The 461,373-nt window shown below is 67.8% G+C and carries 400 protein-coding genes and 57 pseudogenes (2 of these 457 only partly in view); 253 read left to right on the top strand and 204 right to left on the bottom strand.

Going from position 1 to position 461,373, the window contains the following annotated elements; all coding sequences use genetic code 11:
• The 3 genes and pseudogenes from AS594_RS39525 to AS594_RS45250 form a co-directional block, all read left to right on the top strand.
• A protein-coding gene (locus AS594_RS39525) for a caspase family protein (protein WP_069936248.1) crosses the window boundary here: on the top strand, positions 1-456 show its final stretch. Its footprint begins 597 nt before the window's first position; 456 of the gene's 1,053 nt are visible here — the last part of the coding sequence; the start codon falls outside the window, past its left edge; it ends in the stop codon at positions 454-456.
• On the top strand, positions 440-1,876 hold the full coding sequence (locus tag AS594_RS44240) for a hypothetical protein (protein WP_141747260.1): 1,437 nt from the start codon (positions 440-442) through the stop codon (positions 1,874-1,876). Before AS594_RS39525 ends, AS594_RS44240 begins: the two co-directional genes overlap by 17 nt.
• A gap of 763 nt (positions 1,877-2,639) precedes the next feature.
• Positions 2,640-3,251 (top strand): annotated as a pseudogene (locus tag AS594_RS45250) (IS5 family transposase); the annotation flags it as partial.
• A gap of 9 nt (positions 3,252-3,260) precedes the next feature.
• Here AS594_RS45250 and AS594_RS39510 read toward each other — a convergent pair.
• Entirely contained in the window at positions 3,261-4,169 is a 909-nt protein-coding gene (locus tag AS594_RS39510) for an ADP-ribosylglycohydrolase family protein (RefSeq protein ID WP_069936246.1), read from the bottom strand.
• Positions 4,170-4,270: 101 nt separating this feature from the next.
• Here AS594_RS39510 and AS594_RS42405 point away from each other — a divergent pair.
• Positions 4,271-4,525, top strand: a pseudogene (locus AS594_RS42405) (transposase); the annotation flags it as partial.
• Here the strand turns inward: AS594_RS42405 and AS594_RS39505 are convergent.
• From AS594_RS39505 to AS594_RS42395, 7 genes are all read right to left on the bottom strand, one after another.
• Positions 4,477-4,863: a DUF6415 family natural product biosynthesis protein gene (locus AS594_RS39505; RefSeq protein ID WP_069936245.1), complete on the bottom strand. Its 387-nt coding sequence runs from the start codon at positions 4,861-4,863 to the stop codon at positions 4,477-4,479. The pseudogene AS594_RS42405 and the gene AS594_RS39505 overlap by 49 nt on opposite strands.
• Positions 4,860-5,054 (bottom strand): hypothetical protein, encoded by a 195-nt coding sequence (locus AS594_RS39500; RefSeq protein WP_069936244.1) that lies wholly within the window; start codon positions 5,052-5,054, stop codon positions 4,860-4,862. The genes AS594_RS39505 and AS594_RS39500 overlap by 4 nt, the downstream gene beginning before the upstream one ends.
• 94 nt (positions 5,055-5,148) lie before the next feature.
• Positions 5,149-5,997 carry a helix-turn-helix domain-containing protein gene (locus AS594_RS39495; RefSeq protein ID WP_069936243.1) on the bottom strand — a complete coding sequence of 283 codons (849 nt, stop codon included), beginning with the start codon at positions 5,995-5,997 and terminating at the stop codon, positions 5,149-5,151.
• A gap of 8 nt (positions 5,998-6,005) precedes the next feature.
• Positions 6,006-6,560 carry a DUF6879 family protein gene (locus AS594_RS39490; protein ID WP_107393288.1) on the bottom strand — a complete coding sequence of 185 codons (555 nt, stop codon included), beginning with the start codon at positions 6,558-6,560 and terminating at the stop codon, positions 6,006-6,008.
• Complete coding sequence (locus AS594_RS42400) at positions 6,517-6,795, bottom strand: hypothetical protein (RefSeq protein WP_079148958.1); 279 nt, start codon at positions 6,793-6,795, stop codon at positions 6,517-6,519. Before AS594_RS42400 ends, AS594_RS39490 begins: the two co-directional genes overlap by 44 nt.
• 275 nt (positions 6,796-7,070) lie before the next feature.
• On the bottom strand, positions 7,071-7,370 hold the full coding sequence (locus tag AS594_RS39485; RefSeq protein ID WP_141747259.1) for a hypothetical protein: 300 nt from the start codon (positions 7,368-7,370) through the stop codon (positions 7,071-7,073).
• On the bottom strand, positions 7,367-7,672 hold the full coding sequence (locus tag AS594_RS42395) for an SDR family NAD(P)-dependent oxidoreductase (RefSeq protein WP_240509392.1): 306 nt from the start codon (positions 7,670-7,672) through the stop codon (positions 7,367-7,369). The genes AS594_RS39485 and AS594_RS42395 overlap by 4 nt, the downstream gene beginning before the upstream one ends.
• A 903-nt stretch (positions 7,673-8,575) precedes the next feature.
• Between AS594_RS42395 and AS594_RS44235 the strand changes: the two genes are divergently transcribed.
• Complete coding sequence (locus tag AS594_RS44235; RefSeq protein WP_141747258.1) at positions 8,576-9,049, top strand: hypothetical protein; 474 nt, start codon at positions 8,576-8,578, stop codon at positions 9,047-9,049.
• A gap of 454 nt (positions 9,050-9,503) precedes the next feature.
• Here AS594_RS44235 and AS594_RS39475 read toward each other — a convergent pair whose 3' ends face one another.
• From AS594_RS39475 to AS594_RS39470, 3 genes are read right to left on the bottom strand one after another with little or no spacing between them, the layout of a single operon-like run.
• A complete protein-coding gene (locus AS594_RS39475) occupies positions 9,504-9,737 on the bottom strand; it encodes a GNAT family N-acetyltransferase (protein ID WP_069936240.1) in 234 nt (77 codons plus the stop codon).
• 2 nt (positions 9,738-9,739) lie between these two features.
• A complete protein-coding gene (locus AS594_RS48300; RefSeq protein WP_420877928.1) occupies positions 9,740-9,838 on the bottom strand; it encodes a hypothetical protein in 99 nt (32 codons plus the stop codon).
• Positions 9,839-9,844: 6 nt separating this feature from the next.
• Positions 9,845-10,309 carry a deazapurine DNA modification protein DpdA family protein gene (locus tag AS594_RS39470; protein ID WP_420877927.1) on the bottom strand — a complete coding sequence of 155 codons (465 nt, stop codon included), beginning with the start codon at positions 10,307-10,309 and terminating at the stop codon, positions 9,845-9,847.
• A 685-nt stretch (positions 10,310-10,994) separates the two neighbouring features.
• Between AS594_RS39470 and AS594_RS45245 the strand changes: the two genes are divergently transcribed.
• Together AS594_RS45245 and AS594_RS48295 are read left to right on the top strand one after the other, a co-directional pair.
• On the top strand, positions 10,995-11,150 hold the full coding sequence (locus tag AS594_RS45245) for a hypothetical protein (RefSeq protein ID WP_167368172.1): 156 nt from the start codon (positions 10,995-10,997) through the stop codon (positions 11,148-11,150).
• 11 nt (positions 11,151-11,161) lie between these two features.
• Positions 11,162-13,081 carry a helix-turn-helix domain-containing protein gene (locus AS594_RS48295; RefSeq protein WP_079148941.1) on the top strand — a complete coding sequence of 640 codons (1,920 nt, stop codon included), beginning with the start codon at positions 11,162-11,164 and terminating at the stop codon, positions 13,079-13,081.
• Here the strand turns inward: AS594_RS48295 and AS594_RS39465 are convergent.
• Both AS594_RS39465 and AS594_RS39460 read right to left on the bottom strand, forming a co-directional pair.
• Positions 13,036-13,707 carry a hypothetical protein gene (locus tag AS594_RS39465; RefSeq protein WP_069936238.1) on the bottom strand — a complete coding sequence of 224 codons (672 nt, stop codon included), beginning with the start codon at positions 13,705-13,707 and terminating at the stop codon, positions 13,036-13,038. The genes AS594_RS48295 and AS594_RS39465 overlap by 46 nt on opposite strands.
• Positions 13,708-13,913: 206 nt before the next feature.
• A complete protein-coding gene (locus AS594_RS39460; RefSeq protein ID WP_069936237.1) occupies positions 13,914-14,303 on the bottom strand; it encodes a WYL domain-containing protein in 390 nt (129 codons plus the stop codon).
• Between the two features lie 312 nt (positions 14,304-14,615).
• Here AS594_RS39460 and AS594_RS39455 point away from each other — a divergent pair, with 312 nt between their 5' ends.
• The gene (locus AS594_RS39455) at positions 14,616-14,819 is read left to right on the top strand and encodes a hypothetical protein (protein ID WP_069936236.1); all 204 of its coding nucleotides are present in this window, start codon (positions 14,616-14,618) and stop codon (positions 14,817-14,819) included.
• 763 nt (positions 14,820-15,582) lie between these two features.
• Here AS594_RS39455 and AS594_RS39450 read toward each other — a convergent pair.
• Both AS594_RS39450 and AS594_RS39445 read right to left on the bottom strand, forming a co-directional pair.
• Positions 15,583-15,849: a hypothetical protein gene (locus AS594_RS39450; protein ID WP_069936235.1), complete on the bottom strand. Its 267-nt coding sequence runs from the start codon at positions 15,847-15,849 to the stop codon at positions 15,583-15,585.
• A gap of 108 nt (positions 15,850-15,957) precedes the next feature.
• Positions 15,958-16,356 carry a hypothetical protein gene (locus AS594_RS39445; protein WP_069936234.1) on the bottom strand — a complete coding sequence of 133 codons (399 nt, stop codon included), beginning with the start codon at positions 16,354-16,356 and terminating at the stop codon, positions 15,958-15,960.
• Between the two features lie 392 nt (positions 16,357-16,748).
• On the opposite strand from AS594_RS39445, the gene AS594_RS39440 reads away from it, so the two are divergent.
• Positions 16,749-17,027 carry a hypothetical protein gene (locus AS594_RS39440; RefSeq protein ID WP_069936233.1) on the top strand — a complete coding sequence of 93 codons (279 nt, stop codon included), beginning with the start codon at positions 16,749-16,751 and terminating at the stop codon, positions 17,025-17,027.
• A gap of 312 nt (positions 17,028-17,339) precedes the next feature.
• Here the strand turns inward: AS594_RS39440 and AS594_RS39435 are convergent, their stop codons facing one another.
• Entirely contained in the window at positions 17,340-20,981 is a 3,642-nt protein-coding gene (locus AS594_RS39435; RefSeq protein WP_069936232.1) for a hypothetical protein, read from the bottom strand.
• Positions 20,982-21,089: 108 nt separating this feature from the next.
• A pseudogene (locus AS594_RS43645) lies at positions 21,090-21,230 on the bottom strand (IS5/IS1182 family transposase); the annotation flags it as partial.
• Between the two features lie 37 nt (positions 21,231-21,267).
• Between AS594_RS43645 and AS594_RS44230 the strand changes: the two are divergent.
• Entirely contained in the window at positions 21,268-21,873 is a 606-nt protein-coding gene (locus AS594_RS44230; RefSeq protein WP_141747255.1) for a hypothetical protein, read from the top strand.
• A gap of 99 nt (positions 21,874-21,972) precedes the next feature.
• Here AS594_RS44230 and AS594_RS39420 read toward each other — a convergent pair whose 3' ends face one another.
• The 3 genes from AS594_RS39420 to AS594_RS45240 form a co-directional block, all read right to left on the bottom strand.
• Positions 21,973-22,965, bottom strand: coding sequence for an immunity 49 family protein (locus AS594_RS39420; RefSeq protein WP_069936229.1), 993 nt, complete (start codon positions 22,963-22,965; stop codon positions 21,973-21,975).
• A gap of 64 nt (positions 22,966-23,029) precedes the next feature.
• The gene (locus AS594_RS39415) at positions 23,030-24,073 is read right to left on the bottom strand and encodes a DUF6292 family protein (protein WP_069936228.1); all 1,044 of its coding nucleotides are present in this window, start codon (positions 24,071-24,073) and stop codon (positions 23,030-23,032) included.
• Positions 24,074-24,089: 16 nt separating this feature from the next.
• Positions 24,090-24,263, bottom strand: coding sequence for a hypothetical protein (locus AS594_RS45240; RefSeq protein ID WP_167368171.1), 174 nt, complete (start codon positions 24,261-24,263; stop codon positions 24,090-24,092).
• A 442-nt stretch (positions 24,264-24,705) separates the two neighbouring features.
• On the opposite strand from AS594_RS45240, the gene AS594_RS39405 reads away from it, so the two are divergent.
• Positions 24,706-26,562: a zeta toxin family protein gene (locus tag AS594_RS39405; protein ID WP_240509391.1), complete on the top strand. Its 1,857-nt coding sequence runs from the start codon at positions 24,706-24,708 to the stop codon at positions 26,560-26,562.
• Here AS594_RS39405 and tnpA read toward each other — a convergent pair.
• A pseudogene (tnpA, locus tag AS594_RS42385) lies at positions 26,450-26,863 on the bottom strand (IS200/IS605 family transposase); the annotation flags it as partial. The gene AS594_RS39405 and the pseudogene tnpA sit on opposite strands and share 113 nt — an antisense overlap.
• Between tnpA and AS594_RS39400 the strand changes: the two are divergent.
• Positions 26,819-28,066: an RNA-guided endonuclease InsQ/TnpB family protein gene (locus tag AS594_RS39400; protein WP_069936323.1), complete on the top strand. Its 1,248-nt coding sequence runs from the start codon at positions 26,819-26,821 to the stop codon at positions 28,064-28,066. The pseudogene tnpA and the gene AS594_RS39400 sit on opposite strands and share 45 nt — an antisense overlap.
• On the opposite strand, the gene AS594_RS39395 is transcribed toward AS594_RS39400, so the two are convergent.
• Positions 28,053-28,328 (bottom strand): hypothetical protein, encoded by a 276-nt coding sequence (locus AS594_RS39395; protein WP_069936324.1) that lies wholly within the window; start codon positions 28,326-28,328, stop codon positions 28,053-28,055. The genes AS594_RS39400 and AS594_RS39395 overlap by 14 nt on opposite strands.
• Before the next feature lie 253 nt (positions 28,329-28,581).
• Here AS594_RS39395 and AS594_RS39390 point away from each other — a divergent pair, with 253 nt between their 5' ends.
• Positions 28,582-31,215, top strand: a complete 2,634-nt coding sequence (locus AS594_RS39390) for an ATP/GTP-binding protein (RefSeq protein WP_240509390.1) — start codon at positions 28,582-28,584, stop codon at positions 31,213-31,215.
• Positions 31,216-31,289: 74 nt separating this feature from the next.
• On the opposite strand, the gene AS594_RS39385 is transcribed toward AS594_RS39390, so the two are convergent.
• The 4 genes from AS594_RS39385 to AS594_RS39370 form a co-directional block, all read right to left on the bottom strand.
• On the bottom strand, positions 31,290-31,664 hold the full coding sequence (locus tag AS594_RS39385; protein WP_069936224.1) for a PIN domain-containing protein: 375 nt from the start codon (positions 31,662-31,664) through the stop codon (positions 31,290-31,292).
• Positions 31,661-31,915, bottom strand: coding sequence for a hypothetical protein (locus AS594_RS39380; protein ID WP_069936223.1), 255 nt, complete (start codon positions 31,913-31,915; stop codon positions 31,661-31,663). Before AS594_RS39380 ends, AS594_RS39385 begins: the two co-directional genes overlap by 4 nt.
• A 148-nt stretch (positions 31,916-32,063) precedes the next feature.
• Positions 32,064-32,435: a fic family toxin-antitoxin system, toxin component gene (locus AS594_RS39375; RefSeq protein WP_069936222.1), complete on the bottom strand. Its 372-nt coding sequence runs from the start codon at positions 32,433-32,435 to the stop codon at positions 32,064-32,066.
• Positions 32,436-32,437: 2 nt separating this feature from the next.
• On the bottom strand, positions 32,438-32,701 hold the full coding sequence (locus AS594_RS39370) for a hypothetical protein (protein ID WP_240509389.1): 264 nt from the start codon (positions 32,699-32,701) through the stop codon (positions 32,438-32,440).
• Between the two features lie 720 nt (positions 32,702-33,421).
• Between AS594_RS39370 and AS594_RS39365 the strand changes: the two genes are divergently transcribed.
• Both AS594_RS39365 and AS594_RS39360 read left to right on the top strand, forming a co-directional pair.
• The gene (locus AS594_RS39365; protein WP_069936221.1) at positions 33,422-33,787 is read left to right on the top strand and encodes a hypothetical protein; all 366 of its coding nucleotides are present in this window, start codon (positions 33,422-33,424) and stop codon (positions 33,785-33,787) included.
• 2 nt (positions 33,788-33,789) lie between these two features.
• A complete protein-coding gene (locus AS594_RS39360; protein WP_069936220.1) occupies positions 33,790-34,119 on the top strand; it encodes a DUF6233 domain-containing protein in 330 nt (109 codons plus the stop codon).
• Here the strand turns inward: AS594_RS39360 and AS594_RS48290 are convergent.
• The 22 genes from AS594_RS48290 to AS594_RS39255 form a co-directional block, all read right to left on the bottom strand.
• Positions 34,116-34,454, bottom strand: a complete 339-nt coding sequence (locus AS594_RS48290) for a hypothetical protein (protein ID WP_420877922.1) — start codon at positions 34,452-34,454, stop codon at positions 34,116-34,118. The genes AS594_RS39360 and AS594_RS48290 overlap by 4 nt on opposite strands.
• A 2-nt stretch (positions 34,455-34,456) precedes the next feature.
• On the bottom strand, positions 34,457-35,014 hold the full coding sequence (gene ku / locus AS594_RS48285; protein ID WP_420877921.1) for a non-homologous end joining protein Ku: 558 nt from the start codon (positions 35,012-35,014) through the stop codon (positions 34,457-34,459).
• 512 nt (positions 35,015-35,526) lie between these two features.
• Positions 35,527-38,034, bottom strand: a complete 2,508-nt coding sequence (locus AS594_RS39350; RefSeq protein WP_240509388.1) for a tetratricopeptide repeat protein — start codon at positions 38,032-38,034, stop codon at positions 35,527-35,529.
• A gap of 92 nt (positions 38,035-38,126) precedes the next feature.
• Complete coding sequence (locus AS594_RS47405; protein WP_069936218.1) at positions 38,127-38,597, bottom strand: hypothetical protein; 471 nt, start codon at positions 38,595-38,597, stop codon at positions 38,127-38,129.
• An 825-nt stretch (positions 38,598-39,422) separates the two neighbouring features.
• The gene (locus AS594_RS39340) at positions 39,423-40,106 is read right to left on the bottom strand and encodes a LysR substrate-binding domain-containing protein (protein ID WP_276207488.1); all 684 of its coding nucleotides are present in this window, start codon (positions 40,104-40,106) and stop codon (positions 39,423-39,425) included.
• On the bottom strand, positions 40,052-40,672 hold the full coding sequence (locus tag AS594_RS39335) for an Lsr2 family DNA-binding protein (RefSeq protein WP_069936216.1): 621 nt from the start codon (positions 40,670-40,672) through the stop codon (positions 40,052-40,054). Before AS594_RS39335 ends, AS594_RS39340 begins: the two co-directional genes overlap by 55 nt.
• The gene (locus tag AS594_RS39330) at positions 40,669-40,950 is read right to left on the bottom strand and encodes a WhiB family transcriptional regulator (RefSeq protein ID WP_069936215.1); all 282 of its coding nucleotides are present in this window, start codon (positions 40,948-40,950) and stop codon (positions 40,669-40,671) included. The genes AS594_RS39335 and AS594_RS39330 overlap by 4 nt, the downstream gene beginning before the upstream one ends.
• Complete coding sequence (locus AS594_RS39325; protein WP_069936214.1) at positions 40,947-41,159, bottom strand: hypothetical protein; 213 nt, start codon at positions 41,157-41,159, stop codon at positions 40,947-40,949. Before AS594_RS39325 ends, AS594_RS39330 begins: the two co-directional genes overlap by 4 nt.
• On the bottom strand, positions 41,156-41,635 hold the full coding sequence (locus AS594_RS39320) for a hypothetical protein (protein WP_069936213.1): 480 nt from the start codon (positions 41,633-41,635) through the stop codon (positions 41,156-41,158). Before AS594_RS39320 ends, AS594_RS39325 begins: the two co-directional genes overlap by 4 nt.
• Positions 41,632-41,919, bottom strand: a complete 288-nt coding sequence (locus tag AS594_RS39315; protein WP_069936212.1) for a hypothetical protein — start codon at positions 41,917-41,919, stop codon at positions 41,632-41,634. Before AS594_RS39315 ends, AS594_RS39320 begins: the two co-directional genes overlap by 4 nt.
• A gap of 91 nt (positions 41,920-42,010) precedes the next feature.
• Positions 42,011-42,277, bottom strand: coding sequence for a hypothetical protein (locus AS594_RS39310; protein WP_069936211.1), 267 nt, complete (start codon positions 42,275-42,277; stop codon positions 42,011-42,013).
• A complete protein-coding gene (locus AS594_RS39305) occupies positions 42,274-42,777 on the bottom strand; it encodes a hypothetical protein (RefSeq protein WP_069936210.1) in 504 nt (167 codons plus the stop codon). Before AS594_RS39305 ends, AS594_RS39310 begins: the two co-directional genes overlap by 4 nt.
• Positions 42,778-42,880: 103 nt before the next feature.
• The gene (locus AS594_RS39300) at positions 42,881-43,564 is read right to left on the bottom strand and encodes a DUF6919 domain-containing protein (protein WP_069936209.1); all 684 of its coding nucleotides are present in this window, start codon (positions 43,562-43,564) and stop codon (positions 42,881-42,883) included.
• Positions 43,565-43,586: 22 nt separating this feature from the next.
• Positions 43,587-44,126, bottom strand: coding sequence for a hypothetical protein (locus AS594_RS39295; RefSeq protein WP_069936208.1), 540 nt, complete (start codon positions 44,124-44,126; stop codon positions 43,587-43,589).
• A gap of 39 nt (positions 44,127-44,165) precedes the next feature.
• The gene (locus tag AS594_RS39290) at positions 44,166-44,864 is read right to left on the bottom strand and encodes a DUF6197 family protein (protein ID WP_141747254.1); all 699 of its coding nucleotides are present in this window, start codon (positions 44,862-44,864) and stop codon (positions 44,166-44,168) included.
• A gap of 87 nt (positions 44,865-44,951) precedes the next feature.
• Positions 44,952-45,158 carry a hypothetical protein gene (locus AS594_RS39285; RefSeq protein ID WP_069936206.1) on the bottom strand — a complete coding sequence of 69 codons (207 nt, stop codon included), beginning with the start codon at positions 45,156-45,158 and terminating at the stop codon, positions 44,952-44,954.
• Positions 45,159-45,160: 2 nt separating this feature from the next.
• Complete coding sequence (locus tag AS594_RS39280) at positions 45,161-45,418, bottom strand: hypothetical protein (protein WP_069936205.1); 258 nt, start codon at positions 45,416-45,418, stop codon at positions 45,161-45,163.
• Between the two features lie 89 nt (positions 45,419-45,507).
• Positions 45,508-45,756 carry a hypothetical protein gene (locus tag AS594_RS39275; RefSeq protein WP_069936204.1) on the bottom strand — a complete coding sequence of 83 codons (249 nt, stop codon included), beginning with the start codon at positions 45,754-45,756 and terminating at the stop codon, positions 45,508-45,510.
• Positions 45,757-45,879: 123 nt separating this feature from the next.
• Positions 45,880-46,461: a hypothetical protein gene (locus tag AS594_RS39270; protein ID WP_069936203.1), complete on the bottom strand. Its 582-nt coding sequence runs from the start codon at positions 46,459-46,461 to the stop codon at positions 45,880-45,882.
• 103 nt (positions 46,462-46,564) lie between these two features.
• Positions 46,565-47,377, bottom strand: coding sequence for a DUF4097 family beta strand repeat-containing protein (locus AS594_RS39265; RefSeq protein WP_069936202.1), 813 nt, complete (start codon positions 47,375-47,377; stop codon positions 46,565-46,567).
• Between the two features lie 190 nt (positions 47,378-47,567).
• Positions 47,568-48,674, bottom strand: coding sequence for a hypothetical protein (locus tag AS594_RS39260; protein WP_069936201.1), 1,107 nt, complete (start codon positions 48,672-48,674; stop codon positions 47,568-47,570).
• Between the two features lie 192 nt (positions 48,675-48,866).
• Positions 48,867-51,116 (bottom strand): FtsK/SpoIIIE domain-containing protein, encoded by a 2,250-nt coding sequence (locus tag AS594_RS39255; RefSeq protein ID WP_069936200.1) that lies wholly within the window; start codon positions 51,114-51,116, stop codon positions 48,867-48,869.
• Between the two features lie 363 nt (positions 51,117-51,479).
• Here AS594_RS39255 and AS594_RS39250 point away from each other — a divergent pair, with 363 nt between their 5' ends.
• The 6 genes from AS594_RS39250 to AS594_RS39225 all read left to right on the top strand — a co-directional run bounded on the left by AS594_RS39250 (position 51,480) and on the right by AS594_RS39225 (position 59,520).
• Positions 51,480-52,559, top strand: a complete 1,080-nt coding sequence (locus AS594_RS39250; protein WP_069936199.1) for a hypothetical protein — start codon at positions 51,480-51,482, stop codon at positions 52,557-52,559.
• 85 nt (positions 52,560-52,644) lie between these two features.
• Complete coding sequence (dnaB, locus tag AS594_RS39245; RefSeq protein ID WP_069936198.1) at positions 52,645-54,096, top strand: replicative DNA helicase; 1,452 nt, start codon at positions 52,645-52,647, stop codon at positions 54,094-54,096.
• Positions 54,097-54,109: 13 nt separating this feature from the next.
• Positions 54,110-56,359 carry a ribosomal eL19 family protein gene (locus AS594_RS39240; protein ID WP_069936197.1) on the top strand — a complete coding sequence of 750 codons (2,250 nt, stop codon included), beginning with the start codon at positions 54,110-54,112 and terminating at the stop codon, positions 56,357-56,359.
• Positions 56,356-56,604: a hypothetical protein gene (locus tag AS594_RS39235; protein WP_069936196.1), complete on the top strand. Its 249-nt coding sequence runs from the start codon at positions 56,356-56,358 to the stop codon at positions 56,602-56,604. Before AS594_RS39240 ends, AS594_RS39235 begins: the two co-directional genes overlap by 4 nt.
• The gene (locus tag AS594_RS39230) at positions 56,601-57,410 is read left to right on the top strand and encodes a hypothetical protein (RefSeq protein WP_069936195.1); all 810 of its coding nucleotides are present in this window, start codon (positions 56,601-56,603) and stop codon (positions 57,408-57,410) included. Before AS594_RS39235 ends, AS594_RS39230 begins: the two co-directional genes overlap by 4 nt.
• 685 nt (positions 57,411-58,095) lie before the next feature.
• The gene (locus AS594_RS39225) at positions 58,096-59,520 is read left to right on the top strand and encodes a hypothetical protein (RefSeq protein ID WP_141747253.1); all 1,425 of its coding nucleotides are present in this window, start codon (positions 58,096-58,098) and stop codon (positions 59,518-59,520) included.
• Between the two features lie 265 nt (positions 59,521-59,785).
• Here the strand turns inward: AS594_RS39225 and AS594_RS39220 are convergent, their stop codons facing one another.
• Genes AS594_RS39220 through AS594_RS39205 form a run of 4 tightly spaced genes read right to left on the bottom strand, consistent with a single transcriptional unit; the run spans position 59,786 to position 68,037 of the window.
• Positions 59,786-63,046: a type I restriction endonuclease subunit R gene (locus tag AS594_RS39220; RefSeq protein WP_069936194.1), complete on the bottom strand. Its 3,261-nt coding sequence runs from the start codon at positions 63,044-63,046 to the stop codon at positions 59,786-59,788.
• A complete protein-coding gene (locus AS594_RS39215) occupies positions 63,043-64,254 on the bottom strand; it encodes a restriction endonuclease subunit S (RefSeq protein ID WP_069936193.1) in 1,212 nt (403 codons plus the stop codon). Before AS594_RS39215 ends, AS594_RS39220 begins: the two co-directional genes overlap by 4 nt.
• The gene (locus AS594_RS39210) at positions 64,247-65,869 is read right to left on the bottom strand and encodes a class I SAM-dependent DNA methyltransferase (protein WP_069936192.1); all 1,623 of its coding nucleotides are present in this window, start codon (positions 65,867-65,869) and stop codon (positions 64,247-64,249) included. Before AS594_RS39210 ends, AS594_RS39215 begins: the two co-directional genes overlap by 8 nt.
• A 17-nt stretch (positions 65,870-65,886) precedes the next feature.
• On the bottom strand, positions 65,887-68,037 hold the full coding sequence (locus AS594_RS39205) for a hypothetical protein (RefSeq protein WP_069936191.1): 2,151 nt from the start codon (positions 68,035-68,037) through the stop codon (positions 65,887-65,889).
• Between the two features lie 386 nt (positions 68,038-68,423).
• On the opposite strand from AS594_RS39205, the gene AS594_RS39200 reads away from it, so the two are divergent.
• The 6 genes from AS594_RS39200 (at position 68,424) to AS594_RS44225 (ending at position 77,043) form a co-directional block, all read left to right on the top strand.
• Complete coding sequence (locus AS594_RS39200; protein WP_079148937.1) at positions 68,424-68,894, top strand: hypothetical protein; 471 nt, start codon at positions 68,424-68,426, stop codon at positions 68,892-68,894.
• Positions 68,895-69,221: 327 nt separating this feature from the next.
• On the top strand, positions 69,222-69,674 hold the full coding sequence (locus tag AS594_RS42375; protein WP_079148936.1) for a hypothetical protein: 453 nt from the start codon (positions 69,222-69,224) through the stop codon (positions 69,672-69,674).
• 253 nt (positions 69,675-69,927) lie between these two features.
• A complete protein-coding gene (locus AS594_RS39190; protein ID WP_069936190.1) occupies positions 69,928-72,357 on the top strand; it encodes an AAA family ATPase in 2,430 nt (809 codons plus the stop codon).
• On the top strand, positions 72,354-72,728 hold the full coding sequence (locus tag AS594_RS39185; protein WP_069936189.1) for a hypothetical protein: 375 nt from the start codon (positions 72,354-72,356) through the stop codon (positions 72,726-72,728). The genes AS594_RS39190 and AS594_RS39185 overlap by 4 nt, the downstream gene beginning before the upstream one ends.
• A gap of 93 nt (positions 72,729-72,821) precedes the next feature.
• Complete coding sequence (locus tag AS594_RS39180) at positions 72,822-76,214, top strand: HelD family protein (protein ID WP_069936188.1); 3,393 nt, start codon at positions 72,822-72,824, stop codon at positions 76,212-76,214.
• 154 nt (positions 76,215-76,368) lie between these two features.
• Positions 76,369-77,043, top strand: coding sequence for a hypothetical protein (locus tag AS594_RS44225; protein WP_141747252.1), 675 nt, complete (start codon positions 76,369-76,371; stop codon positions 77,041-77,043).
• A gap of 142 nt (positions 77,044-77,185) precedes the next feature.
• Here AS594_RS44225 and AS594_RS39170 read toward each other — a convergent pair whose 3' ends face one another.
• Positions 77,186-77,500, bottom strand: a complete 315-nt coding sequence (locus tag AS594_RS39170; RefSeq protein ID WP_141747251.1) for a hypothetical protein — start codon at positions 77,498-77,500, stop codon at positions 77,186-77,188.
• Between the two features lie 558 nt (positions 77,501-78,058).
• Positions 78,059-78,541: a hypothetical protein gene (locus tag AS594_RS47050; protein WP_240509387.1), complete on the bottom strand. Its 483-nt coding sequence runs from the start codon at positions 78,539-78,541 to the stop codon at positions 78,059-78,061.
• A gap of 43 nt (positions 78,542-78,584) precedes the next feature.
• On the opposite strand from AS594_RS47050, the gene AS594_RS39160 reads away from it, so the two are divergent.
• From AS594_RS39160 to AS594_RS45235, 3 genes are all read left to right on the top strand, one after another.
• Positions 78,585-79,892: a helicase associated domain-containing protein gene (locus AS594_RS39160; protein ID WP_107393293.1), complete on the top strand. Its 1,308-nt coding sequence runs from the start codon at positions 78,585-78,587 to the stop codon at positions 79,890-79,892.
• A gap of 454 nt (positions 79,893-80,346) precedes the next feature.
• The gene (locus AS594_RS39155) at positions 80,347-80,871 is read left to right on the top strand and encodes a hypothetical protein (protein ID WP_069936185.1); all 525 of its coding nucleotides are present in this window, start codon (positions 80,347-80,349) and stop codon (positions 80,869-80,871) included.
• 50 nt (positions 80,872-80,921) lie between these two features.
• Positions 80,922-81,098 carry a hypothetical protein gene (locus tag AS594_RS45235; protein ID WP_167368170.1) on the top strand — a complete coding sequence of 59 codons (177 nt, stop codon included), beginning with the start codon at positions 80,922-80,924 and terminating at the stop codon, positions 81,096-81,098.
• Between the two features lie 506 nt (positions 81,099-81,604).
• On the opposite strand, the gene AS594_RS39150 is transcribed toward AS594_RS45235, so the two are convergent.
• Both AS594_RS39150 and AS594_RS39145 read right to left on the bottom strand, forming a co-directional pair.
• On the bottom strand, positions 81,605-82,066 hold the full coding sequence (locus tag AS594_RS39150) for a hypothetical protein (RefSeq protein ID WP_069936184.1): 462 nt from the start codon (positions 82,064-82,066) through the stop codon (positions 81,605-81,607).
• 121 nt (positions 82,067-82,187) lie between these two features.
• Entirely contained in the window at positions 82,188-83,756 is a 1,569-nt protein-coding gene (locus AS594_RS39145) for a TnsA endonuclease N-terminal domain-containing protein (protein WP_069936183.1), read from the bottom strand.
• A 724-nt stretch (positions 83,757-84,480) separates the two neighbouring features.
• Here AS594_RS39145 and AS594_RS39140 point away from each other — a divergent pair.
• The 3 genes from AS594_RS39140 (at position 84,481) to AS594_RS39130 (ending at position 88,163) form a co-directional block, all read left to right on the top strand.
• Entirely contained in the window at positions 84,481-85,695 is a 1,215-nt protein-coding gene (locus AS594_RS39140) for an RNA-guided endonuclease InsQ/TnpB family protein (protein ID WP_069936318.1), read from the top strand.
• 423 nt (positions 85,696-86,118) lie between these two features.
• Positions 86,119-86,850, top strand: a complete 732-nt coding sequence (locus AS594_RS39135; RefSeq protein ID WP_069936182.1) for a GNAT family N-acetyltransferase — start codon at positions 86,119-86,121, stop codon at positions 86,848-86,850.
• Positions 86,851-87,332: 482 nt separating this feature from the next.
• The gene (locus AS594_RS39130) at positions 87,333-88,163 is read left to right on the top strand and encodes a hypothetical protein (RefSeq protein WP_141747250.1); all 831 of its coding nucleotides are present in this window, start codon (positions 87,333-87,335) and stop codon (positions 88,161-88,163) included.
• Between the two features lie 388 nt (positions 88,164-88,551).
• On the opposite strand, the gene AS594_RS39125 is transcribed toward AS594_RS39130, so the two are convergent.
• Positions 88,552-89,469 carry an IS3 family transposase gene (locus tag AS594_RS39125; RefSeq protein WP_069931936.1) on the bottom strand — a complete coding sequence of 306 codons (918 nt, stop codon included), beginning with the start codon at positions 89,467-89,469 and terminating at the stop codon, positions 88,552-88,554.
• Complete coding sequence (locus tag AS594_RS39120) at positions 89,466-89,774, bottom strand: transposase (protein ID WP_069774646.1); 309 nt, start codon at positions 89,772-89,774, stop codon at positions 89,466-89,468. The genes AS594_RS39125 and AS594_RS39120 overlap by 4 nt, the downstream gene beginning before the upstream one ends.
• Positions 89,775-89,941: 167 nt before the next feature.
• Here AS594_RS39120 and AS594_RS39115 point away from each other — a divergent pair, with 167 nt between their 5' ends.
• The 11 genes from AS594_RS39115 (at position 89,942) to AS594_RS39065 (ending at position 103,804) form a co-directional block, all read left to right on the top strand.
• Positions 89,942-91,225: a ParA family protein gene (locus tag AS594_RS39115; RefSeq protein WP_069936180.1), complete on the top strand. Its 1,284-nt coding sequence runs from the start codon at positions 89,942-89,944 to the stop codon at positions 91,223-91,225.
• Complete coding sequence (locus tag AS594_RS39110) at positions 91,222-92,244, top strand: ParB/RepB/Spo0J family partition protein (protein WP_069936179.1); 1,023 nt, start codon at positions 91,222-91,224, stop codon at positions 92,242-92,244. Before AS594_RS39115 ends, AS594_RS39110 begins: the two co-directional genes overlap by 4 nt.
• A gap of 288 nt (positions 92,245-92,532) precedes the next feature.
• A complete protein-coding gene (locus AS594_RS39105) occupies positions 92,533-94,029 on the top strand; it encodes a DUF2637 domain-containing protein (protein WP_069936178.1) in 1,497 nt (498 codons plus the stop codon).
• A gap of 473 nt (positions 94,030-94,502) precedes the next feature.
• A complete protein-coding gene (locus AS594_RS39100; RefSeq protein ID WP_069936177.1) occupies positions 94,503-95,414 on the top strand; it encodes a hypothetical protein in 912 nt (303 codons plus the stop codon).
• A 53-nt stretch (positions 95,415-95,467) separates the two neighbouring features.
• The gene (locus tag AS594_RS39095; protein WP_069936176.1) at positions 95,468-95,731 is read left to right on the top strand and encodes a hypothetical protein; all 264 of its coding nucleotides are present in this window, start codon (positions 95,468-95,470) and stop codon (positions 95,729-95,731) included.
• Positions 95,728-96,828, top strand: a complete 1,101-nt coding sequence (locus AS594_RS39090; RefSeq protein ID WP_069936175.1) for a conjugal transfer protein — start codon at positions 95,728-95,730, stop codon at positions 96,826-96,828. The genes AS594_RS39095 and AS594_RS39090 overlap by 4 nt, the downstream gene beginning before the upstream one ends.
• Before the next feature lie 12 nt (positions 96,829-96,840).
• Entirely contained in the window at positions 96,841-97,125 is a 285-nt protein-coding gene (locus AS594_RS39085) for a hypothetical protein (protein WP_069936174.1), read from the top strand.
• Positions 97,122-97,763: a hypothetical protein gene (locus tag AS594_RS39080; protein ID WP_240509385.1), complete on the top strand. Its 642-nt coding sequence runs from the start codon at positions 97,122-97,124 to the stop codon at positions 97,761-97,763. The genes AS594_RS39085 and AS594_RS39080 overlap by 4 nt, the downstream gene beginning before the upstream one ends.
• Before the next feature lies 1 nt (position 97,764).
• Positions 97,765-100,308 carry an ATP-binding protein gene (locus AS594_RS39075; protein ID WP_069936173.1) on the top strand — a complete coding sequence of 848 codons (2,544 nt, stop codon included), beginning with the start codon at positions 97,765-97,767 and terminating at the stop codon, positions 100,306-100,308.
• Positions 100,305-102,656 carry a hypothetical protein gene (locus tag AS594_RS39070; protein ID WP_069936172.1) on the top strand — a complete coding sequence of 784 codons (2,352 nt, stop codon included), beginning with the start codon at positions 100,305-100,307 and terminating at the stop codon, positions 102,654-102,656. The genes AS594_RS39075 and AS594_RS39070 overlap by 4 nt, the downstream gene beginning before the upstream one ends.
• Complete coding sequence (locus AS594_RS39065; RefSeq protein WP_069936171.1) at positions 102,653-103,804, top strand: C40 family peptidase; 1,152 nt, start codon at positions 102,653-102,655, stop codon at positions 103,802-103,804. The genes AS594_RS39070 and AS594_RS39065 overlap by 4 nt, the downstream gene beginning before the upstream one ends.
• A gap of 386 nt (positions 103,805-104,190) precedes the next feature.
• Here the strand turns inward: AS594_RS39065 and AS594_RS47045 are convergent.
• Positions 104,191-104,596, bottom strand: a pseudogene (locus AS594_RS47045) (HNH endonuclease); the annotation flags it as partial.
• 119 nt (positions 104,597-104,715) lie between these two features.
• Entirely contained in the window at positions 104,716-105,885 is a 1,170-nt protein-coding gene (locus tag AS594_RS39060; protein WP_069936170.1) for an NsdA family TPR-like regulatory protein, read from the bottom strand.
• A gap of 310 nt (positions 105,886-106,195) precedes the next feature.
• Between AS594_RS39060 and AS594_RS39055 the strand changes: the two genes are divergently transcribed.
• Genes AS594_RS39055 through AS594_RS39045 form a run of 3 tightly spaced genes read left to right on the top strand, consistent with a single transcriptional unit; the run spans position 106,196 to position 109,388 of the window.
• On the top strand, positions 106,196-107,380 hold the full coding sequence (locus AS594_RS39055) for a phosphotransferase family protein (RefSeq protein ID WP_069936169.1): 1,185 nt from the start codon (positions 106,196-106,198) through the stop codon (positions 107,378-107,380).
• A complete protein-coding gene (locus AS594_RS39050) occupies positions 107,377-108,273 on the top strand; it encodes a lactate/malate family dehydrogenase (RefSeq protein WP_079148932.1) in 897 nt (298 codons plus the stop codon). Before AS594_RS39055 ends, AS594_RS39050 begins: the two co-directional genes overlap by 4 nt.
• Positions 108,270-109,388 carry a phosphoenolpyruvate carboxykinase (ATP) gene (locus AS594_RS39045; RefSeq protein ID WP_069936168.1) on the top strand — a complete coding sequence of 373 codons (1,119 nt, stop codon included), beginning with the start codon at positions 108,270-108,272 and terminating at the stop codon, positions 109,386-109,388. The genes AS594_RS39050 and AS594_RS39045 overlap by 4 nt, the downstream gene beginning before the upstream one ends.
• A gap of 170 nt (positions 109,389-109,558) precedes the next feature.
• Here AS594_RS39045 and AS594_RS39040 read toward each other — a convergent pair whose 3' ends face one another.
• The 3 genes from AS594_RS39040 to AS594_RS39030 form a co-directional block, all read right to left on the bottom strand.
• On the bottom strand, positions 109,559-110,158 hold the full coding sequence (locus AS594_RS39040) for a hypothetical protein (protein ID WP_141747249.1): 600 nt from the start codon (positions 110,156-110,158) through the stop codon (positions 109,559-109,561).
• A 361-nt stretch (positions 110,159-110,519) separates the two neighbouring features.
• Positions 110,520-112,028 (bottom strand): pentapeptide repeat-containing protein, encoded by a 1,509-nt coding sequence (locus tag AS594_RS39035; RefSeq protein ID WP_069936166.1) that lies wholly within the window; start codon positions 112,026-112,028, stop codon positions 110,520-110,522.
• A gap of 234 nt (positions 112,029-112,262) precedes the next feature.
• On the bottom strand, positions 112,263-113,528 hold the full coding sequence (locus AS594_RS39030) for an IS701 family transposase (RefSeq protein WP_069936165.1): 1,266 nt from the start codon (positions 113,526-113,528) through the stop codon (positions 112,263-112,265).
• Positions 113,529-113,673: 145 nt separating this feature from the next.
• Between AS594_RS39030 and AS594_RS39025 the strand changes: the two genes are divergently transcribed.
• The 23 genes and pseudogenes from AS594_RS39025 (at position 113,674) to AS594_RS38915 (ending at position 139,042) form a co-directional block, all read left to right on the top strand.
• Positions 113,674-115,098: an IS701 family transposase gene (locus AS594_RS39025; RefSeq protein WP_069774837.1), complete on the top strand. Its 1,425-nt coding sequence runs from the start codon at positions 113,674-113,676 to the stop codon at positions 115,096-115,098.
• A gap of 78 nt (positions 115,099-115,176) precedes the next feature.
• The gene (locus tag AS594_RS39020; RefSeq protein WP_079144188.1) at positions 115,177-116,517 is read left to right on the top strand and encodes an IS630 family transposase; all 1,341 of its coding nucleotides are present in this window, start codon (positions 115,177-115,179) and stop codon (positions 116,515-116,517) included.
• A gap of 87 nt (positions 116,518-116,604) precedes the next feature.
• Positions 116,605-116,937 carry a glyoxalase superfamily protein gene (locus AS594_RS39015; protein WP_069774802.1) on the top strand — a complete coding sequence of 111 codons (333 nt, stop codon included), beginning with the start codon at positions 116,605-116,607 and terminating at the stop codon, positions 116,935-116,937.
• A 36-nt stretch (positions 116,938-116,973) separates the two neighbouring features.
• Positions 116,974-118,107: an IS630 family transposase gene (locus AS594_RS39010; protein WP_240509384.1), complete on the top strand. Its 1,134-nt coding sequence runs from the start codon at positions 116,974-116,976 to the stop codon at positions 118,105-118,107.
• Between the two features lie 252 nt (positions 118,108-118,359).
• Positions 118,360-118,854, top strand: a complete 495-nt coding sequence (locus AS594_RS39005; RefSeq protein ID WP_240509383.1) for a hypothetical protein — start codon at positions 118,360-118,362, stop codon at positions 118,852-118,854.
• On the top strand, positions 118,851-121,034 hold the full coding sequence (locus tag AS594_RS39000) for a type IV secretory system conjugative DNA transfer family protein (RefSeq protein ID WP_069936163.1): 2,184 nt from the start codon (positions 118,851-118,853) through the stop codon (positions 121,032-121,034). Before AS594_RS39005 ends, AS594_RS39000 begins: the two co-directional genes overlap by 4 nt.
• 14 nt (positions 121,035-121,048) lie before the next feature.
• Positions 121,049-121,993 (top strand): replication-relaxation family protein, encoded by a 945-nt coding sequence (locus AS594_RS38995; protein ID WP_069936162.1) that lies wholly within the window; start codon positions 121,049-121,051, stop codon positions 121,991-121,993.
• Positions 121,994-122,596: 603 nt separating this feature from the next.
• A pseudogene (locus AS594_RS38990) lies at positions 122,597-123,708 on the top strand (bifunctional DNA primase/polymerase).
• A pseudogene (locus AS594_RS38985) lies at positions 123,705-125,209 on the top strand (DNA primase family protein). Before AS594_RS38990 ends, AS594_RS38985 begins: the two co-directional pseudogenes overlap by 4 nt.
• A pseudogene (locus tag AS594_RS38980) lies at positions 125,206-125,607 on the top strand (DUF6009 family protein). Before AS594_RS38985 ends, AS594_RS38980 begins: the two co-directional pseudogenes overlap by 4 nt.
• A 1,112-nt stretch (positions 125,608-126,719) precedes the next feature.
• Positions 126,720-127,169, top strand: a complete 450-nt coding sequence (locus AS594_RS38975) for a tetratricopeptide repeat protein (RefSeq protein ID WP_240509382.1) — start codon at positions 126,720-126,722, stop codon at positions 127,167-127,169.
• A 527-nt stretch (positions 127,170-127,696) separates the two neighbouring features.
• A complete protein-coding gene (locus tag AS594_RS38970) occupies positions 127,697-128,071 on the top strand; it encodes an ATP/GTP-binding protein (RefSeq protein ID WP_240509381.1) in 375 nt (124 codons plus the stop codon).
• 37 nt (positions 128,072-128,108) lie between these two features.
• Positions 128,109-128,798: an SAF domain-containing protein gene (locus AS594_RS47400; protein ID WP_079148931.1), complete on the top strand. Its 690-nt coding sequence runs from the start codon at positions 128,109-128,111 to the stop codon at positions 128,796-128,798.
• A 1-nt stretch (position 128,799) separates the two neighbouring features.
• Positions 128,800-129,666 (top strand): CpaE/TadZ family protein, encoded by an 867-nt coding sequence (locus tag AS594_RS38960; protein ID WP_069936158.1) that lies wholly within the window; start codon positions 128,800-128,802, stop codon positions 129,664-129,666.
• On the top strand, positions 129,659-131,209 hold the full coding sequence (locus AS594_RS38955; protein ID WP_069936157.1) for a TadA family conjugal transfer-associated ATPase: 1,551 nt from the start codon (positions 129,659-129,661) through the stop codon (positions 131,207-131,209). The genes AS594_RS38960 and AS594_RS38955 overlap by 8 nt, the downstream gene beginning before the upstream one ends.
• Positions 131,206-132,120, top strand: a complete 915-nt coding sequence (locus tag AS594_RS38950; RefSeq protein WP_079148930.1) for a type II secretion system F family protein — start codon at positions 131,206-131,208, stop codon at positions 132,118-132,120. Before AS594_RS38955 ends, AS594_RS38950 begins: the two co-directional genes overlap by 4 nt.
• Entirely contained in the window at positions 132,117-133,010 is an 894-nt protein-coding gene (locus AS594_RS38945) for a type II secretion system F family protein (RefSeq protein ID WP_069936156.1), read from the top strand. Before AS594_RS38950 ends, AS594_RS38945 begins: the two co-directional genes overlap by 4 nt.
• A 24-nt stretch (positions 133,011-133,034) precedes the next feature.
• Positions 133,035-133,223, top strand: coding sequence for a hypothetical protein (locus AS594_RS38940; RefSeq protein ID WP_069936155.1), 189 nt, complete (start codon positions 133,035-133,037; stop codon positions 133,221-133,223).
• Between the two features lie 51 nt (positions 133,224-133,274).
• Positions 133,275-133,967: a hypothetical protein gene (locus tag AS594_RS38935; protein WP_141747248.1), complete on the top strand. Its 693-nt coding sequence runs from the start codon at positions 133,275-133,277 to the stop codon at positions 133,965-133,967.
• Between the two features lie 37 nt (positions 133,968-134,004).
• On the top strand, positions 134,005-134,424 hold the full coding sequence (locus AS594_RS38930; RefSeq protein ID WP_069936153.1) for a TadE/TadG family type IV pilus assembly protein: 420 nt from the start codon (positions 134,005-134,007) through the stop codon (positions 134,422-134,424).
• A complete protein-coding gene (locus AS594_RS38925) occupies positions 134,421-134,879 on the top strand; it encodes a TadE/TadG family type IV pilus assembly protein (RefSeq protein WP_069936152.1) in 459 nt (152 codons plus the stop codon). Before AS594_RS38930 ends, AS594_RS38925 begins: the two co-directional genes overlap by 4 nt.
• Positions 134,880-134,950: 71 nt before the next feature.
• Positions 134,951-135,337 carry a pilus assembly protein TadG-related protein gene (locus AS594_RS38920; RefSeq protein WP_069936151.1) on the top strand — a complete coding sequence of 129 codons (387 nt, stop codon included), beginning with the start codon at positions 134,951-134,953 and terminating at the stop codon, positions 135,335-135,337.
• 9 nt (positions 135,338-135,346) lie between these two features.
• Positions 135,347-139,042: a LysM peptidoglycan-binding domain-containing protein gene (locus AS594_RS38915; protein ID WP_069936150.1), complete on the top strand. Its 3,696-nt coding sequence runs from the start codon at positions 135,347-135,349 to the stop codon at positions 139,040-139,042.
• 197 nt (positions 139,043-139,239) lie between these two features.
• On the opposite strand, the pseudogene AS594_RS42350 reads toward AS594_RS38915, so the two are convergent.
• A pseudogene (locus AS594_RS42350) lies at positions 139,240-140,451 on the bottom strand (IS3 family transposase).
• Positions 140,452-140,604: 153 nt separating this feature from the next.
• On the opposite strand from AS594_RS42350, the gene AS594_RS38895 reads away from it, so the two are divergent.
• Together AS594_RS38895 and AS594_RS38890 are read left to right on the top strand one after the other, a co-directional pair.
• Positions 140,605-141,348: an FG-GAP repeat protein gene (locus tag AS594_RS38895; protein ID WP_079148929.1), complete on the top strand. Its 744-nt coding sequence runs from the start codon at positions 140,605-140,607 to the stop codon at positions 141,346-141,348.
• A 208-nt stretch (positions 141,349-141,556) separates the two neighbouring features.
• Positions 141,557-141,856, top strand: coding sequence for a DUF6281 family protein (locus AS594_RS38890; protein WP_079148928.1), 300 nt, complete (start codon positions 141,557-141,559; stop codon positions 141,854-141,856).
• An 847-nt stretch (positions 141,857-142,703) separates the two neighbouring features.
• On the opposite strand, the gene AS594_RS38885 is transcribed toward AS594_RS38890, so the two are convergent.
• The 4 genes and pseudogenes from AS594_RS38885 to AS594_RS38875 all read right to left on the bottom strand — a co-directional run.
• Entirely contained in the window at positions 142,704-143,522 is an 819-nt protein-coding gene (locus tag AS594_RS38885; RefSeq protein ID WP_069936146.1) for a hypothetical protein, read from the bottom strand.
• Positions 143,506-144,099 carry an RNA polymerase sigma factor gene (locus tag AS594_RS38880; protein ID WP_338120233.1) on the bottom strand — a complete coding sequence of 198 codons (594 nt, stop codon included), beginning with the start codon at positions 144,097-144,099 and terminating at the stop codon, positions 143,506-143,508. The genes AS594_RS38885 and AS594_RS38880 overlap by 17 nt, the downstream gene beginning before the upstream one ends.
• Entirely contained in the window at positions 144,096-144,248 is a 153-nt protein-coding gene (locus AS594_RS45230; protein ID WP_167368169.1) for a hypothetical protein, read from the bottom strand. The genes AS594_RS38880 and AS594_RS45230 overlap by 4 nt, the downstream gene beginning before the upstream one ends.
• 1,203 nt (positions 144,249-145,451) lie before the next feature.
• A pseudogene (locus AS594_RS38875) lies at positions 145,452-145,665 on the bottom strand (lamin tail domain-containing protein); the annotation flags it as partial.
• A gap of 468 nt (positions 145,666-146,133) precedes the next feature.
• On the opposite strand from AS594_RS38875, the gene AS594_RS38870 reads away from it, so the two are divergent.
• The 3 genes from AS594_RS38870 (at position 146,134) to AS594_RS38860 (ending at position 148,438) form a co-directional block, all read left to right on the top strand.
• Positions 146,134-146,739 carry a TlpA family protein disulfide reductase gene (locus AS594_RS38870; protein WP_069936144.1) on the top strand — a complete coding sequence of 202 codons (606 nt, stop codon included), beginning with the start codon at positions 146,134-146,136 and terminating at the stop codon, positions 146,737-146,739.
• Between the two features lie 4 nt (positions 146,740-146,743).
• Positions 146,744-147,508 (top strand): cytochrome c biogenesis CcdA family protein, encoded by a 765-nt coding sequence (locus AS594_RS38865; protein WP_069936143.1) that lies wholly within the window; start codon positions 146,744-146,746, stop codon positions 147,506-147,508.
• 495 nt (positions 147,509-148,003) lie between these two features.
• The gene (locus AS594_RS38860) at positions 148,004-148,438 is read left to right on the top strand and encodes a hypothetical protein (RefSeq protein WP_069936142.1); all 435 of its coding nucleotides are present in this window, start codon (positions 148,004-148,006) and stop codon (positions 148,436-148,438) included.
• A 343-nt stretch (positions 148,439-148,781) separates the two neighbouring features.
• On the opposite strand, the pseudogene AS594_RS38855 reads toward AS594_RS38860, so the two are convergent.
• Positions 148,782-149,462 (bottom strand): annotated as a pseudogene (locus tag AS594_RS38855) (DUF1731 domain-containing protein); the annotation flags it as partial.
• A 136-nt stretch (positions 149,463-149,598) separates the two neighbouring features.
• Between AS594_RS38855 and AS594_RS38850 the strand changes: the two are divergent.
• The 4 genes from AS594_RS38850 to AS594_RS38840 all read left to right on the top strand — a co-directional run bounded on the left by AS594_RS38850 (position 149,599) and on the right by AS594_RS38840 (position 153,319).
• Positions 149,599-150,813: a hypothetical protein gene (locus AS594_RS38850; RefSeq protein ID WP_069936141.1), complete on the top strand. Its 1,215-nt coding sequence runs from the start codon at positions 149,599-149,601 to the stop codon at positions 150,811-150,813.
• A gap of 90 nt (positions 150,814-150,903) precedes the next feature.
• Positions 150,904-151,374 (top strand): hypothetical protein, encoded by a 471-nt coding sequence (locus AS594_RS38845; protein ID WP_069936140.1) that lies wholly within the window; start codon positions 150,904-150,906, stop codon positions 151,372-151,374.
• A gap of 646 nt (positions 151,375-152,020) precedes the next feature.
• Positions 152,021-152,368: a helix-turn-helix domain-containing protein gene (locus AS594_RS42345; protein ID WP_079148926.1), complete on the top strand. Its 348-nt coding sequence runs from the start codon at positions 152,021-152,023 to the stop codon at positions 152,366-152,368.
• Between the two features lie 567 nt (positions 152,369-152,935).
• On the top strand, positions 152,936-153,319 hold the full coding sequence (locus tag AS594_RS38840; RefSeq protein ID WP_069936139.1) for an SH3 domain-containing protein: 384 nt from the start codon (positions 152,936-152,938) through the stop codon (positions 153,317-153,319).
• A gap of 127 nt (positions 153,320-153,446) precedes the next feature.
• Here AS594_RS38840 and AS594_RS38835 read toward each other — a convergent pair whose 3' ends face one another.
• The 7 genes from AS594_RS38835 to AS594_RS42340 form a co-directional block, all read right to left on the bottom strand.
• Positions 153,447-154,196, bottom strand: coding sequence for a transposase family protein (locus AS594_RS38835; RefSeq protein ID WP_079148925.1), 750 nt, complete (start codon positions 154,194-154,196; stop codon positions 153,447-153,449).
• A 422-nt stretch (positions 154,197-154,618) separates the two neighbouring features.
• A complete protein-coding gene (locus tag AS594_RS38830; RefSeq protein WP_069936137.1) occupies positions 154,619-155,068 on the bottom strand; it encodes a hypothetical protein in 450 nt (149 codons plus the stop codon).
• Between the two features lie 96 nt (positions 155,069-155,164).
• Entirely contained in the window at positions 155,165-155,473 is a 309-nt protein-coding gene (locus AS594_RS38825) for a hypothetical protein (protein WP_069936136.1), read from the bottom strand.
• A gap of 94 nt (positions 155,474-155,567) precedes the next feature.
• Positions 155,568-155,966, bottom strand: a complete 399-nt coding sequence (locus AS594_RS38820) for a hypothetical protein (protein ID WP_069931048.1) — start codon at positions 155,964-155,966, stop codon at positions 155,568-155,570.
• The gene (locus AS594_RS38815) at positions 155,963-156,811 is read right to left on the bottom strand and encodes an IS5 family transposase (protein WP_069925183.1); all 849 of its coding nucleotides are present in this window, start codon (positions 156,809-156,811) and stop codon (positions 155,963-155,965) included. Before AS594_RS38815 ends, AS594_RS38820 begins: the two co-directional genes overlap by 4 nt.
• Positions 156,812-156,914: 103 nt before the next feature.
• On the bottom strand, positions 156,915-157,214 hold the full coding sequence (locus AS594_RS38810) for a hypothetical protein (protein WP_069936135.1): 300 nt from the start codon (positions 157,212-157,214) through the stop codon (positions 156,915-156,917).
• Positions 157,215-157,731: 517 nt separating this feature from the next.
• On the bottom strand, positions 157,732-158,079 hold the full coding sequence (locus AS594_RS42340; protein ID WP_079148924.1) for a helix-turn-helix domain-containing protein: 348 nt from the start codon (positions 158,077-158,079) through the stop codon (positions 157,732-157,734).
• 213 nt (positions 158,080-158,292) lie between these two features.
• Between AS594_RS42340 and AS594_RS38805 the strand changes: the two genes are divergently transcribed.
• Positions 158,293-159,024 carry a hypothetical protein gene (locus AS594_RS38805; protein ID WP_069936134.1) on the top strand — a complete coding sequence of 244 codons (732 nt, stop codon included), beginning with the start codon at positions 158,293-158,295 and terminating at the stop codon, positions 159,022-159,024.
• 354 nt (positions 159,025-159,378) lie between these two features.
• Here the strand turns inward: AS594_RS38805 and AS594_RS38800 are convergent, their stop codons facing one another.
• Positions 159,379-159,861, bottom strand: coding sequence for a DUF3515 family protein (locus AS594_RS38800; protein WP_069936133.1), 483 nt, complete (start codon positions 159,859-159,861; stop codon positions 159,379-159,381).
• 24 nt (positions 159,862-159,885) lie between these two features.
• Here AS594_RS38800 and AS594_RS42335 point away from each other — a divergent pair, with 24 nt between their 5' ends.
• Positions 159,886-160,407, top strand: coding sequence for an RICIN domain-containing protein (locus tag AS594_RS42335; RefSeq protein ID WP_079148922.1), 522 nt, complete (start codon positions 159,886-159,888; stop codon positions 160,405-160,407).
• A gap of 254 nt (positions 160,408-160,661) precedes the next feature.
• Here the strand turns inward: AS594_RS42335 and tpg (AS594_RS38790) are convergent, their stop codons facing one another.
• From tpg (AS594_RS38790) to AS594_RS38775, 4 genes are all read right to left on the bottom strand, one after another.
• Positions 160,662-161,219, bottom strand: a complete 558-nt coding sequence (gene tpg, locus AS594_RS38790; RefSeq protein ID WP_069936131.1) for a telomere-protecting terminal protein Tpg — start codon at positions 161,217-161,219, stop codon at positions 160,662-160,664.
• Positions 161,220-161,360: 141 nt separating this feature from the next.
• Positions 161,361-161,741, bottom strand: a complete 381-nt coding sequence (locus AS594_RS38785) for a DUF6009 family protein (RefSeq protein WP_069934155.1) — start codon at positions 161,739-161,741, stop codon at positions 161,361-161,363.
• 205 nt (positions 161,742-161,946) lie between these two features.
• Entirely contained in the window at positions 161,947-163,545 is a 1,599-nt protein-coding gene (locus AS594_RS38780) for a DNA primase family protein (protein ID WP_069936130.1), read from the bottom strand.
• Positions 163,542-164,579 carry a bifunctional DNA primase/polymerase gene (locus AS594_RS38775; protein ID WP_069936129.1) on the bottom strand — a complete coding sequence of 346 codons (1,038 nt, stop codon included), beginning with the start codon at positions 164,577-164,579 and terminating at the stop codon, positions 163,542-163,544. The genes AS594_RS38780 and AS594_RS38775 overlap by 4 nt, the downstream gene beginning before the upstream one ends.
• A gap of 1,258 nt (positions 164,580-165,837) precedes the next feature.
• Between AS594_RS38775 and AS594_RS47730 the strand changes: the two genes are divergently transcribed.
• The 3 genes from AS594_RS47730 to AS594_RS38765 all read left to right on the top strand — a co-directional run bounded on the left by AS594_RS47730 (position 165,838) and on the right by AS594_RS38765 (position 167,675).
• Positions 165,838-165,981, top strand: a complete 144-nt coding sequence (locus AS594_RS47730) for a hypothetical protein (protein ID WP_338120232.1) — start codon at positions 165,838-165,840, stop codon at positions 165,979-165,981.
• On the top strand, positions 165,982-166,194 hold the full coding sequence (locus AS594_RS47725; RefSeq protein WP_338120238.1) for a DUF6233 domain-containing protein: 213 nt from the start codon (positions 165,982-165,984) through the stop codon (positions 166,192-166,194). It begins immediately after the preceding gene.
• Positions 166,195-166,301: 107 nt separating this feature from the next.
• Positions 166,302-167,675, top strand: a complete 1,374-nt coding sequence (locus tag AS594_RS38765) for a hypothetical protein (RefSeq protein ID WP_069936128.1) — start codon at positions 166,302-166,304, stop codon at positions 167,673-167,675.
• On the opposite strand, the gene AS594_RS47030 is transcribed toward AS594_RS38765, so the two are convergent.
• A complete protein-coding gene (locus AS594_RS47030) occupies positions 167,672-167,767 on the bottom strand; it encodes a TIGR02391 family protein (protein WP_240509380.1) in 96 nt (31 codons plus the stop codon). The two genes, AS594_RS38765 and AS594_RS47030, sit on opposite strands and share 4 nt — an antisense overlap.
• An 8-nt stretch (positions 167,768-167,775) precedes the next feature.
• On the opposite strand from AS594_RS47030, the gene AS594_RS45225 reads away from it, so the two are divergent.
• Entirely contained in the window at positions 167,776-168,003 is a 228-nt protein-coding gene (locus AS594_RS45225; protein ID WP_167368139.1) for a hypothetical protein, read from the top strand.
• Positions 168,004-168,103: 100 nt separating this feature from the next.
• Here the strand turns inward: AS594_RS45225 and AS594_RS38760 are convergent, their stop codons facing one another.
• The 3 genes from AS594_RS38760 to AS594_RS38745 all read right to left on the bottom strand — a co-directional run bounded on the left by AS594_RS38760 (position 168,104) and on the right by AS594_RS38745 (position 170,759).
• Positions 168,104-168,433 (bottom strand): AraC family transcriptional regulator, encoded by a 330-nt coding sequence (locus AS594_RS38760; RefSeq protein ID WP_141747247.1) that lies wholly within the window; start codon positions 168,431-168,433, stop codon positions 168,104-168,106.
• A 1,070-nt stretch (positions 168,434-169,503) separates the two neighbouring features.
• Positions 169,504-169,971, bottom strand: coding sequence for a hypothetical protein (locus tag AS594_RS38750; protein ID WP_240509379.1), 468 nt, complete (start codon positions 169,969-169,971; stop codon positions 169,504-169,506).
• A gap of 551 nt (positions 169,972-170,522) precedes the next feature.
• The gene (locus tag AS594_RS38745; protein WP_069934150.1) at positions 170,523-170,759 is read right to left on the bottom strand and encodes a TIGR02391 family protein; all 237 of its coding nucleotides are present in this window, start codon (positions 170,757-170,759) and stop codon (positions 170,523-170,525) included.
• A gap of 132 nt (positions 170,760-170,891) precedes the next feature.
• Here AS594_RS38745 and tcmP point away from each other — a divergent pair.
• Positions 170,892-172,177 (top strand): annotated as a pseudogene (gene tcmP / locus AS594_RS42325) (three-Cys-motif partner protein TcmP).
• Positions 172,178-172,218: 41 nt separating this feature from the next.
• Here tcmP and AS594_RS45220 read toward each other — a convergent pair.
• The 6 genes from AS594_RS45220 to AS594_RS38710 all read right to left on the bottom strand — a co-directional run bounded on the left by AS594_RS45220 (position 172,219) and on the right by AS594_RS38710 (position 176,573).
• Positions 172,219-172,356, bottom strand: coding sequence for a hypothetical protein (locus AS594_RS45220; protein ID WP_167368167.1), 138 nt, complete (start codon positions 172,354-172,356; stop codon positions 172,219-172,221).
• Between the two features lie 121 nt (positions 172,357-172,477).
• On the bottom strand, positions 172,478-173,797 hold the full coding sequence (locus tag AS594_RS38730) for a UDP-glucose dehydrogenase family protein (protein WP_069934148.1): 1,320 nt from the start codon (positions 173,795-173,797) through the stop codon (positions 172,478-172,480).
• A 71-nt stretch (positions 173,798-173,868) separates the two neighbouring features.
• Positions 173,869-174,309 (bottom strand): NUDIX domain-containing protein, encoded by a 441-nt coding sequence (locus tag AS594_RS38725; RefSeq protein WP_069931262.1) that lies wholly within the window; start codon positions 174,307-174,309, stop codon positions 173,869-173,871.
• A gap of 49 nt (positions 174,310-174,358) precedes the next feature.
• The gene (locus AS594_RS38720; RefSeq protein WP_167368166.1) at positions 174,359-174,820 is read right to left on the bottom strand and encodes an asparagine synthase-related protein; all 462 of its coding nucleotides are present in this window, start codon (positions 174,818-174,820) and stop codon (positions 174,359-174,361) included.
• Positions 174,821-174,960: 140 nt separating this feature from the next.
• Positions 174,961-175,398, bottom strand: a complete 438-nt coding sequence (locus AS594_RS38715) for a Cif family virulence factor (protein WP_141746954.1) — start codon at positions 175,396-175,398, stop codon at positions 174,961-174,963.
• Positions 175,399-175,418: 20 nt separating this feature from the next.
• Entirely contained in the window at positions 175,419-176,573 is a 1,155-nt protein-coding gene (locus AS594_RS38710; protein ID WP_079148568.1) for an amidase domain-containing protein, read from the bottom strand.
• A 646-nt stretch (positions 176,574-177,219) separates the two neighbouring features.
• Between AS594_RS38710 and AS594_RS45215 the strand changes: the two genes are divergently transcribed.
• The gene (locus AS594_RS45215; RefSeq protein WP_141746942.1) at positions 177,220-177,477 is read left to right on the top strand and encodes a hypothetical protein; all 258 of its coding nucleotides are present in this window, start codon (positions 177,220-177,222) and stop codon (positions 177,475-177,477) included.
• 488 nt (positions 177,478-177,965) lie between these two features.
• Here AS594_RS45215 and AS594_RS38700 read toward each other — a convergent pair whose 3' ends face one another.
• Positions 177,966-178,448, bottom strand: coding sequence for a hypothetical protein (locus AS594_RS38700; protein WP_069931258.1), 483 nt, complete (start codon positions 178,446-178,448; stop codon positions 177,966-177,968).
• 657 nt (positions 178,449-179,105) lie between these two features.
• Here AS594_RS38700 and AS594_RS38695 point away from each other — a divergent pair.
• From AS594_RS38695 to AS594_RS38680, 4 genes are all read left to right on the top strand, one after another.
• Entirely contained in the window at positions 179,106-179,771 is a 666-nt protein-coding gene (locus AS594_RS38695) for a GGDEF domain-containing protein (RefSeq protein WP_069934147.1), read from the top strand.
• Positions 179,768-180,025 (top strand): hypothetical protein, encoded by a 258-nt coding sequence (locus AS594_RS38690; protein ID WP_069931256.1) that lies wholly within the window; start codon positions 179,768-179,770, stop codon positions 180,023-180,025. The genes AS594_RS38695 and AS594_RS38690 overlap by 4 nt, the downstream gene beginning before the upstream one ends.
• A 96-nt stretch (positions 180,026-180,121) precedes the next feature.
• A complete protein-coding gene (locus tag AS594_RS38685) occupies positions 180,122-180,472 on the top strand; it encodes a hypothetical protein (RefSeq protein ID WP_069931255.1) in 351 nt (116 codons plus the stop codon).
• A 598-nt stretch (positions 180,473-181,070) separates the two neighbouring features.
• Positions 181,071-182,294 (top strand): glycosyltransferase, encoded by a 1,224-nt coding sequence (locus AS594_RS38680; RefSeq protein WP_069931254.1) that lies wholly within the window; start codon positions 181,071-181,073, stop codon positions 182,292-182,294.
• A gap of 186 nt (positions 182,295-182,480) precedes the next feature.
• Here AS594_RS38680 and AS594_RS42315 read toward each other — a convergent pair whose 3' ends face one another.
• Entirely contained in the window at positions 182,481-182,672 is a 192-nt protein-coding gene (locus AS594_RS42315; RefSeq protein ID WP_176741147.1) for a hypothetical protein, read from the bottom strand.
• 137 nt (positions 182,673-182,809) lie between these two features.
• Here AS594_RS42315 and AS594_RS43635 point away from each other — a divergent pair.
• The 6 genes and pseudogenes from AS594_RS43635 to AS594_RS38655 all read left to right on the top strand — a co-directional run.
• Positions 182,810-182,911: pseudogene (locus tag AS594_RS43635) on the top strand (IS5/IS1182 family transposase); the annotation flags it as partial.
• Between the two features lie 216 nt (positions 182,912-183,127).
• Entirely contained in the window at positions 183,128-183,808 is a 681-nt protein-coding gene (locus AS594_RS38675) for a hypothetical protein (RefSeq protein ID WP_069931253.1), read from the top strand.
• Between the two features lie 313 nt (positions 183,809-184,121).
• Positions 184,122-184,373 (top strand): hypothetical protein, encoded by a 252-nt coding sequence (locus tag AS594_RS45635; RefSeq protein WP_069934146.1) that lies wholly within the window; start codon positions 184,122-184,124, stop codon positions 184,371-184,373.
• 142 nt (positions 184,374-184,515) lie between these two features.
• Positions 184,516-184,812 (top strand): hypothetical protein, encoded by a 297-nt coding sequence (locus AS594_RS45630; protein ID WP_176741137.1) that lies wholly within the window; start codon positions 184,516-184,518, stop codon positions 184,810-184,812.
• On the top strand, positions 184,812-185,753 hold the full coding sequence (locus AS594_RS38660) for a phosphotransferase (protein ID WP_069931250.1): 942 nt from the start codon (positions 184,812-184,814) through the stop codon (positions 185,751-185,753). Before AS594_RS45630 ends, AS594_RS38660 begins: the two co-directional genes overlap by 1 nt.
• 231 nt (positions 185,754-185,984) lie before the next feature.
• On the top strand, positions 185,985-186,764 hold the full coding sequence (locus AS594_RS38655; RefSeq protein WP_240509378.1) for a hypothetical protein: 780 nt from the start codon (positions 185,985-185,987) through the stop codon (positions 186,762-186,764).
• A gap of 271 nt (positions 186,765-187,035) precedes the next feature.
• On the opposite strand, the gene AS594_RS38650 is transcribed toward AS594_RS38655, so the two are convergent.
• Positions 187,036-187,239: a hypothetical protein gene (locus tag AS594_RS38650; RefSeq protein WP_069931249.1), complete on the bottom strand. Its 204-nt coding sequence runs from the start codon at positions 187,237-187,239 to the stop codon at positions 187,036-187,038.
• A 559-nt stretch (positions 187,240-187,798) separates the two neighbouring features.
• Here AS594_RS38650 and AS594_RS38645 point away from each other — a divergent pair.
• Positions 187,799-188,323 (top strand): P-loop nucleotide/nucleoside kinase family protein, encoded by a 525-nt coding sequence (locus tag AS594_RS38645; RefSeq protein WP_069931248.1) that lies wholly within the window; start codon positions 187,799-187,801, stop codon positions 188,321-188,323.
• A gap of 112 nt (positions 188,324-188,435) precedes the next feature.
• Here AS594_RS38645 and tpg (AS594_RS38640) read toward each other — a convergent pair whose 3' ends face one another.
• On the bottom strand, positions 188,436-189,047 hold the full coding sequence (gene tpg, locus AS594_RS38640) for a telomere-protecting terminal protein Tpg (protein WP_069931247.1): 612 nt from the start codon (positions 189,045-189,047) through the stop codon (positions 188,436-188,438).
• Positions 189,048-189,402: 355 nt separating this feature from the next.
• Here tpg (AS594_RS38640) and AS594_RS44215 point away from each other — a divergent pair, with 355 nt between their 5' ends.
• The gene (locus AS594_RS44215; protein ID WP_141747245.1) at positions 189,403-189,882 is read left to right on the top strand and encodes a DEAD/DEAH box helicase family protein; all 480 of its coding nucleotides are present in this window, start codon (positions 189,403-189,405) and stop codon (positions 189,880-189,882) included.
• 147 nt (positions 189,883-190,029) lie between these two features.
• Here AS594_RS44215 and AS594_RS48280 read toward each other — a convergent pair whose 3' ends face one another.
• Positions 190,030-190,893, bottom strand: a complete 864-nt coding sequence (locus tag AS594_RS48280) for an SCO2400 family protein (protein ID WP_420877920.1) — start codon at positions 190,891-190,893, stop codon at positions 190,030-190,032.
• An 855-nt stretch (positions 190,894-191,748) separates the two neighbouring features.
• On the opposite strand from AS594_RS48280, the pseudogene AS594_RS47025 reads away from it, so the two are divergent.
• The 5 genes and pseudogenes from AS594_RS47025 to AS594_RS38625 form a co-directional block, all read left to right on the top strand.
• Positions 191,749-192,009, top strand: a pseudogene (locus AS594_RS47025) (PucR family transcriptional regulator); the annotation flags it as partial.
• A 31-nt stretch (positions 192,010-192,040) separates the two neighbouring features.
• Positions 192,041-192,169, top strand: coding sequence for a hypothetical protein (locus AS594_RS47395; RefSeq protein WP_256097142.1), 129 nt, complete (start codon positions 192,041-192,043; stop codon positions 192,167-192,169).
• A 76-nt stretch (positions 192,170-192,245) separates the two neighbouring features.
• Positions 192,246-193,076, top strand: coding sequence for a pectate lyase (locus tag AS594_RS38635; RefSeq protein WP_069931246.1), 831 nt, complete (start codon positions 192,246-192,248; stop codon positions 193,074-193,076).
• Between the two features lie 902 nt (positions 193,077-193,978).
• Entirely contained in the window at positions 193,979-194,485 is a 507-nt protein-coding gene (locus tag AS594_RS38630; RefSeq protein WP_206281773.1) for an SRPBCC family protein, read from the top strand.
• 78 nt (positions 194,486-194,563) lie between these two features.
• On the top strand, positions 194,564-194,872 hold the full coding sequence (locus AS594_RS38625) for a hypothetical protein (RefSeq protein WP_069931244.1): 309 nt from the start codon (positions 194,564-194,566) through the stop codon (positions 194,870-194,872).
• Here the strand turns inward: AS594_RS38625 and AS594_RS48275 are convergent.
• Positions 194,856-195,095, bottom strand: coding sequence for a hypothetical protein (locus AS594_RS48275; protein ID WP_420877930.1), 240 nt, complete (start codon positions 195,093-195,095; stop codon positions 194,856-194,858). The genes AS594_RS38625 and AS594_RS48275 overlap by 17 nt on opposite strands.
• Positions 195,096-195,318: 223 nt before the next feature.
• Positions 195,319-195,447, bottom strand: a pseudogene (locus AS594_RS48270) (TetR family transcriptional regulator); the annotation flags it as partial.
• 54 nt (positions 195,448-195,501) lie between these two features.
• Between AS594_RS48270 and AS594_RS47020 the strand changes: the two are divergent.
• Both AS594_RS47020 and AS594_RS47015 read left to right on the top strand, forming a co-directional pair.
• Positions 195,502-195,684: pseudogene (locus AS594_RS47020) on the top strand (NAD(P)H-binding protein); the annotation flags it as partial.
• A 107-nt stretch (positions 195,685-195,791) separates the two neighbouring features.
• The gene (locus tag AS594_RS47015; RefSeq protein WP_240509377.1) at positions 195,792-196,124 is read left to right on the top strand and encodes an SDR family oxidoreductase; all 333 of its coding nucleotides are present in this window, start codon (positions 195,792-195,794) and stop codon (positions 196,122-196,124) included.
• Positions 196,125-196,584: 460 nt separating this feature from the next.
• On the opposite strand, the gene AS594_RS38610 is transcribed toward AS594_RS47015, so the two are convergent.
• The gene (locus AS594_RS38610; RefSeq protein WP_069931242.1) at positions 196,585-197,214 is read right to left on the bottom strand and encodes a class I SAM-dependent methyltransferase; all 630 of its coding nucleotides are present in this window, start codon (positions 197,212-197,214) and stop codon (positions 196,585-196,587) included.
• Positions 197,215-197,803: 589 nt separating this feature from the next.
• On the opposite strand from AS594_RS38610, the gene AS594_RS47720 reads away from it, so the two are divergent.
• Positions 197,804-198,019, top strand: coding sequence for a hypothetical protein (locus AS594_RS47720; protein WP_338120231.1), 216 nt, complete (start codon positions 197,804-197,806; stop codon positions 198,017-198,019).
• A 286-nt stretch (positions 198,020-198,305) separates the two neighbouring features.
• On the opposite strand, the gene AS594_RS38605 is transcribed toward AS594_RS47720, so the two are convergent.
• Positions 198,306-198,509, bottom strand: coding sequence for a hypothetical protein (locus tag AS594_RS38605; protein WP_069931241.1), 204 nt, complete (start codon positions 198,507-198,509; stop codon positions 198,306-198,308).
• A 736-nt stretch (positions 198,510-199,245) separates the two neighbouring features.
• Here AS594_RS38605 and AS594_RS43625 point away from each other — a divergent pair.
• Positions 199,246-199,359, top strand: a pseudogene (locus tag AS594_RS43625) (IS21-like element helper ATPase IstB); the annotation flags it as partial.
• A 136-nt stretch (positions 199,360-199,495) separates the two neighbouring features.
• Here the strand turns inward: AS594_RS43625 and AS594_RS45210 are convergent.
• Entirely contained in the window at positions 199,496-199,828 is a 333-nt protein-coding gene (locus AS594_RS45210) for a hypothetical protein (RefSeq protein ID WP_069936126.1), read from the bottom strand.
• On the opposite strand from AS594_RS45210, the gene AS594_RS44210 reads away from it, so the two are divergent.
• Positions 199,802-200,041 carry a hypothetical protein gene (locus tag AS594_RS44210; RefSeq protein WP_141746944.1) on the top strand — a complete coding sequence of 80 codons (240 nt, stop codon included), beginning with the start codon at positions 199,802-199,804 and terminating at the stop codon, positions 200,039-200,041. The two genes, AS594_RS45210 and AS594_RS44210, sit on opposite strands and share 27 nt — an antisense overlap.
• A 269-nt stretch (positions 200,042-200,310) precedes the next feature.
• Positions 200,311-200,573 (top strand): annotated as a pseudogene (locus AS594_RS42280) (IS110 family transposase); the annotation flags it as partial.
• Positions 200,574-200,913: 340 nt separating this feature from the next.
• On the opposite strand, the gene AS594_RS38595 reads toward AS594_RS42280, so the two are convergent.
• The 6 genes from AS594_RS38595 to AS594_RS47005 all read right to left on the bottom strand — a co-directional run bounded on the left by AS594_RS38595 (position 200,914) and on the right by AS594_RS47005 (position 207,162).
• Positions 200,914-202,119 (bottom strand): cytochrome P450, encoded by a 1,206-nt coding sequence (locus AS594_RS38595; protein WP_069931238.1) that lies wholly within the window; start codon positions 202,117-202,119, stop codon positions 200,914-200,916.
• Entirely contained in the window at positions 202,119-202,667 is a 549-nt protein-coding gene (locus tag AS594_RS38590) for a cupin domain-containing protein (protein ID WP_069931417.1), read from the bottom strand. The genes AS594_RS38595 and AS594_RS38590 overlap by 1 nt, the downstream gene beginning before the upstream one ends.
• A gap of 1,135 nt (positions 202,668-203,802) precedes the next feature.
• Positions 203,803-204,180, bottom strand: a complete 378-nt coding sequence (locus tag AS594_RS44205; RefSeq protein ID WP_069931236.1) for an SH3 domain-containing protein — start codon at positions 204,178-204,180, stop codon at positions 203,803-203,805.
• Between the two features lie 596 nt (positions 204,181-204,776).
• Positions 204,777-206,078, bottom strand: coding sequence for a GMC family oxidoreductase (locus AS594_RS38575; RefSeq protein WP_240509376.1), 1,302 nt, complete (start codon positions 206,076-206,078; stop codon positions 204,777-204,779).
• Complete coding sequence (locus tag AS594_RS47010; protein WP_240509375.1) at positions 205,967-206,464, bottom strand: hypothetical protein; 498 nt, start codon at positions 206,462-206,464, stop codon at positions 205,967-205,969. The genes AS594_RS38575 and AS594_RS47010 overlap by 112 nt, the downstream gene beginning before the upstream one ends.
• Positions 206,461-207,162, bottom strand: coding sequence for a hypothetical protein (locus tag AS594_RS47005; RefSeq protein WP_240509374.1), 702 nt, complete (start codon positions 207,160-207,162; stop codon positions 206,461-206,463). The genes AS594_RS47010 and AS594_RS47005 overlap by 4 nt, the downstream gene beginning before the upstream one ends.
• 196 nt (positions 207,163-207,358) lie before the next feature.
• Here AS594_RS47005 and AS594_RS38565 point away from each other — a divergent pair.
• A pseudogene (locus AS594_RS38565) lies at positions 207,359-207,637 on the top strand (Tn3 family transposase); the annotation flags it as partial.
• A gap of 84 nt (positions 207,638-207,721) precedes the next feature.
• On the opposite strand, the gene AS594_RS38560 reads toward AS594_RS38565, so the two are convergent.
• On the bottom strand, positions 207,722-208,942 hold the full coding sequence (locus AS594_RS38560) for an MFS transporter (RefSeq protein WP_069931416.1): 1,221 nt from the start codon (positions 208,940-208,942) through the stop codon (positions 207,722-207,724).
• 150 nt (positions 208,943-209,092) lie between these two features.
• Positions 209,093-209,347, bottom strand: a pseudogene (locus tag AS594_RS45205) (site-specific integrase); the annotation flags it as partial.
• Positions 209,348-210,175: 828 nt separating this feature from the next.
• Here AS594_RS45205 and AS594_RS38550 point away from each other — a divergent pair.
• The 4 genes from AS594_RS38550 to AS594_RS38535 all read left to right on the top strand — a co-directional run bounded on the left by AS594_RS38550 (position 210,176) and on the right by AS594_RS38535 (position 214,024).
• A complete protein-coding gene (locus tag AS594_RS38550) occupies positions 210,176-211,933 on the top strand; it encodes a histidinol-phosphate aminotransferase family protein (protein WP_069931234.1) in 1,758 nt (585 codons plus the stop codon).
• Entirely contained in the window at positions 211,930-212,733 is an 804-nt protein-coding gene (locus tag AS594_RS38545) for a phosphatidate cytidylyltransferase (RefSeq protein WP_176741138.1), read from the top strand. Before AS594_RS38550 ends, AS594_RS38545 begins: the two co-directional genes overlap by 4 nt.
• Before the next feature lie 58 nt (positions 212,734-212,791).
• A complete protein-coding gene (locus tag AS594_RS38540) occupies positions 212,792-213,274 on the top strand; it encodes a TmrB-like protein (protein WP_240509372.1) in 483 nt (160 codons plus the stop codon).
• A gap of 198 nt (positions 213,275-213,472) precedes the next feature.
• Positions 213,473-214,024: a Ku protein gene (locus tag AS594_RS38535; protein ID WP_079148916.1), complete on the top strand. Its 552-nt coding sequence runs from the start codon at positions 213,473-213,475 to the stop codon at positions 214,022-214,024.
• 117 nt (positions 214,025-214,141) lie between these two features.
• Here the strand turns inward: AS594_RS38535 and AS594_RS38530 are convergent, their stop codons facing one another.
• Entirely contained in the window at positions 214,142-214,327 is a 186-nt protein-coding gene (locus AS594_RS38530) for a hypothetical protein (RefSeq protein ID WP_069931232.1), read from the bottom strand.
• 149 nt (positions 214,328-214,476) lie between these two features.
• Here AS594_RS38530 and AS594_RS38525 point away from each other — a divergent pair, with 149 nt between their 5' ends.
• The 3 genes from AS594_RS38525 (at position 214,477) to AS594_RS38515 (ending at position 216,701) form a co-directional block, all read left to right on the top strand.
• The gene (locus AS594_RS38525) at positions 214,477-215,136 is read left to right on the top strand and encodes an HNH endonuclease family protein (RefSeq protein ID WP_069931231.1); all 660 of its coding nucleotides are present in this window, start codon (positions 214,477-214,479) and stop codon (positions 215,134-215,136) included.
• 37 nt (positions 215,137-215,173) lie between these two features.
• Complete coding sequence (locus AS594_RS38520; RefSeq protein WP_338120230.1) at positions 215,174-215,737, top strand: EF-hand domain-containing protein; 564 nt, start codon at positions 215,174-215,176, stop codon at positions 215,735-215,737.
• A 685-nt stretch (positions 215,738-216,422) separates the two neighbouring features.
• The gene (locus AS594_RS38515; protein ID WP_240509371.1) at positions 216,423-216,701 is read left to right on the top strand and encodes a hypothetical protein; all 279 of its coding nucleotides are present in this window, start codon (positions 216,423-216,425) and stop codon (positions 216,699-216,701) included.
• A gap of 360 nt (positions 216,702-217,061) precedes the next feature.
• Here the strand turns inward: AS594_RS38515 and AS594_RS38510 are convergent, their stop codons facing one another.
• The 3 genes and pseudogenes from AS594_RS38510 to AS594_RS38500 all read right to left on the bottom strand — a co-directional run.
• The gene (locus AS594_RS38510) at positions 217,062-217,538 is read right to left on the bottom strand and encodes a fascin domain-containing protein (protein WP_069931230.1); all 477 of its coding nucleotides are present in this window, start codon (positions 217,536-217,538) and stop codon (positions 217,062-217,064) included.
• A gap of 528 nt (positions 217,539-218,066) precedes the next feature.
• Positions 218,067-218,840: a hypothetical protein gene (locus AS594_RS38505; RefSeq protein ID WP_069934141.1), complete on the bottom strand. Its 774-nt coding sequence runs from the start codon at positions 218,838-218,840 to the stop codon at positions 218,067-218,069.
• Positions 218,841-220,326: 1,486 nt separating this feature from the next.
• Positions 220,327-221,064, bottom strand: a pseudogene (locus tag AS594_RS38500) (IS701 family transposase); the annotation flags it as partial.
• 168 nt (positions 221,065-221,232) lie between these two features.
• On the opposite strand from AS594_RS38500, the gene AS594_RS38495 reads away from it, so the two are divergent.
• The 3 genes from AS594_RS38495 to AS594_RS47715 all read left to right on the top strand — a co-directional run bounded on the left by AS594_RS38495 (position 221,233) and on the right by AS594_RS47715 (position 222,866).
• Positions 221,233-221,637: a type II toxin-antitoxin system PemK/MazF family toxin gene (locus AS594_RS38495; protein WP_069931228.1), complete on the top strand. Its 405-nt coding sequence runs from the start codon at positions 221,233-221,235 to the stop codon at positions 221,635-221,637.
• A gap of 157 nt (positions 221,638-221,794) precedes the next feature.
• Complete coding sequence (locus AS594_RS38490; RefSeq protein WP_069931227.1) at positions 221,795-222,223, top strand: hypothetical protein; 429 nt, start codon at positions 221,795-221,797, stop codon at positions 222,221-222,223.
• Positions 222,224-222,680: 457 nt separating this feature from the next.
• Positions 222,681-222,866, top strand: a complete 186-nt coding sequence (locus AS594_RS47715; protein ID WP_069931226.1) for a hypothetical protein — start codon at positions 222,681-222,683, stop codon at positions 222,864-222,866.
• Between the two features lie 807 nt (positions 222,867-223,673).
• Here AS594_RS47715 and AS594_RS43615 read toward each other — a convergent pair.
• Together AS594_RS43615 and AS594_RS43610 are read right to left on the bottom strand one after the other, a co-directional pair.
• Positions 223,674-223,772: pseudogene (locus AS594_RS43615) on the bottom strand (IS481 family transposase); the annotation flags it as partial.
• 767 nt (positions 223,773-224,539) lie between these two features.
• Positions 224,540-225,257, bottom strand: a pseudogene (locus AS594_RS43610) (IS5 family transposase); the annotation flags it as partial.
• A gap of 1,876 nt (positions 225,258-227,133) precedes the next feature.
• Between AS594_RS43610 and AS594_RS48265 the strand changes: the two are divergent.
• Positions 227,134-228,229: pseudogene (locus tag AS594_RS48265) on the top strand (IS630 family transposase).
• An 81-nt stretch (positions 228,230-228,310) separates the two neighbouring features.
• Here AS594_RS48265 and AS594_RS38465 read toward each other — a convergent pair.
• Entirely contained in the window at positions 228,311-228,859 is a 549-nt protein-coding gene (locus AS594_RS38465; protein WP_069931413.1) for a GNAT family N-acetyltransferase, read from the bottom strand.
• 892 nt (positions 228,860-229,751) lie between these two features.
• Here AS594_RS38465 and AS594_RS38460 point away from each other — a divergent pair.
• The 6 genes from AS594_RS38460 to AS594_RS38435 all read left to right on the top strand — a co-directional run bounded on the left by AS594_RS38460 (position 229,752) and on the right by AS594_RS38435 (position 239,729).
• Positions 229,752-231,002: a ParA family protein gene (locus AS594_RS38460; RefSeq protein WP_069934137.1), complete on the top strand. Its 1,251-nt coding sequence runs from the start codon at positions 229,752-229,754 to the stop codon at positions 231,000-231,002.
• Positions 230,999-232,093, top strand: coding sequence for a ParB/RepB/Spo0J family partition protein (locus tag AS594_RS38455; RefSeq protein WP_069936124.1), 1,095 nt, complete (start codon positions 230,999-231,001; stop codon positions 232,091-232,093). Before AS594_RS38460 ends, AS594_RS38455 begins: the two co-directional genes overlap by 4 nt.
• A gap of 2,022 nt (positions 232,094-234,115) precedes the next feature.
• The gene (locus tag AS594_RS38450; protein ID WP_069934135.1) at positions 234,116-235,000 is read left to right on the top strand and encodes a ParA family protein; all 885 of its coding nucleotides are present in this window, start codon (positions 234,116-234,118) and stop codon (positions 234,998-235,000) included.
• On the top strand, positions 234,993-235,967 hold the full coding sequence (locus tag AS594_RS46995; RefSeq protein WP_240509370.1) for a hypothetical protein: 975 nt from the start codon (positions 234,993-234,995) through the stop codon (positions 235,965-235,967). Before AS594_RS38450 ends, AS594_RS46995 begins: the two co-directional genes overlap by 8 nt.
• A gap of 361 nt (positions 235,968-236,328) precedes the next feature.
• Positions 236,329-236,796 (top strand): hypothetical protein, encoded by a 468-nt coding sequence (locus AS594_RS38440; protein ID WP_240509369.1) that lies wholly within the window; start codon positions 236,329-236,331, stop codon positions 236,794-236,796.
• Positions 236,797-237,263: 467 nt separating this feature from the next.
• Complete coding sequence (locus tag AS594_RS38435; protein ID WP_069936123.1) at positions 237,264-239,729, top strand: hypothetical protein; 2,466 nt, start codon at positions 237,264-237,266, stop codon at positions 239,727-239,729.
• A 541-nt stretch (positions 239,730-240,270) separates the two neighbouring features.
• Here AS594_RS38435 and AS594_RS48260 read toward each other — a convergent pair.
• The 4 genes and pseudogenes from AS594_RS48260 to AS594_RS46990 form a co-directional block, all read right to left on the bottom strand.
• A complete protein-coding gene (locus tag AS594_RS48260; protein WP_420877926.1) occupies positions 240,271-240,477 on the bottom strand; it encodes a hypothetical protein in 207 nt (68 codons plus the stop codon).
• A gap of 226 nt (positions 240,478-240,703) precedes the next feature.
• Positions 240,704-241,554, bottom strand: a pseudogene (locus AS594_RS38430) (IS5 family transposase).
• Between the two features lie 542 nt (positions 241,555-242,096).
• The gene (locus AS594_RS44200; protein ID WP_141746945.1) at positions 242,097-242,396 is read right to left on the bottom strand and encodes a hypothetical protein; all 300 of its coding nucleotides are present in this window, start codon (positions 242,394-242,396) and stop codon (positions 242,097-242,099) included.
• Positions 242,397-242,538: 142 nt separating this feature from the next.
• Positions 242,539-242,939 (bottom strand): annotated as a pseudogene (locus AS594_RS46990) (hypothetical protein); the annotation flags it as partial.
• Between the two features lie 358 nt (positions 242,940-243,297).
• Here AS594_RS46990 and AS594_RS38425 point away from each other — a divergent pair.
• The 6 genes and pseudogenes from AS594_RS38425 to AS594_RS48255 all read left to right on the top strand — a co-directional run.
• Positions 243,298-244,863, top strand: a complete 1,566-nt coding sequence (locus AS594_RS38425; RefSeq protein ID WP_069934131.1) for a TIGR02677 family protein — start codon at positions 243,298-243,300, stop codon at positions 244,861-244,863.
• Positions 244,860-246,092, top strand: coding sequence for a TIGR02678 family protein (locus AS594_RS38420; protein ID WP_069931213.1), 1,233 nt, complete (start codon positions 244,860-244,862; stop codon positions 246,090-246,092). Before AS594_RS38425 ends, AS594_RS38420 begins: the two co-directional genes overlap by 4 nt.
• Positions 246,089-250,204, top strand: a complete 4,116-nt coding sequence (locus AS594_RS38415; protein ID WP_069934130.1) for a TIGR02680 family protein — start codon at positions 246,089-246,091, stop codon at positions 250,202-250,204. Before AS594_RS38420 ends, AS594_RS38415 begins: the two co-directional genes overlap by 4 nt.
• Positions 250,195-251,454: a TIGR02679 family protein gene (locus tag AS594_RS38410; RefSeq protein ID WP_240509368.1), complete on the top strand. Its 1,260-nt coding sequence runs from the start codon at positions 250,195-250,197 to the stop codon at positions 251,452-251,454. The genes AS594_RS38415 and AS594_RS38410 overlap by 10 nt, the downstream gene beginning before the upstream one ends.
• A 780-nt stretch (positions 251,455-252,234) precedes the next feature.
• Positions 252,235-253,125, top strand: a complete 891-nt coding sequence (locus AS594_RS38405) for an RNA polymerase sigma factor SigF (RefSeq protein ID WP_069934129.1) — start codon at positions 252,235-252,237, stop codon at positions 253,123-253,125.
• Positions 253,126-253,266: 141 nt separating this feature from the next.
• Positions 253,267-253,377, top strand: a pseudogene (locus AS594_RS48255) (IS5 family transposase); the annotation flags it as partial.
• 2,637 nt (positions 253,378-256,014) lie between these two features.
• Here AS594_RS48255 and AS594_RS42250 read toward each other — a convergent pair.
• Positions 256,015-256,104, bottom strand: a pseudogene (locus tag AS594_RS42250) (transposase); the annotation flags it as partial.
• Here AS594_RS42250 and AS594_RS42245 point away from each other — a divergent pair.
• Positions 256,077-256,478 carry a zinc ribbon domain-containing protein gene (locus tag AS594_RS42245; protein ID WP_420877919.1) on the top strand — a complete coding sequence of 134 codons (402 nt, stop codon included), beginning with the start codon at positions 256,077-256,079 and terminating at the stop codon, positions 256,476-256,478. The pseudogene AS594_RS42250 and the gene AS594_RS42245 sit on opposite strands and share 28 nt — an antisense overlap.
• A 329-nt stretch (positions 256,479-256,807) precedes the next feature.
• On the opposite strand, the gene AS594_RS42240 is transcribed toward AS594_RS42245, so the two are convergent.
• A complete protein-coding gene (locus AS594_RS42240; RefSeq protein WP_079148583.1) occupies positions 256,808-257,062 on the bottom strand; it encodes a hypothetical protein in 255 nt (84 codons plus the stop codon).
• A 24-nt stretch (positions 257,063-257,086) separates the two neighbouring features.
• Between AS594_RS42240 and AS594_RS38395 the strand changes: the two genes are divergently transcribed.
• Positions 257,087-257,332 carry a hypothetical protein gene (locus AS594_RS38395; RefSeq protein WP_069934127.1) on the top strand — a complete coding sequence of 82 codons (246 nt, stop codon included), beginning with the start codon at positions 257,087-257,089 and terminating at the stop codon, positions 257,330-257,332.
• A 35-nt stretch (positions 257,333-257,367) separates the two neighbouring features.
• Entirely contained in the window at positions 257,368-257,508 is a 141-nt protein-coding gene (locus tag AS594_RS45200; protein ID WP_167368164.1) for a hypothetical protein, read from the top strand.
• Between the two features lie 1,369 nt (positions 257,509-258,877).
• Here AS594_RS45200 and AS594_RS38390 read toward each other — a convergent pair.
• Positions 258,878-259,171 carry a hypothetical protein gene (locus AS594_RS38390; RefSeq protein WP_069936311.1) on the bottom strand — a complete coding sequence of 98 codons (294 nt, stop codon included), beginning with the start codon at positions 259,169-259,171 and terminating at the stop codon, positions 258,878-258,880.
• A 447-nt stretch (positions 259,172-259,618) separates the two neighbouring features.
• Between AS594_RS38390 and AS594_RS38385 the strand changes: the two genes are divergently transcribed.
• The gene (locus AS594_RS38385) at positions 259,619-259,810 is read left to right on the top strand and encodes a cold-shock protein (RefSeq protein ID WP_069934196.1); all 192 of its coding nucleotides are present in this window, start codon (positions 259,619-259,621) and stop codon (positions 259,808-259,810) included.
• A gap of 145 nt (positions 259,811-259,955) precedes the next feature.
• Here AS594_RS38385 and AS594_RS38380 read toward each other — a convergent pair whose 3' ends face one another.
• Entirely contained in the window at positions 259,956-260,519 is a 564-nt protein-coding gene (locus tag AS594_RS38380; RefSeq protein WP_240509367.1) for a hypothetical protein, read from the bottom strand.
• Between the two features lie 921 nt (positions 260,520-261,440).
• On the opposite strand from AS594_RS38380, the gene AS594_RS38375 reads away from it, so the two are divergent.
• Complete coding sequence (locus AS594_RS38375; RefSeq protein ID WP_069934123.1) at positions 261,441-262,013, top strand: hypothetical protein; 573 nt, start codon at positions 261,441-261,443, stop codon at positions 262,011-262,013.
• A 228-nt stretch (positions 262,014-262,241) separates the two neighbouring features.
• Here AS594_RS38375 and AS594_RS42230 read toward each other — a convergent pair.
• Positions 262,242-262,420, bottom strand: a pseudogene (locus tag AS594_RS42230) (IS200/IS605 family transposase); the annotation flags it as partial.
• A gap of 53 nt (positions 262,421-262,473) precedes the next feature.
• Positions 262,474-263,265: a hypothetical protein gene (locus AS594_RS38370; protein WP_070343838.1), complete on the bottom strand. Its 792-nt coding sequence runs from the start codon at positions 263,263-263,265 to the stop codon at positions 262,474-262,476.
• A 2,214-nt stretch (positions 263,266-265,479) separates the two neighbouring features.
• Between AS594_RS38370 and AS594_RS44195 the strand changes: the two genes are divergently transcribed.
• The 4 genes from AS594_RS44195 to AS594_RS38360 all read left to right on the top strand — a co-directional run bounded on the left by AS594_RS44195 (position 265,480) and on the right by AS594_RS38360 (position 268,671).
• Positions 265,480-266,079 carry a hypothetical protein gene (locus tag AS594_RS44195; RefSeq protein ID WP_141746946.1) on the top strand — a complete coding sequence of 200 codons (600 nt, stop codon included), beginning with the start codon at positions 265,480-265,482 and terminating at the stop codon, positions 266,077-266,079.
• 629 nt (positions 266,080-266,708) lie between these two features.
• Positions 266,709-266,981 (top strand): hypothetical protein, encoded by a 273-nt coding sequence (locus AS594_RS44190; protein WP_141746947.1) that lies wholly within the window; start codon positions 266,709-266,711, stop codon positions 266,979-266,981.
• A gap of 360 nt (positions 266,982-267,341) precedes the next feature.
• Positions 267,342-267,593 (top strand): hypothetical protein, encoded by a 252-nt coding sequence (locus AS594_RS38365; protein WP_069934120.1) that lies wholly within the window; start codon positions 267,342-267,344, stop codon positions 267,591-267,593.
• Between the two features lie 535 nt (positions 267,594-268,128).
• On the top strand, positions 268,129-268,671 hold the full coding sequence (locus AS594_RS38360; RefSeq protein WP_218108872.1) for a hypothetical protein: 543 nt from the start codon (positions 268,129-268,131) through the stop codon (positions 268,669-268,671).
• A 1,255-nt stretch (positions 268,672-269,926) separates the two neighbouring features.
• Here AS594_RS38360 and AS594_RS38355 read toward each other — a convergent pair.
• The gene (locus tag AS594_RS38355; protein ID WP_141746948.1) at positions 269,927-270,388 is read right to left on the bottom strand and encodes a hypothetical protein; all 462 of its coding nucleotides are present in this window, start codon (positions 270,386-270,388) and stop codon (positions 269,927-269,929) included.
• A 389-nt stretch (positions 270,389-270,777) separates the two neighbouring features.
• On the opposite strand from AS594_RS38355, the pseudogene AS594_RS46980 reads away from it, so the two are divergent.
• From AS594_RS46980 to AS594_RS45625, 3 genes and pseudogenes are all read left to right on the top strand, one after another.
• Positions 270,778-271,053 (top strand): annotated as a pseudogene (locus AS594_RS46980) (transposase family protein); the annotation flags it as partial.
• A 41-nt stretch (positions 271,054-271,094) separates the two neighbouring features.
• Complete coding sequence (locus AS594_RS38350; protein ID WP_240509366.1) at positions 271,095-271,925, top strand: ISAs1 family transposase; 831 nt, start codon at positions 271,095-271,097, stop codon at positions 271,923-271,925.
• A gap of 293 nt (positions 271,926-272,218) precedes the next feature.
• Positions 272,219-272,833, top strand: coding sequence for a hypothetical protein (locus AS594_RS45625; RefSeq protein WP_069934118.1), 615 nt, complete (start codon positions 272,219-272,221; stop codon positions 272,831-272,833).
• Between the two features lie 382 nt (positions 272,834-273,215).
• Here the strand turns inward: AS594_RS45625 and AS594_RS38340 are convergent.
• Positions 273,216-274,453, bottom strand: a protein-coding gene (locus AS594_RS38340) for an IS3 family transposase (RefSeq protein WP_240509409.1) whose coding sequence is annotated in 2 segments (ribosomal slippage) — positions 273,216-274,127 and positions 274,130-274,453 — 1,236 coding nt in all. Because the reading frame shifts where the segments join, the coding sequence is not laid out codon by codon here.
• 71 nt (positions 274,454-274,524) lie between these two features.
• On the opposite strand from AS594_RS38340, the pseudogene AS594_RS38330 reads away from it, so the two are divergent.
• Positions 274,525-275,301: pseudogene (locus AS594_RS38330) on the top strand (hypothetical protein); the annotation flags it as partial.
• Here the strand turns inward: AS594_RS38330 and AS594_RS38325 are convergent.
• Entirely contained in the window at positions 275,271-275,804 is a 534-nt protein-coding gene (locus tag AS594_RS38325; RefSeq protein ID WP_069934116.1) for an NUDIX hydrolase, read from the bottom strand. The pseudogene AS594_RS38330 and the gene AS594_RS38325 overlap by 31 nt on opposite strands.
• Before the next feature lie 219 nt (positions 275,805-276,023).
• Between AS594_RS38325 and AS594_RS38320 the strand changes: the two genes are divergently transcribed.
• Entirely contained in the window at positions 276,024-276,977 is a 954-nt protein-coding gene (locus AS594_RS38320) for an IS481 family transposase (protein WP_069930308.1), read from the top strand.
• Here the strand turns inward: AS594_RS38320 and AS594_RS38315 are convergent.
• The 11 genes and pseudogenes from AS594_RS38315 to AS594_RS38270 all read right to left on the bottom strand — a co-directional run bounded on the left by AS594_RS38315 (position 276,974) and on the right by AS594_RS38270 (position 288,253).
• A complete protein-coding gene (locus AS594_RS38315) occupies positions 276,974-277,783 on the bottom strand; it encodes a hypothetical protein (protein WP_069934115.1) in 810 nt (269 codons plus the stop codon). The genes AS594_RS38320 and AS594_RS38315 overlap by 4 nt on opposite strands.
• Before the next feature lie 164 nt (positions 277,784-277,947).
• Positions 277,948-278,085: pseudogene (locus AS594_RS42215) on the bottom strand (NUDIX domain-containing protein); the annotation flags it as partial.
• Positions 278,086-279,145: 1,060 nt separating this feature from the next.
• Positions 279,146-279,436, bottom strand: coding sequence for a hypothetical protein (locus AS594_RS38310; protein WP_069934114.1), 291 nt, complete (start codon positions 279,434-279,436; stop codon positions 279,146-279,148).
• Positions 279,437-280,054: 618 nt separating this feature from the next.
• Positions 280,055-281,119 carry an LLM class flavin-dependent oxidoreductase gene (locus AS594_RS38305; protein WP_079148558.1) on the bottom strand — a complete coding sequence of 355 codons (1,065 nt, stop codon included), beginning with the start codon at positions 281,117-281,119 and terminating at the stop codon, positions 280,055-280,057.
• Positions 281,120-281,166: 47 nt separating this feature from the next.
• Positions 281,167-282,288 (bottom strand): radical SAM protein, encoded by a 1,122-nt coding sequence (locus tag AS594_RS38300; protein ID WP_069934112.1) that lies wholly within the window; start codon positions 282,286-282,288, stop codon positions 281,167-281,169.
• Positions 282,285-284,069 (bottom strand): M3 family oligoendopeptidase, encoded by a 1,785-nt coding sequence (locus AS594_RS38295; RefSeq protein ID WP_079148557.1) that lies wholly within the window; start codon positions 284,067-284,069, stop codon positions 282,285-282,287. Before AS594_RS38295 ends, AS594_RS38300 begins: the two co-directional genes overlap by 4 nt.
• Complete coding sequence (locus AS594_RS38290) at positions 284,066-284,680, bottom strand: HAD family hydrolase (RefSeq protein ID WP_141746949.1); 615 nt, start codon at positions 284,678-284,680, stop codon at positions 284,066-284,068. Before AS594_RS38290 ends, AS594_RS38295 begins: the two co-directional genes overlap by 4 nt.
• Complete coding sequence (locus AS594_RS38285; protein WP_069934111.1) at positions 284,680-285,498, bottom strand: TauD/TfdA family dioxygenase; 819 nt, start codon at positions 285,496-285,498, stop codon at positions 284,680-284,682. Before AS594_RS38285 ends, AS594_RS38290 begins: the two co-directional genes overlap by 1 nt.
• Complete coding sequence (locus AS594_RS38280) at positions 285,491-286,720, bottom strand: DegT/DnrJ/EryC1/StrS family aminotransferase (protein WP_069934110.1); 1,230 nt, start codon at positions 286,718-286,720, stop codon at positions 285,491-285,493. Before AS594_RS38280 ends, AS594_RS38285 begins: the two co-directional genes overlap by 8 nt.
• On the bottom strand, positions 286,717-287,847 hold the full coding sequence (locus AS594_RS38275) for an NAD-dependent epimerase/dehydratase family protein (protein WP_069931196.1): 1,131 nt from the start codon (positions 287,845-287,847) through the stop codon (positions 286,717-286,719). Before AS594_RS38275 ends, AS594_RS38280 begins: the two co-directional genes overlap by 4 nt.
• Before the next feature lie 169 nt (positions 287,848-288,016).
• The gene (locus tag AS594_RS38270) at positions 288,017-288,253 is read right to left on the bottom strand and encodes a hypothetical protein (protein WP_069931195.1); all 237 of its coding nucleotides are present in this window, start codon (positions 288,251-288,253) and stop codon (positions 288,017-288,019) included.
• A gap of 739 nt (positions 288,254-288,992) precedes the next feature.
• Here AS594_RS38270 and tyrS point away from each other — a divergent pair.
• The 3 genes from tyrS (at position 288,993) to AS594_RS38255 (ending at position 293,669) form a co-directional block, all read left to right on the top strand.
• Positions 288,993-290,198 (top strand): tyrosine--tRNA ligase, encoded by a 1,206-nt coding sequence (tyrS, locus tag AS594_RS38265; RefSeq protein ID WP_079148556.1) that lies wholly within the window; start codon positions 288,993-288,995, stop codon positions 290,196-290,198.
• 1,824 nt (positions 290,199-292,022) lie between these two features.
• Entirely contained in the window at positions 292,023-292,892 is an 870-nt protein-coding gene (locus tag AS594_RS38260) for a pyridoxal-phosphate dependent enzyme (protein ID WP_240509365.1), read from the top strand.
• A gap of 72 nt (positions 292,893-292,964) precedes the next feature.
• Positions 292,965-293,669, top strand: coding sequence for a helix-turn-helix transcriptional regulator (locus tag AS594_RS38255; RefSeq protein ID WP_069936119.1), 705 nt, complete (start codon positions 292,965-292,967; stop codon positions 293,667-293,669).
• 393 nt (positions 293,670-294,062) lie between these two features.
• Here the strand turns inward: AS594_RS38255 and AS594_RS38250 are convergent, their stop codons facing one another.
• The 5 genes from AS594_RS38250 to AS594_RS44185 are packed head-to-tail and all read right to left on the bottom strand — an operon-like array spanning position 294,063 to position 299,688.
• Entirely contained in the window at positions 294,063-294,845 is a 783-nt protein-coding gene (locus tag AS594_RS38250; RefSeq protein ID WP_069931192.1) for a type I-E CRISPR-associated protein Cas6/Cse3/CasE, read from the bottom strand.
• Complete coding sequence (gene cas5e / locus AS594_RS38245) at positions 294,842-295,594, bottom strand: type I-E CRISPR-associated protein Cas5/CasD (RefSeq protein WP_069934107.1); 753 nt, start codon at positions 295,592-295,594, stop codon at positions 294,842-294,844. The genes AS594_RS38250 and cas5e overlap by 4 nt, the downstream gene beginning before the upstream one ends.
• Position 295,595: 1 nt before the next feature.
• Positions 295,596-296,855: a type I-E CRISPR-associated protein Cas7/Cse4/CasC gene (locus tag AS594_RS38240; RefSeq protein ID WP_069931025.1), complete on the bottom strand. Its 1,260-nt coding sequence runs from the start codon at positions 296,853-296,855 to the stop codon at positions 295,596-295,598.
• A complete protein-coding gene (gene casB, locus AS594_RS38235) occupies positions 296,855-298,774 on the bottom strand; it encodes a type I-E CRISPR-associated protein Cse2/CasB (RefSeq protein ID WP_069936118.1) in 1,920 nt (639 codons plus the stop codon). The genes AS594_RS38240 and casB overlap by 1 nt, the downstream gene beginning before the upstream one ends.
• Positions 298,771-299,688 (bottom strand): hypothetical protein, encoded by a 918-nt coding sequence (locus tag AS594_RS44185; RefSeq protein WP_141746950.1) that lies wholly within the window; start codon positions 299,686-299,688, stop codon positions 298,771-298,773. Before AS594_RS44185 ends, casB begins: the two co-directional genes overlap by 4 nt.
• Before the next feature lie 835 nt (positions 299,689-300,523).
• On the opposite strand from AS594_RS44185, the gene AS594_RS38220 reads away from it, so the two are divergent.
• From AS594_RS38220 to AS594_RS48250, 6 genes and pseudogenes are all read left to right on the top strand, one after another.
• Entirely contained in the window at positions 300,524-300,769 is a 246-nt protein-coding gene (locus AS594_RS38220; protein ID WP_069931021.1) for a hypothetical protein, read from the top strand.
• Between the two features lie 161 nt (positions 300,770-300,930).
• Positions 300,931-301,275, top strand: coding sequence for a hypothetical protein (locus AS594_RS38215; protein WP_069934103.1), 345 nt, complete (start codon positions 300,931-300,933; stop codon positions 301,273-301,275).
• Positions 301,276-301,435: 160 nt separating this feature from the next.
• Positions 301,436-301,903 carry a hypothetical protein gene (locus AS594_RS38210; protein ID WP_141747244.1) on the top strand — a complete coding sequence of 156 codons (468 nt, stop codon included), beginning with the start codon at positions 301,436-301,438 and terminating at the stop codon, positions 301,901-301,903.
• Positions 301,904-302,229: 326 nt separating this feature from the next.
• Positions 302,230-302,568, top strand: a complete 339-nt coding sequence (locus AS594_RS38205; protein WP_069934101.1) for a hypothetical protein — start codon at positions 302,230-302,232, stop codon at positions 302,566-302,568.
• Positions 302,569-302,951: 383 nt separating this feature from the next.
• Positions 302,952-304,132 (top strand): annotated as a pseudogene (locus AS594_RS38200) (IS701 family transposase).
• Positions 304,129-304,745 (top strand): annotated as a pseudogene (locus AS594_RS48250) (DUF6196 family protein). The pseudogenes AS594_RS38200 and AS594_RS48250 overlap by 4 nt, the downstream one beginning before the upstream one ends.
• Here the strand turns inward: AS594_RS48250 and AS594_RS42210 are convergent.
• Positions 304,723-305,205, bottom strand: a pseudogene (locus AS594_RS42210) (zinc ribbon domain-containing protein); the annotation flags it as partial. The pseudogenes AS594_RS48250 and AS594_RS42210 sit on opposite strands and share 23 nt — an antisense overlap.
• 45 nt (positions 305,206-305,250) lie before the next feature.
• Between AS594_RS42210 and AS594_RS38190 the strand changes: the two are divergent.
• Positions 305,251-305,463 (top strand): hypothetical protein, encoded by a 213-nt coding sequence (locus AS594_RS38190; protein WP_069934099.1) that lies wholly within the window; start codon positions 305,251-305,253, stop codon positions 305,461-305,463.
• A gap of 811 nt (positions 305,464-306,274) precedes the next feature.
• Here the strand turns inward: AS594_RS38190 and AS594_RS38185 are convergent.
• A pseudogene (locus AS594_RS38185) lies at positions 306,275-307,511 on the bottom strand (IS3 family transposase).
• A 328-nt stretch (positions 307,512-307,839) separates the two neighbouring features.
• Here AS594_RS38185 and AS594_RS48245 point away from each other — a divergent pair.
• Positions 307,840-308,091: a hypothetical protein gene (locus AS594_RS48245; protein WP_420877918.1), complete on the top strand. Its 252-nt coding sequence runs from the start codon at positions 307,840-307,842 to the stop codon at positions 308,089-308,091.
• Between the two features lie 41 nt (positions 308,092-308,132).
• The gene (locus AS594_RS46975) at positions 308,133-308,642 is read left to right on the top strand and encodes a recombinase family protein (RefSeq protein WP_240509364.1); all 510 of its coding nucleotides are present in this window, start codon (positions 308,133-308,135) and stop codon (positions 308,640-308,642) included.
• Between the two features lie 261 nt (positions 308,643-308,903).
• On the opposite strand, the gene AS594_RS38170 is transcribed toward AS594_RS46975, so the two are convergent.
• Together AS594_RS38170 and AS594_RS38165 are read right to left on the bottom strand one after the other, a co-directional pair.
• Positions 308,904-309,983, bottom strand: coding sequence for a terpene synthase family protein (locus AS594_RS38170; protein WP_141747243.1), 1,080 nt, complete (start codon positions 309,981-309,983; stop codon positions 308,904-308,906).
• A gap of 1,179 nt (positions 309,984-311,162) precedes the next feature.
• On the bottom strand, positions 311,163-311,498 hold the full coding sequence (locus AS594_RS38165; RefSeq protein WP_141746953.1) for a hypothetical protein: 336 nt from the start codon (positions 311,496-311,498) through the stop codon (positions 311,163-311,165).
• 327 nt (positions 311,499-311,825) lie between these two features.
• Between AS594_RS38165 and AS594_RS38160 the strand changes: the two genes are divergently transcribed.
• The gene (locus AS594_RS38160) at positions 311,826-313,385 is read left to right on the top strand and encodes an ISL3 family transposase (RefSeq protein WP_240509363.1); all 1,560 of its coding nucleotides are present in this window, start codon (positions 311,826-311,828) and stop codon (positions 313,383-313,385) included.
• 2,533 nt (positions 313,386-315,918) lie between these two features.
• Here the strand turns inward: AS594_RS38160 and AS594_RS38155 are convergent.
• The 5 genes and pseudogenes from AS594_RS38155 to AS594_RS38135 all read right to left on the bottom strand — a co-directional run bounded on the left by AS594_RS38155 (position 315,919) and on the right by AS594_RS38135 (position 320,419).
• Positions 315,919-316,392, bottom strand: a complete 474-nt coding sequence (locus tag AS594_RS38155) for a hypothetical protein (protein WP_069934096.1) — start codon at positions 316,390-316,392, stop codon at positions 315,919-315,921.
• A gap of 721 nt (positions 316,393-317,113) precedes the next feature.
• Positions 317,114-318,317: pseudogene (locus tag AS594_RS38150) on the bottom strand (IS110 family RNA-guided transposase).
• A 506-nt stretch (positions 318,318-318,823) separates the two neighbouring features.
• On the bottom strand, positions 318,824-319,156 hold the full coding sequence (locus AS594_RS38145) for a winged helix-turn-helix domain-containing protein (protein WP_069936114.1): 333 nt from the start codon (positions 319,154-319,156) through the stop codon (positions 318,824-318,826).
• Positions 319,157-319,782: 626 nt separating this feature from the next.
• The gene (locus AS594_RS38140; protein ID WP_069934094.1) at positions 319,783-320,163 is read right to left on the bottom strand and encodes a toxin Doc; all 381 of its coding nucleotides are present in this window, start codon (positions 320,161-320,163) and stop codon (positions 319,783-319,785) included.
• Positions 320,164-320,167: 4 nt separating this feature from the next.
• Positions 320,168-320,419 (bottom strand): antitoxin MazE7, encoded by a 252-nt coding sequence (locus tag AS594_RS38135; protein WP_069931010.1) that lies wholly within the window; start codon positions 320,417-320,419, stop codon positions 320,168-320,170.
• Between the two features lie 512 nt (positions 320,420-320,931).
• Between AS594_RS38135 and AS594_RS47710 the strand changes: the two are divergent.
• From AS594_RS47710 to AS594_RS46970, 3 genes and pseudogenes are all read left to right on the top strand, one after another.
• Positions 320,932-320,979: pseudogene (locus AS594_RS47710) on the top strand (CPCC family cysteine-rich protein); the annotation flags it as partial.
• Between the two features lie 76 nt (positions 320,980-321,055).
• Complete coding sequence (locus AS594_RS38130) at positions 321,056-321,313, top strand: CPCC family cysteine-rich protein (protein WP_338120229.1); 258 nt, start codon at positions 321,056-321,058, stop codon at positions 321,311-321,313.
• Positions 321,310-321,936, top strand: a complete 627-nt coding sequence (locus AS594_RS46970) for a DUF6000 family protein (protein WP_069936113.1) — start codon at positions 321,310-321,312, stop codon at positions 321,934-321,936. The genes AS594_RS38130 and AS594_RS46970 overlap by 4 nt, the downstream gene beginning before the upstream one ends.
• A 15-nt stretch (positions 321,937-321,951) precedes the next feature.
• Here AS594_RS46970 and AS594_RS38120 read toward each other — a convergent pair whose 3' ends face one another.
• From AS594_RS38120 to AS594_RS38105, 4 genes are all read right to left on the bottom strand, one after another.
• Entirely contained in the window at positions 321,952-322,659 is a 708-nt protein-coding gene (locus AS594_RS38120; protein WP_069934092.1) for a DUF2637 domain-containing protein, read from the bottom strand.
• Positions 322,660-323,792: 1,133 nt separating this feature from the next.
• Positions 323,793-324,566 carry a hypothetical protein gene (locus AS594_RS38115; RefSeq protein WP_141747242.1) on the bottom strand — a complete coding sequence of 258 codons (774 nt, stop codon included), beginning with the start codon at positions 324,564-324,566 and terminating at the stop codon, positions 323,793-323,795.
• Positions 324,567-325,045: 479 nt separating this feature from the next.
• Positions 325,046-325,900 (bottom strand): class I SAM-dependent methyltransferase, encoded by an 855-nt coding sequence (locus AS594_RS42200; RefSeq protein ID WP_079148551.1) that lies wholly within the window; start codon positions 325,898-325,900, stop codon positions 325,046-325,048.
• Positions 325,901-326,557: 657 nt separating this feature from the next.
• Positions 326,558-327,730 (bottom strand): acyltransferase family protein, encoded by a 1,173-nt coding sequence (locus AS594_RS38105; protein ID WP_079148550.1) that lies wholly within the window; start codon positions 327,728-327,730, stop codon positions 326,558-326,560.
• 1,525 nt (positions 327,731-329,255) lie between these two features.
• Here AS594_RS38105 and AS594_RS38100 point away from each other — a divergent pair.
• The 5 genes and pseudogenes from AS594_RS38100 (at position 329,256) to AS594_RS38080 (ending at position 335,282) form a co-directional block, all read left to right on the top strand.
• A complete protein-coding gene (locus AS594_RS38100) occupies positions 329,256-329,732 on the top strand; it encodes a lamin tail domain-containing protein (RefSeq protein WP_069936110.1) in 477 nt (158 codons plus the stop codon).
• A gap of 366 nt (positions 329,733-330,098) precedes the next feature.
• Positions 330,099-330,591 (top strand): annotated as a pseudogene (locus tag AS594_RS38095) (lamin tail domain-containing protein).
• A 1,238-nt stretch (positions 330,592-331,829) separates the two neighbouring features.
• Positions 331,830-332,057: a hypothetical protein gene (locus tag AS594_RS38090; RefSeq protein ID WP_069931184.1), complete on the top strand. Its 228-nt coding sequence runs from the start codon at positions 331,830-331,832 to the stop codon at positions 332,055-332,057.
• 624 nt (positions 332,058-332,681) lie between these two features.
• The gene (locus AS594_RS38085) at positions 332,682-333,332 is read left to right on the top strand and encodes a DUF3105 domain-containing protein (RefSeq protein WP_069936109.1); all 651 of its coding nucleotides are present in this window, start codon (positions 332,682-332,684) and stop codon (positions 333,330-333,332) included.
• Between the two features lie 1,299 nt (positions 333,333-334,631).
• Entirely contained in the window at positions 334,632-335,282 is a 651-nt protein-coding gene (locus AS594_RS38080) for a YwqG family protein (RefSeq protein ID WP_107393284.1), read from the top strand.
• Between the two features lie 396 nt (positions 335,283-335,678).
• Here the strand turns inward: AS594_RS38080 and AS594_RS45610 are convergent, their stop codons facing one another.
• Positions 335,679-336,275 carry a hypothetical protein gene (locus AS594_RS45610; protein WP_206281772.1) on the bottom strand — a complete coding sequence of 199 codons (597 nt, stop codon included), beginning with the start codon at positions 336,273-336,275 and terminating at the stop codon, positions 335,679-335,681.
• A gap of 505 nt (positions 336,276-336,780) precedes the next feature.
• Here AS594_RS45610 and AS594_RS45195 point away from each other — a divergent pair.
• The 4 genes and pseudogenes from AS594_RS45195 (at position 336,781) to AS594_RS38055 (ending at position 341,129) form a co-directional block, all read left to right on the top strand.
• Positions 336,781-336,954 (top strand): hypothetical protein, encoded by a 174-nt coding sequence (locus AS594_RS45195; RefSeq protein ID WP_167368162.1) that lies wholly within the window; start codon positions 336,781-336,783, stop codon positions 336,952-336,954.
• Between the two features lie 14 nt (positions 336,955-336,968).
• Positions 336,969-337,783, top strand: a protein-coding gene (locus tag AS594_RS42195) for an IS5 family transposase (protein ID WP_420877917.1) whose coding sequence is annotated in 2 segments (ribosomal slippage) — positions 336,969-337,311 and positions 337,311-337,783 — 816 coding nt in all. Because the reading frame shifts where the segments join, the coding sequence is not laid out codon by codon here.
• A 63-nt stretch (positions 337,784-337,846) separates the two neighbouring features.
• A pseudogene (locus AS594_RS38060) lies at positions 337,847-339,537 on the top strand (ISAzo13 family transposase).
• A gap of 155 nt (positions 339,538-339,692) precedes the next feature.
• A complete protein-coding gene (locus AS594_RS38055; protein ID WP_069774663.1) occupies positions 339,693-341,129 on the top strand; it encodes an NF041680 family putative transposase in 1,437 nt (478 codons plus the stop codon).
• Between the two features lie 147 nt (positions 341,130-341,276).
• Here the strand turns inward: AS594_RS38055 and AS594_RS38050 are convergent, their stop codons facing one another.
• Complete coding sequence (locus tag AS594_RS38050; protein WP_069934079.1) at positions 341,277-341,561, bottom strand: hypothetical protein; 285 nt, start codon at positions 341,559-341,561, stop codon at positions 341,277-341,279.
• Positions 341,562-341,775: 214 nt separating this feature from the next.
• The gene (locus AS594_RS38045) at positions 341,776-342,273 is read right to left on the bottom strand and encodes a hypothetical protein (RefSeq protein WP_069931176.1); all 498 of its coding nucleotides are present in this window, start codon (positions 342,271-342,273) and stop codon (positions 341,776-341,778) included.
• Between the two features lie 834 nt (positions 342,274-343,107).
• Here AS594_RS38045 and AS594_RS46965 point away from each other — a divergent pair.
• The 4 genes and pseudogenes from AS594_RS46965 to AS594_RS38025 all read left to right on the top strand — a co-directional run bounded on the left by AS594_RS46965 (position 343,108) and on the right by AS594_RS38025 (position 347,528).
• Positions 343,108-343,326, top strand: coding sequence for a hypothetical protein (locus AS594_RS46965; RefSeq protein ID WP_240509361.1), 219 nt, complete (start codon positions 343,108-343,110; stop codon positions 343,324-343,326).
• 59 nt (positions 343,327-343,385) lie between these two features.
• A complete protein-coding gene (locus tag AS594_RS38035) occupies positions 343,386-343,661 on the top strand; it encodes a hypothetical protein (RefSeq protein WP_069931174.1) in 276 nt (91 codons plus the stop codon).
• A 398-nt stretch (positions 343,662-344,059) separates the two neighbouring features.
• A complete protein-coding gene (locus tag AS594_RS38030) occupies positions 344,060-344,587 on the top strand; it encodes a GNAT family N-acetyltransferase (RefSeq protein ID WP_069931173.1) in 528 nt (175 codons plus the stop codon).
• A gap of 1,693 nt (positions 344,588-346,280) precedes the next feature.
• Positions 346,281-347,528, top strand: a pseudogene (locus AS594_RS38025) (IS110 family RNA-guided transposase).
• Here AS594_RS38025 and AS594_RS48240 read toward each other — a convergent pair.
• A complete protein-coding gene (locus AS594_RS48240; protein WP_167368161.1) occupies positions 347,421-348,185 on the bottom strand; it encodes an IS5 family transposase in 765 nt (254 codons plus the stop codon). The pseudogene AS594_RS38025 and the gene AS594_RS48240 sit on opposite strands and share 108 nt — an antisense overlap.
• Before the next feature lie 172 nt (positions 348,186-348,357).
• Complete coding sequence (locus AS594_RS38015; protein WP_478078928.1) at positions 348,358-349,065, bottom strand: chaplin; 708 nt, start codon at positions 349,063-349,065, stop codon at positions 348,358-348,360.
• A gap of 1,288 nt (positions 349,066-350,353) precedes the next feature.
• On the opposite strand from AS594_RS38015, the gene AS594_RS38010 reads away from it, so the two are divergent.
• Positions 350,354-351,094, top strand: coding sequence for a class I SAM-dependent DNA methyltransferase (locus AS594_RS38010; RefSeq protein ID WP_069936309.1), 741 nt, complete (start codon positions 350,354-350,356; stop codon positions 351,092-351,094).
• 326 nt (positions 351,095-351,420) lie between these two features.
• Here the strand turns inward: AS594_RS38010 and AS594_RS46960 are convergent, their stop codons facing one another.
• Positions 351,421-351,594 carry a hypothetical protein gene (locus AS594_RS46960; RefSeq protein WP_176741134.1) on the bottom strand — a complete coding sequence of 58 codons (174 nt, stop codon included), beginning with the start codon at positions 351,592-351,594 and terminating at the stop codon, positions 351,421-351,423.
• Here AS594_RS46960 and AS594_RS42185 point away from each other — a divergent pair.
• Together AS594_RS42185 and AS594_RS42180 are read left to right on the top strand one after the other, a co-directional pair.
• A pseudogene (locus AS594_RS42185) lies at positions 351,532-351,761 on the top strand (transposase domain-containing protein); the annotation flags it as partial. The gene AS594_RS46960 and the pseudogene AS594_RS42185 sit on opposite strands and share 63 nt — an antisense overlap.
• A gap of 52 nt (positions 351,762-351,813) precedes the next feature.
• A protein-coding gene (locus AS594_RS42180) for an IS5 family transposase (protein WP_107364778.1) occupies positions 351,814-352,724 on the top strand; the annotation gives its coding sequence in 2 pieces (ribosomal slippage) (positions 351,814-352,168 and positions 352,168-352,724; 912 coding nt in all).
• Positions 352,725-352,950: 226 nt separating this feature from the next.
• Here the strand turns inward: AS594_RS42180 and AS594_RS48235 are convergent.
• Positions 352,951-353,202 carry a hypothetical protein gene (locus tag AS594_RS48235; protein ID WP_069934073.1) on the bottom strand — a complete coding sequence of 84 codons (252 nt, stop codon included), beginning with the start codon at positions 353,200-353,202 and terminating at the stop codon, positions 352,951-352,953.
• Positions 353,203-353,594: 392 nt separating this feature from the next.
• Between AS594_RS48235 and AS594_RS37990 the strand changes: the two are divergent.
• From AS594_RS37990 to AS594_RS48225, 3 genes and pseudogenes are all read left to right on the top strand, one after another.
• Positions 353,595-354,522: pseudogene (locus tag AS594_RS37990) on the top strand (IS701 family transposase); the annotation flags it as partial.
• 54 nt (positions 354,523-354,576) lie between these two features.
• Positions 354,577-354,921, top strand: coding sequence for an IS3 family transposase (locus AS594_RS48230; RefSeq protein ID WP_069936104.1), 345 nt, complete (start codon positions 354,577-354,579; stop codon positions 354,919-354,921).
• Positions 354,918-355,169 (top strand): annotated as a pseudogene (locus AS594_RS48225) (IS3 family transposase); the annotation flags it as partial. The gene AS594_RS48230 and the pseudogene AS594_RS48225, both read left to right, overlap by 4 nt.
• A gap of 225 nt (positions 355,170-355,394) precedes the next feature.
• Here AS594_RS48225 and AS594_RS48220 read toward each other — a convergent pair.
• A protein-coding gene (locus AS594_RS48220; protein WP_420877916.1) for an IS630 family transposase occupies positions 355,395-356,470 on the bottom strand; the annotation gives its coding sequence in 2 pieces (ribosomal slippage) (positions 355,395-355,985 and positions 355,988-356,470; 1,074 coding nt in all).
• A 75-nt stretch (positions 356,471-356,545) separates the two neighbouring features.
• Between AS594_RS48220 and AS594_RS37970 the strand changes: the two are divergent.
• Together AS594_RS37970 and AS594_RS37965 are read left to right on the top strand one after the other, a co-directional pair.
• Positions 356,546-356,974 (top strand): annotated as a pseudogene (locus AS594_RS37970) (transposase); the annotation flags it as partial.
• A 63-nt stretch (positions 356,975-357,037) separates the two neighbouring features.
• Positions 357,038-357,340 (top strand): annotated as a pseudogene (locus AS594_RS37965) (transposase); the annotation flags it as partial.
• A 663-nt stretch (positions 357,341-358,003) separates the two neighbouring features.
• Here AS594_RS37965 and AS594_RS44175 read toward each other — a convergent pair.
• On the bottom strand, positions 358,004-358,594 hold the full coding sequence (locus AS594_RS44175; RefSeq protein ID WP_141746941.1) for a hypothetical protein: 591 nt from the start codon (positions 358,592-358,594) through the stop codon (positions 358,004-358,006).
• Positions 358,595-360,713: 2,119 nt separating this feature from the next.
• Positions 360,714-362,387, bottom strand: a complete 1,674-nt coding sequence (locus tag AS594_RS37960) for an FAD-dependent oxidoreductase (RefSeq protein WP_069934070.1) — start codon at positions 362,385-362,387, stop codon at positions 360,714-360,716.
• Between the two features lie 259 nt (positions 362,388-362,646).
• On the opposite strand from AS594_RS37960, the gene AS594_RS37955 reads away from it, so the two are divergent.
• The 10 genes from AS594_RS37955 (at position 362,647) to AS594_RS37910 (ending at position 371,191) form a co-directional block, all read left to right on the top strand.
• Positions 362,647-363,789: a SchA/CurD-like domain-containing protein gene (locus AS594_RS37955; protein ID WP_069934069.1), complete on the top strand. Its 1,143-nt coding sequence runs from the start codon at positions 362,647-362,649 to the stop codon at positions 363,787-363,789.
• Between the two features lie 65 nt (positions 363,790-363,854).
• Entirely contained in the window at positions 363,855-364,286 is a 432-nt protein-coding gene (locus AS594_RS37950) for a cupin domain-containing protein (protein WP_069931168.1), read from the top strand.
• Complete coding sequence (locus AS594_RS37945; protein WP_069936103.1) at positions 364,283-365,551, top strand: beta-ketoacyl-[acyl-carrier-protein] synthase family protein; 1,269 nt, start codon at positions 364,283-364,285, stop codon at positions 365,549-365,551. The genes AS594_RS37950 and AS594_RS37945 overlap by 4 nt, the downstream gene beginning before the upstream one ends.
• Positions 365,548-366,801, top strand: coding sequence for a beta-ketoacyl synthase N-terminal-like domain-containing protein (locus AS594_RS37940; protein WP_069931166.1), 1,254 nt, complete (start codon positions 365,548-365,550; stop codon positions 366,799-366,801). Before AS594_RS37945 ends, AS594_RS37940 begins: the two co-directional genes overlap by 4 nt.
• A 22-nt stretch (positions 366,802-366,823) precedes the next feature.
• Positions 366,824-367,081, top strand: a complete 258-nt coding sequence (locus AS594_RS37935) for an acyl carrier protein (RefSeq protein WP_069934087.1) — start codon at positions 366,824-366,826, stop codon at positions 367,079-367,081.
• Position 367,082: 1 nt separating this feature from the next.
• On the top strand, positions 367,083-367,559 hold the full coding sequence (locus AS594_RS37930; RefSeq protein WP_069936102.1) for an SRPBCC family protein: 477 nt from the start codon (positions 367,083-367,085) through the stop codon (positions 367,557-367,559).
• Positions 367,560-367,661: 102 nt separating this feature from the next.
• Complete coding sequence (locus tag AS594_RS37925) at positions 367,662-367,994, top strand: TcmI family type II polyketide cyclase (protein WP_069934068.1); 333 nt, start codon at positions 367,662-367,664, stop codon at positions 367,992-367,994.
• Between the two features lie 519 nt (positions 367,995-368,513).
• Entirely contained in the window at positions 368,514-368,906 is a 393-nt protein-coding gene (locus AS594_RS37920) for a DUF2267 domain-containing protein (protein WP_069931163.1), read from the top strand.
• Between the two features lie 1,036 nt (positions 368,907-369,942).
• Positions 369,943-370,485: a hypothetical protein gene (locus tag AS594_RS42165; RefSeq protein ID WP_069931162.1), complete on the top strand. Its 543-nt coding sequence runs from the start codon at positions 369,943-369,945 to the stop codon at positions 370,483-370,485.
• A gap of 130 nt (positions 370,486-370,615) precedes the next feature.
• On the top strand, positions 370,616-371,191 hold the full coding sequence (locus AS594_RS37910; protein WP_069936100.1) for a hypothetical protein: 576 nt from the start codon (positions 370,616-370,618) through the stop codon (positions 371,189-371,191).
• 183 nt (positions 371,192-371,374) lie between these two features.
• Here the strand turns inward: AS594_RS37910 and AS594_RS37905 are convergent, their stop codons facing one another.
• On the bottom strand, positions 371,375-371,668 hold the full coding sequence (locus tag AS594_RS37905; RefSeq protein ID WP_069931160.1) for a PLP-dependent aminotransferase family protein: 294 nt from the start codon (positions 371,666-371,668) through the stop codon (positions 371,375-371,377).
• 903 nt (positions 371,669-372,571) lie between these two features.
• Here AS594_RS37905 and AS594_RS37900 point away from each other — a divergent pair.
• Positions 372,572-372,976 carry a hypothetical protein gene (locus AS594_RS37900; protein WP_141746940.1) on the top strand — a complete coding sequence of 135 codons (405 nt, stop codon included), beginning with the start codon at positions 372,572-372,574 and terminating at the stop codon, positions 372,974-372,976.
• 905 nt (positions 372,977-373,881) lie between these two features.
• Here the strand turns inward: AS594_RS37900 and AS594_RS37895 are convergent.
• Positions 373,882-374,715: a YihY/virulence factor BrkB family protein gene (locus AS594_RS37895; RefSeq protein ID WP_069931158.1), complete on the bottom strand. Its 834-nt coding sequence runs from the start codon at positions 374,713-374,715 to the stop codon at positions 373,882-373,884.
• 185 nt (positions 374,716-374,900) lie between these two features.
• Between AS594_RS37895 and AS594_RS45185 the strand changes: the two genes are divergently transcribed.
• Positions 374,901-375,086: a hypothetical protein gene (locus AS594_RS45185; protein ID WP_069931157.1), complete on the top strand. Its 186-nt coding sequence runs from the start codon at positions 374,901-374,903 to the stop codon at positions 375,084-375,086.
• A 34-nt stretch (positions 375,087-375,120) separates the two neighbouring features.
• Here AS594_RS45185 and AS594_RS48215 read toward each other — a convergent pair.
• From AS594_RS48215 to AS594_RS45180, 4 genes and pseudogenes are all read right to left on the bottom strand, one after another.
• Positions 375,121-375,291 (bottom strand): annotated as a pseudogene (locus AS594_RS48215) (DUF6286 domain-containing protein); the annotation flags it as partial.
• Between the two features lie 735 nt (positions 375,292-376,026).
• Positions 376,027-376,253: pseudogene (locus AS594_RS46940) on the bottom strand (hypothetical protein).
• A gap of 36 nt (positions 376,254-376,289) precedes the next feature.
• Positions 376,290-376,721 (bottom strand): Asp23/Gls24 family envelope stress response protein, encoded by a 432-nt coding sequence (locus AS594_RS37880; RefSeq protein WP_069936098.1) that lies wholly within the window; start codon positions 376,719-376,721, stop codon positions 376,290-376,292.
• A gap of 544 nt (positions 376,722-377,265) precedes the next feature.
• A complete protein-coding gene (locus AS594_RS45180) occupies positions 377,266-377,427 on the bottom strand; it encodes a hypothetical protein (RefSeq protein WP_167368159.1) in 162 nt (53 codons plus the stop codon).
• A gap of 527 nt (positions 377,428-377,954) precedes the next feature.
• Between AS594_RS45180 and AS594_RS37875 the strand changes: the two genes are divergently transcribed.
• Positions 377,955-378,434 carry a hypothetical protein gene (locus AS594_RS37875; RefSeq protein ID WP_240509360.1) on the top strand — a complete coding sequence of 160 codons (480 nt, stop codon included), beginning with the start codon at positions 377,955-377,957 and terminating at the stop codon, positions 378,432-378,434.
• Between the two features lie 141 nt (positions 378,435-378,575).
• Here the strand turns inward: AS594_RS37875 and AS594_RS37870 are convergent, their stop codons facing one another.
• On the bottom strand, positions 378,576-379,097 hold the full coding sequence (locus tag AS594_RS37870) for a transposase (protein WP_240509359.1): 522 nt from the start codon (positions 379,095-379,097) through the stop codon (positions 378,576-378,578).
• Positions 379,098-379,753: 656 nt separating this feature from the next.
• On the opposite strand from AS594_RS37870, the gene AS594_RS37865 reads away from it, so the two are divergent.
• The 3 genes from AS594_RS37865 (at position 379,754) to AS594_RS37855 (ending at position 381,093) form a co-directional block, all read left to right on the top strand.
• Entirely contained in the window at positions 379,754-380,014 is a 261-nt protein-coding gene (locus tag AS594_RS37865; protein ID WP_141746939.1) for a hypothetical protein, read from the top strand.
• Between the two features lie 99 nt (positions 380,015-380,113).
• On the top strand, positions 380,114-380,476 hold the full coding sequence (locus tag AS594_RS37860) for a hypothetical protein (protein WP_069936096.1): 363 nt from the start codon (positions 380,114-380,116) through the stop codon (positions 380,474-380,476).
• 329 nt (positions 380,477-380,805) lie between these two features.
• Positions 380,806-381,093 carry a peptidase inhibitor family I36 protein gene (locus tag AS594_RS37855; protein WP_167368158.1) on the top strand — a complete coding sequence of 96 codons (288 nt, stop codon included), beginning with the start codon at positions 380,806-380,808 and terminating at the stop codon, positions 381,091-381,093.
• A gap of 560 nt (positions 381,094-381,653) precedes the next feature.
• Here AS594_RS37855 and AS594_RS45175 read toward each other — a convergent pair.
• Positions 381,654-381,794, bottom strand: coding sequence for a hypothetical protein (locus AS594_RS45175; RefSeq protein ID WP_167368157.1), 141 nt, complete (start codon positions 381,792-381,794; stop codon positions 381,654-381,656).
• A 167-nt stretch (positions 381,795-381,961) separates the two neighbouring features.
• Between AS594_RS45175 and AS594_RS37850 the strand changes: the two genes are divergently transcribed.
• The 3 genes from AS594_RS37850 (at position 381,962) to AS594_RS42145 (ending at position 382,888) form a co-directional block, all read left to right on the top strand.
• Positions 381,962-382,339, top strand: coding sequence for an STAS domain-containing protein (locus AS594_RS37850; protein WP_069931152.1), 378 nt, complete (start codon positions 381,962-381,964; stop codon positions 382,337-382,339).
• 145 nt (positions 382,340-382,484) lie between these two features.
• On the top strand, positions 382,485-382,697 hold the full coding sequence (locus tag AS594_RS42150; RefSeq protein WP_141746938.1) for an ATP-binding protein: 213 nt from the start codon (positions 382,485-382,487) through the stop codon (positions 382,695-382,697).
• Positions 382,679-382,888: an ATP-binding protein gene (locus tag AS594_RS42145; RefSeq protein ID WP_079148537.1), complete on the top strand. Its 210-nt coding sequence runs from the start codon at positions 382,679-382,681 to the stop codon at positions 382,886-382,888. The genes AS594_RS42150 and AS594_RS42145 overlap by 19 nt, the downstream gene beginning before the upstream one ends.
• 593 nt (positions 382,889-383,481) lie before the next feature.
• On the opposite strand, the gene AS594_RS37840 is transcribed toward AS594_RS42145, so the two are convergent.
• Positions 383,482-384,719, bottom strand: a protein-coding gene (locus AS594_RS37840; RefSeq protein ID WP_240509408.1) for an IS3 family transposase whose coding sequence is annotated in 2 segments (ribosomal slippage) — positions 383,482-384,393 and positions 384,396-384,719 — 1,236 coding nt in all. Because the reading frame shifts where the segments join, the coding sequence is not laid out codon by codon here.
• A gap of 130 nt (positions 384,720-384,849) precedes the next feature.
• Between AS594_RS37840 and AS594_RS37830 the strand changes: the two genes are divergently transcribed.
• The 6 genes and pseudogenes from AS594_RS37830 to AS594_RS37805 all read left to right on the top strand — a co-directional run bounded on the left by AS594_RS37830 (position 384,850) and on the right by AS594_RS37805 (position 402,543).
• Positions 384,850-385,536, top strand: coding sequence for an HAD family hydrolase (locus AS594_RS37830; protein WP_069931150.1), 687 nt, complete (start codon positions 384,850-384,852; stop codon positions 385,534-385,536).
• A gap of 7 nt (positions 385,537-385,543) precedes the next feature.
• Positions 385,544-385,789 (top strand): annotated as a pseudogene (locus AS594_RS37825) (helix-turn-helix domain-containing protein); the annotation flags it as partial.
• Between the two features lie 406 nt (positions 385,790-386,195).
• The gene (locus AS594_RS37820; RefSeq protein WP_167368156.1) at positions 386,196-389,300 is read left to right on the top strand and encodes a non-ribosomal peptide synthetase; all 3,105 of its coding nucleotides are present in this window, start codon (positions 386,196-386,198) and stop codon (positions 389,298-389,300) included.
• Positions 389,301-389,309: 9 nt separating this feature from the next.
• The gene (locus AS594_RS37815) at positions 389,310-391,895 is read left to right on the top strand and encodes a beta-ketoacyl synthase N-terminal-like domain-containing protein (RefSeq protein WP_141746937.1); all 2,586 of its coding nucleotides are present in this window, start codon (positions 389,310-389,312) and stop codon (positions 391,893-391,895) included.
• On the top strand, positions 391,892-395,344 hold the full coding sequence (locus AS594_RS37810; RefSeq protein WP_069931147.1) for a non-ribosomal peptide synthetase: 3,453 nt from the start codon (positions 391,892-391,894) through the stop codon (positions 395,342-395,344). Before AS594_RS37815 ends, AS594_RS37810 begins: the two co-directional genes overlap by 4 nt.
• 62 nt (positions 395,345-395,406) lie before the next feature.
• Entirely contained in the window at positions 395,407-402,543 is a 7,137-nt protein-coding gene (locus AS594_RS37805; RefSeq protein WP_069931146.1) for a hybrid non-ribosomal peptide synthetase/type I polyketide synthase, read from the top strand.
• An 89-nt stretch (positions 402,544-402,632) separates the two neighbouring features.
• On the opposite strand, the gene fabD is transcribed toward AS594_RS37805, so the two are convergent.
• A complete protein-coding gene (fabD, locus tag AS594_RS37800; protein ID WP_069934062.1) occupies positions 402,633-403,586 on the bottom strand; it encodes an ACP S-malonyltransferase in 954 nt (317 codons plus the stop codon).
• A gap of 176 nt (positions 403,587-403,762) precedes the next feature.
• Between fabD and AS594_RS37795 the strand changes: the two genes are divergently transcribed.
• The 7 genes from AS594_RS37795 to AS594_RS37765 are packed head-to-tail and all read left to right on the top strand — an operon-like array spanning position 403,763 to position 411,956.
• Complete coding sequence (locus AS594_RS37795) at positions 403,763-404,491, top strand: thioesterase II family protein (protein ID WP_069931145.1); 729 nt, start codon at positions 403,763-403,765, stop codon at positions 404,489-404,491.
• The gene (locus AS594_RS37790; protein WP_079148534.1) at positions 404,482-405,852 is read left to right on the top strand and encodes an MATE family efflux transporter; all 1,371 of its coding nucleotides are present in this window, start codon (positions 404,482-404,484) and stop codon (positions 405,850-405,852) included. Before AS594_RS37795 ends, AS594_RS37790 begins: the two co-directional genes overlap by 10 nt.
• Before the next feature lie 24 nt (positions 405,853-405,876).
• Complete coding sequence (locus tag AS594_RS37785; RefSeq protein ID WP_069931144.1) at positions 405,877-406,143, top strand: acyl carrier protein; 267 nt, start codon at positions 405,877-405,879, stop codon at positions 406,141-406,143.
• The gene (locus tag AS594_RS37780) at positions 406,140-406,472 is read left to right on the top strand and encodes an acyl carrier protein (RefSeq protein ID WP_141746936.1); all 333 of its coding nucleotides are present in this window, start codon (positions 406,140-406,142) and stop codon (positions 406,470-406,472) included. The genes AS594_RS37785 and AS594_RS37780 overlap by 4 nt, the downstream gene beginning before the upstream one ends.
• The gene (locus AS594_RS37775) at positions 406,465-408,093 is read left to right on the top strand and encodes an amino acid adenylation domain-containing protein (protein WP_069931142.1); all 1,629 of its coding nucleotides are present in this window, start codon (positions 406,465-406,467) and stop codon (positions 408,091-408,093) included. The genes AS594_RS37780 and AS594_RS37775 overlap by 8 nt, the downstream gene beginning before the upstream one ends.
• Positions 408,090-411,014: a non-ribosomal peptide synthetase gene (locus tag AS594_RS37770; RefSeq protein WP_069936094.1), complete on the top strand. Its 2,925-nt coding sequence runs from the start codon at positions 408,090-408,092 to the stop codon at positions 411,012-411,014. Before AS594_RS37775 ends, AS594_RS37770 begins: the two co-directional genes overlap by 4 nt.
• 54 nt (positions 411,015-411,068) lie before the next feature.
• Positions 411,069-411,956 (top strand): phytanoyl-CoA dioxygenase family protein, encoded by an 888-nt coding sequence (locus AS594_RS37765; RefSeq protein ID WP_079148533.1) that lies wholly within the window; start codon positions 411,069-411,071, stop codon positions 411,954-411,956.
• Between the two features lie 600 nt (positions 411,957-412,556).
• Here AS594_RS37765 and AS594_RS37760 read toward each other — a convergent pair.
• The gene (locus tag AS594_RS37760; RefSeq protein WP_206281771.1) at positions 412,557-412,796 is read right to left on the bottom strand and encodes an HNH endonuclease; all 240 of its coding nucleotides are present in this window, start codon (positions 412,794-412,796) and stop codon (positions 412,557-412,559) included.
• A 137-nt stretch (positions 412,797-412,933) separates the two neighbouring features.
• Here AS594_RS37760 and AS594_RS37755 point away from each other — a divergent pair, with 137 nt between their 5' ends.
• Positions 412,934-413,242: a transposase gene (locus AS594_RS37755; RefSeq protein WP_069774646.1), complete on the top strand. Its 309-nt coding sequence runs from the start codon at positions 412,934-412,936 to the stop codon at positions 413,240-413,242.
• Positions 413,239-414,156 (top strand): IS3 family transposase, encoded by a 918-nt coding sequence (locus AS594_RS37750; protein ID WP_069774409.1) that lies wholly within the window; start codon positions 413,239-413,241, stop codon positions 414,154-414,156. The genes AS594_RS37755 and AS594_RS37750 overlap by 4 nt, the downstream gene beginning before the upstream one ends.
• Before the next feature lie 21 nt (positions 414,157-414,177).
• Here AS594_RS37750 and AS594_RS37745 read toward each other — a convergent pair.
• From AS594_RS37745 to AS594_RS48420, 3 genes and pseudogenes are all read right to left on the bottom strand, one after another.
• A pseudogene (locus AS594_RS37745) lies at positions 414,178-415,674 on the bottom strand (reverse transcriptase/maturase family protein); the annotation flags it as partial.
• A gap of 123 nt (positions 415,675-415,797) precedes the next feature.
• On the bottom strand, positions 415,798-416,868 hold the full coding sequence (locus AS594_RS48425; RefSeq protein ID WP_240509357.1) for an HNH endonuclease: 1,071 nt from the start codon (positions 416,866-416,868) through the stop codon (positions 415,798-415,800).
• A 34-nt stretch (positions 416,869-416,902) separates the two neighbouring features.
• A complete protein-coding gene (locus AS594_RS48420; protein ID WP_240509356.1) occupies positions 416,903-417,625 on the bottom strand; it encodes a reverse transcriptase/maturase family protein in 723 nt (240 codons plus the stop codon).
• Positions 417,626-419,074: 1,449 nt separating this feature from the next.
• On the opposite strand from AS594_RS48420, the gene AS594_RS45595 reads away from it, so the two are divergent.
• Positions 419,075-419,218 (top strand): hypothetical protein, encoded by a 144-nt coding sequence (locus tag AS594_RS45595; protein WP_206281770.1) that lies wholly within the window; start codon positions 419,075-419,077, stop codon positions 419,216-419,218.
• A gap of 54 nt (positions 419,219-419,272) precedes the next feature.
• Positions 419,273-419,794: a GNAT family N-acetyltransferase gene (locus AS594_RS42135; protein WP_240509355.1), complete on the top strand. Its 522-nt coding sequence runs from the start codon at positions 419,273-419,275 to the stop codon at positions 419,792-419,794.
• Positions 419,795-419,860: 66 nt separating this feature from the next.
• On the opposite strand, the gene AS594_RS46925 is transcribed toward AS594_RS42135, so the two are convergent.
• Positions 419,861-420,022 carry a hypothetical protein gene (locus AS594_RS46925; RefSeq protein WP_240509354.1) on the bottom strand — a complete coding sequence of 54 codons (162 nt, stop codon included), beginning with the start codon at positions 420,020-420,022 and terminating at the stop codon, positions 419,861-419,863.
• Between the two features lie 111 nt (positions 420,023-420,133).
• On the opposite strand from AS594_RS46925, the gene AS594_RS46920 reads away from it, so the two are divergent.
• The 3 genes and pseudogenes from AS594_RS46920 to AS594_RS43555 all read left to right on the top strand — a co-directional run.
• Entirely contained in the window at positions 420,134-420,373 is a 240-nt protein-coding gene (locus AS594_RS46920; RefSeq protein ID WP_240509353.1) for a hypothetical protein, read from the top strand.
• A gap of 220 nt (positions 420,374-420,593) precedes the next feature.
• A complete protein-coding gene (locus AS594_RS37730) occupies positions 420,594-421,421 on the top strand; it encodes a hypothetical protein (protein ID WP_069934059.1) in 828 nt (275 codons plus the stop codon).
• Positions 421,422-421,452: 31 nt separating this feature from the next.
• A pseudogene (locus AS594_RS43555) lies at positions 421,453-421,897 on the top strand (IS5 family transposase); the annotation flags it as partial.
• Here AS594_RS43555 and AS594_RS37725 read toward each other — a convergent pair.
• Positions 421,895-422,527 carry a helix-turn-helix domain-containing protein gene (locus AS594_RS37725; protein WP_069934058.1) on the bottom strand — a complete coding sequence of 211 codons (633 nt, stop codon included), beginning with the start codon at positions 422,525-422,527 and terminating at the stop codon, positions 421,895-421,897. The pseudogene AS594_RS43555 and the gene AS594_RS37725 overlap by 3 nt on opposite strands.
• Positions 422,528-422,669: 142 nt before the next feature.
• Between AS594_RS37725 and AS594_RS37720 the strand changes: the two genes are divergently transcribed.
• Positions 422,670-423,659, top strand: a complete 990-nt coding sequence (locus tag AS594_RS37720; protein ID WP_069931136.1) for an alpha/beta fold hydrolase — start codon at positions 422,670-422,672, stop codon at positions 423,657-423,659.
• A gap of 10 nt (positions 423,660-423,669) precedes the next feature.
• Here the strand turns inward: AS594_RS37720 and AS594_RS45170 are convergent, their stop codons facing one another.
• Positions 423,670-423,888: a hypothetical protein gene (locus AS594_RS45170; RefSeq protein ID WP_069931135.1), complete on the bottom strand. Its 219-nt coding sequence runs from the start codon at positions 423,886-423,888 to the stop codon at positions 423,670-423,672.
• Between the two features lie 187 nt (positions 423,889-424,075).
• On the opposite strand from AS594_RS45170, the gene AS594_RS45165 reads away from it, so the two are divergent.
• Positions 424,076-424,321 carry a hypothetical protein gene (locus AS594_RS45165; protein ID WP_069931134.1) on the top strand — a complete coding sequence of 82 codons (246 nt, stop codon included), beginning with the start codon at positions 424,076-424,078 and terminating at the stop codon, positions 424,319-424,321.
• Positions 424,322-424,347: 26 nt separating this feature from the next.
• Here AS594_RS45165 and AS594_RS45160 read toward each other — a convergent pair whose 3' ends face one another.
• A complete protein-coding gene (locus tag AS594_RS45160) occupies positions 424,348-424,515 on the bottom strand; it encodes a hypothetical protein (protein WP_167368153.1) in 168 nt (55 codons plus the stop codon).
• A gap of 551 nt (positions 424,516-425,066) precedes the next feature.
• On the opposite strand from AS594_RS45160, the gene AS594_RS37705 reads away from it, so the two are divergent.
• The 4 genes and pseudogenes from AS594_RS37705 to AS594_RS42110 all read left to right on the top strand — a co-directional run.
• A complete protein-coding gene (locus tag AS594_RS37705) occupies positions 425,067-425,327 on the top strand; it encodes a hypothetical protein (RefSeq protein WP_069931403.1) in 261 nt (86 codons plus the stop codon).
• Complete coding sequence (locus tag AS594_RS37700) at positions 425,299-425,826, top strand: DUF6879 family protein (protein ID WP_069936093.1); 528 nt, start codon at positions 425,299-425,301, stop codon at positions 425,824-425,826. Before AS594_RS37705 ends, AS594_RS37700 begins: the two co-directional genes overlap by 29 nt.
• Positions 425,827-425,849: 23 nt before the next feature.
• Entirely contained in the window at positions 425,850-426,698 is an 849-nt protein-coding gene (locus AS594_RS37695; RefSeq protein WP_069931132.1) for a helix-turn-helix domain-containing protein, read from the top strand.
• A 1-nt stretch (position 426,699) separates the two neighbouring features.
• A pseudogene (locus AS594_RS42110) lies at positions 426,700-426,906 on the top strand (MobF family relaxase); the annotation flags it as partial.
• 869 nt (positions 426,907-427,775) lie between these two features.
• On the opposite strand, the gene AS594_RS37685 reads toward AS594_RS42110, so the two are convergent.
• Positions 427,776-428,981 carry an MFS transporter gene (locus AS594_RS37685; protein WP_240509352.1) on the bottom strand — a complete coding sequence of 402 codons (1,206 nt, stop codon included), beginning with the start codon at positions 428,979-428,981 and terminating at the stop codon, positions 427,776-427,778.
• A gap of 27 nt (positions 428,982-429,008) precedes the next feature.
• Positions 429,009-430,376, bottom strand: a complete 1,368-nt coding sequence (locus AS594_RS37680; RefSeq protein WP_069931129.1) for an NAD(P)-binding domain-containing protein — start codon at positions 430,374-430,376, stop codon at positions 429,009-429,011.
• Positions 430,377-430,482: 106 nt separating this feature from the next.
• Between AS594_RS37680 and AS594_RS37675 the strand changes: the two genes are divergently transcribed.
• From AS594_RS37675 to AS594_RS37665, 3 genes are read left to right on the top strand one after another with little or no spacing between them, the layout of a single operon-like run.
• Positions 430,483-431,538, top strand: coding sequence for a flavin-containing monooxygenase (locus AS594_RS37675; RefSeq protein WP_069931128.1), 1,056 nt, complete (start codon positions 430,483-430,485; stop codon positions 431,536-431,538).
• Between the two features lie 48 nt (positions 431,539-431,586).
• On the top strand, positions 431,587-431,952 hold the full coding sequence (locus tag AS594_RS37670; protein WP_069931127.1) for an ArsR/SmtB family transcription factor: 366 nt from the start codon (positions 431,587-431,589) through the stop codon (positions 431,950-431,952).
• Entirely contained in the window at positions 431,949-432,443 is a 495-nt protein-coding gene (locus tag AS594_RS37665; RefSeq protein WP_069931126.1) for a GNAT family N-acetyltransferase, read from the top strand. Before AS594_RS37670 ends, AS594_RS37665 begins: the two co-directional genes overlap by 4 nt.
• Positions 432,444-432,484: 41 nt before the next feature.
• Here the strand turns inward: AS594_RS37665 and AS594_RS37660 are convergent, their stop codons facing one another.
• Genes AS594_RS37660 through AS594_RS37650 form a run of 3 tightly spaced genes read right to left on the bottom strand, consistent with a single transcriptional unit; the run spans position 432,485 to position 434,690 of the window.
• Entirely contained in the window at positions 432,485-433,552 is a 1,068-nt protein-coding gene (locus AS594_RS37660) for an ArsO family NAD(P)H-dependent flavin-containing monooxygenase (RefSeq protein ID WP_069931125.1), read from the bottom strand.
• The gene (locus tag AS594_RS37655; protein ID WP_069931124.1) at positions 433,549-434,340 is read right to left on the bottom strand and encodes an aquaporin; all 792 of its coding nucleotides are present in this window, start codon (positions 434,338-434,340) and stop codon (positions 433,549-433,551) included. The genes AS594_RS37660 and AS594_RS37655 overlap by 4 nt, the downstream gene beginning before the upstream one ends.
• A 35-nt stretch (positions 434,341-434,375) precedes the next feature.
• Positions 434,376-434,690, bottom strand: coding sequence for an ArsR/SmtB family transcription factor (locus AS594_RS37650; RefSeq protein WP_069931123.1), 315 nt, complete (start codon positions 434,688-434,690; stop codon positions 434,376-434,378).
• Between the two features lie 76 nt (positions 434,691-434,766).
• On the opposite strand from AS594_RS37650, the gene AS594_RS37645 reads away from it, so the two are divergent.
• Positions 434,767-435,396, top strand: coding sequence for an arsenate reductase/protein-tyrosine-phosphatase family protein (locus AS594_RS37645; RefSeq protein ID WP_069931122.1), 630 nt, complete (start codon positions 434,767-434,769; stop codon positions 435,394-435,396).
• Between the two features lie 47 nt (positions 435,397-435,443).
• Complete coding sequence (locus AS594_RS37640) at positions 435,444-435,863, top strand: arsenate reductase ArsC (protein ID WP_069931121.1); 420 nt, start codon at positions 435,444-435,446, stop codon at positions 435,861-435,863.
• Between the two features lie 226 nt (positions 435,864-436,089).
• Here AS594_RS37640 and AS594_RS45155 read toward each other — a convergent pair whose 3' ends face one another.
• From AS594_RS45155 to AS594_RS42105, 4 genes and pseudogenes are all read right to left on the bottom strand, one after another.
• Positions 436,090-436,230 carry a hypothetical protein gene (locus AS594_RS45155; protein ID WP_167368152.1) on the bottom strand — a complete coding sequence of 47 codons (141 nt, stop codon included), beginning with the start codon at positions 436,228-436,230 and terminating at the stop codon, positions 436,090-436,092.
• A gap of 118 nt (positions 436,231-436,348) precedes the next feature.
• Positions 436,349-436,744: a PIN domain-containing protein gene (locus AS594_RS37630; RefSeq protein ID WP_069931120.1), complete on the bottom strand. Its 396-nt coding sequence runs from the start codon at positions 436,742-436,744 to the stop codon at positions 436,349-436,351.
• Positions 436,741-437,025 carry a hypothetical protein gene (locus tag AS594_RS37625; RefSeq protein WP_069931119.1) on the bottom strand — a complete coding sequence of 95 codons (285 nt, stop codon included), beginning with the start codon at positions 437,023-437,025 and terminating at the stop codon, positions 436,741-436,743. The genes AS594_RS37630 and AS594_RS37625 overlap by 4 nt, the downstream gene beginning before the upstream one ends.
• 100 nt (positions 437,026-437,125) lie before the next feature.
• Positions 437,126-437,473: pseudogene (locus tag AS594_RS42105) on the bottom strand (transposase); the annotation flags it as partial.
• Between the two features lie 92 nt (positions 437,474-437,565).
• Between AS594_RS42105 and AS594_RS37620 the strand changes: the two are divergent.
• Positions 437,566-438,414, top strand: coding sequence for an IS5 family transposase (locus AS594_RS37620; protein ID WP_069925183.1), 849 nt, complete (start codon positions 437,566-437,568; stop codon positions 438,412-438,414).
• On the top strand, positions 438,411-438,809 hold the full coding sequence (locus AS594_RS37615) for a hypothetical protein (protein ID WP_069931048.1): 399 nt from the start codon (positions 438,411-438,413) through the stop codon (positions 438,807-438,809). Before AS594_RS37620 ends, AS594_RS37615 begins: the two co-directional genes overlap by 4 nt.
• 76 nt (positions 438,810-438,885) lie before the next feature.
• On the opposite strand, the pseudogene AS594_RS43550 reads toward AS594_RS37615, so the two are convergent.
• Positions 438,886-439,169 (bottom strand): annotated as a pseudogene (locus AS594_RS43550) (transposase); the annotation flags it as partial.
• 642 nt (positions 439,170-439,811) lie between these two features.
• Positions 439,812-440,765 (bottom strand): IS481 family transposase, encoded by a 954-nt coding sequence (locus tag AS594_RS37610; RefSeq protein ID WP_069927636.1) that lies wholly within the window; start codon positions 440,763-440,765, stop codon positions 439,812-439,814.
• A gap of 832 nt (positions 440,766-441,597) precedes the next feature.
• Here AS594_RS37610 and AS594_RS37605 point away from each other — a divergent pair.
• The 5 genes and pseudogenes from AS594_RS37605 to AS594_RS37585 all read left to right on the top strand — a co-directional run bounded on the left by AS594_RS37605 (position 441,598) and on the right by AS594_RS37585 (position 447,158).
• Positions 441,598-442,179, top strand: coding sequence for a carbonic anhydrase (locus AS594_RS37605; RefSeq protein ID WP_069931118.1), 582 nt, complete (start codon positions 441,598-441,600; stop codon positions 442,177-442,179).
• Between the two features lie 14 nt (positions 442,180-442,193).
• Positions 442,194-443,672 (top strand): SulP family inorganic anion transporter, encoded by a 1,479-nt coding sequence (locus AS594_RS37600; RefSeq protein ID WP_069931402.1) that lies wholly within the window; start codon positions 442,194-442,196, stop codon positions 443,670-443,672.
• Positions 443,673-444,760: 1,088 nt separating this feature from the next.
• Positions 444,761-445,708, top strand: a pseudogene (locus AS594_RS37595) (TerC family protein); the annotation flags it as partial.
• Between the two features lie 720 nt (positions 445,709-446,428).
• Positions 446,429-446,740: a hypothetical protein gene (locus AS594_RS37590; protein WP_069931117.1), complete on the top strand. Its 312-nt coding sequence runs from the start codon at positions 446,429-446,431 to the stop codon at positions 446,738-446,740.
• Between the two features lie 196 nt (positions 446,741-446,936).
• Positions 446,937-447,158, top strand: coding sequence for a hypothetical protein (locus AS594_RS37585; RefSeq protein ID WP_141746933.1), 222 nt, complete (start codon positions 446,937-446,939; stop codon positions 447,156-447,158).
• A 190-nt stretch (positions 447,159-447,348) separates the two neighbouring features.
• On the opposite strand, the gene AS594_RS37580 is transcribed toward AS594_RS37585, so the two are convergent.
• Entirely contained in the window at positions 447,349-448,539 is a 1,191-nt protein-coding gene (locus tag AS594_RS37580; protein WP_069936091.1) for a PP2C family protein-serine/threonine phosphatase, read from the bottom strand.
• A gap of 211 nt (positions 448,540-448,750) precedes the next feature.
• Between AS594_RS37580 and AS594_RS37575 the strand changes: the two genes are divergently transcribed.
• From AS594_RS37575 to AS594_RS37540, 7 genes are all read left to right on the top strand, one after another.
• Complete coding sequence (locus tag AS594_RS37575) at positions 448,751-449,224, top strand: ATP-binding protein (RefSeq protein ID WP_069931114.1); 474 nt, start codon at positions 448,751-448,753, stop codon at positions 449,222-449,224.
• Positions 449,225-449,303: 79 nt separating this feature from the next.
• A complete protein-coding gene (locus tag AS594_RS44170; protein ID WP_141747241.1) occupies positions 449,304-449,612 on the top strand; it encodes a hypothetical protein in 309 nt (102 codons plus the stop codon).
• A 30-nt stretch (positions 449,613-449,642) separates the two neighbouring features.
• Positions 449,643-450,811 (top strand): IS3 family transposase gene (locus tag AS594_RS37560; protein ID WP_107357826.1). Its coding sequence is split into 2 segments (ribosomal slippage): positions 449,643-449,895 and positions 449,895-450,811, totalling 1,170 coding nucleotides; the frame shifts between segments, so codons are not numbered across the junction.
• Between the two features lie 163 nt (positions 450,812-450,974).
• Positions 450,975-451,352, top strand: a complete 378-nt coding sequence (locus AS594_RS37555) for an STAS domain-containing protein (RefSeq protein WP_079148529.1) — start codon at positions 450,975-450,977, stop codon at positions 451,350-451,352.
• An 86-nt stretch (positions 451,353-451,438) separates the two neighbouring features.
• Positions 451,439-451,843 carry an ATP-binding protein gene (locus tag AS594_RS37550; RefSeq protein WP_069931112.1) on the top strand — a complete coding sequence of 135 codons (405 nt, stop codon included), beginning with the start codon at positions 451,439-451,441 and terminating at the stop codon, positions 451,841-451,843.
• A gap of 126 nt (positions 451,844-451,969) precedes the next feature.
• Positions 451,970-452,860 (top strand): RNA polymerase sigma factor SigF, encoded by an 891-nt coding sequence (locus AS594_RS37545; protein WP_079148528.1) that lies wholly within the window; start codon positions 451,970-451,972, stop codon positions 452,858-452,860.
• Positions 452,861-453,012: 152 nt separating this feature from the next.
• Positions 453,013-453,423 (top strand): ATP-binding protein, encoded by a 411-nt coding sequence (locus AS594_RS37540; RefSeq protein ID WP_240509351.1) that lies wholly within the window; start codon positions 453,013-453,015, stop codon positions 453,421-453,423.
• A gap of 133 nt (positions 453,424-453,556) precedes the next feature.
• Here the strand turns inward: AS594_RS37540 and AS594_RS37535 are convergent, their stop codons facing one another.
• The 4 genes and pseudogenes from AS594_RS37535 to AS594_RS37520 all read right to left on the bottom strand — a co-directional run bounded on the left by AS594_RS37535 (position 453,557) and on the right by AS594_RS37520 (position 456,614).
• Positions 453,557-454,192 (bottom strand): hypothetical protein, encoded by a 636-nt coding sequence (locus AS594_RS37535; protein ID WP_069931111.1) that lies wholly within the window; start codon positions 454,190-454,192, stop codon positions 453,557-453,559.
• A gap of 339 nt (positions 454,193-454,531) precedes the next feature.
• Entirely contained in the window at positions 454,532-455,095 is a 564-nt protein-coding gene (locus tag AS594_RS37530) for an isochorismatase family protein (protein WP_069931110.1), read from the bottom strand.
• Positions 455,096-455,187: 92 nt separating this feature from the next.
• Positions 455,188-455,352 (bottom strand): annotated as a pseudogene (locus AS594_RS48205) (ISL3 family transposase); the annotation flags it as partial.
• A 206-nt stretch (positions 455,353-455,558) separates the two neighbouring features.
• Positions 455,559-456,614: a reverse transcriptase domain-containing protein gene (locus AS594_RS37520; RefSeq protein WP_338120237.1), complete on the bottom strand. Its 1,056-nt coding sequence runs from the start codon at positions 456,612-456,614 to the stop codon at positions 455,559-455,561.
• Positions 456,615-457,494: 880 nt separating this feature from the next.
• Between AS594_RS37520 and AS594_RS37515 the strand changes: the two genes are divergently transcribed.
• The 3 genes from AS594_RS37515 (at position 457,495) to AS594_RS37505 (ending at position 459,793) form a co-directional block, all read left to right on the top strand.
• The gene (locus AS594_RS37515; RefSeq protein WP_079148031.1) at positions 457,495-458,349 is read left to right on the top strand and encodes an IS5 family transposase; all 855 of its coding nucleotides are present in this window, start codon (positions 457,495-457,497) and stop codon (positions 458,347-458,349) included.
• A complete protein-coding gene (locus tag AS594_RS37510; RefSeq protein WP_176733066.1) occupies positions 458,346-458,744 on the top strand; it encodes a hypothetical protein in 399 nt (132 codons plus the stop codon). Before AS594_RS37515 ends, AS594_RS37510 begins: the two co-directional genes overlap by 4 nt.
• Before the next feature lie 404 nt (positions 458,745-459,148).
• The gene (locus AS594_RS37505; RefSeq protein ID WP_069931106.1) at positions 459,149-459,793 is read left to right on the top strand and encodes a dihydrofolate reductase family protein; all 645 of its coding nucleotides are present in this window, start codon (positions 459,149-459,151) and stop codon (positions 459,791-459,793) included.
• A gap of 82 nt (positions 459,794-459,875) precedes the next feature.
• Here the strand turns inward: AS594_RS37505 and AS594_RS37500 are convergent.
• Together AS594_RS37500 and AS594_RS37495 are read right to left on the bottom strand one after the other, a co-directional pair.
• Positions 459,876-460,127, bottom strand: a pseudogene (locus AS594_RS37500) (ATP-binding protein); the annotation flags it as partial.
• Between the two features lie 115 nt (positions 460,128-460,242).
• On the bottom strand, positions 460,243-461,037 hold the full coding sequence (locus AS594_RS37495) for an ATP-binding protein (RefSeq protein WP_167368151.1): 795 nt from the start codon (positions 461,035-461,037) through the stop codon (positions 460,243-460,245).
• Between the two features lie 174 nt (positions 461,038-461,211).
• Between AS594_RS37495 and AS594_RS45145 the strand changes: the two genes are divergently transcribed.
• Positions 461,212-461,373: the 5' portion of a hypothetical protein gene (locus AS594_RS45145; protein ID WP_069936089.1), read on the top strand. 30 nt of this gene lie beyond the right edge of the window; the window shows 162 of its 192 coding nt (coding positions 1-162); it begins with the start codon at positions 461,212-461,214; its stop codon lies off the right edge, out of view.

Genomic DNA, 461,373 nt, shown 5'->3' with positions numbered 1-461,373 from the left:
AGCCTGCCTGCCGACGAGCGGCGCGGCTACTTCACCAAGGCCCTCATCGATGGCCTTAGCGGTGGCGCGCGCGATGACCCTGACTTCGAGGCGATCACTGCCGGCACGCTCGCGCAATACGTCGCGGCCGCAGTCGCGGATGCGACCCGGAACAAGCCGGTGCCGCAGCAGGTTGAGATGCCTGCCGATCTCGTTCGCCCCATAATCCTCGGCAATCGCAAGGCCGAGTGGGCATGCACGGTGACCATACGCTTCCCGATCGGCTGGACCAGACCGGTGGAGATTCCGTTTCACAACGGGCAGCGAGCAGCCCACGACCCCGCAGCTGGCCCTTGGACGATCAACCTGCAACCCGGCGTGTACGGGGTGGTGCTTCCCGGCACCTTTGACGGCTCTCCGTTCGCCGGTAAAGGTCTGTTCGCGATCACGGGAGGCAGCTGTGACGTCCAGCTCTGAGAGTGCCAAGCTGATACTGATCAGCCGCACCCCAGGCACGCTGCTCACCGTGTTCGACAGCACTCTGCGGCGCGTCGCGGCCGAGCACGGCACACTGCTGGAATTGGTCCTGCCGCCAGGGCTCTACCGCATCCAAGGCCGGCTCGGAGGCACCGAGACCACGCAACTGATCTCCCTGGCGCCCGGCACCAAGGAGAGCCGTGACCTCACTGTCCACTTCGCCGCAGCCGCGCCGGCCGACGGCACGTCGACAGCGGACCAAACTCACGGAGCGCTCGCCTTCAGGCTGAGTGACGATGTTGCCCAAGGTGTCGGCCCGGATGCGGGCGCCGTTCTGGTTCTGCGAAATCTCCACGGCTTGCCGACTGCCCCCTTGGCAATGGACCGGGTATCACTGCTCGACCGGACCCTGCGGCCGGTAGCGGAGTGGTATGCCGACTGGGCCCCGGCCTCAAGCGGCGGCGCCGTCGGGCGGTGTGGACGCTTCCCGCCCGGACCCTACGTGCTGCGAACAGTCCGGAACACGGCAGACGATGCCGTCGAGTCCACGGACCAGACCATATGGCTCTCGTCGGGCTGGCAAACCTTGGTGTTCATCCCGAACGAGTCCAGCGGACCGGACGCTCGTGGCCTCTCCGTACAAATGGTTCCGCTCAAACAACCCTGGTCACCAGAGGATGCGGCGACGCTAGCGGTCGAGGCAGCCCTGACAGGACTCCGCGAAGGCCCCCCGTCCATCCCGCCAGACCTAGCGGGGCTACTCCTAGGCAGCCTCGACAACCCGATGCTCGGGATCCTCTGCCTGCACACCCTCCTGCTGGACAACCGCGCCAAGGTCAACACCCTCAGGAGGGCGATCGCCAACGTCGAACACCTGCTGTGGCCCCCACATCCTGATGTGTTGGCAGCCTCCTCGACACTAGGCCTCGAAGAACGCAGACCGACGTCGGTCCCTTGGCCGCCGATGCTCGCGTCGTCGTATCGTCAGTGTCTGCTCCCCGCCGACCTCAAGGACGGCCGCGTGCTACCGGCGGGCAGCCCGTCGGAACGGGTGGCTTCCTTCCTCCGCCCCTCAGGGCCATGGCTCCAATGGGCCTCAACATCCGACCTGCTCACCGCCCGGTACGCCGACGCCCCATACGCCGTCGATGTGCTCGCCAAGGAGGAGTGGGTCGAGGGCGCACATGTGCACGTGACCGCTGGACCAGGTCGGCCGGAGATCCGTGCGCCTCATGCGGCCGTGACTCAGGTCGAACGTGTAGTAGCCGACATAGCGGGCTTCCAAAATATCGAAGCCAGCCAGCTCGTCGAAGACCTCGGCACCCGAGAACTCGCCCGCAGATGCGGTCTGCCTGAGACCCTCGTCATCGCCGCCCTTCACAAGCGCGGCCTTGGCCAACGCGGCGCACCCAATGCTTGAGGGCGCCGCGACGGCCCGCCAATGGGACTGCGGCGCGCCCGGCATTATCCACTGCGCAACAACCACAACTCCTTGAGCAGCTCGGCGCGCTACGGTCGATCAGCGGATGATCGACCACGGCCGCGAATTCCTAGTCGCCAGCCAGGCGCCGCAGCAACGTGACAGAGCCAACGTCGCCCCGAGCCGAGAAGAGAGCTGCTGCCTGAGCCAGCACGCGCTCGCCTACGCCCTGTTCCTGCTGCCCCCCGCCTGCCATCCGCTCCCCCATTCAGACCCGCCACCGTGCATCCGCCAACGGCGCCCTGGGTGTCACCGCGGATCCTGTCAATTGTCGAGCATGACGCGGCCGGAAGCCCGTGAGCGCCGAAGTGATCGCACGGGACGCAGCCAGGGTAGGCAGCAGCCGAGCGGACCGGACGACGTACTGACACAAGATCAGGGCGGATCCGAGCACACACCAGGGGCCGGCGGGGCAGACAGGTGCGCCCCGGTGCGGCCGCGTGGCCGTACCTGGGCGCAGGGGGGCGGTCAGTTAGCAAGGACGACGTGCAGAAGGTACAGGCCGTGCGGGAAGGTGCTTTTCTCCCAGCCAGCACGCGCCCGCCGGCGATACGAGCCGCACCACTGGCAAGTGACTGACCAGGGTCTCAGCAAGGAGACCGTTAGGAGGCTCGACCGGGAACTCACCGCCCGCCGCCCGCAAACGCCGGGCAGCCCAGCTCGACCGCGCAGCGTGCCTTCGCTGCACCCCGCCACCGGCCGCATGACCTGCTGGCGTCGCCTGGCGAGTGGACTGAGGCCGGGGTGCGGCCCCGTCTGCATGAAGTCCTGCTCGCCAAGCTGCGCAGCACGAACGCCCTGGGCTCTCCCGAGCGGTCGTCGACGGTTCCCACATCCGGGCGTTAAAGGGGGAGCCAAGACCGGACGAAGCCCTGTTGACCGGGGCAGAACCGGCAGCAAACACCACCTGATCACCGATGCCACCGGCATCCCACTCGCCGCCACCCTGACCGGCGGGAACCGCAACGACGTCACCCAGCTGATCCCACTGCTCCAAGCGGTGCCGCCCGTGCGCGGGAAGCGCGGCCGGCCCCGGCGCCGTCCGGACGTGGTGCTAGGCGACCGCGGCTACGACCACGACAAGTACCGCCGGATGGTATGGGGCCTCGGAGTGAAGCCACTGATCGCCCGCCGCGGCACCGAACACGGCTCCGGCCTGGGCACCCAACGCTGGGTCGTGGAGCGCGCGTTCGCCCACCTGCACTGGTTCCGCCGCCTGCGGATCCGTTGGGAGATCCGCGACGACATCCACGAAGCCTTCCTCGCCCTCGGATGCACACTCATCTGCTGGCGGCGCCTGAACTCATCCCGGTAGGAGTCCTTACTACGTCACGACCGGGGGCAGCGGTTCACAGGCCGAGTGCCATGCAGGAGGAAGGGCGGCAACGCCGGTGCGGGCGGCGATGACCCCGCCCGCGATGGCGCAGGTAGTGTCGATATCGCCGCGCCCGGCGACCGTGACCCACAGGCCCTCGTGCAGGTCGTCGAGGTGCCCCGCCGCACACCACAGGGCGTACGGGACGGTGTCGGGCCCTGACATCCGGTAGCCGGAGCCCAGGACCTCCGCGGCGTGCCGAACCGAGGTGCGCTCCGGCATCCGGGCCGCGATCCGCACTCCCGACCGGATGTCGCTGTCGGGCAGTCGTTCGGCGACTGCCTGCAGGAAGTCCGATCTGGCCGGGGTTGGCCCGCCCCGGCTGCGGGTCGCCAGCGCCGCAGCCAGGGCGACCGCTACCGCTCCGGTGACCGCCTCCGGGTGGTGGTGCGAGACCGCACCCTGGCGGGCGGCCTGCTCAGCGACCACATCGAGGTCGGCGCCGTGCCAGGCACCGAGCGGGGCGGCTCGCATGGCCGCGCCGTTGCCCCAGGAGCCCTGGCCGCCGAACTGTCCGGCGACCACCTCCCGCCAGGGCTCGCCCGCACCGATCCGGCGCAGCACGTCATGCATCGAGGCTCCATAGCCGCGGTGCGTGTCCTCGGCGTAGGCCGCCGCGAGGCACAGGGCCAGGCGGTCCTGGTCGACGATGCCCCCGCCCTTGACGAGCTCCCTGACGAGAACCAGCGCTTGAGCGGTGTCGTCACTCCACCGCCACAGCGGTTCCGGGGGCAGCGTCCGCGCCTCCAGGGCTGCCGGACCATGCCTGCGAAGGATGCCGAACCAGCGGTCGCCGAAGGCGTCGCCGAACGCGAGCCCGTACAGCGAATCCAGCACAGCAGTAGGCACGTTGATCATCGGCGCAGTATCGCAGCGCGATGGCTCTCCTGCACTGCGATTTCGGAGCCGCCAGGCTTCTGACCTGGACATGGTGCTGGGCGGCCTGGTCTGTGACCTCGAAGCCACCGATCGCCCGCCGCGGCACCGAACACGGCTCCGGCCTGGGCACCCAACGCTGGGTCGTGGAGCGCGCGTTCGCCCACCTGCACTGGTTCCGCCGCCTGCGGATCCGTTGGGAGATCCGCGACGACATCCACGAAGCCTTCCTCGCCCTCGGATGCGCACTCATCTGCTGGCGGCGCTTGAGGTCTTTCCGATGGGAGTTCTATGTGGCGGCCGGGGGGGGTTCTGTGAGGCAGTCCAGCCGTTCGTAGAGGGCCCGTACGAGCCGGGCGCGGTTCTGGGCGCAGCGGGCGGTGCCCTGTATCGGTGCGGACAGGCGTCCGGTGGCTTCGCGTAGGACGACTTCGGCGAGGGCGCCGCGGCCGTCGTTCTTTGGCAGGGTGGCGGCGTGGCGCTGGACGTCGGCGGCGACCGTGCGGGCGTGGCCGGTCAGTTGGAGCACGATCTGCTCGTAGTCGCGTGGGGTGAGGTTCGGGTCCTTCCACGCGAGGACGGCGGTGACGAGTGCTTCGTACGGCGCGCGGTCCAGCGGGAGTTCGGCTGCGGCAAGGCCGTGGGGGTCGTGGAGCACGGTGTAGGTGTCGCTCATCGCTGCCTCGCCGCGTCGTCCTGGTCGTGGTCGCCGGTGCGGTCGTCCGGGGCGGCCGGGGTGGTGGGTGCGAGGAAGCGGGCGAAGCCGCGGTCGGCGTGGGCCAGCAGCGCCGGGGAAGGCCGGCCGAAGTCGGGCGGCTGGAGGCCGGGGCCTTGTGTTGCGGGTCCGGCGGGTGTGGGTGCGCTCATGGGCACCGCCTCCGTTGCTGGGTGCGTCGGTGTCGTTCGACGCTACGGAGGCCGCCGTCCGTTCCTCAACGAGATTGCGGGTAATTGCGGAAGTTCACTCCAGGGCGTCGATCGCGGCGCGGATGAGGGCGCGGGCGGCGTCGCCGTAGACGGCCATCTCCGCGAGGCCAGCGAACGCCTTGGCGTAGTCGGCGAGCTCGCGCGGCTGCTTCACCTTGATCTCCGCCGTCAGCGTCTCCACCACGGCCGTGGTGTCGTCGTGGACGTAGAACGCCTCCAGCGGCCACACGGTGCGCTGCGCGGTGAACGGGATGATCCCCAGAGAGACTGAGGCGAGCGGCATCACGGCCAGGAGGTGGCGCAGCTGCCCGCGCATCGCCTCAGGGCCGGCCGTGCAGTAGCGCAGGACGGACTCCTCCATGAGGACGACATAGCGGTGTCCACCCTCGTAGAGGAACCGGGAGCGGGCGATGCGGGCGGCGACGGCTTCGGCGACGTCGTCGGGGGTGCCCTGGAAGCGGGTGATCTGCTCCATGAGAGCGGTGGCGAAGCCGGGCGTCTGGAAGAACCCGGGCGGGACGTTGGAGACGTAGGCCCGGCAGACGCGGGTGCGCTCGTGCAGGGTGTTCCAGTCCTGTTGGACCTTGCGCATCCCGTCTTTGTGCAGGCGGCGCCACTCCAGGTACATCGAGTCGACGGCGCGAGCGGTGGCGATGAGGTCGTCGGCCTGGTCGTCCGCGTCGCAGGCCGTGCACCAGGCGCGGATGTCCGCGTCCGAGGGCGGGGCGTCGCCCTTCTGGATGCGGGTGGTCTTCGCGGGGTGCCAGCCGCACCGGGCGGAGAGTTCCTTCCCGGTGAGGCCGGCGTCCTTGCGCAGGTGCTGCAAGCGCACGGCGAGCGCCTCGCGGGCCGCTTGTGCGCTGGACGATGGGGAGGCGGGCACAGGGCTGCTCAGGGGGCCTGGACGGTGTACTTCTCGTGCGGGATGCCGCGCTCCCACACCGTCTCGAACGCCGTGGCGCACAGCGCGGCCGCGGCCGGATCGTCGGTGCGTTCCTTGCCGTCCGGTGCCCAGTCGCCGGTGCCGGTGAAGTGGTGGAACTGCACGAGCCGTTCGTCCAGGAGCCAGAAGTCGTTGCCGGGCAGCGGGATGTCGCTGGCGTGGCGGCGGGGCAGCCAGCGCACGTCCTCTCCGGCCTGGAGGTTGAGCGGGGTGATGGCGTGCTCGTAGCGGATGTAGTCGGTGACCGGCTCGGAGACGATCCGCGCGCGGCGCATCACCACGCCGCGGGCGACCGCGTCCTTGACGAGCGGCATCCACTGCGGCCAGAACGAGCGCGCCGGATCGAGGTTCGGGACACCGGTCCGCAGGAAGGCGGCGTAGTCGTCCGTCTCGTCGCCCACCGCGTACAGGTCGCGCATCTCCAGATGGACCGCCGTGTGATGGGTGGCGGCGAGCAGCTCAGCGAACGTCGCGGTGTTCAGCTGCTGCGCGTTCAGCGGCATCGCACGCCTCCCTCAGAATCGACACCATGCGAGCCGGAATCCGGATCACCCGCTCGTGCGGGGGAATCCCGGCCCTGTGGCCGGCCACCCACTCGGTGGAGCCGACCAGGGCCTTCAGGAGCTCATCGGCTTCCTCGCCCTGGAGGACCAGGTCCGCGCTCTCCTCTTCCACCCACACCGTGGGCGATCCCTCGCCTCCGGTGTTCGGGTCGATCCCGACGAACCGTAACGTCATCGCTTGCTCCCCTGTGAGTCGGTTACGCGTAGTTGCGCGACGACCGTCCCGCGCCAGGGTGTCGGCGTCAAGAATGGCGCGTCAGCGTCGCTCCCGGTACGAAGCGGACGTACCCCGCCTCTTTCACGGTGTTGTGGAGGCTCCGGCGCGTCGGGTGCCCGTAGCGCAGGTGCTCCTGCAGCGCCCCGCGCACCTCCGATCCATCCGGTGGGCTCTCGTCTCCCAATCTCCACGTGTCCACGATCAACAGGAAGCGGGCGGCGCACGCCGCAACGTCAGCGGACGGTGCTGCCACCGCGGCGCCGTTCCCGAAAATGCTTGACGGCGGTCGCTGCAGCACCGACAGCGAACGTCAGTGCCGCAATCGCGTAGGCCGCTCGCAGCCAGTCAGGCCGCTCGCCCGACAGGGCCAGAAGAGTGAACCCGATGGTTCCCACCACATAGCCGAGTATCTGGACGGAGGGCGAGTACTTGCTCCGACTGGGAGCCGGCCCCTCGTGCTGGTCTTCCTGTGTGCGGATGTCCATCGGTATCGAACTCTTCCTGTCACGATGCATGTTGGTCGAAATGATCACATGATCACTCGCTCCACGCGGCGTGCTAGAGCACGGATGTCGTCGGCGTCGGTCACGTCGAGCCGGCACGGCAGCAACCTCCCGGGCACGTTGGGGGCCAGATCGACGACGGCCCGTTCGACGTCCTCCGGGTGGCGGGCGGACAGCAGGACGGCGTGACCGAGTCCGGCGAGCTGACGCGCAGTCTCACGGCCGATGCCCCTGTTGCGCCCGCGACCAGCGCTACCGATGCAGCGGTGCTCAAGTTCTCTCCACTTACGCGGATCCGGAGTCGGGCAGCACGTTATGCCGTCGCACCGCATATGAGACCAGGCCCGAGGCGCAGACGGGCCGCGGCTTTCGACGCAGTCCTCACGGACCACCCGGACAGCAGCGCAACACGGTCGAACGCTGCATCAACAGATCAAGCACTGCACCGACTAGCCACCCGCTACGACAAGACCGCCCCATCTACCTCGCCGCGATCTTCATATGGTCGGTGAGGTGACCCGAAGGAAACGGCTTGAAGCGGTAGCGCCGACCCCGCTTACTGCACGGGCGAGGCCGGGCGGTTGTCGCCGTTCCCTTCGCAGAGCCGGACGGTGGCGTCTCGTTCAAGCACCCGTCGTAGTGTTCGAGTACGGCCGCGCCAGTCGGCGCAGGGTCTCCGAGGCGGCCAGGCCGCCGGCCTGGTGGCGCAGGATGCAGTCGACGACGGTCCGCCCGACGCCGTCAGCGTGCGCCCGGCGTCGCCCGGACAGCTCTGGGCATGGAGCTCCTGCACGGCCAGGGGTTTGGCCGGGGCCCGCACGCTCGGGGTAGCGCGGGCCCCGGCAGGGGCAGCAGCCCGCAGGTCCGGTCCTGTCAGCGGACCACGGGCCGCCCTCCCGGTCTAGGGCCTCGCCCGCACGGACGCGACTGGAAGCAGGCAGCCCGCCTACGGCGATCACTCGTCCGAGCGGTCACCGGGCCACCGGCGAATGACCACCCACCCCCGTTCGGACCTGACCATGCGGACCATCTGCGAATGCCCCGCCTGCAGGAACATCTGGACGTCCTGGTCACGTTGGCTGGGTGGTAAGACGGCGGTAACCGAGCCGGGCGAGCGCACCGACGCCTAGCTAGGTGCAACCGGTGTCAGGTCCCCAGTGCAGCAGGGCCTGCGCGGGATGCACAGTAAGCGGGGCGGCCTACCCCTCACTGCTTCGCTTCCGTAAGTTGCCGACATGGAATGGACCACGATTGCAGCCACATCGCTCGGCGCGATCATTGCCATGGGCTCAACGATCCTCATAGAGAACAAGAAAGACCGTCGCGGCGCCGCAAGCGAGTGGCGAAGCAATAGGCGTGAGTTGTACGGGGCCTTCTTAGCGACACTCACTCAGGTACGCAGCGAGCTACAGCTCATCATCCTGAACAGCGCACAGCCTGAAAGTGAACGTATGACCGCAGCGAGACAGGCGTTCGCTAAGTGCTACGAACTGCGCTACCAGCTGGAGGTCTTCGCGCCTCGCTCAGTAGTCGAGCCAGCACTCATCTACTTTCGGAGCATGCGCCAGCTGCGAGACGCCGCCATCGCAGGCTTGCAAGACGGCGACACAGAGTACGAGCGAATTTTCCCGGAGGTTATGGCGGCATTGGAGAGCACTCGAAATGCCATGCGCCAAGACATGGGCACCGACAAGTTGGCCTCCGAGTGATCGAAGCCACGGGTCCCAGCACGCCCCCTGGGCCGACACACTCGTTCGCGTTCAGTACCCGGCGCACGCCATGCAGTCGCCTCCGTCCGCCTTCGGAGCTCAAAGGTCCCGCCCTCAACGCCCACGTTCTTCGATCCTGACTCCGGCCGCCTCGCGTTCTCCCCGACCGGGGACCACCCGCCCATGGCCGTACCCGTCCACCGGGTCGTCGCGCTCACCGGCGCCCCGCAGCGTCGCCGCCCCGGCCAGGTCCCGGCCACGAAGCGCACTACGACAACCTCGCGTCCCAGCCCGTAGTGCCCGGCGCGGGCGGCGCCAGTGACGTACTGGCTACTCCACCGGGATGCCGAGGACCTCCTCGGCCGGCGACTGCCTCGGCCTGCCCCGCGAGGAGCGCCCGGGGCGCGGGCCTGCAGGCCGAGTACGGCCCGGGGGCATCTGTGGGTGGCGGTGGTCAGGACAGCAGGGCGTAGGAGTACAGGCGGTCGATTTCAGTGAATCCGGCGCTCTCGTACAGGCGGTTGGCCGCCGTGCGGTCCCTTTCGTCGCCTCGGGGCGCGTCGTCATCGACGTACAGGATCACTTCCTTGGCACCGAGGCCGGTCAGCGCGTCGAGAGCGGAACCCAGCATCGCCCGGCCGAGACCGCGTCCCCGCGCATCGGCGGCCACCTCGATCCACCACAGCACACCTACGCACGCTCATAGCCGCCCGCTTCGTCCCGCTGGACCTGCTGTTCGGCCACGCCTAGGAGGTCCGCGAGCTTCTCCTGCGTAAACCCGCGAGCAATGCGCGCTTAGCCGAAGGCGTGCAACTTCAAGCCCATGGAGTGCAGGTCCTCCAGGATCCAGCTCGCCGTGAAGGTGCTGGGCCGCCGGCAGATGCTGCCCACGCCGACGAGGGGCTCCTTGGTCAGATCGACGCCGGCCGCCGCGAACTTCTCGACACACCGGGCGTAGTGGGGACGAAGCCATCCCTGGACAACCGGGATGATCGGAAGCTCGGGAGCGAGCTCGCGCAAGGTCAGGAAGTTCGCGGCGGTGAGGTCCTGGTGCTGGTCGATCGACAGGCCGGTCATGCGCAGCGCATCGTCCTCGCATATGAGGTCCTGCTGGCTGGCCCAGGACAGCCGGCCCACCTCATCCCTGTACCTGCGGATCTGCTGCACGTACTGCTGCGATGTGGTGCGCCATTTGCCGAACTTGGTGATCTCCGTGAAACCGCCGCTGTCGAGCGCCCACGGGCTTCCGGCTCTGGGCAGGGGTTTGGGTGCAGCTTTTCACGACAGGACAAGCGGCGACTACCTGTGAGTCTGGGCGAATACACGCAGCAGCACTTTGAGACCCGCAGGCCTGACCAGGCAGGTGACGCCTCGACGAGGGCTGCGGCGGGACACTGCTGGCCCCAGAGCCGGCTGGCTACTATCGGGGTGCCGCCGCCTGCAACTGCTGGGCATGCGTCCCCAGTCAGAGCCCGTGCCTGCCTTGACTTGCATCAAGGCAGGCACGCGGATGGCCGACGCACTCCTAATACGTCTGCCCAGGATGCGTTGCACGGTGGCGTCCGAGACTGCGATCCCACAGGCAGCCTCCTCGCACTGGCCGCCAGCAGGCAAGTCCAACTTGGGACAAGCGGGAACGCGCTCGATGTGAAACTCACTCGGCTCCTCGCAGTAACAACCACGACCAGCGCAAACGACCGCCAAGGGGCCTTTGGGACAGCTTGGAACGGCCTTGTGAACTACACATTCCGGTTGGTCCGCAACGTTCTCCATAGGACAGTATCTACTGCATACGCCGCGCAAGCGAGGGCTCCTAACCCTGTTCACGTGGTTCGCGGTGGCGTCCGAGAAAGCAACTCCTTAGAAAGGCTTTACAGTGAGTGACACTCGCCCTTGCGGCGGTCCAGCCATGCCGGGATTTCGAGCGTGTGGAATTACTGCAGTCGTGATCATCGTTGTGGTTCTCACCGTCAGCTCATTTTGCTGGAGACACCCCTCGATCGCCGAGATCGAGCTGATTGCGACCGCGATTGGCCTGGCTACCGCCCTGATCGGGCTCCTCGTGGCGCTGGCGCCACGGCTTAGGCCCCACAACATCTGACGGGTTGACCAATGGAGCGCCCCGCTGAGAAATCAGCAGCTCCAGGCCCCAGCTTGCAGGATGTGGCGCGACAGCTAGAGCTGTCGCGCCAGCAAGCCAAGATTTCCTATGGCCAGCTTTCCTCGATGACCGGATACAGCAAGTCCACATTGCACCGGGCACTGACCGGAAAACGCTGCCCCCGGGAAGTAGCCGAGGCCGTCGCACATGCGTGCGGAGCAAAGCTGGAAGAACCAACGAAGAAGTGGCTCGCAAGGCAGGGTAAGCCTGCACCGTCACAAGGCGAGATTGATCCTAATTCCATCAACACCAGAGGTGATCTTCAGGCGGCAATGCGAGAGCTGTTGGCCGCCAGCGGGCTGAGCTTGCGGCAACTCGAACTACGGGCAGGCGTAGGGGTCCTACCGAGAACCACAGTGAACGAGGTCGTCAGAGGCAATCGGATACCCCGCGAAGAACTACTTCTCACCTTCGTGCGCACACTGGGCCGAGGGCACGAGTTGTCGATGTGGGCAGCAGCCAGACAGAGAGTCCTTCGCGACCGCAGTATTGGCTGGACGCAAGTGCATGAACCAATGCTCCTCACACCCTCGCCCAGAGTTCTAAGCGTTCTGGGAGACATTGAGATGAGCGAGGTTAATTGCTTTGCCGAGCTAGTGGACAACACCATTGGCGCCTGCACGGAAGTAGGCGCTGCGATATCGACACCTAAGATATCGATTATCTTCGACGGGGGTGCCACTCAACGCCGGCAGGAATCAGTGGTTATCCGAGACAACGGACCGGGCATGAACCGCGAGGCCCTAACGCGCGCCGTGTCCCTCGCTTGGGTGGGAAACACAAGTCGGGGGGCACTAGGCTTGGGATTCAACGTAGCCGTCGCCCGACTGGGGAGCCGCATCACTGTCCGCAGCGCCCGGAGGGACAGCTCGGCTTGGACTGTACTCACAATCGACCTGCCGGAGATGGCTCGAAGCGGCGAGTGGACTATGCCGGTCATGACTCAAGAAAAACTTGAGTCTGACGACCACGGCACCGAAATTACCATCACGGGTCTTCGGGAGCCTTGGCGCGAATCCAAGGGCCGCATGCTGCGCGAAAGGCTGGGAGACCTGTATAGCTATCCCCTTAGATCCGGCACACTGGTGATCGAAGTAAACGGTCGCCAGGCATCTCCTCGCCTACCTTGCATCTGGGCAGAGACTCGCTCAGTACCCAGGCGCGGAGGGAACGTCAGCGCCATGGTGAAAATCGACACAACGCTTCGTGATGCGGCGTTCTGCCTTGACTGCCACCACTCAAACTCGCCTAACTCTACCGTTTGCTCTTGGTGTGCCTCATACAACCTAACGGCGCATAAGCGGCGAGTGAAGGGTTGGATCGGCGTCCAGCGCTATTTGCACTCAAGCGATTACGGAATCGATTTCATACGTAACGGTCGAAAGATCCTTCGGCGCGACAAAAGTCTGTTCACCTGGGATAACCCTGATTCGCTAACCAGCGACCTAGAATACCCCTTGGACGTTCCCACCAACAGGGGGCGCGTAGTGGGAGAGATTCACTGTGACCACGTTCCCGTGAGTTACACGAAAGAGGATTTTAACCGCGATAGCCCCGAGTGGCGGACCGTTGTGGGCATTGTGCGCGGCGAAGGTCCGTTGAGGCCTCAGGCTTGCAAAAGATACGGTTACCCGCCGAACGACAGCCCGCTTTCCATCATTCTCAGGGCATTTTCCCGTAATGACCCAGGCCTCAGGTATCTCATCCCCGGGGATGGCATGAGAGCAGTACATGCGAAGGCCGCCGAGTGGGCGCATCTGTTTCAAAAGGGGGTTCCCGAGTACCAAAGTGACGAAATGTGGTATCAGGCTGCCCTCCTGCACGATCAAGTGCGTGTGTCGGGAGAATCGCACGCGGACCCTTCGGTTTGATCGACACATAATGGTGCAGTACGACTTTTTAACGGGCTCACCCGTGGAGGCGAGCACGTACACCTCCACGGCGGCCCGGTCCATCCGGGCCGGTAGCGCGGCTCGCAGACGATGCGCCCGGCCTCGGTGTTGAGGCGGTGCTGAATGGCCGTGCCTTTCTCGGCGCGGCCGAGTTCGTCGGCGTGGTAGCCGATGACGCGGCGGAAGGTACGCGCGCCGAACTCGGCGGCGGCCCAGTTGTCGAGGTCCCAGCCCTTGAAGCGGATGGAGCAGCGGCGCTGGCCGTTCGCGAGCTGCGGCACGGTGCCGGCCGCGCGCAGCTCGTCGGACAGGCGCCAGGGGCCGGCGGCGTGGATGCGGCGCGGCGTGCGGGAGTCGTCGAGGACCAGGACGCCGTCGATGTCGCTCTTGCCGCCCCGGCAGACCTGAACCAGGCGCACCGAGCGCGTGCGCAGCAGCGGCAGGACGAGGCGGTTGACGTAGTCGAGTGAGTCGACGAACTCATCAACGGTGATGGCGTGAACGGCGATCAGGTCCGACAGGTCCGGCTCCAGGCCGTGCGCGGCCGAATCGGCCAGGAACATCAGCAGGATGGCCGTACTGTCGGCGCCCAGCCCGTAGGGCAAGACGGTAGGGCGCCTGGGGTGGAACGTGGCAGGTGTCGCGGGAGCGGTGCGGGCGGGGGCGAGCTGTGTGGTGCCGGGGCGTGGACGGACATGCGCGACTCCGGGAGTTCGGGGAGCGGCGGCGCGGGAGGTGCGCTCCGCGCCGCCGCGCAGTGCTGAAGGGGTGGGCCGGGGCGGTGGGCCCGCCCGTGGGGGGCCCACGCGGTCTACGCGGCCAGCACCAGCGGCTTCAGGTCCGGGTAATCGCGGTCCATCTCCAGAGAAATCAGCTCGGCCTCAGTCTGCGCAGCGTGGGTGAAGCGGGTCTCGCCGGTCGGGGCGTCCAGCACGAAGCGCATCCGGTGGATCGTGTCGGAGACGATCTGCTCGGGGTGCAAGGTGCGCATCTCGCCGCGCATCCGGCACATGGCCCGGACGATGATGCGGCCCTTGCTGGTGGTGCGGATGTCGTGGATCTCGATGGTGCGCACCGACTCTTCGCCGTCGCTGTCGATGTAGGTGATGGTCACGGCCCGCTTGCCGTCCATCGCGCGGATCAGGTCGGTCAGGGTGCGGGTGGAGGTCTGACGAGCGGTGCGCTTCATCGTGTTGAACATCGGGATCTCCCAGCGACGTGGTGTGTCTTCGGTGTTGGCCGACTGCCACCGCCGACCAACAAGACAACTATATTCCATACGCATCACAAAGCCAAGCGAACACACCCTTGATCTCAACTGTTCCCGGAAGTCCCACCAGTCCCGGCAGCCACCCCTCGGGCCACCTTCCCTTGCCGCAATGTCGGCGCGCCCACCCTGTTGACATCGTGATGTGTAGTGGATATAGTTATCCCAGTCTCCAGGCAGTGGCAGCCGGGCGGCGCCCGAGAAACACGCACCTCAGCAAGTCAACAGCGGACAGGAGCCCCCGAGATGGCCCGTACTTTCCACGACTGCCCCGCGCGCCTCCAGTACGAGGAGCGGCCCTGGCTGACCCCCTTCCTGAAGGACGGCAGCCGAACGTGGCTTCAGCGGGCGGCGCACAAGCGGGACCGCGCCGCGCTCAAGCTGGCGCTGCGCACTGGCAGCGAGCCGCCGCTCCCTCAGCGCCGCCGCATCGACCGCGACGCGCACTGATTCGGCCCGACGAAACGGCCCTGCCACCGGCGGGGCCGTTTCGCGTCCTGCGGACGGCGCAGCACGAGGGCGGACAGCGGACAAGCGAGAGCCTCGCCGACGGGGGCGGCGAGGCTGCAACCAGTGTGGCAGGAGCGCGCCGCCGATGTGCCCGTTTTGCCGCGCCGAGCGCGACAGCAGCGAGGCGCGCCCGTGGACGACCAGACGGCACCAGGTCGCGCCGCGCACGCGGTCGATAGGGGCGAGGTCGGCCGACTGCGAGGCCGGAGGAGGCAGGGGCGGGAGGCTGAGGAGAGGAGGGCGAAGCGAGGGAGGGACGATAGAGCGGACAGGCCGCGCCGGGCCGTCAGAACAACGAGCCTCTTCCTCCGGCTATCGCGGAGAAAGAGGTGTCGGCGTACGAAAGAGGCTTGCCCAGAGGGTCTGACCAGGCAAAACGATCAAGATCCCGAAAGGGGGGTTCACACCTCCGGCAGTACCTCCGGTGCAACCTTGGGTCCGCCCGTGCAGACAACTGTGCAGCCAACTGTGGGTGCAACCCTCTCCCAGACCTGCTGCCAGCAGGCTTGCCCTAGGATTCCGGGCCGGCCGGGCCGTCGGACTAGCGCACGAGATCAGCGCGCCAGCGGCGCCGGCGCTGCTCCTTGGCGAGCTAGGGCGAGCCGCCGTCGCTGTGGGACTCCCCCGCGTCCAGGACCAGGCGCTCGCGCTCGGCAGGTTCCGAGGACGAGCACTCAGCGCAGGCGCGGGCAGGGCAGGCTGATCAGTCCTTCGCTTCGATGATCTGGCGCGCGAGGGCATTCAAGTGGGCATCGATGCGCTCCGCGTTCCCTCCGAGGGCGGGCGCGAGGACGTACGCTGCGAGCCAGCTCGCGGACAGCACCAGTTCGTAGCGGACACGGCTCGCATCCTTGCCCTTTGCGCGGATCTCGCCCCAGAGACGGCGGGCAGTACGGGCGGCGTGCTGCTCGTACAGGGCGTCGCGGTCAGGCACCCACAGGACCTCGGCGGCGATTTCTGCGATGTTCACGGCCGCGAGGTCCGTCCAGGCCCCGATGTCGCTGACGGAGGCAACGGCGGAGGTCTCAGCGGTGCGGGTCCGGGCGGCGAGCCAGGCGTCGACCCGGGCGTGGTCGTACTAGTTGACCGTGACGAGCGCGGAGGCGGTGAGGCAGCCCAGCTCCAGGACGAGCGGGACGACCTCCGAGAGGTTGTCGGCGACCTTGGTGTAGTCGCGCAGCAGCGCGAGGGTTGCGCGGGCTTCCTTCGGTGCTTCCGCTTCGTAGGTGTTCATGCAGGTACCGGCAAGTACGCCGGGAATCAGCGCGCGGACGAGCTGGAGGCCGGTGAGCCGGGCGCCGGCACGCTCGGCCGGGGTGGGGATGGTGAGGTGGGGGAGCCGGTCGTGAGCGCGCAGCCACTCTTCGGCGGCGGTCCGCTCGAACAGCGGGCTGGTGTCGGTGCCGCCGACTGGTGGCGGGAAGTCATCGTGGCGGCACCGCCAGTTGGCAACGGCGGCCCGACCCGCCCAGGCCATCCGAGCGATCTGACCCAGGTTTACTCGGTCGGGGAACGTGGTGACATGAGGTCCTGTTCCTGAGTTTGTCTCGGGCGATGGTGCGAGTGGTGGCGCTGGCTGTCAAACGGCGGGCGCCCAGGTCGATTTGGGCGCCGCCTCGTTCGCGGAGACGGTAGTGGACTTGGCGCGGCGTGCGGCCCGACTCCCCGTACGCGCTCACGATGCCCGGGCACGCTCGGCGATGGGGTACTGGTGGAGCCGTGAGGGTTTCCGCTGATCAGGGGGTTGGGCAAGCCTCGGCGACTGGCGGTGGGCAAGCCTGAGGTGAAGGTGGGCAAGCCCTGGCCGGGGCGCCCGCGGGCGATCCGTTCGATTCTTGTTCGAGTACGGTGAGGGTGGGAGGTGTCGCCATGGACGAGCAGCACGACCGGGCCGTAGGAGGGGGTTCGCCGATCCTCCATCTGCGCTGTTCGCGGGATGTCGACCCCGAGCTGTACCGCTTGCTGGTCGGCCTGGTGGCGGAGGTGACGCCGGTGGTGCAGGCCCTGCCGCCGTCCGCTGCCGTGGCGGACGTCTCCGGCAGCGTCCGGTTCTTCGACCGCGATCCGGCAGAACTGGCCCGGATGATCCGGGCGCGGGCCCTGGCCCTGTACGGCTTGCCCGTGGCGATCGGGGTGGGGCCAAACTGAATCCAACAGGTTCCGTGATTCTTGGAGGAGCTGTCCCTCGAACCCGCCGCAGGGGCGCTGAGAATCTGACAACAGTGCGGCGAGTTGCCTCGACAGGGCACGCTCTTCCCGCGCGGCCTGCCGTTGCAGGGAGCGCGGATTTCATCGGCCTTACCGGGGGCAGCGGTTGGCGTGATCTTGTCGGTCCCGGGCAGCGGGAATGGACAGGCATGATCGCGAAGGGTTCCAACGGCACCGCGTCCGTGCGCGCGACCACCTCACGGTCGAAGGGCACCCCGCAACCGACGCCGCAAAAGCAGTCCTCAGAGGGCGTCAGGCCGATGGCGGGAACTCGGTGTTCTTGGCATAGCCGAAGAAGCGGGTTTCCGGGCTGACGGCATCGAGGAGTCGCTCCCAGTGGTCGGCGGCGCTCTCCCTGCCCAGCCTCCGCTCCATCTCGGCGAGTGCGGCGTAGGCCCCCTGCGTGCACTGATCTGCGCGAGCGAAGGCGGGGAGGGTCTCGCGCAGACCTTCGGCGAGCGGGCCGTCGGCGGTGACAAGACCGATTGCAAAGGTGTAGGCGGGCATGCTCGAGTAGACGGTGAACAGCTCGTGCAGGTAGCGGAGGGCGGTCTTGTCATCGCCGGCACGGGCATAAGCGGTCGCGAGGGCCGCCAGGCTCAGGGTGTCGCACGGATCCAGATCGAGTGCGGCCTCCAGCGCGGCGCGGTGGCCGGCGGGGTCGTCCTTGGTCAGACAGCTCGCGGCCACGGCCCGGTACGCTCCCGGCGTAGTCGCCCGGGCTCCCCGGGCTGCGGACGCCAGCGCCCGGTGCACCATAACGAACGTCTCGTCCACGGACTCAGGGTTCCCGCTGAACCCGGCATCCGCGAGCCATCCCACACACCGGCTCACCTGCGTCTCAGGAAGGGTACTGGTCTCGTCTGCGAGCCATGCGAGAGCGAACGCGGCACCCGCCCGCTCCAGCCCGCGAACGGCGACCGAGGCTCCGGCGGCTGCCTGCACGACAAGCTGGTACAGCACGAAGCCCGTCTCACCGAGGAAGTCGGCCAGGGCCGCCGAGGGGCCGGCCGTGCCGGCCCGGGTCTCAGCCGCCCGTACGAGCACCTCGGACAGCAGGCCCTGCAGAGCCTTACCCTGTCCCTCCTGCAGTCGCCTGCCCAGTGCGGCGGCCTCGACGGCGGCCGGAAGGTCACCGGTGGCGACCAGGACCTCCGCCGCGGCGCGCACCAGCATCCCCTGGCAACCTTCGCACTGCTTGTGTTGGGCGTCCCACGTCCACAGCCCTTCGAGGATGAGCAACGCGGCCTCGGCCGACCGGCCGCCGAACAGCAGGCACCGCGCGCACAGGACGGCCGCCTCGATGAAGGCCACCACCGGCCCGCCGATGAGGTACTGGTGACGACCGCCTAGGAGCCCGAAGCTATCGAGATCGGTTCCCGTGACGTAGGCCATGTGCGTCCTGGCTTGGTGGAGGGCGGCTGCGGCCGACTCGAGGGCTCCCGTGGCGTTGCCGCGGTGAAGTGCCACCTGTGCCGCGACGAGTCCAGTCCCGCTCCAGTCGTGGTCGGCTGGGAGAGAGTCCACCACCGCGCCCGCCTCCCCGATCCGACCGGTCATGAGGAGGAAGTGTGCGAGGTATCCCCTGAACAGGTCAGGGTGGAACTCCTGGCCCTCGGACGGCGTGCCAGGAGGGACCTCGGCCGCGGCATCCGACTCCAGGCCGGAGATCAGCTCGCTGAGCAGCTCGATCGCCTCGAAGTTGGCGCCCAGCACCCAGCGGATCGGGTCGTGCAACTGCTCGATGTAGACCGCTGCGGCGGCCTGCCATTCGCGCAGCCTGAGGAGGGCCCGGCAGAACGCCATCGCCTCCACCCGGTCGTGCACCTCGCCGCTGGTGAACCATCGGTAGTACCCGTCGTCCCAGACGTCGATGTCCTCGAAGCGGCTGCGGAGCCTGGCCTCGACCGCCTGCAACAGCTGTTTCGCGCGTTCGGGTGGCGACTGGTCGGCGGCGACCAGCGCGCTGAGCGGGTGGCAGGCCAGTCGGCCGTCGGCGGTCTCCTGCGCGAGACCTGACGCGCTGATCGACTCGACGAGCCGGCCCACCGCCTCCTCCTCGGCCTCGTTCGTGAACACGAGTGCGGCAAGGTCGGCCGACTCGACGGAGCCGCCCATCACCCCGGCGGCAAAGATGGCGAGCCGTGCCTCGACCGGCAGTTGGGCGGCGGCGTTCACGAACAGGCGCTCCCTGATCGCCAGGGCTCCCCGCCCGTCCGCCAGGGTGTATCCCTTGGTCTGCAGCCACCCGGTCAGGTCGCGCCGCGCGTCCGCCGACCTCCTGGTCTGGCGTGCCAGGAGCTGCAGGGCCAGCGGGTGCCCGCCGAACGTGGCCGTAACGGTGGCCGCGTCGACTGGCGTGATGTCCATGCCCACCGCGGCGAGCAGCGCCTGCGTCTCGGTGGCATTCAGAGCCCCCACGAGACGGCTGGCCACGCCGACGCGCAGGCCGCCGCCGCTCGCGAAGTAGTCGGACGGGACGACGCGGGAGGTGGCCAGCACCCGGCAGGCATCGGATTCCGCGAGCTGGACGAAGAAGCGGTACGCGTCGTCGCAGGCGAAGCCGAGGTCGCTCTCTGTCCACCGCGTCGGATCCGTCGCCTGCACCTGGGCCGCCTCCAGGTCGCCGACGGCCAGTGGCCGCTGGTAACACCGCAGGCAGCGTTCAATCCCGTCCAGGAATAGAAGCGTGCTCCCCTCGTTCAGCGCCTGGACGACATCGTCGGGCCTCGCCTCCTCCGGGCGTTCGAAGCTGAGGAACGCGGCGAGTTCCCGCAGGAAGCCGGGAAAGCTCCCGGCGCCGCGACCGTCGTAGAACGAGTACCAGAACTGTCGGCGCCCGGTCCCGCCGGTGGCCGAACGGAGCGACTTCCAGGTGTCCCAGGCCAGCGCGCTCTTGCCGACGCCCGGCATCCCAATCAGCAGCAGGACCGCTGCGTGGGCTTCGGCAGGGGCGGCGCCGGCCGAAGTAGAAAGGAACTCGCAGACCTCGGCGCGCAGCGCAGCGCGGCCGATCACCTGGCCGGTCTCCAGCAGCAGGTACGGGCGCGATGCCCTCGCCCGTGACACTGGCGGGGCAATTGTCGACCCGGTGCCCCCGGGCGGGTCTCCCGTGGACGCGGGCGGCGGGTCGCGGTCGACGCGGGCACTGAGGATGCCGGCGAGGAACCGCCTGACTTGGCCGTACACCAGGTCGCCGCGGTCGGTCACCTTGCAGATGTCGATGTGGTCGGCGTCGACCGGGATCGGCCGGATGTGCGGCAGGCCCGGGTTAGCCGACGTTTCGTCGACCACCCTTACCCCTTTAGTGGGGTACGCCTCGAAGAACACCAGGTTGGCGATGCCGGACTCGCCAGCCCAGTCGCGGTAGCGGTCGTTGAGCTGGCGCAGGTGGGCGCTGTTGCGGCGAAGGTCCTTCACGGCGCGGGTGGCCCGATAGACGACTTTGAGCGCCTCGACGGCCGCGGGCACGCCCGACCCAGTGTGCGGCGTCCCGAGGAAGACCACGCCCCGGGCGGCGGTCGCGAAGACGGCGTAGTCCGTGCGGCCTTCAGCGGCGTGCAGCAGGATCTCCTTGGCGAGAAGCCCGCCCATGCTGTGCGTCACGAAGCACAGCGGACGCTGGCCGATGCCCAGGTTCTGCAGCTGAGCCATGAGGTTGACCGCCCGGTCCTGCATCGGCATCGCACGGCCCCGCCATCCGGACGACCAGGCCTCGTAGCCCACCGACCACACAGCCACGCCCTCGAGGTCCTCCGCCAGCCAGGCGGGCCAGAACGGCGCCCCCTCCCCCTTTCCCGTCCAGGTCTTGCGGGCGTCCCCGTCGAGCCCGTGCAGAAACACCACGTCCAGCACGGGCCGTTCCGGCACGTGGACTTCGATGACCTCGGCCAATGCGATTCCCCTTGCCCAGTTGTGCCCGGAGCGGCCAGCTCGATACTAGGGCCGTGGAGTTGGCGGCGGCATCTGTCGCGGGGAACAGAGGGCCTAGTGTCCTGAGTCCCTGATTGCGGCCATGACCCGGGGGAATGTTGGCGCGTCACCGGCCTGGCCGGGCGTGAGGACGAAGGCCAGCGGCCGGCAGCGGCCGTCGGCGGCGAGGTGGATCTTCGTGGTCAGCCCGCCCCGGGACCGTCCGAGGGCATGGTCGGCCGGCTCGCCGGCCGGAGCCCCTTTCCCGGTGAATGCGCTCAGGGTGTGCAGCCCGCACGTACGGCCAGGCGGCGGCCGACGAGAGGCCGAAGAGCTTGATGAGCTGGACGGGATCGGCGGTGTGCTTGGCCTCGTCGAGGATTCGGTCGGCTCGCAGGCGGCTGGCCTGCAGGCCGATCCGTCTCAGAGGCTTGTTGATGGCGTTGGAATGCGCCTTGGGGTGGCTGTCGTCGGCGGAGGTCTGCGCGGTGATCAGGAGGTAGGGGTTGGTACTGGCAGGCCAGCGGCGGTGTCGTTCGGCCAGCCACTGTGTGACCAGTTGGTGGGTGAGTTCGTCGAGATAAACGACGTGCTTGGCTCCCCCGGCGCGGCGGACGAGAAGGAGTCCGCGGGTGCGGTCGAGGTCGTCGAGCAGAAGGCCACGCTGATCGTGGACGCTCAGGGCGTGTACGGCTGCCAGGGCGAGGGTCAGCCGGTCGCGGCCTGCGGTCAGGCGGTCAAGGCCGTGTCTTTCGGATCATCGCGAATGACACGGACTGAGGCTCGGCGCCGTCGGGGCTACCGGGGTCGCAGGGCGTGGAGATCCGGCAGATGGCGTTCGCCGACGTGGGGCAGGGTGGTCTTCCGTCCTTGACTATCGCACAGACGTACGCGCTGCCTCGGTGGGGACGAGTCCGTCTCCACGACGATGTCCTGGATGTCGGGCCAGACCCACTTCCGCACCCCGGGTGGCCTACTTGGCGGCCCAGCAGCCCAAATTGTTCCGGTTCCCCTCCGCCGCCCGGCGCGGCGCGTCCGGCGATCCCAGCAGACCGTACGGCAGATACCCGGACCGGACACCGAGTTCCCACCCATGGACCTGGACGGCGAGGCAGGCCAGGGCGAGGGTGCCGAGGGGGAGGAGGGACCGAGGCGCGGGATCACCGGCATCGGCCTCGACGCTCTCCCGGTACGCGACCAGCCGGGCGACGAGGGCGTCCTCGAAGGCGTGCTGGTCGTCGTCGAGGAGTACGCGGAGCAGCTGCTGGTCCGCGCTCAGCGCGTCGCCGACCTCGTCGAGCCGCCGGGCGGCCTCCGTGCGCTCCCCGGCGTCCGGCTTGCGCAGCGGAACCGTAGGCCAGTCGCGGGGCAGATGCCCGGCCGCCTCGGCGAGATAGGGGCACAGGGCGTCCATGGCGGCGAGGTCGGCGGGGTCGGAGACGGAGGTGTACCGGTTGTAGGGCACGCCGTCACGGATGGCGGGCGCGTAGTCGCCGCGCAGCAGCAGCCCGGTGACCTGCTCCCAGTCCCACACATGCCCGCTGACGACACATATCTCGAACATGTCGAGCCAGGTCCGCGCGGTGGGCGCCTCCGTGACGACGTCCCGGAAGGTGATGGGCCCGTCCCCGAACTCGTCGTCGTCCGGGTCCGTGCTGATCCGCTCCCCGACGAGGGAGAACCGGAGTTCCTGGTCCCCGTCCGGGAAGCACATGATGCTCAACACTCCCTGCACACACTCCGCGGCGGTGACGGCGACCGTCCCGGCCGCAGCGTCGAGCCCCGGCTCCGTCACCGTTCGCGCGGCGACATGGTCGAGCAGTTCGTCCGCCATGGCCCGGATCAGCGTCGGCGAGATGCTGCCGTACCGCAGCGAGTGCCACCGCGTGTATGCCCGCCCGTCGATGTCGTCGAGCGCCTCGGCCAACCGCTGCTCGCCGACCTGATGGCATGTCACATTCCGCACGTACCCCGTCCCTTCATGAACTCCACGACTGGACGAAGCACGTTATCAACGGGCACTGACAGCACTAGGACTTGGGGCGCTTGGAGCCCTTGCGGCCGTCGGCGAGCTGCTCGAGCAGCTCGGCCGGCTCCGGCCGGATGCTGCTACCGAGGTAGCGGATGCCCTCGTCTTCTGGAGCGGTTCCGGTGTCCTTGCCGATCGGGTGGCGGCGGCTGGTCGCGGTTCGCCATCCGTACCGCTCGTCCCACACCAGCGCCGGCGAGGTCTGGCTCGTGGTGAGCGGGACGGCTGCCGCCAGGTGCTCGTCGGCGAGCCGGCGCACTTCCACCTGGACCAGCTCGGCGACGCCGGCGGCGGCCAGGGCGTCGGCCACCTGCTGCAGGTACGGGCGTGCGCGGCGGGTGCGCAGCTCGGCCTCGGCGATCGTTGCGGCGCCTCGGTGGGTGACGGTGGGGTAGCCGAGGTGCTCGGCGGCCTCGAGCGGGGTGAGCTGGGGGTCGCTTTCGATCAGGTCGGCGATGCGCCGGCCGCGGATCTGCGCGAGGCCGGCCTGGGCGGTGGGGAACTTCGCAATGCCCAGGGTGTCGGCGACTTCGGCGAGCGTGATCGCCGGGTTGTCGTCGAGAAGCTCTGCGATGCGAGGCAGGATCTCGTCGCGCGGGATCATGTCGCCGCTGCCGGTGCGGCGGCCGCCGCCGGCGCCGCGGCCGGGGCGGGACTTCTTGAAGTCGCGGACGACGCGGCGCGGCCAGTGCTCTGTGCCGTTTTCCTTTGGGACCAGGACGACGTGCTGGGTCAGTTGCGGGTCGCTCTTGTACTTGTTCCAGCTGGCCGGCGACACGCCCAACTCGGCCGCGGCCTCGTGGCGGTCCAGCAGGTCCTCGTCGTCATCGACGTCCGGCAGCTCGGGGACGGGCTCGCCGGCCCAGAAGGCCTTCGTCTGCTCGCTGTCCCACAGCTTGGCCCGCGCGTCTGGCGAGCTGATCGGGGCGGGATGCCCCTCTTGCTCATACGGCTTGGTGTTGCGGAAGGTGCCCAGCGGCTTGCCGACCGCGTCAGCCAGGTCGGCCATCGTCTGTGCGTACTTGCGGCGTCCGGCGCGAATCATCTTCTTCGTATCTCCATCAGGGGGCGGGCGGGGCGCTGGTGTCCGTGCCCCGCCCGGCGGCCGCGGCGCTGCCGGGCCAGGCCAGCTGCGCGCTCTCGTCTGCGGCGCGGTCAGCGGCCTCGGTGACGGCGGGGGCTTCCAGCTCCTGGACGTGGTGGTCGGCGTCTCGCCGGGTGAGGTAGGTGGGCATGGGCTGTTCCTTGCGTGAGGTGTGTTCGGTGTCGGCGCGCTGCCACGGCACGCCAAAGAGACAACAATAACCCCTTTGCGTCACCTTCGGCAAGGGAGCGCGTGCCGAATGTGGCGTCGGGCCGATAGACTCGCCGACGAGACCACCTCTCGGGTTCTCCCGCGGAGTGTGTGTTTTCGGTTGGCCGGCGCCCTTGCCACCCGCTTCGGCGGATTGGGCGTCGGCCTTTTGCGTGCCCGTTTCCGTTTGCCAGGCCGCCCCCGTCGCACATCAGCCAGGCAGCGCAACCGGCGCCTTCCGGCATGCCGCATTCCACATTTGTGATGCATGCATGATATAGTTGTCTTATTGCTCTGGCGGCTGGCCAGCACACGAATGACACGTACGAAGAGCACGACTTGCAGATCTGCAGGAACACGCTCGTGGCTGCCCAGGAGAACCGGTGAGAGATAGGGACGTCGTATCGGTCATGCTGTCCGACGAGGAAAGCCGCGACGTCCTGACCCGGGTGATCCTTCCGGCGTGGACGAAGGGAGCTGCCCGCCAGGACCGGCCGGTCGTCGTGATCGTCGGCGGCCAGCCCGGTGCAGGGAAGACCCAAGTCGCTGACCTCGTACAGGCGGCGCTGGACCGTCGCGGCGGCGCGGTGCGGATCGGCAGTGACCTGTACAAGGCCGCGCACCAGCACTACACCGAACTCCTGGCCGTCGATGTCCGCACGGCCGGAGTCAAGGTCCGACCGGACACGCGCCGCTGGCAGGCTGCCGTCGAGGAGTACGTCCGCATTCACGGATTCGACGCAGTGGTGGAGTCGGCTCTGGCCGATCCCGCCGAGTTCCGTACGTCCGCTGCCGCGTACCGGCGGGCCGGCTCCCGGGTCGAGGTGGTCGCGCTCGCGACCCCGCAGGCGCTGAGCCAGCTCGGGATCCTGGACCGCTTCCTGACCGAGGCGGTCAGTAGAGCGGGCGGGCGGTACGTGTCGTGGGAGAACCATGACTCCTGCGCGAAGGAGATGTTGACGACGCTGGCGGCCATCGAGGCCGAGCAGTTGGCCGACCGCATCACCGTCGTACGGCGAGACGGCACCGTCCTGTACGACAACGAGCTCATCGACGGGACGTGGCGGCGTCGGCCCGCAGCCGAGAAAGCGGTGACGTACGAGTGGAGGCGGCCGTGGAGCGCCCGGGAGACGGAAGTCTTCCGTCGTGACCTGGCCCGTACCGACCAGCGCCTGCACCGCGATCTGGCCGATGAGGACGGGCGCCTTGCGGTCCAGCGGGACGCCGAACGTGCCGCCGCGCTCGCCGAGCCGGTCCGGCGGATCGCTCAGCCGCGCCGGACGGCGCCGGGCGTGGACTACCACCGGCTGTCCGCCGAGGAGCACCGCTGGGTCTTCGACGAGCTGATCGCACCGTCCTACCTGAACAACATCGTCGGCCGGGATGATCTGCGGGCCGTGTACGTACTGGGCCAGCCGGGAGCGGGGAAGCTGCTGGCGGCCAGGATGGTCAGGCGGGCCATGCGGCCGGGGACGACTCACTTGGTCGGCGACGACTTCAAGGCGTCGCACCCGGACTACCTGCGGCTGCTGACCGAGGATCCCCGCAACGCCGGCGCCGCGATCCGGGCTGACTACCGCGCGTGGTTTGCCGAGGCCGAGGCGTACGTGCGTCTGCGGCGCGGTGATGCGCTCATCGAGGGCGCGCCGGGCAGCGTGGACGAGTTCCTGGCCAGCGCGCTTCCGTTCGCGACCGACCGCTACGGCATCGAGCTGGTGGTCCTGGCTGTGCGGGAGGCGGACAGCCTGCTGTCGACGGCGCTGCGCTACGCCCGCTCCCTGCAGATCGGCGGCTATGCCCGCTTCACCTCCAGGGCCGGGCACGACCAGTGCTTCCGCGCGCTGGCCGACGTCGTCGAGCTCGCCGAGCGGCATCCGGCGATTGCGGCCGTGACGGTGATCCGGCGGGACGGGCAGGCGCTGCTGCGCCACGAGGCCGGCGGAGCCGGGCGTGCGTCGTGGGCGCTGGCCGCAGAGCGGATGCGCCCCTACACCGAGCAGGAGGCCGGGGCGTTCCTCCGGCTCCACCAGGCGCTTCGCAGGGCGCTGCCGCGGCACCGTGCGGAGCTGGACGACATCTCCGCGCTCGCCCGCCCACTGATGCCCGTGCGGGTACAGCCGGCCCGGATCGACTCGCCGCATCCGCACGTCGGACCCCTACCCGTACTACGCAAAGCGCCAGCGGCGCTTTGCTGCACAATGCGGCGAAGTACGAGGGCGACCACAGGTGCCCGTACATGATGGCCCGATTGATCCGGCCGGTGAACTCCTGCCGTATCCGTCGGGCCGACACTTCCTTGAGGAAGTTGACCAACTTGGAGACGGCGGCCTTGGGCGGGTAGTGCACCAGCAGGTGTACGTGATCCTTCTCGCCGTTGAACTCCTTCAGCTCCGCCTCGAAGTCGGCCGCAGACCTTCCGCATGATCTCTTCGATACGGCTCAGCATCTCGTCGTTGAACACTCCGCGCCGGTACCTCGTCACATATGTTCATGGCTATGCAGCTCCGCTACAACTACCGGGCCTACCCGGACGCCGCCCAGCGCCGTGCGCTGGCCCAGGCGTTCGGGTGTGCCCGCGTGGTTTGGAACGACTGCTTGCGCACTCGCAAGGAGGCGTATGCGGCCGGGCTGCCGTACGTGAAGCCGGCGGAGCTGTCCAAGACGCACATCACCGAGGCCAAGCACACCCCCGAGCGGGCATGGCTGGCGGAGGTTTCGGCGGTCGTCCTTCAGCAGTCCCTCCGGGACCTGGACACCGCCTACAAGAACTTCTTCGACGGCCTCAAGAGGAAGCGCCTCGCGATGGGGCCGCCCCGGTACAAGTCCAAGAAGGACACCCGGCAGTCGATCCGCCTCAACACCAACGCCTTCTCCCTACAGTCGGGCGGCACGGTGTACGTGGCCAAGGTCGGCAATCTCAAGGTGAAGTGGTCCAGGCCCCTCCCGGCCGCACCCACCAGCGTGACCGTCACCAAGGACAGCGCGGGCCGGTACTTCGTCAGCTTCGTCGTGGACATGGCCCCCGAGACGCTGCCCGAGCTGGAGACGGAAGCCGGTATCGACCTCGGCCTGTCCGCGTTCGCCGTCCTCTCCGACGGCCGAAAGATCGCTGCTCCGCGCTTCCTGCGCAGGGCTGAGAAGAAGCTCCAGCGCCTCCAGCGGGAACTGTCCCGCAAGGCCAAGGGATCGAACAACCGGGCCAAGGCCCGCATTAAAGTCGCACGCCAGCACGCCCGCGTGGCGGACCGGCGCCGAGACTGGCACCACAGGGAATCCACGAAGATCATTCGCGACAACCAAGCGGTGTACGTGGAAGACCTCGCAGTGTCCGGCCTCGGCCGTACCCGGCTCGCCAAGTCCGTGCACGACGCCGGATGGTCCGCGTTCGTCTCCATGCTCGAATACAAGGCCGCCAAGCACGGCCGGCACTTCGGCAAGATCGGACGCTTCGAGCCGACCTCTCAGGTCTGCTCGGCCTGCAGCATCAAGGACGGCCCCAAGCCCCTCCACGTCCGTGAGTGGACGTGCGGAGAATGCGGGACCGTTCACGACCGCGACATCAATGCAGCTCACAACATCCTGGCGGCGGGACGCGCCGACAGGCTAAACGCCTCGCTGAGCGCCGGTAAGACCATGGCGAAAGTCCCGGCACAGCGCGTTGAAGCAGGAAGCCCCCGGAAGGGTCAGATGACCCAGGCCGGAATCCCCGCCCTCTCGGGCGGGGAGCACGTCAAGACTCGTTGAGCTCCTTCAGCCGGGCGGCGTAGACGGCGGCGATCTGGGCCGCCTCCTCTGGGTCGGCGGTCGCCAGCTGTGCTTGGTCGGCTAGCGCGGCCTGCCGGGCCTGCCTGAGCTCCTCGATCCGTTCCTCGTCGGGCACGGGGGCGTTGTGCTCGGCGGCGATCCGGGTGTTGTACCAGAGCACCACGTCCCGCACGATGCCTGCGGCCTGCTGCTCGTCACCGCCTTCCAGGCCGGAGAAGTCGGGGATATCGGGGTCGGACACGGCGACCACCCTCCTTATTTGATCTTGAAAGGGAACTCGTCATTGTCCTCCCGCCGCCTCCCCCAGGACAGCGTGGCCGACGCGGCGGCCACGCGAAGGGCGGGAAGCCACCCTGTGCCGCGCCGTCCAGTCAGGGGATGCTGTCTCCCAAGGACCCACCGCAGGGCATAGGTTGGGGCCGGTTGATCATCTAGCGGGGGTTGGCGTGGCGGGACGAGATCTGCGAGCGCTGTTCAGCAGCAACGACCGGGGCATGGCAACGACGGAGGCGTTCACCAACCGCCAGCTGCAGTGGGAACTGATCGCGGCCGCGCTCGCCGAGCACCTGCGGCACACCGCCGACCGGGGCTTCGACGTCGAGGACCTCGAAGCCCCGCGCAACAACCTGATCGTGTTCCACGGCGTCGGCGGCATCGGCAAGACCACGCTCTCCCGCAAGCTCGAGAACGCGCTAGCCGGCGCCGAGCACCGACCCGCCCAGTGGGGGGAACCCACCTGGAGCGGCGAGCGGATCCTGCCCGTGCGCATCGACCTGGCCCGCTCAGCCAACACGGATTTCGAGCAGCTCGTGCTGACGATCCGTGCCGCGCTCGCTGAACTCGGCCGGCCGCTGCCCGCTTTCGACCTGGCCCTACGGCGCTACTGGGAGCAGCAGCACCCTGGGGAGTCACTGGAGGAGTACCTGCGCCGCGGCGGACTGGTCGGCCGGTTCGGTAAGGCGATGCCGCAGCAGATGCAGGCCGCTCTCGCGGACGTCGCCCAGGCGCTGCTGCTGCCGGGCAGCGTTGGCACAGCGGTGGGTGCGGTGGCCGGCTCCCTCACGAGGGCGCTGCGGGATCGGCGGCAGACTGTCCGCGCGCTCTCCGGGTGTGCGAGGCTCGCCGATCTGCTGGAGGCCGAGCCCGATCTGGAGGCGCTGTCCTTCTACCCGCACCTGCTGGCGTGGGAGCTGGCCCAGCTCCCGGCGGACAAGCGCGTGACGCCGGTGGTCCTGCTGGACACCTTCGAGGACGTCGGCGACCGGACCCACCGTGACCTGGAGCGCCTCATCCAGCGTGTGGTGTGGCTGATGCCCAACGCGTTCTTCATCGTCACCGGCCGCTCCCGGTTGCAGTGGGCCGAGCCTGCGTTGCAGGGCCAGCTCGACTACACCGGACCGGCGGCCTGGCCCGGTTTGGCCGCCACCGCCGTCGTACCGGCCGCCCGTACTGCGGCGACAGGGGCCGCGCGGAGCGGCGGGCGGCAGGTACTGGTTGGGGACTTCTCACCCGAAGACTGCGACGACTACCTCGCCCGCCGACTCGCCCGCGACGGCCAACCCCTCATCAACGCTGAGATCCGCCAAATCATCACCGACCGTTCCCACGGCCTGCCGCTCTATCTCGACCTGGCGGTGATGCGTTTCCTCGAGATCCGACGGACCGGTCGCGAACCCGTCCCGGCCGACTTCGACCATGACTTCGGCGCCCTGATCGCCCGGACCCTGTCCGACCTCACTCCCGAGGAGCGGCACGTCCTGCGCTCCGTCGCCCTGCTGGACGCCTTCGACCTCGCTCTGGCGACCCGGGCCGCGGGCATGTTGCACGAAGCGCCCGCGATGCGGCTGATCGAGCGGCCCTTCGTCCGCGAAAGCGCCTTCGGGCTGTGGCCCTACCACCTGCACGGCCTGATCCGCTCCACCGTGCGCAACGCCGACGACCAGGCCGACGACCGCTGGTCCCCGCGCGACTGGCACCAGGCCGCCGAACGTGCCCTCGCCGCACTCGGCGAGCAGTGGACGACGGGTACCGGGCGGGACCGGATGCTGCTCGTCAGCTGCCTACGCCAAGGCCTGGTGCTCGCCCGCGACTTCCGACTCGAGCTGGGGTGGCTCACGGAGGCGGCGTGGAGCTACGTGAGCGACTCCGTGTGGGAGCCGCTCGCCCCACCCACCCGGCCGGAGTCAGCCAGCATGGAGACAGCCGCTGACGCCCTGGTCGAGCTGCTCAGCACGCTCGCCCGGCGGCAGCACGAGCACCGGGAACACACCGCCGACCGGCTCGCCGCGGTCACCGGCACCGGGCTGCTTCCCGCCGATCTGCACGAGATGGCCGTCTACTACTTGGCCAAGGTTCAGCGCGACCTCGGCCGCTCCGGCGCCTCGCGCCGGGACATGCAGCTCGTCGCCGACGGCGGCGGCCGCCTCGCCCCTGCGGCCCGTCGCGGCCTGGCCCACCTCGCCCGCCTCGCCGGCGACTTCCCCACCGCGTACGACACCGCCCGCACGCTCGGATGGGAGGGCCGTCACCACCGTGTCGAGGGCGACATCTGGTGGCCCCACGGCGACATGAACCGCTCCGCCACCGCGTACGAAGCAGCCCGCTTGGAAGCCGAACAGCACGGCGTCGCCGGCGAACGCGCCACCTCCCAAGCACAGCGCGCCTTCGTCCTCGCGTTCACCAATCCAGAGCGTGCCGACGACGAGATTGAACTGGCCCGCCACCTCATCACCGGGCTCAACCTGCGCCAGACCGGCCACACCATCGAGATAGCCACCCTCGTACGCGACGCCGGAACACAGACGGACCTCGAGGACCGCGCCCGAATCCTTCGAGAAGAGATCCACACCTCCGGCATCACCCATGCCGCAGCCGCCCTCGAACTCGCCATGTGCTTCCACCACGCCGTGCTCGACAACGACCACGCGTTCACCACGGCCATCGCTCGCCTGCGCGACCTCCCCCAAGGCGGCGACCACGCGTACTACGTCGACATCGCCCACTTCATGGCCGGCCTCTCCCTCAACGGCGCCTCCGGGGCCCGGTGGCTGGACGGCGGGCAGCCCACCCGCAACCGCTGGCGCACGCTGGTCACCGCACGGCGCGAGTACCTGCGCAACGCGCGCTGAGAATGAAGTCGGCGGCCGTTTCCAGTGGAAACGGCCGCCGTTCCTGCGAACGCTGGCGGCTGGATGCGACGCAGTCAAGTGGGATTGAGCAGGGTGATGCCCGTTCCCGCGTACAGCTCGGGCTCAAGTGACAGAACCGTGAGCGGCTCGCCCGCCTTGACCGCCTGCCAGGCGATAGCTGCCGCGTGGGCCACTGGCCAGGCCACGCTCGGCCAGTCCATCGCATCGACGGCGTGCGCTGTGCTGAAGGGGACGTTCTCCGAGAAGCGCAGCGACGCCGCGTGCTTGCCCGCTCCTGCAATCTGACGCTCGGCAGCCAGGACGGACAGCGACGGGACCAGGACGCGACCGGTGCCGCGCGAGGCTTCGATGTACAGGCCGGTGAAGAACGGGTCCGCCTGATAGAGGGCGGTCAAAGCGGTGTGGTCCAGGACGGCCGTCAGATTCATGCGGCAGCGCTGCCCTGATGGGCCCGGATCTTCGCCCAGGCGTCTTGGCCGGCCTGTTCGACCTGCTCGGTGTACTCGATGCCGAGCTCCGAAGCGGCCTCGAGGGCGCGCTGCTCCCGCTCGGCAGCCGTGAGCTCGCGGGTAGCGAGCTCCTCCAGCAGCTCCGTGATGGTGGTGCCGCGCTCGTCGGCCAGGGCGCGCAGCCGGTCGCGCACCTTCTCGCTGGTCTTGATACTCGTCGGCTTACTCATGCCGACGATTCTACCGCCGGTAGAACTCATCAGTCCGGGTCCTGCCTTGTGGGCAGCCGTGGCACCGGTCGATGAGCGGCCGGCTTCTCGAGGCCTCGATCGATGTGTGGCCTGAGCAGTCCTCGATCCCGCTCGCCCCGCCCCGTAACTACGGCTTCCAGGTGCGCAGCAGGGCAGCGATGCGGGCAGCGGTACATCGGGGGTCGTAGAGCTCCTGGGCGAGAGCGGTGAGCTGGTCGCGGGTGGGGTCCGTGGGGATGCCGCTGGCATTGAGATACATGACGGCGACAGCGCAGGCGACGGTGAGGTTGGAGCCCTCGAGCCAGCGGCATCGGCCGAGGGTGTGGACCAGGGCGGCGGCGCGTGCGTAAGGGCCGCCGTACACGGGCTGTTCGAGTAGTTCGGCGCGGTGGCGAGCGACGGCGGCGAGCGGGACACCGAGGTCGTCGGGCGCCGGGTCGCGCTGGCCGGCGCGTTCGGCGACTTCCAGGATCCAGGACAGGTCGACGTGCAGGGCCATGCTCACGCAGCGGCGCTCCGGGCGTTCGGGGCGGGGGCGTGCTGCGTGTCGAGGTCGGCTTCGAGGTCGGCGAGGAAGTGGGCATGGCGGTCGATGAGGTGCTGGGCCGCGGCCATGCCAGCCGCCCGGGCGCCGGTGGTGTCCTCGGCAATGAGGCGTTCCACGTAACGGTTGAAGTCGAGGCCGCGGGCGGCGGCGGCGTCCTTGCCGGCAGCGAGCACATCGGGCTCGAGCCGGAGCTGGGTCTGCTTCTTCGGGCTGCTCACACCTAGAAGGTAGCAGGGTGGTAGCAGTAGGTTGGGCGTTCTGGTGAAATCCTTCCAGCCCCAGGTGAGGAATGGAGTCCGCGCAGCCTGCTCGACGAATGAAGATCGCCAGCGAAGCCTCTCCGCGGATGGGCCACCCCGCGCTTCTGAGAGCGCCGCGCCCGCTGATCTCCAGCACCCCGGAATCCAGGTCTCCGCCCACGACACCGAACGGACCTTCAAGGTCGTCGATGCGCAGCACGGCGTCCTCCGCTTCATGAATGGCCCAGGCGGCCGCGCGGACGGCGGAATCACTATCACCCTCTACATAAAAGGTGCCGTTCCAGCCTGGAAGGCCATGAAGCCTAGCTCGGCCTGCCGATGAGACGTGCTCCACATGCTCCTTCCAGCGATTCAGACGGGCTCGACACCGAGAGGTAGATCCGCCTGCCAAGACTTCAGCTTCAAGCTCAGTCATAACCTCAGCCTGCCTCGGAGCATCCGCCGTGCGTTCCGGCCAATCCAGAAGTGAGGCTCGATATCAGCCCGTCGCCAAGGCGGCCGGAGCTGGCCGGCAGCCCATCTCGCCATGCCCAGCCGAGGGACGCAGGGGAACATCGCGGGGTTCTCACGCCAGCCGCACCCCAGGATCCGCCGACGCGCACTGACCAGCGGCGGGGCTGGGCTGAACGTCGCGTGCCCGTTGGCAATCAAAAATCGAACAGGAGTAGCATTCCGGCTGTGGCGACGTACGACTTTCCCCGAGACCTTCACTCCGCGCAGACCCGCCTGCACCAGGCACGGGCTGAGTACGAGGAGCTGGGCCGCACCTTGCCGTGGTCGGTTGAACCCAGCGAAGGGTGGACGGCGCCCAAGGTGCTCTACAGCGACGGGGAACCCCGGAGCCTGCCGGCCAGCCCCGGCTACACGGACGAGCAGAAGGCCGCGGTGACCCGGCTGCGCCGCGAGCTGCTGGAGCTGTCCATCACGGTGTCAACACACCCGTACTGGGCGACGGTCGGCAAGGATGTTCTGGTGGACCGGCGCATGGGGCTCAAGCACGTCGACGACCCGGCCCTCGGCCAGGCCGGCGCGGAAGCGGCGTAGCCATGCCTGGCCTGCCGTCGCTGTCCCGCCTGGACCGTCTGCGCATCGTGGAGGAGTACCAGGCGTATCAGCTGGACCGCACCCGGCAGACAATCAAGCAGCTGGAAGAGCAGGAGCAGCATGAGCGCCGACGGCAGCGCGCGGCGCACGCCCAGTCTTCGTGGAAGATCCAGCCGAAACGGGCCGGGACGGACGCCCTCTTGCACCGGGGTTCCTGCACTCTCTACGAGGGACACGGCGCATTCATCAATGAATTGGAGGCCCGCACCGCGCTCAGTGAGCGCGACATCGGTCCGTGCCCCGTGTGCCGGCCGGAGACCGGCCTGACCTAGACGCTGGACTTCCGGCTGGTCTTCTTCGCCGGCTTCTTGGCCGGTGCCTTCGCGGCCTTCCGCTCGACGTGCCCGGCCATGTCGTGAACGCTCCCATCGTCGACTTGTCTGCGAGCGTGGCGGGCCTGCTCCATCGACTCCTTGAGCGCAGCCATAAGGTCCACAACGGGCGCAGCGGCCGGGGACGGTTCGGCGCCCTCGAGCTTCATCCCCTCGGCCTTGGCGGCAATCAGCTCCTGAAGCGCGTCCTGATAGTGGTCGCGGAACCCCTGGATGTGGTCCATGGCCATTGCCTCCATCAGGTCCACCGCAGCGTCGATCTCCTCATCACTCACCTCTACAGGGCGGGCGCCACCGCCTCCGGGGAGTGGATCTCATCCGGCCACCGCATGGAGTGCAGGACAATCGCGTCGCCCCGGACCCGCAGCAAGCCCAACCTTTCCCTGTTGTGCCAGGCATATTTCGCCACTGCAACCTTGCTGGACCGCTCCAAAGCCATGCGAAGCAACGTGTATGGCTTGGCAGCGACTCCTTCGGCGGCCAGGTAATACGAGTCGCCGATCCTTATGGGGTCGACACTCTCGGCGGGGACGAAGGCGACGATCTCGATCGCCTTCGCGGTCGGCAGCGGCAGCGCGTCCAGGTCGGCATCCGTGACCTCAACAACCTGGTCCTTGGAGATCTCGTAGCCGCGCCCGATTTCGTACTGATCCAAAACTTTGCCGTCGAGTTCACAGACCTTTTGGTAGCGAATCCGGCCCATATCCGCCTCGTGGTAGAGGTGGAACGCGATGTTGTGGTTCTCCGTGGCACTCAGGACCCGAATAGGGATCGTGACCAGCCCAAACGAAATGGCTCCACTCCATACAGGGCGCGGCATGACGACCTCCAGCATGTGGGAAATCCAGCCTAATGTGGGGTCTGTGGGATCTCAGATCGGCTGGCCGAATCTCACGGCCGATGGCCGTTCCGTGGCCGATCGGCCACGAAGCTGAGACTGGCTGACCTGTTCACTCGTTGGAGAGTGAAACTGCCGTCACACTCAGTGTTCGTCGTAGCGATGGTGAAGCCCTCAAGGACCAGGCGTGGGGAGCCGCCTCGGTTGATCTGCTGCGTTCGGCCGCTCCGTGGCGGACGTTCCGCTGGCACAGGGGACAAAGTCACTACTCGGGGGTCTACTGGTCGGCGACGACACGAGGTCACGTGATCTATGAGGCGCGCCTGGAACTCGCTCGTCTCCTGTTTGCTGACTCTGACCCCTTGATGCTCAGCACACCCAGCGGGCGCCCACGAGCTCAATCACCGCCCGCGCAAGACCCACGGCTACCGACTTCGGCACAGGTCTACGCTGGCCTTCTGAACAGCGGTGATGCGCTGACCGCTTGAGCTCGCCATTGTTATCGGACACTACGGCTCGCACCATTCAGCCTGCTTCCGCCAGAGGGCGAGGCTGTGCCGGGCGAGCAGGGTGTGGGGGTGGTCGGGGCCCGGCGCTCGCAGGGAGTCGGCCAGCAGATCGGTAATGGCGGCGGCGGCTCCGGCCGCATCCCCCGCACCCCGCCATAAGGCGAGGTTGTGCTGGGCGAGCAGGGTGGCGGGGTGGTCGGGGCCCAGCACCCGCAGGGAGTCGGCCAGCACTTCACCGGTGGCAGTGGCGGCCCCGGCCGCATCCCCCGCCTGCCCCCGCCAGAGGGCGAGGTTGTGCCGGGTCGCCAGGATGTTGGGGTGGTCGGGCCCCAGCGCTTTCAAGGAGTCGGCCAGCACTTCGGCAATGGCGGTGGCGGCCCCGGCCGCATCCCCCGCGTGCCCCCGCCAGTGGGCGAGGTAGTACCGGGTGACCAGAGTGGCGGGGTGGTCGGGGCCCAGCGCCCGCAGGGAGTCGGCCAGCACTTCCGCAAACGCGGTCGCGGCCCCGGCCGCATCCCCCGCCTCCCCTCGCCACCGGGCGAGGTTGTGCCGGGCGAGCAGGGTGGCGGGGTGGTCGGGGCCCAGCACCCGCAGGGAGTCGGCCAGCACTTCACCGGTGGCACTGGCGGCCCCGGCCGCGTCCCCCGCCTGCCCCCGCCAGTGGGCCAGGTTGTGCCGGGTGGTCAGGGTGTCGGGGTGGTCGGGGCCCAGCACCCGCAGCCGGTCGGCCAGCACTTCGGCCGTGGCGGTGGCGGCCCCGGCCGCATCCCCCGCCCGTCCCCGCCAGAAGGTGAGGTCGGCCCGTGTGGTCAGGGTGTCGGGGTGGTCGGGGCCCAGCACCCGCAGCCGGTCGGCCAGCACTTCGGCGAACGCGGCGGCGGACCCGGCCACATCCCCCGCCTCCCCTCCACCTCTCCAGTAGGCGAGGTTGTGCCGGGTGGTCAGGGTGTCGGGGTGGTCGGGGCCCAGCACCCGCAGCCGGTCGGCCAGCACTTCGGCCGTGGCGGTGGCGGCCCCGGCCACATCCCCCGCCTCCCCCCGCCAGTAGGCGAGGTAGTGCCGGGCGGACAGGGTGCAGGGGTGGTCGGGGCCCAAGTTCTGGCGGGCGGCGATGTGCAGGTCCTGGAAATTGGCGCGGGCGGCGGTGACGAGTCCGGTGTGGCCGAGGCTGTTTCCGGTGTGGAAGAGGACCGGGTGGGCGTCGGGCTGCCACAGGGCGTCTGCGGCGTGGGCGTTCAGGGCGGCGGTGTTGGCGCGCAGAGCCTGGCCGAGGGCAGTGTCGCGTTCGACCTCGGGCCAGGCCTCATACAGGGCGTCGGCGCAGGCGCGGGCCGCCCTGCCGCGTACAGCAGGGCTTAGGGCTTCGCGGGTGGCACGTTGGACGAGGTTGTGGACGCGTACCTCCTGGTGAGGGGTGTTGGGGGTGTGGTCGGCCAGGCTGAGCCGCTGTAGGCAGCGCAGCGCGTCGGCCGCATCGTCCTCCCCGACCGCGCGCGGGGATGCGTCGGGATCGGTGCCGCTGTGGGGGGTGCGGTGTTCGTTGAGGTAGGCAAGGGCCGGGGGTGAGGTCAGGACGGTGGCGGGGATGCCGTTGGGGTCGAGCAGGGCCACCAGGTGGAGCATGGGGCGGGCCAGGCCCGTCGGGCGGAGCCGGTCGGCGTGTTCGATGGACAGGGACCAGGTGGCGGCCACCGTGGCGCGGTGGGCGTCGGGCAGGCCGCTGTCCTCGGGGACCAGGTCGGGCAGGGTGCGGGCGCGGTCGGCCAGCCGTACGCGGTAGGTGGCGCAGTCCAGGTGGAGGTCGAGGAGATAGGTGACCGCCTGGGCCAGGGCCAGCGGCAGATGGCCCAGGTCGCGGGCGAGCTCCTCGACCTGCCCGGGGTCGTCGTGGCGGCCTTGGGCGGCGAGTTTGGCCCTCAGGTAGCCGACGGCCTCGCCCTCGGTGAACAGGCCGACATCGATGAGGTGGCCGGGCAGGGCGGCGTCGCGGCGGCGGGTGGTGACCACAGTACGGCCGTTCGGGCGCGCGGGCGGCCACAGGTCACCACCCCGTCCGTCCGTGCCATTCAGGTGCGCGGGGTCACTCACGTCGTCGAGCACGATCAGCCATCGCCGGTCGGTGGACTGGGCCCAGGCCAGGAAGCGGACGGCGGCCCGCTCAGGGTCGTCGAGACCGGCGCGTTGAGGGTCGTCGGGGTCGGTCACCGTCACAGCGGCCTCGGCGTAAGCGCTCAGGACCGCGTCCCGGCTGGTCGCGGTGACCCACACCAGCAGATCCACCGCCCCGGCCTGCCACGCGGTGCGGGCGTGGTGGGCGGCAAGCTGAGTCTTGCCGACCCCACCGGTCCCGGACAGCACCTGGCACAGCACCGCCGTCCCGCCCCCGGCCACCGCTCGCTCCAATGCATCGACGGCATCGCGGTGCTGGAAACAGTCCGCCTGCCGCGGGACCACGCCGACCAGCCGCGGCCAGGAGAGCGGCGCCCGCGGCGCGGCGTGGTGCGTCACCGAATCGGCGCGGCCGACCACCAGGGCGCCGGACTGCGCGTAGAGCGATGTCTGCGCAGAGATGTGCGGGGCCTGGCTGGCGCCGGGTGCGGTCAGCGCTGCTCCGGACCCGGCATCGGAGGGTTTTGGAGGGTCACATCGCCCATGCGCAGGGCGGCCGCCGACCCGCGGTCGGCCTTGATGTCGGCGTTGCCGCCGATGGCGATGCCGTCGTCCCCGGCCGTGACTGCGCCGGCGGCCTGCCGGGCCACCAGTTCGCGCAGTTGCCCGGCGGCTTCCTCGCGGTCCGCCTCGCCCAGACTCTCCAGTAGGTCCTCGCACCGGGCCTGCCAGGATGCTTCCAGCCGGGTACGGACCTGGTCGGCGCCACCGGGGTCGGCGCGGTCCAGTTCGAGAGCCGACCGGTCCAATCGTTCCAAGACCACCTGGGCTTCCCGCGCGTCCCGGCGCCCAAAGAGCAGGGCCGCCCGGTCCCGGAATCCCGACCACACCTCGGTGCCGGCCGCCGAAGCCACCGCCGCCCCGAACGCCGAAGCCAGAACAACCAACGCCTGATCCAACATGCCATCCCCCCGCAAGACGGCCGGCCCCATGTCCCTATGCCGGTAAAGCGTACCGAGCCGGGCACCTCGCCGAACCGCCTCGGCAGACTTTGCTTTTTTTGGGGGCAGATCGCGCGACGGCCGTCAGGCGTCTGCCCGGTCTGCGGCCGGTGTCGCGCTGTGCGCGAACAACGCCGCACCACGACGGCCTGACGGCACCGCATCGCAGGCCCAGCAGGTCAGCGCCCACCCGCCGATTCCGAGCGCCTGTCGCCGGACCGTCCACACGAGGAGCGTCGGTAGTCGATCACGGTGTCCAAAGAGTCGTTGTCCGGTGGTGTTCCAGCCGATCCGCCTCGGCCTTCCGACGGCGGCCACAACCGACGGCGCGAAAGGGATCGTGTGACCTGCGCAAGCCCGTGTGTGGAAGAGGAAATGGCCACGCTCTTGAGACAGGAGCGTGGCTAACGTCATGAGACAGCCCGAAGAACAGCAGGTCACGGCCACTCGACATGGCAAGGAAGCTGAGATCCCACAGGGTCTCAAATTCCGTGTCAATTTCTCGGGCGCAGTCTCACGCCGATGTCATGTCGCAAGTCAGCGGCTTGCCTCGAACACGAGAGCTGAGGAAATGACACGGACCTTGAGACGACCGGCGGATGACACGGCGTGAGACGCCAGGCAGAACCCCAGGTCACGGCGCTGCCGCATGACACGAAGCCTGAGAACCTACATAAAACGGACACGCGTGAGCGACCCGTGGAGCCGGTGGCTTCGAACGAGGTCGGCACCGTCGCGGATACCGCGCTGGCATCGTGGATGACTCCCGCCCATGTGGGGTGGCGTTCAGGGCGGCGGGAGGTGCGTGGTGCGGTCCTGTCGCGCTGCTGTGCGCAGTGCCGCGATGACGGCCGCCGTCGTCGGGTTGGTCGTCTCCGTGTGACGGATCGCGGCGAACAGGCGGCGCAGGATCGGGTGGTCCTCGATGGGCGCCGTGCGAATTCCGGGTCCGACCGGGTCGATGGCCGTCCGGGGGGCGAGCGCGGTGGCGAGGCCGGCTCGTGCGAGGGTGAGCTGGGCAGCGATGTCAGCGGTGACGTAGCGCGGCGTGGGGGTGAAGCCGGCCTGGTGACAGGCATGCAGGATGGCCTGTCCGCATTCCGTGGTCGCCGGTGGCACGACGAGGTCGTGCGTGGCCAGTTCGCGCAGGGCGACGGGACGCTGGTCGGATCCGTCGGCGGCGGTGACGACGAGCAGCGGATCGTCGAGCAGCGGCGAGACCCCGATGCCCTTGGGTGCGGTCTCCGGCAGGTGGTGGTACCGCTGCCCCAGCACCACATCGACGGTGCCGAGCGCGAGTTCCCGCAGTTGCGCCTGGTCGGTGACGAGACAGGTCACGGCGAGCTCAGGATGACCCGCCCCGTACCGGTGAGCGGCTGGCCGCCGTCCGCGTCGGCGGGTAAGTCGGCCATCGGTTACCCGGCCTGGCGCTGCGCGGGGACGGTCGCCTTGCCGTCCCGGTTGTTCCAGGCGTCCAGAACCTGCTTGGGGATGGAGCCGACCTGGGAGACGGCCATCCCCTGGGTGTGGGCCCAGGCACGGATCTCGTCACGCCGGCGCTTGTCGGCGAGCGGCGATGCCTTGGCCGGAGGAGGAGTCTTGGGCCGCTTGCCGGCGTTCTTGAGCTGCCGCAGTTTCGCCTGGGCTTGCAGGAGCTGCTCGGTTACCGCGGCGACTTCCCTTTCCGCCGCTTCGACGGCGGCGGCGCCCTGCTTGAGCTGCTGCAGTTCACTCAGGCCAGTGCGGATGCGCTTGGCGAGGTTTCGGATGCGGGCACTGTGGTTGTTTTCGCCCCAGGCCAGGGCCTCGAGCACCTGCGCCAGCTGCGGGTCGGCTCCCTCGGTGGGGGCCTTCTCGTGTTTGGTGTTGGCGGTGGTCAGCTTCTGGGCCTTGGCGTGAGCCTCGGTCAGGCCCTCGATCTCGGCGATGGCGGCGATCTGGCCCACGCTCACGTTCGGGAGTCGCTGGTGGATTTCCTCGGCCGGAGTCTGGTTCTTCAGCATGATGACGATGAGGTCGCGGTCGGCGTCGGTCACTTCGACTCCTTCTCGGCGGTGGGGGTGAACTCGCGGCGCAGCTTGGAGCGCCGCTTGCTGGTAGTGCCGGCCCAGATGGCCTCGCCGGCGTCTTTGGGGTGGTCGATGGCCCAGGCGAGGCACGCTTCACGGGTTCGAATCGGGCAGCGGCCACAGGCCAATTGGGCGGCGACTCGGTCGTTGGTGTCCTCGTTGGTCCACCAGTCGGGGTCGGCGCCTGGGGCCTGGCACGGCTCGGTCCCGGTAAACCGCGGGAACGGTGCGAGACGAGCGCTCACGAGGTCGCTCCGGTGGGACGGACGGTGTGCATGTCGCCGCTGACGTCGGCGTGGGTGTGGGCTCCGTCGCCGAGTTCGCTGGCGCGCTGGTCGGCGATGCGGTTATTGTCGAGCCTGCTGACGGAGACCGATTCCAGGATGGTGGCCGGACGGCCGGTGCACAGGCGGCAGGCGGTCAGAAGCGTCGTACGGGCTGGGGCGGTGGTCATGCGTTCCACACACCCTTCGGGCGTACGTTGTCGATGCCGCCGACGGTGGGCAGCAGGAACTCGAAGGGCTCCCAGCTCGCGAGTTGGTACAGCTCCAGCAGTTCGGTGCCGAATTCAGCCTCGGCGCCTGTGAAGTGGTCGTCGAGCGCCTGGTGCTCGTGCCTGAGCTTGTTGTGCTGGGGCGTGTGGGGGTCCGGGGTGAGGTAGGCGACGACGATGCCGGTCTCGGTGCGCTCCAGGACGTACAGCCGTCGCACGGGCGCCTCTTCAGGGTCGGCGTCGTCACGTCGGACCCAGGTCTGGCGGGTGGCGGCGATCACGGCAGGGTCGCCGGCGTCGGCCGCGTCGGTGATCCGCTGGTAGGCGTCGGTGCGGGTGATCTGCTCGCGATCGACGAGATCGTTGACCTGGGCGCTGAGGTGGTCGCCAAGGGCCTGGCCGCCGATGAGGTCGTTGAGGGTGGCGAGGTTCGTCATGAGCGGGCTCCGCTCTTGCAGGTGCGGTCGGGGTCGACGGCAGCCAGCAGGCGCTGGAGGGCGGAGCCGGCGTAGGCGCGGCGGTAGGTGGCGGGCAGACCGCAGTTCCAGCAGTCGGCTTCCTCGCCGCGCCAGGCGACGTCGCAGTGGGTGCGGGAGCACACGAAGTCCTGCGGCTGGGGGCGCAGCCGGGGGCTGCGGTGCGCGATGCTCCGCATGATCGCGGCGACGGTGCGTGAAGCGCTGGTGTTCGGCCGGCGCCGGGTGCGAGTGGTGGCGTGCATGATGGGGGTCTCTCTTTCTCGCTTCTGCGGGGTTGAGGGCCCGGGACGGCCGGCGGTTTCTCAGGACCTTGGCGGCCGTCCCGGGGCGTATCTACTGGATGCGTTCGTGCAGCTCGGCCTGGTTCCAGTCCAGGTCCCAGCCCGGGCGCAGGGCGCGGGCGGACCAGTCCCACTTGGCGTTACCGGCGGGGATCTCGTCGCCGTCCTGCTGGCGGCGTACGGCTTCGCGGTAGACGTCCTGGGCGGCCTTGAGGGCCTCGGCTCGGTCGGTGGCAAGTCCGGCGAAGACGTGCCACCCGGTACGGCCGGTGTCGTCCTTTATCGGGACGTCGATCTCCCACAGGCTGCGGTGCTTCATGCGTCGACCTCCGGGACGTGCGCGGCCGTCAGGGTGAGCGGGGTGACGAGGTAGCCGGTGGAGCTGTCTTCCTGTGTCTCGTCGTCCTCGCCGGGGTAGAACACGGCCAGCTCCTCGACCGCCTCGTCGTCGCCGAAGTCGGGGATCCAGGTGAGGATCGCTCCGGTGGGCAGGCCTTCGCGGGTGCGGAGGTCCTCGCCGTGGGCGCGGGCGGCGTCGCGGTTGGTGTAGAGGCCGAGCGGCAGCTGGCCGTGCTCGTACTCTGCGCGGTAGATGGTCAGCTCGACCGGCTCGCCGGGGGCCAGCTCGGTGATGCCGGGGAAGACGGCCTCGGCGGCGGCCAGGCGCTGCTCCAGCATCTCGATGTGGGCGAGCAGCTGCGGCACGCCCTGGGTCGGGTTGCCGGTGCTGGCGGCGGTGCGCAGGCGGATGTCGTGGACCAGGTCGCTGCGGTCGGTGGGGGCCGCGGGCGCCGTGCGGGTCAGGGTGGTCGGGGTCACGAAGTGCTCCGTTTCGGGTGACGGTGGCGGGCCGGGCTGTCCGGTCCCCCGCGTCGTCCGGGCCGGTGGCCTGCGGACCGGACGACACGGCCAGGTGGACAGATCAGGGCTGGGGCGTGGCGTTCGGCAGGTCGATGCAGCTGCTGGCGGGGAAGACGGTGCCCTCGAGGCGGATGCCGGTTGGCAACACCAGGGCGTGGTGGGCCAAGGCCTTGGTGAGCACGGGCCACAGGAGGCTGTCTCGTCCGTACTGGGGATCGACGACGGTGATCGAGGCGGCGTTCGTCAGGGTGGTGAACAGGTCGCGGTCGATGAGGCGCGCCGACCACAGGACGCGCAGGTACTCCGGCGGGACCGCGCCGAAGATCGTGTAGTCCTGCCCGTCGACCTTCGTTACCGGGATGTCCGAGCCGGGATGGTCGACGCATACCAGCAGCCCGGCATCCCGCGCGGCGGTCGTGATGCAGCGCACCAACTGCTGGTTGTCCCGGTGGATCCAGCCGATCACGGCGGCCCGCTGCTCCCACAGGTCACCGTCGCTGCCGCGCTCGATGAGGCCGGGCTGGGAGTTGTCGGTGAGGTAGCCGGCACGGTTGGCGGCCGCCAGGATCGGCACCAGGTGCGCGGTTTCCTTGTCGGGCCCGTAGTTGGGCGTGGCGCAGCTGGGATGGGAGGCGACCTCGCCTTCGAGCCAGAGGGCGGTCAGGTGGCCGAGGTCGGCGATGGAGCGGGCGGCGCGCCAGCGAGCGCGGTCGGTGCGGGTGATCCAGGGGAGTCGGATGCGCATGGTCGTCGCTTCTTCCGGTGGATCAGGCGGGGAGGCGGGAGGCGAGGGATTCGGCGCCGTGGGCTTCGACCTCGCGGCGGTCGATGAGCCGCTCGTACTGCTTGACCTGCCGGCGCGGCAGCTTTTCGACGTCCCAGCAGTGCCGCAGGTACGCGATGTGCTGGGCGCGGGCCTGGGTGTTGCCGAGCTGGTGGGCGTGGGTGAGCTCGTGGACGACGGTGTCGTTGATGTCCCTCTCGGCGCGGGCCTTGCGCAGGTTGATGGGGATGACCACGCCGTTGGGGGCGAGCACGGTGATGCCGTACCTGCTGCGCCGGCCTCGGCGGCACTCGCGCCGGTGCGCGGCCTGGATCCGGTCGGACACCCCGGGGACGAGGGCGAGTTCGGTGTCGGCCGTGAGGGCCGACCAGCGGTTGAGGTCCCCGACCATGACGAGCTGCACCGGGGGCAGGGCGCCGAAGCGGCCGGCGACCAGACGCGCGGCGTCGGGGGCGATGGACTCGGTGTGCTTGACGAGGCGGCGCTGGAAGTAGGAGACGCTGTCGCTGGTGACGGTGAGCATGGCGTGGCCTTCCTGGAGCGGGGCGGGATGTGCGGGCGGTCAGCGGGCGGCGCGGGCGCGGGCGGCGGCGACGAGGAGCGCCTGGTGGACCTGCGCCTCCGTGCGAGTGAGCTGGTCGTTCCAGCCGGGGAGCGAGCGGGAGCCGGTGGCGACGAGCAGGTGGGTGTTGGCCTCGGAGGCGGTGGCGCGGGTGCCGGTCCCGGAGCGGATCAGGTCGCGCTCGGCGCCGAGGAGGCACACGCCTCGGCGGGACTCCATGACGAACTGGGTCCAGCCGCGGGTCTTGATGTGCTCGGACGTGGCTTCCAGGAAGTCGGCTGGGGCGATGGCCCGGTCGGGACTTGGCATGCGTTCGGCAGCGAGATGCCAGGTGACGCGCAGGGCCCCGACCAGCAGGACGCCGGCGCAGAGGGTGGTGTGCTTGAGCAGCCACCAGGCGGCCCGGGCGGTGATGACCGACGCCTTCTTCAGGAAGCGGCCGGTGGCGGAGGGGGTGTGCGGGTCGGACGGGCACGGCCCGGTGACGATGCCGGCCTGGCGGATGAGGGTGTCGGTGTCCGGGAGGGTGATGGCGGGCCTGGCCGGTGTGGCGTCGGCGAGTGCGGCGGCCAGTTCTTCGGCGAGCGCTTCGGCGAAGGCTGCGTCGACTGCTGCGGCGAGGGCCGCTTCGGACCAGAAGGTCCGCGGAGCGGTCGCGGTCGCGGAGGCGGGCATGGCGAGGCCTTCCTGTCTGGGCATGGGTCGAGTCGGGAGAGATCCGCGGGGCGGGCGGCTGAGTGGTTGGCGACCTGGCGGCCGGCCCCGGGAGGGAGGAGTGTGAGTGGATCAGCGCGGTCGTCGCCGGCCGGTTTTGCGCAGCTCGTGGGTGTGGCACAGGGCGGGCCCGATGAAGAGGCTGATCCCGTTCACCGTCCACCTGCCGCCAGTGAGCGGACCCGGCGGGACCTCGTCCACAATCCGGCCGGTCCTGCCAGTCGCGCGGGGGTCGTCCTCGCAGGAGGTAATGCGTACCTCGTCACCTGCCTGGAACATCGTCACTCTCCTGATCCGTCGTTGACGGCAAAAGAGGCGTAGTCGCCGGGCGGGTAGAGGTAGTTGGACAGTGCGCCCTCGGCCGCGACGGCGACGGCGCCGAGTCCGGCGATAGCCGCAGCGGCGACGGTGCTGTGGTCGGCGGCCGTGGAAGCGAGCAGGGAAGCGGCCTGGCTGGCGCGGCGGGCGCCGGCGGGCGAGCCGTCCGAGTTCGTCATCGCGTCGTACGCGGCGGAGCGGAGGCGGTCACGCAGAGCCATGGCTTACTCCTCGTACTGGTCGGGTCGGGAGGTCCGGGGGCGGCCGGCTGAGTTTTGGCGACCTGGCGGCCGGCCCCGGGGCGGGTGCGTTAGCTGTACTTCTTGGTCTGCTTGAGGATGTAGTCGCGTGTGACGCCGAGGACTTCGACAGCGTCGGTGCGGGCGCCGTGGTACGCGCCGTCCAGCTGGGCTCCCACGGTTTTCCACAGTTCTGCGTCGGCAGCCTCGCGGAGCTTCTCGGTGTCCTCGAAGACCTTGTCTCGCTTGGCCTTGGCGGCGGCGAGCGTGTTCTTCAGGTCCTCGCGGGCCTTGGCGATGTCGCCGGATCGGGGGGTCATGGTTCTGCTCCTCGCGGTGATGAGGGACGATGGTTCCGGCCCCCTGCTCCGGTTGGAGCGGGTTGGGAGGCCCGGGGACGGTGGGCTGAGTTTGGCGACCTGGCCGCCGTCCCCGGGGCGTAACTACTGTGGGTACTTCTGGTAGGTGCCTCCGGTCTCGAGCGCGTCGAGCTCGCTTCGGTATCCGATGGTCTTGTCGGCGTTGCGCAGGTGCAGGACGGCGGCGAGCAGCCGCTGGTTCTCGTCTTCGTCGCCGCGGGCGGCGTACTCGGCGGCCAGGTTCCGCAGCGTGGAGAGCAGTTCAGGCACCAGGTTGCTGGCGCGCAGGCTGTCCAGGACGTCGTCGATGTCGGCGCCGTTGTCGATGTCGGCGCGCAGCTGGGTCAGGCACTCGGCGAGCTCGAACGTGATGTCGCCGTCCCAGCGGTCGGGGTCGATCAGGTCAATGACGTACTCGGCGACGGCGTCGGCCGTGGTCTTGATGCCGAGGACGGCGACGGCATACAGCAGGACCGTCCAGTCGTTGGCGGTGGTGAGCCAGGCCGGGCCGGTGTGGGTAAGCCACAGGCCAACCGTGATCAGGATGGTTGCGCCGGCGGCCGGATCGGTGAGTCGGCGCGCTCGCTTCAGGGCGCGAACGGTGAGGCGGCGGGCGGTGCCGGTGGTGGGGCGCGGCTGGCCGGCTTCGGCGGAGATGTGTGCCACGTGCTGCTCCTTCGGTGAAGTGGTGCTGCGGGCTGCGGGTGGGGAGGCCCGGGGCGGCCGGCCTGAGTGTTGGCGACCTGGCGGCCGCCCCGGGGCGGTGGTGTTACCAGACGCGGCCGTTGTGGGTGGAGGTCTTCCGGTCCAGGTGGTTGGCGCCCCGGACGCGAATGTTGCCGTTGTGGGTGCGGGCGGCGAGCCTGCCGCTGGAGGCCGGGGTGGCGGTGATGGTGACGTCGCCGTTGTGGGTGCGTGCGAAGCCGCGCTGGCCGTTGTAGGCGCCGATGGTGATGGAGCCGTTGTGGGTGCTGGCCTCCAGCTCGATGTCGACGCGGTCGACCAGGACGGAGCCGTTGTGCGTCTCGGTCTCCAGGGTCTCGACGCCTTCGGTCTGGACGGAGCCGTTGCGGGCGTCGACCGTCAGGCTCTTGAGGTCACCGCGGACCGTTGTTTCGGCGTTCTTGGTCTTGACGGCGAGGGAGGAGCTGGCCGGGAGGGTGACGTCGATGGTGAGGGTGCCGCTGCCGGCGACGACGGTGCCCTGGTCGGCGACGACGCTGCCGCCGGAGACGATCCTGCGGCCGCCGATGGTGATGTCGCCGCCGCTGATGACCACGCCGCTGCTGCTGCCGATGACCATGCTGTCGCCGCCGAAGCTGAAGACGCTGCCACCGGTGCTGAAGACGGCGCCGGCGTTGGTGTCGTCGTCGGGGACGACCACGTGGAGCTTGGTGCCGTTCTCGGTGAAGGTGGTGTTCGTGACGGCCTCGGCGATCGGGCCTTCGGTGTCGGTGGTGTGGACGGTGACCTGGGCCTGAGTGGCGTGCGGGTCGACCGTGACGTTGAGGCGGCCGTTGGAGACCTTGACCTCCAGCTCGATGGCTCCGGCGTGGGCGGCGGTGCGGTTCTTCTGCGTCACTTCTGCTTCTCCTCGTTGGGTGCGGTTGGAAGGCCCCGGGGCGGCCGGCTGAGTTGGCGACCTGGCGGCCGCCCCGGGTGCTTGCGACAACCCAATAATGCATACTCCGAGTATTCATTTCAAGAGTATGCATACATCGAGTTCGGGTTTCTTGTGTTCTGGCTGGTCAGACGACTACCGATTAGCTCGATCAGGTGCGGCCTCCACGGGTGACGCGCGTGGTGGGGGCGTTGTTCGTACCGGCGACTTGCACGCCGCCGGAGTTGCGGGTGGCAGCCGAGCTGACCGCGTGCCGGACGGCGGCGGCCTGGTCAGCGGTGAGCGGCCCACCGCCGCCAGCGGGGGAGTTGACGCGGATGGGCTGGTTGTTGTCCCCGTCGACCGTGACGCCCTGGCCGGTGACGGGGGTGCGACCGCCGCTCTTCCCCGTCGCCGTGCCGACGGTGCCCGGGCAGGCGCGGCGTGGCGGAGTCTTGCCGGTCCGCGCCCGCTCGGCCTTGCGCTCGGCGGCAGCCATCGCCGCGGCGGCGGGGCCGGCGCATTCGGTGCAGCCGATGCTGATGCCGGGTGCGGTGATCCGGCCACTGTCCTCGCAGACCAGGCAGGCCGGGCCCTCTTCGGGGGCGGGCATGCCATAGGCCCGGCGGTACTTGGCGACCGAGGGAATCCTCAGCTCGGGCTCGGGATCACCCTTGCGCTTCCTGCCGCTGCCGGTACCGGCCGACTTCCCAGTCTTCGGCGGGTCGGCGGGTACGCCGCCGGCCTGGAGGTTCCAGGCGCCGCGCAGGACGGCGGAGACGGGAGTGAAGGCGAGATTGAGGGCCTTCTTCTTCGCCTTTCGGATCGGAGTGCGCACCGCGCGCCTGATCCGGGTTTTGGCCTTGCGCTCGGCGTACTTGGCGACGTACTTGGCGCCGGCGGTGATCTCGGCGGCGTAGTCGATCGGAGGCGGCGGCTCCTCACCGAATCCGGCGTCGATGATCCACAGCGCCTCGGGCTGCGTGTCGACGTAGCCGTGGAGCTCGGCGCAGGTGCGGAAGTGGCCGGAGTCGACGAGGGGTTCGGGCCAGAGGTGACCAGCAGGGCAGAGGACCTGGACGACGTCCTGGGCGCCGCGCTCGCAGAAGAGGGTCAGGCCGGTGTCGGCGGCGCAGATCGGGCAGGTGACGGGGAGGGTCTGCCAGACGGTCCGCAGGGTGTGGGCCGGGTCCTGCTGCAGGTACATGAATCGACGCTCGGCGGTGATCCGGTAGTAGCCGGCGGCGGGTTCGTTGGGCCGCAGCGGGTTGAAGGTCATAACAGACTCCCGTGATCTTTCGGGCGGGGAACGGGCAGGAACCTGGCGAAACGTGCAGGTCAGAGCGGGGGAACGCTGCTGGAACGGGGGCCCGGGGGCGGAACACTGTTCCCGATCTCTCGAGGTGTTCCGCCCGCGTTCTCGAGCTGTTCCGGGCCGCTGACCTGCATGTTCCTCACGCGTTCCGGTCAGTCAGGAGCCGTCTGGGCCCTCGCCGGTGATCTTCTTGAGGCCCCGCAGGCAGTAACCCTTGACCGTGCCCGCGCCGGGGCGCGGCCGGTAGCAGTCGGTCGTCCAGGACTTGCCGACGGGGGCGAGCACCGCCTTGATCGCTGCCTTGAGCGCGGCGGCGCGGGCTGCCTCCTGTTCGGCGGTGTCGTCGCCGTCGAAGGCGGCCAGGTCCCAGCGGTCGGGGTCGAGCTGGCCGAGGCCGGCCGCGATCTCTTCCAGCTGCAGGCCGCTCGGGTCGCTGAGCGCCTGGAAGACCTGCCGGATGGAAGTGATCAGCTGCGGGACGGTGTCCTGCGCCTCTCCCCCGGTCACGAACGTCTCGGCGCTCGCGTCCATCAGCTGCTTCAGCGTGATGCGGCTGAACTTCGCTGACTCGGCGTCGATGCCGACCAGGCCGGCCGCCGCCCGCTCCTTGCCGCGGCGCAGCAGCTCGTCGTCAGTGGCGTAGCACGCGCGGTACGGGATGGGCTCGCAGTAGGCGCTGCCGGCCATCACGTACGCCACGGAGGCATCGTTGAGCTGGTCACCCATGGCCGGCGTGAGCCGGTCCGCGCGCCAGCCCTGGGCGAGCATGCCGTCACCAAGGATCTGGACGACGTCGTCCTTGTCGCAGGCAGCGAGCACCTGAACGGGCAGCTCGACGAGCCACGTGTTGTCCTTGACCTTCTCTTTCGTGACGCCCTGCCCGGCAATGATCTCCGTGACATCGCTCTTCGCCGAGGTGATCGCCAGTTCGGCGAGCATGCCGTCCAGGTCCCAGGACACCTGCCGCTTGACCTCCTCGCCGTAGTAGCCCTTGCGGCTCTCGCGGACCAGGGCCGGGAACTCGTCGACGACGACCGTGATGCCGGGCCGCTCGCGGGAGGTGACCCAGTTCTCCCCCATGCCGAGCGGGGTGAACAGAGAGGGACGGCCCTTGCCGATGTCCAGCGCCCACTGCAGGGCGGCCCGGGCCTGGGCCGGAGTAGTCGCTACGACATGCATCGCATGGCGCAGGCCCCCAAAGCCGGATCCGGCACTGCCCAGGTCGATGCCGATGATGATCTGGTCCTCGGTCGCGGTGAGCGCGTCCAAAATGGCCCGCAGAATCGTGGACTTTCCGGAACGGCTGGCGCCAACAACATTGACGTTGGTCCGGCACATCGGCAGGGCCAAGGGACGGCCGGCCATATCGGCGCCGATCTGGGCCTTGTGAATGTCCTTCGTGGAAACCGACTGTGCTGCGCGGTAGGGGAGTTCGGGAACGGCCTGCCAGGGATTGTCGCCGGGCACGCGAATGACGCAATAGTTGCGGGACTGTGCCGACTGCTGCAGCAGGATGCTGCCGGTCCGCACGCCGGGCAGACAGGCCTCCAGCAGGTCAAGCCCGGCGGAGATCTTCTCCGGGCTCATCCGTTCCAGCCAGACGTGGATCTCAAAGCCCCAGGCGTGCGGGTCGACCCGCAGCGCGGAGAGGGTGACCTTCAGGTCCTCGGTCAGGGCCTGGCGCACCATCTGCTCGAACATCCGCGGCGTCATACCGACGCTGACCTCCTGGGGGACGCCAGCCTCGATCTGCTCCAGCTTCTCCATCTCCTCCTCCGTCACTTCGACGTCGCGGCCGAGCCAGGAGGCGCCAGCAAGGTTGAGCACCAGAGCGCCGAGGAAGCCCCACACGTCCGCGAATCCGTACGCCGCCGCATCGGCCACGACCAGCGGGCCGTAGGTGACGCCCGCGCGGATCGCGACGACCTTCTGCGCGTGCTTTTTTGCGCTCTGCGCGACAACCAACTGCTTGCCGGCCTCCAACTGCAGCGCCTGGGCCCCGGCCCGCTTCTTGTCGCGATGCCGCAGCGCGATGCCGGCGCGGCGCGCGGCGCGGTCAGCCTCCTTCACGGTGGCCAGGGCGAGGTTGACGTCCGCGCGGGCCTTGGCGCCCTCCACCCCGACGACCCAGGCACGCATCCGCCTCTCGCCGCGGAAGACACGCGGCACGAAGCCATGAACGGTGCGCTGCCGGGCGGCGGCCTTACGCGCCCGCCGCCGGGCCTGCCGGCCGATGTAGCGGGCCCTGGCCTTGCGGCCCTCCGGGGTGCGCAGCGCAGGGTTGATCCAGGGGCGGTCGCCCTCGGGGTCGGGGCGCAGCTCCCACTCGTCGGCGGTGTAGAGGGTTCCCTCCACCGCACGGCGGTGCTCGGGCTCCGGCTCCGGCTCGTCGACCGGTGCCGGCACGACCGGGGCGGTTGGGGCGAAGCACGGTCACTGTGGCGGTGGGGCCGTCGCCGTACAGCGCAACGAAGCGGCCGCCGCCGCGTAAGGCGAAGACCGTATCAGCGCCTTCGGCTTGCCCGCGCAGGGCTTGCCTGGCACGCCCAGGGATGGGCAAGCCTCTCGTCTGCTCTTTCCGTGGCCTGGGCAAGCCATTGGGCAAGCCGACATGAGGAGTGTTCACGGCACAACATCCACTAGGAGGTGTGCCGTGACCCCCAACCTGCCCTTGCCGCCCTCGCCCTTGAGGCCGCCGGGTTTTCCGCTCGTGCCGTACGCGAGCGCGCACTTCACCGATGGTGTCGTCGGCTCCCTGGCGGTGGATCTGTGAAGCAGATGTCAGCGGCCGATTTCAGCGCAGCAACGGTTTCGCGGGCCTGGGAGCCGCCGGAGGAGGTTGTCGTCTCCCGGCCCCTTGCCTATGCCGAGGGTCTCCAGCCAGAGGACTACGGCGTTCTGATTCGTCTCCTTCTGCGTGACCCGACGCAGCCGTCGGGCATGAAGGCGCTGGCCGAGGAGTTCCAGACGTCTGGTTGGAAGATGGGCGAGAGTCGACTCCGCGGCGTCATGGGCCGCCTCAAGAAGGCCGGCCACGTCCGGCACGAGCAGGTCGGCTACGACGCGAACTCCAAGCGCCCTGTCTGGGCGTTCACGGTGTACCGGAACCCCGCCAACAACCCTGAGCACGCCCGTACCCTCGGCGGGACATCGTCGCAGGTCAGCCCGACCGGTGGTTTTTCAACGGATGGGTCGTCCAGTTCGAATACCCATCCGTTGGATTCCAACGTCCGTGCAGGTCAGACCCTGTCGTTGGTTTCCAACGCGTCGAACACCCATCTGTTGGATTCCAACGTGTCGGAAACCGACGTCTGTGCAGGTCAGGCCGACACTGCGATTTCCAACGGATGGGTCGGTCACCCCCCACACCCCCCGGAGGAGGTGGAAACCTCCTCCCCCTACCCCCTCACGAACACCTCGGGTCACATGGCGCCTTCGGCGCGGGAGGAGGGGGAGGGGACATCCGTCTCCGACACGTCCACCGACGAGGCCGTTGCTGCTGCCGAGGCATTCCTTCAGGAACTGCCCCGCCCATGGACGGCCGGGCGCGTGACCGCGAAGAAGCTCGCTCCCCTGCTGGCTGTGACCGCATGTGACCAGGGCTGGGAGCTCGACGACGCGCTGGTTGCTGAGCTCACCCAGAACCCGGAGGGCGTGAAGCGCTTCCCCGCGACTCTCAGGAGCCGGATTGAAGATCTTCCCCGCCGCCTCGGGCGCCGTAAGGGCGTTCCACCGCAACGGGCGGCAGGCCGCTACTCCGACCTGCCGTCGGAGCCGGACTTCACGCCGGTTCCGATGCCGGACAAGGTTGCCGAGCTCCTCGCCGGCCTGCGCAAGCCGGCGATCTGACCAGCCCGAGAATGCGAGCGGCGGCCGTTCCCGCGAAGAATCCGGCCGCCGCTCGGGAACCCCTACCTCGCAGAAGGAGAACCTGGTGGCCATCGTCGCACCTGCCGACACCGCCGGTCCCGATCAGTCTGACAACGTTCCCGAGACGTTCCTGCCGGCCCGGAGACAGCAAAACTCCTCCGGTTTCGAGCGGACACCCCCGCAGGATCTTGACGCCGAGCAGTCAGTCCTGGGCGGCATGATCCTTTCTCAGCTGGCCATCGATGAGGTGTCCAACGTCCTGGCCGCCGATGACTTCTACCGCCCCTCCCACGAGATGATCTACAGCGCGATCATCGCCATGCGGGCGAAGAACGAACCGGTGGACCCGATCACCCTCGCTGATGAGCTCTCAAAGTCGGGTGATCTGGCAAAGGTCGGCGGCACCTCGTACCTGCACACCCTCGTTCAGGCAGTGCCGACAGCGGCCAATGCCGAGCACTACGCGGAGATCGTTCGAGAAAGGGCCGTGCTCCGCCGCCTCGTCGCCGCTGGCACCAAAATCGTGCACATGGGGTACGAAGGGGCCGGCGAGCTGGATGAGATCACTGCTAGTGCGGCCGCCGAGATCGCGGCCGTCACGGAAGGCCGCGACCGCGCAGATGACTTCCACACTCCGAGCAGCACGCTCGGCGGAACGCTTGATCTCATCCAAGCAGCAGAGTCGGACACCGGGATGACCGGCGTTCCTACCGGCTTCACCGACCTCGACTCGCTCACCAACGGCTTCCAGCCGGGACAGATCATCATCGTGGCCGGACGCCCAGGCATGGGCAAGTCGACCCTGGCTATGGACTTCGCGAGGGCCTGCACGATGCCCAAAGGCAAGAACAAGCAGCCGATCCCCGGCGCTGGCCGGCCCGCCGCGTTCATCACCCTCGAAATGAGCATCGACGAACTCAACATGCGGTGCCTGTCCGCCGAAGGCACGGTCGCTCTGCATCACCTGCGGTCCGGCACGCTCGACGACGACGGCTGGCTGCAACTTGCGGGTGCCGTCAAGCAGTACAGCGAGGCTCCGCTGTACATCAACGAATCGGCCCGCAGCCTCCAAGAGATTCAGGCGAAGTGCCGCCGCCTCAAGACGCGGATGCCCGACCTCGCGATGATCGTCATCGACTACCTGCAGTTGGTCACCACCGGCAACAGGCGGCGCGCTGAGTCCCGGGAGCAGGAAGTCTCGGACATTTCGCGAAGCCTCAAACTGCTGGCCAAGGAGCTGCGCTTGCCGATCGTGGTGCTGTCTCAGCTCAACCGTGGCCCCGAGATGCGTCAGGACAAGCGGCCGCAGGTCTCCGACCTGCGCGAGTCCGGGTCCGTAGAGCAGGACGCCGACATGGTCATCCTGCTCTACAGGGATGATGCGTACGAGAAGGAAAGCCCACGCTCTGGTGAGACGGATCTGATCGTCGGCAAGCACCGCAATGGCCCCACAGCGACCATCACGGTCGCATCCCAGCTCCACTATTCACGCTTCGTTGACATGGCCCAGGCATAGGGGGACCAGCCAGATGGATAGCAAGACCTACACCGAGGGCCTGGCCGAGCTCCGCGGAGTCCGAGACGAGATCAAGCCCCGCGAGCGACAGCTGGCGAAGTTGCAAGCCGAGCTTGACAAACTGCGTGCTCAGCGGGACGAAAAGGTCCGGGCGCTGGGCGCCTACCAGAAGGCAAAGTCAGACCGGCTTGCGACGTCGGCCGGCCTCTCGGTGATCGACGTGGTGGCCCTGGTGCCCTCTCTGGGGCCACAGGCGCCCGTCAGCGCGCCTGCGGAGTCGCCAGTGACCGGTGCCTCCGCTGAAGATCCCCCGGAGGCGCAGAAGGGCGTACGGCCGATCAAGGAAGCGGCCGGTGCCCCCGCGCCCGACCTGCGACCCCAGAGCCTGGAGGGCGACGACAGGGCAGCGGCGCTCACCCGGCCGCGCGAAGCAGCCGCTGACGGCGCCTTCGACCTGGACGTGCTCGACGAGCCCGCCCCGGCCACGGCGGCAGCTCCCTCCCCCGCGCCGGTCGCCCCGGCAGCGGTGATTCCGGACGGGGCGCAGGAGCGGACACTGCCGTCGATTCCCGAGGGAGTGGCGGGCGACCGCTGGATCTACGCCGAGTCGAACCTGGCTTCGAAGCGGCCCAACTTCAAGCAGGCCACGCGGCAGATGGCCTTCCTGGACACCGCGACGGGCGTGCTCGTGTGGCAGGGCGGCACGGTCACCCTGGACCTGGGACGCGCGAGCGTCGCCGAGATCCTCACCGCTGTGTACGCGACGGTCCCTGCGGACGTGGAGCGCATCTACATCACGGCCGGCGACCCCTGGCACCAGAACGCCGGACGCCACCAGTTCCTCAAGGACGCCGTGGCCGAGTGGCTGAACGGGCCGCTGCCGGAGGGCTGGCAGGTCGAGTCCTCGCGCGGCAAGGACCGGCAGGCCGGGCACCTGGTCCACCCCCGCAATCCGGTGGGCCGCTGGCAGCGCGGCAAGGACCAGCACAGCGAAATCCGCAGCGTGGGCGAGTGGTTCGACCCTGCCGGCGCCGACCCGGCCACCATCCGCGCCGCCTTCGTCGAACTGTGGAAGGCGCTGCGTCGGCACTGGGACGACGTCGTACTGATGGGCTCGCCGTCGCAAACGGGCCGGGACCTGTGGTCGCGGACCATCCCCGCCAAGGCCGGCGCGAAGTGGGCGGACGGCTACCCGGTCATGTCGCAGGAGATCCGCGGCCTGCTGCACGCCACCGCCGGGCAGGGCCGCACCGAGCTGATCACCCCGCCGCGCGTTCCCGAGCGGGTGCCCGGCTGGTACGAGGCCGACCGCACCTTCGCCTACGCCAAGCACACCTGGACCTCCGGCGTCGGCGTGCCGCAGCGGGTGACCGCGGCCGCGTTCGCCGCCATGAGCGAGAAGGAGCAGGCCGACGCCCTGTTCTCGCCGTCGCACTGGCAGGTGCGGGTGACCATCCCGAGGGACTGGGACCACGTCGGGCTGCTGCCGGCGCCCGCGCCCGGGGAGCGGTCCTGGCGCTACCCGTACGAGGGCGGCCGCACCTTCATCACCTGGGCGGGCGGCGCCGAGGTCAACCTGGCGCTGCGCAACCCGCTCCAGCCCTGGCGGATCGAGATCCTGGACGGCCTGGTCTGGGAGAAGGGCGACCCGCTCAAGGACTGGTCCAACAAGCTGAAGGACGTGTGGCGTTCGCTGCGCGCCCTGGGCGAGGTCCACGGTGACGAGCAGCAGCGCCAGGCCGCGCGGCTCGCCTCCCGCGCGGTCCGCAGCATCCTGCTGTACGGGATCGGCACGTTCGCGCAGCGGCCTCGCATCACCACCGGTTCCCTCGAGCTCGGTGCCGGCGGCGAGGTCCCCGAGATCCCGGACGGTACCCGGCTGACCGGCCTGACGGACACGCATGTCACCTGGGAGCGCAACATCGGCTTCGCCCGTGACCAGTACGCGCACCCGGAATGGGCGGCCGTCGTGTGGTCGGCGGCCCGGGCCGCGCTGCTGTCCGGCCCGACCGGCACGAAGGACCCAGAGACGGGCAAGCCTGCCCGTGCCGGTGCGCTGCACCTGCCTGCGGGGTCGATCCTCGCGTTCCGCACCGACGCTATTTACAGCTCGGTGCGTCCCGACTGGCCGTACAGCGGCGAGCCGGGTGACTACCTGCTCAAGGGCGCGATGTCCTGGGAGCAGAGCACACCCACGACCGATGAGGAGTTCTACGTGCTGCAGGCCCTTGGCCGGCAGGCTCTGGAGGCGGAGGAGCTGTGAACGCTGAGGTGGCATGGGGCGGCAGGTGGGAGCACCCGGAGTGCGGTGCCTCCGGCGAAGCGGTGTGGGACGACGACGACACCGCATCGTCAGGGCACGACTGTGACCGCACTGGGGAGGTCACGTGGAACGCCGAATGGAAATGCCACGGATGTGGCACCGGCAGTGACGACCAGTTCGACGACGACACCACCACGCACGCCGATCACGAGTACGCAGACGAGGACGAGGGGGTGGCAGCGTGACGCCGCGCAGAAGGCGGGACACCGGCGGCGGCCGCCGTGCCCAGCGCAACGAGGCGGCGCGGCTCACCGAGCAACTAATGGACGCCGGCTTTAACAAGAAGCAGGTCGGGGAGATCCTGGGCCGCAATCCGTCCCTGGTCTCGCAGTTCTTCACCAAGAACAAGGGCGCCTCGATGGTGGAGGCGCTGCGGGCCGTAGTCCAGGAGGTACAGGCCGGCGGACCGCAGGACACCACCAGCCTCAAAGCTCTGGCCGGAGCTCATATTCAGCCGCGGCTGAACAAGGCGGGGTACAAGGCGAAGGTCCGGGGCAAGAACCGCATCAGAGCCGAGAGGACGGTCAAGGACGAGCGGGGCAGGACCGTTGTGGGGCCTGACGGCAAGCCCGTCAAAGCTTGGTCGTCGTCGCTGGCCAAGGCCGGTCGGCAGCACATCGCGTCTGGTGCGAGCCGACTTCGCCCCGTCGTAGAGGACGCGGCCGTGAACCAAGGACTGATCGCGTTCACAGTCCGGGCACGCAAAGGCGCGTTCACGCACGATGCCGGCCGTATGGACGACTCCCCCGGCGTTCGACGCTACGTCGTGCAGCGCCGCGACGGTACGGAAGAACGGGCCTACGCCAACAACACGGGCGGTCCGGGGTCCGGTATGCAGGGCTTCGACGCCGTCGAGTTCAAAGGCATGGTGGATGCCGCTGGCGGCGACGTGGCGGCTGCGGTGCAGAGGTGGCTGGTCGACACAGGGCGCATCGTGCCTGGGACGCCCATCACCGGTCTGGAGATCCGCGCCTGGAAGCAGAACCAATGAGATGACAGGTGAGCCGCTCCCGCAGAGACGGGCGAAGAGCGGGAGCAGCGTCGACCGATTCCGGAAGATTCCCGCACGCGGGGAGGTCAAGCCGAGCAGATCGCCACGCTGCAAGCCGGAATGCTCCCGGGCCAGCGGGGAGGACTCCAGGTCGAGGACCGGGCGGATCCCGCGGGCTGGCCGCGCCAGCGGGGAGGACATCTTGGCGTAGGACTTGCCCCAGCCGATCATCGGAACACCCCCGCGCCAGCGGGGAGGACACCTCGTACTCCCCGCTGTCCCCCGCCGGAGCCTCATACGTGGGTCGTCTTGACGGAGCAGGGATTGGTCCGTTCGGGCTGGCCGCCTGTGGCGCGGCACAGCTTTCCAGCTGTAGTTCGGGTCACGAACGCAACCCCCGAATCCGACGCCCTATCGCGCATAAGCGGACCAGCTCTCACGGACCTTGGTCAAGGTCAGCTCCCCGCCACACACCGGCTCGTATCAGCCAACCTGTGCGTGGCTTCTAAGTCGGGCGCACCGACGCCCCTTTCACGGAGCCGGCCAGATGACCAGGTGAACGTGCTGTTGATCGCCAGCGGAGAGTGATCCTCGGCAATGGGTGTGTAGTCAGCCCTGGTAGCGTCGCCGAACGCATGATCACGGGCACCTCTGAGGGGCCACGGGGGCGAAGAGGGAGAGCGGCATGCGGGTGGCCAGGTCGGTGGGCGGGGTCGTGTTGGCGGCAGTCCTGGTGGCGGGTTGTAGCGGCAGCAGCGGTGACAGTCGAGCCCACGACAAGAACGGGGTTCCTCAGTCGGGCCACAAGGCGAAGCCGCTTGCGGAGTTGAAGGTGCCGTCGGCCTACGACCCGGGCAAGGGCTGGGATGCAGCCTTGAACTGGGTTCCAGGCGTGGTGCGGACGATTCCCGTGACTGCCGCACCCCGCTCGGGTGTGATTGCCATGATGCACGCCGCCTCCAACGGGTACACCGTCGAGGCGCGTGCCGCCGACACCGGTGAGGTCCGCTGGATCTCCGGGCCCTGGAACCCGCCCACGCCGATCAAGGGTGCGGAGGGCGACGCGGAATCCGGTCGGGCGGGGGAGATCCCGGACGTGATGGCGGTCGAGCAGGACGGGCGTGAGTACGTGCTCGCCTACGCGCACGGAATGCGGGGCAAGGATTCTCTCCACGAGGGGGCTGAGGTGGTGCGGCTCGCCGTGTATGCCACCGATGCCTCGGGCACCTCGGTCAAGCCGCTACGGGAGATCGACGTCCCCGTTTCGGCTGACCCCGGTGAAGTGCGTGTGGGATTGACGGGTGGGCGGATCCTCGTCGCCTGGGGTGACAGTGACGCCTTCCCCCGTTCGGCTGCAGCGGTGGACGTGGCGACTGGAAAGGTCGACGCCTACGAGAAGCCGAACGGCATGCTTTCTCAGTGCGCGACGACGGTTGCCTGCGCCAGCAGCCGCGTGCTGGCGGCCACAGCAGACGGCCCACTGGTAGGCATGGGTACCGGAGGCTTCGGCATTCCGGACCGCTGGTTCAGTGACGCCGTACGCCCGAGTGGCATCGAAGCGAAGACGGGCATTGTCGGCTCGTGGAATGGAGATGTGTACGGCGTCGCCGGTGGCCACATCCTCGCGGGCTGGTCGACAGGCGGCACGTTCGGCGCTCCGAACGCCCCGCTGTGGTCGGTGCACGATGTGCGAACGGGCCAGCTCCAGGCCAGCATGACCTGTGCGCACGAAGTCCCGGGATCCAATAAGGCTCGCGACTACCCCGTGATTACTTCGCCAGACCGCCGCTACCTGGCAGCTGGGCCTGTTGTCTTCGATCTGAAGCTCGGCAAGGGCATCTGTCTGGAAGGTGACGGGGACCGCAAGACGATCGCGCTCGCCTCGATCCGCGACAACGGCACAGCGTACGGGGCGGTCCAGGACAAGTCGGCGGCCGATGGCCCGGAAACGGTCGTCGCGGAGCTGAACCTGACGACCAGCACGGGTGAGCCGAAAGTTCTCGGTGTAGGTGTGGACGTTCCATACCTCACCAGCGTTAACGGGTCAGGCCTGTTCCTTGACCGCGATGACGACATGAGTGTGCGAGTTTCGCTGCGGCGAGAACGCTGATCCCACCCTCGGCTGAGGCAAATGGCTGACAAGGGCAGGCGCGGCGCTTCGGTCGGCGAACGCTGCGGTGTCACCCGGCGGCAGGGACCGGACGACCAAGGCTGCCCTGAAGGTCAGCCCCACTCTCCTGGCTGGGGCGTCGGCTCAGCGGGGGTGCTGGCGCCCGAGGTTCCATCGCCCGGGAACCAGGTCCCAAGAACAACGAAGACCGGTACGAGAGGGGCCGTCGCCTCGTCGTACCAGTCTTCTTGTTTGCCACTCCGGGTCAGCTGTCCGGGGTAGCGTTCGTAGACCACTCGTTGGCGAAGTGCTCCATCTGTTTCAGGACCAGGTCGATGGCCTCTGGCGTCCCGTCCGGCGGGTAGTTGCGGCGGGCCAGGAGACGCTTGATGGCGCTGCGGAGGCGGGCGCGGACTGGCTCGCGGGCGATCCAGTCCGGCTTGAGCTTGCTGCGGACCTCCGCAACCAGCTCGCGGGCAATGCCGGCCAGCACCTCGTCGCCCATGACCGAGCGTGCCGTGCCGTGGTCGGCGACCGCGTCGTAGAAAGCGAGTTCGCGCCAGTCCAGCGGCGGCTCGAACCTCTCCCCGCGTCGGGCGTCCTCCATGACTTCCTTGGCCATCTCCACGAGCTTGGCGATGAGCTCCGCGCTCGTGCACTGCTGCCGCATGTACCGGACCATGAGGTCCTGCAGCCGCTCGGAAAAGGTCGTGCGCCGGACGATGTTGTGCCGGGTAACCTCGCGCATCTTGCGCTCGATGAGCCGCCGCAGGGCCTCTGCCGCCAGGTGCGGGGTCTCGCTGCTCTGCAGCTTCGCGACGAGCGCGTCGTTGAGGTGAGTCAGGTCGGCGGTCTCCAGACCTGCCTCGGCGAGCAGGTCGGTCACCCCGCCGGTCTCCACGACCGAGGACGTCAGCTGCGCCAGGTACAGCTCGATGTCGCGGGCGACGGGGAGGCCGCGGGCCTCGCGGTTCATCGCGTCGATCTTCGCCATGTAGGCGCGGACCTCGACGAAGAACTGGATGTCTCGGCGCCAAGCCGGATGGTCCGGGAAGCGTTCGCCGATGTCGGTGGAACTACCGCAGAGAGCGTAGAAGCGCTCCAGCCGGTGAGCCTCCTCACGGTAGCGGCGGCCGAGCGTCTGACGGGGATCGTCGAGGGTCTCCGGGTTGTTGCCCGCGGTGGCCGGGTCGAGGAGGTAGTTCGCGGCCCGGAGCGCGGCATCGATGAACGCCGTCCTGGAGGGCATGTCCAGACGGGCCCGCCAGTCGAGGCCGCGGAGGAGGTCGTTGAGGATGTCGTACTGGTTGCGCAGCTCGTCCAGCGCCCGGTCGAGATCCTGGCCGAGCGTCCGGTCCTTCTGGTCGGCGTCGGTGTACTCGGCGATCGCGCGCTGGAGGTTCTCAGTGAGTGGCGCGTACCCGACGAGGAGGCCGTCCTCCTTGCCCCGGAAGCGCCGGTTGACGCGGGCCAGGGCCTGCATCAGGCCAGCGCCCTTGAGCGGCCGGTCCAGGTACATGGTGTGGAGGGGCGGAGCGTCGAAACCCGTCAGCAGCATGTTGTTGACGATGAGCAGCTGCAGTTCGTCCTCCGGGTCCTTGGCCCGGTTGACGACGGCCTTGCGGCGGCTGTCGCTCAAAGCGTGGGCGAGGAGCCGCTCGGAGTCTTTGCGCGTGTTCGACGAAAACACGATCTTCATCGCGCCCTTCTCGAAATCGTCGCTGTGCCACTCTTTCCGCAGCTCGCGCAGGGCGTCGTACACCCTGACGCAGATCTCGCGTGTGGCGCACACGATCATCGCCTTGCCGGGCGCGCCGCCCGTCTCTGAGACGCCGACGAACGGCTGCATCGCCGTACGGCGCGTCTCCCAGTGCTGTACGAGGTCGGCGGCGAGGTCCCGGATGCGGGCGGGCGCGCCGTACATCGCGTTCATCGTGGCGACGGCCTGCTCGACACGGGTGCGCTCGACGTCGTCGAGACCGTCGGTGATCCGGTCGGCCTCCTCGTCGATCGACGTCGGGTCAACGTCCCGGTCCATGACGAGCTGGATGACCCGGCTCTCGTGGAAGACCTTGACCGTCGCCCCGTCGTCCGCAGCCCGCTTGAGGTCGTACACGTCGATGTAGTCGCCGAACACCTCGCGAGTGTTGCGGTCAGCCTCGGAGATCGGCGTACCGGTGAAGGCGAGGAGTGTGGCGTGCGGGAGAGCGTCGCGCAGGTGACGGGCGTAGCCGTCGAGGTTGTCGTAGTGGCTGCGGTGCGCCTCGTCGACGACGACGACGATGTTCCGGCGGTCGGAGAGGAGCGGATGGTCCGCGCCGGACTCCTTCTCCTCCTTGGTACGCCCGAACTTCTGCAACGTCGTGAAGAGGATGCCGCCGACTCGCTTCGCCGCCAGCTCCTCGCGCAGCTCGGCGCGGGTGAGGACCTGCTTCGGCGTCTCCGGGAGAATCTCGCTCTCCAGGAACGTCGAGTACAGCTGGTCGTCCAGGTCCGTGCGGTCCGTGATGACGACGACGGTCGGGTTCAGCAGCGTTGGGTCCTTCATCACCATGGTGGTGGTGAGGACCATCTCCTCGGACTTGCCCGAGCCCTGCGTGTGCCAGACCACGCCGGCCTTCCCGTCGCTCGCAGCCGCAACTCGCACGGCTTCGGAGGCACTGGTCACCGCGTGGTACTGGTGTGGTTTCGCGATCCGCTTCATCCGCTTCGACGGCACGAAGTTGACGAAGGACTTGATCAGGGAGAGTAACCGGTCCTGAGCGAACAGGCCGTGCAGGGCCAGGTTCTGGCCCGAGTCCCATATGCCCTCGGCGGAGAACGGGTCGACACGCTCGCCGAGCTCGTCCGTGTTCCAGGGCGCGAAGTGCTCGTACGGCGTGAACGGTGTGCCGTACTTGGCGGTGATGCCATCCGAGACGAGGACGACCGCGTTGTACCGGAACGCCGTCGGGAACTCCTCGACGTAGCGGGTGACCTGGGAGTGCGCGTCCTGGAGGGTGGCGTCCTCGTCACCGGCGCGCTTGAGCTCCAGCACGGCTAGCGGCAGCCCGTTCACGTACAGCACGACGTCGAAGCGGCGGCGCTTCTCGCCGTCGATGACGGTGACCTGGTTGAGGACGCGGTACACGTTCCCGTCCGGGTCGTCGAGGTCGACGAGGCGGATGGTCGGGTTGTGCTCGGCGCCGAAGTCGTCGGTGTACGTGACGGACCGGATGCCGGCGGTCAGGTAGCCGTGGGCGGTGCGGTTCTCCTCGTACGTGTCCTGAGAGGTCGGCGTCACGGCAACGGCGACGGCATCCCGGATGGCATCTGGAGGTAGATCGGGGTTGAGCCGCTCCACCGCCTCGCGGAGGTCCGGGTACAGGATCAGGTCGTCCCAGGACTTCCGGTGCCCGGAGCCGGGGGCGAACTCGTTGCCGGGGGTCGGCTCCCAGGCGAGTTCGGCGAGCTCATCGAGGGCGAGCAGCTCCCAGTCGGACTCGTAGGGGCGGTGGTTCTGGCTGTCGTCGGGGCTACGGGTCATACATGGTCCTCGACAATCTTCTCGGCGTCCTTAACGCGGAGTCGTCCGGACATGAGCTGAGGAAGGAGGACGTCGCGGAGGGCGGTGAGGGCGCGATTTTCGCCCTGAGCCGATTTCATGTGTGTGAACGCCGCTGCGGCCTCACGACCGAAGGTAGCCAGCGCGTCTGGGTCAGGGCGGTTTACGAAGTAGTTCGCCGCGTCTGCCGCACTAACTCGCTGGCGCCCAGATGTGCCCACCATGTTGCGAGTCGCGTGCTCGCGAAACCTGCTGTCACGTGCCAGGAAGTAACTGAGCTCAGACGGAACTCCAGGACGTGAACGCATGACAATGAACTCGGTTGATCCGAGGCCTACTTCACCGTCCTCCATGAAGTTGACGTAGCCGGTCTTCCCGTTCTCAAGGCACGGCGTGATACGCGCCAGTAGCGTATCGCCATTCATGAACCGAGAGCCGGACTTAGGGGAACGAAGAGTCCATTTGGGAATTCCGGCTCGACTGGTCTGCAAGGCGGCCATGTCCACGTAGACAGGCTCCTCATTCATTGGCTTAGTGCGCTTCGGGTTGAACTCGACGAGTTCTGTAATCGCAATCCCCCTGTCATCAGGTTCGTTAGATAGCTCCAGTTCTGAAAATTTAAACTGGAGCAACTGCTCGGAAATGGTCGCGATGTGGTCGTTGAGGGCGATCTTGCCATCCAGTGCCCAGAGGACATTCGAGATGCCTTGCTGCTGCGACAGGGAGGGGTGCGGGATCTCAAGCTTCTTAAGATCGCTTCCTCTGATTCCGGCAGCTGCGACCTGGGTAACGATCGTTTCCATGTTGGAACGACCTTGCGGTGACCGGAAATAGTAGTAAAGGAAACGCGGGTCTGCGGCTCTCTTGTCCAGGCGGGCGCGAATCAGGTGACTTTCCCAAGTGCGTGGGCCCGTGCCAGACCCCACGAGCACGCACCGCCCCGCTCCCGAATAGACCAGGGACTGGCGCACGAACAGTAGATCTCCCTCTTCTAGGAGAAACCGCTCCTGCTCACGTTCGGTCAGCGGAACTAGTTCGCATTTCTGATCCTTAATCACGTCGAAAGCGAATGCCTCTCCCATGTTGACCATCGGGATGCCACTGCCGCGCAGTTTTGAGGGGTAACTGACGCCGTTTCGCAGGGGCTCGGCAAGGAGGTCGCCAATCTGGACCCGGCCCCACTCAGACATCGACCCTCCCCAGCTGCTCCCGCACCGTCTTCTCCAACTCCGCCGACTGCTCGAATAGCCCGAACAGCTCTTCCGTCAGTGCAGCGATCCGAGCTGTCACCACCTCCGCGCTTTCCGCCTCCGTCTCGACGGCCCCCACGTACCGCCCCGGCGTCAGCACGTACCCGTGCTCCCGCACGGTCTCCAGGTTTGCCGAAAAGCAGAAGCCCGGTCCGTCCTCGTACGTCAGGCCCTCGGCCTTTGCCGACTCCGTGCCGCGCCAAGCGTGGTAGACGCCCGAGATCTTCGCGAGGTCCGCCTCCGTGAGTACGCGTTCCGTGCGATCCACCATCGCGCCCAGCTGGCGGGCGTCAATGAAGAGGATCTGCCCGCGCCGGTCGGCCAGGGCCTTCGCACCCTGCGGGGACTTGTCCTTGGCCAGAAACCACAGACACGCCGGGATCTGCACAGTACGGAACAGCTGGGACGGCAGGGCGACCATGCAGGCCACCAGGTCCGCCTCCACCATTGCCTGGCGGATGTCACCCTCGCCGTTCTGTTGCGAGGCCATAGACCCATTGGCCAAAACGACGCCGGCCGTGCCGCGCTCGCCCAGTTTGGAGACCATGTGTTGGAGCCAAGCGTAGTTGGCGTTGTTCTTAGGGGGGACGCCGTACTTCCAACGGGCGTCGCTCTCGTCCCGCTCCCAATCCTTGATGTTGAACGGCGGGTTGGCCATCACGAAGTCGGCCTTGAGGTCGGGGTGCTTGTCGTCGGCGAAAGTGTCACCCCACCGTGCAGCCAGGTTGCCATCGATGCCGTGGATGGCGAGGTTCATCTTGGCCAGGCGCCAAGTGCGTTCGTTGCGTTCTTGGCCGTAGACAGAGATGTCGGCCTTGTGACCCTTACCCCGGTGGGCATCAATGAACTTGACCGCTTGGACGAACATGCCGCCCGAGCCGCACGCCGGATCGTACACGCGCCCGTGGTACGGCTCCAGGATCTCCACAATGAGCCTGACCACAGACTGCGGTGTGTAGAACTCGCCTGCGTTCTTTCCTTCGGCACGTGCGAAATTAGAGAGGAAATACTCATACACCTCGCCCAGGACGTCTTGAGCTGGCTTGTTCTCGGTGTCGGCGAAGCGGGCGTCGCTGATGAGGTCGACAAGTCCGGCCAGGCGCTTCTGGTCGACGTTGTCGCGGTTGAAGATCTTCGGGAGGACGCCGGTCAGGGCGGCATTCTCCCGCATCACCGCGTCCATCGCGTCGTCGAGGAGCTTGCCCACGCCCTGGCTCTTGGCGTTGGCCGCGATCCAGGACCAGCGGGCGGTCTCCGGGACCCAGAAGACGTGGGCGCCGGTGTACTCGTCGCGGTCCTCCAGAAAGTCGCCGATCTGGTCCTCGGAGATGCCGTCCTCGGCGAGCTCCTTGGCCAGCTCGTTACGGCGCTCCTCGAAGGCGTCGGAGACGTACTTCAGGAAGATCAGGCCGAGGACGAACTCCTTGTACTGCGCAGCGTCGATGGAGCCGCGGAGCTTGTCGGCCGCCTTCCAAAGGATCGCCTGGATCTCCTTGGCGGTGGAGGCGCTGAACAGCTCCTCCTGCTCAGTGGGCTTCTTCTTGCGCGGGGGCATGAGGTGGTCCGTCTCCTTCAGTCGTCGGTTCCGGGAAGTTCGGGCAGGTTCTGGATGGTCAGGGTGCCGTCGGCCATGCCCGCGGCCGTGATGCGGGCTAGGTCGTCGAGGGCCTCGGACTGTTGCCGCAGCAGCTCCGCCCAGCGCTCACTTTCGGCGAGCACGGCCTCGTACCGTTCCAGCTCCTCGCGCCCCAGGTCCGGGAAGCTCAAGTCTTCGATGCCGCGCGACGCGCGTACGGCCCCGCTGGTGCGGCCGTGGTCGTAGGCGGAAGCCCGCAGCAGTGCCGCCAGGACCCGGGGCCGCACCTGGGGGTCGGCGTCGGGATGGACGCGCAGGATGCGCGCGGGGGCGACGACGACCGACAGGCCCTCAGTGTCGACGTGGACGCCGAAGCGCGGGCTGGTGGTGACGACGAGGTCGCCCGGCTCGGTGAACTGGACGTGCTCGTAAGCCGTGAGGACCAGGCCCCGGTCGATGCGGCGGCTGCCGAGCCGCGAGGCGCCGAGGATCTCCTCCGGCCCGATCACCGCGTAGTGCCCGTCGGCCGCGAGGTGCTCGGGGGCGATGCGGTGGCCGGGGCGGCGGCGCAGGCGGCGGTCCCTGAGGAGACGGCGGACGGTCGTGCGACGGACCGGCTGGTCTTCGGGGCGTAGTACGGCCCCGGTCCTAAGAGGGCCGTCGATGCCGGCCCGGCGCGTCGCCCGCTCGTCGAGTTCGGCGAGGTGCCGCTCCACGTCGGCGATGCGGGCGGGGCGTTCTACGACGGCTCTGGTGTACCGGGATTCGGGTGAGCGGTGCTGGGGTGTGAAGGCAGAGCCCGGCCGGTCGTCGAGATCCTTCGCCGGCACGACGACCGCATGGCGGAACTCGTGGCGGCGGTCCCCACGCCATGCGGAGGCTCGCCAGATGGCGATGTCCTCGGCGAGCACGTCGAGGACCGGCTCGGTGAGCGGCTGGGCGGAGTAGTCGGCGACGAGGACACGGCCCGCGCGCTCGTCCTCGGGGGTGCGGGCGAGGATCCAGACAGCGGTGCGGTAGCCGGGGCGGTAGGCGAACGCTCCGTCGGGCAGGCTGATCGCCGCCTTGAGAAGGCCCTCGCCCAGGAAGGAGCGACGCAGCCGGTCCGCGTCGCCGTGCCGGGGCAGCGAGCGGACGAGCGCGTCGGCCGGGCCGAGGACGACCGCCGTCGAGCTGTCGCCGAGGTAGTCGGTGAGGTCCTGGATCCGCTCCAGGGTCCGGCGGGCGCTGCGGGTCTCGCTCGCCTCGTACGGGAGGACGCAGACCAGTACGTCGGGATCGCCCCAGTCGTCCGTGGACAGCTCCTCGCCCTCGGTGACGTCGAGCAAGAACTCGAAGACGCCCCGGACGAGCATCCGGCGCCGGACGAGACGGGCGAGCGCCGGGTCGGGATCCGCCGCGAGGTAGGTGTGGCCGGAGTCCTCTGGTGCCGTCGTGTGCAGGGCGGCGAGCAGGTCGCCACTGCGGGCGTACGGGGTGGCGAGGACGGACTCGTCGGTCAGGGTGTCGACGCCGGCCAGGGCCGCGAGGGCGCGGGCCACCACAGGGGTGGGTTCGTCGGCGGCGAGGTCGTGGGAGCCGAGGCGACGGCGGGCATCCAGAACCCAGCCGAAGGCTTCGGCGGGGGTGTAGGCGGCCTCGGTTAGCTCGTCGGCGAGCGCCCCCAGGGCCGGGCCCAGGTGGTCCGGGTCGGGGACGGCCCGCAGCTCGGAGAGGAGGAAGGTGTCCTCAGCGTCGAGGTCGGCGGCCTGATCGAGGAGGTCGCCCCAGGCGTGCTCGCTGACGGGAGCGTCGTACTGCTGGCGCAGGCAGATCAAGGCCGTCAGCGCACCCACCAGAACGGGGGCGGAGAGGCCGGAGGACCGCCAGGCGGAGAGGGTGTGCAAAGCCGCCTCGGCCCGCAGGCGGCGGGGCTCGGCGTTGCCGCGGCCGGTCCGGATCAGCCAGTCGACGACCTCCCGGGCATCGAAGAGCGGGCTGCCGCTCTCGCGGGTCACCGGTGCGGGGAAGTCGGAGTGGCGCCGGCTCCAGGTGGTGGGGACGGGTCGCTTTACCTGGGCGAGGGCGGCGATCTCGGCGTAACCGATACGCCAGGAGAGCGGGCCCGGCAGGATGGGGGAGTCGTCGACAGGCGTCGGGCTGCTCATTGGTCCTCCTCCGTGCCGTGGGCTTTCGCGGACGTCCACGGAGCTCCGCGGAATCGCGTCCGCCGTGACGCCTCCAGGAGCCGTCGGCGACGGACGACAGAAAGCCTACCGTCGATCAAGGAAAGATCCATCGACTGCCTGGTAACCCCTCTTATCAAGATGACGGAGTCGCCTCCTTCGCGTGGAGTGGCAGGTTCCCCTCATTCCCAGGCCGATTGCGTGACGACCACGCGATCCCCGGAAGCAGGGAGCCCCGTCATGACCGGCACATCCCCAATGCAGCCTGGCCCCCGTCACTCCGGCCCCGGCTGGGGCCCCGTGCCGCCGCCGATGCTGCCTGCCCCCCACGCAGGCCGTCCCGGGCGAAGGCGTGGCTGACCCACGGCGTGACGGCGTTCGTCGCCCTGATCGTCGGCGTGGCGATCGGCAGCCTCGACGCCACCGAGGACAAGGCCGGCCGGGAGCGGCCCGCGCCCACGGTCACCACGCCCTCCCGGGCCGCGGAGACCACGCGCGCACACGAGCCCCCGGCCACCGAACCGGCGCCCGCTCGCACGACGGCCCCGAACACCCCGCCCCCGTCCCCCGAGCCGACCGCGAAGCCTGGCCCGGCAACCTCCTTCAAGGGGGACGGTCAGTACCTGGTCGGCGAGGACATCGAGGCCGGCACGTACATGACCGCCGGTCCGGCGGACGGCCTCTTCCCCAACTGCTACTGGGCCCGGCACAAGGACGCCTCCGGCGAGTTCTCGTCGATCATCGCCAACGGCAACGTCCAGGGGCAGACCCAGGTGACCGTCCGCAAGAGCGAGTACCTGGAGGTCAAAGGCTGCCTGCCGTGGAAGAAGGCCAGCTGAGTCACCGCGCCGGGCTTCTGCCTCGCTCCGACCGGAAGCGACCGCTCCCCTCATCCCGAACCGGAGGAACCGTGGGCCGCCGTTCTCCCCTTGCCCGTTCGCCCCGCCCCGCGTCCCGTGGCCGGCTGGGGATCGTCACCGACCAGGTGACCACGGGCGCGCCCGGGCCCGTAGTCCTCGCCACCGATGCCCCCGCCGCGCCCCCGATGGAAGGACCGTCCGAATGGCCACCCCTCCCGAACAGCCCCCGAGCATCCCGCCGCCTCCGGAATCGCCCGTGTCCGGGGGGAAGGGGCGGCCCCCGCTCGCAACGCCCCGGCGGACGCATTGCGTTGGTCCCGGCTGTCCCGCCCTGCGATCCTCGCCGTCGGCCTGGCCCTCGGCGCCGCGGTCACGGGTGGCTGCTGGCTGATCGTCTCCCTGTCCGGCGGCGCGGCGTCCTCCGCTGAGAAGACCTTCGGGACGAGCGGCACACTCACCCTCGCCGACTCCTCCCTCTCCTTCCTTGAGGAGGGAGAGCGCTGCACCGGGCTGGACGGCTACTCGGACATCCAGCGCGGTGCGCAGGTCAACGTCACCGGCGCAGACGGCACTCTCGTCGCCACCGGCGAACTGGAAGGCGGGAAGAAGGCTGCGCTGGGATGCGAGTTCCCGTTCACGATCGAGGGGATACCTCAGGGCTCGAAGTTCTACACGATGGAGGTGTCCCACCGTGGTGGCCTCACCCAGACCGAGGACGAACTGCGTTCCGGAGGGCTCACGTTCACCCTCGGGCGATGACTGAACGACGGCACGGGCCGGACGACTGCCCTGGTGGCTCCGACCGAGCTTCCCGGCGCCAGGGCCTCGTCACGCCAAGGAGTGTGCAGGAGGCGGCGGCGGAGCTCAACTTCGCTCCTGGAACGGAAAGTTGATAACCCCGATTACCAGTCAGTCGTTGAGGATAAGTCTCGCTATTTCTCTAACGTTCCGTCCTGTCAGCAGGTGGTGCACGACACCGCCCCATCTCGCCACACCGCGCAGGAGGCCCTTCGTGACCGAGACGGAACAGCACAAGCAGACCGCGCTTCCCCTCGCCGAGACGGTGGCGACGCGCCTGGCCGAGTCGGCTCTCACCGACCCCGTCAAGGCCCTGCTCCGCGACGCGCTCGGCAGCGGCACCGCCGACGCCGGCACCACCACGTCGTCCGCCGCCTCGGGGCGCGTCTACCTCGACTCCCTCGCCGTCAACGGCTTCCGCGGCATCGGCCCCCGTGCCCGGCTGCGCCTCAGCCCCCGTCCGGGTGTCAACCTCGTCGTGGGCCGCAATGGTTCCGGCAAGTCCAGCCTCGCCGAAGCCATCGAGGTCGGCTTCACCGGCACCCGGGTCCACCGGCCTGGCCAGGACGCCACGCGCGGCGGCCACTGGTACAACCTCCACAACGCCGACAGCCCCAAGATCGAGCTCAAGCTCGCGATCGAGGGCGACACCGGCAACAGCACCCTCATCCGCACCTGGACGAGCGAGGAGTTCGGCAGCTCCGCGGCCACCTTCAAGTGCCCGGGCCACGGAACCGTCCCCCTGATCGAGGCGGGCTGGGACACGGCCCTCGCCGACCACCGGCCGTTCCTCTCGTACACCGATCTCGACCTCATGCTCACCGGCAAGCCGTCCGAGCGGTACGACGCGATCGCCACCATCCTCGGTATGGACCTGCTCTCCACCGCGACCAACAGGCTGAGCGCGCGGGAGAAGGCCCTCGCCACCGTCGCGAAGGAGACGAGGGAGGCCCTGCCCGGCCTGAAGGACGCCCTCTACGCGCTGGAGGACGACGACCGCGCCGTGCAGGCCCTGCTCGCCGTGGACACCCCGGGCGCCCTGGACCTCGACACCATCGACGCGCTCGTCGCCGGTCTTCCCTCGGCCGACGACAGCCGGCTCGCCGAGCTTCATGTCGAGGCCGGGGCACACGGGCCCGACCTGGCGGAGGTCGGGGAGGCCGTCCAGCGGCTGCGGATCGCCCTCGCCGACGTGGAGGACCTCCACGGCACCGATGCCGAGAACGCCTGGCTGCGCGCCGACCTGCTGGAGAAGGCCCTCGCCCACGCAGACCGGCACCCCGACGACGACGTCTGCCCGGCGTGCGGAACGGAACGGGTTTTCGGACGTGAGTGGTGCGACCGTGCCTCCCGGCAGGTGGCGGAGCTGCGCCGCGAGGCGAAGACCGCCGACGACGCGCGCGCCGCCGTACAGACGGGTGCGCGGAACCTCCAGAACCTCATCGAGCACCCCCAGCGGATCCCCGCGGCCCTGGCCGGCCCGTGGAAGGCGTGGACCGACTGCCGGCAGATCACCGACCCTGCCGAGCTCGCCCGGAGAGCCGAGGAGGCCGCCACGGTCCTCGCCGACGCCTGCGACACGGTGAGGACGCACGCAGTCCGCGAGCTGGAGGAGCGCGACGAGCGGTGGCGCGCGCTCGTCATCCGGCTTGCCGCCTGGGCGGACAAAGCCCGCGAGACCGAACGGGACAAGCCCCTGCTGAGCAACCTCCGCAAGGCAGTGAAGTGGCTCAAGGACCTCTCCACCGAGCTGCGGGAGCAGCGCATGGAGCGCTTCACCGACGCCACGCAGGGCATCTGGGAGCGCCTGCGGCAGGAGAGCAACGTCGATCTCACTGCCGTGAGCCTGAAGGGCAGCGAGAAGGCGAACGTTCGCAAGCTCGTCATGGCGGCCTCCGTCGATGGCCAAGACGCCCCGGCGCTCGACGTCATGAGCCAGGGGGAGCTGCACTCCCTCGCGCTCTCCCTCTTTCTGCCGAGGGCCACGACCGCGGACAGCCCGTTCGGCTTCCTCGTCATCGACGACCCTGTGCAGTCCATGGACCCGACCAAGGTGCACGGACTCGCCCAGGTGCTGCACGAGATCGGCAGGCACCGGCAGATCGTCGTCTTCACCCACGACCCTCGTCTGCAGAAGGCGTTTACTGACCAGGAGCTGCCAGTCACGGTCTTCCAGGTGACGCGTGGCGAGAGGTCTCGGGTGAAGGTCGACCGCATCGACGACCCGGTCGCGCAGGCCATCGGCGACGCCCGGGCCATCGCCGCCACCCGGGGCCTTCCCCCTGAGACGTACAGCCACGTGCTGCCCGGCCTGTGCCGTATCGCCCTGGAGAACGCCTTCCTGGAGGCCGCGTGGATCCGACACCACCGCACCGGCGGATCGGAACACGACCTCCAGGCCGCGATCGACAGCGCGGAGAGGTTCCACGAGGTCGCTGCCTTCGCCCTCTTCGGCGACGTGGAGCGCGGTAGCGACGTCAGGGAGGAGGTGCGCCGCCGCTACGGGAGCCCGGCGTGCTCCCTGATCCAGCAGTGCCAGAAGGGAGCCCACCCCGACGGCACCTCGATCCCCAACCCCCACCGCTTCGTCACGGACGTCGAGGCCCTGGCGCAGAAGATCCGCAAGCCGGAGGTGACCGCATGACCACCCCTGCCCCTGCTTCCGTCGAAGGTCTGCTGCTGACGGCCGACCGCCTCCTCGACGGCGAACTCGCCGACGCCACTACCGCCGGCCGGCACCGCGGCGCCTGCCTCGCGCTGCGGACCGCGCTGGAGCTCTGCGTCGACCGGGTGTTGGAAGCCGCGACGCCCGGTCTATCCCGGACCACGGGGCGCGCCAAGCTGCTCCTCCTGCACTCCGTCGCGCCGGCCGAGACGGCTCGGCGGGCGAAGGCCCTCTGGTCCCAGCTGAGTCTGGGGTGCCACTACCACCTGTACGAGCTCGGGCCCACGTACGACCAGGTGCGGGACTGGCGGACCGAGGCCGACGACCTCGTCCGAGAACTGATCCACTGACTGTTCGTCACCGTCTGGTTTCTGATAGTTGTTTCAGCGGGGTACGGGCGCATGCCCGTGGCGGTGTCCCCCGGCACCGCAGGGAGGACGCACATGAGCACCACCACTCGGGACGGGATCCTCGCCGGCGAGCAGCGGGCGGTGGACCACGCATACGACTGCTACACCACGAAACTGGCTGAACTGAGCGGCACCTCGGCGGCCACCGCCTCGGCGAGCGGCAAGGACGGGATCGCCAACCGGGCCGAAGCGGAGGCTCGTGCAGAGGCTTACGGAGGGCTCGGCAATGAAGCCCTGGTCTTCTCCCGCGTCGACGCGCCGGAGGATCCGGGAGGAGACCCGCGTCCCTGGTACATCGGGCGCCGCAGCGTGCACGACTCCTCGCACGAGCCGGTGGTTCTGATGTGGACCAGCCCCCTGGCGAAGAAGTGGATCGAGACCCGGCCCGAGAACCCGGGCGAGGTGGTCCTGCGTCGGCAGCTCCGCTGCGTACAGCGGATCGTCGAGAGCTACTTCGACGAGATCTCCCTGGCGACGCCCGCTCCCGTGCCCTTGTCCGTACCCGAGCCCGCCGGCGTACCGGTGCCCCGTCAGGCCGCCGACGACAGCGCGGCGGAGGAGGTAGACGCGTCCCCCGCCCCGGAGCGTACGTCGGCAGCCCCCACCCCCGGCGATGTCCTCCGGCGGCAGCGGCGGAAGGCAGTCCAGCCGGACGACTTCCTGCTGCGGGAGCTCCAGCGGTCGCGCGGCGGTCGGATGCGCGACATCGTCGAGACCATCCGCCGTGACCAGATGGAGCTGGTCACCGGCTCGCCCTCGGACATCCTCGTCGTGCAGGGCGGCCCTGGTACCGGCAAGTCGGCGGTCGGTCTCCACCGGGTGACCTGGCTCGTCAACAACGAGCACTTCAGGGCCCAGGACATCCTCGTCATCGGCCCCCACCAGCGGTTCCTCGACTATGTCGGACAGGTCCTCCCCACCCTTGGCACCCGGGATGTCAACGCCGTCCAGCTGGACCGCCTGTGGGAGGGCGAGATCCTCGGCACCGACTCCCCGAAGGCACGCCTCGTGAAGTCGGACGAACGCATGGCGGCCGTGCTGCGGCGCCGCGTCGAGAGCGACTATCGCCCTGAGGCTCTCGACGCCCTCACCGTCGACCCCTCTTTCGAGGGCGACGAGCCCGCGATCGTCGTCACCGCCGGCAGTACGACCCTTCGCGTGCCGAAGTCCGAGGTCCTCGCCCTCCTCGACCAGGCCCACGCCGGCGACGGGCCCTTCCGGGAGCTACGCGACCGTTTCCGCGGCCTCTTCGTCGACCGGCTCCTCCAGGAGCTCGCCGACATCGCGCCGCGCCGTGGGCAGGCCGGCACGATCCGCCGCGACCTGGAACGCAACCGCCGGGTCGAGCGCCTCGTCGAACGCGTCTGGCCGTCCCCCGGCCCCCGGGAGGCCTTGCGTAGCCTCTATGACTCGGCCGACCTCCTGCGGGACTGCGCCGACGGCATCCTCAACGAGGACGAGCAGGCGGCCCTGCTGCGTGCCCGCGCCGCCAGCGCCGACGCCGATCCGTGGACCCTCGACGACCACGTCTGCCTCGAAGAGCTCGGGGTTCTGATCAGCGGCGACACCCCACCGCGATACGGCCACATCGTCGTCGACGAGGCCCAGGACCTCACGCCCATGCAGGCCCGCTCCCTGCGGCGGCGCTGTGCCGTGGGCGGCTCCATGACCGTCCTGGGCGACCTCGCGCAGGCGACGGGCGCCCACATTCCGACGAGCTGGGACGTGCTCGGCGCACTCCTCTCGGATCACGGCGATTGGAGCGTGGCTCAGCTCACCACCAGCTACCGCGTCCCCGCCGAGATCATGGAGTTCGTTGCTCCGCTCGCAGAGATGATCGCTCCGGCCCTGCCGTACCCGCAGGCTGTCCGGGAGGCGGGAGCGGACGCCGTACGGACCGTGGCGTCCGAGCCGTGGAAGCTGCTCGACGACACCGTTGCCCACGTGGCCCGGCTTATGGACACCAGTGATGGCAGCACCCCACGCTCCGTGGCCGTCATCGTTCCTGACGACTCGGACTGGCTGGACGCCATCAGCCGCAGGATCGGCGAGGACGGCGACATCGGCGAGCGGAACCGCGAGGCCGTCTCCGTGCTGGCCGCAGCTCAGGTCAAGGGCATGGAGTACGACCACGTCCTGGTCGTCGAGCCTGCCACGATCGCCGACCGCGGTCCCGCCGGGCTGCGCCAGTTGTACGTGGCCCTCACGCGCAGCACCCAGAGTCTGACCGTCCTGCACACCGCCCCGCTGCCGGAGGCGCTCACCGCCTCCGCGGACGACACCGAACCCGCGGCAATGGACGCCCGGCCGGCTGGCGCGGCGGAAAGCCTTCCCCGGATCGGCAGCGATGTCCGGGTCGAGGTCGTGGGCCACGTCACTGGCGGTCGGTACAAGGTCAGGCCGCTGTCTCCGGTGATCGGTCGGCCGCTCGTGCTCACCGTCCGCCAGGGCTCGGTTCCCCCGCGCCGGGGTGACGAGCTGGACTGCTGGGTGTTCGCGAACGACACGAGTCAGACGGTGCTCACCGCTGATCAGCGTGGCCGGTCGCCCGTCTCGGAGCGGATGGCGAGGCGCTATCTCGCGGCGCTGGACGTGCTGGTAGAGCTGACCGGCAGCGACGGCGACGTTCCCGAGGCCCGCAGCCGCCTCTCCGAACTTCAGGGCATGGCCAACCGCATCCTTCGCCGGGACCAGACCGACTGGGTCGACGTGCTTCACCTGTTCGGTGATCCGGACAGAGAACGACTCGGAGTTCTTCGAGACCTTGCCGCGACAACCAACCGTGCGCTCAAGGAGGGCGCTTTCGACGCAGGTCGGCTCGCGGAGGGGCTGGATGCTTCCGGCTGGGCAGGGCCCCTCGCTGCAGCACGGCGAGAGCTCCAAGAGCGCTTCGCGACGAAGCCGAACTCCGACGGTGCGGTCCCCGTCGCCCCGAGGCAACCCGATCAGAAGGAAGAGGTGCAGATGACCACCGCGGACACCACCGCCGCAACACCGGCTGCGACCACGAAGGACGGCTTCCTTCGTGCGCTGGAAGCGGCTGCCGGGGCCGACCGTATGTGCAAGAAGCACGAGGCGGTCCGCCACGCGCTGAAGGCATCACTTCTCTGGGCGGATCTCCAGCCGACCGACTCTTCGGTCGTCGACGTCAGCTGCGTCACCCAGCACGGTCTCTTCCTCTACGAGGCCCTGGGTGCAGGCTGCTCCACCTATGCGGACCTGCGATCGGGCGCGACCCGCCTGCTCGAGATCAACCACACGCTGCCCGCGCCGGCCGACGGTCTTTACCTCGTTCTCTCCGAACCGCCCGTCGAGGATTGGTCCGTGGACACGATTCGTGACGTCTTCCGCGTCAATGTCATCTGGCACACCCCGGCTGGCTGGAGTGGCGAGAATGCAGACGTCGTTTTTGGAGCTTCTGGGTGAGTTCTCGACCAGGTGGCCGAAGCGGTCAACTGTGGCCGGGGGATCTGTCGTGCACATTTTTGAGAGGAGTGGAAATGACTAGCGTTAGTGGCCGTTTGAGTATCCTGATGGGCTGACTCCTGGTCAGTCAAAAGATGGTGGCCTGCACCATAATTTGTATGATGACGAAGGGCGCCTCGTTGGGCACGGCAAGTTCATTCCTGACGGCGAGGGCGAAGAAGACTCGACAGCGGAGCCACCGCCGCTCTTCGTCGGTGCAAGCGGGCGTGACTGCGAGTCGGATTCCCGATCGCGGGAGCGCCTGGAGCCCGAGGAGATAGCCGAAGCCCTGATCATTCTCATCAAATTTGTGGCGTGGACTGCGCCACGCCTTAACAGGTGGTGGAAAGATCAGGTTATTCCATTCGCGAAGTCGACGCGCAAGCGATTTTCTCGGACTCGCAAGGATGACAGCTCAGGCGCACCCGATGAGTCGGTCACCTTGATTGGATCTGCACCTCCAGGGCACTCGCGAGAAGTGATTGCCGAACTTGAGGATCGAGTGAGTATGGGCAGCGAAGAGGCGTCGGTACGCTTTGCGGCAGCCCTGATGGCCAGGCTCTTTAGTGATGAGCAGATGGGGATTCTGCGTAATGCTCGGATTGAGGGCGAGGGTGGTTCGCTAGAGTTGAGCGCAGTTGAAGAGCTCGTGCTTCAGCAGGTGAAGGATAATGTCAGATTGATGCTCGAGGCGAATCCTTCATTGCTCACCAGGGAATCCTTGACTGAACTCGAAAGGATTCTCGTGGAAATTCAAGGCGTTGGCGGGGTGAATTCAATTGAGGGATGAATTGCTGATCCGTGGTCCTGAGAATTGGCCCTCGGGGGCGTAACTCTGTCGGAGGCGGGCGGCGAGTGGCTGCCATCGCCGCAGGGAATGCTGGGCATGGGGCAGCGTTCCGTTGCCATATTCTAGGCCCGCGATTCCTCGCTCAGTAAAGAGAGATGGGGCCGTCGGGGATCCATCCCTCGACGTATCCGGTGGTCAGCAGGACGACGCCCTCAGGGTGGATCTCCCGCCTCCGTCTTCGCAGGTCCGCGACACCCCATCGAGCGTGTGTGGGTGACCTCTGCTCGATTGCCGCCCCCTCGGCGTCGGTGATGCGGACGATGAAAACACGTGCCGCCGTCCGGCGATCGAATTCCCAGTTGTCGCCGACGCGTGACTGCCGGAGCCCGTAGACGGAGCCGAAGCGCGGATGCGTCAACCCGAACTGCTCGTCCAGGAATCGGACAGCCGACTCCACGAATCGGGCTCCGCTCGTCATGCGGACCTGCGGGACGGTCCAACTGCCGCAGCATCCCCGCGCCAGCGGGGAGGACGTCCAGGTCGGCGCCGGGGACCTCGGCGGCGGAGCACCCCCGCGGGCGCGGGGGTGCTCCCGTGAAGCGGCACGTGGGCGAGGCCCAGTGGCGGTCCTCCCCGCTGGCGCAGCTCCCGGCACAGTGCGGGGGGGCGTGAGTCCTCCCCGCTGGTGCGGGGGTGTTCCGCAGGCGCCGCAGCGTCGCCGTATCCGCACATCGGCGGGCCGGGTGAGGGTGACCGATGCGTGGCGGATCGGTCATGACCGATGGCCGATGAGGCCCGGGCCGGCTGTCGGTCATGACCGACGGCATCGGTCACGGGGCCGGTCGGTCATCGGTCACCGGTATCGGTCACGGCCCATCGGTTACCCCGCAGTCGGTCATGACCGACGGGGTGGACACGCGAGTGGCCGATGGCCATGCCCGGTCATCGGCCACTCGCGGAGTGCGTCGGTCAGCAGCCGACGCGCCGCGCTGGTGCTTGAGGCAGGCGGACCGCACTATGCCCAGCGCTTGAGCTCCTCTGTGAGTTCTTTGTGCCAGGTTCGGCGAATGGGCTCAGCGCTCTTCGAAGGGGCGGTGCCGAGGGCAACCACCTTGTCGGTCACCTGATAGGTGATCCGATAGGCGAGGAAATCTGTCGCCGCTTCGATCCATGCATCTGCGTTGCGCGCTGGAGGGAGCGGGCCAAGAGCGGTGGCGAACCAGACGGGCAGCAGGTCGGTTCCGGCTACGACGTCGGACAGGCGGCTGCGTAGCGTCATCCGCAACTTGGCGTTGGCTCGCTGTCCGGCGTTGATGTCCATGTGAAGTCTCGTGCGGGCGTCATCGTCGGCATCGAGCTTGGAGCGGTTCTCCTCTACTTTCTTCCTGAGCGGCTCGAGTCGGCTGTGGGCCTGCAGGGCTTGTGGGGCGGCGGTCTTGAGGTCCAGCTCTGCTGCCTTTCGCTTTGCGTGTCCCGTTGGCGGAGAGGGCGTCGACACCCGCGAATGCGACGCCGTGGTCTTCGCGGACGTCCGCGGCTCGATGCCAGACCTGGTCCAGGCCGTTGGCCGCGCGCTGCGCATGCACCCCGGCGAAGGGAAGATCGCCACCCTCGTGGTGCCGGCATTCCTCGCCCCCGGCGAGAAGCCTGACGCCATGCTCACCTCCCCCGCGTACAACGGCCTGGCCAAGCTGCTCGCCGCGCTGCGTGCACACGATGCCCGCATCGAGAAGCTCACCGACCCGGGTAACTCCCGCACCCGCGTTCCCGAGCCCCGCGACGAGACCGCCGACTTCGACGAGGACCTGGACCAGGGCGCCGACGGCGACGAGACACCGACCGTCAGCCGCCCCGCCAAGGACCTGCTGCGGTTCTCCGCGCCGCGCGACGCACGCCAGCTGGCCGCGTTCATCGAGCTGCGCGTGCTCAACCCCGAGCGGGTGCACTGGCGACGCGGCATCCATGCCGCCCAGCGCTACGCCCAGGAGCACCAGGACCTGCGCGTGCCCTACAGCTACCGCACCCCGGTCGACTGGTCCCCGTCCGACTTCCCGCTGGGTGTGTGGGTCACCGACTGCCGCCGGCACTACAACGCCGGCCGCCTGGACGCCGACCGCGCCGCCCAGCTCCAGTCCCTCGGCATGGTCTGGTCGCACTTCGACGCCAGCTTCGAAGAGGGCCTGAGCGCGGCCGCCGCCTGGGCCGAGGAGCACCAGGTCGGTCTGGCCGCACCTGTGGATGCGGTCGTCGGCGCGTACCCGGTAGGGCGCTGGCTGAAGAACCAGCGGGCAGCCGCGCGCCGGGCCGCCGAGCTCGAACGCTGCCGCGCCGAAGGTCTGCCCGAGCCGGAGGGCGGCGCCGCTCCCCTGACCGACGAGCGTCGGCAGGCACTGGAGGACATCGACCCCGGCTGGTGCCCGACGTGGAGCATCGACTGGCAGCGGTGCTTCCGGCTCGCCTGGCTGCACACGAAGGCGGGCGGCACTTTGCCCGACAAGGCCGGTGTGGCCATCGCGGACGGCGAGGACCTGGGCAAGTGGGCCGCCGCCCAGCACGCCGGCTTCGCCAAGCTCACCGCGACCCAGCAGTGGATGCTCACCAGCATGCTCGGCATCACCGCGGCACCGGCCAAGCGGACCCGCGCCGAGATGTGGGCCCAGAACCTGGCTGCCGCACGGCAGTACCGCGAGCGCGAAGGACACCTGGAGGTGCCGCGCAGCCACTCCGAGCACATCCACGGCGAGGCCGTACGGCTGGGCGCCTGGGTCAGCCAGCAGCGCGTCAAGGCCGCAAAGCTGGCACCGGAGCGGGTGGAGGAGCTGTCGGCCCTCGGGATGCGCTGGTCATGATGGGCGACGTCGCGACCGCCGCAACCGTCGCGGCAGCCCTAGCCTTCGCGCTCGGCTATCTACTCGGCCGTATCCGCCCCTGGCGGCGCCTGGGCAACTGGGCCGAGAACCAAGTGCGCTTCACCGGCTCTTGGGCGCGCGGCGGCGCGGCGCGCCAGGTTGTCGTCGCCCTGACCCACACCCTGGCCCGGCCGCGTGCCAGCCTGCGCATCGCCCGCACCCCTCCGCGCGAGCCAGTCGAAGCGCCCGTTCACGACCTGAACTGGGCCGCCAGCGCACCGCCTCATCCTCCCCGGAGTCGAAGGGGACCTCGTAAGCCAGAGCCCAACCGGAGCAGAGCCACAGCGGGCCGCACAGATCTGTGCGGCCCGCTGTCGTGCTTGCAGCAGCCCGCGTTCGGCAGCCGGGGTGCAGTAGCGGAGAAGCGCCGGCCTCGCGTGCCAGACTCCGGACCATGACGAACGACGAGAAGCCGAAGCTCTGGGAATCGACTCCAGACAGGCAGCAGCGCAACAAGGATCTGTACGTGCTGCTCGGGATGATGGTTCGCACGGCGGCCAACGTGGAGTTGATGCTCCAGGCCATTGCCCTCAATCTGGTCGAGAGCCCTTACGCAATGCAGCTCGTGGCTGGTGATAGTGCCAGCCGGGCAGCCGAGACCATCAGGCGCGTCATCGCGGCGAATCCCCGGTTGTCGAGTGATGCTGGGGTTGACTTGTCTGCTCTCCTGTCGGAAAGCGAAGCCCTGTTCAGGCGACGGAACGGGTACGTCCACGGCTACTGGTCAGCCAGTGCAGACCCCGATGGAGAACAGTCCCTGTCGACAGGCCGCTTCCGCCGCTCAGGAGACATCGAGCAAAGCCCGCTTGATGCGGATGATCTGAAAGAACTGGTGAGTGGGCTTAACGGTCTCGACGCCAAGTTCCGCAAGTGGTTGGTCGCCTGGGTGAGTGATGGGCACCAGGGTTCGACGACCTAGCCGGTGTGCGGGCCGGTCGGATTCCTCCTGGTTACTTTGGGGCGCCGGACGTGACATACCTGGGCGACGACTTGATGGCCCGCGTTGAGGGTTTGCTGCGCGCGAAGATCCGGGGAGACCTGGACCGCGATCGCCGTCGTGCGAACCGGCGGTTGGCGCTCGCGCTCTCCGGCTATGCGGTGCTCGGCGTACTGCTCTTCTTCGCTCCCTACCTCTGGCTGCGCTAGAAGCCCTTTCGACCACATGCTGCGCCTGTCTTGGGTGACGCCGAGCGAATGGCGTGAGGTGCGGTTCGGCACGTCGCGGGCCGGGGCAGTCGACGTGCCCATGTTCCGCGCCGCCGACATCGACGCTCTGCCCGCAGCCCACCCCGAAATCGACTGGGCGCAGCCGCGCACTGTCGGCAAAAGCCGACGCTCTGCTCGGCCGCCCTGACGAAGGAAGCCGCTCCCGCCCGAGTGGTCGCGTGGGCGGAATCGGTTAAATCGCATATCCCGCCAAAAAGCGACGCACGGAAAGGCGGCGTAGGCGGCCGATCTCCAAGTCGCCGGTATGGCGCGACGTCGGACCTCCTGGTTGGCCGCCAGAGCGCCGCACAGGCGATCTCACCCGCTTTGAATGCGCACGGGGTGCTCTATTCGGGTGACTCGCACCGAGTTGTGGTCGGGTTCGAGTTGGCCCGTGAGCACCACAGTCATGGCGCTCGTACAGTGGGTGCAGGTGAGTACGGCCATCAAAGCAGGCTGACCCGTGTCACGATCTCCCGCGGTTCGCGGTCCTCTGCCACACACTGGAGTGCTTCCCGCACTGCGAGGGCACCCAGCCGGACGAATACGGCTGGGTGGGAATCGACAGGGTGCCACGACAGGGCTCGCACAATGACCCGGGCGCCCACTGAGTTGTCCCGGCGTGCTTCCGGGCTGCTGTCCTCACCGGCCAGCTCTCGCATTACACCCTGGACGAGGGCTTCTTCGAGCTCAGCATCCGGTTCCGGCAGCGCCGCACAGGCAAACTCGCACGACGACACCGTCCCTTCGGGAACCGGCTCGAAGTCCAACTCCGCCCTGCCATACGTCGGCCAGCAGGCGCCGAGCGTCTGGCGGGAATACACCTTCACTCCCCGTACCGGGCGAGCGAGTGCGGCGGTCCGTGAGTCAGCCATGTCGGGCAACAGCCCAGCCTCGATGTGTTCCATCGGGCCATCCAACCTCAAAAGCCGCGCCCTTCTCCATCTTGCCGACGGGCATCGGCTCTCCCGATGCGGCGGCCCCAGTGGCTGAAGAACCCGTTCGTCGAGTTCGGGGCGTATCTGCAGGTTAGGAGCCTGGCTTCTCCGGTTGCGCGGCCTTCCATCGGGCGATGAGTTGCTGCTTCCAGCCCTTGGGCGGGGGCCAGGGGATGCCCCAGGTGGCGAGTTGCTGCCGGGGCCAGCCACCCGCGGGAGTGCGGGCGGCCTCTATTTCTTCCGGGGAGGGAAGGGCTATGCACGTGGCGGTGGCCTCGGGTACGGCCCTCGACGGGAGGTACTCAGGTGTGGGCACGATCGGCTCTGACGGGGTACCGAGGCAGTCTGGCAGCGGGGCCAGGCGGAGCCGATAAGGGCGGCAGTGCCACACCCAGCCGTGCTTGAGGATCAAGGAACCGAGGCCCAACGTGTCCATGGGAAGCGAGCTGGCTGCGGCCCGAACCTGCGGCCAGGTGAGCTCTCCCTGTGCGTCGAGGGCCGCGGTCAGAGCGTTCTCCAGCTGTGGGTCGACCGTGCGATGCTCAAGGAGCCTGCGGGTGCGGTTGCCGTCCGTGGCCACGAGGCCCCAGCCCCGGCTTCGGCAGAACTCCTCGACGGCTTGGTACTTGGCGACGTTGACGGCCATCGCCATTTCGTAGACCGGTTTGACCTCGATGAGGATGCAACGGCCGTCCTCGGTCGCCGCCAGGATGTCCGGGTAGTAGGTGCGTTGTTGCCCGGCGAACTGGTAACTGATGGCCAGGGGCTGCTCCTGGTAGTACGCGATCTGCGGGGCGAAGCTGAGCAGTTGGATCACCCGCTTCGGGCAGTGCCACACCCCGAAGCGTCCTCGGTCTATGCCCTCCTCCTCCCGGAGGGTGTCCAATTCTGTCCGCATCGGGGCCGGTTCGGGGGCCCCGAACCAGTTGATTTCGCCGGCCAGCGCCGTCCAGCGTCGGGTGGCGCGTTCGATACGTCTCTGTCGCACCGCTTCGCGACGAGCCGTCTCGTGACGCAGGATGCGTATCGTCGACGCCTCCGCGGCCAGGTTGTCCGCGCGGACTTTGTCGGCGCCGGCCAGCCGGGCCAGCAGAGGGATGGCTTGTCGAGGCGCTACCGAGGGCAGCAGCACGTCCGACAGGTCGAGTAGCCGCTCCGCAGACGAGGGCCCCGCCTCGGGCGGCACGCGCTCCACGCAGCTCAGTTCGGCCAGTATCTGTCGAAGCTTTCGAACAGCCGGAACAGCGGTGTTCGCCAGGCGGCGGATGGCCCTCGTCTGCAGTTGCCGAACCCGCTCCCGCGAGATGCCGAGGGCCTCGGCCACCTTCTCCAGGGTCTGGGCCGGCTGGTCGTAAAGGCCCAGGCGGCGGGAGAGAACCTCCTGGTCCCGCTCAGCGGGCATCTCGCCCACGGCCGCAGCCACAATTTCCCCCAACACCAGCACCGTGTCGGCATCGCGTTCGGCGATGAGGGACCAGTCGGCCGTCAGGGCCACGGCGCCCGGGCAGACGCACTCGAGCAGCCAGTCGTCCAGCAGCAGATGTTCGCCGTCCTGCCATAACCGACGGGCCGCTGCCTGCCGCACCTCCATCGCCGTGGCCGCCAGGTCGTGCACCACCTGCCGGGCAAGGAAAACCTCGCGGCGCTCGGGGCGCAGCACATGAACCAGTCACCTGCTCCCAGTCGGTCAGTACCCCGACTGTCTCAGCCGCCGCTGCGCCTTGCACCGGCTCAGAAGCGGCGCGCCGATGGCGCTCGCGCTGCTCACGGCGGCGCCGCTCGTCGCGCACGCTCTGCCAGGCGAAGTTGGGATCTACGGCCAGCTGGGCTCTCAGCCACTTCAGCGGATCGTAGACGACCGGGTCGGACTGCGGAACGAACTGGTCCAGACGCGCGTGGATGCCGCCCGTCGTACGGCCGTGCCGCTCAGCAAGCTCGGGCAGAGCCAGCCCTTCGCGCACACCTTCGACAAGCTGCATGTCCTCCGTGTCACTCCACGCACGGCCTCGCCTCGATCCGGGCGCCTGATCCTGCACGCTCTCTCCCCCACGGTTCCGGCCGCTGTGGGGGCAGTATGCCCGTCGGTACCGACAACGCGCCGCTACGAGGCCCCCGATCCTCCCCGGCCGGCCTGGTTGAGGGCCCGTGTCAGCTCGCGATTCGCGCCGCGGGCCGCCTCCAGGGCGGCCTGGCTGTCTTCGAGGCGGCCCGCGAGTTCGACAACCTGCTTTCCAGTCTGGTGATCCCCTTTCTTGGGCGCAGACCCCCTGCTTTAGCTGGGGGTTAGCCCATCCTTGGGCCGGAGCCGCGTAGCGGCGGAGTTCGCTTTCGTTGTCAGTGGTGGCCGGTAGGGTGATCACATCAGCTGAGAGGGGGTGTTCCGCATGCTGACAGGCCGCAGGTACCGGCTTCAACTGACCGAAGCCCAAGCTGAGTTGTCCGAGGAGTACGGCAATATCTGCCGGTCGGTGTGGAACACCGGTCTCGACCAGCGTCGCCAGTACCGGCGGCGTGGCGGGTGGATGAACTACGTCCCGCAGGCTGCGGAACTCGCCGACGCCAAGACCGAGCACGAGTGGTTGAAGGCCGCGCCGTCGCACATCCTTCAGCAGACGCTCAAGGATCTGGACAAGGCGTGCCGGGACCACGGCACGTTCAAGGTGCGGTGGCGGTCCAAGGCCCGCTGGTCTCCCTCGTTCCGGTTTCCTGCGGGGAACCTCATCATCGTGGAGCGGCTGGGGCGTAAGTGGGGGCGGGCGAAGCTGCCCAAGCTGGGGTGGGTGACCTTCCGCTGGTCTAGGCCCCTGGGCGGTGAAGTCAAGTCGGCCACCGTGTCCCGCAAGGGCAGGCATTGGTTCGTGTCTTTCCTGGTCTCGACCGAGGAGACGACACCCGAGCAGCACGCCATGCCGGATACGGTGGTCGGGATCGACCGTGGCGTAGTCGTCGCGGCCACCACTAGCGATGGCGACTTCCACGACCGGGCGTTCGTCACCGAAGGGGAGAAGACCCGGTACCGGCGTCTTCAGCAGCGGCTCGCCCATACGAAGAAGGGCTCCGCGAACCGGCGCAAGGCCGTTGCGGCGATGAACCAGATCATGGGCCGTATCACCGACCGGCGCGGCGATTTCTGTGCCCAGGTCGCGAACCAGATCACGGCGAAGAACGCGCTCGTGGTCCTCGAAGACCTCAAGACCCGCAACATGACGGCGTCGGCTTCCGGCACGCTCACCGAGCCGGGTGTGAACGTCTCCCAGAAACGGGGCCTGAACCGGACCATCCTCGACAAGGGCTGGCACCGCCTCGAACTCGCCCTGGCCAACGCCGCCCGCTATACCGGAGCACGTCTGGTGAAGGTCAACCCCGCGTACACGTCGCAGCGGTGCTCCGCCTGCGGCTTTGTCACCGAAGGAAACCGAGAGAGCCAATCGGTCTTCGTGTGCAAATCCGCAGGCTGCGGATACACCGCGCATGCCGACGTGAACGCGGCACGCAACGTCAAAGCGGCCGGGCAGGCCGTTTCAGCCTGTGGAGACCTCGGCGTCAGCCGGTCTGTGAAGCAGGAACCTGTAAGCCGGGCAACCGGCCGAAACCCCTGAGAAGGGGAATCCCCCCTGCTTTAGCTGGGGGAGGACGTCAACGTCCTTTGGAGTTCTTCCACGTCGGCCGGGGCTACCGAGGCCGGATGCCCGCCACGCCTGTTCGCCCATGGACTCGGACAGCGGGTCCCTCCAGTTGCTGGACGCGGGCGGCCAGGCGCGTGTTGCGGGCCTGAGCGTTGGCGAGGTCGACCTGCAGGGAGGCCCGGCTCACCGGGGAGGAGCCTGCCACGTCGGTGGCGGCGGGTTCGATTTCCGCGGCGTTGACCAGGGCGATGAGGTCGCGGTGCCGGTACAGGAACGTCCGGTCTACGCCGGCCCTCGGAATGCGATGGTCGTGAGCAGCGAGGGCGGTCGCCCTCGCCGAGGGAGTGAGCCGTTGCTCGTGGCGTGTTGGCGGAGCGGTGCGGGTAGCCCCCTGGGATGGCGAAGAAGGTAAAGCAGCGAAGGAAGCGCCCTTCCCCCTCCCCCAGCGTCCGGCTCACCAGACAGCGCTTAATGGACGGCTTAGCCGGGCCGGACGGGACACGCGTTCGGCTCGCCCGTCCTGAAGACAGTGTCCGCTTCGGTGAGTTGCTGACCCTGGCCACTGAGGAGATCGAGCACGCGCACGTCGACGGAGTGGCGGCAGGCCAGTGCGGCGAGTGGCTGCTGGACGGGCTGATGGGGGGTGATCGGGTGTTGACCGAGCCCTTGCTGCGCGCAGCTGGTAGCGGGCGGCTCCAGGACGGTGCTCTGGCCCTGTCTCTTCCGCTGGTCGCTGAAGACAGGGATGGCACGCTTGTGGGTGCGCTCCTGGCTCTACCACCTGGCACGGTGGTGCAGACCGTCCGGGAAGCGGGCTACGAACAACACTCCCTGCTGGCGATGCTGAAGTACGTCAAGATCAAAGGGCTTGCGGTGGCAGAAGAAGCGCGCGGCCGCGGTGTGGGCGGGGCGCTGCTGAAGCGCTGCACCCAGGTGTATTGGCAACTCGATTTCATGCTGCTGTACGGCGGGTTCGAGATCGAACGCGCTCTGGGCCCGTACTACGCGCGCCACGGGTTCACCGTGCTCAAGCCAGGTGAGACCACAGATGTGGGATTCGTCCTGACAGGGCGTCCGATCGGCCTGGGCGCCGGGCCTGGTGAGCAGCTCTTCTTCCGTTGGAAGTGACCGACGGCCCGGCACCGCTACACCAGCTGATCAAGAACACAGCGGGACCGACCGGCTCCACATACCGTGCGGATATCGCTTGTACGCTCATCGACGGATCCTGGGCGGTCAATCTGTCGCGCGGGCGCGGTGGTCTCGGAAGTTACCCGGCGATCCTCCCGCTGTCGGCCGCCGGGTCAGTCCTCCTCAGGTCCGGGTCCTGGTGAAGTCGGCCCGGGTGTCCCGTCTCACCGAAGGTTGGTCAGTCTCACCGAACCTTGACCACTCGGCTGTTTGTCTCATCGAACTTTGACCGCCGCAGGTCAAGGGCAGATGGCCCCCGGGCCAGGCAGGCGCTGCGTGGCCGGACGACGCACTGTCGTCTGCGGTTTCCACCTCGAGAAGGTACGGCTCGCTGCGGCCTTACGCACTTCTCCGCAGGGCCCTACCTTTGCGTCATGGAAACTCGGCGTCCCGCCTCGCTTTCGGAAGTTGTGTTACCCGTGACAGCCGGATGGCAGCTGATGTTCGTGCGCAGCAGGGGCCGCGAGCTGGCTACCGCGCTCGGCGGGAGCATCATGGTCCCGCCGGTGGTCGCAGCCCCGCTTCTGCTGGCCGCTCTGGTGCCCGCCGTGGTCTGGGGGAACGCACTCATCTGGGGCATTTTCTGGGTCCTACTGACGCTCACGGTCGTCGCGGTGGTCGTGCTCGCCGCGGCCATGCTGTTCGCCACGGTCTCCCTGACCGTGCGGTGGGTCGAGCTCCGCCCCCTGGGAACTCCGGCCCAGTTCGTGATCGCCCGCTTTCTGCGTTCGTCGACCACGGCGATGGCTGATCTGCGGCGAGTCGTCGTCATCGAGCGACTCAGGCTGGGGCAGCGACGGTCGATCAAGGTGGTGTTTCATACCCGCAGTGAGACGGTGGAGTGCGAACCGGCGCCGTTCGCACCGCTCTCCCGGGTCGACGCACAGGAGCTGACCGGCTGGTTGACCGAGCAACTCGGCCAGGCCCAGGTGCCGGTGGAGCGTCAGACGGAGGTCCAGCGAGACTCCCTGCGTCCGGACGAGTGGTGGACCCCGTCCCACACCGCCCAGCTGTGGCGGGTACCCGTCGGCGAGGTCGACGGCATAGCCGCCCAGCGCGGCGTCGAAATCTATCGGTACACGCCCCGGACGAGCGCGATGTACAGCCCTGGCACTTCGGTCACCGTCTACGACCCCGGCCGGGCCTACGACGTCGCCGAAGAACTCCGCGCTGAACGAGCCGCCGGCCAGGCCGCCGACAGCACGGCAGCCCCCGGCCCGGCCGAGGACGACGCAACGGATTCCCACTGACTCGGTCGGGCCGGTCCTGACCTGGCTCGGAGACTGAACTCCATGAGCGGGCCTATGGCATCGCCTGCGTGATGATGAATCCCGTCGGAGCCGAACCTTGACCTTCGAGCTCGCTGCCCAGCTGCGTATGGCCAGCCTCGTCGCTGTCAGCACCTGCCTGGCCCGGGGGCCACTGCCCTTGACCTGCGGCGGTCAAAGTTCGATGAGACAAACGGCCGAGTGGTCAAGATTCGGTGAGACTGACCAACCTTCGGTGAGACGGGACACCGGGCATGTGACGAGCCAATACTTCCCAAGTCACCAGAAAAGTGACCCTCAGAACAGGGGTTCACGCGGCCGATCTCGCGACGGCCGGCATGAGGTTCCCCCGTTGTGCGGGAGGTGCTGATCAGCTGGTCAGGGCGGGGTGACGGGGTTCCAGGTTCGCTTGTTCGGCCGTCGCCTGGTCGGTGTAGTGCTTCTCCTCGAACTCGATGGGGCTGAGGTAGCCGAGCCGTTGCTGGATGCGCCGGCTGTTATAGAAGCCGTCGATGTACTCGAAGAGGGCCAGGTTCGCCTCAGCCCTGGTCGCGAAGACGCGGCCGCGGACGCACTCGGTCTTGACCAGCATCCATAGATTCTCGGCCAGAGCGTTGTCGTACGAGTCCCCGACGGACCCCATGGACGCCTCAATTCCTGCCCGCAGCAGTCGAGTTGTCAGCTTGATCGATGTGTACTGACAGCCGTGATCCGCATGATGAACCAGCTTGCCGGGCTCGACCTCGCGGCTGGCCAGGGCGTACTCCAGCGAGGACAGGACCAGGTCGGCGTCCGCACAACCGGAGGTCTCCCAGGCCACCACCCGGCGGGAGAAGGCGTCCCGGATCGCGGAGAGCCACAGCGGCCCTTCGCCGGTGGGGATCATGGTGAGGTCGGTGACCCACAGCCGGTTCGGACCGGGCGCGGTGAAGTCTCTGTTCACCAGGTCCGGGGCGAGGGTGGCCTTCGGATCCCGGCGGGTGAAACCCTTACGACGGGGGCTGACGCCCGCGAGATCGGCCTCGCGCATCAATCGCTCGACCCGCTTGCGGCCCACGTGGACACCCTCGCGCCTCAGGACGGCATGCACGCGTGGGGAACCGTAGATGCCGCCGGAATCGGCGTGGATCCGCTGGATCTGCTCGGTCAGCTCCGCGTCACGGCGCCGCCGCTCGCACGGCTCCTGCTCTTGCCGGCGCCAGCGGTAGTAGGTGGACGAAGCGATGTGCAGTTCCCGCAGGACCGGCTCGACCCCCAGATGCGGGTGCTCGTCGAGGAGCGCCGTCACCTGGGCCGGGTCGGGTCGAGCTGCGCGGCGAAAAAAGCCGACGCCGTCCGCAGGACTTCATTCGCCCGCTTGAGCTGCGCGTTCTCCTTGCGCAGGGCCGCGAGCTCCTCACGTTCGGCGGTGGTCAGCCGGTCATCGCTCTCACCAGCGTCGGCCTCGGCCTGGCGGATCCAGCCGCGCAGGGCCTCGGGATGCACACCCAGCTCGACGGCCAGCCGCTTGATCACCGGCCTCGGCTCGGTCGTGCGATACATCCGCACCGCACGCTCCCGCAACTCCAGCGGATATTTCCTCGGGGCAGCCATGGTCAAAGGTCCTCTCATGAGACCCATCTGACCAGCTGTCACCACCCGCCGCATCTCGGGGGAACCTCAGGCATGAAGGGGTGGCTGGAGCTGCCGCAGGCCCTCAGGGGGGCGTACAGCGGCGCGTCAACTTCCGCGAACCAGGTCAAGGTAAGTAAGCTCTCCCCATGTTGCCCTCAGATGACCAAAAGGACAGGCAGAAGGTTACCTTCAAGCTGCCAGCGTCCCTGAAAGCCAATCTAAAGATTCGCGCGGCCGAACTCCGTGTGGACATCCAAGACGCGGTGGCGGACGCGATGAGCGAGTGGAAGACCGCCCCGCATGGGGAGGTTCCACAGGTTGACACCGCCGGAGCACCACCGTTCGCAACCTGGCTCACGGAAGCGAGCATCTCGCAGTTCAAGTCGGAGTGCAGCGACAGAGGGGTGCCCTACGTCCAAGGACTGGCCCAGGCCGTCACCCTCTGGCTGAGCGCACACCCCTCGCCCCGCCATCAGCCTCTCGAACGAGCCACCCGCCGCCTCATCGTCTGCAACCAGAAGGGGGGCGTGGGAAAGACCGCAGTCACGGCCGGCTTGGGAGGCGCCTTTGCTGAGGACACTGAGCTCGCGCGACTCGCGGGCGGCGCCTTCCCTGGTGACGCAGAACTCGCTCGGGTCGCCGCGCTCCTGGTGGGCAAGGATTCCGAAACCGGAGCACCCGCGGCGCTCGAGGCAGACCATGAGTACGAGGCACCGCAGCTTCGGGTCTTGCTCGTGGACTACGACCCGCAGGGCCACTTGACGAAGCAGCTTGGCGTCAAGCAGCTCCCCGCGAATGGTCCCAGCCTTGCGAAGTTCATGTCACGCCAGGTCACTGGCGACATCCATGACCTCATCGTCCCCGTGGACGATGAGCGCTTCGGTGGCCGGCTCGACCTCCTGCCCTCCTGTCAGGACGCCTTTCTGCTTGACGTGATGATCTCGGCTGCCCGTAACCGGCAAGCCAGACTCGAGCACGCCCTCGAACCTCTTGAGGCGCACTACGACGTCATCATCATCGACTGCCCACCGAGCCTGGGCATGGCGATGGACGCCGCGATCTACTACGGCCGTGAGCGGGACGGCGAGCGAGAAGGACAGTCCGGGATCCTAATCGTGGTACAGGCAGAGGACTCGTCCGCCGACGCCTACTCCATGCTCGTCGAGCAGATCGACGACGGCATGCTCGACTGGCGCATCACCACGACCTACCTCGGCCTCGTGGTCAACCTCTATGACGCCCGCGACGGACACGTCGTCACCAGTTCTCTCAACGAGTGGTACGCACTTGGAGAACCACGCGTCATAGGAGTCATCCCTCGGCGCAAGGAGCAGCGCGAAGCCGCACGCGCACGACGGCCATTGCTCGCCTACGACCCTTCCTGCGCCCAGTCGCGCGTCATGCGCCAGATCGTGAAGGAGATCTCTTGAGCCCCGACCGTCGTAAGACTGCGGCCGAACGCACCGGGCCTAGCGCGGCATTCGGCTCCGCCCGAGCGCCCCGTAGCGCTCGTGGACAGATCATCGACTCCGTAGTCGGCGCTCCGCCGGCCAGCGTTTCGCCTGACCTCGTGGCAGAAAACCCGGACAACCCCAGGCGGGAGTTCGACGAGGAGTACCTGAACAGCCTGGCTCGGAATATGCGGGAAGTCGGGCAAGTCCAGACGGCTACCGTCATGACTCGACTCGCCTTCCTTGTTGCCCACCCCGAGCACAAGGACGCTGTCCCCGCCCACCACGAGTACGTCGTCATCGACGGTCACTGCCGACTCAGGGCAGCACGACAGGCAGGCATCGACCTACGCATCACGGTTGACGACTCCTCCGCAGGCACCCGGGAGGACCTTCTCGCTGCGGCCCTCAGCGCCAACCACTTCCGCAAGGACCTGACACCGATCGAGGAAGCCGAGGCCATCGAAGCCCTGGTGACATTCCACGGCAGCGCTGCCGCGGTTGTATCGGTGCTCGGGGGAGCAGTAAACGACTCCTGGATCTCCACGCGGCGCGCGCTCCTCAAGTTGCCGGAGCCGATCCAGCAGCGTGTCGCAGATAAGGAGGTGCCTATCGCAATCGCGCGTAAGGCTGGCACTCTCCCCCGTCAGGAGCAGGCGGCCTTCGTCGAAGCCAAGATGGCAGAGCGGAAGGCTCAGCAGGCGCTGAAGCCGAAGCCAGTACGGGGTCGGGCTGCTGCTGCGATGAAGAAGGACGCATCGCAGAACTCCACCGCTGCAGAGACCTCCGCCGAAGCGCCGTCACCCGGGAGCACGGCGAGCGCAGCAGCAACGGTCCAGCAGAGTGTTCCGGAACCTCGCGTCGAGTCGAAGACATCTGATGGGTTCGATGCTCCGGTTGATTGGACGAACCCCGATGCCGTCACCGCTGCCATCCTGGAGCGCTGCCCACCCGACGCAGTGCAGAAGATCGCCCAAGGGCTACTCGACAGCCTCTGAGCGCAGCGCGGTTTTTACCGCGTAAAAGCCTGGGCGTTTTTGGGCCCCTCAGGACCCAGCAGGGCCTCCGACTTTTACGCGGTAAAACGCGCCGCACTGCTGAGAGGCCACGCCGATGCTGCTGAGCATCGGCCACGTCCCCCAAGGCGCTGTTGCACGCCGCCCGCCCGACACCCCACCCAGTGACCCCTGTTCGCTGACGATCAGCATGTACTTCGTCGAACGAGTGGCACGGGTGCCCCATCGTGAGAGTGTGAACAAGATGATCCAGATGCAGGAGGGGCGGGCATGACCACGGGCACTTCACCAGTCCCCCTCACGCGCACGCACCGGATATTGATCGGTGTCGTCGTCGCGGGAGCGGTGGTCATCGCCGCGATTGGTTTCGCCGGTTCGTACGCGGCCGTGCGCGAGCTCGCCCAGGAGAAGGGCTTCGGGGACTTCTCGCTGGTCTTCCCGATCGGCATCGACGCGGGTATCTGCGTCCTGCTGGCGCTGGATCTGTTGCTGACGTGGATGCGGATCCCGTTCCCGCTGCTGCGCCAGACGGCGTGGCTGCTGACGGCCGCGACGATCGCCTTCAACGGCGCGGCGTCCTGGCCGGACCCGCTGGGTGTCGGCATGCACGCCGTCATCCCGGTCCTGTTCGTCGTCTCCGTCGAGGCGGCCAGGCACGCGGTCGGCCGGATCGCCGACATCACGGCCGACAAGCACATGGAGGGCGTGCGCCTGACCCGCTGGCTGCTGTCGCCGCTGCCGACGTTCAGGCTGTGGCGGCGGATGAAGCTGTGGGAGCTCCGCTCGTACGAGCAGGTGATCAAGCTGGAGCAGGACCGGCTGATCTATCAGGCGCGGCTCCAGGCCCGCTTCGGCCGTGGCTGGCGCCGCAAGGCCCCCGTCGAGTCGCTGATGCCGCTGCGCCTTGCGAAGTACGGCGTCCCGCTCGCGGAGACCGGGTCCGCGGGCCTGGCGGCGGCCGGCCTCGAGCCGGTGCTGCTGCCCCCGGCGCCGGAGATTGACGCACACCCGCAGCCGCATGAACTCCGGGCGCTACCGCCCCAGGTACAGCAGCAGCAAGTTCCGCAGACCGGCGAGGTCGCGGTGGCCGACCACGTGGACCACGACGCGATCCTGGACACCCAGCCGCCAGAGCCGGCATGGGAAGACCTTCCTGAGACCGGCCTGGCCGAGCCGGTCGAGTCCGTGGCCGATGACCGGCCGGCTACCCCGGTCACACCCGAGGCGGCAGGTGACCGAGGGGATGTGCCGGTGACCGATGACCGCCAGGTCGCCCGGCAGCCGCACCCATTCTTCGAGCCGCCCGCCCCGCACACCGGCGTAGCGCAGCCGACGGAGGCTGAGCCGTACGTGCGCGAGCCGGTGCCGGTTCCCATCGCCTCGGCGGCAGACGACTACCGGGCCGATGGGGGAGTGCCGCAGCAGACCGCGCTCGACGTCCCATCGGCACGGACTGTTGAGACTCCCGTTAGTGAGCCGGACACGTGGGAAGCGTCGGTCACCGACGCCGGAGCGGCCACCGTGCGGCTGCCTGAGCAGCAGACCCACGAGCCGGACCTGGACCCCGTTCAGCAACAGATCGTGACGGTCGCCGAGTGGCTGGCCGAGGCCGAGGACGCCGGGCGGAAGCTGTCCGGCGCGGAAGTCGCCCGTCGGCTCGGGCTGTCCCCGAAGACCGGACAGCGGCGCGTGAACGCTGCGGCCGAGTACCTCAAGGAGCAACGTCGGCAGCAGGGCCGCGCACGCCTCCGGTCGGTCAGCACCTGACCGACGCTCTTCCACAAGTGGCCGATGACCGGGCATGGTCATCGGCCACTTTCACGTCCCCACCACGGTCGTGACCGATTGCAGGGTGTCCGATGGGCCGTGACCGGTGCTGGTGGCCGACCAGTACCGTGACCGATTTCGTCGGTCGTGAAACCGATGGCCGATCTGGCCTCACCGGCCATCGGTCATGACCGGTGCGCCGCGTATCGGTCATGACTGATGGCTGCCTCGTACGTGGTTCCAGCGGCGCTTTGCTGAGGCTTGCCCCCTAGGAAGGGGGGGGCTTGCCCGGGGTTGCATCGACCGGTCACTGGGGCTTGCCCAGCACCTGGGGAGGCTTGCCCAATCGGTCACCGGAGGCTTGCCCAGCAGGTGGGCAAGCCTGCCACGTGCTCTTTTAGGGCGCTGGGCAAGCCTTCGGGCAAGCCGGTCTGAGGAGAGTTCACGGCACGAGATCCGAAAGGAGACGTGCCGTGCTCGACGTACTGCACCCCGCCCGCACCGCTGGCGGGATCTTTGACCGCCTGGATGTGGAGTGGGCAGCCCTGTGCGCCGACGCCGCCGTCCAGGCTGCGGTGACTGACTGGCTGGTGACCGATCGGCTGGCCGACGACGTCGCGGCCGTGACCGATGCCGTGACCGACACCTGGGTGCGCACCCTCGGCCCGGCCCAGCTACTCGCCGCACTCCGTCCGCGCGATGGGGCCATGACCGACGCGCTGGCCGATGCCGTCCTGCGCGCTGTGCTGCGCCGCGCAGCCGGCCGTGACCGATCGGCCGTCCTTGCCGCCCGCATCGTCGTCCAGGCGATGATCCCGGCCGCCGTCCGGATGACCCGCGGCCAGGTCCGCCCCTTCGGCGGCCGTTCCTTCGACGACGTCGGCCACATGACCGTCGCGGCTCTCTTCGAAGTGGCGCGCTCCGGACGCATCCACACACGTCCCGGCCGACCTGCCGCGAACCTCGTTCTGGACACGTTGCGTCATGTCTGCGCCGAGCTCGCCGCCGACCGCGAAGAGCGCGGCGCAGGTCTGGCCCTCGCTGAGGACCTGGCCGACACCGAGCTTGGCCCGGCTGAGATGGCCGAGGCCTGGGCCATCCGCACAGCCGCGACCGCCGCAGGCCTGCAGCCCGTCGGAGCCATGAGCGAGGCGGAGACCAGCCGGGCCCGGCTGGAGTTGCTCGAGCTGGTCCTGGACGCGATGGACACCGGGGCCCTCTCGCCCGCCGACGGCCGTGCCATCGCATGGCATTACACCGCCGCACCCGTCCCGGATGCCGAGGCAGCCTCACGTGCCGGCACGACAGCCGGCGCGTGGCAGCGTCGGCGTTCGCGCGCCGTGGCCCGTCTCAAGTCCTCACTCCAGCCGAGGCCTGCGGCATGACACCGACTTCTTCCCCGGCCATCGTCCGCTCGCTCCCACTGAAGGAGAACCGCATGCCCGCCACTTCGAAGGCGCCGCTGGATGCTGACGAAGAGCGCGTCACCCGCGCCCAGCGTCTGCTGATCCAGTTGGGCGCCGCGCTGGTGCACCGCCCCTTCGACACCGGCACCCATGAGCGTCTGCGCGCCTTCCTGGCCGACGACGCCGACGACGTTCTTGCGTCGCTGGCGGTTCTGCAGCAGCGCCCCGAGACGGAACTGCGCCAGCGGATTGCCGAGCTGGCCGGTCACCGCCTCTTCGTGGGGGGTGCGGCATGAAGTCTGTGCTGACCCGTCGCCCCGCCAAGGACTCAGCGACCGCACCGGCCCAGGCGCAGCCGGAATGGGTCATCGACGAAGGGCCGCAGTATGTCGGCGGCTGGTCGACCGGCGCGCAGGCGAACACCTCCACCGCGATCCGGTGGGCGTTGTGGGCGCTGCTCGTCCTGGGGCCGCTGCTCTGCGTGGTCGCGTACATCTCGGTGCCCACCTCCGCCGGGGTAGCGAAACCGCAAGCGGCGTCGACCGCACCGGCCACCGCCGGCGCTCAGGGTGCGGCCGGCTTCGCGCAGCTCTTCGTCGCCGCTTACATCTCGGCGGGGGAGGGCGACCAGGACAAGCTCGCCGCCTACTACCCGGCCGCCACCAGCCTGCGCCTCGAGGGAGAGCCGGGGCGGCGTACCGGTGAGCAACTGACGATCGCCCGGCTGCGCCAGAGCGAGGCCGGCCTGTGGTCGGTGACGGTGGCCGCCCGGGTTACCGATCAGAACCCGACCGCCGAGCCCTCCGCCCCCGATGAGCGCCAGGGTGCCGAGACCGATGCCAAGGCGGTGGCTGCTGAAGCCGTCCGGTACTTCCAGGTTCCGGTCGCCACCGCACCGGTCGGCGGCGGTGCGACCGGTTACGTGGCTCTGTCCATGCCGGCCGAAGTCGCCGCCCCCGAGCGGATCAAGGCCCCGCCGTTGGCGTACGGGCCGATGCGGCCGGCCCTTCCCAGCGACCCGCGTACCGAGGCGGTCACCGAGTTTCTGACCGCCTACCTCACCCGGGCCGGCGAGCTGGACCGCTACCTCGCCCCCGGCACGAAGCTCACCGCCATTGCGCCCGCCCCCTATACCGGCATCGCTGTCGACCAGCTCGCCATCGAGGGCGAGAACAGCTCCAAGGCCGTCACCGCGGTTCCCGGCGACGGCACCAAGCTCCGGCTGTTGGTCGCGCTGCGCGCCACCGACCACGACGAGATCCGCGTCCCGCTCACCTACGCGCTGACCCTCAAGGCCCGCGCTGGCCGTTGGGAAGTCGCTGCCCTCGACGGAGCCCCGGCCCCCGCGCCGACCCGTACAACCGCCCCCTCCACGCGCACCCCTGCGCCCTGACAAGGAGACGTCATGCACGAGAACGTCACGCTCGCCGTCGGCTGGATCGAGACCGGGACCGGCCTCGGCAACGACATCAAGGACCTCATCTTCAACGTCGGCATCCCCCTGCTGTGCGGCCTGTTCGTCATGGTCGTCGGCTGGAAGACCAAGGCACCCGGCCCGACGATCATGGCTGTCATCTTCGCCGCGATCGTCTGGGGCGGCTCCGCGAGCATGGAGACCCTCAAGGAGAAGACGACTGAGGACATCACCCAGTACGACGGCGGCGAGCTCACACCGATGGGCGACCAGTGACCGGCGCCCTGGCCGAGACGTCCGAGCTCGACGCGGAGTTGATCGGCCGCTGCTACACCAAGGCGCGCCGCACCCCACTAGTTGTCGGGTCGGTTCCGGGAGGCGCTGGCCGGAGCCTGCGTCTGCCGGGTGGCCCGTACACGCTGACCCAGCTCGCCGCGATTGTCGGCATGTTCGTCGCACTCATTTTGTGCCGGTCGCTGTGGGGCGGGCACGGCCTGATGGACGTGGTGGTGCTGGTCGGCTGCCCGTTCGGAGCCGCGTTCGCACTGCGGCATCTGCACATCGACGGCCGTAACCCGGCCGCGGCCGCGGCCAGTGTGGCCGTGATGATCACCGGCCCGCGGTGGGGCCGGCTCCACGGCCGGCCCTACCGCCCGACCCGCCCTGTACGTGCCGCTGGTCTCATCACCGTCGCCGTCGAGGACGCCCCCGACGGCACTGGCCCCGCACCATTGCCGCCGACGCCCGGTGCCTCTGTCACGCGCCCCGCGCGGCTGGCCCGCGCCATTGCTCAACCGACCCGGGCCCCGGCCACACCCCAACCCCCATCCGATACGGCTGCCGACGGCCCTGTGTCATCCGGTGTGCAGGCCCTGCTCGCCCGCCGCGCCGCATCCGCAAACAAGGAGGAGTGAGATGCGCCTGCCGATCCGGCACGTCGAAGGCAACCTCGTCTTCACCACTCACGGCACCACCTGGGCGATCTGGCGGGTAGCCGCCGCCAACTACTCCCACGCGCCGGCCACCGCGAAGAAGCGCCGGCTGAAGGCGCTCGAATCGCTCTTCAAGTCCCTCACGGGTGAGCCGATGCTGATGTCGCTGTGCCCGCAGGTCGACCCGATCGCCGTCGTCCGCGCCATGGTCGCCGATGTCGACTTGAAGAAGTCACCACGCTACGAGCGGCTCGGCCATGCCGTGCTGGACCAGCTCGAGAACATGGAACTCACCGGCCGTACCGACTGGCTCGCGATCCCGCTCCCTGCGCTGTCCCGCAAGGACGCCGCTCTGTCGGCCTTCTCCGCCGCCAAGGCCGAAGTGGCTCTACAGCTCGGCCTGATGCCCGCCCCCATCACCACCGGCGAGATTGACCGGCGCAGCGAGCAGGCAGCGCGGATGCACGCCCAGTGGCCGACCGGCGTGACCATGCGCCGGGCCACCGAGGCGGAAATCCTGTGGATCTACGGCCACAGTGCCCGGCGTGGTCTGGCGGAGCCGTTCCTGCCCGACGGCACCGAACCCAAGGTCCGCGGCCGGGGCCGCACCGTTGCCGCCCTGGGCGATGTGCTGCTCGCCGAGGGCGGTGCCGACTTCACCGAGCGTCGAGCTGCACCGGGCAACCCGTTCGATCGCCGCTTCCTGCAGGTCTCCTCCGAATGGGGTGACTCCTACCAGGCCATGCTCGCCCTCTCCGAGATGCCGGAGGCCTTCGCCCTGCCGGGGGCCGCGTACCTGCAGCAACTGGACGATCTGGCCTACCCGGTCGACTGGACCGCGCGCCTGGTCATCACCCCCGGTTCCAAAGCCGAGGCCAAAACCCGCAAGCGAGCCCGGCACTTGAAGGCGCAGGCGGCTGAGTACCAGGGCGATCCGGCCGGCCCGCCCTCCTCGATCGCGAAGCACGAGGCCGACAACGACGAGTTCCGTGACCGGCTCACGGCCTCGGCACGTGAGGTCGAGATCCGCGCCATGGTCACCCTCGCTGTCTGGGGCACCACACCCGACGACGCCCAGGACCGCGCGGCCGCCCTCGCATCCGACTTCGGCGCAACCGACTACACGTTCTCCCGGCCCGTGGGGGAGCAGACCAGCCTGTGGCACGCCATGCTGCCCGGCTGCCGCACCCCCAGGGTGATGACCGGGTACGCCCAGTACCTGCTCGCCCGGGACTTCGCGATGGCCATGCCCTGGTGCGGGTCCCAACTCGGCGACGAGCGCGGCGGCCTGTTCGGCCTGCAGCTAGCCTCCGGCGGCGCCCGCCCCGTCATGGTCGACCCGGCCCGCGGCCCCCGTGAGAACGCCAGCGCCTCCATGGCTTTCATCGGCGAGCTCGGCGCCGGCAAGTCCGTCGGTCTGAAGTCCGCCGTGTACAGCGTCCTCGCTCGCGGCCACCAGCCCGGCAAGCCGGACAGCCGCGGCCGCGCCGTCATCGTCGACCGCACCAAGGAAGAGGAGTGGGCCCGATTCGCGAAGGCATGCCCCGGCACCACCCAGGTGATCCGCATCGACCAGAGCGCCGAAGTCTCTCTCGACCCACTGCGGTTGTACGTCCAGGACAGCCCGAAGGTCGCGGCCCGTTTCTGCGAGTCGTTCCTGACGCTGCTGCTCGGCGTCAGGCCGATGGACCTGGAGGGCGTCGCCCTGTCGGAGGCGGTCCAAGCCGTCCTGGAGCGCCCGGAGCCCTCCATGCGCGCCCTGGTCGATGAGCTCACTGCGCGCGGCGGCGAGGACACGTCCGCCCGCAACCTGGCCCGCAAGCTCAAGGCTGTCGCCCGCAAGGACCTCGCCGCAGTCGTCTTCGACGACACGCTGCCCGTCGTGGACACGGCCCGCGCCGACTCTGTCGTCTTCCTCGTCAACTCCCTCGCGCTGCCGAAGAAGAGCGAGCTGGCCTCCGAGCACCGCATCGAGCGTCTGGAGTTCGAGAAGGTCCTGGGCCGCTCCTTGATGTACCTGATCGCCGCCGTTGCGCGCGAGACGGTCATGAAGAACAAGGAGGAGTTCGGCGTCGCGGTCTTCGACGAATGCTGGTGGCTGACCAGCTCGGACGAGGGCCTGGAGCTGCTGCTCGAGCTCATGCGCGACGGCCGAAAGCACAACGCCGCCGCCTACGTGGGCAGTCACGACCCGTACGACATCGGGCCGGCCGACAGCGAGAAGGGCGCCATCATCCGTGGCCTGATCCCGCACCGGCTCCTCTTCCGCCAGACCACTCGCACGCTGGCCTCACGAGGCCTTCAGTTTCTCGGCGTTGATGCCACCGACGCCGACATGCTCGACCTGGTCACCGCAGGCCTGTCCCCAATCGACCTGCCCGACGAGGAGAAGCTGGCCCGGGCGGGCGAGTGCCTCTACCGCGATCTCGCCGGCCGCATCGGCCTGATGAAGGTCCTCATCCCCATGGACGCGGCCATCATGCGCGTCATCCACACCACCCCCACCAACTACCGGACCGCCGCATGACCCGGCCCTCGACCTGGCGGCTGTGGCTGCGGATCCTCGGCTCAGCGCGGCTGCGCCTGGCCCTGCTGGTCGCCGCGCTCGCCGCCACGGCATTCACCCTGCTCACCTCACTGCCCGCCCATGCGGAGCCCACGCCGACCCCGTCGCCGAGCGTGCCGACGGCACCTGGGCAGCGCACCCCGACGCCGGAAGAAATCGAGGCAATCGAGGAGGTCATGCGCGAGCAGAGCGAGCGTCTGTCGAAGGCGGCGCAGCAGGAATTGCTCGAGCAGGAGAAGGAACGGCTGCGCAAGCTGCTGCCGGACGAAGGCGGTGTTCTCGGGGTCTTCAACGTCACCGACTCCAACGGCCTGCCGATCAGCGTCTATACCGTCAAGTCCGACACCGGCGGTCTGCTCGATTGGGACCTGGGCATCCAGAACCTGCTCACCGAGCTGTGCTTCATGGTCACCAAGTGGCTGATCGCGTTCTGCTGCTGGCTCATCGCCTGGGCCCTGTCCTTCGGCCTGGCCAAACTGCTGCTCGCCCCCGTGTTGTCGGTCGCCAACTCCCTGCACACGCGCGTGATTCTGGAGATGGGCCTGCCCACCCTGTTCCTGTCGGTGTGCGCCATCATCTGCGTCGCCCGGATCTTCTTCGGTGACAAAGCCAAAGGCTGGGGCGATGCCGCCCTGTCCATCCTCTTGGCGGCACTGACCACCACGCTCCTGTCCTCCACCCCGCAGACGCTGCTGGGAGAGGAAGACGGTGCCATCGCGGTGACCCGTGGCCTGGCCCTGGAGGTGGCCGACATCATCCTGGACGCCAACCCCGCGACACCGCAGTCCGACAACGGGGTCACCACCGAAGCCACCGGCAACACCTTGTCGCGGCCGCTGACCGACGCACTGACCGACGCCTTCATCGTCAAGCCGGCCATGCTGCTGCAGTACGGGCGCGTCTTCGAAGGCAAGTGCGCGGCCGAGTACGCCGACACCCGGCTTGAGCAGCTGGCCTTCGACCGCCAGGTTCACTCCCGCACCAACAAGCTCAAGGACCTCACGGGCCTGTCCGAGTACATCGACCCCAGCGGGGGCGGAATCGCCGGCTGGTACAACACGCAGATCGACATGTCCACGCGCTGGGCGATCGACCACTTCGGCGACCCGCCCATGGAGGCCTTCGAAGCCAAGTGCGTTCCCGGGGACGTCGGCGCGGCGAAGAAGGCCTCCATGGACAAGGTCGGCGGCGCCTTCTTCCTGCTGATCGCCGCCGGCATCGTCACTGTCATCGTCTCCGGCCTCGCCGGCAGCTTCCTGGTCGCGCAGTGCCGCATCGCCTGGGACGCCATCCGCGGCGAGCCTGCTCTCATCGCCGGCACCATCCCCGGCGCCGGCCGCGCGTTCCTCTGGGACTGGGCCGCTTCCGTCCTGCGCTCACTGGGACAGATGCTCACATCCGTCATCGCCCTGGCCGTCTTCATCATCATCATCCAAGCCGTCCTCGACCCGGCACAGGAGGACTGGGGCAGGGAACTGACGCTGCGGTTCCTGGTCGTGGACCTCGTATGCATCGGAGCGCTCAAGAAGCGCAAGGAGCTCGCCGCGGGCTCGAAACAGACTGCCGCGAACTTCCGAGGAAAGCTGTCCGCCGGCCGCGTCGGCGGCACCCACGGCTCCGCCTTCAGCCCGCCTGCCTCCTCAACAGTCCCAAAGAACCGGCACATCGGCAGGACCACCGCACGTGGCATCGTGCGGGGTGCGCTGGTCGGCGTCTCCCTCGCCCATGGCAATCCGCTCGCCGCCGTTGGCTACGCCATGCCGCAGGCCGTCGGCGCCACAGCGCTCATGAGCCGCATCAACACCGGTGGCCGCGGCGGGCGCCGACGCCCGCCAGCCCGGCGACCAGCCGGCCACCAGGCCCATCGAGCGGGATACCAGTCGCAGATGCAGCGGCCGGTGCCCAGCCGCCCCACACAGCCGCCCCCTTCCCCTCCCGCTCCTATTCCCACGCCTCGCCCCCGGACCCAGCCGCGCCCGTCGGCGGGGCCGAACGGTAGGCGTAACCGGCGTCTGCGGGCTATGGATGCCACCACGCGCCGCCACCAGCAAGGCCGCCAAGCACAGCCCACCGGTAATGCGCCCCGCCCTGGTCCGGTCCAGTCCGCCGGGCAGCGCTCTACGTCGCGCACGCGCCCTGCTCGCACACAACCCAACTCGTCCCGGCGGAATCAGCCGGCACAGCAGCCGCCGCTGAACGAGCAGCCTCATCGGGGGGCTCAGGGGCCCGGGGGCTTCGCGGCCTGGCTCGACAGCCGCGAAGCGCAGGCGCTCGCCAGGCGTCGTACACCGCCGCGGAGTTCCTCATGACCAAGGAGCGCAGGAAGTGGCTGGCGGGCGGCACCGGCCTGATCGTGCTTGGGATCATCCTCATGGCGGCGATTGCCGCACACGTCACCGGTATCGTCCAGACGGATGCGGAGGCGGCCGCCCGCAACCGTGCCAGCTGCGCCGCGGGCGGGGCCGCGGGCATGGACGTCGACACGGCCCAGGTAGCCGAGCAGGTGAAAGCCGTTCTCGTCGGCAGTACCAGCGACATCAAGGTGTCTGGCCTGTCTCTGCCTCAGGAGCAGATCCCCAATGCCCGTGTGATCGTGGCGACCGGCGTACAGATGAAGATTCCCGCCAAGGGGCAGGTCATCGCCCTGGCCACCGCCATGCAGGAATCCACCCTGCGAAACCTGCCCTACGGCGACCGCGACAGCGTCGGCCTCTTCCAGCAGCGCCCCTCCCAGGGCTGGGGCACCCGCGATCAGATTCTCGACCCGGTGTACGCATCCACGAAGTTCTACAACGCCCTGAAATCAGTGGACGGCTGGGAGCAGATGCCGGTCACTGTCGCCTCCCAGGAAGTGCAGAAGTCAGGATTCCCGGACGCGTACGCCAAGCACGAGCCGCTGGCCACCGCGCTGCAGCAGGCCATCGCACCCACCCTCGGCGCAGCAGCGGCGGGCGCCCCACTGGCCGGCGACTACGGGACGGCCGACTGCACGCACCAAGCCGACACGGACTACGGAGACATCCCACCAGGGACGCTCCCCGAGGGATACCAAATCCCCGTCACCGCTCCCATGCCAGCGCGAAACGCGATCCGCTGGGCCCTTGGCCAGCTCGGCACGCCCTACCAATGGGGCGGCACCTGCACCAACCCCCACAGCGGAAACCCCAGAGACCGCTGCGACTGCTCCTCTCTGATGCAGCGCGCATACGGAGTGGCCGGCATCGAGATCTCCCGCAGCACCTACAGCCAGGTCAACGAGGGGCGCGCCGTGCCGACGAGCAATTTGCAACCGGGTGATCTCGTCTTCACCGAAGGCAATGCAGCCCGGCCTGAGCATGTGGCCATGGCCATCGGGGGAGGGCTGATCGTGCACGCGCCCGGCACCGGCCGCGTGGTCGAGGTGGTGCCCCTCAACAATCTCGGGAAGCTGTTGCTGGCCCGTCGAGTCGTTACGTAGCGCTCGGGCATGCGACCGTTGTTCCGCTTGCAGCCTGGTGAAAGTGGGTCTTGGGTCAGCAGTCGAGGTCCCACCCACTACGGGTGATCCTTCACATGCGGCCGTATCGGGCGGAGCTGCGTGCGAGGGAGGCCACGCGGAGCGGCGAATGCTCGGTCTCGCGCCGCTCATACCGGGAGCTAAGGCCGCGGGCAGGAACACCGCACGACATTCTCACTTGCTGTCACGTGACGTTGTTCCCCGAGCGACAGCTGCGGCAACTACGGCAACGATCGCTTCCCTCTGCTTCCGTTCCTCATACGCCCGCTGCCGGCAGTTGGGGGAGCAGTACCGGCGCGGCTTGGTCCCGAGTGACTCCGGACATGCGCGATTCGCACCCGTCGCGGTCGCGCTGCCGCTGCTCCGCCTGCTGCGCCGGAGTCCCACGATTCGGCGAGGGGAACCATGTGGTCGATGTCGAGGCCGGAGGGGCCGGACACCGTGGTCGCGTCGTAGTACGACCACCAGGTGCCGCCGGTCAGCTTGCACCCGGGGGCCGGCGGTCGGCGGCTCAACTGCCTCGGCAATCAGGACCTCGTTGCGGGTGTTGCAGCCGTCCGAAGGGTTCTGCCCGGCGTTCCAGTGGCGGAACTTGTCGCGCGTGTACCCCTCGCGGGATTCATCGGCGAGGCCGAGCTGGTCAACCGCGACGCTGAGCGGAAGTGTCTCGGCGGCATGCGCCGACGGGGACATGGTGACGGGCAGGATGGCGAGCGTGGCGGCCGTAGCGGCGCGCAGCAGGTTCTTGATCACGAACGTATGGATAGCGCTGTATGGGCCGCAGGTTGCCCAAGACGCCGGGCTGCTCACCCGCCCGGGTGGTGCGGTTCATCGCAAAATCGATGCCCCTCGGCACCGCCTCTGTGTCCCAGCTACCTGAGGACGTCTCCGAGCTGGTCGCGGTCTCGGCCGGCGAGCTGGCGGTGGAGGCCAGCCGCGCGGGAGCGGATCAGGCCGGTGCGGTAGCTGGCTGGCAGTCGCTCGAACGTCTCGGTCGCCATGTCCGCTGCTGCGCTCGGGTCTCCCTCAAGGCGGAGGCAGATTGCGGTATCCATCTCCAGCAAGGCCCGGGTCATCACTGACGGCGTGTCCGTGAGTTCGAGGGCGTTGCCTTGCGCGGCGTAGGCGGCCGAGGTGTTGCCGAGCAGTGTGTACGCCTGGGAGAGGTGCACATGGTGTTTCTGGAGCGGGTAGCCGAACCAGGTGTCGGCGCTTTCGGGGCCGTCGAGGCGTTCGGCCAAGGTGCGCACGGCTTCGACCACCTTGGCTGCTCCGGCCTTGTCGCCCATGGCGGCGAGGGACCGGGCGCTGACTGCCGCAGCCAGCGCGGCCGCCGCGGTGGGTACTTGCCCGGCTTCTCGGCGGGCCTGGGCGGCGAGGCGTGCGGCCGCTGTGGGGGCGCCGTAGTTGAGCGGCACCATGGCGTGCCGGGCCAGGACCCATGCGGTCATGCGGCGGTCGCCGGATTCGCGGGCGGCCCGCTCGGCGGTGGTGAACCACCGGAAGGCGTCGCGCTCGTCACCTCGGTCGTGCTGGATGATCGCCACGAGTCCGGCGATGCCTGCGGCGGTGCGGGCAAGGTCGGCGCGCGCCTTGGCCGGGTGGGGGCGGCTGAGGATCTCACGCAACAGGTCGAGGTCACTTTGCATCTCGGCGAGGACAGTGTGGGGTGAGCGGCCTCGGTACCCGCCGCGGTGGCGCTCGAAAGCGGATTCCAGGTAGGCGAGGTCACCGGTGCCGGTACCGGCGAGGGCGCCGTCGATTCCCTCGCGGGCCTGTGCGATGCCGGGGAGCGCGCTCGCGCCTACGGCGGCGGCTGCTGCTCCTATGAACTTGCGTCGGTTCACGTCCTCGTCCTCCTTGCTGCCCTGGCTGCGTCGGTGCTGCCGTGATGCGGCGACAGCACGGCGTACGTCGCCGACCGTCAGGCCGTAGGCGCGGGCGATCGTCTCGTGCCATACGGGGGTGGGTAACCGCCGCTCGCTTTCCCACCGTTTGAGGTTGTCCGGGTCGAACCAGCCGCCGCCTTGGGCGTCCTCCATGCGCAGAGCTTGCTCCTGTCGGGTCCGGCATGCCTGCTTACGGAGGCTCCGTAACAGAGTGCCGATCCCGTCCGGACTCATCATGGGGCGCCCCTTTGGTGTCGCACGGCCGGATTCCCATGGTGGCCCCCCGGTGTGGCCCCCCGCCGGGGAAACGCACCCATTTCTGGCCCCGCAACCCTGGTATGCCCCGCCGTTGAATGGGCGACGCCGACCACGGGGCGGGCCTCACCAGCCTTCTCCCGGACCCGAGTCGGCTCTCGACATTCCGCGGACGCGTCAGCGTCCGCATGGCCGAAGGAGGAACCCTATGGCCCAAACCGTCACTGCCGCGAGGGGCGCTGTGCTGATGCCGCCCCCTGCTGAGGCGGTGCTGTCGTACGCGGCCGGGCAGACCGTGAAGGCCGCTGAAGCCCTGTGGCCTGCTGCGGTCATACGGCTGGGAGAGGTCGCCCCCAGCGTCACCAGCTACGTGCAAAGGGTGGAGGTCGACGGCCGGCCGCTGTTCGCGAAGGTCAGCATCCTGGGTGTCTCCCTGGTGTCGGTGCTGCGGGGCGTGTGCGGCGACTGGGAGAGCGTGAAGGCCGCGCAGGCCGCCTACGCGGCGTCGCCCGGGTCGCTGCTGCGGCGGGAGGTCCTTCAGCTGAAGACTCTGGCTGGACCGGCACGGCTACGGGTACCGAAGGTTGCCGGGTACGCGAGTGGAGTGCTGTTCACCGAGCCCGTGACCGGCCCCTCCCTGGCCGATCTGATCCTGCGGGAACCGCACCGTACGGCCGACCTGCTCGGTCGCGTCGTCGACGAACTCGCCACCGGTCTGCGGCGGCCCGGGGTCGCCGCCCGTGTGGACCGTGCACCGATCGGGGAGCGCTCGATCAGCGGGACCTTCCTGCGCAAGTTCAACGGCATAAGCGGCAGCAGCTACGTGAACCAGACCGGGCACGGGGACGTACTGACGGCCGTGGCCTCCCGGCTACGCAAAGCGAAGATCGCCCCCGCCCCGAACCAGCGGGTCATCTTCGGCGACTTGAAGCCGGAGCACGCCCACTTCCCGGACGGCCCGGACGGGCCGGTGGCCTTCCTCGACCCCGGCCTGCAGCGCGGACGCCCATGCGCGGACGCCGCGAAACTGATGTCTCGTACGGTGCTGAACCTGGTCTGCTGCCCGCCGACGCCTCACGATGCCCGCGCCGTGCTGTCGGGGATCGCGGCGTTCGTTGCCGCACTGAACGCCCGCGTGGACGAGGCCGACCGTGACGCGTGGCTGCGACAGCTCGTGCTGCTGTGGCTGATGGACACCACCAACATCCTGTCCACCTACCTCACCGCCCCTCCCGGCCTGCCGCTGTCCGCGCATGGCGCCGCCGTGGTCACACGTGCCGGGGCGGTGTGCCAGATGCTGGAGCACGCCAGCGCGACGATGGCCTCACGGACGCCCGCGCGGACCTGGTGGCGACTATGCCTGGACGACGCGCTCATGGCGGTGTCCGCATGACCACCATCGGGCTCATCGGAGCCGGGGCCGTCGGCCAGGCGCTCGGCTCTCTCCTGGTCACCGCCCGCTGGTGCGACACCATCCTCGTCGCCTCCGGCAGCGGCCGCACCGCCGCCGGACTGGTCACCGATCTGGACGACATGCGTCAAGTGACTGCCTCACCCGTCCGGGTAAGGCGCGCCGACCCGGCGCGCATGCGGTCCTGTGACGCGGTGGTCGTGTGTCCCCGGGCCGTCTTCACCAACACCGCGACGCGCGACATACGGATGGCGGGGCTGGCCGCGAACGCCCTGCTCATCACCGCTCTGGCCAGGCAGTTCACCGGCTACCAGGGGACGGTGGCCATGGTCACGAACCCGGTCGACGTGCTGTCCCGCCTGTTCGCCGAGGTCTCCGGCTGCCACCGGGTCTATGGGGTTGGGTCGAACACCGACACAGCCCGCTACCGCCTGATCCTGGCCCGCCTCCTCAACGTGCCCGCGACGGCGGTGGCCGGTCACGTGATCGGCGAGCACGGTGACCATGCGGTGATCTGCGCGTCGTCCACCACCGTCAACGGGGAGCCTGCCCCAGTACCGATCCAGCAGGTTCACGCAGAGCTCACGGCCCGGCCCCGGCGCATCAACGCGGGCATCGGACGCACCCGTTGCGGGCCTGCCGGGGCCACCCTCGCCGCGCTCGAACATGCCCTCGGCGTGACCGACGGGCTGATCGAACTGTCCGCGCCGCGACGAGGCTGCTGGCTAGGAATCCCGTTGCGCTTCACCGCCGGCCGCCCCACCGTGTGCATTCCTCCCCTGAACCCCGGCGAAGCCCGGCAACTGGCGAACGCCGAGGACAAAGTCCGCACCGCCTACCTCCACACGACCATCAAGGAGACGACATCCTCATGACCGACATCCACGCCACCCGCGTGACGACCGCCGACGGCCAAGCCGTCACCGTCACCAGCCGCTCCACAACCATCACCGACTGGGCAGCCCGCTACCTCGGCTCATGGTGGAACGCGGCCGCGACGGAGGCCGCCGACGTCACAGGCCCGGTCGTCGCCGCCGATGTGGACCCGGGCGAGGTGGCCGCGCTAACCGGCATCGTCACCGCCGGACAGCCGCAAGAAACCGAGTACGCCAACCACCGGATGCTCCACACCACCGACCAGGCCAGCACCACGGCCGTGCAGCCCGACGCGGGACTCGCCTACCGGTGGGAGCCCGCCGAACGCCGGCTGCGCATCGTCGGCAGTGACGAGACCGCCGTCGCCGCCGCCGCGGCCCGGCTCGCCCGCGAGGTCATCCGCGGACAACTGCTCACCGACGGGTGGGAGATCCTCCACGCCTCCGCCGTCACCCGCCCCGACGGCACAACCCTCCTCTCCCTCGGAGACAAAGGCGCGGGCAAGACCACGTGCGGGTTCCTGCTGGGCCGCGCCGGGTGGCACCTGCTCGCCAACGACCGCGTGTTCGTACGCGCCGAGAACGACGGCACCGTGCGGATCCTGCCGTGGCCCTCAGCTGCCGCGATCGGACTCGGCCTGCTCGACGCCATGAACTGGTACGGGCCCGTACGCGAGCGTGTCCTGACCGGTGAAAAGCTGCACCCCACCCAGCACCAGCGGGTCACCGACGCCCTCATGGCCGGCGACCGCGAGCCGCTGTGGAAGCGGTCCGGCAAAGAGTTGAAGCCGCAGTTCTTCCCCGACCAGCTCCATACGTGGCTCGGCCTCACCCTGGCCACCGAAGGCCGGGCGGCGGGACTGCTGTTCCCGCAGATCACGCCCGGGGCAGAACCCGCGCTGAGCAACGAGCCGCGCGCGATCGGTGAGGGCGACTTCTTCAGTGCCAGCACGGAAGACCGCTACCCGGATGTCTTCGGCCTCCTGCCCATGACCGGTCCGTCCACCACCCTCGCGGCCCAGCTCGCCGCACTGCCCCATCAGGCCCTCGTCCTCGGACACGACACGGCGGCCAACACCGAGCTGCTGAAGAAGGCCGCGACGCAGCTTCTCTGACCCGTCGTACGGGCGAACCTGACCGGTGTGTGCGTGGCCTCCCGCAGGACTGCAGGGGGCCACGTGCTGCTTAGTGTTGCAACCCATGGCTTTTGCCATCGAAGTCAGCCTGGTTGTCATCGAATCAACCCCGGCCCCGGTCACCTAGCTCTGGGCACGGCGGTGCGTCTCTACGTGGGGTCCCACCGGTCCCAGGACCGGAGCACGCTCTGCACGAGGCGCATGGCGTCCTCGACGAACTTGACCCCGTCCTCGGGGCTCATCCCCTCGGTCTTCTCGGGACAACCGCTGAGGATGGCGGCCGCTACGAGCTCGGCTCGCCGCACTCGCGCCTGTTCTGGCGGCAAGTCGACGAGGGAGGCCGTGAACCTGTCGAGCAGCGCCTGGATCTCGTCGTCATCTTCGTCGGCCAGAGTCGGCAGGTCTTGAGTCAACTGGGCGAAGATCGCCTCAGGGAACGCCTCAATGATCTGATGTGCTTCCTGCAGCTTTCCCGGCGGGAGCACCGGCGGCTGGAGCTGGCTGAGCATGGACAGGGAAGTGTGGATTTGCTGCTGCAGCACCGCCCATGTGTGTAGCGACTCGAATGCCGGTGGCGGGTCTGCGTTCTTCATAGCCGAGCGAAGCTGGGCCGATGCCGACTGGCTGAGTGACCAAGCGGGGGTCTGAAGCAACCGCCAGGCCGGAGACTCGTGGAGGGATTGCCAGGCTGGCGGCACGTACGGCTGCGAGGCATTCATTTGCTTAATCAAAGCCTTGAGCGTTGTCATGTCTCACGTGCCTATCGCAGGTTCTGGGCGGAGCTGTCCCCGCCAGCCGGAACATCGACCTGACCCACAATCAGGCCCGCCAGCATCATGCTCTCGACTGAACTCCACCGACGGTACCGGCGCGGCTCGGCGGGGCTCCTTCACCCGTCCAGCAAATACCACGGCCCGGACGCCCCACGTTCCGACACACAGTGTCACTAACCCAACCTGTTGCTCTGAGACCGATGCGTACGTGTGCAAAACGCTATTGTCCTGTCTCACTCAATCGAGTCGGATTCTCGGCGAACCGAGTCGTCCGGCTTCTGTCTCAGCGCCCCTGTCCAAGCCCGGCCTTAACGGGATTGGCGCTCGGGTCGGTTGCTCAGCGCTTTACCCGGCCGCGGACCGCCAAGAGGAACAGGGCCAGCAGTACCGGCTCTACCAGACGGCAAGTCATCTCGATATAGGTGCCGGGCACGGTCAGCCCCTGTCCTGCGGAGCGGAAGAGGACGGAGTTCAGGGCGGTTCTTCCCGCCTTCTCCGCTCGGCCCGGGGTGAACCATTCGTCTATCGGTCTGGGCGCGGCGCCACCGGGGCCCGGGTTCACGGTGGTCGCTACAAAATTCTGGCCGGTGGTCACCACCGGGCCCTGCGTCCGGGGTGTGGCTGGCAGCCCCACCCACATCAGCAGCACAACAGTTAGCCCTATGGCGAGGAGCAGCGAGACCAGCGCGCGTAAGGCACTCATCCCGTAACCGGAGACCTTCCAGTAGACCCACAGCAGGGCCCGCTCGAACAAGGGGCGATGGTGCGTGAGACGGCGCATCTCCATCTCGCCGTAGTAGAAGCCCGCCGAATCCGGTTGATTCTTGGCATCCTCCAGTGCCTTGCGCAGCTGGCGGTACAAAGGAGCCAGGCCAGATGGCTTCGCAATCGTCCCGCCGGGTGGGGCCGGCTTCCAGCCGGTCGATGGCTTGCTTGCGCGCCAGTAGTGCTCCTCGATCAGTGTGGGCCGCAGCCTCCAGTACACGGGGCGCCATCTCCACCCGCGAACACCCTTGGGGCTCGGCTCGAATGTGACGTGTCCCAGACTGAGCTGGTCGAGATGGACGGCGCCCGTGAACCTGCAAGGGGCAAGATCGACATCATTGAGGGCCAATCGACCCGCATCGACGCCGCTGAGCGAGCGAATGCGAACCAGCGGCCTCCCTCCCTCGTCGAGCCTCTTTTCGTCCACTTTGATGTCCTTGGCGTATTCCAAGCGCAGCGCCTTAAGCACCTCCTCCTCCACACCCTCCAATTCAGTAGGACGGGAAGTGATGCTCAATGAGACCTCAGGAAGTGCGTCCGTGAGGTCCACCTTGGCGTAGCGCAGGCGCATGCCAGCAGCGGACTCCCACCGGGTCCGCCAACACTTCAGGGAGCGTGCGGCCGCCTCGATGGTCACAGGTCCACGGAACACGGCGTCTGACAGATCCAGCTGCCCTTTGCAAGCCAAGGGCCCAAACTCTTGCGTGCTGAACGTCGCTCCATGGAACAAGGCATCGCCGGAGAAGGTGGTCTTCGTGAAGGAGGCCTTACCGGAGAACGTTGCCCCGCTGAACTGGGCGGTTCCAAAGACTGAGCATCCGGTCGAGTCCTGGACCGCTTGCAGGAGCCTTTCGAGCAACTCCTCAGTGAAGGTAGTGCCCCGATGGTCGATGTTCGGATGGTCGATGCTCGGCTCGCGAGCAAGGCGAGCAAGGTATTGCTCCTGCTCATGTGGGGGGAGATGTGCCAGGCAGGCGGTGCGATCATCGAGACGGATGCCCCGACAGCCGATTGGATCGGTTGCTGGATCGGCTTCCTGCCCGCAGAATTCCCAGTCTGGGGGTGCTCCACCACCTGTCATGACCCGATGGTGCCTCTACAGGATTTGTGGTCTCCCGTTCCACGCTGCGAGTCGGCTGATCGGGGACCTACTCTCCGTCATACGGCCTACGTGTCCGTAGATCTGGTGCCTCAGGTCGACTAGTAGGGCTTGGTCAGGTTGGGGTCGGTGTGGGTATGCCGCGGTGACATGTTGGGCAGGCGCCGGCCCAGGTGGCGAGGAGGGTCTGTAGCTCGCGGACGACGTGGTAGAGGCTCAGGCCGGCGCCGTGTCTTTTGGGGCTCTGGCCAGTCGTTGCAGGGTGCAGAAGGCGTGTGCCACGGAGACGAGGGTGACGTGGTGGTGCCACCCGTTCCAGGTGCGGCCCTCGAAGTGGGCCAGGCCCAGGGCCTGTTTCATCTCCCGGTAGTCGTGCTCGATGCGCCAGCGGAGCTTGGCCAGGCGGACCAGGGTGGTCAGCGGGGTGTCGGCGGGCAGGTCGGACAGCCAGAACTGGACGGGTTCGGCCTGGTCGGCGGGCCACTCGGCGATGAGCCAGCACTCGGGCAGTTCCGGACTGTCGGCCGCTTGGCGGACCTCGCGTCCGGCGGGCCGGATCCGCAACGTCACGAACCGCGAGTACATCCGTTTGAAGCCGCTGCGGCCGGTGCCGGGCCGGGAGCCCTCACGCCACTGGACCGGCTTCGCCGCCTTCCGGCCTGCCGCGATGACCAGCTGTTTCACCGACTGCGGCTTGTCGGGGTACTTCGCCACCGGTGGGCGTCCGGTCCCGGAGTACGGCTCGGTCACGGGCACGGCTTCGCCGGGCTGAGCCGACAAGGTCGTGGAGATCCCCACGACGTAGTTCAGGCCGCGGGCTTGGAGGCCGTGCCGGAAGGCCGCCGCGTCGCCGTATCCGGCGTCCGCGACGGCCAGCGGCACCTCGATGCCCCACGAGCGGGTCTCATCGAGCATGTCGAGTGCGAGCTGCCACTTCTCCACATGCCCGATGTCGTCGGGAATGCCGCAGGCGGTGCGGCGGGCGACCTTGGCAGGATCGGCCTTCGCGGACCCGGGCGCCCAGGTCTCGGGCAGGAACAGCCGCCAGTTGACCGCCGCCGACGCGTGGTCGGACGCCAGGTGCAGGGATACACCGACCTGGCAGTTGGTGACCTTGCCCGCGGTGCCGGTGTACTGCCGCGACACGCACGCCGAGGCGTTGCCGTCTTTGAGGAACCCGGTGTCGTCGAAGACCAGCACGGTGGGCAGGATGGCCTTCTCCATCTTCCAGGCCAGCCGGGCCCGCACATGCGCGGGGTCCCACGGGCTGGTGGTGATGAAGTGGGCCAGGGCCTGCCGGTTCCCGTCCTCCCCGAGCCGGGCGGCCATCGGCTCGACCGACTTGCGCTGCCCGTCCGTGAGCAGGCCCCGGAGATAGACCTGCCCCCACCGACGCTGGTCGTTCCTCGCGAACGGCTCGAAAACCTCCGCCGCGAAGTCCTCCAACTCACCACGCACAGCAACAATCTCATCCGGAGTCACACCCCTCAACGCAACACCGGGCCAGAAGGAAACGCTCAACCACAACCAACCTGACCAAGCCCTACTAGCGGTGGTTTGTTGACGGCGGGTCAGTGTTGGGGTAGGCCGGTAGAGAGGAAAGTCGCCTCGCTGCCTGGGGGTTGTGATGACCCGTCGTGTGCCGTGCCCGCCGGCTCCTGGCCCGCTGGAAGCCTACGCCGCACGCTTCGATGACCTGCTCTCCACGCTGGCCCAGCGACGCGGGTTCCGTGAGTACCTCGCCGGGCTGCTGCTGCCGCGGGACCGCAACAAGACCCTGACCTGCCTGGCCGGCGCCGAGCCCGTGGCCGGAGCCCAGCACCCGGCGGTGCAGCGGCTGCAGTTCTTCCTCTCCGAGTCGACCTGGGACCACGAGCAGATCAACGCCCGCCGGTTGGAACTGCTGCTCGCCGACCCGGCGACCGAGCCGCACGCGGGCGGGGTACTGGTGATCGACGACTCGGGTGACCGCAAGGACGGGACCGCGACCGCGCATGTCGGGCGGCAGTGGCTGGGCCGACTGGGCAAGACCGACAACGGCATCGTCACCGTGACGACCTGCTGGGCCGACGAGAGCGTCTACTACCCGCTCCACGCGGTGCCCTACAGCCCCGCCCGTCACTTCCCCGCCGGCAAGAGCGACCCCGGCTTCCGCACGAAACTGCAGATCGCAGCCGAACTCGCCCGCACCGCCAAGACTGCCGGGGTGGCCTTCCGGGCCGTGGCCGCCGACTGCGCCTACGGCGACCAGGACGGCTTCCGCCGGCAACTCGGCGAGGCGGGTCTGCCGTTCGTCATGGCCCTCAAGCCGAGCCACGGCACGTGGGCCTACGGCAAGGATGCCTACACCCCCGTCGACGCCGCACGCGCACTGACCTGGACCAATCCCGAGCATCCCGGGGACTGGACCGCGGTTGAGCGGACTTTCCGCAACGGGCACACCGAGACCTGGTGGGCCGCCGACGCCCACCTCGGCTGGTGGGGTCCGGACGGAAACGTCCGCCTGGTCGTGGCCACCACCGACCCGGCCATCCTGCCCGCGCAGGCAACTTGGTACCTGGCCACCGACCTGCCCCGCCCCGGCGGCCCCCGTGAGGCCGACCACCCTCATCCCGCCGCTGACCTGCACGAAGTCGTGCGGATCTACGGCATCCGTCACTGGATCGAGCAGAGCTACAAACAGGTCAAGGACGAACTCGGATGGGCCGATTTCCAGGTCCGTTCCGACACCGCCATCCGCCGCCACCAGACACTGGTCACCTGCGCGTTCTCGTTCTGCTGGGACACCTGGTTCGCTCATCCGCCAGACCGGGAACCCGCCCCCGTCCCTGCGCTCCCGCCCGCCCCGACGCCGCCGGGACCGGCTGAGAGGGGGCCCAAGCAGACCCCACCAGCCCCAACCGGCCAGCTGGCCCAAGGCGATCCGAGCCGTCCGCGCCTGGCTCGCTCCCTGGACCAACCTCCAACGATGCTGGCACGCATGGACGAATGCACCCCCACCGCCCGAACTCCAAGCACTGATCAACGCCGTCGGCGCAGGCCACCCACTTGACCTCTACATCCCCGTCTAACAAACCACCGCTAGTGTCCTGCGCCAGAAATGGCGAGACTAAGTCTGTAGGCTGTTTTCATGGTGTCTCGGGGTCCTGGTGCTGTCGAAGTCGTGCTGTCTGCCGAGGAGCGGGCGGAGTTGGCGCGTTGGGCAGCGGGTGGTGCGGTGTCGGCTCGTGTGGCGGAGCGGGCCCGTATCATCCTGGCCTGTGCCGAGGGCGGCTCCAACACCGCTGTGGCGGCAGACTTCGGGGTGTCCACGGAGACGGTGCGTAAGTGGCGCTCGCGGTTCGCGGTCCGGCGGATGGCGGGCCTCGTGGACGAGCCTCGGCCGGGTCGGCGCAAACCGGAACTGGTACTCAGCGAGGCTGAGCGTGCGGAGCTGACGCGCTGGGTGCGGCGGGCGACGACCGCGCAGTTCCTGGCGCTGCGGGCGAGGATCGTGCTGCGGTGTGCGGAGGGCGGGACCAACAAGGAGGTCGCCGCCGAACTCGGCGTCGCACCGGGCACGGTGAACCGCTGGCGATCAAGGTTCATCCGGTTGCGGCTGGACGGGCTGATTGACGAGCCCCGCCCCGGCAGGCCGCCCTCGATCCTGCTGGACCAGGTGGAGGACGTGCTCACGGCGACGTTGGAGTCCACCCCGGGCAAGGACACCCACTGGTCGCGGGCCTCGATGGCGAAGCACTCCGGGCTGTCGAAGTCCACCATCGGGCGGATCTGGAAGAAGTTCGACATCAAGCCCCATCTCCAGGACGCGTTCAAGCTCTCCACCGACCCGCAGTTCGTCGCGAAGGTCGTCGACGTCGTCGGCCTGTACCACAACCCACCCGAAAAAGCGGTGGTGCTGTGCGTGGATGAGAAGAGCCAGATCCAGGCGCTGGACCGGTCCCAGCCGGTTCTGCCGATGATGCCCGGCATGCCCGAGCGGCGCACCCATGACTACTACAGGCACGGCATCACCAGCCTGTTCGCCGCCTTCAACATCGCCGACGGCAGCGTCATATCAGCACTGCACCGCCGCCACCGGGCCATCGAGTTCAAGAAGTTCCTGACCCGGATCGACAAGGTCGTGCCCGCCGGCCTCGACGTCCACCTGGTCTGTGACAATTACGCCACCCACAACACCGCCGAGATCAAGACGTGGCTGGGAAAACACCCGCGCTTCCACATCCACTTCACCCCCACCGGCTCCTCCTGGATGAACCAGGTCGAGCGGTGGTTCGGCCTGTTGACGGACAAGCTCATCCGCCGCGGCGTGCACACCTCCGTGAAGGCCCTCGAGCAAGACATCACGGCATGGATCGAGGGATGGAACGAGAACCCCAGGCCCTTCACCTGGACCAAGACCGCCGACGAGATCCTGAACTCCCTCGCCGACTACCTCACGAAAATCAACCCGCCAACCACTGAAACCTGAAACAGACTTAGTCTCGCCATTTCTGGCGCAGCACACTAGTGCCGCATCAGGCAACGTTCGCCCTGGGCGGTCTGCGACGATGACTCTATGGACGAGGAAGTCATCCCTATTCTTCGCGTCGAGGACGCTACGGCGGCGGTCGCTTGGTACGAGCGGCTGGGCTTCGCCAAGCAATGGGAACACCGTTTCGAACCGGGACTTCCTGCGTTCGTCGAGGTCGCCCGGGGCGGGGTGCGCTTGTTCTTGTCGGAGCACAAGGGCGACGCCCGTCCCGACACGTTGGTCTACCTACGCGTTCGTGATGTCGACGTCATCGCTTCCGAGTTCGGTGTGCAGGCAAAGGACGCTCCGTGGGCGCGTGAGATTGAGCTGCGCGACCCTGACAGCAACCGGCTTCGGATCGGCACGCCGACGGAATGACACTCGCTGGCAGCGCGCGGCAGGGAAGCTGTGCTGGTGGCTGAGCGAGTACGCGTCCGCGAGATCGATGACGACGAGGGACAGCGCCTGCTGCGGATCATCCGCCGGGGCAGCGGGTCGGTGGTGACGTGGCGGCGGGCACAGATGGTGCTGCTGTCCGCGCAGGGCATGTCCGCGGAGAAGATCGCCGAGGTGACGTTCACCAGCGCGGACCGGGTCCGGGATGTGATCCACAACTTCAACGCCGACGGCTTCGACTCCCTCTACCCGAAGTACAAAGGCGGTCGGCCCAGGACATTCACCCTGCCCGAGCGGCGTGAGATCAAGAAGATCGCCAAGTCCCGGCCGGCCGAGCACGGTCTGCCGTTCTCGACCTGGAGCCTGGCCAAGCTGGCCGACTTCCTGGTCGCCGAGGGGGTGGTCGACGACATCAGCCACGAGGGCCTTCGGGTTCTGCTCCGCGAGGAGGGCGTGTCGTTTCAACGCATAAAGACCTGGAAGACCTCCCGCGATCCCGACTACGCCACCAAGAAAGCCCGCGTCGAGCACCTCTACTCGATCGCCGACGGCGAGGTCATACCCGAGGACGGCGAACCCGAAATCGTCTTATGCCTGGACGAGTTCGGCCCGCTCAACCTCCAGCCCCACCCCGGCCGACAGTGGGCCGAGCGCGGAGGACGGCACAAGGACCCCGACCGGGAGCCGAGGCCCCGCAGGCGGGCGACCTACACCCGCCCGCACGGGGTCAGGCACCTGTTCGCCGCCTACGACCTCGGCAAAGACAAGCTCTACGGCCACATCAAACCGAAGAAGAACCGGACGAGGTTCCTGGAGTTCTGCCGCTACCTGCGCAGCCTCTATCCGCCGGAGATCCGCATCGCGATCGTGCTTGACAACTTCTCCCCGCACCTGACCACGAAGAAGGACAACCGGGTCGGCGACTGGGCCGCGGCCAACAACGTCGAGTTCGCCTACACGCCGACGAACAGCTCGTGGCTGAACCGCATCGAGGCCCAGTTCACCGCCCTGCGCTACTTCACCCTCGACGGCACCGACCACGCCAGCCACAAGGAGCAGGGCAGCATGATCCGTCGCTACACCATCTGGCGGAACCGTCATGCCGACGATCAACGGCTACGGGCCGTGGTCGACAGGGCGAACGTTGCCTGATGCGGCACTAGGACGGGACACGAGACCTGCTGTCTGGTCCACGTATCTCACCAAATCCAGTCCATGCGGGTCAACGTCTTCTGGACGACTGACTTCGTTGAGACAGAACAGCTATTAAGCAGAGGACCAGCCTGAAGGCAAAGAGCAGGCAAAGTATCGCGGGCGGTGTCTGAACCGGCGTTCCGGCCTGACTTGGTCCAGGTGGAGGGGTTTCCCCGCACCGACCAGGAGGCCACCGTGCAGGACATCGCTATGCCACGTACAACCGGCCCGGCGGCCGGCATGAACATCGCTGACCTGCCGGGCGCCCAAGTGCTCGTCAACACCGCCGACTGGGCCACCATGGCCGCCCCGTATCTGGCCGCGCTCTCTCCGGTCGCCCTGGCCACTTGGATCTTGGTTGCCGCGTGGCGCGCGCGGCTCGTACGGGACGTCCTCGCCGAACGGGTGACCGTCGAAGTGGTCCCCACCTCCACCTTCGACCCGAGCGAAGGCGAGGTCGGCCGGTGGGCGCGCCAGCTCGGCCGGGTCCATCAGTCCGCCGTTAGCGTCCCGGCCCGCGGCTCGGCCGCCCGGCTGCGCTACAGCGCCGAGGACGGCAAGATGCGCTGCTTCCTCGAAGGGCCGGTCACTGCGGCCGCCGTGCTGGCCATGCCGGGCTTCGCCGAAGTCGAAGTACGCGCCCACCGCACCCAGAAGGACATCCAGCCGGTCCGCTTCCACGCCCAAAGTGAGGGGGCGAAGTGACCGCCACCGTCAACTTCACCAAGCCCGGCACCGGCGACCATCGCCGTGGTCATTCCCGCCGCTACGTACAGCGCGTCGAACTGACCCTGGCGCTGCCCGACCAGAAGCCGCTCGCCTCGCTGGGCCTGAACCCGGACCCGCTCCAGCAATTGGCGGCCGCCATGGCTTCGGTACGCACCGAGGCTGGCGAGCAGGCCGACGTCGTCATCGACCTGGTTCCCGTCCGTGAGCGCCGGCTCGCCCGGCGCCGGCGCCGCCTGCTGTGGCAGTCCAAGCGCCGCGGGCCCTCCGCGTACGGGGAGCGCCTGACCGGCGGCCTCGGTGGGGGAGGGGCGTGGGAATCGGTCCTCGCAGCCTGGTCCGGCGGAACGACGTCCGGCGGCGGCCGCAGCGAGCGGCTGCCCCGCATGACCGACCTGCGGGACGGCGTCGGAAAGTTCGATCCGGCGGCGGCCGGCGCGGTGTTCGCCGTGCAGCTGCTGCTGCGTACCGAGGCCGCGCACCCGCAGGCGGCCCTGGCTCGCATGAACAAGCTGCTCGCGGCCTTCTCGGCCACCTCCGGCGAGAACTACCTCAAGCCCCGCCGGCCGCGCACCCGGTGGCGGATAACCCACTTCGACCGACGCTTCGTCACCGGCGAGTTCGCACCTTGGAAGCGGCAGTGGCTGACCGTGCCCGAGCTGGGCGGCTTCCTCAAGCCGCCCACGGTCAAGTGCCGCGCCTCCAGCGTGGTGCGCTCCGGCGGCCTGGTCCCGCCGGCGCCGTCGGACCTGCCTGTCTACACCGGCCAGCGGGACCTCGTCCCGCTCGGCGCCGTCACCTACCCGGACGGGCGGGAACGGATCGGTGCCGCCCGTGTCAGAGACCTTCTCTTCGGCCTGCAGCTGGGCAAGTCCGGCCACGGCAAGACCGAGGCCGCGCTGGTGCAGTGCATCGCCATGGCCCACTCCGGTTACGGGACCTGGTTCCTGGACCCTCACGGTGAAGGCTGGGCGAGGGCCAAGCCGTACCTGGCTCACTCCCAGATCGCCCCCCGGGTGTGGGAAATCAACCTGGCCAAGTCTGAGCCTGACCAGCTGGTTGCCTCGTGGAATCCGCTGTCGATGGAAGGCCGCACTCTCAGCGACGTCCAGGAGATCGTGCGTTCGGTCACCGAAGGCATCGCCGCGGCCCAGGACTGGGGCGACAGTGCACCACGCGCCCGTACGATCCTCGCCCGCGCTGCCCAGGCCCTGGCCCTGCTCAACCTTCAGGCGGTCCAGAGCGACGCTCTGGAAGCTCAGTGCACCCTGTTCCAGTTGCGGACCTGGCTGACGGATGAGGACTGGCGCGAGCCGTTGCTACGGAAGTTGCCGCAGCGGGTGCGTGACTACTGGGAGAAGACGTTTCCGAAGCTCGCCTCGGATGCCGTGCCGACCGTCACGTACGTCATGGACCGGCTCGACACCTCGCAGTCGTTGCAGGCGTTCTTCGGCTCGCCGCGCTCGGCGTACGACATCAAGCAGGCGATGGACACCAGTCGGGTGGTGTTCGTCTGCCCGTCCGGCTCCGAGAGCGACGCGCTGGTCAGCTGCCTGCTGATTCACGATCTGCACCGTGCCGGCCTGTCCCGGCAGGACACAGCACGAAAGGACCGGCGCACGTTCTGGGCGTGGGGGGACGAGCTGACCGCCCTGGACGCCTCCTCCAAGGGCTTCCTGGCCGCCATCGCCGAACAGCTGCGCAAGTACGAGGTCAGGTTCATCGGCATGACGCAGATGGCGCTTCGGCTGAGCGCGATCACGCGGCAGTCCCTGCTGCAGAACCAGTCCCTGCTGTCCACCTGTGCCGCGGACTACGACGAAGCGGCCTTTGTCGCCCGGAGGTGGAACGGGCACGTCAGCCCGGAGACCATCACCGAGCTGCCGAAATACCACTACGTCATGTCGATCAGCCTCAACGGCAAGCCGACCCAGCCCTTCCGGGTCCGAGGCCTTCCCGTCGAGGAGATCTTCGCCCACTACGACAACCCGGCCGGCGTCCCCGAGCTGAATCAGGCGATCGACACCAACCTTCGACGCCGCCCGGTCGCCGAGATCCTCGCCCAGCTTGAAGACCTGGACACAGAGATCCTCGCCCACCACACCGGTCGCCGCTCCGGCCCGGGCGCCGCAGGCGACCCCACCACCGTCATCGACTGAAAACGGAGACCGCGATGCCCTACCCCCACACCGGCCCCACGGGCCTGGGCCAGATTGCCCAGCAGGCCACCCAGGTCCTCTACCAGCACCGCCTGGTCTCGACGAGGCAGCTCCACCAGCTGATCACCCCGCACCACACACGCGCCGAGTACCTGCGCCGCCAGCTCCACACCCTGCGCACAACTGGCCTGGCCGAGACCGTCGGCCGTCGCGTCTCGGGCCAGACCGAGCTGCTGTGGTGGCTCACCGAGAAGGGTGCCTACGCAGTGGAATCGGTTGGACTGCTGCCGCAGCGTCCGTACCGCATGAGCCCGGAAGCGGCCCTCGGCCCTCTGCAGGAACACACCCTCGCCACCGTCGAGACGGGCCTGGCATTCGTCGACTGGGCGCGCCGGCTCGGTCACGAATGCGGACCTCTCGACTGGTCACCCGAAACGGCCCACTACTACCGCGACGACTCCCGGCCCGGTGAGGAACTCAGCCTCATCCCCGATGCCGTCCTCAACTACGTCCACACTGACCAGAAGGCAAAACAGCGCACCTTGCTCACGTACTTCATCGAAGTCGACCGCACACAGATGACCATCGCCCGCCTGGCTCAGAAGCTCCACGCCTACTCCGCCTACCACGAATACACTCCCCAGCCGCCCTCGGGCCGTGGCACCAAGGCAGGTCGGCGCACCACAACAACACCGGCCTGGCGCTACCGTTACCCGGCTTTCCCCCGCCTGCTCCTGGTCCTCACCGGCGCCTCCGCGTCACGGCTTACCCGGCGCATCGCCGACCTGCGAAGCCTCGCCGCCAGCGACCCAGCACTCGCCAACACCGGCCTACGGGCTGGCGTCACAACCCTTGACCAGCTCCAGCACCGCGGCCCCTTTGAGCCGATCTTCACCCCGGTCCTCGGGCCCGCCGACCCCTTGGACGCCTGGCTGCGGCCCCAGCCCGTCGCGGCCTGACCATCCTGATGAGGTCACACCTCCCGGGCAGCGGGCGCCCTCGCGTTCACAAGTTCAGCAGCGACCGAAGCGACCGAAGCGACCGAAGCGACTGTGGTGCAGAGTTGGACGCCCCGCCTGTTACGGCCCAGGGGACCGCAGTGGCGAGTCGCTTTGGTCACTGCCATCGCTGCCCAGCGACAGCGACTGAAAGGTCAGCGACCGAAGCGAAGCGACCCAGCAGGACTTGGTCGCTGACCTGCGCACTGGGAAAACAGCAGGTCAGCGAGCAGCGACCGAAGGCATCAGCGACTGAAGCGACTCTGGGTCCCTATATATGAGCCCAACCCTGTGTGTGCGTGTGCGTCATATATAGGAGGCTTCAGTCGCTTCAGTCGCTGTTTCGTGATCCATAAGCCTTTGACCTGCGCCTTTAGGAGCTCTGTCGGACAGCGACCGAAGACCTCTCAGTCGCTGGTCATTCTGCTGAGTCGCTGATGTGCCACGAAGATGGCCCCCTCGACACGGTCGGGCGCTTTTCCCCCCGGCTGCGCACTGGCTGTCCAGCGCTTCGCTAGTCTGTGTTCGTTGTTGAGTCGCTTCGGTCGCTGATAGGGGAAGCACATGCCTGCTGAGCTGCGGATTTCCCGTAGCGACTCAAGGCTGGCTAACCCTGCTGCCTCAGTCGCTCCCTCTCCGCTGGCCACAGCAAAGTGGTGCGCCAGCCGAGGATGGCCAGTCCACCCCCTCGCACCGGCCGTAAGTCGCCCGCCTCGAACTGCGCGGCCTGCCGAACCCCTGGCCACACACACCGCGACTGCCCCTGCTGCGCCGCTGGCCGCTGGTGCCACGGCTTTCATGCCGCCACGCTCGACCACAGCCTCATCGAGCAGTGGTGGGGTGGCAACCCCGACTTCGGTGTCGGAGTCGCCTGCGGCCCCGCAGGCCTGGTCGTCATCGACGTCGACGCCCATCCGCAGAAACCGCCCCAGCGAGACCAGTTGCTGCCAGGCATCCCGATCTCCGACCACGTGAACCTCACCGGGCTCGCGACCGGCTACCACACCTTGGCCGTCCTGGCGGCGCTACGCGGAGCCACCAGCCCCGCGGCCGACCAGAGCACCCTGCGCGTACAGACGCCCTCCGGAGGCCTGCACATCTGGTACCGCAACGCCGACGGCCGTAACTGGCAGTGCTCCACCGGCTCGGGTGGCGGACGCGCCCTCGCCTGGCAGGTCGATGTCCGGGCCCACGGCGAGTACATCATCGCCCCCGGCACCAAGACCAGTGCGGGCAGCTACGTACCGCTCGGAGACGTACGCGAGCCAGCGCCCCTGCCCTCGTGGCTCAGTCAGGAACTCGAACGCACTGGCCACCTGCCCGTCTCAACCATCCCGGCCCCGCGCCCCGTCCCCCCGCGGGCCCGTCAAGCGGTCATCGCCGAGGGCGGCGGACGGGACCGTGCCACCCGCACCCTGGCCACCGTCCTGGCTGAAGTCGCCGCCTGTGCCAACGTGACGGAAGGCGCCGGCTTCTCCGACAAACTCAACCGCGCCGCCTACACCATTGGCGGCCTGGTCGCGGCAGGCCACCTCAGCCAGGACGCCGCCGAGCAAACCCTGCGCGAGGTCGCCGCCATGACCCGCCCCGGCCAGGACCGTCGCTACGACCAAATCATCCGCAGCGGCATGACCGCTGGCTCCAGGCGCCCACTGGACCCCGGGAGCCGGACATGACATCGCCGAGCAACGACGGCTTCCTCTTCGAATTCGACCCCCAGGCCGTGGCCGCACAGATCCTCGCCCAAGCCTCAGCCCCCCTTCCCACACAAGCCGGGGAAAGACACCTTCCGCCCGCCGCTAACGGCTCCGCGTCGGCCGCAGGCCTGCTGCCGGACACCCTCTCCGACCGCGGCAACGCCAAACTGTTCGTCAAGCTGTACGCCAACGACTACCGGCACGTCCCCGGCCTGGGCTGGTACCGCTGGGACGCCACCCGCTGGCAGATGGACGAAGACGACGCCGTCGTCTGGTCCGCTGGAGACCTCGCTGAAAACCTTGCCACCCAGGACCCCCGAGGGATCTTCACCGCCGCCGAGCACTCTCCACATCCGGCATGAACGCCATGCTCGCCCAGGCAAAATCAGCGCCCGGCATGGTTCTCAACGCCTCCCTCCTGGACGCCGACCCCTACGCCCCGTGCACCCCCGCCGGCATCGTCGACCTCCGCACGGGACTGGTTCGCACCCCCGACCCCAACAAGGATTTCCACTCCCGTTCAACGTCCACCGGCCCAGCCCAGGAACGCACGCCCCGCTGGAACCGTTTCCTCGCCGACACCTTCGGTGACGACGAGGAAGGCGCGGAAATGATTGCCTTTCTGCGCCTGCTGCTGGGCTACTCCATCACCGGCGACGTCGGAGCACAGGTAATGCCGTTCCTGTTCGGCAGCGGCAAGAACGGCAAGTCCGTCCTGCTCGACGTACTGATGAAACTGCTCGGGGACTACGCCAACGCCGCCCCGCCCGGCTTCCTCATGGCCCGCCCTTACGAAGGCCACCCCACCGACCTGGCAGAGCTCCACGGCCGGCGCGTCATCGTGTGCTCCGAGGTCAAACACGACGACAAATTCGACGAGGCACGCGTCAAGCTCCTCACCGGCGGCGACCGGATCAAAGCCCGCCGGATGCGACAGGACTTCTTCAGCTTCTCCCCCACCCACAAGCTTTGGCTGCTCGGCAACCACCGCCCCGAAGTCGGCACCGGAGGATTCGCGTTCTGGCGCCGCATGAGACTGATCCCCTTCGAGCGCGTCGTCTCCGACGACCGAAAAATCGACAACCTCGCGGATATCCTGGTTGCCGAAGAAGGCCCCGGAATCCTCAACTGGCTCATCGAAGGCGCCCGCCGCTACCTCGCCGGCGACAAGGACCTCACCCCCCCCCAGCGCGTACGCATCGCCACCACCGCGTACGCCGAAACCGAAGACCACACCGGCCGCTTCCTCGACGAATGCTGCGCCCTCAACCCCGAACACCGTGCTGAACAGGCCCGCCTCTACGCCGCTTACAAAACGTGGTGCCAGAATGAAGGGGCACCCGCCGTATCGTCCCGAGCGTTCGCTTCCCGGGTCCGCGAAGCGGTCGGACTGGCCTCGCCCAAGGAAATGATCCTGTCCAACCAGCGCAAGTACTACCCAGGCATCGGACTGCTCGCCGACGAGGAGACAGCATCATGAGCTCCCTCATCACCGAGGACGAGATCAGCCACGAGACCGATTTCGTCTGGCTCGAGGACACCGCCGGCCTCGACTACGTCCGCCAGAGCCTGGACCGGCTACCGACTCGCCGCGGCAAGCCTGCCTAGCACCGGGACGGACGCATGGTCGGATACGCCATCCTCGGCCCCACAGCCAAGGCGTCCCGTAGCTCAGGCACCTTCCGCCGCCGCGTGTTCTGGCTTCTGCCCCACGACCGAGACAGCGACCCCGACGGCGTGTATTCCACCGGCGCCCCCGCCGAAGCAATTGATCCCCGCACCCTCACCCCGACCAGCAAGGGACGCAAGACCGAACGCTCCGAGGGCGGCCCACCCTCTTCGGCCATGCAAGAGCTCGGAATAACGCTTCCACTATGAGCACCGGCGACGCGGTGTGATGCCGGGCACCACTGCATGCGTCCCGACTGGCAGTGTGGCCAGTCGCCAGGCGTGACCGGTCGGGCTTTACGCAGAGCGGTAGTTATTGGGACATACCGGCGAGCTGTCGGTGCGGAGCTCCTGCGTGTCGGCTTCGTCCAAGCGAGCCTCCGGCAGGTTGGCACGTCGGTCCCTCGCAGTATCGCTGGCGCAAGCCGGCACCGCCTCTGCAGCTGAGCTCCGTGGAGCCCAGCATCCACCATCCCGGTGTCCACGAGTGGGCTGCATTCGAGATTGACGCCCACCATTCAGGTCCGAGCAGGGGGTACCGCAGGTTGGCGTCCGCCAGCTGCGCTCCGGGCAGATACGCCCGGCGGAGGTCTATCAGCGTCTGCTCGTCAGAACTCGCTGGCCACCTGCCCAGCACCCGCATGGCAGGCCGTACCAGCTGGTCTCCCCCACGCCGCGGCCGCCCGCTCCCAAATGCGCATCGCTCTACACGCGGCCCTCGGCCCGCGGGATCCGCCCCAGCTCGACCTGGGGCGGATCCCGCTACGCCCAGATCCAGGGATGGAACTGCGCGCTGTGCGCTGCTCGGCTCTGCCTTTCTGTACTGACAGCGGACTGCTGCAGATGCCAACGGAACTGTGGGCCTGCGTTCCGAAGTGCCGATGAGTCGACATTTGCACCGCTCGGAGTTCGTTGTTGCTCGTTCCGCTGGAGGGGAAGGTGGGCGGGACTCGAGCCTGTCATCCCGTCGCGCGGAAATGTGACGCACTGGCACCCACTGCCGTTCTGGTTGACCACGAACGGGCTGGGCTATTGGCGGATCTTTGCGTAACGTATGGGAACTGACCGACAGCTTAAGGCGGTTGGGACCGCTACGGGGCCGTCACCGTGTGCAGTATGCCGCTGGTCGACAGGCTCCGTTGCACGACACACGGGGAGGCGCTGTGGCACCGTCGGCACGATCAGGCCGAGCACTACTTCGCGAACGGAATGGCAAGCGATCTGCGGCTCTGCTCTTCGTAGCCTGCGTCTTGATTGCCACGTCGGCTTGTAATTCCGACGGCTCGGACGACAACAAGGCGAAGGCGTCCTCGACGCCATCCGTGAGCCAGCCCCCCAAGCCGACAAACCCGAGGGAGACTGCCAAAAAAGAGGTCATCAGCACATACAAGGCTTACTGGCAGGAGATGGAGAAGCTGTACGCCGACCGCAGCGGCAAGGACGCGGAACTAAAGAAGTACGCCGCTGCGCTCGCTCTGATCCGAGCAGAGGCGGACGCTAGGCGCGCTCACGACGAAAACCTGATCCACACAGGCCAGGTCACCGTTGGAACCCCTACGGTGACCAAGCTCGACATCGACCGGAAGGTGCCCAACGCCACGATCAGCAGTTGCCTGGACATCTCCCACTGGGACGTTGTCGACACCGGTACCAAGAAGCCCGTGAGCTTGCCGTCCAATCGTCTGACGAAGTACGTCATCGTCAGCACAGTGGAGCGCTGGCCTGAGGGATGGCGCGTCATCAAGGATGAGCCGCAGGACAAGCCATGCTGACTGGTCGACGACATCTAACGGCGGCCCTCGCCATCATCGTCATAGCGATCCCCCAGGCCCGGGCTGTGGAAAGCCCATTAGCCGACGGTAAAGGAGGGGCGAAGTGCGGAGTCTACATGTGTCGGGTCGACGCGTTTGACCCTGGCACCTCCGGCTCCGGCAAGCCAAGTGATGGCAGCGGCACCGGCCAGGCCGGAAACGGTAGCGGTAAGGGGGCGAAGGCGAGCACTCCCAAGCAGGTGTGCAAGACGGAGAAGCTGGATCCCCAGCCGCCCGCTGGCAGCAGTGTTTGGGGAGGTCACGACCCGAAGGACGGCGGAGCCATTTACCTCCGCTCCTGTGTCTTCACCATGGAATCCGGGGCAACCACCGTCATTGACGACGCGGTATATGGCGGCCCCGGCGGGCCTCCGGCTGCCCCGCCGGTCGACCCCGCGGTTGTCGCGCAGCAGGCAGTCGACAAGATGGTCCTTCGCGGTCCTGAGATCGGCATCACCCCCAAGCCTGGTGGCAAAGGCGTGGTCGGCATGCCCGTATACCTCTGGACGGAGACGGGCCAAGAGACGTACGGGCCGAACACGGCGAGCGCCACCGCCGGCGCGGTCACGGTTACCGCGACCGCGAAGGTCAGCAAGATCGTGTGGACGATGGGTGACGGGAAGACCGTCACTTGCACCACGGCCGGTACGCCTTACAAGGCCGCGTACGGCAAGAAGCCCTCCCCCGATTGCGGGCACCGCTACAACGTTCCCTCATCGACGACCGCAGCCGGGCAGTTCCATGTCACCGCCACGTCCACCTGGACCATCGACTGGGCCGGCGGCGGCCAGAGCGGCCAGCTGACCGAGGTCCGCGACAACGCGGTGGACATCACCGTCGCCGAGGTTCAGGTCCTCAACTAGCCGCCATCGCATCAGCACTTGAGAGGCTCTTCACCGCATGGATTCCCCCGCTGCGCCGTCGGTGCCGCGCCCGGCCGCCCCGGTCCGCCCTGAGGTCCCCATCACCACCACCGCCCCGGTTAAGCGGGAGCGCCGCTGGTCGGTGGCCGCCTTGTGCATCGTCCTTGCTGTGCTTGCCGGCTTGGGCGCGGCCGCGGCGGTCACCTCCGCCAGCGATCGCACCCGGGTCCTAACCATCGCCCGTGATGTTCCGGCCGGGCAAGCCCTGACAGATGCGGACTTGGCGGTGGCGGAAGTATCTGCCGATGCCGCCTTGTCTCCAGTGCCTGCGGCTGACAAGGCTTCTGTGGTCGGCAAGCGGCCGGCCGTTGACCTGCGTAAGGGCGGGATGCTGACCACTTCCCAGCTCGCCGCCGGCACCGGTCTCGGTGATGACGAGCAGCAGGTGGGTGTGCAGGTGAAGCGCGGTCAGGCCCCGGCCGGCACCCTGGCCCCCGGGGACAAGGTCCTCGCGGTCACCACGCCCGCCCAGGGGGAGCAGCAGAGCAGTAAGGAGGCCGAGGCGCCGCCGTCGACTCTCGACGCCACGGTTGTGAACGTCTCGCGCCCGGACGCCTCGGGAACGGTCGTCGTCAATCTCGCGGTTGCCACCACGGACGGCCCGCTGCTCGCCACCCGAGCCGCGCAGGGCCGTATCGCGCTGGTCCGCGAACCGCGGAGTAGTTGACATGCCGGTCACCGCGCTCGTCTCAGCGAAATCATCCGGCGTCACGACCGCTGCCCTGGCCCTCACTCTCGCCTCCAAGCGGCCCTCGCTGCTCGCCGAGTGTGACCCGGCTGGCGGCACGATAAGGGCGGGTTTCCTTCAAGGCCAGGTTGATGCGGGATACGGCCTCTACCACCTGGCGGCCGCTGAACGCACCGGCTCGGACGCGCTCGCCAACGCCTTCGCCAGTCACCTGTGGCCCATGGACGAGGCCGGCCATCGCAAGTTGCTGCCCGGTCTGACAGACCCGGCCCAGGCTGCGGCGCTCGGCCGGACCTGGCCGGCGCTGTCCGAAGTGATGCACGTGTTGGCGGAGGAGGCGGGTTATGACGTCTTCATCGACGCCGGCCGTCTGGTTCTGGAGTCCGGGCACTTGCACACCACACTGACCCCCGCCCCGCTTCTGCATCAGGCCGACCTTGTTCTGCTGGTCGTGCGCTGCACCGAACAGTCCCTGACCCTCGCCCGACACCTCGCCGACCCGCTGCGCACCGAACTAGCTGAGCGCGGTTCCGGCCCTGAAGCGCTCGGTCTGCTGCTCATCGAGGATGGCCCGTACCGGGCGCATCAGGTCGCTGAAGCGCTCAAGGTCCCCGTGCTGGCCGCGCTGCCCTTCGACCGGGACACGGCCGCCTACTTCACCAATGGCGGGCGTCCACCCCGCGGCTACGGCCGCAGCCCGCTGCTGCGCCACGCGCGCACGGCCACGGGCCAGTTCGAAGCGACTGTGTCCCGCCGGAAGATTCAGCAGCAGTATCCGCCGCGCGCGGCCAACCCGCAGCTGGCTGGCGTTCTTGAGCGGCTGACCAGCGGAGGCAAGCGTGGCTGACATCCAACAGCGCCCCGGAATCAACGGCGCCCCGGCGCCTATGGGCCGCGACGACATCGCTGGCCTGCTCGCGGGAAGGATCGGCCAACGACGTCCTACCCAGCCAGAGCAGCCCCCCGCGAAGACGTCCCAGACGCCGGCGGCGGCGAGTCCGGCCGCGGTGCCGAGGCTGGCGGGTTTGCCTGGCGAGATCCCGGTCGGCTGGGAAGTCATCGAAGATCTCCAGGCCGATGTGTCCAAGCAACTGAGCGCCGAGGACCCCAACAAGCTGCTCGAAGAGACCGACCGCCGGGCCCTGGCCAAGAGGCTGGTGCGCAACACGGTCGCCGACTGGGCCACCAAGTACGCCCAAGGCCACGCCCCGCTGACGGCCGAGCAGGAGACGGCAATCGGGACCGCCGTCTTCGACAGCATGTACCGCGGCGGGCGCTTGCAGTCCCTGCTCGACCAGGACGGTGTCGAAGACGTCATGGTCGACGGCCTGCGCGCCCACGTGGAGTATCACGACAAGCCCCGCCGCACGATCGAGCGCGTTGCCGACAGCCACGAAGAACTGATCACCTGGGTCAACCGGATGGCAAGGTTGTCCGGTCACGGCGAGCGCGCCCTGACCCAGGCCACCCCCATGGTCGGGTTTCGCATGCCCGACGGCTCCCGCGTCACGGCGAGCCTGCTCACCAGCCGGCCCTCCGTCGTCATCCGCCGCCACCGCATCCGCCAGCACGGCATCGCAGAACTCACACAGTGGGGTTCCATCAACCCCCTGCTGGAAGCGTTCTTGACCGCGTGCGTCCAGGCGAAGATGAACGTCCTCGTCGTCGGCGACATGGGCGCCGGCAAGACTTCGTTGCTGCGCGCCCTGGGCCGGGAAATCCCGCCGGCGGAGCGCGTGGTCACCCTGGAGTCCGACCGGGAACTCTACCTGGACGAACCCGGGCCCAAGCCCGGACCGATCACCTTCGCATTCGAGGCCCGGCAGTCCAACGGTGAGCGCCACGGCGACAAGATGGCCGGCGAAGTCACCATCTCCGACATGTTCGCCACCGCGCTGCGCTTCAACGCGACCCGGGTGATCGTCGGTGAAGTCCGCAGCACGGAGATCGTGCCGATGCTGCAGGCGATGTCCGCCGGCGGATCGGGGTCGATGTGCACCCTGCACGTGCGCCGCCCGCACGCCATCGTCTCCCGCCTGGTCCAGCTGTGCACGGAAGCCGGCATGCAGACCGAGGCAGCGCACCACCTCATCGCCTCGTCCATCGACGTCGTCGTCTACCTCACCTACCTGGACGAGACCGCCGTCGGCGGCCGCAAGCACCGGTTCGTCTCCCACATCTACGAAGTCCACGACGTCGTCGGTGAAGGCGGACGCCCCACCACCACCGAACTCTTCGCCCCGCACGGCGCGGAGATCCGGGCGGTCTACAAGAACATGCCGTCCTTCATCGACGACCTTGAGCGCACCGGCCGGTTCCACCGCCAGTGGCTGACCGACAACCCCCACGGCGCGTGGGGACCGGCCCTGCAGACAGTGGGGAAGCGATGACCACCTCACAGCTCGCCCTGCTCGCCGCCTGCTGCGCCGCCGTCGCCCTTATGGCACTGGTGGCCGCCGTGCGGGAGATCCGCGGCCGCATCCCCGACCCGGTCAAGCCCACCTCCCGCACGGCCGGCCGCATCCAGCGCGCGAAGGCAGAACTTCCGCAGAAGTGGCAACACCGCTGGCGCCACCTGGTCACCGCCGCCGGCATCGTCACCCTCGTGGTGTGGGCATGGACCGGATGGCCCGTCCACGGGATCCTGGCCGGCTCAGCCGTCCTCGGCCTGCCCTACATCCTCAACCCCGGCACCGCGGCAACCCTGCGCATCGAGCGCCTGGAAGCCCTCGGACAGTGGCTCAACCACCTGGCAGGCGTCCACACCGCCGGCATCAGCCTGCCCCAGACCATCCGGGCTTCCGCGAAGAACGCGCCCGCGCCGATCGCCCCGAACGTGCGGGCCCTGGCCGACCGGCTGCGTTCCGGCGCCGAGGCCCAGGACGCTTTCGCCCTGTTCGCCGACGAGCTCGCCGACGGCGTCTCCGACCACGTGGTCCTGCTCTTCCAGTCCCACGCCGTATACAAGGGACCTGGCCTGTCCGACGCCCTCGAGGCCCTGGCCATCACCATCCACCAGCAGGCCGCCGACGCACGCGACATCGAGGCCGACCGCGCCAAGGTCCGCAAATCCTCGCGCATGGTCTCGGTCGTCATCTGCGTCGTCGTGGTCGGCTGCATGCTCAACGACGCCTGGTCCGGCTGGTACCAGTCCCCCCTCGGTCAGATCGTCCTCGCCGCACTCGGCGGCCTGTTCGCCTGGACCCTCTCGTGGCTGCGCCGCATCGCCCGCACCAAGCCCGACCCCCGCCTGCTGGACCCGCTGCCCGCCACCCAACTCAGCACCGGAGGGGCCGCATGATCCCCATGGAAGCCGTGCTGCCCGCAGCCGCCGCCGGCGCCCTGATCGGCCTGGCCGTACGCGCCGCCTGGCCCGCCCGCCCCGACCTGGCCAGCACACTGGACCGGCTCGACGCCAGCAAAGTCGCCACCCTCCTGCCCGCCGCCGGACCCGACCGCACCGGCTCACTGCCCGAACGCGTCGGAGCCCGGCTGCTCGGCGAACTCGGCGGCCGCCTCACCCTGCCCCTCAAAGACCTCAACCTGCTGCGCATCAGCCCGGCCGAACACCTCGGCAAACGCTTCCTCTTCGCCCTCTACGGCCTGCTGCTCCCACAGCTCCTCCAGGCCCTGCTGGCCCTGGCCGGCGCCGGGTTCCCGTACGCGGTACCCGTCCTGCTCTCACTCGCCCTAAGCGGACTGTTCTGGTTCTGGCCAGCCAAAGAGGTCGCCCGCAATGCGGCCGCCGCCCGCCTGGTCGTCCGGCACGCCGCCGCCTCCTACCTGGAGCGCGTGGCCTTGGCCCGTATCGCCAACAGCGGCGCGGCACAGGCCCTGACCCAAACCGCGGAGGTCGGCGACGGCTGGATCTTCGTACGGATCCGACAGGTCTTCCACCAGGCCGAGCTCGCCGGCGTCACCGTGTGGGATGCCCTCAAGCAACTCGGAGAGGAACTCGACATCGCCGAGCTGACCCGCCCAGCCGACACGCTCGCCCTCGCAGGCGACGGCGCAGCCGTCTACACCACCCTCCAGGCCCAGGCCCGCCAGCTGCGGATCGCGCTGCTGACGGACTCCAAAGCGCAGGCCAACGCGGCGAGCGCCGCGATGATCCTGCCCGTCACCTTCGGCGTCATCCTGATGCTGATCTTCGTGATGATCCCGATCACCATCACCATCCTCGGCAGCTGAACACAACACAGGAGAGACAGACGCATGGACATCCAGATCCTGACCGTGTGGATCCGCACCCGCTACGAACAGCTGAAGGCCGGCAAGGACGCCGGACAGACCAGCACTGAACTGGCCCTGATCGCCGGCGCCCTCCTGGTCGGCGCCGGACTCCTGGTCCTGGCGATCCGCACCAAGCTCACGGAGAAGATCGGCATCATCAACGGCGGCTGACCGAGTGCCCCACAACCCACCCCCCCCACGTCGATGAACAGGAACCGTCAGGTGATACACGTCCCGCCATCCCGCACCGCCAGGCTGGCCGCATATACGACGGCCACTTTGCTGACGGCCGTCCTGGCAGCCGGATGCGGCACACAGAACGACCCGCCGCCCCCTGCCGCGAAAGCTACGACGGCACCTGACAAGGGCAAGGCCAGCTCGCCCGCACCCCGCGGGCTGAACACCTTGGAGCTGGAAGCGGCCTTGCCCAACCAGTTCAGCGTCCCGGCCGACCTGGACCAGCCCGGTACCCGTAAGGCGTGGGACACCTTCGACGCCACGTACTGCCAGTCCGAGGGCTATTCCGAGGAGTGGTGCGGCGAGGCGCTCGCCGTCGGCCGGGCCGAGTTCACGAACATGGAGGACCAGCAGCTGGCCATCCAGCTGATTTCCTTCTCCGACAGCAAGACCGCCGCCCGCCTCTTCAAGGGCAAAGGCACCCCCGACGAAGTGGGCGACAACCCGCCCGGCGACGAGATCGACGGCTTTGAGATCGGCCTGTACGACCCACAGCCGACGACCTGGCCCGGCAAGGGGATCAACGTACGGCAAGGCGCCGTCATCGCAACGATCGAGTACACGTGGAAGACCGGCACCACCATCCCTTCCGGCAGACTCCTGTCCCTCGCCGACATGGTCGTCAAGCGTATCCAGCAAGCGCAGGCCGGTAAGCCGCCCACGGCCTCGGCCCGATGAACCACGCCCCTCAAGCACGAGAGACGGAGAAACGGCGGTGAACCGCAGCACCAGAAGGCGCACGGGCACACGCCTTCGCCAGCGGCTCCGGGACGACCGCGGCTTCGGCAGTGTGGAATTCGCGGTCCTGGCCGTCGTCGTACTCGCGCTGGTATTCACCGCCATCCAGGTCGGCCTGTACTTCCACGCCCGCAAGGTCGCCCAGTCAGCCGCCCGCCAGGGCGTAGAGGCCGGACGGCAGTTCGGCGCCGGCCAGGGCGACGGCGTCGCCCAGGCGCAGACCTTCCTCGCCCGTTTCGGCGGCAGCGTGCAGGGCGCCAGCGTGTCCTCATCGGGCAGCACCGCGCAGGAGATCCGCATCACCGTGCGGGGGAGTGTCGCCACCCTCGTCCCCGGCCTGACGCTGGACGTCACCCAGCACGCCGCCGCCCCCGTCGAACGCTGGACCAACCCATGAGCGCCCGAACGAACCGACAGCGCCTCGCGCACGGGTTGCGCCGCGACCGCGGCAGCTACGCGGTGGAGACCGCGATCCTCGCACCCGTGATGATCGCCCTGATGCTGCTGATGATCGCGTTCGGGCGGGTGACCGACGCCGACGGCGCCGTGGACTCCGCAGCCCGCGCCGCCGCCCGCGCCGCCTCCCTGGAACGCGATGCCGGCAGCGCCCAGGCCGAAGCCCAGGCCGCGGCCGACAGGAGCCTGGAGGGCGAGGGCATCACGTGCCAGACCTCCAACGTGGCGGTGAACACCGGCGGCTACGCACTCGACATGGGTGTGGACGCCAATGTGACGGCGACGATCGCCTGCACGGCTGACCTGTCCGACATTGGCCTGCCAGGCCTGCCTGGCTCCAAGACGCTGACGGCGTCGTGGACCAGCCCCATCGACACCTACCGGGGACGCCAGTGATCTGCCGAATTCACCGTCCCGTGACACGGCGGCATGCGGCACTTTCCGCAAGCCGCCGCGATCGCGGTTCCATGTCCACGTTCTTCGCGCTTTCCACGCTGGCGATCTTGATGGTGATGGGACTGCTCGTTGACGGCGGCGGCGCCTTGAACGCGGGCAACCGGGCCACCTCCCTCGCTCAGGAGGCAGCCCGTACTGCCGGCCAGCAGCTCGACCCCGCCAAGGCCATCGAGGGCACCGCCATCACCATCGACCCCGACGCCGCCGTCGGCGCAGCCCAGGACTACCTCGCCGCCGCAGGAGTTACGGGCGACGTACAGATCACCGACGGCGGACAGACCCTCAGCGTCACCGTCCACGACACCTACAACACCCACTTCGCACAGTTCGTGGGAGCCGGAACGATCAACGTGACCGGCACCGCGAAAGCCCATCTGCAGACCCAAGCCGGAGGCTGAGCCCCAACCATGGCCCACCGCACCCCCGCCCCGCTGCGCGCACTCGGCACCCTGCTGCGGGCCCTGATCGGCCTGACCCTCCTGGTGGCCCTGGTCGGCGGCGTCCCGTACCTCCTGCTCCAGGTAGGCCACCAGCCAACCGAACTCTCCGGCGGCTTCGACCTCCTGCTACAACAAGACGACGGAACCCTCTTCCTGGTCGTCATCACCTGCATCGGCTGGACCGGATGGGCAGCCTTCACCTTCTCCGCCCTGGTCGAAATCCTCGCCGTGCTGCGCCGTCGCTCAGCGCCCCGCATCAAGGGGCTGGGCGGACTGCAGTCCCTCGCCAGCTTCCTCATCGGCGGCATCGTCCTGCTCGCTCCTACTGCGGCTTCGGCAGCCACTGTGTCGCCCGCCGTCGCGGCCACAGCCGGGCAGACCGTGGGCGAAGCCGGCGCCAGCACGGTGCTGAGCGGCAAGACGACCGCCGAGACGGAGGAGACGACCTGGCCCAAGCACACCGTGTCCTCGGCGACCGAGCTGCCGTGGGACCTGGCCGAGGAGTACCTGGGCGACGGCAAGCGGTGGAAGGACATCGCCGCTCTCAACCCCGATATCCCGCAGCTCGCCGCCGGCGACCACTACCTGCCCAAGGGCGCGGTCGTCAAGCTGCCGGCCGATGCCCGGCCCGTCGCGCCGGCCGCCAGCTCGGCGCCCGCGGCGAGCGAGAGCCCAGCCGCGGACAAGGCTGCCGAGCAGCCGGCGAGCAAGGATGCGCAGGGCGGCAAGCAGCGCGACCAGGCGGGCGATGACACGTCAGCGAGCGAGGCCGACGAGCCGGAAAGTGTCACCGTCCGCGAGGGCGACAGCCTCTGGTCGATCGCCGACGAGCATGGCGAGCCGGGCGACTGGCCGGCCATCTTCGAGGCCAACCGGGGCGAAGCGACTCCGGACGGCGGCAAGTTCACCAACCCGAACCTCATCCTCCCCGGCCAGCAGCTGGACGTGCCCCAGCCCAGCGACCAACCGGAGACGCCGGCGGCCAGCGACAAGGACGCCGGCGACCAGGAGACGCCCGACAAGGCCCCGGACACGGACGCCGACAAGACGCCGGCGCCCGAGAACACGCCGGACAAGGACGCCGACAAGGGACCCGAGGGTGAGCAGTCCACGCCGCCGGCCTCAACTCCGCCCCCTTCCCGTACGGCAGAACCGTCCCCCGCCGTGAGCACCACCGCCCCCACGCCTGGCGCTCAAGACACCGGCCGCGACCAGGCCCCCGCCGCGCAGCGCAGCGACGACGGCGAGACGGCCCTCGCCCCGGCCGCCCTATGGATGGGCGCCGGAGCCTTGGCGGCCGCCCTGGTCGGCACCCTGGCCACCCGCCGGATTTTGCAGCAACGCCGTCGCCGCCCCGGCCGGCGCATCCCCATGCCCCAAGGCCGCGCCGCCGCGACCGAGCAGGGCCTGCGCGCCGCCCAACACCCCACCGGCTTCGACTTGCTCGGGACCGCCTTGCGCTCCCTCGCCCTCAACCTCGCCGCCGCCGGGCGTGAGCTGCCCGTCATCGAGGCGGTCGTGCTGCACGAGGCAAAGGTCGAGCTGCACCTGTCTGAAGACACCGCACCCATGAAACCCTTCACCGCGACCGCCGGCCGTCAAGATCTGTGGATCTGCCCCGCGAGCAGCCCTGACCTGGCGGACGAGGAGGCGCTGAAGGATGCCGACGCCCCGTACCCGGCCCTGGTCTCCGTCGGCTGGGACGCTGCCGGCCACCTGGTCCTGGTCGACCTCGAGCAGGTCGGCATCCTGCACCTGGCCGGCGACGCGGACTTCGCCCGGCACGTCCTGCAGGCCATCGCGGTGGAGCTCGCCAGCACCCCGCTGCCCGGCCACATCGAAGTCACCGCCCTCGCCGAGACCGCGCCCGGCCTGGACAGTGCAGCACCCGAACGCGTCGTCCGCATCGACGACCTCGCCGACGCCACCGCCGAGCTCGTCAGCCACACCGCCGACCAGCGCCGCGCCCTGGCCGCCGTCGGCGCGAGCAGCCTGCGCGCCGCCCGACTGACGGACGACGCCGGCGGCGCCTGGACGCCTCACGTCCTGCTCGCCGCGGACCTTCCCGACGACCAGGCCGTCACCGCGCTCTTCGACACCCTCGCCGAACAGCCCCGGGCAGCCGGCGCGGTCATCACCACCAGCGCTCACCAGGCGCCGGCCGAGGCCTGGACGCTGGAATGCAAGGACCCGGACGAGACCATCGTCCTGCCCGGCTCCAACCTGCCCATCAAGCTGCAGGGCCTGAGCGACGAGCACTTCGCCGACGCGATCGAACTGCTGAGTCTCGCCGCGAGCGACGCCGACGTCCCCGCCCCCGAGTGGACCCGCATCGACCCGGACGAGCCGATCGAAGAAGAAGAAGAGGAGGAACCGGAGCAGGACGAGGCACAGTTCTCCAACGGCGCGCAGGACGCGGACGCCCCGGACGGTGCCGCTGACGCCGATCCGGGTGAGGACGGTCTACCCGCGGAGTACGCCGAGCTGGAACTGGACGCCCTCGCCGACGAAGACACTGCGACGTCCGGAGCCGAGCCGGTCGACCTGGTCAAGCCGGACGCCCAGGACGAGGACGAGGCGGAAGGCGTCCGCACCGCCGGCCCCTCGCTCGCCGACGTGCTCGCCGACGATGACCAGGACGCTGAACCCGAAGCCGACCTGAAGCCTGCCACCGACGGCACGAAAGCAGAGGCCCCCGCCCCGGCCGCCAGTCCGGCGGACGTCGCTCTCGCCCTCGCCGCGCCTTGCGCAGCACCCGCCCCACCGGCCGTCCACGTCACCATCCCCGCACCCGCACCCGCACCCGCAGTCGAAACCGAGCCGACCGACGTCCCGCCGCCAGTTGCGGAGCAGGCCCCTTCCGAGACGCCCACCCCGCTGCCCGAACCCGAAATCGAGGGCGCTGCCCCGGCCGTGCTGCTGCTGGGACCCATCAGCATCGAGGGAGCCACCGGCCGGATCGACTCCAGCCGCCTCAGCGCTGGCATCGAACTGATCGCCTACCTCGCCCTCAACCCCGGCGTCGACCACCACGCCATCGACGACGCCCTGTGGCCCGGGCGCCTGGTCAAGAAGCAGATGCGTAACGCCGTCATCTCCCGCACCCGCTCCTGGCTGGGCAAGGACACCGACGGCAACGCGCACCTGCCGCGCGTCCAGGAAACCGGCGACAGCCGGTACCGCCTTGGTTCGGCCGTCACTTGCGACTGGACCCGCTTCCAGCGCTTCTCCCTCACCGGCATGGCCCGCCACGACGAAGACGGCGACCTCGCCCTGCGCCGCGCGCTCGCTCTAGTCCGCGGCCGGCCCTTCATCGGGATCGACCCCCAGCGCTACGCCTGGGCCGAGCCGATGATCCAGGAGATGGTCTCCTCCGTCGTGGACGTCGCGTACGAGCTCTCCACCCGGCGCAGGGAGGCCGGCGACATTGCCGGTGCCCTGTGGGCGGCCCGCCGCGGTCTGCTCGCTGCCGAGGAAAGCGAGATGCTGCACCGCCAGATCTTCCTCGCCCACCACGCCGCCGGCGACATCGACGCCCTCCGCGAGGCCGCTGCGCAGCTCGCCCGCATCAACGAGCAGCTGCTCGGCGGCGTCGACATGGAAGCCGAGACCGCCGAGCTCCTGCGCAACCTGCTGCCCCGCCCGACCACCCGAGCCCGCTGACGGAAGGTCTCCAGCGTGTCCCCTCCCACGACCGAGCTGCGCGACGGACCGGCCCGCCTGTACGGGGCCAGCCGCGCCATGCCGCTGGAGATCGCCGCCTCCGCCAGGGCCCCGCACCCGCGGGCTCCTGGGCCGCGACGGCATCGACGGGGCCACCCTGATCACTGAGGTTGATCCCGGGGAGTGGACACCGTGTTTCATGCGATGAGTGACAGCGTACGTGTCGTGATCAGTTGTTGTTCAAACTCGGCTGGTGTGCGGTAGCCGAGCGCGGAGTGGCGGCGGCGCCGGTTGTAGTAGGAAAGCCAGCGGAACAGCTCGAGTCGGGTCTGTGCCTTTGAGGTCCAGCGGCGTCCGTGGAGCAATTCGCGCTTGAGGCCCTGGAAGAACGACTCGGCGAGGGCGTTGTCGTAGCTCGAGCCCACCCGGCCCATGCTGCGGCGGATGCCGTGCCGGCGGCAGACGTCGGCGAAGGCGGCCGCGCTGTATTGGGCGCCTCTGTCGGTGTGGAAGACGACGCCGTGGACCCGGCCGCCGCGGGCGGCCACGGCCATCTCGATCGCGTCGGTGACCAGCGAGGTGCGCATGGGGCCGGCGATCGACCAGCCCACGACCTTCCTCGAGTAGATGTCGATCACGGTGGCGAGGTAGAGCCACGTCGAACCGACGGCTATGTAAGTGATGTCGCCGCACCACCTGGTGTTCAGGGCGTCCGCGGTGAAGTCGCGCATCACCAGGTCCGGCGCGGGCGCCGCGGTCCTGTCCGCGATCGTCGTCCGCTTCTTCTTCCGCAGGTGGCGGCCGACGATGTGATTGGTCCGCATCAGCCGGGTGACGCGCTTGCGGTTGATCCTGTGCCCTCTCGCCCGCAGCTCGGCATGGACGCGCGGGGCGCCGTAGGCGCCATGGTGCTCGGTGTGGATGGCGCGGATCTCACTCACGGTCCGCTTCTCCTCGGCTTGGCGCTCGGACGCGGGCCTGCTCGGTGGCCAGATGCCGGTAGTAGCCGGCGCGGGACGCCCCGAGCACCCGGCAGATCCGCTTGACGCCGAAGTCGGCGCGGTTGTCGGAGATGAAGTCCCAGCGGCGGGATCTCACTTCACCTCCCGAGCGAAATAGGCGGCTGCCCGGCGCAGGATCTCGCGCTCCAGCCGCCACTCCTGCTCGGCTTTGAGCAGCCTGGCGTTCTCAGCCCGCAGCCGGCCCAGTTCCTCTGCCGCACTGACGCTTCCGGCGCGGCCCTCGGGCACCGCCTGGGCCTCGTCCTTGCGGACCCACGTCCGCAGCGACTCCGCGGTGATACCGAGATCCGCGGCCACGGCGGCGTACGTCCGATTCCCGGCTGCGGCGCGGTAGAGCGCGACAGCGTCCTTCCTGAACTCCTCCGGATACGGAGACTTGCGTCCCACCTGGACATCCCTCCCTGGACCATCAAGATCCATTGTCAGGGTGTCCACTCCAAAGGATCAGCCTCAGTCAGGGTCGACACCCGAGGCAGGGACAACTGGCTCGGCGAAGGGCGCCTGGCCGCCGGGAATTTCAACGGCAGCGGGAAGGACGAGATGGCCGTAACGGCCCCCGCTACGACCGTGATCTACGCAGCCGACGAGTCAGGCTTCTATGACCGCCAGGTCCTCGCCGGAGGGACCACCCTCGCGGCAGGTGACCTCAACGGAGACGGGCGCCAGGACCTGGCCAGCGGCCTGCCCGACCCCTTCCCCGTCACCGGCGGGATCACCGACCCCAGCGGCAAGTCCGGCTACGTGATGGTCCACTACGGCAGTGCCGCTGCCCCTGGCGGCCTGAACGCCACACGCCACACCTACCACCAGAACACGGCCGGGATACCCGGGAGCAACGAGAACGAGGACCGGTTCGGTGCCGCCATGTCCATCGCCGATGTAACCGGCGACGGATACGCCGAACTGGCCGTCGGCGTCCCCTACGAGTCTCTGGGCGGCGCCCTGCGCGGAGGTGACGTGCTTGTCCTGCGCGGCGGAGCCCGCGGGGTGAGCACAACCGGTTCCGTGCGGCTGTCTCAGAACACCTCCGGCATTCCCGGCACCGCCGAGAACAACGATGTCTTCGGCTACAAGGTCCGACTCGCCGACTTCAACCGCAACGGCAAAGCGGACCTCGCGGTCTCCGCACCGTACGAGAACCCCTACAACAACGAAGGCAGCGGAGCCATCTGGCAGCTCCACGGCACCAGCAACGGGCTCACCACCAGCGGCGCGGACGTCTTCGACCCCGCCGACTACGGCATCGCACGAGGCTCCGGCCTCGGAGACGCCCTCAACGACTGACGAACCACAAGACCGGGGCCGCCCGCGGCCCCGGATCGGCCCTCAGGTAAGCGCCCCTGTCCCCCGCCACATCGTGGCGGGCGCGCCGCGCGGACGGGCCGGCTTGTGGGCTCCCCAGCTGTGAAGGCGAGAACCCGGCAGGGGTTACGTCCTGGGTCTTCGCATCAACTACTGAGCCGGAGCTGAGGCTCCAGGAGGAGATGTACCGATGAAGCCGGTACTTTCATTCGGCAATGGCAAGTCTGTGTGGATACTCCTGGCGGCAGCCATCACCACGTTCTCTGTGGGCTGCGCGTCCTCGTCGGGCGACGGCGGTGATTCCGCATCGTCCTGTGCGTTCCTGGTCGAGTACGACAAGCACAGGTACATCGGCACCGACAACACCAACATCTCTGTCGGGGACGAACTCGGCACCGCCACCCGTCCGGCGTGCGACGACACGCCGAACGACAATTCCGACGACGAAACCACAGCCTCGTCGACTACCGCCTACACAGTCGAGGCGTAGACCCACCCTCGCCATCGCGGTGGGCGACGCAGACGACGTCCGCCTGGTCGTCATCGACTCCGGCAAGGAGCTGCCTCCCGAGATCAAAAAATGATCAACCGCTCCTGACGACAAGCGACGCGGGCGTCGGTGCCGCACGACGGGCGGCCGCGGCCGCGTCGCACGCATCCGTTCGGAGATCGCGTCAGTCCAGGCGTGTACTCGCGCAGTTCACCGCCGTGCGTGCCGATGATGGCGAGCTGGCGCTGCCCGTCATCCAGTTGGAGCCAGTGGCGCAGGGCTTTCCCCTGGCCCTCGGCAAACCCCCTAAAGGCCAGGTGAGGACTGACGGGTCCGGTGCCGACGGCGCCCGTCTCTCCCCCCCCACGGGCCTGGCTTTGAGTCGACAGCTCAAGGCGTTTACGCCGTACTGCGAGCGTCCACGAGCCGCCGCTGCACCTCTGACACCAGATGTTGCAGTCGTCCGGGTGGCAACCTCTCGCTCTCCATCCACTGGTCCAGGCGCGGACGCATATACCGCACCATGCCTGGTCCATGGCGACGCAGCACAGCGCGGCGACGTCGGCTGGCAGCTACGGGTGCTGGTCAGCGCCTTAGAATGGGCCGCCACGAAAGAGCAAGCTGCCGTGGTGGCGCGGGCGGTCGCTGCGTTCGTGGGCCGCGTCGGGGCGGTCTGAACCGAGATTCTCAGGTTACCTAGGCAAGTTCACCACGGTGATCGGGAAACTGTCTGCGGGGCGCAGCGGGCCGCCGGGCCGCTCAGCTGTCGCCACACAGGATGGAGAGCCGTCTGGTCGGCCGCGGGTGCTGCCCCGGCTCGTGCACTTCGGCTCCGACCTCTGGGGCGTCAATGAGGCTTGCCAGGCGTTGCTCCGCAGCGACTGACCAGTTCGGTGAGGAGTGTGCGCAGCCTTTCCTCGCGATCGGTGAGGCGCCGCCCAGGTGGGCTGGGTGGGCGGGGGAAGGTGCGTTCGGGCAAGGTGTCGGAGTTGTCTTCGGCGTGTGTTGTGGTGGTGTCGGTGGCAGTCAGGGCTTGGATGCGTTCGGGAAAGTCAGGGTCGGGCAGGGGCAGGTCGAGGTCGTCGTCGACGAAGGCGACCGCGACCGGCACGTAGTCGAGGACTGCGGTGACCGGGTCGGGGACGGGGCGGGTGCCGGTTTTGAGGTTGCGCAGGATCCTCAGGGCGGCGGGGATGTTGATGTCTTCTGGGTCGGTGGTGGTATCGGTGGTCTGGGTGTGCCACCAGTCGGCTTCGCCGTGTTCGCCCAGGGCGCGGTGGTGGAGGTAGAGGCAGTAGGTGGCGGCGGTGTCGCCGGCACCGGCGGCGTACTGCCACCAGAAACGGGCGGATTCTTCGCGGTGGGACATTTGCAGGAGGCAGCCGAGCACGCGAGCGCCAGATGGCTCGGGGAGGGCTTGGGCGAAGAAGCGCTTGAGGTCGGACAGTGCGCCGGTGTGGGTCACCACGGTTTCGCACAGGGTGCGCAGGTCGCGTGCGGCCGAGCGCTCCTCGACCGGCGCGGCCGTCGCGGGCGGTGGAGCAGCGGCCGGGGCGCCTGATACGCGGGCGGCCAGGCGTGCCTCAGCGGCGTCGATCTCGGTCTGGGTGTAGGGGCGGTGGTTCAGGCGCGCCCTGGAGAGCAGGTCTTCAACGGGCGATGTCATCAGCGTGGCCCTCCTCCAGGTTCGCGGCGTCCAGGCCCAGGGTCTGGCGCAGACGGCGCTTGGCGTGGCGGGCGTTGGAGCGTACGCCGGCCGGGGTGATGCCGAGCTCGGCGGCGACCTGGTCGACGCTGAGGTCGTTGGCGTGGAGCAGGAGCATGACGTCCATTTGGCGTGGCGGAAGCTCGCCGATGATGCGGAAGAGGTTCATGCTTTCCTCCAGCTGGCCAATGGGGTCCACGGCCTGGAGGAGGGCGGCGGTCTCGAAGGCGGCCATGTCCAGGAGCACGGGGCGGCGGCCGCGGGCCTTGCCGGTGTCGATGGTGATGTTGCGCAGGACCCGCCAGGCGTAGCCAGCGGGGTTTTCCTTGGTGAGGACGTCCGGCCAGACTTTGAGGAGCTGCTCGAACGCGGCGTCGACCGCTTCCTCAGCGTCGGATCGGTTGTTCAGGATGGTTTCGGCCCAGCGGATGTATGCGGGGCGGTGCATCTGGTGGAATGCGGAGAAGTCCACCGGCAGCTTCGTCGTCATCGGCCTGGTCCCGGGCGGGCGGTAGGGAGTGTCCTGGTCCTGGCTCACGCCTGCCCCTCGTCTCGGCTGTTGCGGCGCATCTCGCTGATGCCCGCCCTCACTCCGGCCGCCGCGAGCCGGCGTACCAGCACTGCCGCGTCCCGGCCGAACACGCGCAGCGCGACCGCCGCGATGACCACATCCCCTGCGAGCTCCATCGTCACGAGCCTTGAGGTCCCTCCCTTGAGCAAGGCGAGGCCTGTACCCCCAGCGGGCCCCGAGAGTGCGCCGTCGTGCGCCTCCGATACCCAAGACCGTTTCGGCAGCCCGAATGTGCAACGACAAACCCGAAAATCTGACGGCGCGCAACGCGCCCGATGAACAGCTGGCTTCACATCCACGCTGTCCGCCCTTCTCGCTGGATTGCGCCACCCCACTGACCACCCCAACGCCATACCCCCTGACCTGGCGGTCCGTCAGAACGGACAACGCTCAACTATCAGGTTCTGGAAAACCAGAGCGCCCACCCCGCACAACGACTGTGACGCATAACACACTCCGACGTCACCGTCCGGCCGTAGGGGCCGCACCCTGGCCGAAGGGCGATACGTCGGCCATCGTGACGTCCAAGCGCAGCGGAAAGTAACGCAGCGAGGCCCCCGCCTGCCGCGCCAACGTGGACCTCAGCGTCCACGTTGGGCACGACGAGGATCGGCTCGAGAGCATCGCGGCTGCCCCCGGAAGCGACGAACCATACGCCGGTCCCGGGACGGGACCGGCTTCGGTGAGATGCCCAGCCAACTGCTTAGCGGCGTCCGGCTACAACGACGTGGTCCGACCCACCGCGCGCAGCTGGCCTGCGTCGTAGCGTCCGAGGACGAACCACTGCGGGCGCCGCAGACTGCCGGTGACGCCGCCGATCACAGCTTCGGTCGTCCGACTCCGCCGCACCGTGAACCAACCGCGAAGCGCCCGCCGGTGTCGGAGCAGCGTTCCTCTCAGCGAGGAGACGGGTGCGCCCGTTCAGCCGTACTCAGCGCGCTGCGGCCTGCCAGCCGTCGTACGGTCTGGCGGAAGGCCGCTTTTTGACAGGACTGGCGGCTGCGGCCCTGCGTTCCATTCGCACGTTGCGCAGGGCCGCACACCACAGCATGGCCACTGCCGCATCCCCGCCCCCGACCCCCTGCGGCAAGCCGGCGTGGGCCACCAGAGCGCCGTCAACGTGGGCTGTCTGGTCTGGGACTTATCCGTCGGCCAATGCCCCGGGGCACTCAGCTCGGCTGGCGCATCTGGTCTCGTAGTGGACGGCGCATAGACCGGCAGATCAGTCCTTGCGCTCCCTCCCCCGGCTGCCGGTCAGGACTTGGTCAGCCGCCTCGATAACTTTCGCTCCGCGTCGCCTGTGGGAAGCTGGTGGTGGGTTAGTGGAAGGTGATGGAGCCGTTGCTGTCGCGGTCGTTGCCGCTCTTGAAGTAGGAGTGGACGTCCGCGCGGCTGCCGGAGGGCTCGTAGAAGTAGATCGCGTCGCGGTCGTTGTTCCACATGAAGTTGCAGTTGTCGCGGTAGACGACGTTGCCCGCGTCGGAGTCGGTGCCGTGACCGCCCCAGTTTCACTAAGTCGCCGGGCTGCAGGTTCGTCCCGCCCGCCAGGCAGAAGACCGGCCGCGAAGATCCCGCGTACGGCCGTCTCGTCGGTCCCGCTGACGGGCACCGCCAACGTGACCTGGCGGCAAGGCAGCAATGGGGCTACAACTTTACGGTTCATCGTGCTGACGGTGAGGCTGGCGACGAAAACAGTGTCTGGCCGTCGGTCGACGCTCAAGGTGAAGGGATGGCACGTCTCGAACGGCTCTTCCGGCAGCGCTGCCAGCAGTGGCCGCTCGCCCTCGAGGTACTCGTGCGCGAACGGGACCGGACCTCCATGCGTGGACTAGTTCTTTTGACCCTGCGGATTGACGTCTCCCCGATCGCCTACGCCCCGGCAGCCTTCCAAGTTGGTCCTTCGCACCCTCGCCAGACCGGGCCATCCTCAATGTGCTAACTGGTCGTTGACATGCCCGGGGCGGTGAGATCTCGGTGCGTGGGCCATGCGAAGCTATTCACATGAGTCTTAGCCGCGCACCCCAAGTTGCCCTGCTGACGGCGCTGGTCACCGTAGCGGCGCTTTCTCTCTCCTCCTGCAGTGAAGGAGCAGCTGGGAAGTCCTCAGGTGGCGATCAGACGGAGTTGGCGGCGGGTGGGGAAGACCTCTCTTCCGTTCCCAAGAGTGAGCGGCGGCTCCCAAACGACCTTAAGGGCGAAACCCTTCACGGCAAGCGCCTTGATATCGCCGACTATAAAGGGAAAGTCGTGGTGATAAACGTCTGGGGCTCGTGGTGCCCGCCCTGCCGCGCCGAGGCTCCGAGTTTCGCTAAGGTCGCCAAGGAGACTAAGGCTCAGGGGGTCGAGTTTGTCGGGATCAACACCCGCGACAACAGCAGAGAGCCAGCCATCGCCTTCGAGAATGACTACGGCGTAGATTACGACAGCCTGTACGACCCGAATGGAAATCTGGTCCTCAACGGATTCCCTAAGGGGAGCCTCAACCCTCAAGCCATCCCCTCTACCATCGTTCTTGACAGAGGCGGGAAGATTGCGGCCCGCGCGCTGCGGCCGCTCAGTGGTGGAGATCTGCGCAGGATGATCGACCCACTGATTGCGGAGAAGTGACGCCATGCAACACCTTGCCTCAGTCCTCGGGCAGAACGAGACGGTAGTAAGCGGTGCCCTCCTTCTTGCACTGCCCATCTCCGTTCTCGCCGGTCTGGTGTCCTTCTTCTCGCCGTGCGTTCTACCTCTTGTTCCGGGTTACCTTTCGTACGTGACTGGGATAACCGGCACCGACCTGGCGCAGGCCCGCCGCGGTCGGATGGTAGCTGGCGCCTCCCTTTTCGTAGTCGGTTTCACCGCCGTTTTCGTCTCCGGGGGGGCACTTTTCGGATATTTTGGCTCCACCCTTCAGGAACACCGGGAAGTGCTGACCACGACCCTCGGCGTGCTGATGGTCCTGCTGGGTTTGTTCTTCATGGGCCTCATGCCGTGGCTCACGCAGCGTGAGATTCGTATTCACAAGCGCCCCGTGTCCGGACTCCTGGGGGCTCCACTACTTGGCGCCTTGTTCGGTATTGGCTGGACACCCTGCCTCGGCCCCACGCTCTCCTCGGTGACGTTCCTAGCAGCGAACGAGGCCAGCGCCGGCCGTGGGGCGCTGCTTACAGTCGCGTACTGCCTAGGGCTCGGGGTGCCCTTCGTACTGACGGCGATGGCCTTCCGTAAGGCGCTCGGCGCCTTCGCTTGGATTAAGCAGCGATACGTGTGGGTGATGCGGATAGGGGGGGGCATGATGATCATAACTGGCCTGCTGCTGCTCACGGGTGTTTGGGCCAGCATGATCCAGTACATGCAGGTCTGGTCGCAGGGCTTCACCGTAGGGATCTGAGCCATAGCGACGTCAGCAGCGTCAGGCTGCACTTTGTGCTTCCGACCGTGCACATAAGCGGTCTGCCCCTCAAGGTGATCTGACAACTCGGGCTGGTGTGTCGGTCTGTGGCAACCATCCGAGCTTGGGCATAGGCGCGACAGCAGCCGCTGCCACGCTGCGCCGGTGAAGCCAAGTATTCGCTTATGAGAGGTAAGCCTCCCGCAAGACGCAAAGCCGCGGCGGTAGGTCGCCAGGAAGTGCCCTCGGCTAGTTCGGGCGCCGCGCCGCCGGACATCGGGCAGCGTCAGAAATCCGCCTTGTGCGCCGCGCTCCGCCGGAGCCCCCAGTCTGGAAGTGCTTCCGCGAAGCCAGACAACGTTCCGGCACGGAGCCCTCTTGAGACGTCAACAGTTCTAGCCAACTGCCCTGCGACTGACCGAAATTGTCTCGCACTCTCGTTCGAGTTCGGTTATGATCTTGAATGACCAGTAGGTGACATATCGAGGGGGAACAGTGAACATCTCCATGCGCAAGCGTGCGGCAACCGTACTTACGGCTGCCGCCATCATGGTGGGCGGCACCATGACAGTAGGAGCAAGCACTGCCGCTGCGGCCGACATTCCGCCGAATGTCAAGTTTTACTACAATAACCTGGGTGGCGGCACTTACGGCATAATCGGGTACAGCGGCAACAGTGTTGTCGGCACCGGATACTGGTACGCCGACGGTGACAAGCTGCAGGCGGTCGACCCCAGTCGGGACGGATACGGCATCGCCGCCTATCTGGGCACCAGCCCTGTACGCGAAGCGAGCACGTACGGGCACAACTCCCCGTACACAGCCACGAAGACCGGGAATCTGCCCGAGGGTCGCAAGTACAGTTTCTGGATCTGCCTGGGTGGTAACGACGGGCAGATCTGCTCCGACACACTGACTGTTGCGGCGTAGCGCCCAGAACAGCGGTACGTCAGGCCCCGGTCGCAGCGGTCTCGCGGCGACCGGGGCCTGACCTGTAATCAGATACTTCAAAGCTGCGAGCGCCGTCTGGCCACACCCTGACAGGCCTCGTCCTGGTGGCAGCGGATGAAAACTGTGCCCAGTTCGTCGCCTGGTGGACTCCACTGCCCCGGCCAGCCGGACCACCGGAGTTGAATCCGGATAGACGACAGCTTGGACGCCGCCTTCGTGCGCCCGTAACACGCCCCGGTGCCGACGTCAGCGCGCGATCGGAGGAGTCGCGACTCCGGCATCGCACGCGCCGCTAGCCGGTGGCGCTGAACTATCACTCGGCTCAGGCAGGGGTCCGAACCAGCCTGGCCCGCCGTACGAGGGACGTGGCGGCCTTCTCCCACTCGGGATAGGCGAAGCCGAACCCGGCCTCACGCAGTCGGCCCGGCACCACCCGACTGCTTTTGAGCAGCAGTTCTGTGTCCGTGCGCAGCGCGAAAGCCCTCATCGCGGCCATCCAGCGCGTCGCGGGCAGCCCCACCGGGACGCCCCAGGCCGTGCGCAGCGCTTGCATGAAGTCGCGTTGCGGCAGAGGGCCGGGGGAGGCGAGGTTGACCGGCCAGTCGAGATCCTCGCGGTCGATCAGGAACTCCACCGCTCGCACGAAGTCCTCGTCGTGGATCCAGGAGACGTATTGTGCGCCGCCGGCCACCGGACCCCCCAGCCCGAGGTGGGCCAGCCGCGACAGCACGTTGAACACACCACCGCGGTCCGGGCTCATGACCATCGCCGAGCGCAGTGCCACCTTGCGGGTGGCGGGCGTCGGAGCCTCGGCCTGCGCCCGCTCCCAGTTCTCGGCGATCTCGACGCTGTACGCCCAGTAGTCGGGCACCCCGGCTTCCGAGCCGCCGATCTCCCCAGTCGCCTCGTCGTTTTCCGCGTCGAAGCGGTGGGCGTAGATCGTCGCCGTGCTCATCTGAAGCCAGACCCGAGGTGGCCGCCCGGCGGCGGCAATCGCCTCACCACATAGGACACGGTTTAGCAAGGAGGGGCATCCGTATGCGTCTCAGGCTCGCTTCACAGCCGGCCGCAACTCGCCGTCCGTACCTGCCCCAATGGTCAATATCGCACCTGCATTCGATCTGGCTAGGGTCGCGTTCATGCCAACGATCAAGCCCATACCCCGCGCCCTGGCCATGACCGCGCTGCCCGTCGCGCTCCTTGCCTCAACCTTCACCGCCGCCCCCGGCGCAGGAGCCGCCCCCGCCGCCGCGAAGGCAGCGTTCGTCCTCAACACCGACACCGGCTCCTTTACCACCAGCGGGAAGAGTGCCCTGGGCGCCGGTCAGCAACGGGGCATCACCGTCACCAAGAACCTCATCGGCACCGCGACCGACACCCAGATACTCTCCGGGCCCGGCGGACGCGTCCTCGCTGACACCACCCTGGCCTCCTCGCCGGACAAGGCCCAGCGCGCCGCCTGGGCCGCCTCCGACCGCTTCGTAGACCTGTCCTGGCCCGCCACCAGGGGCGCCACCTGGCAGATCTACAAGGGCGACCAGCTCATCGCCACCACCAAGAACAACAGCTTCCGCGACACCGGTGTCACCCCCGGCACCGAAACCGGCTACAAGATCACCGGCGGAGCCACCGCCACCGACGGTGGCGTGTGGGGCCTGACTACCACGGTCCCCGCCGACACCAGCCCCGCGACCCTCGCCAAGACCGCCGCCGCCATCGAAGCCAAGGCACGCAAGTACTCCAAGACCACCGTCGTCTGGCGCTCCTTCATCTCTCAGAAGTGGGCCACCGTCCCCAAGATCCTCGAAGACGCCTCCGGCTGCAAGTACACCAACGGCTACAAGTACCGCGGCGACGGACGCGGCTACACCACCAAGGCCACGGGCAAGGGCACCGGCCACCGCGCCGGCGTGCGCGGCATCATCAACTGGACCAAGTCCAAGTACGAGTACTTCCCCACCACCGGCGTCACCAAGGTCTACAAGAAGAACGGCAAGTTCGTCGCCAAGCGCAAGGCGAGCACCAAGAAGATCGACTTCCGTGCGATGACCCGACACAACGGCAAGACCCGCGCGGTACGCGGAACCCTCGACGCCACCGACCCCTTCTGCCCCAAGTCCGGCATCAGGCGCGCCGGGATCGGCGCCACCTTCGACATGCGTCTGGCCCGCAACGGCGACTTCTACGTCTCCGGCAAGTACCGCCAGGCCCCGCACCACGAGCTGTACCTCTACGGCCACTACGGCAAGAAGCACACCACCAAGACCGTCCACCGCTCCAAGATGAGCAGCCTGCTGTGCCTGTCCCAGCCCGCCTGCGAACGCGGCACCATCGGCAACAGCGGCGGCTACTAACGCCCCGCTGACCCCGTCCCACTCGCCGGTGGGAGACTGATTCACCAGAGACCGGTCTCCCACCGGCCACGGGGAAAACGGAGAAAAGTGATGATCACCCCCTGGCGCTCCGCCGCCGCCTACGCAGCCCGAGTCACCCTCGGCTCCTGGTCCATCGCCCTGATCGTCGCCGCGGCCTACTCGCTTTCCACTGAGCTCTGGCAGGGCTGGGGGAACCTGTCCCTGTTCGTCCCCACCGACACCGTGATCCTTGCCGCCCAGCTCGCCGCCCTGACCCTCGCCCGCAAGCTGCGCACATCGCTGCCCCGCTGGAAGGTCACCGCCTTCGACGGCCCCCTCTACACCGCCGTCCTCCTGACCGGCGTGATCATCTCCTCCCTCGTCGCCAGCGACGGACCCGCAACAGCGGTCGACGCCGGCTTCTACTACCTCGTCATCGGCATGTTCACCCTCCAACTCCCCGCGGCCTACCTCATCTCCTGGCTGGCCTCCAGGCGGCTCACCGTCGCCGTCCCTGCCCCCAAGCAGCCACGCGACCTGTTTTCCCGAGCCGGAGGCTGAAACCCCGCACGCGAACAACGCAGGGCCCGCCACGCATGTGTGTGGCGAGCCCTGCGACGCTCTCACTCTCTAAAGCCCTGGTGGTGCGGGTTGTCGGGAACGGCCAAAGTTCCTGGTCATCCCTGGCTCGGGAGGACGTGGAGGCTGTCGATCGTGTGGGTGATGAGGTCGATCCACAGCCATCGGGTGGGCGCAGCCTAGCCAGCTGCGGCGTCCGGCGTTCACGATCTGGGCTGCGTGTTGTCGTTCACGGGCAGGTTGCGCAGGCCGGTGGGCGCGGGCGCTTCGGATGCAGAGCTCGGCGCGTACCCGCTGAGCGTGACGCGGTTCGAGGGCGGCGATCGGGCGCCGGTGGTGTTGACAGCTCTTGACGGTGAGGCCTGTGGCCAGGGCGGCGGGGGTAGCGGAGGAGGCGCGTGGGTCGGCTGTGCACAGAGCCCCCCATGGGAATCTGGTGTTTGCTACTGCGCAGAATGAGCCTATGAATCCTCCGAGTTGGCCGAAACTTCCTGCGAGGGCAATGACCTTGAGGGGTCCCGCGTTCTAGCGTGCCCCTGTCAGTTCTGGGGGCTAGGTTGGGTCGTGATCACCGCCGCACCCAGGGCACGGGGCTCTGCTGGGAACAGCGGGATCAGGAGGGACCAGCATGTCGAAACGGTCCGATGCAGCAAATTCGGCTTGTGCCTACCGGCGAGCCGGAATCACACCGGCGAGTGGGATCGGAAGGCTCAAGGAGCTGACGGGCCGGGAGAAGGAAGTTCTTCTCCTGCTGGGCACGGGGTTGGGTAACCGGCAGCTGGCACGGGAGTTGGGTATCGCGGAACGGACAGTGAAGGCTCACGTAGCACGAATAGTGGAGAAACTGGGGCAAGAGACACGACTGCAGGCCGCAGTGTTGTCCGTGCTCTCCCATAACGCGCTGTGTGCCGATCCGCACTGCCCATGCCAGCACCACGCGCTCACTCCTGGCATCCGGAATCCGTCTGCCGCCTGAGTGCCGGCCGCGTCCGACTCCCCGACCCGGGGTCGGACGCGGCCTCTTCGGCAGGGGCGACCCACGGTGGCCACCCGTGCCCGATGGACCGCACTCCTGGGCATCACGGCGAGGTCGGATCACCTTTGAGCGCACCGCTCAACCTGCCAGACAGGCGCCGAGCAGCGCGATAGTTGAATGTTACATATGCAATGTGCGCGCCACCCAGGTTGCGAGGCTGCCGTCCTGGACGGGACTCTTCACCGCTGTATGAATGAGCTTCTTCGATGTGGCCACCGATCGGGTGACGGTCCGTGAAGCGAAACGAGCGAGGCCCCCCGGGCTGTTGATCGAGATGTCTGACGTCTCAATTACGTTGATTCAGCGTCTTACGGACTCCCCAACCGGAACGGACCACTTCCCCCGTTCCGGTTGGGGAGTTCTCGTGTATCAGGCGGCTGTTCGCCCCGATGGCGCTAACGTCGTGCGCGGCTCCGGTGTCTTCGGTGACACCGCTCGGCCGGCCCGGGCCTGCTCCTACGTACGTGTTCCGCACCCAGAACCGACGACGCAAGGGGAATCGAGTCCATGACCGTCACAGCAGCACGCCGCACCATGTCACCGCGTCGCTCCGCCGCCCGCACGGCGGCCGTGGCGGCCCTGTCCGCCGCCGCGCTCCTCGGCGGCGGTCTCACGGCCCAGGCCGCCGCACCCGCCCGCACGACGGGCGCGGCCGTGGAGCTCGCGCCGGCCGGTGTGCTCGCCACCCAGTGCTACTACAGGGTCAACGCCAGCGGCGGTCTGCTGGTCCGCAGCGGTCCCGGCACCAGCTACTCGGTCGTCGGGTCCTATCCCAACGGCGCCACGATCCTCGCGTCGGCGTCCACCACCAACGGCTTCCGCAAGGTGGGCACCAACCGCTGGGTCTCCGCGGCGTACCTCGTCCGCATCACCAGCTATCCCTGCGAGTGACAGGGACCCGCGCCGAGGACACCGTTCCCCAGCCCTTCAACAGGCCGCCGGCCGCCGGAAATCCCTCCGGCGGCCGGCGGCCTGTCCGCTGCCTCCGACCGGTCTCCGAATTCATCACTGAGCTTCTTCAGCGTTGCAGCTCCAGTGTGAGGACGGCCTTGGCGATTGACGTCATGCGGTTGGGACTGCATCGGGACCTGCGGAAGATCCGCCAGGACTTCAGGCGGGCGACGCCGCGTTCGACGGGTGCCCGTGTGGCGGCCAGGGCACGGTTGCGGGTCTTCTCAGTGGGGGTCAGTTCCTGCAGGGGCCTGCGTTTGATGCCCGTGGTCAGCCACGGACCGGCGCCCTGGTAGGCGAGATCGGCCACGATGGGAGCGCCCTGGCGCTCGCAGATGCGGATGATCCGGTGGGTGCGGGCGGCGGTCAGGTCGTGAGTGCGGCCCGGCAGGGCGGGCGAGAGCCACAGCAGTCGGCCGCCGGGATCGGTGACGACCTGCACGTTCACGCCGTGGCGCCGGTGCTTGTGGGAGTAGTCGGCCCGGCCGTCGCCGACCCGGTCGCACTCGGCGAGGGTTCCCTCGCGCAGGACGAAGTCGGGATCATGCTCGCGCGGCGTCCTCAGCAGACCCGGCGCACGCGCGGCGAGCAGGTCGACGACCGCGCTGATGTAGGCATGGGCGGTGGACTCGCTGATCCCGAACCCGGCGGCGATCTTCGCCAAAGTGGTGTGCTCGCGCAGGTACACCAGTGCCACCATCGCGCGCTGGGACGGACGGAGCTTGCAGCGCCGGTCGCCCTCACGGGTGACGATCAGCATGGTGACCCACTCCACGAGTGCGTGCGGCAGGTCGATTGCGGCAGGATGTACGACCAACGAGGCCCCCGAGCAACGTAATTGAGACGTCAGACATCTCGATCAACAGCCCGGGGGCCTCGCTCGTTTCGCTTCACGGACCGTCACCCGATCGGTGGCCACATCGAAGAAGCTCAATGTAAGACTCCTCCCGCAAAGATCCCGATGGCGAGACGAACCTACGCGCGAGCTACCCAGATCCGCAGCGTTCGCAAGGACGCTGCCCTTTGGGGGGTAGCCGCCACACCCGAAGGACACCGCGTGAAAGCCCCGCCCCCCACATTGCTCGGGCTGGCACCGGCACGGGCCGCCGGTAGGGTCGGCCGGTGTGCAAGCGACAAGCCGGGGACGCAGCTTGTGATGACGAAGGCCAGCGGCAAGCACATCGGGCGTCAGGAGTTCTGTATCCGGGGCAAGTAGTTTCCGCAATGGGGAGGAGGGGGTCAGTCGAGGATGCTCCGGTCGCCCGGAGACTTCATGGCGAGGGTGAGGTGCCCGGAGGCCCACCAGGACAGGAGGTAGGCCGCAGGGAGGTGGAGGGTGAGCATGGCAAAGATCAGGTAGACGAAGCCACCGTCGACGGCATAGGCGAGTCCTTCGGATGCGGAGGCAGCGACGGCGACGACCAGCATGACTGCGGTGTATAGGGGGGCGTCGAAGACGGTGATTTTCCAGCGGGGCATGGCCGGGAGCAACTTGCGTGCCGTGGTCAGGGCCGCGAGTTCGGCGGCGATTAGTCCGGCGTCGTCCCAAGTGATCAGGCGAGCTGCTTGGAAATCTTCCCCGAACGCTGTGGTCAGGTGGTAGGCGACGTTGACCACTAGCCCGGTGAGCCAGGCGCCAAGGGTGACGATCGCGGCATAGGCGGCGGCGCTGCGGATGGGTGTGAACATGGACGAGTCCCCCTGTGCGACACAGGCCGGCGGGATGCCGGTCAATTACGCGACCAGCATCCCATCAACCTTTTGAACGCGTTCAACCGGGGTGGGTCAGTAGCCGCCGCTGTTGCCAGTGGTGCCGCGTTCGCACGCCGGCTGGGACAGGCACAGCAGGCTGCTCATCTTGGAGCGGTGAACGACCTTGGTGGAGAGCTTCTTGCCGGTGTAGCCGTACAGGTACAGCTCATGGTCGAGGGCCTGGCGATACCTTCCGGAGGCATAGAAGTCGCCGTTGCGGGCCAGACGCATATCGAAGGTGACGCCGATGCCGGCCCGGTGCAGTCCGGAGCTGGGGCAGAACGGATCGGTGACGTCGAGCGTTCCGCGCACGGTGCGGGTCTTGCCGTCGTGCCGGGTCATCGCGCGGAGGTCGATCTTCTTAGTGGGCGGTTCGTAAGACGATGTCCGTTTCTGGCTGAGGTGGGAGCAAGGCCGCTGGTGGAGGTTCTGTCGGCTATTGCTTCCTGGCGAAGTTGCCGGTGTCGGCCTCGGTGAGGATCCCGAGTTTGACCAGTCGTTTCAGCTTGGCGCGGGTGCCTTCGACGTTCTTCGGCAGCAGTTCGTGGCCAAGGGCTTCGCAGACGTCCTTGGCCCGTAGCGGCCCGGCTGCGTGGTTGAAGGCGTCGAGGATGCGGGGGTAGTCCGGGTGCTCGGGCAGATCCGGCGGGCCGGCCGGGAGCCGGTCGGCGAGGCCGATGACGGTCTTGCGGGTGATCGCGAGGTGCTCCAGGTGCGTCTCGGCCTCCCGCAACCGGGTCTGCAGGTCGTCCATCTGTGCGCGGAGGTCGTCGGCCAGGGCCTGGGCGGCGTCTTCCTGGAGGTCCAGGGCGTCGAGCAGGGGCCGGATGTTCACGCTGCCGCCGCCTGCGCCGTGCGCCAGGTGGGGGTGTTCGCGCCGGTGAGGCGTCGGGTCATGACGTGGGTCATCGCCCAGTAGACGCGGGAGGCGGAGGAGGAGGGGCGGTGCTCGTAGTCGCGGACCAGGCGCCGGTGCAGTATCAGGATCCCGTAGGTCTGCTCGACTCTCCACCGCTTCGGCTGCGGCACGAACCCCTTGTCCTGTGGGTTGCGTCGGACGATCTCGACGTCGATTCCCAGGCCGGCGCCGTGCATGACGACCTGGTTCTTGAAGCCCTGGTCGACCAGGGCTTTGCGGACGGTTTTGCCGGCGTGCTCGGCGACCTGGTCCAGCAGGACGATGCCCGCGGCGTTGTCGTGGGTGTTCGCGGCGAGGACGACGACCGCGATGACCAGGCCGAGGACGTCCACGGCCAGTCCGCGTTTGCGTCCGGGCACCCGCTTGGCCGGATCATGGCCGGTCGTGGCGGCGGGGACCCCGGCGGCCGCATGGACACTCTGGGTGTCCAGGACCACCAGGGACGGGTCCTCTAATCGGCGGGCTCGTTCACGGACCTGGCAGCGCAGGAGTTCATGGATGACCTGGTCGGTTCCGTCGTCCCGCCAGGCGGCGAAGTAGTAGTAGGTCGCGCTCTTGGGCGGCAGGTCGTGCGGGAGGTAGGCCCACTGGCAGCCGGTCCGCCCCTGGTAGAGGATCGCGTTCACGATCTCCCGCATGTCGTAGGCGCCCTGGTGGCCGCTGACCGAGCGGTGCCGGTCCTTCCACGCGGTGATCACCGGCTCGATCAACGACCACTGCTCGTCCGATAAGTCACTCGGATACCGCTTGCGTTCACTCACCCGATCACATCACCAGATCAACAACCGCGGACCGGCAGATTCCGCCCTGCCACCACACCATTAGGCGACAGCAGATCCACTTAAAGACTCACGAACCGCTCACTTAGGTAGTGCTGGCCTTGCGCTTGGCGACGAACTTGCCGGACTTGGCCTTGTAGACCTTGGTCCATCCGGTCGTCGGGAAGTACTCGTACTTGGACTTGTTCCAATTGATGATGCCGCGGACGTCAACCCGTTGGGAGGGCCCGGTGATCTTGGTGGAGTATCCGCGATTGTCGCCCCTGTACTTGTAGCCGGATGCGCTGCCCAGCGCCTTCGGGATGGTGGCCCACTTCTGGCGGATGAAGGAGCGCCAGACCACGACGGTCTTGGAGTACTTCTTCGCCTTACGCGCCCTCTCCACACCACAACCAGGCAGGGACAGCACCGCGTTAGGACGGAAACGAAACTGGGTATAGCCGCCGCCTTCGTCCGTTCGCCTCCGTCCTCGCTGGCAAAAATGCCGGTCCTGCCGTGACCATAGATGTGTACGACGTGCTTGACCTTCCTGACGCCGTGGCCGTGGTGGCCTGCGTCTTACCCGCGGTCTTCCACCTGCCCTGCCACCCAAAGGCTTCATCGGGACGGTCCCAGGGGACTGCTGCCGTCACGTATGGATCGGTCAGGCATAGGCAGCCCTTGCGTTGGCGCGGTTACATCATGCGAAGTCTCGGCGAAGTTGCCCACTTCTCATGTGCAACGCTCAACTAATCCGCTATGGAGATGCTGCGAGGACGCCTCGGCGACATGCGCGCACCTGCGGACGTCACTCGCTGGGACAGCTGAGGAGCGAGATGCATGCGCCAGGCACTGTCCACACAAGGCACCTACCGGAAGGTCGCGCCCGACCTTAAGTCGGAAGGCATGGCGCGACCCCGCAGTTATGCAGCAAACGCATTCCGGATGCCAGGCGGCAGCGCGAAGTGCCGACACGGGCAGCAAGAGTCGACGCAGAGCGTGCCGTGGGCGAGCACGGACAAGACTGCAACCTGCAGCCGAGTGTGCTGCCCGAGTTTATCCACTATACGGGCGATATGCGCCTTCACTGTCCGCTCTGCTATGCCAAGCTCACGCGCCAGCTGCCGATTGCCCAACCCCGTCCCTAGCAGGAGAAGGACTTCCTTCTCCCGGCCCGTCAGTTCCTTGAGCCTCCCGATCCCACTCACCGGAGCAATTCCGGTTCGCCGGTAGGCGCAAGCCACATCTGCCGCATCGGACCGTTTGGACATGCTGGTCCTCCCTGATGCCGCTGTTCCCAGCAGAGCCCCGCGCCCTGGGTGCGGCGGCGATCACGACCCAACCTATCCCCCACCACTGACAGGGGCACGCCAGTATCGCCAGGTCCCTGAAGGGCAGTGCCCCTAAAGACAATTTCGGCCAACTCAGCAAATCCATAGTGTCGTTCTGCGCAGTAGCGAACACCCCAACCACCAGGAGACACCATGCACAGCCGCATACCCACGCGCCGCCTCGCAGCCTCCGCCGTCGCTGGCACCGCCGCCCTCGCAGTCCTCGCACCGACCGCATCCGCCATGGAAGCCAACGCCCCTCACCACACCCAGACGGTCGCTCAGGTCCAGGCCAAGCCGACCGCCCAGCTCACCGTCAAGAGCTACACCACCTACCTCAAGCAGCAGAAGACACCCGAAGCCAAGAAGACCCTCAACGCGTTTGCCAAGCTCCCGGCCGGCAAGCAGGCCAAGTTCGTCAAGTACCTCCAGAACCGGGACATCTACAAGGCCCTTATCGACCAAGCCAAGGGCAACCTCAACCGCAAGCTCAAGGTCGTCGACCCCTACAACCGTGACGTCAAGTTCGTCACGGAGGTCACCGCCAAGACCCTCAAGGGCAAGAGCACCAAACAGATCTCGTTCACCGTGACCGAGACCATCTTCGGTATCCCGGTCACCAGCGAGACGCTCAACCTGCGCTATCAGGTCTTCAAGGGCAAGGTCACCGGCACCCCGAGCGCCAACAGCGAGATCAAGAACGTCAACGCCGCCATCACCCTCCGCAAGGGCAAGGTCGCCCGCACCGGCCACACCGGTTTGGCCACAGCCTCCACGGTCTGGAAAGCCGTCCCCCGAGTGAAGTCCTTCGGCAAGGGCGTGGACAAGGTCCAGGAGATCACCGCCAACACCCGCAACTGGAAGGCCAAGCTCGCCAACCGCTGATCCGCCACCTGCCGCATGGATGGCGAACGGTCACCTGCAGAGGGGAGCGCCCGGTGCGAGAGCTTGGTCAACAACGACATCCCTAAGGCGCTCTCAGGCGCCCAATCTCCTGGCCATATGACGGTCTTGCCGGGTCTTCTCTTGCGCAGGCCCGTTGTCGGCCTTTCCTCGCTTGCGGAAGCACCGATGCTCCGACATCAGACGCAAGGGCAGGACCACTTGCCGGAGGCATCGCTCCAGCTCTCGCGATCGTTTGGCGAGCCACTGATTTATGAACTGTCGCGGGCAAGGCGCCCCCGCGCCTAGGTTCGAACAGCAATAGAGCGGGCTTGTTGCCGACGCAAAAAGTGAAGGTCACAGGTCATCAGCGTTCAGGCACTTCGTGTACTTCTTGATCGGCTCAACCAGTTTGGACAGGTCGACCAGGACGGTGTCGATGGCGGTGACCTCGTCAGAGACCACGGCCTCCACAGCCGGCGTGCGGCCGTACGTGATGATCACTTTCTTGCCATTTTCGGAACGGCCCTCGCGGAAGACCCAGTCCACGCCATTGACGGTGGCGCACGGATCGAGGGTCGGGGCAGGCGGCGTGAGTCCGCATCGCAGCACGACCGCGTTGTCGCCCCACACCGCGACTCCAGGGCGTCCGGAAAAGCTCAGCTTCTGCCCGGCAAGACGATCGGGGTAGCGGGTAGCGGCCTGCTCGCATTCAGGCCGCTCTGCTCGCGGGGCTGACGCGATGCCGTACCCAGGCTCACTCATATGACGCGCCACCAGCGAACCAACCAATAGGGCACCGATCGCCGCCGCGACAACGGCGATCCGCGTCCGGGACATACGCACCACAGAAGGGAACCTCTCGTGAAGAAGACAGCCCGTACGCTCGTTCTGGCCGCATCGGCCACCGCGATCCTCGGTAGCGGAGTAACTCCGGCCGTGGCCGCGGAGACGGGGACTACCGGAAGCTACACCAACGTCCGCTTGGCCAAGGTGTGGGGGACCCCTCCTGGCAAGGACGTGTGCATCTCCAACGATGGCAAGAAGAGCAGTGGCGCCGTTCTGATAATTCGGCGGTGCGGTAGCGGCTCGGAGCAGCGTTGGACGCTGAAGAGCGACAGCAGGGGTTTCTACACGATCAAAAACAAGAAGTCCGCCAAGTGCATGGGCGTGACTTCAAAGGCGTCGGGCACACAGGTCAAGCAATACGGCTGCAGCTCTTCCTCTACGAAGCAGCGCTGGGCACTACAGGGCAGCAAGATCATTAATAAGTGGTCGGGAAAGGCCCTCACCGCCGAGACCAGCAGCAGCGGCAGGAAGCTGACCATCACCAAGTACAACGACAGCAACAGCAAGCGCGTAAAGCAGGAGTGGGGACTGAAGTAGGCCCGAAGGCGTCATAGCTCCCGGCGTGCTCGATTGCGAGGCCGCCCCTGGCAAGCCCGCGGTACGTTCCGCCTGGCCCGGCCCCGCATCGCGGAGCCGGGCCAGGCGTTCGACGTCGCAACGCGGTGGTGTCATGCGACTGCCGAGCTGTACGCGCGCAGCAACGGTTGGACCGGGCCGGAACACGGAGCGCGTAGGAGTACCGAGCACGTAGTCCAGTATCCGGGGACCGTCGATCTCTTCTCGCAACCCGACTAGTAGTTCAGCTCGATGTAGTCGATGTCGGTGAACTCCACGGACAGGCCTTCCGCGCGGCGGCCGCGGTCACGGAAGTAAATCTCCTGCAGTCCCTCGGCGGCGATCTGCCGCAGCGACTGCTCCCCGGCGCCGGCGGCCTGGGCTTGGAAGAGCCGGCTTGCGTACTCGGGCGGCAGGGCCTGGGTGACGAGCCGGATCCGGGCGTCGTCCGTCGTACCGGGCGCCGCGGTGAACCCGAATCTCGCCCGGGTCTCGATCACAATGCCGGTCGACGTCGCGGCGTGCTTCTTCGCCCGCTCCCGTACGCGCGGCTGCCAGTCCTTGCGCACCTCTGCGACGAGGCGGGCGGCCAGATCGGGGCGGGGCTTCTTGATCTGGCCGGTGAGGTAGCGCTCCACGGTGCGCTGGGAGATGCCCAGGCGCTGCGCGACCGCGCGGGTGGAGCCCTTCTCGCGCTTGACGAGGAACCGGACCTGGGCACCGGCGGACTTCGGGATCGGGCGAGTGAAGACGTTGGCCGCAGCCTTGTCCAGGCTGTCACCGATGATGCCCATCCGAGCGCTCCTTTCTACAGGCACATCGTGATCACCCTCGCGGGTTCACGGCAGGGGCGATCAGTGGGCTGTCAGCCCTGGGGCTGGCGTGGCGGCGACTGGCACAGCGCGGTGCCGGCCGAGGGCGAGGGGCGCTGGCTCCTAGGGCAGCGCTATGGCTGCGGCAGTGCCTCGCTGGGACCGGGGGGTCTTGTCTCCGACCTTTTTCGGCGCGATGGTGCGGGGGTCCACCGCTTCGCCTGGCGCTCCCACGCTGTAGGAGCCCTCGGGTTCGGTGTCGCGGTCGTGCGGGAGGAGGAAGAACACGCGGCGTTTTTGGAGGCCGCTGTCGGGGTCGGCCTCTGCGCTGTCGTCGAGTTCGGTGTAGCCGACCAGTCGCCCGTCACGGGCGTAGCGGGGTTTGCCGCGGCGTCGGGGGGTCTTGTCGAGGGCCTGGCGTACGTAGTCGAGGTTGTCGGGGCTCTCGAGCCATACCACTGCGTTCTCGTGGGCGAGATCGCTCTCGTTCAGTAGCGAGCTCATGGCCGCAGCCCCTCCTCATGACGTCCGACCGTGTGGTGGTCGTGGTTGCTGTGTGCGCTCCTTGGCTTCTGGTTTGGGAAGCCTGCCAGCCGGTGGTGCGCGAGCGGTGTGAGGTCGCCTGCGGGGTTCCGGCCTGGGGTGGGGGTGGGAACGCGGTGTTTATCGTACGGCTGTCCTGCCGGGCGTCCCAATGGGTCTGCGGTCGTCATCGGCTGTCAGCCCCGTTCTCGGGCGGGACGTCGTCGGTGTCGGTGAGCAGTCCGAGGCCGGGGTAGTACTTTCTGCCGCTGGATTTCATCATGTCCGCGGGTGAGGCGAGGCCGAGCTCTTGGCGGATGCGACTGGCGAAGGAGCGGGAGGTGGCGGGGCGGATGCCTTCGCCGGCGTTGCACCAGGTGCAGTAGGTGGCGTAGAGGAGTCCCTGTTCTACGCGGACCTCAGCGGCGTTCTCGGGCCTGTGGGTGCAGCACTCCTTGATGAAGCGGCCGATGTGGTCCTCGGTCGATTCGTAAGCCTCTGTGGCCAGGCGCACCGAGGCGGGGCCGGTGAGGGGGTCGCGGGTGCGGAGGTAGCTCTGGGCGCCCTCTATGAGCCAGTGGAGGATACCGGAGCCTTCGTCGCGGACGAGTTCGAAGGCGAGGTTGTCGATCTTGCGGTGGTTGGGGACGACGCGCTCGAAGGGGATGAGGCGGATACGGCGCCAGAAGGCGTGGCCCCCGGTGCCGACTTCCGGGCGGTGGTTTCCCAGCAGCCAGAGCTTGTGGGTGGGGGCGAAGGAGAAGTAGTCCTGGCGCATGCGGCGGGCCTTGATGCGGTCGCCGCCGGTCAAGAGCTTGACCCGGGATTCGTCGAACTTGTCGTTGGGCTTGAGCTCGCTGCACACCATGATGCGGCGCCCGTGCAGCTCGGTGAGCTCGGTGGAGTGCTCGGCGAACTTGCCTTTCTCCATCAGGAACCCGGGCGGGGCGGCATCCGCGTAGTCGCCCAAGACCTGGATCATCACGTCGAGCAGTACGGACTTGCCGTTGGCGCCGGCTCCGAAGAGGAACGGCAGGACCTGGGCGCCGACGTCGCCGGTGATGGAGTAGCCGAGCAGCAGGTGCAGGAAGCGGATGGTCTCCTGTCCCTTGGCGTCGTCGCCGAAGGTGTCGTGCAGGAAGCGCTGCCAGCGCGGGGTCGGCATGTTCTCGGGGCCGACGCTCGTGGCGCGCGAGTGCATGTCGCGGCAGGGGTCCGGTTTGCGCAGCTCGCCAGTGTGTAGGTCGACGACCCCGGCGGGGGTGCACAGGGCGTAGGGATCGCCATCGAGGACGTCGGGGTCGAGGGTGAGGGCTGGGGAGGCTTTGGCCTGAGTGAGGAGGGCCTTCATGCCCGGGGTCGACATGGTGCGGCGCCGGTGCAGGTGCACTTCTCGGTCGGAGAAGACGCCGCGGGGGTCGGTGACCGGCATCTGCTCGGCCATGTCACCCGCCGCCCACAGAGCGGCCTTCTCTCCGCCGGTGCGCTTCCAGCGGTATTGGTCCCACGAGTACCAGCCGAGCCCTTCAACGTGACGGAACTGGTCGCTGTAGAGCTGAGCGAACAGCTTCGCGTTGCCGCGGTCCGTCAGTATCGCCGGCAGCAGCCCAGCCTCGGAGTGCGCTGGTGTTGCGTGCACACGGGTGGAAACGGCTGCGGCCTGCTGAGAGGGCAGGCTCGCGGTTACCACGCCGTCGCTCTGCCGGGCTTGTTCCTGGAGTGTGAACTCGAGCATCTGCTGAGCGGCGGCAATGGCGTCGAACCTCGGGCTCTCAGCGCTGCTCATGGGTGTCCTTGGAGATGGAGCGGGCGGGTGGCGCCTGCGGCGAGGGCGGAATCGATGATCGTGCGGTTGCGCTGGATCTGATGCGGGCGGGCCGACTGCGCTGCTTCCTCCAACAGTTCACTCGCTTCGGCCTCAGTCAGGTGGCCTGCGGCGGTGAGGCCTCCAGCTGTGTAGGCAGCTCGGTTGAGCTTCTCCGTAAAGCTGGCGCCGTGCGGGACGACTGCGCATGCAGTGACTTCCGTGAGCAGGGGGTCGAGCAGCCGGTGGGCTTTTGTGGGGCTGCGGCGTGCGGCCTTGCGCGGGATGGGGAGGGCAGTGGGGCGCGGCCGGGTATCGGTCAGGATGTGGCCGGTGCGCCCTAGTTCCTGTGCGAGCCAGGCCGGGAGGGGGCCGGGGAGTCGGGCCGGGCCCACGGGGGTGTACGTGCCGGCCGGGGTGCGGTTCATGGGCGCGACGATGTAGCCGTTATCCGCTCGGATATCCACCTGCCAGGCGAGCGCGACCTTCGGGCTTGACCCTGCCGACGAGCGGTAGCGGACGCCGTCATGCGGAATCGCGTACCAGATGTGCAGGCCGCCGGAAGGCGTCCGTACTCGCAGTGTCTGCTCGTTCTCGGCGGGGTTCGGTTGCTGTCGGAAGGCGGCCAGCAACGCGAGGGTGTCAAAGCCAGAAGTGAGACCGGTGAGGTCGACCTGCTCGGGGATGGGGATGCCTGGCAGGAGACGGTTGCGGTCCGGGACTTCAGCGCAGTGCGCATCGACATCGATGACAACCAGCCGGGCAGGGCCACAGGCGACGCCCACCCCCATGCCCGGGGCTTCTTGCCACCAGGCGTCGATACGGACCGGGTCGGTTGTGGCCGCGTGAAAGCCGTGGCACCAGCGGCCGGCAGCCCTGCACGAGCATTCCTGGACCGGGTGCCAGCTCTCGGAACATCCCGGGCAGTTCGCAGCCGGGGTCTTCCGGCCAGGAGCGAGCGGGTGGACCGGCCACCCGTTCTCGACGCACCAGCGGGCAACGGCGTGCGGCCTCACAGTCCCTGACGGGGCTGTGGAACTGCTTCTACCGTGGCGCTGCACGCGAGAATCCTAGTCGAGGGTCTGTGGCTATGCGTTCGGTCCAGGAGGAAAATCCCAGTTCAGCGGCCTTTCAGTGCCCCTACCAGAGACTGTAGGGACTGAGTTTCCGCATGAGGTTCAGATGCTAGCGCAAGCCGTCGCCCGGGCTGTTCTTGTATCAGATCTTCAGTCCCTTGAGTCCCTACGAGTGCGAGGTTTGGCGCATTTTGCACCTGATGGGCAGTCCGAGGAGGACGGATAACGGCCTTCACCCCCGAGCCCTCTGACTAGAGGCAACTTGACCGAACAGCTGAGTCAGGGGTTGAACCTCAAGGGCTGGCAGTTTCAGTCCCTTGTGTTCAGTCCCCCATGAAAATGCAGGTCAGAGCAGGGACACACTCAGGACCAGGGACTGAAGGGACTGAAAATCTCAGTTATGAACTGCCCAGCGTTCCTACTGCCTTACCTTGCGCGCACATACACACGCACACACAATTGGATGCAATCCTCAGGTTGGGTCCCTTCAGTCCCTTGGCGCTCGAGAGCAGGGCTCTGACCTGGCGCTTTACGGAGGGACTAAATCGGAGGGACTGAAGCTGGGACGAGCACGGTCCCTAAGGTGGCTCACCGGTGCCCCCGCTGCCGGCATGCCCTAACTCAGTTTTTCCTCGCGAGGGGACGTGGCCCGCCCCTCGGGATCCTGCAAGGCGTCAAAATGCCGGAGAGGGCCGCACATCGTCAGGAAGGATCACGTGAGCAGGGCGGGCGAGGCTGGACGTCAGTACTGGTGGCGGCGGGTGAGTTTGCCTGCGAGGAGCTCCGCTCTTGCGCAAAACGGGTGTCGCGGTTCGAATCTGCCGGGTGCCGCTGCTGTTCTTCGTGCAGCCAGCGGCGGGTCTGTCGAGCTGCTGGAGCTGGACGCGCTCCATGTACGGGCCGACCGACCGCCCTGTACAAGCGGCTGCCGTACTCCGTCAAACCGATGGAGGCCTGGCAGCGTCCCGAGGGCTACTGGCTCGCCACCTCACGCGCATCCCCGGACTCGCCGGGCTGATCGGAGCCGGAGCAGCAGGAGGTCGCCATGTTGCGGGAAGGGGAAGGCGACCTCACGAGTGTGATCCTCATGCACGCCTTCTGGAGCGAGGTCCCCGGGCCGGAACGGCTCGATGTCCCGCTCCCAGCTCAAGCACGCCCTCGAACGTGAGGACGGCGAGGGCCAGGAGGCGGCGTAGTCGTGGCGGACACGCCACCCAAGGAGTCGCCGCCCATCACCGTGGTCCTGCCCGACGGGCAGGAGGTCACCGGCCGCCTCCAGGACGCCCCTGACCACGTGAAGCCCGTGCCCGGCGTCTCGTACGACGATGTCCCCACGACCTGACTGCCGCCGCCGTCGACGGAGCAGCAGATCCTTGGGGAGCGCCGGCCGTCGGGCTGGGTCCTGCAGAAGCTGGACGGCGGCCGCGGTCCCGGCCGTGAGGTCATCCACGCAGTCGACTGCGAGGAAGCACCTGCCGGGGCGCCGAAGCTGACTCTGAACCAGGCGCTGGACCTCGCGGAGGATTCTGGGACCCCGGCTGTGCTTCCTGTGTAGCGCGGCAGAAGAACTTGATTCCGTACGCAGGGGTTTCGAACATGGCTTCGGCTGCTCGGAAAACGACAGCAGGGGAACGCAGTGATCGCCACACTTGCAGGATGAGCTTGTTCCGCGCCGACTCCTACAGCCCCGACGACATGGTGATGCACCCTCGCCATCAGGCGATGCAGCCGGTCCTGGTCCAGCTCATCCAACAGCTCCGCGACTGCGAGACGGTGGAGGCCGGGGTCGATTTTCAACGCGCCCTGCTCACGTGCCTGCTGGAGGTGGAGAAGGACCGCTGGGAGTTCAAGCGTGCCGTCACCCGGATGCGCAACGGCAAGCAGCCGCACCTGCAGGCCCCGGAGCTCCAATCAGGCCGCGACCCCGCCGACATTGCGACCTGGCGTTTCGAGCACGACGTGTGCGAGCGGCTGGCCCGCCAGTTGCGCTCGGTCGGTGACGCGCTGGCCTGGCGCGTCTTCGACTTTCACCGCCCGTTCATCCTCGCTCTGTGCCGCAACCAGTCGCCCGGCCCGATGTACGGCAAAGCGGGGCTGGCAGCAGAACTCGAACACCTCGAGAGGGCCTGTAAGGAGGACGATGCTTTCGCGCTTTTGCACGACCTGACCAACTGCCTGCGCATCGGCGACATGACGGTATGGGACGGTGTGCACCCGCCCCGCACGGAAGAGATCAAGACCAACCCGAAGAACAGCAAGAGCGCGCAGCTACGGCGGATCAACCAGGCCCGCGGAGCGGTGCTGGACGGCGGGCCGCTGCCAGGGACCAACGCCTCAGAGCTTCTCTACGACCTGAACCTGCCACTGCGCACGCACCTGGACGTGCTGCGCGATGCCCTGGAGCGGGCCGCGACCGAGGGCATTTACGCCACCGCGGTGCCAGGCAGCCGGGCCCTGTTCGTCGTCGACCAGTACGGCTGCTCCCAGCAAGGACTCTCCGCCGCGCAGTTCAACGAGCGCCTTCAGCGGACAGTCGGCACCGCCCTGCAACGGGCAGGGATTGCGGCCGGCCGCGAGGACTACAACATCAACGCCACCAGCCTCGACAGCACGGCACGCGACCCGCTGCGGGTGCCCTGGGCCAACTACCCGCTGCATCCGGTGGCCTGTGCCCGCTTGATCGGCGACTACGCCGTGGCGACTGTAGAGACCTCCGGTCCCGTACTGACCCGCCTGCTACAGGCCGCCGGCCTGGACGCGCGCTGGGTCCGCCCGCCGGGCAATGCGGACCTCCAGCAGGGCGAGGTCATCATGGAGATCCACCAGCAGGAACAGCTGCGGTCCGTGGCCCTTCCGGGCGGTCTGACGATGACGCGGGGATGGACGCTGCAGATGCGCCGGTCCGAGCTGGACCGCTATCTGATTGAGCTACTGCAACCAGGCTCGTGGGTCGCGGGTATCAAGGGTGTCCTCGCCGCACGGCAGGCCGGGCGGCCGTGGCCTCACTACCGCAACGAGCACGAGATTTGGGTCTAGGCGGCGCGCTCCACAGCGCACTGCTCGATCCAGCGGGCGAGGACGCTCAAGGTCGCCAGGTGCTCCAACGCCTCCTGTTCGGTCCAGGTCACCTCATCTCGTGAGCGGCAACGTTCCGCAGGCCGAGGAAGGCGCCAGCCGCGAGGTACTTGGCGCCTTCCTGGCGGGCGCGCCGAACCGCCTTGAGAGCCCCCACTTCGTCCTCAGGAAAACCGAGCCTGCGTGCCTCGGCCTGAGCTTCAAAGAGGTGGCGAACCCTTTCCCAGCCTTCGGACGGTTCAAAGCGAGCCACCATCCAGGGCTGATCACCGGAAGGTGCAGACAGTGATCCGAGCACATCCTCGCCGCATCTCACCCACCAGACTGGTCCGTCGGTGCTCTCATCTCTCTGTTGCACAACTCCTCCTACAGAGCCCGTCCGAGGTCTCTCATGATTTGCTCGAGGCTGGTGCCCACGGCCAGTACTTGACGACCGCATCGCCCTGCAGGGAGAACTTCACGAGTAACTCCTTGTCGCGGAAGGCGGTCTCCCCGAGGTCGAGTCCAAGGGCTTTGATGTGGTCCGGTACGTCCAGGCGGGCGGCGGCGTCGACGGTCTCTGAGGTCACTCGGCTCAGGTCAACCGCGATGTAGCCGTTCGCGCCGGCCCCAGCCATGTTGCCTGCTTCCCCGCAGATGTCGTACATGACCCTGGGATCACTGGTCAGCGATATCCACGGTGAGTCTGGGACGCCCATCACGTGCTGCCACGGGGCCACGTTGCCATTGGACCCGGGGCGGACGAGGCTTGCCGACGGGCCCTCACCGGGCCGCAGGGCACGGAAGGCATTTGCGGAGACTCCGGTGTGCGCGGATACGGTGATTCCGGGTGCGAAAAGGCCACGCATCCAACTGAATACCGGTCCCACAAGGCTGCTGCTGCTCCCGCCTGCGGCGCCGAACAACAGGTCCCAGGGATCGGTTGGCCGGCAGTTGGCTTGGTTGACGCCCCAGGAGAGCCCTGCGCCGATGCCGCCGTTCACTGCGGTGGAGGCGGCGACGCCTCGGCCGCCTGTCATGCTGAGCCCACGGGCGGCGGCGTTGCCGGCGCCCGGCTTCGACCCCACCTGACCGCCGGCTGTCTCACCGCCACCGGCTTACTCACCCCACCGACCCCTGGAAACCTCAGTAGCCACCGCGGTGGCCCTCGAAGGCGGCTTCCTCGCACGTGTGACGTGCGATCAAGGGCAGCGATATGGCGAAGCGGTCTGCCGCTGCGAGACGTGTTCGCAGCGGCAGACCGTGTTGCTTTCGCGCGAAGTGGCGACTTACTTGTCGGCCTTGTCCAGGCGCCAAGCAACCATCCCTGTGCTGCCTGGCATCCCTTCAGTGTCGATCCGAACCTTGGCCGCTGAGGCTGTGAGGCGCTGGCGAAGTGGGACGCCGTCGCATTCCATGGTCCGGCGGATGGGGTCCTTCAGGGCTATGGAGAGGGTGATCTTGCCCTTTCCGGCGCAGGCGACCGCCAACTTGTACGAGCGTCCTCTTGTCAGTTCCGGCTCAGTGTGGAGTCCGTCGCTAACTCGCTCAAGGCCGGCCTCGACAAGCAGCGGATCGATGTCGCTGACGTCCCGGGTGCCGAGAGCTTCCTCGACCTGCCTACCAAGTCTCTCCTCAGCGCCATCAGATGTTTCGGAAGGACGCTCCGGTTGAGGCCGTGGGCTGCTCCCCGGAGCGCTCGGGCCGGTGGGCCCGCCGGAGTCGCTCGTGCACCCGGCGACGAGGGCAACGGACAGTACGGAAACGCAACAGAGTGCGAGGCTGCGCCACAAGGGGCGCGTTCGAGGAGTCATGAACTCGTCGACCAGTATCGCCAACCGGTTTCCCTGGTAGGCAGCTTCGCGGTCCCTGAGCCGATCTTCACCTTGCCGCATCGGTCGGAGCTGGTTGCATACTTCGTCCAGTTCACCTTGTATCCCCAGGCACCGTATTGCAGGTGACCGTACTTTCCTGCGGGGATGGGGCGCGTGTATGCGTGTCCCACGGTGACCCCCACTTCCGCAACCACCTTGAGGCTGTATTCCGCCTTGACTTCAGCGAGGAGGACACTGGCGCTGGCTCCAGCGGTGCCGCTGACCTCGACCCCGATCTTGCCCGCCTTCTCGACGCTGACTCTCATACTTCCGCCCGGCCCGTCCTTGAAGCTGGTGCCGTTCCACCAGGACGGAACGTGATAGTTCTTCTTGCCGCTCACCGTGTACCACTTCCTGTACGGGTTGTCGCAGCGCGGGACCACGGATTCGCCGTCGTCGCTCACCTCGGGCAGTGCGGAAAGAGCGCGGTCGCTAGCAGCGTCGGCGGCCGACTTGGAAGGGCCCTCCACCACACTGTCAGCTGGCTTCTGCGTGGCTATTTGGTCGGCGCTGAGAGCTTCAGGTGCTACGTCAACCGAGGCCTCAGCTGCGCCGGCAGCGGTAGCGAGTGCGGCAGTGAGAACCAAGGCAGTGGCCGGAGCGAAAACGTACCGCATCGTTGAATGTCGCACGACAATTCCCCCAATGATTGACACCCATTAACTGGGCGGGTCAGTGCACAACCTACGCAACTCCCGCGACCTCATTAGCACTTATCTGATTTCCTGAGGAATACTTGAGGGTGCGCGTGGCATCCGTCATCAACGTCCGCACAGGGACCGGCGCCGATAAGCGGTCATGGACCAAGTACGTCGGGGGGCTTCACCAGGTCGAGCCGGAAAGCGAGGGTTCTGCGAGGCAGAGGGAATAAGCGGCCTGGAAGAGTCACTGCCCACGGCGGAACGGCGCGACCGAAGAACCCCGACCGGAGCGGTTCATCCGGCGCCTGCCGCCGCTACGGCGTCGCGGTGGACTGTCGGCGCCTGGCGCGTTCGACGTGCCGCAGCAGCAGATCGGCGAACTGGATGATCTCGGCCGCCTCGATCGGGTCGTCGAAGTCGACGGTTCGGTGGCTGGCAGGGTTCTTGTACGCGCCCATGGCACCGGCGAACAGCGCGGAAGCGGCCTCGTGCTCACCGCCTTCGGCTCCGGCGTCGGTGGTCGGCAGAGGGGTGTTCCGTAGCGAATACACCTGAGGCCATCGCCAGTCGGTTGCTCCTAGGCGCCTTCGGCTACACCGCCGCGCTGGTCCGTGCCCAACCGCTGATCCGCTCCCTGAAGGGTCAGCGACATTTCCGAGAAGTGATCCAGACCCGCAGGCCTCATGCGGTCCGGCCTTTCACTGGCCCGCCCCGTGACGGTCTTGCCGGAGCTCCTCGCCGTGCTTCACCATCTGAACCAGGCAAGTACTGCGAAGCCGGGGGTGGGCATGTCGTCTGGTACGGGCGGGAGCTACTGGGCCGACAAGGCGCTGCCGAGCGTGTTCAAGCACGAGCTGCTCAAGCGCTACCTGCCGCAGTTCGGCGGGATGACGGGTTCGCGATCGCACGACAAACGCGTGGTCTATCTGGACGGATACGCGGGCGAGGGCCGCTACGAGAACGGAGAGCCTGCATCGGCGGAGCTCGCACTGCGCATCGCCGCGGACCTCCAATCCCGGGCAGGACTGACGCTGTTGTGCTTCTTCTCGGAGTCCCAACCGAAGTCGTTCGACCTCCTGCACGAGGTCGTCCAGCAGTACCGCGCGAGCGGTGTGCTGGCACACGCGCACCGCGGTGAGGTCGATGGCGTCCTCGACCAGGTCGTCGACCGGGCCGAGCAAAACCGCTGTTCCTCTTCCTGGATCCGTGCGGGCTGCTCCTGCCCCAGGACCGGCTGGTGGACGTGCTGGCCCGCAAGCTGCCGCACAAGAAATGGCCCCCGACTGAGTTGCTGATGAATTTCAGCATGATGGCCGTCTGGCGCCTGGGCGGCCACGTCCGCTCCCCACAGGGCAACGAGAAGTCGCTGCAGCGCTTCGACGATGTGTGTGGCGGGACCTGGTGGCGCGAGTACTTTGCCGACGCGGTGGCGTCCCGCGACAAGGAGGAGGCGGCGCAGGACGCGATCGAGGCGGTGGCGGCTGAGTACCGTCAGAGACTGGCCCGACATACAGGAATGCTCGTGCAAGCGGTGCCGGTGTCGCATTCACCGCGCAAACGCGCTGTCTACCAGCTGGTGTTCGCCACTCGCAGCCCCTACGGGTTGTGGGTCTTCGGCGACACCGTCGCCCGCGCCCGGAACGAGTGGTGGGAGACGCTCGAGATGCGCGAGGACGACGCCCTGTTCTCGGTGACTTCAGTTACACGCCCGGACCCGAAGGAGGTTGAGGCCAGGGCAGTGCCGCAGATCGCGACCAACCCGGAGAAGCTCCTGCTGGAGACGGGGCGGCCGGTCAAACTGGTCGACCACCCGCTGGAGATTTTCGGCTCGTTCTACGGGCAGGTCACCGAGCCGGTGGTGCGCAAGGCCGTGCAGCTCCTGCACGGGCAGGGCAAGACGCCCAGCAACGGTGTGGGAGTTCGCCGGACACGGGAGATCACCCTCTACCCCAGGAACCGCGCGGCCTAATCTGACACCGTCACCGCCAGTGCTCTGGGGCGGTCCAAGGGTCAGGCCGGGACCGTCAACGGCATCTGATCCCAGGTCCGTCCCTCGAGGGTGCGGCCGCCGGCCTTCGGCTCGGTGGTCCGGTACATCCGTACCGCACGCTCACGCAACTCCAGCGGGTATTTCCTCGGGGCAGGCATCGTCTGGGCTCCTCTCATGAAACCCATCTGACCCTCTGTCACCCAGCCCCGCATCTCGGGGGAACCTCAGGGGGCGACCAGTCGGTTTGAGCTCCGTCTTCGTGGCTGAGCTGCGCTGGTGTCAGCCGAGTCCGAGGGACCGGATGATCCAGCCGGCGTCGCGCCACTGATTGGTGTTGAGGATGCCGCGGGCGTCGATGACCTTGGGGCTGTTGGTGCGGGTGGCGAGCCGCTTGGGGTCGATGTGCGTGAACTGCGGCCACTCGGTCAGGTGCAGCAGCAGGTCCGCGGCGTCGACGGCGGTGATCGGGTCCTCGACGTAGTCGAGTTCGGGGTGGAGCTTGCGGGCATTGTCGAGGGCCTTGGGGTCGGTGACGGTGACGGTGGCGCCGAGGTCGTGGAGGGCCTGGGCGACGGCGAGGGCGGGCGAGTCGCGGATGTCGTCGGTCTCGGGCTTGAAGGCGGCGCCCCAGACGGTGATCCGCTTGCCGCGCAGGTCGGTGCCGAGTTCCTCGCGGGCGAGGTCGATGACACGCTGGCGGCGGCGGGCGTTGACGGCGCCGACTTCGCGGAGCATGCCGACGGCCTCGCCGGCGTCGAGCTCGTCGGCGCGGGTGATGAAGCCGCCGAGGTCCTTGGGCAGGCAGCCGCCGCCGAACCCGAGGCCGGGACGCATCCCGCGGCGGCCGATGCGGATGTCCTGGCCGAGGATGTCGGCGAGCTCGGCGACGTTGGCGCCGGACTTCTCGCAGACCTCGGCCATCGAGTTGATGAAGGAGATCTTGGTGGCGAGGAAGGAGTTCGCGGCGCCCTTGGCGAGCTCGGCAGTGGCCCAGTCGGCGACAAGGGTCGGCGTGCCCGACTCGATGATCTTGGCGAACGCCTGCCGGAGGATCGCTTCGGCCCAGGAGTGAGTGGTGTTGAAGCCCAGGACGAGTCGGTCGGGCCGGAGCGTGTCCTCGACGGCGAACGACTCGCGGAGGAACTCCGGATTCCAGGCGACCTCGATGAGGTCCCCGGCGGGGGCGTGTTCGCACAGGAGCTCAGCGACGCGGGGTGCGGTGCCGACGTGGACGGTGGACTTGACCGCGATGACGGCCGGGGTCGTGAGGCCGGGGGCCAGCTTGGTGACAGCGTCGAAGAGGTGGGTGAGGTCGTAGGCGTCGGTGCCGGGCTGCTGCGGGGTGCCGACGCCGATGAAGTGCAGGTCGGTGAAGTCGGCGGCCTCGCCGTAGGAGGCGGTGAACTTCAGCCGGCCGGACTCGGTGTGCTTGGCGAGGAGGTCGTCCAGGTCGCGTTCGAAGAACGGGGCCTTGCCGGTGTTCAGGGTGTGGACCTTGTCAATGTCGGAGTCCATGCCCAGGACCTCGTGGCCGAGCTCGGCCACGCAGGCGGCGTGGGTGGCTCCGAGGTAGCCGCATCCGATCACGGTCATCTTCATGTGCGGGTCGTCCCTTCGGGTGGGGCCGCCGTCGGTGGCCCCACCCTTGCCCCGCCCGGAAGAGCGGGTGGTCAGGAGGGCCTGGCGGCCAGATAGCGGTGGATCCCGTTCCGGATGAACGGCGGGATCGTGAGGATGTCGAGGTGCTCGGGGGCGAAGAACTGGAGCTTGACCCCCTCGGCGAGAGGCAGGGCGGTCTCGTCGCCGTCCCAGGAGGCGGAGAAGAAGGTGATGATCTGTCCGGAGCCGTGCTCGTCGCGGGTCTCGAACAGCTCGGTCAGGTTCTCCGCGGTGAGGCCGGCTTCCTCGTCGAGCTCACGGACGATCGCGTCGGCCGGGGCCTCGCCGGGGTCGCAGCCGCCTCCCAGAACGGACCAGTGGTTGGCCCAGGCGATGTTCGGCAGGTCGTCGCGGAGGTGGAGGAGGAGTTCGCCGCGGCGGTTGATGATGATCGCGACGGCGCCGCGGGCGGCGGCGGCCTGCTCCTCGGCCGTGGTGGTGTCGGATTGCATTCCGACACGCTAGTGGGGCAGTTGAGGATCACGCGGCAGCCCGGACCGTCTAGTCCGAAAACCAGGCGGCTGCCATGAGGGCCTGCATGCGGGTGCGGTCGAACCGGCCTCCGGGCTTCAAACCCCCCTCGAGGAGGAGGCGGAATGCGGCCGGGGCGTCGGCGAGGGCGGTGTTGATCTGGGCATCGGCCCAGGCCGCGAGGTTCCCGTTGAGCCAGGAGGGGACTGGGGAGGCGAACCCGAGTTTGTCCCGGCTGGCCCAGACCTCCTTCGGCAGGCCGAGGGCCTTCGCGGCATCCCGCAGGATCCCTTTGCCCTGAGCCGGGTCGCTGATCTTGTGCTCGACGGGGAGCCGGTAGGCGAACTCGACCAGCTCGCGGGCGAGGTAGGGGGACCGGCGTTCAAGCGCGTAGGCGGAGGCGAGTTTGCCGCTGGTCATCACCAGCGGCCTCCAGGCCGTCGCCAGATCGGCCAGGGTCAGGCCGCGGGCGAGGTCCAGCTGAGACGGCAAGCGCATCGGACCTGACCAATCGAGACGGGGACACATCGTAGCTGTCCAGCCTCATGCGGCAGCCGCCCCGCACCTTGCAAGGTTCGGGGCGGCTGCGGCGCTATCCGGGAGGCCGGCTGTGCCACGCCTTCTCCCGGCGCCTACTTGGGAGTGCTGGTGGACGCTGGGGTCTTGCCGTCCTTCCCGAAGCCCGGTGCCTGCCCGAGTGCGACAACCCAGACATCCTTGCTTCGGGACATCTGGATGTACGTGCTGAACGGCTTACCGCGGTCATCAGTGGCCGTGACGTGCGCGCTGGCCACGTCGGGCCCGAAGTCATGCGTCACCTGAACGCTCTTGACCTTCAGGTCACGTCCGCCATCGGCTGCGATGATCTCGGAGGCGTCCTTCTTGACCCCTTCATATCCAGGCTCACCCAGCTTCGCGAGAGCATCCGCGTCACGGGCATTGAGCGCTGCCACGTACGCCTTGGCCGTGTCGCGTTCCGTCCTGGACACATCCGAGCCGTCGTCTGACGAGCAGCCCGTCAGCAGAGCGCATAAGGCTGCTGCGGCACCGACGAGAGGAGACTTCTTCATAGCCTTGTCCCTTGAGGAGATCAGGTGCGGTGTGCGTACCAGGCCGCACGGGGGTACTGCGCTCGGATCGTGCTGAGCTTCTTATTGTGGATGCTCGGGGTGTGGTACGTCATGTAGATCTCGTTGGCGGACCTTTTTGTGACGATCATCGTGTGGTCGATGATCCCGTCCTTTTTCCAGTCCGCTTGGAGCACGTCGGATCGTTGCATCTGCCAGATGTTGTTGAGCACTCTGGTCCTGTCGGAGTGCTTGGCCGCGAACCAGTACCAGTTCTCCGCGCCGGCCCAGGTGTAGCTCGTGTTCCAGGTGTGGCTTGCGTAGAACCACTTCCTGTTGTCCCGCCGGCTTGCCACGCTGCCGGAGGTTGCACGCCAGCCGCCGGCTCGCATGGCTTGCGAGATGAAGTTTGTGCAGTCGTTGCCGTAGACGCGGTAGTCGGAGTTGGTGTTCCTCCAGTGCTTGTCCGCGTACGAGGCCATCTTGCCGTAGTTGTACCCAGCGGCCATGACTGCCTTTTCCTCGACCGAGGTGTCCATGGGCTGCACGGTGGAGGCTGCCGGCGGCTTGGGGCCCTCGTCTTCGGAGTCAGGTTCCGCCGTCGCGTCGAGCGGCTCCGTGATCTGCGTACTGGGGGCGGGGCCCGTCGTATCGACCTGTGCCTGGTCGTCGGCAAGAAGCCACTGGCCGTCAGGAGTGCGGTTGAACTTGAGCGAGTGAGGCAGCGAGTACTCCTCGTACTCAGGGTCCCCCTCCTGAACATCGGGGTAGTAAAGGCGGGTGTCTTCGATAACCTCAAGCGTGGCGGTGTCCCCCTCCACCTTGCTCTCCCCCGGCGTCACCTCCACTTCCGCTCGCGTGTAACCGCCATTGACACCCTGGAGGATGCGCCCCTGCTCTGCCAGGGCCGAGAAGTCATCCTCGAGCTCCACTGCCAGGGCTGCGGTCGTGCCCGCCGGCGCGGCACGGAGACTGCGCTGGACCCCGGTGGTCGTCACCGCATCGGCACGCCGCTGAAGGTAGGCGTCCGTGATCTGTGTGAGCCCCGCTGTCTCATCAGATGACAGCGACGCAGTGCCTGGCTTTGCCTGCGTGGCAGGAGCCGAGGCACCGACCATAGCCAAGGCCAGTGAGGCAGTGCCTATGGCATGGACAGATAACAAGCGTCTTTTGCGCATTGGGTGGATCTCCCCGTATACGAGCGACTGGTCGAACGCATGTCTACTCGTGATTGTGGCGGGGCCAAGTGATGTTCATAGCCTGTGTCCGGTAACCACGATCAATTGGCGTGATCAAGCGGAAGAATGGATGATTCCGCAGCTCGGAGAGCTACAAGCGACCTGAGCTCCCCAGACAGGCGAAAGCAGCAGGCGCCTCAGCCAGTTCGGCTGAGGCTGAGGAACCCTGAGCAGCTTGAGCGATCCACGCACAACTCGGAAGCGAATGAGAATGCCTTCGGCGTCGCAGCTCCCGAGACGAGCATCTGTCGTGGCTTGCGAAGTGGCCTGCAATCGATCGCGCTCTGCCGAACGGCCTACGAAGGGGCACCGTCTGTAGTCGTGCCCCTTCAGACAAGTCGGCCCGCTCGGCGCGGCCTTACGAGGCGGCTGGTGCGGTGTGCTGCAATGTAGGTCAGGCATCGGAACCGGCCCAGGTACCCGCTTGTCGGCGTACTTGTGAACGTTCACGTGTACGCCGACACCATCCCCGCATACGCGGGGAGCAGGAAGGCCAGATCGTCATCCCGGACCTGTCCCTGGAACCATCCCCGCGTGCGCGGGGAGCAGGCGTCCTGGTGTACCCCGGTGGGGTAGGTGGGTCGTCGTGGCTCCACTACAGCCTCATCCAGGTCGGCCACGACGAGGACGGCGACATGGTCCACACGATCACCCTGATCGCCCGTGCGCCTGCGGCATCTACATCGACATCGAACTGCCCGACCAGGACGCGCTCGTCGTCATCCTCGACGAACTTGACACCGCCCCCGGCCACCCGGTGCCGTGCGACTGGCGTCTGCGCAACCGCCGCACCTCGATCGCCGACCGGCGTCACACCAGCGTCCTGGACGAACCGCCCTTCTAGAACGCAGCGCTTCGCTGACACCAACCCACTCGCGACATGCGGAACGGGGCGTGCCCGCGAACCTCCCCAGGTGCCACGAGCCCGCCCCGCTCCTCTACTCCATGCAAGGGAGTATCTCCATGATCCCACCGCGTCCCCGGCGCCGAACAGGCCGACCGCGCCCCACACGGCCCGGGCCCCGCTACCCCGCTCCCGCCCCGCCGACTGCCCGGCCCCTGGGCCCCGTAGCGAGAGGCCAGGACGAGAACCTGGTCGATGCCGACCCGCACGCCCCGTCCGAACCCGAGACGAAGATCCCAACTGGAGTTCACGCGGGTTCCGTGAGAGGCGCAGCGTACGGGGAAGCGCAAGTGAGCAGGTCAGAGCCCTACTTCTGTCCGCCATCCGAGCATGTCAACCTTTCCCAATTGCTGGCGGAGTCTGCGAGTTCGGCCTGCACCTTGCGGGGCTATGCGGGATTCCGGAAGTTGCCGCCGTCTATCGCGGACTCAAGGGGCGCTGGACGAGATCCAGTCCTCGTTGTTTCGGTGGCGATCAAGTCCTGCGGCCTCGAACTCGTCCTCTCCCAGGAGCTTTTGTGCGCCAAGCCGCTGCAGGGCCTGGGAGATCGGGCTGACCGCCCGCGAGAACCGCTTCCTTGTGGGCGTGTCCAGTGGTCCCAGCGCCAGCGAGCCGCCAGCCCAGACGGCGGCTCGCTGCTCGCCAACTCCTCCGAAATACTCAGCTTCCACATAGGCGACTGGTCCTGCGGAGGACCACTGAGCGAGCACCGTCTCGAAGCCCCCCGGCAGCCGCCAGAACCCCAGATCCCCTCCATCGCTGCCGTCTGTCACGGCGTCGAAGACCTCATCGGTCATCGGCATCAGCGACAGGCCCTGACGAATAGGCACCACTCGGGCCCCGGGAACCACCCGCGACGCGACGCGCAGCAACTCGTCTGCCGCGATCACTGCCTGCAATTCGTAACCCACCCCGCGGCCTCCCCTACCGATTGGAGCCCCATCCTGCCTGACACGCCGCGCACGAACCCGCATGCCTCCACGCTCCAGAACCGACACCCCACCAGCGGGTCCTGGCAAGTGAACCTTGAGATTCCACCGCACCGCTGGTTTCGGTTTTCAAGCGGAACTGCGCACTCTCAGGGCTGGCGACAAAACGCCAGCTGCGGATCATGGGGCCTGCGGCCCGACGGTCACGATCCAGTCGCCGAACTTGAGACACGCGGCTCCAAGAACGGCCTGCTGTTCGAGATCGCGAAGGCCCTGCCGGTCCGGCCGATGATCGCCAAGGAATACGCACTCGACAGGCCATGGCAGCCAGACAGACCTGCCGCACCTGCCGCCCCTGCCGCCCCTGCCGCACCTGCCGCACCTGCCGCACCTGCCGCACCTGCCGCACCTGCCGCCACAGATACCACTTCGTCCTGCCGACTTCTCTCAGCAGTTGCCTGGAGTGCCACGACGGCACCCCGGCCGACCCGGCCAGCTACATCGCTCCCCGCCGGCACGCCACCAGCTCGCCGCCTGAACCCGGCAGTGCAGTGCCCGAAGCAGCCGCCTTCCGTTGCCCACGTACGTCGGCTGCTCCGGGCTTCCCATCCCGCAGCAAGTACGAGAGGAAGCCCCAGTATGACCAGCCCCGCCTTACCGAGGAAGAGCCTCCACATCACCGCGGCCGCCGTGCCGCTGGCCGGATGGACCGCCCACACGATCGTCCTCCACCGGCGCCTGGCCGCCGCCCAGCGCAACCTGCTGACCGGCACCCTGCGCCGCGAACCCTTCCTCACGCGAGCGCAGCGGATCCTCGAGCGACACCCGCACGACACGATCGTGATCCTCGCGGACGCCGACCACTTCAAGACCCTCAACGACACCTTCGGACATGCCGCCGGTGACATCGCCCTCGCCGCGATCGGTGCCCGGCTCACCGAATGGGCAGGCAAGCGCGGCGCGGTCGGCAGGCTCGGAGGTGATGAATTCGCCGCTCTCACCCGCGTCCGCCCCCGGCACCAGGCCCTGCGCTTGGAGCACCTCGCCGTCCTGCTCGCCCAGCCGCTCAGCTACGACGACGAGCAGCTGCCTCTCGCGGTATCAGCCGGGGCTGCGACGCAGGGCACCGTCGGCTCGCGCGACCTGGCCGTTCTGATGCGCGCGGCCGACGCGGCGATGTATGAGGGCAAGCACCAGGGCGTTGTCGTTCAGGCCCGGCCCCACCACGCACAGGCGCGCAGCGTCAACGGCCGCCGCGAAGGCCGCCCCGGCACCCACGCCCGTCCGACCAGCGCCGCAGCATGACCGCCGCCCGGCAGCCGCACCCACCTGTTACGGGCCCGGGGCGGCGGCTGCTTGTCTGGCGCGACAGCTGCCACTTCAACCGGTGGGAAGACAAGCCGTGCGTCGTGTGCGACCGGCCCACCCCGCTGCGCTCCCACAGGGGGGAGCCGGTGCACAAGGTCTGCGCCGAAGACTGGAACACCGCCCATCCGACCGAGGTGCGGTTCGTCTCCGACGCGGAGCCCAAGTCCCGCACGAAGCGTGATCACGCCTGAGCACAGTAATGCCCCGGGGCGGGCTGTTCCGTCACCAGCAAGTCGCCAGCCAGCCATCCCCGGGGCACCCACAGCCTGCCCGAGTAAGGACACCTCATGCAATCGCGCACCGTTCCCCTCGATCTGATCATCGGACCCGAGCGTGCCGGCCAGGTCGTCGGCGCCCTCGTCCGCGACCTCATCACCTCCGACCTGCTTCCCGAACCCGTCGCCTACCGACTCGTCTGTGAAGGCGTCCTCGCCGGGGACCCCTGGCTCCTCGCCGAAGCCGGGCAGCTGTGGACACTGCGCCCCGACACCGGGGCCGGTGACGAGCCCGAGCTGCTGTTCATCGTCAGCCGGGACACCACACAGCTCACCGTCGAAGATGCGGACGGCCGGCGCAGCCAGATACCGCTGTGTACGCTCGCCGCTTACCAGCTCGACCAGTGGTACTGGGCCCGCTGAACTTTCCACCCCCCGGTACGGCCCGGGGCGGGGCCGCCAAGAACACTCCCGAGCACGAGTAAGCCGGGCCGCCGCCTACTCCAGTAGGCGTCAGCGCCGGTCGGCGGAGCGGAGGGGTACAGCGATCCGTCACCCGTGACGTCTCGCGTACCCGCTCCGCGCGGCGGCGGACCCCGTCCTACAGGAGTACGTAGGGAAGGTTGAGTACTCCTCACCGAAGCTCAGCCGGTGAGGCAGGCGGGAAGGGATCCCTCTCGGCCAGCGGTTCCAGCCGGCCCACGGGGGCGGCGGTGCTTTGCGTGTGCTTGTCCATCATCAGCGAACCAGAGCGGGAAAGCGGAGTAGCCGCATTCCACGATCAAGGTATCGCGCGCAGGGGGGCTTGCGGCAAGACACCTGGGGTGCCGCAGAATCGCCCACCTAACCCAGAATCACGAGGCCAGGCAGCTCCTACCGGCGCGACCTGTTTTGTACTCATATCCCTTTCTAAGCACGAGCAGCTCTTGCGCAAGCTGACCTACGTTGACCACTGTCATTTACAGCAAGACCGGGCCGCTGCCAGGCCGAGCCCGAGTTCCCACGAAATGAGACTTACTACATGCGTGTGCTGTTGATGGCTTATGGGTCGCGCGGAGACGTCGAACCGCTGGTGGCGGTTGCGGTGCAGCTGCGGGACCTGGGAGTGGACCTGCGGATGTGCACGCCTCCGGACTTTGCGGAGCTGTTCGACTCCGTCGGTTTCCCGCTGGTGCCGATCGGCGAGCCGGTGCGCCCGTTCGTGAAGGGGGTGCTCACCGGGAAGGCGAAGGCTCCTGCGGAGGGGCTGCCCGCACGTGCGGCCGCGTTGACTGCCACGACGTACGAGGCGGTCGTCACGGCTGCCGAGGGATGCGACGTGATCCTGGCGACCGGTCTGCTGCCGGCCGCAGCCGGCGCGAGGACGGCAGCCGAGCACCTGGGCGTCCCTTACGTGTTCGTTGCCTACTTCCCCGCCTACCTGCCCTCGCCGCACCATCCGCCGTTCGAGCGGCCGGGCCGGCCCTTCCCGCCCGGCGTGGCCGACAACCGAATGTTGTGGGACCTGGACACCGAGACCATGAACGTACTGTTCGGGACTGGTCTCAACACCCACCGGGAGTCCATCGGCCTGCCGCCGGTGGGCAACTTCCGCGACCACGTCCTCACCGATCGCCCCTGGTTGGCCGCTGACCCGGTCCTCAGCCCGTGGCAGGAGCCGACGGACCTCGACGTGGTGCAGACCGGCGCGTGGTTCCGGACGGACGACCGCCCGCTGCCGGCCGGCGTGGAGGCGTTCCTCCACGCCGGCGAACCGCCGGTGTACGTGGGGTTCGGCAGCATTCCCATGCGCGACGCAGACGACGTGGCCCGGGCGGCCGTCGAGGCGGTCCGGGCGCAGGGCCGCCGTGTGCTCCTCTCCCGCGGCTGGGCCGACTTGGCCGTGGCCGACGACCAGGACGACTGCTTGACCGTCGGCGAGGTCAACCACCACGCCCTGTTCCCGCGTGTCGCCGCCGTCGTCCACCACGGCGGCGCGGGCACCACGACCACGGCCGCCCGGGCCGGTGCGCCCCAGGTGGTCGTACCCCAGCTGGCGGACCAGCCGTACTGGGCCGGCCGCGTGGCCGACCTCGGCATCGGCGCGGCACACGACGGCCCGAACCCGACCTTCGAGTCCCTGTCGGCCGCGCTCGGTGTCGCCCTGGCTCCCGAGACCGGAGCCCGGGCAGCCGCTGTGGCCGGCACGATCCGCACCGACGGCGCGACGGTGGCCGCAAAGCTGCTGCTCGACAAGGTCAGCTGAGAACGGCACCCGACCAGAAGGCCCGCCACCCGACGGCGGCGGGCATCGGTCTGGCCCCGTGGCATGCATCGAGGCGCTCGCCGCGGCAAGGGAGGAGCCTCCCATTGCCCCACCGACAGACAAACGCCTGCGCTGCCGCCACCGTTCGACCCGTGAGCCGGACGTTGCCATGGGCTGAAGAGGAGGTCAGTCGTCGGAGCCGCCGCGAGAGCCCGCATTCCTGCTCGTGCGGCCCATCCAGGACACCAGTTCGGCCGCCGCCAGAGTCACGGCTGCCACCGCACGCACCCAGCGGGGTCCACCCCGCGCCGCCCACACCACACAGACACATCCGCCAGCAGCGAGCGCGAGCACCCCCGACAGGACCAGCACAGCCATGCTCATTTCCCGCACCTCACCTCTCGCATGGCTCCCATCCTCCCATCTCCCGTACGGCCGCCCCTGACGGCCCTGTTGCTCCCCGCCCCCGGCCGGTCACACAACCCGCAGGCCTGGAAGGAGGACGACCTCAGACTCTCAAGGGCTCCCGGGCCGTAGCCACCAGGTACGACAAGAGAGCGTATGTCTCCTACGGCGCGGTCACCGTCGCTACGATCCGGCTCTGGCTCCGCCCATGACCTGCCGGGCAGCCCTTAGACCGGCCAGGCGCTGCGGGTTGGGCCGTCTGGGGAAACGTCCGCCGACGGCCCGGCTTCCCGCAGTCCCAATCACCGGCCCGTCCTGGGCTGGATGCGAATCTGACTTTGTCCAGCAGTTGTCCTGTCCGGCAGGGCTCAACGATCGGGTAGCGCGCAATGGGCGGTGCGAAAGAGCCTTCGAAACCAAGGGAATCCATGCCCCCGACCATCGGAGAGATTCAGGCCACGCTGGGAAAGCGGCTGGACGACGTGGCCAAGATCCTTGCCGGTGCCCTCGTGGCAGTGGCCGGTATCATGACCACCTTGGGGCTCAATAGCGAGTTCGTGTTCGTCGCTCTCAACAACAGGTCGTGGCCCATCTACGTGGCCTCGCTCTGCGCCATCATCGCCATCGTCTGCAGCATCACCGCACTACTCATCCGCCCCACCGCACGCGGGGTCTTGTGGGAGACGGGGGTGCTCGTCCTCGGCGTCATCTTCTACATGGCATCACTGAGCATTGCCGTGGTCGGCGCCGCCCAGGCCGCGGCCGGAAGCGGCCGCCCGACCATCACCGACGTCAAACTTGACGGACCTCGTTCCAACATGCGGCTGCGCTTCGGCGTGCACGCCGACGGCGTCCAGAAGTGGGCGCACATCGAGGTGTCCGTAACCCCTGTGAATCTTCCGTCCGAGAAGTCGGGGGACCTCTACTGGAGTGTGCTCAGGCCTGACGATAGGGGGGAGATCACGCAGCAGATCGATATCCCGTTTGCGCCTCCGGCAGGAACGTTGGTGGTCGCGATTTCGGCCGTCAACCCCGACAAGTCCGAGGCGGGGGACTGCGCTGCCAGGACGCCGCACGGGCCGGCGTGCACGGAACTCCACATCTCCTGAGCCAAACCGCATTGACGGGATCCGCGGCTGGTCTCGAATCACCCGCGAGGGCGGCCGCAGCCTGGCGCCTCCGGACCCGTCATCATGGAGTGGTTCGGGCAAGAAATTCTGTAGCTCCCGGTGACGGAACTGGTAAGCCATTCCAGCTACCCGTACGAGCCCCGCCCCGCAGCACCAGTCCAAAAACCGTCCCAATCGCCAGGGCAACCACACCGTTGAGCTTCGGCGCAGGCACAGCAGTGCCATATATCGCAGACCCGCGAGGCTGCTGGGCGTGCGGGCACGAGGGCTCCCGGCCTCACACCCGGCGGCTGTGGTCTGGGACCGACCCCCAGGCACACCCGTACTCGCACGGGACGACTTCCACGCCCCCCAAGCCCGGGTACCGGGACATCTGCTGACCATCGCCCACAACGTCCCGAAGCGGCTGATTCTGTCCCGCACCCGCGACCACGGCATCAGCCTCGCTCCGCTCGGGCTCAACGGCCTGGTCCTGGACCCGCGAACCGGCGTGCACATCGCCGTACTGGCCGCTGCTGCCCGGTCCAACGCTGACCAGCCATGATGACGATCACCGAAAACGCCGCGGCGAACGTCGCCGCCTACGGAGCCCTGTTGCGGCGGCACAACGGAACGCGGCTGCGGTACGCGCGCTGCACGGGCGCATCCCGTACGACGACACTGCGGCGCTGCAGCGGCTGTGCGAGGTGCATCGCGTAAGCCCGGCGCTACGAGAGCTGTTCCTCGCCTGGTTCCTGCCAGTGTGCTCACTGCACTTCCGGGCGGGCATCACGGGGGCACAGCTCCCGGGCCTGCTGAAATTCTGGCGCCGCGCCCACCTGGCCCGGCCGGACATACCCGGGAGTGACGTCCTCGGCGAACTGCGGCGCCGCGTCGCGGCGGGTGATATGCGCGGGGTCATGGACGTCCGGACCCTGTCCAGTGCCATTCCCGAGTACCCGGTCACCGACGGTTCCGCGAAGGGACCGGAAGGAGCGAGTTGATGAATGAGAACGACTGGCGGTTCGTCAAGAAGCGGACCGCCGCCGATGGAGCGGTGTACGTCTCCGCCGACGGAACGCGCTACCGGCGCACCGGCGGAGCCGAGCTCCAGGCGGAGGCAGGTTTCCAGCGCCGGATCGCGGACTTGGACTATCCGGTCCCCCGCGTCCTAGAGGAGGGCGTCACTGGCGACGGCCTCTACTACGTCGTGGAGGAGTCGCTGGGCGGCCAGACGCTGCACGACCGGGCGGTGGCGTCACTGGATGGCGGCCGCACCCTGCACGACGACGTCGCCGACGCCGCCGCGCAGGTCGCCGCCCGGCTGCTGCGCGCCCAGGCCGCCCACCTTGTCGTGCCCGCGCCCGGCTCACTGCGGCAGTGGCTGGACAGCGCCGGATTCACTCAGAACGTCTTTGCGGAGAACCCAGACCTGGACAACGACCGGACGCGTGCTGCGCTCGATCACGCCCTGGACCGCCTTGGCACGGTTCCGCTGGTGCGGGGCCACCTCGACTACGGGCTGCCCAACGTCCTGCCGGCCGGAGTCATCGACTGGCAGCACCACGGCCTGGTGCCGCTCGGATACGACGTCCTGCCCGCTCTGGAAATCATCGACTTCAAGGGCGGCAACAAGGGCTACACCGCCAGCCCCGGCCAGCGGCGCCGCTACCTCGCCGTGCTGGACGACGCGAGCCTGAACGCAACGGGACAGCCGGTCGGCCAGAACCTGGGCGCATACCTGCTCGTCAAGGCCCTGTTCTTCCTCGCCCTGATGCGGCCCACCGACCCCTCCCGTACGGACAAGCACCTGAAGTGGCAGTACCGCCGTCATCTCTTCACGAAGGGACTCGAGCAGTATGAGCACACCGGGACGGTTGATACCGCCTTCTTCCCCAGCCTCGAAGAGTTCGTCGCTGGGCACCGCTCTGGCGACCATCCGTGACCGCGACTACCTCCTGGACCGCGCCGGAGTGATCTTCAAAGTCATCGGTGATGTCCGTCCCGGCACGCACTTCCTGGGATACGTCAAGTACTACCCGGACGCCCGCGGCGACCGCGTGCTGTTCGGCCGGACGTACCGGCAGAACAGCGTCGTGTCCAAAGCGTTCGGGATCCTCGCCGACCGGCCCGAGTGCTACATCTACTCCCCCGCCGTGGGTGCGTCATCACTGGCGTGCCCCGCGAGGACATCGTCACCCACTACTCCTGCCGCCAGACCCTCGCCTCACTGCACCAGACCCCAGGCCTCCTGGACCAAACGGCGGTCAGTGAGGACCTGCTCGCCATCATCAACTGGATCGTCGCGGCCGGCGCTGCGGACGTCATCGGCGTGACCGGGTCCTTCCTGGTCGGCGCCTGCAACGCCCGCTCCGACATCGATCTGGTCTGCTACGGGCCACGCGGCTACGAAGCGGCCCGAGCACTGTTCGCCGAACGCGCCCTCATCCACCCCTACGAGGGCGAGACCCTCACGCGGCTGTACGTGCGGCGCGCCAAGTACATGCTGGGAGGAAGCTTCGACGCGCTCATGCGCCAGGAGGCCCGCAAGCTACAGGGCCTGACAGCCGGCGCGGGGGCACACATCAACTGTGAGCCGCTGAGGGCCGACGGGGACAAGACGTTCGCCGGGGTGGTTGCCAAAGAGGTAGGGGCGATCTCCGTCCTTGCCCGGATCACGGATCACTCCGAGGGCCTGGTCACACCGGCGCTCTACGGGATCGAGGTAGACACAGTCACGGAATCCACGGTCGACGAGCCGTCCGTGTTCGCCCGCCGGATCACCCACCTCCGCAGCTACCTCGGTGCGTACACCGGGGCGTTCCGCACCGGCGACATCGTCTACCTGTCCGGCCGGTTGGTCCACATCCAAGGCCCCGACGCACACAGCGGCTTCGGCATCGAACTGACCCCATGGTCGGCAGCCGAGTCCTTCCTCGCCAACCTGACCCGCTGAGCCATGCGTACGGCATCCATGGACCCCCGCCGGTGAATACGCAGCCGCCCAGCGCGCGCAGGGCACGACGGACGCCCGGTCGTGATGGACCTGACCACGCACCAGCTCCTGGTCATCACCGTCACCACCAAGTAGCGCCGCCGACACCTGATCGCCGCCCTGACCTTCGGCGGCACCTGGTTTGACTCCCTGGACCAGGCCGGCCGCGTACTGAGGCCCGCCTCGACGAGCGCCACGCCGCAGGTGCTGCGGGCGGACCGCTGCAGGTGCGTTAGACGCCGCCCTTTTCCATGTTCCCCAGGCGCTGCAGCACCTTCGTCGAGATCGCGATGGCCTCCCTCGTGTCTCCCGAAGCCTGGGCGGCCCTCGCCCTGTCGACCTGCTCAGCGATGGACTGATCGAAGCCCTCGGCTCCAACCGTGGCCATGAGGTTATTGATCTTCTGGAGGTTCAACGTCGCAAGATCGTCAGTCATCTGCGCTTCCCTTAAGGCCGACTACATGCAGACGCGATCGTTGCACTCTCTGTAGTTGGTCACAGCTGTCCGCTACCCCAGATCGGGCGGTGTTCTCTTCCGTTCGTGCCCGGGATGAATCGAGCCGGGCCCTTCCGTCACGGCCGACGAGGTACGGCAGGGCTCCTGGGCGCGTTCGCGCCCAGGAGCACTCGGAGGGTCGGCTGCCCGTGCGGAGGACTGGAGCGCGATCCACTCCGTGGACGTGGTGACCTCCTTCAGGACGTCCGACAGCGGCTCGATGCCGAGCCCCGGGCCCGTCGGGACATTTGGCGGGGCGCCCCCGGCTGTATTGGGAGAATCCCCTGGGAGACGGATTGGAGCGGGTCGTGCAGCACGGTCTGTGGAAAGCGGAGTTCATCGACATTGAGCAGTTGGAATTCGCTCTGACGCTTGGAGGGGGGCATGTTGGTGTACGGATCGGCGGCTGGCCACGCCAAGCAACTCGCCAAGACGATCGACCGCACCGGATCGCTACTCTGCCTGTCCCCGCGGCCCGCACGACGCTAGCGTCAAATCCATGATCGTATGGCTCAACGGCACCCACGGCGCAGGCAAGACGACGACCAGTGCGCTCGTCCAGCAGCTGATCCCAGACTCACGGGTGTTCGACGCCGAGAAAGTCGGTGAGACACTCATGGACATCAAGCCAGGACTGCCCGCGACGGACAACTTCCAGCACTGGCCGCCATGGCGGCCCCTCGTGGCCGAAACCGCCCGACGCATCCTCGACTACACCGGCGGAACCCTGGTGATGCCCATGACCGTCCTGGTCGAGCAGTACTGGTGCGAGATCAGCTCGGGCCTTGACCAGCACGACATTCCGGTCCGGCACTTCGTCCTCCACGCCGACCAGGACACCCTCCGCGCGCGCATCGCGGGCGACACCGTTCTCGGCCCCAACTCCCCGTTCCGTCTCCAATACCTCGAGCCCTACGCCGAGGCGGCCCGCACGTGGTTGCACGCCGAGGCCGAGGTCATCGACACCACGCACCTCACCCCCGCCCAGGCCGCCCAGCAGATCGCAGAGGCCGTCAAGAGTTGAGAGAACGACCTTCCGGCGCCGCACCTCGCAGGTGACAACAAGCCTGCCTTTGTGTCAGCTATCGTGCTTCGGCTCAGGGCCCTGGTCCGATGACCACTCCCGCGGCGGTGGGTCAGTAGTTGAGGTCGAGGTAGTCGATGTTGGTGAACTCGACGGTGAGTCCTTGGGCACGGCGGCCGTTGTCCTTGAAGTACTGCTCCTGCAGTCCCAGCGCGACGATGTTCTTGAGGTCCTCTTCGGTGGCGCCGGTTTCGCGGGCTTGGAAGAGGCGGTCGGCGTAGGTGGCGGGCAGGTGGTGGGTGATGAGGCGGATACGGCCGTCGTCGGTGCTCCCTGGGGCGGCGGTGAAGCCGAACCGGGCGCGGGTCTCGACGGTGATGCCGCTCTGGGTGGCCGCCCTGGCCCGGGCGGCTTCTTTGACCTTGGGTTGCCAGGTCTTCTCCACCGCGGCCTGCAGCCGCCTGCCGTGCTCACCGGTCGCGGTCTTGATCTTCTTGTCGCGGTAGCGCTCCACGGTGCGCCCCGAGACGCCGATCTGCGCTCCGACCCGGCGGGCGAGCTCGGTCCTGCTGGCGGGCTTGAGGTCGGTGCCGCGCCGGGCACGGCGGTCGGCTATCTCGGCTTGTTTCAGCAGGTGCTGGACTTGGCCGTAGGTGGTGGCGGGCAGCGGGCGGGTCGCGGTCTCGCGTTCCGCGCGGGCGAGGGCGTCGTCGATGTGTCCCACCGGTGGGTGTCCTTATTAGTCGTGGCGTCGTGGTGGGGCTTGAAGCGTCTGGCGGACGTTCGGCGCTGGTCGATGAAACCGGCGCTCCACATCAGGTAGCGGGTGCCCTCGTGTTCGACCCTGCCACGCCTGATGCCAAGTACTGCAAGGAGGGTGCCGGGGGCGTAGAGCGCTCTGCCTGCCCGTCCGGAACACCCCGGCCCCCTGGGCAAGGGCGGCTTGGCCCCATTCGACCGCAGCGGCCCCGGGCGGTGGGTGATGATGGGCCGGTGAGTACCGCCCCTGCCGACGTCCCCGTGTCCCATGTGCCTGCATGGGCTTTGTTCCCTGATCAGGTGCGGGGCGGGATGCGGTGGTGCGTCATCTGCGCCGCCCCGGCACCCGGGCGCAGTACATCTCAGCCACAGGCAAGACGCTGGTCGCGATCGGGATCGCACTCGCGCTCCAGGCGCGGTTGACACTGGTGGTGGTGCCGACCCTGGACCTGGCCGCGCAGACTGCTCTGGCGTGGCGGCGGGACGGCTACCTGCGTCACACGATCACCGTGTCCTCGATGGACACTGCCGGCCACCAAGCGCTCGCGGCCGCGCAGGTCGGCTCGACCGCCAGCCCCTCGCACCCCACATCGCGCCCGCCGGTGATGGCTCGACAGCTCACCCGTAATAACCTGAGGGGCTATTCCCGAGCGCGCACGGCAATCGATCTTGCACGGCCTGCGGCTTCCCAGCGCGCCGCCGCTTCCCGCGACGCACCCCTGTCTACCGCTTCGCCGTTGGCAACGTGCCGGGCATCGGTTCCGCGCGGCGGCCATTTGCGCTACCCCCGTTGGGGGTGACTTGACTGGTGCAGAGAAGGAGTCGCTAGCAGCGCAGCAGGTCGTTGCCGTACGACCGCCAGCTTGACTCCGCGCCCCCACCCCTCCGACCTGGCCGAGAGCATCCTCGGCAGGATCGCCGCCGGGCAGTCGCTTGCGGGAACGCTCTTACCGGCCACCGCCCGTTACGATGGGGAGCAGGTTCCCCAGCAGCGGCCCTGTTCGTGCTGCGCGTTCCCCAGGTGCGACGGTCACCGGCGCGCCTGGCGTGCTCGGTGCGGGGCTGCCCGTGGGTGATGCGCTGACACTTCCGGTGGGACTCGGGGAAGGGGTAGTGGTTGCCGGGGGCGACTTGCTGGGCCGGCCACTGGAGGGGCTGGGAGTCGGAGTGACTTTCGCGGGCGGTGGAGCGGGGGCGGAGGTGGGGGCCTTGGACGCCGGCGGCTTCGGCGGAGTGGGCGTCGCCAGAGGACGGCGAGTCACCCCCTTGTTCCGGTCCCGGGCGGTGCCTCTGGCCGGGCGTGTGGCCGTACGTTCCGGGGAACGCGAGGCTTTCGGCGGTTCGGTCGCCTCCTCCTGGGGCTCGTCGGGGGACGCCTGATCTGGGCTCGGCGCCGCCTGAGGGGCACCGGCGGAGCGGTCGGGCAGCAGCGATGCGGTGGCCAGGCCACCCAGTATCGCGAAGGTGGCCGCGGCAAGAGCCCGGCCGCCGTACTTCTTCCAGCGAGGCGGACGGTGGCGCTGAAGCTGGGGCACGGCTACGGTCGCTGACCGCGCGCGGGCCGTGGGTACGGCGGCAGAGGGAGGCAGTGTTGCGGGTACAGCGGCCGGGTCAGCGGCGTGCCGGGGAACGTCGGGAGGCTCGACCGGGCCCGGTCCTTCGTTAAGGAGGACCTCCATCGCGGCCGTACCGATGGCAGGAGCCTCAGCGGCCCGATCGCTCGGCGGCTGCAGGCCGGAGTCGTACGCCCCGCATTCCGGGCACGTCACGGTGCCGTTGAGAGTGCGGCGGCAGGGGACGCAGTAGTCCATGGGTTCGACCGTTCAGTGCGTGAGTCGCGGGCAGGAACCGTGGTGCGCCGACCGGGCAGGGCACCAGTCCGCGGTCGCGCGGCGCCGGGCGTCGTGCAGAAGGATCCTTGGCATGTGCGAACCTCGCTCACTCACCGGTCTAGGGGTTGGTCACCGGTTATCGAGGTCAACGGGGCCCGGAGAGTCACTGTTCATCCGGCGGCAGAAACGTGGGATACGTAACTCCTCTGGCGGTCGTACCTGTTCACGTCAGTGCCCCCGCCCGCATCGCCGCGTCCATCCGGAGCCATGGCTGTGAACAGGGCGTCGAGTGCGACCGGGTAGGCGTGTTCGGATGGAGCTGCGAAGCCGATCAACGAGCCCTGTGGCGGCGGGCGGGGTCACGTTGGAGTTCGGTGAGACCGACCAGGTCGGTCCGTCCCTGGGCGCCGTTGGGGCTCCACTCATGCGCGGCGATGTGTCCGGGCAGCTCTGTGTGCAGCAACCAAGCCAGGCCGAGACCGGGATCTGCGGACGGCGGGGGGATGGGAGCGGGGATCGGGGCAAGTGCTGGTTCAGAGCGGGCTCCTGCGGTTCTTCCCCCGACGCCGCAGGAGCCGCCGTCACGCCATGTTTGTTCAGTTCTGCGATGTATGTTCGGTTATGTGAGAGAATATGCACAACGGCTGTTACCAAAATCCAGCCCCGTTGGCATGGTGGCGCGTGGGTGACGCACCGGAAGGCGTAAACGCATCCCGTTAATGGTTCAGTGGATGGGTGTAGCTGTCAGCGGTCAGGATCACACCCAACTGTCCATTGGTGTGCTGTGCATGCGCGTGTTACGCAAATGTCCGTAATTGGTAACGCGGGGTCAGGCGCACCGCAGTGGTCCGCCCGGCCCGGCCATGGACTCGTGCGTCCGCCTCGTACGCACGAGCCGTACGCGCGCGCTTGCTCTCCTCTGACATTCGCGACATCGAGGACCACCTGCCCGAGCTGGTGCTGAGCGCCGACGCGGACGCGTTCGCAGACCTGCGTGCCCGAGGCCTCGCACCGTTGCGGACCTTGCCTGCCGCGACCGCACGGCGGCTGGAGGAAACGTTGCGGGCGTGGCTGCTGCACCAGGGCAGGCGCGAAGCAGGGGCGTACGGTCCCTGCCGGCCAGTGGATGTTCGCCGGGCAGTACAACCACGCCCGCGGCGGCTGGGACGCCCGGGACGACCGCTACGCGGCCACCGCCGGGACGCGGAGCGAACCGCTCGCCGTGGCCGGCGATTTCGCCCAGCACGACGACTGATTACGAAAACGCGGCAACCTTTTCCTCACCCGTGGCGACCAGAAGGCGCAAGATCTTCCCCACGCAAGGAATGGGCATGACTGCACGAACTGAACAGCGCGTCCGCCACCGTCGCCGGGTCACCGCGCGCCGTGCGGTGATCAGCGGAGCCGCCGCCCTCGGGCTGACCGGTGCCGCGATTGTCACCACGGCGATGCTGTCCCCCGCCGGGGCCGCCGCGTCCTGGCCCGCGGACACCGGCAGCAAGCCGGTGCCGAAGACCATCCCGGTCTCCGGTGAGTACGACGGCGGGATGAAGAAGTTCTACGGCACCGGCGCCCTGGGCGGCAGCGGCCAGGACGAGGGCCAGTCCCCCCTCTTCGAGCTGGCCGACGGCGCCGTCCTCAAGAACGTCGTTATCGGCACGCCCGCCGCCGACGGCGTCCACTGCAAGGGCAGCTGCACGCTGCAGAACGTGTGGTGGCTGGACGTCGGCGAGGACGCCGCCACGTTCAAGGGCAAGTCGGCTTCGGCGACGTACAACGTCATCGGCGGCGGGGCGAAGGAGGCCGACGACAAGGTCCTCCAGTTCAACGGGGCCGGCAAGCTCACCGTGACCGGCTTCCAGGTCGAGGGCTTCGGCAAGCTGGTCCGCTCGTGCGGCAACTGCAAGACGCAGTACAAACGCACGGTCGTGCTGAGCGACATCGACGTGACCGCGCCGGGCAAGTCGATCGTCGGCGTCAACCAGAACTATGGCGACACCGCGACGCTGTCGAAGATCCGGATTCACGGTGACGCGAGGAAGAAGATCAAGACCTGCGTGCGCTTCAAGGGCAACAACACCGGCAAGGAGCCCACCCAGCTGGGCAGCGGCCCCGACGGCACCGCGTGCCGCTTCTCAGTATCGGACATCACGTACAACTGAGTCGTACCACTGACTGACGTACGTCGGCGTCGTCGCCACAGCACGGCGGCGCCGCACCGCCGTCTCCTGGACCGTCACCGTCACCCGGACGGTCGCGCCCCATCGCCGCGCCGCGCGGGGCGGCGCAGGCGAGAGCCACCGCACCCACAGGACAGAGAGGGGCGGCCATGAGCCGCCCGGCCGACGTCGGCGGCGGCCACGCCACCGGCGGTACGGAACCCGGTACACGCCACCCCTACGCCCACCACACAGCTCTCCCGCCCCGGCACCGCGCCGCAACGGCTGGGCGTCGGCGGGGACGATGCTCGCCGGGGTGCTGATGCTGGTGGAAAGCGTGCTCGGGATGCTGCAGAGCATCGCGGGCATCGCCGAGGACGACGAGTACGGGTAGATCGGCGAGTATGTCTTCGAGTTCAGCGTGACCGCTGGTACTGCAGCCCGATATTGTTCAGCACGGCGGTCTCGGCGATCCGGGATCCCCTCTCGCGGTATGCCTGTAGCGCTTGCCGATGGTGCTCGTGGGCGTCTGGCCAGAGACCAAGCCGAGGCATGGATCGCATGGGCGAAAGCCACGTGCAACGCCCGAACCCCTCAATGGTTCAGGGTTACTGCCGGAAGTCCCTGCCCCCGCTGGGGGTTCCAAGCCGTTCTTGCGCGCAGCATCGCCGACCCGTGTCCGCGGAGATCCTTCCGGCGCGGAACCGGCAGCCGCTCGCGCGGGCTTCGCACCCACCATCCGTCCATACGTCGCGCCAGAGAGATCAGCGGCCGGATGCTGCAGCGCATCGTCGCCGAGACCGCCCGGGGCGCGCGGTCGCTCGACGACTGACCAGCAGAAACGAGGTTGGGACAGCGCTCTATGTGAGGCGAGGGTGCTAGCGTACGCCCGTTCACTCGGGAACTTGGAGCGCACCACCATGAAGTACACCGTCTCGATCGAGATCGCGCTGCCGCGGGAGAAGGTGGTCCAGCTGCTCGCCGACCCGGCACACCTGCCGAAGTGGCTGCGGGGTCTGGTGCTGCACGAGCCGCTGTGTGGGGTGCACGGGCAGGTCGGTACCAAGTCGCGGGTCGTGATCCAGATGGGGCGGCAGAAGATCGAGTGCACCGAGACCATCACGCGCCGGGAACCGGCAGACCTGCGCGATATCCCGACAGGGAGCGTCGTTCACTTCGACCGCGAGATCGTCGGCGAGGGCATGTGGAGCGCCGTGCGCGACCGGCTGACCGAAGCCGGTCCGGAGACGACGCTCTGGGTGAGCGAGAACGAGTACCGGTTCAGCCGCGTGCTGATGCGGCTGGTAGGGGTCCTGATGCCCGGTGCCTTCCGCAAGCAGTCGCAACAGCACATGCAGGACTTCAAGGCGTTCGCCGAGCTGGGAAAGGACGTCCGCGAAGAGAAGGACTGATCTGCTTGCGGACGGCGGTCGTCGACAGTCGATCTCCCCGGCCGGCGCCACCCGAACCTGCGCAGCAAGAGAAGCTGTGTGCCCCAACCCCTGTCTGAAAGTTTTGAGCGCGGCGACAAGGCCGCCCGGCACGCCGCCGTCCTCGCCTGGCAGTTCCCCCACACCCTCTACGCCGTGGCCAGCGCCGGACTCTGGCGCGGCTACCCGCCTGCTGACGCCCTCCGGCTGCCCGCGTCCGCAGTCGTGGCCCTCGGCTCCGCCGACGGCCACCGCAGCCGGTGGCTGCAGTACAGCCTCACCCAGGTTGGCCACGACGAGGACGGCGGCATGGTCCACACGATCATCCTTCTTCGACCGGGGATGTCGCGTGTCACCGCAGTTGGTTGAATGCCTGGTCGGCTTCGGCTATGGCCTCTGGTTGGACGTCGTGGGCGGTTCGACCGTCGGCGATCTTTTGCCAGTTGGTCCGGGCGAGCACCCGTTGGACCGCGAGTACCTGGGCGGCTAGCAGGCGTGCCTGGATGTCTTCGCCGAGGGCGTCGGCCAGTGCCTTCTCGTCCTCGAGCTGGTATCGCGTGAGCCGTCCTGCCAGGCTCGGTGTGGTGAACACCAGTCGATGGAACGCCACTACCTCGGGTGATCGTTGAGGCCGGTGACGGGGTCGTACCGATCGAGGCCGCCCGGAAGTGCCGGTGCAGCGCCGTCACGGCTTGATGCCGGACTGCGGTCACGTACGACGCGTGCGCCTCTCCTTGGTGGTCCGCGAACCGGTGCAGCACCAGGTCTTCCTTGGTGGGGAAGTACCGGAAGAGGGTCGGCTTGGAGATCTCGGCCGCCGCGGCGATGTCGTTGACGGAGACGCGGTCGAAGCCGCGCTCCAGGAACAGTGAGATGGCCGCGTCGCCGATGGTGTCGCGCGTCCGCTCCTTCTTGCGGGCCCGCAGTCCCGTCGGCTCGCTCATCTGACCACCGTAACATTCATTACCGGGTTGCGTTTTTAACCGAGTAACGTTTTCATGGCTGTCGTGAACCAGACAGACATTCCTCCCGTGCTGGTAACCGGGGCGACGGGCCGGGTCGGCCGCGTCGTCGTCGACCAACTCCTCGACGCGGGCGTGCCGGTCCGCGCCCTCACCCATCGCTCCGAGGCGGCGGCGACGCTGCCGGCGAAGGTCGACGTCTTCACCGGCGACCTCACCGTGCCCGAGACACTCGACCCGGCGCTGAATGGCGCCGGTGCGGTCTTCCTCGTCTGGACCGCCCGCCTCAGACCGCCGCGGCAGTCGTCGAGCGGCTGGCAGCCCACGTGCGGCGGGTCGTTTTCCTCTCCTCCCCGCACCAGACGCCGCACCCCTTCTTCCAGCAGCCCAATCCCATGGCGGTGCTGCACGCCGACATCGAGCGGCTCATCGCGGCCACCGGACTCGAGTCGACGATCATCCGGCCGGGAATGCTCGCGTCGAACTCGCTGGCCTGGTGGGCGCCCGCGATCCGGGCCGACGAGGCCGTCCGTTGGCCTTACGGCGCTGCCGAGACAGCACCCGTCGACGACCGCGACATCGCAGCCGTCGCGGCGCGGACGCTCCATCAGGACGGATACGCCGGAGGCGACTACGTCTTACGGGCCCCGAATCGCTGACCCAAGCCGCGCAGTGGGCGTCATCGGCGACGCCCTGGGGCGCCGGATCCCATTCGAAGAGATGACGCCGGACGAGTTCCGAAACCTGTCGCAGGGCACGGCGCCCAGCTCGGTCGTCGACATGCTGCTCGCCGCGTGGAGCGCGGCGGTCGGACAGCCCGCGTACATCACCACTGCGGTGGCCGACATCCTCGGGACGGCGCCGCGAACGTTTCGCCAGTGGCCGCCGACCACGCCGCCGCGTTCACGGAGGGTTCGCAGGGGTCGTAACCTCGTCGACTGCGATCTGCGCCCCTGGCTGCAGCTATCAGTCCGCTGTCGCCCCGGCCCCCCGCCTCCGGGATGTGCCGGGCGCGTGGGTGCGGGAGGCTCAGCGGCCCGGGGCATCACCTGCGGTCCAAGTGCGCTATGCCGCTGGGAAATTACACGCGGAGGGTGTGCACGTCGCCTGCAGGCGTCTTCAGGGGCGGCGGGCCAGCAAGTGGGCGTCGAGGAAACCTCGCTCGGAGGCCGGGTCGTGGAGCAGCTGGGCGAACGTGACGAGCCCGGCCTCGGCCAGCAACTCTGCGAACCGGTCCACCGGCCAGCTATAGGCGGGCGTCACCTTGTGGTCGAAGCGGACCAGCTCCGGTCCGTCGGTCGCGAAGAACGAGACCAGGAGCAGGCCCCCTGGTGCCAGAACACGTACCTGCTCGGCAAGCAGCGCGGGCAATTCCCCAGGCGGGGTATGGATCATCGAGTAGTGGGCCAGCACGCCGCCGAGCGCGCCGTCCTCGACCGGCAGGGCCTCCATCAGCGCCTCATCGAACCGCAGCGCCGGATGGGTCCGCCGGGCATGGTCGACCATGCCCGGGGAGAGGTCCAGCCCGAAGGCGTCCAGCCCCATTTCGTGCAACATGGCCGTCAGGTGTCCAGGCCCGCACCCGACGTCGGCTGCCCGCGGGTTCCCCGTCTCGCGCACCAGCTCGGCGAAAGTGCCGATCATGTTCCGTGAGAACGGGTGCGTCTGCAACCGATTTGCGAACATCGACGCATAGAGCTCGACGACCCCGTCGTAGGCCGCCCTGGTCTCGTCTTGGTGTCCCGCCACGGGGAAGAAGCTAACACCCGTGCCGTTCGCGGCCGTTCTCCGGCTCCGTGCTGCCCCTGGGGCTGATCGCATCACCTGAGTACGGGGCGACCCCAGTAGTTCGGAGAAGCTTCCTGGAGTGCCACGACGGCGCCCCGGCCGACCCGTCCAGCTACATCGCTCCCTGCCACGCCACCAGCTGGCCGCCTGAATCCGCACAGCGCAAATGCCCGGAACAGCCGCTTGCCGCTGCACGCGTGACGGCTGCTCCGGGCTTTCCCATCCCGTGTCAGGTACGAGAGGAAACCAGTATGACCATATTCGCCTTACCGAGGAAGCGCCTCCACATCACCGGGGCCGCCGTGCCGCTGGCCGGATGGACCGCCCACACCGTCGTCCTCCACCGGCGCCCGGCCACCGCCCAGCGCGACCTGCTGACCGGCACCCTGCGCCGCGAACCCTTCCTCGCACGAGCGCTACGACTCCTCGAGCGCCACCCCCACGACGCGGTCCTGATCCTCGCGGACGCTGACCACTTCAAAGCCCTCAACGACACTTCGGGCACGCCGCTGGCGATACCGCCCTCGCCGCGATCGGCGCCCGGCTCACCGTGTGGGTGGGCAAGCGCGGCACGGTGGGCAGGATCGGAGGCGACGAATTCGCCGCCCTCACCCGTCCCGTCCCCGCCACCGGCCCCTGCGCTTGGAGCACCTCGCGCACCCGCTCGCCCAGCCGCTCACGTACGACGGCGAGCAGCAGCCCCTCGCCGTATCCGCCGGATCCGCTACCCCGTACACGGTCGGCTCCCACGACCTGGCCGTGCTGATGCGCGCGGCCGATGCGGCGATGTACGAGGGCAAGCGGCACGGTGGTCCAGGCTCGCCCCCATCACGCTCAGGCGCGCAGTGTCAACGGCCGCCGCGAAGGCCGCCCCGGAACCCACGCCCGCCCGACCACCCACCACAGCATGACCGCCGCTCCGCGACCGGACACTGTCATGCCGGCCGGGAGCGGCGGCTGCTGGTCTGGCGGGACACCTGACCTGGCGGGCACACAGACGTCGCTACGCAGTCCAACCCGGGGCCAGCAGTAAGCCGGCCCCGGCCCGAGCGTTAGACCCCGCCCCTTTCCATGTTCCCCAGGCGCTGCAGCACCTTCGACGAGATCGCGATGGCCTCCCTTGTGTCTCCCGAAGCCTGGGCGGCCCTCGCCCTGTCGACCTGCTCAGCGATGGACTGATCGAAGCCCTCGGCTCCAACCGTGGCCATGAAGTTATTGATCTTCTGGAGGTTCAACGTCGCAAGATCGTCAGTCATGTGCGCTTCCCTTAAGGCCGACTACATACAGAAGCGATCGTGACACTCTCTGTAGCCACCCACAACTGTCCGCTACCCCAGATCGGTGCGAACCTCCACCCAGGGAAGATCACCACCCCCGGCCCCGCCGCAGGTGGTGAGACCGGCGCCGAGTGGTGCGCATGGTCTACGAGGTCGTCGCCTTCCAGGCCCTGCGCGACCAGCTCAAGTGCAAGGAGGTCTGGGGCGTCGGCGCCGACAAGTGGCGCAACCCCGACGAGGACCTTCCCCAGGACTTCGCCGAGCGCCGCGAGGACCGCTCTGCTCGGCCGGGAAGTCCACGTCGAGCCCGAGCCGCTCCAGCAGCCGCACGGTGGCGCTCGCGACGGACGGGAACAGCGTCGTTGACGCAGGTGACGAACAGGGCGACGTGCAACGTTCCTCCTCCGGCAGCACGCCCCTCGGTGTCAGGGCCACCGCAGCGTACTGGCCTTGATCAGGGGGGTGTTGTTGGTTTCCGTCCATTCCATGCGGGCCTTGAGGTCCTGGATGCAGATCTCGTGGCACGTGCGGATGGCGAGACCGGGAGCGACCCGGGACGTGTAGTTCTGGACCTGCGCGATGTTGCCCCGGACGGTGGCAGTGGCGTTCGTGAGGGAGACCGGGGGATGGGCGCGTCGGGGAAGGTGCTCCGCAGGATGAAGACGCCCCCGCCCTTGGCGAAGAGCGGCTTGGCCACCGGGTGGGGCCGGTTCGGACCAAGACCTTCACTGATGCTCGCCTCTCCACGGCCATCGTCGTCCGTCTCACATTCAGCGGCACGATCATCGAGACCGGCACGACCTCCTACCGCCTCTCGAGCACCCGGGCCGAGCCGAAGAACACGTCGCCAGTTGAAGAGCTTCCCTCCCGGCCTCTGGACACGCCCCCAGGGCCGGGAGGCCCGAGGTCAACCCGTTGGGTTTGGGCTGTGAGTCGTACGTCATGCCTCACCCCCGACCGCGCCCTCAGCCGAAGACGATGGCATGGCCGCTGGCGATGCTCGACTGGCATGCTGCATGGAGTTGGGCCCAGGCGAACTTCTCGGGCTCGAGCGGGTCGGTAGGCGGTATATCCACCAGTTTGGCCTGCTCCGCACGGGAAAGCCGTTCGTCCCCGTCTGGATGGATGTCGATCCCCGGTGCCAGCCAAACCAGCTCAGACCGCAAGCGCTGGCTGGACCCGAGCATTCCGTACCCCAGCACTTCCTCCTCTTCCGGCAGGAACAGCGGCTCACCCATGTCAACCGGCACGTAGTAACCCCCGTTGTCGGCATGGCAGAGCAGGTGGGACGAAAACATGGCCAGCTCGTCTTGGACCTTCTCCTGGTCCCGGGCGTACTGCTCGGCGTCTGCGGCGTGAGCCGGGGTGACAGCTTCCCCGCGCAGCCGCAGGACGAACGCACGGCGCAGGTGGCCCAGGTAGCCGTAGGGGAAGCCTCCGGCGTAGAGGAAATCGCCAGCGGGACCCGTGCCCGGTTCGCGCCAGGCGATGCCCTGCCCGGCCCCGGTTGAGCAGGGCGAAGGCGCTCAGGTGATGAGCCCATCCCTCGGGGTCGTTGCGGGCCAGGCCGTGCAACAACCCCACTGTTATCGAGACTCCCATGCGCGCAAGATTAAGAGGAGGGTCTGACACGGCAGCTGTAGTTCGTGACCGCTGACGTATCCATGCTGGTCAGTGGATAGAAGCCTCTCTCCAGGCGCATACCCAGCCGCGGCTTTGACGTTGAAATCTTGCACGCCAGTCCGTCTGCCCGACTGGATGATCGAACCCTGCGGCATGTGATCTGGCCTGTGAAGCGACGAGGATCAGCAACCGGCTGCGGGGCCTGCTGACGCAGATCCACCCGTCTCGGAACTGGTGCTGGGCCCGCGAGTGCAACACCCGGCCGTGCTCAAGCTCCTCACCAGTTCGGTTCACCGGCACAGCTCCGCAAGGACGCCGGCGGCTCGTGACCTTGATGCGTCCCAAGGCGCCGCGGATGGTCGAGCGTCTCGTCGAGACATCTTCACCGCACTGGACGAGCAGACCGTCGTCCCGGGCACAGCACCCCCGACGGTCGCAAGCCTCCCACCAGAGCCCGGACGGCCCGGACCCGCACGGTGAGACCAAGACCTGTGCGGCAGCCCCAGCGCCTCCAGCAGCGACGCGCGCATCTGCGGGAAGCCCGGCTTCACCCCGACCACCACCCACCGCCCCTTCACACGGGCCCTTCAGCGAGGAGGTGACGTTGGTATCCCACGGCGACCCTGTGCTTCAGCAGTGGCTGCGGGGCGGGCGCCGAACGCTACTGGTTACCGGTGAGGCGCAAACAGACCAGGACGCAGAAGCCACCAGGGCGGCCGATTGCCGCGGCAAGCCGGTGCCGGCCGGTGCACTTGGTGTTCTACCAGGTGACCGGTAGTGCCACCGGTCCTCGGATGAGTACGTCTTTCTGCCAGGGAACGGTTTTAGGGGCAGTGGCCAGCCGCAGGTCGGGGAGGCGGGTGAGGAGGGCGGTCAGCAGCAGTTCGCCTTCCATACGGGCCAGCAGTGGTGCCACGCAATGGTGGGGACCGTGGCCGAAAGCCAGGTGGGGCGGGCCATCGCGGTCGATGTCGATCCGGTGCGGTTCTGGGTAGCACCGTTCGTCCCAGTTGGCTGCCACGTATGAGACGTAGACGGCCTCGCCGCGGCGGACCAGGACGCCTCCCACCTCAACGTCCTCGGTGGCGATGCGGGCTTGTCCCACGCCGTGCTTGTGGGGAATCCAGCGCAGCAGTTCTTCCACGGCGGCCGGTACGGCGTGTGGGTCCGAGCGCAGCCGGCCCTTCAGGCTGTCGTCGGTGAGCAGGCAGTAGACCATGTTGGAGGTGTGGTTGCGCACCGCGTGCCAGCCGTTGAGCGCCATCAGCGTGGCCAGGGCGAGGAGTTCCTCTTCCTCGATCTTGCCGCTTTCGACAGCGGCTACCAGTTCGCTGATGAGGTCGTCCTGCGGCTGGAGCCGGCGCTCGCGGGCCAGTTCGAGGAAGAAGGCGCGAGCTTCCTCTTTGGCCTGCTGTGCGCGTTCGACCTGTGTTTCGTCCTTCGCCCGGGTCAGGACGGCGTCCGCCCATGTACGCAAACGCGGCTGGTCGGCTTCCGGCACACCCAGCACGGCTCCGATGACATGCATCGGGAAGGGGGAGGTCACGTGCTGGACGAGGTCAGCGGGCGGTCCGACTGCGACCATGGAGTCGAGGAGTTGATCGAGTACGGCTTGGGCGCGGGGGCGCAGGGCGGCCACGCCGGAGCGGTTGAACGCCAAGGAGACCACGGAGCGGACGCGGGTGTGGTCGGGCGGGTCGACGAAGCTGACCGCACGGTCCAGCGGGATGAGATATCTGTTCATGCTGGGCAGCGGCCGTCCGACGATGTCGCGGCTAAACCGGGGATCGGAGGTGACGAACCGGACGGCGTCATGCCGTGTCGCCAGCCAGCAGCCGCCGGGCGCTCCGTGCGGCAGCCGGATCCGGACGACTGGTTCGCCCTGCAATGCTTCGCGAAGGAAGGGGTCGAACTCGAGGGCAGCCAAGTCCGACACCTCGTACAACGGCGCGGTTACGTCCTTCATTACTGGCTCCTGGCCGGCTGGTCGTGGCGCAGCGGTGTGAGCTGCTCGATGTCGTAGCGGCGGCGCAGCTCGGCGATGGAGTTGTGGTCCGCAGGCCCGTCGGCGGACAGGATCTCCAGGAGGTCCTCGAAGTAGCGCTCGTGGTCCGGGGGCGGGGACGACTGGAAAAACATCCGGGCCGGGACGCCGGTGGGGTTGGCGAAGGCGTGCGGGCAGCCGGGCGGGACCAGGATGACGGTGCCGGGCGTGGCACGGACCACCCGCTCACCCTTCATCGACTGCCATCCCCGCCAGCCGTCCGTGCTGCGCACCCGTGGTTCGAAGGCCAGGACGTCGAGTTCGCCGTCCAGGACGTAGAACAGCTCCTCGCTGCGCGCGTGGACGTGCGCGCCAACATCGAAACCCGGGGGAACAAGCACCTCGAAACTCGATGCGAAACGCGACTGCCCGCCGGTCACTTTGAAAGTCACGTGCTGAGCGGCTGCACGGAGCGTACGGCCCTGACCAGGTTGCACGATCAAGCCGCTGCGCGGGGCCGTCGTCGTCAGGGGATCCGCCACCACCGGGCGCCCCGCAGCAAGGCTCACGGAGCCGCGCTCCAGTACCTCCGTGCGAACCCGGCCCTGACACCGGAGCCGAACCCGGCCAGCCCACCGCCCGCCCGGCCGCTGTACTCACCCAGCCCGCGGACCCGGGCCAACAACGCGTCGTACCTCATCACTGTCCCCTTTCAGCCTGCTCTTACCCGGTGCCTGTACGAGCCCCGGGGAATACCGGTCGTAATGGGCCGATTATGGCTAGCGAAGGTCCGGGTCATGGGGACTTTCGGAACGCGAGGAGGCCGTGGCGTGTCACAACCTCGGACCCCGCAACAAATATGACTATCCCGGCCAAAGATGCTCGAAGTCCTTGGCGGACAAGGTTCGGGGCGCTCGGACTAACCGGACCGGCTCGGTCGTGATCCAGGTCGTGGCGCCCTTCTTCCCCTGGTGCCGGGTCGACGGCAAGACGTACGAACGCCTCCCCGACACCCCCCGCGAGGGCTGGGACGAGATGCATGACTGGGTGGCCTCCTGGGGCGTCGCCAGCTCCTGGCCGATGGGCAAGCCCAACGGCTTCATCTCGAAGCGCGGGGCGGGCCACTTCGACACATCGCCGCTGTCGATGACGTATTCGAAGCCCGTCTCCCGGAGGGCGGCTCGCTGGCGGACCCGACTAAGGAAGCGAACAGCGGCCGTATCCCAGCGATCTGGGCGCCTCCACGCCAAGCGGGGAAGACGGCGCGCTGCGCCACACCAACGGGCAGATACTCGGAAGGCCCCCGTCAGCGGGGAGGACGAGGTCTCGTTGCCTGCGTATCGCCACGCCTGTCGTCGACGAGGCGCCGGGCGATGGGGCCCGGCAGGGGCACGGAGAGCAGGACAACTGGGGTGCCGATGTCGCCGAGCCATTGGAGCAGGCGCATGGGCGTGGCCGTATGCCTCGTAGGCGTGCGCTTCGTCGATGCTGTTCTTCCGGCGAGGCCGAGCCAGCGCAGGGCGTTGAACCGGACAGGTAGTGCGGCAAGGGTTCCTTCGCCCGATGTGCCGGTGGTGACGCAGGCGACCAAGCCGCGGTGGCGGCCTTTCACGGCGCTGAGAAGCGCCGAGCTTTTGATCAGCGACCCCTAACCCTCGCGGAAGGTCAGCGGCACCAGGCGATGGGGTTCAGGTTCTTGACGTAGCGGCCGGTAACCCACCCGCTACCGTGGCCCAGCTTGTACCAGATGCGGACGCCGTCGATCTTTTGGCCGTACGCCTTGCAGGCCAAGGGGATCTTGGCTCCTGAGCGGAAGCTGCCCAGCACGGTGGAGTGGGTGGTCGGCCTGCTACGGATCCATACTCCGGTGTTTGCGGTGACCCTGCCGTACTTGGTGTATGCCGTCGCCCCACTTGTCTGATGCGCCGTGGGAGCGGCGGTGGGGGTCTGGTCGGCCGCTGTTGCCTGGGTGGCCGCGCCGAGCAGCCCCAAGGCCAGACTTCCGACGGTCAGCGCGACTTGGGTTTTAAGGGAAGCAAGCACAGCAATCTCCTTCTGTGTGCGTTGACGCGGTCCGCCACGAACCAGGACGCAATCCGCGGATAGCGCCAGGATGGACGCCAGAGACACCGGACCGGGGCTGCCGTGCCGCTCACTCACTCGATGAGCCCAAATTCGCTGCATGCGACCCTGTCTTGTGCAGCATGCATTAAGGAAGGGGCACTGTTCTGCGCCTATGCTCGCCCCGGCGATGGCCGAGCCACAACACGGCATGAGCGCTATAAAGCCACGCCCAGGCCCCCGGGTCTCCCGATCGTACGAAGGACCGGAATCAATTCGCCAACAAGGTAAGGAGCCCTCTCGTCGCGGGAATATGCTTCGTCCGCCGCCGGGAAGGTGTTAGCAGAGCTTCACCGGTTGGCCGCTGACTGGGCTGAACGGTGCTCTCGTCGTTCCTTGGGGGCTTCGGCCCCTCAAGCGGGCGCAGCAGCCAAGGGTTTGTCGCGCACGCGGCCTGCCTCGCCTTGCCATCGCGGTGCTGAGGACCTGTGGATCAGGGATGTTGTGTCACACGCATGCGCCCGGGCAGTCAGTGCCCGGGCGCTGGCGCATCTATTAGAGGCGGGGCGTTGACCGTCTCACTGGACAATGGCCCTCGAGACCGCCAGGGCTGCGGCCATGATGGTCAACTGGGGGTTCACCTCGGGGCAGCTGGGAAGTACCGACCCGTCCGCGATGTGTACGCCGTGAACGCCCTGGAGTTGTCCCCGCTCGTCGGCCGGGAACCGCTGCGGGTCTCGCCCTGCCGCGACCGTGCCAGTGGGGTGGAAAGCGGACAAGTGGAGGTCACGGGCGGTGACGTGGTCGAGCATGGAGTCCAGTTGCTGGGGCGATTGCAGTCGTGGGGCTCGCGCAATGCCGGTGAGGACCTCCTGGGCACCGGCCGCGAACAGGACGCGGGTCATGGCGCGTACGGCTGTGACCAGTCGAGTGGCGTCGTGAGGGTGGAGGTCGTATCGGATGAGGGTGCGGTCGCGGCCTAGCACTCTGCCTGAAGGGTGGTCGGCGATCATTGCTCCGAGGGTGGCCAGGTGCCCGGCACCGTCCATGCCCGCCCTGAGTTCTCGTCCGAGGCCGGGCAGGATGAAGCTGCTCATGCCCGGCGGGGTGGCGGTGGCTTCCAGCAGGACACCCTCTGCGTGCAATTCCTCGATGCCGACGCTTTGGAGCACTCCCTCCCAGGCGGTGACCTTGTGTGGAAACCGTCCTGCGACGCTGGTGGCGGGGTGGACGCTCAGATCTTGTCCCAGGCGTGGGTGGCTGCCCAGTCCGGAGCGGCGCAACAGGGGCGGGGACTGCAGGGCGCCGGCCGCTACCACGATGAGGGGGCTGAGTATTTCCAGTTCGCTTCCGTCCGCGCGCCGTACGTGGACACCAACGGCTGCCGGACCTCCCGGGCGGTCTGGGTCGCTCAGGATCCGCAGAACACGGGCGCCCGTGACGATGCGTGCTCCGGCGGCGCAGGCGTCGGGCAGGACGGAAAGTTGTACGCTCTGTTTGGCGCCGGTGGGGCAGCCGACAACGCACTGGCAGGAGCCCTTGCAGCCTGGCGCATTGCGCCGCAGTGGGGCGGCTCTCCAACCGAGATGCTTCGCGCCGTCCAGGGCGAGCAGCCCGTTGTTGCCCAGGACGTCTCGGGGCTGGGTGGCCACCTGCAGGGTGCGTTCGACCTCGTCGAGGAGAGTGTCGAAGCCGTTGGTGTTCCAGCCGAACTCGGAGCTCCAGCGTCGCAGTACTGGGGTGGGGGTTCTGTAGCACGTGCCGGAGTTCACGATGGTGGTGCCGCCAACAGCGCGGCCGGTGGGCAGAAGCAGCGGGGGCCCGCCGAGGGCGGCGGTGGCGCCGCCGTGTCGGTAGAGGCGGTGCTGCGGGTGGGCCACTCTTCGGCGGGGACGCAGTTGAGGGGTGGGTCGGGCGGGGCTATCGGCGGTGTGGAGGGAGGCTGGTGAAACATGCGTTCGGTGCCGGCGGCCAGGAGGACGGGTACCTTCAGCAGTTCGAGCAGGGGTGCCAGGCGACGGTGTCCGGCGAGGCAGGTCACGACGTACTCGCGCTCTCGGGGCGTGAGGGTGGCGAGGGTACGTCCGGTGGGAGCGAGTGCGTAGCCATCTACTGCGGCTGCTGCCACGCGGACTCCGGCCCGGGCGGGGACCGGCATGGTGGCAAGCACCGCGACCAGACGTTCGGGGACGTGGATGGTCCACTCTTGGCCGGGCTGTGTGGGGTCGGCGGCAAGGAGGGCGGCGACCAGTCCAGGTGCTGTCACCTGTCTCCCACCTCGACGTGCGCGGTGCCGTCCAGGTTCCAGCTCGCTTCCGGCCGCCACCGTCCCCACCAGCGTTCCAGGCGTATCTCGGCGTCGGCACGTTCGCTGTTTCGGCACACGGCGGGAGAGCCGTCGGGGTCGACGTAGTCGAGTGCGAGGGTTCGGTCGGCGGGCAGGGTGACCTTGACCCGGATGCGGCGCAGTCCTGATCTGCCGGTCACACTCCATGTGGGAGTGGTGAGGTCGGTGCGAAACCGTCCCACGCCCGCCCAGCCGATGGCGGTGCGCTCGGCGCGGCGGGGCCAGGTCCGGCCGTGGCGGCGCAGGCGTAGAAACACCAGTGGGAGCAGGGCGCGCAAGCCCGCCCGGATGGAGACTGCGGCCACGATTTCGAGGGCGTCGCCGCCTCCGAGGTCGGCGTGGAGCCAGCCCCAGCGGTGGGCGTTGCCGTGACCGTAGATCCGTGCGGATGCGCCCGGTGCCTGGCGAAGGGTAAGGGTGCCGGCGGGGTGGCTGAAGGTGCCGTCGTAGTGGGCTCGGGCGGCCGGGAGCATCTGAGTGGCCGGGAGCAGAGGGTGCCGCCAGGACCAGCGGGGGAAGGTGAAAATGGGTGCGCCCTGGAGCGTTTCGGTCAGGTCCCAGGCGAACGGGCCTGCGCTTCCGGTCAGCTGGCCCGGGCGGGCGGACACCTTCTCCATCGCGAAGCCGTCGACTGCGGGTTGCCAGGGTTCGGGACCAAAGCGGATGTGCTCGACGGGACCGTCGGTGGGAAAGTGCGCCGCCCATCCGTGAGCATAGGCCGCAGAGCCGTCCGTCGGCGTGATGAGTTCATGGTGCAGCCACAGGCCGCTGCCGGTTTGTGGATCGGTCGCGGTGGTGTACCAGACCTCGGTGCGCTGGCAGCTCTACCAGCGCTACCAGGACGGCATGGAGGACCAGATCGGCGCGCTCGGCCTGGTCCTCAACGCCCTCGTCCTGTTCAACACCCGTTACATGGACGCCGCCCTCACCCAGCTCCGCGCCGACGGCTTCGAGGTCCGCGACGAGGACGTCGCCCGTCTCTCGCCATTCGTCCGCCACCACATCAACGTGTTGGGCCGGTACTCCTTCCAGCTCCCTGACCTGCCCGGCGGAATGCGGCCCCTCCGTGCCCCGGATGCTGCCGACGAGTAGCGAAACGCGGCGGGCGCGGCCGGATGCGCCCGCCACTCGACCTGTGGTGGGGAACTCGTGGGATCGACTATGACCTCGGGCTGGCTATGTGTTGGCCGCCTTGATGCGGACGGCTCGGGCGCGGACCACCAAGGGCCGGGATAAGACAGTGATGGCGATGGAGACGGCGGCCACAGAAGTGATGGCCGTGCCAGCAGTGAACTGCTGGGCAATGCCGCCAGCGATCGCGGCTCCGATACTCTGCCACGTCATCCGGCCGGCGGACTCAACTCCCTGGACCTGGCCACGGACCGGATCAGGGGTCAACTCCAGAAGTCGCTCCTGGAGCGGCAGGGTGGCGGCGAAGCCGGCACTGGCGATGAACACCGCGGCTGTCGCCACTAGCACGGGCGGGTGGATGGCGAACAGCAGGTAGGGGACGGCGAGCAGCAGTCGCAGGGCGAATGCACAGCGGCGTCGCTGCTCGGCGGTGAGCAGTCGCCCGACCGTAAGGTCACCGAGGAGCATGCCTGCCGATCCGGCGGCCAGGAAGACGCCGGCGTGATTGGGGGCGTAGGAGATGAACAGGGCCTCGCAGCCGACGATCAGGCCATTGGGGACCCACAGGTTCAGCAGCAGCGCGCGTTGGCCGGAGTGGGAGAAAAGCTCGATGTTCGTCGTCCAGGTCTGGCGCAGTCCAGGGCGACGGGTCAGACGGATCGAGTGTTCCCGGACAGTCACCGCCACAATGATCAATCCAACGCCGGTCAGGGCTGTCGCGACGGCGAAGACCTCTTGCGAGCTCAGGTACCGCACAAGGACGGCGCCGATGGCGTAGCCGAGGATGACCATGCCTCCCGAGGTGATGTTCATCAGCGAACGTGCTAGTGCATAGGTGGAGGTTGGCACCACCTCGGCGAGCAGCCCCATCCGCGCCCCCGTTCCCAGGGACTGGAAGAACCCCAGTACAAGAAGCAGACCGAACCGGGCGGCGAGCGGAAGCCCTGGAACCGCCTGTGCGGCAACACCTACGAGCGAGACACACTGGAGCACGACGAGAGTCCGGCGAGGACGGCCTCCGTCCGCGACCGACATCAGCGTCAGCGCACCGAGTACCGTCGCGAACGTGGCGCCGTACATGCTCACAGCGGTCAGGAACGGGGACTTGGTCTGCTGGCTGACCAGCGTGCCGAGCGCGAAGCCCGACAAAGTGCTCGCGGCGACCGTCAGTGTGAAGCTGGCGTACAAGCCGACGAATTCACGGTTGCGGAGCAGGTCACGGTACGTGGTGGGAGGTGTTCGGGAGGCAGATGCGTCAGAAGGCATGAAAAAAGCCTCCGCGCGCACCCAACCCGGGGCGCCGAAGGCCAACTCGCGAATAATAGCATCTGCCCCAGGCCCACCCACGACCCGCCATCATCAGAGCGGGTGGCGACACGGACGCGGACACGCACCGGCCACAGCAGCACCGCACATTCAACGGCAGCTGTCGCCGGGGGCGAGCAGACTGGTCAGCTCCGAGATCGCCTCGGGGGACGGCTTGAAGTAGCGGCGGACATTCTCCGGCTTCTTATGCCTTGACTTTGCCATCAGCATCAGCAGGGAGGCGCCCTGCTCACCGAGGTGGGTCAAGGCGGAATGGCGGAACTCGTGCAGGTCCCAGCCGGTCCCCGGACCGCGCACGGCCGTGTGCTCGTCCAGCAGCGCACGCGCTTGGCCGTAAGAGAGGCGTGGCGTCGTCCGGGTCCGGGTAGACCAGGGCGGCCCATCGGCTGGAGTTGGCGCTGCGGTCGACCGGCACGTAGGCGTGCCCGTCCCAGTACCAAACCGGGTTCGGCGCGAAGGCCTCGCGGGGCAGGTCGCCGGCGGCCTGGCGGACCCATGGCGCTCGCGCCGGCCACGCGCCGCGCTGCTCCATGTCAGCACCGAGAACGTCGGCGCTGCTCGGCGCGTTGAGACACGGCTACTCGTCCTTCTTGTGCTGCCCGTTGGACGGCAGTGGCGTCGGCACCTGGACGTCGGCGCCGCCCGGTGGCGGCGTGCCCTGGCCTGGGTCCGGCTGGGGCTTCTCGTGCTTGCCCATGATGTCCCCTGCTCGTCGCCTACTGGGTGCGGGCCATGCTGACGCACAAGCAACCAGGGCGGAGGGGGCATTCTCAGCCGCACCAGCCAATTTACGGGCGTGGAGGCCAGGTTCGGGGCGACGCGTACGAAGTTGCTGTGGCCGGTGACCGGGTACAGCACCGCTACCGTAACCTGCCGCGCCGGAGGGCCCGCTCACCGATGGAGGTCGTTCGCGACCGCCCGCCCGCTATGGCGAGACAGCACCGCCGGTACGGCGCAGAACGGCCCTGGCAGGGGGAGCCTGAGACAGCCGGCAGCTCGATGCAATGATCGCGACGGTCGGGGCCACAGGACACGGGAGCACAGCAGCCTGGACATCGACGACCGGAACCGCCTGAGTACGCGTACTCAAACAGCCCGAGCTGTCTGCCCCTGCTGCCCGCGAGCCGGTCGCGGCCACACTGGACCGCCTTGTCCCCGTACGAAGAGGTTCCGATGAGCCGTCTCCTCAGCCTGCGTTCCGCCACCACCGGCGACCAGTCCTGGATTCATGCATTGCGGCACCGCGTCTACGCGGAGGAGCTGGGCCAACACCTGCCCAATGCCGAGGGGCGGCTGGTCGACGGGTTGGACGGCGACAACGTCTACCTGGTCGCCGCGCGGTGTGCGGACCGGGTCGGGTTCGTGAGCGTGACGCCTCCGTGGGCGGGCCGGTACGGGCTGGACAAGTACCTGACCCGGGCCGAGCTTCCGCTCCTCGACGAAAGCGACGTCTTCGAGGTGCGGCTGCTCACCGTCGAACCCGACGAGCGGACCGGCACGGCAGGCGCGCTGTTGATGTACGCGGCGCTGCGCTGGATCGCGTCCCGGGGCGGGCGGCGGGTGGTGGCGATGGGCCGCGCCGACCTGGTCGGCATGTACCGGGCGGCGGGTCTGCGTCCCGTCGGCCGTACCGTCCGCAGCGGTCTGGTCGACTTCGAGGTGCTCACCGGGGAGGTCGCGGCTCTGACGCGGGGTGCAGCGGGGCGGCATGCGGCAACCCTGACCCGGTTGGCAGCCGGCGTCGACTGGCAACTGGACGCACCGTTCGCGCCCCGGCCCGACGGCTGTGAGCACGGTGGGGCCTCGTTCACCGCGATCGGCGCGGACTTCCGCACGCTCGAACGGCGTCACGAAGTGGTCGCGGCCGACGTCCTCGACGCCTGGTTCCCGCCGGCTCCCGGAGCGCGGGCAATGCTCACCGAAGAGGCCGGGTGGGTCTCCCGCACCTCACCACCGACCGGTGCCGAGGGCTTGCTCGCGGAGCTCGCCGCGGTCCGCAGCCTGCCCCCACAGACACTCGCGGTCGGCGCCGGCTCCTCCGACCTAATCTTCCGTGCCTTCGGCCGGTGGCTGACATCGACGAGCCGGGTCCTGCTGATGGACCCCGGGTACGGCGAGTACGCCCATGTTGCAGAGCGAGTGATCGGCTGCTCCGTGGACCGGTTTCAGCTGCGGCGCGAGGAGGGTTGGCGCATCGATCCAGCCAGGTTGTCGGCGGTCGTCGCCGACGGGGCGTACGACCTCGTGGTTGTCGTCAACCCGAACAACCCGACCGGCTGCCACGCACCGGCCGCCGAGTTGCGCGCGGTAATCACCGCCGCCCCGCCCCGGACCCGCTGGTGGATCGACGAGGCATACCTCGGCTACGTCGATCCCGTCGAGTCTCTCGCCCCGTTCGCCGCACGGGACCCACGCGTGGTGGTCTGCACCTCGATGTCCAAGACGTACGCCCTCTCCGGCGTGCGGGCTGCATACCTGGTGGCCGAGCCGGGTACGGCGGCGGAGCTGCGCCGATGGACCCCGCCGTGGGCGGTCGGTCTGCCGGCCCAGCTCGCGGCGGTGGCGGCCCTGCGCGACCCTGCGTACTACACCAGCGTGCTGCGGCGCACGCACGAGCTGCGCCGCCAGCTGGCCGCTGACCTGGCCGCAGCGGACGCGTCGGTCACAGTCGAGGAGTCGGTGGCCAACTTCCTGACACTCACGCTGCCGCCGGGCGGGCCGAGCGCCGCATCTTTGGTCGCAGAGTGCCGGCGCCACGATGTGTACCTGCGGGACCTGTCGCCGCTGTCGTCGTCGTACGAGGGCCGGACCGTGCGCGTCGCGGTCCGCGACACCGGCGAGAACGCGCGCATCGTGACCGCCTACCGCGCCGCTCTCGGTGAACTGCGCGCGAGCTCCTTTGTGTTGCCGGCCGTCAGGGCGGCACAGTGACCTCGGTGGCCACGCTGGCACCGTGGTTGGGTGGCGCACTGCTGGTGAGCGGTGTGGCGGTGGGGGCGTCGCAGCGGCGGGAGTTGATTGTCCGGTGGTGTGCATGGGCGGTGGGCGTGCCGGTGGTGACCGCCGCATTCTGGTGGGGACGCCCCGGGATCGCCCTGCTCGCCGTAGTCGTCGCGGTCGTCGCGGTGCTGGAGTTCGGCACGCTGACCCGGCTGCCTCGCACCGACCGGGCGGTACTCGCCGCGGCCGTGACAGGATTGATCGGCGCCGCCACGTTGGCGCCGGAGCACGTCTGGCGGGTGGGCGCCGTTGGAGCCCTCGCACTGGTTGCCTTTTCGCTGGCGGACAGTGACGCCCAGGACGGCCTGCGACGGCTCGGCACCGGTCTGCTCGGCTTGGTGTGGCTGGGCGTGCTGGCCACGTTGGCGCCGCTGGGTGCGCTTGGGCTGGCACTCTTCGCCGCGGTGTCGATCGCCGACGTGGTGGCGTACTTCGCCGGCCGGCGGCTGGGCGGGCCCCGGTTGTCGCGGCTGTCCCCGGCCAAGCGGTGGAGCGGGACGCTGTGTGGCGCGGCGGCGGGCCTTGCCGCACTCGCGCTGCTCTCGGCGTGGAGCTGGCCGGCCGTGGCCGCGGTGGCCGTGGGCGGGCCGGCGGGCGACTTGCTGGAGTCCCTCGTCAAGCGCGGCGCCGGGGCCAAGGACTCGGGCCAGTGGCTGGCAGGCGCCGGAGGGCTGCTGGACCGGATCGACTCACTCGTGGGCGCGTTGGCTGTGGTCGTCGTGCTGGGGTGAGCGGGCTCGCCGTCCAGGGGGATGAACTCGTAGCGGTGCAGGCGCGGCCAGTGGGGTTGTGGGCGTAGGTGTGGGTGCGTGTGCCTGCTTCGTCGACAACGCGCTGCGAGAGACCGTGGAAGTGCCGACCGGCGACTTCCAGGATCTTCGGCTGTGGCGGCGGCAGGTCTCCGACCTGTCTGTGGGGCTGGTCGAGGAGTACCGCCGCCCGGTCCTGATCCCCATGACCTTGGTCAATCCCCGGTATCTCGGTGAGATCCTCGGCGCGCTGAAGGCCGCAGGCATCGACGTTCACCACTTCTTCCTCAAGGTCCCCCGAGAGGTCCTGGAGAAGCGGATCGACGGACAGAGCTTCACCCCGAATGACCCTGCACAGGACGAGCGGGTCCGGCGCTGGCGCACGAACAGGATCGAACCGTGCATGGCAGCGGCCGACACCCTGCCCAACGACACGGTGTTCCTGGACGGCGAACTGACCCCACAGGAGCTGGCCGTTCAGGTACTTGCCCGGGTCCCAACCCGCGGGCCATCCGGCACCTGATCGCGGTAGTGGTTCAGCGGCCGCTTCTCTGGGGGATCACGGTGGCTCGGCGGTGGGCAGCCGAACCAACCGAGGCCATCCGGGCAGAGTTTCATGCAGATACCGGTCATCAGCGGGCCGTGCCAGTGCAGCAGGAGTTCGCCTCCGCAGCGGGAGCAGGGCCGCTCGGGCTGTTCGTCTTCACTCAAGTCCTGAGCAGTGCGGGCGAGTTGTTCCTCGCTGACGTGGTCGCGGCTGCCTTCCGGGTGCCCCAGTCGGTCACCTGGGCCGCCTCCCACCGCTCGTCGGTTAGCTTTGCGCAGATGGGACCGGCGGGCCTCAACCAACCGAGTAGGGGCGATCGGTTGCCCCGAACGTTGTGCATCTCGAGGATCGCGCTACCAGAAGGTGCGCAAGCTCGACGGCCAGGTGCTCGACCAAAGCAAGACCGACCGGGGCTACGAGGTCACGAAGGACACCATCGTCGAGATCACCGATGAAGATCTTGACAAGACGCCGTTGCCCACGGCGAAGGCGATCGACGTGGTCGCGTTCATGCCGACCGACAGCATCGACCCACTACGCATCGGCGACAGCCACTACCTCGCCGCCGACGGACAGGTCGCGACCCCACACGGGCAAGTCGATTGTTTCCACTCCATGCGCTGGCCCGACGACATCCGCTCACCCACCCCCTTCAAGACCACCGAGGTGGAGGTCGACGATGCGGAGGTTGACGCGGCCATCGACCTCATGGAAGCCATGGCCTGACGACATCACCCGCTACCGCGAGGCCCTGCAGAACTTGCTCGCCGAGAAGGCCAACGGCACCCATCCTCTGGCATGGAGTGACCGGCCGCGGCGCCGGTCGTGGACCTGATGGCGGCGCTACGCCAGTCCGTGGAACTTGCCCGCGAATCCCGTGGCGAAAGCCACGGCGAGGACGCGACCGTGCACGACATCCCTCAGCGCACGGTGAAGAAGCCTGCCCCAGGAGACGGCCAAGAGCCCGGCGAAGAAGACCGTCGGCCGCAAGCCGCAGTCGGCGCAGCCGGACGCCCGCTCCTCGATCACAAGCTGACGCCTGCGCGCCGCTCCGAGGTCTGCTCGCCGCAGACATCGGCCCGGGGGCATCGTTTCTGCGGTGAATCTCACCACCCTGGCGGGTGAGCAGCACGGCGTCCCGGGCAACCGGCGGGCCGTAACACGCTATCCATACGTTCGTGATCAAGAACCTGCTGCGCGCCGCTACGGCTGCCGCGCTCACCCTCCTGCCCGTCACCGCCTCTTCCCCGGCGCACGCCCTCGAGACGCTCCCGCTCAGCGTCGCGGTCCACCAGCTCGATGTCGCGGACGAAGTACGCGAGGGGTACACGCGCGACAAGTTCCGCCACTGGAACACCGGCCAGAACCCCACCGACGGATGCAACACCCGCAATGAGGTACTGATCGCAGAAGCAGTCGAGCCGCCGACCGTCGGCCCTGGGTGCAAGCTGACCGGCGGCACCTGGTTCTCCTACTACGACGCCACGACCGTGTCCGGTCCCTCCGGGCTCGACATCGACCACATGGTTCCCCTCGCCGAGTCCTGGGATTCCGGCGCCTCAGCCTGGACCGCGCAGCGCCGCGAGGCGTACGCCAACGACCTGGGCGCCTCTACCTCGCTGGTCGGCGTCACCGCCAGGTCCAACCGCAGCAAGTCCGACCAAGACCCCGCCACCTGGATGCCACCGGCCGGCGACGTCCACTGCCAGTACGCGGCGGAATGGACCGCAACCAAGCTCCGCTGGGACCTGACCGCCGACCCGCAGGAACAGGCCGAGCTGATCGGCCTCGCCGAACAGTGCCCGACAACCGAGGTCCACTTCGACCCCGCGCCGTGAGCCCAGCAGAAGAGCCCAATGACAGGCGTGCAGCTGCATGTGGCAGGGCTTCACGTATCGACCGGAAGCCAAGTTTCACGAAGGGATCGTTTTGGACGCCATCGCCGCCAAGAGGCAGATTTTCTCCATGCTGGACGTGGACGGTGACGGAGTCATCTCCCGCCAGGAGTACCTCACCCGCCCCGAGCGCGCGGCCGCCGTGGCAGGACGCGACGTCGACGATCCTCTTGTCTCCGTCGCCCGTGCGACTCATGAAGAGGTGTACGCGTCGATGGACGCGAACGGCGACGGGAAGGTGAGCTTCGAGGAATACGCGGCATGGGCCGGTGCAGAGGCATTCGATGAGGTCTGCCGGCATGCGCTGGGCTCACTGTTCGACCTCGCCGACATCGACGCGGACGGAACCCTGAGCCGGGCGGAGTTCACGCGGCTGCGTGAAGCTCTCGGCAACCCGATCGACAGCGCCGAGGCCGCGTTCGACGCACTCGACGCCGACGGCGACGGACTCATCGACCGGGACGCGTACCTGGCCTCGATCCGTGCCTACGTCACGGACGGCACGTCACCCATGGCCCAAGCCCTCCACAACTACAACCGCTAAACACAACCACGATGCCCCCTGCCCTGCCTGCCGGGAGGCAGGGGTGTCAGGTGCCCCAGCCTGCAGCGATGTAGCTCGTCGCCCCCGCCCGGGGAAGGAGTCGGGAGCGGCGTCTGATCGCACGGGGTGGCCGGCCCGGTCTTCGCGCGACCAGGCCAGCCACCTGCTCCTGGTGCGCCGATACAAGCAGCGCGCCAAGACGCCACGAGACCGCTGCCGCCCACATCATCCAGTCGCGCCATGGCCCCAACTGTGGGACAGGCGATGCTCGCCTTGAGCCAGCCGGGAACACGTCCACGCTCCTCCGTCCGCCAGGTCAGCCCTCTGATGTCGACCTTGCCGAAGAGGACCGTGTAGTCGGCTGGCATCTGGCTCATGAGCTGGTTCAGCTCCCCGGAAGACGGCATCGGCCAGGGGGGTCAGCTCCGCGCTGGCGTCCCACTCTCCCGTGCGGGGATGGCCGCCGATGCTCTCAGCGATGCGATGGCAGACAGCCCCTAACGCTCCACCTGCCGCTGCCCGTCGCCGATGAAGGGCTCGGGCAACGGTTCGGGCAGCTGGGCTGCAAGGTCGGCGGCCTCTTGTGGAGGTCCCGGTCAGGCGGACCTCCAGAACGCGAGGAGGCCGTGGGGTCAATGCCCGGAGCCTTTCGGAAGGAAATGACCGCAATGACACTTCGGGTCCGATGGGGCAGCGGCGTCAGTCCGCCCTCCCTGGAGGCGGCGGCGTCATCGGTGACGCGTGGGCGATCCAGGCGTCCCCGCCGACCACTACACCCCCCGAAGGCCCAAACCAGGCCACCATCGAAACGCTTCTCAGCAACTGGCACGCCACCTTGCGGCTGTGCCAGTTCGACATCCAGCCGATGGTCAAGCTGTACGGCACCGCCTTCGGCCTCTCCGAAAACGACCTGGACACCGCCGCCAAGCAGTACGACGAGCTGCTTGCCTCCTACGCACCCTGACACTAGTCACAACGACGGCCGCCCTCGACGATGGCGTCGAGATCAGGGGGCGTCCTTTATGCGCTGGCAACGGATCGCCGGCTGGCCGTGCCGGTAAACGCATAGGTGTGGCGCTCCTGAATACGGCCATCACGCTGCGCAGATTGTGCTGTTCGATCACGTGGGCCACACCAGCGGTGTTGGCGCGCAAGACTCCGAAGATGGGCGACTCGGGCACTTGGATACAGATCGGCTGGTAAGGGCTGAGTATCCCCTTGCCTACGAGTTCTTGCGCCACCCGCAACTATCTGACCTTTTCGGCCTCGCCGCGGCCCTTTGCTGCTGTAAGCGACTCACTCGACTCACCCCATAGGAAAAGGTCTAGAAAGCGTCCGGGTGGAGTGGCTGGGCAATCCTGAAGCATGCGGACTGAAGCTCGCCAGGGGGTACCACCGGCTCGGCGAAGAGTTCGAAGTTTTTGTGCCGGATGAATCGATCCGGGAACTTCACGGAGCGAAATGAAGCCTGGTTCGGGTCGATTTCCGCCGGTTCGAGAACGTAAGTCGATTCTTCAATAACCTCGGCTTTGACCTGCGGGTCCGTGATCCCGGTGAAGAACTTGCTGTGTATGCGGAAATTGTCGAACGTCGCGATGCGCAGACAGAAGCCAGGCGGAGCAACTGCTCGTACCAGCATTCCTTTTTCGCCAAAATTCAGGCTGGGACCCGTCCACTGGAATGTGGCGTTACGACGGTCCTCGTCGGTTTGAATCTTGGCGATGTCGACAAGCCCGGTATGATCGATGACGAAGAATTCCGGAAAGTTATTCGAGAACAGAGAAAGCTTGAGCTCAGCCACGATGTCTCTCGTTCCGTGATGCGTCCATTTGAGTGTCTATGTAATGGAGCACTCGAATCGGCATCAACCACGCCTGGGATGGGCGTGAGAGCCGAGAAGGCCGTCACTCTCCTGCGTCCATGCGGGTAAGAGCACTATCTCCATAGTGCGCCGCCCAGGGCGTGACCGCCAGCGCTTCACAACGGTTACCAGTTCAACCAGGCGACCATCTGCAGCACTTACCGAACCGCGGGCGTGTGCGCCACCTGGGCGCCCGGTACCAGGACCGGGACCTGCGCCAAGTGCTGCTGCTCCCGCCAAAAACAATCTCAGTCGACTCCTCCACGGCACGCACGCTCCCGCGCAGCCGGCCTGTACTCCGAAGAGTTGCTGTCGCTGAGGTTCGCCCTGCACGCCGGGGCTCGCCTGCCGGGCCGTCTGGACGCAGCATTCTCGGAGCGAGGACACCGTCAACGTCTGGGCTGGGGGCAGCTCGTTCGGCGCGAAGACCCGGTTCCGGCCGCGCCTCCCGCCCGAGTCAGACCACGACTACCGCGGATGCAGAGCCGCGCGGGCCGCGAGAAGGAACGCGTTGCTCGCCTCGTCGAAGCTGGGAAGGTTCAGATCGGGGCCGTCATCTGCTGGGCCGCAGAGTGTCGGGATCAACGCCGCGGTCAGTCCCATGCGCGCGAACAACTGGCGTAGTTCTGGCAAGACTTCGATGGTGCTGTCCTCAGGCGTACCGATCGTGTGCCAGGCGCCTTGCGCGATAGTGATCAACTCCCATGCGCGGTTCGCATCCTGTCTGTGAGTATTCGTCCGCGCAGCAACTTGCTCCATCGCACTCCGTCGACGTGCGTGATTCTGCATCGTGATCGCGAGCACCTCGGCGGATGTCTGCAATACCCGCGCAGCCGATGCCACTTCTTCAGGCCCCTCCAATCGCACCACCCAGCCCTTGTGCGACATGTCTGCCGCCAACGGCTTCAACCCGGCGATACGCAAGCGCGTTTCCTCCTCCTCGGCCGAGGGTTCCAGGTTGAGGGCGTAGTCGTGGTGGCTGAGCACTGCCTGCAAGAAGGACGCATAGGCTTCCCGTTGGATACCGCGCCGCCACTGGACATGCTCTATTTGGCCTTGTGCTCGCACGGCGTCGAGCGCGGCGCTGTAGCTCGCGTCTGCTTGTGCTAGTCCGGCACGAGCGGTCGCGTCCGCTGCACTGAGACCCGCCCGAAGCTGCCATCGGCCCATGACCATTGTGCTGGAGACGCCGATGAGGGCGATAGCCGCTGCGGCTACAGACCCGATTCCCTGGAGATCCATGAGCTGATGATCCCGTTTCTCCGGCCTCGTGTTTGGCTGTTCTGCTCTCCCGCTCACGCCGCTGGTTCAGGGCTCGGTAGCACACAGAGAGGCCTCGGCAGCCGAGGACACCCGGTGAAACCCGCCCCGGCCGAAGACGGGCCTGTTCATCCGGCTGATCTTCACGTACGCCTTCCCGCCCCGCCCGGCCCGGCACTGAAGGACAGTCCCCTCAGCCGAGCCACCGCCCGCGCTGCTCAGACCAGCCGGAAGCTACCGATCGGCGCGGACTACCAGAGGCGCCCCATCGGCGGCCCCTCTCTCTGCCAAGACGCCGGCAGATGGTGGCCGACTTGGCACTCCGCGCCGCCTCGCGCTCCACAACGCCCTGTCGGCCCTCTGACGGAGACGTGGGAGCAGCCCGGCACCCATCCCTCGCTGGTACGTGTGGCGGCGCCTGTGGGGCATCCAGGACGGGCGCGCCGGGCGGTCGCAATGCCAACCTCCAACGATGCTCGGACGCCGGCGGCAACGGCGGCGACGCCCGCCTGGTCGCCCAGGGCGGCCGACCACGTTGCCGCAACCAGCCCGGCCTCCACCGTCAGGGCATCGGCCCGGCGCCGGTAACCGCATGCTTCGTACAGTCGACCGTCCGGTCGTTGCCTGCAGTCCTCACACGGCGCGGCTGGCGGGACCGCGTCGGCGGCGGCCACGGCCGTACGAGACCTTCCCGCATGCGCGGCGCGCAGGGGCGACTGGACTCGGCGCGGTCCCCTGCACCTGCCCCGTACCGCATCCGGGTTGACGGCCATGGTCGTCACCAACCCCGCACCGGTGGGTTGGTGACGACCATGGCCGTCAACCCGACGCCGCTCCTGGCCCGTTACTAAAGCCCCGGCCGGAGCGGCCGCTGGTCGTCCCTTGCACAAGGAGCTGCACCAGTATCTGACATTACGGTGATCGGTACGAAATCGCCTCCGGAGCAGCCATCTGATATGCCCAGAGGCCGTGAAAAACGCGTCAGCGTGCGTTGATGGTCAGACGGTATCGATGGGGTTCACAACCGCCCAGACGCAGGCCGATGACACTGAGAACTGCCCGGGGCAGGGCCCCGCGCCGTGCTCTGGGCGTTGCCCGCCGCCCTGTTCGTCGTCGCAGCGCTCTCCACCAGTACCTCGGCCCTCTCTACACGCGGCCGGCTGCCAGGCACGCTCACCGCAGCGGGATTCGTCGCCAGACCGCCGCCTTCACCGCGGCTGGAGTCGCCGCAACCCGCAACCACCACACCCGCCGTACCGGCCTTTCGGCCGACGTCCGCAGCGGTGTGCCCTGCGAGCACAGGCGGTGGAGGACTGGGCCGTGCGCACAGCGCGGTCCACGCAGGTGCGTGTGGCGCCGCCGCTCCCCCGGCGGCGCGGACCCGAGAGGTACCGGACAGCAGCTACGCGCCTGATCGGCCGACAGCACCGTACGGGCAGCATGCTCTGCTGCCGCCGGGAAGGCCCTCGCCCGTCCGGCTAGCCCCTGCGGAGAGCTTCTGCCAGGCCCGCTTGGGCACCTTCTTGGTCAGGGTGTCCGCACGGAACCTCCCCGCCCCGGTGGTGACTTCGTGCGAGCAGGCCACCGCGAGGACGTAGCCGGTGCCACGTTCCTCCAGTGCGGTTCGCAGCTTGGGGTTGCCCCCGTAGACCTCGTCGCCGGCGACCCATCCGGCCTGGTGGCCAGCGTCCAGGAACCGGGCAACCATACGAGTGGCCAGTTCCGGCTTGGTAGCGAAGGCGGTGTCCTGGTCGAGTCCGGCATCCCGGCAGCGGTCAGGGTCGGAGGTCCATGAACGCGGGACGTACAGTTCCCGGTCCACTGCCGCGTGCCCGCGCCGGCCAGCGTAGACCAGGTAGACGGCGACCTGGGCATTTTCGATCCTGCCCGCGGTACCGGTGTACTGGCGCTGGACGCCGACCGTGTCGGTGCCCTTCTTCACGTCCCCGGTCTCGTCGACCACCAGTACCGCCTGGTCGTCGTGCAGGTGGTCCACCACGTAGCCACACACATCGTCGCGGACCCGGTCGGCGTCCCACTTGGCCCGGCCGAGCAGGTGCTGCATGCCGTCCGGGGTCCTCTCCCCGGCCCATTCGGCGATGGTCCAGCAGTTCTTGCGCGGCAGGTCCGACAGCAGTCCGAGCACCAACTTCCGGACCCGGAACCGGGGTTCGACCCGTGTGAACCGTCCCGCTATCCGGCTCATCAGGCCCTCGAACGCCTCCTGCCAGCGGGCAGGGTCTACGCTGTGACCTGCGGCCACCGCGTGATCGTTTGTCTTCACACACCGATGATCAACGGGTGGCCGCACCCGTCTCCACAGCGCGTCGGGGTCGCGCAGCGTCCGCCCGCAGTTCCTGTGTCAGGAGGACATGTGCAACGTGGCGAAGTCTGGTGGGTGGAGTTCGACGAGCGGCGGCCGGTCGTGCTGCTGTCGGGAGACGACGCGGCCGGGATCCGGGTGATGCAGGTCGTCGCTCGGGCGGGTGTCGACATCACCGGTCTGGGCGTCGAAGTGGCAGTAGGCGCCGTGGAAGGACTGCCCTTCGAAGGCGTGCTGCGGTTCGCGTTGCCACGTCCGGGCCTCACCCCTTGCACGTGGCTGACCACCGTGTCCCGGGACGACCTGATCGAGCGAGCGGGCGTTCTGTCCTCCGCGAAACTCAGCGAGATTGAGAACGCCCTCCGTCTCGGTGAGCAAGCGAAGGAGTGGACCCCGGCGACGACCGCGAAGCTCAGCGAGATAAGGAACGCCCTCCGTCTCGGTGGACTCGGGTAGGCGGAGAAGGAACGGACGCCCGCGACGGCGTGGTCGGTCTCGTCCAGATGATCGACGCTGCCAGCTGCCTCCTCGGCGCCCCTCACGATCGAGATCACGAACTACGGCTGGAGTACTAAGGAGGCCGGTCGATGGCGCCGAGGGGTAGACAGGCGAGGTGACGGACAGCGAGCCGGGCGCCGGCGATAGGGAAGACCCCCTGACCGAGCTGTGCGATTTGTGCGGGGTCGTGATCTCGGACAGTACGGAGGTGTACTCCCTCGTGCGGGACTCGTCCGCGATCCATGCTCACGACTCGCAGTTCGACGGGAAACGCATGATCGTCGCGTGCTCGCCCGAACACCTGGACGAGCTGATCAGGCAGTTCAAGCGTCGGCCGTTCGTGGAAGACGACCTGTGGGCGGGGAAGATCGCCCGGGTGATGCAGCAGCACCCCGAGGGCATCAGCGTCGAGGCACTTGCCGAGGAGGCCAGCCTAAATGTCGCCGAGGTCGGGGCTGGGGTGCGGTGGCATAACAGGGAGTTCTTGCGCTGGCCTGCCGAGTTCGGCGAAGGCGGCGACGATCGGGGCGACGACGATCGGTGATCAAGCAACTCGGGGCGGGTGACCGGAAGCCGGTCCATGCTCTTGATGCCGCGGGTGATGCGCCTGAGGGTCTGGGTCCGGAATGCGAGCTCGGGATGCGTGCCACGTCCAGGTAGTCGAAGGACTTGACGTGATCGTCGCGCCTCACCGACACGCGCGTTCTTCGCTCGCGCCGCTGGCACGAGAGCTTTTCATCGCCGTCTACCGGCACCAGGTCGACGCCTGGGCCCGGCCCACTCCTGCTGGCGACCAGCGCAATCCCACACGCCGCACTAGAGCAATGGGTCAACCTCTTCGCCGATTTCATAGCACCTAACGCCCGTGCGGCAGTCGACAGCGCCGGCTTCGACACCTTGCACCACTACTTCCTCGCCCCCCGCGCCGGTCCGCAGCCAGCTGCTCGAAGCCGCGGCCGTCGCTGACGAGATGCCGCTCCGCCATTGATGGCCGTGAGCTTATGCGCGGCGTCGGCAACCTCTGCATCGGCGCGGCCAGCGAACCCCCTACAACGCACGTCGACTGGTCGAACTCCTCATCGCAGGACTACGCCGACCGCATGATTGATGCCGTCTCCACCGAGATACTCGGCACCGCTGCAAGCAGCGTCCTGTTGCTGGGTCGTCTTGTGGCGACCGCGCAGTGATCGCAGTCGTGGAGCTGACGTCATGAGAGTCACAGCTAGGTAGGCCGCGTTGAACCTGGCTGACCGGCTCGCGGCTGAGCAGCGGCTGACGCACGTGGTCTACCGGAACGGGGTTGGACGTTCCCGGCGTTGCCCGTCTCCTCCCACGAAGGCCCCAGCATGCCTCCCCGTGACAGCCCTGCCGTACCTGACTGTACATAACGCGATGTAGATGAATTGTTAGTACATATCGAGTCAAAAATCGAGGCCCAGAAAGGGGGCGTAGAGGGCCGAACTCAGAGGCCCCGGCATGAAGCGACCTTGAGCCGCCTTTCAGGCCGCGAGAAGGGCGCACAGCCAATCTTGGGGTCTGAGAATGGGCTTCGAGTACGGCGTTCGGGTGATCGCTGGCCGTGGAGAAGCGAGCGCTTCTCTTCGTCAGCGGATACCGATCACTCGAGCTCGGTGACCGCACTCTTGTTCACGGCAGAGCGAGCGTCCAACTCCAAGAGGCAGGGCGCTCAAGTTGACCGCCCCCTCACCAGGAGCCGTCCGCAGGCTGCAGGCCGTCCTCCAGGAGGATTGACGTGCTGGACGACTTGCGGGTGGTGGGCTTCGATCTGGAGACGCACTGGGAGGTCACCTAGCCGACTGTCGGCGGAATACGGGCCGATGTAGCCGTATGGCTTGACGACGGGACGCAACTGACGCTGGAAGCACAGCGAATGCTGATGACGAACGACGCGTGGCGTTCCTCCATCGCGACTAGGCCCGCGCCGGCGTCGTGGACCGTTGGTCCTGTCGGCCACGGGTGCACACTCTGCAGGTAGCCTCGGTCCGCTCGGTGCTGCTGATGTAGGGCGGTAAGGATGCCCGCTCGTCGAGCAGGGTGCGGTTCCAGCGTTCGACCTTGCCGTTCGTCTGCGGCAACTCGGCCGGGGGAGCTTGACGGTCGCTCCGAGGTCGGCCAGTACGGCTTTCCAGGCCAGGCTTTTACGGTTGTCTAGGACCGGATCCCCAGGAGCTGCGAATTATCACGCCGTGATAAGTCTTTGTGCCGTGTCGCTGGTATGAGGCAGACACTTCGTCACGCCCTCCCCGCGGAGCTGATGTATCGCCATCTGACCTTGACCAGCTCGTGGGGTGGGCGCTGCGACCCCAGTGACTCTCCCCCGGCTTCGGCATCGATCGGGCGCCTCGGGAGCGGGCCTCGACCGGGGTATTCGGGCCTCGCGTTCGACCTTATGAACGCCCGCGCGTATGCCCCGGCGGTGTGACGCCATAGCCGCTTAGCCTTGTGAGTGCCATAGGTGCGGTGACGAGGCACCGGGGGTATCGGGCGGCTCCGGCGGATCGCGGCTCCGTGTCCTGGCACTCGGGGGGCGACGGAACCGGCGCGCTGCGGCGGCTGACTCTACGGGCAACCGCGATATTGAGGAAGTTGGGCGGGGCGCCAGGGCCGGGGGCCAGGCGCTCGAGAGTAGGTATGTAGGCACTGGCGCCGCGGTAGAGCCCGCCGCCAGGTGGCAGAAGCGGCTGTCGGCCGACGGCATGGTGATCCAGGGGGAACCCGGAGTCGGTCACACCGCGAGCGCCCGGCGGATGTGCGCTCGTCTGATGCGACTCCCGTTGTCCTGTGCCGATGCGTTGTGCAGCAAATCTGTCTGCGCTCCTTGAAGTGCTTAGACCGTGTCCTACATGGTGAGTTTGCGGAAGCGTTTGTAGCAGCAGATGGCGGCTGCCAGCCCAAGAAATGCCAGGTCGTTGCCCGGGTGTTGCTCGTAACGGTGATTGAGTCTGCGGTACCCGGTCAGCCAGGACATGGTCCGCTCGATGACCCATCTGCGGCGCCCCAACCGTTCGCTGGACTCGACTCCCTTGCGGGCGATCCGGACTCCAATGTGCTTGCCCCATAACCATCGCCTCAGGTGAGGGACGTCGTATGCCTTGTCTGCGTGCAGGCGTTGGGGCCTGGATTCGGCTGCCTGGGATTCGTGTCCCATGTGGAAGTGGGACAGCATCGGCTTCAGTGCCTGGCTGTCGTGGGTGTTGGCCGCGGAGAGTCCGACGCGTAGGGGCAGTCCGTCCGCATCGGACAGGACGTGCATCTTGGAACCGGGCTTACCCCGGTCCACGGGGCTCGGACCTGCAAGTTCGCGCCTTTTAGCGCGGACATGGACAGGGTCGAGGACCGCACGGGACAGGTCGAGAAAGCCGGCGTCGTCCAGCCTTTACAGGATCTCTTCCTGCAGCCGGGCCCACCACACCAGGTCGCGACCAGATCAGGAACCGGCGATGCACGGTCGACTTCGGTATCCCGAAGCACGGTGTCAACGCTCGCCAGGCACACCCGCTGACCGGGATGTAGATGATCGCGGCGAACAGCGTCTCATCAGGCGTGTCGCAGGTCCCGCGAGATCGACTCCACCACCACACCCGACACATGCGGATACAACCGCACCAAATCCCCAGAACCGCACGCCCAGAGGCTGCCCAGCTACACCGCACAGCATCAGCGACCGAGCCGTTACTCAGGCTGGCGGGCGGCGTGGGCTGCAGTCTGGGGATTGTCGGCGATAGCGTGCAGGGCATTTGGGGTGCCGACGATGTGCGTGAACGGATACGGGCGATGGCTGAGGCCGATCCCGAGTGCCGGGGCTTCGGTGCTCGCAGGCACCAGTGGAGGCTGGCCCCTCCCGTATCGGAGGCCGTGACAGCCCGTTTGAGCGGAGCATCGCTTGCTGCTTGCTGCCGATCATTCCTCACTAGAATTATCACGGCGTGATAATTGGACGCTTAGGGCTTGCCACAGGGTCCGCGGTCACCCCGGACACGAAGGCTGGCCCTTTCCGATGCTGGTGCAGACAGTGGCCTAGTGATGCGGGTGTGTGAGCACGCGGGGTGAACCTTCTGGCCGCACTTGCCGTACCGACCGGTGCGCGATGGGGGTGCCGGGTCGGCGTTCGGCTTGTACGAGTTCGGCAGCAAGTCGTGGCTGGACTGACAGGAAGACCTCGATCCCCTGCCCGTTCCCTTTCTCCATTCCGGGTCGTTCTGGCCCTCGCCGGAGCGGTCCGTTTGCGGGGAGCACGCCCCGGTGAGGAGAGATTCTCGCCGTGCTGGTTCACCGGCTCGCTGGATATCGCCGAGATCGGTTGCGCCTCTTACTACCGGCTGGTGGTCACCGGACCTGGTCGCGAGCAGGTCCAGACTGACGAACTCGGCTGCGGTGACGCGCTGAGCCCGGGCCCGGCCTTCCCCGAGTGGTACGAGCAGCGGCTGACTAGCCGCCTCTGATAGCCGTGCACGTTCAGCTGTACACAACAGACGACACGTTGAGGCGTACGCCGACAAAGCCCCTATTCGGGGACACGTTCACGGGGCCAGCGGCAGTACGCACCACCGGGGCCGGGGGCCGACAGTTCCACTCCAAGGCAGCTGAGGTTGTCGCGCGGGTCAGGCTCCGGCCCCCAACGGCTCACCGCGATTGCCACCGTTGTGGCTGATCGCTTGGCTCGTCAGGCCCGGCTCAGGCTGGCGGTCAATCTCGTTGAGGAAGTCGCGGGCAGTCCCCGGCACTGCCCAACCAGCTTGCTGATCACTTGCCCGTCGCGGTGTTCAACGAGACGAACAGATCGACGGTGCCGTGCCGGATGTAGTTAGAACTCCCTGTGCTGCGGCACTCCGGGGATCATGGGCAGCACCGGAGCGGTCCGCTCAAGGGCCTGGATCTGCGGCTTCTGGTCCACCGCGAACGCATCTCGTTCGCCGGGGAGCAAGATACAGACTGACGGCATCACGGATCTGTCGCTACGGAGAGGAGGCCTTGCACGTCTTGGTCGAAGCGGGAGGGGATAGTGCCGCGACTCGCCCGCGAGCCCGTCGAGCCGGTCGTGTAGAAGCCATCGTGCGCCAGTTGGCGACGGTGCCCCGGCTCACACTCAGCCGGGCCGCGACCGCCAGGTTCGGCCCCGCCCTCCGCTCAGCCATAGCCGCCGACTCCACAAGGTGCCTCGTACACTGCCGCCGTCCCCGGGTGGAACCTGTCGACAAGCCCCAGCCAAGAGCACGCCGACGATGCCGAACGTCTCAACGCCCCCTGTCTCTGCCCGACTCAACGCGCGGAAGCCACAAGCCAGCTGGCAGCTCGCCAATGGCTGCGCAGAATCAGACCCTCAGCCGAAGTTGACCAGTGCACGGCGTCCTTTTCGATCTCTGCTGTTACTGACATTGAAGCTGGGTTGTCGTATGGGCTGACGATCGGTGATCGTCGCGGTATGCCAGGTGTATGAGGTATCCGCAGGGTGGGGGTCTGACCGCGGAGAGGCAAGCCTTCCGCGAGCGGATCCGGCTGGAGGCAGCGGTGATGTCCGCTGCCGGGCGGGGCAGTACGGACATCGCGAAGGAGTTACGGGTCAGCGTCCGGTCGGTCCAGCGGTGGCGGCAGGCATGGAAGGCGGCCGGCCTGATCGGGGTTCGATCCCGCGGCCCGGCGTCCAAGCCCAAGCTGAGCGACGCACTGTTCGCCGTGCTTGAGGAAGAGCTGGTCAAGGGCCCGATCGCGCATGGCTGGCCGGACCAGAGATGGACGCTGGCCAGGATCAAGACCCTGATCGGCCGCCGGTTCCACAAGTCGATGACGCTGACGGGGATCTCGCAGATGCTACGCAGACACGGCTGGAGTCATCAGGTTCCGTCCCGTCGTGCCCTCGAGCGCGACGAGGCAGCGGCGGCCGACTGGGTGAAGGAGGTGTGGCCGCGAGTGGGAAAAGCGCGGTGGCGCTCGGGGCCTGGATCGTCTTCGAGGACGCAGCCGGGTTCTCGACGACGCCGCCGACCTCCCGCACCTGGAGCCGGCGCGGCAGCACACCGGTCATCCGGGTCCGTGGCCGTTCCCAGCGCCGTTTCTCCATCGCAGCCCTCTGCTGCTACAAACCCGGGATGGGCTCTCGCCTGATCTACCGGCCCAAACGACACACGGATCACAAGGCCGGAGGCCGTAAGAGCTTCGCCTGGACCGAGTACCGCGACCTCCTCATCGCCGCTCACCAGCAACTCGGCGGACCCATCGTCCTCGCCTGGGACAACTTGAACGTCCGTAAGCACCGCCGCATGCGGGCCTTCATCGAGGCACAGGACTGGCTCACGGCCTACCACCTGCCGTCTTATGCACCCGACCTCAACCCAGTGGAAGGCATCTGGTCGATCCTTCGCCGGACCACCCAGGCCAACACGGCCTTCGCCGACTCCGACCACCTCATGCGCCGGCTCCGACACGGCCTCCGCCGGATCCAGTACCGCAGCGACTCATCGAGGGATGCCTCAGCGCTACCGGCCTCACCTCACGCCAGCTTCCGACAGGACCATCATGTGATCCGCCGTAGCATCTGCACCTCTTGAAATCCCGCCTCAAGCAACCAGACGCGGAGCCCCGGCCGGTGGTCTCGTGGCTGTCGACCACGAGCTCAACCGGACGGCGTGACCGAGGACCACACGCCGAACCACTGCTCGGCGCCGAACTCCTCGAACCGCTCCACCTCGGTGAACCCCAGTTTCACCGCGACACGTACCGAGCGGTCGTTGGCGGCCTGGGTACAGAGCACCAGCGGCTCGCCGGGAAACGCGTTGGCGAACCAGCCGAGCGCCGCCGTGCATGCCTCAAGGGCATACCCATGTCCCCATGCCTCCGGCAGGAGCATGTAGCTGAGCTCGGCCTCTCCGGCATCAGGATGGACGTGCCCAGGACGCTCAGCGTCCCGCCGGTCGAGCGTGACGATGCCGATCATCGCCCCGTCGTGATCGACCACGAACACGCCGGGGCGCCGCCCGGGTACTTCGGGCACGGCATTCTCAAGCTGAGCACGTGGTCGGGGGCCACCGAGGTACGTCCGCACCTCTGACGAGGCGAGCAGGTCGATGAACGCCGCACGGTCCCGGGCCACAGACGCGCGGAGCACGAGCCGCTCGGTCCGCAACGGGGCGGGCGGCCAGACAACGGGCCCAAGCTCAGCCATGACGGCCAACCTACCCGACACCCCCTGGCGGGATCCTCCGGCCCCGACATCACGCCTTCAACCTCAGTAGTCGATTGCGCGACAAGACCGAGGGGCCGCTGCCGGTGATCCACCGAGCACGTATGCGCGCCCGACAGACATCCCATCAGGATTTGCGCGGGATGACGTGCGCCGCCCGTTCGATCCGGACCCGAGCTAGAAGCGCCCAGTACTCACGGCGGACAGTACTTCCGGTGCCGCACCTGTATTGGCACCCGGATAGTCCCAACTGCGCGGACTTGCGGCGCTGCGTCGACTGTCGGTGTGCTAACGCTCCCACCTACGACGACTCCTTCGCGAGAAGGACGCATAGCTGGGCTCATCGTCTCTTTATGGACAGACCCTCCACCGCTGACCTCTGACCGCCGGGCAAGCCACGTCATTGCTGTTCCGTAGTCGACCTGCCCCGGTGGCCAACCACTGACTTTCAAATTTGTTAGCACCGAGGCAGTGTCGAGGCCGGCAGGAGGCATCGCCACGGCGCATGCTGCCCGGCGTCCCGGCTCACATCCCTTCTCCCTCGAGTACACGCACGGGCCCCGGGCGTTGCCTGTAGCCGCCCTTCTCATCACGTCACGTGGTAGCGACAAGCGAAAGAAGGCGGACCTATCACGCCGTGATAATCCCGTGGCAGTCGACTGTCATGTCCAGCTTGCGCTCGGCCGCTCCAGCGAGGGCCCTTACGCCTCCTACGGGACCGTCCTCTTTGGGGCTATCCGTGGGGAGTGGTCAGGCGTGCTGGGGCCCCAGAGATGGGGGTTATCACGCCGTGATAGCCCAGCAAGACCCTGAAGTCAGTTAGCTAACGTGTCGATGCACCAAAAGATCTCGGACGTTAGTAGAGTGACGCACTATGACATCACCTGAAACCAGGGGCGACCGGGAGAAGGTCGTCTCCAAGCTCCCTTCCTGGCTCCGCCAGCAGCTGAAGGTGCGAGCTGCACAGCTCGGCATCGACATCCAGGACGCCGTAGACACCGGTATCACGGCCTGGCGCGGCCTCGGATCCAACCTCTCCCCCATCGACACTTCCGGCGCCGAATCCTTCGCCACCTTCCTGCCGGGCACGCAGTGGGCGGGCTTCCGCGCCGACTGCAAGGACCGGGGCGTCTCCCTCATCCAGGGTCTGGCCCAGTCCGTTCAGGTGTGGCTGGACACCAACCCCGGCCCGGCCGTAAAACGGCCTGCCATCGTCCGCCGCATCGTGGTCTGCAATCAAAAGGGCGGCGTCGGCAAGACCGCCATCACAGCCGGCGCCGGCGAGGCCCTGGCCGAGAGGCCTGACGCGCTCGTGCCGGTCCGCGTGTCCAAGCACTTCGCGGCTCTTCTCGAGGACGACGGCAACCAGAACACGGACCCTCTCGCCCTCGAGGACTTGCCCGGCCTCGGCCAGCGCGTACTGCTGGTCGACTTCGACCCCCAGGGGCACCTCACCAAGCAACTCGGGCAGGAAACGCTGCCGATGACCGGTGACTCCCTGACCAACCACATGGCCGGTGACGCTAAGGGTGAACTGCGTGACGTCATCGTCGCTATCGACGAGGATCGTTTTGGCGGAGACCTGCACCTCCTGCCGGCGTGTACCGACGCGTTCCTGCTCGACGTACGCCTCGCCTCTGTGCGCGCCCGCGAAGCCGCTCTGGAACGGGCCCTTGCGCCCATTGAAGCCGACTACGACGTGATCCTCATCGACTGCCCGCCCAGCCTGGGCCTCAGTATGGACGCCGCGACCTATTACGGGCGGCGCCGCCCGGAGGAAGTCCCTGGCAACTCCGGCGTCCTGATCGTCGTGCAGGCAGAGGACAGCAGCGCCGACGCCTACGACCTGCTTACCTCGCAGATCGAAGACATGCGCACCGACCTGGCGCTCGACCTCGACTACCTCGGCATCGTCGTCAACCACTACGACGCCCGCCGCGGTTACATCGCCACCTCTTCGCTGCAGTCCTGGATGGAGATAAAGGATCCCCGCGTTGTCGGCGTCATCGGCGATCTCAAGGAGCAGAAGGAAGCCGTCCGTGTGAAGCGCCCTCTCCTCGCATACGCCCCACGCTGCGAACAGTCCGTCGCCCTGCGCGCCCTGGCCCGGGAGATCTGCAAGTGAGCAAAGCAAAGAACCTTGGAGCCGGCGCGTCGTTCGGCCAGGCTCGCCCCGTCAGCGCCCGCCGCGCGGCGATTGGCGCGGCAACGGCAGCACCTACTGTCGGGGTCCCTGACCCTACCGAGCTGCCTCTCAGCCAGATCAGTCAGAACCCGGACAACCCTCGAGAGGAGCTCAGGGATCTGGAGGGCCTTGCTGACAGCATTCGTGAGATCGGACTCGTCAACGCGATCACCGTCGCTTCGGTCGATGCCTACCTCCAGGAGCGACCGGAGCGAGCGGCCGACATTGAAGCCGGGACGCGCTACATCGTGGTTGACGGTCACCGTCGGCTCGAGGCAGCCCGACTGGCGGGCGTCACGACGATCCGAGTGAGCGTCGACAACGCGCGCGTCTCTACGGACGAGTCTCTGCTGGAAGCGGCGTTCGTCGCCAATGTGCATCGTGACGACATGAGTCCGCTCGAGCAGGCGCAAGCCCTCCGTACGCTGGTTGATTTTTACGGCTCGCAGAGCAAGGCAGCTAGGAGGCTGGGCATGGCTCAGTCCACCATCTCATCGAAGCTGTCGGTCCTGGATCTCGATCCGCAGCTGCAGGCTGACCTTCTCGAAGGCCGCCGCAAGATCGAGCACGTACGTAACTTGTCGAAGCTGACCGCGGCGGAGCAGATCCAGCAAGCGGACGCACGGGCGGCTGCCAGTGAACGCAAGCGCGCCAAAGTCGGCGAGCTATCACGGCGTGATAATCCGGCAGTCGGCGCCGATGAAGCTCGGCGTGACATCGCGACACCCGACGTAGGGCGATCACGGTCTGATGCACCTGCGCCCGGCGTTGAGGTATCACGCCGTGATATCTCAACGCCGGGTGCCGAGCGGCCGCTGACAGACGACCTGCCCGGTCCTCGAGACGCACAGCCAACAGCCGCACAGGCAGGCACCCCGTCGCAGGAGCCGGCCACCCGGATGCCCTGGCACGACGGCTATCAGGTTGCTGCGCTCGTGCTGCACAAGATGAACTCGGTGGAGCGGGAGAAGCTGCTCCAGCGGCTGCTTGCCGCCCGAGAGTCGGAGCGGACTGAAGCCGCGACGGCCTGAGACGGCAGGTGTGCCGCTCAGGGGCCATGTTTTCCTGTCGCCCCCGAACAATGTGGATCACTCTGGGGTGGGCGCTTTGTCGGGGGCTTGCCCCTGGTTTTACTGGCGACGCCGTCTGTTTCGCCTGGCTCAAGGAGCTGTCCCCTTGCCGCAGAAGACCATCTCCTGCCCGTTTAAGTGTCGGCAATAAGCTGCCTCAGGTACGCATGCCTCCACGGAGGGTGATTTTCGGCAGCGGGGTGAAGCCGGCCGGAGGCAGGTCCAGAGGACTGGTCACCTGGACTAGTTGCGGAGAAGAGTGATCAGCGCACCGCAAAGGTTGCGGATGGCTTGGCGATGAGACGAGCCGTGCCACCGGGTCGGCCGCAGTTTGTGGGTTTCGTCGGGCGTCACGTTCTCTGCTTCTAGGCGGGGTCCAACCGCTTGGCAAGGTCCAGATCGCATGGGCTGCTCCTCCGGCCCGAGCAAGTCGTATCGATGGCCTGCGCTAGCTAGGCAGCAGCTGATCCGAAGTGCATCGCCCCATGCTGCTGCGCCCATTCTCGTGAGCGAGGCGACCCAGGATGGTCGTTTGGCAATTAGTTCTTGGGTGACCGCGCTGCCCCCGGATGCCCGCATCGCCGCCGCAGGAAGCGGATTTTTGGGTGGCGCTTCTGAGCGTAGGTGCTGAGCGGAAGGCACTTGGAGAGTTTGTGGGGACGCCGGGTCTTCGGGGCTCTTGAAGTGGGAAGACGTCCTTGTTGCAACGATGACTGCATCGATGCAAGCAACGATATTCGGCGCTCGTTCCCTCATGTACTGCCGCGTCGTTCGCTCCCCCTGCAACGATACTTATTGCATGTGCTGCAACGATATTTGCTACGTTCATTGCTTCTTTATTCACAACAACTAGCGCAATGATTGAGCTAACGATGACTGTCCGATTGGTCGCTGCAACAGATACAACGACTCATGTAACGAGTGTTGCAGTGTTGATCGCTACTAACCTCGCAACAAGGCATATATCAATGGCTGCAACGATGACTACAACTTTATTCGCATCTTGCGATGCAACACTGTTTCTAGCGTTGGATCTATTCTTAGCTCCAACGAACGATCATACAGAGAAGCCTTCATCGCAGCTTTCGTTGGATCAATCTGTCTATGCAACGCCATATCTAACATGCGGCAGCTCTTGCAGCGTTGCGGACTTACCTTCATGCGATCTCTTGTACAGTCCTACTCGCTGTACGTCTGCTCCTGTTGCTTTCTCGCGCACTAGCGAACATCACTACTTGCAGACGGTCGATCGCCGGTAGGGACTAGCTACCTGACTTACGCCGCAGCGAACGTGCGTGCTGACTTGCCTGAGTTGCAGCCAACGTTCATTCGTCTTCTCTTTCGAGCCAGCACGCCAGGCCGCTGTCGAACATGCCCACTCGCTGACAGGCGCTGTACGTCTTCCACACGGGTGCGAAGGAGTTTGACTGGCTACCGGCTCCACACGTCCAGCAGGAACTGACGCTCTCTCGTCCGGCACCCGCAGTTCTGATGCGGGAGCCCACCCGTCACCCCTTACAGCTGATGCCATCCCTCGAAGATCTGCCCGAATGCCGGTCTCTGCAAGGCACGCTGGCGTCCACCTGACGCGGTCTCCAATGACGTCGCGGTCAGGTGGCCACTCAGCCGCATTCTGTGGCGCGAGTGGGAAGCCTGCGCCTCACCTCCACCTTCCAACTTGCTCCCACACGCCCGGACGGGCGCCCGTCGGTGGGCTGCGGTCTTCCTGGCCTCCCGGCCTCGGTCCCACTCGCCGAAGAATCCGTGAGTCAAGGCGTCGGCTATCGCGCCAACTGTTAAGGTCAGGCGCGAAGATCCCGTGTCACTAGAGACAGATGAGCGAGAAACAGCAGTTCAATACGTGGCTAATCAGGCAAATCACTGAGACAGCCCGGTGCGAGTAGCAGCTGACTCCAGCTCTGACCCTGGTGACACGGGCGTAACTGGACGACAGACGACTTACCCAAGAGAGGCGGGCATGCGGTGAAAGTCATCGCCGTCGCAACGCAGAAGGGAGGGGTCGGCAAGACCAGCACCACGGTCAACCTCGGCGCGGGGCTGGCCCTCGGAGGCGCGCGGGTCCTCATCGTTGACCTCGACCCCCAGGCTCAGGCGGGAACCGCGCTCGGCGTCAATCTCGCCGGCGAGGACCAGCTGTCCCGTTCGCTGGGCTGGGTACTCCAAGCACGGCTGCAGGGGATGCGCATGGACGTAGCCACCGTGTGGTTTGACCGCAGTGAGCTCGTCGCTGAGTTCGAGGATGCCGGCACGCTGCATCTCCTCGCGTGCGAAGAGTCGACGATGACCGCGGCTCAGGACCTGATCCACAAGAAGGGCTACCAGTCGACTCCTGTCCTGCGGCGCATGCTCATGGAGCTCGAGGACCAGTTCGACTTTGTCGTGATCGATACGCCCCCGGCGGTGTCTTCGCTCTCCGCGACCGCCCTCGCGGCAGCTGACTACGTCATCACCGTTTGCGTCCCGGAGTACCCGGCGCTGAAGGGCGCTGCGGCAACTCGCGGAACTGTGGCCTACGTCAAGGACCGCACCGGTGGTGAATGCGACCCCCAGTACCTGGGTGCCGTCCTCAATCGGTCGAATCCGCCTTCGCGGTGGAAGGCGCAAGAGGTGAACATCCGCAACGGCATGCTCGACGCCAATCTCGCCCCGTTCGAGACCGATGTGCGCAGCGACAACCGCATCAGCGACTCGTTCGCTTACGGTGTGCCGTCCGTGCTGCGCTTCGCAAGCCACCCGCCCGGCAAGATGTACGGCGAGCTCATGGGTCAGATCCTCACGCGCATGAGTCAGCCGGAAGAAAAGTGGGAGCTGCCGGAGCGGATCGAAGGCGAGGCTGCCGGTGTCTGAGGACCAGTCCAAGGCCGGGCAGGACCCGCCGAAGCCGAAGAAGAGGCGCGCCCCGGCACACTTCAAGCCCGGTGGGACGGCGCTGGTACAGAACCTGATCGCTGGTGCCAACGATGTTGCAGGTCGCTCATTCCTCGGGGCGGGGGGAGTGGACGCCGACCAGGCTGGCAGCCCGGTGGCGCCGCATGCCCTTGAGCCCTTGGCTCCTGTTGCGCAGCAGGGGGTCGTTCCGCCTCCTGCTGACCCTGTTGAGGCTGCGCCGAAGCCCGTTGCGGAACCTCAGCGGGAGCCTGCGGTCAGGGTAAAGACCGCACCGGTGCCTGAACCCGCACCGGTGCCGGAGCCTGCGCCTCACCCCGCCCCAGAGCCGCTACGCACAGTCGACGTCAAGGCCAAGGCTGACGTGCGGCGCGCGGCCAAGGCTGCTGAGCCTGTGCAGAACGCCGAGACGGAGAGCCATTCTGGGCGGATTCCGGCTGGGAGTCGTGGGCAGCAGTCTCGCTCTTCTGCCTGGGCGCACAACGCCATCCATGAGAGTTATGCGGATGCCAAGCTGCGTTCCGCGAAGTGGAAGTCTCATGGATTTCGCATCTCGCCGGATGTTTTGATCCGGTTGAAGGACCGGTTGAACGCGGACAGGCGGTCAACGGGGAACTCTGGTCTGGCGCTTGGTCACTACGTCGATGCTGCGCTGCGGCATGTGCCCTCGGCGGTTGAGGAGCAGATCGCCATGGCGGAGGCTTTCGCGGAGAGTCAGCTGTGGGACACGGACAAGTCGCAGCCGTCGACGTACCGAGTGGGGGAGGAGGCGTACAAGCTCGCTTCCAACCTGAAGCTGACTCTCCAGGAAGCAACCTACGGGCGCCGTGGAACTCTCGTTGTGTCAGCCGGTGTTGAGCGCTTGCTTGACGCGCTGGATGCGGAAGGACCGCTGCAGAGGCCGGAACGACGACGTCCCGAGCGGTAGTACGTACCTGCCTGTGAGGCCGGCGGCACCTTTGGTGCCGTCGGCCTTTTTCGTTGTCTCGGAGGACCAATTCGTTGCAACGATTCTTGCAACTTTCGCTGTTACCTCAGAACCAACGACAGCTCCAACGATCAATCTTACGAACGCCCCTTCAGGCAAGCACACTCTCCGCGTGACACTAGAGCGCGCACACGCGTCACGAGCGCTTCGATGAGTCAACAAAGGCTCAAAATCGGGTCAGAGCGGGAATGAGAAGAGCAGTTCGACGCGCCCGGTTCTAGTGACGCGAGAATTCGCAGGGGATCTTGCGCTATCGTGTTCTTGACGATCACCAGGCTTGTCAGGGGAGTCGAGAATGTCGATGGCCGACGAGAAGCTCAGTACGAGCGCCGTTGCCGCAGCAGCCGGCCTGAGCGAGTCATGGGCCTGGAAGGCCCGAGACCAAGGGGTCCTTCACGAACCGCACTTCGAGGAGGAGGTCGTCGCCCTGCGGGTCTACGCCTTCGTGTCGCAGATTGTGTGGCCCGGCACCCGACGTCCGCGCAGTGCGCGCCAGGACTTGGAGCTGTGGCAGCAGTCCGCGGTCGAGGCGGCTCGGCAGGCCGCATCCGACCCCAACACCACGCCCGACACGGCGCTGTGGGTGCTCGAAGACAGCGTTCACCTGGTGACCACACCGGCTGAGCGCGCAGCGTTCGATCTCAAGACACTCAGCGGCCGCGTCGCCTTCCGCATCCCCGTGGGCGTGTGGGTTGCCGAACTCCCCGACGCCATAGCTGCACTGGCTTCACGGCGCCGCCGCAACACAGCCTCAAAGTCGGCGGCATAGAGCCCATCGTCCATCGCCTAGGTCGCGCAGAGCAGGGCTAGGAGTCCTCATGCTGACAGCTCTTATCCCTGGCGCACACAGCCGGGGTGGTGGATGCAGAAGGGCCCGGGATCTGCTGTCCCGGGCCACTCCCATTGTCGAGGTGGAGGTGAGCGCGACCTAGGCCTCTTCCAACCGCATCACGGCTAGCGCCCGGCTTCCCTGCTTCCCCAAGCGGGCCGGGTGGCGATGAAGCACGCCCTATTCCTCCTCGACTGGAGCAGATCATAGCTACCCGTACGAGGGCTGGCTCAGTCATGCCTGAAACAGGCCGGAGCCATCCGCCCAATACGTCACATTTTCGTACATCCTTTCCGCAGCCCGCCCTGCCTACCGCTCCCCGGCCTCGCAAGCTAAGGGAAACGTCAGCACAGGCAGGTCCAGTCCCCGACGGCGCCCCGAGCCACCCCTTGAAACTCGGCCGAGGCATGCGCATGCGACTCCTGGCGGCCGTACGGACCCTGCTGGCGGACCAGTCGCTGGCCGGCCTGTCAGATGCAGCCCGGCTCAGCGCGTTGGTCCTGGCCGCGAAGAGCAGCCACCAGTCCTGTCGCACAGCGATCCGCACCCGCGAGCTCGGCCGCTGGATCGGTATGTCGGAGTCAACCGTCGCTCACGACGTCCTGCCACGCTTCCGGGCGTCCGGCTCCGTGAAGTACCGGGCCACGACGTCGGAGTCCGGACAGACCACAGGGCTGCAGTGCGTTGTCATGCCGATGTGGCACGCACGCCAATCCGGCGATGCGGCGCACCCCTTGGCGCTGAGCAAGCGGGAGCTCGTCACGCTGCTAAGGCTCATCGAGGCGCTGTTCGCCCCCGGCTGGGGCGCGGCAGCGACTCCTGCCGGCCTGCTGGCCGGGCAGCAGGGAAAGGGAGCAGCGACGGACCGGCTCGCGTTGTTGCTGTTGGTCCTGCGCACAGGTTCGGACGGTCGGGTACGGATGGTCGGCGGGACAGTGCCGAAGGGCCGGGGCAGAGCGGCGGCAACGGTGGCGCAACTGCTGGGCTGCTCGATCCCTGGTGGAGGCAAGGTGTTGACCCGTCTGCGGGCCCACGGTGTGGTGGAGAGCGTCCGTGTTCAGGCGAGGTCGGGACTGCTGGGGAAAAGCAGGCTGGTGGTTCCCGCTGTCGCGGCCGCGCACGCCAAGTCACTTGCCGCGGGGAAGAGCACGACTGACGACAAGTCAAGAGCGGTAGCCATGACACAAGAGCTGGGCGAGTCTTCCACCGTGGGTGATCGCAGGCCCAATGGAGTGCAGCAGGAGGCCGTTGGTGGGGGAGATGTGCCGGGCGTCCAGCACCCCGCTACCGCATTCGGTGATCTTGGGAAGAGCTGGAAGAGTGACGCCCTTGGGACACCTGCTGAACGAGAAGTTCGGTGCACGGCCGCCCTAGAGATTGCAGACCGCCCCGGTGCCGCGCCCCTTCACACCCACCACCCTTCCGGTGATGATCTCTGGGGTGATGGTGCGGATAGTGGTTGCTTTTCCGGCGTAGCCGCTGGGGCCAGCGGTAGTCGGCCGGTACGCGCGGGCGCGCGTGAGAAGGCCCCGCTGCAAAACCTGCCCACACGGGCTGGAGCGCGGACCGCTGAACGTGCGGGTGGCCCGCTCCGCGGGGAAAAGCAGAACCTTCCCTCTGCTCTCCCCGAACACGACAGCTGCCAGGAAGCCTCTCGCCATGTGCTGAGCGCCTGGGCAGCCAAGTCAGGAGATGCTCCGCAGGTATGGGCGTCGTTGCCCAGGAGCCTCGAAGGAGTGCTCGCACCGGTCGAAACAGTCTGGGGCCGCCTGAACCGCATGGGCGCACGCCATCGGGTGACCGCAGCAGTCCACGCCGAGCTCGCTCAGCTGCGAGGCACCTTCGGGCCGGATTCTGCCGAGAAGATCCTCACCAACCGCTTGCGGCGTCGCGTGGCATCCCAGGGCTACGTGCCTGTCAGGGATCCGGCCAGCTGGCTCATCAGAAAAGCCTTGCCTCGTCGCTCGGCGTGCTACGACGCCCGGTGCGACGACGGAAGGCGAATGGATACAGGCACCGAGTGCACCGCGTGCCAGCTGTTGCACGCCGACCGGCGCACGCTGCGCCACCAGGTTGCTGCCCAGCTCGCCACGGAAGCGGCTACGGTCCCGCCGCAGCAGCGGAAAAAGGCCTTCGAGACCCGGCTGCGCGAGCAGTTCCTCCTGGAGAGCTCGCGCAGGGCTCTTCGAAACGAGCGGGCAGCCGTCGAACGTTCCGCTCGCGAAGCCGCAGTCGCTGAGTACCGGGCACAGCGGGAGGCTGCCGAGGCGGCGCGCCGGATGTTGCCCTGTGCGGGATGTGGTCGTGCCGAGGTTGGTGGGCTGTGCCAGAGCTGCACCAACACCCAAGCCACCGAACGGCTGATCGCTGAAGCGGTCGACACCGCGGCTGTGGCGTGGGCCGCACCGGACGATCCGGCAGGGCAGCATAAGGCTGCCGTCCGTGCTGAAGCAGAGATCCGAGCCGAGATCGAGCACGTGGTGACCAAGTGCCGGGCCCAGGGCGGGTTCAAGGAAACCACCACACTGATCGGCAAGCTCACGGCCGAGGCGGCGGTGGACAAGTACCGTCACGCCGCGTTGGAATTGCTTTCCCATTCCGCTGAGGCCGAGGCCGAAGCCAGGGAAGCACAGGAGGCTGAGCTGCGCCGACGTCACCTGCACTCCTCGGCAGAAGCGGCCCGGGCCGCGGCGAAGGAGGCCGCTCAGACAGCCCGCTGGCGCACGGCCCAGCACCTTCTCAGCGACGGGACATCTAAGGTCCGTGCCCAGCGGCCGGCGCCCACAGTCACGGACGAACCGGACCCCTACCGGATGGCAGCCGCGCGCGTGCGGGCCGCACTGAACCGCCCGAGGAACGAGGCCTTGGTATGAGCCCACCGGATCCAGGTTCCACGCAGCAGCCGCTCAGGGGAGCCCGGGCAGCCGTGACTCCGCCAGCTGGCGGCAGTAAGGACGACGCCGGACGGGGCCATCAGCGCTTGCCCGCCTGCCATTCACGGCTGGCCTCGGTGGCAACGACGGGGGCTGGGGGAGCCGCCGGGGACCGTGCGGATGCCTGCGGTGTGCCTTTTCAGTTGGACGTGCCCTGCATTGGCCCCACTCGATGGCGGCCACGTTTTCGGTCATCAGGCGGGCGGCCGCGTTGTGGAGCAGGGAGGTACTGCCTTGAAGACAGTTCCTCCCTGGAGAAAGGGCAAGCTCTCGGCCGTCACGATCAGCTGATCCCGGGCGTCAGGCCCTTGCTGCGCTGGCCAGGCTTTTACTGCGGAAACCGACTTGGACAGGTGTTCATCCAAGATGCGTGCAACCGAGAGGTACTCAGCCCAGCCCTCTCGCAACGGAAGGTTCGAAGACCACCTGATCGCAGGTCGCGCTGGCAAAGTCGTGGTTGTTGACGACACGGATCCCTGGTCTACCGCCTCCCGCGAGGGTTCAGAAGGGCAGCGGTTCGGTGTCCAATGACTGGGCATATCCCAGGGCCCACTGCCCGGGGGACGGTCGCACAGTTCGCCTCCAGGTCAGCCGGGTCCGGCCCGAACGTGCAGCCAGCTGTGGCGTGCTCAGTAAATGCCAGAGACGGCAGGCCCAGTTCGACCGCGCGCACGCAGGTCTGCTCCATCGAGCCGGCCAGTGCATCCCATGACCACTGGCTGTGGACGTGGCTGTCTGGTGGGAGCAAGAGCCGATCCTCTCGATGGAAGCGGCGCCCGGGAAGCACCGCTGTTTAAGGGGACGCGCCGGCCGATGGTGCAGTTCCTGCTGACGGAGCCGCTAAGTCTTCGTTCGACACGGCTGTGAGACCTCCGCCAACGGCCGGGCCCGAACTCACTCGAGAACGGTTGAGGTCACCGGATGCGGGCGCTTGGGGGGCGGGTGTCCCAACGGTAGAGCGCCCGGGCGCGTCGGATCAGGCAGCGGAGGGTGATGATGGCGCTGGCCAGAGCGATGAAGAACTTGGCCGGGGCTGTGCGTCGCTCGGTGCAGCGGCGGAGTTTGCCGAAGTTGTTCATCCAGGAGTTCGTGCGCTCGACCACCCAGCGTCCACCGGCCTGGATCGAGGTCTTCGCGCCGCGCTCGGCGATCTGACCGGTGATCCCTCTGGTCTGCTGGTCTTGGTGGACCATGCTGTAGTCGTAGCCGGCGTCCAGAATCAGCCGAGGGTGCTCGGGCAGTGGCCCAGGGCTGCTTCCAGGCCGTCGAAGTGGTCGAGGGTGGCAGGCAGAAGTGTGTGGTCGCGAGTGTTGGCCGGTGCTGGATCGGTGACCAGCGGTATGCCGTACCCGTCCGGGAGCTGCGAGCGTTTGATGCCCAGTTTGGCCCGGTCGACGGGACTGCTCCCGGCGCACTCCCCACCGGACGGCGCCTTGGTGATGCAGCCGTCGGCGGACAGCTGGTCGAGTTCAAGGCCGATCATGCGGTCGTAGCAGGCGAGTACGAGTAGGCGCAGGGTCTCCATCACGCCGGAGGCGATCCATTCATCGCGGCGGCGGCGCAGGGTCGTGGCGGAGCACAGGTGGTCGGCCACCCGCTCGTACCCGCAGCCGAAGACCAGGACCTGCACCAGGCGGTCGAAGACCACCGCGTCACTGATGCGCGGATTGTGGCACCCCCACGGATGCCGGTCTTCACGCGCGGGCAGCAGCGCAAGGAACTGGTCACGGATCGGGTGGAGAACGCATGATGGGACGGCAGGCACGGATCCCCGATGATCATGAAGCGTAAAGAACTTCATGATCTGGCGAGCCGCCCTGCCCTGCTATCGCCGCCGGGTTCGGCACCTACTGGCGGAGGCCCTAACACGCGTGCCGTCTGATCACCTGCGCAAGGACGGCGCTGGACCACGTATGAGCAACTGGCGGCAACCCGCCGACGCTTGCGCTCAATCCCGTGCGTCGCCCGTACCTGCAAGTGGAGTTCCTAACGTCGTACTCATGACGACAGGAGCCCGCCCCTTGGGGGCCACCGATGCGGGTCCGCCCAGCACCTGGTGCCACTGGCACCAGGTGCTGTCAATGACCGCTGTCCTTATCAACGTTCTCGAACAGTCCTCCGGTCCGGGCTACGGCTGGTACGCAGGCGCCCCATGCTGCGGCAACCCGCGTGGCGGACTCAGGCCGCATGGGTTGCCGGCGCCCGCTTGGCGTGGTTGGCATCTGACGATGCATCATTACGAGCCCTGTCGACGCTCCACAACATCAAGGGTGTGCCGGGCGCCGGTCAGAGCTCCGCACCATTCGCTCAGCCGAGCAGCCTGCGAAGTAGGCCTCCGGCTGCGCCTTCGTCAGGACTCTCTGCGGCCGGAATCTCGGCTTGGTCGGAAACGCCCCCGATTCGATTCACCCCGGAGTTGTTCCTCCAGTTTTGTTCCGGCAACGAGCTCGGCATTTCCTGTCCGACATGCCCTGGCTGGTCATTCCCGGACGCGGATTGAACGATGCTGCCTCTGATCTCTTCGTCTTCGGCGGTGGCTGGGCCAGTGCTGCCGAGGACTGCCGCAGCAGCCATGGCGGTTACGGTCAGGAGCTTGCGGATGCGCATGCGGGGCGTTCTCCGTTCGAGCACGGAACATTGGACAGGCCCATATCACCATCAATTGTGAAATCAAAACCCAATGCGCCCATCTGTGGGCGAGGCGTCCCGTAAAGCAAGTCGCGTCGCGGCCGTGGTTCGCGGGGGGTCATCAACAGCAGCCGTCTTCCCTCGTCGCCGGCGACCGCTTCGATACGGCAGAAGCAGGACGCGTTGATCGGTAGGTCCCCCATGGCGGAAGCGAGCTTCAGTTGCTGGGCCACGATCTGCGCTTCCGCCCTCTTGCCCAGGCGCAGGAGACACTCGTGGAATCTGTGCAGTGCCCATACGTTGCCCGGGTGTCGCGAAGGACGCGGCAGCGTGTCGTCGAGGCCCAAGTCCGCCCCGTGGACGGCCTCTGTTCCACACGTCCCTGTTCGAGAAGCAGGGTGCCGTATGCGTGCCGTGTGGGCTGCATCTACCCCCCGGCTCGTCGTAGGGAAGGTTGTTGTCGAGTGTGAGCGATCGCTCCAGTGCGGGCAAGGCGGCGCCGTGGTTCCACTTGCGGTAGTCGGCGACTTCGCGCTCACCGGTGTGTCGTCGTGGCTGCGCGGGGTCTTCGCCGCGCTGCCGGCCGGGCCTGGGGCAAGGTGGCGCTGCTGGGCCTGGGCGATCTCACCGCGAAACTCGGCGACCTACCGATCATCTGCGACCTGATCCCCGACCTCGACTTCGGTCTGTCCGGCATCACGCTGGCCTCGTCCTCGGCCGCCTCCACTGGTCGGGGTCGTCGACGGGGGGACGGGGCGGCTCGTGGTCGCCTGGTTGATGTGGACGATAGGAACCACATCGATCCGGCCACTTCGGCGGGAATTGGACAGGTGCGTTCGTCCATGCCGGTAGCTGCCCCGGGTGCGGGACAATGGGGACGATGACCGTCACCACCTCGGCCGATCCAGCTTCTGAGCCGGACGGATTCGGCCCCTTCGCCCACCTCACCGTGCCGAACACCCCGCTCTACCGCCAGGTGATGCAGGTGTTTCTCGTGGCCAAGGAGCGGTTCGCGGTCCATCTGCGCCCCGAGGAGGTGCATGCCGCACTTCCGGCGGACACCCGCCCCGCCGAGCCGGAAGCGGTCGTCGCCGCTCTCGACAGGCTCGTCGTCTGGGGCAATCTGCGGGCCGATCCGGACAATGCGCGGGTCACAGCCGTCGAGGACTTCTACCGGAAACGGTTCATCTATCAGCTCACGCGCGAGGGGGAGGCGGCCGAGGCGGCGCTCTCCGCCTACGACGAGGCGCTCGGCCGTCGTGGCGCTCTTCAGGCTGTCGCGCTGCACGACATCGTCACCCAGCTGCGCGCACTACTCGTCTTGGCCGTCGAGGACGAACCCGACCCGGCCAAGACACACCTGACGCTCGACGCCTTGGCCAGCCGCTTCGCCGCGCTGGCCGACAACGCCCGGGCCTTCATGGGCTCGCTCCAGAGGACCATGGACCTGCACGACGTCGAGGACGAGGTCTTCCTCGCGTACAAGGACCGGCTCATCCAGTATCTGGAGCGTTTCATCCAGGACCTGATCACGCTGGGCGGACGGATCGCCCGGCTGATCCTTGAACTGGAGGAAGGCGGCAGGGTGGACCTGCTGCTCAAGGCCGCCGCCCGACGCGAGGCCGCCGATGCCTCGCCGGAGGAGACCGCCGACGCCGAGCGGGAGGTGTACGAGCGCTGGGCCGCGCGTTGGCAAGGGCTCGGCGTGTGGTTCATCAGCAGGGACGGGCGCGAGTCCCAGGCCCGGCTCCTGCGCGGCCGGGCCCTGGGGGCGATTCCGCAGCTCCTGGCAGTGGTCCGGGCGCTGAACGAGCGCCGTGCCGGGCGCTCGGACCGGTCCGCCGACTTCCGGACCTTGGCCCGCTGGTTCGCCGAGGCACCCGACGATGACGCCCGGCACCGGCTGTGGCGAACGGCTTTCGGTCTCTATCCGGCCCGGCACCTCACCGTTGACGCCGGCACTCTCGCCGCCCGGGCGGCAAAGGCCGTCCCCGCCGCCACCCCTTGGTCCGGGGCGGAGCCATTGCGGATCAGCCCCCAACTGCGCCGCACCGGGAGTTACGAGCGGCGCGGCAAGCCCCGCAAGGTCGAGGACCGGGAAGCGAGGCGGCGCGCTCTCGTTGAGGCAGCCGCCAAACAAGCTGCGGAGACCGCCGCCGCCCGCGTCCGGCTCGTCACCGACGGCGTCACCCGCCTGTCCGATCTCGGCGAGCTCGACCCTGCATCCTTCGGCCTGTTCCTCCAACTTCTCGGCGACGCGCTGGCCACATGGCGTCCAGGGATGAGACACACCGTGGCCACCAGCAACGACGGCTCCATGGAGATCCGGCTCACCGCGCTCGCCGACGGCACCACTGCGCAGGTCCGTACGCTCGACGGAGTCTTCAGCGGCCCGGACCACCGTATCGAGATCGTCGACCTGACGGACGGAGCCCCCGACCGATGACGGCCCCCCTCGCCGAGGTGCTGGACGGCCAGCACGCCGCCGACCTGCGCAAGGCAGCGCGCGCCCTGCTGAAACACCCCCTTCTCCTCGCGCGCGGCCGCTACGCCGACGAATTCCGCCTCGCCCGCCGACACGCTCCCGAACTCCGCGAGTGGTTCGATCGCAACACCGGCTGGTCCCTCCAGGTGGACGCCGAGACGGCACGGCTGCGCAAGATCCCCGGCGTCCTCACCGACCCCACTCACCCGGCTCGCGAGGCGAGCCGCCGTACCGCCCCCTTCACCCGTCGCCGCTACGTTCTGCTCTGCCTCGCGCTCGCCGCCCTCGAACGCGGCGAGGCCCAGGTCGCCCTCGGGCGCCTTGCCGACCAGATCGTCCTCGATGCCGCTGATCCCCGACTCACCGCGACGGGCATCGAGTTCGCCCTGGACCGCCGCGATGAGCGCCTCGACCTCGCCGCCGTCGTACGGCTCCTGCTCGACCTCGGCGTACTGCGTCGGGTGGCGGGCGAGGAAGAGGCGTATGTCGCCGGGGCGGGCGACGTCCTGTACGACGTCGAACGCCGGGTCCTCGCCGGACTTCTGGCCTCCCGCCGCGGCCCCTCCACCGTCCATGCCGAAACCCTCGACGACCGCCTCGCCGAGCTCGTCGCCGAAACTGCTCTGGACAGCGACGAACTGCGCTTCCGCGCGATGCGGCACTCGCTCACCCGTCGGCTGCTCGACGACCCGGTGGTGTACTACGACGACCTGACCGACGCAGAACTCGGCTACCTCACGCGGCAGCGCGGCTTCCTCACCGCCCGGATCAACGAGTTGACCGGACTGATCGCCGAGGTGCGGGCCGAAGGGATCGCCATGGTCGACCCTGACGACGACCTCACCGACCTCCGGATGCCCGAACAGGGCACCCACGGCCACGTCACACTGCTGCTCGCCGAGCACCTGGCCGGCGCCCACGGACCCGTCACCCTCGACGAGCTTGCCCTCCGAGTCCGTGAACTCGCTTCCCAGCACGGCGGCTTCTGGTCGAAGTCCGCCCGGGAGCCGGGCATGGAGACCGAGCTCGTCGAACAGGCCGTCGCCCGGCTCACCGCGCTCGGCCTGGTCTCCCGTGCCCCGCACGCGGTCGCGGCCCGCCCCGCCCTCGCCCGGTACGCGGTCGGCGAGACCGTCATCCGCGAACCCGGCTCCGCCCCCGTGCCTCCGCAGCGAAAGGCCACCTCGTGACCCGCCTCCCCACCCCGCTGCGTTCCCGCTGGCAGCCGCTGCGCGTCGGGCTCGTCGACCTGTTCCACTACGACGTGGAGGAGTTCCGCTTCCGCGACGGGCGCCTGCTGCTGCGTGGTAACAACGGCACTGGCAAGTCCAAGGTACTCGCCCTGACGCTGCCGTTCCTGCTCGATGGCGACCTCAGCCCGCGCCGTGTCGAACCCGACGGCGACCCGGGCAAGCGGATGGAGTGGAACCTGCTCCTCGGCGGCGAGCACCCGCACTCCGAACGGCTCGGCTACACCTGGATCGAGTTCGGCAGACTCGACGACACGACTGGCGAGCAGCACTTCCGTACGCTGCTGTGTGGGCTCAAGGCCGTCAGCGGGCGTGGCATCGCCCGCCACTGGTACGCCGTCACCCGCCAGCGCGTCGACCACGGGTCCACCGAACGCACGGAGGAGACCTTCCGGCTGCTCGACGCCACCGGCACGGCTCTGTCCCGGGACCGCCTCGCCGAGGCCGTCCTTGGGCACGGCATGGTGTACGACCAGGCCAAGACGTACCGCAGAGCGGTCGACGAAGCACTCTTCGGCCTAGGCGAGCAGCGGTACGCCGCCCTGGTCGACCTGCTCATCCAGCTGCGCCAGCCCCAGTTGTCCAAGCGGCCCAATGAGGCGGCCCTCTCCCGTGCCCTCACCGAGGCGTTGCCACCCATGGACCAGGCCGTCATCGCCGACGTGGCCGAGGCGTTCCGTTCCTTGGACGAGGAGAAAGACGAACTGGCTGCCGCGTCCGCCGCCGAGCGGGCCGCCTCCGCCTTCCTGGAGCACTACCGGCGGTACGCCCGGATCGCCTCCCGGCGCCGCGCCCGGCTTCCGCGCGCCGAGCACTCCCGATACGAGCGCGTGCAACGAGATCTGGCCGAGGCGCAGGAGCAGCGCACCCGCGCCGAGGCGAAGCGAGCGGCAGCCGAGGAGGAGATCGGCTCCCTTGCCGAGACCGGGGAGCGACTGCGGGCCCAGGAGAAGGCCCTGCGCGAGGCGCCCGAGATGCGCGACGCGCGGGAACTGGAGCACGCCGCGCTGGCCGTGACGCGAACGACGCAGGCGGCGGACCGGGCGCGGGGGGACCGGGAACAGGCGGCCGCCTTCCACACCAAGGCGCTCGGGAGGCTCGGCACCGCCGAGAACCGCCTCCGTGCCACGCGGCTCCGGGTCGAGGAGACCCTTGCCCACGCGCGGGAGCAGGCAGCCGCCGCACGCGTCGCCCTGCCCGCGGACGACCTGCTGCCCGAGCCCGAACGGCGCCGCGCCGTCGAGGACGCCGCGGCCCGCGCCCAGCGATCCCTCGCCCACACCGAGGGCCTCCTCGAAACCTCCGAACTGGCCGCAGCCGCGCACCGCCGGGAGTCCGGCCGTCTCGACGAGGCAGAGACCGACCTCGCGCTGGCCGCTGAAACGCAGGGCGAGGCGGAGGAGAGTGCGGCGCGGGCAGGCCGGGCCCTGCTGGACGACGTACGCCAACGTGCCCGCGCCTGGAAGGAGCTGGCCTTCTCCGATGAGACCGGCCTCCTGGACGAACTCCAGGAATGGACCCGGCACCTCAACGGCCCCTACCCGGCGCGGGTCCATGCAACCCGGGCGCACACCGCCCGCTCGGCGGACCTCGCCGACCAGACGGCCGAAGCCGCCCGCAGGACCTCGGAACTGGCAGCCCGCACCGACGAGGCACGGCGGGAGCTCGCCGCACTGGAAGCCGGCGACGGACGCGAGCCCCAGCCCCCGGCGACACGCACCCTCGGCCTTCGCGCACAGCTGCCGGGCGCGCCGCTCTGGCGCGTGATCAATTTCCGTGACGAACTGCCCGAACCAGAGCGCGCCGGGCTCGAAGCGGCACTCGAAGCCTCCGGCCTCCTCGACGCCTGGGTGCTGCCCGACGGCTCTGCCCTCGCCGTGGACGGCCACGAAGTCCTGCTCTCCCCGTCGAACGGACCGGTGAGCGGCCCCTCACTGGCAGACGTATTGTGCCCGGCCGTGGACCACGGTGACGGACAGGCCGCTGCCCTGGACGAGACGACGGTGACCCGACTGCTCGCCGCCATCGGCCTCGATGGCGGGGGAGAAGCCGAGACCTGGGTGGCACCCGACGGACGCTTTCGGGTCGGCGCACTCACCGGCACGTGGGCCAAGGCCGCAGCCACGTACATCGGCGAGGGCGCGCGCGAGGCGGCGCGCCGGGCCCGCATCGCCGTGCTCGGCATCGAACTCGCCTCCCTGCGCGAGGAGTCGGAGACGCTCGCGGCTCGGTCCGAGAGGATCGCGGTACGCCGTCGCACGCTCGACCGCGAGCTGGCTGACGTCCCCGACGAGTCGCCGCTCACCCGGGCACACGCGCTCGTGAGCGCCGCCTCCGAGACCGTACGCAAGGCCCGCGCACGGTACGAGGGGCGTGCTGCCGAGGTCACCGCAGCAGTCGGGCACGCCGAGAGGGCCGCCGCCGAACTCGCCGAGACCGCCGCTGATCTGGGGCTGCCCGCCGACCGGGCCGGACTCGCCGCCGTACGTCACGCCCTCGGCTCCCTCGCTACCGCGCTGGCCGCCCTGTGGCCCGCGCTACGCGAGCAAGGCGAGGCCGTACGACAGGTGGACGAGGAGCGTGCCGAGGCGGCCGAGGCGGAGCAGCGGGTCATCGACCTTGCCCAGCGCGCCGAAGACGCGGCGCGCGAGGCGGCGGCGGCCGACGAGCGCCACCGGACCCTGCGCTCCACCGTCGGCGCCGCCGTCGCCGAACTCGAACGGCGACTCGCCGAGACCGCCCATGCCCAGCGGATCTGCGAGACCGACCAGAAGAACGCCCGACGGCGTCACACCGAGGCGGACCGGGAGGCCAGCAGGGCTGAGGGGCGGATCGAGCAGCTGGAGAGAGACCTTGCCGAAGCCGTCGACGCGCGTGCGCAGGCCATTGCCGCGCTCCAGCGCTTCACGGCCACCGGCCTGGTCGCCGTCGCGTTGCCCGAGCTCGCGGTCCCCGCCTCGGACGACGAACCCTGGGCCGCCACCCCGGCGATCGCGCTCGCCCGCGCCATCGACTCCGGCCTGTCGGCCACCGACGACACAGATGCCGCCTGGGACCGCGTACAGCGCCGGCTCAGCGAGGAACTCAAGACCCTGCAGGACACCCTGTCCCGGCACGGGCACAGCGCCACCGCCCGCATGGTCGAGGACGGCATGGTCGTCGACATCGTCTACCAGGGCCGCGAGCGGGCCGTACCCGAACTCGCCGATGCGCTCGCCATGGAGGTCGGAGAGCTCACCCGCATCCTGTCCGCGCACGAACGCGAGATTCTCGAAACCCACCTGATCACCGAGGTCGCCGGCACGCTCCAGGAACTCATCGGCGCCGCCGAACGGCAGGTGCGGGACATGAACACCGAACTGGAGGACCGCCCCACCTCCACCGGCATGAAACTTCGTCTGGTGTGGCGGGCCTCGCGCAAGGCGCCGCCCGGACTCGCTCAGGCCCGTGACCGGCTGCGCCAGTCCGCCGACGCCTGGACGGCCGAGGACCGCACAGCGGTCGGCGAGTTCCTCCAGGCCCAGATCGCCCGTCAGCAGTCCGACGACGGCTCACGCAGCAGGCTCGAACACCTCACCGCAGCGCTCGACTACCGCTCCTGGCACGAGTTCGGTGTCGAACGCCACCAGCACGGGCGCTGGGTCCCGGCCACCGGCCCCGCCTCCGGCGGCGAACGCGTCCTCGCCGTGTCCGTACCGCTGTTCGCCGCCGCCTCCGCGCATTACGCGAGCGCGGGCAGCCCATACGCGCCCCGCCTGGTCACCCTCGACGAGGCGTTCGCCGGCGTAGACGACGACTCCCGGGCCAAGTGCCTCGGTCTGCTGAGCGCCTTCGACCTCGATGTGGTCATGACGAGCGAACGGGAGTGGGCCTGCTACCCGCAGGTACCGGGCATCGCCATCGCCCAGCTGTCCCGGATCGACGAGGTAGCGGCGGTCCTCGTCACCCGCTGGGAATGGGACGGTACGCGACGGCAGCGCCGCGAGGACCCCGTACGGCACGCGCCCCAGGACATGCCCGGCGTAGAGGAGCCCGAGCCGCTGTGGAACTGACCCACGGTCCTGAGCCCGAGACCGGGGCGATCGACAGCCCGCGACTCGCCCGACTGCTCGGCACACCGGACCTCGCCTGGCTCGTCGAACGAGCGCGCCGACGTCTGGTTACCGGTCAGCCCCTGACCGGTTCCGTGTCTCTGGGCGATCCCACTCCGGCCCAGCGGGCGGCGGTCGAACGACTTCTCGCCCGAGCCCCCGGCGGCGGCGGGTCTTTGACGGTACGGCTCGACGCGGTCGACGCCGTACTGCGCCGCTCGGGCGCCAGCCCTGACGGGCTCGCCGCCGCCGTCGAGGCGCTCATCGGCCCCGTCACCCCCCTCGCCCAGGCCCGGTACGAGGAGGAGGCCGCATGGGAGCGGGCGCACGACCCCCTTGGCGAGCTCACCGCGTCGGTTCCTCCGCTGGCGGCCTGGGCAGCCCGGGTACGGGCCGATGGCCTCGCGCGACGCCTGGGTCGTGCCCCCGACACCACGCGCAGCCTGCTTGCCGGGGCGTGCGCCGCTCTGCGCGCACTTCCTGCCGATCCGGCCGTCTCGCTGCCTGCCTTCGCCGCCCGGGTCCTCGGCTCGGCCCATGCCCTGGACGACGGCACACCGCTGGCCACGCTCACGCTGTCCGGGGCCCGCGCGCTGACAGGCTTTCCCGATGGCCAGGGCGCCGAATGGCGACGCGAGGCGTGGGCCTCGGCGGGACTGTTGCGGGACGACCTGTCCTCGACCGTCCTGACCCTGAATCTGCGCGGCACTCCGTCGTTGGACCGGATGGCCGAAGAGGGCGAACCATTCGTGCTGACCCTCCGCCAGCTCACCCGCCGACCGCCAGTCAATACCCCTCCCATGGTCTGGATGTGCGAGAACCCGACCGTCCTCGCGGCGGCGGCCGACGCCCTCGGACCCGCGTGCCCGCCCCTGGTCTGTCTCCAGGGGCAGCCCTCCGTAGCCGCCCTCACACTGCTCCGAGGGCTGCACGAGCACGGAGCGGCTCTGCACTTCCACGGTGACTTCGACTGGGGCGGGCTCCGGATCGCCGGCGTCCTTCACCGCCACGTCCCGTGGCGGCCCTGGCGCTACAAGGCTGCGGACTACCGCGCCGCCGTGACCCGTAACGCCTCACCCCCGCTGTCACCGCTCGTCGGCACCCCGACGGAGACCCCCTGGGAACCCGCGCTCGCGGCGGCCGTCGCGGAACTCGGCGTACGCGTCGAGGAGGAAAGGGAGCTGCAGCTGTTGTTGTCCGACCTCGCGTGAGGTGGACGGGCACTCGGGGACAGGCGTTGCCCGGCCCCGGCGTGGCGTTGCGAAGCAGATCGCCTCCACCGCTGAACCGGCAGGCATCTTACTGGCCGCAGCCCACCAGCAGGTCGAATATCCCCCCGTGTGGCTTACCGGACCGGGCATGGACAGCGGGGCGGATCGCCTCAGCCGGAGTGGGCGCCGGGCGTAACACCAGTCCCAAGGGTTACCGAGCGTCTGCTTCCCGGGGGAACCACGTTTATATGCGCGAGCATGCAGCCTCGCATCGACCTAGCCGGGACCACTGACGCGCCCGCCCGGGCCCGTGAGGCCGCCACCCGCTGCCTGTCCCGCCGAACGCCTCCGCCGGCAGCCACACAGCCGCACAACCACCGACGCGGTGCTGGTCGTGGTCAGCGAACTGGTCACTGATGCCGTTCGCCACGGCCCCGGTTGTGCACACTGCGGCTGACCCCGCACGAAGAGGGTGTGCTGATCGAGGTCAGAGACACGAGCCTCGTCCTCCCGAGCCTGCGCGCGCCGGATGTCACTGGGGCGACCGGGCGGGTGGGCTATGCAGATGATCACCCGGCAGGCAGTGAAATCCAGACCGTGACCGGCCCCGGCCCGGGAAAGACAGTACGTACTCGCTTGCCCTGGTGACCGCCTGCATGGTCCGGCACCTGAGCGTATGGCCCCCAGCCACCACCATGCGCCCCAGAGCACCCGCATAGACCTCCACGCGCGGGGAACACGCCGCCCGCAAGCACATCAGTCAGGGAGGGGGCAAGGACCATGACAGAAATCGGTCAGGGAAACGCTGCGATCAAGGCGCGGGCCACAGGGTCATCCGCTGTCGCCACGCCTGTCGGTGCGGGTGAGCTGCCCTGGATTGAGGACGCGGGGAAGGTCGCCCCCAAGGACGCGCGGGCGCTGTCCAAGTTGTTCTTCGACCAGCTTCAGGTCCTGGAAGAGGGCACACGCGAGTATCAGTACGCGCGCAACACGCTCATCGAGATGAACTTGTCTTTGGTGCAGTTCGCCGCCGGCCGGTTCCGCAACCGCGGCAGCGGCGATATGGAAGACATTGTCCAGGTCGGCACCATTGGTCTGATCAAGGCCATCGACCGATTCGACCTCTCGCGTGAGGTCGAGTTCACCTCCTTCGCCGTGCCCTACATCGTCGGAGAAATCAAGCGGTTCTTCCGTGACACCACCTGGGCCGTCCATGTCCCCCGGCGCTTGCAGGAGCTGCGCGTAGAGATTGCCAAGGCGAAGGAACAGTTTGCAGTCGGCCTCGACCGCGAACCGACCGTCAAGGAACTGGCCGCGCACCTCAAGCTCACCGAGGAGGAAGTCATCGAAGGACTGGTGGCTTCCAATGGCTACACCGCCGGCTCCCTCGACATGCCCACGGATGCCGAGGCCAGTTCGTCTAACCAGGCCCGAGTGCTGGCTGACGTGCTCGGGGAGCCGGACGCCGCGATGAAAAAGATCGAAGACCTGCACACCCTGGCCCCCCTCCTGGAGCAGCTCGATGAGCGGGAGCGACGCATCATCAACATGCGATTCGGTCAGGAGATGACCCAGTCCCAGATCGGCGCCGAGCTCGGCGTCTCCCAAATGCAGGTTTCTCGTTTGCTCAGCCGCACTCTGACCAAGCTCCGCACCGGCATGCTGGCCTGACCCATTGCACCCTCGGTCGTGCCTGCGGGTGCATTTGCGAAGTAGGGGCATGGGTGCCGCAGGATCGGGCAACCCCGAAAGGCTCCAAGAGATCATCTCGAACGCCGGACTGTTAGCCGCCATGAGCGTCAACAGAGCAGGCGCTTCAAGCGCCGGAGCAAGATCCTGGACTTCGGCCAGTCGCCACAGTACGGCCTGCTCGCCATCATGGACGCGATCTTGTACGTGGACCGCGCGGGGGTCCAGTGGCGCTAGCGTCCGCACGGCTTCGTGATAGTTCCGTGGAATCAAGCGCTGCAGGATGCAGCTCGTACCCTGCAGCGTCCCCACGTGCTGAGGGGATCCGTTGAACAACGAGGTGGCGCTGGGAAGAGGGGGGCCGGCCCCGGGCTGGCATGAGCGGGCGGCCGAGTGGCTGCGGGTGCCAGCTGCGGCCAGACCAGGCGCTGGCTCCCACAGGGAAGGGGCAGAGCCAGGCCGATGTCGCGATTTGCCGTCCGCCGCTGCCTCCGGACCCGGGTGAACCAGCTCGGCATCGGCGAGGGCCAGTTCGCCGATGGCCGTACACGTCGGCGAGTACGGCCTCGGCGGAAGACCTACCTGGTGCGGTCGACCGCACGCAGGCCTACGCGCGCTCGCCGACGGCATCAGTCCGCGCCCGGCATGCAAGCCCGCCAGTCTCGGCTAATTCGGCTGACTACGCCGATCGAGTCAACGGCAGCGGCTGCCCAGGCGGCATTCAGGTGAGCCCAGGCGTGGCGGCCGCGCCGTGCCGGATTGGTGAGACATTCTGCGTAGGCAGACAGGCGGGCGCATGAGCCCCCGGCGTGGCCGTCACAATCCGCCCGGGGGCCTATGCCTGCCTAGGGACAACAGCGATTTGGCTACCCCTACGCCAGCTGCTCCCGGTCCGGGCCTCGGCGTCAAACAGCCTGGCCAGTTCCTCGGCCACTGCCCGAACCGACGACTAATCCCTGCTGGAGTTGCGTCTCTGCGCCGTTCTTCGAGCAGGGACTCGTGCATCTGAGGCCAGAGCCCGGCATGGTCCAATCTCGTGATCGGCACCAGTTGGTTATGAGTCACGCGCGCGGAATGTGGCAAACCCGAGACCGTGCTGCTGCACTGTCGGCTGAGCGTGACCGGGGAGCCTGGCGATGCGGGGGTGTGCAAGAGGCCGACGCCCAATCCGCCGGAGCGGGTGGCAAGGGCGCCGGCCAACCGAAACGCACACTCCGCGGCAGAACCCGAGAGGCGGTCTCGTAGCCAAGTGTAGCCGTCCGGCGCCACGTGGTGTACATGCTTCCTCGGCCACGGTGAGATGAACACCCGCAACCTGTGGCGGGGAGAGCGGCAGCGCGGCGGCCACCACCACGACCGGTGGGCTCCGATCATCCGACTGGACTGCGGCGTCTGAGCGAGTACAGCCGGGCCGAACCGGTGCTCCGGCGCTTCGGCCGCAACCCGATGCAGCCCCTGCGGGAAGCGATCGGCACCCCCGTCGCAAAGCCGCCGATGCTCGGGCCGGGAAGAAAAGGTTCGCCAGCGAGACTAATAAGGAGCGGCTGAGGAGTGCATCGCCGGACCAACTGGGCGCCCCGCAGGACACCCACCCGAAGCTGTGCGGCGACTGCAAGGACCGAGCACGCCAAGAGGAGGACGCCAGCGAGCGCCAGGAGCAGGACCAGGCTCCCGAGCAGAAGACCGGCGGCAGGCTCTCGTGCCTGCGGCCCTGACCCGGGCAAAGCCTCCCGTCGCCCACGGCGCGGGCGGCCCAAGGTGGCCTGAGCAAGCTCGCGTTGCCGGCAGCCGCTGGGAGTCTGGGACGCATGGGGGCCCTCAAACCGGTCGTGCGTGATACCGGGGTGTCTGATGCCCGCGCTCTCAGCCGGTCTCGCCTGGCGTACGCCGTACCTGGGTGAGGCCGGAGGTCGGCACCGCTGCAGTCCCTCCAACACCTCACGGATAGTGTCATCGTCGGCGGAGGCGACGTCCAACACCACCGGGCCCGTCTCGGCGATGTGCTGCTCGTCGAAGCGCATGCCCTTTGCCACGACCGCCCCGGCGTACGGTTCGCCGCCTGCCTGCGGACGGGTGCCGACGCCGCGAGCCCGAGCATGACCCGCACCGGCGACAGCGACGGCCAAGTGCGAACTGGCCCAACGCCGTTCCGGGGTGAGCTGAGCACGGGCAGGCGACATCCGTGGAGTGCTAACGGGCCGGTGACGGTCGGGTTGCGGACGGGTGCCAGGTGGTACCCGCTGCCCCGGCGAAACGTTAAGTCGCGCATGGAAACATTCGGAAACGTCCCTGCTCTGGTGGAGGGAGCCCCGCTGCCGGGTGCGTACTGGCTGCACGTGCCGCCGCGCACAGACGACACCTGCACCTGGTGCGCCCAGCTGTCGCAGGACAGTGCCCAAGGCGCGAAGGCGGGTCCGGCCGAGGAGTCCGGCGGGTCGACCAGCGAATCTGAGCCCGCCGCTCGGATGCCGCGCGTGGATGCCTGGATGGCAGAGATCGTGCGGATGGTGATGCTGTCGTGGCCGCGTGCACAGTCGTTTCAGCGACGCTCGAGTAGCCCTGACCAATCGGAGCGCCAGTGAAGAAAGGCCTTTGCGGTGACCTTGATGCGTGGGCGCAAGCCACATGTGAGCACGGCGCTCGGCCGCCTGACCGGCCTCGTTGCAGGGGCCGGTACGGTACGCGAATGCCGTCAGGCCTGGGGCGCCGCCCATAGTCGAGTCCGTCCCCGCACCTGACCGCTTGCCCACAGTAGGTCACGCGTTCTGCCTCTGATCTTGCGCAGTACTTCACCCTTCAGAATGGGGGTGAAGCGCATCGTTGACGCGGAGGCGCGAAGCGCTGGTGTTCTCTGCGCCTTCGTGGTGTCGGTCAGATGGGCCGCTTCTGGTTGTCGATGTACTGCTTGATCACGGTCAGTGGCGCCCCGCCGCATGAGCCGGCGAAGTAGGAGCCGGACCAGAAGTGTCCGCACGATGCTGGAATACAAGGCCGCGAAGTTCGGCCGTTGTTTCCACCGCATCAGACGCCTCGAGCCGACCTCTCAGGTCTGCTCCATATGCGGCGTCAAGGACGGACCCAAACCCCTCGGCATACGCGTATGGGAATGCGGAGCCTGCGGGGCGGTCCTCGACCGGGACATCAACGCGGCGGTCAACGTCGCCCAGGCCGCCGGACTGGCGGTATCAGCCTGCGGAGCGCGGGTAAGACCGGGACCGTCCCGGCACAGCGCGAAGAAACAGGAACCCACCCGAAGCCCCAGCCGGCGACCACCGGCAGGCAGGCGGGAAACTCCGCCCCTTAGGGCGGAGAGGATGTCAACCAGCCGCGGATGATCGGCGCTTGCCCCTTCCGAACACCGTTTTCGATGGTACGGGGGCCCGAGTCGGAGCTGCCGCTCATTCCTCTTGGGCTCAGCGCTGGGTGAGGCGGAGTAGCAAGGTGAATAGGTCTGCCCAGGCCGTGGGCCAAGGGCGGGGTGGTCGTATCACCGCCGCGCAGCTGCTCATCGTTGCTGTTCATGCCGTTCAGCGTTCCAGCCAGCACCGACAGGGCGGGCCGCAGGCGCGACGGGCCCGGCTGGGGCCTTGCGTTCCATCGGTCTCGGATACCCCTACGTGCCATGGGTCCACCAAGGGCGTCGCGCGGCAACGCCTGACGTACGTCATTCCAGTGGATTCTTGCGCCCAGGTGCATCTTGTTCATCGGGCCCCGGATAGTCCACGTCGTCCTTTGCCGTCGGCAACGTCCGGTGCCCCTCGATGTGTTTGTTGACCCAGCCGCAGTGGGGACAGGCATACCGGCCATCAAGGCCTGCGATCAGCGTCCTGCACTGACGGCACTCGGTCTCCGTGATCTCCGGGGCGTAAGCGCTTTCAGCCTCGGGCAGCGGGTCCAGTTCCGGGGGCCAGGTGCTCATGCCCTGGAGGCTATCCAAGCCATCATGCTGGACCAGTCGGCCCCGGAGCGGGAGCAGTCTTCCGGCGACCTGCTGGCCTCACGCCTCGACGTGGCCACGGCCCCGCCTGCAGGCGGCGACCTGGATGGCGCGCGGAACAAGCTGGCGGTGGTGCTGGGGGTTGCTCCCGAGCGCCGGACCGCCAGCATCTCCAGCCGCTTGCCCGCCTTTGGTGACCTTCTTGCCCAACCAGCCTCGAGGTGCTGGAGCTGCCGGGCGTCATTGAGCTGACGACCCGGCCCCGATCGTGGCCCACTTCGCCTCGTATGAACCCTGGGGTCGAGCAACTGGGCGTGCCGTTCGTCGCAACGATCCAGCGGGCCGAACAACTGGCCGAGGACGTCATCCGTGACAAGGGCGCATTTCGCATCACCTGTCTGGGCGGCACTCTCATCGGCCGCAACTAAAGCAAGAGCATCGGGAGAGGCATTGGGCAAGCACCACCGACCCTGCCCGCCGTATCAGAGCTCACGCGCCGTGCCATCGGTGGACCGTGATGATCCGCTGGTGAACCTGAACTCGTGTTGTCGGTCGGATCGTGGTGTCGTGCAGATCGGAGACCATTGGACGCTGGCCGTTCGCGCCGAGGAGGGATCAAGCGCGTGGCTGCAGCCAGTGACGCGCGGCGGCCAGTGTCACATCGATGTCATCGCTCCATGAACAGACTTCAAGCCATGACAGGTAGCCGTCCTGCGTAAGTCCAGGACCTCACCGGGGCACTCGCCAGCCTCGGTGACGAGCTGCGCTTCGGCCGCCACGACAGTGCTGGGACCAGTGAGTCCGGGCTTCACTTCGCTGGTGTCGAGTTCGAAGTAGGCGGTACCGCACCCGCATGTACAGCGTGCTCGTACGCTCAGGTGCGTAACCTGCTTTCGGAGCGCGGCATGAATCGGATCGTCCGTGCTCAGGAGTGCCGCAAGCACGTCGGCTGTCGGTAGGGCAGGCTCACGGTCATCCCCTCAACGCCCAGCGACTTTTGTATCCGACCGTGCCCGGCCTATCCGTGGGCCGTTGGAGGGAAGCATGCCGCGGGCCGTGAGACGAGTGCCTCAAGTGGGAAGGGTCAACCTAGCGCGTGCCCGCCGCCTACCTGACCACCTGCTGAGCGGCGGGCACGTGGCATGGCTGCGGTCAACCGGGTTATGGATTGCATGTGACGGACAGTGATGAGCGTGGGCCTTCCACGACGCTCCGCTGACTTCGCGGGGCGGTGAGCCGTCGGGGCCGGCGCCCGGGATCGGCACCTTGCCGAAGTACGCGTCCCTAGCGAAAGCGGGCGTGTCACCTGTCTGTACAGCAGCGAGGTGCAAGGCCAAGGGCCAACGGTTGCCGTTGGACGCGAGACGGTCCGCGGTCACACCCCGGCAGGAAGGGGCGATGGCAATAGTCGTCCGGCTCATTGGCCCTGGCCCCTTTCCACGGGCTCCGGCCGCGCCCTGGTAGCCCCCGCACTGTCGCAAAAGCCCACGCGGACGAACCAGTTCAGGTCGTCCTCAACGTCGGGCTGGGACGACCAGCGCAGTGAACGCCTGTCCCAGGCGCCGTCGACGGACCAAATTCGTACCCGATGGTGAACGCTTCTCCAGCTGTCTTACTTCTCCGGCAGGTGCACCGGCTGGGATCCGGTCTGGAACATCCATCGATCACCCGTCGGTGGTCCCTCGCCACCGGCCACCCCGCTTGGGCACCCGATCGAGGAGTAAGAACTCGATGCGCGCCCACTGGCGCGGCCGCCGGCACACGTTGGCCATCGATCAGACGATCTGGAGGAAGCCGCTACGCGCTGCCGATGCCATCGGCCTTGCTGGCTGCCTTCCACCAGTCGAGCACTCGAGCGGCTATCGCTTCGGGGCGCAGGCCGGCAGGATCGAGTCCGAAGTGATCCTCCAGCTCGTGTCGCAAGAACTCACCGATCTCTCTCTGGTTCGCGCTGCCACGGAGCCGCTGGAGCAAGAGAGCGAGAAGGCAGTCGTACTCGTCTTGCACGTCGTCAGCGACGCCAATCGGATCCCACTCGTTGAGCAAAAGCCGCAGGTCGTTCTCGATCGACGGGGCCCATGACTGCTGCATCAACCCAGAGTGCCACTCGCAAACGCCGACCGGTAGGTCGCCCCGATCGCTACGACGCATGAGGGGAACATGGCGCCCCCAGGGCGCGCAACACCCAAAGCGCGCCCTGGGGCCAGAACGCGGTCACTCGTTCGATCTTGCCATGCCTGCGCCCCGAGCCCCGGCCGTCGAGGGCCTGTTCCCGCGAAGCTGTAGTCAATAGGCGTCTGTAGCCTCCTCCTGCCCTGACAGGAACCACGTCCCCCTATCGCGGAAACCGTGCATACCGCGACGCGACTGGAAGGGTCTCTGCGGTGGCCCGAGTAGCGCCACATGCATTGTTCTGACGATGCACCACCAGCGAAATTCCGCCTTCCGGCGGCCGTCTGGCACGTCGCTCCGCTCCCCGCCCTCTACCGGCTGGAATGTTCCGCGGGCATCCCGCCCGGCTACCAGAGGGAGTACATGATGGCCGAAGGCACTGTGAAGTGGTACAGCGAAACCAAGGGATTTGGTTTCATCACCCCCAATGGGGGAGGCCGAGACCTCTTTGTTCATGGCTCGGGGCTGATTGACCGGGTGACGATGAACGATGAGGTGTCGTTCAAGGTGACCCGGGTTGATACAGGCCCATTCGCCGTAAATGTCACGATCATCTAATCTCCCGTCCCACGCAGGTGGCAACCCGTGCCGGCATCGACGTGAGGTCACCACCTACCATTGATCGGGCTCGCTACCGAGGCCACTTGCCCAGAGCCAGGGCAGCCTAGGGACGGATTAGGGCCTGTTCGGCTCACAGAGTGTGTTAAGTCGTGGCCGGTTGGGGCACTTCGAGGGCGTCGGCCACCTTCCGCGCCGTCGCCGCAACCTGCGGCGGGAGGTAGCTGTCCAGGGCGTCGACGTCGTCGCACAGCCGCGCCCGCAGACCATGCAGGCACGCCTCAGTGAACAGCACCTGCGGATCGACCTCCGGCCTCAGTGCATCGTCGGCATGCCGCCGCCCCCACACGAACCGCAACCGCGCCTCAGGGTCGCTGACATCGGGGGCAGGCCCGCCCAGCAGACCGGCGAGCTCCTGCCGTTCCGCATCACGCGGCCCGCTCGCCCGGCTCTGCTGCTGCTCGACCTGCATGTAGTTCCAGAGGGTGTCCGGTCCCATGCCGGTGTGCTGGCAGTACGCGGCAATGAGCATGGCTGCCATGTTCATCGTGTCCGCTGCGTCCGTGGCCCGGTACAGCGTCATCCCCTTCCAGGTGGGCGCCTGGTCGAGCTCGGTGTACCGCAGTACCCCCTGGCAGTGCTGGACTGCCTCGGAGACCAGCTGGTGAATTGCCCGGCGCAGGGGCTCGGGCATCGGGGTGGATTCCATGGCCGCACGCTAGAGGAGCCGCGCCCCGGACACCGAAGTCGCGGCCTTCGATCACCCGGACGGACCAGACGCCCTGGACACGGGTTATCACCCGCCTCCCCTCAAGGCTTCGCAGGGGTGGCAATGGGACCACCTCACCGACGTGTTCGACCTGTATACCCACGCGTGCGTCGAACGCTGCCACGCACGCAGCGCCGCTCTCGGCCGCCCTGCTGCCACCGACCTCACCGCTGCATGAGAAGCCGCACCCGGACTTACCCCGGCCCTGCAACCGACAAATGCCGCACCAGTGCGCCCTGTTGCGTGCGAGGCCCCGGCGGGCGCACTGACCATGAGGTCCACGCGCCCTGTCCGCCTCACGAAAGGTCCTTCAGCCACACGTCGGGCGGCACGTCTCCGCGTTCCATGCCGAGCCGCGCGAAGATAGGAACATCACTTGGCGTCGACCTGGAGCCGTCCGGCTGGTGCACTGCCGTGCCCTTCCCCCTCCGAGTAAGGAACGGTTAGCTCAGTGCACGGGGCCGTGGCCATGGCGAGGGGCAGGTCAACCGATCACCTAACGGCTCACTATTGCCTACGGGATTGTTGCGTAGGGGGTATCACGCGTCGTCGTTTCCCTGGGCGGCGTCCTGCAGCCAGTCCACCAGTTGGGCCGCGTCCCAATGTCAACAAGGCGTTTGCCCTGACGCAGCGATGCATCAGCCCGCTCAAGCAGCTTTGCTTACAGCAAGCGGAGCGTCGAGGTAACGAGGGCCTGCGCAGGCAGAGTTAAACGGGGCGTGCAAACCGCACAGCCGCCCAGCGGGACACCGCCGCGCCCCCTGACACACCACTCGCTGCAGCCAGACCTGCAACCCACAGGGAGGTGGGTAACTCATAGTTAACCGACACCACTGCAGCCCGAGCGAACGGACCGACCGCGTGACGACCGCCCACAGCGCATCCTCCACCGAGCGCATCCCCGGACGGGCCTGGACCATCCGGCTCACCGGCCACGCCGACCGTTCGGCGACCGTCACTTGCAGCACCTCGGCATGCCGGATGCCGCCCCGATCCAAGGACCTCATGGCGCTACGCACCTTCGCCGCCCAACACGTGACCGCCCACGCCAAAGCCGCCACCGTCCGCCCCAACGCCGCCTGCCACTGCCGCGCGCAGCACTGCGCCACCCACGAACCCACTCGCGTCCACTGCGCCGGCACCGTCGTACTCATCCTGCGCCACGACCCGACCGTCGGCCGGGTATGGACCCTGGAAGAGGTCTGCGAGAGCTGCGCCCCCCTGATCGCGAACGCCAGAATCTTCGCCCGAGCTGCACAACCGCGAGTGCCGGCGCCCGCAGAGGCCGCCAAGAGCATCTCGGTACCCGCGCAGTCCGGTGCGCCCGGCGGCTTCTTCTCCTCGCCCTCCGCTCCTACCGTTGGCGAGCCGACAAGCCGTCGCCCTGGCCGCGCAGCGCGGCCGCCACGCCGCGGCGCGGAACAGGGGCGTTGACCCCGGCGCGCTGGCGACTGAGTCCCCGACTCTTGAGAAAGCACCTGCGGCAGTTAAGTCTGCCATCACGAGGGTGGGTGATGGCTGCCCAGGAAGAGTGAACCCTTCTCTGGGGTGTTCTACCTCTGATCTTGCGCAGTGCTTCACCCCTGAGGGTGGGGGTGAAGCGCATCGTTGGCCGGGAGGCGTGAAGCGCCGGAGTTCTCTTCGCTTTCGGGGTGTCGGTGAGATGGGCCGCTTCTGGTTGTCGATGTACTGCGACCAGGGTCAGTGGCGCCCCGCCGCATGAGCCGGCGAAGTAAGGAGCCGGACCAGAAGTGTCCGCTCCACCGGTGCCGGCGGATGTGGCTGTCGTACTCCTGACGGAGCCTGCGGGAGCTGACCTCCTTGAGGGAGTTGACCAGCCGGTGACCACCGGCAGGCAGACGGGAAACTCCGCCCTTTTAAGGCGGAGAGGATGTCAATCGCGGTGCCAGCCAGCGTGTAGCGCGAGGAGGGAGCGGGCGGATCGCTGGGAAGTCTGAATGCTGCGGGCCGCCTCCAGTTCCTTGGAAGAAAGGACACAATCTCCCAGCGCAATCTCCTCCAGGCGCTCCAGGAGCTCGTTCTCGGGGACTGCCATCGTCTGGCTTAGCTTCCACATGTCCTGTCCGCCAGCATCTCGTGCTCGATCGAGATAGATCATGGAACCGCTGGTCGCGATTACCGGGCGCCGACTATTGCGCTTCCTACCGCCGGTGCGCCGGTGTTCCGCGCGATCCCACGCCTGCTCCCAGTCACTGAGCGCGACGTCTCGCACTCCGCAGGCCCGAGCAAAGTGGGTGACGAAGTCCCGGGTGGGACGCCCTGTTTGCTCATTGAGCACTCGCCAGACGGTGGAGTGCGACAGCCGCCCGCCGCTGAGCTCCTCCACCTCCTGGCAGGACCTTGCACCGTCTTTGCGGTACAGGTCGACCAGGGCCAGGTGCAGGTCAGCGAAGTCGCGCACGCGAGCGATGTGCTTTGGCTTCTCCTTCAGCGGCTCGGCGTCCTGGGTCTGCCGATAGCGAGCCGCCTTCCAAAGCCGGTCCGCCTCGGCCAGGTTCGCACCGCATGCCCCTGCATAGGCCAGAACTACTTTCCGCCGCGGGACTCCGCGCGCCCCCGAGGCGGCACGCAGGAGTGTGTCGGCACTGCACTTGGCCGACTCGTTTTTGGGCAGTGAGGCCCAGCGGACCTTCTCCGTGCGGAAGGCCATCTGGGTGTAGTTCATTCCTGCGTTCTCGCGCTGGCTCCGCAGCCACTGAGCCAGCATTTGGAGTGCCTTGTCACACGGGGCAATGGGGTTTTCGCGTCGTCCCATTGTCAGTTCACCGCCTGCCTTGTCGCCTTGGGCTCGCACAGCTGGTGAGCTTCACGCCGATGGTGGTGGCCCCCGGTCAGCAAGGCGATGACCGATATGCTCGGCATGCCTGCCAGGCAAGGGCGCCGGCGAGAACCAGCACCATGATGACGACCGCCTCGGGGGCGGTCAGAGGGGTGGAGCTGGACCGCACGCATGCAGCGCGGGTAGGGCGGCTGAGCACGGATTCCCTCCATTGGGTGTGGCTCCAACTGGATGCACTCAACGGCGGTTGGCTCGCGCCTTTGGAGTGGCACGCTCAGATGCTGTCGTAACCTCACACTCCTGGCGGATGTCTGCTGCCAGTAAGCCGCGATATCTGGCGCTGCTGCGCGTCAGGCTCGTGATCCAAACTGAATCCACAGGCACCTCCCGAACATGCTTGAGTGATCAGCTCAAGCGGGCGATCCTGGGTCAGGGCCTCGTGCGCCTACGCGTGAACAGGTACGGACGCCCCTCCGGTCTGTGGCTCCGACCTCGACACGGGATATTCACGGTGGCCGCGTTGGCGAAAGGGCCCCGCAGCGAACCGGGCGATACTGCCTACAGGCATCGAAGGCGGCCCGGAGACATCGTCCTCCGGGCCGCCTTCATACTCTTCGCACGGCAGGCAGGGGAACGAGCACCTACGAGCGTGCGCTACGTCATCCGCAGGGGTTGGTAGGCGTGCGCTCCGAACCGCCCCCGGGGACCTGTTCCTTCCAGGGGGGCGCCGGACGAGAGCACAGGCTCCTCCGCCAACTGGACGGGGCGAGGAGGAAGGCTGCGGCAAGCGCGGACTGAGTGTTGGTCGGGCCGCCGACGGCTGCGGTTCAGAGAGCCACCCTTTTCCAGTGATCCGCTGCGCGATGCACGGCTGCGCGACCGTGATGGCCGCCGTCGGCGTGGCTCTCCGTTCGTCGTGCGGTCAAGGTAATAGCTCCGGCGTGGGGTCGGTCGGCATCGGGAGGGAGGGGCGCTGCTGACCTACCAGAGCCACCGTCCAGAGAGCTTGAGCAGTCGTGGCTGCTCTCAGAGCGGCCTCGAGCGCTTCTGGTGCGTATAAATTATTTTCTCCGCTGGGTGGGATAATCCATGTCAGATGCCCAGACTCGCGATATGGAGGGGGCACAGCTACCCAGCATCCGCGCTGTGCGTACCGCAGCCCTGTCCCGAACCACTCGTCGTCAGCATCGCATGGCAGGAAGAAACCGATCCTGCGCGCTTTTCGATGTAGCAGCGTCGCCCCAGGTGGTCGGGTCTGATCACCCCACAGCACCTCAAGAGCGAGCAAGCCAAGATGCTCGGGCACGCTAAGAACGTTCCAGCGGCGCCCGGCCTCTAGAAGCGCAGTCCCAGGATCGACTTCCCATTGTTCTTTGCACGCTCGGGGCTCCGGAGCCGCCGCAGCAAGCCACTCAACGCTGCGCATCCAAATTGCATCCCACACTTGAACCTCCTACAACAGTGACCGGCAGGCTCATCCTTGTGATCAGCAAGTAGGCTGGGAAGGGTGGCGAACCCTGGCGAAAAAAAGCCGAATGCACGCCTGGCAGGATGGCAAACCCCGGGCGCCGGGCTGATTACGACAGCCCCCAGCGGCCTGCCGCGGTAGGACGACGCCTGGCTGGTGAGGCCGCCACTGTCTGGCGCAAGCGGCCGGAGCCGGTGCTGCGTCGGCGAGGCGTTCCATCGCACCCGACACCCGCAGTGTTGCCCATGCGGACCCACCCTTGGCCTCTCGGACCGGACAGAGGGAGCCGCCACGCCAGAAGCCCGTGCTCACATGTGCACCACCCGCGACAGACCGGGCAAGGGCCGGCCGGTTGCCCACACTGCGCGGCGGTGGCTAGCGACGCGTGGCCTTGTGCCCAAGTGTGGCGGACGTACGTGCGAAACCAAGAGGGCAAACGTTTTCCTTCCCCCGCCTCTTATCTCCATTCCGCACCAATGCGGCTCGCCACCCTCTCCGGTATCCCCTTTGCGTGGGCAGGTATCTCAGTTATGTCCGCTCCATAGACAGTCCGGTTTGTGGGCCTTATTGTTTGGAGCCCAGGCATGAAGCCTCGTGCGCAGCCCGCGTCGATTGCCATCCAGGAGTGACCGATGCCCTTCCCCTTCATCGCACTTGCTCCACTCGCCGCGAAAGCCGGAACGATCCTCATCGTTCATGTCATGCATCGGGCGGCTATCAATAAGGCGCGCCTAGCAACGCCTGCCACCACAGCACCTAGCGACTGGGGCGTCGAGCGGGTGTCACGCGGAGACCTGGAGCTGGAAACGGACTATATCGAGCGGCAGGGCGTATTCACCAACAGCTCGAAGGCAACCGTAAAAACCGTTCGAACCGTCACTCACCGCTGGACCCATTCCGTTTCCGTCGAACATCAATGGGAAGTCGGTGGACGCCTTGAGGCGTCGATCATGCAATTCCTGCAAGCGGAAATGCAAGGCACCTATGCTCGGCATAGTCGGGAAGGCACCGAGCGAGAGTGCGAAGCCTCCCAGCTGATCGAAATCAAGGTGGAGCCGCGCACCCAAGTAGAGGCGATCGTTCACTGGCGGCGCAAGGTCCAAACAGGCGAGGTCATTCTGGTTCAACCGGATCGATCGGACAGTGCTGACGGGAACGTTCAGCGCGTGACAGTGCCCTATCGCGCGGTCATCGGCATGACATGTGACGTCGAAGTCAATGATGTGACCTGAGCACGGTGGCCGCTACAAGTAGGGCTCCCAGGCCACCACCGCCCCAGTTCGAGTCGTTGCCATTGCGCCGCTCCCGGCTGGTCCCTGCCCTCAGTGTCAACAGCGGGGACAGCACCGTTTTCGCGCGGCTCCCTCCAGGCTCGTGTGGATGTCTGCCCTCTCGCCCCACAGTGGGCCATCACTCCCACCCCCGGGAAAAGCCCCTCTGACGGCCGGAGCCATGAGGGGGCACAGTCATGCATAGATCAGCTCTTCGGGACTCTGAAGCAGTTCCAAGTGGTCTTGCCCGGGGGTTGCATGAAACCGGAGCACCTGCAACGACGCTGCCATGCATCGTATGAGACGACGTCGGAAGAGCCGATGACATCCTTGTTCGCCGAGGACTTGTACCGATTGCAGCCGACGGCTACGACGCGGTCGTGCATGCGGGCCACGACCGGGCTATTGCAGCCGAAGTAGCTCCGGGAGGTTGGCGTACGAAACGCGGGGCCGTAGGCCAGCGAGACACGGTGCACAGCAGCGTCGCTACGGGACGGCGCTGCTGTTGCGTTGGCCTGTGCCGGCGTGTCCTGGAAGACATTCGGTCGTTCAAGTCGGAGAAGTCCACTCGTATCTGTGAGGGAGTCGCAATGCGCCGAACCATTACGGCAGCCGCCATGGCTGCTGCTGCCTTGACGCTGGGATCCGTCAGCGCCGCTCAAGCTGCTGACGGGCCGAAGACCCCAAATCTGGGCGGCGTGGCCGCCTTGGGCGGGGAAGACCTGGGCAACAGGGTGGACGGTGCCGCCCAGCGTGCCTCCAACCTCGCCGGAGACGTGGGGAGTAAGACAGTGAAGAAGGGAGTCCCGGCGGCGGGCAAGGTAGTGGGCAAGAGCGCGAAGATGGTGGCACCTGCGAAGTAGCAGGCGGGGCGAACACCGGTCACGCGGGGCGCGGGCACGGCGACCGCGCGGCGGCGGAGCAGCAACGAGGTGACGGGCCAAGGGGGCTTCGCTCGAGGACTCGGCCCGCATGGTCCACGCCTTATTACGAGCCAATCGAACCCGAAGATCACGATACCGGCACCGGTGTCCACGACGGACGACACACCGACACTCACCCGCGGCACCCAGCGGTAGCGGCGGTGGATCCGGCGCGATCCTCCCGGCTTCTCCGCCCCGTACGCAGGTCAAGACCCGGCACCGGCGCTGCCGCCGCTGCGCCCCCGCCCCTGCGACAATCGACGAGCCGTACACGCCCTTGCCCCACCTAACGGAGCTCTGGTGTCTGAAGACTCGACCGACGAGAGCCCCGGCCTTGCAGACGCCCAGGACGTCCTGGACCGCATAGAAGCGCTGGCCGTACGACAGCGTCAACAGGTCGAGCAGTCCCGCACCCAAATGCTGGCGAAGCTCTCCCGCGTCCAGGATGACCAGAGCGCTCTGCTGGGCCGGCACAGCGAGATGCTGACTCAGCAAGGCGAAATGCTGACCGAGATCCTCACCATCCTGCGCGGCACAAACCCCGCCGGCTGAGGCGACCGTGCCAGCCTCGCCGCCATCATCAACCTCGGATCTTCGAGCTGCTGTCCGGCTTGCTCGGCAACGACACCAGCACGGACTGAACTGGGCACTGGACGTCTTGCACCGCACCGGAGCTCCGACGGTGTGGTCGTGGATAGGAAGTGCGAGTACCTGCCGCTGCGGACGGTAACGGCTCTGTACCTTGTCGACGTTCTTCGCCCGTCTGACGAGAGCACCGAGACTTTTGGTATGAATTCCCGGTATGCCGGAGGGCGCCAGCTGTCGGGTTCCTGGCTCAAGGATTGCAGTGAACCTGCGCGGCAACAGCGGCGCCGCGGGTGCCCGAAGACCTCCTGGTCCCCGGGCGGCAACGGGGGCGCCGGTCTCCCCGCTGCCAGGAGTGCTGCTGACACCGGTGGGTTGCCGAGCGCGGCAGCAGGTAACGACCGCTGGACCGGCTCGGGAACCATTACGCCGGCTCCTGCGTGACCTCTTGCTGTGTAGTCGGCTGATGGGGGACCAGATGAGAACGCGAACGATCGCGAGCGTGGCGATCTCGGCCTGTGTGGCGCTGGTGGCGTGCGCATGCAGTCCGGAGACATCAAAGGAGGACGGGGCCGCGAAGCCCTCGCGGCCGTCCTCGCCTATGTTGGCAACAGAGCCGTCGGTCACGCCGCCGGCGTCAACTGGGACCGAGAAGCCGTCTACCACCCCGACCGGTGACCAGCCTGCTCCTCGGACGAAGGCGCGCGCGATCCAGCGGTACGAGCACTACCTCCACGCCCTTGGCCGTGAGGACATTGACACGGTATGCGAAGTGGCCGGGCCGGGCGCGAAGAAGGCGCAGGAGGAGGGATTCGGTCCGTGCACGTCGACGTACGTCGTTGTGTTCCAGATGATCTCACCCGCGCAGAAGAAGGCCTTGCAAACCGCGACAGTCGATCCGGAGGGCATTGCTGTGCGCACCCTCGACAAGATTGAGATGCCGCTCGAGGCGGTCAGGGCCTCCGCTACGTTCTCCGAGAGTGACCTCGGCAGTTACACCCTGGAGTACATCAAGAACGATTACTACATCGTCGACGGAAAGTGACGCGACGTAGGCGAAGCCGCCTGGCGGCAGAAGCCGACTCAACCGGACGGTCCCTACGAGCGCTTCGTCCAGTGTCACCGACTCCAGTTGCGCCCATGGGATCCGGCAGCGAGGCTGCACTGGACAGCACACACCAAGGGCTGAGGCAACGTCGGCGTGATGCTTTAGGGGTTCGGGCGTGGGAACACGATTGTCGGGACCGTGGAGTTACGTCCATGGCTCGCTTCGCCGGGACTCAACGGCGCCGATGAACTTTCGCACCACCCACCCGGTGGGGTGAAGAGGGATGGGGACAGGCGCGGGGTGACTGGATCGCACCTGACGCTGACGTACCTTGCACGATGTGGCCCGGGTCCCCTCGCCCCCGGTTCGGGCTATGCGCTGCCGGGCCTGACGGGGGCTGAGTTCGGCCCGGCAGTACCCCGATCACCAGATTGAAGGGACGCCCGGGCCAGCGAGGCCATCACATTCACCACGATGGGCCCGAGTGCCACGTTCTTCTCGCCGCCTGCCCGGCGTGCTCAGACCAAGCCACTCTGCTACTGCTTGTGAGCATTTTCCAAATGCACAGATGCTGCCCCACGAGCAGGCAAACGCTGCTGTGAGAAGCGAACGAAGCAAAGCGCAATCACCGGCTGCTGGACCGTTTTGCCTAGGAGCCGAGGTGGTATGTCGACTGGCTGAAGGATGCATCACTGGCCCCCCGCCAAACCAGCTGAGGGCGCAGGCCACCGACGCAGAAGCCGTCGTAGAGCGCCTCGCAGCCCGATCCGGGCCGGCGGCAGCTTGCAGGTCGGGGTGACGATCGCGGCCAGGACGGCGAGGAGCGAGCGCTAAAGGGAGGGCGATGGCGGAGACGAACGACGGCCCCATCACCCCGCGCGTTAGTGCCCGATCAGCACAGGGGGGGGCGCCTGTGTGACGCCGGGAACGCGACGGCCAAGTGCGGGAGTTGGGTCGGCGTGGTGAGCCGATAGTGGCAGCGTTCAGGCCCGCTGCTGATCCGATTACCGCGACCGTGACATCGGGAGTGCACGCCGGGGGAGCGCTGGCCATTCGTCTCGTAGGGTTCGAGGCGGCAAGCTCTAGAGGGATGCAGGTTCGCAGGCCCAGAATGGCGGGTCGGCCTCTCAAGGATGCTGGCGTCCGGCCGCTCGTGTCCCGCCGGGCTCAGAGGCGGGCGGGGGAAGTGGATCCGACGACTCAGGAACCGCTCCACCGTCCGCCGAGCGGAGGTATTCGCTTCGGCGCTTCCTCAAATCGTCTCGACGACGAATCTGATTTCGTAGTTGAGTCCGTCCTCGACTTCTTCGTCGATGTGCCGGAACCAGGCAGAGGTCACCTCAATGTCATGTCCGTCCACGTGGTCCTTACACCACCGGGCTGCCTTTAGCACGGCCTTGGAGTCATATCGGCCGAAGAAGCGCAGTACCGTCAACGTGTCCACTTCCGCTTCGGCACACCTGGTTACGGCAGTCTGCTCGCACAGGAAGCCCACCGTGGGGCCTGCCAGCAGTGCTCCGCCAGCTGCTGGAAACGTGTGGGCACGACTCAAGACCATGCGGTGAGGGTAGACCGTAATCAGCCGCGGTTCCCGAGCCGCGCAGTTATCGCAGTGACGGATCAACCGCTCGGCGTACGCCCGATGCGGCATCGTGTGGCTGTCCACGGCCACGTGCATCAGTTGCCGCGCGGCGGGCTGTGGCGGGCGGCTCAAGCACTTTCCTCAGCGTTCGTATCGCCGATTGGCTCGCCGAGCCCGCCGTCCAGGCCGCCGAGCGGTATGTGGCGTGGCCACTTTGGCCGGGGACGGGCAATCGGGTCGGGATTTGGGGGACCACGGGATAACGGAGCAAGCCCCACGCCCGTATCCCCGGCGCGCCCCGGGCGGTCAGGGCCGCGGTGAGCACCTCGTCGGCTTGCCGGCCGCGCTGTGAGCTGACGGCCGTAGCAAGTTCGGTTCAGTAGCCAGGGCTGATTCAAAGTCTTGGTGATCACGTGGTTGTGCAGGTCAGGCGGCCGTGGTGGTGAGGCCGTGTCGGACGCAACGAAGCTCCGGTTGTCCGGGATGACCTTCCCAAGTCGCCCTGAACCACCGGAGCTTCGATGTGCCGTCAGTCTGCCACGGTCTGTCTGGTCAAGTCGCCCACCGCCGAACAGCGTGCTCTGCCCTCGGTGGCAGGCCGGTTGGCGATGCTGGTCGATCCGCGTGGCCGGCGGGGCCGGCGGCATTCGCTGGTATCGGTGCTGCTCACAGCCTGCTGTGCGGTTCTGTCCGGTGCCCGTTCCTATGCGGCTGTCGGGCAGTGGGCGGCGAGCGCGCCGCAGGACGCCCTGGCCCGGCTGGGTGCGCGGGCGCTCGGGCCGCTCGGCGTGCGCCGGGCCCCTGCCGCCTCCACGATCCGCCGGGTGCTGACGCTGGTGTGCCCGGCGGCCTGGCCGACCTGCTCGGCCGTGATCCCGCGGGCGCCAAGAGTCTGGCGGTGGACGGCAAGAGCGCCCGGGGCTCGCGCACCGATACCACCGCGGCAGCTCATCTGCTGTCCGCGGTCCTGCCCGGCGGATACGTCGTGGCCCAGCTGCGGGTGCCGGACAGGACCACGGAGGTCACCGGCTTCACGCCACTGCTGGCCCCGTTCGACCTCACCGGTGTCACGGTGACCGCCGATGCCCTGCATACCTGCCGGAAGCACGCGAAGTGGCTGGTGGAGACCAAGAAGGCGCACTACCTGCTGGTCGTCAAGCGCAACCAGCCCACCCTGCACGCGGCCGTGCGCGCGCTGCCGTGGAAGCAGGTCACCGCACGCCGCTACGACCGCGGGAGAGGTCACGGCCGCCGGGAGACCCGCTCGGTCCGTGCGCTGACCGTCACCGGCCTGGGCCTGGACTTCCCGCACGCCACACAGGCCGCGAAGATCGTGCGCCACCGCGCCTGCGTGAAGACCGGGAAGGTCACCCGCAAGACGGTCTACGTGATCACCGACCTGCCCTCCACCACCGCATCCCCGCAGCTCATCGCTCAACTCGCTCGCTCACAGTGGGAAATCGAGGCCGTGCATCACGTCCGGGACACCACCTTCACCGAAGACGCCTCGAAGATCCGCACCGGTCACGGCCCAGCCAACATGGCCACCCTGCGCAATTTCACGATCAGCACCCTGCGCACCGCAGACCACCGCAGCATCGCCGCCGGCCTCCGCCACCTCTCCTACAAGCCCCACACCCGCCCACTCGACCTCATCGGACTGCCCTGAACAGCAACACCCTTTACACAGCAGGACTTTGACTCAGCCCCGGCCTCTCTGTGTCACTGCGGACTCACGCCGCCCGGTTCACGGACTGCTGCAGGTGACGAAAGCGCGAAAAGCAGGGCGCTGCGTCAGCTGTGACAGATTCAAACCTGTCAGTTTACAGCCAAAGTTTGATGATTCGCTCTACTTAAAGACATTTGATCAACCTTCGGGATGTGGAATGCCTCCCACCTCTCTACGTTGATGAGTGTCGGTAGGGGAATCTCTCCCTCCGCACAAACCGAAGGACGTATCTCATGCGCTTCCTGCGCACCACGGCCACTGCCCGGACCTTCCTCATCGCCTCGATCGCCGTAGCGGGACTCACCGCGACCCCCGCTCTCGCTTCCGCGCAATCGGGTTCGGTCGGCGCCCGGGCCGCCCTCGGTGTTCTCGGCGCTCCGGGTGCCAATGGTGCCAACGGCGTCGGACTCCTCGGCGGGCTCGGCGGCCTGGGCGGCACCGGCGGCGCCGCGGGTGCCAACGGCAACGGCGGCAACGGAGGAGCGGGCGGCAACGCCACCGGCACGGCGAGCGTCGGCGGGGGCGGCGGCGCGGGCGGCGCCGGCGGCGCCAACGGCAACGGCGGGAACGGGGGCGCGGGCGGCGCTGCCGCTCTCGGCGGCAAGGGTGGCTTGGGCGGCGTGGGCGGCGCGGGCAACGCCGGTGCGGGCATCGCCGGCGGCAAGGGCGGCAACGGAGGCGCCTCCAAGGTCGGCGGCGGCTTCAAGGGCGGTACGGGTGGCGCTGGCGGCGCCGCCAGCCGCGTGTGCCCGGGCAAGAACGGCGGCAACGGCACCCCCGCCACGCTCACCGCGGACGGCACCACCGGAGCCACCGGTGCGGCGGGCAAGACCACCCTGCCCTGCTGAACGCACGGGTGAGCCCCTCGAAATGCCGTACGGCCACCGCGGCCGATCGCTGACTGCAGAGATGCGGTGCCGAGGCCAGTACGCGTCGCACGCGCACAATCTCGATGCGATCTTGGCCAGACTGACGGCATATCGAAGCTCCGGTGGTTCAGGGCGACTTGGGAAGGTCATCCCGGACAACCGGAGCTTCGTTACGTCCGGCACGGCCCCGCGACCACGGCCGCCTGACCTGCACACCCACATGATCACCAGGACTTTGAATCAGCCCTGGTTCAGTAGCGAGGAGTTCGGTTAAGGCCGCGGGGCAAGGCGCAGTCTGGGTGATAGGTGATGACACGCTCGTACGGGCCTTCCCCCGTGAAGGTGGGCACGCGGTTATTGATCACGCGGCGAGCGTGAGTTTAGCGGTGTGGTGTCGGCGTTCGTATTCGTTGGGGCTGAGGTGGCCGTTGGCGGAGTGCCGGCGGCGGGTGTTGTAGCGGGTCAGCCAGGCGAAGACGGTTCTGCGGCAGGTGTCGGCGTCACCGTAGTCGTGGGTGCCCTGGAGGGTCTCGCGTTTCAGGGAGGCGTGGAAGCTTTCGCAGGCCGCGTTGTCGGCGCTGGTGCCGACCGCGCCCATCGATCGGGTCACTCCGAACTGGTCGCAGAGGCCGGCGAAGGCCCGGGAGCCGTCTTGGGCCCCGTGGTCGGAGTGGAACACGGCACCGTCCAGGCCGCCTCGGGTCGAGGCCGCCATCCGCAGTGCGTCGGCGACCAGGCCGGTGCGCATGTGGTCGGCGATGGACCAGCCGACGACCTTGCGGCTGAAGCAGTCCAGCACGGTCGCGAGATAGAGGAACTCCCCGTTTTTCAGGGGGAGATAGGTGATGTCGCCCATGTATTTCAGGCCGGGTTCGGTGGCGGTGAAGTCCCGCTGGAACAGGTCCGGGACCGGTGAGGTGGCCGGGTCCGGGACGGTGGTGCGCACGCGTCTGCGCAGGCGGATGCCGGTGATGGAGAACGTCCGCATGATCCGGGCGATCCGCTTTTCGTTGACCCGCCGTCCTTTCTCGCGGAGCTCGGCGGTCACGCGCGGGGAGCCGTAGGCGCCGCCGGATGCGCCGTGGACCTCGCGGATCTCCTCGGCCAGGACCCGGTCCTCCCGCTGCCGGGTGGCCCGGGCCTCGGCGCCGGCGAGCCATTTGTAGTAGCTGGACCGGTTCACGTCCAGGACCTGGCAGAGCCGCTTCACCTCGTAGGTGTTGCGATGGTCGTCAACGAACTGGAAGCGGCTCATCACCAGTTCGTCTCTCCGGCGAAATACTTGGCCGCCTTGCGGAGGATGTCCCGCTCGGTGGCGAGCTTGCGCTCACTTGCCTCGAGCTCGGCCACCCGGGCCTCCAACTGCCGCACCCGCTCGTTCGGATCAGCGGACGGCACCGCCTCCCGAGGCTGGGCGCCCGGCTTCGCAGCCGCGGCGGTGATGCCACGGCGTTCGCGGTCCCGCAGTACCCACTCACGCAGGGTCGCCCGGTTGACGCCCAGGTCAGCGGCGATGCTCTTGTAGATCGCCCCGGGTGTGGACTCGTACAGGGCCACGGCATCGGCCTTGAACTCGTCCGAATAGTCCTTCATCGCCATCGGCGGTCTTCTCGCTTCCTCCGGATCGAGCAGATCCAGTATCAGCGTGTCCACCACTCAGGGGGAGGCCCCTTTACGGCATCGCGGCAGAGCTGGCGCGGCTGACGGGTTGGACGTACTTCGACGCCCGGCAGTACCAGCAGGCCCGCGCCTACTTCTCGGAGGCTCTGCAACTGGCCAGAGAGACTGACGACCATCCGTTCATGGCCAACGTGCTGGCCTGCATGAGCCTGCAAGCGACCTACCAGGACAAGCCGGCGGACGCGCTTGCATTGGTGTCTGCTGCCCAGGACCAGGCCCGTGCCGCCAGCGGGGCGACGCCGAGAGTACGGGCGATGCTGGCCATGCGCGAAGCCTTCGCCCACGCGACCTTGGGGGACCGGAAGGCGACGCATAACGCGATCTCCGAGGCTCACAGTCATTTCGAACGCATCCGCGAGGGCGACCCGGACCCGGCATGGGTGACGTACTTCGATGAGCCGAAGCTCATCGTGGACACCGGCATTGCGCACGGCCGTCTTGGGGAAGCTGCGATTGCCGAACCGCTGATCGCGGATGCGCTGGCGCGGGAGGATCCTGCGAACCAGCGCGGCCGGGCGTTCCATGCCTTCTGGTTGGCCCGCACGCAGCTCCAACGGGGCAAGCTCGACCAGGCGTGCCACACGGCGATAGAGGCCCTGGTGCCTGCCGCAGCGGTGTCGTCCGTGCGGGTGGCCGGGCACCTTCGCGAGTTCTACGAGCAGCTTGCGCCCTATCGCGAGGTGCCGGCGGCGGTTGCATTCGAGGCACGTCTACGAGCGATGCTTCCCCCGCAGGGTCAGCGAACCCCTTCGTCCATCAGGACGTAGAGGAGGCCGACCAGGGAGCCGCTGCTGACGATCTCGCGGCGGTCGATCATGCCCCGGATGTTCTCCAGCGGGATCCACTCGACGCGATCCGACTCGTTCTTCTCGGTCGGCGGCCCATCGTACGTCGCACCGTCCGCGCGGAACAGGTGGTGCTGGGAGTCCGTGATGCCGTTCGCCGGTTCGGCGTAGATCAGCGGCTTCATCGGGCCCGGCCGCCAGCCGGTTTCTTCGAGGACTTCACGAGCGGCAGCCTCGCCGGGGGTCTCCTCCGCTTCCACCAGGCCCATGGGTAGCTCCCAAGCCCACGCGTCCGTGATGAAGCGGTGGCGCCACATCATCAGGACCTCTTGGCGGTCGTTGAGCACGGCGGCCACGGCCAAGTGGCGGAGCTTGACGACGTGGTGTTCCCAGCGGTGCCCGTCTGGCGTCTCCACATCGGTGAGCCACAGGTTCACCCATGGGTTCTCGTAGATCGGACGTTCCCCGTGGATCTTCCACTGCATCGCTGCGGCCCCTCTCGATCGGCCTCCAGCATCGCAGAGCCACCAGGAGTAATCCCCGAGTTCGGAAAATCGCGTCAGAGTGACGAAATGGCGGCCTAGCTGTTCTGCCCCGGGAGGTTGTGGACGGGTGAGCCAGGTCTCGGCTGAGGGATCTTGAAATGGGTGAGGGCCTTCCGGTTCGGTGTGGATTGCGACGTCTACACCTACAGAAAGGCCCTCGTGCCCCACCGTAATGCACCCCTGACCGAGACCGGCCGTCTGCGTCTTGCCCGTTGCGTGGTCGAGGACGGCTGGCCCCTGCGCCGGGCCGCCGAACGCTTCCAGGTCTCACCGACCACGGCCCAGCGCTGGGCCGACCGCTACCGCACACACGGCGAGGCCGGCATGAGGGATCTGTCCTCCCGCCCGCACACGAGCCCGCGCCGCACCCCGACCCGCACCGAACGGCGGATCATCAAGGTCCGCATCCTGCGCCGCTGGGGACCGGCCCGCATCGCAGGCCTGCTGCACCTGGTGCCCTCGACCGTGCACCGCGTCCTGACCCGCTACGGCCTGGCCCGCCTCACCCACCTGGACCGGGCCACCGGCCGCGTCATACGCCGCTACGAACGCGAGCGGCCCGGCGAACTGGTCCACGTCGACATCAAGAAACTCGGCAACATCCCCAACGGCGGCGGCCACAAGGTTCTCGGCAGACAAGAAGGCCGCAGCAAACGGCGCGGGGCCGGCTACAGCTATATCCACACGGCCGTCGACGACCACTCCCGCCTGGCCTACAGCGAGATCCTCACCGACGAGAGGAAGGAGACCGCCACAGCCTTCTGGACCCGTGCCCACGCGTTCTTCACCCAAGCCGGAATCACCGTGGAGCGGGTCCTGACCGACAACGGCTCCTGCTACCGCTCACGAGACTGGCGCAACGTCCTCGCCGAGGCCGGGATCACCCACAAGCGCACCCGCCCCTACCGGCCCCAGACGAACGGCAAGGTCGAACGCCTGAACCGGACCCTGCTCGACGAATGGGCCTACGCCCGCCCCTACCGCTCCGAGCAGGAACGACGCGACGTCTTCCCCGAGTGGCTGCACACCTACAATCACCACCGCGGACACACCGCGCTGAAGGGCCAACCCCCCGCCAGCCGCGTCCCCAACCTCACAGGGCAATACACCTAGCCACCGAGCTGCTTGAGGAAGTCCGTGACGAACTTCTCGACCTCTGCTTTCTGGGTGGTGTCCTGGACATCAAGGCGATCCACGTAGTGGATGCCTGCGTGCCGGATCAGACGCTCCCGGCTTTTGTCGTCGGACGCACGTCCTTTGTGGTGAGGCCCGTCGATCTCGATCACGCCGGCGCGGCCTCGGTAGGTCACGAGCAGGTCCGGCTCGTACGTGTGGCCACGTACCCGCATGGCGACGAGCGGCATGATCCCGATCGTGTCGTTGTCTGGCAGGGCTGCTTGCCGTTCTTTGAGGACCTTGTAGACGCGGTGCTCCCACTCATTGGTGAAGTGGAGGCCATCCTCCATGGGGTGCTGTGGTTCCAGCCGGGCGCGGCGAGCCTGGTTCGTCGGCCGTGGCCCACTGGCTGCGCGTAGTTGCTTCCGCCAGTCGGCACTCACCTCCGCGATGGACGGTAGCGCCTCGATGTAGCTGATGTTCATCCCGCGGTCTCGGATGGTCGCGGTGCGCATGGCCTCCACGATCCGTTCGAGAACGTCGTCGGTGAAGCGAGACAGCAGGTAGGGCTCGACCTCTAAGAGGGCCTTGTACATGTCGATGCCGTAGTCCGTTTCCCAGAGGATCAGGTGCACCGTCGTGACGTCGGCTGCGACGTCGGCAGCTTCCGCGTCGCCCAGCCGATGGAGGAGGATGTCAGCGGCGCCGAGCGCCCGTTCACCACGAAGGCGATCGACTTCGTCCTCGGACAAGCCGTTCGGGTTCGAGAGGATCGCATCCAGTGAGCGCAAGTCTTCACCCATATGCCACAGTCTGGCAGCAGGCGCTGACAACCGGCCGAGGTTCGGGACAGGTTGATGCCGTAGCTGATGGACCAGGTGTGGACCAGTACCCGGGCTGAGGGGACTGTGGGTACTCGACCGCCCAGGCCAGCGGGTGTATGGCTGATCTGGGGACAGCCCTCTTGAAAACCGTTGGGGGCTTCGACGCCCCAGGCGCCGTGGATGATGTGGGCGACTTTGAGCGAATGCGGCTTCACGGTGAGGCCGGTCTCCTCGGAGAGCTCGCGGACCGCGGTTTCGGTGATGGGCTCACCTGGTTCGCTTGATCATCAGCGGCCCGCAACTGGCTCCCCGGGAGGCGGGGGACGCTGCCTCCCGTTGAGGGCACGAGGGCAGGTGGCTATGCGCTGGCCTCACCACCCCAGAGCATTCGGGGACCAGGGCGGTTTACGCCCGGATCGTGCCGGTCGCCGCGACGGTCGACGGGGCAATGGCCGTGCCGAAGGATCCGACGTCGGCGGATGGTGGGCCCTGGGAGCGGCCCCCGGCGCCTACGCGGAACCGTCCTGGTCGCCGGGCACGTTGAAACCCAACGCAGCGGACGACCTTCCGCTCGGCGCCCGCGGGGTACTGACCGGCGCCGACGGCCGAGCCTACGCCTACCTCATCACGGCACGCCGCACCTACGAGCAAGAGGCCCTGCCCGCCGACCTCTTCAACCTCGCTGGCGCTCCCAGACTTGGCCCTGATCACCTGCGCCGGACGGTACGACCAAGCGGCCGGCCGGTACGTCAAGAACCTCGTCTTGTACGGCAAACCCACCTCATAAGAGCGGCGGGCTCCACGTCCCCCCTCGGCGATCGGCCTGGGTTTCGACAAGTGCCGCCCGGGCTGGTCACAGTCGCGGACGTAGCCGGTCTACCTTCGGCGGCCGTCGGCCGTCGGCCGTCGGCCGTCGGTCGCCGCGGGGCGGGGCGGTCCCGGACACAGGACCGTCCGCCGCAGTACACGAATCTCCTCGGGGCCTTCCGTGTCCAAGAGGTTGGAAACAAGTCTGCAGCAAGGCGATCACTAGCAACGCCGAGTCCCAAGTCCTTGCCCGCCGCCCGAGTGTCAGCTCAACCAAAAACAGCGCGCACACATTCTGGTGTGCGCGCATGTCCGGGCCAGTTGTTCAGAGACTTGACGGGTACTGCGTCGTCATCTTGATTCACTGCATGACAACCTGCGCACAGTGGACGGGAGGATGACGGCGCAGCGGCACTGGCGCGGAATCGGTACGAGGAGACCGCGAGTGAGTGTCCGGCGGACCATTACCGTATCGGCGCCGGGTCTCCGTCCGGTGCTGGAAGATCCGGTATTGATGATCCGCCGGACGGGGCCTCAGAAGGCGGTGTTGCTGCAGCCCATGGTCGAACCGAGGTGGGTGTTCTGTGCGCCCGGGTTGCCCTCGCCGTTGAGCCCGTTGCCCAGCAGGCCGTTGAGCAGCCCGACCTGGCCGAGGACGTCGACGTTCAGGTCGTGCGACTTGCACTTGGAGCTCTGCCTGATGTCGAACCGGTCGCCACCCTTGCCGTGGCCGCCATCGCCACCGGCGTGGGCAGTCCCAGCACCCATGAGTCCGACGCTGGCGATGGCGGCGACCAGGACGGCAGCCTTGCGAAGCTTGTACATGTCATCTCCGTGAAGTGAGGTGGGGTGCGATCCGCGATAGATCGCCCTCGCAGTTCGGGAGATTAGGACAAAATGGGCCATAATGCCCTGCGACGCGCGGACGATTTTTTTGCGGCGGCAGCATCCTCGAACTGCATCGCATACGCGCGGCCCTTCCTCGGCCCCTCCTCGAAGGGCCCGTGCTGGGCCGATGTCCGGCCGTGCGGCGGCCTGGTGACGCTCGTGACGGCGTTCGACGCGCTGTTAGCCTGAGCGCAGTTGCTGCCGGGGTCTTGGCGTCGACGTGTAGGGCATCAACCACCCGACGATCTTGAAGACGGGCCCTGACGGGTGGGATCCCGCTGTGATACCGCGGACTGGGCAGGCCAGCCTATTGCGGAGGACCGGTACGTCCCAATGGAATGATCACAAAAGCCCGACCGGGATTGCTCGGCATACCTGCCGGAACGCCGGAGACCAGGGAAGTTGTCCAGTCCATCCATGGAAGCGTCGAAGGGCTTCGGAAGCACCATCGCCAAGAGTGAAGGGGTGTGAGGAATCCAGCCCGAACCTCCCGCCGCAGGAGGCGACGGGATCGCAAGCGGTAGCCCCGATGGGCTGGGCGAACCGAACGAAGGTTCACTCTGTGCTGATCTTGGGAAGCACCTCTCGCGCGAAGAGTCGAATGTTTTGCTCGGCCTCCTCGTACGGCATGGCGCCGTAGCTGAACTCGCCGATGAAATGGTCCGCACCGAACATGCATTTGAACTCGCGTATGCGCCTGGCACACTCATCCGGTGTACCGACCAGGTGTTTCGCCATGAATGCCTCAGTGGCTCGTGAAAGCTCGCCCTTCGGCGAAGCCTGCGGTTCCTGCTCTTCGTCCCCCTCCTGGGGTACGTCGTTGGGTGTGACAACGGGCAATGGGGTGCCCCTGTAGTGGCGGGCCAGAGATTCCACCATCGGAGTCATGTATGTGCGGGCGCGGACCTGTGCCTCGGCGGCGGTGAGTGCGACCGAGACGTACAAATGGATTGTGGGTGGTGCCGGCTGGTGACCGTGCTCGAGCGAGCTACTGCGGTAGCCCCGGATTATGTCCTCAGCGATGCTCCGGTCACGTTCGGGAGAGATGAGCAGACGCAGCCCCTTTGCCCCCACGAGGCGGGCCGATTGGGTGCTGTGTGCAGCTCCCAGCAGTCTGCGTGCCGGATCGTGTACTGGCCGCGGGCGTAGAGCGAGTTCGGGACAGCTGTAGAACTGGCCGTCGAAGGCGAAGCGCTCGGTGGTGAGGGCTCTGATCACGAAGTCGATGCCCTCGCTCAGCCGTGCAAGCCCCTCCTGCCTCGGGATGCAAAAGCCCGCGTATTCGACCACGCTGGCACCCCGGCCGAAACCGATCGTGGCGCGGCCCTCCGACAGAAGGTCTAGGACTGCGATCTCCTCGGCCACCCGCAGGGGATTGTGCCAGGGAAGGACGACCACAGCGGTGCCCAGCTCGATGCGGTGCGTGCGGCCGGCTACGTAGGTGAGCAGCTGAAGGGCGTTGGGAATCGGGGAGTGCCCGGTGAAATGATGCTCCACAGTCCAGATGGAGTCGTATCCCAGCGGTTCGACGAGGTCCGCCAGGCGCAGCGCCGTGCGGTAGACCTCCTCGTCGGGGCGGAGTCCGGGATTCATCATGGCAAGTCCTGCACCGACCTTCATGGGCTTCTCCGTCTCGGCTGGTGTTCGGGGCTTTCTCGGGAGCCGGTTCAGCCGGCGGCGTGGGATACCGAGTTCCCGGCGGGCATCTCACGGAGCAGTCGCTGCCTGGTGTGCAGGATGAGCTGTTGGAGCGCGGAACAGTAGACGCTGGGGTTTAAGAGCCCGTCGGCTGCCGAATACCGGTGCGAGACGTGTCCTCCGCGGCAGATTTCGACGAAGCCGCAGGCACGGCAGGTGGGGCTCAGGCGTGCCACTTCGTCCCGGAGTGGCAGCAGTCGCGGGTCGGTCGATACGTCCTCCAAACTGTGGGTGAACACGTCGTATCCGAGGGTGGCTGCTCCGTGGAACGCTGTCTTCAGTGTGTCGTCGAGCTCGATGGACCCGTCGGTCTCGACCACGAGGTATTCCGACTCGCTGTCGCCTCGCGTTCTGCCGAGGAGGCCCAAAATTATGGAGGCGAAAGTCTTGACTTGGATGCCGGAGTTCAAATCCATCCAGTGGTCGAAGCAGGCGCACAGCCAGTCCGTGAACGCCCCGGCGCCGCCCGTCGGCATGGTGTCGTGGTTGTTCAGGGGCAGCAGGAAATCGATGAGAGGGGGATCGTACTGGGCTAGGTAGTCGAGCACGGCTGCCGGATCGGACGCTGGGTCCACAACGCAGAGGAAGCCTTGGAAGATCCGCTTGTACGGCTGTGTACAAAGCGTTTCGAGCCTGGTCTCCAGCACTTTGCCGGTGCCGGCGCCGCGGAGGTCGATTCTCCGCCGGTCGTTGATCTCCGGTGGTCCGTCAAGGCTGACGTACAGCCCGATGTCCCGTTCCAGAAGCAGGTCTCCGATGTCGGCGCTGAAGAGTAGCCCGTTCGACTGGACGGCCGTCTCGACCTCGATACCAGTGCCCCGGAACGTCGTTCGGATACGGGAGTGCAGGGCTTCCAGGTGGCGGCTTCCGCCCAGGAAGGGCTCTCCACCGTGGAAGTTGATGACCACCCGTTCCAAGGCCCGTTCCTGAGCGTGGGTCTTGATGCGCTGAGCCGCAGCGGCCGCCACCTCGTCCGACATGAAGCGCGGCTGCGCGTTCCATGACGTGTCGCTCGCGTTGTAGACATAGCAGTAGGTGCAGTCGAGGTTGCAGCGGCTTGCGACTTTCCATACGAACGTGTCAAAGCTCATCGCGCCGCGCTCCTGTCCGTCACTAGGGAAGACATCTGCTCCGCAGCCCTCAGTTGCTGCTCGATCAAGTCGAGCCCTTCGTTCCACACCGTGCCGGATTCAGTGTCGATGCCCACGGCGTGCAGCAGGTTGTTCGGGGCCGCAGATCCGCCCGCCTCCAGAAGCCGGACGTACAACGCCGGTATGGAGGTGTCGCCCTGGATGTACCGATGGTGAAGCGCCAGGCCCAGGAGATGTCCGAACACATAGGAGTACAGGTATCCGGGCACGCCGACGAAGTGGGAGATGTAGGACCACCATGGCCGGTAATCGTCGTCAATGTCGACTGATGTTCCGAACATCTCCGACTGGGTGTCGATCCAGAAGTCTGCGAAGTCGTCGGCCGACAGTGTGCCGCGCTCTCGGGCGGCCCGGTGGGCCCTTTCCTCGAAGCGGGACAAGGCGGTCTGGCGGAAGACGATCGACGCAGCCCCGTCGAGGCTCGCAGCGAGCACGTCGAGTTGGTGCGCAGGCAGGGTGGCCATCGCCTCAAAGCGGCGCAGCACGAGCGTTTCGCCAAAGACGGCGGCTGTCTCGGCCAATGTGACCGGTGCGTGTTGGTGGAAGATGCCACAGGGAGCGGCAAGAAGTCCGTGCACTCCATGGCCTATCTCATGGCCCAGAGTCAGGACGTCCGGCGCTCGGCCTTGCCAGTTCACCCGCACGTAGGGGTGGACGGAAGGAACGGTGTACTCACAGGACGCACCCTGGCGCCTACGCGGCCCGGTGCGGGCGTCCACCCAGTTCTCGACGAAGAACCTGCGGGCGGCCCGCTCCAGCTGAGGGGAGAACGCCGCATAGGCGTCGAGCACGGTCTCCCGCGCCTCCTGCCAGCTGACCGCGCGTGAGGCGGAGCCGATCGGGGCTGAGCGGTCGTAGTGAGCCAACCGCTGCACTCCGAGCAGTCGGGCTTTCAGCCGGTACCACCGCCGCACCAGGTCGTATCGGCTGCTCACCGCGTCCAGCAGCGCCTGGACGGAAGCCTCGGAGACCTGGTTCTCCGCGTTCCGGCGCGCTCGCCAGTGGCTGCGGCCGCGCAGCCGGTCCTCGATCGCAGCGTCCCGCAGGATCGTGCCGTACGTGAACGCCCGGGTACGCAACTGCGGCACAAATGCGGCTGTGAGGGCATCGGCCACACGGCGACGCTCAGTTCGATCGGCCGACGACATCCGGGAGAGAGCCGAATCCAGCGACTGGGTTGCGGTGCCGTCCGCGACCTCCATGGCACCGACGAGTTCGTCGAAGAGGTGCTCCCACGCCCGGGCGCCTACGACGGCCTTCTCCGCCAGGGCCCGTTCGGCGGCTTCCGGCAGCAGGTGGGGACGGTTGACCCGCAGTCGGCGAAGATGGTGGCCGCAGAAGTCGAGGCTGTCCGTGCGCAGCAGTTCCTCGGCGACCTCCGCCGGCACGGCGGCCCATTCCACATCGAAGAACAGCAGCCGCGAGTCAACGGCGGTGGCACGCTCGTTCACGCATTGGTCCAGCGCGAGACGCTCGTCGTCCGCGACGTCCTCGCTCAGGCGCAGGGCCGCATACCATCGGGCGCGGCCGAGCAGGTCGCGGACTTCCGCCAGCTTCTGCATGAAGCACACGAGTTCGGCGCCGGAGAACGCCGCGACGCGGCCGCGGTGCACGGCAAGCTCCCCGGCGGCGGCCTCGGCGAGGGAGAGCAGACTGTGCACGCCGACGGCCGGTTCTCTCGAACTGGGCAGTAGATGGGATAGATCCCATTGCGCGCTCACTCCGCCTCCATGTGGAGCAAGTCGGTCAAGCTTATAAGTTTCAATCCCGTGTGCACTTGGTCGCCGATTCCGGCGAAATGGGCTCCGGCGGCCACAGCTGCCTTCTGATCGAAGGGTGAGTCACCGACGAACAGTGCTCGCGAGGGCCTGACACTCAGCCGTCCACAGGCGAGCTGGACGCAGACAGGAGCGGGCTTGGGCCGTCCGACGTCTTCGGCCGTGACCAGGACGTCAAAGGACAGCCGGCCATGTTCCACCACTGTTCGGGCGAAGAAGCCAGATGCGTTCGTCACCAGACCGGTGGCCAGGCCGCCGCGGTGCAACGTGGCCAGCACAGCTGCTGCTTTGGGGGCTACTTTCAGCAGCTCTACCAGCTCGGGTATCTCGTTACGGTAGAACTCTTCCAGCTCTGCCGCTTCGTGTCCTGGGAAGGAGTCGCGTATGTCCTCCTGCAGACTTTGGCCCCAAGTGCGGCGGAGGTCTTCGGCGCTGATGGCGGGGGCCCGGTAGTGGACGGCGGCCCGGTTCATGACCGTCAGCCAGTACGCGAAGGTGTTCACGATGACACCGTCAAGATCGAACAGGACAGCTGCTAGGCGGGTGGGGCCCATCAGAGCCACCCCGCGCTGTCCTCGTCGCTGTTCGACAGATCCGGACTGAAGCACCGCGTGCGCAGCAGCAGCCGGTCGCGATCCGTGAAGTCCGATCGAGCGTGCAAAGTTTTGCGGTTCATGAACACCAGCACGTCGCCCGCATCCAGCGCGGCACGGTATGGCCGTACTCGCCGCACCGCGGCGGTCAGTTGTCCGACGGCCGTCGCTTGGGCGTCGGACATCGGCATGCCGGAAACGTCCTGCGCGTCAAGCAAGGAGCCCAGCCGAAACCGGATGCCGTTGGTTCCAAAAAGAACAGGGCCCCTGAGGACGCGGGGCGGATTACGCAGACGCCCTCCGAAGAGGAAGTCGGGTCCTCGCAAGGTCTCCAGTGCCTCCGTGCCGCCCGGCTGGACGCTGATGTCCTCAACGAGCTCCTCTACGGGCCACAACAGGCTTTCGCCTCCATGCTCGGCGGGGCGGACGCACCACAGGAAAACGATGTCCTCGGGCTGAATCTTCGAGCTTTCGTCCGAGTGTGCCTCACAGGCCCCCAGAGCGAAGGTGACGTCCTTGCTCGCCGGCTCCACGGGGGCGACCTCGTCCACGAACACACCACTGCGCTCGTCGAAGCGGTTGCTATCGGAGACGCTGCCCATCAGCTCCGTCAGCTCCTTGACCCACGAAGTTCGTTGGGCACCCGGCACATCAAGGAATCCGGAGCCGCGCAGTACACAGCCGTACGGGGCAATGCGCAGGGCATCGGACAGCACCTCGCGCACGGCCCGCCGGCCACCGGGCAGCAGACGCATGTCGATCAAGGCCAGGTCATTCACGCCGGGCTATCCCTTCTCCATGCCCAGTGAGTTCACCGTGCACAGCGGACAACACCGCACCGATTCGCTCCACGTGGGCTTCCGTGTAGCACTCGTTCCAAGGCAAGACCACGACATTGCGGAGCCCTTCGTGCGTGCCTTTGAAGCGATGGGGGGCGTAGTCGACGGCCTGAGGGTGCGCAAGGGTGAACGGATAGCGGCTCGTACCGAACGTGCGCTGCTCCTTGATCGCACGCCACTCAAACGCGGGACGCTGGTAGCCCGCGGCGCAGGGCACGCCGGCCGCTTTCAGCGCCCGCGCAAGGGCCTGCATGCCACCGGGCACCGTCCCGCTGTCCACATGTACAGGAAAGCGCCAGAAGGAGTGGGAGGCGGAGTTTCGGAGGACAGTTGCCGTGCTCAAGCCCTCGTGGCCTTCGAGTGCCGCAGTCAGCCGCCCGGCCAAGGAACGCCTGCGGCTCACGACCTCCGTCAGCTTTGCCAGCTGGGCGACGCCCACAGCGCCTTGGAGCTCCGTCATCCGGTAGTTCATGGCAAGAAAGTGGTGCTCCGGTTCGGGGTCAGCGTAGTTGCGGGCCTTGTTCACGAACTGGTGGATGCGGTCCCCCAAAGCCCCAACGCGGGTCGATACGAAGCCGCCCTCACCTGTGGTGATGTGTTTCGTCTGCTGGAGGCTGAAGCAGGCGATGTCTGCCAACGTACCCACGGGCCTGCTGTCGAGAGTCGCCCCGTAGGCCTGCGAGCAGTCCTCCACAACGGGTATGCCGTGTGCGCGTGCAACAGTCGCGATGCCAGGCACATCGGCTGGATTGCCCAGTAGGTGCGTGACGACGATGGCGCAGGTCCGGGGACTGATCCGGTCCTCGACGGATGCCGGGGTGACGTTCAGGGTCCGTGGGTCCACGTCCGCGAAGACCGGGATACAGCCCTGCCACAGGAGAGGCGCTACGGCACCGAAGTCCGTCACCGCCGATGTAATGACCTCACTCCCCGGCTCGGGGTCGAGAGCCGCAAGCGCCGTATGCACGGCGGCGGTACCGGAGGAGCAGGCCACCACACATGCGCCGTCGAGCAGTTCACCAAGGCGGGACTCCAGTTCGGCGACAAACCTGCCGCGGGTCGAATTGAGTACGCCGCTCTTGATGACGCTTTCGAGCAGGTCCCTCTCCTCTGATCCCAGTAATCGACCCGACGCGTCTTGGTCGGAGGGGAGGCCGCTCATGCCCGTGCCGCCTGGCCGACGGCCTCGGGCCGGCGAGCGGGTGCGGCAGCGGAGGAGCAGACGTAGGTCGCGTGGTAGTCCGCCATCGTCTCCAGGAGTGTCTGCTCCAGCGACTTCGTGGGGCTCCAGTCGAGTTGTTTTCGGGCGTTTTCGATACTGGGCATCCTGCGGTCGCAGTCCTCGTATCCCGGGCCGTAGAAGTCCTCGGCCGGCACTGACACGATCGGGTGGCGCCCGAACGACGGGTCGCCTGTGATCGAGGCATAGACACGGCGCATGGTCTGGGCCAGTTCGCTGATGGTGACCTCGTTGTGGGGATTGCCGAGGTTGAAGATCTGATTTCGGGCCTGTTCGGGACGCTCCAGCATCAGCATGACGGCGTCCATCGCGTCGTCGATCGACAGTATCGTCCGCCTGGCTGTTCCTCCGTCCACCAGCTGCATGGGCTTTCCGTCGATGAGGGCGGACATGAAGGATGCAAGGACCCTTGGGATGCCCTCACCGTCATGCCCGGGCAAGTAGTCCATGCGCGGTCCGAAGAAGTTCAGCGGACGGACGATAGTAAACGGCATGCCGCTTTCGTAGTGGTGGGCAAATATCAAACGCTCCACCACTTGTTTGGCCGACGCGTAGGTCCACCGCTGATTTTTGACCGGTCCCATGATCAGAGGGGTCGAGTCCTCGCGCAGCACGAAATGGTCGTCGCGCACCTCTCCGTCCGACGGAATATAGCTGGAAAGGGTGCGGCCGTACACTTCGCTCGTTGAGAAGTGAATGATCCATTTTCCGGCGGCGGCACACAGATCGATCACCGGCTGGAGATCGAACAGGTTGGCCTTCAAGACACGCAGCGGCTCCGTGTTGTATTCGGCCGGGTTGCAAATCGCGGCCAGATTTATCACCGCGTCCGCCGCATCTATTTCTTTTTCCAGCTCCGCCAGAGACTGCGTGGATCCCAGATCGGCCAAATGGAACCGCAACCGCGGGTCATCAAGGTGCTGTTCGATCTTCCGATTTTCCAGATCCCAGCCGGAGACGCTGACCCCGTCCTTGGCAAGGAGCCTGTCGAGCAGGTGGCTTCCGATGTAACCGCCACATCCGAGAATCACCACGTTGAACTCGTTCATCTACCGTCCTCGTAGGTCGTCTGTCCAGCACAGCAGGCGAGGGACAGCTCGCAAGGACGCTCCCGTCCCGCGCCACCTGTCCGCAGCGGCCGGAACCGCCCCCTGATAGGGGGGCGGCCAAGTTGGCGGATGCGCTGGAATGAACGGCCGGCGATCCGCCAGTGCGGCTTCAGGAATTGATCTCGGCGATGGACGCCTTCGGAGGCGACGTGTAGGTGCCTCCCATGTGCTGCGCCAGACGGTCCGAGACAGCGTGGTTGAGCAGGTCCTTGAGAGGCCGACTGTCGAGAGCGCTGATGTCGCTGATGCTGATTTCTTCTATGTCTGCGACAGACAATTTCTGAACCGCGTCGTACATCGCACTCTCCGGAACCTGATCGATTTCCTTGATCGCCTTCGGAGTCATTTAAGATCCTTTCGCGAGTTGCCAGGTCAGGGCGGAGCCTAGATTTCATGCCCGACGGAAGTCAATACACCGCATATTGGGAAACGGGCCCGGTTTCGGCCATTTGCGCTGATCGTGATTCCGTCACCCCCGCCCCTCGTTGACCACAGGCAGTCATTGCAACAATATCGACGATCTGCATTTTTGTATCCACGGCCAAAGATCGGCTATGCGGATCTCCGCTCGGTTCATCGCAAAGAGCAACCGTAGTGGCAGCACCCCGCCTTGGTCCTCCCTTCGTTCGAGGCGTCGTTCGTAACGACCTGGAAATGACCTTGTTCACTCAGGGTGACGCTGTCTGCCCGAGCGCGACGAACACTCATACTGTTATCCGGCCACAGAATGACAGAGCAAGAAAAACTTGGTCGATCAACGGTGGACGCACGTCCCGAGCCGATTCTTCGGAACGGATCAACGCAGCATGTCCGTCCAGCGGGAACTGGCTACGCCACGGCCCGTGGTCGCGCGAGGACTGGTTCTAAGCGGTCGATACGCGCCGCGGCGCGCGATCTTCGCACCAAGTCGTCCACAGCACGCTCCATCGAACGCTGTACCGCGCGACCAGGCGCCCCCCACAACCCGGCTTGCACCGACTGCGGATCAATGGCCAACTCCACGCCCACGTAGTGGACTCGCTGAAAAGCACGCCTCTCCACGAGTAAGCTGCGCAGCCAACCGACACTTTTGAAGGGATCCCCCCATGCCCTACACGCCTCCCGCTCTTCCTGCCGGCCTCCGGGAAGCTGAGGCACAGGCGGCGTATCTCATGGAGGACGGATTCCTCGAGGTCCCTCCGGGCAGCCTGGCCGAAAAGCTCAAGAACAAGGAACACTTGCGGGTCAAGTTCGGTGTAGACCCCACGGCAGCAGCAGTCACCTGGGGGTGGTCCGTCCCGCTGCGCAGGCTGCGACGCTTCCAGGAGCTCGGCCATACGGCCGTACTCATCATCGGGGACTACACCGCACAGGTCGGTGATCCTTCAGGGAAATCTCAGACGCGACGCAGGCTCGACGGCTCCGAAGTGGAACGCTACATCGAAGCCTGCACGGCTGCCCTCCTCGAAATTCTGTCGCCCGAGCGGCTTGAAGTACGCCGCAACTCCGAATGGCTGGGACGCATGGGCATGCAGGAGACCCTCGAACTCGCATCACAGGTCACCGTCGCTCAACTGCTGGAACGGGACGACTTCCGCAAGCGACACACTGCCCACGAACCCATTTCCATGATCGAATTTATGTACCCGCTCCTCCAAGGCTACGACTCGGTCGCCGTCGAGGCCGACGTGGAACTGGGCGGGACGGACCAGCAGTTCAACTTCATGCTCGCGCGCACCCTCCAACAACGTGCAGGGCAGGCCCCTCAGGCGTGCCTCTGCGCACCTCTGCTGGTAGGCACCGACGGCAAGAAGAAGATGAGCCAGAGCTACGGGAACTTCATCGGTGTCGCGGAGACGCCGGAGGAAATCTTCGGCAAGGCCATGTCGATTCCCGACGAGGCGATGGAGCAGTACGTGCGCCTCGCACTAGACCTGCCGGGGGCCGACAAAGAGAACATGTTGCAGAACAACGGTGGGGTGGCACTCAAGCGTGCCCTAGCCAAGAGCATGGCCGCAATGTTTCACGGCGCGGACGCGGCCGAACGGGCGGAAGAGGCGTTCAACCAACGCCACGTACGCCGCGAAGCTCCGACCGACATGCCGGAGGGCACAACGACCGAGCAGTACCTGCCCAAAATCCTGCTTGAGTTGTCCTGGGCCAGTTCGCTCAGCGATGCCCGCAGGGCGATCGAGGGACGGGGCGTCCGCCTCGACGGCGAAGTCGTCGAAGACGCACACCACAATGTCAGCGCAGGTACGTACACCATGCAGCTCGGCCGCAGGCGCTTCTACCGCCTTACAGTCATGTGAACCCACACAGGCCGAGTAGCCGAACACCCGCCGGTGAGTGACCTACTACCGTTGGCATAGCAAGCAGAGCCGCCGTTTGGCCCTACGACTCGAGGGTTACCACGAGGCTGCCGCTGCAACTCGCCGAGGGCCCTCAGCAGCTGCTGAGGGCCCTCGGAGTGCCCTGAGGGGCCAGGTACATCGCCGAGATAGAGGCCGGCGTGTCTGGCGCTCTGCCCGGTGGGATTCCTCTCGCCGCTGCTGGCCAGCATCGCCCTGACGGATCTCGATGAATTTATCGCGTTCAGTCCAGGCGGCCTCGGGCGGCGGACCTACGGCTCAGTTACCGAAGAGCGCAACTCAACCCCTGACCTCGTCACAGGAAAACCAACCTGAGCGCCCTTTCGTACATCACGGTTCGCCGACGGCTCAGGCGACGTAGAGCTTCGCGACCAGCTCCTCCAGCCGAGCGCTCGACGCCAACGAGTTGCCAGCCCATGGCCTTAGCGGTGGGGCCGGGGCCGTCCATCGCTGCCGCGAGGGGTGTTGCCGAAGGAGTAAACGCCGAGTCCGAAGGTCATGACAGGTCTGCGTCACCCTTGGTTGAGGTGGCCTCGCTGTGGCTGGCCGCGCCGGGGCCCTTCTTGCGGACATTCTTGGCATCTCCGGCAGCCTGCAGCACGGTGACGGACGCTGAGAGCCCCCGAGCCGGGCGCGGCTCGGGGGCTCCCACGCGTGCCCCTGGGGGAGACGCGCTTGGCTTAACGCCGCGCGGCGCCGACGGTTACGGCAGGAGGGCTTGAGGTTCGGCCCGTACCGCCGGGGGTCGACGAGCCGAAGGGCAGGCGGTCGGTACGCGGTTCTCCTGGGCGGGCCGGTAGACCCCGTCCGTACCGGCAGAGCGTGGGGGATTGCCGGGCGAAGGGCCTGGACGCCGGCGCCGTTGGGCACGCCCTCGAAGAAGCCCGGTTCGACGCTTGCCCGGATCGCGACACGAGCACCTGGCCGACGACGACCGGGGCCGTCGCGGGATCGGGCAAGGGGGGCGTGTCCACTCGATGACCTGGGCACCGACGAGGACGTGCCTGCCGGGACTGCTTTGCTGGTGGGCTTCGTCTGGTCCTCGGGCGCCGCGGCGTCGATTGCCGGGCCTATCTCCAACGCCCGGCCGGGGCCGCGGTCGGCCTGGGTCTTCACCTCCAGTCCGGCGCGGAGTTGGGGCACGGTGGCCGACCTGTTGCGACGTATGGCGACCCTCCAGTCGACATGGCGGTCGGCATCACCGGCGTCATCAAGCGTGCAGTTATGCGCAACAGCGATGCGCTCTTCAGTCGGGGGCCCGGTACTGTCCGCCGCGCCGGTGCTGCCGTGCGCCTGCGAAACAGGTATGCACCCCACCACGAGTCTCAATCCATTAGACGCGGTGTACAACTTTGGATGATGCATCTAATGTGGTGGGCGGCGGCTGAGGAGCGGGTCGACCAGTTGCAACCTGACCGCCAACACGAGTCCTCAAGTCGCCACCGATGCCTTGTGCCGGCCGACACCGTCGCGGGCCGCTAAGAACACTGCTGACCGCTCCCCGAGAAGAAGCCGGAGGGGACCATGAACGCCGAACGGCACGGAGCCGCTGCTGCACCCGACCTGTACGGCCGATCCGGGAACCGCTACTGCCTGGACAACCTCCGCTGGCGAGGCGAGGACGGTAGCCCTCTCGCCGTCAGCGCGCAGCCAGGCCTGCGTCCCGAACAGATCGACACGGCGGAACGGTCTATCTGGCGATACCATGCGGCACTGCCTGTCCCGGCCGCTCACCGAGTGAGCTTGGGAGAAGGATGGACGCCCATGATCCCTGTCGACTGGGCTGGTCGGCGCGTCCACTTCAAGCTGGAGTGGCTCAACCCGACATCTAGCTTCAAGGACCGAGGCGTGTCGGTCATGATGTCCCACCTCACAAGACACGGCGCCCTGCGAGTGCTCGAGGACAGTTCGGGAAACGGTGGTTGTGCGGTCGCCGCCTACGCCGCCGCTGCCGGCATCCGCGCCAAGATCATCGTTCCCGCCGCCACCTCGGCGGCCAAAATTCTCCAGGCACGCGCCTACGGAGCCGAGATCGAACTCGTGAACGGCACACGCGAAGAGGTCGCGGACGAGGCGATTCGACAGTCGGCGCAGATTCCCTATGCCAGCCACGACTGGCGCCCCATGTTCATCCAGGGCACGAAGACCATCGCCTACGAGATGTGGGAGTCTTTCGGCTTCAGGACGCCCGACAACGTCGTCCTAGTAGCCGGGGCAGGCAGCAACATCATCGGTTGCGACATCGCGTTCGGCGAGCTGCTCGAGGCCGGTCAGATCAGCAAGCGCCCGCGCCTGTTCGTCGGGCAACCCGAGCACTGGGCCACCATCGCCGACACGTTCAACGGCATCGACCCGGCCAGCCGCGGCGAGCGGGTACCGACGATCGCTGAAGGTGCATCCATCGCCAACCCGGTCCGACTGCCCGAGGCGGTGCAGCCATCAGCCGTTCCAACGGCGCTGCATACGCCGTCCCCGAGGCGGAGATCCGCGCCGCGGTCCGCGCGCTCGGCGTGCGAGGCATGTACGCCGAGCCCACGAGCAGCGTCGCCGCGGCAACGCTCGATCACTTCATCGCGACCGGAGACATCGTGCCGAACCAGAAGCCGGTGGTCGTGCTCACCGGTGCCGGGCTGAAGTCCGCTGAAAAGATGGCCTCGGTGTTCGATGGGCCCTCCAACTGACCTCCAGAAGAGAAAGGAGAGCGCGATGGCTCACCCCTCAAAGCCGCCCCACCGGGCTGACAGCCCGGACCCGTCGGCCGAGCCCTCCCATTTCCGATCCGATGACGAACTCGCCGACGAGCACCTCCTACGGGAAGCAGAACGAGTCGCGGTCGCCATCGGACGCATGTTCCCGGGGTTGTGCGAGGTTGTCCTGCACGACCTGCGCCAGCCTCACAGCGCCATCCGCGTCATCGAGAACAACCTGTCCGGGCGACAAATCGGCGACTCGGCCACCGAACTAGGGCTACGCCGAATCGCGGACCCCAGCTACCCCAGCGTCATCCAGAACTACAGCAACCAGTTTCCCGACGGACGCCCGGCTAAGAGCACTTCGATCGGTATCAAGAATGCCGATGGGCGCTACGTTGCCGCACTGTGCCTGAACCTCGACGTCAGCACGTTGTCCCCGCTATCGCTGACCCTGGCGAACCTCGTTGCCACAGAGATCGAATACCGAGACGAGGCCGTCGAGACGTTGCGCGACCGCACCGAACGCGAACTCCGAGCGGTCATCGACTCCTTCGCGGCGGAGCGTTCCAGCACCCCACGCAGCCTCAACCGCGACCAGAAGCGTGAACTCGTCCAGCAACTGCATCGGGAGGGGTTCTTCGAGACCCGAAGTTCCGCACAGCACATCGCTGACCGACTCGGCGTCTCCCGAGCAACCGTTTACAACTACACAAAGTAGCTGTACCGAAGATCCCCTGGAACTGAGCCTCTTGGGACCTACGAAGAAGGGACCGTGACCAACCCTGCGGCCAACCGTGTAACCAGCTCAGCGGGCGCGTCCAGAGACCGACGCGCCAACCGGCTCCACTGCCATGCGGCCACCGACCGCCGATGCAAGCGATCACTGAGGTAGGAACGCATGGCTGCGCCTGCCGTAACGGCTACGCGCACGTTGGCGCGAACGGTCCATCCCCTGATACAGGGGCAGGACGTCAGCTTCTGGGGACGAAGACCTCCTCATGGGAGTCATCCCCTGGCGCAGGGGCGGACGGTAGGTGCACCTCGGACCTAAGCTGAGCAACCGGTCATCCCCTGGTGCAGGGGCGGGACTCGATCTGCTAGTAGCGCCAACCTACGGCAGCTCGCTCATTTCCTGGCGCAGGGCGGGCCCCTGTGCTGGGATGCTTTGTTGGCTTTGCCGTTCTTTGACTGTTGGTCGGGCGAGTACGAGGCCGGCCCCCCATGCGCGGTTGTGGCCAAGGCCGGTGGCGAGCAGGTGGGTGAACGCGTGGGGATCGTAGATGGTGGCGGTGGCGCGGAACAGGCGGAGGGTAATTGCCTTCCCGCGTAGTTGGATGCGTTCGGGGGGCTCCATGGTGATGTCGTGCGGAGCGAGTTTGCACCCCGCTTTGTGTAGGCGGTCCCGTAGCCAGGCTCCGCATTCATCGGGGCTGATGAGGGGGGCGCGGCGGCGCTTTCCGGTGTCGTCGTTCCTGGAGACGAGTGGGCAGGCGACGGTGCGGATCTCGGCGGTGTCGCCAGTGGCCCAGGTTTGGAGCACCCCCTGCGTCGTGGTGCCGGTGATGGCGTTGGAGCTCAGCAGCGCGGTCCAGTCCGGTGGCGAGGGTGTCTGGACGAGCAGCGTGTGAGGTGGGCCGGCGTCGAGGGCGTGTGGGTGTCGGCTGTTGGTGACTGCAGGGTTGCGGGCTGCCGTGAACAGGATGCGGCCGTTGCGGTCGGCGGTGGTCTCAGGGGTGCCCAGGCCTCTCTCGACGAGTTGATGCAGCCGGTGGGCGTCCGTGCACGCGGCTGTCGTAAGGGGCGCGAGGGTCAGTGCGCTGCGCCACACCTGGAGGACGGCTTGTTGGGGGTCGGGCAGGCCGATGTCGAGGAGGTCGTGCGTGCTGGCGGTCATGAGTCAGCTTCCTGGGGTGCGGCGGGTGGTGCGGTGGTGCGGCTGGTCATGGGGAGGTTGTGGTGGTTGCGGCGGTGGTAGGTGGTGGGGGGCTGTTCGGGCAGCGCTGCTGCCGAGGGGTTGGGGCTTTCCTGCCAGGTCTTGGGGTGGTGGGTGGTGGCGTTGGGCAGCAGTGGGACGTGGTCGGGCCAGTCAGTCTCGTGATGGGTAGTGCCGTGAGCGAGTGGGCGCGATGGAGGGCAGCATCTGCGGCCGAGGTAGGGCAGGCGCGCGGGTTGGGCGAGTGCCTGGTGGATGGAGTCGATGAGAGGTGCGGGGCCGGTAAGGCCGGCGAGGAAGGAGCCGTCCACGATGTAGGTCTTGTTGCCCATGACCGTCTTGCGTGTGTTGCGCTTCCATGAGGCGCCGGTGGTGGGGTCGATTTCGCGGGGGGCGGCGTAGCGGAACCGGTCCGGGTGTTCGGCGAGTTGGGGATTGCGCGCTGCGGTGAGGATGTCCAGGGGAAAGTCGCCGTCTCCCGCGGTCTGGTCGTCGCTTTCCAGGTGACCGGGGCGGTCGGCCCGCACTGCGAAGTGCAGGCTGGCCAGGTTGTCGATGTTGTGGCGGCTGTCGTAGCCGAGTGCGTTGCAGACGAGGCCGATGACTCCGGATTTGGTCGGTCGGGCCAGGGTGTCGTTGTGGGCCTCGTATGGGGTGTGGACGCCCCAGGCCTGCATGAGACCGCACAGGCGGATCAGACAGGTCGGCATGTCACTCGTCCTCGCAGGTGAGGGATGCCGGAAGTTCGGGGCAGGGTTCCCCGCCGGGTGGCAGCCAGCGGCATGTACCGCCGAGGAGCGGGGTGTGACGCTGCGAGCGGCGCAGGTACGCGGCGAGGCGTTGGGCGGCGGTGACGGCTGCGGGGGCTTCGATGGCGGATTCGAAGCAGGGGGCAGCGGTGAAGGGGTAGTTGGTGGTGGCGGCGATGGTGAGGGTGGGGCAGGTGGTGGAACCGGTGCGGGAGCGGGCGGAGGAGGGTGTCGCGTAGGTGAGCGCGGTGATGAACAGTTGCTCGGCCAGACGCGCCAGATTTTCGGTTTCCTCAGGTGAGGCGCTTTTGGAGAGGGTTGTGCGGACGGCCCGGCGGTCGAGGGCGGCGTATTGGTAGAGCGTGCCAGAGGCGAGGAAGGTCGTGCCCTTGCCGGCTGCTCCGAAGACACCGAGGTCTTGCCAGTCGTCCTTGGCCGTCCAGTCGTCGGCGATGGTGGCGATGGGGTCGACGCTGAAGGCGTGGGCGACCTGGGCGGCGGAGTAGATGGTGGCGTCGGGGACTTCGGCGAGCATCCGCCCGAAGACGGCGAGTTCGGCGCTGATGCCCGGTGCGAATGCTGCCTGGGCTCGTTGGATGATGTGCTGGGGCAGGGGCGGTGCGGCGATGCCCGCGGTGTCCGGGCCCTTCCTGCCGGAGGGTTCTGCCGTGTCGCTGTCGGTGTTTTTCTGGGCCGGGATCTTCTTTGCTCGGGCGGCGAGTGACTTGTCGATGGCCTCGCGCATCTTGTTCCGTGCGTCTTGGGTGTCGTCCCAGACGTCGGCGGCGAGCTCGGCGAGACGTTCGGGTGCCTGGGCCGGTACGTAGGCGATGGCCCGGGTGCGCTGGGTATCGCTCTTGTCGATTTGCATGCCGGTGGCCGCGACGATGAGCGCCGCTTGTGCGTGTACGTCGTCATCGGAGGGCCGCATGCCTTGTAGGTGGCGTGCGGTCTGTTGGGGCAGGTACCGGGAGCGGGCGGTGGCTTGGACGGTCTCGTCGGTGTAGCGGCGGAAGAGGTCGCGGGCGGCCCGGTCCTTGGCCTGGGCGGAGAGCCGCATACGCAGCGCGTCGCCGTACTGGACGGTCTTGGGCAGGTTGGAGAAGTCTCTGTTCAGGGAAACGCCGGTATATGTAGTGAGGGTGTGCAGGACGACAAATGCGCCGTCGTGACTAGTGGTGTCGATGAGCCGGGGGTCGGCGGCGATGTCGGTGAGGGCCATCAGGCGTGGGTTCCGATCTGGTTGAGCTCGTTGAGGGGCTGGCTGGTGTAGAACATCGCGGCCCACTGGTTGCGCGTGGCGGTGTTCCAGGCGGCCAGGTCCTCTGCGAGGGCCGACCAGGACGGGGTCATCTCGTGGGCGGCGGCGTAGCGAACGAGTTGGGTGAGGGTGGGAAGGAGGAGGCGGGGCCGGGTAGTCGCCAGCAGGTGCTTCATCAACGTTTCGGTGGGCGCGTGCCGGGGGCCGTACCTCTGGCCGTTACCGAAGGCGCGCATCAGCCGGGGCAGTGGTGTGCGCCCGAAGGGCTGTGGGTGCAGCTGGGCGTGGGCGGCGTAGAGGGCGGCGGTGAGCAGGGCGGCGTCCCGGTAGTTGGCGGGCAGGTCGCGGGTGACCGCTTCACTGGCTTGGTTGTGCGTGTTCAGTGAGCTGGTCCACAACCGCATCTGACCCAGCAGTTCGCGGTTGTCCTCACTGGCGCGGATGCCGTGCAGACGTCTTTCCATCTGTTCGCCAAAGGTGGTCACGCTGGGCGCGCTGGTTTGGGCGGTAACGAACAACGAAGTCATGCTGGGGTCTTTCTCTTTGGCGCAGGCGGTCAGGACGCGGTACAGGCGGCTTCGCTCGACCGCCGTGTCACGGAGGGTCGGGGCGAGCACGTGGTGGGCGCGGGCGGCGCGGTGCGCCCGATCCCTCTCGTCGGCGTGGCGGAAGGCCGGGTCGGTGAGCAGGATGGTGCCGGACAAGTCGGTCAGCGCCAGTGGTCGGCCGTCGGTCTTGCGCCGCAGGGTGCCCAGGTACCTTGCGGCGTCTTCTGCGCTTTCATCGGTGAGCATGTCCGGCGGCACGGTGACATCGCGGATGTGCAGAAGCTTTTTCCTGTCGGTTGCGATACCGATGACCCGCATGGCAGGAGGTGGGCAGCCGGTGAGCCGGGTGGCGGTACGGATGTGGGCCGGCAGGGAGCCTTCGCCCGCCTGCCACCAGCGTTCGACGGCTGGCACCAGGTCGTCGGGTGTCTTCAGGGCGGTGCAGGGCAGGGGTTTGCCGCTGTCGGTGAACAGCAGGTCAGCGCTGCCGGGCCGGCCCGGCATGGCAGCCGCACGGTGCCAGCCCTGCGTGAAGTGGGCGCGGTCGATCAGGCCGTCGCTGTCGGATGTGAACAGCACGCGCCGGGGCATCCATGTCAGGGCGTCGAGTTCCCCGGTTGGTTCATCCCGCTGCCCAGGTGAGCCGCGGGCCCGGTAGGTCCAGTTCGCGATGCCGGGGGAGGGGGTGGGCACAGTGCGCCAGGACAGCACGGTGGCCAGTGTGCCCTGGGCCAGCCAGATGAGCTTGCCGCACGCGGCTGCGGCGGAGCTGTAGTTGGATCCAGGCCCGTACACCGCGTCCGAGCAGCGCAGTCGGCCACCGACAGCCCACATCTGCTGGGTGAGGAGAAGGACGGCGGCCCGGGCGGGTGACAGTGCGGGGAGCTCGGCGTGAAGATGGCGGTGGTCGGCAAGTAGCGGGCGCCCCATGGCACCGGCCGCCGTCAGGTCGAGGTAGCGAGCCGGTAGTGCGCGAGGCCGGGGCACCTCGTGCAGGGTGGCGTCCTGGAACAAGGGCCGCTGCGGGTCCAGCAGGTCGACGTCACCCGCGTGATCTCCAAGCCACTGCGCGGCTTTGCCCCAGTCCATTGAGCTGGCGTCTGCACACCGGTGGCCGTACTCGTTCTCAGAAGCGGGGGACAGGCCGGCGGCGCAGATCACAGCGACCAGGAAGCGGACGATGGCGGCGTGTTCCAGGGGGTCGGCGGCGTCGAGTACGAAATTGTCGGCCTTCTCCAGCGCTGTGCAGCCGGAGACTACAGAGCGTTGTCCACTCAGATCGCGCACCTGCACCCATGGCTGATGGGCGAGGCTCGAAGTCTCGATGCTCATGCTGTGTCCTGAGGGGTGATCTGATCTGCACGGTCGTTCATGTTCGGGCTGGGAGTGTTCGACAGGGACCGGAACGTCGCGGCGGTTCGCTCAGCTTCTTCGGTGCCGGCCTCGCAGGTATAGAGGACAGGAGCGGACCGTTCGTCGCGCTGAGTACGCCCCTCGGCCTGTAGGGCTGTCCTACCGCCGGTCTGGACGTGGGCGATGAGACACACGCGGGGAGTTGCCGTGGCATCCCTGCCACCGCCCTCCGCGTTCCGTTCACCGGCGTACAGGTTGATGCCCTCCAGCGAGTTGAGGACCACGACCAGCGCTTCCACGTGCTGGAATCCGATCCGTTTGCGCTCGCTCAGCCTGCCGTCTCGGCTCCTGATCGCCACCACGCGCTCGGCGAGTCCCGCCTCATGCAGCCCGCGGGCCACGTGCGCCGCGACCTCGTTGATCGCCTCCAGGACCCACATTGGCAACACGGCCTGCCTGCCCCGACGTAGGGCCCGTAAGTATCCGGGAGAGCTGTCGCGCCGGGCGGCTACCGGAGGCATCACCCGCGCATGCTGATAGCCAGACAGCGCCGGTACGGTTCCGGTTCGCGGTTGCGGCACTTGCTGGTTGAGCTGTGCCTCTACGAAGACTTCTTGAGAGTGCGCTGGCGCTTCGATGGGAGTCAGCCCGCGCGCCAGGCCCCAGCCTTCCAGCGCTTGGCGCGCATCGACCAGCCAGCGCCGATTACTGACGACACCGGCGAAGCGGCCAAGAGTGTCTGCCAGCGGCGCGAATTGCTGGCCTGCAGGCGTCGTACGCGGCGCCTGGCCCTGGCTCAGACCAGTGGGAGCGTGTGCTGCCCGTAGAACGTTCGATCCGGTGGTGCGCGACTGATCGCCGACAGCGCTCTTTCGGGCATGCTCAGTGGTCATTGCAACGTTCCTCGGGGCAGCCGTTCCGCAGTCCCGTGATCCGCGTGGCCGGACTAGATGACACGTTGCGGCAAGACTGAACTCGCGATGCTGCGAAGCACCTTCGGATCTGTGGTGGTACGTCGCGGTCACGGGCTGGACGTACTGATCCTGCGGCTCGGCTACACGTAGCCGAGCCGCAGCGTACACGCTTCGGCACGCACAGTGAAATCTGTGATGCGTAGGGTGACAAGATGGTTTATGGGGCGGGCGGCGTGCTACCCGTCCGGCCACTATCCGACTCGGCTCGTAGCGTCAGTACGAAAAGGCATGAAGAGGTCAGCCTGGAGGAGCCATTCCGCGCCGACCGCATACTCGCCGCCGAGCAAACCAGGGATCCTCGGCAGATTAAACAGGCTCTGGCGGCGAGATCGGCGCCTCTGCCTCCAAGTGCGGGCCGGCTGCCTCGCCCACCGCGTTGAGCCTTCATCCGCAAGTACGTCCGGTGGTATGCCGGGGGAGTGCGAAACCTGATCGTCTTCGTGCCGCGCGCGATCGCTCCCGGGTCGTGAAATCAACATACTGCTGCCGCAACGTCCCCTTCGTGCAGTCGTGTTGACTGCCGGCGCCGGTGCATCTGACGTGTCGACACCTGTCTCGCGTGATGTTGACGACACATGTCGAGGATCAATCAATCGAACCGCTTATCGGCCAATTAGAGTCCATCCGCCTGATGTTGAGCCGACGTCCCCGACAGGGATGGGCGGTGTGGAGAGCTGAATCCCGTTACTGCTAGTGTTTGTTCAGTAACGGTAGGCAATCAGCCTCGACGTACGAGCGAAAATCTGAGGGTCTTATGCGCAAGCTTCAGCAGGTCGTCATTGCAGCAGTGGCGGCGGCGGGCGGTCTGTCCGCCATCGGCGCCGGCACCGCTGTCGCCGACAACTCCGACCGCGGACCGAAGGTGTATGACCTCTACCGCCCCTACCAGGAGTGCAGCCCGCAGACGGTGGCCGAGAACGACATCCCGATTGGTGTGCTCGGTCTGGCCGGCACCCTGGACACGGCCTGCGGCCAGTACAACAGCAAGGTCACCCGCTAAGCCCTGCTGCGTCGGAGCCCTGTGCCTGGCGCGGGACCCTTCGAGGCCGACCTCGAAGGGTCCCCTTCCTCGGGCCGGTTGCCTGAGTGTCGAAGACGAAACCCGGCGCGCCCGGTGGCCGGGCGCGCCGGGCACCCCCAACGCAACGGAAAGCGCATCACATGTTCACCAGGAAGAAGATCGCGGTTGTCTCGGTGCTCGCCGGTGGCCTCGCCATGGCCTGTACCAGCGTCACCGCTGCATATGCCGGGCAAGGCGTACAAACCTGCACTCGCGACGTCATGGGCAACCTCACCTGCCACACCACACAACACATCAAGGGTCAGCTCCCGGAGGGCGGTGTCATGCCCCACAGGGAGACCTGCACGCCGGTGAAGCCCTTGATTGTGCCCTCCGCGATGGGGGGCGGGACGATGCGGCTCGGGCCCGAAGTGACCTGTTCCCCCACCACGTCGGGAGTGCCCGGCGTGGCCGACGGTGACCAGCAGCCATTCGGCCTGCTCTAAGGCCGAGCCCGTGAAGTAGTCCGGCCGGTGCAACCCTGACCGCGATGCGGCGAATATGCCGACACGACGCAGTTCAGATCCCGACATATGGCGAAATGTGTGTAATAAAGACACTGAGTAGTCAAGCCAGGCGCCCTGCCTGGGTAAGAAAGGGTTTGACATGCGTAAGTTTCAGCGCGCTGCAGTCGTAGCCGTGGCGGTCGCCGGGCTGTCCGCCTTCGGTGCCGGTGTCAGCTTCGCCGGCGACGGCGGGCCGACGCCGGTCACTGCCGTGGCCAACTCGACGGCCAACGCGGTGGCCATCGGCGGCGGTTACTACGCTGCGCCGCAGGCCGGGCTGCAGTACGGGCCGGAGAACGGTCATCAGCACGGGCCGCAGTACGGGCCCGAGAACGGTCAGCAGCACGGACCGCAGTACGGGCCGGAGAACGGTCAGCAGCACGGACCGCAGTACGGGCCGGAGAACGGTCAGCAGCACGGACCGCAGTACGGGCCGGAGAACGGTCAGCAGCACGGACCGCAGTACGGGCCGGAGAACGGTCAGCAGCACGGACCGCAGTACGGGCCGGAGAACGGTCAGCAGCACGGACCCGACCAGGCCTACGGCCAGCACGGCGAAGGCCAGTAAGACCAACCGAGGGCTCAACCTCTCGGCGCTGCCACGGGCGCATCAGCCCTCTCCAGACAGCTGATGCACCTCGCACTACCGCAAACAGCCTGGTCACGTACCGGCGGGCATGTTCGACGGTGTGCAGGGCAGCCCTCTTGGCAAAGGCAGCCCTGACGCGCGACGGCTCATCACGTTGTGCGTCCGGGCTGCTGCAATTCCTCCGTCGGCGCAGCTGTCAGCGCGTCAGACGCGAAATGATCGGTTCCGAAACCTTCTCGGGCCCGGGCGCACACCGGTCAAATGACACAGGCGCCCGGGCCCGACGTTGTAAAGGAATGCAGCACATGTTCACTCCGAAGAAGATCGCCGCCATCTCGGGGATCGTCGGAAGTCTCGCCGCAATCTGTGCCGGCGCCGGGCACGCATACGCAGACGGACGCGCGGGTGACTGCGGGAGCAGTGACAACGTCTGCATCCGCAAGAGCGAGACCCACGTCGACAAGGACGGCGAGCGCATTGTCAGGCAGGAGCAGCACTGCACGACGCCCGGCCGGCCGAACGTGGTGTTCCGGGAGCACCAACTGCTGGGCGACGGCGGGTCCGCCACTGCCGGGCCGGTCGTGGACTGCTCCAACACGGTAAAGCTGCCGAAGGGCTTCAAGAAGCCCAAGCTCGACATCTGAGCGCTGCTTGTACATGCCGGACCGGGATCGTTCCCGGCCCGGCATTTCTTGTTTTCCACAAGCCGGGGCCCGGCGAACAGCGGGGGACCATGGCATTCCTTGTCGACGCAACCGACGAGCGATTGAGGTTCCAGTACCTCTGTCGCCACAGGACTCACGCCTCTTGACATCCTCTCCGCCCTAAAGGGCGGAGTTTCCCGCCTGCCTGCCGGTGGTCACCGGCTTAGTACTCCAGCTGTAGATCGTGATCTTGCTGGTGGGGCCGGTGTGGGTACGGCTGCGGTCACCGTTGATCATCGTGAGTTGTGTGGACTAACGAAGAGACGGTGGCCGCAGGTCACAGCATAGATTCCACCCGCTGGCGGGCGAGCTTCGAGGCCCTCATGGGCCGGATCGCCGGACGGTTCGCACGGGTCGAACCCCGGCGGCGGGCCGGGCGGTTGGTGCTCGGATTGCTCGCGGACCTGCCCCGCAAGAATTGCTGGACGATCGCCGAATGGGCCGGGGAAGCAGCGCCACACGGCATGCAGCACCTGCTGTGCCGCGCGGCCTGGGATGCCGACGCCGTGCGGGACGACGTCCGCGACTACGTCGTCGAGCACCTCCGCGACGAGGCCGCGGTGCTGGTCGTCGACGAGACCGGGGACCTAAAGAAGGGCTCTCACACCGTCGGCGTCCAGCGCCAGTACCCGGGCAGTGCGGACACGCCGCAGTGGACCGGGAGTTGTACATCCCGCGCTCGTGGACCAGCGATCCGGATCGTTGTCAGGCCGCCGGGCTCGACGACGAGCTCACCTTCCAGACCAAGCCGGAACTGGCCACTGTGATGATCGAACGATTCCTGGACGCCGGACACCAGGCCGCCTGGGTTGCCGGGGATGAGGTCTACGGCGGCAACCCGAAACTGCGGGCCGCTCTGGCGGCACGGGGCGTCGGCTACGTGCTGGCCGTGGCCTGCTCGGCCGAGGTGACCACTGGCGCCGGCAAGCTCCGGGCCGACGCGCTGGCCAAGAAGCTGCCCAAGCGTGCCTGGCAGCAGCTGTCCGCCGGCGACGGCGCGAAGGGCCACCGCTTCTACCACTGGGCCGTCATCGACCTGGCCGAGGACGCCCCCGGCCACCGCCAGCTACTGATCCGGCGCAACCGCAGCACCGGTGAACTCGCCCACTACCGCTGCCACTCGCCGCAGGCCGTCCCGCTGACCACCCTGGTCAGAGTTGCTGGATCGAGGTGGCGGGTGGAAGAGACCTTCCAGGCCGAGAAGGGCCTGGCCGGACTGGACGAGCATCAAGTCCGCCGCTACTCGTCCTGGACCCGCTGGGTCACTCCGGCCATGCTCGCCCACGCCTTCCTCACCGTCGTTCGGGCCGACGAACACGCCCAGCACGGCGCCCCTGACGGGCTGATCCCGCTGTCCTGCAACGAGATCCAGCGACTCTTCATCACCCTGGCCGTCCGGCCCGACCACACGGCGGCACACCTGCTCGACTGGTCCCGCTGGCGACGACGCCACCAAGCCCGAGCACGCGCCTGCCACTACCGACGACAGGCAGCCACCACATGAAGATCACGATCTTGCTCGACGGAGTCTCCGGAGACGAGGAAGCCGCGTGCGAAATAGACGAGACGGCGAGGGCGTTGCGACGACGGTTGCCCTGCAGGAGCCCTCGTTCCGACAGAAGAGGCGATCGCGCGATGATCCCCGGGTGGGATCACGGCTACACGGATCAAGGAGTCTCGCTGATGGTCAGTGTGAGTATGGAGACTGCGGAACAGACAGAGCAGCGGCTACGCCGTGTGATCGCTCAGGCTGACCTCGTCGTGCACGACGGCGTCTGGCGTTTTGAAGAGTCTCCGGCTGACCAGCCGCCGGCACTCACCGCCGAGACGCTGGCAGTCGTTCGGGACCGGGAGAGCTGGAGCCGCCTGGTCCGCTCACCCAGGAGGGCAACGGCGTCGAACGCTTCGGAATTTTCTCCTTCCACTTCGCCGATCACGTGGACAACAGCGGTTTCGTCGGCTGGCTGGCCACCCACCTCAAGGTTGAGCTGGGAACCGGCGTATTTGTTGTCTGCGGCAGCAACCGCGCCCGCGGCGGCATCTATGACTACTGGGGCTGCCCCATCGACTTGCTGGATCAGGCCATCGCGGTTGTCAGGACGCTACGAGACAGCTGATCTGCATGCAGGCGGCGATCCATCCACAACGGTGAAGATCACGATCTACAGCTGGAGTATTAGGCTCCGGGTGGGTTCCTGTTTCTTCGCGCCGTGCCGGGACGGGTCCCGGCCTTACCCGCACTCCGCAGGCTGATACCGCCAGTACGGCGGCCTGGGCGACGTTGACCGCCGCGTTGATGTCCCGGTCAAGGACGGCCCCGCAGGCTCCGCATTCCCACACGCGTATGCCCAGGGGTTTGGGTCCATCCTTGACGCCGCATACGGAGCAGACCTGAGAGGTCGGCTCGAAGCGTCCGATGCGGTGGAAACAACGGCCGAACTTCACGGCCTTGCATTCCAGCATCGTCACGAAGGCCGACCATCCGACGTTGTGGACGGACTTGGCCATGCGTGTTCGGGCGAGTCCCTAGACCGCCAGGTTTTCCAGTGCCGCCGCTTGGTTGTCGCGGATGATCTCGGCGTGCGCCGCTAAACGCGCCGGGGTGCTCGGCAAGTCCGATGGGTGGGCAACGTCGCCACGATCAAGGACCCCAGGCTGTGCAGCGAGGCCGGCGAACCCTGCTCCGTGATCGTTGCTCAGTCGGCGATTGAGTTCGCCCTGCTGCGCGCTGTGCTCGACACGATGTCCGCGATGGTCACGGATACCGACAGGGCGACGATGCGGAATGGCGGGGGGCCGCACTGGTTCCCCGCCATGGCAAAATGCGCAGCGTGATCACCCTGTGTCGAAGTGGTCGCTTTCGCCCCGGTAGCGGCTGGCGTCGCGCCTCAGTGGCAGAGCCCGCAGCGGATGCCAACTTGATCGGGCGTCGTAGTCGACCGGGACCTGCGAGGCGGGTGCGATGACTTGGCCGACTCCCTGAGGGCCCGTGGACCGTCAGGTCGAAGGTGCACACGTGCGCGGAGGGGGCCCGCACTCGTACCGGGGGCGGGGCGCTAATGGAGGACTCCATGGCATCCCGGGAGCCTAGCGAATGGGGTCCCCCGGCCAAAGGGACAGCCGTGCGGGCGTCACAGTTGCATGCCGCTTCACGATGATTGCCTCGGTCCTGCCTCACAGGTGCACTGCCTAGGAGTAGGACTGGGCGGGATTGTGGTGTGTGGTGGGGCCCCGGGCCTAGCGCGGTCGTCGGGGCCCCTGGAGCGCACAGTCCCATCCATGCTTTTGCGCGCTTCGTCGGGTCAACGGTGTCGATCGAGATCTGGTCACGGAGCCGATGGGGTGAAGCGTGCCGGATACCAGGATTCTCGTCCAGCCTTTCGCTATCTGGATGAAGCACAAGCCCGGATGCTGAGCTTTTCGCGTCGCCCGGATCGGTTGGCTGGCGAATTCCCCTTACTGCGGCCGACCGGGTGAAGTGCGCTGCCACCGTCGAGGGGTCAAGGGCGTGCTTGGTGACCAGCATGTCGGCGAGCAGGCCAGCTACCCATGGAGTGCCCAGCGGCCGGCCCATCGGCTCGTTGCATGGTGAGCATGACACGCTCGTACGGGCCTTCCCCCGTGAAGGTGGGCACGCGGTTATTGATCACGCGGCGAGCGTGAGTTTAGCGGTGTGGTGTCGGCGTTCGTATTCGTTGGGGCTGAGGTGGCCGTTGGCGGAGTGCCGGCGGCGGGTGTTGTAGCGGGTCAGCCAGGCGAAGACGGTTCTGCGGCAGGTGCGGGCGTCACCGTAGTCGTGGGTGCCCTGGAGGGTCTCGCGTTTCAGGGAGGCGTGGAAGCTTTCGCAGGCCGCGTTGTCGGCGCTGGTGCCGACCGCGCCCATCGATCGGGTCACTCCGAACTGGTCGCAGAGGCCGGCGAAGGCCCGGGAGCCGTCTTGGGCCCCGTGGTCGGAGTGGAACACGGCACCGTCCAGGCCGCCTCGGGTCGAGGCCGCCATCCGCAGTGCGTCGGCGACCAGGCCGGTGCGCATGTGGTCGGCGATGGACCAGCCGACGACCTTGCGGCTGAAGCAGTCCAGCACGGTCGCGAGATAGAGGAACTCCCCGTTTTTCAGGGGGAGATAGGTGATGTCGCCCATGTATTTCAGGCCGGGTTCGGTGGCGGTGAAGTCCCGCTGGAACAGGTCCGGGACCGGTGAGGTGGCCGGGTCCGGGACGGTGGTGCGCACGCGTCTGCGCAGGCGGATGCCGGTGATGGAGAACGTCCGCATGATCCGGGCGATCCGCTTTTCGTTGACCCGCCGCCCTTTCTCGCGGAGCTCGGCCGTCACGCGCGGGGAGCCGTAGGCGCCGCCGGATGCGCCGTGGACCTCGCGGATCTCCTCGGCCAGGACCCGGTCCTCCCGCTGCCGGGTGGCCCGGGCCTCGGCGCCGGCGAGCCATTTGTAGTAGCTGGACCGGTTCACGTCCAGGACCTGGCAGAGCCGCTTCACCTCGTAGGTGTTGCGATGGTCGTCAACGAACTGGAAGCGGCTCATCACCAGTTCGTCTCCCCGGCGAAATACTTGGCCGCCTTGCGGAGGATGTCCCGCTCGGTGGCGAGCTTGCGCTCACTTGCCTCGAGCTCGGCCACCCGGGCCTCCACTGCCGCACCCGCTCGTTCGGATCAGCGGACGGCGCCGCCTCCCGAGGCTGGGCGCCCGGCTTCGCAGCCGCGGCGGTGATGCCACGGCGTTCGCGGTCCCGCAGTACCCACTCCCGCAGGGTCGCCCGGTTGACGCCCAGGTCAGCGGCGATGCTCTTGTATGTCGCCCCGGGTGTGGACTCGTACAGGGCCACGGCATCGGCCTTGAACTCGTCCGAGTAGTCCTTCATCGCCATCGGCGGTCTTCTCGCTTCCTCCGGATCGAGCAGATCCAGTATCAGCGTGTCCACCACTCAGGGGGAGGCCCCCGCCCCTCCGCCATGTCGATGAACGCCTGGTCGATCAAATCGGCCCCGAAGTCCTAGCCCGGACACCAGGGAACAAGTAACCCGCCAGTAGGTTCTGAGGCCCGTTTCCCGGCAATGGGACGCCGCGTTGGACTGTTCTGGTGAATGCCCGGGAGGTCGACGACAGGGGGCGGGACGTGCGACAGGAGCGGTCGCCGGAAGAGCTGTTGGCGGGCTGGCCCCCGCAGGCTCCCCGTGTCGGACGGGCAAGGGCAAGGTGGCCATCCAGTACCACACCGCCCGCTTCCGCCTCGTGCCCCAACTCGCCAAGACGCTCAGCGTGCCGACCCCCGCCGTACGCAAGCCGGGTTCGACGTGGACCGAGCTGCCCCGGCCGATGAACGCCGGGCGCCGAACCGGTCGGGCACGTCCGCCTCGGCTACGCCCGCGCCTCGACCGCCCGGCAGTCCCTCGACGTACAGTTCGACTCCCTCGCCGAAGCCGGGATGGCGCGCGCGTCTTCTCGTAGAAGATACCCGCGCCACCCGGCGCCCCGAGCTGGAGGCCGCCGTGAAGCTCGCCGGGGAGATCCGCTCCTCAGGCGTCGCCGTGACCCTGGTCGTCAACGAGCACAAGCGCCTCGGCCGCGGCATCGAACTCGCTATGCTCGCCGAGGAACTGAAGGCCAGCGACGTCGGCCTGGAGTTCCTCACCGGAGAGCTCAAGGGCGCGCACGACCCCTCCGGCATCGTGTTCACCGTGCTCGCAGCGATGTCCGGCATGGAGCGCGAGTACATCCGCGACCGCACCCTCGAAGGCCGCGAATCCGCCCGCAAGCGCGGCAAGACCATCGGCGGCGCGGGCGTCACCGACGAGTCCATGCTGTCCATGGCCCTCCACCTGCGCGACCAGGAGATGAGCCTCCGCGACATCGCCAAGCGGCTCGTCATCACCACTGGCACGAAGAAGGGCCAGCACCCCTCACCCGCCACCGTCATGCGGATGCTCCGTGAACACGACCATCAGGCCGCCACGGCGGCGCGCACGTGTTCGCCCCGCTACTTTGCGGCTGGTGTCTGAGCTAAGACACCGGGGCCTGTGCGGCTGCGGCACGTCGCCGGATCCGCCGTGCATACCGCCACTGCCCGCCCGGCATGCCGCAGGCAATGTTCACAGGGTGCCCACGCGTCCGGAGCCGGAGCGGATATTCTTCTCGACGATGACGGTCGTGATCTGATCGCGCTGCGTCGTGCGGATGCGCACCGGCATGGGCGTGCAGATTTGGGCGATCCGCTACATCGGCCGATTCCTGGACGAGGACCCGCCGACTGGCAGAGATAGTCAGTGCAGGCTGACGGTGTACCGGCCGGTCTGCGGGTGCCAGGCGTGCTCGCCGGCCGTCCAGTCCTTCAGATCGTTGACGTAGGCCGTCATCGTCCCGTACGCATCCGGACCGAACTCGTCGGCCAGCTTTGGTAGTTCCTCCCGTACGAGCCGGTCGAAGCAGTCCAACCGGGCGTTCATCAGATTGCCCACGTGGTCTACCGCGGTTTGCAGTGAGCAGCTCAGGAAGTGTTGGAACACCGGGACGGCGTTGTTGCGATCCCCCTCCAGCTCCGTCTCCTTGCGGTAGGAGTAGAGGTCGTTGCGCAAGTCCACGTTGTCGGCGAAGGCCTCGATGAGCGCCAGCACGGTCGGGTGGGCGAGGAGTTTCGCCGGGATGTCTCGCCCGCGGGCGTACAAGGGCAAGACGGTGGAGAGGGGGGTGCCGGCGGTGCGGCGGCGCATCTGGAGATATTCGACCGGGTCTGGGATACGGCCGCGCCGGGTGTTGGCCAGCTCCCAGAGGTTGGCGGCGGCGAAGTCGAGCGCCGCGTCCCGAAGCTTGTGGCGCGGCTTTGCCGGCAGTGCGGGCACGGTTCGGGCCCAGACGTCGGTGAGCGCGCGCTCAACCGGGTTCCTGGGCATCGGTGCGGGAGTGGAGTCCAGCGGCATACAGGCTGTCAGCCGTGCCACGAACCGCTGTGCGCCCGGTTCGTCGGCGGCTGCCTTGTAGGTCAGGAAGTGGTCATCGACGGCGAAGGCCCAGACATTCCAGTCGCCGATCAGCAGCAGTTCCTCGCGGGGCAGGTGTGGCTGGGCCAGTGCAGTGAACAGCGCCAGGTCGAGGACATCGAAGTGCTCCTGGCTCCAGACTCCGCCCGGCCCGGTCAGGCCCGTCTGCCCGGCCCAGACAGCAGCCCGCTCGCGGGCCGCGTCCACGTACGGGTTGAGCCGGGCCGGATAGGGCATGGCGAACACAGGCGGGCGCAGCGCCCCGCCTGCGTTTGCCAGGGCAGCGGCCACGTGCGCCGCGGAGGCGCCAAGACCCCCGGGCAGACCGGTGGAGATTCCCAACGGGGCTGGGTGTTGCCTGATCATGCTGACGGAACTCCATTCTCGCGGGTAGCCGTCAGCCTGTCGGAGGCCCGTTCCGGGACAAGGCGATCACCGACCGGTTCACCCGACCGGGCTACCAGTCATGGGGGCCAGCGGTACGGCGGTCGCGCTGCTGGAGGGCGGCGAAGTCGGCCCTCGACGGCCTCCGGGTGCGCCTGGGTCTTCTCGTGGTCGGCCAGCGCCCGGTAGATGCGGTGGCATGATCAAGTCGGACTGGATGTCCTCGATGGTCTCGCCGTTGGTCGCGGCGGCGAAGCATGGTGTGGAGCATGTCGTCGGTGATGACCGGGGCCGGCCGCCGTCAGGTCGCGGTCGTCGTCGTCCAGGAAGAAGAGCCGCTCCAGCTCGGGGCGCGTTGGCACTTCACCGAAGGCCCCGTAGGCACCGGCCTGCTCGTCAGTCAGAAATCCCACCCGCACAGCCGGACCGTAGCCAGCTCCCGCACCCGCCACCGTCATGCGGATGCTGCGCGAACACGACGAACAGGCCGCCACAGCAGCGAACGCGCAATGAGTCGCAAGCCGTGAAAGCTACTGGCGGGTTACTTGTTCCCTGGCGTCCGAGCTAGGGCTTCGGGGTCAAATCGCGATGCCGGGCCGGTATCGCGCGGCCGCCGGTGAGCACGGCTGCGAGCGCACCGGGCGAGCGATCCTTGGCCATCTGCTTCTCGACGCGGACGAGCTGGGCCCCGCAGCGTGGGTGAAGTCTCGGCGGCGATGGCCCGGCGCTGAGTTGGGGGCAGCGTCCGGTAGTGGGCCATGAGTCCGCTGTGATCATTGCTGGCCTCAGGGCGTGTCCGTGTCCGTAAGCGGTCACGCACAGCGGCGCGTTCCTCGGCGAGGCTCTCCCACGTCGGCCAGCTCCGGCTGGTTGGCCAACACGATCGGCAGGGAACCCCACCCGGACCAGCGGGCAATAACTGTTGACTGCCGCAGCACCCTGACGGCCGAGACATGCGCACGGGCCTCGGCGCCTTCTCACCCGACGGTGCCAGTTCATACTGGGTCATCGGGCGGAAGGACTCTACGGCGGCGGCGAGCTCGAGCAGGTCGACCAGGGGCAGCGGCTGCCCCGTGGCTCTGGCTGTGGGTAACCGTCCCCTGGTCGGGTCCAGGCGCCAGGGGTGATCAGAGGCCTGGGCGGTTGTGGCGGCCGCGTGTCTCACTCCAGCAAGGGCCGTTTGGGCTGACCGCTGGGCGTGACATCAGTTGTGGTGGACGTGGTGGCGAAGTCTGCCTCGATGCTGTCCAGCCGTGCAAGCAAGTCCTCCAAGAGCGAGGCGGAGTACCACAGATCGACGTGCCGGTCTTTGTCGTGCAAGGTCGCGTTCGACGCCTTGAGGGGATGACTAACAGCCGGCGTGAAAACCCACTCACCCATGCGGATACATGGCGCGGCGCTCTTCGCGCCGGTGAGACGCTGTCCTGCGGAGACCAGTCGACTTACTTTCGTCATATTCAGTCCAACGCTGCCTGGATTAGCCAGGATGCGCGGCAAACGGGTGACCGTCTTGTCGCATTTGGAGTAATTCGGCGTAATGATTTATCGGTTCTGCGGGGTGCGCCGTCTACGGATTGTGCCTCGCATGCGGATCGGTGGAGGTCACATGCGGCACCGTGCGATGGGCTGCCTCACATCCACCTTTCTCCTCCCTGGTTACCAATGCAGGAAGGCGTGAACGGTTCTGCCGCCTGTCAACGGCCACTCCAGTTCGGTTCTGAGCCACTTCTTGTGGACCAGTGACGCGGCGTCACAGCAGGCTGGAAGGATGGTCGTTCGTGTGACTACAGCGTGTTCCTGACGGCCTTCTCCCATCCGGCGTCCGTGGTGGTGGAGGAGGCCAAGGTGGACGGCGACGGGGTCGCCCTCGTGGCGCGGACGGTGACCCGGGAGGCGGCCTGTCCCGGGTGCGGCGCGGCGTCCGGCCGCGTCCACGGCGTGTATCGGCGGCGCCTGGCCGACCTCGCGGTTGCCGGGCGGAAGGTCGTGATTGACCTGCTGGTACGGCGATTTCTGTGCCCGACGTCGGCGTGCGGACACCGTACTTTCGTCGAGCAGGTGGACGGGCTTACGGAGCGGTTCGCGCGGCGGACACCGCCCCTGCGTCGAACGCTGGAGAAGATCGCGCTGGCCCTCGCCGGACGCCCGGCGGCCCGGCTGGCCGGGCATCTTTCCGTCCCGACAAGCGCGAACTCCCTGCTCAGACTGATGCGCAGGCTTCCCGACAAACAGGCCGGCGCTGCACCACGAGTGCTGGGTGTCGACGATTTCGCCCTGAAGAAGGGCCACGTCTACGGGATGATCATCCTGGACATGGAAACCGGGGAACGCGTGGACGTCCTGCCCGACCGGACCGCGGAGACCCTCACCGCCTGGCTCCGCACACATCCCGGAGCGGAGATCGTCTGCCGGGACCGGGCCAGCGCCTATGCCGAGGCCGTACGCACCGCCTGTCCCGACGCGGTCCAGGTCGCGGACAGGTTCCATTTGTGGAAGAACCTGTGCGAGGCCGTTGAGAAGTGCGTTGCCACACACCGAAGTTGCCTGGCCGAACCTGCCGAGACCACCCCTCTCGAGGTCACCGCCATGCGCGAGCCCGAGGCGGCCGACCGGGGGCTGCTGGAGCCGGCGGAGGGGCTGCGCGTCATACAGCGCCACGAGCGTCACACCGCCGTGCACGCACTGTATGACAAGGGCATACAGATCCAGGTGATCGCCGAAACCCTCGGCCTGGACCGCAAAACGGTGCGCCGGTACGCACACGCCGCCACCCCTGACGATGCGTCCCTCGCCACCGGCCCCTCGCAACTACGGCCAGATCCATTCCTACTCTCCCTATCTGCACCGGCGCTGGAACGAGGGCTGCACGGACTCGGCACGGCTGCACGCGGAGATCGTCGAGCTCGGCTACCGCGGCAGCAAGCGGACCGTCCGCCGTCACCTGCAAGAGATACGGGCCAGCGGCAAACCCGCACCCGACAAGCCCAAAGAACTGACCGTCCGGAAGGCCACCTGGCTGATCACCGCACACCCCGACAAGATCAACGAGTGCAACGCGCTCAAGCTCAAACAACTCCTCGCCCGGTGCCCAGAGCTGGAGGCCGTCACCGACTGCGTGCGCGCCTTCGCCCAGATGATGACCGAGCGCCGCGGCAAGATCTCGACAAGTGGCTCAGCGATGCCGAACGCACAGGGCTGAAACCGCTGCGGAGCCTGGCCCGTGGCCTACGACAAGACCTCGAGGCCGTCACCGCCGGACTCACCCTGGAATGGAGCTCCGGCAAAGTCGAGGGCAACGTCAACAGAGTGAAGCGGATCAAAAGGGACGGGTACGGCCGGGCCGGGTTCGACCTACTCCGACGCCAAATCCTCCTCGCGGACTGAGCACCGTTACCCTCTGCAACCGGCCCACAAGAAGTGGATCAGAACCGTATCTACTGAGCGCCGTCAGCCGCCGTCGCCGGGAACGGTGAGGGACTGCTCGGCGAGTGTGTTGATGAGGTGCCAGAGTGCTGTCACGGGGCCATGCATGCGGATGCTCCTTGAGACGCTTGCCACTGCACACTGCACACCGCCACCAGCAGCGTCTGTAGGCGGACGGCCAGGGAAGGTGAGGCGCTGGCCCGCGACCGGCAACGCCTTGCCTGCTACCGCACAGGACGGAAGCTGACGGGGCATGAGCCGGTCGGCCAACGTCCGGCCCATTACCCCGCTGTCAACCGGTGTGCCGTTCGGACGCAGGTCCTGGTTCACAGCGGGCAGGCATGGGGCGGTCGTGTCCGTGAGGGCTGGTGGAACCTGTTGCTTGCGGCTCACCCGAAGCCCTGTTGCGGAAGGTTCGCAGCGCGGCTAGTTGAAGGGGGTGTCGGGGGTGCGGTCATGTTTCGGGGCGGCGGTGGTTGCCCGAAGGCTCCGTGGCAGGGCTGTTACGCGATCACGGTTTTACGGTGTGCTGGTCACAGCGGTGTGGGAGAACAGTCTTGTCCCGTACCGTTCGGCAGCGTACGGCGTTGGGTGCGGCATGAATCACTCGCATGATGAGTACCGCATCGGAAGCAACGCAGGGCTGATTGGCGCCTCTCGGCGCGGGGCTCCCGAGGGAGACCACGAGGAGTGTCGGTGGTGCACAAAGCTGCGTGAGGCGGAAGTCGGGCAAGCCCACTCCTCAAGACCCGGCGAGGGCCGGAACACCACGGCGCAGGACTGAGCTGCCTTCGGTGTGAAGGTGAAACGTGCCCGGACACCGACGAGAGTCTCGACATGGCCGCCCTACCTGCCCGAGCCCCCGTAGTACTCCTGGCAGGGGGAGGCGGAGACGTCTGCTCGTTGCGATCGCCATCTCCTACTACCGTCAACGCCGCCGGGCACGACCCTGACCCGGAGAGTCATTGCGTCGCGATCAGCCCGCCGGGAGGATGGCACCCTGAGCGGACTGAGCAGCCAGGGCGCCCGGCAGGTATTCGGGCGCGGGCGGTGAGCGAGGGACACGACCGACCTACGGCTCGCTGTGTAGGTTCGCGTTATTCGGCTGTGCGCTGGATCTGTATGCCGACAGCGGGGCTGACTGGAGTGGAGGGGTGGTCAGGGCCGGGCGAGGTCAGCCAGTGCTGTGGCGAAGCTGAGAACGGCGGCGAGGATGGCCACGGTGAGAAGCAGAAGTCGTAGGTATCGCAGTGCGCGAGTCACCCTGGCTGCCTCGGTCACCGGCTCTTGGGGTGGCGGGACATGTCTGGGCCAAATGTTGAGAGGCTCGACGGGGTCCGCGTCGTCATTTCGGTTCATTGTCTGACAACGTGCGCGCAGCGTCGAGGTGATGGCGGCACGGCGAGCTGTCACAGAATTGGGACGAGCGGCGCACCGCTGATCGGCGTCCGCCGCGTCGGCGCTCAAGGGATATAGCTGCCTGTGGTGGTAGCTGAGGAGGCATCCGGGAGGCATTGTCAAATCCTTTGGATTGACTGGACAGCCCGATGACGGGTTGGTCAAGCGAGCGGCTTGCGGTAACGGACGTACTCGTTCTGCCGCCGGAACCCCACGTCTCGTAAAGGTCGTTGGACTGGTGAGGGTTTGCGGTGCCGGTGTACAGCCGGGCGGTTGTTGCACCCTGCTCGCGAAGGTTTCGCAGCCCTTCCAGCAGCCGGGCCCGGCCGACTCCCAGGCGTTGCTGGTCCGTTCGGACACTCAGCTCTCGACCTCGCCCACAGTGTGGTCGTGACGGCGGATGGAGCAGAGGGCGATGCCGACCATGTCCTGCCCGTTCCAGGCAGCCCTCCAGCATGCCGGGTCGGCGGTGTCGACGAAGTCCTGGAGAGGCCATTTCTGAGGGGAACCGGTTCCGCAGACGAATCGACGACCGCGTCCTCCAGGCGCACCATAGTGGCTGGTCCCGATCGGGCCCGTCCGTATCCGGTCGGCAGTTCGCTGGCCGGCTCGGGAAACTGCTGCAGATCGCCCAGCTCCAGCTCGACCAGGCTGAAGACGCGTCGATAGTCGGATGCGGGCAGAAGCGCCGTGGCGTCCTGCTCGGAGGCCATGACGTTCGCGCCGATCACTGCCGTCCGCGCCGTTCCATGTTGTTCGACGAGTTGACGGATGCGCTCTTCGGTCGTTCACCCGCGGGGCCTGCACCTCGACCGCCCCGGCCGCGGTGGTGAGCTTCTGGGGCTGGTGGTAGCCGTTGCGGACCGCGAGTCGAGGGTGGAGCACTGCGCAAGATCAGAGGTAGAAGCGGAGTTCACCGTACAGGGAGCACCGTTGGGCTTGGGTGGTTGATGGAAGGCAGTGGAATTCGCGGGCGTCGGCAGACAGTGCGTAGGGCTCGATCATGCGTTGCTGGGTTCCCCTTCCAGCAAGAATGAAATTCACCTGCCCGCCCCCTTTCAGGGTGGCGGGGCAGGCGCGATGCTGACAGAGCTGCTCACCGGACCCGCCCACTCTTGACGGCATCGGTGCTGGCCAAGTAGCGAGTTGTTGCGTCGTGCAGAAGGTGTTCGAGCGCGGTCAGGTCGTTGAGGGCGCCGGTCCCGTCCGGTAGGACGAGCCATTGCAGACGCCCGGGTGCAGGCCGCGGCCACGGGGTGGCGATCCAGGCGCCTGCGCCGGCGCAGCGGATGCCGGAGGCTAACCAGCAGGCTGTGGTGCCCGGGGGCACAAAGAAGCCGGTGAGTTTGGCGCAGGCGTCGAGAAGGACCGGCCCCGGCCGTAGGCGGCAGGCGCTTATGCCCCGCAGAAGAGCGAAGCCCAGGTGCTCGGGGGTGATCACGACATCCCACCGGCGGCCGGCCGGAAGCAGGACGACATTCGGCTGATGGCGCCGCCACTGCCTGCTGCACGCGACCGGATCCAACGCCGCGTCCGCCAGCCATTCCATCGCACGCGTGGTGCTGCCCATACGGACCACCCCTGTATTTCGGGCTGGCCGCAGCACGGATTCGCGCCGCCAGCCCATTACTGGTGGTCACATGTTGTCACCTCTTGTTACGGGTTACGCAAGGGTTCGTCAACAGAAACTTCACCAATGCCTGGCTGGCCGGCTCCTGCATGTCCCTATGCGCCACCCTCGCCTTGCTTGGCCTCCATCGCCGCCCGCCGGGGGCTGTACACACCCCCGTCCCGGTGACACGGGAGCACCCCGCCGTCTGTGCCACCCCCATCCCTCGGGGGCCTGCGCCTGCGCGTCGAAGCGCGCCACCGCCGCGCTCCGCCTCCTCCGGCGTGCACTGTCGACGCCGCGCCTGCGCCGACGGCTCTCTGTGCGCAGCTGACCTGCCATACCTGTCACCGCCAGCAGAGAGACATGACCGTCCGACAGCGCTGCCGTTGGCGCCGCGCGCGTCCCGCTGCAGGGGCATGTCTCGGCTCGTATGCCTCCCTGCCTTCCGGTCCACGCTGCCTTCCTGGACGACTTGCTCTGCAGCCAAGGCGACTGTGCCGGCCCTCCAGCGCGTTTCCCCCACGCGGACGGCATGACCAAGAGCGCCCAGGCCGCAGTCGCGGAGGGGCAGGGCCGGTGCGGTCTGGGACGCGGCGGTAGCCCGTGAGGGCATAGCGGCGCACGGACGGGACAGTCTCCGTGCCGCTTGCTGGCCCAAAAGGTGCCTCTATGGTTTTCGTCAAGCCGTAGCCGGTGTGGGTGGCTGGTAAAAGGTGCCGTCTCGGAGCATGGCGTAAAGGACGTCGATGCGTCGTCGGGCCAGTGCGACGAGGGCTGCGACGTGGTGTTTTCCTTCCTTGCGTTTGCGGTCGTAGTAGGCGCGTGACTCGGGTTGGGAGAGCGAGGCGAACGCGGCGAGGTAGAAGGCCCGCTTGAGCTGTTTGTTGCCGCGCCTGGAGGGGTGCTCACCGCGGATCGAGGAGCCTGAACTTCGGGTCACGGGCGCCAGGCCGGCGTAGGAGGCAAGGTGACCGGCGGTGGCGAAGCCGCTGCCGTCACCGACGTCGATGAGAATGTGGGCCGCGGTCCTGACCCCGATGCCGGGCATGGAGATCAGGACCTGGGAAAGAGGGTGGGCCTCCAGGAGTTCCTCGATCCGTTTGGCGAGGAGTTTGCGCTGGTCCAGGACGGACTGGAGGGAGTTGGCGAGGCTGGGGATGATCAGAGCGGCGGCGGCGGTGCCCGGGACGACGACGGTCTGTTCGTCGAGTGCGGTGAAGGTGTCCTCGACCAGCCGTTCGGCCATCCGCGGCGCCTTCGGCCGTATCAGGGTGACCAGCCGTCCTCTTCCGGCTTTGCGGATCTGTGCCGGGGAGCCGAACTGGTCCAGCAGTTTGAGCACGGCCGGATGCTGGATGCGTGGCCCCAATACCCGTTCCAGCGACGGGTGGATCTGGGTGAGCAGGCCGCGGAGCCGGTTGGCGATCCGGGTGGCCTCGCCCGCCAGGTCGTCGTCGAACCCCGCGATCATCGCGAGCTCGGCGACCTTCTCGTCAGTGGCATCGATCGTTCGCAGTGTGTGGGGCATCGCTCTGGCGGCGTCCGCGATGATGAACGCGTCGCGGGCATCGGTCTTGGCCTCACCAGGGTAGAGATCGGCGATTCGTCGCATCGTGAGCCCGGGCAAGTAGGCGACGAGGCAGTCCGCGTCCCGAGCGACCGCCAGGGGCAGAGCTCCGATAGAAGCCGGCTGATCGACGACTACCAACACCGTTCCGTGCCTGGCCCGGAGCCTCTGGAACAGCTCCCTCAGCTGCGGTTCGCTGTTGGGCAGCGGCTTTGTCGAACACCTTCTTCCCAGCGCGATTGACGGCGGTGGCATGGTGTTCACCCTTGCCGACATCCAGACCCAGATAGACGTCGATCGCAGTTTCGTCCGTCACGCCCGTCGCTCCCGTGCTCGCGTTTTCCCCGGCCTCACCTGCGGCATCAGCGTGCCGGCATCCACGTTACGAAGAGACTGCCTCACCCCTTCAGGAGATCGGCGCTCGTGCCTCTAATCAGCGGTCTGCCAATGCCTCCGGCACCGGCGACACCACCTTTTCGATCATCTCGACCGGGGGCTCAAGTCATACCGGGGCCGAAGGCCGGGAGCCTCATTGCGAGGCCACGAAGACGGTAACGGGGCGTGAGTGACCTGAGGAGGCAGGGCCCTCATGACGCGGTCCGGGGCGGAGATTGCACTCACGCGTTCGGCGGACAACAAACTCCAGAATGGTGCGACGGTCACTGTCTACCCAAGGCCCTGCCGGCGAGGAACCTGATCACGTGGCTTGCTAAGCGGACGATAGTGGTCGTATTCTTGCTATAAGGGGAGAAAAGGTTCAGCTCAACCTCCAGGGGCCGGCCGCATTGGTGGTCGGCCCCGAGCCGTGCCCAGGCCGCCTGACTACTTGTCGTCCTGTGGGCTGCCCTTTTCGCCGCACTGCTCGTGCCAACAGTTGAGCTCCAGCTTCTGCCACTTCACCCCGACCCTGACCTGGGCCTGGCTCAACCCGGTCTTCTCGGCCAGTTCCTTCGCGCTGACGACCCCGGGATGCTGTTGCAGCACCCGGGCGATCTTCCCGGCCCACAGCTCGTCATCCAGGAACGGCCGGCGCTTGACCTGTTCGATCAGCTCGTCCAGATGATCGGGCGAGCACGCGACGATCAGACGCTGCCCGTCGAACTGCGAGTCGTGGGCATGATCGCGGACGAGTCCCGCACGAGGCCTCCGCGCCATCCGAGATCACCACGTTGCACAGGTTGCACACCTCAGGCAGAGGGCCGCCCTTAGCGTCGACGTCCGGCTCGTTGTCGGTCACGCCGCCTTGTCTATCTCTCGGCGCTGTCCACGGCCTCCCGACGCTCCGAATGTCATGTCTGGCAGAGATCCGGCCTTCAGAAGCCCGCGGCCGCACCCTCCCGTGGTTGGTGGACTCCGGAGAGGTGGAGCGCCCCGTTGGTCCTCCTCCAGCGACGCGAAACCCCGGAACCTCCGCCCAGCCCTGGCTCCACCCACGAGCAGGAGCACGAGGCCGTGCCCCGCATCGGACCAGGTCGGCCCCGGGGTCCGGCCCGTTCACGTCCTGGGGAAAACAACGGCTACAACTAGAACTGTTGGGGTTCGCCAACGCCCCTAAGTAATCAGGGCAACCGCAATTAACTGGATTCTGCGACCGGCCGCTTAGTGGGCAGCTGCCAACAATCGCTGGAAGTCACTAGCCGGTCCCCGGGGCGAACCTCGCCATACGAATTCGGTCAACTGGGCTGCGGTTGCTCGACAGCATGCTCCCAAGTCTCAGCGGGAACTTGAAGCGAGCGCACGTCACGCGCTGGCCAGCGCTGACTTCTCGCCGCGTCACCGTCTCAGTGCTGGAACCGGAAAGATCGCAGATGCTCAGCAATGCCGTACGAGTCCAGGCGCAGGATGCGAATGTCGTTGATCAGGTCGCGCCACAGCTCGTACTTTGTGTCGACGCTTTCGCCAGACGCCTTCAAATAGGCGACGGCGACGCCGTAGCCGTAAGCCTCGTTGCGGGCGGGGAGCGGGCGCAGCAGCACGCACTCCTCCAGGAAGACGGCGGCCCGCCAGAAGGCGTCCGGGGGGCTGTGGTCGAGCCTCGGCGGGTCGACGCGATGTCGCGCGGCCATGCCGACGAGCACGCTCAGATCATTCACCGTGAGGTCCGTGCAGAGGATGTCTTCCTGGCGGGCCAGCAGCCATCGGTAATCGACGAGCAGCTCCACAGATTCAGGCCGCCCGCTGGGTCTCGTGCGCGGCCGCCGACGGGAGGCCCCCGAACTCGGCGTCGAAGCGGTCCAGGATGCCGGGCTCGCCGATGACCCGGCGGAACGCGGCCGTGGCGGTGTCGAGCAGCTTTTCGTGCTCCTTCTCAGCGGCCACCTTGGCTATGTAGTCCTTCATTGACATGCCGGCACTGTCGGCCAGAGCCTTGAGCCTGTCCCTGGTGATGTCGTCGATCTTGACGCTGGTGTCTGCCATTCTCCGAGTATGCCGCCGGGCATACCGCCCTGACTACCTGGCGCCAGAGATCGGTCTTCCCTGGCGCATATCGATCATTTTGCTGCTCACTGGGACCGGCTGAAGAGCGGTACGGCCTGCAGAGTGCCCTGCTTGCTGACGTCGATCGTTCCGATCGGGCTGGTTGTGGACGTCGTCGGCGAGGGGGAGTCAGCGGCCAGTCGCCGGAGTGGGGCGTGGACTGGTTGCGGTACCGGATGTCGCGCTGAGACTGATCATGATCTCGAACAGGCCCGGAGAGGCTGGCCAACGACTTCGCTTGCCGGCGCCTGTCCGGAAGGCCTCGGCCGCCTGTAGGACGGCGAAGTCGGTATGGTCGCCTCCATCTGTGGCTCTGACCTGGCGCTTCGGCGTTGGCATGCGTTGGTTTCCGACGGCCGTTTAGAGGTGTCCCGCGGACAGGCTGTGGGTCGGGTGTCCCTAGGCAGAGAAATCCATGGCAGACCGGCGGGACATGCAACGAGACTGCGCAGGTGAGCGACTCCTACCCCTGTCCCTGCTGCGGGCACCGCGTGCTCGACGACATGCCCGGCTCCTACGAGATATGCCCCCGTCTGCTTCTGGGAGGACGACGGGGTCCAGTTCCGCTGGCCGACCATGGGCAGCGGAGCGAACAAGGTCTTTCTGATCGAGGCTCAGCGCAACTACCAGAACTTCGGTGCCTGCGACCAGCATGGCCGCCAGTACGTCCGTCCTCCGGCCGAGGACGAGCCCATCGACCCCGCCTGGCGCCCCATCGACTCGACGCGCGACTCCTTCGAGGACTGGGAGGTCGAGGACCGCGCCCCGTGGCCCGATGACCGCTCGGTGCTCTGTTGGTGGCTCCCCACCTTCTGGCGCCGGGACCACCCATGATCACGTACATCGAGAGACTTATCCAGCAGCTCGATGACTCGACCGGCCCGTCGTATGACGCCCGCGCAGAACTGATCGACATCGGCTCCGACGCCATCCCCGCCATCATCAACGGACTGCCCTCCCTTGGCGGCTTCGGGCAGCTGACCGCCAGGGGCTCGGACCACCGGCGCTACCGCTTCCGGGAGCGCCTTGGTGATCTCCTCCTGCCAGCGAGGACTGCTACTCCGGCAGCCTACAGTTTCCCCCTGGCCCGCCTCGGCACCCACGCCGATGCCGAGATCCTCACCGCCTACCTCGATGGCTACCTCCCTCGCACCGGCTCCGCTTCGGACCAGCCCGCCGCCCTCGGTGGCCTCCTCCGCCTCGACGCCCACCTCTGGTGCCTGGCACCGGTAGCGGCGGAGGGGCGAGGTCGAGCAAGGTGTCCGGCCGGGAGCGCGGGGACCGCGTCGTGGATCTTGTCGGCGGGCGGCGCCAGGCGTTGGGGGCCGACTCTGTCTTCCGTCCGGTGTTGGCCCGCACGTCGTGCTCAGGTGCAGCACGACTGGGCGGCAGCTGGCGCGGCCAGCGTTGGTTGCCCCCGCATGTGGGGACAGCTCGTAGCGGCCTACCTCACTTGATCTAACCCCGGTTCGTCAGGTCGCGGTCCGGGTGCGATCCGCAGGGCGCCGGGCGGGTGACGTGCGGTCGCGGTGGCGGGGGTTGGCCTGGCGGGGTGGCCGAGTGAGGGTGATTTGCCGGACCAGTTGCTGGAAGCAGACCAGGGCGGCCAGTGAGGGAAGCGCGGCGGTTGCCGCGTCCACCGGCGTGTGTGGCGCCTGAGCTACGCACAAGAGCATGGACACAGTGGAGAACAGCAGCACGACGGCCCAGGAGTGGGCCGCGCGGCGGCGGTGGAGGGCGGCGCGCAGGATCGACAGCGAGGCGACCATCCACGGTCCGTACACCAGTAGCGGCCACCACCCGACCACTCCTGCGGACGTGCGGTGCCTGACGAGGTGGCGCAGCGGGTCGTAGGCGACCATGCCGCCGAAGACACAGACCATGGAAACCATGACAGCGGCGAGCGCGGCGAGAAAGAAGCTCGTCGTCCGCAGCGCTCGCATCGCCCGTCTCCTCTTGCGGGGCGCGCGGCGGCGCCGAGAGGGGGAGGGGCGCAGTGGAGCCAGCTCGGCGGTGATCTCGGCAAGGCCCCCCATGGCAGTGCCGACGCCTTCGGTGGCCGGCGATTCGGCGACATCCACCGGTAGGCGACTGGCGGTCGCCTCGGTTTCGATCGCTTCGTGCAACAGGTCGGCGAGCTCTTCCGCCGGATCCCAGTGCACGTCCAGCTGTTCGACCAAGGTCGCAGGGCGCTCCCAGCCACTGGCCTGGGGTTGCGAGTCCGTCGGGTGCGACCAGCTACCAGCAGGGCTTGCAGGCGTGGGCGGATCGACGCGGCTGTGACGGCCGCGCGACTCAGCCATGAACAGCCCGCCGGCTGAGTTGACTGTCATGCTCACCGTCAGCGCCGAGGTTGGCTTCGAGGAGCTGCAGACGGGTTAGAAGGTGCTCGAGGAGGGTGACGGAGGGGCGCAGGGCGATGCGCCGCTCTGTGTCGTGCGTGGGTGCGCTGGTTCCCAGGTCGGGATGTCCGTCGGTCGGCGCGAGCGTCCAGGCTCCCATGCCAACCGTGCGATTGGTGTCCCTGATGGGGAGCGGGTGGGGCCTTGCGGTGGCCATGGGGCTTAACTCCGTCATGCTCCGTCCAACGGCAGGTTGGTTGGGCGGGATGCGCGGCAAACGGGTGGCCGCGTTGTCGCATTTGGCGTAATTCAGCCTAGTGGTTAATCGGTTCTGCAGGCGGCTGAGGTACACGAGCCTGGCCTGGCGCCTCTGCCCGAGAGAGGTGGATCAGCCGTAACCGCCGTGGTGGCGTCCCCTGTGTTGCATGCGGTTTCCACCCCGCGACCGCGGCGCTGTAGGTAGCGCGATCGACAATGTGGGCGGTCGTCGAGCAGGGCGCACGGGCGCATTGCGGCGAGGACCGCCTATCGCCGCAGTGCTGGGAGCAGCGGCCGGGGCTGCGACGCTCCAGGTAAGCCCTGACTGTGGGCGCCGACACGCTCTGTGTCCGGGTGATTGCATGCTGGCATCGAGGCGCGGACACTGGTTCAGCTCCTTAGAGAAGGGCGACGGGGCCGCGCTCCCGGCCAGGCCTGGCAGGCGGGCCGGGAGCCGGGTCGACCCTGAGGTTGTAGTTGTGCCAACTCCAGGATCGCGGTGCTGCTCGGCGGATCCGCTTCAGGCGTTCCCATGTCGACCTCCATGGTGTCCGGGGCTTCCTTGCAGGTCTCGGGTTGTCCGGAGCTACTGCCAGCCACCTCCTGGCGGAAATGCCTGAAGCTCGGAACCGGTATTGATGCGCGGCCTCGAGATTGATGGGGGCAAGCCGACGCGTGGCGGCAGCAGAACCATGGGGCCTCTTGCCCCGTGGTCAGAGCCAGGTGCCTTCCAGGGCGCGGCGGTCGCCAGTGAGGGCGTAGCGGCGTAGGGCGAGGACGGTGTCAGGGTCGCTGCCGATGTCGTCGGCGAACAGGGTGAGGATGTTGTCGAGCGCCTCCTCCTCGGACCAGTACGGCGGGGCGAGTTTGAGCGCGATCTCCCCCAGTCGGCCGCCGACGGTGGCCAGCTCGTCGACCAGGTGCCGGATTGCGTTGGTGCAGATGGGTTGCTGCTCGGTGTTGGTGGGTGCCCGTTCCAGCGTGCCGCCGTCACTCAGGCCGTTGTCGTCGGCGGTGCCGCTGGCTGTGGGGAGCGGTTCGCGGCGGAGTTCGTCGACGACCTGGTTCACGATGTAGCGAACTGTGGACCACTCGGCCTGTCCGGTCGGCCGGGCTGTGGTGAGCCGTTCGGTGACGAGGGTGGTGAGCTCGTCGAGCCGGCCGTGCACTTCGCGCAGCGCCCGCTGCGACAGTCCCAGGTCCGGCATGCCAGCCGTGTCCGTGTTTCCCGAGGGCGACACTCCGGTCAGGAGACCGGCCGCGCCGATAGCCTTGCTCAGCCCTTCGGTCGACTCCGCGATGTCGATCAACCGGTTTGCCTGTGCCGGGCTAATCCCGAGCTCTGCTTGCGCGTACTCACCCCACCCACTGTGCCCCAGCGACACCCACGCCCTCCGCTGGTGCGCTTCCCGCACCCGCTGCGCCAGTAGTGCGGCCGCCTGCCGCGCCTCGCTGATGGCGGCACGCAGCTGCTCGGTTAGTCGCACCGCGTCCAACCGATCCAGCGCTTCCAGAGCCGGGCCCCGTCCTGGTTCGCACGATGTAGTCACACCTTCATGGTGCTCCTCAGGAGCCCGGCTGGCAGGGGGGCGCGAGACCCTGGACGTGCAGTCCACCCCTGTTCGCACCCGCGGATGTGGCGTTGCACCTCCCGGCCCGGGTGGGCACTGAAGCGGTTTCGGTCGGATAGGTATGTCTGACGCCGGACGTTCACGCGGAAGGGGGAGGCCGTCGCTGTGGGGGTGCTCGGCGAACGGGTCGAGGCTCATGCGTCGCTGACCACAATCGGGCGCTGACCTGATACGCATGCCGAGCCCTCGACCACGTCGGAGCATGACCCACATTCTGAGTGTGACCGCGTTTCATGCATGCTGCGCGGGACAGCGCTGCCGAGGACGGCTGCGGCCGTGCCCCCGATGAGCTCACGATCACTTGGCGGGGGCGAAAACCCTCGCGCCGGTATCGGTCAGGCGGATGGTCTCGAAGGCGAAGGTCGAAAGTCCAGGCTGGTGATGATCGGTCGGTTATTCCGCAGGAGAGGTAGTCCTGAAGCCCAGGAAAGCATGTGCCCTGTGATTCCACGGCCGACAGGGAGGGGAACGTCCCGGATCGCCGTGACAGCGGGGTGGGCGGCTTGCAGCTTCTGGTGTCCGTCAGGGTCCATTCCCCAGGGCATCGGGGGGAGTCTGTAGCCGCCTGGGCCTTTCCTACCGGCCCGGCACCTTGCACTGAATCGGCGCGAGACGGTATCGAAGATCATCGTGCCGCCGGGGAAGGATTCCGCGCAGGCGGCGATCAGTTTGCGTACCCGCGACGGGTGCAGGTACATCAACAGCCCCTGGGCGGTGACAAGTACGCCGCGTGAGGTGTCTACGCTCTCCATCCAGCGGCTGTCGGGGTCGCGACTAATGTCGCATGGGATGTGCACCTGCCGCCTTTCTTGCGGCAGCAGCCGTGTGCGCAGCTCAAGTGGATCGGCCAAATCAACGGAGACCCACTGCACCCGGCCGTTGTCCACCCGCCAGAATGTCGTCTCCAGACCTTCGCCGAGTGCGATCACGGTGCCGTCGGGGTGTGCGGCGAGGAACGTACGCACTGCACCGTCGAACGCGAGGGCTCGCAGCGCGATGGCCTGGGACACCCAGGATCGGGCGGGACCGAGCCGTTCGCGGAATGGGAAGTCCAGCTGGGCCACCAGCCGTACCGCTTGAGGGTCGGGCAGCACGGTGTCATGGTGGGCCGCCTCGGCTGCCCGGTGGTAGACAGTCCACAACCCAGTTTCTGCGACTCCCGTGAGATCAACTGGGGCCGGGGACTGCATTCGTGCCTCTTTCCTTGCCCAATGAGCAATTACGAAGAGCGACCATTCAGTCAGTCTGGGTTCTGGAGAGGTTACTGCACTGTCTGCGTCTCGGCGTCAGCGGAGCGCGGGAGATGGCCTGCGGTCATGGTGATCCTGATCCGCTCCTGCCTCGCCAAGGAAGTGCCCCCATGCTGCCGGAAATGCCCTTGTGGTTTGGACGGCCTGGCCGCCGCGCCGGGCCGCGCCTCGGATGCAAGCGCCCCGCCGAGTTCATCGCCGGGACCACGACCATCGCCGGGCTGACTGAAGCTCTGCTCACTCGGTGGCGGGACCGCCGACCGCCCCAAGGCCTCTTCTGGCTGGCCTACCGGTAACCTTCTCCGCCCGCAGGTCGGGTCTGGAGGCGTGCGCCAGCGCATGGCCGGGACGCAAAGCTTGGCGCGTGGTCCGCCTCGTCAAGCTGGCGATCCTCGCCGCGCGAGTTTGAGTCCTTGACGCCGGCCTGGACCCGCGCACCTGGACCGGCGTGCGCGGCAGTAGTGATGGGCTGCCGGTCGGCGGTACTTGAAGAGACTTGCCCCTCTGCATGTTGCCCGCGGCAGCCGACTGTCGGTCGATGCAACGGCTTACCCTGCTGAACAGTCGGAGCGGAGGTGCGAGTTGTTCCGCCAGCTTTCAGGTTGCGACTCGCTCGGTAGCAGGGCATTCCGCAAGTTGTGCTTCTCGGCGGCCGGGCCGGTCCCGTGCGACAGCCAAACGCCGGTAGCAGGGCCGTTCGACCAGAACATGCAGTAGCCAAGATGCCGACACGGTCAGCAGGAACGCGGCCACAGTACCCACCACCGACCACCCACCCCAGTAGTGCATGACCACCGCCAGCCCGGCCGCATGGAGCAGGTAAAAGCCGTACGTCAGGTCGCCGAGGAACACCAAGGGCTGGGTGCGCAGCCAGGATTTGGCCCCACATGCGTCCAGCGAAGCCACAGCCCGAACGAGCAATGCCACCGGGATGATCGTGGCCGCGGCGAAGAGAAACGGCCGGGGCAGCACCGCAAGACCCGTCACCAGGCACACGCCCAGCAGCGCGGCGGAGGGCACGACGCCGAACCGGACAGCGACTCCATCAGCGTGCATTCTGGCCAGGATCATGCCCAGGATGAACTGCGGCAGTTGGCACAACGGGAACGAGTACACGCACCACATCTGGAGCCCGGTGAGAGAGCCGTCCACGAAATCCTGCGGCAGAGGCGGCCCGCCGAGCCACAGCGACCCGGTGGGGACGGCCCACACCGCCGCCACAGCGCCCACAGCCACGGCTGGCAGCCACTGTGAGGGGATCCGCGAAACCAGCGGAAAGAGCCACGGAAACAGCAGGTAGAACAGCAGCTCGCAGGCGAGCGACCAGGTCACAGGATTGCCGGCGAAGAGGAACTGCGGCAGTGGAACCAGAGTGTTGAGCAAGAGGGCGTTGGACAGGTCGCCCAGCAAGGAAGGGGGCGGCGTGTTCGGCAAGCCGTCACCGGGCCAGGCAACGCCCGCCCCTCGCATGAGAAGCATGAGGGCCGCCAATACGACCAGATGGCTGGGGAAGAGCCTCGCGAACCGCCGCCGCCAAAAGGAACGAGCCGTACCCGGTCCACGTGCCGAGAGGGTCAGCACAAAGCCACTGAGTACGAAGAAGAGCGAAACGGCGGCCGTCCCTGTAAGGAAGAGACCAGCCGGCGGCCAACCGCCCTCCTCTCTGGCCTTCCCATACACAGCGTGGACCACGAACACCACTGCAGCTGCAACGAATCTCAAACCGGTCAGCGAGGGCAGCCAAACAGAAGGAGCGGGGGTGGGTGGCATGACGCTCCTCAAAGCATGAATGCCGTGGTGCGGGAAAGTCCGAGGTAGGCGAGCCGACCTGGGACGTACAGGGCTGATCACGTGTCTTGATCAGCATCCACGAGGAAGCCAGCGGCGTCTCGCACCCCACTCGGCGGCTCACCATAACGGTCCCGGAGGTTAGCCCGGTTGGCTGCGCCGGGGTGAGATGGGAAGCGGGTCTCGGCCGCACCGACAGGTTCAATTGACCTGCCGTGGACCCAACTGCACCAGCTAAGGAAGATGCGCCAGCAGTACTGACCTGCACCGGGGCCAAGGACAGGGGGTGCACCAGCCAGCCCTCGAAATTTGCGGTCCCCCAGTGAGTAACTGCAGTGCAACACAAGCGACTTGGCGCAGAAGCCGTCGGAGATTCGCTCCACGCTCGACTAGGAAAATCAACGAGCCGCTCGGGTTACACCGCGGCGAACCGAGACTTCCCCGATCCGCCCGCGCCGCCGGATAACAGGAGTGCGCAGTGAACAGGCTACTGCTTGCAGTTGTTCGTGGTCGGCGGTGCCCAGGGCCTCGAACTGGGTTGCGTCGCTGCTCCTGGGACATTGGCAGGGGGTTGGCGGGCCCCCCGGCGCAGATGATCGGCCGGCGCCGGCACTCGGGGTTTCGCTCGGTTCTCGACTGGTGCGTGCCTACGCCGGTGAACTTCCCGTCTGTGCGGAGGGCTTCGTAGATGGAGCTGTGCGGACGCCTTGTCAGCGTCTCCCTGGCAATCGTGTCGGATGACTTGTGACTTGCTCTGCATCTGGTGGCCGACCTGCCGAAGGCGGAACGCTCCGTGACGCCAGCGGCCCAGCCGACCAGGGCGCCTATAAGACGTGCCGAGAACTCGTACGTGATGGCGTTCCAAGGGAGTCCAAGCGTCTTCGCATGACGGCGTGACCAACCTGGTGGGGGTTGATCCTGACGAAGGCTGGACGCTTTGCCCTTGCGGTCGGCTGCAACGGGACTCGCTGCGCGGGCTGTCGGCGCGGTGAGTTGCTGACTGTCCGGTGGGAGGGTCTGCGGCGTGGGCGGGCATGAGCGTGGGTTTACGGGGCAGGCGCTGGTCGGATTGGGCGTCTGGGGTTGATACCCCCTCGCCGCAGGAGCCGCGCCTTCCCTCCTTGTTCGGTCGCTTCTGCGGTGTAGGCACAGGTGTGCGAAGCAACGTGCGGAACGGTTGTTACCAAGATCCGGCCCCCTTGGGGGGTGGTGGGTTGGGTGGCGTGGGGGGTGGTGCGCCGGAGCGCGTAAGCGCTTTCCGTTTACGGTTCAACGGGTGGATGTGGCTGTCAGTAAATGTCAGGCTCACGCCTAACTGTCCATTCATGTGCGGTACATATGTGTGTTACGGAAATGTCCGCAATTGGTAACGCCGAGTCAGGCGCCCCCCACCGGCAGGCTCGGCGGTCCAGAGTTTGGGTCCTCGGCACCGACAGGGACCGAGACCCGCACCGCACCGCCAGCCCGGTTTTGGGTGGTGGTGCACATGATCGAGGGGACATCACATATGTCTGCTTCTTCCGCCCGCCGTCTGGCCGCTACCGTTCTCGCGGCCGGTGCCATCGTTTCCGCCGCCGCCCTGCCGGCCGTGGCCCATGACCGTGACGGGGACCGGCAGCAGCGTACGAGCGTCGAGATCAGCGCCGTCCAGGCCAACAGCCCCGGCCCCGACACCCGCTCGAACCGGTCGCTGAACCGCGAGTGGATCGAGATCACCAACAGCCACCGGCGCGCGGTGAACCTGGACGGCTGGACCCTGCGCGACCGTGACGGCAACCGCTACCGCTTCGACCACGTCCGCCTCGCCGGCCGGGCAACGGTCCGGATCCACACCGGTGTCGGCCGCGACACGGACACCGACCTCTACATGGACCGCCACCACTACATGTGGGACAACCGCTCCGACACCGCCACCCTGCGCAACGACCACGGCCGCGTCGTCGACACCGAGTCCTGGGGCCGCGGCGGACACCACCGCGGCTGACCCCACCGCCCGCACCTGACACGGGCACAGGTCACCACAGGGGGCGGCACGCCATTGGCGCGCCGCCCCGTTCGCGGGGTATGCGCCAAGCATGTTGCAACGGCCGGCCCAGGGGGGCTCCGGCGCATCGTCGCCCTGAGCCGAGCCCGTTCAGGTGGTGGGACAAGATGCGGCCGCGAGGATGCCCGCCTCGGTTGCCCTTCGTTGGAGGGAGGCGTCGCGGGCGCCGGGGGGCACCGAAGCCGGCGTCGGGCAGCTCCGTCCCCAGAGTCAGCCGTCCTATCAGTTAGTTGAAGCGGTAAGCAGCAGCCTGTTGTGACGGTAAGCTTTCGCCGCTCATCAGCACTCTTGAGGGGGGACCTCACCTTGCGTATCACCCATGCCGCCATCGCCGCTGCGATTACGGTCGGATCGCTCGCCGCACTGACAAGCCCGGTTCAGGCCGCCGAGTACTCCTCGGCGCTGAAGGTCCGCAGTATCCAGTACGACGCCCCCCGGCAGGGACTCCAACAGCTGCTCGACGGGTAACACCCGTGAGGAGTACCTGACGGTCAAGAACTACTCGTCGTCCGCGACCGTGAACTTGAAGGGTTACGTCGTCAAGGACGCGGCCGGCAACCGCTTCGCGTTCACGGCCAACCACTACCTGCAGCCCGGTGACTCGGTGAAGCTTCGTGGCGGCCACGGCACCGACTCCGACGCCAACAACGTCGTCTACCGCGACAACTGCAACTTCATGTGGAACAACGACCGCGACACGATCTACCTCTACAAGCCCTCCGGCAGCCGCGCGGACGTCCACTCCTACAGCAAGAGCGGCAACGACCGCGACGGCAACGGCTACATCACCTTCCACTAACCCCGTATCCGCTCACGCACCCCTTGCCCCCCGGCGGGGGAGTGTGAGCTGAGTGACTGGTGCGGCATCGACTGGGATCCGGCCGATGCCGCACTCTTTGCAGCGGCTGGGTAAGAAGGATGGCAGCGCTGAACGGACAGCGAAAGCGAGACCTCTGCCCGAGGTGCACGAGCGCACGGTGCGAAGCTCCTCAAGACCGTTGGAAGGCCGCCGAAGCCACCTCAGGGCAGTTGACCGGACACCCCACCCGCGCCAAACGGAAGCGCGCCGCCCCTGGCTGGCTTCTCTTGGTTTTCGCGTTACAGTAATGCGCTTCACACGGGATGCCCTCGAAGCCATCAACGGCATCGGCCGGTACTTGGAGACGAGCCGGTGAGCGCCGTACTGGGGCCGCCGCCCGCCTCCGTCTGCGGCCCTGGGTCGCACGGCGGCCCGACGGTCACTCCGCAGGCTACCGTGAGCGGCACAACCAACGCCAAGAAAGGCGCCGTAGCTTCGGCCCCCAGGGGCGTCACCAGCAGCCGATCGGCACCACGGCCGCCATCGTCGCCCAGGCCACAAAGAGCCGTCAGCGCCTGTCTGCCACTCCTCGCAATCAGCCCACACATCCCTGATCACAGACGGAATTCTCCTTGAGTGACCCGTGCACAGCGGGCTCGTGACGGGGGTGATGCAGGACGCCCCGGGCTGCCTCGCGAATCAACTCGCAGATCACCGCGACACCAACGGTTCACCGGCCGCGCAGCGGCAGGCGGCACCGCAGCAGGGCGCTGACGACCCACAGATAGCCAGCTGAGCCCCAGATCAGCGCACGGGTCTCCCTCGGTCGGCCCCGGACGGGGTGGTACGCCGCCGAGACAACGTCCTTTGTCCGGACGCGGGGTGGAGCCCGCAGTCCCTGCTCAACGGGAAGCCAGGGTTGCCCCGTTCGCCGCCGAGACCCGGGAGGCAACTGTCCGCAGGGAATCGGCCAGGAGAACGCTCGTTCAGTACGGCCGGACAGTGACCTCCAGCACGGCCATCGATGGAAGGGCCCGCTCGTACGCGATGCACCGTTAGGGTGCTTCCGCCAGAAGATCACGAGAGCCGCGCGTCGCAGGACGTTTTGGGTTATTTCGTACTAATCTCCCGAAGCTTGCACATGTCATCTCCGGTGGAGTGAGGGTGGTGCGATCTATCGAGTTCGTACAGTTCGCAAGGCTGCCGTCCTGGTCGCCGCCCTCGCCAGCGTCGGACTCATGGGTGGCACTGCCCACGCCGGCGGCGACTGGTGCCACGACGGTGGCGACCGCTTCAAGATCAAGCAGAGCTCCGACTGCAAGTCGCACGACCTGAACGTCGACGTCCTCGGCCAGGTCGGCATCCTCAACGGCTTGGGCGGCAACCTGCTGAGCGGCGAAGGCGACCCGGGCGCACAGGACACCCACCTCGGTTCGGCTATGGGCTGCAACAACAGCGCCCTCTGAGCTGTGTACGGCGGATCGTCGGGGACCGATCACCAGCACCGACCGACGCAAGGCGCCGATTAGGTCACGGTCCGCCGGACACTCTTTAGCGATCTCCCCGTACCGAATTCGTGACAGGGCCCCCGCGTCGCCATCCTCCCGCCGCTGTGCGCACGTTGTCAGGCAGTGAATCAAGATACGACGCTGACCCGTCGAGCCGTAAACAACTGGCCTGGGCATACGCGCAAAAACGGCTGCGGATGAGGCTATACGGACGCGCGGAGCCTTGGCGCGCGAACGGGGCTTGCTGTGTGGGAACGGATGGCTCTCAGAGCCGCGCGCGACTCGTCGGTGCGCCCGGACTGATCGTGGTTCACCACTGGTCGGCATGCAGCGGGCGCACGGCCAGGGGTGCGCGTTGCCCAACGCGCAGAGGAGACGAATGCGCCTCGCCGCGATCATGACAGTGCCGTGCGGTCGAGCGGTGAGTGCGGCCGATTCTGTGCACGACGTCACCGCATACCCACCGGGCGGTGTCACTATGGGCCGTGTGACGTCTGGCGGCGTCGTCCGGGTCCCATCGGACACGCGCATCGGACCCAAAATGCTCAGTACCGCTCTTTTCTCACCCGTACATTTCCCGCTATGACACAGGATCAGCAGCAGTACGAGACTTCGAGCGGTAAGCCCGGGGGCTGTAAGGTCCAGCTCAAGCGGCGGCTGTGGGCGTTGACCACGGCCGTAGCGGTCGCTGGCGCCGTGGTCGTCGGGGTCACAGCGATCGCCTCGGCCCACGATGGGCCCCACACCGTCCGCGTGGCCGCGAAAAGCATCGACCCCGACAAGGCCCGTGTCCCCGGAGAGCAGACTTACCGCATCCTGCAGCGCCACCATGTGCTTGGTCCGGTCGACTACTCTGGCGGCCCGACCCCGCCCGTAGGCGGCCCTCATCATCCGACCTGGCAGAACGCCAACGGTGACGTCTACGACCGGCCGCTGCGCAACGAACACGCGGTGCACTCTCTGGAGCACGGCGTCGTGTGGGTGACATACGCCGAGAATGCACCGCGGAGTGTCGTGAACGCGTTCCGAAAGAAGGTCGAGGGCGTGCCCTATCGGATGATGAGTCCGGTCCCCGGCCAGGGCGCTCCGGTCAAGTTGACCGCCTGGGGCCGCCAGTTGGCCGTCACGTCTGCCCACGACCCGCGGGTGGACCAATTTTTCGACGCGTACATCCAGGGGCCGCAGGCACCCGAGCCGGAAGGGCCCGTCACCGGCGGCAAGGCGACCCCTTGAGCAGGGCCTTCCTAATCGCCTGAGGTGCCGATGTTGACGATCCGCTGGCGTCTCAGGTCTCGGCAGACACTGTAACTTTGTCCGCTGACCTGGTTCCGGGTGACCCTGGAAGCGCCTAAGCCTTGATCCACCGATCCGACGTCTGTGGATAACTCTTCTAGAAACGAGGAAGTGCCTCGTGACCTGCGATGATGGGAGTTCTTCAGGCTTCCAGCACGCTGGATCAGCAAGGCACTTCCGAGATGCAAGTTTCCCATATGCCGGCGGCGGTCTCCGCTGTGTTCGATGACCGAACTCGCCGGTCTTCTGGGAGTACGTCGACGAGGGCTGAACCCTGAGAGGACACCGCCACCGGGGGCATCAGCGTGCAGTCCACCGGTGGCGGCGACGCCACCCGTGGAACCGCCCGGGGAACGTCGACGACCAAGTAGTGGGGCTGCGCGAGCCCCAGGAACATCAAGCCGCCGCTGGCGGACCAAGGAGCCACGATTTTGCGGTGCCCGGCCCAGGAGCAGGGGTGAGACATGCGTTGCGTTAACTGTGGACAAGAGACTGAGTATGAACACGCGCCCCCCATGGGGGGCTCACCGGAGATAGGGTTGGTACACGTCAGCAGCGGTATGATGGCCTGTTTCCCGGAGCGTGGTCCGGCAAGCCCGATTGTCAAAGCTCCGGTGCCACCGCACCTCCGCCGCCTTCTGGAGCAGGCACCGCGGTTGCCTCCGCCGCCACCACCCGATTCCTGATCGAGGAGGACGAGCCCGGTTCGGGGGCGTGCAGTCCAACGGCACTGTGACGTCCGTGTCACGCGGGCTGCACCAGCCGTCGGAGCCCTGTCCGACCCGGACCGTAGCCTGACCGCTGTCCGCACGACACAGGAGGTACGCCCCGTGGATCCCACGACCGCCCGCCACATCAGGTCCGCCACGGCCCTGACGGCGGACGCGCTCGCTATATTGAACCAGGCTTTCCTCCGCCGGTGGCATCAGGGCGGCCCGGGTGCCCGCCTGGAGCATTCCGCGATCGACCACGCCGTCTCATCGGCATTGCTCCTGCGCGTCGATGAGCTGAACCCAGGTCCGCGAGGGCCTTCTCACACAGAGCAAGTCCGCTTGCGCCATCGCCGCACGGGCCGTGCACAAGCGCGGAAAACTGACTGAGGATCAGGATCGCGCGGTCCTTGACCCGTTTACCGCCGCCGGCGTCGCCGATCTCGTGGAGTGCTCCCTCCTCGGGGTACATCGGGATGATCCGCGACGGCGCACTGTGCATGCTGCCGACTGCCCGTAGCCTTCCTCCATGCAGGCAACTTTGATGATCTACGACGGCACGGCCGCGCCCGATGCAGACGTGCCACGTACCGGGGGTGTGCCGCTGGCCCCCGAGGGGTTCACCTGGCCGGTGTGCGGCGACTACTGCGGAGGGCCGATGCAGTTCTTCGCGCATCTGCCGGTCGAGTACGGCGTCCTGTCGGTGTTCGTGTGCCAGAACGATCCGGGCGCCTGCGAGCTGTGGGACGCGACCTCCGGGGCGAATCGGGTCCTTCTTTTCCCGCCCTCGGGACTCGTACCGGTGGCCGTACCCGAGAAGGGCGTGACGCTGCTGCCCGCAGTGTCGGCGATCACGACCCGGGTCGTGACGCTCGAACCCTCGGAGGATGACAGCGACGATCTCCCGCGCGACACATACGACCTCGCCCGTTCAGCGTGGAAGCGGGAGCCCGGCGAGCGGTTCGGGAAGCAACGCGAGGTGCTCGGATCGCTCGGCGGCAGCCCCTCCTACCTGGACGACGACCGGTTGCCCGGGTGCCCCTCCTGCTCCGGCACGACGGAATTCGCAGCACACTTGGAGGAGGGGATCGACCGGCAGACCGCGATGAACCTCGGCGGCCAGTTGGGCTACGTCTTCGTCTGCCGCCCCTGCTCCGAGGGCGCCTTCCTCACGGGCTGAGCGCGCCTGTGGCGGCAGGCTCCGCCGCCTACGCGGACGGGCCGCCCCCCGCTCTCCTCCTCCGCCACAGTCTCCTCCGGGGTGGCCATGAGTGTTCGGTGCAATCCCTGATCCAGGAAGATTCATCGGTTCCCAGTAGCACGTGACGGAGGCCGAGACCGCCGAGACGCCTGAGCCGAAGCAGCCGAAGACGGTTGACGGTCAGTTGATCCACGAGTTGATGGTGCGGGCTGCAGGCCGAGAACCTTCGGCTGACAGATGAGGGGGCATCCTTCAGCGGCTGACGAAGTGGCTGCCGCTGTCCGATCGGTGGTCGGGATCAACCGACCACCTCGGATCCGACAAGCACAATCCGTGTTCAGCGTCAAGGGGGGAGCGCGGGCAAGGGCGGCGGCGTCACCCTTGTGTGCCGCTGCCGTTGTTGTCGAACTTCTCGAGCGGCGTGCGAGCGCCGTCGCGGAATGCGTCGAGGCCCGTCTCGAAGTCGACCGCTGACCCCGCGAACAGCGCCGATTCGTCGGGTGCAACGTAGATCTTGCCTCCGCCGCGTACGGCGTGCACGAGGCAGACGCCGAGCCCGTCGGGCAGCTCGATGACGTTCAGCACCGGGTCGGTCCTGAGCTGAGCGAAGTGCGCTCTGCCCACCACTATGAGCTGGTCGACGCCCTCGGATGCCGCGTCGCTGCCGCTTGCGGCAGGTTGCAATGGTGCCGTGCGGTCCTCGACCGCCTCGACCGCGTAGCCGGAACGCTCGGCAGCGTCGAGGAATGCATGGAGATCGGATGCCTCGCGCAGGAGCGCTCCGAGCTCGCCCTCGCATTCGGCCACGTGGAACGTCGCGGTGGCGAACGGATGCGTGACCGGTGCAGCCCCTGGCAGCGGCGGCAGGGTTGAGGTGCTTACGAGCACCCCCGGTTCGCCCCTGAGTCCCATCGCGAGCCGCTTGCCGTGGAAGAGGCGGTATGTGCGCACCGACCCGGTTGCATCACTCACGACGTCTGCTCCGTTTCTATAATTGCCCGTAGGGCTCCGCGTATGCACCGCCGGGCAGTAGAACGGCCCGCGGCCCCGCTGCCCGCAACCGCAGGCGTCCTCAACTTTCGAAACGCCGGTTGCTGGCCAGCACCGCGAAGTGAGCCCGGCGCGGCCGCCTACTCGGATCCGACCTCGACGATCCGGACGTCCTCGGCAATCGAGTCCTCCGCCACCCCCTGGCCCGGTAGAGCGCCAGGTCGTAGGCGTCGTACGACGCCAACGAGCTTCCCTCGTAGGTCCACTCCACGCGGTATCGCTCAGCTACCCGGCTCCCCTCCCGTTCGCGACCAGCAGCCGGAACTCTGTCCGAATTCGACCTGCAGGCGTTCGACCAACTGGGAGACGTGCGCGTGGCCGTAGAGGCGAGAGAACGATCTCCATATATTCAGCCTAACGACCCGGCTGCGTGCGGGTGCGCAGCCCGGGCCCGGCGGCCGGGGGGTGGGCGGCCCGCGGTCACATCGTGAACCAGGCCAACACCGGCCTGGTGGCCAGTACCGCCGGGCTCGTGTTCGGGGAAGCGGACCTGATCGGCAGTTCCGTTGCCCAGACGCTGGCGGGGGCGCGGGCGCCCGTGCGGCTAAGAACTCCTAACGAAATGATCTTTGAAGTGGTTGGATCGCTCCGGGACCGTTGATCTGGGGGTGTGGGGTGGCTCGGCCGAAGCCGTGGGAAGTGGATGACGAGTTGTGGGCGGTGATCGAGCCGCTGCTACCGAAGGTGGAGCGCCGGATTCGGCATCCGGGGCGCATGCGGCATCCGGACCGGCTGGTGTTCCAGGGCATCCTGTTCGTGTTGCATACCGGGGTCGCCTGGGAACACCTGCCGCAGGAGCTCGGCTTCGGTTCGGGGATGACGTGCTGGCGGCGCCTGGCCGAGTGGACCGAGGCCGGTGTGTGGTCCCGGCTGCACGAGGTCCTCCTCGCCAAGCTCCGCAGCGCGGACGCCCTGGACTTCTCCCGGGCCGCGGTCGACGGCTCCCACATCCGCGCGTTAAAGGGGGCTCCAAGACGGGACGAAGCCCTGTTGACCGGGGCAGAAGCGGCAGCAAGCACCACCTGATCACCGACGCCACCGGCATCCCGCTCGCGGTCACCCTGACCGGTGGCAACCGCAACGACGTCACCCAGCTCATCCCACTCCTTCAAGCGGTACCGCCAGTGCGCGGCAAACGCGGCCGACCGCGCCGCCGCCCGGACGTCGTACTCGGGGACCGCGGTTACGACCACGACAAGTACCGCCGGCTCGTCCGGGACCTCGGCGTGAAACCGGTCATCGCCCGCCGCGGCACCGAGCACGGCTCCGGCCTGGGCACCCAGCGCTGGGTCGTGGAACGTGCCTTTGCCCACCTGCACTGGTTCCGCCGCCTGCGGATCCGCTGGGAGATACGCGACGACATCCACGAAGCATTCCTCACACTCGGATGCGCACTCATCTGCTGGCGGCGCCTGAAGTCATTCCGATAGGAGTTCTGCGGGCGTGCAGATCTTTAACTCGTGGCTTTCCGCTCGGTGATTCGTTGGTCTGGCATGAGCAGGTTGGAAGGGCAACGGGTCGTGCTGGCAGCCAAGTTCAGGGCGATTCTGCCGCACCTGGACGAGCGGCAGCGCCGCCTGTTGATAGGGGCGGAAGCCCAGTCCCTCGGCCATGGCGGGATCAGAGCGGTCGCCCGTGCCGCTGGTGTCCGTGAAGCCACGGTGTCTGCCGGAGTGCGGGAACTCGACTCCGGCGAGGCCCCGTTGGGGCGTATTCGGCGGTCCGGCGGTGGCCGCAAACGCGTCGTCGACCTGAACCCGGCGGTTCGGGAGGCGCTTCTCATGCTGGTCGAGCCCGAGGTCCGCGGAGATCCCATGTCGCCGCTGCGCTGGACTACCAAGTCCACCCGCAAGCTCGCCGAGCAGCTGACCCGGCAGGGCCACAGGATTGCCGCGGACACGGTGGGCGACCTCTTGCGCGAGGAGGGATTCAGCCTGCAGAGCAACGCCAAGACCCTGGAAGGCAAGCAGCACCCCGACCGGGACGCGCAGTTCCACTACCTCAACGAACAGGCCCGCGACCACCAGGACGGCGGGGCTCCGGTGATCAGTGTGGACACGAAGAAAAAGGAACTGGTCGGTCCCTTCAAGAACGGTGGCCGTGAATGGGAGCCGCGAGGCGAGCCGGTGCGGGTCGACACCCACGACTTCCCCGATCGTGAGCTGGGCAGGGCGGTGCCCTACGGCATCTACGATGTCGCCGCGAACGCGGCTGGGTCAACGTGGGCACCGACCACGACACCGCCGCGTTCGCCGTCGAATCCATCCGCCGCTGGTGGAACGGAGCCGGGCGGACCACCTATCCGACAGCCGACCGGCTGCTGATCACCGCCGACGCGGGCGGCTCCAACGGGTATCGCACCCGCACCTGGAAGACCGAACTCGCCCGGTTCGCAGCCGAAACCGGCCTGACGATCACCGTCTGCCACCTGCCTCCCGGAACATCGAAGTGGAACCGGATCGAGCACCGGCTGTTCTCCCACATCACCATGAACTGGCGGGGAAGGCCCCTGACCAGCCACGAAGTCATCGTCGAGAGCATCGCCGCGACCACCACCAAAACCGGCCTGACCGTGCACGCCGAACTCGACACCAACCCATACCCCACCGGCATCCAGGTCAGCGACGACGAGATCGCCGCCCTGCCAATCACCCGGCACCGCTTCCACGGCGACTGGAACTACACCCTCCACCCCCAGGACCTGATGGACGCGGCGACGGCCGACAGCGCGTCAGGCCAGGACCCGGCGGACAGGCCACATTGCCTCACGCAGCATTCCCTACAGGACCCTGAACTGACCGGCATGACCCGCCAACAGTTCACCGAGCTCATCGACGCGCTGGCGCCCGCGCTGGAGGTTCAACGCGAGCGAGTACTCCGCACCCGCCGCGGTCACGAGCGCCTGGTCGCCTCCGGCACAGGAGCCAAAGCCAAGCTCACCCCAGCCGACCGGATCCTAGCCACCGTGCTCCACCTGCGCAAACTCGCCACCATGGACCTCCTCGGCCAACTCTTCGGCGTCACCGCGATGACCATCAGCCGCGCTAAACAGGAGGTCCACCCACTCCTGGAAGCACACGGCCACCACATCAACACCTCAACCGCCCGCCTCCGCACACCAGCCGACGTCGCAACCTTCCTCGCTCCCGACCCCAACCAGACCAAGGTCAAAAAGACGAGTTAAAGATCTGCACGCCCTAAGCTTGGCGTTTATGGTCTGCCGTCGAACACGGCCTCGAACTTGCTGATGGGTTTGCCTGAGTTCCGGACGTAAGAGCGGCCTTCGCCTGATCCTGTGCTCCGTCACAGAGGCATGGGATCAACACGAAGGCCGTAGATATGAGTGTGCTGCAACACGGCGTCCCGCGGGATGCGTTTGCCGAACTGTCATGCTTCCGGACGGAGCTCTATGCCTGTCTGACCGGGCGGCGCGATGCGCTGTTCGAGCTGAGTGATGCCCTGCTGTGCGCGGATGGTCCGGTGAGGACGTTGGTCGAGCTGTCGTTGGAGCCTGAGCACCGGCGTGGGCATGGCGCCTTGTACGGCGGCCTGAACTGCGGGGATCTGGATGTGGCACGCCTGCGCAGGACGCTGGCAGGGCTGCCGCTTCCCCGCACGGCGTCGGGGCGGCTGGTCCTGGCGGTCGATGTGAGCAACTGGTTGCGGCCGGACGCGAATACCAGCCCGGACCGGATGTTCTGCCACACATACGGGCGAGGCAGAGGCTCGGCCCAGATGATCCCCGGTTGGCCCTACTCCTTCGTTGCCGCTGTGGAGCCGGGCCGGACCTCGTGGACGGCCGTGTTGGACGTGCTCCGGCTGCGGCCCTGGGACGACGCGATCGCCGTCACCGCCGGCCAGGTCCGAGAGGTGTTCCAGCGGTTGTATGTGGCAGGCCAGTGGCAGATCGGCGACCCGCCCGTCCTCGTCGTCTTTGATGCCGGCTACGACGTGACCCGCCTGGCCTTCCTGCTCGCGGACCTGCCCGTGGAGTTACTGGGCCGGATGCGTTCGGACCGAGTCCTGTACTTTCCGCCTACGCCCCAGCCGGCGGGCAAGCGCGGGCGTAAACCCAAGCACGGGGCAGAGTTCACCTTCGAGTACCCGGCCACCCTGCCGGTCCCGTCCATCACCACGGTGACCGACACCACTCACTACGGGCAGGCCGTCGCCACGGCGTGGGACCGCCTGCATCCACTGCTGACCCGGCGCTCGGCCTGGGCCGACCATCCCGGAGAGTTGCCGATCATCGAAGGCACCGTCATCCGTCTGCGGGTCGACCACCTTCGCGGCGACCGCCACCCCCGGCCGATCTGGCTGTGGTGGTCGGCCACCGATGCCACCGCCGGGGACGTGGACCGGCTCTGGCAGGCGTTCCTGCGCAGATTCGACCTGGAACACACCTTCAGGATGTTCAAGCAGACGCTGGGCTGGACGGCTCCCAAACTCCGCGAGCCGGCCGCCGCTGACCGTTGGACCTGGCTGGTCATCGCCGCCCACACCCAACTCCGCCTGGCCCGGCCCCTTGCCGAGGACCTTCGCAGACCCTGGGAGCGGCCCGCACGCCAAGGACGTCTCACCCCTGCACGGGTCCGCCGAGGATTTCGCCGCCTCCACGGCAAGGCCCCTCAACCGGCCGGTGCACCGAAACCCAGCACCGCAGGCCCAGGCCGACCAATCGGCACGAAGAACAAGCACCGTGCACGCGAACGCACCGTCGGGAAACAGGGCCAACCGGACCTCACGACAACCATCACAAGCAGCAGAGCTGGATAAACGTCAAGCTAAGGTGGATGCGAAACACCCGAGAACCAACCAGTACCGCCTCAGTCTCGGGCGGTCGTGGATGCTCTAGCAGACCTGGCGGCACGCAAATGGTCCCGGCGCCCCAGGCGCCGGGACCATTTGTAGGCCGGCCGAACGTCAGAACGCGCTGTTGTTGCAGCCCATGGTGGAACCGAGGTGGGTGGACTGGGCGCCGGGGTTGCCCTCACCGTTGAGCGCGTTGCCCAGCAGGCCGTTGAGGACGCCGACCTGGCCGAGGATGTCCAGGTTCAGGTCGTGCGACTTGCACTGCGTGCTTTGCGTGATGTTGAACTTGTCGTCGCCGCCGCCCCTGCCGCCCTGGTCGGCGTGGGCCGTGCTACCCATGAATCCGATGCTGCCGAGTGCGGCGACAACGACGGCAACGCTGCGAAGCTTGCGCATTTCTTCTCCGGTGGAGTAAGTGGGTGCGATCCGTGGCGGATCGCCTTCCGTTACGCGACACTAGTAAGAAATTGTCGCAAAACGGGCAACGACGCGCCGTTGTTGTGGTCGAGCGTTAGAAACGCCCGAATGCCGTATCGCGAGCGGAGTGGACCATTCGCCGCACACCTCGTAGGGCCCGTGCCGCGTGTCGACGCGTGGCCGTGCTCTAGCGCTACTGCGCCTGCGCGCTGGAGAAGGAGTTCGCCTGGCTGTTGGCCTGGGTGCACTCCACCCCGTGAGTCTGGGAAGCGGCAAGCAGAGCGACGGGGACATTCGCGCCGATCAGGTTCTGCGGGCTGCACTCCTGGGACGGACGGAACAGGTTGGCCTGGCTCGGGGCGCCCTGCCCGTTCCGCGCGGCCTGCGGGGCTTGCGGAGTGAGCTGCGGGTTGATCTGCGGGTTCAGCTGCGGGTTGACCTGCGGGTTTACCTGGGCGCCCCGCTGCGGACTCGCCTGCTGCGGGGCCGCCTGCCGCGATGCAGGCGAGCCGTATGTCTGCGCAGAAGCCTGCGCGGAGGACGCCGAAGCGGCCTGGGCGTCCGGCTGCGAAACCGGAGGCGGCGCCCCGTTGTAGGCGACCGGAGTCACGGCGGAGCTTGAGCCGGCCCCGACTGCGGACAGACCACCGGCGGCTGCGACGACGAGCGCGATGTGCTGAAACTTGCGCATTGAATACTCGGCCCTTCATTGACCTGTGCACGTAACCTCATGCACGGAACCTGGTGTAATGCAGATGAGGCAGGGCAGTTCGCTGCTCTACTGACTCGTGCGGCTACAACAGACCATCGTTGCTGCCCCGTGCGGAACGAGGGCAGCGCGGACTCAGATACGGGTGCCGGGCCGTGGTCACCCATTTGCCGCACGAGTGCATGGGCCGCCCCAACGCCGCCTCAGGCGGGGGCAAATGGGTGATGGACTGTTGCGTGCCGTGACCACAGCGAGGAAGACCTCGTTCCACGGGAGGAGGGCAGCGACCGTCAACTTGAAGAGGGGCGAGGGAATTCACTGCCGGCTCCAATGCGAAGTCCGCGTGCTGCTGAAGATTGACCGCTGCTGACGGTGCGGTGCGAGTATCGCGCTGACGGCACGCGTGACCGCACTGAATGCAATGGATCCACTTTCAGGTTTCGAAGGGCCGAGGGTTTAATGCGCAAGCTTCAAAAGATCGCGCTCGTGGTAGCAGCGGCCAGCGGTCTGACCGCTGTCGGCGCCAGCGCCAGCCATGGCGATGCTCCCGTGGGACAAGGCGGTGCCACTCCGGCGTCGGCTCCCGACTACTCGAGCCCGCAGGCCGCTCCGCAGGCACCACAGCAGACCGGTGCCGTCGCCGCGGCCTCGTCGAGGGGAACGGCACAAGCCACCGCTACGCCGCACCAACAGCAGGCCGCCCCGATGCAGCCCGCCCAGGCCGCCCCGATGCAGCCGGCTCAGGCCGCCCCTGGGCAGCCGGCTCAGGCCGCCCCTGGGCAGCCACAGGTCGTTCCTCAAGTCATGCCGCAGGTCATGCCACAAGTCGCCCCGCAGGTAGCCGTGCCCCAGGCCTTCGCGCCGGAGCCCCCGATGCAGATCGCCCCGCAGGTGAACCCGCAGTTCAACCCACAGGTGAACCCGAACATCAACCCGGTCATCTCGCCGGCGAACGCACCACAGCTGTCGCCCGTCGGCCTCGGACAGGTCGCGGCACCCCCCGTCGGCCAACTGGGACTTCCCCAACTCGGCTGACAATCCGCGCACTTCCACTCCGCCTGCCAACGAACTCCATCTCGATTAAGGGAGAACCAATGCGTAAGCTTCAGTCGGTAATCGTCGTAGGCGCCGCCATCATCGGCAGCGTCGGATCCCTTAGCGGCGCCACCGCCTTCGCCAGCGAGCGGGGCAGCGACCTCGACATTGAGCAGGGCATCGAGTGCCGCTCGCACGACATGAACATCGAGGTGATCGGCAGTGTCGGCGCCCTCACCGGCCTGGCAGGCAACCTGCTGAATGGCGAAGGATCCCCGGGCGCACAGAAGAACCACCTCGGTTCAGACATGGGCTGCAACAGCCAGGCACTCTGACCCACCTCCGCACCAAACGCACAGACCATCCCGTCATGAGAACCTCGATGCCACACATGTGGACAGGGGGCCGATGATCGGGCGAAACGCACGAGACTCCCGCACCGAGTGCGCGCTGGCCGAGCAGGCCAATCCTCTTGGCGTGGGCGTTAGCCTCGCCGTTTCGGTTGAGATAAGGCCGGAAGCGGGGGGAAGTACGAAAGTGCCTTCCAAGCGGGGACGATGAACCTTGTCGCGAGGTTCTGTCGTCCCAAGCGGAAGGCACTTTCTGCGTGCAGCGTGTCGAGGACACGAGCTGTGCGATCGACTCGATCCTCCGACGGGCATAGGGTGCGGCGGCGCTGGCTCCCCGCATATGCTGGCCGACTCACCCGACGCACCACGACGAGGATCAGCCCGTGGCCAGCAGCACCAGGATCCGCCTGATCGAGCCCACCGACGCCGCCCCGATCGCCGCGCATCGGGTGCGGGACTTCGAGGCTTTCCGGCCGTGGGAACCTGCCCAGCCGGCCGACTTCTTCACCCCGGAGGGCCAGGCGGAGCACATCGACAGCCTGCTGGCCGGATATCGGGCCGGTGCTGTCTGGCCGGGCGTGGTGCTCGGCGACGACCAGGTGATCGGGCAGGTCACCGTCGGGGGCATCCTGCCACAGCCGCACCTGCGCCGCGGCTCCGTCGGATACTGGATCGCCAGCGTTGCCCAAAATCTAGGGCACGCCGGGCACGCCGTCGGGCTTGTACTCCAAGTGATGACGGATGAACTCGGGTTGCACCGCGCCGAGGCGTCCACCAATCTGGAGAATCTGCCGTCGCAGAGGGTGTTGCGCCGCAACGGGTTCAGTCCGTACGGCGTCGCGCACTCCTCGATCTTTCTAGACGGGAGCTGGCGGGACGGGCTGCTGTGGGAGCGGGTCCTCGGCGACTAACCATTGCCGGTGGAGATGAGACGGAATCGGGGCGGAAATACGAAGGTGCCTTCTGAACTGGGACGATGAACCTTGCCGAGGCGTTCTGTCGGTCCAGGAGGAAGGTACTTTCTGCTTGCAGGGTATCGGTTCTCGTTCCAAGCTCCACGTCTTCACTGACAATGCGGCGGTGGTTGGGCGCGCAGGCCGCACGTTTGCTGGCGGATCTTGCCGATGCCACCGGTCGTTGCTGCTCAACGCAGCCGCCTCAGCGCACCGAACTGGCGAGGTCAGTGGTGCCGGGGTAGATGTTCGAAGCCGTCTGGCCGCTCCAGCACAAGGCCGTCCGACGCGCTGCCTCGAACTCGACGCCTTCATCGGATGTCACATCATGCAGTTCAACGAGCCGCCCAGGAAATGCAGTTCTGCTCCAGGAACCGATGCCGAAGCTGCCGCGGGGACTGAACTGTCGCCCCTGACAGACCTATATAGGTAATGGGGCCCCGGAAGAACGTTGCCAGACTTCCGGGGCCCGACCTCGAGGAGACCGACACCCTTTCAACGACACCGCGCCTCACAAGTCACGCGGCGCCCGCTCAGCGACAGCTGCGCAGCCCTGCGGAAGCGTCGGGGGCTTCATCGGACTGCTGCACCCTTCCCCCTGGAAGTTCGGCCCTGCCCACGGTCGTACAGCATCCGCAGCGCCCCGACTCCCTCACTGCTGGAGGGCGGCGCCTCGCACAGCAAAGTCGGCCAAGGGCAGGGCCGGCTCTCGTCCTGGTTCAGGCAGCCCTCAAGAGTGTCCGGCCCCGGGCCGGTGTGCCGGCAGTCCGGGGTGATCAGCATCGCGGCGCAGTTCACGCATGCCGCATTCATGGCCCGGCACAGCGTCATCCGCCTCCAGCCGTGCATGACGTCGGCGGCCGGATAGTCCCAACTTCGTGTAGCGTTCGATGGCTTCGGCAACACCTTGTGCACTGCGTGGGCACAGCGGCCCGGGCTTCGCAGAGGTTACTTTACCGCGTGCCAGCAGAGTCGCAGGACAGTCACGACCCCTCGGCTTACCTGGACGGACCTAGCTTCGCCCAGGTCTTGCGCCGGAATCGAGATGTTCGGGGTGAACCCCGATCCCTTCGGTGAAGCCCCGTACAGGCGCGGCTGCCACGCCGGTTGCCATGGGCGGCGCGCAGGGCTCAGGTCATTGGCCCACACTCACCGCGCGCCGCCCAGCGAACTACGGGCCCACGCCTAACAGAACCCGCTGTGTCAAGCCACCGAGGCGTACGCATGCCGCCACCAGAGCGGGGCAGCAGCGTCGCCGGCACCACCCAGCTCCGCGCGATCTCACCCGCCGCACAGCCGGCGCCGCCGTCGCCTTTGGCCTGTTGCAGGTCTACTGCTTAGCCGCCGCTCCGCGGCAGGAGCTGCTGCCGACCACCGGCGTCAGAAGCTGATGGGCGGCCACGGCGGACCGCCGCAGTCCTGACGCTTTCGACAGCGGCAGTGACGGCAGCTTGACTTGGTAGGAGGCGATCGAGACGAACATGCAGTCCAACTCCGGTGAGGCGTCTTGTGTACATCGGCTAGGACCTGTCCGGCCAGCTGGGGCCACGGACGGCTGATGGGGTGGTGCGCCAACGAGCGCTTCTATATGTCGCCGGGTGGCCCCGCCTCGGCTCGATGCTGAGGAACAGCGAAGGCTCGAAGGGAGTGCATGGTGCACGTGACCTGCGGAATCGACTGGCCAGAGGACCACCACGACGTGGCAGTGGTCGATCCGATGCCCGCCTGCTCGACAAGCTCAGGATCAGCGACGACGTGGCGGGCTTTCAGGACCTGCTGCGACTGCTCGCCGAGCACGGCGACAGCCCGGACGATCCGATCCCGATCGCGCTCGAGACCTCCCGCGGGCTCCTCGTGGCCTGCCTGCGGGCATCCGGCCGCCGGGTCTATGCCATCAATCCGATGGCTGTCGCCCGCTACCGCGACCGCCATGTCGTCTCCGGTAAGAGGTCCGACCACCAGCACGCACTCGTCCTGGCGAACATCCTGCGGACGGATGCCGAGCAGCATCGGCCGCTGCCGGACGATTCCGACCTGGCCAGGGCGATTTCCGTCCTCGCCCGAGCTCAGCAGGACGCAGTCTGGGACCGCACCCGAGCTCACAATCGGCTCCGGTCGCACCTGCGCGAGTACTACCCGTCCTGGAGGCATTTGCTGACAAACGAGAGCGGTTGCTGACCCGTGAGGTCCGTGCGATCTTGGCGATCGCGCCCACTCCGGCCGAGGCCGCCCGCCTCACCCGCAGTCGACTGAGGGGCGCCGTCACGCGGGCCGGCTGGCAGCGCCGGATCGAGACCGAGACCGACCGTCTCCTCAGGGTGCTCCGCAGGACCTCGCTCCACCAACCGGCCCTGTTAGAAACGGCGATGGGACGCCAGACACTCGCACTGCTTGCGCAGCTCGACGCGGCCTGCCGGGCCTGCGAGGGCCTGGCGCGTGACACCGAGAACCTCTTTCTTCAGCATCCCGACGCGGAGATCATCACGAGCTTCCCCGGTCTTGCCGTGCTCACCGGCGCTCGGATACTCGCCGAAATCGGTGACGATCGCAGCAGGTTCGAAACGGCCCGGGACCTCAAGGCTTACGCCGGGAGCGCTCCGGTGACCCGTGAATCCGGCATGAGCCGCCGCGTCAGCCATCGCCGGATCAAGAACAGCCGCCTGGTCGAGACCGGCCGCCACTGGGCGTTCGCCGCACTCACCGCCTCACCGGAGCACATGCCCACTACACCCGCCGACGAGACGCCGGCGATCGCTACCACGCCGCCCTCCGACATCTGTAAAACCGCATGCTAGGCCAGCTGCACCACTGCTTGACGACCCGCCAGAAGTTCGACGAAGCGATCGGCTTCGCCCTGCCGGTCATGCCCCCCACTCCCAGCAGCTGCTTGACCCGATAGCCGCATGGGGTGGCTTGTCGGCCGCGAGGGTGTCGGGCTTGGCGCGGGGCCGGCCCGGTCTGGGGGACACTGATCTTCTCCAGGACCGGCTTGAACTGAGTGCAGTCCGCCCGCTGGCCTGGTGTGACGATCAGAGACAGCGGGCGGCAGCGGCCGTCGGCGCTCAGGTGGAGCTTGGTGGTGAAATCTGCCGCGCGAGCGGCCCATGCCCTCACCTCCAGCACCACCTCCTCCAGGCGGGCGAACAGGCTCTGCCACGGCGTTTCGCCCTGGTGTTCTGGGACTTCGGCCCCCTTTGACGCGGGGGCCGGCGGCGGATCGGTACGGGCACCGGCGACATGCTGATGCGCACGCACGATGGTGGAGTCCACCGAGATGTCCCAGTCGACTCACCGCCGCGTCGGCGGCGGCCTGGACCTGCTGCAGCAGACGCTCCCACGTCCCGTCGGCAGACCACAGCCGATGACGTTCATACACGGTTTTCCACGGCCCGAACCGTTCCGGCAGGTGACGCCACTGCACACCGGTCCGCACCCGGTGCAAAATCCCGTCGATCACCTGCCGGTGGTCCCGCCCCCGACCACAACGCCGGTTGCTGACCGGCAGGAACGGCCGCAGCCGTTCCCACTCAGCATCACTCAGATCACCTCGCCCCATGCCCACATCAACGACCCGGGCACAGAGCAGCCACATGATCGTCCGGACAGGTCCTAGCTGGACGCCCCGCGCTCGTCCTAGTGCCCCGTGCTGCGGTTCAGAGCCTCATCATCGGTTCGCAGCCCTTGTCTGCACGGGCACATTTTCTTGATGAGGGCCGTGCGGCATCGGGTCAGCGGGTACCGCCGGGGCGGCAGCGGCGGTACAGGACCGCACCCGCGAGGAGCGCCGCGCCGCCAGCAAGCGCGGGAGCCGTAATGTCCCCTCCGGTGTGGGCCAGCACCGGCGCCGCGTCCTTCGGGGTGTGCGAGCTGGGCTGGGATGGGACGTGGACCGGAGGCTTCGAGGCCCGGGGCTTCGGCGCCGGGTCGTTCGAGGGCTGCGGGGCCGGAGGCTTCGACGTCCGGGGCTTCGGCGCCGGGTCGTCTGTGTGCTGGTGGGGGGGCTGGTCGCCGGGGCCGTTGACGGACTTGTTCCCGAAGGCCGGGTTGCCCACGCCGACCACATTGACACTGTTCCCGGATACGTTGACCGGAAGGTCGACGGGCAGTTGGATGCCGTTGCCCGAAATCAGTCCGGGCGAGTCCGAGGTGTGACCGTGGGCCGACGCACCGCTGGAAGCGGTCCAGTCGCCGCTGTGGTCGGAACCGCTCTCCTTCGAACCGCTCTCCTTCGGACGGTCGGCCTTCGCCGCGTCGCCCTTGTTCGCGCAGGAGTTGCCTGCAGCGGGGTTGAGCAGCGCCACGACGTTCACCGTGTTGCCGCAGATATTCACCGGCACGTGAACCGGGAGCTGGATGGAGTTGCCGGAGAGGAGCCCGGGCGAGCCAGCCGTCGTGGCGTCGGCGCTGGCCCCGTCGGCCGCAAGGGCGGAGGACATTGGGAGCGCCATGGCCATAACGCCGGATGCGGCGGCGACGGCGAACGCACCGTTTCGGTTAGCCCATTTCATAGGTTCCCTGCTTTCCTAACATCATCGCGGGCACTCACCCGCACCTAATAAAACGCAAGGGGGCCGTCAGAGTTATGGGTGCCGTCTTGGAAGCCACCCTGGGGCACTAGTCCTCAGCTTGTTCTTTAACGTTCGGCGTCGAAATGTGCCTCGAACTAGGCCGCTTACTCGCTCAATCTCCGGATGCTGAGGAGGCATTCTTCTGATCTTGCGGTCCCATCCAGGTGGGTCGATCAAAGAGCCGTGAGAGCAGGTCAGTTGCCTGTCGTTGCGGTAGGGCAAGCGTCACGCTTTCGGGAAGAGTTGCAAGCCTGTCCGACCAGCCGCGGCGAAGAGCTGTTCGAGCTGACCGACGCCGGGTGGTGGCCGCGCGGGGTGCTTGGTATGCGACGGTGAAGCGTACGTTGCTGCCCTGGCGCCGGCTCGATCATGGCCCGCCGTACGACGGTCTCGACCTGGGGGGCCAGATCGAAGGCGGCGGACCGCGCTCGCTGCCGGCGAGCTTGCCTTCGCTCCGCTTCCCGGACGGACGTGCCTGGCGCTGGCGGTGGACGTTACATGAAGGCCGCGGTGGGACGCGCCGTGCTCGCCGGATACCGGTTGCTCCGCCGCGTCAATGGCGGGGGAACGGCCTCGGAATCCTCATGCGACGTGATGCACGATAAGCATTCCGGCACGCCACCGGAGCGGGCTGCCAAGAGGTGGCGCTGTGACCGCAATGAATCCGGAGATCCATATCCGGGCACGAGGCGTTAGAGGTCCAACAGGAATCTCTTCGCGGTGTGACTTTCGTCTTTGCAGCTCGTTTGTCTATTCTTGGAAAGAGGAACTCTCGGCCGGATCGTCTCGGACGAACTGTCGACCGATCGATCCGTTGCTGCCAGAGCCGATGCCCAAGCTGGTCGCCGGGGCTGCGTGCTCGTGACTGGAAGGGCCTTGGAACTCCTAGAGAAAAGATCTCCAAGGTGGTTGGATCACTCCGAGACTGACGATCCCCGGGGCGCTGGGTCGCTCGGCCGAAGCCATCGGAAGTCAACGACGAACGGTGGGTGGTGCACGCTGCGCCGAGGAGAACGACCGCACGACTGCCGTGACCGCGCGCCCCGAGCCAGGCTGTGCCTGAAAGGTCTGTACCGGCCGCCCGAACCGTGTGATCGGAGCCGGTGGAAGATAAATGCGTCGACAGCGCCCCTTGCTACCCGGCAAAGTGGCCGCCGTGACGAGCAGTGAGCTGTGGACCCGTGCGACCGCCGACCGCTACGACTCCGAGGAGACCGAGACGTCCTCGGCCGCCGTTCTCGGACCGACTCTCGCCTTCCTGGCCGAGCTCGCCGGAGACGGCCGGGCACTGGAGTTCGCCATCGGGACCGGACGAGTGGCCGTCCCGCTCCGGGAACGCGGCGTGCCGGTAGTGGGCATCGAACTGTCCGAGCACATGGCAGTGGTGCTGCGGCGCAAGATCGACGAGGATACGCTCCCGGTAGTCATCGGGGACATGGCCACCACCGTCGTTCCCGGCGAGTTCACCCTGGTCTATCTCGTCTACAACACCATCACGAACCTGCTCACGCAGGAGGAGCAGGTCGAGTGCTTCCGCAACGCCGCACGTCATCTGGTGCCCGGCGGCCGATTCGTCATCGAGCTGGGTGTGCCGCCTCTGCGGTTCCTGCCGCCCGGCCAGGTCGCGGTGCCGTTCGACGTCTCTGAGCAGCATGTCGGCTTCGACACGTTCGACCTTGTCGAGCAGATTCTCGTCTCGCACCACTTCACCCGCGACGGCGACGACGGCCGCTACCGCCGCGACAACTCCCGGCACCGCTACGCCTGGCCGGCAGAGCTCGACCTGATGGCACGGATCGCTGGGTTCGAGATGGAACGTCGCGTCGCGGACTGGGACGGGGCGCCGTTCACCCAGGACTCCGCGAAGCACATATCCGTGTGGCGCAAGCCAACCTGAGGTCGGCCACCGGCGGTCAACGTAAGCCGTGCCTGTCTTGCAATTCCTACCGGGATTGCAGGCGTCGCCAACAGATCAGTACGCATCCGATGGTGAGGAAGACACCTCACGATGTGAAGGTGTCAAGCTGCGGTCGCCAGGACGCTGGGGGAAGGGCTGTCGCCTTTTCGAACAGGACGCGTTGCTTGAGACAGTGGTGGAGCTGGCCGAGCATGCGGTTGAAGCAATGCCACGAAGGTTGATGCCGCGGCCGCCAAGTCAAGTCCAGGCCCGAGAAGGATGATTTTAGCACTGCAGGCCGCATTCCCTGATAGGAGAAGGTCGACCTAGACCTTCTTGACCAGGGGATCCGTTGTCGCGTCAGTTCCCCACTCGCACCTTGACACGTACCACCAACCGTCGCGGCGGGCGCGTTCGCGCCGGGCCATCTTGGCGGGCTGACTCAGCACGTACCCTTCGAGCTCGTCGATGACGTCCTCGAAGAGACCAAGACCGTTCAAGTCCGAGTTCGCACGCTGCCCTCGCGGGTCGGGATCTACTTCGTCCTGGCCCTGGGCTTTTCCCGTCTTTGGGATACCGACGTGTGTGGGACAAGCTCGTGGCCGGCCTGTCGGGCATCGACCACTGTCCTCCTTCGGAAGCTGCGCTGCGGCAGCTTCGCCGGCGACGGTGCCGCTGGCCCGCCGACGACGCCTAAGGCCTGTCTGATAATTGATCTTGTGGCAGGTAGAGGTGAGTTGAATGATGCGGCGTGGGAGCGGATAGAGCCCTTGTTGCCGCAGGTGGACGGGCGTGGTCGGCCGTGGCGTGATCACCGGCAGGTGGTCAATGGTGTGCTGTGGCGGTTGCGGACCGGGGCTCCGTGGCGTGACCTGCCGGAGCGGTATGGGCCGTGGCAGACCGTCTACGAGCGATTCGCCCGCTGGGAGGCGGATGGCACGTGGGCAAGGCTGTTGGAGCATGCGCAGGTCCGTGACGACGCGGTGGGCCGGGTGGAGTGGACCGTCGCGGTCGATTCCACGGTCAACCGTGCCCACCAGCACGCCGCCGGCGCACGTAAAAAGGGGCCGCAGACGGGGACGAACTGGAAGATCCGGGCCGCTCGCAGACGCGCCAGGCCCTCGGCCGGTCCCGAGGCGGGCTGACCACCAAGGTCCACCTCGCCGTCGACGGCCGGGGCCTGCCCCTGTCGATCGTGCTCACGCCCGGCAACGTCAACGACGCCACCGCATTCGGTCAGGTCCTGGACGGGATCCGCGTTCCGCGAGCCGACACCGGCCGCCCGCGCACGACACCGACCCGAGTCCTGGGCGACAAGGCCTACTCCAGCCGGGCGATCCGGCACCTGCTGCGGCGTCGGGGCATCGCCGTCACGATCCCCGAGCGCCGCGACCAAGCGGCCAACCGCCGGCGCCGAGGGCGCTTCGGCGGCCGGCCGCCCGCCTTCGACAAGGAGATCTACCGCGACCGCAACGTCGTCGAACGATGCTTCGCACGCCTTAAGCAGTTCCGCGCAATCGCGACCAGGTTCGACAAGCTCGCCGACCGCTACCGCGCCGGAGTCGTCCTGGCCTCGCTGATCCTCTGGCTCCGCGAACCCGTCCGTGATCATTTGTCAGACACGGCCTAGTGTCCGCTACCGGTGCTGGCGGACCGTCGCGTTCGACGGCTGCAGTTCTATGAAGGCTCCTGACCTGCCACGTATTCGAGCTCTGCTGGGCAAAGTCCGGCACCACTGGGGCATGTCGGGCTATCCCGCTTTGAGGTTGACCGTCCTGTGTGAGATCGGGACACGGGGGCTGCTCGGGGCAGTCTTCGGACCGCCCGAAAACGGGGAGACCGTCCAGGCGGCCGGGTTACTGCCCCAGCTGACACCGCAGATGCTCCTGCTGGCAGACCGAGCCTTCGACGGCGACGACTTCCTGCGTGCTGTCGCCGAAACCGGCTCCCAGTTCCTGGTCCGGCTGTGCGCACACCGGCGCCCCGCGGTGCTGGCAGTTCTCTCCGACGGCTCCTACCTCACCCGCCTCCGCGGCCTGCGCGTCCGCATAATCGCAGCCGACATCACGTGCGGAGACATCGAGACTGTCTCGGCGTCCACCGAGCACCGCTGGTTTCGCCAGGACCCGCTCAAGCCATGGCAGTACAGTCCTGGATCTTTAGCCGGGACCCGACTTCCGCGCCAAGGCCCAGCGTGTCCTTTACCTGTACGCGCGAACCTACCAGGGCGACCCCTCGGCGCGGATGAGTATGTGGTCTCCAGCGACGAGAAGACCTCGATCCAGGCCCGCTGCCACTGCCACTGCCACTGCCACCTGACCTGGCCAGGCCGGGTCCAGGGCGATGCGCGTCAACCACACCCACGGCCCCGGCGGCACCGTGGCCCACCTGACCGCCCACGATGTCCACCGGGCGAGAGTCCTCGGCCGCTGCGAGGCCACTACTAGTACTTCGTTAGGTTGATTTGATCTCGGGCTGCCGGGTTGGGCATGCTGCTCTGATGGAGCTGGGGGAGATCGAGCAACTCCGGGGCGAGCTGGGCGAGTTCGTGGCTGAGGTGTTCGCGTCGGTGGCCGCGGAGGGATCAGCGGGCGAAGGGTGACTGCTACCTGCGGGGGTTGATGCTGGACGGTCGCAGGAAGTCGATCCAGCCGATGGCCGAGCGGCTGCCGGACGGCGACATGCAGGCCTTGCAGCAGTTCGTGAACCAGTCTCCGTGGGACCACGTGGCGGTGTTGCGGGCGGTAGCCGTCAAGACGGTTCCCGTCGTCGATCCGATGGTGTGGGTGATCGACGATGTGTCGTTCCCCAAGGACGGGAAGATGTCGGTGGGGGTGGCCCGGCAGTGGTGCGGGGCGTTGGGCAAGCAGTCGAACTGCCAGGTCGCGGTCAGCCTGCACGCCGCGTCCGACACCGCTTCCGTGCCGATCTCGTGGCGGCTGTTCCTGCCGGCCGAGTGGCAGGACGACACCGCGCGCCGGGCCAAGGCGGGGGTGCCCGAGGAGGTGGGGCACCGGGAGAAGTGGCGTCTGGCCCTGGACCTGATCGACGAGGCGATCGGCTGGGGCCTGGAACCCAAGGTGATCGTCGCGGATGCCGGGTACGGCCAGAACAACGCCTTCCGGCAGGCTCTGGCCGACCGTGGTCTGGACTTCGTCGTCGCCGTCCGGGCGGATGAATCCGCTCACCCGGCCGACGCTGTCCCCACCGCCCCCGCCTGGAGCGGAACCGGACGCAAACCCGCTGTCCGCTACCGCACCAAGGCTTCCTCCCTGAAGGACCTGGCCACCGGGACCGGACGCAAGGCACACCGGCAGGCCACTTGGCGCACCGGTTCGCGCGGTGCGATGCGCTCAAGATTCAAAGTCGAGACGGTGCGTCCGGCCGGCGTCGCGGCCCGCAGGCACGCCATGGGACCTGCCCCCGAGTGGTGGACACCTCTGACTCCGGCCCCGGCAGGGGCCGGGTAGGAGGCATCTTTTATGGTGATGAGGGTCTACTCGCCCGAGTTCAAGGCGGACGCCGTCGCGCTGTACCTGTCGGACCCGAGCCACACCTTCGAGGGCATCGGCAAAGATCTAGGGATCAGCCGCGAGACGCTGCGTAACTGGGTGCGGGCCGAACGGACCCGCCGTGGTGGGGGCAGTACGACGAGCACGGAGACGACGCAGGTGGATTCGCCGCCGATGGCCGAGGAACTACAGGCCGAGAACGAGGCCCTGCGCCAGGAGCTGGCAGCAGCACGCAAGGAGATGCAGAAGCTCGCCATCGAGCGCGACATTCTCCGCAAGGCGACGAAGTTTTTCGCACAAGAGATGACCTGGTGACCAGCCGCTGCCAGTTCATTGAGGACCACCACCACGCCTTCGGCGTAAAGCGGTTGTGTCAGGTGCTGGAGGTCGCCCGTTCCAGCTTCTACAAATGGCGGGCCGGCCGCGCGGCCCGCGTGGCCCGGGAGCGGGCCGACGTCGCTCTCGCTGAGCGGATCCGGAGCGTGCACGCCGAGTGGGACGGCACCTACGGCCGCCCGCGGATCACCGCCGAGCTGTGCGAGGAGGGCGAGCGCGTGAACCACAAGCGTGTCGGGCGGGTGATGCGGAAGTTCGGTATCGCCGGGCTGCGGTTGCGAAAGCGCCAGGTCACCACCGTGCCCGAGCCCTCCGCCACCCCGGTGCCGGATCTGCTGGGGCGCGACTTCACCGCGAGCGCGCCGAACACCAAATACGTTGGGGACATCACCTACCTGCCGGTGGGCGATGGCGAGTTTTTGTATCTGGCGACCGTTACTGACTTCGGCTTGTCAGGGTGCGGCTGTCTCGAGGGTCAGGCCGGTGCCGGCTATGAAGCCGTCGAGGGTATGGGGACGGTATTGCAGGCGTTTGAGGCGGTTGCGGACGAGGGCTTCGAGCTGGTCAAGGGCCATGACGGCAAGGTTGGCCAGGCTGCGTTTGACGTGGGCCCACACGCCTTCGACGGGGTTCAGGTCGGGTGAGTAGGCGGGCAGCAGGAACACGGTCAGCCACTCACGCTCGGCGACGAGTTCTCGCATCCTGCGGGAGACGTGGGTGTTCAGGCGATCCCAGACCAGCACGATCGGTGCCCGGACGAGCTGGTGGACTCCGTCGACCAGCGCGATGAAGTCCCGCTCGCCCATGCTGCGACGTGCGCCTTTGCCGGCGGGGTGGGTGCGCAGGCGGTGGCACAGCCGGGTCCGGGAGCCTGGCCGCATCGCGATCAGGCCGGCCACCGACAGCCGTCCCGAACGCCGGCCGCTGACGGTCACGACCGGGGTGATCCCGCGTCGGCCCCAGGTCCGTCCACGGGGCGGCCTGCGGGTGAACCCGGCTTCGTCCTCGAAGCAGACGTAGCCCCCGCAGGCCGCCCGGGCCCTTTTACCTCCGCCCAGGTCACCTCCCGCCACACGCTCACGGCCCTCTCGTCGCGCTCGGCGACCCGCCGGGCGGGGACCTGCGGGCTGAAACCGAGCCGGTGCATCAACCGGGTGGCGCCCGAGACGCTGTACGAAACGTGGAACTTCCGGCCGATCAGCGTGGCCACCCTCGACGCGGTCCACACCTGGTCCTCCACCCAGCCATGCGCAGCCGGACCCTGCTCCAGATATGCGGCCAGCTTCTCCAGGCACCGCGGGGACAGGCGGCACCTTGAGCCGCTCGGACCGCGGGAGGCCAGAGCCGGAACACCGCCGTCCCGCCACAACTGATGCCACTGGTAAGCCGACTTCACGCTCACCCGTAGCCGCCGTGCGACCTCCGACGGATTGATCTCCTGCTCGAACAGTTCAGCCGCCTGCAGCCGTACCGACTCACGACGCCGACGTCCCGTAGGAGTCAGCCCGCCCCCATCCGCATATCTCACACACCACGGATACAGCCACCCACCCACGTTCAACAGGGACTTCGCAACGATTCACCCTAAAGAGCTGAAGTCAGTATCGACTGCTTCTCGCGCCGTCTGGTGGGCTGGTCGATCGCCGATCACATGCGCACCTCGCTGGTCACCGACGCACTCCGGGCCGCCGGCCGGGCCCGGGGCAGCCTGGCCGGGGCCGTGTTCCACAGCGATCACGGGGCGCAGTACACCTCTCACGAATTCGCCGCATTCTGTCGCGAGTTGGGAGTGCGGCAGTCCATGGGCACGGTCGGCACCAGCGCGGACAACGCCCTCGCCGAATCGTTCAACGCCGCCCTCAAACGCGAGACGCTCCGTGGCGCCCGCCGCTACGACGGGGCCCGAGCCTGCCGCCTGGCGGTCTTCCGCTGGACCACCCGCTACAACACCCGCCGACGACACTCGGCAAACGGACAGCAGGCACCGATCGCCTACGAACAGCAGTCAGCTACCCTGACACTCGCCGCATAACGACACGAACAGGTGTCCACTCCTCGGGGGCAAGGCCCCATCGCCCGGGCTGGCGGCTCCACCGCCTGGGACGGTGTTCTGCCCACGGCGACACTGCTGAGCGAGTGGCCCACCGGCGAGAAGGCGCCCACCGAGTACTGGCTGACCAGCCTGCCCGCCGACACCCCGCTGCGGCAACTGGCCCGACTCGCGAAGATGCGCTGGAGGATCGAGCACGACTACCGCGAGATGAAGCACGGCCTGGGACTGGACCACTTCGAAGGCCGCACCTGGCGCGGCTGGCACCACCACGCCACCCTCGTCACCGCCGCCCACGCCTTCTGCACCCTCCGCCGCCTGGACCCAAAAGCAACAGCGCCGGCCTGACCTTCTACCAGGTCCTCCACACCATGCAGGACCTGTTGCTCTGCTGGACCGGCGCATGCCCCACCTGCCATCGCCAGTTACCACCCCGAAGGCGAAAACAACAGACCCTCTCCAGCCCGACCTAACGAAGTACTACTACCGGCATTACGCCGTTCATGGCCCTGGTCGAACAGGTCGTGATCACCGAACCTCACGCCAGCGCCAAACGCGTCTTCTGGATCGTCGACAACGGCTCCTTGCACCGGGGGAAGAAGACCATTGACCGTCTGACCAAGGCGTTCCCGAACGCGGTCATGGTCCACACCCCCGTCCATGCCTCTTGGACAAACCGAATCGAAGTCTTCTTCTCGATCAGCAGCGCAAGGTCGTCTCCCCCAACGACTTCACCACCTGAACCAGGTCAGGGACCGGCTCCGCGCATTCGAAGATGGCTACACACGCCACGGCACAGCCGTTCCAGCGGAGGTTCACCACCTCCGACCTGGACGATCTGCTGGCCAGTCTCGATCGGCACACCACCGGTCACCAGGAAGTATCGTCCGGGCGCGCTCAGGAAGTCCTACTGCTGACCGCTGAGAGTCGCCCCTTCACCGGTCCTCAGTGGAGGGGGCATGGCGTGTTGCCATCGTTGCGCCGCGCCTGGCAGTCTGTCCGATGGTGCTGCTAGCGGGCCATCGGGAGAAACTTCCCGAAGACTGGGATCCCCTTACCTGCGTACTCAAAACGCGCCAAAGTCGGGCCAGCCCCTTGCCCGGTGTGGACGCAGCTGGAGCCGGTAACTGCGAGCTTTTCGGCTGTGCTGCTGCTGGCGAGTTTGACGGAGGCGGAAGCACACCTGAACTGGGCCCGCGCATCTTCTCCAGGACGGGAGGCCACATCGCCGTTGAGTACCACTGGTCCCTCGACGCGCACCACTTCCCCCTTACGCCGAGGGGTGATCGGCCCGCTGCAGCGACCTGTGAATCCTTCGGACGCTACCGTGAGCCGTCCACAGTTGAAGGTCATTGCGTTGGCGGTGGAGGTTGCGGTGGCAATCGCTACGGCTGGGCCGTCGTGGGATACCGCTTTGCCGTTGGCGGCGTTGAAGATGTCGTCGTCCGCCACCGCAACGCTGGTGCTCGTGGTCAGCCCGGCGACCGCGAGCACCAGGGCCGCGGCCATGGAAAACCGCATACGCATGGGGATCAGCTCTTTCACTGCTGTGGGGAAGGTTTCCTCTTGGCGGAAGATCCCACGAATGTTCCGGAAAGCCACCGCGACACGACCTCGGGGCGGCCCACGTCACTCCGCCGCCGCAAGCAATGCCGTGTCGGTGGGTAGCTGGCTCCGCTGTGCCTCCACAGGCCGCTGGCCGTGCTCGCTCACTAATCAGGTCTGGGGAGCACCGTTGTTGGGCGCGGTCTGCCGTCTAGCTGGGGCATCGAGCTCTCAGCGATTAATCCAGCCCCATTGAGCCGCCAGACGCCCAGGCCGTGATCGACCTCAGCGGCACCGACCGGTTATTGTCTTCCTTGCATGGCCGCCTGTGGTAGCGACCCGCAGGCGTGCTCGTGCCGTACCGGCGGATCAGCGACTTGGTAGCAGCGTTCTTTGAACCGCTGGGACTCCGAGAGGTCATGCTAAGCAACGCCCTCGACATCCGGCTCGTCAGCCGCCGTGTTCGGCCTGCCCGGCCGAAGAACGGTGGCTTAGGGCGGTTCGAGGGCGAGCCGGTAACCGGCCGACGGATCCTCCAGGCTCCGCACCGGCCCAGTGACCGCGGCCGCCTCTAGGGTGCCCGATCGGCGGGCGCGGGGGCGAGCGCGGCGGTGCGGGGCGCACGGCACAGGGACCCGCTCCTTTGGCACGTTTCATGGGCCTGGGGGACCCGCTTCAAGCACGGTCCGGCGAGGCTTCGTGCCGTACGCGGGCGCGTGCGGGACTACCTCCACGTGGGCGGTGTCCGTGCCGTACTTCACCACTTGGACATGCCCGGCGAGTTGGCGCGACGGCGGCGAGGATGCTGTCGAACTAGGCGAGAACGGCGCTGTTCGCGCCCGGGGCGGTCAGACCCCGGCGCGAGGAAGCGGAGCGCGACGTTCTGGGCCACCTCCGCGCACCTTTACCGGCCAGTAGCCTTTTGGTGTCATCGAGATGCCCGTCGGGGGCGCGTGCAGGTCTCAGGAAACGCTCGAGCAATAGGTGCAAATCAGATATGCCTGGCGTAATGTGTGACGTGCGGGCCAGCTTTAAGCGACGAAAGCGCCCTGACCTGACCGAGAGGCCTCACCTGATCCCATCGGGTGCGGCCTCTTTGTCGGGCCCAGAAACGCCCCCGTGCTCCGTCCGCGTCCGAACTGAGCCAGGATCTATTGCCTCTTGGTGTCGAAGCCGCTTGGGGCTCGCTCCGGTGGTCATTGCCCACAGGGCGAGGGAACGCACGATGTCGAGCCAGGCGCACCGGCGGCACCGAGCCGCTCCAGGCATCCTCGTGCGAGGACGCGCGGATTGACACCCGCGCGCACTTCGGGCACATGGCAGTCCCTTTCACTGCTCCCCCGTCGGGGTACCTCCCGCACGCACTGAGCAGTCGCAAGCTCTTGATTACTGTGCCGCTTGCGCCAGTTCAGGTGCACTCGGCGCCGGGTCCCGCTCCGTTCAGGACGGGTTTTCGGGCTGCAGGACGCGCATACGGCCCAGCTGTTCGGTCGTCGGGCGTCCCTATGGGTGGTCCCGTACCGGCTGACCATGGGCATGATATTTCCGCGCCTGGTCCGATCATGGCGTCGGAGGGCCCGCCCGCACCTCCGTCAGGCCGTGGGCCATCTTGGACAACAAGTGATCAGACCGGACACCCGCGAGGACGACGCGACGCTGGTGGCGGAGCCTACCGGGGTCCCAGGCCTCACCCGCGGCCAACTACCCCTATGCCACAGATGAGTTACCCGACGCCCCGGACGCCGCTGCCTACGGCTCGGCTTCCATCCGGTCCGCCACACCCCAAGTGTGCATGAGGGCAGCGCAGATGAGATGTGGGCGGGAGCACTGCTGACCGGTCCCCGCAAGTAGCAGGCGAAACCATCTTCAACGGGCGCCGGAACGAGTCCGACCCGACCAGTGTCGCGAGCATTCCCTGGATGCCGGCCAAGGACTGCGCCAGTCGCTCGGAAGAGAACCGAGGCCGTGCGGATCAGAGGGGCATCGGGAAACTCACCCCGCCTTGCCTCGACGTACCACCACAGGACCTCGCCGCGCCCCCCTCCTGGACAACCACGGCTTCACGGCTCTGGGCATCAAATCCGGCGGCGCGCCCTTGCCGTGGACAGCAAGCTGCCCCACTGCCGTTACACCCGCTCCAGCGTAGAACGCAGGTGTCACCGCAGGTACCGGGGCATCAGTGCTCGTCGCCAACAGACGCAGCAGGGCCTGCGGGCGTCATGGTCGGGCGCAGCAGCGCTGTCATGATGTCGTAGAGCACTGTTTCCGGGTCTGGTTCGGCTGCCGACGTCCGCCAGGCGACAAAGCCGTCCGGGCGTACGAGTAGAGCGCCTTCGGTTGTTGTGCCGTGCATTTGTGCCCAATCAGCCCCTTTTTCGACGGTCAGGTCGGCTTGCGGGCCGGTTCCGATGGTGTAGGCGTCCAGTCGGATCGCCAGGCGTTCGGCCACCCTGTTCGCCGCGTCACGCCATGGTGTGCCCTCTGAGCTGAGCAGGACGAACGACAGCTCGTAGAGGTCGAGCGTGGAGATCCGGTCGCCTGACTTGTTGACCCAGAGGTGTGGGGCCCTGGTGCCCGGGTCGCCGGTCAGGTACATCCCTTCCGGCACGACGGGCCGTTGAGGAGGGGCGCCGAGTACGGCACCGCTGGAGTATCCGTATCCCATGATCACGGGAAGGAGCCCTCCTTGTCGTCGGCCTCCGGGTGCGACGGGGACCGCGTAGCCGGGGTGGCTGTGCTCTGCGGAGCGGGCCGATGCGCGCTCACTCGTTTCTTGTGCCACTGGCAGCCGTTCGGACTCGTAGGTGTCGAGCAGTCCGCGGTCGGCCGAACCATTCAGCACTAGCGCAAGCTTCCAGGCAAGGTTGTGTGCGTCCTGGATTCCGGTGTTGGAGCCGAATGCCCCTGTGGGCGACATTTCATGGGCGGCGTCGCCAGTAATGAAGACTCGGCCACGGGAGTATTGCTCGGCGACGAGTTCCGTCGCGTGCCAGGGAGCCTTGCCGGTGATCTCGATGTCCAGGTTCGGGGCGCCGATGGCTCTGCGGATGTGTTCGGTGCATCGCGCGGGTGTGAAGTCCTCGAGTGTTTCCCCCTGTTCGGGGTGCCAGGGTAGGTGGAACACCCACATTCGCTGATTGTCCACCGGTAGCAGCGCACCGTCGGCTTCTGGGCGGGTGAGGTAGCAGACGATGAATCGCCGGTCGCCGACCACGTCGACCAGCTGTTCGGAGCGGAAGGTGACGCTCACATTGTGGAACAGGGCGCCGCGGCCTTGTCGGCCGATCCTGAGCTGTTCCCTGACGGGGCTGCGGGGGCCGTCGGCGGCAATGAGGTAGTCGGCGCGGATGGTGCTGTGGTCGCCGGTGTCCCGGTTTTTCACCACGGCGGTCACGCCTGTGGCGTCCTGGTCGAACGACATCAGCTCGGTGGAGAACCTCAGGTCGGCACCGTGAGTGCGAGCGTGGGACATCAGGACCGGCTCGACGGCGTTCTGGCTGCAAAGACACCATGTGGTCGGGCTCCATCGCGCAAGCGCTCCGCCTGCATCGACATCCTTGAGCAGCCATCGGTCGTCGTCGCCGGTCAGTGACCCGGCTTGAAGGATGCCGTTGTTCTCCGCCAGGACCGAAGCGGCTTGTCTGATGCTTTCTTCCAGGCCGGCGCTCCTGTACAGCTCCATGGTGCGGACGTTGATGCCACGTCCGCGCGGGTGCTCGGAGATGGCCGAGTGTTTCTCGACCAGCATGTGCCTGATGCCTTGGCGGGCGAGGAACAGTGAGGTTGACAGACCCACCAGGGACCCGCCCACGATCAGGACGGGCACCCGATGATCGACGTTCTCTTCCATGTCGCTCCTTGCTCTGGGCCGTCGGGGGATGGGTTCTGCATGCCCTGTGCCGGGGCGGTTCGGACGCTCATTCACCCACCTGGATCTGAGCTCTCGCGCCACTCGTAGCGGCGGACAATGATCGTTACGGAGCAGCCCCGGACCCGCAGGGGCGGGCTGCTCACTTCATGGGTTGTCACTTTGGGCCGCCGCCCCGCACGGGCGGACCGACGAGGTGCAGCCCCTGGGCCACCGTGTTTGCCGATAAGGAGTGTGCAAGGTGACAGCCCTGTCTCAACGGGTATCGCAGTCTGCCTTCGACGGCTCACGGCTGCGGGTCGTTCTGCTGATGGACCTTCACGATGGTGCGCAAGAGCAGTTTCTGGAGGCGTACGACCATCTGCGTGACGACGTCGCGGCGGTTCCCGGGCACCTTAGCGACCAACTGTGCCAGTCGTTCGAGAACCCGTCACAGTGGCTCGTTACAAGCGAATGGGAGGACGCGCCTTCCTTCCTGGCATGGGTCAACAGCGATGAGCACGTCGAGACGGTCAAGCCGCTGAGCCGCTGTGTACGTGAAATGCGCTCGCTTCGGTACAGCGTTTTGCGGGAGACCGGACGGTCCTATACAGAGATGCCGGAACGGTCCAGGGGAGGGCTGCAGGTTTCGCCACGGCTGGGGGACGGCGTGGTCCGTCACGCTCTTACGTTCACGGTCAGACCTGGCAGCGAACAGGCGGTCGCCAACATCCTCGCCGGGTATACCTCCCCAGCTGCCCAGGTTGACGAGTACACACGGCTACGTCGCACGTCGCTCTTCATGCATGGCAATCGGGTCGTACGGGCCGTCGAGGTCGAGGGTGACCTACTCGCCGCCCTTAGGCACGTAGCTCGCCAGCCTGAGATCAGAGCCGTCGAGGAAGCCATCAACCCGTATCTGGAGGAAGACCGGGACCTGGACGATCCGCAGTCCGCCCGACTTTTCTTCACCCGGGCGGCGCTTCCTGCGGTGCACCACATGGCCACCGACGGACTGGAACACGGTAGTACCACGCGTCACGCGTTGTATTACCAGGCCAAGGAAGGCGGTGGGATGGCTCTGGCCCGGCTGCTGGCTCACCAGGACGAAGCGGCGGCGAACCACCCGCACAACTCCATCGTCGGCAGCACCGTCTTTCAGCGCGACGACATCGTCGTGCGACTGATCGATGTACGCGGCCGGCCCGACGCGCACCCCAGCCTGTCCTTCGGTGTCGACACAGAGCGGCAGAAAGCATCGCTGGCCCGCCTGCTCGACCACGGCACGGATGACGGAACAAGCGGCAGCACGCATGGGGTCGCTCTCCACCCGTGTGATCCGAGCTCTCCGTCGGTGCACGAAATGCAGCTGATCACCGACCGGTGCGCGTCGCCAGAAGCCTGACTCGTACTACCGCCCGCTTCACAGCACTCCGCAAGCCGTCAAGCAACGCTCCTGGAGGCAACGCCATGACCACACAAGGCCCGCGAATCGTGAACCTCGCCGACACACCGCCCAACCAGCGGCGCGGAGGTGATCTGCGCGCCATGCTCACCCCGGCCACTGTGGGTGCCACCAGTGGCTTCATGGGCCTCGCCATCCTGCAGCCGGCTGAGCGCATCGGCGAGCACTACCACCCGTACTCCGAGGAGTTCGTTTACGTCGTGAGCGGGCTCCTGGAGGTGGATCTTGACGGTGAGACGCATGAGCTGCGGCCCGACCAGGGCCTTATGATCCCGCTGAACGTGCGCCACCGGTTCCGCAACGTCGGCGACGTAGAGGCCCGCATGGTCTTTCACCTGGGCCCGCTCGCCCCTCGCCCCGAGCTCGGTCACGTCGACACCGAGCACACGGGAGGCGCCGTGCAAGAGCCGCCGGAGAGGGCCGGGGCCGCTTCATGACCCGGCGGGTGGCGGTTACCGGAGTCGGTATCGTCGCGCCCGGCGGAGTCGGCACCGCCGCGTTCTGGGACCTGCTGGCTAACGGGCGTACGGCGACTCGGGGCATCACTCTCTTCGATCCTGCAGGGTTCCGCTCGCGCATCGCCGCGGAGGTTGACTTTGACCCCGCGGCCCACGGCCTCGACCGGGACCAGGTGGCACGCTCCGACCGGTACGTCCAGTTCGCGCTGGTAGCCGCTCAGGAGGCCCTGCGCGATTCCGGCCTAGTCGTCGAGGATGAAGACCCGTGGCGCATCGGGGTGACACTGGGCACTGCTGTCGGCGGCACTACCCGTCTTGAGCATGATTACGTCGCCGTCAGCGGCTCCGGTGCGCGCTGGGACGTGGACCACCGGTCTGCCGGCCCCCATCTGCACCGGGCGTTCTCACCGAGCGTTCTCGCTTCTGCAGTGGCCGAACAAGTCGGCGCCCACGGGCCGGTGCAGACCGTTACGACCGGCTGCACCTCAGGGCTCGACGCCATCGGCTACGCCTTCCACTCCATCCAGGAGGGCAGGGTCGACGTCTGCGTGGCCGGCGCCTCGGACTCGCCGATTTCGCCGATCACCATGGCGTGCTTCGACGCAATCAAGGCGACGTCCCCGAACAACGACGACCCTGCCCACGCATCGCGGCCCTTCGATGCCGACCGGGACGGGTTTGTCATGGGAGAGGGCGGTGCCGTCCTCGTGCTGGAAGAGCTGGAACACGCCGTAGCCCGAGGCGCGAACATCTATTGCGAGATCGGCGGGTACGCCACCTTCGCCAACGCACACCACATGACGGGCCTTACCCGCGAGGGCCTGGAAATGGCTCGGGCAATCGACACCGCACTCCGCCATGCTCGCCTCGACCGCACGGCAATCGACTACGTCAACGCGCACGGCTCGGGCACCAAGCAGAACGACCGGCACGAGACATCCGCGGTGAAACGCTCCCTCGGCGATCACGCGTACGACACACCCATGAGCTCGATCAAGTCCATGGTGGGCCACTCCCTCGGCGCCATCGGCGCGATCGAGCTGGTGGCTTGTGTGCTGGCTATGGTCCACCAAGTAGTGCCCCCAACCGCGAATTACGAGACGCCGGACCCCGAGTGCGACCTGGACTACGTACCGCGAACCGCTCGACAGCGGAAGCTGCGCAGTGTGCTTTCGGTAGGCAGCGGCTTCGGTGGATTCCAGTCCGCCGTCGTCATGACGAGCCTCAACGGGAGGGCCACATGAGCCACCGTCGGCCCGCCCGCAACCCGGTGATCACCGGGATCGGCGCCATCGCCCCCAGCGGAATCGGCACAGAAGCCTTCTGGAAGTCGGCTCAGGCAGGGCTCAGTGTCCTGGGGCGGGTCACCCGTGAGGGGTGTGAGCACCTGCCCCTTCGTGTCGCAGGTGAGGTATCTGCCTTCGATGCGAGGGTGCTGATCGAGGAACGCTACCTCGTCCAAACAGACAGGTTCACGCACTTCGCGATGGCTGCCGCTGAGCTTGCCATGGAAGATGCCCGGCTTGGTCATGGCGACTACGAGGGCTCCCCTTTCTCCGTAGGGGTGGTGACCGCAGCCGGGTCGGGCGGTGGCGAGTTCGGACAGCGCGAACTGCAGCAGCTGTGGGGCCAAGGTCCGCGCTTCGTCGGGCCGTACCAGTCCATCGCCTGGTTCTACGCAGCAAGCACAGGGCAGGTCTCCATCCGCAGCGCTCTAAAGGGGCCCTGCGGCGTCGTCGCCAGTGACGAGGCAGGCGGGCTCGATGCCTTCGCACATGCAGCTGCGGCCATCCGGCGCGGCAGCGACGCGATCTTGGTCGGGGCCACAGAAGCCCCTCTCGCGCCGTACTCGGTCGTTTGCCAGCTCGGGTACGAGGCCCTGAGCACCCGCGAGGATCCCGCACGCGCGTACCGGCCGTTCACCTCTGACGCCTGCGGCTTCGTTCCCGCCGAAGGCGGCGCCATGTTCGTCGTCGAGGACGAGACAGCGGCCAAGAGCCGCGGTGCTGAGATCCGCGCAACGGTGAGCGGCCACGCCGCGACATTCACCGGCCCCTCCCAATGGGACGAGTCCCGGGAAGGGCTCGCCCGCGCAATCCGCGGTGCACTGGAAGAGGCCGACTGCGCGCCCGAACAGATCGACGTGATCTTCGCCGACGCCCTTGGTGTAGCCCGGGCCGACCGCGCCGAAGCGATGGCGATCGCCGACGCGCTGGGTGCCCACGGCCTGCGCGTTCCGGTGACGGCGCCCAAGACCGGAATCGGCCGCGCTTACTGCGCAGGCCCCGTGCTCGAGACAGCCTGCGCAGTGCTGGCAATGGAACACAGCCTCGTACCTCCCACCCCCAACGTCTACGACGTCTGTCACGACCTCAATGTCGTGACCGGAAGTGCCCGCCCCGCAGAACTGCGGACGGCACTGGTGCTGAGCCGCGGACTCATGGGCTCCAACGCAGCGCTGGTGCTGCGGAAAGCCACCGACACCCCTCAGTAGAACTCGTGTGAAGGAGATCCCCGTGTCCGATCTACTGACCCCCCAAGAACTAGCCGCGCTGATGAAGAGCGGTGCCGGCATCACCGTCGACCCACTCGAACTGGCAAAGCGCCCCGACGCCCGTTTCGACGAATACGGCCTTGACTCATTGGGCCTGCTCGGCATCGTCGGCGAGCTGGAGAACCGGCACGGCCGGCCCCTGCCCCCCGAAGCGGATCAGTGCAAGACCCCCCAGCAGTTCCTGGACCTCGTCAACGACAGCCTGATGAGTGGAGCCTGACATGCCCGGACACACCGAGAATGAAATCGTCGTCGCAGCGCCGCTTGACCTCGTCTGGGACATGACCAACGACCTGGAGAGCTGGCCCGAACTGTTCAGCGAGTACGCGTCCGTCGCCATCCTCGCTCGCGACGGGAACACGACAAAGTTCCGCCTGACCATGCACCCGGACGAGAACGGCACAGTCTGGAGCTGGGTCTCGGAGCGGACAACCGACCGGGCGGCCCTACAGGTCAAAGCCCACCGTGTCGAGACGGGCCCCTTCGAGTACATGAACATCCGATGGGACTATGCGCAGGTCCCGGGCGGCACTCGGATGCGGTGGCAGCAGGACTTCGCAATGAAGCCGAACGCCCCGGTTGACGACGACTGGATGACGAACAACATCAACCGCAACACGCGAACGCAAATGGCGCTTATCCGAGACAGGATCGAACAGCGCGACCGCGACAGCCGTACCGCCGCCGTTGCACCCTGACCGGCTCGATCGAAGCCACCACCCCGGCGTGCCGTACGCGGCCTGTCCTGTTCCCCGGCGCCCCTGCCGCCGACGGAATCGGCCAACGAAGGGAAGCCTCTGATGCACCAAGCTCTGATCGTTGCCCGCATGGCGCCGGAATCGGCTCCGGACATCGCCAAAGTGTTCGCGAACTCCGACGCTGGCGAGCTACCGCACCTCGTCGGAGTCGCCCGGCGCAGCCTCTTCCAATTCGGCGACGTCTACCTCCACCTGATCGAATCCGAGAAGCCCCCCGGACCCGAGATCGCGAAGGTGACGTCACTTCCGGCCTTCCGTGACATCAGCAATCGTCTGTCAGCCTTCGTCAGCCCCTACAACCCGCAGACGTGGAACGGGCCGGAAGATGCGATGGCCCATCAGTTCTACCAGTGGGCGCGCGACGGCGCCGGCTGAGGAACGGCCAATCGGCAACAGGGTTGAGGGCCCTGAGGGGGCAGGGCCCTCACGACGCTAATCCGTGGGGGACGGATACGCACAAAACGCGTCGGAGGAACAACGACCAGCAGGCATCAGGGTCACCGTACGCCCAGTGCGCCCTGCCTGCGAGCGACGTGCCTCTTGGCTTGTTCGGGGGTGGGTCTTGTGAAAGCCCGTAACCACCCGACTCTGGGATAGTGCGGCTTGGGTGGGGGCCCCGCTCCGTTGGGGCCCCCGAAGCGCGCGATCCGAAGTTCGCGAACATGCACGCTTCGACCAGCTCAACGGCGCGGGAGATTCCGGGTTACGGGCCGGTCGGGTGAAGCGTGGTGGACGGCGTCGTTTCGAAGGGCTCCGGGCCGTGACAGACCACGGCCACCTCGCGTTCCGGAAGTCCCCCTGACCGGGACCTCCGCTACCCATAATCGGCCCATTACGACCGGTATTCCAGAGCCCGTACAGGCACTGGGCAAGAGCAAGGTGAAGGGAACGGCGATGAGGTACGACGAGTTCTTGGCCCGGGTCCGCGAGCTCGGCGAGTACACCGGCCAGGACGAGGCCGCCACAGTCACCAGCAAGGTCCTTCGCGTCCTGGCTCAGCGCATCACCCCCGAAGAGGCCGCCGACCTGGCAGCCCAGCTGCCCGAACCTTTGCGCGAGCCCCTCATCGACGACGGGCAGCGGCAGGCTGAGCGTTTCGGGGTTGAGGAGTTCTGCCATCGTATCGCTGAGAGCATCGGCGGCCATCCCCGCACGGCTGAGTGGGACGCCAGCGCCGTGCTGACCACCCTGGCCGATGCCGTCTCCGGCGGGAAGCTGAACCAGCTCATGAGCCAGCTGCCCGCCGGCTACGCGGTCCTCTTCGGCAAGGCCGAGATCAGCGACTGACCCGGCGGAGAAGCGTGGACGTGCTCCCTGCCGGCTCAACGCGAGCACCGGCTGACACACCGTAGGCCTTATTGCGGCAACTGGATGATGCGGGCGGCAGGGGCGCCGTGGCGCTCTGGAGCGCTGCTTATGTCGGCGTAAGAAGAGCACGTGGCCGGCCTCGCGCGAAGACGGGCCCGGCCCCCCCCGTGCGGCCCACACACCTCGCCAGCCCGTCACCCGCCCACCCTACGGGCTCTGGGCTTCTGTCGACCGATGGCGAGCCTTTGCTCCCGAGCTCGCGTTCGGGGAGCTGGCGTCCTTTGGTCGCCGGGTCCTGGAGCGAGGCGCGCAAGCGCTCCTGCGAGGGGGGCAGTCGCTGTCTGGCGCTGGGGCGAGGGGGCGTTGCCCGGCGATGTAACGGGCTGCTTGGGGTCGCAGTGCGCGACGGCAGCCGCGGTATCGGTTGCGAGTTGGGCCGCCGCGGCGTCCGTGTCTCCTCAAGCAATGAATCGTCTGTTCGGGGTTCGCTCTTTCGGCCGCTCGGTCTCTTGCGCGCGCCCGTTTGCCCCAACGTGAGTCCGCATGCGTGGTGCAGCCGTCACCCGTGGGGATGCCGGCGCCGACGATAGGGGACAGTTCCCCGCCGGGTGCAGAACGCCACGCGGACCACGGCGCGGCGGAGTGTGTGGGCGGCTGATTGCTCCGCTTGGCGCCTGCTGCGCTGCGCGGGTGACTGTGAGGCGGTGTCCTGGAAGGAAGAGGGTGTCCGTCCAGGGAGTCGCTGTGTACGAGATGTGTCCCGGCCTTGAGTGTGTGGCACGTGAGGGTGAAACAGGACGGTGCGGCCTTGTGCGGGCGACGGCTCGATGAGGACGTCAAGACCGCACAGGCGGAGAGCGCTCGCCACTGTCCGAGGTGCATGGCCTCGTTCAATCGACTGCTGGGCCAGCGCAGCTAGGCCCGTCAGCAGAGCACTTCCGTGACGTCAGCAGGCTCCTTTACAGAGCACGGTTTTCGGGGTCGGCCGCAGCTGCGGCCGACCCCGAAAACCCATGTGACCAAGAAGCCGGTAAAGACGAACGTCATCGGCGACAAGAGCTACAGCTCGAGGGTGATCCGCAAGCAGACGCAGCGTCCGTTTCTATCGGAGCGTCCCCCGGCGCCGTCTCACCGAGTCTTCGGCACCCCCGAGCGGGCTCAGCAAACCCTGGACAGCCGGATCAGCTACCTCCAGCAGCAGCCGATTCCCGCCCACCGGCGCACCACGGCCGACCCCGAGGCCGAGCCGCTGGGCCAGGTCCGCGACCACCTGCAGAGACTCACCGATCCGGAACCTCAGCTGAACGCGGACCGTATCCGCGCCTGCCTCGAACAGGCGATGCCCCACCACCGCCGGACGTACGAGCCGTGCCTCAGCCGCGCACGACCAGGCACACGCCCACGATCTGTCGGCGAGCCCACCGGCCAGGTGCAGCTGGGACCCGCCGCCCTGAGCGCGCCCATGCCGCACTCTCGCCGCTTCTGGGTTGGGGAGCAGGGACGCCGCCCTATATCGGGAGACGGGGCGGCAGGGTATGCGGGAGACTCGGCCGGGTGATTGTGATGCAGCCCGTGCTGGAGATATGCGCTTCTGACAGCTTTGCTCTGTGGCCTGTCGCCGAGGGGGAGCAGTTCAGTACTTGGCACTCAACCGTGAGCTCACCTCTGCCGAGGTAGGAACAGCGGTGATGAGCATCGCCCAGAACAACGACATCCACCCCGACCCCGGCGCGGGGGACAACCGCCCGCCTCGGCCGGCTGACGCGCTCGCGTCCTTCCTGCACGGGCTGTTGACCTTCGACACCCTCTTCGCCGCCGGCGGCCTGCGGGTCATGGACACACGTACAGGCGTCACACTTCTACCCGGCTGCTGCAGCGGGCTGGAGGACTGGCGTGAGTGGTACACCGTCTTCGACGGCGGGAAACCGGCCGACCTGGGCCATGACCCTGACCCGCTCGCCGAACTTCACGGTGGCACCGTCCGACTCGTCGTCGACGCCGAACAGAGCGACTCTCCAGCGATCGAGTTGTCCGCCATCGAGCTTCGTCACCTGCTGGACGGGGCTGAACGCGACCTCACCGATTTCCACGCAGTGGCAGCCGACTGGCTCCGCCGACACCTCCCCGACCACGCGCACCCCGTCAGTGCGGCACTCGCCCGCCTTCTCGCCCTACTGACCGCGGCCGCGCCGCCAGGTCCCCAGCGAAGAATCGACGCCCCAGTTGCGAAACCTGGGCCCAAGTCAACCAGGCCGTCCTGGTAGACGACCTCGCCCGAGATCATCGGCCAGCGCACGATGTCGATCGTGCCGCCGACGGGCGGGTTGGTGAACAACTCGGGCCGCGTGTCACGCAGGTGGGCGTATAACGACTGCGGGTGTGGTTCACCAGCTTACCCACCCCGACGGTGCCCAGCTCGCGTCGGCTCTGCGCGGGCACGGCGTGCGTCACGCGGCCACCGCCAGCCGGGCGGCGCCAATGTCGGCGACGAACGCGTCGACCGCCGCCCGAGTGACATACCCGACGGTGATGAAGTCCGCCAATGACCCGGTGCACGCCAAATGCCACTTGTCGACCACCCACGCCGGCGGCCGGTCGAACGCCACAGTCGGCGAGCCGGGGAAGTGCCCAGGGTGCGCACCGGCGTTCTCCAGCCGCTCACGTGCGTAGACGGCCCTGCCCTGGCACCGCTCGACCAACGTGGTCGCATCGGTGTGGCCCAGCGACCGTGCCGCGCCCACCGCAGCAGGGCGGCCAGGCCGCTGCGGGAGCAGGCCACGGTGCGGTCGCTGGCCGCCACGTACTCGCCACCGTCCTGGGCGGGCAGCAGGTCGCGGCGCACCAGCGCAATGCCCGCCGGTAGCGGCAGGCCGAGGACCTTGTGGCCGGAGATGTTCACCGAGTCCGCGCCGTGCGCGAACGACCAGTTCGGCACCGGGTCGCTGTGCGCGGCGACCAGGCCTCCGCCCGCCGCGTCGACGTGCACGTAGACGGCCCGGGCGCCGAGGCGGCCTTCCGCAGGGCGACGTTGTCATCAACCCGCCGCCCATCGTTGCGCCGCACGTGGCCACCACGATCGCACCGGGACCCGCCCGTACACCGGGCGGATACGGCGGGCGCCGGACGAACGACTGGCCAGGTCTTCGAGCCGAACTCCAGGAGGCCGGGGAAGCCAAGCCCCCGCCGCTCCTCCTCGCGCAGGGAGTCGGCGAGCTTCGGCAGGCGATCGGTGTCGGGCCGCCGAGTCGGACGGCTGCGCCCCGATGGCCAAGGCCGCCTCGCACGGCCATGGGTCAGGTATCGCGCCCATGTCATCGACTCCACGGGCATTGGCCCGCCGGGTGTGTCAGCCCATCTACGCGCCACCCGAGACCTTGGCGGCCGCGCAGCTGGTGCGCGCACCGCCGCGCGGGAGGAAGCAGCACAACCACCTCCCCCTCCCGCCCCGTGGACCACTCCGGTTCGGCGACGGGCATCGTCGCCCGATGTCCCGTACGCCACGCCAGGCGACGAGGCCGTTCAACGAACCGCAGCCGACGGCCGCGCCTACCTGACCAACGGCTCAAAGAGGATGACCCGGTCGGCCTCGACATCGAAGCCGAGCACCGGGTCAGTGCGAGGTACCAAATGGCACAATGCCGGGCATGGCCGACGAGAATGCTGTCACGGAGACTGATCTGACCCAGCTCGCGCGCTTCTTCGAGCGGCGGTGCTGGGAGGAACTTGAGGCTACCGGTGGCATGTCCTTCTTCCTGGAGAAGGAGGGGTTCACGCTGACGTACCAGACCCCGCCCAACACCCTAGTATCCAAAGACCACGCCAAGGATTTCGTAGGTGGTTGGCTCGACCGGCATCCGCCGGCGCGCTTTTGCGCCATGGCCGTCGAGATGGCCTTGCTGGCAGATGAGCTTGCCCGCCAGGCGAGTTCCAACGCCGACTGGCAAGTGCGGCAGGCGTGGAAAGTCCTGGCCCGCTCGGCCTGCCGCCTCTGGCCCGACCATTGCGACCTCCTGCCGGCATGGACAGAAACGCAGTCGCCAATGGGGTGACCTGGAATGATCTGCGCATGACCATGGGGGCGGGGAAGTACCGCGGCGAGCGCGCTGCCCGCAGCCGCGGTGTCGAGTATGGCGCGTGCCGTGGCGGGGAGACGGCCCGCGTTGTGAAAGGCGGCGCGCTTCGCGGCGGTTCACGCAGGGGCCGTACGTGTCCGAATAGGGGGCTCGCCCAGGAGACGGTGGGCGAGTATGCGGCGCAACAGCGCGTCGTCGGGCACCTCAGCGACGGTGGCAGACATTGACCACCGGCGGATCAGTTTTGATTGTGTCATGGCCGGGTTCACTCGCGCGAGGCGCCCGCATGGTATTGGTCTTTTCTGCTGACGACCCCAGCTGGCGGCCCAGTGGGACGGGATCACGACAGGCTCGTGCACGCGTCAGGATGGCGCAAGGTCGCTGCCGTCTTCGACGAGCCTCATCTGGCCCCGTGTGACGCCGGGGCCGTGGTCCCACCGCATCGATACCGAACTGGTCGGCGACTCCGACCTTAGGAAGGACCCGGAGCGCGCGGTGACCTGGCGGAGCAGCTGGAGGCCATTGCCCTTGACTGGCACTGCCCGTGGAGCCAGGACTGGCAGCGGCACTACCGCGCCCTGTCCCACCTGTTCGGCACCGACGGCACACTGCCCGACGTTGAACCGAGTGTGACGGTGGGCCAGGCCGCCAAGCGGCTGCAGGTGCCCGCATCGGGCTTCCCGGGGGCGTGAGAGAGGGGCAGGTTCTTAGAAGCACGACCGAGGAGGTCAAGGTGCCGTACGGCTCGTACACCAACGTCCTCAAGACCAAGGACGACTCCCCGCTCGAACCCGGCGTGGTCGAGCACAAGTACTACGCCAAGGGCGTTGGCTCGTCAGCGTCGACAAGCCCTGAGTACCTTGTTCTTATCCCTTGGTCACTCACCTTCGCCGTTTCAGTGCGTGTGCCATGCGTGGGAGTTCTTCGTACAGCAATCGGCCGACCAGCGCTCCGCCGAAGACAACGACACCCACACCGACCAGCCAGGACTGGATGACCAGGACGGTTCCAACTGGGCCGTAGCTGACGGTGTTGGATGCGATCAGCGGCGAGAAGACGAGCCGGGAGAAGACCCGCAGGCCAAGCAGCCCGATCATGGTGGCGACCGCGCCGGGCAACAGGGCACTCCAGAGGATCCGCCCGCCGAGCAGCATGCGCTGGGACCACCAGATGAACAGGACGGCGCTCAGCGACGCGACGGTCCCACCCGCTAGGGGCTCGCGCCGCAGCGTGGTGGTGGCGGAGACGAAGAGGTATCCGGTGAGTACGCCGAGCCACACCACATGCCGCCATCTCGCCCACCAGCGGGCCGGCGGCAGGTCCCAGACCTTTTCGTAGCCAGTCTGCACCGCCGCCCCCAAGGTCAGGCCGAACACGGCGAGGGCGGCGATGCCGAAGGCGGTCGTGGTCCGCAGGGCCTGGCCGGGACGGGTGAACAATTGCTCGACGTCTGCTCTGGAGGTGGTCGACACGCCGAGCCCGTTCCCCAGCCACTGCGCGAAACCCCGCCCGTGCTCGGGATCGGCAGAGGAGACAATGATCAACAGTGGCACCAGAGTGAGGAACCCCAGCGCCGCGAAGCCCAGCGAACGCGACCCCAGCTCAAGAGCACTGCTCCGCCGCCATCCACGCCCGACTGGTGAACGGCTGATCACGCGGCGCAGCCGTCCGAACCAGGATGAACGGTCCGCGGCACTAGAAGGCTTCATCGGCATCCCTGTCGACTACCACGGTCGGAGCCCTCACCGCGCGAGGGCGCGACGCAGAGGTTCCCCGAAGCCTGGCAGGACAAGGAGCTACCGGGGGTCGGCCTTGGGCTGTGCCTGCCCGTGGGGGCGGCTCGCACCGGCCCGGATCAACGGCTCAGGAGGACAGGCCATGATCCGTGCAGCCGATATCTGTGAGTGGCGCAACCGCAAGGCGTCTGGCCCTGGCGGACCGGGCGTTGCCCGTGGCGATGTACGGGCGCGAATCTCACGTGGCGGCACTTGGCGCCGTTGTTCGGGTCTCGAAGGTCGCCATCGACGCCGGCAGCCGCCTCGTCGAGGCGATCGGCGTTCTGCCGCCCGGCCTGCCCGGGCTTTGATCTTCCGGTGGCCGACTGAGACCTGCGCCGACTGGACGCCGGGCACCCGCATGGCCCGGTCGCGCAGGATCAGGGCGGCCGCGCGGCGGTCGAGCCCGGCGCGGACCTCCTGTGTCCCCGGGACGCCGGTGGGCTGCCGCACGGGCAGCAGTCTGCGCCGTCCCGGTGTCACGGCCAGCAGGAAGAGCCACAGGCCGAGGGCCATCGCCAGTGCGGCCCGACGATCATCAGATGTCGTCCAGGGGCGTGTGGACAGTTCCTCGCGAGCCGCCGTCGCCAGCGCATCGCGGACTGGCCTGCCCGTACCGAGACCACGTCGTACAGGAGCAGTCCAATGGCCGCGGCGGACAGTAGTGCCGCCAAGGCGCGGGAATCCGCCGCGCCGACCAGAAACGTCGCGGCGGCCTGCCTGATGTCTCGTCGCCGCCCTCGTACCCGCCCGGGGCGCTGTCGGCGGACGGAGTCGCCTGTCCGGTATCGGATGGAAGGCGGCTGGCACCGGGGGCTGCCGCAGGTGTTCGCGCTCATCGCACCCTCTCCTGGCCCGTGGCTCGAATGCATCGAGTGCAGTGTCTCGACCGACACACGGACACATCCATGGCGGCCCATGTCCTGAGCCGTTCGGTAACCTTTCCCGGCGCACTGCGCCCGATGTCGACGGATAGTCGAGCTCGACAGTGATGTGCATCCGTACCTCCCGATCACCGCCTGCCGTCGGCGCAGACCCGGCGTCTCGCGCAGGGGTATTCCCCTCGGAGGGCCGGTGCACGGACGCCGTCACGCGAGGCGTCCGGTGATCAGGCGGCACGTGGCTGGCCTCCGGCGTAATGGCCCAGAGCCTCGCGCGCTACTAGGGAAGCGATTTTCGCGACGACCCGGTCGGCGACGATGATCGCGCCGCGCTCCGCGGGGTATGACCGGCCTCCGACCGGCTTCACGGTCACCGCTGCCAGTCTCCTCGAGCCCGTCTCCGATCATCGCGGATCCGCTCCTGCCGGTCCGGCGACGGACAAAGTCGCCCGGTTCGAGATCGCCTTCCACAAGCCGCCCGACTACGAGACCGGCGGCGCCCAGCCCCAGCACCAGCACAAAAGCCCAGAAGCCGCCGAAATACGCGGCGAAACCTAGCGCCATCCCGGCCATCAAGCCCACCATGGCCCTGCTCATCACACGCTCCCTCACTCAAGCAGCGGCTCAACCCGGCTACTCGACCCGCTGCCGCTCTTCCCCTTCGCCCTCCTCGTCGGGCAGCTTCACATCACTGACCATGATGTTGACTTCCACGACGTCCCGACCTGCCATCCGTTCCACCGCGGAGATCACGCTCTCCCGCACCGCACCGGCCACGTCCGTGATCGAAACGCCGTAGTCGACGACGATCTCCAGATCGATGGCCGCCTGCAGTTCCCCTACTTCGACACTGACTCCGCGCGTGACGGATTTGCCGCCACCGGGGCCCGGCATCCGCTCGCGCATGGACCCCATGGAGCGCGCGAACCCACTGCCCAGGGCATAGACGCCGCGCACGTCCCGCGCTGCGATTCCGGCGATCTTCTCCACCACGACATCGGCGACCGTCGTCCGACCGCGCGAGCCGGGCGCACCGCCCTGCCTGACGCCAACATTCTCAGCCATCAGGCAAATCCTTCGTTTATCGAGTCATTCGACGCTCTTAAAACACATTACAGTCGTTTTAGGGCGTTTGTTCGGTGAGCGGGCTGGGGGCGTACGAGTGCCACGAGCGCCGCTATCCATCCACCGGGCGGCCACTGACCAAAACCGCCGAACATCTGAGGGCCACACTGCTCAACACGGCCGAGGAGTAACTCGGCCTGCCCGCCGTCGCAGGCCCGACTCACCGCGGTGCTGGGAAACCGACCAGTCACGGTGGAACACCGCGACCATCCACCCGGCAGGCACATCCAAGTCCAGCTCGCGGTGGCCCCCGGACATCACCCCTTGGACGTCGCCCGCGCCGTCCGCGCAGCGGTAAGCAAAGCAGCCACCCGTGACACCCCAGGCCCGACCACCGTTACCGTCCTCATCACCGAAACCGCGGCCAATCCAGGCGCCAACGGCACCTCGACGCTTCGGGCCTGATCTGGTCCAATTTCTCCGGCCGCGCCCACTGCATTCCCCTGCCCGCACGCACAGACACCGCGCCTCGGCCTTGCCATTTCTACTGTCGGCGCCTCAGCACTCTCCGGATCAGTAGGAAGGCCGCAAGGGCAACCAGGGAAATCCCTATGAGGATCACAATTGCCCCGAGGGCGACCAGGACCGTCCCAAGCAAGATCAAAATAGTCCCGATGATAAGAAGAAACATGGCGAGGACGGTCACGGTCTCCTCCTGTTCCCCTCCCGCCTCTGGCTCCTTCCCACCCTCTATCGCAACATTCGTGGATAAATCCACCAGTCTGTCGCCCCAGTGAAACCCGCCTACCGAAGGGCATCCTGTTGGCCACCAGGTGGTAGCACTGGCCTGTAGCCCATAGCTGTGACCTGGGCAGACAGCGAACGAGCCAAGGTCTCCGAAGCCGTTGCCGTACAGCAAAGAAGCAAGAATCGGAACCGGTACGCAACGCCGGCCGCGTTGGAAACGGGCGGGATCGACGCGGCGTTCGTCGCGGCCGCGGGCGGCTCGGCGGTCGGTACCGGGGCTGGCCGCCTGCCCCGGCGTCGCTCGGCGGGATCAGGGTCTCGTCGGCGGAGACCAAACCGATCAGGACCAGCAGTGTCACCGTTAGAAGCCGTTGTCTTTCCGAATGTGATTGCTGCGTTTCGCTGCTCGGGCATGATGCCGACGGTTCTGCGGCAGGGACGACACGTCGTGTTGTTTCGTCGGGAGGTATGCAGGTGCCGTCGGTGATGGGGATGTTGGAGGCTCGGGAGTCGGCTGCCCGGGTGCGGGTGGAGGAACTGCGCGCGGAGGCGGACCGGGTTCGGGCCGAGCTGGCGGAGGCGGAAGCCGTGCTGGAACGGCGGGTCGTCGCGCTCGTGGAACTGGCCGAGGTCCTGGCCGCAGGTGCTGTGCCGCAGGAGCCGGTCCGGCCGGCACCGGTTCCGGTCGAGGTGAAGGAGCCTGTGGCCGGTTCGGTGGTCCCCGAGTGGTGCGAGGGTGTCACGGCTCAGGTGCTTGCTCCCGAGTACCGGAGGCTGCTGGCCGTGCTGGAGGCCAACAGCGGCGGGGAGGGGCTGCGGGCGAAGGACCTGGCTGCCCGGCTGGGCCTGGAGTTGGTGCCGGCGAAGGTCGAGGGTGTGCGGGTCAAGGCAAAGCGGCTGGTCGCGCGGGGCTGGCTGGCCGAGGACCGGCCGGGCCTGTTCATCCTCCGTTGCCCGGCGGAGTGAGTGATCAGGTGCGGCGGCGGGCGAGGCGGCGTCCTATGAGCATGGCCATCGACCACTGCACCACGGCTTCGCTGGTGGCGGGCCGGGTCTCGTAGTCGCGGGCCAGGCGACGGGGAGCGCATCAGCCAGCCCAGGGTGCGTCTACGCACCAGCGTCGGGGCAGTACGACGAAGCCGTGCATGTCGTCGCTGCGCTTGACGATCTCCAGGGTGAGGCGGAGTTTGTTCCTGGCCCAGTCGACGAGGCGGCCCGCGTAGCCGCCATCGGCCCACACGAGCCGGATCTTGCGGTGGCGGGCAGCAGGCGGGGCAGCATGCCGCAGGCGGCGTCCCGGTCAGCGACGTCGGCCGGGGTGACCAGCACCATCAGCAGCAGACCAAGGCAGTCCACGATCAAGTGCCGCTTGCGGCCGTTGAAGCTCTCGGCCCCGTCGAAGCCCCGTGACGGCGCCGGGACGGACGCGGCTGCCTTGACCGACTGCGAGTCGACGATCGCGGCCGTCGGTTCCGTCTCCCGGCCCTCGCTCTCGCGAACCCGGCTGCGCAGTCGGTCGTGGAACTCGGTGACCAGGCGATGGTCGCGCCAGCGGCGGAAGAACGCGTAGACGCGGTCCCAGGCGGGAAAGTCCGCGGGCATCGCCCGCCACTTGATCCCGTTGTCCACCCGTTGTCCACGAGATACCGGATTGCGTCGATCATCTGCCGGTGGCAGTAGCCCTCCGGCTGGCCGCCCTTGCCGTTCATCCATGCCGGCACCGGTAGCAGGCTGCGGACCATCGACCACTCCGCGTCGGTCATGTCCGACGGGTAGCGTCGCACACGCTCGCCACGATCGGCCGCGTTGCCGTACACGTGCGCGAGGCAATCACACGGCCGGGCGGGCGAGTTGGACGCAGCAGGCAACGATACGGAAGACTGCGGCACCAGGGCCTCCTGTTGCTCATGGACTTCGACACCCACGAGCTGTGCAGGAGGCCCTGCTTCCATGCCCGGCAAGCCGGAAATCACCCACCCGAGTCGCCGCACTCGAACCCACGCTCACCATGATCGGTACGACAACGGCTTCTAACTCCAGAGGGCAAGACAGAGGGGACCCAGCGGCCGGAGATCCGCCGCGACGGATGCTGACTGCCCCTACATTCCGACCCCTCCAGACGCCTGCTTCGCCATGAATCGCTTACCTCGCCGGTTGCCAGGGCGTACCGGCACGGGCGAGAGCACCATGGCGGGGGAGTGGGTATGGCGGCGGGACGGCGGCGCAGGACAGGCGCGGTACGGCAAAGCGGCGGGCGGATCGCTCCCGAGCACCGCAACGGCGCCATGAGCCAGGTAATTGCGTCACGGCTGCCCTGCGGCGTTTGCGGATCGGGCAAGATCCGCGTCACCACCAGCAGCCAGAAGTACGAACAGTGCCGACAGACGCACGAGAAGCGCCGCAAGCGACGCACCGAGCTGCGCCGTACCGCAGCGCGGCAGCCCCTGTTGTGGCTGATCGGCCAGCGAAGCCAGGAGAGCGCCCTGATGCTCGCGCGCTACGCCGCCTGGCAAGACCTGGGACCTGACCCACTGCCACGCGGCTGAAGACCCCTGGAGCGACTGCAACTGCACCTCGACTCGGTCCACCTCCTGGACGCCGAACTCAAACGCCGCTACGCCGCGGGATCGCCGCTTGCCCAGCCCTTGGCCATATCCGACCGGCAGGCATCCGCTCTTCGGCGTCGCCTGTTCGCCGATCTGGCCGTCGGCCGCCGCACTGTGAACAGCCTCATCCACCTCGACGACCGCCTGGGCGAGCAGCAAGCCGTGCTGCATACGCCCCACGCCTTTGCCGTCTTCGCCTCCCAGTACGGCTACCACGCCGCCGTCATCATTTTCCGTCGCAGCGCGCTGCCCAGGAGCTTGTCCTGGCAGTCCGCCACACCGCACCTGCCGACTTTGGCGCGGGCGGCGGCCGACATCGGCCTTCGGCATGTCGAGACGCATGACCGCCTGGATGAGATCACCACGATGAACAATGCACTCGAAGCGATCCCGGCCCTGTAAGGGCACGGCGGTAACCGAGGCGCTTCGTTGCCGTTCTTCCTCCGTGATGCGGTCGCTGAGATCAAAGGGCTGGCCGTGGCAGCATTTCGGCCAGAGTCACAGAAACAGGGGCATCCCATACAAGGCTGAGAGAGAGTGCACGGAGAAAGCCTCGCTTCCCGAAGTGGAACAAGGCAACGGCCGGACTTCCCGGCCTTGTATGAATCGAAGGAGGGAACACCCTCATGCAACGGTTCACAGCACTCTGTGCGGCATTAGGACTCGCTGCGGCCGGAGCAGTCGCAGCCGTGCCCACCGCCCAGGCGTCTACCACCACTGTCCAACGGGACGTGTCGATCACCGCATACCAGGACTGCCCGGTCGGCTGGTTCTGCGCCTGGGAGGACGCTGGCGGCTGGGGCAGGATGGTGCGCTTCCAGACGGGCTCCGACGACCTCCGCGACTTCAACATGAACGACCAGATCTCCTCGGTATGGAACCGAACCGGCAGGACTTTCTGCACGTGGCTGAACATCAACCGCGACGGCGCCACGTGGCCCGTGGGGAACTGGCAGGGCGATACATCCCACTACAACCGGAACGACAACATCAGTTCCCTGCGGGTAGGGGCATGCTGATACGCCGTCCGAACTGACCTGGTCAGGGCTGGCCGTGCCTCTCTGACGCTGCTCGGGAGGTTCTGTTGGGTCAGTGAACACTCAGCGGCGTGGGACCGGATCGAGCTGCCTGATGTCGGGCCGATTCTGTCCACGGGCGGTGGAGGCCGGTTCCCGGCTATCTCGGTGGCCGGAGGTCGGCACGTCGTCCGTACGGCCCTCCTCAGTGACGGAGATATCGCCGGAGCCGGTGCAGTGCCAGGCTCAACACAGGGTAGTCAGAGCCACGTGGCTTCCAGGGCACGGCGACCTCCGGTCAGGGGGTAGCGGCGTGCGGCCAGGATGTCTCGGCGTCGCTGCCGATGTCGTCGGCGAACCGGGCGAGGACGGTGACGGCTTCCTGCTGGGAGAGGTACGGCGGGGCGATTTCGAGGGCGTTCTGGCCCCAGCCTTCCGCTGGCGGCGGCCATCTCGTCGACCAGGCGCCGCCCCGCGTTTGTCAGCGGGGTACCGCTCGGTTTCAGTATGGGTCGGTTCGGAGCGCTGCCATCAGCGGCAGAGGTTGGCCCCCGGTTTCCGGTCTAGGACGTCCGGGGGACTGGCTGAGGTGGCCTTGCTGGGTGACGAGCACGGCGTACGTACTTGCGGGCGGTGTAGGCGTTGTTGCGCTGCTTCTCGGCCTCGTCGCGGTGATCGACGGACAGGCACGGCTCTGCGGTCACGAGCTGGTCGTGGACGCCACCTTCGTTCGCTCTCTACCGGCCAAGGGTTGGCCAGGGCCTGTCACCACGTTAGGGCTGACATGATGCGCGCGTTGTCTGGGCAGGGCCCTGCGGTGGTTCCATAGCGGGCTGCCGCCTCAAGGTGGCCTGCGGATAAGGAGTTACAAGTGCCGGTGGAGAGACTGGTGATTACACCGGCGGTGGTGGAGCGGGACGCGGTGCTGGCGTTGGCCGGTGAGCTGGACCTGGGTGGCGAAGCGGTGCTGGCCCGGGCGGTCAGCGAGATGCTTGACGCCGGATACCGGCGGGTGGTGCTGGACTGCGCGGGCATCTCGTTCTGCGATTCACGCGGTTTCAACGCGCTGCTCGCGGCTCGTCAGGCCACGCAGGACGCCGGCGCGGTTCTGGCCTTGGCCGCGGTCCCAGAGCGCCTCCAGCACCTGCTGACGCTGGTCGGCGCAGAGGAGATTTTCACCACCGCCTCCACCGTTGAGCAGGCACGGCTCACGCTGGCCGCTGCCGACCGGCAGTCCGAACCCACGTAACCCATTCCCCGCGCGGCTCACCGGACCGGGCATGGACAGCGATCCCGTTCCAACCAGCGTGGCCCCCTTATCGGGCCATATGCAGGGCAGTCGTACCACCAGTACCAAGGGTTACCGACCGCCTGCCTCCGGGGGAACCACGATCATGAGCGAGAGCATGGAGCGTCACATCGACCTGGCCGACACGAGCGACGCGCCCGGCCAGGCCCGTGAGACCGCCACCGACTTCCTGGCCGACGCCGAACGCATCCGCGGGGAGCCGACCAGCCCGGACACCATCAGCGCGGTGCTGATCGTGGTCAGCGAACTGGTCACCAACGCCATTCGCCACGCCCCGGGGTGTGCACGCTGCGGCTGACCCTGCATGACGAGGGCGTGCTGATCGAGGTCAGCGACACCAGCCCCGTCCTCCCGCGCCCGGGCGCTCCGGATGTCACGGGGGCGACCGGCGGGTGGGGCCTGCAGATGATCGACCGGCTGGCCGGTGAGATCCAGACCGTGCCCGGCCCCGGCCCAGGAAAGACGGTACGTACCCGCCTGCCCTGGTGATCGTCCGGTCTGCCTGGGTGTGTGACCCCCGATGCCCTCTACGAGCTGCGCAGGCAGCTCGCCAAGGGGCCGACATCGCGTAGAGGGCGGAGCGCAGGGCGGCGGCCAGTTCGCGGGCCCGCCCCTCGCCGTCCACTTCGTACAGCACGAAGTAGACCGGGCCCGCGGAGGAGCCGGGCCGGATCTGCCGGGTGCGGATCAGCTGGATCACGGCCTCGCGAACGGCGTCGTGCGGCCCCGGGACTGGTGGCTCTCATGTAGCGGTGTCGCGTATTCGTCAGCGGAGAAGCGTTCACGCCTTGAAGGTATGACGGGCAGGTACGAGGTAGGGAGGGACAGCGCCCCCGGGCGAGGGGCTGACGATGCTCCTGTCCGCCCGGTGAGGTCGTTCCGTTCTAGAAGCGTGCCTGTTGAGACAGACATGGAACGTTTCTGTTCAGTGGTCGGAGGGTGGTCACCCCAAGAACACGGTAAAGACATGGGCCAGTCCAACGCGCTCCCCGCAGACGCGCATCCTGGAGAGCATGACGGGTGCGCGCATCGTCGTCACGAGCACGGGCCTTCCCCCGTGAAGGTGGGCACGCGGTTATTGATCACGCGGCGAGCGTGAGTTTAGCGGTGTGGTGTCGGCGTTCGTATTCGTTGGGGCTGAGGTGGCCGTTGGCGGAGTGCCGGCGGCGGGTGTTGTAGCGGGTCAGCCAGGCAAAGACGGTCCTGCGGCAGGTGCGGGCGTCACCGTAGTCGTGGGTGCCCTGGAGGGTCTCGCGTTTCAGGGAGGCGTGGAAGCTTTCGCAGGCCGCGTTGTCGGCGCTGGTGCCGACCGCGCCCATCGATCGGGTCACTCCGAACTGGTCGCAGAGGCCGGCGAAGGCCCGGGAGCCGTATTGGGCCCCGTGGTCGGAGTGGAACACGGCACCGTCCAGGCCGCCTCGGGTCGAGGCCGCCATCCGCAGTGCGTCGGCGACCAGGCCGGTGCGCATGTGGTCGGCGATGGACCAGCCGACGACCTTGCGGCTGAAGCAGTCCAGCACGGTCGCGAGATAGAGGAACTCCCCGTTTTTCAGGGGGAGATAGGTGATGTCGCCCATGTATTTCAGGCCGGGTTCGGTGGCGGTGAAGTCCCGCTGGAACAGGTCCGGGACCGGTGAGGTGGCCGGGTCCGGGACGGTGGTGCGCACGCGTCTGCGCAGGCGGATGCCGGTGATGGAGAACGTCCGCATGATCCGGGCGATCCGCTTTTCGTTGACCCGCCGTCCTTTCTCGCGGAGCTCGGCGGTCACGCGCGGGGAGCCGTAGGCGCCGCCGGATGCGCCGTGGACCTCGCGGATCTCCTCGGCCAGGACCCGGTCCTCCCGCTGCCGGGTGGCCCGGGCCTCGGCGCCGGCGAGCCATTTGTAGTAGCTGGACCGGTTCACGTCCAGGACCTGGCAGAGCCGCTTCACCTCGTAGGTGTTGCGATGGTCGTCAACGAACTGGAAGCGGCTCATCACCAGTTCGTCTCTCCGGCGAAATACTTGGCCGCCTTGCGGAGGATGTCCCGCTCGGTGGCGAGCTTGCGCTCACTTGCCTCGAGCTCGGCCACCCGGGCCTCCAACTGCCGCACCCGCTCGTTCGGATCAGCGGACGGCACCGCCTCCCGAGGCTGGGCGCCCGGCTTCGCAGCCGCGGCGGTGATGCCACGGCGTTCGCGGTCCCGCAGTACCCACTCACGCAGGGTCGCCCGGTTGACGCCCAGGTCAGCGGCGATGCTCTTGTAGATCGCCCCGGGTGTGGACTCGTACAGGGCCACGGCATCGGCCTTGAACTCGTCCGAATAGTCCTTCATCGCCATCGGCGGTCTTCTCGCTTCCTCCGGATCGAGCAGATCCAGTATCAGCGTGTCCACCACTCAGGGGGAGGCCCCCACTCCGCAAGACTGTCCCGCAAACTGCCTGATCAGAGCCTGATGGCATGATCGAAGCGTGATCAGTGAACCCGGCCAGTCTGGCGCGATGAGGTATGTCCTGTTTGATGTCGATGGCACGTTGATCGACGCGGTGGACAATCAGCGCCTGGTTTGGCGAACATGGGCAAAGCGGTACGGGCTGGACCCCGATGAGGTCTACCGAGTGGCGCTGCGGACGAGGCCGATGGAGACCTTCGCGCAGGTCGCTCCGGACAAGGACCCTGGGGAGTGCCTTGCCGCGCTGCACGAGCTGGAGGACGAGGACGTCCGCTCCGGCGCTTATGCGGCCTTCGGCGGCGCCTCGGAGTTGCTGAGTGCTCTGCAGCCCGGGTCCTGGGCACTGGTGACTTCGAACTATGAGCACCGGGTGCGTGGACGCTTCGCACGGACGGGCTTGCCGGTCCCGGAGGTCCTCGTGGATGCGGCCGCCGTTGAGGAAGGCAAGCCGTCTCCGGTGCCGTATCTGCAGGCAGCCGCGCGACTTGGTGCCAAGCCGGAGGAATGTCTGGTCATTGAGGACGCCCCTTCCGGGGTGGAGTCCGGGCTGCGTGCCGGAATGACGGTGTGGGGTGTCAACGCCCCTGCGGCGATGCACGGCGTGCATCGTCACTTCGGCAGCCTGCGCGAAGCGGTCCGCGACGTCCTTGCCGTCGTGACCGGACCCCGCCCTCACGGGCTGGAGGGATCCACCGCGGTGAAATGATCTTAATGTGGCTGGTGTGATCACGGCGTCGGAGCCGTCTTGGATAGTCCCGTTCTCCGGGCTGAGCCCGCGCCAGTTCATGAAACTGGTGACGGCGCTGCGCCGCTAGGGGGTCGACGCCACCCGCCGGGGCAGGCCGTGGAGCCTGCCGCTGGCAGACAGGACACTGCTGGTCACGGCGTACTGGCGCACAAACTTGACGATGCGCCAGCTCGCCCCGTTGTTCGGTGTTCGACAGGCTTGTGGCTGTCGTGCTCGCACTTGGCTTGCACGTCGGGATTTCCAGGCCAGGCCGCAGATGCCGGGCAGTATCCGCCTGTAGGGGGCTGGTCGACGTTGACGGGGCGTGGTCGCCGTCGGGCTTACAAGCCCGGGCGCCGCTACCCTGCCCGATTCCGAAGGCTCTCTTTTCCGCCATTCGAATCTACTCCGCAGGGCTCCGCAAAGCAGCAGTTCACGCAACTCTTACCGGGGATTGCACCAGGGGGATGAACGACCATTTCCCGTCATGAGCCGTTTATTTCATTGACGTGTACATCGATAGCAGCTCAAGATCGCCATAGTCTCTATTGGTGTGCGCCAGTGATTCCATGACCTGGGGTCGAGGCGCGGCTACGGGGGAAACCATGCCTGCCTTAGCAGGGCACCGAGTGGCGCCCTTGACACGTCAGCAACAAGCCGTATGGGCAGCGCAGCAGCTCGGCGCTGCCGGCGACGCGTACAACATCCCGGTCGTCCAACGATTAGCCGGACCGTTGGACACGACCGCCTTGGACCTGGCCCTGTGCCAGCTGATTGCCCGCCACCCGGTGCTGCGCTCACGTCCCGACGCGCAGGGCACATTCCTCGAGATGGGCGACCAGATCCCGGACGGTATCCTGCGGGTGCACGACATTCCGGGCCAAGACGGGCGTGAGTACGCAGCCGAGGCGGCCCGCATGCCCTTCGCGGCCGACGCCCCGCTGCGCCTGCGTGCCGACCTCTTCCGCAGCGGTCCGCAGGAGGCGGTGCTGCTGTTGCTGCTGGACCACATCGCCGTGGACGCGCCATCGGTCGGGCTGCTTCTGAATGACCTGTCCGCCCTCTACGCCGCGTACGCGGACGGGAGCGCGCCGCCTCCCCCTCCCGGCGAGCAGCACGGTTACTTCGCGTATGCGATGGCTCAGAAGGAGTTCGAAGAGTCGCCCGAGGGCCGCCAGGACGAAGAGTTCTGGATCGAGTACCTGCGGGGTGTTACCGCCGCGCCGGCCGCGTCGGATCGGCTCGTGGACGGGGATTTCAGCCCGCACACCTCGTCGGTCGACGTACGGGTGCCCGAGGACCTCCGGCATCGTTGCGAGCAACGGGGCATCACGCCGTTCGCCGCGCTGCTCGGCGCCTACTCGCTCACGCTGCAGCACTACTTCCGCACCGATGACATCGTTATCGGATACCCGGCCCTCGACTGGCGCCGCTCCCAGTACCCGGAAGTGGTCGGACTCTACTCCGAGATGCTCCCCTTCTGCCCGCCGACCCGGCAGGACAGGACCGCGGGCGAGTACCTCGAAGAGGTCCAGGACTCGCTGCTGGACTGCCTGGCCCACCAGGGCGGTTCACTCACGAAGGCATGGGCGGCCGTACGCAGTGGAACGCAGGCCGCCTCGGCCTCGGTGTTCCCCGCCATCATGTCGTTCAACGAGGCGACCGCCGACGAAGCGCTGCGCCTGTCGGGGGTGGATGCCCGGCGTGTCCCCATGGTGCCGCGCGACGGCAAGGCAGGCCTACTGCTGTCCGTCAACGCCGATGGCGTGGGCTTCAACGGCCGACTGGACTTCGTGCGCGACCAGTACCCCGCCTACATCGCCCGGAGCATCGCCCTCGCCGTCGAGACGGTGCTCGGACAGCTGTTGGTCACCCCCGGTCCCTCCGCGCTCCGTATGGCACTGGCCTGCGCCGAAGACCGAGCAAGTGCGGCCGCGCACGGCCACACGGACAGTGACGATGCGTCCCCGCCGCTGGTCGTCGGGGCCTTCGCGGAGCAGGTAGCAGCCCGGCCCGGTGCAGCCGCCCTCATCGAGGGTGAGCGCACCATGACCTACCGAGAGTTGGACGACGACAGCCGTCGCCTGGCCGCTCGCATCACCGCGCTGGGACTGCCCGAGCGAAGCACCGTGGCGCTGTGCCTGCCGCGGTCCGCCGCGTTCGTCGTCGCCGCTCTGGCGGTGCTCCGCTGTGGCATGGCATACCTGCCTGTGGACATGGCACAGCCGGCCAGAAGGCGTTCCTTTGTTGTGATCGACGCCGGTGCCGCGGCCGTTCTGGTCGGCGACGCCCGAACACGTGAGCAACTCACCACGGACTTGCCGGTCCTCGACGTCGGCGACCCCGATCCCGTGACAGATGTGGTCGGATTTGCCGACGCCCCGGTGGACCGTACGCAACCCGCATACCTCATCACCACGTCGGGCACCACGGGCCTGCCCAAGGCCGTCGTGGTCCCACACCGCGCCATCGCCAACAACCTGGCATGGAAGCGGCGTGCGTTCGACCTGGGCCCGCAGGACCGCTTCTACTTCAAGACGCCCCACGTTTTCGACGCCTCGGTGTGGGAGTACCTGGTTCCGCTGACGATCGGCGCGTCGATGGTGATCGCCGATGCCGACACACACCGGGATCCGGTTGCCCTCCTCGCGGACATGCGCCGACACAACGTGACGGTGGCTCAGTTCGTACCGACACTGCTCAAGGCCCTGCCCGGCGACGAGGGCCTGAGCGCCTGCCCCTCGCTGCGCTGGCTGTTCTGCGGGGGCGAGCAACTCGACCGCGCGGTGGTGCGGATGGCGGACCGCACGAGTACGGCCCGGGTCGTCAACCTCTACGGCCCCACCGAGGCCACCATCGACGCGACGTTCCACGTGTGCGAGGCCGACGACGACACTGGCCCCGTCATGCCGATCGGCCGCCCGGTGGACGGCGCATGGACATACGTGCTGGGCGTCGGCGGTCAGATCCTGCCCCCCGGATTCACCGGAGAACTGCATCTCGGTGGCGTCGTCCTCGCCGACGGCTACGTCAACCGCGACCAGCTGACGGCGGAGCGGTTCGTCGCCAGTCCGCTGGAGGAACACGCCGACGTGCCGACGCCGCCTCGGCTGTACCGCACCGGCGACCTGGTACGCAGGCGCGCCGACGGAGTGCTGGAGTTCATCGGGCGGGAAGACGGCCAGGTCAAGATCCGCGGGCTGCGCATCGACCTCGACGGCATCCGCAGCATGCTGCTGGAGCACGACGACGTGAAGGACGCCGCGGTGGTCGTGCATCCCCGCCGGAAGGACACGCTGGTGGCGTACGTCGTCGCCCCGGAAGGTACGACGGCCGAGGACACCCTCGGGCACCTGGCCGAGCGCCTTCCCGCCGAGCAACTCCCGGCGTACGTTGTGCGGCTGGACGAGCTACCGGTCACGGCGACGGGCAAGGCCGATGTCCGGGCCCTGCCGGTGCCGGAGGCGGGACAGGACGCCACCGCACAGACCGCGCCGCGCACCGCCCTGGAACAGCAGCTCACCGCCTTGTGGGCCGGGGCGCTCGGCGTCCCCCCGGAACGCGTGCCGAGGTCGGTGAGCCTCTTCGAACTGGGCGGCAGCTCGCTGACCCTCATTCAGCTGCACAGCAGCATCAGGCGGGAGCTGTCGGTGGAGGTGCCGATCACCGACCTGTTCAAGTACCCGACCGTATCGGCCCTCGCCGGCGCGCTCGGTCGCCGAGTCCGCACACCGCAGAACTAGGGGAACACCGTGAGCGTGCAGAACCCGGACGATGCCATCGCCGTGATCGGCATGGCATGCCGACTACCCGGAGCCCGGGACGTCGACCGCTACTGGTCAAACCTGCTGGCGGGAGCCCACTTCCTGGCCCCGCTCGACGAATCCGGCCTCCGGTCCAAGGGCGTACCGCACGACCGGTACGCCCGCGATGGATACGTAGCCGTCTCGGGCGCCGTCGACGCTGTCGAACACTTCGACTCACCCTTCTTCGGGATCGCGCCGGCCGAGGCCGACACGATGGACCCGCAGCACAGGCTGTTCCTGGAGGAAGCCGTGCACGCCCTGGAGGACGCGGGCTGGGCGGGCCGCGCTGCAGGACAGCGCGTCGGAGTGTTCTGCGGCAGCGGCGAGAACCAGTACGGCCGGCTGCTGCCGGAACCGGACGAGGCAGCGGGCAGCCACCGCAGGATGTCGGACGCGCCGGCGATGCTGCCCCTGCGGGTCTCCTACCACCTCGACCTGCGCGGCCCGAGCGTCTTCGTGAACACCTTGTGCTCCACCGGACTGACCGCCGTGCACTTGGCCCGGCAGAGCCTGCTGGCGGGAGACTGCGACGTCGCCCTGGCCGGCGCGGTGTCCGTACAGCTGCCGCACGAGCACGGATACGCCCCCCAGCAGAGCGCGGTCCTGTCACCGGACGGCACGCTGCGTCCCTTCGACCGCGCCGCGAACGGGACGGTGCCGGGCAGCGGAGTCGGCATCGTCGTCCTTAGGCCGCTGGCCGCCGCGCTCAGAGACGGAGACCGCGTCCACGCGGTGCTGCACGGCACGGCAGTCAACAACGACGGCTCCGACCGCCAGAGCTTCGCCGCGCCCAGCGTCGCCGGACAGCGCGATGTCATACTCGCGGCCGTCGCCGACGCCGGGGTGGACCCCCGCGCCATCGGCTACGTGGAAGCACACGGCACCGGCACGCCCCTCGGGGACCCCGTCGAACTAGCCGCTCTGCGCGAAGCACGTGAGCGGCTCGGTGTGGACACGCCATGCGCGATCGGGGCCGTAAAGTCGTCCATCGGGCACCTGGACACGGCCGCGGGCATGGCCGGACTCATCAAAGCGATCCTCTGCGTGCGCGAAGGCGTCATTCCGGCGACGGTCAACCACCGGGAACTGCTCCCGTCGGCCGACGTGAAAGGCAGCGGACTCTACGTCAACACCCGGCGCCGTCCTTGGCCGGAGAACGGGCGGCCGCGGTGCGCAGCCGTGTCCGCGCTCGGCGTGGGCGGCACGAACGCCCACGCCGTGGTCGGCCACCACGGCGCCGCCGCCGAACCAAGCGGCACCGACGGCGCAGCCCCGGAGGTGTTCCCGCTTTCGGCGCGCACGGAAAACGCCTTCCACGGACTGAGGGAGAGCCTCGCCCACGCCGTGACCGCCAGTGGTGACAGGGCGGCTGCGGACGTGGCCCGTACGCTCCAAGACGGCCGTATGCCGCGCGAACTGCGGCGCGCGTGGGTCGCCCGCTCGCTGCCCGAGCTCGCGGCACTGCTGAAGGAGGAGGAGGACCCCGTCCCCGCCGGGCCGCTCGAGGTAGCCCTGGACCTCGGCTCCGCCGTACGTCCCGAGCCGTCCCTGACCGACCGGCTGCCCGCGTTCGGCACCGCCCAGGACCGCCCCGACGCGACCGAGCGGGCATTCCTGCTGGGATACGCCGCTCTGGAAGAACTCGCGGCCCTCGGTGTGCGGGTCGGCACGGTCACGGCCCACGGGGCGGGGGAGTACCTCGCGGCGGCCTACGCCGGTGCGCTGGACCGAGACGTCGCCCTGCGGTGCGCCGTGCGGCACGAAGCCATCCGGGCCGTCGTGCACGGCGGCGACCTGAGCGCGTGCGAGCGGCACCTTGCCGCCATAGAAGACGACCTGCGGTCCCATCCACCCGCCCGTCCGGAGAGCGCCCTGCGTTCGCTCAGCCTGGGCGAGACGGTGCCCGCAGGAACCGCGCCGTCCGTCGACCACTTCCTCGACGTGGCGCAGGCCTCCGTCATGGACGGCGAACCGGCCGCCTTGCCGGGGGACGCCGCAGATCTCATGGGCGCGCTGGCCTCCTGGAAGAACTGGCTGGAGCTGGCCGCGTGGTGCTGGGAGCGCGGAGCCAACCTCGACTGGGCCCGGCTGCGCGGCACGTCCGCACACACGGTCGCCCTGCCCCTTTACCCCTTCGACCCGCGACGGCACTGGGCGATCACGGCCCCGGACGGCACCCCAGCTCTCCCTGATCCCAAGTCCGAGGCGAAGTCCGAGCCCGTGCCTGCCGCCGGTGCGCAGGAGGACGTCGTCGCCGTCGTCATGGAGACCTGGCGGTCCGTGCTCGGTGAGCCGGACGTCGAACCCGACTCCAACTTCTTCGCACTGGGCGGGCATTCACTGGTGGCCGCCCAGATCGTGGCCCGCCTGCGGGAAGGTTTCGGCGTCGGTATCCCCATCGGTGACCTGCTGGATGCCGAAACACCCGAAGGGATGGCCGAGCTCGTGCGTGAGCAGCGAGCGTCCGCCGAGCTCTACAGCAAACTGACCGCACATCACACTGCCGACCCGACAGGGAGCTTCGAGCTGTGACGACCACGACCGAGATACTCCGGCAACTCGCGGACCTCGGGGTACGGCTGGAAGAGCGGGACGGCAGGCTCTCAGTCACCGGCCCCACCGCGGCGCTGACGGACGAGTTGAAGCAGATGCTGCGCGACCACCGCGACCCCATCCTGCGGTTCCTGCGGGAACAGCGGCGCGAGGACGCCGAACGCACGCTGCGCGTCACCCGCGCCGACCGCTCGGGCCGCATCCCCGCTTCCCGGGCCCAGCAGCAGATGTGGCTGAGTGAGCAACTCGCCGACGACGGCCCGCCCGTCTACAACATGTACTTCGCCATGGAACTGCACGGCGATCTCGATGTCGCGGCCCTGCGCTGGGCAGTCGGGGAACTGGTCGGCCGACACGAGATCCTGCGCACGGCGCTCTCCCAGAGCGAGGGCGTGCTGGTCCAGACGATCGCACCGGAGTGCCCCGCACCCTTCCACGAACACATGGCCGCCCAGGACGACGCGGACGCCATCGTACGCACCCTCGTCTCGCACCGCTTCGACCTGTCCCGTCCCCCGCTGAGCCGGTTCGACCTGATCAGCACCGGCCCCGGGCAGTGGCTCTTCCTCGTCACCCAGCACCACGCCATCTCGGACGGATGGTCGACGGGCATCCTCAAACAGGAGCTCGCGGAGCTGTACCGCGCCCGGGTGGCCGGCCGCCGCCCCAAACTCGCAAAACTTCCCCTCCAGTACGCAGACTTCGCTCACTGGGAAGAGCGCTGGCTGGCTGGCCCGGCGGCCGAACGGCAGCGCGACTTCTGGCGCCGGACACTGGCCGATCCGCCACCGGCGCTCGACCTGATGCCCGGCCGGGGTCACGGGACGGCCCCCGGACACAGCGGATCGGCTCTGGAAATCCGCTACGACGAGGATCTGCTGGACCGGATGCGCACCCTGTGCGCCGAGACCGGCACCACCCCCTTCACCGTACTGGTCTCGGCCTACACTCTGCTGCTCTCACGGCTCTCGCGCAGCGAAGACGTCGTGGTGGGAAGCCCTCTGGCGAACCGTCCGCACGCGGACCTGGAACGTGCCATGGGCCTCTTCTTCAACCTCGTCCCAGTGCGGACGCGCGTGGACGAGCGGCTGACCATCCGCGAATATCTGGCGTCGGCCAGGCGTGCCGTACACGACGCATTCGCCCACCGGGAACTTCCTTTCGAGCAGGTCGTTCAGGCCGTCGCACCGCGGCGCGAGGGGGCGCACACCCCTGTCTTCCAGACCGTGTTCCTGTTCCAGACGTTTCCCGACACCGATTTCGACCTGCCGGGCGTGCGCAGCACTCCCATGGACGTGCCGACATACTCCACTCAGTACGACGTCATGTTCCGTCTCAGCCAGCACGAGGACGGCCTGCGCGGCCTGCTCACCTACAGCGACCGGCAGTTCACCGAGGACGAGGCCCGGCGCTTCGTCGCCGCCTACCGCCACCTGCTCGAGGGCATGTGCCGAGTGCCGGACCGCCCTCTGGCGGAACTCGGACTCCTCGACACCGAGAGCGCCAGGTTGATCGAACGGTGGAACGGCGCGACGGCCCGACCGGTGCCGGACCGCCCCGTCCACGAGGACATCCTGGCGCGGCTGGCCGAGGAGCCGCAGCAGCCGGCCGTGACGTTCCGCAGCACCACCCTGACCCGCGGCGACCTGGCGCGTCACGCCGCGTGTATCGCGGCAGGGTTGCGAGCCGCCGGCCTCCGGCCCGGCCAGCGCGTGGGCATCCTCATGCCGCGGACCCCCGAACTGGTGGCGGTGCTGCTCGGCGTGATGTCGGCAGGGCTGGTGTACGTGCCGCTGGACGGCTCCGCACCGGCGAGCCGGCTGGAGGCGATGGTGGAGACGGCCGACTGTACCGCGCTCGTCGCCGACGACCCCTACCACGCGGCCTGCCCCGGTTTCGACGGCCCCCGCCTGGCCACGGCCGAGCTGCTGAACACCCAAGCCGGCGACCTGTTGCCCGGCCCGACGACCGGGTCGGCGTACGTCATCTTCACTTCCGGCTCGACCGGCGTGCCCAAGGGCGTCGAGGTCACCCACTCCAACCTCGCCAACCTCTTCGTCACCCTCGACGACGTCATCCGGCCCGATGACACCACCGTATGGCTGTCCGTCACCGCGGTCACCTTCGACATCGCAGTGGTCGAGCTACTGTGGACGCTGGCCCGGGGCATACCGGTCGTGCTCGCCGAGAACCTGGAGACACTGCGCCAATCCACGGCCGGTTCGGACCCAGCCGAGCCCGTGGCTGTCCCCGACCTGATCCTGGCCTCCGGCGCGACCGCGATGCAGGCCACCCCCACCCTCCTGCGCACCGTGCTCATGCTGCCCCGCGCCGCCGAGGCCCTCGGCACGCTGCGGATCCTTATGGTCGGCGGCGAGCCGCTCGACCTGACGCTGGCGCGCAAGCTGAAGGCGCTCGGCATCCCCCGCGTGATGAACATGTATGGCCCCACGGAGACCACGGTGTGGTCCAGTTCCTGGGCGCTGCCCGACAACCCCGAGCGCGTCCTCGTCGGCCGGCCGCTGGCCAATACCGCCCTGTACGTCACCGACCCCCGGCTCAACGCACTGCCGGTCGGCATGTACGGCGAACTCGTGATCGGCGGCGCCGGAGTGGCCCGGGGTTACGTCGGCAAACCGGACCTCACGTCCGAGCGATTCCCGCTGCGCCCGGACCTGCACCCGGACGGCCCGGTCTACCGGACCGGAGACCTGGCCCGGCTGCTGCCGGACGGCACCGTGGAGCTCTCCGGACGCCTGGACAACCAGATCAAGCTCCGGGGGCACCGGATCGAGCTGGAGGATGTCGAGCAGGCGGTCAACGCCGTCCCGGGCGTCACCCAGTGTGCCGTGGTGCCGCAGGGTGACGGCGCGCAGCAGCTGCTGGTCGCCCACTACGTGCCCCGGCCCGGCGCGGTGCTCGACGAGGCGACGCTGCGCTCGGCCGTCTCCGAGCGGCTGCCGGCCGTCATGGTGCCATCGGCGTTCGCCGCGATCCCGCGCCTGCCCACCACCACCGGCGGCAAGGTCGACCGCGCGGCGCTGCCCGTCGTGCCGCTGCACCGCCCCGACGACGCCACGGCGCAGCCGGCCCACGTGCTGGAACGGCGGCTGCTGGAGATCTGGAGCGGCGTCCTGGGCGTCGACGGCCTGCGGGTCACGGACGACTTCTTCGAGGCCGGCGGCTCCTCCCTGCTGGTCGTGCAGCTACTGGCGGAGGTACGCGAGCACGTCCATCCCGAGGCGCGCGTCATCGACTTCTTCAGCTTCCCCTGCGTCCGTGCGTACGCGGCGCACATCGCCGGCCGCAGGGAGAGCGCGTCCGGCACTGTCCCGCATTCCCGCGTTCCCGCGGACGGCGCCGATGCCGTCGGCCGACGACAGCGTATGCGGCAGGCGGCGCAGCGGCGCCGGGAGCGAGCCGGCTGATCCGACTCGCCCCGGGCCGCCCCGCCCTGACCCCCACCTGCTGATCAGATGGAGACCGTGAAATGACCGAAGCCGCCGAGCTGTCCGACGACGTGCCGGCCATCGCCATCACCGGCCTGGAATGCCGCTTCCCGGGCGCCGAGTCGGCCGAGGAGTTCTGGGAACTCCTGCGCGAAGGCGTCGACCCCCGCGAGGAGGTGCCGGAGGAGGACCTGCGCCGGGCGGGCCGCGCCTGGGCGCTGTCCGACCCCTCCTACGTCGCCGTGCGCAAGACCTTCGCCGATCCATCGCTGTTCGACGCCGACTACTTCGGGATGTCCCCGGCAGAGGCCGCCGTCACCGACCCCCAGCAGCGGTTCCTGCTGGAGACCGCCGTGCACACGCTGGAGGACGCCGGGCTCGTCCCAGCGTCGTTCCCGGGCCGCATCGGCGTCTACCTCGGCGTCAACATCTCCGACTACCTCCTGCACAACGTGCTGCCGCACCCCGAGGCCATCGCGCCGCTCGGCTTCCACCGGGTCCTGATGGGTAACGACCGCGGGTACACGGCCACCCAGCTCTCCTATCGCCTCGGACTCACCGGGCCCAGCCTTGCCGTGGACTGCGCGTGCTCCTCCAGCCTCGCCGCGGTGCACCATGCGTGCCGGGCGCTTATGGACTACGAGGCGGACGCGGTACTCGTTGGCGGTGCCGCGATCAATCCGACGGACGTCGGCTACGCGCCCGTCGAGGGCGGTATCTCCTCGCCCGACGGCCGCTGCCGTCCCTTCTCGGCGGATGCAAGCGGGACGGTGTTCTCCAGCGGCGTCGGCATGGTGGTCATGCGCCGGCTCGACGAGGCGCTGGCGGACGGCGACCGCGTCCTCGCGGTCATCCGCGGCGGCGGGCTCAACAACGACGGCGCCCGCAAGAGCGGATACACGGCGCCCAGCGTGCAGGGGCAGGCCGAACTCATCGCCGAGGTGCACGAACTGGCGGGGGTCACCGCGGACCGGATCTCCTACGTCGAGGCGCACGCCACCGGCACGCCGCTAGGTGACCCTATCGAGGTCGGCGCGCTCACCGAGGCGTTCCGGCGGACCACGGACGGCGTGGGCCACTGCGCCATCGGCTCGGTCAAGTCCAACATCGGCCACCTCGACTCGGCGTCCGGCATCGCCGGCCTGATCAAGGTGGTGCTCTCGCTGTGTCATCGGCAGCTACCCGCCACGCTGGGCTGCGAGCAGCTCAACCGGCACATCGACTTCGACGCCTCGCCCTTCCGGGTCAACACGGGGTTGCGGCCGTGGACCGGGCCGCGGCCCCTGCTCGCCGGCGTCAGCTCGCTCGGCGTGGGCGGCACCAACGTTCATCTGCTGGTCGAGGAGGCCCCGGACACCACCAACCGGCCCGGGGGCGGGCAGCAAGGCGCCGAGCCCCGGCAACTGCTGCTCTTCTCCGCCCGGTCCACCGCCGCGCTGGACGCCTTGGAGGAGGCGGTACGGTCCCGGGTCGCCGCGAGCACGCCGGACGACGCCAGTGACGTCGCCTTCACCCTGACCGCTCGCCGTACCGTGCATCCCCTGCGCCGCGGTCTGCTCTGGCGCGGGGACGGTGAGCCGCTGTTGCTGGACGCCCGGCTCCCGGACCCGGCACTGGCCGGACGGGCACCGGCGTTCTCCCTCACCGACGAGGTCCTGCCGCACGAGGCCGTGTCGTCGTTGCTGGAGAGCCGACCGGCGTTCTCCGAGCAGGTGCGGCGGCTGACCGCACACTGCGTACTCGCGCCGACGTCGGACGTCGATCCGTTGGCCCACCTGCGGCGGACGGCTCCCAGGGCCGCGGCCACGGTGACGGCACTCGCCTGCGCCGCACTGTGGGCCGAGCACGGCGTACGCCCTGGCGCCGTCGTTGCCACCACCGGAAACCGGCCGGCGGCCGCCGTGATCAGCGGCGTGGTGGCAGACGCGGACGCGCCCAGGATCGTGGCGGCCCTGGCCCGGGGAGTCGACCCTGCCGGGGCGCTGACCGGAGTGGCGCTGCGTCCCGCGACGATCCCCTGGTACGACGCCGACGGAGCCGAACTGTGCCCGGCGGGCAGGACGCCCGACGCGACCGTGGCGTTCGGCGTCGCCCCCGCTTCTCGCGGGCAGCGCACGCTCCCACCGAGGGTTCCGGCGCTCCTGAACCCCGTACCGGTCGCCGAGCTGGCGCCGCCGATGCCATCGGTGTTCCCCGACGCGGTCGCGCTCACGGTCGCCAAGGACGTCCGGCCGGGGATCGAAGCCCTGATGGCCGCACTGGGACAGGCCTGGGTGGCGGGGTTGGTCGAGGGCTCGGAACGGCTCGCGCCGGCCGACGGCCCCCGCCGCTTCACGCAGGTGCCCCACTATCCGTTCCAGCGCGGGCGCCATTGGCTGGAGGCTCGGCCTGCGCCGGGGGCCGAGGTCCCCGCCGCCGAGCGTCCAGCTGGCCCCGACGGACAGAGCGCCGATGTCCTCGAACAGACGGCTCGGCAGATGTTCGCCCAGGCGACCGGACGGAGCGACATCGACCCGGCGGACGATCTGTTCTCCCTCGGCGGTGACTCGCTGCTCGCCACCCGGATCGTGGCCCAGGCGCGGCAGCACTGGGGGAGGAGGATCCCGCTCGGCTCCTTCATGCAGGAACCGACCCCCGCAGGGCTGGCCCGACTGGCCGCCATGACGGAGCCGCCAGTGACCGGTGCCGGCGCGTCCGTCGGTCCGGCGCCCGCGGTCCCGGTCGAGGGCGCCGGACCGGCACCGGCCACCTCCATCCAGGAGGCGTTCCTCTTCCTCAGCGAGTTCGAGGGAGCCGCCGAGGCGTACAACGTCCCCGTGCTCGCCGACCTGCGTGGCCCCGTGGATCGCGGCGCGCTGCGGGGGGCACTGGCCGATCTCGTCGCCCGCCACGAGACCCTGCGCACGGTGTTCCGCACCACCGGCGGTACCCCCCTCCAGGTGGTCGAGGAGCAGGCACAGGTGGACGTCCGGGAGGAGGACGTGGCCGACGACGATGCCCTGCGTAAGGCGATCGCCTCGTTGCTGGACACCACCATCCCCACCGACCGCGCTCCTTTGTGCGCCGTCCGGCTGTTCCGCATGGGGCCCGACCGGACCGTCCTGGCCCTCGCTCTGCACCACCTCGTCGCCGACGCCACGTCCATCGGGATCCTCCTGCGCGACCTGTATGCCCTCTACCAGGGCCGTACCGGTGACGGCGCACCCGACCTGCCGGCCATCGCGAGCCTCGCTGCCCAGCACGCGAGGGCCGAGGCCGACTGGCTCACCACCGCGGAGGCGGACCGGCAGCGCGCCTTCTGGCGCCGGGAGCTGGCCGACCTGCCCGCGGGCCTGGAACTCTCCGGTGACCGTCCGCGCGGTGCCCGGCGCAGCTACCGGGGCGACAAGCTCAGCTTCACCCTGCCGCCGCAGACAGCGCAGTCCGTGCACACCCTCGCCTCCGAGGAGTCGACGACACCGTTCGTGGTGGTCCTCACCGCGTTCTCCGTACTGCTGGCCTCGCTCTCCGACCAGAAAGACCTCGTGGTCGGCTGTCCGGTGTCGGGCCGCCACCGTCCTGAGACCCGCGACCTCATCGGCAACTTCGTCAACACGCTTCCGATCCGGAGCACGATCTCGGCCGGTCAGTCGTTCCGTTCCCTGCTGCGGGAGACGGCCCGGCGCGTGACCGGCGCCATGGATCACCAGGAACTGCCGTACGAGGTCATGGCGCGGGACGCCGTCCGCGGCCCGGAGGGACGCGGTGAGGCTTCCCCGGTCTTCCAGGCGCTGTTCAACCTGCTGCATCCGGGAAGCATGACCGCGCCCCCGCCGACGGGAGTCGACGTCAGGCCGCTGCCCTTCGATCGCTCCACCAGCCCTTACGAACTGTCCCTGGACTGGTGGACCGAGAACGGCACCATCGGTGGCCGCTTCATCTACGACACCGACCGCTTCACCCGGCAGACGGTCCACGCGTGGCGGGAATCGTTCGCCTTCCTGCTGGAAACCCTCACCCGCACCCCCGACGCCGCCGTCGACGGCGTCCCCGCCGAGCGCCCGGCCCAGGCCCGGCGCACGGCGGCGGCGCTGACCGGCCCCCGGGTGCGGGTACCGGACCTGCCCGTGCACGCGGTCTTCCTGGAGCACGCCGCACGCCACCCGGAGAGGGAGGCGGTGAGCGACGGACAGCAGACGCTCACCTACCACGAGCTGGCACGTCTGTCCGCGGGCGTCGCCGGCCTCGTGACCTCGCACGGGACCGGCATCGGAGACCCGGTCGGCATCGCCCTGCCGCGCGACGCCCGGATGATTGTCGCCCTGCTGGGTGTGCTGCGCGCCGGTGCCACCCCGGTGCCCTTGGACCAGAGCCACCCACGCGCTCGGCTCGCCGCCATCGCCGAGCACTGCGGTACCCGCCTGGTGCTGTGTGACGCGGCGGAGGAGGCAGACTTCCTCCCCGAGGGCGTGCTACGGATCGCCCTCCCGGAAGTGTCCGGGATACCTGCGCTGGACGGTTCCGCTCCCGGCGACCGGGTCGCCCCGGCGGTCGGCTCCTACCTCACCTACACCAGCGGCACTACCGGGCGGCCCAAGGGCATCCACTTCCCCCACGGTGCGCTGGCCAACCTGATCCACTGGGAGACCGACGGTTACACCAAGGCCAGGCGCTGGCTGCAGTTCGCCTCCTTCGGCTTCGACGCGGCCTTCCACGAGACTTTCGCCGCCCTGTGCTCCGGCGGATCGATCCACGTGGCCGACGAGGAGACCCGGCACGACCACGACGCGCTCGCCGAGTTCGTCCATCGTCACCAGGTGCAGAAGGCGATCCTGCCGGTGTCGCTGGCGCACGCCCTGGCCACCCGCTTCGAGCAGGACCCCGCTCGCTTCGCCTCCTTGCGGGAGATCGCCACCACGGGTGAGCAACTCCGGCTCAGCGCGTCGATCCTGGCGTTCTTCGAGAAGCTGGACGGCTGCCGACTGATCAACAACTACGGTCCCGCGGAGACTCACGTCGTCACCTCCTACACCTTCTCGGGCCCGCCGGCTGACTGGCCGCGGTACGCGCCGATAGGCCGTCCGATCCAGAACGTCACGCTCGGGCTGGAGAGCTCCGACGGACTGCGGGCCATGCCATGGGGATCCGTTGGCGAACTGGTCATCGGCGGACCGTGCGTGGCCACCGGCTACCTGGACGAACCGGTGCTGACCGAGGCGCGGTTCACCGTGGCCGCCGACGGGCAGAGGCAGTACCGCAGCGGGGACCGGGCGCGCCTGCTGCCCTTGGGCGACGTGGAGTTCCTCGGCCGCCGCGACCAGCAGGTCAAGATCCGCGGACACCGGGTGGAACCGGGAGAGATCGAGGTGGTGATCCGCGAGGATGCCGATATCGCGGACGTGGCGCTGGTCGTGCGCGGCACCGAGGGCGACCGGCGCATCGACGCCTACCTGGTCCCGGTCCCCGGGGCCGACGCGATCGGTCCGCGTACGCGCGGGCGCCTGGCCGGGGTCTTGCCTCCGGCGCTGGTGCCCTCCACCTTCACCGTGGTGGACCGGCTGCCGGTCAACGCCAATGGAAAGGTGGACCACGCCCTCCTCCCGCCCCCCGGCACGGCCGCTCCCCAGGCCGGCACGCGGGATCCGAGGCTGGAGCAAGCACTGCCTCACGAGCACGAGCACGGTCACGACGTACTGGGGCGTGTTCTGGAGGCGTTCCGACAGGTGCTCGACCAGCCCGGCCTCGGAGCCGACGACGACTTCTTCCAGGCCGGAGGGCATTCGCTGCTAGCCACCCGGCTGGTCCACATGGTGCGTGAAGAGCTCGAAGTGCGCCTGTCCATCGCTGACTTCTACGAGTGCGGCACCGCCCGGGACGTCGCTGGCCTGGTAGCGGGGCGCCGAAGGCTCGGCGCCGCGCATCCCGACGAGGAACTGCCTCCGGCCACCACGACGGTCGTCCTGCCACCGGGCCTAGCCGTCCTGGCCGACCGTCCGGGACCGGACCGGCAGAAGACCGCCGTGTACGACACCGGCCTGCAGTTGGACCCGGAGCGGTTACGGGACGCCGTCGCCCTGCTGCTGGAGCGGCAGCCGGCCCTGCGCCTGCGCGTCGCGGAATCACACCGTGCCGAGCCGACAGACACAGGCGCGGTCGTCGCCGACGCCGTGGTGCGGCGCCGCCTGCCGGAGAACGTTCCCTCCGAGCGGCTGGTGGACTGGCTGTACGAGCGCGGCCAGGCCGAGCCGATCGACCCGCACACCGGTCCGCTCGTGCGCGTGGCCACCGTCGACGGGCCCGACGGCTCCGGCTTGCTCGCCGTCACCGTGCACCTGCTGGCGCTCGACGGCCGAGGACTGGACAATCTGTGCCGCACGCTGGACGAGGCCTACACGCGGACGGCCGCACCGCGCGAGACGGACGACGGGTTCCTGCGCTACCTGGCATGGCGCAACACCCTGCCGGGCAGCAACCGGCGAACCGAGGCCGTCGGACTGTGGCGGCGTCTGCTCGCCCCGCTCTCCACCGCCCCCCGACGGGCTGCGCACCCGGCCCGGGAACCCGGCCGCCGGTCCTGGGCACCGGACGCGATCCTCCAGACAGCGCTCCGAGCGCGCTGCGCGCAGCAGCGGACCACCCCGTTCACCCTGCATCTGACCGCTCTTGCGGTGGCACTGGGCCGGATGGGCGCAACGGACGCGGTGTGTCCGGCGATACCGCTCGACGGACGCTTCCAGCGGAGGCTCGACGGATCGGTGGGCGCGTTCGCCAACATCGTGCCGATGCCCCTGCTGGTGCCGGGCGACCGGCCGCTCGGCCGGCTCCTGGAAGACGCACGGCAGACCGTCGACCAGGTGCTGTCCGTAAGCGCGGTGCCGTACGCGGACCTGGCCGCGGAGCACTCCGATCTCGCGGCCTTCGACGACCTGGACGTGGTGTTTAACTACGCCAGGGACGACGAGCCACTGCGGTTCGGGACCGGGACGCTGCGCGACGTCGGGCCCGATCCGCTGACTCCCGGCCGGCGGCTGCACCTGACGGTCGTCGACAGCCAGAGTTCCTTCCGAGCCCTGCTGCGCCATGACGCGGCGACCGGCGGCGACCGGCTGCTCGCCCTGTACCGGCAGGCCCTGTACGGCCTCGTCTTCGAACCGGAGTCAACTGCCGACTCGCTCGACCCGCGACGAGCGGGCGCATGACCGCCCCCGCGCACCCCGTCGGCACCGCGCACCGGGCCACGCGCCGCCCGTGGTGGGCGCCCCGCACCGGGGCGCCCACCGGGCGCCCGTCACACCAGGATGCCGCCCAGCTTCTCCACCGCCCGGTCGATCTGGCGGCCGGTTCCCGCAGGCATCGCGGGGATGGCCGGATGCACGGAGCGGCTCAGGTTGCTCAGCACCCGCCCCGGTCCGGCCTCGACGAACGCCGACACCTCCTCGTGGCCGAACATGGTCAGCGTTTCGTGCCAGCGCACCGGGGCGGCGAGCTGCTCGGCGAGCAAGGCACGGGCCTCCTGTCCCGAATGCACGTAGGAAGCCGTCACGTTGGCCACCACGGGGACGTGAGGAGTGCTGAAGGCGGTGGCCGCCAAGTGCTCGCCGAACTCCGCGGCGACATCCGCCATCAAGGAGCAGTGGAAGGGGGCTCCGACGCTGAGCTCCTTCGCGTGGCTCGCGCCTTCCTCGAGCGCCCGCCGCGAGACCTCGGCCACGCCGTCGGCGTCGCCGGACACGACCGTCTGCTGGGCGGAGTTGTAGTTGGCCACCTCGACGACCCGTTGCCGTGCGTCGGAAACCTCCTCGCACAGCCCACGGATCCGCCCAGCGGGCAGTCCGACAACGGCCGCCATCCGCCCGGGAGTACGCCGGTTCACCTCCGCCATGAGCAGGCCGCGCCGGCGGACCAGCTTGAGGCCGTCGACCCAGTCGAGCGCGCCGGCGCACACCAGCGCCGTGTACTCGCCGAGGCTGTGCCCGGCCACCACCGACGGCCTGACCCCCTTCTCCCGCAGAACGGCCGCAGCCACCAGGCTGACGACGTAGACGGCCGGCTGGGTCACGGACGTGTCGCGCAGTTCCTCGGCGCTGCCTTCGAAGCACAGCCGGCTCAGCGGTATGTCGAGTACCTCGTTCGCGGTGTCGAAGTACGGACGCGCCAGCTCGGGATGCTGCTCCAGAAGTTCGGATCCCATTCCGGGAACCTGAGAACCCTGGCCCGGAAATACAAATGCAAGTCGACTCACGGCAGTCTCCTGCTCAAGGGAAAGTGATGCATAAAACGCGCTTTGACGGTAGATCACATTACCGGCCATCTGGCGCCAGGACAAAGCCCCCCACGGCTTTTCTGAGAAATCTGAGAAATGGCCGTCCGGGGGCATACCGCGATGCGACCTGGGAAGGGGAATTCACACTCGTTCTCGTGCATCACGCCGGCGGCTCCGCCGTCAGCTTCATGCCGTTGCGCGAGTTCCTCCCGGACGACTGGCGGCTGCTCGCGCTCGAACTGCCCGGCCGGGGTGCGGTGGCCGCCGCCCCCGTCCCCGCCACCATGGCGGACATGGTTTCGCTCCTGCTGCCGGCCCTGACCGAACAACTCAACGGACCCTATGCGCTGTTCGGGCACAGCATGGGTGCCCTGGTCGCGTACGAGCTCGCGCGGGAACTGGAGAGGCTTGGCATGCCGCCCGTCCTGCTGGGCGTCTCGTCGAGCCCGGCTCCGCACCTGCGGGGCGTGCGCGAAGGGTTCGGTGACCTGCGGACGCGGGAGAAGCTCGCCGGCTTCCTGCGCGACCTCGGGGGCACCCCGCCCGAAGCATTCGACGAACCCGAACTCATGGAGTACCTGACCCACGTTCTCCGGGTAGACCTGGACTTCCTGTTGAATTACACGGCGAACCCCTCGGGCGTTCTCGAGGTTCCGCTCGCCGTTTATTTCGGGGAGCGGGACCCGCTGGCGGGGCGTGATCTGGTATCCCCCTGGGCCGGGTATTCCTCGGTGCACACCGGATTCCGCTGCTGGCCGGGTGGCCATTTCTATCTTTTCGACCAGCCCGAGGAATTCGGCGCGCGGTGGACGCGGGACGTGCGCGCGGTGACGCGGGGTGCGGCACAGCATCAGGCCGCGCGGCAGGGAGCGTCATGGGCCTGACCCGGCAGACCGCCCCGGCCCCCGGTACCGGTGACCGCGTGCTGGTCAGACGCACCATCACAGCAGCGCTGCCGCTCTACCTGACCATGGTCGCCTCCTCCGCAGCCGGCCTGGTGGACACCGCCATGCTCGGCCGGCACGCCACCGCCTCCCTGGCCGCGTTCGCCCTCACGGTGGCCGTCTACACCCCGGCCACCGCGACCGTCGCCGGCGCCATGCGCGGGGTGATGCCCTTCGTGGCCGCCCACGATGACGACCCCGACGCCCTCGTGCCCGTGGTGCGGGACGGCATCTGGCTCGGCATCGTCACCGGGCTGCTGGGCGCCGGGGCCGTCTGCGCAGTGCCGCTCATCGGCCTGGTCTCCGGCGTCCCGGGGGAGACCCTGTCGGCGCTCGGCCCGCTTCCCCTCCTGCTGGCGGCGAGCGTTCTGGTGGCTGCCGTCGGCAACTCGGCCACGTCCACCCTGGTGGGCCTCGGCCGGTCCAAACTCGTGATGCGGGCCGGGACGACCGGCACCGCCGCGGCTGTGTTGCTCTCCCTGACGCTGGTGAACGGCGTCGGCCCGTTCGACGGGCTGGGGCTGCCCGGTGCGGGAGTCGCCATGCTGGTGTCCAGCCTGATCAGCGCGGTGGTCGCCCACTGGGGGCTTCGCCGGTCCACCATCCTGGCCGGCCATCCGCTCACCCTCGGCCGCCCGCACCCCCGCGCGGTGCTCGAACTGGCCGGCGTTGGCGTACCGCTCGCCGCCACCGTACTCATCAAGTTCGCCGTCCTCGGTGTGCTGGCCATCGCCGCCGCGCGGGTGGGCACCGTCAGCGCGGCCGCACACAGCATCGCCGTGTCCCTGGTCAGCCTCATGTTCACGGCCGCCGTCGCCATCGGCCAGGCCACTATCCCGCTGATGGCTCCCTACCTGAAGGCCAAAGACGTCCGCGGGCTGCGCGCCGCAGTACGCGCCGGAGCCAAGACTGCCCTCGGAGCGGTGGTCCTCCTGGGATGTGTCCTGGCGGTGCTGCGCGGGCCGGTACTGTCCCTCTTCACCCACGATCCCGCAGCTCGGCACCAGGTGCTGGCCCTGATTCCCCTGATGCTCCTGGTGGTGGTCACGGACGCGCTGCAGGCGGTGTTCGGCTTCGGGCTCATCGCGATCAGAAACACGGTGCCCAGCCTGATCGCCTTCGCCGTCTGCTACGGCCTGCTGGCCATGGCCGCCGTGCCGCTCACGGCCCTGGGCGGCCTGACCGCCCTGTGGCTCGCCCTGTTCGGCGCCAACGTCCTGCTGGTCGTCGGGCAGGTCGGCTTCTTCCATCAGCGCAGCGGCAGGCTCGCCGCTCCCGAGGCTGCGCTCGGCCGGACCTGAACCGCAAAAGGAGAACACGTACCCATGACACATCCGCAGAACGCCATGCCCGCGACACAGGCCGAATTGCAGACCGTGGTCCGGGAGACCTGGGAGCAGGTGCTCGGACACGCCGAATTCGGCGATGACGACGCCTTCCTGTCGGTCCACGGCGCCAACTCCCTCACCGCGGTACGGGTGATGGTCAGCCTCAGCGGCCGCCTCGGCACCCGCCTGCAGGTCCGCCTCATCATGCGTCACCGGACGGTGCAGGACCTGGCCGGCGCGATCCGGGAACAGGTGAGCGCGTGAGCGCCCCGGTCCGCCCCGGGGCGGCTTCGGGCACACGGCCGCCCCGGCAGCGGAGGGAGGAGATGTGCGAGGCCGACTACAGGGAACCAGACGGCGGCTTCGCGGCCACCGTGGCCGCCGTCGTCGCCGACGTGCTCGGAATCGACCGCGTCGGACTGGACGACAGCTTCTACGATTTCGGCGGAACGTCCCTGCAGGCCATCAGTCTGTGCGTCCGCTTGGAGAAGGCCACCGGCCGTGCGATCGAGCCGGTCGACGTCCTGGAGTACGACGTTCTGGCCGATCTGATCACCCTGCTCTCCGACGGATCGGAGGGCAGCCGTGGCTGAGTCTCCGCTCGACGCGTCGCTGGTCCACCACGCGGTGGCCCGGCACGCGCGGGCCATCCCGGACGCCGTCGCCCTGGTCCACCGGGACACGCGCATTGACTACGCGACACTGCACGCGGCGGCGGGTCAATACGCCGCCGAGCTCGCCGAGCACGGCGTAGGCCCGGGCGGCATCGTCCCACTGATGTTGCCACGCTCGCCGGAACTGGTCGCCGTGCAGCTGGCCGTCCTGCGGCTCGGTGCCGCCTACACCAGCCTGGACGTCCGCTGGCCGACCCCCAGGCTGCGGCAGGTGTTGGGGATGCTGGCCAACCCGACCGTCTTGGTTGCCGACCGCCCAGTCCCCCTCGACCACCCGCACGTGGTGTGGGCACCGCGCAACGATCCGTACCGGGCCGCCTCGGAAGGCACACGTCAGGCGCCCGCGGGGCACCCCTCGCCGGCGGACCCCGCCGCGGTGATCTTTACGTCCGGCACGACCGGCAGGCCGAAGGGCGTCGTGCTGCCGCACCGGGCGATCACACGCATTTTCCGCGACGGCGTGCCGATCGGATTCGGCCGGGGCAACGTCATGCCCCAGGCGGCACCACCGTGGTGGGACATGTACGCATACGAACTCTTCGGGCAGCTCATGACCGGAGGCACGTCAGTGCTGACGGACGGCGACCACCTGCTGCCGCAGATGTTGCGGCGCATGGTCGCCGAGCAGGGCGCCACCACACTGCGGCTGACCACGACGCTGTTCCACCTTTTCGTGGACGAGGACCCGGACTGCTTCACCGGGCTGCGTCAGGTCTACGCGGGCGGTGAGCGCATGTCACCTGGGCACGCCGCCGCGTTCCTGGCCCGTCACCCCGGCATCACCCTGGTCAACGGCTACGGCCCGGCCGAGAGCTGCATGCACGCCACATCCCGCGCGGTCCGGCCCGAGGACTGCGACCGCGCGGACGGGATCCCGCTGGGGACCCCGGTGCCCCACACCGAGGTGGCCGTCCTCGACCCCGACGGACGTTCCTGCCCACCTGGACAGGCGGGCGAGATTCACGTGACGGGGGAGGGGCTGGCCCTCGGGTACCTCGACGAGCCTGAGGCGACCGCACGCGCCTTCATCTCCGTCGAACTGCCCGAAACAACCGTGCGCGCCTACCGTACGGGTGACTTCGGCTACCTCGACGAGGCGGGCACGCTGCACTTCCTGGGGCGTACGGACCGGCAGCTCAAGATCCGCGGTCACCGCGTGGAGGCCGGGGAGATCGAAACCGCCGCCGCGTCCGTGGCCGGCGTGCGCTCCGTGGCAGTGGTGCCGCTGCGGGGCACGGACAGCAGTGTCACCGGGATCGCCCTGTTCTACACGTGCGACGAGGCCGGCGCGCACCAGGCCGGCGGAAAACCCGGTGAGGGGCACGACACCCTTCACGTACACAAGCACTTGGCGGCCGTGCTGCCGGACTACCTGGTCCCCGCGGTCACGTGCGCGCTGGAAGACCTTCCCCTCACCCCGAACGGAAAGCTGGACCGCGCAGCGCTGGAGAGCACGGCTTCGCGCCAGCGACGCCGGCGGCCCGCACGGCGGCCGGCGCGCCGAGCACCAGTCCGCCCCATCGAACGGAGCGAATCATGACCATCCCGGCCGACAGCGGCCCCACCGGCACCCGCACCGGACACGCCGCCGCCCACCGGCTGACCCGCGAGCAAGAGGCGATATGGATCAACGACGCGCTCTCCGAAAGCCGTTCGTGCTACACGGTGCTGTGGGCGCACCGCCTGCGCGGCGATGTCGACCCGGAAGCAGCCGAAGGCGCGCTTGATGAAGTCATCCACCGGCATGAGTCCCTGCGCAGCCGGTTCCTCATGGAGGACGGCATCCCGGTCCAGCGCGTCGAGGAGCGGCCCTGCCGTCCCCTGGTCCGAGCGGACTGCCCCGAGGCCGAGCTCGACGAACGGCTCGCGGCACTGGCGGCGGAGCCGCTCGACCCGGCCGACGGGCCGCTGTGGCCGGTGCTGCTGCGCATCTCGGACGACGACTGGGTGCTGGCTGTCCTGATACACCATCTGGTCATCGACGACTGGTCGCTGTCCCTCCTAGACCGGGAGTTCAGCCAGCTTTACCGGGCCCGAAGCCGACCGGACACCACGTCGGCCCGTCCCGCCGCGACCCCGCCGCCCCCGCAGCTCGGTGCCCACGCGGACGCCCAGCGCGTGACCCCCCTCAACGAGGACGACCTGCGTCACTGGACCGAACGCCTGACGAACGTGCCGGAAACCTGCACGATCCCTCCCGACCGGCCCCGCCCCGCGGAGCTGGGCACGCAGGGGGCGCGCATCGCCTTCCGCCTCGACGAAGACGTCGCTGTGGCCGTGCGCGGGCTCGCCCGCGCCACCCGCACCACGCCGTTCACCGTCTTCACGGCCGGGGTCACCGCTCTGCTGCACCGCCACGGCGCTGGTGACGACATCGTCGTCGGAACACCCGTCTCCCGTCGCGGGAACGCGGACCTCGACTCCGTCATGGGCTGCCTGAGCGACCTCATGCCGCTGCGCATCGACGTGGCCGCAGACGCGTCGTTCCGCGACCTCGTCCGGTCGGTCCGGTCCGAGGCCCTCGGCATGCTCCGGCACCGCGACATCTCCTTCGGCGAGTTGGTCAGACGGACCGTCACCGCCGAACAGCTGGGCAGGTTCCCCCTGTTCCAGACTGTTGTCCAGGTCAACGACTCACCAGGGCCCGGCCTGGAACTGCCGGGCGTCACGGCCGAGCGGCTGTACGCGCACTCCGGGACGGCCAAGTTCGACTTGTGCTTCGACCTCTCGGCGGAGGACGGTTCCTTCCGCGGGTTCCTCGACTACGCCACGGACCTCTACGACCCGGCCACCGCCCGGCGGATCGCCGACCGGTTCCGCACGCTGCTGGCCGCCGTGGTCGCCGACCCCGACCTGCCGCTGGCCAAGACGCCGCTGCTCACCGCGGACGAAACCGCGTTGGTGACCCGGACCTGGGCTCGGGCAACGAGCCCTGCCGACCCCCCGCCGCCGGTGCACGTGGCGTTCGAAGCCCAACGCCGGCGTACACCCGGCGCACCCGCCGCCGTCTGGCACGACCGGCAGCTGACCTACGAGGAACTGGGCACCGCCGCCGACCGGCTCGCCCACCAGCTGATCCGCAGCGGTGCGACCGGCCGCCCCGTGGGCATCCTGATGGACCGCAGCCTGGACATGGCCGTCGCGGTCCTCGCCGTACTGAAGTCTGGCTCCCCGTACGTGCCGTTAGACCCGGCCTATCCATCCGACCGCCTCGCCTACATGATCGAGGACAGCGGCCTGCACACCCTGCTCACCCAGCAGTCCTTGCACGACCGGTGCGCGGTACCTCGGTCCGTGCGCGTGCTCCAGCCGGAGCAGTGGGCCGAGGAGGCAGGCCCCGGCGCCGCGGACACGAGCCTGCCGGAGACCGGGGCCGACGACCTGGCCTACCTCATGTACACATCCGGCTCCACGGGACGGCCCAAGGGCGTGGCCATGCCGCACCGTCCCGTCGCCGGTCTGGTGCGGTGGCAATGCCACGATTCGGCAGCCGGCCCCGGCGACCGGACCCTTCAGTTCTCGGCGCTGAGCTTCGACGCCTCGTTCCTGGAGTTCTTCAGCACATGGTCCACCGGCGGCACCCTGGTCATCATCGACGCCGAGCAGCGCACGGACTACGACGCCCTGCTGGAGGTCATCGAGAAGCAGCGCGTGAAGCGCATCTTCCTTCCCTTCGTGGCGCTGCAGAGCATCGCCTTCTACGCCACCGCGATGGACCTGCCCGCACCGGCGCTGCGCGAGTGCATCACCGCCGGCGAGCAACTCCATGTGACTCCGGCCATCCGCGAGTTTTTCGGCGGGCTCGACGGTGCCGTGCTCTTCAACCAATACGGCCCCACGGAGACGCACAGCGTGAGCTCGCTGCGCCTGGACGGCGACCCGGCCGACTGGCCCCTCATGCCCACCATCGGCTACCCGATCAACGGCGCCGAGGTGTACATCCTCGACGAGCGGCTGCGTCCCCAGCCGGCCGGAGTGGTCGGCGAGCTGTGCGTCGCAGGACCGCCGGTGTCCCAGGGGTACTGGGGGCGCGCTGACCTGACGGCGGAGAAGTTCGTCCCGCATCCCCTGGACGATGGTGCGGGGACCCTGTACCGCACCGGTGACTTGGCGCGGTACCTGCCGAACGGCCAGATCGAGTTCCTCGGCCGCCGGGACGGCATGGTCAAGATCCGCGGTTACCGTGTCGAACTCGGGGAGGTCGAAGCCAGGATCCGCTCGCTCGAGGGCATCGCCGACGCCGTCGTGATCGCCGTGTCGTCAGACGTGGGCGACACCCGGCTCGTCGCCCACTACCGGCCCAGCACGCACCCGGCACCGTCTGCGGCGACCCTGCGGAAGGAGCTGGCCGACATCCTGCCGGAGTACATGCTCCCATCGGCGTATATCCCGATGAACGACGAGTTTCCGCGCACACCGAGTGGAAAGGTCGACCGGCGCGCCCTGACGAGGTTCCGATAGCCGGTCGAATGCCACCGGACAGCAGTCAGAACCACTATCTGAAAGAGGTGACGTATGTCCACTGCCACCGAGTCCGCGGTCAAGGACCTGAAGGGCACCTATGACCCTGACGGCTGGTGCGAGCTCCCCTATCGCTTCACGGACAAGGCGGTGAAACTCCTCAAGGAAGCGGTGGCCGCGATCAGTCGTGAGCGCAGGCCCGAGGTGGTGTACGAGAAGGACTCCGACACCGTTCGGGCTATCCACGGATGCCACGCCTTCGACGACCTGTGCGCCGCGCTTGTCCGACATCCGCGACTGGTCGCCCTGGCCGAGGAACTGACGGGCAAGCCGGTTTACGTCTACCAGTTCAAGGTCAACCTCAAACAGGCACACGAGGGGGCAGCCTGGCCGTGGCACCAGGACTATGCCTTCTGGAGCGAGGAGGACGGCATGCCGCGGCCCGACGCGGTCAACATAGCCGTCTCCCTCGATGACATCCATGAGGACAACGGGCCGCTCATCGTGATCCCCGGGTCCCACCGCATGGGCCTCTTCGACGTTCCGGAGAAGAGCGACGGCGAAGGCTTCACCTGGCAGCAGCACGTGTCGGCGGACCTCTCCTACACGGTAAGTGAGCAGCGAGCCGAAGACCTGGCCCGAAAGCATGGACGCGTACGGATCATGGGGCCGGCCGGTACGGTCCACGCCTTCCACCCGAGCATCGTGCACTCCTCGTCGAACAACCTGTCACCTGATCGCCGTGCGCTCTTGCTGATCACGTACAACGCCGTCGACAACGCGCCCCCGAACCCCACGCGGCCGGAGTTCCTCGTCGCCAGGGACTCCACGCCCGTCACCCCGGCCACCGACGACCGGCTCGCCATCGAGCCTCGGTCCCGGGTACGTGGGCGGCCGGCCGGCATCGCTCCGAACGGCGGTCGAATCTCCGACGGCCGCTGACGACTCTGTCGGGCTGCCCGGACCCATTGGGTCGGGGCAGCCCGACAGAGTCGTCGTGCACCGGCGTCTCTCCGCAGCCCCACTTGGAGCCCTGCGGCGTCTGCCTCGAGGGCAGGCGCAGAACCAGCCTCCAGGACGTTCTTGCCCTCTGTGCGACAAACAGGCGCATTCAGCCCGGTGCCCCTCCCGCAGCCGAGATCGCTCGGTGTCGGGGGTGCCCCTATGTCTTTGGTCAAGGGAAACGGGGTGTGTTGGGTCGGAGAGCCGGGCAGCGTAGCGGGGTGACCGGTGACCGACCCCTGTGGGATGACGTGAGTTCCTTCTTCGACCCGGACTTGATGGGGTCGCTGCCGGACGTGCGTGTCCCGAAAGATTTCGATGGAGGACTGGCAGGCGGTCCTCGATCTTGTCGTGGAGAAGGGCTGGAGTGCCAGTTGTCGGCGTACAAGTGAACGTGGTTGGGCGGCCCCGGGCCTCGCAGCCCGGGGCTCCCACAGAGTGAAGTAGGCCGCCGACGAGGTGCCCATGGTGTGGGTCCTTTTCCGACGGCGCCTTCCCGAACCGGACAGGCCAGTTTCCCGGCATCCGGCTCTCCAGTGATCATTTCCGTGGTGGTGCGGTGCCTCGTCCGGCATGGATGTCCTCGTGGCAGCGGCGGCAGATCACCAGGGTCTTGCGCCGTCGCATTGCCATCAGGTGCATCCATGCGGGCTTGTCCCGACGTCCTGGCCGGTTGAGGTCGGCGAGCTTGCGGACGTGGTGGACCTCAAGTTTCGTCCGGGCTTCGCAGATCTCGCAGCACTCGGCGAGGAGTCTGTGGATCAGCTCGTTTCGCTTCATGCTGGCCATGACCGGCCGTTGGTCGGTGAGGACTGCTGTGCGCTGTCGTTTGAGCGGAATTCCGCCGATGAGGTTCCCCCGAGATGCGGCGGGAGGTGACAGCTGGTCAGATGGGTCTCATGAGAGGACCTTTGACCATGGCTGCCCCGAGGAAATATCCGCTGGAGTTGCGGGAGCGTGCGGTGCGGATGTATCGCACGACCGAGCCGAGGCCGGTGATCAAGCGGCTGGCCGTCGAGCTGGGTGTGCATCCCGAGGCCCTGCGCGGCTGGATCCGCCAGGCCGAGGCCGACGCTGGTGAGAGCGATGACCGGCTGACCACCGCCGAACGTGAGGAGCTCGCGGCCCTGCGCAAGGAGAACGCGCAGCTCAAGCGGGCGAATGAAGTCCTGCGGACGGCGTCGGCTTTTTTCGCCGCGCAGCTCGACCCGACCCGGCCCAGGTGACGGCGCTCCTCGACGAGCACCCGCATCTGGGGGTCGAGCCGGTCCTGCGGGAACTGCACATCGCTTCGTCCACCTACTACCGCTGGCGCCGGCAAGAGCAGGAGCCGTGCGAGCGGCGGCGCCGTGACGCGGAGCTGACCGAGCAGATCCAGCGGATCCACGCCGATTCCGGCGGCATCTACGGTTCCCCACGCGTGCATGCCGTCCTGAGGCGCGAGGGTGTCCACGTGGGCCGCAAGCGGGTCGAGCGATTGATGCGCGAGGCCGATCTCGCGGGCGTCAGCCCCCGTCGTAAGGGTTTCACCCGCCGGGATCCGAAGGCCACCCTCGCCCCGGACCTGGTGAACAGAGACTTCACCGCGCCCGGTCCGAACCGGCTGTGGGTCACCGACCTCACCATGATCCCCACCGGCGAAGGGCCGCTGTGGCTCTCCGCGATCCGGGACGCCTTCTCCCGCCGGGTGGTGGCCTGGGAGACCTCCGCCTGTGCGGACGCCGACCTGGTCCTGTCCTCGCTGGAGTACGCCCTGGCCAGCCGCGAGGTCGAGCCCGGCAAGCTGGTTCATCATGCGGATCACGGCTGTCAGTACACATCGATCAAGCTGACAACTCGACTGCTGCGGGCAGGAATTGAGGCGTCCATGGGGTCCGTCGGGGACTCGTACGACAACGCTCTGGCCGAGAATCTATGGATGCTGGTCAAGACCGAGTGCGTCCGCGGCCGCGTCTTCGCGACCAGGGCTGAGGCGAACCTGGCCCTCTTCGAGTACATCGACGGCTTCTATAACAGCCGGCGCATCCAGCAACGGCTCGGCTACCTCAGCCCCATCGAGTTCGAGGAGAAGCACTACACCGACCAGGCGACGGCCGAACAAGCGAACCTGGAACCCCGTCACCCCGCCCTGACCAGCTGATCAGCACCTCCCGCACAACGGGGGAACCTCACCGAAGCGGGCAACCAGCGGCTTCCTTCCCCGGTCGCGTGGGACAGTGACGGTCAGACAGGTTCGCGGTCCCTCGGATGTCTCGACGGTGCTCTTGTACTTCCGAGCCATCTTCGTGACCGTCGACCGGTGCTTCCCGGCCAGCGTCTTCAGCAGCGAGGTCTCCATAACCCACTGGAGCCTGCCCAGGCGGAACACGTCCTGGGCGAGAAGGTAGTACTGGACCACCCCCCGGTACTCGGCCTGATACTTCGCGACGATCGTGAAGTCCTCGTCATGAAGCAGCACACCGCGGTGCGCGGGCTGTCCCTTACTCATGTATAGCGCGCATTTCTGCCTGATCACCGTCTTGGGCACGAACAGGCCGATCGCTCCGTTGACCGCCCGGCGGTTCCGGGTGATCTTCGTGTCGGAGTGCTGGGCTCTGATCTCGTAGCCGAGGAAGTGCGCCGCCTGGCTGGTGGCGTGGGTGATCACGGTCTTGGACTCGGAGAGTTCCAACTTGAGCTCGTCGCGCAGGAACTCACCGATCCGCGTCTTGATCTCCTCGGCTTCGTGCTTGGGTCCGGCGAACCCCAGGAGCCAATCGTCGGCGTAACGGACGTACCGAAGCCGGCGGTAGCCCGGATCGTTCGGGTCCTGGCTCGGCAGAGAACGCTGCTGGTGCCGAAGCGCCCGCACCGCCTCCCGATTTCCGTGCCGTTTGGCCTTCCTGATCGCGAACTCCACGACGCGATATACCCGGTTGGGCTGCCGACGTAGGCCCCGGTTGTACTCGGGCAGCAGAGACTGTTCGATGAACTGGTCCAGCCGGTCAAGGTAGATATTCGAGAGGATCGGGGAGGCCACCCCGCCCTGCGGCGCGCCGCTGAGCGTGGCGTGCCAACGCCAGTCCTCCAGGTATCCGACCTTGAGCATGTGGCTGATCAACCGTAGGAACCGGCCGTCGTGGATCTTCTCCGACAGCGTCGACAGCATCACCTCGTGATCAAGGCTGCCGAAGCAGTCGGAGATGTCCCCCTCGACAAACCAGTGGGTTCCCTTCCAAACTTCCACAACCTCGCTGAGCGCGGTGTGGCATCCCCTTCCGGGGCGGAAACCGTGGGAGCGGTCGGAGAACTGGACGTCGTAGTACGACTCAAGGAGCAGGCGCACGACCTCGGCGACCAGTTTGTCCGACCAGGGTGGCAGGCCCAGCGGGCGTTTCTTCGTCGATCCCTTCTTCTCGATGTAGACCCGCTTGACCGGAGACCACCGGTAGCGCTCGGCGCGCAGGGCGTCGATGACGCTGCCGATCTTCTCCAGTGACATGCCGTCTGCGGTTTCCCCAGTGACTCCGGGCGTCATCGCACCCGCGTTGGCGTAGATGCGACCGTAGGCCACCAAATACAGCTGGGGGTTGAACAGTTGCCGATACAGCCTCTCGACTGGCAATCCTCTCTCGCCGCGTTTACGGATGACGTCCAGTACCGCTTCGGCGCTCTGCATTACGCATGCCTCCCTTCGCTGGACATCTCGATTACCTGTGCCCGCAGGGTAGGCCGCCGGCGAGGTATCCACAGTTGTGGACCCTTTTCCGACGGCCCCCCACCGAACCGGGCATGCGACTTGTCACCGCACCCGGCTCTCCAGTACCACATTCCTCGAAACCTGCCCCGTTGAGGATCCGTTGTGGATTCCGTCGTGGCAGTTACGGCAGACGATCAGGGTCTTGCGATGGCGTGACGCCATCTGCTGGGCCCAATCAGGCTGTTCAGCCTGATTTTTGGAGAGGAGGTCTTTCAGACGCCGGACGTGGTGCACTTCGACATCAGTCCGCGACTGGCAGAGTTCGCAGCGGCCGGACATGAGCCGGTCGATGAGTTCCGCCGGGCGCTTCCTCCAGATCTCCGGGAGATTGTCTTTGAGAACTACCCTCGTGGTCCTGCGGGCAAGCGAAATCCCGCCCCATCGGGCAACCAGCGGCCTCTTCCCATTGCCTCGCCCGACCGTGACTTGCAGACCTCTGCGAGGACCTGCTGGCGTCTGCCAGGTAGCCCGGTAGCGGTTCCAGACCTTGTTGACGCTGACCTTGTTCTTATGGCCCAACGTCTTGGTCATCGACCGTTCCATGACCCACCTCAGCAGGCCGAGGCGGTGCCGGTTGTAGGCCAGCTGGTAGTACTCCGCGATGCCCCGGAACTCTGCCTGATACCGCGTCACAATACGGAAATCCGAATCATGAGCGCGTGTCAGCATGGCTACCGGTTTACCGCGTCGCATGTAGGTCTTACGCTTGTCGCGCACGACGTCCATGGGCACCTTCAGTCCGATCTGCCCGTTGATGGAGCGATGACCGTTCCGATCGTGCTTGGCGTCGTTGTGGTGGACTACGATTTCGTAGCCGAGGAAGCGGGCGGCCTGTGACCGTCCATGGGTGATCAAGGTTTTCTTTTCGGAGAGTTCCAGCTTCAAACGATTCCGCAGGAACCTTCCGATCATTTCCTTGATGTACTCGGCTTCCCGCCGCGTTCCGGAGAATCCCAACAGCCAATCGTCCGCGTAGCGGACGTAATGCAGCCGTCGGAAGCCTGGATCATTGGGGTCATGAGAGGGGAGCTTTTGCAACTGACGACGCAGTTGCCGTGCTTCCTCCCGCTGCCCCTTCTTCTCCAGCTTCCAACTGGCCTTATGTATCCGCATATATGGAAGATAAGGCTTGCGTCGGGCTCCCTGGTTATAGACGGGCAAGAGCGTTGTCTCGACGTACTTGTCCAGCCGGTCCAGGTAGATATTGGAGAGCAAAGGGACTCAAAACGCCCCCTTGTGGCGCCCCACTTAGTGTTTCGTGGTAACGCCATTCTTCCAGGTATCCAGCCTGAAGTAGTCCGTCGATCAACCGCAGGAAGCGGCTGTCGTGAATGTTCTCGGCCAGGATGGAGTGAAGCACTCCATGATCCAGCCGGTCGAAACACTGGGAAATATCTCCCTCGATGAACCACGTCATACTGCGCCACGATTCAGATACTTCCGTAAGGGCGGTATGGTAGCCCTTCCCCGGCCTGAAGCCGTGGGAGCGGTCGGAGAACTGAGGCTCGTAATAGGCTTCCAACAGGGAGCGTATTACTTCTTGCAACAGCTTGTCCGACCATGAGGGCAACCCCAGAGGGCGGCGTTTCCCTGGCGATCCTTTCTTCTCGATATACACACGCCGGACCGGGGTCCACCGATAACGCTCATGCCGCAGCGCATCGATGATCACCTGAATCTTCTTCAGACTCATGCCGTCCACGGTCTCCGTGGTGGAGCCGGGCGTCATGGAACCGTCGTTACGGTAGATCTTCCCGTAGGCACGCAAGTACAACTCCGGGTTGAACAGGTGCCGGTACAATCTCTCCAGTGGCAATCCTCTCTTGCCGCGTTCATGGATGATCTCCATCAGGGCTTCGGCTCTCTGCATTACGCGTACCTTGCCTCTCCGGATATCGTGGAACCTGTGCCACTTGGCCCTGTAAGCGGCTTTCCCGCTCTCCTTGGTGGGGCGTTACTCCCACGACTACTATTGACACTCCGTCACCGTAGGGCTCTCGCCCCTTAGGCAATCCCGAATTCCTCTTGCGTTGGACGTATCGAGCGTGACGTAGGCGACCCGTCCGTTCCCTTGAGTGAGCTCGTTGCCCACCGCCCACCAGCCGGAAGATTGGGGCGAAGCAAAGGGGATTCGCCTGATGCTGGTGGCTCCGCTCCGGGCGTTGTATGTCGGAGGATGCACATTTCCATCACTGGGAACTGGGCTTCAAACAGTCTGGTCTTCGCCATATCACACGAACCTTGCGCGACAGCACCTTAAACGCCTTCGCAGCGCTTCACGCTTTCCCGCCATGCTGTTGTCCCCTCGCGCTTTCGCGTCCAGGTAAGGCGGGTGGTCCAGAGGCTTCTCCTTCCGAACCTCTACTCTTTGAAAGAGTGATCCAACGCCGAGTTAGACGGCGCAACTTCGCCCATGCGGACGGCTTTCCCGTCCTCCCTGGCAGGTCGTCACTCCTGCGACTACTACGGGCGCTCCGTCGCCGTAGGGCTCGCGCCCCGTAGGCGATCCCGTGGTACGTCTTCGTTGTACGTATCGAGCACGACGTAGGCCGCCCACTCATCTCCTTGACCGCCCTCGCTGGGCGATGCTCCACGTCACGGAGGTTGTCCCGGTGCACAGTTCAAACCAGAACATGACGTAGCGTCGGTTTCAGGTGTCGTTCCGACGGGTGGTCACTCTCACCGCTGGAGATTGGGCTTCAAGCAATCCAGCCTTGGCCATATCGCGCGGGTCTCGCGGAACTCCGCCCCGGACACCTCCGGACGGTCTCCGCTTCCCTGGCATGCTCTTGTCCCCTCGCGCTTTCGCGTCCAGGTAAGTCAGGCGACCCAGGAACCTCCCTCCGAGTTCCTCCCGACTGCGTCGGGGATACAACGAAGCGCCTCACGGCGCACTCCGTACGTGACAGTCTCCCGTCATACGGCTCTTGTCGCTCTGGTCACTTGACGGCCGGTTTCACCCAGATCAGGTGCGAAGTACCGGGGGCTCCGCAGCGGCCTGCGCCATCGCCCTGGCGGGCCTTTCGCAAGGTCCCCGATCTCTTGTACTTGGTAGGCCGATCGCAAGGAAGGCTGAAGTCCCCGGCGGGAGAAGGAAGATCCAAGAAGCGAAGACCGGCGGGCCGAAAGGCCAGAGGAAACAGGGAGACGGGACTTCACCCGTCTCTCGCATAACTCGCCGGATGCGGGCCCTGGTGGCCTGGCCCGAAAGGGCGCCAAAACCGGACGAAGCCCGGCCTCAACTGCCTTTTTTCTCACGTCCTTGACGACTGCGGATACCCGCCCCGGATGCATCCGCAGCACCCGCATCCTCGACTTGGTGAACAGCATTGACCCCAAGCTCGTCGCCGCCGCCTTCGGTATGGACCCGCAGGCCACCCTGATCTATCTCGCCGACCGCGTCGATCCCGGACGAGTGCTGCCCCTGCCGAAAACCGCTGGCGCAACACCCCACAGAGCGTGAGGATCAACAACCGGGGGCCAGCACTCAGCGGAGGGAACCGGCATGGTCGGTGGGGTGGAAGTGCAGCAGGTGGACGAGGAAAGCCTCGAAGAGCTCCTTGCGGTGGCCGTCGAGGATGCAGCACCCGAAGAGGTCATGCCTCCCGTGGCCGGTCCACCAGGATGGACGATGGAACGCCAGGAAGCGTTCCGGAACTGGCACCGGGCTCGACGTCCCGGACTTACCGGCCCGCTCCGCGAATCCACATTCGCGATCACCCAGAACGGGAAAATCGTGGGGTCAGCCCGTTTGGCTCTCCGCGACAGCTATAACGTCCTCGAAACCGGCATGTGGCTCGGCCGTTCACATCGCGGATGCGGAATCGGCACCGCCACTCTCCGAATCCTCCTCGACGAAGCCGCGAAAGCCGGCGTACGGGCCGTAGTCGCGGACACCAAGACTCACAACACGGCGGCACTTGGCGCCTTGCGTCGCAATGGTGCAACGCTCATCGCAAGCCAGGACACCGTCGAAGTCCACGCTGAGTTGATTGCGAAGGAGATGCTGCCGCCTTCACCCTCGACCGGGAACTCGTGAAGCTTCGGCAGCACGGCCGGCGTGGGCACGACGGCTTCGTGATGCGCACGATGGCCATGCGGGGCCTCAAGCTGACCCGCCGAGCACTGTCTGGGCCTGGCCGAGACCGGCCTGAATCGTGCCAAGGGCCAGGTCGACGCACAGACCGAAGCCCTCTTCCGCGTCGTCCACGCCCACACCCTGGCCAAGAGTGGCAAGAAGCGTGCCGCCCTGGCCGCGGCCGAGCACGCCCGCACGCTTCTGACCGGTGCGCCGGGCGACGAGGTGCCGTTCTGGGCGCTGGCCTGGGGGCCGCCGGCTGCCTCGGTGCACTCCCGCACCGCCAAGGTGCACGAGACCATGGGCGACCATAGGGCCGCCGCCGAGCACTACGCGCTGGCGGTCACGGCTCGTCCGGCGGACACGTACGCTCGGATCGTTGCCCTGGACCTGGTCGCGGGCGCCGACGCCTACCAGGCCTCGCCCGCTTGGACCTGCCGGTGCAAGCTCGAGCGGTGGCGGGTGGCGGCGCCGGTCATACACCGCCACCCGAGGCCGGGGATGCAGCTGCGCCGTCATGTCGACCATACGACGATATGACGCCCAGTCGGGGGATGAAGGACGGACAGGCCAGGCGGCGAGGCCGACGTCCCCTGCGAGCTGGTGGTCGCGTGCCGGAGGCGGCACGGTTTGGGTCACGGGTCGCTGGAGTGGGGTGACAGGCGAACAAGACGGGTGCTGACAGTAGATGCGAGTGCCAATCTCCACGATTTCGGGGTGAATCCCCCCCCGTCCCGGCGGAGAGCTCGCGTATCAGCGAGTGTTCGGACTTGTGCTGATGCTTCCGTACACCGAACAGGCCGGCGGGGACGTGACGCGCGTGGTGGCCGATGCGGCGCAGGCCGTGCGCCGCGAACGCGCGGGGCAGAGCTGCGGGCATGCAGAGCACCCCTTCGACGAGCAGTGGGAGGACCTCGTCGACACGCTCCCGGACGTGCTGCGGATGCTGGCCGACGACAGCATCGAGTGGTGGGAGAACTATCCGCAGGAGCAGTGGCTCTGCCCGCGTACCGTCGACGGGTTCGCTGCCATGGTCCTGGAGGCGCTCGAACCCGGATCGGCCACCGACGCCCCGCCCCTGCTGCCGTTCGCCGCCCAGCGGCGCCTCGACACGCTCACGGCCGTCCTGGAGGGCTACCCGCAGCCCGGTACGGATGTGGGCGAGGAAGTCGCCGATGTGGGAAAGGCGCTGAGCGGTGCCGAGGGGGAGGGCCGGGCGGGCCATGTGATCACGGCCGCGGCGCTGACCTGGTGGGCCGGGACCGCCAACAGCTCTGACGAGGCGTACGACGCCTTGGTGCAGGGTTTCGAGCTGGCACTCGCCGGGCTCGCGGACCCCGTGTGCACCCACGACCAACACCCTGCCCTTCCCCGTTGGGCGACTGCCGCCGTCTGTGTGGGGATTCACCTGACCACCGCCGGCGGACGCGGTGTCTACGAGCGGCACGGGCCGTGTCTGAAGAACCCACCGCCGCTCGAGCCGCTGCTGTGCCCGGCGTTCACGGCTTCGCTCGCCCGGGACTCCTTGATCCGACTGCGCGCGATGCGAGCCGAGCCGCAGCCGGGGAGGACGGAGGAAGGGCCCTAGGGTCTGTCGTCAATGTGATCTTGGGTAGTCGATCAGGTCGGTGATACGTCGCCATGAACTGACCGATGCCGAGCGGGACTTCGTGCGGCCGTTGCTGCCCCGGAGGGCGATGGGGCGGCCCCAGCTGGATGACCGGACGATGCTCAACGGGATCGTGTGGAAGTTCCGTGCCGGGGTGGCCTGGCGGGATGTGCCCGAGCGGTATGGATCCTGGGCCAGCCTGCACACCCGGTTCCGCCGCTGGGCCGCCGACGGCACGTTCGACCTGATGCTGCGGGCCGCGCAGGCCCGGGCGGACGCGGCCGGGGACATCGACTGGCTGGTGTCGGTCGACTCCAGCATCGTCCGCGCCCACCAGCACGCGGCCGGCGCCCGAACAGGGGGCACCGAAACCGGCACTCGGACGCTCCCGCGGCGGAGTGACCAGCAAGATACACCTGGCATGCGACGGCCTGGGCCGCCCGCTCGCCTGGTCAAGCCTGGGCGCGATTCGGCTGGCGGTTCCCACGACCAGCGGCTGGAGGGGTGCGCGGCCGTGGGCGCTCGCCCTGGGGTCCGAACATGATCAGGTACTCGACCGGTCCGCCGGGGCTGGCGTTCGTCACGCCGTGCGGGGTGCGGGTGTCGAACTCGGCGACGTCGCCGGGGGTCAGGATGAGGTCTTGGTCGCCGAGCGCGAGCCACAGCCGCCCGTACAGAACGCACAGCCACTCGTGGCCGTGGTGGGAGACCTGACGGGGCCGCGGGGGCGGGCCCGCGAGGGCGGGCAGGACGTGCTTGTGGGCGTGCAGGCCGCCGACGTACCGGGTCAACGGCAGCACCGCCTTGGCGTCGCCGAAGCTCAGCGGCGCTGGAGCGCGCGGCTCGGCCGCGGGGGCCGGTGCGGTGCCGGCCAGCTCGTCCAGGGAGACGCCGTACTCCTTCGACAGCTGCAGCAGCACCTCCAGGGTGGGCTTGCGCCGGCCGGTCTCGATCCGGGACAGCGTGCTGGCCGAGATACCGGTCGCGCAGCCGACACCGGCGAGCGTCGCGCCGTGGTGTTCGCGCGCGGCCCGCAACCGGGGCCCCATCGCGGCCAGCGTGCCCTCCACGTTGTCGACTGCCACCTATCCCGCTCCTTCATACCCGTGCTGCTCCACCGCTCTGTCCTGCGAGTTTGCCAGGATGGCAAGGCTGGTCGCGTCGGTCGGGTGCCGCGCCGCATGATCGATGGGTAGCCGCGTCCGCCCGCGATCCGAGGAGAAGCCCATGCAGCCCGAGCCGACCGCCGAGATCCGCCACCGCACCGTCGAGGCCCCGGCCGGGCGCCTGCACCTGGTCGAGCAGGGCGCCGGCCCGCTGGTCCTGCTCGTGCACGGCTTCCCCGAGTCCTGGTACTCCTGGCGCCGCCAGCTCCCGGCCCTCGCCGCGGCCGGCCACCGGGCGGTGGCGATCGACGTGCGCGGCTACGGCCGCTCCTCCAAGCCGGAGACGACCGACGCCTACCGGATGCTCGACCTGGTGGAGGACAACGTCGCCGTCGTGCGCGCCCTCGGCGAGGAGAACGCGGTGGTCGTCGGCCACGACTGGGGCTCCAACATCGCCGCCGCCTCCGCCCTGCTCCACCCCGAAGTCTTCCGCGCCGTCGGCCTGCTGAGCGTCCCCTACGCGCCGCCCGGCGGCCCACGCCCCACCGACATCTTCGGCCAGATCGGCGGCCCCGAGCAGGAGTTCTACGTCTCCTACTTCCAGGAGTCCGGCCGCGCCGAGGCGGAGATCGAGCCCGACGTCCGGGGCTGGCTCGCGGGCTTCTACGCGGCCCTGTCCGCCGACACCATGCCCGCCCAGGGCGAGCCCGACCCGCACTTCGTCGCCCGCGGCGGCGGCCGGCTGCGCGACCGCTTCCCCACGGGGGGCCTCCCGGCCTGGCTGAGCGAGGACGACCTCGACGTCTACGCCGGGGAGTTCGAACGCACAGGGATCACCGGCGCACTCAACCGCTACCGCAATATGGACCGAGACTGGGAAGACCTCGCCCCGCACCGCGGAGCCCCGATCAAGCAGCCGTCCCTGTTCATCGGCGGCGCCCTGGACGCCTCCACCACCTGGATGTCCGACGCCATCGACACCTACCCCACCACCCTCCCCGGCCTGTCGGCCTCCCACCTCTTGGACGGCTGCGGCCACTGGATCCAGCAGGAGCGCCCCGACGAGGTCAACCGCCTGCTGACCGACTGGCTCGCCACCCTCCAGGGCTGAACCAGGCGGGCTACCTGGGCAGCTTGGCGGTTCGTTCGGGGTGGGCGGCGGTGATGTAGCGCATGGCGGTCTGCTTGGTGATGCCGAACAGCCGCATCAGCCTGAGCGGGTCGGCGCCTTCGGCTGCTTCGTTGAGGATGCGATCTGCTTGATCAAGGTGGGCCTCCCCGAGAACCCGCACACCCCGTACTACCGGACCTTCGAGACCGCCGTCGACGCGGACGCCCACCTCTATGAGTCCGTCGTGCCCATGGTCCCCCGACGTGGAACGAGTGGGAGCGTGTCCAAGGAGTACGTCGCGCTTACGTCTGCGTCGAGGATGGCGACGTCCTCGAACGACGTCCTGGCCTCCATCGCCGCCCGCCGCGCCGCCCAGCTGGTGGCCTCGAGCACACTCTGGCCTTCAGAAGGCCGCCATGTTCATGGCCGCCAACGCCTGCCCCATCCTGCTCCGCGCCATCGGCGAAGCGGAGCGCGCCGGATTCGAGGTGCCCCGCCTCCTGGAGCGCACCACCCACAGGCGCGGCTTCGCCGACGCCGATGACCCGGCCGTCGCATTGACCTGGCGGCTAGTGCACGCCTGGCGGGCGCCACCGCAGCCCAGCAGACCGCCCGACCAGTCCCTTCGCCTTCCAGAGCCGGCCGGCCTGCGCGCTGTCTAATCGGCGGCTGACAGCGCGCGGGGAGTTCAGTTGCGGCGCTCCCGGTGGCAGGTGCACGCGCAGCGGAGCGGAACCGCCACCACACCGCCAGCCTTGATGTCCTGGTTGCCGTCACAGAACTCGTGCTCGCCGATACGGCACACCCCAACGATCGCCGGGTTCGTCTGCGGGTCGGCGTGGGCGGGCGCGATCACCCTTCCAGTCCGTCTGCTGAGGCCATGAGTCGCCCGAATACTCGTGGTGGTGGTCGCCGTCGTGGTTCGGGTCGTCGATGGTGCAACACCTCGCCGGCGCGTCCGGGTTGGGTACCCAGCAGATGCGGAGTCCCGAAGGTCGGACGGTCGCGGCCGCCTCGCCCTTCATGACTTCTGCCCCGCGAGAGGAGCCGCCGGCTTCGAGGCGGGCACGAGGCCGCGCTGCTCACGGCACGGAGCACACGCGTACTGGCCGTAGCCAGAGCCAGACGTCTGCTCGAGGGTGTCGATACGGACGGTGGTCACTGACGGCCCCTTGTGCCAGTGACACCAGGTGCCGGGCCGTCCCGCTTCGGTAGCCCCCGAGGGGCGGGTTCCTGTCGTCATGAGGACGACGGTAGGGAGACGATGCGCACGCACTCCAGCGATGTGCAGCAATGTTCACGAACACTGTTTCCGCTGCCCCTGGCCGGTCTGTGCTCTTGACCAAGCCGCCGCCCGACACGGACAGTTGTGCACAAGCACGCACACGAACGGCGTTGGAGGCGACCATGGCATTACGGTTCATCGGCATCGACCCCAACACAGGCGACGGCGAGAGCCCGACCGTGTGGATCGACGAGACGCAGCAGGAACTCGTCCTCCAGGGGTGGAAGCCGTGCGCGGCACTCGCAGCGCAGTGCGCGGCCACCGAGGTGCCAGGCCACGCCAAGGGAATTCCGGACACTGAGGCAGTTGTCCGTATCCCCGCCAGGATGGTTTCGATGATCAGGGAGGCGTGCGATGCCATCGAGCGTTCCCACGTTCGCTGAGCTCCTGGGCTCGGCCAGCCGATCGGCCGTACACCTCGAGATGCGCGATTCTTACGCAGTCGACAACGAAAAGGCCAGGTTCGCCGAGTGGAGGGCCGGCCACCGGCTCGACCCTGCTGACCGATCATCCTGGTGGCGGCCTTGGCTCGACCTCATCTCGGAGACCGTCGAGCGTGGTGTCGTGGTCCGCCGTGCGCGCATCGTCTCCGAGCCCGTCAGCGAATACATCCGCTTCGAGCACTCCGGCACATTCACCAACGTCGCAGCCGGCGAACAAGTCCGGTGGCTGCCCCGGCGCCAGGCTTCGAGCATCGCGCTGCCAGGCAACGACTTCTGGCTCATCGACGGCCGACTGATCCGCTGGAACCACTTCACCGGTGAAGGAGCCTCGGCAGGCGGGGAGATCAGCGAAAACCCGACCGAGGCCAAGCTCTGCGCGCAAGCGTTCGAAACGGTATGGGCACGAGGAATCCCGCACGACGAATACAAGATCGACTAGCGCGAAGAGGTCACGGCCAGCTCATGCCCATCTCCCCGTCCTCTGCCGCGCAAGCCGCCCGCGAGAACGTCGCGCAACGCCTGCGCGAACTGCGCGCCGACGCCGGTATCACAGGATCTGAGCTGGCCGACCTCTGCGGATGGACCCACTCGAAGTCCTCCCGCATCGAGAACGCACGCACCCCACCCTCCGCAAACGACATCCGCCTGTGGTGCCGGGCCTGCGGGGCCGACGGCCAAGCGCCGGACATCATTGCCCAATCCCGCAACGCCGAATCCATGTACGTCGAGTGGCGACGCAAGGTCCGCGCTGGGCTCAAGCAACTGCAAGACAGCTACGTGCCCCTCTTCAAAACGACAAAGGTCTTCCGCGTCTACTCCAGTACCCTCGTCCCCGGCCTCCTCCAAACCGAGGGATACGCCACCGGCCTGATGTCCCTGATCACCGCGTTCCGCGAGATCCCCGACGACGTGGCACAAGCCGTCGCCGCGCGCCTTGAGCGCTCCAAGATCCTGCACGAGTCGGGCCACCGCTTCGTTCTGCTGGTGGAGGAGACGGCGCTGCACCACCAGATCGGCGACGCAGACGCCATGGCCGCCCAGCTCGGATACCTGCTGACTGCCGGGGCACTACCCGCAGTGTCGCTAGGCGTGATCCCCGCTACCGGCCAACGAGGCATCTGGCCGATGGAGACATTCCACATGTACGACGACACACTCGTCTCGGTGGAGTTGCTCTCCGCACGGGTCACGCTCACGCAACCGTCGGAGATCGCCATGTACCTGAAAGCGTTCGAGGAACTGCGCTCCATGGCCGTCTACGGAGCATCAGCCCGCGCACTCATCGTGAAGGCGATCGAGGCACTGAACTGACCTGTACTTCATGGAGGAGGTGTTTGCCCGGCTCGGGTGGGCGTGGGAGCCGCGCGAGGTGACGCCCGGCCGCCGGCCCGTCATGGAGATCGCGGGCATCGACCAGCGGCTCATCGGCTGGCAGTTGACCCGCCGCCAGCAGATCGAGGACGCGCTGTCCGTTCTCCTCGAACGCGCCGAACCGCCCACCGCCCCGGGCTGGGGCAAAACCTGGAGCCTTCTTCGAAACGACTGCTCAACGAGCACAAAAGACCAGGTCAAGGCCGCCCTTCCCGCGCACTTTCCCGGCCGCGTCGCCGCGGTCTCAGCACGTCGTCGCTCTCTTCCTCAGAGCGTCCCTCTCCCCCACCGCGACCGCGGCCTGCGGGCTGAGCACATCCCCCAGTGGCTCCCCGACCAGTGGTTCGCCGCCATGTACGTAACCACTTCCCCACGGTCCATGCGGCAGAGCCGCCTCTTCCGGCGCTTCGCGGCCATCCAGCTGGTCATGGACACCGCGCGCATGAGCGCGGACGAAGGGATCCGCTACCTGGGCATCCCCGACAGTTGGCGAGAGGGTCCGGCCCGCCAACGGAAGCTCCTCCCCCTCGGCAGCTGCACGAGCCGGCCCGACCTGGCCAGCGCTTTTGACCGGCTCAGCCAGCACATCTCGGAGATCCACAATCCGGTCGACTACCGCAGGCGCCGCCTGTTCTTCGCCGACTGGACACTCACACCACGCGCCTGGGACCCGATCGCACAACAGATCCGCGCACACGGGCGGCACTTCCGGTTCCGGTTCCACGCCCAGATCCAGGACGCCGCCTCATCCTTCGTATGGGCCCAGGTCGCCGGTGGTGAACCGTCTCTCGCCCCCAGCGCACAGGAGTACCTGTGCGTCCGCCACCACCCTGATCAGCAGAAATTCGCGTTGAGCCTCCAACGGATCCGCAGTCCCGGAAAGTCCATTCGCTACCAGACCCTCCATGGCCTGCTCATGGAGTACGCCAACACACTGGCAACCGCGTGTGACGGTGGTTGACCGGCAGTTGGCCACGGGAACCCTCCTTCACGTCTTCGGCGCTCGGGTCCGTGGCATCAGGCGCGGGATCGCGCTGCGTGTGGTGTTGCGCCGAGGGAGATGGCCGCTGCCGCGAGTGACAGGGTGGCGAGAGCGAGGAACAAGGCGGGATAGCCGACGGTGCCGGCCAATGCGGCACCGGCGAAGGGGGCGAGGGCCGCGGCGATGGAGGCAGGTGCGCTGAGGAGGCCGGAGAGGCGCCCGTAGTGGGTGGTGCCCCAGCGGTCGGTGACGGCGGTGGCCTGGAGCAGGGTCAGGTTTCCGCGCACGGTTCCCGCGAGGACCGCGATGAGGGCCAGGAGCGGGAGCGGACCGGGAACGAGGGCAAGGGCTGCGGTGGTGGCACCGCCGGCTGTGATCAGGGCGGCGGTACGTGCGGTGGTGCTGGTTCGCCGGGCGAGGGTGGCGTAGAGGGTGCGGCCGAGGGTCTGCCCGGCGCCTCCGAGCCCGAGGACCCACGCGGCTTCGGTGGTGGTGGCACCGCGCTCGGTCAGGAGCGGGACGAGCCCGATGACGACGGCGTACATCGCGAACCCGGACAGGGTCAGGGCTGCGGCGAGGAGCAGGAACGGGCGGCTGCGCTCCACCGCCGGCCCGGGGGCGATGCCTTGCGGGGGGTGGGGCGGCGGGGCGGGTGGCCAGGGTGCGCGCAGGGCGAGTGCGTGGGTGGGGATGGTCACGAGGGCGAGGATGCCCGCGAGGATGAGGTAGGTGGTGCGCCAGGTGAAGTGTTCAGCGAGGGCTGCGGTCAGGGGCGCGAAGACGGTGGAGGCGAGGCCGCCGGCGAGGGTGACGATGGTGAGGGCGCGGACCCGGTCCTCGCCCCACCAGCGGGTGAGGGCGGCGAACGCGGGGTGGTAGAACGTGGCGGCCATGGCCACGCCCGCGAGCAGCCATCCGGCGGTGAACACGGGCAGGTTGGGCGCGGCCGCGATGGTCAGGAGCGCCAGCACCGCCAGGATGGAGCCGGTGGTCATGACGGTGCGGGGGCCGCGCCGGTCGAGGATGCGGCCGATGGGGATGCCCGCGAGCGCGGAGACGAGCAGGGCGCCGGAGAACGCCGCGGTGGTGAATGCCGGTGACCAGCCGGTGTCGGCGGTGATGCGCGAGTTCAGTACCGGGAAGGCGTAGTAGACGATGCCCCAGCTGGTGATCTGCGTGGCGCACAGGGCGGGCAGGGCGGCGCGTGGCCGCGACCGGACCCCCGCCCCGGTCGCAGCCACGCTGGCCTGGATGTTGGGCACCGTGGGTCAGCAGCCGCCGGAAGAGGCCGGGGCGCCGATGGTGAGCGTCGTGGGGGCTGCGCAGCAGCCGCCCCCGCTGGTCTCCTCGGCCGTGGGCTGGTCGAAGAGGCCGGCACCGCCGCAGACTCCAGTCTCGGGGAGGGTGAGTTCGACGCGTTCGGCGGCCTCGCGGTCGCCGGCGAGGTGGGCGGCGATGGAGCGGACCTGCTCGTAGCCGGTCATGGCCAGGAAGGTCGGGGCGCGGCCGTAGGACTTCATGCCGACGAGGTAGAGGTCCTTCTCCGGGTGGGAGAGCTCGTTGACGCCGTGCGGGTAGACGGTGCCGCAGGAGTGCTGGTTGGGGTCGATCAGCGGGGCCAGCTCGACCGGGGCCTGGAGGCGCTCGTCCAGGCCCAGGCGCAGCTCGTTGACGAACGAGAGGTCGGGGCGCAGTCCGGTGAGGACGATGACCTCGTCGACGGGGTCCAGGCGGCGGCCGTCCTCGGCGACCAGGACCAGTCGGCCGTCGCTGTCGCGTTCGACGGCGTCGGTGCGGAAGCCGGTGACGGCGTCGGCGTATCCGTTGTCGACGGCGGCCTTGGCAGCGAGGCCGAGGGCGCCGCGAGCCGGGAGCTGGTCGGCTTCGCCGCCGCCGAAGGTGGAGCCGCTGATGCCCCGGCGCAGGATCCACACCGCGTGCGTGCCGGCGCCGTCTTCGGCCGTGGCGAGGTCGGCCAGGTAGGCGAGGGCGGTGAAGGCGGAGGCGCCGGAGCCGATGACGGCGGTGCGCTTGCCGGCGTAGCGGGCGCGGACGGCCGGGTCCTTGAGGTCGGGGATGCGGTAGGAGATCCGGTCGGAGGCCGCCTGCTCGCCGAGGGCCGGGAGGCCGTCGCCGCCGATCGGGCTGGGCGTGGACCAGGTACCGGAGGCGTCGATGACGGCGCGGGCCAGGATCCGCTCCTCGGTGCCGTCGGCGTTCTGCACACGGACGGTGAAGGGCTGGGTTTCGCGGTCGGCGTCGACGACGCGGTCGCGTCCGGCGCGGGAGACGCCGGTGACGGTGGTGTTGTAGCGGACGCGGTCGCCGAGGACGTCGGCGAGGGGCTGGAGGTAGAGCTCGGCCCAGTCGCCGCCGGAGGGGTAGGTGGCGCCGTCGGGCGCGGTCCAGCCGGTGGGGGCGAGGAGCTTCTCGGCCGCCGGGTCGACCACCTCGGACCAGGTGGAGAAGAGGCGTACGTGAGACCAGCTGCGGGTGGCGGTGCCCGCGTGGGGGCCGGCTTCGAGGACCAGCGGGGTCAGGCCGCGGTCGGTGAGGTGGGCGGCGGCGGCCAGGCCGACGGGTCCGGCGCCGATGACCACGGTGGGCAGGTCGGCGGTGGTGGCAGGCGCGTTCACGGCAGGCTCCTCGTTTTGTTTCGACGTCTATCGATGGCTTGCGCTGCCAGCATGGCACCTGATTCGATGAGCGTCAACATAGACATTCATCAATTTGGGGGCTCTTGTGGAACACGTCGACGTCGCGGTCATCGGAGGCGGCCAGTCGGGCCTGGCGGCCGCGTATGCACTCGCCCGGCAGGGCCTCGCGCCGGTGGTCCTGGAGGCATCGGACCAGGCGACCGGGTCGTGGCCGCACTACTACGACAGCCTGACCCTCTTCTCTCCGGCCAGGTACAGCGCGCTGCCCGGCATGGCGTTCGGCGGCGACCCGGACCGCTATCCGCACCGCGACGAGGTCATCGCCTACCTGACCGCCTACGCCCACCGCCTCCAGGCCGACATCCGCACCGGCCACCGCGTGGCCGCGGTCAGAGCAAATGGCGGCGGGTTCACCATCGAGCTGGAGAGCGGGGGGCGCCTGGCGGCGCGGGCGGTGGTCGCGGCGAGCGGCAGCTTCGGCCGCCCCCACCGTCCGACGCTGCCGGGCCAGGAATCCTTCACCGGCCAGGTGCTGCACGCGGCCGACTACCGAGACCCCCGACCGTTCACCGGCCAGCGCGTCATTGTGGTCGGAGCGGGCAACTCCGCGGTCCAGATCGCGGCCGAGCTCGCCGGGGTGAGCCGTACGACGCTGGCGACCCGGACGCCGGTGAAGTTCGCCCGCCAACACCTGCTGGGCCGGGACCTGCACTTCTGGCTGACCCGCACCGGCCTGGACACCGCACCGCTGGGGCGCCTGCTACCCACCCCGCCGGCCCGGCCCGTCCTCGACGACGCCCGCTACCGCGCCGCCCTCGACACCGGCGCCCCGGATCGCCGCCCCATGTTCCAGGGCCTGGACGGCGAAAAGGTCACCTGGGCCGACGGGACGGCAGAGATGGTGGACGCGTTCATCCTGGCCACCGGCTACCGCCCCGACCTTCCCTACCTCGCACCCCTCGGCGCTCTCGACGCCGGGGGCCGGCCGCTCCACCGCGGCGGCCGCTCCTCGAGCCACCCGGGCCTGCACTTCGTCGGGCTGGAGTGGCAGCGCAGCCTGTCCTCGAACTCGCTGCGCGGCGTGGGCCGGGACGCCGAACGAGCAGCCCGGCACCTGGGCGCCCACCTGCGGTCCCGCTGACGCCGCCGCACCCTCGCCGCCTGCTTCGACATGTGTCAACATAGACGCATGTCGAACGTTAAGGTACTGCCGCTGCTGGAGTCCGAGACCGTTGCGCCGTGCTGCCCGCCCCTGACAGAGCGCCCGCTGACGGCCGAGGAGGCCGAGCGGACCGCCCTCATGTTCAAGGCGCTCGGCGACCCGGTGCGCCTTCGGCTCTTCTCCGCCGTGGCCTCCCACGAGGGCGGCGAGGCGTGCGTGTGCGACATCTCCGACGTCGGCGTCTCCCAGCCCACCGTCTCCCACCACCTCAAGAAGCTCAAAGAGGCCGGGCTGCTGTCCTCCGAGCGGCGCGGCACCTGGGTGTACTACCGGGTCGAGCCCGCGGTGCTCGCCGCCATGGGACAGCTCCTGACCCGCGCGGCCGCCGCATGAGCATCACCATCGCCCCGCTCACCGAAGCGCACGCGGACGAGGTCCTGGCGATCTACCAGGCCGGCATCGACGAGGGCAACGCCACCTTCGAAACGTCCGCCCCCACCTGGGCCCAGTTCGACGCCGCGAAGACGCCCGAGCACCGCTTCGCCGCCCTCGACACCGACGGCAAGCTGCTCGGCTGGGTCGCCGCAACCAAGGTCTCCGACCGCTGCGCGTACGCGGGCGTGGTCGAGCACTCCGTCTACGTGCACCCAGGTGCTCGCGGCCGCGGCGTCGCCCGCCTGCTGCTTCAGGCGCTGATCGAGTCGACGGAGGCGGCGGGGATGTGGACGATCCAGTCCGGCATCTTCCCCGAGAACACCGCAAGCCTCGCCGTCCACGCACGGGCCGGCTTCCGCGTCATCGGCACCCGCGAGCGGATCGGCCGCCACCGCGGCGCATGGCGTGACGTGGTCCTGCTGGAACGCCGCAGCCCGGCCGTCGACTAACTGCCCTGCCGCACTGCCGTACGGCGGGGCAGTACAGGGCCTTAGCGCAGGGCGCCGTCCAGGAGCTGACGGATCTCCCGGGCGGCGTCACGGGCGGGCCGGCCGACGCCGATGAGGGTGGCGGAGGCGGGGCCGGTCCAGTCGCCGTAGCCGAGCAGGTGCAGGCGCGGCTCGTCCACGGCGCGGGTTCCGGCGGTGGCGATGTGGCCGCGGGCGCCGCGCAGGCGCATGGAGGCGAACGGGGCGAGGGCGGGGCGGAAGCCGGTGCACCAGATGACCGCGTCCGCTGGGGCGGTGGTGCCGTCGGCCCATTCAATGCCGGTGGTGGTGAGGCGGCTGAACATCGGCTTCGCGTGCAGGAGACCCGCATCCCGGGCCGCGCGCACCGGTGGCACGGCGACGATGTCGCCGAGGGACGCGACGCCGCCTGTGTCCGTGCGGCCGGCGTCCAACGCCTGGCGGCGGGCGGTCGCGGCGTCGAAGAGCGCGCGGCCGTCGATGTCGTCGGCGAGGTAGCGGGGCGGGCGCTGGGTGACCCAGGTCAGCTCCGCGGTCCCCGCGAGGTCGGCCGCGATCTGCGCGCCGGAGTTCCCGCCGCCGACCACGATCACCCGCTGCCCGGCGAACTCGGTGGGCTTGCGGTACTGGACGGTGTGGAGCTGACGCCCGGCGAACTCGCGACGGCCGGGAACGGCGGGCAGGAAGGGGCGGGTCCAGGTGCCAGTGGCACTGACGACCGCGCGGGCCTCCCAGGGGCCGCAGTCGGTCTCGACCCGCAGGAAGGGACCGTCGCGGTGGACGGAATCGACCCACACACCGCGCTGAACCGGGAGTTCGTACCGCTTCTCGTAGTCGGCAAGGTACGAGACGACATGGGCCGCGTCAGGGTAGACCTCGCCGTCCTGCGCGGGCATGAAGCGGCCGGGCAGGGAGGAGTAGGCGGCCGGAGAGAAAAGATGCAGCGAGTCCCAGGTGTGCTGCCAGGCCCCGCCCGCGCCCGCCTGGGCGTCGAGGATGACGTACTCGACGCCCAGGCGGCGCAGGTGGTAGCCGGCGGCGAGCCCGGACTGGCCGCCGCCGATCACCACCACATCCATGCGCTGTGTCATGCCGCGGGCTGACCCTGTTCGGTCTTGCCGCGCATGAAGATGACCCCCACCAGGGCCAGGCCCACGATCACACCCGCCAGCTGCATGCCGATGAAGCCGGGCACCGAGGCCGGGGCGATGCCCGCGAAGGTGTCCGTGAACGCCCGGCCGATGGTCACGGCCGGGTTGGCGAACGAGGTGGAGGAGGTGAACCAGTACGCGGCACCGATGTACGAGGCGACCGCGACGGGCGCGAAGCGGAGGCGGTCGGTGCGGGCCAGGCCGAAGATCAGCAGGATCAGGCCGGCGGTCGCCACGACCTCACCCAGGAGGAGGTTGCCGGCGGAGCGGTCGTGCATGGACCACTTGACCAGCGGCTCGCCGAACATCGCGTCCGCCAGGATCGCGCCAGCGATAGCACCGACGACCTGCGAAGGCACGTACACGGCCAGCTCGCGGGCGGTGACTCCGGCACCGCCACGGCGGGCCGTCCACCACTCGGCGAGCGTGACGGCCGGGTTGAAGTGCGCCCCGGAGACCGGGCCGAGAAGCACGATCAGGACGCCGAGCCCGAAGACGGTGGCGGTGGAGTTGGCCAGGAGCTGGAGTGCCACGTCCTGGGTGAGCTCGGTGGCCTGGATGCCGGAGCCGACGACGATCGCGACCAGGGCCGCGGTGCCGACGAGCTCGGCGGCGGCGCGGGCGATCAGCGGGGTGCGGGGCGGGGTCGCGCCGGGAGCGGGCTGGGGCGCGTCGGCGGCTATGTCGCTCTCCGCTGCGGGGGCGGCGACGGGCTCGGTGGCGGTCAAGACGGGTTCTCCTCGGGCAGGTGAGGCAGAGCGGGTTATGGGCAGGACCGCTTGAGGTTCGCTTCGGCGGTGGCACGCGCGGTCGTGGCGAGGTCGGCGAACTGACCGGCGAGGGCTTCGATGACTTCCGGGCGCAGGCGGTAGTAGATGTACCGTCCGCATGGCTCCGTCTCCACGACCCCGGCCTCTCTCAGCACCTTCAGGTGGTTGGAGAGGTTCGTCTGCTTGGCACCCGTCTCCTCCACGAGGTGGGTGGTGCACAGCGTCTCGCGCGCGAGCAGGGTCACGATCTGGAGCCTGAGCGGGTCTGCCAGAACCCGGATCAGATCAGTGTCGACTGACGTCATCATGTGCTGATACTGTCACATCATCTGAGGCTGACACCAGCCCGAGCTGACCTTATTGGCTCCTTTGAACGGGAACGCCATGTCCACGTCCTCATCGCCCCTTCTGCCGGACGAACGCCTGGCCGCGGGGGCTGCCCGTCTCGCCTCCCGGTACGCCGGCCACTTCGCGCCGGAAACCGTGCTGAGCCTGCTCGCCGACTCCTACGCACGCCTTGCCGAACAGGCACGGATCCGCACGCACCTAGTCGTGCTGGCGGAACGGCTGACCGCCGAACGCCTGGACGCCCTCGCCCACACCCAGGGGCTGACGAGCGGGCCGACCCGAGTGCTGTTCGTGTGCAGCCAGAACGCCGGCCGCTCCCAGATGGCCGCCGCTCTCCTGGCCCACCGGGCAGGCGAGCGGGTCACCGTCTCCTCCGCGGGCACCCACCCCGCCGACACGGTGGAGCCGCACATCGCCCAGGCCCTCACCGAGGCCGGCGTGGACCTGGCCGATGCCTACCCCAAGCCGCTGACCCAAGAGGTCGTCCAGGCCGCCGACGTCGTGATCACGATGGGCTGCGGCGACGCCTGCCCCGTCATGCCCGGTCGCCGCTACCTCGACTGGCCCGTGGCCGACCCCGACGGAGCGCCGATCGCCGTCGTCCGGGATATCCGAGACGCCATCGACGCCCACATCACCGAGCTGCTCACCCAGCTCGCCCCCTGACGCCCTACCGCTCCCCACCGCAGTCGCCTCACCCCAAGGAAGAACAGATGTCCTCCGCTCCTGCCGCCTCCGTCCTGTTCGTCTGCATCCACAACGCGGGCCGCTCCCAGATGGCGGCCGGGTTCCTGCGCCACCTCGCCGGGGACCGCGTCGAGGTCCGCTCCGCCGGTTCCATGCCCGGCGAGCAGATCAACCCCTCCGCCGTCGCCGCCATGGCCGAGCTGGGCATCGACATCTCCGACCAGAAGCCGAAGGTCCTCACCCCCGAGGCTGCCCAGGCGTCCGACTACATCATCACCATGGGCTGCGGTGATGCCTGCCCGTACTTCCCCGGCAAGACCTACCTCGACTGGCAACTCGAGGACCCGGCAGGCCGGGGCGTCGAGGCCGTCCGCCCCATCCGCGACGAGATCAAGGGACTCATCGAGGGCCTGATCGCCGAGATCGACGCCAAGAAGCAGGTCTGACGCCGATGCCGCAGACCACCGCCGGTGACGGCATACGCAACGTCATCATCATCGGCTCCGGCCCCGCCGGATACACCGCCGCCCTCTACAGTCACCGACTCCGAAGGCCCCAGTGACCGGCGACGAGAACCCGGACGCGAGAATCCTGCTTTCACGGTTCGGCTTCATCGTCAAGATCAGCTGAGAGCCGGGGGCAGGAGTGAACCAGGCTCCTGCCCCCGGGCCCTCATGCGTCGACGGGCCAGAACCGCGCGAGATGTCGCTCCACGCCTTCCGGCACCGACTCCTGTGCCAGGCGCCGCACTTCCTCCCGGCCCGCGCAGTAGATGCGTACCTGCCACTCCCTTCCCGCGTCGGGAAGTCGCACGCACTCGGGCATGGGGCCGGCCACGGCCCAGAGCGCCAACTCACCCGACGCACTGCGAATCTGTATGCACGATCGCGTCGGCGGACGAGGCCGCCCGCGCTCGCCCGGGAACCGGTGGTCAGTGGAAGCCGAGCATGCCGGGGGTGTCGATGCCGATGGCGAGGATGCCGGGCGGGTAGCGGTTCTCGTCGTCGGTCAGGAGGATCGGCATGCCGCCGGTGCCCGTGCGGCGCAGTGCGGTGTAGAGGGCGTGGCAGGTGTCTATGCCGCCGTAGCCGTCGCGGAACATTGTGCCCACGGCCGGTGCGTCGATCTGCCCGAGCGGCTCGACCTCGGTGCACGGGTATCCGAGGACGGCGCGGGAGGCTCCGGAGTGGTCGGCCTCGGCCTGCGCCAGGCACAGCGCCGGTACGAGGAGCCGGTCTCCGCTCGCGGTGACGTTGACCGCGAGCGCGTTGAGCGCCTTGTGCCCCGAGGCGAGGGCGGTCACGGCACTGGTGTCCAGAATGATCACGCGACGTCCCTGCCGGGCATGGCCAGCACCTTCTCCGCCGCGATCCGCCGCAGGTTGCCGAGCACATCGAGTGTGGCGAACTCCTCGTCGCTGACGTCGACGCCGATCACCTCACGTGCATGCGCCCGGGCTGCCGCCACCTGCTCGGCCCGCTGCGCGGCGGTGGGCTCCGCGGTCGCGAGTGCGTCGACGAGCTGGCCGATGCTCAGCCCGCGCTCCCCGGCGAGCTCAGCGAGGTGGTCACGGGTCTGCTTCGTCACCTGGATCGTCGTATTGCCCATAACTAGACCATAGCACTCCTATAGTTGCGCTGGTGGCCGACGGGGCGTATCCCTAATCGCTTACTGGGGTCCGCCCAGTAAGCGGTGCAACCGTGGTTGGTTATGGGTCAGATCCGGTTCTGGTGAGGCGTCCGTCAAAGGTGATGTCGAAGACCTGCAGGGGCCCGCTTCCAGCGGGTGGTCCAGCGTTTGCGGCCGGTGACGGTCGGGTCGAGGGACTTCACCGCGAGGTAGACGCACCTTAAGCGGCGTTCTCGGAGGGGGAGCGTCCGCGGGCGCGGACGGCCCGCCGGATGCGGGCGTTGACCGGTTCGATCGCGTTGGTGGTGCAGACGATCCGGCGGATCTCCGCGTCGGACTGCAGGAACGGGACCAACTCGGCCCAGGCGTTTTCCCACAATCTCACGATCGCCGGATACTTCTGGCCCCACTCCTCAGTGAGCGGTTCGTGAGTCTTTAAGTGGATCTGCTGTCGCCTAATGGTGTGGTGGCAGGGCGGAATCTGCCGGTCCGCGGTTGTTGATCTGGTGATGTGATCGGGTGAGTGAACGCAAGCGGTATCCGAGTGACTTATCGGACGAGCAGTGGTCGTTGATCGAGCCGGTGATCACCGCGTGGAAGGACCGGCACCGCTCGGTCAGCGGCCACCAGGGCGCCTACGACATGCGGGAGATCGTGAACGCGATCCTCTACCAGGGGCGGACCGGCTGCCAGTGGGCCTACCTCCCGCACGACCTGCCGCCCAAGAGCGCGACCTACTACTACTTCGCCGCCTGGCGGGACGACGGAACCGACCAGGTCATCCATGAACTCCTGCGCTGCCAGGTCCGTGAACGAGCCCGCCGATTAGAGGACCCGTCCCTGGTGGTCCTGGACACCCAGAGTGTCCATGCGGCCGCCGGGGTCCCCGCCGCCACGACCGGCCATGATCCGGCCAAGCGGGTGCCCGGACGCAAACGCGGACTGGCCGTGGACGTCCTCGGCCTGGTCATCGCGGTCGTCGTCCTCGCCGCGAACACCCACGACAACGCCGCGGGCATCGTCCTGCTGGACCAGGTCGCCGAGCACGCCGGCAAAACCGTCCGCAAAGCCCTGGTCGACCAGGGCTTCAAGAACCAGGTCGTCATGCACGGCGCCGGCCTGGGAATCGACGTCGAGATCGTCCGACGCAACCCACAGGACAAGGGGTTCGTGCCGCAGCCGAAGCGGTGGAGAGTCGAGCAGACCTACGGGATCCTGATACTGCACCGGCGCCTGGTCCGCGACTACGAGCACCGCCCCTCCTCCTCCGCCTCCCGCGTCTACTGGGCGATGACCCACGTCATGACCCGACGCCTCACCGGCGCGAACACCCCCACCTGGCGCACGGCGCAGGCGGCGGCAGCGTGAACATCCGGCCCCTGCTCGACGCCCTGGACCTCCAGGAAGACGCCGCCCAGGCCCTGGCCGACGACCTCCGCGCACAGATGGACGACCTGCAGACCCGGTTGCGGGAGGCCGAGACGCACCTGGAGCACCTCGCGATCACCCGCAAGACCGTCATCGGCCTCGCCGACCGGCTCCCGGCCGGCCCGCCGGATCTGCCCGAGCACCCGGACTACCCCCGCATCCTCGACGCCTTCAACCACGCAGCCGGGCCGCTACGGGCCAAGGACGTCTGCGAAGCCCTTGGCCACGAACTGCTGCCGAAGAACGTCGAAGGCACCCGCGCCAAGCTGAAACGACTGGTCAAACTCGGGATCCTCACCGAGGCCGACACCGGCAACTTCGCCAGGAAGCAATAGCCGACAGAACCTCCACCAGCGGCCTTGCTCCCACCTCAGCCAGAAACGGACATCGTCTTACGAACCGCCCACTCACAAACCTGAGGAACCGGCTGGTGGCCGCGTCCTCGGTCAGCGCGGTGTAGACCGGCTTCAGTGCTTTGGCGATCTTGTCTCAGTCCTGGCGGCTGGCATGGCGGAACGACGCCCGCAAAAGGTGGACCACCCAGGTCTGGGCGACGGTCTTCGGCCAGTCTCGCCGACCGCGTTGGGGAGGCCTTTCAACCCGTCGCAGACCAGCTTGAGGACGTCCTCAACGCTGCGGTTCTTCAGCTCGGTCACGACGCGGAGCCAGTGCTTGACGCCCTCGCCTGCCTCGCCGCCGGCTGCCGTGGGCGTTGGAGTCGGGCACAGGGCTATTCTCCAGCCCGGCCATGCGGAAGGCGGCGCGCTCGGCGTCGGCGCCGAGGAAGTGGGGGCGCCGGGCGACGGCCGGGGTGACTGCGACCGGGGGAGAGATCGAAGCCGTCCAGGCGCACGGCGAGGGCGCGGGCCAGCCATAGGCCTATGCCGCCGGTGCCGCAGCCGGCGTCCACCAGGAGCTGACCGGGGCGCATCCGCAGCCGGGCGGTCACCAGCCCCAGTACTGATCCTGCCTCAACGGCTCCCGCTTCCTTGATCGGGCGTCGTTCAGCTGCCGCATGGTGCGGCTGACGTCGTGCCAGAACGTCCCAGGCCGGGGCGATTGGCCCACCGAACTGGGGTGCGGCGTCGAGCAGGCGGCCGTAGTCGGGCCCGGTGAAGTCCTTGCGCCGCCCTTTGGAGGACCGCGGTCGAGGCGGATGCGATAGCCGCGACCAGCGGCCGTACTTGGTGCAGCGCAGCCATGGAGATGCGTGTGGTGACTGCGGCGGTGACCTCCCCCACGGGTGCCTGCCGACGGCCGGTGCGGCCTTGGTCGACGGCCGCGCCGCCTGGTCCCAGGTGCGCACCGCCCATATCCACGGCTGCAAGCCTACCGCCCTAGGTGTATTGCCCTGTGAGGTTGGGGACGCGGCTGGCGGGTGGTTTGCCTGCGAGCGCGGTGTGTCCGCGGTGGTGATTGTAGGTGTGGAGCCAGTGTGGGAAGGTGTCGCGTCGTTCTTGTTCTGATCGGTAGGGGCGGGCGTAGGCCCATTCGTCGAGCAGGGTGCGGTTGAGGCGTTCGACCTTGCCGTTGGTCTGCGGCCGGTAGGGCCGGGTTCGCTTGTGGGCGATCCCGGCCGCCGCCAGGGCATCGTGCCAGTCGCGTGAGCGGTAGCAGGAGCCGTTGTCGGTCAGGACGCGCTCGACGGTGATCCCGGCGGTGGTGAAGAACGCGTTCGCCCGGGTCCAGAAGGCGGTCGCGGTTTCCTTCTTCTCGTCGTCGTGGATCTCGCTGTAGGCGAGGCGGGAGTGGTCGTCGACGGCGGTGTGGATGTAGCTGTAGCCGGCGCCGGACCGTGTCTTGCGGCCGGCCTGGCGGCCGAGCGCCTTGTGGCCTCCGCCATCGGGGATGTTGCCGAGTTTCTTGATGTCCACGTGTACCAACTCGCCTGGTGTGGAGCGTTCGTAGCGGCGCACTGCCCGGCCGGTGGCCCGGTCCAGGTGGGTCAGGCGGGCCAGTTTGAAGCGGGTCAGGACACGGTGCACGGTCGAGGGGACCAGGCCGAGCAGGTGAGCGATCCGGGCCGGTCCCCAGCGACGCAGGAGGCGCACCTTGATGATCCGGCGTTCGGTGCGGGTCGGGGTTCGCCGGGGGCTGTGATGCGGGCGGGAGGAAAGGTCCGCCATCCCGGCCTCGCCCAGAACTCGGTAGCGGCCGGCCCACCGCTGGGCGGTGGTGGTCGAGACCTGGAAGCGTTCGGCGGCCCGGCGCAGGGGCCATCCGTCCTCGACCACGCAGCGGGCGAGCCGCAGTCGTCCGGTCTCGGTCAGGGGTGCATTACGGTGGGGCATGAGGGCCTTTCGTCGTTCGGTGGAGATGTCGCAATCCACACCGAACCCGGAAGGCCCTTACTCGTTCAAGATCCCTCAGCCTAGAGCTGCATCACCCGTACACAACCTCCCGGGGCAGTACAACTAGGGCGGGGGCCCCACGGCCTGCCAAGGCGGTACCAGAAGGCAAAGGACCTGGCTTGCCGCGCCGCCGAGGCCCTCGGCCTTACGGTGGCCGGCACGGACCCGCTCTCCATGCCGGGCACGGGTTCGGCATTTGTGAGATGAACACAGAACGTCGCTGGAAGGTAGCCGCCACCACCCTCGCCCCGGCCATCATCCAGGCCGTTTTCGACCGGCTGCGACCGACTGCGCCGGGCCGCCCCGACGGCCCGTCCGAACCCCGCCGCGCGACGTGTCCGGGGCTGCGGGAGCGCCGCACAGCGGTGAGCCCGGGCGGCGCCACACCCCACCCCGTCCGCCGCGCACTCTGTCGACACCTCACGCCCCTCCGCACTCCGGGCGGTTTTTCGCCGACTTCAAGCTGTTTTCAGTCGGAAACAGTGCTGGTTCAGAATGTCTTCTCAGCCCGACCCCACCTGCGCCATTACTCTTCATTGACCTTGTCTTTGGCTTTTCTTGGCGAAGTTCAGCGCGCGTGCCAAGAGAGGAGGTGATCCGCAGCCGACCCGCCGCGACCCGGCGTGGCCCGCACACCTCCACACATCAAGATCCTCAACAGCCCACTGTTCGGCGGCACTCCAAGTGTTCCGCTGTTGAGCAGCAGAGCAGTCCCCCACCTGTCCTGTAAGCCCGACGCGCCCCCACGGCGCGCCAGGAGGAGTCACCACACATGCAACCCCTCATCGACAACGCCCGCACGTTCGGACAGCGCCCTGAGGAGTTCGCTGGCCTCGCCCAAGGCCAGACACCAGAGGTCCTGTTCATCACCTGCGCCGATTCCCGGGTCGTCCCGGCCCTGATCACCGGCGCCCGACCCGGCCAGCTCTTCGAGCTGCGCACCGCGGGCAACATCGTCCCGCCATACGCCGGCGAGCACCCCACCAGCGAGGCGGCCACCATCGAGTACGCCGTCGAGGTGCTCGGCGTCCAGCACATCGTGGTCTGCGGTCACTCCCACTGCGGCGCCGTCGGCGCGCTGGTGCGCGGCGAGGACCTGAACGGCGTACCCGCGGTGCGTGACTGGCTCACGCACGCCGCCGACGAACCCCAGTGCTCCGACCCCGCCGACCCGACGGTCGCCGAGGCCGTGCAGAACCACGTCCTGACGCAACTGCTGCGACTGCGCTCCTACCCGTACATCGAGCAGCGCCTGCAGGCGGACCAACTCCGGCTGCACGGCTGGTACTACGAGGTGCACACCGGGGCCGTGCGCGAACACCGCGCGCAGTCCGACATGTTCGAGGCGCTGTGAAGGGGCTGACTGTGATGTCGAAGTTCCCTCACCTGCGGCAGGACTTCGCCGCCTCCATCGTCGTCTTCCTGGTCGCCGTGCCGCTATGCGTCGGCGTGGCGGTCGCCTCCGGAGTCCCCGCGGAGCTGGGCCTGGTCACTGGCATCGTGGGCGGCCTGGTCACCGGCTTACTGCCCGGCAGCAGTCTTCAGGTTTCAGGGCCGGCCGCGGGCCTGACCGTGCTGGTCTTCGAGGCGGTCAGCGAGTTCGGAATAGCCGCCCTCGGCCTGATCGTGCTGATGGCCGGACTGCTCCAGCTCGCCATGGGCTTCCTCAGGATAGGCCGCTGGTTCCGGGCGATCTCCGTCTCCGTCGTCGAGGGCATGCTCTGCGGCATCGGCCTGGTGATCATCGCCGGGCAGCTCTACGCGGCGGCAGGCATGAAGGCCCCGGACACGGGCCTCGGCAAGATCGCCGGCCTGCCCGGGGCGTTCGCCGACGCCCTCGGCAGCACCAAGGCGCTCGCCTCGCTCGCGATCGGCGCGGGCACCATCGCCGTCATCGTGCTGTGGAGGAAGGCGCCGAAGAAGGCGCAGATCGTGCCCGGTGCCCTCGCCGCGGTACTGCTGGCCACGGTCGCCTCGCTCGCCGTTAGCCTGCCAGTCGCCACCGTCGAGGTAGAGGGGCTGCTCGGCGTCATTCAGCCGCCCGGCGCCGGCGCCTTCGGTGAGCTCGCCAGCCCGGCCATCTGGGGCACGATCATCGCGTTCGCACTGATCGCCTCCGCCGAGTCGCTGTTCAGCGCGGGCGCGGTGGACCGGCTGCACGATGGTCCGCGCACCCAGTACGACAAAGAGATGATCGCCCAGGGTGGGGGCAACGCGGTGTGCGGTCTGTTCGGTGCGCTGCCGATGACCGCGGTGATCGTGCGCAGCTCGGCCAATGTCAACGCGGGCGCGAAGACCAAGGCGTCGCGTGTGCTGCACGGCGTGTGGCTGCTGCTGTTCGCCGCCGCGCTGCCCTCCGCGCTGGCGCTGATCCCGCTGCCCGCGCTCGCCGGCATTCTGGTGCACGCGGGCTGGAAGCTGATCCCGTTCCGCCAGCTCGCCGGGCTGTGGCCGGGGCAGAAGGGTGAGGCGTTGATCTTGGTGGTCACGGCCGCGTCGATCGTCGCCGTGAACATGTTCGAGGGCGTGCTCATCGGTCTGGCCCTGGCGGTGATCAAGACCGCCTGGGATGCATCGCACCTGAAGACAGAGGTCATAGACAAGGGCGCCGGGCCGATCCAGGTGTACCTGTCGGGCAACGCGACGTTCCTGCGGCTGCCGAAGATACTCGACAGCCTGGAGGCCCTCCCGCAGCACCGGCCGATCGAGGTGAACCTGTCCGGCCTGCACCACCTCGACCACGCCTGCCGCACGGCCCTGGAAAACTGGGCCCAGCGCCACAGTGCACCCGACACCGAACCGGTGAAGGTCACGACCGCGGAACCGGTGAGGGCCACGGCGCCGTAGAGATCCCGCCGGAGGGATCTGCCGCCCGGACGAACGCTCGACCCGATCCTCCGGCCGAGCGGCTCGTCGCAGCAGCACGAACGAGGACCGACACGACCGTGACACCCAACGCGTGGCTTCGACCTCGTACGCAAGCGATTCCTGCTTGCGTGACGGAGCCTTGCGACCTCCCACCGCTGGCACGGCCCTGAGCAGGCCGCCGACGCACAGAAGGCCTGTACGCCCGCATCCTTCACAGCCTGGACACCGGCCCGGAACCTGGACCGGTCCGGCGGCACAGCCGGGCACGCCCATACGGCCTGGCCTGCCTCTCTGCCGTCAGTGACGGGAGGCATTGCCTTGCCCCGGCCCGTCCCCGTGGCGGCCCGGAACCGTATACGGTCCTTCGGTTCGCTCCGCCACAGCGCCGACGAAGGAGATCATGCCGGAGACCTGAATCGGCATCGCCTTGGCATCAGCCGGGGCGCTCACCACGATGGCCGGTGCTTCCCTCTACGGCCTTCCCGCCCCCGGCATCCCCCTGCTCACAGTCGGCGTAGCCTGCCTCGTCACCGGTGTGGCCATACTCGGCAGTGACGCCACCCGCAGATGAAGGCAGTACCCCGGGACCCCTACCCCGGCGTGGGGGCAATTCGCCGCGCCGTGTCGCATCCCCGCAGAGGGAACGGGGGGACATCAGCGTCTCCGTGCCGTCGATCACTGCCGTACAACGGGGCGTGCCGGGGCCTGGAGCGACACGGACGATCACAGGCAGCGGGGGATCTGTGGGTAGCTCCCCGGTGACCAGCTGGGGGCGGCTGCCCTGCAGCGGAACGTGACCGGTCTCCTTGCCGTCGACAAGCAGCTCGATCAGACCCGGATGGCCGTTGTGGATGTTCACGGTCACCGAGTGACCCCTGGCATCGAGGCTGGCATCGAGGTGAAAGTGTTGACTTCGCACCATCGCGCGCCTCCTGAGGAACTATCGCCTCTACCCACCGCATGCCTCCGGCCGACCTCACCCGCTCCGCATGCTCCCGGGGGCGCAATGCCTCACACTCTGTACAAGGGTCGGCGTTTTTCGCACAGGCCAAGTGAGGGTGTTCGGCGTGCTTGAGGTTCCGTTCTGGCTGTGGGGTGCGTTCGCCGCGACGGTGGTCGTGTCGCTGGCGGTAGACCTGCTGTCCCACCGCACCGCGCACGTCATCCGCTTCAAGGAGGCAGCCGCCTGGAGCGGCCTGTGGGTGAGCCTGGCCCTGATCTTCGGAGCGGTCGTCTTCCTCGTCCTCGGCACCACCGCCGGCACCGAGTACACGACGGCCTGGCTGCTGGAGAAGAGCCTGTCGGTCGACAATCTCTTCGTCTTCGCCGTGATCTTCGCCTATTTCAAGGTGCCGCGTGCCTACCAGCACCGGGTGCTGTTCTTCGGCGTCATCGGCGCCCTGGTCTTCCGCGGCATCTTCCTGTCCCTCGGCGTCGCCGTGGTCAGCCGCTTCACCGCGGTGCTGTTCGCCTTCGCAGCGGTCCTGTTCTACAGCACCTACAAGCTCCTCAAGGACGAGGAGGAGAGCTTCGACCCGGGCAAGAGCTTCGCCGTGCGGATACTCCGCAAGATCATGCCGGTGCGGGACGAGTACGCGGGCGCGAAGTTCTTTGTCAAGGAGGCTGGCAAGCGCGTAGGCACCCCATTGCTCGCGGTGGTCGCGGCGATCGAGGCCGCAGACCTGATCTTCGCCGTCGACAGTGTGCCGGCCGTCCTGGCGGTCAGCGACGACGCTTTCATCGTCTACACCAGCAACGCGTTCGCCATCCTCGGCCTGCGGGCCCTCTACTTCATGCTCGCCGGGCTCCTGGACCGCTTCCACTACCTGAGCAAGGGCCTGGCGATCATCCTCGCCTTCATCGGCGTCAAGCTCATCCTCCAGGCGTCCCACAAGCTGATCAGCCCCAGCATCCCGGAGATCCCCTCACCGATCAGCCTCGCGGTCATCGTCATCGTCCTGACCGGCTCCGTGGTACTCAGCCTCAGGCGGCCGGCCCCGACAGGCGTTCCGGAGCAGTCCGACGAACGCGGTGACGCCTCGCTGGCCGCCGAACAGGTCGAAGCGCGTAGCGCATCACCCGTGGCGGATGACTCTGAGCCGCGTCGGCCCGCAAGCCGACCCCTTCCCGAAAGGGTAAAAGGGGCATATCGTAAAGATATGGTCAAGATGAAGCGGGAGGTCGACGCTTATACGTGTCCGACCTGCCAGCAGACCGTGCCGGCCGCAATCCACCGCCACAAGACCCTCGGGGTCTTCGTTCCCGAGTGGGGCCCCGGCGCATGCCAGAACCGCGACTGTCCCGACTACCGGTTGGACCCCGCACGCAAGCACCCTCCGGCGCGGTAGCGAGACCGACCGCGCGGGGACCCGCCGCCGGCTTGCGCCGGTGGTGGTTTCCCTTGCCGCGGCGAACTCACACGGCCCGGCGGACGGACTCGATACAGGCCGAGAGTTGGTCGTGCGCGCTGACGCCTTCGGATTCGTGATTCGACACCCCCGGCGCCGTCTGGGCCTTGTGACGACGGCTCTGGGCGGACGGATCACCAGATGGCCCCCCTGTCCCTGGAGACGGCACTTCTTCGACGGGGCCGTCCACCAGGTGTAGGGACCACGTTTTATGGCCTGTTTACTTCCGGCATTCCGGGTACTGGGGAGTAGCGGCGTCGATCTTGACGCGGTTCTCCCCGTGGAGTGCATCAGGTGCTTCGCACGACGGAAAATGGATGCATAACCATGAGCTCTGTGAACCCCGCTGGAAACCCGGGCCACCAGGCCGGCACCGACCCGGCTGCGGCCGCGCACCGGCCGCGCCGGCTGTCGACGGAGACGAAGTCGGCACTGAAGACCACCGAGTTCTTCGTCTACCTCGCCGCCGTGGTGGCCGTACTGATCGCTTCCATGGTCGTAGGCACCGAAGAGGGCCACCGTGATTACTTCCGCGCCGATCAGGCGTGGTGGTACATCGTGATCCTGACCGTCGGCTACATGATCAGCCGTGGGCTGGCCAAGTCCGGCAGCCGCGACCCCTACGACGACTCCCACTGACACCCCCCGGGCCTTTCAGGGGCCGGCCGAGTCCTGCCCGTGCTGCAGGACTCGGCGCAGGCACTGCTCCTCGTGTGCTGTGGTCGGCAAACGGGTGCTTCCTTCACCGCCATGATGCTCGCGCCGCCCTGGTGAGGAACAGATCGGCATGGAGTGCCGGATACACCCCGGCCCCATGACTGAGAGGAATCACTCGATGGAGACGTCAGAGCTGGAAAGCAAGGTCCAGAAGCTGGAGACAGGTCTCGCTGTGCAGGAGGCGGCCATGGCGGGGGCCCAGGCCACGCAGGCCGCGACGCAGGCGGGCATGACCTCGACCTTTACCGCTACCCAGACCGGGACATGGGCGGTAATGGCCACGGGCAGCATCGCCCTGCTGACCGGGATCTTCCTCGGCATGGCCATCGCCAAGGACTGACGAACGGCTCGCAGGCCGCAGCGGCTCGCCGCCTCTACCGCCCCGCCGGACTGCGAAGTTCTGGCGGGGTGGAGTGCCGCGCAGCAGTGTCATGCCCGACAGCTGGTCGCGGCCGCTCCTACGCCTGCCTCAGAGGATGTCGCTGTTGCCAGTGGTCAGTGCCGCCTCAGCGCGACGGTCCTGCCGAAGTTCAGGCGTCTGCGCGGTGGCTTTTGGCATGGGGGCCGTGCCAGTCCAGGCACAGGACGGTGGCGTCGTCTCGCACGTGGCCGTCGTAGGCTTCGGCGACCGCGGCGACCAGAGCACGCACGACCTCCCGGGGGTGCTCGGCGGCGGTTTCGCGGATGAGGCCGGGCAGGTCGACTGCTTTGGCCTGGCGTTCTTGCATGCCGTCGGTGAAGAGCACGAGGCGGTCACCAGGGCGCAGGTCGAGGTCCTGCACCTGGTACGGGGCCTGCCCGGGAACGCCGAAGGGCAGGTTCACGGCCAGGTGCGGTTCGTCGACCGTGCCGTCGCGCAGCAGGAGCGGCCCGGGATGGCCGGCGTTGACAAGCTGGGCGCCGGTGCCGTCCAGTGCGATGCGCAGCAGCTGGCCGGTGGCGAAGGTCCGTCTGCCGTGGTCGAGGAGGGCCTGGTGGATCTGGCGGGCCTGTTCGGCCAGGTCACACCCGGCGCGGCGGGCGCCGCGGGAGGCGTTGACCAGGAGAGTGGCCATGAGCGAGGCGTCGACGTCGTGTCCCATGGCGTCGGTTACGGACAGATGCAGCGTGTCGTGGTCGAGGGAGTAGTCGTAGGTGTCACCGGCGATGTCGGAAGCCGGGACCAAGGCGCCGGCGAGGGCGAACTCGGCGGCCTCGCAGGAGGGGGCCGAGGGCAGGAGCTGGCGCTGGATCTCGGCGGCCAGGCTGACCGAGGTGGTGCGATTGCCCCAGTGGTAGAGGTCGGTGAACCGGCGGTCGGTGACGATGATGTACGCCAGCGCGTGCGCGGCCTCTTCGATCTGCTCCAGCACATCTGGTGTGGCGTGGGTCAGGAACAGCTCCAGGACACCGATGGTGTCGCCGCGATTCGTGACAGGGACGAGCACCCGCTGCCCCTGCTCACCCTCCGGCGCCCGCACCAGCTTCTGCGTGCGCAGCACCTCGTCGTAGACGCTGCTGCCGGCCAAGGGGACCTGCTCGGCACGCCGCTCCTCCTGCACAGCTGTCTTCTCGCTGACCCGCAGCATGCGTCGCCCGACGACATCGACGAACAGGAACGACACGTAGCGCGCGCCGAACCGGTCGCGCAGATCGCGCGCCACGACATCGAGGGAACCCACCGGCGCGGCATCCTCCGCCGCTGCCAGCACCCCAGCCAGTCCGATCCGATCACCAGCCACAACAGCTTCCCTTAAGTTGGAGACTCTCCTTCCCGCCGAAGCGAGCGCATCACAGTTGCGACATATGCCTCAGCGCGTACGGCGCCTGTCGCTGTCCACGGACAAGCAGGCCCAGTCGCCGCCCTGCTGTTCAACCCGCGTACGAGTGAGGTGAGAGTTCGGGGGTAGACGGGTTGCGGCGTGACAGGGCGCTTGGGGGAGGCGGGTCGGCATGGGTCAGACAGTGCGCGGTGAGGGCCGGGAGTCGTTGCCGGGAGACGTCATCTCGGTGTCCGGTGCTTTCGAGGGCAGCGAGGACATCGGCGCCGCCCGTGATCTGGCCCGTAGCTTTCTCGCCGATGTGCAGGCCGTGCATGGGCTGCCGGTGTCCGGGCGTGCGATGGGCATGGTGCAGCTCGTGGTCAGCGAGTTGGTGACCAACGCCCGGAAGTACGCACCCGGTCCGTGCTTGCTGACGCTGGAAATCGACGGCGGGGCCGTTGAGGTGTCGGTGTGGGACAGCAATCCGACGCCGCCGGCGATACTCGCGCCCGACCCGACCCGGATCGGTCAGCACGGGCTGGAGATCGTCATGGCGGTCGGTCAGAGCTTCTCGGTGCACCGCGAACCGGTGGGCAAGCGGATCTCCACGGCCGTCGTGCTGGCCGACGACCCGGGCGGGGACGCTGCCGGCCGCCAGCGGTGACGACCTCAAAGCCGGACGCCGCCCGCTACGTGACTGGCCCAACCAACTCACCGGCGCCGACCCTCACCCTCGGGGCGGCGTGCGCTTCTCCTCCGCCTGGGGCAGCCGCGAACCGCTGGATGTCAGCCCGGTCATCTCCGAGATGGTCGCGGAAGTCAGCCTGATACCGCGATCAACCGCGGGGCGGCATCCCCTGCGCTTCGTCCGCTTCGTCGTCAAGGTGCGCAAGGACTGGCAGCCGCGTGTACGCCAACGGGTGAAGAAGCACCTGAAGCAGCGCACAGCAGCATTCGAACTGGATCACCGCGCTCGCCGCCCAGCCCTTCCGTCGCCTGTACCGGCCAATGGTGTGAGGCGCCCCGAAGTTCTCGGACAGCTGTCCCCATAGGATCGAAGTCCAGAACGGCGGAGAGAGCACGTGGCACAGAAGCGTAGGAAGTTCAGTCCTGAGTTTCGGGACGAGGCGGTCAAGATGGTGGTCGTGGAGTCCCGCCCGATCGCCGAGGTCGCCCGAGAGATACAAGTGAACGAGGGAACGCTGGGCACCTGGGTCAGCCGGTACCGGCAAGAGCATGCCGGGGAGGAGCCTCCCCTGAACATCAGCGAGCGCGCCCGCTTGCGCGAGCTGGAACGCGAGAACCGGGAACTCCGCATGAAGACCGAGTTCCTGGGAAAAGCGGCGGCCTTCTTCGCCCAGGAGTACCGGTGACGGAGAAGTACGAGTTCATCGACGGTGAGGCCCAAAACTTTCCCGTGCAGCAGATGTGCACCTGGGCGGGAGTATCCACGTCTGGTTTCTATCACTGGAGATCGAGGCCGTTGTCGGCCACCGCGAAGCGCCGTGCGGAACTGAGGGCCGTCATCCTCCAGGTCTTCTCCGACTCGCAGGAGACCTATGGCTACCGGCGTGTCCACGCCGTGCTCCAGCGGATGAACGTGCAGGCCGGAGTAGAACTGGTCCGCGCGCTGATGCGCGAGCTCGGCCTGGTGCCATGCCAGCCGCGGCCCTGGCGGGCGACCACGATCGCTGATGATGCGGCGCCGGCCACGCCCGACCTGCTGGCCCGTGACTTCACCGCTGACGCCCCCGGGCGCAAACTGGTCAGCGATATCACCTACGTTCACACCTGGGCCGGGTTCCTTTATCTCGCGACCGTCATCGACTGCCACACCAAAGCTGTGGTCGGCTGGGCGATGGCCGACCACATGAAGACCTCCCTCATATCGGATGCACTCGATATGGCGGCCCGGAACATCGACCTCGCCGAAGGCTGCATATTTCATTCCGATCGCGGCAGCCAATACACGTCTCGGGAACTTCGTTGCAAGCTCCGCTCGTTGGGCCTGCGAGCGTCGGTCGGCCGCACCGGTGTCTGTTGGGATAATGCGATGGCTGAGTCATTTTTCGGCGCCCTCAAAAACGAACTCGTGCACCGAACTACGTTCCCAACACGCGCACATGCCCACCGGGCGATCGTCCGCTACATCGAGATGTTCTACAATCGAAAACGCCTCCACTCCGGACTCGGCTACAAGACGCCCGCAGAAGTCCACGCCGAGTACGAGGAGTTGCAGGCAGCGGCATAAGGAGAACCCTCAACACCACTGTCCGAGAAGCGCAGGGCCCCTCAGTGTGGCCAGAGTGTCACCGCGTTATGACTGACATGATGGGCCGGTTGTCTGGGCAGGGCACTGGGGCGGTTCCATAACGGGTGCCGCCTCAAGGTGTCCTACGGGTGAGGAGTGACGGGTGCCGGTGCAGAGGCTGGTGATTACACCGGCGGTGGTGGAGCGGGACGCGGTCCTGGCATTGGCCGGTGAGCTGGACCTGGGTGGCGAAGCGGTGCTGGCCCGGGCAGTCAGCGAGATGCTTGACGCCGGATACCGGCGGGTGGTGCTGGACTGCGCGGACATCTCGTTCTGCGATTCACGCGGCTTCAACGCGCTGCTCGCGGCTCGTCAGGCCACGCAGGACGCCGACGGGGTTCTGGCCTTGGCCGCGGTCCCGGAGCGCCTGAAGCACCTGCTGACGCTGGTCGGCGCAGAAGAAATCTTCACCATCGCCTCCACCGTCGAGCACGCACGGCTCCTGCTGGCCGCTGCCGACCGACAGGCCGAACCCACGTAACCCCCTTTATCGGGCGTCATGCAGGGCAGTCGTATCACCAGTACCAAGGGTTACCGACCGCCAGCCTCCCGGGGGGAACCACGATCATGAGTGCGAGCATGCAGTGTCACATCGACCTGGCCGGCACCAGTGACGCGCCTGGCCAGGCGCGTGAGATGGCTACCGGTTTCCTGGCCGACGCCGAACGCATCCGCGGGAAACCGACCAGCCCGGACACCACCGGCGCGGTGCTGATCGTGGTCAGCGAACTGGTCACCAACGCCATTCGCCACGCCCCGGGGCTGTGCACGCTGCGGCTGACCCTGCACGACGAGGGCGTGCTGATCGAGGTCAGCGACACCAGCCCAGTCCTCCCGCGCATGCGCGCTCCGGATGTCACGGGGGCGTCCGGTGGGTGGGGCATGCAGATGATCACCCGGCTGGCTGGTGAGGTCCAGACCGTGCCCGGCCCTGGCCCGGGAAAGACGGTACGCACCCGCCTGCCCTGGTGATCGTCCTGGTCCGCCCCGGCGTGGCCCCCGCGCACTACGAAGCGTGGGCCGGATCACAGGGATAGACCTCCATGTGTGGGGGAAGATGCCGCCCTGAAGCGCATCAGTCAGGGAGGGGCAGGGACCATGGCAGCAATCGGTCAGGCCGACACGATCGAGGAGCAGGCCGTGGCGTCATCCGACGTCGACGACGCCGCTGTCGGTGTGGGTGAGCTGCCCTGGATCGAGGACGCGGGGAAGGTGGCTCCCAAGGATGCGCGGGCGCTTTCGAAGCTGTTCTTCGATCAGCTTCAGGTGCTGGAGGAGGGCACGCGCGAGTACCAGTACGCGCGGAACACGCTCATCGAGATGAACCTGTCCTTGGTGCGGTTCGCCGCCGGCCGGTTCCGTAACCGCGGTAGCGGTGACATGGAGGACATCGTCCAGGTCGGCACGATCGGGCTGATCAAGGCCATCGACCGGTTCGACCTCTCCCGTGAAGTCGAGTTCACCTCCTTCGCCGTCCCCTACATCGTCGGAGAGATCAAGCGGTTCTTCCGCGACACCACCTGGGCCGTCCACGTCCCCAGGCGCCTGCAGGAACTGCGCGTCGAGATGGCCAAGGCCAAGGAACAGCTCGCCACCGGCCTCGACCGCGAGCCGACCGTCAAGGAACTGGCCGCGCACCTGGGGCTCACCGAGGACGAGGTCATCGAAGGCCTGGTGGCATCCAACGGCTACACTGCCGGCTCCCTCGACATGCCCACAGACGCCGAGGCCGGCCCGTCCAACCAGTCCCGCGCTCTAGCTGACGTGCTGGGCGAGCCGGACCCGGCCATGGAGACGATCGAGGACCTGCACACCCTGGCCCCGCTCTTGGACCAGCTGGACGACCGAGAGCGCCGGATCATCAACATGCGCTTCGGCCAGGAGATGACGCAATCCCAGATCGGCGCCGAACTCGGCGTCTCCCAGATGCAGGTCTCTCGTCTCCTCAGCCGCACTCTGACCAAGCTCCGCACCGGCATGTTGGCCTGACACCTCGCACCTCGCACGTCGCAGTGGTCGCGCTCGTGATGTGCAGCTGCGAAGCAGGGGCATGAGTGCCGCAGGATCGGGCTACCCGTAAGGCTCCAGGTTCCGAGGGGACGAAGGAGCAAGATGTGGCTGCTGACCGAGATGATTCGGACGTGGGACTGCTGACCGCCATGAGCGTCGAACAAAGTTGGCACTTCGACGGTGCTCTGGGTGATGTGAGCGAAGCCCGCGGCTGGGTTTGTGACTTCCTCTACGGCCTCAGCCGCATGCACCCGCCCGCGACTCCGGATGCTCACGATGACGTACTGCTCGTTGTCACCGAACTGGCCTCCAACGCGTTCGCTTTCGCTCCCGGCCCCTTCACCCTCACGTTGCGGACCTCCATGACCGGGACGGTGCACGTCGCCTTGACCGACACCAACCCGGCAGAGCCCCGGCCACGGCCCGTTGACCTCACTGGCCGCGGTGGGCTGGGATGGCATCTCATCAGCGCGTTGGCCGAGCAGACCATCATCGTTCCAGAGGCTCACGGCAAGACGGTGCACGCCTTCCTGCCGTGGTGACTGGAGGTTGCTTGCCGCCTTGCTGTCCGCTGCCCAAGACGCGGCACTGTGGCCGTGGAGGCTTCTGGTTCTGTCCACGAGATTGAGATTGAGCAGCACCTCGACACCCCCGGTTTCGGAGTCACCCAGACGCTCACGAGTTTCCGGCAGCAACCGAGCCGAGATCAGGTGCAGCGGTCGGTTCGCCCACGACGGCTCCGACTGCACGCTTCTCGGCTCGGAAACGGTAGACAGCCCAGCCGACACCGAGTACAGCGGCCGTCCAGACGATGGCCTCGGCGAGAACAATGGCCGGGGTCAAGGTGAGGTGCGGCCGGGGCGGTAGCACGACCATCTGAACGGCAGCACCCACCGGGACTGTCAATGCGGCAAGCAAGCCGATCAGCCCGGGCCGCCTGATGGCTGCACCCACCGCACCCAGGACCAACCCGAACGGCAGACCCACCACCAACCAGTCGACCATGTCTGTACCGGCCCCCCAGACGAAGGCGTCCGTGATGTAGTACGCCACCGTGGCCGCGATCAGCGCCAGGGCCCCGACCAGCGCGCCTTGGACACGTGCCCCAGCCAGCCAGCCCATCGCCACCGCCAGCGCGGCCCAGGACCAGCCGGCGTCCATCAGCAGGCTGAGCACCTTGGCAGCCTTGGCCCAGGCGGTGCCCGTGAGCGGGGCGCCGAGCTCCCCATACGGCGACGAAAACGCGTTGACGAGCGAGGTAGCCGCCCCAAATCCCACCCCGACTGCGAGGCCCCCCACCATGATCTTCATACCGGGAGAATATCCGGCGTGCTCGGCAGTCGATCGGCGCTTGGGTTGAGACGAGCCGCCGTGGAGTGCAGAGCGAGCGAACTCTTGACAGAGGCGGGCCGGAAGCTGCTTGGCGTGGACAAGGCACCGCGCCGACACCCGCGTTGCCCGGTTTCTACGGCTTCGCGGGCGCCAGGAGAGACCGGCTCCACTCACCCACGCGCTGGGCTAGCTATTGGCCACCGTGGGTGCTGTCGGTTCTCGGGTTCTGGTTCAACTTCTGTGGTGGGTGCACGCCGAGTGACCACTGAGGAAGCTGCCCGGAGAGAGCGTGCGGAACAGACTCTGATCCGGAACGGGTCAGCTCGCGTCCGCCGTGAACGTCACCTCTGCCGTGTCGACGGTCTTGGCGCGGCGTCCGGGTGCGCCTTGCCACTGCCAGTAGAGGTTGGTGTGCGCGATCACCTGGTGTGGGGCTGGCGCGCCGTACTCGCTGAGGTCCTGCGTCGTATGCGCGTTGCTGACCAGCGTCACGTCGTACCCGCGGACGAAGGCCCCGTGAAGAGTCGCGCGGATGCACCCGTCGCTCTGGGCACCCGTCACGACGAGCTGGCCCACCCCACGCTCGGCGAGCAGCGCCTCCAACGCAGTGCCCTCAAACGAGTCACCGTAGGTCTTGTGGACGAGAGGCTCCGCATCTCGGCGAACCAACTCCGACACGTACTGCCAGGGCTCGCTGTCCCGCTCGAGACCGTCGTCGGAATGCTGCACCCAGACCACGGGCACGTCCTCAGCGCGCGCCTTGCCCACCAGTATGTTGATGTTCGCGATCACGCCATCACGGTCATGGGCGCCTTCCACCACCCCGTTCTGGACGTCGATGACGAGCAGCGCGGTATGCGGCCGATCGGGAAGGGTCGTCAAGGGGAACTCCTGTTATCGTCACGGGTCCTGTGTCGCCCTCAGAGTAGGCCGGGCCACTGACAGTGGCACGGCCGCACGAGCTGCAGGCCAGCTCACGCCAGCAGGGCTCGTTTCCGGAGAAGTCGGAAGCTGGCACGACCGAACATTTGGCGCTTGAGCATCTTGATCCGGTTGACATGGCCTTCGACGACACCCGAGTTCCAGGGCAGGGTCAGACCGGCGATGACGGCGTCCCGGTCACGGTCGATTCCGGCGGCACTGTCAGCCCAACCGCCTCGACCACGGCTCATTTTCGGGCGACTTCGGGTGCCGCCCGGAGATGCTCAGTCGTCACCCAGAGTGGCCGCTTCGCTGAGTAGGCCCGGAGCGCGGTGCCGGGATTGCTCCCGGTCCGTTTCTCCGGACCTCTCGCCGAACCCGCCGTGCGTCTCTCAACGCAACGGGCTCTCCACGGTCTCTGCCGTCAGACGGGGTTCGCAGGCTGCCAAGGGTTGGGGATCGTGCTGGCTCGGTATCGGTAACGGCTGACCGTGACCGATGCGATCCGGAACAGCTCGATCCCGTCCGCCGCGATCGGAAGCCACCGCCCGGTGGGGGTGGTGAACCGGCGGCGGATGTCGCCCCAACTCCATCGGTGACGTTCCCGCAGCATGCGGATGAGACGCCACCACACGAAGGCGTCGAGCCTGTCGAAGACATGCTTGGCGACAGCGTGCTTGAAGTAGTTGGCCCAACCGCGCATGATCTGAGTGAGTCTCTTCAGCACGGTGGCGAGATCCTGCTGCGATGTCCTGCCTGTCAGAGCACGGACCTTCGCCTTCAGCGACCGGATGGGCCGGTCGGCGATGAAGGTGTAGACGTGCCACTTGGTCGTGCCTCCTTTGCGTTTCCACTGGATGCGGAAGCCCAGGAAGTCGAACCCGTCGCTCATGTGCGTGATCCGAGTCTTTGCCTGTGACAGGCGCAATCCCAGAGGTTCGAGCACGTCAGCGACTTCTTCGCGCAGTGCCGCGGTGTCGGCCTCGGTGCCGTGCACCAGGACGACGAAGTCATCCGCGTAGCGGACGACCCGCCACGTGGGGTGACCTTTGCGGCGCCGGTAGGCGCGTTTGCCTTCGGTGGCCATTGCCCCACCTGGTTCCCATGGTCCGTGCAGGTGCTCGTCGAGCGCCGACAGGGCGATGTTCGCCAGCAGTGGGGACAGGATGCCGCCTTGCGGGGTGCCGGTCAGTGTCTCCTTGTTCTCGCCGAGTTCCGTGAGAACTCCGGCTTTGAGAAAGGCTTTGACCAGCGTCAGCACGCGCTTGTCCTTCACCCGGTGACGCACTCGGTCCATGAGAGCCGTGTGGTCGATCGAGTCGAAGCATGCCTCGATGTCCGCATCCAGCACCCAGCGATACCCCCGGGTGCCGAAATAGTGGATCTCGGCGATCGCGTCCTGGGCCCGCCGTCGGGGCCGGAACCCGTAGGAGACCGGCTTGAAGTCGGCCTCGAAGATCGGTTCCAGCACCAGCTTCAGCGCTGCCTGAACGACCCGGTCCGCAATCGTCGGAATCCCGAGCTTGCGGACCTTTTCCCCGAGCCTCCCGGCTTGGGAATGCTGCGTTCCCGCACCGGCAAAGGGACGGAACGAGGCCGTCCTTGAGGGCGGCCCGCAGGTCGTTCAGGAAGCTGGGAACACCGATCGATTCCTCGATGTCGGTGGCTGTCAGGCCATCGACGCCGGGGGTCCGGGCTCCCTGGTTGCCCGCGACCCGGTCGAACGCCACCAACAGCGTCGCCGGGTCGTGCACGAAGTTGAACAGGTCATCGAACCGGCGGCCGGGATCGGCCACCGTCCAACGGTGAAGCTTGGCCTGCATCTCCAGTACCCGGGCCCGAGGGCCCGGAGCTCCGCCATTCAGCGGGGCGTCTTCCGGCATTGCAGCATCCTTCCCTTCTCGATACCGCTGCCGCCCTTCCCCATGCGGCCGGCTTTCCCGGCCTCGGAGTACTACGGCGGCTCCGCCCCGTCCCCAACCGATCGGCGGTCGATGCGCTCAGCCCAGTCGGCCTGCTGGAGGCAAGTGACGGGGCGAGGTTCGGGACGGTTCCCGTGTTCACTGTGGTTCGCTCGATGAAGGAGGAGCCCGACTGTGTCCCTGCGGCATCGCCACGAGTACGCCGCAGGCTTTCCTCGTGGCCTCCCGGCCAGCTTTCGTAGACCGACCCAGAAGTTGTCAGACCACCCGAAAGGATGACCCGCATACGCACCGCTACCGGCCCTGATCCACCAGGTTCGAGCCGGAGGCACTTTAAGTGGGCGTTAAGTCCGGTCTTCCTCGGTTCGTGATCGCTCGATCGTGGTACTGATCGCCGTCCCGGCCGCCTGGTGAGCATGTCCATGTTGAGATGCGAGCGTGAAGAGAGAGCCGTACCTCAGCGACTTATCAGACGAGCAGTGGGCGTTGATCGAGCCGATGATCACGGCCTGGAAGCAGGACAGGGTGGCGCGGTCGGCGACCGGAGATCCCGGGTCCTGCGACCTCCGGGAGGTCGTGAACGCGATCTTCTATCAGAACCGGACGGGCTGTCAGTGGCGCCTTTTGCCGCATGACTTCCCGGCCTGGTCGGCGGTGTTTTACTACTTCGGCCTGTGGCGTGAGGACGGGCTGGACCAGCGGATCCAGGAACTCCTGCGCTGCCAGGTGCGGGAGAAGGCCCGCCGATTAGAGGACCCGTCCCTCGTGATCATCGACACCCAGTCCGTCCGCGCCGCGGCGGGTGTCCCGAAGACCACGACGGGGCTGGACGCGAACAAGAAGGTGTCGGGGCGCAAGCGGGGACTGGCCGTCGACGTTCTGGGGCTGATCATCGGCGTCGTCGTCCTGGCCGCCTCCGCGCACGACAACGCCGCCGGCACCGCCCTGCTCGACCAGGCCGCCGAGCGGTGCGGGATGCGCCTGGAGAAAGCGCTGGTGGACCAGGGCTTCAAGGACGAAGTCATCATCCACGGCGTCCTGCTGGGCATCGACGTCGAGGTCGTCCGTCGCAACCCTGCTGACCAGGGCAAAGGGTTTGTCCCGCAGCCGAAGCGGTGGGTGGTCGAGCAGACGAACGGCACGTTGATGCTGCACCGGCGTCTGGCCCGGGAGTACGACCACCGGCCCGACACCTCCGCCTCACGCGTCTACTGGGCCTCCACCGCGAACATGGCCCGCCGCCTCACCACCCCCGCTCCGGCCTGGCGCGACATTCTCGGGCTGGCCGCGTGAACGTCTCCGAGCTCCTGGCCTACCTTCAAACCCAGCAGGACGAGGCCACCACCCGGGCCGCAGAACTACGCGGCCAGATCGAGCACCTCACCGCTGCCCTGGCCGAGAGCGAAGCGCGACTCACGGATCTGGCCACCACTCGAAAAGTCATCACGGAGGCCGCACCAGCAGGAGCCGAACCCGATCCACCCGAGGCGAACACCGCCTACCAGGACATCGTGAACGCGTTCAACCAGCACCCCGACCAGGTGTTCCGAGCTCGCGAGCTGCACGAACTCCTCGGCATGCCCACCGACGAGGCATCCGTCAACATCACCCGCAGCCGCCTCGGCCGCCTCACCCGCCAAGGCTTCCTCACCCAACCCGGACGAGGCCATTACCAGAAACGGACTTAACGACCTCTAAGAGACGTAAAACGCCGGTTCCTCGCGTACTCCTCTCCATCACGCTTGCCGGACCCGCCCCATCTGGCAGTACTGGACACGTCCCGGCTTTGTCAGGGCCGCTCTCGCCCTCCCCGGCATCACCCGGATCAGGCTGCCCTCAGCTTCAACCCGACTGCTGCGACAGCGGGTTGGTGCAGGTCTTCCACCTCCACTCGAACCAACAGCGCCTCACGGCGCAAACACAAGTTGAGCCAGAACCCGAGAAATGACGTCACCGCATGGGCCGCCCGCCCTCTGTGACAGCTCCTTCAAGCCTCCTCGATGACCAAGCAGTAGTGAAAGGCTTGGTAGCGATGAGTTTGCCTCGCCCGGAGAGTCTCACCACTGTTGTCGCCCCATCACAGGAGGAACGCGTGGCTCAGCTATTGCGAGTCCAGAACTTCAACGTCTCGAGTGACGGCATCGGTGCCGGTGAGGACCAGACCCTCGAGAGGCCGTTCGGCCATGTCGAGCCCGAGAGGCTGTTCGCCTGGGCCGGCGCCACGGCGAGCTGGCCCATGCGCACCGACCCCGGGGGGAGCCGGGGCCTGGACGACTACCTCACGCGGGACTACGCGCGCAACATCGGCGCCGAGATCATGGGCCGCAACAAGTTCGGGCCCCAGCGCGGGCCCTGGCAGGACCATGAGTGGCAGGGCTGGTGGGGTGACGAGCCCCCGTTCCGCACCCCGGTGTTCGTCCTGACCCACCACATGCGTCCTTCGTTCGCGCTTTCCGACACCACGTTCCACTTCGTCGATGGCGACCCTGCCACGGTCCTTGAGCAGGCCCGGGAGGCGGCGCAGGGCAAGGACGTCCGACTCGGCGGCGGGGTTACCACCATCCGGCAGTTTCTCGACGCAGACCTCGTCGACACCATGCATGTGGCGGTCTCGCCGGTGAAGCTCGGGTCCGGAGTACGGCTCTGGGAGTCCCCCGATGAGCTGCTCGACCGGTTCCACCTGGAGGTCGTTCCCAGCCCGAGCGGAGTGACGCACCACCTGTTCTGGCGAAAGTGACCGGTCCTCAGGGCAGCCCCGGGCGGCTGTTTTGCCTCCCGGGGCTGCCCTGAGGCGGGCCGTCGAGTCGCGCCTCAGGCGGTCAGCCGGCCTTGGCCGTTTCCTCAGCTCGTGCCCGGGTGGAGGCGAGCCGGTAGGAGTCGGTGCCGGCCTCGATGATCGTGCCGTTGAACGTCAGGCGGTCGACGATGGCCGCGCAGAGTCGGGGATCGGTGAACGTCTTTGTCCACCCACCGAGCGACTCGTTGGAAGCGATGGCGACACTGTTCTTCTCCTCGCGCTCGGTCAGAACCTGGAAAAGCAGCTCAGCGCCGTGACGGTCCAGTTCCATGTGTTGGGTCGGGGACAGGACGCCGTGCACCCTTTCAGGTGTCGGTTTTCCCGTCCCCGCCCGCCGAACCGGACGTGCCCGTTGGCCGAGCATCCGGCTCTCCACGTGATCCAAGGGATCAGGCGAGGTATCTACTGACCTGGCCGACGAAGGCCACATCGTCATGGCCGGTCCGGCGAAAGCGGGCTCCATCCGGATCGACTTCGTCGATGTTGTACGGCGTGCTGATCTGCGCTCCACGAAACGTGTAACGCTGGACCCGCATCTTCGCCGGGTTGTAGAGGACGACTCCGCCCTCCGTGATGCGGTCCGCCCCGTAGTAGCGGCGGCGCAACTGTTTCCAGGTCAGGTGGGGGTGCTTATAGCGAATCCACAGAATCAGCCTCCACCACGCATACCAGCCGAGGTAGGCGATGGTCTTGTTCAGCTGCTTCTCGTCTGCCGCCTCGACCAGCTCGTTCACCAGCTTCGTGGCCAACGTGTAGCGAACGCGGTAGCCCTTCATCGCCGCCTCGGTGCCCAGCGCGATGAGCATGTGGGACTTGCCAGTGCCGGAGTCCCCGATCAGGCAGAGCGGCTGGCTTTTCTTGATCCACTCGCAACTGGCAAGGGTGTGGACGGTGGCCGCGTCAATGTTCGGATTGGCGTCGAAGTCGAACGCCCGCAGCGACTTCTCCCGCGGAAGGCCCGCCGCCTTGATCCGCCGTTCCGAACGACGTCGGGACCGGTCGTCGCACTCGGTCATCAACAGTGCGGCAAGGAAACCGCGGTAGGTCATCTGGTTCTTGACCGCCCGGTCGGCGATCTCGTTGAACTCGTTGCGGATCGAGGGCAGCCGCAGCAGGCGGCATGCGGTGTAGATCGCGGCGTCGGCGGCCTGCTCGGTCAAGCCTCGCTGGCGGGGCAGGGTCACTGTGCTTCTCCCTCACGGTCGTCGCTGCGGCTGGTGCGGCGGCGTCGGAGCAGCTGGTCATAGGGGGGTCACCGACGGCAGCGGCCTGGTGTCCGGCGGGAGGTGCGCGAGCCGCCACTCATGCAGCGACGTGACAGTGGCCGGCGTCTGCCCAGGAAGCGCCGGGATGGACGGATGGCGCCGATGGTTGGCTCGTCCTCCGCCTGGGCGGCCTTGCGGGCCTCCAGCGCAACGGCTTCTAAGGCGCGGTCAGGCCGCTGGCGGCTGACTGGTGGGCGCGGCCTGGTCGGCGGGCTGGTCCAGCTGCTGCTGGCGGCGCCGCTGCTCATTGCGGTG

The organism is Streptomyces agglomeratus (assembly GCF_001746415.1).
Classification (GTDB): Bacteria; Actinomycetota; Actinomycetes; order Streptomycetales; family Streptomycetaceae; genus Streptomyces; species Streptomyces agglomeratus.
Note: the sequence above shows the minus strand (reverse complement) of the source record. Positions and strands in the feature narration are given on the sequence as shown.

Bases quoted from the DNA above. Each gene is read 5' to 3' on its own strand.
- AS594_RS38425 (WP_069934131.1), top strand. From the start codon at position 243,298: ATGACCGTCACCACCTCGGCCGATCCAGCTTCTGAGCCGGACGGATTC.
- AS594_RS37755 (WP_069774646.1), top strand. From the start codon at position 412,934: ATGGCTGCCCCGAGGAAATATCCGCTGGAGTTGCGGGAGCGTGCGGTG.
- AS594_RS44235 (WP_141747258.1), top strand. From the start codon at position 8,576: ATGGAATGGACCACGATTGCAGCCACATCGCTCGGCGCGATCATTGCC.
- AS594_RS39400 (WP_069936323.1), top strand. From the start codon at position 26,819: ATGCAGCTCCGCTACAACTACCGGGCCTACCCGGACGCCGCCCAGCGC.
- casB (WP_069936118.1), bottom strand. From the start codon at position 298,774: ATGAGCATCGAGACTTCGAGCCTCGCCCATCAGCCATGGGTGCAGGTG.
- AS594_RS37900 (WP_141746940.1), top strand. From the start codon at position 372,572: ATGGCCGACGAGAATGCTGTCACGGAGACTGATCTGACCCAGCTCGCG.
- AS594_RS37705 (WP_069931403.1), top strand. From the start codon at position 425,067: ATGGCATTACGGTTCATCGGCATCGACCCCAACACAGGCGACGGCGAG.
- AS594_RS39120 (WP_069774646.1), bottom strand. From the start codon at position 89,774: ATGGCTGCCCCGAGGAAATATCCGCTGGAGTTGCGGGAGCGTGCGGTG.
- AS594_RS37585 (WP_141746933.1), top strand. From the start codon at position 446,937: ATGGAGACGTCAGAGCTGGAAAGCAAGGTCCAGAAGCTGGAGACAGGT.
- AS594_RS38205 (WP_069934101.1), top strand. From the start codon at position 302,230: ATGTTCACTCCGAAGAAGATCGCCGCCATCTCGGGGATCGTCGGAAGT.
- AS594_RS45230 (WP_167368169.1), bottom strand. From the start codon at position 144,248: ATGGAGCTCGCAGGGGATGTGGTCATCGCGGCGGTCGCGCTGCGCGTG.
- AS594_RS38970 (WP_240509381.1), top strand. From the start codon at position 127,697: ATGCCCGTATACCTCTGGACGGAGACGGGCCAAGAGACGTACGGGCCG.
- AS594_RS39185 (WP_069936189.1), top strand. From the start codon at position 72,354: ATGACCACCCCTGCCCCTGCTTCCGTCGAAGGTCTGCTGCTGACGGCC.
- AS594_RS38785 (WP_069934155.1), bottom strand. From the start codon at position 161,741: ATGAGCTCGCTACTGAACGAGAGCGATCTCGCCCACGAGAACGCAGTG.
- AS594_RS37945 (WP_069936103.1), top strand. From the start codon at position 364,283: ATGACCCGGCGGGTGGCGGTTACCGGAGTCGGTATCGTCGCGCCCGGC.
- AS594_RS46965 (WP_240509361.1), top strand. From the start codon at position 343,108: ATGCCACAAGTCGCCCCGCAGGTAGCCGTGCCCCAGGCCTTCGCGCCG.
- AS594_RS42200 (WP_079148551.1), bottom strand. From the start codon at position 325,900: ATGCAGTCCCCGGCCCCAGTTGATCTCACGGGAGTCGCAGAAACTGGG.
- AS594_RS37605 (WP_069931118.1), top strand. From the start codon at position 441,598: ATGCAACCCCTCATCGACAACGCCCGCACGTTCGGACAGCGCCCTGAG.
- AS594_RS39065 (WP_069936171.1), top strand. From the start codon at position 102,653: ATGACCAAGGAGCGCAGGAAGTGGCTGGCGGGCGGCACCGGCCTGATC.
- AS594_RS39490 (WP_107393288.1), bottom strand. From the start codon at position 6,560: ATGCCGCTGAACGCGCAGCAGCTGAACACCGCGACGTTCGCTGAGCTG.
- AS594_RS39275 (WP_069936204.1), bottom strand. From the start codon at position 45,756: ATGACCCCCCGATCCGGCGACATCGCCAAGGCCCGCGAGGACCTGAAG.
- AS594_RS42340 (WP_079148924.1), bottom strand. From the start codon at position 158,079: ATGTCCAAACGGTCCGATGCGGCAGATGTGGCTTGCGCCTACCGGCGA.
- AS594_RS44190 (WP_141746947.1), top strand. From the start codon at position 266,709: ATGCGCCGAACCATTACGGCAGCCGCCATGGCTGCTGCTGCCTTGACG.
- AS594_RS39300 (WP_069936209.1), bottom strand. From the start codon at position 43,564: ATGCGCATCCGACTCCCCTGGATCACCCGCACCGACCGCGCTCGCTGG.
- AS594_RS38305 (WP_079148558.1), bottom strand. From the start codon at position 281,119: ATGAAGGTCGGTGCAGGACTTGCCATGATGAATCCCGGACTCCGCCCC.
- AS594_RS38105 (WP_079148550.1), bottom strand. From the start codon at position 327,730: ATGCCACCCACCCCCGCTCCTTCTGTTTGGCTGCCCTCGCTGACCGGT.
- AS594_RS38825 (WP_069936136.1), bottom strand. From the start codon at position 155,473: ATGACCCGGCACGACGGCAAGACCCGCACCGTGCGCGGAACGCTCGAC.
- AS594_RS39025 (WP_069774837.1), top strand. From the start codon at position 113,674: ATGACCCGTCGTGTGCCGTGCCCGCCGGCTCCTGGCCCGCTGGAAGCC.
- cas5e (WP_069934107.1), bottom strand. From the start codon at position 295,594: ATGCCGACCTGTCTGATCCGCCTGTGCGGTCTCATGCAGGCCTGGGGC.
- AS594_RS39135 (WP_069936182.1), top strand. From the start codon at position 86,119: ATGGCGAAGAAGGTAAAGCAGCGAAGGAAGCGCCCTTCCCCCTCCCCC.
- AS594_RS37670 (WP_069931127.1), top strand. From the start codon at position 431,587: ATGTCGAACGTTAAGGTACTGCCGCTGCTGGAGTCCGAGACCGTTGCG.
- AS594_RS39510 (WP_069936246.1), bottom strand. From the start codon at position 4,169: ATGATCAACGTGCCTACTGCTGTGCTGGATTCGCTGTACGGGCTCGCG.
- AS594_RS37925 (WP_069934068.1), top strand. From the start codon at position 367,662: ATGCACCAAGCTCTGATCGTTGCCCGCATGGCGCCGGAATCGGCTCCG.
- AS594_RS38725 (WP_069931262.1), bottom strand. From the start codon at position 174,309: ATGCAATCCGACACCACCACGGCCGAGGAGCAGGCCGCCGCCGCCCGC.
- AS594_RS39045 (WP_069936168.1), top strand. From the start codon at position 108,270: ATGACCGACATCCACGCCACCCGCGTGACGACCGCCGACGGCCAAGCC.
- AS594_RS37785 (WP_069931144.1), top strand. From the start codon at position 405,877: ATGACACATCCGCAGAACGCCATGCCCGCGACACAGGCCGAATTGCAG.
- AS594_RS38460 (WP_069934137.1), top strand. From the start codon at position 229,752: ATGACATCACCTGAAACCAGGGGCGACCGGGAGAAGGTCGTCTCCAAG.
- AS594_RS39070 (WP_069936172.1), top strand. From the start codon at position 100,305: ATGACCCGGCCCTCGACCTGGCGGCTGTGGCTGCGGATCCTCGGCTCA.
- AS594_RS39020 (WP_079144188.1), top strand. From the start codon at position 115,177: ATGGTGTCTCGGGGTCCTGGTGCTGTCGAAGTCGTGCTGTCTGCCGAG.
- AS594_RS38560 (WP_069931416.1), bottom strand. From the start codon at position 208,942: ATGCCTTCTGACGCATCTGCCTCCCGAACACCTCCCACCACGTACCGT.
- AS594_RS38310 (WP_069934114.1), bottom strand. From the start codon at position 279,436: ATGTACAAGCTTCGCAAGGCTGCCGTCCTGGTCGCCGCCATCGCCAGC.
- AS594_RS39150 (WP_069936184.1), bottom strand. From the start codon at position 82,066: ATGGAACACATCGAGGCTGGGCTGTTGCCCGACATGGCTGACTCACGG.
- AS594_RS38645 (WP_069931248.1), top strand. From the start codon at position 187,799: ATGATCGTATGGCTCAACGGCACCCACGGCGCAGGCAAGACGACGACC.
- AS594_RS37920 (WP_069931163.1), top strand. From the start codon at position 368,514: ATGAGGTACGACGAGTTCTTGGCCCGGGTCCGCGAGCTCGGCGAGTAC.
- AS594_RS45625 (WP_069934118.1), top strand. From the start codon at position 272,219: ATGCGCTTCCTGCGCACCACGGCCACTGCCCGGACCTTCCTCATCGCC.
- AS594_RS37625 (WP_069931119.1), bottom strand. From the start codon at position 437,025: ATGGGCAATACGACGATCCAGGTGACGAAGCAGACCCGTGACCACCTC.
- AS594_RS38715 (WP_141746954.1), bottom strand. From the start codon at position 175,398: ATGAAGAAGTCTCCTCTCGTCGGTGCCGCAGCAGCCTTATGCGCTCTG.
- AS594_RS38660 (WP_069931250.1), top strand. From the start codon at position 184,812: ATGAATGAGAACGACTGGCGGTTCGTCAAGAAGCGGACCGCCGCCGAT.
- AS594_RS48420 (WP_240509356.1), bottom strand. From the start codon at position 417,625: ATGCAGAGAGCCGAAGCCCTGATGGAGATCATCCATGAACGCGGCAAG.
- tpg (WP_069936131.1), bottom strand. From the start codon at position 161,219: ATGGGCATCATCGGTGACAGCCTGGACAAGGCTGCGGCCAACGTCTTC.
- AS594_RS39115 (WP_069936180.1), top strand. From the start codon at position 89,942: ATGTTGCCCTCAGATGACCAAAAGGACAGGCAGAAGGTTACCTTCAAG.
- AS594_RS37805 (WP_069931146.1), top strand. From the start codon at position 395,407: ATGACCGAAGCCGCCGAGCTGTCCGACGACGTGCCGGCCATCGCCATC.
- AS594_RS39090 (WP_069936175.1), top strand. From the start codon at position 95,728: ATGAAGTCTGTGCTGACCCGTCGCCCCGCCAAGGACTCAGCGACCGCA.
- AS594_RS38885 (WP_069936146.1), bottom strand. From the start codon at position 143,522: ATGACATCGCCCGTTGAAGACCTGCTCTCCAGGGCGCGCCTGAACCAC.
- AS594_RS38865 (WP_069936143.1), top strand. From the start codon at position 146,744: ATGCAACACCTTGCCTCAGTCCTCGGGCAGAACGAGACGGTAGTAAGC.
- AS594_RS38920 (WP_069936151.1), top strand. From the start codon at position 134,951: ATGTCCACGTTCTTCGCGCTTTCCACGCTGGCGATCTTGATGGTGATG.
- AS594_RS38915 (WP_069936150.1), top strand. From the start codon at position 135,347: ATGGCCCACCGCACCCCCGCCCCGCTGCGCGCACTCGGCACCCTGCTG.
- AS594_RS37880 (WP_069936098.1), bottom strand. From the start codon at position 376,721: ATGGCTGAGAATGTTGGCGTCAGGCAGGGCGGTGCGCCCGGCTCGCGC.
- AS594_RS38635 (WP_069931246.1), top strand. From the start codon at position 192,246: ATGACTGCACGAACTGAACAGCGCGTCCGCCACCGTCGCCGGGTCACC.
- AS594_RS37720 (WP_069931136.1), top strand. From the start codon at position 422,670: ATGCAGCCCGAGCCGACCGCCGAGATCCGCCACCGCACCGTCGAGGCC.
- AS594_RS38925 (WP_069936152.1), top strand. From the start codon at position 134,421: ATGAGCGCCCGAACGAACCGACAGCGCCTCGCGCACGGGTTGCGCCGC.
- AS594_RS39310 (WP_069936211.1), bottom strand. From the start codon at position 42,277: ATGAAGCACCGCAGCCTGTGGGAGATCGACGTCCCGATAAAGGACGAC.
- AS594_RS37770 (WP_069936094.1), top strand. From the start codon at position 408,090: ATGACCATCCCGGCCGACAGCGGCCCCACCGGCACCCGCACCGGACAC.
- AS594_RS38960 (WP_069936158.1), top strand. From the start codon at position 128,800: ATGCCGGTCACCGCGCTCGTCTCAGCGAAATCATCCGGCGTCACGACC.
- AS594_RS39385 (WP_069936224.1), bottom strand. From the start codon at position 31,664: ATGAATCTGACGGCCGTCCTGGACCACACCGCTTTGACCGCCCTCTAT.
- AS594_RS38275 (WP_069931196.1), bottom strand. From the start codon at position 287,847: ATGAACGAGTTCAACGTGGTGATTCTCGGATGTGGCGGTTACATCGGA.
- AS594_RS45210 (WP_069936126.1), bottom strand. From the start codon at position 199,828: ATGTTTTCGTCCCACCTGCTCTGCCATGCCGACAACGGGGGTTACTAC.
- AS594_RS37765 (WP_079148533.1), top strand. From the start codon at position 411,069: ATGTCCACTGCCACCGAGTCCGCGGTCAAGGACCTGAAGGGCACCTAT.
- AS594_RS37700 (WP_069936093.1), top strand. From the start codon at position 425,299: ATGCCATCGAGCGTTCCCACGTTCGCTGAGCTCCTGGGCTCGGCCAGC.
- AS594_RS37960 (WP_069934070.1), bottom strand. From the start codon at position 362,387: ATGGAAGAGAACGTCGATCATCGGGTGCCCGTCCTGATCGTGGGCGGG.
- AS594_RS37895 (WP_069931158.1), bottom strand. From the start codon at position 374,715: ATGCCGATGAAGCCTTCTAGTGCCGCGGACCGTTCATCCTGGTTCGGA.
- AS594_RS39055 (WP_069936169.1), top strand. From the start codon at position 106,196: ATGGCCCAAACCGTCACTGCCGCGAGGGGCGCTGTGCTGATGCCGCCC.
- AS594_RS39095 (WP_069936176.1), top strand. From the start codon at position 95,468: ATGCCCGCCACTTCGAAGGCGCCGCTGGATGCTGACGAAGAGCGCGTC.
- AS594_RS38995 (WP_069936162.1), top strand. From the start codon at position 121,049: ATGCCCTACCCCCACACCGGCCCCACGGGCCTGGGCCAGATTGCCCAG.
- AS594_RS39460 (WP_069936237.1), bottom strand. From the start codon at position 14,303: ATGTTCAACACGATGAAGCGCACCGCTCGTCAGACCTCCACCCGCACC.
- AS594_RS38685 (WP_069931255.1), top strand. From the start codon at position 180,122: ATGCAATCGCGCACCGTTCCCCTCGATCTGATCATCGGACCCGAGCGT.
- AS594_RS39205 (WP_069936191.1), bottom strand. From the start codon at position 68,037: ATGAGCAGCCCGACGCCTGTCGACGACTCCCCCATCCTGCCGGGCCCG.
- AS594_RS38680 (WP_069931254.1), top strand. From the start codon at position 181,071: ATGCGTGTGCTGTTGATGGCTTATGGGTCGCGCGGAGACGTCGAACCG.
- AS594_RS39240 (WP_069936197.1), top strand. From the start codon at position 54,110: ATGGATAGCAAGACCTACACCGAGGGCCTGGCCGAGCTCCGCGGAGTC.
- AS594_RS38395 (WP_069934127.1), top strand. From the start codon at position 257,087: ATGCTGGACCAGTCGGCCCCGGAGCGGGAGCAGTCTTCCGGCGACCTG.
- AS594_RS46970 (WP_069936113.1), top strand. From the start codon at position 321,310: ATGATCACGTACATCGAGAGACTTATCCAGCAGCTCGATGACTCGACC.
- AS594_RS48295 (WP_079148941.1), top strand. From the start codon at position 11,162: ATGGAGCGCCCCGCTGAGAAATCAGCAGCTCCAGGCCCCAGCTTGCAG.
- AS594_RS47400 (WP_079148931.1), top strand. From the start codon at position 128,109: ATGGATTCCCCCGCTGCGCCGTCGGTGCCGCGCCCGGCCGCCCCGGTC.
- AS594_RS38870 (WP_069936144.1), top strand. From the start codon at position 146,134: ATGAGTCTTAGCCGCGCACCCCAAGTTGCCCTGCTGACGGCGCTGGTC.
- AS594_RS39155 (WP_069936185.1), top strand. From the start codon at position 80,347: ATGACGAACGACGAGAAGCCGAAGCTCTGGGAATCGACTCCAGACAGG.
- AS594_RS39320 (WP_069936213.1), bottom strand. From the start codon at position 41,635: ATGACGAACCTCGCCACCCTCAACGACCTCATCGGCGGCCAGGCCCTT.
- AS594_RS42315 (WP_176741147.1), bottom strand. From the start codon at position 182,672: ATGGCTGTGCTGGTCCTGTCGGGGGTGCTCGCGCTCGCTGCTGGCGGA.
- AS594_RS44210 (WP_141746944.1), top strand. From the start codon at position 199,802: ATGGCAGAGCAGGTGGGACGAAAACATGGCCAGCTCGTCTTGGACCTT.
- AS594_RS45240 (WP_167368171.1), bottom strand. From the start codon at position 24,263: ATGCCCACCTACCTCACCCGGCGAGACGCCGACCACCACGTCCAGGAG.
- AS594_RS38695 (WP_069934147.1), top strand. From the start codon at position 179,106: ATGACCAGCCCCGCCTTACCGAGGAAGAGCCTCCACATCACCGCGGCC.
- AS594_RS47395 (WP_256097142.1), top strand. From the start codon at position 192,041: ATGTTCGCCGGGCAGTACAACCACGCCCGCGGCGGCTGGGACGCCCGG.
- AS594_RS38090 (WP_069931184.1), top strand. From the start codon at position 331,830: ATGGGTGGCACTGCCCACGCCGGCGGCGACTGGTGCCACGACGGTGGC.
- AS594_RS38035 (WP_069931174.1), top strand. From the start codon at position 343,386: ATGCGTAAGCTTCAGTCGGTAATCGTCGTAGGCGCCGCCATCATCGGC.
- AS594_RS42245 (WP_420877919.1), top strand. From the start codon at position 256,077: ATGAGCCGGCGAAGTAGGAGCCGGACCAGAAGTGTCCGCACGATGCTG.
- AS594_RS38435 (WP_069936123.1), top strand. From the start codon at position 237,264: ATGCGCATGCGACTCCTGGCGGCCGTACGGACCCTGCTGGCGGACCAG.
- AS594_RS38280 (WP_069934110.1), bottom strand. From the start codon at position 286,720: ATGAGCGGCCTCCCCTCCGACCAAGACGCGTCGGGTCGATTACTGGGA.
- AS594_RS38085 (WP_069936109.1), top strand. From the start codon at position 332,682: ATGACACAGGATCAGCAGCAGTACGAGACTTCGAGCGGTAAGCCCGGG.
- tyrS (WP_079148556.1), top strand. From the start codon at position 288,993: ATGCCCTACACGCCTCCCGCTCTTCCTGCCGGCCTCCGGGAAGCTGAG.
- AS594_RS39315 (WP_069936212.1), bottom strand. From the start codon at position 41,919: ATGCACGCCACCACTCGCACCCGGCGCCGGCCGAACACCAGCGCTTCA.
- AS594_RS39445 (WP_069936234.1), bottom strand. From the start codon at position 16,356: ATGGCCTGGGCGGGTCGGGCCGCCGTTGCCAACTGGCGGTGCCGCCAC.
- AS594_RS44195 (WP_141746946.1), top strand. From the start codon at position 265,480: ATGCCCTTCCCCTTCATCGCACTTGCTCCACTCGCCGCGAAAGCCGGA.
- AS594_RS38135 (WP_069931010.1), bottom strand. From the start codon at position 320,419: ATGGCAGACACCAGCGTCAAGATCGACGACATCACCAGGGACAGGCTC.
- AS594_RS39210 (WP_069936192.1), bottom strand. From the start codon at position 65,869: ATGCCCCCGCGCAAGAAGAAGCCCACTGAGCAGGAGGAGCTGTTCAGC.
- AS594_RS37575 (WP_069931114.1), top strand. From the start codon at position 448,751: ATGGGTCAGACAGTGCGCGGTGAGGGCCGGGAGTCGTTGCCGGGAGAC.
- AS594_RS38155 (WP_069934096.1), bottom strand. From the start codon at position 316,392: ATGGGCAGCACCACGCGTGCGATGGAATGGCTGGCGGACGCGGCGTTG.
- AS594_RS39160 (WP_107393293.1), top strand. From the start codon at position 78,585: ATGCCAGACCTGGTCCAGGCCGTTGGCCGCGCGCTGCGCATGCACCCC.
- ku (WP_420877921.1), bottom strand. From the start codon at position 35,014: ATGCTGGAGGTCGTCATGCCGCGCCCTGTATGGAGTGGAGCCATTTCG.
- AS594_RS37590 (WP_069931117.1), top strand. From the start codon at position 446,429: ATGAGCTCTGTGAACCCCGCTGGAAACCCGGGCCACCAGGCCGGCACC.
- AS594_RS47405 (WP_069936218.1), bottom strand. From the start codon at position 38,597: ATGTTGGATCAGGCGTTGGTTGTTCTGGCTTCGGCGTTCGGGGCGGCG.
- AS594_RS38130 (WP_338120229.1), top strand. From the start codon at position 321,056: ATGGGCAGCGGAGCGAACAAGGTCTTTCTGATCGAGGCTCAGCGCAAC.
- AS594_RS38385 (WP_069934196.1), top strand. From the start codon at position 259,619: ATGGCCGAAGGCACTGTGAAGTGGTACAGCGAAACCAAGGGATTTGGT.
- AS594_RS37695 (WP_069931132.1), top strand. From the start codon at position 425,850: ATGCCCATCTCCCCGTCCTCTGCCGCGCAAGCCGCCCGCGAGAACGTC.
- AS594_RS37640 (WP_069931121.1), top strand. From the start codon at position 435,444: ATGTCCTCCGCTCCTGCCGCCTCCGTCCTGTTCGTCTGCATCCACAAC.
- AS594_RS38890 (WP_079148928.1), top strand. From the start codon at position 141,557: ATGAAGCCGGTACTTTCATTCGGCAATGGCAAGTCTGTGTGGATACTC.
- AS594_RS44185 (WP_141746950.1), bottom strand. From the start codon at position 299,688: ATGACCACTGAGCATGCCCGAAAGAGCGCTGTCGGCGATCAGTCGCGC.
- AS594_RS42240 (WP_079148583.1), bottom strand. From the start codon at position 257,062: ATGAGCACCTGGCCCCCGGAACTGGACCCGCTGCCCGAGGCTGAAAGC.
- AS594_RS42400 (WP_079148958.1), bottom strand. From the start codon at position 6,795: ATGACGTTACGGTTCGTCGGGATCGACCCGAACACCGGAGGCGAGGGA.
- AS594_RS37790 (WP_079148534.1), top strand. From the start codon at position 404,482: ATGGGCCTGACCCGGCAGACCGCCCCGGCCCCCGGTACCGGTGACCGC.
- AS594_RS38800 (WP_069936133.1), bottom strand. From the start codon at position 159,861: ATGTCCCGGACGCGGATCGCCGTTGTCGCGGCGGCGATCGGTGCCCTA.
- AS594_RS38325 (WP_069934116.1), bottom strand. From the start codon at position 275,804: ATGCAGTGGAAGATCCACGGGGAACGTCCGATCTACGAGAACCCATGG.
- AS594_RS38055 (WP_069774663.1), top strand. From the start codon at position 339,693: ATGAGTGTGCTGCAACACGGCGTCCCGCGGGATGCGTTTGCCGAACTG.
- AS594_RS37865 (WP_141746939.1), top strand. From the start codon at position 379,754: ATGAGCCAGGTAATTGCGTCACGGCTGCCCTGCGGCGTTTGCGGATCG.
- AS594_RS38145 (WP_069936114.1), bottom strand. From the start codon at position 319,156: ATGGCGCGGAGGCCTCGTGCGGGACTCGTCCGCGATCATGCCCACGAC.
- AS594_RS44200 (WP_141746945.1), bottom strand. From the start codon at position 242,396: ATGCGCATCCGCAAGCTCCTGACCGTAACCGCCATGGCTGCTGCGGCA.
- AS594_RS39375 (WP_069936222.1), bottom strand. From the start codon at position 32,435: ATGGCCCTGCACGTCGACCTGTCCTGGATCCTGGAAGTCGCCGAACGC.
- AS594_RS46920 (WP_240509353.1), top strand. From the start codon at position 420,134: ATGGGCGACCATAGGGCCGCCGCCGAGCACTACGCGCTGGCGGTCACG.
- AS594_RS39225 (WP_141747253.1), top strand. From the start codon at position 58,096: ATGCGGGTGGCCAGGTCGGTGGGCGGGGTCGTGTTGGCGGCAGTCCTG.
- AS594_RS48425 (WP_240509357.1), bottom strand. From the start codon at position 416,868: ATGCGGATACATAAGGCCAGTTGGAAGCTGGAGAAGAAGGGGCAGCGG.
- AS594_RS47005 (WP_240509374.1), bottom strand. From the start codon at position 207,162: ATGGAGAAGGTGTCCGCCCGCCCGGGCCAGCTGACCGGAAGCGCAGGC.
- AS594_RS39075 (WP_069936173.1), top strand. From the start codon at position 97,765: ATGCGCCTGCCGATCCGGCACGTCGAAGGCAACCTCGTCTTCACCACT.
- AS594_RS38100 (WP_069936110.1), top strand. From the start codon at position 329,256: ATGTCTGCTTCTTCCGCCCGCCGTCTGGCCGCTACCGTTCTCGCGGCC.
- AS594_RS38260 (WP_240509365.1), top strand. From the start codon at position 292,023: ATGATCCCTGTCGACTGGGCTGGTCGGCGCGTCCACTTCAAGCTGGAG.
- AS594_RS38945 (WP_069936156.1), top strand. From the start codon at position 132,117: ATGATCCCCATGGAAGCCGTGCTGCCCGCAGCCGCCGCCGGCGCCCTG.
- AS594_RS39040 (WP_141747249.1), bottom strand. From the start codon at position 110,158: ATGACAACGCTCAAGGCTTTGATTAAGCAAATGAATGCCTCGCAGCCG.
- AS594_RS38170 (WP_141747243.1), bottom strand. From the start codon at position 309,983: ATGATCAGGCAACACCCAGCCCCGTTGGGAATCTCCACCGGTCTGCCC.
- AS594_RS39215 (WP_069936193.1), bottom strand. From the start codon at position 64,254: ATGTCTGAGTGGGGCCGGGTCCAGATTGGCGACCTCCTTGCCGAGCCC.
- AS594_RS38440 (WP_240509369.1), top strand. From the start codon at position 236,329: ATGGCCGACGAGAAGCTCAGTACGAGCGCCGTTGCCGCAGCAGCCGGC.
- AS594_RS38015 (WP_478078928.1), bottom strand. From the start codon at position 349,065: ATGTCCTCCGCCCTTGCGGCCGACGGGGCCAGCGCCGACGCCACGACG.
- AS594_RS39220 (WP_069936194.1), bottom strand. From the start codon at position 63,046: ATGACCCGTAGCCCCGACGACAGCCAGAACCACCGCCCCTACGAGTCC.
- AS594_RS39295 (WP_069936208.1), bottom strand. From the start codon at position 44,126: ATGCTCACCGTCACCAGCGACAGCGTCTCCTACTTCCAGCGCCGCCTC.
- AS594_RS38080 (WP_107393284.1), top strand. From the start codon at position 334,632: ATGCAGGCAACTTTGATGATCTACGACGGCACGGCCGCGCCCGATGCA.
- AS594_RS38520 (WP_338120230.1), top strand. From the start codon at position 215,174: ATGTGGCAGGGCTTCACGTATCGACCGGAAGCCAAGTTTCACGAAGGG.
- AS594_RS48240 (WP_167368161.1), bottom strand. From the start codon at position 348,185: ATGGGGCGAGGTGATCTGAGTGATGCTGAGTGGGAACGGCTGCGGCCG.
- AS594_RS38595 (WP_069931238.1), bottom strand. From the start codon at position 202,119: ATGAAGGACGTAACCGCGCCGTTGTACGAGGTGTCGGACTTGGCTGCC.
- AS594_RS42395 (WP_240509392.1), bottom strand. From the start codon at position 7,672: ATGCGGTGCGACGGCATAACGTGCTGCCCGACTCCGGATCCGCGTAAG.
- AS594_RS38220 (WP_069931021.1), top strand. From the start codon at position 300,524: ATGCGCAAGCTTCAGCAGGTCGTCATTGCAGCAGTGGCGGCGGCGGGC.
- AS594_RS38255 (WP_069936119.1), top strand. From the start codon at position 292,965: ATGGCTCACCCCTCAAAGCCGCCCCACCGGGCTGACAGCCCGGACCCG.
- AS594_RS39050 (WP_079148932.1), top strand. From the start codon at position 107,377: ATGACCACCATCGGGCTCATCGGAGCCGGGGCCGTCGGCCAGGCGCTC.
- AS594_RS39105 (WP_069936178.1), top strand. From the start codon at position 92,533: ATGACCACGGGCACTTCACCAGTCCCCCTCACGCGCACGCACCGGATA.
- AS594_RS38300 (WP_069934112.1), bottom strand. From the start codon at position 282,288: ATGAGCTTTGACACGTTCGTATGGAAAGTCGCAAGCCGCTGCAACCTC.
- AS594_RS38240 (WP_069931025.1), bottom strand. From the start codon at position 296,855: ATGGCCCTCACCGACATCGCCGCCGACCCCCGGCTCATCGACACCACT.
- AS594_RS39005 (WP_240509383.1), top strand. From the start codon at position 118,360: ATGCCACGTACAACCGGCCCGGCGGCCGGCATGAACATCGCTGACCTG.
- AS594_RS38420 (WP_069931213.1), top strand. From the start codon at position 244,860: ATGACGGCCCCCCTCGCCGAGGTGCTGGACGGCCAGCACGCCGCCGAC.
- AS594_RS42345 (WP_079148926.1), top strand. From the start codon at position 152,021: ATGTCGAAACGGTCCGATGCAGCAAATTCGGCTTGTGCCTACCGGCGA.
- AS594_RS38250 (WP_069931192.1), bottom strand. From the start codon at position 294,845: ATGACCGCCAGCACGCACGACCTCCTCGACATCGGCCTGCCCGACCCC.
- AS594_RS39180 (WP_069936188.1), top strand. From the start codon at position 72,822: ATGAGCACCACCACTCGGGACGGGATCCTCGCCGGCGAGCAGCGGGCG.
- AS594_RS37940 (WP_069931166.1), top strand. From the start codon at position 365,548: ATGAGCCACCGTCGGCCCGCCCGCAACCCGGTGATCACCGGGATCGGC.
- AS594_RS39060 (WP_069936170.1), bottom strand. From the start codon at position 105,885: ATGGAGGACGCCCAAGGCGGCGGCTGGTTCGACCCGGACAACCTCAAA.
- AS594_RS38550 (WP_069931234.1), top strand. From the start codon at position 210,176: ATGAGCCGTCTCCTCAGCCTGCGTTCCGCCACCACCGGCGACCAGTCC.
- AS594_RS37610 (WP_069927636.1), bottom strand. From the start codon at position 440,765: ATGCCCCACCGTAATGCACCCCTGACCGAGACCGGACGACTGCGGCTC.
- AS594_RS39015 (WP_069774802.1), top strand. From the start codon at position 116,605: ATGGACGAGGAAGTCATCCCTATTCTTCGCGTCGAGGACGCTACGGCG.
- AS594_RS47715 (WP_069931226.1), top strand. From the start codon at position 222,681: ATGCGCGGCGTCGGCAACCTCTGCATCGGCGCGGCCAGCGAACCCCCT.
- AS594_RS39455 (WP_069936236.1), top strand. From the start codon at position 14,616: ATGGCCCGTACTTTCCACGACTGCCCCGCGCGCCTCCAGTACGAGGAG.
- AS594_RS38465 (WP_069931413.1), bottom strand. From the start codon at position 228,859: ATGGCTGAGCTTGGGCCCGTTGTCTGGCCGCCCGCCCCGTTGCGGACC.
- AS594_RS39280 (WP_069936205.1), bottom strand. From the start codon at position 45,418: ATGGCTCTGCGTGACCGCCTCCGCTCCGCCGCGTACGACGCGATGACG.
- AS594_RS38605 (WP_069931241.1), bottom strand. From the start codon at position 198,509: ATGACTGACGATCTTGCGACGTTGAACCTCCAGAAGATCAATAACTTC.
- AS594_RS38780 (WP_069936130.1), bottom strand. From the start codon at position 163,545: ATGAGCAGCGCTGAGAGCCCGAGGTTCGACGCCATTGCCGCCGCTCAG.
- AS594_RS38840 (WP_069936139.1), top strand. From the start codon at position 152,936: ATGACCGTCACAGCAGCACGCCGCACCATGTCACCGCGTCGCTCCGCC.
- AS594_RS37645 (WP_069931122.1), top strand. From the start codon at position 434,767: ATGTCCACGTCCTCATCGCCCCTTCTGCCGGACGAACGCCTGGCCGCG.
- AS594_RS39505 (WP_069936245.1), bottom strand. From the start codon at position 4,863: ATGAGCGACACCTACACCGTGCTCCACGACCCCCACGGCCTTGCCGCA.
- AS594_RS38380 (WP_240509367.1), bottom strand. From the start codon at position 260,519: ATGGAATCCACCCCGATGCCCGAGCCCCTGCGCCGGGCAATTCACCAG.
- AS594_RS39440 (WP_069936233.1), top strand. From the start codon at position 16,749: ATGGACGAGCAGCACGACCGGGCCGTAGGAGGGGGTTCGCCGATCCTC.
- AS594_RS38390 (WP_069936311.1), bottom strand. From the start codon at position 259,171: ATGCAGCAGTCATGGGCCCCGTCGATCGAGAACGACCTGCGGCTTTTG.
- AS594_RS45165 (WP_069931134.1), top strand. From the start codon at position 424,076: ATGTTCATGGCCGCCAACGCCTGCCCCATCCTGCTCCGCGCCATCGGC.
- AS594_RS39500 (WP_069936244.1), bottom strand. From the start codon at position 5,054: ATGAGCGCACCCACACCCGCCGGACCCGCAACACAAGGCCCCGGCCTC.
- AS594_RS48260 (WP_420877926.1), bottom strand. From the start codon at position 240,477: ATGGAGCAGACCTGCGTGCGCGCGGTCGAACTGGGCCTGCCGTCTCTG.
- AS594_RS38515 (WP_240509371.1), top strand. From the start codon at position 216,423: ATGGGGCAGCGGCGTCAGTCCGCCCTCCCTGGAGGCGGCGGCGTCATC.
- AS594_RS38805 (WP_069936134.1), top strand. From the start codon at position 158,293: ATGCACAGCCGCATACCCACGCGCCGCCTCGCAGCCTCCGCCGTCGCT.
- AS594_RS38650 (WP_069931249.1), bottom strand. From the start codon at position 187,239: ATGACTGACGATCTTGCGACGTTGAACCTCCAGAAGATCAATAACCTC.
- AS594_RS38895 (WP_079148929.1), top strand. From the start codon at position 140,605: ATGGCCGTAACGGCCCCCGCTACGACCGTGATCTACGCAGCCGACGAG.
- AS594_RS38950 (WP_079148930.1), top strand. From the start codon at position 131,206: ATGACCACCTCACAGCTCGCCCTGCTCGCCGCCTGCTGCGCCGCCGTC.
- AS594_RS37930 (WP_069936102.1), top strand. From the start codon at position 367,083: ATGCCCGGACACACCGAGAATGAAATCGTCGTCGCAGCGCCGCTTGAC.
- AS594_RS38050 (WP_069934079.1), bottom strand. From the start codon at position 341,561: ATGCGCAAGCTTCGCAGCGTTGCCGTCGTTGTCGCCGCACTCGGCAGC.
- AS594_RS38315 (WP_069934115.1), bottom strand. From the start codon at position 277,783: ATGGGTGAAGACTTGCGCTCACTGGATGCGATCCTCTCGAACCCGAAC.
- AS594_RS37660 (WP_069931125.1), bottom strand. From the start codon at position 433,552: ATGACACAGCGCATGGATGTGGTGGTGATCGGCGGCGGCCAGTCCGGG.
- AS594_RS37650 (WP_069931123.1), bottom strand. From the start codon at position 434,690: ATGATGACGTCAGTCGACACTGATCTGATCCGGGTTCTGGCAGACCCG.
- AS594_RS37875 (WP_240509360.1), top strand. From the start codon at position 377,955: ATGGGGATGTTGGAGGCTCGGGAGTCGGCTGCCCGGGTGCGGGTGGAG.
- AS594_RS37665 (WP_069931126.1), top strand. From the start codon at position 431,949: ATGAGCATCACCATCGCCCCGCTCACCGAAGCGCACGCGGACGAGGTC.
- AS594_RS39290 (WP_141747254.1), bottom strand. From the start codon at position 44,864: ATGCCCAGACAGGAAGGCCTCGCCATGCCCGCCTCCGCGACCGCGACC.
- AS594_RS38730 (WP_069934148.1), bottom strand. From the start codon at position 173,797: ATGAAGATGACCGTGATCGGATGCGGCTACCTCGGAGCCACCCACGCC.
- AS594_RS38215 (WP_069934103.1), top strand. From the start codon at position 300,931: ATGTTCACCAGGAAGAAGATCGCGGTTGTCTCGGTGCTCGCCGGTGGC.
- AS594_RS38845 (WP_069936140.1), top strand. From the start codon at position 150,904: ATGATCACCCCCTGGCGCTCCGCCGCCGCCTACGCAGCCCGAGTCACC.
- AS594_RS39035 (WP_069936166.1), bottom strand. From the start codon at position 112,028: ATGACAGGTGGTGGAGCACCCCCAGACTGGGAATTCTGCGGGCAGGAA.
- AS594_RS37600 (WP_069931402.1), top strand. From the start codon at position 442,194: ATGTCGAAGTTCCCTCACCTGCGGCAGGACTTCGCCGCCTCCATCGTC.
- AS594_RS39415 (WP_069936228.1), bottom strand. From the start codon at position 24,073: ATGATTCGCGCCGGACGCCGCAAGTACGCACAGACGATGGCCGACCTG.
- AS594_RS38290 (WP_141746949.1), bottom strand. From the start codon at position 284,680: ATGGGCCCCACCCGCCTAGCAGCTGTCCTGTTCGATCTTGACGGTGTC.
- AS594_RS45200 (WP_167368164.1), top strand. From the start codon at position 257,368: ATGAACCCTGGGGTCGAGCAACTGGGCGTGCCGTTCGTCGCAACGATC.
- AS594_RS38270 (WP_069931195.1), bottom strand. From the start codon at position 288,253: ATGACTCCGAAGGCGATCAAGGAAATCGATCAGGTTCCGGAGAGTGCG.
- AS594_RS37950 (WP_069931168.1), top strand. From the start codon at position 363,855: ATGACCACACAAGGCCCGCGAATCGTGAACCTCGCCGACACACCGCCC.
- AS594_RS38830 (WP_069936137.1), bottom strand. From the start codon at position 155,068: ATGTTCACACCCATCCGCAGCGCCGCCGCCTATGCCGCGATCGTCACC.
- AS594_RS37910 (WP_069936100.1), top strand. From the start codon at position 370,616: ATGAGCATCGCCCAGAACAACGACATCCACCCCGACCCCGGCGCGGGG.
- AS594_RS37760 (WP_206281771.1), bottom strand. From the start codon at position 412,796: ATGAAGCGAAACGAGCTGATCCACAGACTCCTCGCCGAGTGCTGCGAG.
- AS594_RS38405 (WP_069934129.1), top strand. From the start codon at position 252,235: ATGACAGAAATCGGTCAGGGAAACGCTGCGATCAAGGCGCGGGCCACA.
- AS594_RS38210 (WP_141747244.1), top strand. From the start codon at position 301,436: ATGCGTAAGTTTCAGCGCGCTGCAGTCGTAGCCGTGGCGGTCGCCGGG.
- AS594_RS38690 (WP_069931256.1), top strand. From the start codon at position 179,768: ATGACCGCCGCCCGGCAGCCGCACCCACCTGTTACGGGCCCGGGGCGG.
- AS594_RS37550 (WP_069931112.1), top strand. From the start codon at position 451,439: ATGAGTGCGAGCATGCAGTGTCACATCGACCTGGCCGGCACCAGTGAC.
- AS594_RS45220 (WP_167368167.1), bottom strand. From the start codon at position 172,356: ATGCCTGCCCCGAGGAAATACCCGCTGGAGTTGCGTGAGCGTGCGGTA.
- AS594_RS37545 (WP_079148528.1), top strand. From the start codon at position 451,970: ATGGCAGCAATCGGTCAGGCCGACACGATCGAGGAGCAGGCCGTGGCG.
- AS594_RS37535 (WP_069931111.1), bottom strand. From the start codon at position 454,192: ATGAAGATCATGGTGGGGGGCCTCGCAGTCGGGGTGGGATTTGGGGCG.
- AS594_RS38370 (WP_070343838.1), bottom strand. From the start codon at position 263,265: ATGAACTACACCCAGATGGCCTTCCGCACGGAGAAGGTCCGCTGGGCC.
- AS594_RS39140 (WP_069936318.1), top strand. From the start codon at position 84,481: ATGCTGACAGGCCGCAGGTACCGGCTTCAACTGACCGAAGCCCAAGCT.
- AS594_RS39260 (WP_069936201.1), bottom strand. From the start codon at position 48,674: ATGACCTTCAACCCGCTGCGGCCCAACGAACCCGCCGCCGGCTACTAC.
- AS594_RS39085 (WP_069936174.1), top strand. From the start codon at position 96,841: ATGCACGAGAACGTCACGCTCGCCGTCGGCTGGATCGAGACCGGGACC.
- AS594_RS38710 (WP_079148568.1), bottom strand. From the start codon at position 176,573: ATGCGCAAAAGACGCTTGTTATCTGTCCATGCCATAGGCACTGCCTCA.
- AS594_RS48280 (WP_420877920.1), bottom strand. From the start codon at position 190,893: ATGGACTACTGCGTCCCCTGCCGCCGCACTCTCAACGGCACCGTGACG.
- AS594_RS39285 (WP_069936206.1), bottom strand. From the start codon at position 45,158: ATGTTCCAGGCAGGTGACGAGGTACGCATTACCTCCTGCGAGGACGAC.
- AS594_RS39360 (WP_069936220.1), top strand. From the start codon at position 33,790: ATGCCTGGCCTGCCGTCGCTGTCCCGCCTGGACCGTCTGCGCATCGTG.
- AS594_RS38505 (WP_069934141.1), bottom strand. From the start codon at position 218,840: ATGGATCTCCAGGGAATCGGGTCTGTAGCCGCAGCGGCTATCGCCCTC.
- AS594_RS38940 (WP_069936155.1), top strand. From the start codon at position 133,035: ATGGACATCCAGATCCTGACCGTGTGGATCCGCACCCGCTACGAACAG.
- AS594_RS48230 (WP_069936104.1), top strand. From the start codon at position 354,577: ATGGTGATGAGGGTCTACTCGCCCGAGTTCAAGGCGGACGCCGTCGCG.
- AS594_RS38850 (WP_069936141.1), top strand. From the start codon at position 149,599: ATGCCAACGATCAAGCCCATACCCCGCGCCCTGGCCATGACCGCGCTG.
- AS594_RS38675 (WP_069931253.1), top strand. From the start codon at position 183,128: ATGCCCCCGACCATCGGAGAGATTCAGGCCACGCTGGGAAAGCGGCTG.
- AS594_RS39325 (WP_069936214.1), bottom strand. From the start codon at position 41,159: ATGACCACCGCCCCAGCCCGTACGACGCTTCTGACCGCCTGCCGCCTG.
- AS594_RS38045 (WP_069931176.1), bottom strand. From the start codon at position 342,273: ATGCGCAAGTTTCAGCACATCGCGCTCGTCGTCGCAGCCGCCGGTGGT.
- AS594_RS42150 (WP_141746938.1), top strand. From the start codon at position 382,485: ATGAGCGAGAGCATGGAGCGTCACATCGACCTGGCCGACACGAGCGAC.
- AS594_RS39390 (WP_240509390.1), top strand. From the start codon at position 28,582: ATGGCAACGACGGAGGCGTTCACCAACCGCCAGCTGCAGTGGGAACTG.
- AS594_RS39380 (WP_069936223.1), bottom strand. From the start codon at position 31,915: ATGAGTAAGCCGACGAGTATCAAGACCAGCGAGAAGGTGCGCGACCGG.